Source organism: Prauserella cavernicola, assembly GCF_016595675.1.
Classification (GTDB): Bacteria; Actinomycetota; Actinomycetes; order Mycobacteriales; family Pseudonocardiaceae; genus Prauserella_A; species Prauserella_A cavernicola.
Window position 1 is genome coordinate 110,499 of record NZ_JAENJH010000003.1, and the last position, 455,603, is coordinate 566,101.

The 455,603-nt window shown below is 69.8% G+C and carries 436 protein-coding genes, 5 tRNA genes, 3 pseudogenes and 2 riboswitches (2 of these 446 cut by a window edge); of the genes and pseudogenes, 225 read left to right on the plus strand and 219 right to left on the minus strand.

Features of this window, described 5'->3' with window-relative positions; translation table 11 throughout:
* Nucleotides 1-1,381, minus strand: the 5' portion of a protein-coding gene (locus tag JHE00_RS13810) for a glutamate-cysteine ligase family protein (protein ID WP_200318467.1). It extends 116 nt beyond the left edge of the window; 1,381 of the gene's 1,497 nt are visible here — the first part of the coding sequence; the start codon lies at nt 1,379-1,381; the stop codon falls past the left edge of the window.
* Between the two features lie 224 nt (nt 1,382-1,605).
* Here JHE00_RS13810 and JHE00_RS13815 point away from each other — a divergent pair, with 224 nt between their 5' ends.
* The 5 genes from JHE00_RS13815 (at nt 1,606) to JHE00_RS13835 (ending at nt 6,744) form a co-directional block, all read left to right on the plus strand.
* Nucleotides 1,606-2,418, plus strand: coding sequence for a TrmH family RNA methyltransferase (locus JHE00_RS13815; protein ID WP_200318468.1), 813 nt, complete (start codon nt 1,606-1,608; stop codon nt 2,416-2,418).
* 4 nt (nt 2,419-2,422) lie between these two features.
* Complete coding sequence (locus JHE00_RS13820; RefSeq protein ID WP_200318469.1) at nt 2,423-3,055, plus strand: DUF2537 domain-containing protein; 633 nt, start codon at nt 2,423-2,425, stop codon at nt 3,053-3,055.
* A 25-nt stretch (nt 3,056-3,080) separates the two neighbouring features.
* The gene (locus JHE00_RS13825; protein WP_200318470.1) at nt 3,081-3,440 is read left to right on the plus strand and encodes an MmcQ/YjbR family DNA-binding protein; all 360 of its coding nucleotides are present in this window, start codon (nt 3,081-3,083) and stop codon (nt 3,438-3,440) included.
* Between the two features lie 76 nt (nt 3,441-3,516).
* The gene (locus JHE00_RS13830; protein WP_200318471.1) at nt 3,517-4,461 is read left to right on the plus strand and encodes an NAD-dependent epimerase/dehydratase family protein; all 945 of its coding nucleotides are present in this window, start codon (nt 3,517-3,519) and stop codon (nt 4,459-4,461) included.
* On the plus strand, nt 4,462-6,744 hold the full coding sequence (locus tag JHE00_RS13835) for a glycosyltransferase family 2 protein (RefSeq protein WP_200318472.1): 2,283 nt from the start codon (nt 4,462-4,464) through the stop codon (nt 6,742-6,744). It abuts the gene before it with no gap.
* Between the two features lie 104 nt (nt 6,745-6,848).
* On the opposite strand, the gene JHE00_RS13840 is transcribed toward JHE00_RS13835, so the two are convergent.
* On the minus strand, nt 6,849-7,352 hold the full coding sequence (locus JHE00_RS13840; RefSeq protein ID WP_200318473.1) for a GtrA family protein: 504 nt from the start codon (nt 7,350-7,352) through the stop codon (nt 6,849-6,851).
* Between the two features lie 159 nt (nt 7,353-7,511).
* Here JHE00_RS13840 and JHE00_RS13845 point away from each other — a divergent pair, with 159 nt between their 5' ends.
* Nucleotides 7,512-8,666, plus strand: a complete 1,155-nt coding sequence (locus tag JHE00_RS13845; RefSeq protein WP_200318474.1) for an NAD-dependent epimerase/dehydratase family protein — start codon at nt 7,512-7,514, stop codon at nt 8,664-8,666.
* Between the two features lie 72 nt (nt 8,667-8,738).
* Here JHE00_RS13845 and sepH read toward each other — a convergent pair whose 3' ends face one another.
* From sepH to JHE00_RS13880, 7 genes are all read right to left on the minus strand, one after another.
* The gene (gene sepH, locus JHE00_RS13850; RefSeq protein ID WP_200318475.1) at nt 8,739-9,593 is read right to left on the minus strand and encodes a septation protein SepH; all 855 of its coding nucleotides are present in this window, start codon (nt 9,591-9,593) and stop codon (nt 8,739-8,741) included.
* 187 nt (nt 9,594-9,780) lie between these two features.
* A complete protein-coding gene (gene serC / locus JHE00_RS13855; RefSeq protein WP_200318476.1) occupies nt 9,781-10,911 on the minus strand; it encodes a phosphoserine transaminase in 1,131 nt (376 codons plus the stop codon).
* Between the two features lie 13 nt (nt 10,912-10,924).
* Complete coding sequence (locus JHE00_RS13860) at nt 10,925-12,274, minus strand: serine hydrolase domain-containing protein (protein WP_200318477.1); 1,350 nt, start codon at nt 12,272-12,274, stop codon at nt 10,925-10,927.
* 94 nt (nt 12,275-12,368) lie between these two features.
* Nucleotides 12,369-12,989 carry a response regulator gene (locus JHE00_RS13865; protein ID WP_200318478.1) on the minus strand — a complete coding sequence of 207 codons (621 nt, stop codon included), beginning with the start codon at nt 12,987-12,989 and terminating at the stop codon, nt 12,369-12,371.
* Entirely contained in the window at nt 12,986-14,167 is a 1,182-nt protein-coding gene (locus JHE00_RS13870; protein ID WP_307831932.1) for a sensor histidine kinase, read from the minus strand. Before JHE00_RS13870 ends, JHE00_RS13865 begins: the two co-directional genes overlap by 4 nt.
* On the minus strand, nt 14,146-14,961 hold the full coding sequence (locus tag JHE00_RS13875) for an ABC transporter permease (protein ID WP_200318479.1): 816 nt from the start codon (nt 14,959-14,961) through the stop codon (nt 14,146-14,148). The genes JHE00_RS13870 and JHE00_RS13875 overlap by 22 nt, the downstream gene beginning before the upstream one ends.
* Nucleotides 14,958-15,785, minus strand: coding sequence for an ABC transporter ATP-binding protein (locus JHE00_RS13880; RefSeq protein WP_200319225.1), 828 nt, complete (start codon nt 15,783-15,785; stop codon nt 14,958-14,960). The genes JHE00_RS13875 and JHE00_RS13880 overlap by 4 nt, the downstream gene beginning before the upstream one ends.
* Nucleotides 15,786-15,923: 138 nt before the next feature.
* Here JHE00_RS13880 and JHE00_RS13885 point away from each other — a divergent pair, with 138 nt between their 5' ends.
* Genes JHE00_RS13885 through JHE00_RS13900 form a run of 4 tightly spaced genes read left to right on the plus strand, consistent with a single transcriptional unit; the run spans nt 15,924 to nt 20,336 of the window.
* Entirely contained in the window at nt 15,924-17,390 is a 1,467-nt protein-coding gene (locus JHE00_RS13885; RefSeq protein ID WP_200318480.1) for an MFS transporter, read from the plus strand.
* A 38-nt stretch (nt 17,391-17,428) separates the two neighbouring features.
* On the plus strand, nt 17,429-19,138 hold the full coding sequence (locus JHE00_RS13890; protein WP_230424122.1) for an SDR family oxidoreductase: 1,710 nt from the start codon (nt 17,429-17,431) through the stop codon (nt 19,136-19,138).
* A gap of 20 nt (nt 19,139-19,158) precedes the next feature.
* A complete protein-coding gene (locus JHE00_RS13895; protein ID WP_200319230.1) occupies nt 19,159-19,767 on the plus strand; it encodes a TetR/AcrR family transcriptional regulator in 609 nt (202 codons plus the stop codon).
* The gene (locus tag JHE00_RS13900; RefSeq protein WP_307831933.1) at nt 19,764-20,336 is read left to right on the plus strand and encodes a hypothetical protein; all 573 of its coding nucleotides are present in this window, start codon (nt 19,764-19,766) and stop codon (nt 20,334-20,336) included. Before JHE00_RS13895 ends, JHE00_RS13900 begins: the two co-directional genes overlap by 4 nt.
* Here JHE00_RS13900 and JHE00_RS13905 read toward each other — a convergent pair.
* Both JHE00_RS13905 and JHE00_RS13910 read right to left on the minus strand, forming a co-directional pair.
* Nucleotides 20,333-20,824: a DoxX family protein gene (locus JHE00_RS13905; RefSeq protein ID WP_230424123.1), complete on the minus strand. Its 492-nt coding sequence runs from the start codon at nt 20,822-20,824 to the stop codon at nt 20,333-20,335. The genes JHE00_RS13900 and JHE00_RS13905 overlap by 4 nt on opposite strands.
* Nucleotides 20,825-20,940: 116 nt before the next feature.
* Nucleotides 20,941-22,092, minus strand: a complete 1,152-nt coding sequence (locus JHE00_RS13910) for a citrate synthase 2 (RefSeq protein ID WP_200318481.1) — start codon at nt 22,090-22,092, stop codon at nt 20,941-20,943.
* 377 nt (nt 22,093-22,469) lie between these two features.
* Between JHE00_RS13910 and pdxH the strand changes: the two genes are divergently transcribed.
* Genes pdxH through JHE00_RS13925 form a run of 3 tightly spaced genes read left to right on the plus strand, consistent with a single transcriptional unit; the run spans nt 22,470 to nt 25,958 of the window.
* A complete protein-coding gene (pdxH, locus tag JHE00_RS13915) occupies nt 22,470-23,162 on the plus strand; it encodes a pyridoxamine 5'-phosphate oxidase (RefSeq protein WP_200318482.1) in 693 nt (230 codons plus the stop codon).
* A gap of 59 nt (nt 23,163-23,221) precedes the next feature.
* Nucleotides 23,222-24,517, plus strand: coding sequence for an MFS transporter (locus JHE00_RS13920; RefSeq protein ID WP_200318483.1), 1,296 nt, complete (start codon nt 23,222-23,224; stop codon nt 24,515-24,517).
* Nucleotides 24,518-24,575: 58 nt separating this feature from the next.
* Nucleotides 24,576-25,958: an APC family permease gene (locus JHE00_RS13925; protein ID WP_200318484.1), complete on the plus strand. Its 1,383-nt coding sequence runs from the start codon at nt 24,576-24,578 to the stop codon at nt 25,956-25,958.
* Here JHE00_RS13925 and JHE00_RS13930 read toward each other — a convergent pair.
* Nucleotides 25,947-26,777: an MBL fold metallo-hydrolase gene (locus tag JHE00_RS13930; RefSeq protein ID WP_200318485.1), complete on the minus strand. Its 831-nt coding sequence runs from the start codon at nt 26,775-26,777 to the stop codon at nt 25,947-25,949. The genes JHE00_RS13925 and JHE00_RS13930 overlap by 12 nt on opposite strands.
* The gene (locus tag JHE00_RS13935) at nt 26,774-27,349 is read right to left on the minus strand and encodes a TetR/AcrR family transcriptional regulator (protein ID WP_200318486.1); all 576 of its coding nucleotides are present in this window, start codon (nt 27,347-27,349) and stop codon (nt 26,774-26,776) included. Before JHE00_RS13935 ends, JHE00_RS13930 begins: the two co-directional genes overlap by 4 nt.
* Before the next feature lie 66 nt (nt 27,350-27,415).
* Between JHE00_RS13935 and JHE00_RS13940 the strand changes: the two genes are divergently transcribed.
* Nucleotides 27,416-28,342, plus strand: a complete 927-nt coding sequence (locus tag JHE00_RS13940) for an aldose 1-epimerase family protein (protein ID WP_200318487.1) — start codon at nt 27,416-27,418, stop codon at nt 28,340-28,342.
* Between the two features lie 7 nt (nt 28,343-28,349).
* Nucleotides 28,350-29,561, plus strand: coding sequence for an amidohydrolase (locus JHE00_RS13945; RefSeq protein WP_200318488.1), 1,212 nt, complete (start codon nt 28,350-28,352; stop codon nt 29,559-29,561).
* A gap of 3 nt (nt 29,562-29,564) precedes the next feature.
* Here the strand turns inward: JHE00_RS13945 and JHE00_RS13950 are convergent, their stop codons facing one another.
* Nucleotides 29,565-30,713 (minus strand): acyl-CoA dehydrogenase family protein, encoded by a 1,149-nt coding sequence (locus JHE00_RS13950; protein ID WP_200318489.1) that lies wholly within the window; start codon nt 30,711-30,713, stop codon nt 29,565-29,567.
* A gap of 71 nt (nt 30,714-30,784) precedes the next feature.
* Here JHE00_RS13950 and JHE00_RS13955 point away from each other — a divergent pair, with 71 nt between their 5' ends.
* From JHE00_RS13955 to JHE00_RS13965, 3 genes are all read left to right on the plus strand, one after another.
* Complete coding sequence (locus tag JHE00_RS13955) at nt 30,785-31,390, plus strand: TetR/AcrR family transcriptional regulator (protein ID WP_307831934.1); 606 nt, start codon at nt 30,785-30,787, stop codon at nt 31,388-31,390.
* A gap of 98 nt (nt 31,391-31,488) precedes the next feature.
* The gene (locus tag JHE00_RS13960) at nt 31,489-32,409 is read left to right on the plus strand and encodes a carbohydrate kinase family protein (protein WP_200318490.1); all 921 of its coding nucleotides are present in this window, start codon (nt 31,489-31,491) and stop codon (nt 32,407-32,409) included.
* Nucleotides 32,410-32,643: 234 nt separating this feature from the next.
* Entirely contained in the window at nt 32,644-33,957 is a 1,314-nt protein-coding gene (locus JHE00_RS13965; protein WP_200318491.1) for a citrate synthase, read from the plus strand.
* Nucleotides 33,958-34,243: 286 nt separating this feature from the next.
* Here JHE00_RS13965 and JHE00_RS13970 read toward each other — a convergent pair whose 3' ends face one another.
* Genes JHE00_RS13970 through JHE00_RS13985 form a run of 4 tightly spaced genes read right to left on the minus strand, consistent with a single transcriptional unit; the run spans nt 34,244 to nt 38,597 of the window.
* On the minus strand, nt 34,244-35,443 hold the full coding sequence (locus JHE00_RS13970) for an ABC transporter permease (protein WP_200318492.1): 1,200 nt from the start codon (nt 35,441-35,443) through the stop codon (nt 34,244-34,246).
* Nucleotides 35,440-36,351, minus strand: coding sequence for an ABC transporter ATP-binding protein (locus JHE00_RS13975; RefSeq protein ID WP_200318493.1), 912 nt, complete (start codon nt 36,349-36,351; stop codon nt 35,440-35,442). The genes JHE00_RS13970 and JHE00_RS13975 overlap by 4 nt, the downstream gene beginning before the upstream one ends.
* A gap of 57 nt (nt 36,352-36,408) precedes the next feature.
* Complete coding sequence (locus tag JHE00_RS13980; RefSeq protein ID WP_200318494.1) at nt 36,409-37,959, minus strand: glycerol-3-phosphate dehydrogenase/oxidase; 1,551 nt, start codon at nt 37,957-37,959, stop codon at nt 36,409-36,411.
* Nucleotides 37,956-38,597, minus strand: coding sequence for a TetR/AcrR family transcriptional regulator (locus JHE00_RS13985; RefSeq protein ID WP_200318495.1), 642 nt, complete (start codon nt 38,595-38,597; stop codon nt 37,956-37,958). The genes JHE00_RS13980 and JHE00_RS13985 overlap by 4 nt, the downstream gene beginning before the upstream one ends.
* Here JHE00_RS13985 and JHE00_RS13990 point away from each other — a divergent pair.
* On the plus strand, nt 38,596-40,245 hold the full coding sequence (locus tag JHE00_RS13990) for an FAD-binding oxidoreductase (RefSeq protein ID WP_230424124.1): 1,650 nt from the start codon (nt 38,596-38,598) through the stop codon (nt 40,243-40,245). The two genes, JHE00_RS13985 and JHE00_RS13990, sit on opposite strands and share 2 nt — an antisense overlap.
* 51 nt (nt 40,246-40,296) lie before the next feature.
* On the opposite strand, the gene JHE00_RS13995 is transcribed toward JHE00_RS13990, so the two are convergent.
* The 5 genes from JHE00_RS13995 to JHE00_RS14015 all read right to left on the minus strand — a co-directional run bounded on the left by JHE00_RS13995 (nt 40,297) and on the right by JHE00_RS14015 (nt 45,465).
* Complete coding sequence (locus JHE00_RS13995) at nt 40,297-40,854, minus strand: gamma-glutamylcyclotransferase family protein (protein WP_307831935.1); 558 nt, start codon at nt 40,852-40,854, stop codon at nt 40,297-40,299.
* A 65-nt stretch (nt 40,855-40,919) separates the two neighbouring features.
* On the minus strand, nt 40,920-42,020 hold the full coding sequence (locus JHE00_RS14000; RefSeq protein ID WP_200318497.1) for an S-(hydroxymethyl)mycothiol dehydrogenase: 1,101 nt from the start codon (nt 42,018-42,020) through the stop codon (nt 40,920-40,922).
* 80 nt (nt 42,021-42,100) lie between these two features.
* On the minus strand, nt 42,101-43,318 hold the full coding sequence (locus tag JHE00_RS14005) for a C39 family peptidase (RefSeq protein ID WP_200318498.1): 1,218 nt from the start codon (nt 43,316-43,318) through the stop codon (nt 42,101-42,103).
* A 51-nt stretch (nt 43,319-43,369) separates the two neighbouring features.
* The gene (locus JHE00_RS14010; protein WP_230424132.1) at nt 43,370-43,768 is read right to left on the minus strand and encodes a PaaI family thioesterase; all 399 of its coding nucleotides are present in this window, start codon (nt 43,766-43,768) and stop codon (nt 43,370-43,372) included.
* Between the two features lie 65 nt (nt 43,769-43,833).
* Entirely contained in the window at nt 43,834-45,465 is a 1,632-nt protein-coding gene (locus tag JHE00_RS14015) for a long-chain fatty acid--CoA ligase (RefSeq protein WP_200318499.1), read from the minus strand.
* Between the two features lie 313 nt (nt 45,466-45,778).
* Between JHE00_RS14015 and mihF the strand changes: the two genes are divergently transcribed.
* Nucleotides 45,779-46,090, plus strand: a complete 312-nt coding sequence (mihF, locus tag JHE00_RS14020; protein ID WP_200318500.1) for an integration host factor, actinobacterial type — start codon at nt 45,779-45,781, stop codon at nt 46,088-46,090.
* A 37-nt stretch (nt 46,091-46,127) separates the two neighbouring features.
* Here mihF and JHE00_RS14025 read toward each other — a convergent pair whose 3' ends face one another.
* Nucleotides 46,128-47,282 carry an isochorismate synthase gene (locus tag JHE00_RS14025; protein WP_200318501.1) on the minus strand — a complete coding sequence of 385 codons (1,155 nt, stop codon included), beginning with the start codon at nt 47,280-47,282 and terminating at the stop codon, nt 46,128-46,130.
* A 20-nt stretch (nt 47,283-47,302) separates the two neighbouring features.
* Complete coding sequence (locus JHE00_RS14030) at nt 47,303-47,998, minus strand: 4'-phosphopantetheinyl transferase family protein (RefSeq protein WP_200318502.1); 696 nt, start codon at nt 47,996-47,998, stop codon at nt 47,303-47,305.
* A 97-nt stretch (nt 47,999-48,095) separates the two neighbouring features.
* On the opposite strand from JHE00_RS14030, the gene JHE00_RS14035 reads away from it, so the two are divergent.
* Nucleotides 48,096-49,265, plus strand: a complete 1,170-nt coding sequence (locus JHE00_RS14035) for an acyl-CoA dehydrogenase family protein (protein WP_200318503.1) — start codon at nt 48,096-48,098, stop codon at nt 49,263-49,265.
* A 73-nt stretch (nt 49,266-49,338) separates the two neighbouring features.
* Here JHE00_RS14035 and JHE00_RS14040 read toward each other — a convergent pair whose 3' ends face one another.
* From JHE00_RS14040 to JHE00_RS14055, 4 genes are read right to left on the minus strand one after another with little or no spacing between them, the layout of a single operon-like run.
* Nucleotides 49,339-49,674 (minus strand): hypothetical protein, encoded by a 336-nt coding sequence (locus tag JHE00_RS14040; RefSeq protein ID WP_200318504.1) that lies wholly within the window; start codon nt 49,672-49,674, stop codon nt 49,339-49,341.
* On the minus strand, nt 49,667-50,323 hold the full coding sequence (locus JHE00_RS14045) for a TetR/AcrR family transcriptional regulator (protein ID WP_200318505.1): 657 nt from the start codon (nt 50,321-50,323) through the stop codon (nt 49,667-49,669). Before JHE00_RS14045 ends, JHE00_RS14040 begins: the two co-directional genes overlap by 8 nt.
* The gene (locus JHE00_RS14050; protein ID WP_200318506.1) at nt 50,314-51,831 is read right to left on the minus strand and encodes an ATP-dependent acyl-CoA ligase; all 1,518 of its coding nucleotides are present in this window, start codon (nt 51,829-51,831) and stop codon (nt 50,314-50,316) included. Before JHE00_RS14050 ends, JHE00_RS14045 begins: the two co-directional genes overlap by 10 nt.
* Nucleotides 51,824-52,570 carry an enoyl-CoA hydratase/isomerase family protein gene (locus tag JHE00_RS14055; RefSeq protein WP_200318507.1) on the minus strand — a complete coding sequence of 249 codons (747 nt, stop codon included), beginning with the start codon at nt 52,568-52,570 and terminating at the stop codon, nt 51,824-51,826. Before JHE00_RS14055 ends, JHE00_RS14050 begins: the two co-directional genes overlap by 8 nt.
* 48 nt (nt 52,571-52,618) lie before the next feature.
* Between JHE00_RS14055 and JHE00_RS14060 the strand changes: the two genes are divergently transcribed.
* The 3 genes from JHE00_RS14060 to JHE00_RS14070 all read left to right on the plus strand — a co-directional run bounded on the left by JHE00_RS14060 (nt 52,619) and on the right by JHE00_RS14070 (nt 54,923).
* Complete coding sequence (locus JHE00_RS14060) at nt 52,619-53,062, plus strand: GNAT family N-acetyltransferase (protein WP_200318508.1); 444 nt, start codon at nt 52,619-52,621, stop codon at nt 53,060-53,062.
* Between the two features lie 30 nt (nt 53,063-53,092).
* Nucleotides 53,093-53,767, plus strand: a complete 675-nt coding sequence (locus JHE00_RS14065) for a metal-dependent transcriptional regulator (RefSeq protein WP_230424134.1) — start codon at nt 53,093-53,095, stop codon at nt 53,765-53,767.
* Nucleotides 53,768-54,581: 814 nt separating this feature from the next.
* The gene (locus JHE00_RS14070) at nt 54,582-54,923 is read left to right on the plus strand and encodes a transcriptional regulator (protein WP_200318510.1); all 342 of its coding nucleotides are present in this window, start codon (nt 54,582-54,584) and stop codon (nt 54,921-54,923) included.
* Here JHE00_RS14070 and JHE00_RS14075 read toward each other — a convergent pair.
* The 3 genes from JHE00_RS14075 to JHE00_RS35865 are packed head-to-tail and all read right to left on the minus strand — an operon-like array spanning nt 54,873 to nt 57,952.
* Nucleotides 54,873-56,102, minus strand: a complete 1,230-nt coding sequence (locus JHE00_RS14075; RefSeq protein WP_200318511.1) for a pyridoxal phosphate-dependent aminotransferase — start codon at nt 56,100-56,102, stop codon at nt 54,873-54,875. The two genes, JHE00_RS14070 and JHE00_RS14075, sit on opposite strands and share 51 nt — an antisense overlap.
* Nucleotides 56,103-56,160: 58 nt before the next feature.
* Nucleotides 56,161-56,766 carry a response regulator gene (locus JHE00_RS14080; protein ID WP_200319240.1) on the minus strand — a complete coding sequence of 202 codons (606 nt, stop codon included), beginning with the start codon at nt 56,764-56,766 and terminating at the stop codon, nt 56,161-56,163.
* 52 nt (nt 56,767-56,818) lie between these two features.
* Entirely contained in the window at nt 56,819-57,952 is a 1,134-nt protein-coding gene (locus tag JHE00_RS35865; protein WP_200318512.1) for a sensor histidine kinase, read from the minus strand.
* A 130-nt stretch (nt 57,953-58,082) separates the two neighbouring features.
* Between JHE00_RS35865 and JHE00_RS14090 the strand changes: the two genes are divergently transcribed.
* Both JHE00_RS14090 and JHE00_RS14095 read left to right on the plus strand, forming a co-directional pair.
* A complete protein-coding gene (locus JHE00_RS14090; RefSeq protein ID WP_200318513.1) occupies nt 58,083-58,994 on the plus strand; it encodes an ABC transporter ATP-binding protein in 912 nt (303 codons plus the stop codon).
* Nucleotides 58,991-59,758 (plus strand): ABC transporter permease, encoded by a 768-nt coding sequence (locus tag JHE00_RS14095; protein WP_200318514.1) that lies wholly within the window; start codon nt 58,991-58,993, stop codon nt 59,756-59,758. Before JHE00_RS14090 ends, JHE00_RS14095 begins: the two co-directional genes overlap by 4 nt.
* Nucleotides 59,759-59,764: 6 nt before the next feature.
* Here JHE00_RS14095 and JHE00_RS14100 read toward each other — a convergent pair whose 3' ends face one another.
* The 4 genes from JHE00_RS14100 to JHE00_RS14115 are packed head-to-tail and all read right to left on the minus strand — an operon-like array spanning nt 59,765 to nt 63,386.
* Nucleotides 59,765-60,895 carry a sulfotransferase family protein gene (locus JHE00_RS14100; protein ID WP_200318515.1) on the minus strand — a complete coding sequence of 377 codons (1,131 nt, stop codon included), beginning with the start codon at nt 60,893-60,895 and terminating at the stop codon, nt 59,765-59,767.
* A gap of 10 nt (nt 60,896-60,905) precedes the next feature.
* Nucleotides 60,906-61,682: an SDR family oxidoreductase gene (locus JHE00_RS14105; protein ID WP_200318516.1), complete on the minus strand. Its 777-nt coding sequence runs from the start codon at nt 61,680-61,682 to the stop codon at nt 60,906-60,908.
* Nucleotides 61,682-62,851, minus strand: coding sequence for a hypothetical protein (locus JHE00_RS14110; protein ID WP_200318517.1), 1,170 nt, complete (start codon nt 62,849-62,851; stop codon nt 61,682-61,684). Before JHE00_RS14110 ends, JHE00_RS14105 begins: the two co-directional genes overlap by 1 nt.
* 52 nt (nt 62,852-62,903) lie before the next feature.
* Nucleotides 62,904-63,386, minus strand: a complete 483-nt coding sequence (locus tag JHE00_RS14115; RefSeq protein ID WP_200318518.1) for a nuclear transport factor 2 family protein — start codon at nt 63,384-63,386, stop codon at nt 62,904-62,906.
* Between the two features lie 55 nt (nt 63,387-63,441).
* On the opposite strand from JHE00_RS14115, the gene cysD reads away from it, so the two are divergent.
* The 3 genes from cysD to JHE00_RS14130 are packed head-to-tail and all read left to right on the plus strand — an operon-like array spanning nt 63,442 to nt 66,919.
* Entirely contained in the window at nt 63,442-64,353 is a 912-nt protein-coding gene (gene cysD / locus JHE00_RS14120) for a sulfate adenylyltransferase subunit CysD (protein ID WP_372440450.1), read from the plus strand.
* Complete coding sequence (gene cysC, locus JHE00_RS14125; protein WP_200318520.1) at nt 64,353-66,173, plus strand: adenylyl-sulfate kinase; 1,821 nt, start codon at nt 64,353-64,355, stop codon at nt 66,171-66,173. The genes cysD and cysC overlap by 1 nt, the downstream gene beginning before the upstream one ends.
* Entirely contained in the window at nt 66,170-66,919 is a 750-nt protein-coding gene (locus JHE00_RS14130; protein WP_200318521.1) for a 3'(2'),5'-bisphosphate nucleotidase CysQ, read from the plus strand. The genes cysC and JHE00_RS14130 overlap by 4 nt, the downstream gene beginning before the upstream one ends.
* Here the strand turns inward: JHE00_RS14130 and JHE00_RS14135 are convergent.
* Nucleotides 66,912-67,583: an SGNH/GDSL hydrolase family protein gene (locus JHE00_RS14135; RefSeq protein WP_230424141.1), complete on the minus strand. Its 672-nt coding sequence runs from the start codon at nt 67,581-67,583 to the stop codon at nt 66,912-66,914. The two genes, JHE00_RS14130 and JHE00_RS14135, sit on opposite strands and share 8 nt — an antisense overlap.
* Nucleotides 67,584-67,725: 142 nt before the next feature.
* Between JHE00_RS14135 and JHE00_RS14140 the strand changes: the two genes are divergently transcribed.
* Together JHE00_RS14140 and JHE00_RS14145 are read left to right on the plus strand one after the other, a co-directional pair.
* Nucleotides 67,726-68,361 (plus strand): TetR/AcrR family transcriptional regulator, encoded by a 636-nt coding sequence (locus JHE00_RS14140; RefSeq protein WP_200318522.1) that lies wholly within the window; start codon nt 67,726-67,728, stop codon nt 68,359-68,361.
* 78 nt (nt 68,362-68,439) lie between these two features.
* A complete protein-coding gene (locus JHE00_RS14145; protein WP_200318523.1) occupies nt 68,440-69,066 on the plus strand; it encodes a DedA family protein in 627 nt (208 codons plus the stop codon).
* Here JHE00_RS14145 and recQ read toward each other — a convergent pair.
* The 4 genes from recQ to JHE00_RS14165 form a co-directional block, all read right to left on the minus strand.
* Nucleotides 69,056-70,882, minus strand: coding sequence for a DNA helicase RecQ (gene recQ, locus JHE00_RS14150; RefSeq protein WP_200318524.1), 1,827 nt, complete (start codon nt 70,880-70,882; stop codon nt 69,056-69,058). The genes JHE00_RS14145 and recQ overlap by 11 nt on opposite strands.
* A 99-nt stretch (nt 70,883-70,981) precedes the next feature.
* Nucleotides 70,982-71,341 (minus strand): DUF1801 domain-containing protein, encoded by a 360-nt coding sequence (locus JHE00_RS14155; RefSeq protein ID WP_200318525.1) that lies wholly within the window; start codon nt 71,339-71,341, stop codon nt 70,982-70,984.
* A 2-nt stretch (nt 71,342-71,343) separates the two neighbouring features.
* Nucleotides 71,344-72,141 carry an alpha/beta fold hydrolase gene (locus tag JHE00_RS14160; protein WP_200318526.1) on the minus strand — a complete coding sequence of 266 codons (798 nt, stop codon included), beginning with the start codon at nt 72,139-72,141 and terminating at the stop codon, nt 71,344-71,346.
* Entirely contained in the window at nt 72,138-72,884 is a 747-nt protein-coding gene (locus JHE00_RS14165; protein WP_200318527.1) for an SRPBCC family protein, read from the minus strand. Before JHE00_RS14165 ends, JHE00_RS14160 begins: the two co-directional genes overlap by 4 nt.
* Before the next feature lie 119 nt (nt 72,885-73,003).
* On the opposite strand from JHE00_RS14165, the gene JHE00_RS14170 reads away from it, so the two are divergent.
* The gene (locus JHE00_RS14170; protein ID WP_307831936.1) at nt 73,004-74,053 is read left to right on the plus strand and encodes a M48 family metallopeptidase; all 1,050 of its coding nucleotides are present in this window, start codon (nt 73,004-73,006) and stop codon (nt 74,051-74,053) included.
* 373 nt (nt 74,054-74,426) lie between these two features.
* On the opposite strand, the gene JHE00_RS14175 is transcribed toward JHE00_RS14170, so the two are convergent.
* The 5 genes from JHE00_RS14175 to JHE00_RS14195 all read right to left on the minus strand — a co-directional run bounded on the left by JHE00_RS14175 (nt 74,427) and on the right by JHE00_RS14195 (nt 79,200).
* Nucleotides 74,427-75,296: a Vgb family protein gene (locus tag JHE00_RS14175; protein ID WP_200318528.1), complete on the minus strand. Its 870-nt coding sequence runs from the start codon at nt 75,294-75,296 to the stop codon at nt 74,427-74,429.
* 298 nt (nt 75,297-75,594) lie between these two features.
* Complete coding sequence (locus JHE00_RS14180) at nt 75,595-76,086, minus strand: pyridoxamine 5'-phosphate oxidase family protein (protein WP_200318529.1); 492 nt, start codon at nt 76,084-76,086, stop codon at nt 75,595-75,597.
* 202 nt (nt 76,087-76,288) lie between these two features.
* Nucleotides 76,289-78,322, minus strand: coding sequence for a WXG100 family type VII secretion target (locus JHE00_RS14185; RefSeq protein WP_200318530.1), 2,034 nt, complete (start codon nt 78,320-78,322; stop codon nt 76,289-76,291).
* Entirely contained in the window at nt 78,319-78,633 is a 315-nt protein-coding gene (locus JHE00_RS14190) for a hypothetical protein (RefSeq protein ID WP_200318531.1), read from the minus strand. Before JHE00_RS14190 ends, JHE00_RS14185 begins: the two co-directional genes overlap by 4 nt.
* Nucleotides 78,634-78,645: 12 nt before the next feature.
* Nucleotides 78,646-79,200, minus strand: a complete 555-nt coding sequence (locus tag JHE00_RS14195; RefSeq protein WP_372440451.1) for a YbaB/EbfC family nucleoid-associated protein — start codon at nt 79,198-79,200, stop codon at nt 78,646-78,648.
* A 641-nt stretch (nt 79,201-79,841) separates the two neighbouring features.
* On the opposite strand from JHE00_RS14195, the gene JHE00_RS14200 reads away from it, so the two are divergent.
* Both JHE00_RS14200 and JHE00_RS14205 read left to right on the plus strand, forming a co-directional pair.
* Nucleotides 79,842-80,099, plus strand: a complete 258-nt coding sequence (locus JHE00_RS14200; protein ID WP_200318532.1) for a helix-turn-helix transcriptional regulator — start codon at nt 79,842-79,844, stop codon at nt 80,097-80,099.
* 65 nt (nt 80,100-80,164) lie between these two features.
* Nucleotides 80,165-80,743, plus strand: a complete 579-nt coding sequence (locus JHE00_RS14205; RefSeq protein WP_200319247.1) for a class I SAM-dependent methyltransferase — start codon at nt 80,165-80,167, stop codon at nt 80,741-80,743.
* A gap of 276 nt (nt 80,744-81,019) precedes the next feature.
* On the opposite strand, the gene JHE00_RS14210 is transcribed toward JHE00_RS14205, so the two are convergent.
* On the minus strand, nt 81,020-81,364 hold the full coding sequence (locus JHE00_RS14210; protein ID WP_200318533.1) for an ArsR/SmtB family transcription factor: 345 nt from the start codon (nt 81,362-81,364) through the stop codon (nt 81,020-81,022).
* A 64-nt stretch (nt 81,365-81,428) separates the two neighbouring features.
* Here JHE00_RS14210 and JHE00_RS14215 point away from each other — a divergent pair.
* Nucleotides 81,429-82,486: pseudogene (locus JHE00_RS14215) on the plus strand (SDR family oxidoreductase).
* 175 nt (nt 82,487-82,661) lie between these two features.
* On the opposite strand, the gene JHE00_RS14220 reads toward JHE00_RS14215, so the two are convergent.
* Nucleotides 82,662-82,734 (minus strand) — tRNA-Arg (locus JHE00_RS14220).
* A gap of 161 nt (nt 82,735-82,895) precedes the next feature.
* Here JHE00_RS14220 and JHE00_RS14225 point away from each other — a divergent pair.
* The 8 genes from JHE00_RS14225 (at nt 82,896) to JHE00_RS14260 (ending at nt 90,183) form a co-directional block, all read left to right on the plus strand.
* Complete coding sequence (locus tag JHE00_RS14225) at nt 82,896-83,546, plus strand: response regulator (RefSeq protein ID WP_200318534.1); 651 nt, start codon at nt 82,896-82,898, stop codon at nt 83,544-83,546.
* 55 nt (nt 83,547-83,601) lie between these two features.
* Nucleotides 83,602-84,297 carry a response regulator transcription factor gene (locus tag JHE00_RS14230; protein WP_200318535.1) on the plus strand — a complete coding sequence of 232 codons (696 nt, stop codon included), beginning with the start codon at nt 83,602-83,604 and terminating at the stop codon, nt 84,295-84,297.
* A gap of 104 nt (nt 84,298-84,401) precedes the next feature.
* Nucleotides 84,402-85,730 carry a HAMP domain-containing sensor histidine kinase gene (locus JHE00_RS14235; RefSeq protein ID WP_200319249.1) on the plus strand — a complete coding sequence of 443 codons (1,329 nt, stop codon included), beginning with the start codon at nt 84,402-84,404 and terminating at the stop codon, nt 85,728-85,730.
* A gap of 71 nt (nt 85,731-85,801) precedes the next feature.
* A complete protein-coding gene (locus JHE00_RS14240) occupies nt 85,802-86,599 on the plus strand; it encodes a DeoR/GlpR family DNA-binding transcription regulator (protein WP_200318536.1) in 798 nt (265 codons plus the stop codon).
* Nucleotides 86,596-87,681, plus strand: a complete 1,086-nt coding sequence (galT, locus tag JHE00_RS14245; RefSeq protein WP_200318537.1) for a galactose-1-phosphate uridylyltransferase — start codon at nt 86,596-86,598, stop codon at nt 87,679-87,681. Before JHE00_RS14240 ends, galT begins: the two co-directional genes overlap by 4 nt.
* A gap of 68 nt (nt 87,682-87,749) precedes the next feature.
* On the plus strand, nt 87,750-89,078 hold the full coding sequence (locus JHE00_RS14250) for a S1C family serine protease (protein ID WP_200318538.1): 1,329 nt from the start codon (nt 87,750-87,752) through the stop codon (nt 89,076-89,078).
* Nucleotides 89,079-89,488: 410 nt separating this feature from the next.
* On the plus strand, nt 89,489-89,989 hold the full coding sequence (locus tag JHE00_RS14255) for a MogA/MoaB family molybdenum cofactor biosynthesis protein (protein WP_200318539.1): 501 nt from the start codon (nt 89,489-89,491) through the stop codon (nt 89,987-89,989).
* Between the two features lie 14 nt (nt 89,990-90,003).
* A complete protein-coding gene (locus JHE00_RS14260) occupies nt 90,004-90,183 on the plus strand; it encodes a hypothetical protein (RefSeq protein WP_200318540.1) in 180 nt (59 codons plus the stop codon).
* Between the two features lie 21 nt (nt 90,184-90,204).
* Here JHE00_RS14260 and mscL read toward each other — a convergent pair whose 3' ends face one another.
* Both mscL and JHE00_RS14270 read right to left on the minus strand, forming a co-directional pair.
* Nucleotides 90,205-90,606, minus strand: a complete 402-nt coding sequence (gene mscL / locus JHE00_RS14265; protein ID WP_200318541.1) for a large-conductance mechanosensitive channel protein MscL — start codon at nt 90,604-90,606, stop codon at nt 90,205-90,207.
* Between the two features lie 30 nt (nt 90,607-90,636).
* Nucleotides 90,637-91,290, minus strand: a complete 654-nt coding sequence (locus tag JHE00_RS14270; RefSeq protein WP_200318542.1) for an RcpC/CpaB family pilus assembly protein — start codon at nt 91,288-91,290, stop codon at nt 90,637-90,639.
* 146 nt (nt 91,291-91,436) lie between these two features.
* Here JHE00_RS14270 and JHE00_RS35870 point away from each other — a divergent pair, with 146 nt between their 5' ends.
* Entirely contained in the window at nt 91,437-91,649 is a 213-nt protein-coding gene (locus JHE00_RS35870) for a hypothetical protein (RefSeq protein ID WP_307831986.1), read from the plus strand.
* Nucleotides 91,650-91,663: 14 nt separating this feature from the next.
* On the opposite strand, the pseudogene JHE00_RS35875 reads toward JHE00_RS35870, so the two are convergent.
* Together JHE00_RS35875 and JHE00_RS14280 are read right to left on the minus strand one after the other, a co-directional pair.
* Nucleotides 91,664-91,804, minus strand: a pseudogene (locus JHE00_RS35875) (FmdB family zinc ribbon protein); the annotation flags it as partial.
* 99 nt (nt 91,805-91,903) lie between these two features.
* Nucleotides 91,904-92,503 carry a 5-formyltetrahydrofolate cyclo-ligase gene (locus tag JHE00_RS14280; RefSeq protein WP_307831938.1) on the minus strand — a complete coding sequence of 200 codons (600 nt, stop codon included), beginning with the start codon at nt 92,501-92,503 and terminating at the stop codon, nt 91,904-91,906.
* A 95-nt stretch (nt 92,504-92,598) separates the two neighbouring features.
* Between JHE00_RS14280 and JHE00_RS14285 the strand changes: the two genes are divergently transcribed.
* From JHE00_RS14285 to JHE00_RS14305, 5 genes are all read left to right on the plus strand, one after another.
* Complete coding sequence (locus tag JHE00_RS14285) at nt 92,599-93,498, plus strand: UTP--glucose-1-phosphate uridylyltransferase (protein ID WP_200318544.1); 900 nt, start codon at nt 92,599-92,601, stop codon at nt 93,496-93,498.
* Nucleotides 93,499-93,500: 2 nt separating this feature from the next.
* The gene (gene glp, locus JHE00_RS14290) at nt 93,501-94,772 is read left to right on the plus strand and encodes a molybdotransferase-like divisome protein Glp (RefSeq protein ID WP_200318545.1); all 1,272 of its coding nucleotides are present in this window, start codon (nt 93,501-93,503) and stop codon (nt 94,770-94,772) included.
* 10 nt (nt 94,773-94,782) lie between these two features.
* Nucleotides 94,783-95,463, plus strand: a complete 681-nt coding sequence (locus JHE00_RS14295; RefSeq protein WP_200318546.1) for a GNAT family N-acetyltransferase — start codon at nt 94,783-94,785, stop codon at nt 95,461-95,463.
* A gap of 189 nt (nt 95,464-95,652) precedes the next feature.
* Nucleotides 95,653-96,450 carry a divisome protein SepX/GlpR gene (gene sepX, locus JHE00_RS14300; protein WP_200318547.1) on the plus strand — a complete coding sequence of 266 codons (798 nt, stop codon included), beginning with the start codon at nt 95,653-95,655 and terminating at the stop codon, nt 96,448-96,450.
* A 54-nt stretch (nt 96,451-96,504) separates the two neighbouring features.
* Nucleotides 96,505-96,577 (plus strand) — tRNA-Ala (locus JHE00_RS14305).
* Nucleotides 96,578-96,810: 233 nt separating this feature from the next.
* Here the strand turns inward: JHE00_RS14305 and JHE00_RS14310 are convergent.
* From JHE00_RS14310 to JHE00_RS14320, 3 genes are read right to left on the minus strand one after another with little or no spacing between them, the layout of a single operon-like run.
* Complete coding sequence (locus JHE00_RS14310) at nt 96,811-98,025, minus strand: hypothetical protein (protein WP_200318548.1); 1,215 nt, start codon at nt 98,023-98,025, stop codon at nt 96,811-96,813.
* A gap of 17 nt (nt 98,026-98,042) precedes the next feature.
* A complete protein-coding gene (locus JHE00_RS14315; RefSeq protein WP_200318549.1) occupies nt 98,043-100,952 on the minus strand; it encodes a DEAD/DEAH box helicase in 2,910 nt (969 codons plus the stop codon).
* Between the two features lie 13 nt (nt 100,953-100,965).
* Entirely contained in the window at nt 100,966-102,360 is a 1,395-nt protein-coding gene (locus JHE00_RS14320) for an SEFIR domain-containing protein (protein ID WP_307831979.1), read from the minus strand.
* On the opposite strand from JHE00_RS14320, the gene JHE00_RS14325 reads away from it, so the two are divergent.
* Complete coding sequence (locus JHE00_RS14325; protein WP_307831939.1) at nt 102,271-103,719, plus strand: toll/interleukin-1 receptor domain-containing protein; 1,449 nt, start codon at nt 102,271-102,273, stop codon at nt 103,717-103,719. The two genes, JHE00_RS14320 and JHE00_RS14325, sit on opposite strands and share 90 nt — an antisense overlap.
* Here JHE00_RS14325 and JHE00_RS14330 read toward each other — a convergent pair.
* Both JHE00_RS14330 and JHE00_RS14335 read right to left on the minus strand, forming a co-directional pair.
* The gene (locus JHE00_RS14330; protein ID WP_307831980.1) at nt 103,716-104,363 is read right to left on the minus strand and encodes a sigma-70 family RNA polymerase sigma factor; all 648 of its coding nucleotides are present in this window, start codon (nt 104,361-104,363) and stop codon (nt 103,716-103,718) included. The two genes, JHE00_RS14325 and JHE00_RS14330, sit on opposite strands and share 4 nt — an antisense overlap.
* A 135-nt stretch (nt 104,364-104,498) precedes the next feature.
* On the minus strand, nt 104,499-105,518 hold the full coding sequence (locus tag JHE00_RS14335) for a hypothetical protein (protein WP_307831940.1): 1,020 nt from the start codon (nt 105,516-105,518) through the stop codon (nt 104,499-104,501).
* 215 nt (nt 105,519-105,733) lie between these two features.
* Here JHE00_RS14335 and JHE00_RS14340 point away from each other — a divergent pair, with 215 nt between their 5' ends.
* Nucleotides 105,734-105,907 carry a hypothetical protein gene (locus tag JHE00_RS14340; protein WP_200318552.1) on the plus strand — a complete coding sequence of 58 codons (174 nt, stop codon included), beginning with the start codon at nt 105,734-105,736 and terminating at the stop codon, nt 105,905-105,907.
* A gap of 169 nt (nt 105,908-106,076) precedes the next feature.
* Nucleotides 106,077-108,269 (plus strand): ATP-binding protein, encoded by a 2,193-nt coding sequence (locus JHE00_RS14345; RefSeq protein ID WP_200318553.1) that lies wholly within the window; start codon nt 106,077-106,079, stop codon nt 108,267-108,269.
* A gap of 207 nt (nt 108,270-108,476) precedes the next feature.
* Here JHE00_RS14345 and JHE00_RS14350 read toward each other — a convergent pair whose 3' ends face one another.
* From JHE00_RS14350 to JHE00_RS14365, 4 genes are all read right to left on the minus strand, one after another.
* A complete protein-coding gene (locus JHE00_RS14350; RefSeq protein ID WP_200318554.1) occupies nt 108,477-109,403 on the minus strand; it encodes a hypothetical protein in 927 nt (308 codons plus the stop codon).
* A gap of 1,124 nt (nt 109,404-110,527) precedes the next feature.
* The gene (locus tag JHE00_RS14355) at nt 110,528-112,741 is read right to left on the minus strand and encodes a xanthine dehydrogenase family protein molybdopterin-binding subunit (protein WP_200318555.1); all 2,214 of its coding nucleotides are present in this window, start codon (nt 112,739-112,741) and stop codon (nt 110,528-110,530) included.
* Nucleotides 112,738-113,730 carry an FAD binding domain-containing protein gene (locus JHE00_RS14360; RefSeq protein ID WP_200318556.1) on the minus strand — a complete coding sequence of 331 codons (993 nt, stop codon included), beginning with the start codon at nt 113,728-113,730 and terminating at the stop codon, nt 112,738-112,740. The genes JHE00_RS14355 and JHE00_RS14360 overlap by 4 nt, the downstream gene beginning before the upstream one ends.
* A complete protein-coding gene (locus JHE00_RS14365; protein ID WP_200318557.1) occupies nt 113,727-114,209 on the minus strand; it encodes a 2Fe-2S iron-sulfur cluster-binding protein in 483 nt (160 codons plus the stop codon). Before JHE00_RS14365 ends, JHE00_RS14360 begins: the two co-directional genes overlap by 4 nt.
* Before the next feature lie 102 nt (nt 114,210-114,311).
* Between JHE00_RS14365 and JHE00_RS14370 the strand changes: the two genes are divergently transcribed.
* Nucleotides 114,312-114,956, plus strand: a complete 645-nt coding sequence (locus tag JHE00_RS14370; protein ID WP_200318558.1) for a TetR/AcrR family transcriptional regulator — start codon at nt 114,312-114,314, stop codon at nt 114,954-114,956.
* Here the strand turns inward: JHE00_RS14370 and JHE00_RS14375 are convergent.
* The 3 genes from JHE00_RS14375 to JHE00_RS14385 are packed head-to-tail and all read right to left on the minus strand — an operon-like array spanning nt 114,953 to nt 119,670.
* Nucleotides 114,953-116,776, minus strand: coding sequence for a serine/threonine-protein kinase (locus tag JHE00_RS14375; RefSeq protein ID WP_200318559.1), 1,824 nt, complete (start codon nt 116,774-116,776; stop codon nt 114,953-114,955). The two genes, JHE00_RS14370 and JHE00_RS14375, sit on opposite strands and share 4 nt — an antisense overlap.
* Nucleotides 116,773-118,629: a serine/threonine-protein kinase gene (locus JHE00_RS14380; RefSeq protein ID WP_200318560.1), complete on the minus strand. Its 1,857-nt coding sequence runs from the start codon at nt 118,627-118,629 to the stop codon at nt 116,773-116,775. The genes JHE00_RS14375 and JHE00_RS14380 overlap by 4 nt, the downstream gene beginning before the upstream one ends.
* Nucleotides 118,630-118,641: 12 nt before the next feature.
* Nucleotides 118,642-119,670, minus strand: a complete 1,029-nt coding sequence (locus JHE00_RS14385; protein WP_200318561.1) for a tryptophan--tRNA ligase — start codon at nt 119,668-119,670, stop codon at nt 118,642-118,644.
* An 83-nt stretch (nt 119,671-119,753) separates the two neighbouring features.
* Here JHE00_RS14385 and JHE00_RS14390 point away from each other — a divergent pair, with 83 nt between their 5' ends.
* Complete coding sequence (locus tag JHE00_RS14390; protein ID WP_200319257.1) at nt 119,754-121,169, plus strand: pyridoxal-dependent decarboxylase; 1,416 nt, start codon at nt 119,754-119,756, stop codon at nt 121,167-121,169.
* Nucleotides 121,170-121,224: 55 nt separating this feature from the next.
* Nucleotides 121,225-121,650, plus strand: coding sequence for an SRPBCC family protein (locus tag JHE00_RS14395; protein WP_200318562.1), 426 nt, complete (start codon nt 121,225-121,227; stop codon nt 121,648-121,650).
* Here the strand turns inward: JHE00_RS14395 and JHE00_RS14400 are convergent.
* The 8 genes from JHE00_RS14400 to JHE00_RS14435 form a co-directional block, all read right to left on the minus strand.
* Nucleotides 121,625-122,188 (minus strand): TetR/AcrR family transcriptional regulator, encoded by a 564-nt coding sequence (locus JHE00_RS14400; RefSeq protein WP_200318563.1) that lies wholly within the window; start codon nt 122,186-122,188, stop codon nt 121,625-121,627. The two genes, JHE00_RS14395 and JHE00_RS14400, sit on opposite strands and share 26 nt — an antisense overlap.
* Nucleotides 122,161-122,970 carry an SGNH/GDSL hydrolase family protein gene (locus tag JHE00_RS14405; RefSeq protein ID WP_200318564.1) on the minus strand — a complete coding sequence of 270 codons (810 nt, stop codon included), beginning with the start codon at nt 122,968-122,970 and terminating at the stop codon, nt 122,161-122,163. Before JHE00_RS14405 ends, JHE00_RS14400 begins: the two co-directional genes overlap by 28 nt.
* A gap of 132 nt (nt 122,971-123,102) precedes the next feature.
* The gene (locus tag JHE00_RS14410; RefSeq protein ID WP_200318565.1) at nt 123,103-124,695 is read right to left on the minus strand and encodes a beta-N-acetylhexosaminidase; all 1,593 of its coding nucleotides are present in this window, start codon (nt 124,693-124,695) and stop codon (nt 123,103-123,105) included.
* Nucleotides 124,696-124,787: 92 nt separating this feature from the next.
* Nucleotides 124,788-125,270 (minus strand): hypothetical protein, encoded by a 483-nt coding sequence (locus JHE00_RS14415; protein ID WP_200318566.1) that lies wholly within the window; start codon nt 125,268-125,270, stop codon nt 124,788-124,790.
* Nucleotides 125,271-125,506: 236 nt separating this feature from the next.
* Complete coding sequence (locus JHE00_RS14420; RefSeq protein WP_200318567.1) at nt 125,507-126,733, minus strand: hypothetical protein; 1,227 nt, start codon at nt 126,731-126,733, stop codon at nt 125,507-125,509.
* 9 nt (nt 126,734-126,742) lie between these two features.
* Nucleotides 126,743-127,168: a hypothetical protein gene (locus JHE00_RS14425; RefSeq protein WP_200318568.1), complete on the minus strand. Its 426-nt coding sequence runs from the start codon at nt 127,166-127,168 to the stop codon at nt 126,743-126,745.
* Nucleotides 127,161-127,754 carry an SAV_915 family protein gene (locus tag JHE00_RS14430; RefSeq protein ID WP_200318569.1) on the minus strand — a complete coding sequence of 198 codons (594 nt, stop codon included), beginning with the start codon at nt 127,752-127,754 and terminating at the stop codon, nt 127,161-127,163. Before JHE00_RS14430 ends, JHE00_RS14425 begins: the two co-directional genes overlap by 8 nt.
* A 179-nt stretch (nt 127,755-127,933) precedes the next feature.
* The gene (locus JHE00_RS14435; protein ID WP_200319259.1) at nt 127,934-129,811 is read right to left on the minus strand and encodes a propionyl-CoA synthetase; all 1,878 of its coding nucleotides are present in this window, start codon (nt 129,809-129,811) and stop codon (nt 127,934-127,936) included.
* A gap of 155 nt (nt 129,812-129,966) precedes the next feature.
* On the opposite strand from JHE00_RS14435, the gene JHE00_RS14440 reads away from it, so the two are divergent.
* Nucleotides 129,967-131,676, plus strand: a complete 1,710-nt coding sequence (locus JHE00_RS14440; RefSeq protein ID WP_200318570.1) for a serine/threonine-protein kinase — start codon at nt 129,967-129,969, stop codon at nt 131,674-131,676.
* A gap of 93 nt (nt 131,677-131,769) precedes the next feature.
* Here JHE00_RS14440 and JHE00_RS14445 read toward each other — a convergent pair whose 3' ends face one another.
* A complete protein-coding gene (locus JHE00_RS14445; protein WP_307831941.1) occupies nt 131,770-133,347 on the minus strand; it encodes a dolichyl-phosphate-mannose--protein mannosyltransferase in 1,578 nt (525 codons plus the stop codon).
* 51 nt (nt 133,348-133,398) lie between these two features.
* Between JHE00_RS14445 and rsmI the strand changes: the two genes are divergently transcribed.
* Nucleotides 133,399-134,229 (plus strand): 16S rRNA (cytidine(1402)-2'-O)-methyltransferase, encoded by an 831-nt coding sequence (rsmI, locus tag JHE00_RS14450; protein WP_200318571.1) that lies wholly within the window; start codon nt 133,399-133,401, stop codon nt 134,227-134,229.
* Here the strand turns inward: rsmI and JHE00_RS14455 are convergent.
* Entirely contained in the window at nt 134,190-135,515 is a 1,326-nt protein-coding gene (locus JHE00_RS14455; protein ID WP_200318572.1) for an aminodeoxychorismate synthase component I, read from the minus strand. The genes rsmI and JHE00_RS14455 overlap by 40 nt on opposite strands.
* A 35-nt stretch (nt 135,516-135,550) precedes the next feature.
* On the opposite strand from JHE00_RS14455, the gene JHE00_RS14460 reads away from it, so the two are divergent.
* A complete protein-coding gene (locus JHE00_RS14460; protein WP_200318573.1) occupies nt 135,551-136,558 on the plus strand; it encodes a glycoside hydrolase family 183 protein in 1,008 nt (335 codons plus the stop codon).
* Here the strand turns inward: JHE00_RS14460 and JHE00_RS14465 are convergent.
* The 4 genes from JHE00_RS14465 to JHE00_RS14480 all read right to left on the minus strand — a co-directional run bounded on the left by JHE00_RS14465 (nt 136,533) and on the right by JHE00_RS14480 (nt 139,670).
* Nucleotides 136,533-137,099: a GH25 family lysozyme gene (locus tag JHE00_RS14465; protein WP_200319271.1), complete on the minus strand. Its 567-nt coding sequence runs from the start codon at nt 137,097-137,099 to the stop codon at nt 136,533-136,535. The two genes, JHE00_RS14460 and JHE00_RS14465, sit on opposite strands and share 26 nt — an antisense overlap.
* Nucleotides 137,100-137,243: 144 nt before the next feature.
* Complete coding sequence (locus tag JHE00_RS14470; RefSeq protein WP_200318574.1) at nt 137,244-138,011, minus strand: ABC transporter permease; 768 nt, start codon at nt 138,009-138,011, stop codon at nt 137,244-137,246.
* Nucleotides 138,001-138,984 (minus strand): ATP-binding cassette domain-containing protein, encoded by a 984-nt coding sequence (locus tag JHE00_RS14475; protein WP_200318575.1) that lies wholly within the window; start codon nt 138,982-138,984, stop codon nt 138,001-138,003. The genes JHE00_RS14470 and JHE00_RS14475 overlap by 11 nt, the downstream gene beginning before the upstream one ends.
* Before the next feature lie 74 nt (nt 138,985-139,058).
* Complete coding sequence (locus tag JHE00_RS14480) at nt 139,059-139,670, minus strand: PadR family transcriptional regulator (protein ID WP_200318576.1); 612 nt, start codon at nt 139,668-139,670, stop codon at nt 139,059-139,061.
* Nucleotides 139,671-139,730: 60 nt separating this feature from the next.
* Here JHE00_RS14480 and metG point away from each other — a divergent pair, with 60 nt between their 5' ends.
* From metG to JHE00_RS14505, 5 genes are all read left to right on the plus strand, one after another.
* The gene (gene metG, locus JHE00_RS14485; RefSeq protein WP_200318577.1) at nt 139,731-141,524 is read left to right on the plus strand and encodes a methionine--tRNA ligase; all 1,794 of its coding nucleotides are present in this window, start codon (nt 139,731-139,733) and stop codon (nt 141,522-141,524) included.
* A 10-nt stretch (nt 141,525-141,534) separates the two neighbouring features.
* A complete protein-coding gene (locus JHE00_RS14490) occupies nt 141,535-142,341 on the plus strand; it encodes a TatD family hydrolase (RefSeq protein ID WP_307831942.1) in 807 nt (268 codons plus the stop codon).
* A gap of 309 nt (nt 142,342-142,650) precedes the next feature.
* Nucleotides 142,651-144,027, plus strand: coding sequence for a resuscitation-promoting factor (locus JHE00_RS14495; protein ID WP_230424371.1), 1,377 nt, complete (start codon nt 142,651-142,653; stop codon nt 144,025-144,027).
* A 19-nt stretch (nt 144,028-144,046) separates the two neighbouring features.
* The gene (rsmA, locus tag JHE00_RS14500; RefSeq protein WP_200318579.1) at nt 144,047-144,895 is read left to right on the plus strand and encodes a 16S rRNA (adenine(1518)-N(6)/adenine(1519)-N(6))-dimethyltransferase RsmA; all 849 of its coding nucleotides are present in this window, start codon (nt 144,047-144,049) and stop codon (nt 144,893-144,895) included.
* 52 nt (nt 144,896-144,947) lie between these two features.
* Nucleotides 144,948-145,037: riboswitch (SAM riboswitch) on the plus strand.
* 191 nt (nt 145,038-145,228) lie between these two features.
* Nucleotides 145,229-146,242 (plus strand): methionine ABC transporter ATP-binding protein, encoded by a 1,014-nt coding sequence (locus tag JHE00_RS14505; RefSeq protein ID WP_200318580.1) that lies wholly within the window; start codon nt 145,229-145,231, stop codon nt 146,240-146,242.
* Between the two features lie 75 nt (nt 146,243-146,317).
* Here JHE00_RS14505 and JHE00_RS14510 read toward each other — a convergent pair whose 3' ends face one another.
* Nucleotides 146,318-147,763 carry an MFS transporter gene (locus JHE00_RS14510; RefSeq protein WP_200318581.1) on the minus strand — a complete coding sequence of 482 codons (1,446 nt, stop codon included), beginning with the start codon at nt 147,761-147,763 and terminating at the stop codon, nt 146,318-146,320.
* 158 nt (nt 147,764-147,921) lie between these two features.
* Here JHE00_RS14510 and JHE00_RS14515 point away from each other — a divergent pair, with 158 nt between their 5' ends.
* Genes JHE00_RS14515 through JHE00_RS14530 form a run of 4 tightly spaced genes read left to right on the plus strand, consistent with a single transcriptional unit; the run spans nt 147,922 to nt 153,026 of the window.
* The gene (locus JHE00_RS14515; RefSeq protein WP_200318582.1) at nt 147,922-148,476 is read left to right on the plus strand and encodes a TetR/AcrR family transcriptional regulator; all 555 of its coding nucleotides are present in this window, start codon (nt 147,922-147,924) and stop codon (nt 148,474-148,476) included.
* Nucleotides 148,477-148,498: 22 nt separating this feature from the next.
* Nucleotides 148,499-149,467 (plus strand): 4-(cytidine 5'-diphospho)-2-C-methyl-D-erythritol kinase, encoded by a 969-nt coding sequence (locus JHE00_RS14520; protein WP_200318583.1) that lies wholly within the window; start codon nt 148,499-148,501, stop codon nt 149,465-149,467.
* A 32-nt stretch (nt 149,468-149,499) separates the two neighbouring features.
* Nucleotides 149,500-151,284 carry an ABC-F family ATP-binding cassette domain-containing protein gene (locus tag JHE00_RS14525; RefSeq protein ID WP_200318584.1) on the plus strand — a complete coding sequence of 595 codons (1,785 nt, stop codon included), beginning with the start codon at nt 149,500-149,502 and terminating at the stop codon, nt 151,282-151,284.
* Nucleotides 151,285-151,340: 56 nt separating this feature from the next.
* The gene (locus JHE00_RS14530; RefSeq protein WP_200318585.1) at nt 151,341-153,026 is read left to right on the plus strand and encodes a fatty acyl-AMP ligase; all 1,686 of its coding nucleotides are present in this window, start codon (nt 151,341-151,343) and stop codon (nt 153,024-153,026) included.
* A gap of 179 nt (nt 153,027-153,205) precedes the next feature.
* On the opposite strand, the gene JHE00_RS14535 is transcribed toward JHE00_RS14530, so the two are convergent.
* From JHE00_RS14535 to JHE00_RS14575, 9 genes are all read right to left on the minus strand, one after another.
* Nucleotides 153,206-153,550, minus strand: a complete 345-nt coding sequence (locus tag JHE00_RS14535; protein WP_200318586.1) for a DivIVA domain-containing protein — start codon at nt 153,548-153,550, stop codon at nt 153,206-153,208.
* Nucleotides 153,551-153,883 carry a DivIVA domain-containing protein gene (locus JHE00_RS14540; RefSeq protein WP_200318587.1) on the minus strand — a complete coding sequence of 111 codons (333 nt, stop codon included), beginning with the start codon at nt 153,881-153,883 and terminating at the stop codon, nt 153,551-153,553.
* A gap of 161 nt (nt 153,884-154,044) precedes the next feature.
* Nucleotides 154,045-154,638: an aminoacyl-tRNA hydrolase gene (gene pth, locus JHE00_RS14545; RefSeq protein WP_200318588.1), complete on the minus strand. Its 594-nt coding sequence runs from the start codon at nt 154,636-154,638 to the stop codon at nt 154,045-154,047.
* Nucleotides 154,639-154,648: 10 nt separating this feature from the next.
* On the minus strand, nt 154,649-155,299 hold the full coding sequence (locus JHE00_RS14550; protein ID WP_200318589.1) for a 50S ribosomal protein L25/general stress protein Ctc: 651 nt from the start codon (nt 155,297-155,299) through the stop codon (nt 154,649-154,651).
* A 198-nt stretch (nt 155,300-155,497) separates the two neighbouring features.
* A complete protein-coding gene (locus JHE00_RS14555; protein WP_200318590.1) occupies nt 155,498-156,370 on the minus strand; it encodes a TIGR03621 family F420-dependent LLM class oxidoreductase in 873 nt (290 codons plus the stop codon).
* 140 nt (nt 156,371-156,510) lie between these two features.
* Entirely contained in the window at nt 156,511-157,491 is a 981-nt protein-coding gene (locus JHE00_RS14560; protein ID WP_200318591.1) for a ribose-phosphate diphosphokinase, read from the minus strand.
* Nucleotides 157,488-158,960, minus strand: coding sequence for a bifunctional UDP-N-acetylglucosamine diphosphorylase/glucosamine-1-phosphate N-acetyltransferase GlmU (glmU, locus tag JHE00_RS14565; protein ID WP_200318592.1), 1,473 nt, complete (start codon nt 158,958-158,960; stop codon nt 157,488-157,490). The genes JHE00_RS14560 and glmU overlap by 4 nt, the downstream gene beginning before the upstream one ends.
* Before the next feature lie 41 nt (nt 158,961-159,001).
* Nucleotides 159,002-160,720: a GGDEF domain-containing protein gene (locus JHE00_RS14570; protein ID WP_200318593.1), complete on the minus strand. Its 1,719-nt coding sequence runs from the start codon at nt 160,718-160,720 to the stop codon at nt 159,002-159,004.
* A gap of 93 nt (nt 160,721-160,813) precedes the next feature.
* A tRNA-Gln gene (locus JHE00_RS14575) sits at nt 160,814-160,885 on the minus strand.
* A 163-nt stretch (nt 160,886-161,048) separates the two neighbouring features.
* Here JHE00_RS14575 and JHE00_RS14580 point away from each other — a divergent pair.
* The 3 genes from JHE00_RS14580 (at nt 161,049) to JHE00_RS14590 (ending at nt 163,891) form a co-directional block, all read left to right on the plus strand.
* The gene (locus tag JHE00_RS14580) at nt 161,049-161,999 is read left to right on the plus strand and encodes an acyl-CoA desaturase (protein ID WP_200318594.1); all 951 of its coding nucleotides are present in this window, start codon (nt 161,049-161,051) and stop codon (nt 161,997-161,999) included.
* A 150-nt stretch (nt 162,000-162,149) separates the two neighbouring features.
* Entirely contained in the window at nt 162,150-162,746 is a 597-nt protein-coding gene (locus JHE00_RS14585; RefSeq protein WP_200319275.1) for a TetR/AcrR family transcriptional regulator, read from the plus strand.
* Complete coding sequence (locus JHE00_RS14590) at nt 162,746-163,891, plus strand: AAA family ATPase (RefSeq protein ID WP_200318595.1); 1,146 nt, start codon at nt 162,746-162,748, stop codon at nt 163,889-163,891. The genes JHE00_RS14585 and JHE00_RS14590 overlap by 1 nt, the downstream gene beginning before the upstream one ends.
* Before the next feature lie 98 nt (nt 163,892-163,989).
* Here JHE00_RS14590 and JHE00_RS14595 read toward each other — a convergent pair whose 3' ends face one another.
* Nucleotides 163,990-165,198 carry a PQQ-dependent sugar dehydrogenase gene (locus JHE00_RS14595; RefSeq protein WP_200318596.1) on the minus strand — a complete coding sequence of 403 codons (1,209 nt, stop codon included), beginning with the start codon at nt 165,196-165,198 and terminating at the stop codon, nt 163,990-163,992.
* A 156-nt stretch (nt 165,199-165,354) separates the two neighbouring features.
* Between JHE00_RS14595 and mfd the strand changes: the two genes are divergently transcribed.
* Nucleotides 165,355-168,909: a transcription-repair coupling factor gene (gene mfd / locus JHE00_RS14600; RefSeq protein ID WP_200319278.1), complete on the plus strand. Its 3,555-nt coding sequence runs from the start codon at nt 165,355-165,357 to the stop codon at nt 168,907-168,909.
* Here mfd and JHE00_RS14605 read toward each other — a convergent pair.
* Complete coding sequence (locus JHE00_RS14605) at nt 168,906-169,139, minus strand: hypothetical protein (protein WP_200318597.1); 234 nt, start codon at nt 169,137-169,139, stop codon at nt 168,906-168,908. The two genes, mfd and JHE00_RS14605, sit on opposite strands and share 4 nt — an antisense overlap.
* An 85-nt stretch (nt 169,140-169,224) precedes the next feature.
* On the opposite strand from JHE00_RS14605, the gene JHE00_RS14610 reads away from it, so the two are divergent.
* The 4 genes from JHE00_RS14610 to JHE00_RS14625 are packed head-to-tail and all read left to right on the plus strand — an operon-like array spanning nt 169,225 to nt 172,614.
* The gene (locus tag JHE00_RS14610; RefSeq protein WP_200318598.1) at nt 169,225-169,842 is read left to right on the plus strand and encodes a TetR/AcrR family transcriptional regulator; all 618 of its coding nucleotides are present in this window, start codon (nt 169,225-169,227) and stop codon (nt 169,840-169,842) included.
* A 13-nt stretch (nt 169,843-169,855) separates the two neighbouring features.
* The gene (locus JHE00_RS14615; protein ID WP_200318599.1) at nt 169,856-170,806 is read left to right on the plus strand and encodes a SurA N-terminal domain-containing protein; all 951 of its coding nucleotides are present in this window, start codon (nt 169,856-169,858) and stop codon (nt 170,804-170,806) included.
* Entirely contained in the window at nt 170,803-171,768 is a 966-nt protein-coding gene (locus JHE00_RS14620) for a nucleoside triphosphate pyrophosphohydrolase (RefSeq protein WP_200318600.1), read from the plus strand. The genes JHE00_RS14615 and JHE00_RS14620 overlap by 4 nt, the downstream gene beginning before the upstream one ends.
* A gap of 9 nt (nt 171,769-171,777) precedes the next feature.
* Complete coding sequence (locus tag JHE00_RS14625; protein ID WP_307831943.1) at nt 171,778-172,614, plus strand: lysozyme family protein; 837 nt, start codon at nt 171,778-171,780, stop codon at nt 172,612-172,614.
* A 100-nt stretch (nt 172,615-172,714) separates the two neighbouring features.
* Here the strand turns inward: JHE00_RS14625 and JHE00_RS14630 are convergent, their stop codons facing one another.
* Nucleotides 172,715-173,119 (minus strand): tetratricopeptide repeat protein, encoded by a 405-nt coding sequence (locus tag JHE00_RS14630; RefSeq protein WP_200318601.1) that lies wholly within the window; start codon nt 173,117-173,119, stop codon nt 172,715-172,717.
* A 145-nt stretch (nt 173,120-173,264) separates the two neighbouring features.
* On the opposite strand from JHE00_RS14630, the gene JHE00_RS14635 reads away from it, so the two are divergent.
* From JHE00_RS14635 to JHE00_RS14670, 8 genes and pseudogenes are all read left to right on the plus strand, one after another.
* Nucleotides 173,265-174,272: a hypothetical protein gene (locus tag JHE00_RS14635; protein ID WP_200319282.1), complete on the plus strand. Its 1,008-nt coding sequence runs from the start codon at nt 173,265-173,267 to the stop codon at nt 174,270-174,272.
* A gap of 40 nt (nt 174,273-174,312) precedes the next feature.
* The gene (locus JHE00_RS14640) at nt 174,313-174,771 is read left to right on the plus strand and encodes a VOC family protein (RefSeq protein ID WP_200318602.1); all 459 of its coding nucleotides are present in this window, start codon (nt 174,313-174,315) and stop codon (nt 174,769-174,771) included.
* 101 nt (nt 174,772-174,872) lie between these two features.
* Nucleotides 174,873-176,159, plus strand: a complete 1,287-nt coding sequence (eno, locus tag JHE00_RS14645; protein WP_200318603.1) for a phosphopyruvate hydratase — start codon at nt 174,873-174,875, stop codon at nt 176,157-176,159.
* Between the two features lie 8 nt (nt 176,160-176,167).
* On the plus strand, nt 176,168-176,695 hold the full coding sequence (locus tag JHE00_RS14650; RefSeq protein WP_200318604.1) for an FtsB family cell division protein: 528 nt from the start codon (nt 176,168-176,170) through the stop codon (nt 176,693-176,695).
* A gap of 16 nt (nt 176,696-176,711) precedes the next feature.
* Nucleotides 176,712-177,209, plus strand: a complete 498-nt coding sequence (locus JHE00_RS14655) for a DUF501 domain-containing protein (protein WP_372440463.1) — start codon at nt 176,712-176,714, stop codon at nt 177,207-177,209.
* Between the two features lie 41 nt (nt 177,210-177,250).
* Nucleotides 177,251-178,204, plus strand: a complete 954-nt coding sequence (locus JHE00_RS14660; protein ID WP_200318606.1) for a Ppx/GppA phosphatase family protein — start codon at nt 177,251-177,253, stop codon at nt 178,202-178,204.
* Nucleotides 178,205-178,288: 84 nt separating this feature from the next.
* The gene (locus tag JHE00_RS14665) at nt 178,289-180,019 is read left to right on the plus strand and encodes a S8 family serine peptidase (protein ID WP_200318607.1); all 1,731 of its coding nucleotides are present in this window, start codon (nt 178,289-178,291) and stop codon (nt 180,017-180,019) included.
* Between the two features lie 172 nt (nt 180,020-180,191).
* Nucleotides 180,192-181,148: pseudogene (locus JHE00_RS14670) on the plus strand (IS481 family transposase); the annotation flags it as partial.
* 25 nt (nt 181,149-181,173) lie between these two features.
* On the opposite strand, the gene JHE00_RS14675 reads toward JHE00_RS14670, so the two are convergent.
* Entirely contained in the window at nt 181,174-182,667 is a 1,494-nt protein-coding gene (locus tag JHE00_RS14675; RefSeq protein WP_200318609.1) for a S10 family peptidase, read from the minus strand.
* A 33-nt stretch (nt 182,668-182,700) separates the two neighbouring features.
* Here JHE00_RS14675 and JHE00_RS14680 point away from each other — a divergent pair, with 33 nt between their 5' ends.
* The 3 genes from JHE00_RS14680 (at nt 182,701) to JHE00_RS14690 (ending at nt 184,914) form a co-directional block, all read left to right on the plus strand.
* A complete protein-coding gene (locus JHE00_RS14680; RefSeq protein WP_200318610.1) occupies nt 182,701-183,408 on the plus strand; it encodes a uracil-DNA glycosylase in 708 nt (235 codons plus the stop codon).
* A gap of 83 nt (nt 183,409-183,491) precedes the next feature.
* Nucleotides 183,492-184,814: an NAD(P)/FAD-dependent oxidoreductase gene (locus tag JHE00_RS14685; RefSeq protein WP_200318611.1), complete on the plus strand. Its 1,323-nt coding sequence runs from the start codon at nt 183,492-183,494 to the stop codon at nt 184,812-184,814.
* Between the two features lie 26 nt (nt 184,815-184,840).
* Nucleotides 184,841-184,914: transfer RNA gene (locus JHE00_RS14690), tRNA-Leu, on the plus strand.
* Nucleotides 184,915-184,995: 81 nt separating this feature from the next.
* On the opposite strand, the gene JHE00_RS14695 is transcribed toward JHE00_RS14690, so the two are convergent.
* From JHE00_RS14695 to JHE00_RS14765, 15 genes are all read right to left on the minus strand, one after another.
* Nucleotides 184,996-186,150, minus strand: coding sequence for a site-specific integrase (locus JHE00_RS14695; RefSeq protein WP_200318612.1), 1,155 nt, complete (start codon nt 186,148-186,150; stop codon nt 184,996-184,998).
* A complete protein-coding gene (locus JHE00_RS14700; RefSeq protein ID WP_200318613.1) occupies nt 186,150-186,326 on the minus strand; it encodes a helix-turn-helix transcriptional regulator in 177 nt (58 codons plus the stop codon). The genes JHE00_RS14695 and JHE00_RS14700 overlap by 1 nt, the downstream gene beginning before the upstream one ends.
* A complete protein-coding gene (locus tag JHE00_RS14705; protein WP_200318614.1) occupies nt 186,298-187,668 on the minus strand; it encodes a replication initiator in 1,371 nt (456 codons plus the stop codon). The genes JHE00_RS14700 and JHE00_RS14705 overlap by 29 nt, the downstream gene beginning before the upstream one ends.
* 106 nt (nt 187,669-187,774) lie before the next feature.
* Nucleotides 187,775-188,467, minus strand: a complete 693-nt coding sequence (locus tag JHE00_RS14710) for a DUF2637 domain-containing protein (RefSeq protein WP_307831945.1) — start codon at nt 188,465-188,467, stop codon at nt 187,775-187,777.
* A 57-nt stretch (nt 188,468-188,524) separates the two neighbouring features.
* Nucleotides 188,525-188,737, minus strand: coding sequence for a hypothetical protein (locus JHE00_RS14715; protein ID WP_200318616.1), 213 nt, complete (start codon nt 188,735-188,737; stop codon nt 188,525-188,527).
* Nucleotides 188,734-189,159 (minus strand): hypothetical protein, encoded by a 426-nt coding sequence (locus JHE00_RS14720; RefSeq protein ID WP_200318617.1) that lies wholly within the window; start codon nt 189,157-189,159, stop codon nt 188,734-188,736. Before JHE00_RS14720 ends, JHE00_RS14715 begins: the two co-directional genes overlap by 4 nt.
* Nucleotides 189,156-189,386 carry a hypothetical protein gene (locus JHE00_RS14725; protein WP_200318618.1) on the minus strand — a complete coding sequence of 77 codons (231 nt, stop codon included), beginning with the start codon at nt 189,384-189,386 and terminating at the stop codon, nt 189,156-189,158. The genes JHE00_RS14720 and JHE00_RS14725 overlap by 4 nt, the downstream gene beginning before the upstream one ends.
* Nucleotides 189,386-189,736, minus strand: a complete 351-nt coding sequence (locus JHE00_RS14730) for a hypothetical protein (protein ID WP_200318619.1) — start codon at nt 189,734-189,736, stop codon at nt 189,386-189,388. Before JHE00_RS14730 ends, JHE00_RS14725 begins: the two co-directional genes overlap by 1 nt.
* 6 nt (nt 189,737-189,742) lie before the next feature.
* Nucleotides 189,743-190,102: a hypothetical protein gene (locus tag JHE00_RS14735; protein ID WP_200318620.1), complete on the minus strand. Its 360-nt coding sequence runs from the start codon at nt 190,100-190,102 to the stop codon at nt 189,743-189,745.
* Nucleotides 190,099-191,463, minus strand: a complete 1,365-nt coding sequence (locus JHE00_RS14740) for an FtsK/SpoIIIE domain-containing protein (RefSeq protein WP_200318621.1) — start codon at nt 191,461-191,463, stop codon at nt 190,099-190,101. The genes JHE00_RS14735 and JHE00_RS14740 overlap by 4 nt, the downstream gene beginning before the upstream one ends.
* A 122-nt stretch (nt 191,464-191,585) precedes the next feature.
* On the minus strand, nt 191,586-191,768 hold the full coding sequence (locus JHE00_RS14745) for a hypothetical protein (RefSeq protein ID WP_200318622.1): 183 nt from the start codon (nt 191,766-191,768) through the stop codon (nt 191,586-191,588).
* Between the two features lies 1 nt (nt 191,769).
* On the minus strand, nt 191,770-192,033 hold the full coding sequence (locus JHE00_RS14750; protein WP_200318623.1) for a hypothetical protein: 264 nt from the start codon (nt 192,031-192,033) through the stop codon (nt 191,770-191,772).
* A gap of 3 nt (nt 192,034-192,036) precedes the next feature.
* Complete coding sequence (locus JHE00_RS14755; protein ID WP_200318624.1) at nt 192,037-192,207, minus strand: hypothetical protein; 171 nt, start codon at nt 192,205-192,207, stop codon at nt 192,037-192,039.
* Entirely contained in the window at nt 192,207-192,377 is a 171-nt protein-coding gene (locus JHE00_RS14760) for a hypothetical protein (protein ID WP_200318625.1), read from the minus strand. The genes JHE00_RS14755 and JHE00_RS14760 overlap by 1 nt, the downstream gene beginning before the upstream one ends.
* A gap of 564 nt (nt 192,378-192,941) precedes the next feature.
* Nucleotides 192,942-193,322: a hypothetical protein gene (locus JHE00_RS14765; protein ID WP_200318626.1), complete on the minus strand. Its 381-nt coding sequence runs from the start codon at nt 193,320-193,322 to the stop codon at nt 192,942-192,944.
* 156 nt (nt 193,323-193,478) lie between these two features.
* Here JHE00_RS14765 and JHE00_RS14770 point away from each other — a divergent pair, with 156 nt between their 5' ends.
* The 3 genes from JHE00_RS14770 (at nt 193,479) to JHE00_RS14780 (ending at nt 195,714) form a co-directional block, all read left to right on the plus strand.
* Nucleotides 193,479-194,303, plus strand: a complete 825-nt coding sequence (locus JHE00_RS14770; RefSeq protein ID WP_200318627.1) for a Scr1 family TA system antitoxin-like transcriptional regulator — start codon at nt 193,479-193,481, stop codon at nt 194,301-194,303.
* Nucleotides 194,304-194,307: 4 nt separating this feature from the next.
* Nucleotides 194,308-194,517, plus strand: coding sequence for a DUF397 domain-containing protein (locus JHE00_RS14775; RefSeq protein ID WP_200318628.1), 210 nt, complete (start codon nt 194,308-194,310; stop codon nt 194,515-194,517).
* A 549-nt stretch (nt 194,518-195,066) separates the two neighbouring features.
* The gene (locus tag JHE00_RS14780) at nt 195,067-195,714 is read left to right on the plus strand and encodes a hypothetical protein (RefSeq protein WP_200318629.1); all 648 of its coding nucleotides are present in this window, start codon (nt 195,067-195,069) and stop codon (nt 195,712-195,714) included.
* Nucleotides 195,715-195,785: 71 nt separating this feature from the next.
* Here JHE00_RS14780 and JHE00_RS14785 read toward each other — a convergent pair whose 3' ends face one another.
* Together JHE00_RS14785 and JHE00_RS14790 are read right to left on the minus strand one after the other, a co-directional pair.
* The gene (locus JHE00_RS14785) at nt 195,786-197,216 is read right to left on the minus strand and encodes a hypothetical protein (protein WP_200318630.1); all 1,431 of its coding nucleotides are present in this window, start codon (nt 197,214-197,216) and stop codon (nt 195,786-195,788) included.
* 2 nt (nt 197,217-197,218) lie between these two features.
* A complete protein-coding gene (locus JHE00_RS14790; RefSeq protein WP_200318631.1) occupies nt 197,219-197,818 on the minus strand; it encodes a hypothetical protein in 600 nt (199 codons plus the stop codon).
* A gap of 1,025 nt (nt 197,819-198,843) precedes the next feature.
* Here JHE00_RS14790 and JHE00_RS14795 point away from each other — a divergent pair.
* The 3 genes from JHE00_RS14795 to JHE00_RS14805 are packed head-to-tail and all read left to right on the plus strand — an operon-like array spanning nt 198,844 to nt 201,383.
* Complete coding sequence (locus JHE00_RS14795; RefSeq protein ID WP_200318632.1) at nt 198,844-199,626, plus strand: hypothetical protein; 783 nt, start codon at nt 198,844-198,846, stop codon at nt 199,624-199,626.
* A gap of 27 nt (nt 199,627-199,653) precedes the next feature.
* On the plus strand, nt 199,654-200,151 hold the full coding sequence (locus JHE00_RS14800) for a MarR family winged helix-turn-helix transcriptional regulator (RefSeq protein WP_200318633.1): 498 nt from the start codon (nt 199,654-199,656) through the stop codon (nt 200,149-200,151).
* Nucleotides 200,148-201,383 (plus strand): MFS transporter, encoded by a 1,236-nt coding sequence (locus JHE00_RS14805; RefSeq protein ID WP_200318634.1) that lies wholly within the window; start codon nt 200,148-200,150, stop codon nt 201,381-201,383. The genes JHE00_RS14800 and JHE00_RS14805 overlap by 4 nt, the downstream gene beginning before the upstream one ends.
* Here the strand turns inward: JHE00_RS14805 and JHE00_RS14810 are convergent.
* The 4 genes from JHE00_RS14810 to JHE00_RS14825 all read right to left on the minus strand — a co-directional run bounded on the left by JHE00_RS14810 (nt 201,349) and on the right by JHE00_RS14825 (nt 204,302).
* Complete coding sequence (locus JHE00_RS14810; RefSeq protein WP_200318635.1) at nt 201,349-202,260, minus strand: erythromycin esterase family protein; 912 nt, start codon at nt 202,258-202,260, stop codon at nt 201,349-201,351. The genes JHE00_RS14805 and JHE00_RS14810 overlap by 35 nt on opposite strands.
* 255 nt (nt 202,261-202,515) lie before the next feature.
* Nucleotides 202,516-203,478: a LysR family transcriptional regulator gene (locus JHE00_RS14815; RefSeq protein WP_200318636.1), complete on the minus strand. Its 963-nt coding sequence runs from the start codon at nt 203,476-203,478 to the stop codon at nt 202,516-202,518.
* Between the two features lie 58 nt (nt 203,479-203,536).
* Complete coding sequence (locus tag JHE00_RS14820; RefSeq protein ID WP_200318637.1) at nt 203,537-203,932, minus strand: ATP-binding protein; 396 nt, start codon at nt 203,930-203,932, stop codon at nt 203,537-203,539.
* Entirely contained in the window at nt 203,925-204,302 is a 378-nt protein-coding gene (locus JHE00_RS14825) for an STAS domain-containing protein (RefSeq protein ID WP_200318638.1), read from the minus strand. Before JHE00_RS14825 ends, JHE00_RS14820 begins: the two co-directional genes overlap by 8 nt.
* 164 nt (nt 204,303-204,466) lie before the next feature.
* Here JHE00_RS14825 and JHE00_RS14830 point away from each other — a divergent pair, with 164 nt between their 5' ends.
* Genes JHE00_RS14830 through JHE00_RS14860 form a run of 7 tightly spaced genes read left to right on the plus strand, consistent with a single transcriptional unit; the run spans nt 204,467 to nt 210,853 of the window.
* Nucleotides 204,467-205,321, plus strand: coding sequence for an STAS domain-containing protein (locus JHE00_RS14830; RefSeq protein ID WP_200318639.1), 855 nt, complete (start codon nt 204,467-204,469; stop codon nt 205,319-205,321).
* A gap of 6 nt (nt 205,322-205,327) precedes the next feature.
* Nucleotides 205,328-205,690, plus strand: a complete 363-nt coding sequence (locus JHE00_RS14835) for an STAS domain-containing protein (protein ID WP_200318640.1) — start codon at nt 205,328-205,330, stop codon at nt 205,688-205,690.
* Nucleotides 205,687-206,115: an anti-sigma regulatory factor gene (locus JHE00_RS14840; RefSeq protein ID WP_200318641.1), complete on the plus strand. Its 429-nt coding sequence runs from the start codon at nt 205,687-205,689 to the stop codon at nt 206,113-206,115. The genes JHE00_RS14835 and JHE00_RS14840 overlap by 4 nt, the downstream gene beginning before the upstream one ends.
* Nucleotides 206,112-207,110, plus strand: a complete 999-nt coding sequence (locus JHE00_RS14845; protein ID WP_200318642.1) for an ATP-binding protein — start codon at nt 206,112-206,114, stop codon at nt 207,108-207,110. The genes JHE00_RS14840 and JHE00_RS14845 overlap by 4 nt, the downstream gene beginning before the upstream one ends.
* Complete coding sequence (locus JHE00_RS14850; RefSeq protein WP_307831946.1) at nt 207,107-208,492, plus strand: PP2C family protein-serine/threonine phosphatase; 1,386 nt, start codon at nt 207,107-207,109, stop codon at nt 208,490-208,492. Before JHE00_RS14845 ends, JHE00_RS14850 begins: the two co-directional genes overlap by 4 nt.
* 46 nt (nt 208,493-208,538) lie before the next feature.
* On the plus strand, nt 208,539-209,537 hold the full coding sequence (locus JHE00_RS14855) for an ABC transporter substrate-binding protein (protein ID WP_200318643.1): 999 nt from the start codon (nt 208,539-208,541) through the stop codon (nt 209,535-209,537).
* Nucleotides 209,537-210,853, plus strand: coding sequence for an amidase family protein (locus JHE00_RS14860; RefSeq protein WP_200318644.1), 1,317 nt, complete (start codon nt 209,537-209,539; stop codon nt 210,851-210,853). The genes JHE00_RS14855 and JHE00_RS14860 overlap by 1 nt, the downstream gene beginning before the upstream one ends.
* 51 nt (nt 210,854-210,904) lie before the next feature.
* On the opposite strand, the gene JHE00_RS14865 is transcribed toward JHE00_RS14860, so the two are convergent.
* The 4 genes from JHE00_RS14865 to JHE00_RS14880 all read right to left on the minus strand — a co-directional run bounded on the left by JHE00_RS14865 (nt 210,905) and on the right by JHE00_RS14880 (nt 216,130).
* A complete protein-coding gene (locus tag JHE00_RS14865; RefSeq protein ID WP_230424150.1) occupies nt 210,905-211,903 on the minus strand; it encodes a cell division protein DivIVA in 999 nt (332 codons plus the stop codon).
* A 118-nt stretch (nt 211,904-212,021) separates the two neighbouring features.
* The gene (locus tag JHE00_RS14870) at nt 212,022-214,016 is read right to left on the minus strand and encodes an SDR family oxidoreductase (protein ID WP_200318645.1); all 1,995 of its coding nucleotides are present in this window, start codon (nt 214,014-214,016) and stop codon (nt 212,022-212,024) included.
* A 12-nt stretch (nt 214,017-214,028) separates the two neighbouring features.
* Nucleotides 214,029-214,760, minus strand: coding sequence for a class F sortase (locus JHE00_RS14875; RefSeq protein ID WP_200318646.1), 732 nt, complete (start codon nt 214,758-214,760; stop codon nt 214,029-214,031).
* Complete coding sequence (locus JHE00_RS14880; protein ID WP_230424152.1) at nt 214,760-216,130, minus strand: MSCRAMM family protein; 1,371 nt, start codon at nt 216,128-216,130, stop codon at nt 214,760-214,762. The genes JHE00_RS14875 and JHE00_RS14880 overlap by 1 nt, the downstream gene beginning before the upstream one ends.
* 300 nt (nt 216,131-216,430) lie before the next feature.
* Between JHE00_RS14880 and JHE00_RS14885 the strand changes: the two genes are divergently transcribed.
* Both JHE00_RS14885 and JHE00_RS14890 read left to right on the plus strand, forming a co-directional pair.
* The gene (locus JHE00_RS14885) at nt 216,431-217,252 is read left to right on the plus strand and encodes a Bax inhibitor-1/YccA family protein (protein WP_200318648.1); all 822 of its coding nucleotides are present in this window, start codon (nt 216,431-216,433) and stop codon (nt 217,250-217,252) included.
* Nucleotides 217,253-217,401: 149 nt separating this feature from the next.
* A complete protein-coding gene (locus tag JHE00_RS14890) occupies nt 217,402-218,298 on the plus strand; it encodes an LppU/SCO3897 family protein (protein WP_200318649.1) in 897 nt (298 codons plus the stop codon).
* A gap of 6 nt (nt 218,299-218,304) precedes the next feature.
* On the opposite strand, the gene JHE00_RS14895 is transcribed toward JHE00_RS14890, so the two are convergent.
* Together JHE00_RS14895 and JHE00_RS14900 are read right to left on the minus strand one after the other, a co-directional pair.
* The gene (locus tag JHE00_RS14895; RefSeq protein WP_200318650.1) at nt 218,305-219,525 is read right to left on the minus strand and encodes an acetyl-CoA C-acetyltransferase; all 1,221 of its coding nucleotides are present in this window, start codon (nt 219,523-219,525) and stop codon (nt 218,305-218,307) included.
* Between the two features lie 140 nt (nt 219,526-219,665).
* Entirely contained in the window at nt 219,666-221,510 is a 1,845-nt protein-coding gene (locus JHE00_RS14900) for a bifunctional metallophosphatase/5'-nucleotidase (RefSeq protein WP_307831947.1), read from the minus strand.
* Between the two features lie 124 nt (nt 221,511-221,634).
* Here JHE00_RS14900 and JHE00_RS14905 point away from each other — a divergent pair, with 124 nt between their 5' ends.
* The 4 genes from JHE00_RS14905 (at nt 221,635) to JHE00_RS14920 (ending at nt 226,416) form a co-directional block, all read left to right on the plus strand.
* A complete protein-coding gene (locus JHE00_RS14905) occupies nt 221,635-223,005 on the plus strand; it encodes a cystathionine beta-synthase (protein ID WP_200318652.1) in 1,371 nt (456 codons plus the stop codon).
* Between the two features lie 125 nt (nt 223,006-223,130).
* On the plus strand, nt 223,131-224,654 hold the full coding sequence (locus tag JHE00_RS14910) for a hypothetical protein (protein WP_200318653.1): 1,524 nt from the start codon (nt 223,131-223,133) through the stop codon (nt 224,652-224,654).
* A gap of 71 nt (nt 224,655-224,725) precedes the next feature.
* Entirely contained in the window at nt 224,726-225,238 is a 513-nt protein-coding gene (locus JHE00_RS14915; protein WP_200318654.1) for a hypothetical protein, read from the plus strand.
* A 20-nt stretch (nt 225,239-225,258) separates the two neighbouring features.
* Nucleotides 225,259-226,416 carry a cystathionine gamma-synthase gene (locus JHE00_RS14920; RefSeq protein ID WP_200318655.1) on the plus strand — a complete coding sequence of 386 codons (1,158 nt, stop codon included), beginning with the start codon at nt 225,259-225,261 and terminating at the stop codon, nt 226,414-226,416.
* A 4-nt stretch (nt 226,417-226,420) separates the two neighbouring features.
* Here JHE00_RS14920 and JHE00_RS14925 read toward each other — a convergent pair whose 3' ends face one another.
* Nucleotides 226,421-226,687: a hypothetical protein gene (locus tag JHE00_RS14925; RefSeq protein ID WP_200318656.1), complete on the minus strand. Its 267-nt coding sequence runs from the start codon at nt 226,685-226,687 to the stop codon at nt 226,421-226,423.
* 111 nt (nt 226,688-226,798) lie between these two features.
* Here JHE00_RS14925 and ilvA point away from each other — a divergent pair, with 111 nt between their 5' ends.
* Nucleotides 226,799-228,004: a threonine ammonia-lyase gene (gene ilvA / locus JHE00_RS14930; protein ID WP_200318657.1), complete on the plus strand. Its 1,206-nt coding sequence runs from the start codon at nt 226,799-226,801 to the stop codon at nt 228,002-228,004.
* 16 nt (nt 228,005-228,020) lie between these two features.
* Here the strand turns inward: ilvA and hppD are convergent, their stop codons facing one another.
* A complete protein-coding gene (gene hppD / locus JHE00_RS14935; protein WP_200318658.1) occupies nt 228,021-229,208 on the minus strand; it encodes a 4-hydroxyphenylpyruvate dioxygenase in 1,188 nt (395 codons plus the stop codon).
* Nucleotides 229,209-229,330: 122 nt separating this feature from the next.
* Between hppD and JHE00_RS14940 the strand changes: the two genes are divergently transcribed.
* Nucleotides 229,331-229,801, plus strand: coding sequence for an Lrp/AsnC family transcriptional regulator (locus JHE00_RS14940; protein WP_200318659.1), 471 nt, complete (start codon nt 229,331-229,333; stop codon nt 229,799-229,801).
* Here JHE00_RS14940 and JHE00_RS14945 read toward each other — a convergent pair.
* The 3 genes from JHE00_RS14945 to JHE00_RS14955 form a co-directional block, all read right to left on the minus strand.
* The gene (locus JHE00_RS14945) at nt 229,798-230,607 is read right to left on the minus strand and encodes an MBL fold metallo-hydrolase (protein ID WP_200318660.1); all 810 of its coding nucleotides are present in this window, start codon (nt 230,605-230,607) and stop codon (nt 229,798-229,800) included. The genes JHE00_RS14940 and JHE00_RS14945 overlap by 4 nt on opposite strands.
* Before the next feature lie 68 nt (nt 230,608-230,675).
* Nucleotides 230,676-231,170, minus strand: a complete 495-nt coding sequence (gene greA / locus JHE00_RS14950; RefSeq protein ID WP_200318661.1) for a transcription elongation factor GreA — start codon at nt 231,168-231,170, stop codon at nt 230,676-230,678.
* A gap of 189 nt (nt 231,171-231,359) precedes the next feature.
* Nucleotides 231,360-231,815: a DUF4307 domain-containing protein gene (locus tag JHE00_RS14955; RefSeq protein ID WP_200318662.1), complete on the minus strand. Its 456-nt coding sequence runs from the start codon at nt 231,813-231,815 to the stop codon at nt 231,360-231,362.
* A gap of 169 nt (nt 231,816-231,984) precedes the next feature.
* Between JHE00_RS14955 and mca the strand changes: the two genes are divergently transcribed.
* The 5 genes from mca (at nt 231,985) to JHE00_RS14980 (ending at nt 237,846) form a co-directional block, all read left to right on the plus strand.
* A complete protein-coding gene (mca, locus tag JHE00_RS14960; protein ID WP_200318663.1) occupies nt 231,985-232,893 on the plus strand; it encodes a mycothiol conjugate amidase Mca in 909 nt (302 codons plus the stop codon).
* The gene (locus JHE00_RS14965; RefSeq protein ID WP_200318664.1) at nt 232,890-233,228 is read left to right on the plus strand and encodes a hypothetical protein; all 339 of its coding nucleotides are present in this window, start codon (nt 232,890-232,892) and stop codon (nt 233,226-233,228) included. Before mca ends, JHE00_RS14965 begins: the two co-directional genes overlap by 4 nt.
* Before the next feature lie 23 nt (nt 233,229-233,251).
* Nucleotides 233,252-235,261 carry a thioredoxin domain-containing protein gene (locus JHE00_RS14970; RefSeq protein WP_200318665.1) on the plus strand — a complete coding sequence of 670 codons (2,010 nt, stop codon included), beginning with the start codon at nt 233,252-233,254 and terminating at the stop codon, nt 235,259-235,261.
* 94 nt (nt 235,262-235,355) lie between these two features.
* Nucleotides 235,356-235,913: an ATP-binding transcription factor AbmR gene (gene abmR / locus JHE00_RS14975; protein WP_200318666.1), complete on the plus strand. Its 558-nt coding sequence runs from the start codon at nt 235,356-235,358 to the stop codon at nt 235,911-235,913.
* A gap of 43 nt (nt 235,914-235,956) precedes the next feature.
* Entirely contained in the window at nt 235,957-237,846 is a 1,890-nt protein-coding gene (locus tag JHE00_RS14980) for an acyl-CoA dehydrogenase family protein (RefSeq protein ID WP_200318667.1), read from the plus strand.
* A 10-nt stretch (nt 237,847-237,856) separates the two neighbouring features.
* On the opposite strand, the gene JHE00_RS14985 is transcribed toward JHE00_RS14980, so the two are convergent.
* A complete protein-coding gene (locus JHE00_RS14985; RefSeq protein WP_200318668.1) occupies nt 237,857-238,078 on the minus strand; it encodes a hypothetical protein in 222 nt (73 codons plus the stop codon).
* Nucleotides 238,079-238,105: 27 nt separating this feature from the next.
* Complete coding sequence (trhA, locus tag JHE00_RS14990; protein WP_200318669.1) at nt 238,106-238,789, minus strand: PAQR family membrane homeostasis protein TrhA; 684 nt, start codon at nt 238,787-238,789, stop codon at nt 238,106-238,108.
* 95 nt (nt 238,790-238,884) lie between these two features.
* Here trhA and JHE00_RS14995 point away from each other — a divergent pair, with 95 nt between their 5' ends.
* A complete protein-coding gene (locus JHE00_RS14995) occupies nt 238,885-239,664 on the plus strand; it encodes an isoprenyl transferase (protein ID WP_200318670.1) in 780 nt (259 codons plus the stop codon).
* Nucleotides 239,665-239,734: 70 nt separating this feature from the next.
* Here JHE00_RS14995 and JHE00_RS15000 read toward each other — a convergent pair whose 3' ends face one another.
* Complete coding sequence (locus tag JHE00_RS15000) at nt 239,735-239,962, minus strand: hypothetical protein (protein ID WP_307831948.1); 228 nt, start codon at nt 239,960-239,962, stop codon at nt 239,735-239,737.
* Nucleotides 239,963-240,573: 611 nt separating this feature from the next.
* Here JHE00_RS15000 and phoH2 point away from each other — a divergent pair.
* Nucleotides 240,574-241,965, plus strand: a complete 1,392-nt coding sequence (gene phoH2 / locus JHE00_RS15005) for an RNA 5'-3' helicase PhoH2 (RefSeq protein ID WP_200318672.1) — start codon at nt 240,574-240,576, stop codon at nt 241,963-241,965.
* Between the two features lie 24 nt (nt 241,966-241,989).
* Here the strand turns inward: phoH2 and guaB1 are convergent, their stop codons facing one another.
* Both guaB1 and JHE00_RS15015 read right to left on the minus strand, forming a co-directional pair.
* The gene (gene guaB1 / locus JHE00_RS15010) at nt 241,990-243,429 is read right to left on the minus strand and encodes a GMP reductase (RefSeq protein ID WP_200318673.1); all 1,440 of its coding nucleotides are present in this window, start codon (nt 243,427-243,429) and stop codon (nt 241,990-241,992) included.
* An 11-nt stretch (nt 243,430-243,440) separates the two neighbouring features.
* Nucleotides 243,441-243,782, minus strand: coding sequence for a winged helix-turn-helix transcriptional regulator (locus tag JHE00_RS15015; protein ID WP_307831949.1), 342 nt, complete (start codon nt 243,780-243,782; stop codon nt 243,441-243,443).
* Nucleotides 243,783-243,848: 66 nt separating this feature from the next.
* Here JHE00_RS15015 and JHE00_RS15020 point away from each other — a divergent pair, with 66 nt between their 5' ends.
* Nucleotides 243,849-244,238 (plus strand): YybH family protein, encoded by a 390-nt coding sequence (locus JHE00_RS15020; RefSeq protein ID WP_200318675.1) that lies wholly within the window; start codon nt 243,849-243,851, stop codon nt 244,236-244,238.
* Here the strand turns inward: JHE00_RS15020 and JHE00_RS15025 are convergent.
* Genes JHE00_RS15025 through JHE00_RS15035 form a run of 3 tightly spaced genes read right to left on the minus strand, consistent with a single transcriptional unit; the run spans nt 244,216 to nt 247,265 of the window.
* Nucleotides 244,216-244,839, minus strand: coding sequence for an MBL fold metallo-hydrolase (locus JHE00_RS15025; protein ID WP_200318676.1), 624 nt, complete (start codon nt 244,837-244,839; stop codon nt 244,216-244,218). The genes JHE00_RS15020 and JHE00_RS15025 overlap by 23 nt on opposite strands.
* A gap of 9 nt (nt 244,840-244,848) precedes the next feature.
* On the minus strand, nt 244,849-246,363 hold the full coding sequence (locus tag JHE00_RS15030; protein ID WP_200318677.1) for an ATP-dependent DNA ligase: 1,515 nt from the start codon (nt 246,361-246,363) through the stop codon (nt 244,849-244,851).
* Nucleotides 246,273-247,265, minus strand: coding sequence for a DMT family transporter (locus JHE00_RS15035; RefSeq protein ID WP_230424163.1), 993 nt, complete (start codon nt 247,263-247,265; stop codon nt 246,273-246,275). The genes JHE00_RS15030 and JHE00_RS15035 overlap by 91 nt, the downstream gene beginning before the upstream one ends.
* A gap of 73 nt (nt 247,266-247,338) precedes the next feature.
* Here JHE00_RS15035 and JHE00_RS15040 point away from each other — a divergent pair, with 73 nt between their 5' ends.
* Entirely contained in the window at nt 247,339-247,914 is a 576-nt protein-coding gene (locus JHE00_RS15040) for a TetR/AcrR family transcriptional regulator (protein ID WP_200318678.1), read from the plus strand.
* Here the strand turns inward: JHE00_RS15040 and JHE00_RS15045 are convergent.
* Entirely contained in the window at nt 247,898-248,440 is a 543-nt protein-coding gene (locus tag JHE00_RS15045) for a sigma-70 family RNA polymerase sigma factor (protein WP_307831950.1), read from the minus strand. The genes JHE00_RS15040 and JHE00_RS15045 overlap by 17 nt on opposite strands.
* Nucleotides 248,441-248,508: 68 nt before the next feature.
* On the opposite strand from JHE00_RS15045, the gene JHE00_RS15050 reads away from it, so the two are divergent.
* Nucleotides 248,509-249,216 (plus strand): zf-HC2 domain-containing protein, encoded by a 708-nt coding sequence (locus JHE00_RS15050; protein ID WP_200318680.1) that lies wholly within the window; start codon nt 248,509-248,511, stop codon nt 249,214-249,216.
* A 7-nt stretch (nt 249,217-249,223) separates the two neighbouring features.
* Here the strand turns inward: JHE00_RS15050 and JHE00_RS15055 are convergent, their stop codons facing one another.
* The 3 genes from JHE00_RS15055 to JHE00_RS15065 form a co-directional block, all read right to left on the minus strand.
* Nucleotides 249,224-249,418, minus strand: a complete 195-nt coding sequence (locus tag JHE00_RS15055) for a hypothetical protein (RefSeq protein WP_200318681.1) — start codon at nt 249,416-249,418, stop codon at nt 249,224-249,226.
* A gap of 14 nt (nt 249,419-249,432) precedes the next feature.
* Nucleotides 249,433-250,011 carry a winged helix-turn-helix domain-containing protein gene (locus JHE00_RS15060; RefSeq protein ID WP_200318682.1) on the minus strand — a complete coding sequence of 193 codons (579 nt, stop codon included), beginning with the start codon at nt 250,009-250,011 and terminating at the stop codon, nt 249,433-249,435.
* A gap of 96 nt (nt 250,012-250,107) precedes the next feature.
* Complete coding sequence (locus tag JHE00_RS15065) at nt 250,108-251,505, minus strand: class II fumarate hydratase (protein ID WP_200318683.1); 1,398 nt, start codon at nt 251,503-251,505, stop codon at nt 250,108-250,110.
* Between the two features lie 104 nt (nt 251,506-251,609).
* On the opposite strand from JHE00_RS15065, the gene JHE00_RS15070 reads away from it, so the two are divergent.
* Nucleotides 251,610-252,596, plus strand: coding sequence for an NAD(P)/FAD-dependent oxidoreductase (locus JHE00_RS15070; RefSeq protein ID WP_200318684.1), 987 nt, complete (start codon nt 251,610-251,612; stop codon nt 252,594-252,596).
* A gap of 6 nt (nt 252,597-252,602) precedes the next feature.
* On the opposite strand, the gene JHE00_RS15075 is transcribed toward JHE00_RS15070, so the two are convergent.
* The 6 genes from JHE00_RS15075 to JHE00_RS15100 all read right to left on the minus strand — a co-directional run bounded on the left by JHE00_RS15075 (nt 252,603) and on the right by JHE00_RS15100 (nt 257,098).
* Nucleotides 252,603-253,406 carry a S1 family peptidase gene (locus tag JHE00_RS15075; RefSeq protein WP_200318685.1) on the minus strand — a complete coding sequence of 268 codons (804 nt, stop codon included), beginning with the start codon at nt 253,404-253,406 and terminating at the stop codon, nt 252,603-252,605.
* Nucleotides 253,406-254,461, minus strand: a complete 1,056-nt coding sequence (gene glpX, locus JHE00_RS15080) for a class II fructose-bisphosphatase (RefSeq protein WP_200318686.1) — start codon at nt 254,459-254,461, stop codon at nt 253,406-253,408. Before glpX ends, JHE00_RS15075 begins: the two co-directional genes overlap by 1 nt.
* A gap of 105 nt (nt 254,462-254,566) precedes the next feature.
* Entirely contained in the window at nt 254,567-254,812 is a 246-nt protein-coding gene (locus tag JHE00_RS15085) for an exodeoxyribonuclease VII small subunit (RefSeq protein WP_200318687.1), read from the minus strand.
* 10 nt (nt 254,813-254,822) lie between these two features.
* The gene (locus tag JHE00_RS15090; protein WP_230424164.1) at nt 254,823-255,245 is read right to left on the minus strand and encodes a hypothetical protein; all 423 of its coding nucleotides are present in this window, start codon (nt 255,243-255,245) and stop codon (nt 254,823-254,825) included.
* 3 nt (nt 255,246-255,248) lie between these two features.
* Complete coding sequence (gene xseA, locus JHE00_RS15095) at nt 255,249-256,511, minus strand: exodeoxyribonuclease VII large subunit (RefSeq protein ID WP_200318688.1); 1,263 nt, start codon at nt 256,509-256,511, stop codon at nt 255,249-255,251.
* Entirely contained in the window at nt 256,508-257,098 is a 591-nt protein-coding gene (locus tag JHE00_RS15100; protein ID WP_200318689.1) for a lipid droplet-associated protein, read from the minus strand. The genes xseA and JHE00_RS15100 overlap by 4 nt, the downstream gene beginning before the upstream one ends.
* Nucleotides 257,099-257,216: 118 nt before the next feature.
* Here JHE00_RS15100 and JHE00_RS15105 point away from each other — a divergent pair, with 118 nt between their 5' ends.
* Complete coding sequence (locus tag JHE00_RS15105) at nt 257,217-258,254, plus strand: 4-hydroxy-3-methylbut-2-enyl diphosphate reductase (RefSeq protein ID WP_200318690.1); 1,038 nt, start codon at nt 257,217-257,219, stop codon at nt 258,252-258,254.
* Between the two features lie 765 nt (nt 258,255-259,019).
* On the opposite strand, the gene JHE00_RS15110 is transcribed toward JHE00_RS15105, so the two are convergent.
* Together JHE00_RS15110 and rmuC are read right to left on the minus strand one after the other, a co-directional pair.
* Entirely contained in the window at nt 259,020-260,009 is a 990-nt protein-coding gene (locus JHE00_RS15110) for a DUF6542 domain-containing protein (protein ID WP_200318691.1), read from the minus strand.
* Between the two features lie 141 nt (nt 260,010-260,150).
* Complete coding sequence (gene rmuC, locus JHE00_RS15115) at nt 260,151-261,068, minus strand: DNA recombination protein RmuC (RefSeq protein WP_200319290.1); 918 nt, start codon at nt 261,066-261,068, stop codon at nt 260,151-260,153.
* Between the two features lie 168 nt (nt 261,069-261,236).
* On the opposite strand from rmuC, the gene JHE00_RS15120 reads away from it, so the two are divergent.
* Genes JHE00_RS15120 through JHE00_RS15130 form a run of 3 tightly spaced genes read left to right on the plus strand, consistent with a single transcriptional unit; the run spans nt 261,237 to nt 265,990 of the window.
* Entirely contained in the window at nt 261,237-262,412 is a 1,176-nt protein-coding gene (locus JHE00_RS15120) for an exonuclease SbcCD subunit D (RefSeq protein WP_200318692.1), read from the plus strand.
* Entirely contained in the window at nt 262,409-265,384 is a 2,976-nt protein-coding gene (locus JHE00_RS15125; RefSeq protein WP_200318693.1) for an AAA family ATPase, read from the plus strand. Before JHE00_RS15120 ends, JHE00_RS15125 begins: the two co-directional genes overlap by 4 nt.
* A gap of 42 nt (nt 265,385-265,426) precedes the next feature.
* Entirely contained in the window at nt 265,427-265,990 is a 564-nt protein-coding gene (locus JHE00_RS15130; RefSeq protein WP_200318694.1) for a DNA-3-methyladenine glycosylase I, read from the plus strand.
* A 9-nt stretch (nt 265,991-265,999) separates the two neighbouring features.
* Here the strand turns inward: JHE00_RS15130 and JHE00_RS15135 are convergent, their stop codons facing one another.
* Both JHE00_RS15135 and JHE00_RS15140 read right to left on the minus strand, forming a co-directional pair.
* Nucleotides 266,000-266,515, minus strand: coding sequence for a methylated-DNA--[protein]-cysteine S-methyltransferase (locus JHE00_RS15135; RefSeq protein WP_200318695.1), 516 nt, complete (start codon nt 266,513-266,515; stop codon nt 266,000-266,002).
* Nucleotides 266,512-268,047, minus strand: a complete 1,536-nt coding sequence (locus JHE00_RS15140; protein WP_200318696.1) for a DNA-3-methyladenine glycosylase 2 — start codon at nt 268,045-268,047, stop codon at nt 266,512-266,514. Before JHE00_RS15140 ends, JHE00_RS15135 begins: the two co-directional genes overlap by 4 nt.
* Before the next feature lie 118 nt (nt 268,048-268,165).
* Between JHE00_RS15140 and JHE00_RS15145 the strand changes: the two genes are divergently transcribed.
* Both JHE00_RS15145 and ychF read left to right on the plus strand, forming a co-directional pair.
* Entirely contained in the window at nt 268,166-268,450 is a 285-nt protein-coding gene (locus JHE00_RS15145; protein WP_200318697.1) for a hypothetical protein, read from the plus strand.
* Nucleotides 268,451-268,486: 36 nt separating this feature from the next.
* A complete protein-coding gene (gene ychF, locus JHE00_RS15150; RefSeq protein WP_200318698.1) occupies nt 268,487-269,569 on the plus strand; it encodes a redox-regulated ATPase YchF in 1,083 nt (360 codons plus the stop codon).
* A gap of 28 nt (nt 269,570-269,597) precedes the next feature.
* Here the strand turns inward: ychF and JHE00_RS35090 are convergent, their stop codons facing one another.
* The gene (locus tag JHE00_RS35090; RefSeq protein ID WP_307831951.1) at nt 269,598-270,323 is read right to left on the minus strand and encodes a tyrosine-type recombinase/integrase; all 726 of its coding nucleotides are present in this window, start codon (nt 270,321-270,323) and stop codon (nt 269,598-269,600) included.
* A gap of 311 nt (nt 270,324-270,634) precedes the next feature.
* Here JHE00_RS35090 and JHE00_RS15160 point away from each other — a divergent pair, with 311 nt between their 5' ends.
* Nucleotides 270,635-272,284, plus strand: a complete 1,650-nt coding sequence (locus tag JHE00_RS15160) for a P-loop ATPase, Sll1717 family (protein ID WP_200318700.1) — start codon at nt 270,635-270,637, stop codon at nt 272,282-272,284.
* Between the two features lie 472 nt (nt 272,285-272,756).
* Here JHE00_RS15160 and JHE00_RS15165 read toward each other — a convergent pair whose 3' ends face one another.
* Both JHE00_RS15165 and JHE00_RS15170 read right to left on the minus strand, forming a co-directional pair.
* A complete protein-coding gene (locus JHE00_RS15165; protein ID WP_200318701.1) occupies nt 272,757-273,305 on the minus strand; it encodes an HNH endonuclease in 549 nt (182 codons plus the stop codon).
* A gap of 66 nt (nt 273,306-273,371) precedes the next feature.
* Entirely contained in the window at nt 273,372-273,746 is a 375-nt protein-coding gene (locus JHE00_RS15170) for a ScoMcrA-related endonuclease (protein WP_504739429.1), read from the minus strand.
* Between the two features lie 300 nt (nt 273,747-274,046).
* Between JHE00_RS15170 and JHE00_RS15175 the strand changes: the two genes are divergently transcribed.
* A complete protein-coding gene (locus JHE00_RS15175; RefSeq protein ID WP_200318703.1) occupies nt 274,047-274,622 on the plus strand; it encodes a dihydrofolate reductase family protein in 576 nt (191 codons plus the stop codon).
* Between the two features lie 257 nt (nt 274,623-274,879).
* Here the strand turns inward: JHE00_RS15175 and JHE00_RS15180 are convergent, their stop codons facing one another.
* Together JHE00_RS15180 and JHE00_RS15185 are read right to left on the minus strand one after the other, a co-directional pair.
* Nucleotides 274,880-275,161 carry a hypothetical protein gene (locus JHE00_RS15180; protein ID WP_230424166.1) on the minus strand — a complete coding sequence of 94 codons (282 nt, stop codon included), beginning with the start codon at nt 275,159-275,161 and terminating at the stop codon, nt 274,880-274,882.
* Nucleotides 275,162-275,239: 78 nt separating this feature from the next.
* Nucleotides 275,240-275,530 (minus strand): 4a-hydroxytetrahydrobiopterin dehydratase, encoded by a 291-nt coding sequence (locus JHE00_RS15185; protein WP_200318704.1) that lies wholly within the window; start codon nt 275,528-275,530, stop codon nt 275,240-275,242.
* A gap of 32 nt (nt 275,531-275,562) precedes the next feature.
* Nucleotides 275,563-275,673: riboswitch (TPP riboswitch) on the plus strand.
* Nucleotides 275,674-275,703: 30 nt separating this feature from the next.
* On the opposite strand from JHE00_RS15185, the gene JHE00_RS15190 reads away from it, so the two are divergent.
* The 3 genes from JHE00_RS15190 to JHE00_RS15200 are packed head-to-tail and all read left to right on the plus strand — an operon-like array spanning nt 275,704 to nt 279,382.
* Nucleotides 275,704-276,750, plus strand: coding sequence for a thiamine ABC transporter substrate-binding protein (locus tag JHE00_RS15190; protein WP_200318705.1), 1,047 nt, complete (start codon nt 275,704-275,706; stop codon nt 276,748-276,750).
* Nucleotides 276,726-278,372 carry an ABC transporter permease gene (locus JHE00_RS15195; protein ID WP_200318706.1) on the plus strand — a complete coding sequence of 549 codons (1,647 nt, stop codon included), beginning with the start codon at nt 276,726-276,728 and terminating at the stop codon, nt 278,370-278,372. Before JHE00_RS15190 ends, JHE00_RS15195 begins: the two co-directional genes overlap by 25 nt.
* Complete coding sequence (locus JHE00_RS15200) at nt 278,372-279,382, plus strand: ABC transporter ATP-binding protein (protein WP_200318707.1); 1,011 nt, start codon at nt 278,372-278,374, stop codon at nt 279,380-279,382. The genes JHE00_RS15195 and JHE00_RS15200 overlap by 1 nt, the downstream gene beginning before the upstream one ends.
* Here JHE00_RS15200 and JHE00_RS15205 read toward each other — a convergent pair.
* Genes JHE00_RS15205 through JHE00_RS15215 form a run of 3 tightly spaced genes read right to left on the minus strand, consistent with a single transcriptional unit; the run spans nt 279,379 to nt 282,289 of the window.
* Nucleotides 279,379-280,254: an ABC transporter permease gene (locus tag JHE00_RS15205; RefSeq protein WP_200318708.1), complete on the minus strand. Its 876-nt coding sequence runs from the start codon at nt 280,252-280,254 to the stop codon at nt 279,379-279,381. The two genes, JHE00_RS15200 and JHE00_RS15205, sit on opposite strands and share 4 nt — an antisense overlap.
* The gene (locus JHE00_RS15210; protein ID WP_200318709.1) at nt 280,251-281,240 is read right to left on the minus strand and encodes an ABC transporter ATP-binding protein; all 990 of its coding nucleotides are present in this window, start codon (nt 281,238-281,240) and stop codon (nt 280,251-280,253) included. The genes JHE00_RS15205 and JHE00_RS15210 overlap by 4 nt, the downstream gene beginning before the upstream one ends.
* Nucleotides 281,237-282,289, minus strand: coding sequence for a LolA family protein (locus JHE00_RS15215; RefSeq protein ID WP_200318710.1), 1,053 nt, complete (start codon nt 282,287-282,289; stop codon nt 281,237-281,239). The genes JHE00_RS15210 and JHE00_RS15215 overlap by 4 nt, the downstream gene beginning before the upstream one ends.
* A gap of 138 nt (nt 282,290-282,427) precedes the next feature.
* Between JHE00_RS15215 and JHE00_RS15220 the strand changes: the two genes are divergently transcribed.
* From JHE00_RS15220 to JHE00_RS15235, 4 genes are all read left to right on the plus strand, one after another.
* On the plus strand, nt 282,428-283,132 hold the full coding sequence (locus JHE00_RS15220; protein WP_200318711.1) for a response regulator transcription factor: 705 nt from the start codon (nt 282,428-282,430) through the stop codon (nt 283,130-283,132).
* A complete protein-coding gene (locus tag JHE00_RS15225; protein ID WP_200318712.1) occupies nt 283,129-284,472 on the plus strand; it encodes a sensor histidine kinase in 1,344 nt (447 codons plus the stop codon). Before JHE00_RS15220 ends, JHE00_RS15225 begins: the two co-directional genes overlap by 4 nt.
* 11 nt (nt 284,473-284,483) lie before the next feature.
* Complete coding sequence (locus JHE00_RS15230) at nt 284,484-284,891, plus strand: (deoxy)nucleoside triphosphate pyrophosphohydrolase (RefSeq protein ID WP_307831952.1); 408 nt, start codon at nt 284,484-284,486, stop codon at nt 284,889-284,891.
* A gap of 68 nt (nt 284,892-284,959) precedes the next feature.
* A complete protein-coding gene (locus JHE00_RS15235; protein ID WP_200318713.1) occupies nt 284,960-285,259 on the plus strand; it encodes a YciI family protein in 300 nt (99 codons plus the stop codon).
* A gap of 12 nt (nt 285,260-285,271) precedes the next feature.
* Here the strand turns inward: JHE00_RS15235 and JHE00_RS15240 are convergent, their stop codons facing one another.
* Nucleotides 285,272-285,436 carry a hypothetical protein gene (locus JHE00_RS15240; protein WP_200319400.1) on the minus strand — a complete coding sequence of 55 codons (165 nt, stop codon included), beginning with the start codon at nt 285,434-285,436 and terminating at the stop codon, nt 285,272-285,274.
* A gap of 181 nt (nt 285,437-285,617) precedes the next feature.
* On the opposite strand from JHE00_RS15240, the gene typA reads away from it, so the two are divergent.
* Both typA and JHE00_RS15250 read left to right on the plus strand, forming a co-directional pair.
* Nucleotides 285,618-287,522: a translational GTPase TypA gene (typA, locus tag JHE00_RS15245; protein ID WP_200318714.1), complete on the plus strand. Its 1,905-nt coding sequence runs from the start codon at nt 285,618-285,620 to the stop codon at nt 287,520-287,522.
* A gap of 257 nt (nt 287,523-287,779) precedes the next feature.
* A complete protein-coding gene (locus tag JHE00_RS15250) occupies nt 287,780-289,597 on the plus strand; it encodes an ABC transporter family substrate-binding protein (RefSeq protein WP_307831983.1) in 1,818 nt (605 codons plus the stop codon).
* A gap of 62 nt (nt 289,598-289,659) precedes the next feature.
* Here the strand turns inward: JHE00_RS15250 and JHE00_RS15255 are convergent, their stop codons facing one another.
* From JHE00_RS15255 to JHE00_RS15275, 5 genes are all read right to left on the minus strand, one after another.
* Complete coding sequence (locus tag JHE00_RS15255) at nt 289,660-290,709, minus strand: ABC transporter ATP-binding protein (protein ID WP_200318716.1); 1,050 nt, start codon at nt 290,707-290,709, stop codon at nt 289,660-289,662.
* Nucleotides 290,706-291,788, minus strand: coding sequence for an ABC transporter ATP-binding protein (locus JHE00_RS15260; protein ID WP_200318717.1), 1,083 nt, complete (start codon nt 291,786-291,788; stop codon nt 290,706-290,708). The genes JHE00_RS15255 and JHE00_RS15260 overlap by 4 nt, the downstream gene beginning before the upstream one ends.
* On the minus strand, nt 291,785-292,717 hold the full coding sequence (locus JHE00_RS15265; RefSeq protein ID WP_200318718.1) for an ABC transporter permease: 933 nt from the start codon (nt 292,715-292,717) through the stop codon (nt 291,785-291,787). The genes JHE00_RS15260 and JHE00_RS15265 overlap by 4 nt, the downstream gene beginning before the upstream one ends.
* Nucleotides 292,710-293,690, minus strand: a complete 981-nt coding sequence (locus JHE00_RS15270) for an ABC transporter permease (protein ID WP_200318719.1) — start codon at nt 293,688-293,690, stop codon at nt 292,710-292,712. The genes JHE00_RS15265 and JHE00_RS15270 overlap by 8 nt, the downstream gene beginning before the upstream one ends.
* Before the next feature lie 163 nt (nt 293,691-293,853).
* Entirely contained in the window at nt 293,854-295,605 is a 1,752-nt protein-coding gene (locus JHE00_RS15275) for an ABC transporter family substrate-binding protein (protein WP_200318720.1), read from the minus strand.
* Between the two features lie 427 nt (nt 295,606-296,032).
* Between JHE00_RS15275 and mshB the strand changes: the two genes are divergently transcribed.
* From mshB to JHE00_RS15290, 3 genes are read left to right on the plus strand one after another with little or no spacing between them, the layout of a single operon-like run.
* Entirely contained in the window at nt 296,033-296,857 is an 825-nt protein-coding gene (gene mshB, locus JHE00_RS15280; RefSeq protein WP_200319297.1) for an N-acetyl-1-D-myo-inositol-2-amino-2-deoxy-alpha-D-glucopyranoside deacetylase, read from the plus strand.
* A complete protein-coding gene (locus JHE00_RS15285; RefSeq protein WP_307831953.1) occupies nt 296,854-297,264 on the plus strand; it encodes a hypothetical protein in 411 nt (136 codons plus the stop codon). The genes mshB and JHE00_RS15285 overlap by 4 nt, the downstream gene beginning before the upstream one ends.
* 1 nt (nt 297,265) lies before the next feature.
* Entirely contained in the window at nt 297,266-298,063 is a 798-nt protein-coding gene (locus JHE00_RS15290; RefSeq protein ID WP_200318721.1) for a hypothetical protein, read from the plus strand.
* On the opposite strand, the gene JHE00_RS15295 is transcribed toward JHE00_RS15290, so the two are convergent.
* On the minus strand, nt 298,044-298,820 hold the full coding sequence (locus JHE00_RS15295; protein ID WP_200318722.1) for a site-2 protease family protein: 777 nt from the start codon (nt 298,818-298,820) through the stop codon (nt 298,044-298,046). The two genes, JHE00_RS15290 and JHE00_RS15295, sit on opposite strands and share 20 nt — an antisense overlap.
* 248 nt (nt 298,821-299,068) lie before the next feature.
* On the opposite strand from JHE00_RS15295, the gene JHE00_RS15300 reads away from it, so the two are divergent.
* Nucleotides 299,069-299,389 carry a WhiB family transcriptional regulator gene (locus JHE00_RS15300; protein WP_307831954.1) on the plus strand — a complete coding sequence of 107 codons (321 nt, stop codon included), beginning with the start codon at nt 299,069-299,071 and terminating at the stop codon, nt 299,387-299,389.
* 148 nt (nt 299,390-299,537) lie between these two features.
* Entirely contained in the window at nt 299,538-302,867 is a 3,330-nt protein-coding gene (locus JHE00_RS15305) for a glycosyltransferase family 2 protein (RefSeq protein WP_200318724.1), read from the plus strand.
* Here the strand turns inward: JHE00_RS15305 and JHE00_RS15310 are convergent.
* A complete protein-coding gene (locus JHE00_RS15310) occupies nt 302,828-303,289 on the minus strand; it encodes a metallopeptidase family protein (protein ID WP_200319302.1) in 462 nt (153 codons plus the stop codon). The genes JHE00_RS15305 and JHE00_RS15310 overlap by 40 nt on opposite strands.
* 90 nt (nt 303,290-303,379) lie before the next feature.
* On the opposite strand from JHE00_RS15310, the gene JHE00_RS15315 reads away from it, so the two are divergent.
* The 6 genes from JHE00_RS15315 to JHE00_RS15340 all read left to right on the plus strand — a co-directional run bounded on the left by JHE00_RS15315 (nt 303,380) and on the right by JHE00_RS15340 (nt 308,435).
* On the plus strand, nt 303,380-303,733 hold the full coding sequence (locus JHE00_RS15315; RefSeq protein ID WP_200318725.1) for a DUF3499 domain-containing protein: 354 nt from the start codon (nt 303,380-303,382) through the stop codon (nt 303,731-303,733).
* An 83-nt stretch (nt 303,734-303,816) separates the two neighbouring features.
* Complete coding sequence (locus JHE00_RS15320; RefSeq protein WP_200318726.1) at nt 303,817-305,172, plus strand: phosphomannomutase/phosphoglucomutase; 1,356 nt, start codon at nt 303,817-303,819, stop codon at nt 305,170-305,172.
* Nucleotides 305,173-305,208: 36 nt separating this feature from the next.
* Nucleotides 305,209-305,451 (plus strand): Trm112 family protein, encoded by a 243-nt coding sequence (locus JHE00_RS15325; RefSeq protein ID WP_200318727.1) that lies wholly within the window; start codon nt 305,209-305,211, stop codon nt 305,449-305,451.
* Nucleotides 305,441-306,532, plus strand: coding sequence for a hypothetical protein (locus JHE00_RS15330; protein ID WP_200318728.1), 1,092 nt, complete (start codon nt 305,441-305,443; stop codon nt 306,530-306,532). The genes JHE00_RS15325 and JHE00_RS15330 overlap by 11 nt, the downstream gene beginning before the upstream one ends.
* Before the next feature lie 54 nt (nt 306,533-306,586).
* Nucleotides 306,587-307,816 (plus strand): mannose-6-phosphate isomerase, class I, encoded by a 1,230-nt coding sequence (gene manA / locus JHE00_RS15335; protein ID WP_200319304.1) that lies wholly within the window; start codon nt 306,587-306,589, stop codon nt 307,814-307,816.
* A 109-nt stretch (nt 307,817-307,925) separates the two neighbouring features.
* Complete coding sequence (locus JHE00_RS15340; protein ID WP_200318729.1) at nt 307,926-308,435, plus strand: hypothetical protein; 510 nt, start codon at nt 307,926-307,928, stop codon at nt 308,433-308,435.
* Between the two features lie 15 nt (nt 308,436-308,450).
* On the opposite strand, the gene JHE00_RS15345 is transcribed toward JHE00_RS15340, so the two are convergent.
* Nucleotides 308,451-311,474 carry an AfsR/SARP family transcriptional regulator gene (locus JHE00_RS15345; RefSeq protein ID WP_200318730.1) on the minus strand — a complete coding sequence of 1,008 codons (3,024 nt, stop codon included), beginning with the start codon at nt 311,472-311,474 and terminating at the stop codon, nt 308,451-308,453.
* 102 nt (nt 311,475-311,576) lie between these two features.
* Between JHE00_RS15345 and JHE00_RS15350 the strand changes: the two genes are divergently transcribed.
* Together JHE00_RS15350 and JHE00_RS15355 are read left to right on the plus strand one after the other, a co-directional pair.
* Nucleotides 311,577-312,491 carry a cation diffusion facilitator family transporter gene (locus JHE00_RS15350; RefSeq protein WP_200318731.1) on the plus strand — a complete coding sequence of 305 codons (915 nt, stop codon included), beginning with the start codon at nt 311,577-311,579 and terminating at the stop codon, nt 312,489-312,491.
* Between the two features lie 68 nt (nt 312,492-312,559).
* Entirely contained in the window at nt 312,560-314,101 is a 1,542-nt protein-coding gene (locus JHE00_RS15355) for an amino acid permease (protein ID WP_200318732.1), read from the plus strand.
* Nucleotides 314,102-314,112: 11 nt separating this feature from the next.
* Here the strand turns inward: JHE00_RS15355 and JHE00_RS15360 are convergent, their stop codons facing one another.
* Nucleotides 314,113-316,428, minus strand: coding sequence for a hypothetical protein (locus JHE00_RS15360; RefSeq protein ID WP_200318733.1), 2,316 nt, complete (start codon nt 316,426-316,428; stop codon nt 314,113-314,115).
* A 117-nt stretch (nt 316,429-316,545) separates the two neighbouring features.
* Here JHE00_RS15360 and ahcY point away from each other — a divergent pair, with 117 nt between their 5' ends.
* The 4 genes from ahcY to JHE00_RS15380 are packed head-to-tail and all read left to right on the plus strand — an operon-like array spanning nt 316,546 to nt 319,464.
* A complete protein-coding gene (gene ahcY / locus JHE00_RS15365) occupies nt 316,546-318,018 on the plus strand; it encodes an adenosylhomocysteinase (RefSeq protein WP_200318734.1) in 1,473 nt (490 codons plus the stop codon).
* A gap of 53 nt (nt 318,019-318,071) precedes the next feature.
* A complete protein-coding gene (locus JHE00_RS15370; RefSeq protein ID WP_200318735.1) occupies nt 318,072-318,359 on the plus strand; it encodes a toxin-antitoxin system HicB family antitoxin in 288 nt (95 codons plus the stop codon).
* A complete protein-coding gene (locus JHE00_RS15375) occupies nt 318,356-318,799 on the plus strand; it encodes a type II toxin-antitoxin system VapC family toxin (protein ID WP_307831955.1) in 444 nt (147 codons plus the stop codon). Before JHE00_RS15370 ends, JHE00_RS15375 begins: the two co-directional genes overlap by 4 nt.
* A gap of 14 nt (nt 318,800-318,813) precedes the next feature.
* Nucleotides 318,814-319,464, plus strand: a complete 651-nt coding sequence (locus JHE00_RS15380) for a dTMP kinase (protein ID WP_200318736.1) — start codon at nt 318,814-318,816, stop codon at nt 319,462-319,464.
* A 1-nt stretch (nt 319,465) separates the two neighbouring features.
* Here JHE00_RS15380 and JHE00_RS15385 read toward each other — a convergent pair whose 3' ends face one another.
* Entirely contained in the window at nt 319,466-320,458 is a 993-nt protein-coding gene (locus tag JHE00_RS15385; protein WP_200318737.1) for an aldo/keto reductase, read from the minus strand.
* Nucleotides 320,459-320,583: 125 nt separating this feature from the next.
* Between JHE00_RS15385 and JHE00_RS15390 the strand changes: the two genes are divergently transcribed.
* Nucleotides 320,584-321,429: a helix-turn-helix transcriptional regulator gene (locus tag JHE00_RS15390; RefSeq protein ID WP_200318738.1), complete on the plus strand. Its 846-nt coding sequence runs from the start codon at nt 320,584-320,586 to the stop codon at nt 321,427-321,429.
* A 60-nt stretch (nt 321,430-321,489) separates the two neighbouring features.
* On the opposite strand, the gene JHE00_RS15395 is transcribed toward JHE00_RS15390, so the two are convergent.
* A complete protein-coding gene (locus tag JHE00_RS15395; RefSeq protein WP_200318739.1) occupies nt 321,490-322,275 on the minus strand; it encodes an IclR family transcriptional regulator in 786 nt (261 codons plus the stop codon).
* Between the two features lie 335 nt (nt 322,276-322,610).
* On the opposite strand from JHE00_RS15395, the gene mtrA reads away from it, so the two are divergent.
* The 6 genes from mtrA (at nt 322,611) to secA (ending at nt 331,706) form a co-directional block, all read left to right on the plus strand.
* The gene (mtrA, locus tag JHE00_RS15400; RefSeq protein WP_200318740.1) at nt 322,611-323,288 is read left to right on the plus strand and encodes an MtrAB system response regulator MtrA; all 678 of its coding nucleotides are present in this window, start codon (nt 322,611-322,613) and stop codon (nt 323,286-323,288) included.
* Between the two features lie 7 nt (nt 323,289-323,295).
* On the plus strand, nt 323,296-324,993 hold the full coding sequence (gene mtrB / locus JHE00_RS15405) for an MtrAB system histidine kinase MtrB (protein ID WP_200318741.1): 1,698 nt from the start codon (nt 323,296-323,298) through the stop codon (nt 324,991-324,993).
* Nucleotides 324,990-326,741, plus strand: a complete 1,752-nt coding sequence (locus JHE00_RS15410; protein ID WP_200318742.1) for an LpqB family beta-propeller domain-containing protein — start codon at nt 324,990-324,992, stop codon at nt 326,739-326,741. Before mtrB ends, JHE00_RS15410 begins: the two co-directional genes overlap by 4 nt.
* A gap of 39 nt (nt 326,742-326,780) precedes the next feature.
* Complete coding sequence (locus JHE00_RS15415) at nt 326,781-327,449, plus strand: ComF family protein (RefSeq protein ID WP_200318743.1); 669 nt, start codon at nt 326,781-326,783, stop codon at nt 327,447-327,449.
* A 456-nt stretch (nt 327,450-327,905) separates the two neighbouring features.
* The gene (gene hpf, locus JHE00_RS15420; RefSeq protein ID WP_200318744.1) at nt 327,906-328,592 is read left to right on the plus strand and encodes a ribosome hibernation-promoting factor, HPF/YfiA family; all 687 of its coding nucleotides are present in this window, start codon (nt 327,906-327,908) and stop codon (nt 328,590-328,592) included.
* A 243-nt stretch (nt 328,593-328,835) separates the two neighbouring features.
* The gene (secA, locus tag JHE00_RS15425) at nt 328,836-331,706 is read left to right on the plus strand and encodes a preprotein translocase subunit SecA (protein WP_200318745.1); all 2,871 of its coding nucleotides are present in this window, start codon (nt 328,836-328,838) and stop codon (nt 331,704-331,706) included.
* 78 nt (nt 331,707-331,784) lie between these two features.
* Here the strand turns inward: secA and JHE00_RS15430 are convergent, their stop codons facing one another.
* A complete protein-coding gene (locus JHE00_RS15430) occupies nt 331,785-332,273 on the minus strand; it encodes an Rv3235 family protein (protein WP_200318746.1) in 489 nt (162 codons plus the stop codon).
* Between the two features lie 258 nt (nt 332,274-332,531).
* Here JHE00_RS15430 and JHE00_RS15435 point away from each other — a divergent pair, with 258 nt between their 5' ends.
* From JHE00_RS15435 to JHE00_RS15455, 5 genes are all read left to right on the plus strand, one after another.
* Nucleotides 332,532-332,933, plus strand: a complete 402-nt coding sequence (locus JHE00_RS15435) for an HAD family hydrolase (protein WP_200318747.1) — start codon at nt 332,532-332,534, stop codon at nt 332,931-332,933.
* Between the two features lie 62 nt (nt 332,934-332,995).
* On the plus strand, nt 332,996-333,442 hold the full coding sequence (locus tag JHE00_RS15440; RefSeq protein WP_200318748.1) for a hypothetical protein: 447 nt from the start codon (nt 332,996-332,998) through the stop codon (nt 333,440-333,442).
* A 5-nt stretch (nt 333,443-333,447) separates the two neighbouring features.
* Complete coding sequence (locus JHE00_RS15445; protein WP_230424419.1) at nt 333,448-334,083, plus strand: DUF3558 domain-containing protein; 636 nt, start codon at nt 333,448-333,450, stop codon at nt 334,081-334,083.
* A 1-nt stretch (nt 334,084) separates the two neighbouring features.
* Nucleotides 334,085-335,413: a hypothetical protein gene (locus JHE00_RS15450; protein ID WP_200318750.1), complete on the plus strand. Its 1,329-nt coding sequence runs from the start codon at nt 334,085-334,087 to the stop codon at nt 335,411-335,413.
* Nucleotides 335,410-336,153 carry an ESX secretion-associated protein EspG gene (locus JHE00_RS15455; protein WP_200318751.1) on the plus strand — a complete coding sequence of 248 codons (744 nt, stop codon included), beginning with the start codon at nt 335,410-335,412 and terminating at the stop codon, nt 336,151-336,153. The genes JHE00_RS15450 and JHE00_RS15455 overlap by 4 nt, the downstream gene beginning before the upstream one ends.
* On the opposite strand, the gene JHE00_RS15460 is transcribed toward JHE00_RS15455, so the two are convergent.
* Nucleotides 336,154-336,912 (minus strand): TrmH family RNA methyltransferase, encoded by a 759-nt coding sequence (locus JHE00_RS15460; RefSeq protein WP_200318752.1) that lies wholly within the window; start codon nt 336,910-336,912, stop codon nt 336,154-336,156.
* A 35-nt stretch (nt 336,913-336,947) separates the two neighbouring features.
* Here JHE00_RS15460 and JHE00_RS15465 point away from each other — a divergent pair, with 35 nt between their 5' ends.
* The 3 genes from JHE00_RS15465 to pruA are packed head-to-tail and all read left to right on the plus strand — an operon-like array spanning nt 336,948 to nt 340,540.
* Nucleotides 336,948-338,354, plus strand: coding sequence for a WS/DGAT/MGAT family O-acyltransferase (locus JHE00_RS15465; RefSeq protein WP_200318753.1), 1,407 nt, complete (start codon nt 336,948-336,950; stop codon nt 338,352-338,354).
* Nucleotides 338,351-338,860: a DUF6912 family protein gene (locus JHE00_RS15470; RefSeq protein ID WP_200318754.1), complete on the plus strand. Its 510-nt coding sequence runs from the start codon at nt 338,351-338,353 to the stop codon at nt 338,858-338,860. Before JHE00_RS15465 ends, JHE00_RS15470 begins: the two co-directional genes overlap by 4 nt.
* A gap of 51 nt (nt 338,861-338,911) precedes the next feature.
* Nucleotides 338,912-340,540 (plus strand): L-glutamate gamma-semialdehyde dehydrogenase, encoded by a 1,629-nt coding sequence (gene pruA, locus JHE00_RS15475; protein ID WP_200318755.1) that lies wholly within the window; start codon nt 338,912-338,914, stop codon nt 340,538-340,540.
* A 59-nt stretch (nt 340,541-340,599) separates the two neighbouring features.
* On the opposite strand, the gene JHE00_RS15480 is transcribed toward pruA, so the two are convergent.
* Together JHE00_RS15480 and rsgA are read right to left on the minus strand one after the other, a co-directional pair.
* Complete coding sequence (locus tag JHE00_RS15480) at nt 340,600-341,421, minus strand: SCO4651 family lipoprotein (protein ID WP_200318756.1); 822 nt, start codon at nt 341,419-341,421, stop codon at nt 340,600-340,602.
* Nucleotides 341,422-341,542: 121 nt separating this feature from the next.
* Entirely contained in the window at nt 341,543-342,550 is a 1,008-nt protein-coding gene (gene rsgA, locus JHE00_RS15485; RefSeq protein WP_200318757.1) for a ribosome small subunit-dependent GTPase A, read from the minus strand.
* A 121-nt stretch (nt 342,551-342,671) separates the two neighbouring features.
* On the opposite strand from rsgA, the gene JHE00_RS15490 reads away from it, so the two are divergent.
* Both JHE00_RS15490 and JHE00_RS15495 read left to right on the plus strand, forming a co-directional pair.
* Nucleotides 342,672-343,493: an SOS response-associated peptidase gene (locus tag JHE00_RS15490; protein ID WP_200318758.1), complete on the plus strand. Its 822-nt coding sequence runs from the start codon at nt 342,672-342,674 to the stop codon at nt 343,491-343,493.
* The gene (locus tag JHE00_RS15495) at nt 343,490-344,104 is read left to right on the plus strand and encodes an alpha/beta hydrolase family protein (RefSeq protein WP_200318759.1); all 615 of its coding nucleotides are present in this window, start codon (nt 343,490-343,492) and stop codon (nt 344,102-344,104) included. The genes JHE00_RS15490 and JHE00_RS15495 overlap by 4 nt, the downstream gene beginning before the upstream one ends.
* Nucleotides 344,105-344,107: 3 nt before the next feature.
* On the opposite strand, the gene ybaK is transcribed toward JHE00_RS15495, so the two are convergent.
* Entirely contained in the window at nt 344,108-344,584 is a 477-nt protein-coding gene (gene ybaK / locus JHE00_RS15500) for a Cys-tRNA(Pro) deacylase (RefSeq protein WP_200318760.1), read from the minus strand.
* A gap of 176 nt (nt 344,585-344,760) precedes the next feature.
* Between ybaK and JHE00_RS15505 the strand changes: the two genes are divergently transcribed.
* The gene (locus JHE00_RS15505; RefSeq protein ID WP_200318761.1) at nt 344,761-345,408 is read left to right on the plus strand and encodes a sigma-70 family RNA polymerase sigma factor; all 648 of its coding nucleotides are present in this window, start codon (nt 344,761-344,763) and stop codon (nt 345,406-345,408) included.
* On the plus strand, nt 345,405-345,737 hold the full coding sequence (rsrA, locus tag JHE00_RS15510) for a mycothiol system anti-sigma-R factor (protein WP_200318762.1): 333 nt from the start codon (nt 345,405-345,407) through the stop codon (nt 345,735-345,737). Before JHE00_RS15505 ends, rsrA begins: the two co-directional genes overlap by 4 nt.
* Nucleotides 345,738-345,808: 71 nt before the next feature.
* On the opposite strand, the gene JHE00_RS36080 is transcribed toward rsrA, so the two are convergent.
* Nucleotides 345,809-345,883 carry a 50S ribosomal protein bL37 gene (locus tag JHE00_RS36080; protein ID WP_098515123.1) on the minus strand — a complete coding sequence of 25 codons (75 nt, stop codon included), beginning with the start codon at nt 345,881-345,883 and terminating at the stop codon, nt 345,809-345,811.
* A gap of 159 nt (nt 345,884-346,042) precedes the next feature.
* Between JHE00_RS36080 and JHE00_RS15515 the strand changes: the two genes are divergently transcribed.
* Nucleotides 346,043-347,557 (plus strand): sensor histidine kinase, encoded by a 1,515-nt coding sequence (locus JHE00_RS15515; protein ID WP_200318763.1) that lies wholly within the window; start codon nt 346,043-346,045, stop codon nt 347,555-347,557.
* 184 nt (nt 347,558-347,741) lie between these two features.
* Here JHE00_RS15515 and JHE00_RS15520 read toward each other — a convergent pair whose 3' ends face one another.
* The gene (locus JHE00_RS15520) at nt 347,742-347,996 is read right to left on the minus strand and encodes a WhiB family transcriptional regulator (RefSeq protein ID WP_110337660.1); all 255 of its coding nucleotides are present in this window, start codon (nt 347,994-347,996) and stop codon (nt 347,742-347,744) included.
* A gap of 287 nt (nt 347,997-348,283) precedes the next feature.
* Entirely contained in the window at nt 348,284-349,210 is a 927-nt protein-coding gene (locus JHE00_RS15525) for a diacylglycerol/lipid kinase family protein (protein WP_200318764.1), read from the minus strand.
* A 299-nt stretch (nt 349,211-349,509) separates the two neighbouring features.
* Between JHE00_RS15525 and JHE00_RS15530 the strand changes: the two genes are divergently transcribed.
* A complete protein-coding gene (locus tag JHE00_RS15530) occupies nt 349,510-349,989 on the plus strand; it encodes a hypothetical protein (RefSeq protein ID WP_200318765.1) in 480 nt (159 codons plus the stop codon).
* A gap of 9 nt (nt 349,990-349,998) precedes the next feature.
* On the opposite strand, the gene JHE00_RS15535 is transcribed toward JHE00_RS15530, so the two are convergent.
* A complete protein-coding gene (locus tag JHE00_RS15535) occupies nt 349,999-350,475 on the minus strand; it encodes a GNAT family N-acetyltransferase (RefSeq protein ID WP_200318766.1) in 477 nt (158 codons plus the stop codon).
* Nucleotides 350,476-350,504: 29 nt separating this feature from the next.
* A complete protein-coding gene (locus JHE00_RS15540) occupies nt 350,505-351,095 on the minus strand; it encodes an acid phosphatase (protein ID WP_372440453.1) in 591 nt (196 codons plus the stop codon).
* A gap of 43 nt (nt 351,096-351,138) precedes the next feature.
* On the opposite strand from JHE00_RS15540, the gene JHE00_RS35570 reads away from it, so the two are divergent.
* Nucleotides 351,139-351,681, plus strand: a complete 543-nt coding sequence (locus tag JHE00_RS35570; RefSeq protein ID WP_200318767.1) for an Imm1 family immunity protein — start codon at nt 351,139-351,141, stop codon at nt 351,679-351,681.
* A gap of 33 nt (nt 351,682-351,714) precedes the next feature.
* Here JHE00_RS35570 and JHE00_RS15550 read toward each other — a convergent pair whose 3' ends face one another.
* Nucleotides 351,715-352,089: a VOC family protein gene (locus tag JHE00_RS15550; RefSeq protein ID WP_200318768.1), complete on the minus strand. Its 375-nt coding sequence runs from the start codon at nt 352,087-352,089 to the stop codon at nt 351,715-351,717.
* A 120-nt stretch (nt 352,090-352,209) separates the two neighbouring features.
* Between JHE00_RS15550 and JHE00_RS15555 the strand changes: the two genes are divergently transcribed.
* The gene (locus JHE00_RS15555) at nt 352,210-353,823 is read left to right on the plus strand and encodes a GMC oxidoreductase (protein ID WP_200318769.1); all 1,614 of its coding nucleotides are present in this window, start codon (nt 352,210-352,212) and stop codon (nt 353,821-353,823) included.
* Here the strand turns inward: JHE00_RS15555 and JHE00_RS15560 are convergent.
* The gene (locus JHE00_RS15560) at nt 353,820-354,425 is read right to left on the minus strand and encodes a dTDP-4-dehydrorhamnose 3,5-epimerase family protein (protein WP_200318770.1); all 606 of its coding nucleotides are present in this window, start codon (nt 354,423-354,425) and stop codon (nt 353,820-353,822) included. The genes JHE00_RS15555 and JHE00_RS15560 overlap by 4 nt on opposite strands.
* Nucleotides 354,426-354,710: 285 nt before the next feature.
* Here JHE00_RS15560 and JHE00_RS15565 point away from each other — a divergent pair, with 285 nt between their 5' ends.
* On the plus strand, nt 354,711-355,877 hold the full coding sequence (locus tag JHE00_RS15565; protein ID WP_200318771.1) for an NAD(P)-dependent malic enzyme: 1,167 nt from the start codon (nt 354,711-354,713) through the stop codon (nt 355,875-355,877).
* A 54-nt stretch (nt 355,878-355,931) separates the two neighbouring features.
* Here JHE00_RS15565 and JHE00_RS15570 read toward each other — a convergent pair whose 3' ends face one another.
* Entirely contained in the window at nt 355,932-357,353 is a 1,422-nt protein-coding gene (locus JHE00_RS15570; protein ID WP_200318772.1) for a bis-aminopropyl spermidine synthase family protein, read from the minus strand.
* A gap of 85 nt (nt 357,354-357,438) precedes the next feature.
* Between JHE00_RS15570 and JHE00_RS15575 the strand changes: the two genes are divergently transcribed.
* The 4 genes from JHE00_RS15575 to JHE00_RS15590 are packed head-to-tail and all read left to right on the plus strand — an operon-like array spanning nt 357,439 to nt 360,789.
* Nucleotides 357,439-358,530: an ABC transporter ATP-binding protein gene (locus tag JHE00_RS15575; protein WP_200318773.1), complete on the plus strand. Its 1,092-nt coding sequence runs from the start codon at nt 357,439-357,441 to the stop codon at nt 358,528-358,530.
* Nucleotides 358,527-359,216, plus strand: coding sequence for an ABC transporter permease (locus JHE00_RS15580; RefSeq protein WP_200318774.1), 690 nt, complete (start codon nt 358,527-358,529; stop codon nt 359,214-359,216). Before JHE00_RS15575 ends, JHE00_RS15580 begins: the two co-directional genes overlap by 4 nt.
* A complete protein-coding gene (locus JHE00_RS15585; RefSeq protein ID WP_200318775.1) occupies nt 359,213-359,902 on the plus strand; it encodes an ABC transporter permease in 690 nt (229 codons plus the stop codon). The genes JHE00_RS15580 and JHE00_RS15585 overlap by 4 nt, the downstream gene beginning before the upstream one ends.
* Before the next feature lie 8 nt (nt 359,903-359,910).
* Nucleotides 359,911-360,789 (plus strand): ABC transporter substrate-binding protein, encoded by an 879-nt coding sequence (locus JHE00_RS15590; RefSeq protein ID WP_200319311.1) that lies wholly within the window; start codon nt 359,911-359,913, stop codon nt 360,787-360,789.
* 65 nt (nt 360,790-360,854) lie between these two features.
* On the opposite strand, the gene JHE00_RS15595 is transcribed toward JHE00_RS15590, so the two are convergent.
* From JHE00_RS15595 to ald, 5 genes are all read right to left on the minus strand, one after another.
* Entirely contained in the window at nt 360,855-364,520 is a 3,666-nt protein-coding gene (locus tag JHE00_RS15595) for a multifunctional oxoglutarate decarboxylase/oxoglutarate dehydrogenase thiamine pyrophosphate-binding subunit/dihydrolipoyllysine-residue succinyltransferase subunit (RefSeq protein ID WP_230424429.1), read from the minus strand.
* A gap of 472 nt (nt 364,521-364,992) precedes the next feature.
* Nucleotides 364,993-368,745: an ABC transporter ATP-binding protein gene (locus JHE00_RS15600; RefSeq protein ID WP_200318777.1), complete on the minus strand. Its 3,753-nt coding sequence runs from the start codon at nt 368,743-368,745 to the stop codon at nt 364,993-364,995.
* A gap of 19 nt (nt 368,746-368,764) precedes the next feature.
* Nucleotides 368,765-369,652, minus strand: a complete 888-nt coding sequence (locus JHE00_RS15605) for an ABC transporter permease subunit (protein ID WP_200318778.1) — start codon at nt 369,650-369,652, stop codon at nt 368,765-368,767.
* Nucleotides 369,653-370,741: an ABC transporter ATP-binding protein gene (locus JHE00_RS15610; protein WP_200318779.1), complete on the minus strand. Its 1,089-nt coding sequence runs from the start codon at nt 370,739-370,741 to the stop codon at nt 369,653-369,655.
* A gap of 358 nt (nt 370,742-371,099) precedes the next feature.
* The gene (ald, locus tag JHE00_RS15615) at nt 371,100-372,206 is read right to left on the minus strand and encodes an alanine dehydrogenase (protein WP_200318780.1); all 1,107 of its coding nucleotides are present in this window, start codon (nt 372,204-372,206) and stop codon (nt 371,100-371,102) included.
* Nucleotides 372,207-372,378: 172 nt separating this feature from the next.
* On the opposite strand from ald, the gene JHE00_RS15620 reads away from it, so the two are divergent.
* Nucleotides 372,379-373,338, plus strand: coding sequence for a zinc-binding dehydrogenase (locus JHE00_RS15620; RefSeq protein WP_200318781.1), 960 nt, complete (start codon nt 372,379-372,381; stop codon nt 373,336-373,338).
* A 75-nt stretch (nt 373,339-373,413) separates the two neighbouring features.
* Here JHE00_RS15620 and JHE00_RS15625 read toward each other — a convergent pair whose 3' ends face one another.
* From JHE00_RS15625 to JHE00_RS15635, 3 genes are read right to left on the minus strand one after another with little or no spacing between them, the layout of a single operon-like run.
* On the minus strand, nt 373,414-374,982 hold the full coding sequence (locus JHE00_RS15625; RefSeq protein ID WP_200318782.1) for a PucR family transcriptional regulator: 1,569 nt from the start codon (nt 374,980-374,982) through the stop codon (nt 373,414-373,416).
* Nucleotides 374,982-375,428 (minus strand): VOC family protein, encoded by a 447-nt coding sequence (locus tag JHE00_RS15630; protein WP_200318783.1) that lies wholly within the window; start codon nt 375,426-375,428, stop codon nt 374,982-374,984. Before JHE00_RS15630 ends, JHE00_RS15625 begins: the two co-directional genes overlap by 1 nt.
* Complete coding sequence (locus JHE00_RS15635; protein WP_200318784.1) at nt 375,425-375,781, minus strand: PadR family transcriptional regulator; 357 nt, start codon at nt 375,779-375,781, stop codon at nt 375,425-375,427. Before JHE00_RS15635 ends, JHE00_RS15630 begins: the two co-directional genes overlap by 4 nt.
* 62 nt (nt 375,782-375,843) lie before the next feature.
* Here JHE00_RS15635 and JHE00_RS15640 point away from each other — a divergent pair, with 62 nt between their 5' ends.
* Entirely contained in the window at nt 375,844-376,233 is a 390-nt protein-coding gene (locus JHE00_RS15640; protein WP_200318785.1) for a VOC family protein, read from the plus strand.
* A gap of 3 nt (nt 376,234-376,236) precedes the next feature.
* Here the strand turns inward: JHE00_RS15640 and JHE00_RS15645 are convergent, their stop codons facing one another.
* The 3 genes from JHE00_RS15645 to JHE00_RS15655 form a co-directional block, all read right to left on the minus strand.
* The gene (locus tag JHE00_RS15645) at nt 376,237-376,764 is read right to left on the minus strand and encodes a hypothetical protein (RefSeq protein WP_200318786.1); all 528 of its coding nucleotides are present in this window, start codon (nt 376,762-376,764) and stop codon (nt 376,237-376,239) included.
* A 91-nt stretch (nt 376,765-376,855) separates the two neighbouring features.
* Nucleotides 376,856-377,356 (minus strand): hypothetical protein, encoded by a 501-nt coding sequence (locus tag JHE00_RS15650; protein WP_200318787.1) that lies wholly within the window; start codon nt 377,354-377,356, stop codon nt 376,856-376,858.
* Between the two features lie 47 nt (nt 377,357-377,403).
* Complete coding sequence (locus JHE00_RS15655) at nt 377,404-377,994, minus strand: SACE_7040 family transcriptional regulator (RefSeq protein ID WP_200318788.1); 591 nt, start codon at nt 377,992-377,994, stop codon at nt 377,404-377,406.
* 151 nt (nt 377,995-378,145) lie between these two features.
* On the opposite strand from JHE00_RS15655, the gene JHE00_RS15660 reads away from it, so the two are divergent.
* The 8 genes from JHE00_RS15660 to JHE00_RS15695 all read left to right on the plus strand — a co-directional run bounded on the left by JHE00_RS15660 (nt 378,146) and on the right by JHE00_RS15695 (nt 386,749).
* On the plus strand, nt 378,146-378,934 hold the full coding sequence (locus tag JHE00_RS15660) for an SGNH/GDSL hydrolase family protein (RefSeq protein WP_230424171.1): 789 nt from the start codon (nt 378,146-378,148) through the stop codon (nt 378,932-378,934).
* A gap of 79 nt (nt 378,935-379,013) precedes the next feature.
* Complete coding sequence (locus tag JHE00_RS15665; protein WP_200318789.1) at nt 379,014-380,627, plus strand: carboxyl transferase domain-containing protein; 1,614 nt, start codon at nt 379,014-379,016, stop codon at nt 380,625-380,627.
* Nucleotides 380,628-380,632: 5 nt separating this feature from the next.
* Complete coding sequence (locus JHE00_RS15670) at nt 380,633-382,615, plus strand: acetyl-CoA carboxylase biotin carboxylase subunit (protein WP_307831956.1); 1,983 nt, start codon at nt 380,633-380,635, stop codon at nt 382,613-382,615.
* A complete protein-coding gene (locus JHE00_RS15675; protein WP_200318791.1) occupies nt 382,612-383,763 on the plus strand; it encodes an acyl-CoA dehydrogenase family protein in 1,152 nt (383 codons plus the stop codon). Before JHE00_RS15670 ends, JHE00_RS15675 begins: the two co-directional genes overlap by 4 nt.
* Nucleotides 383,764-383,890: 127 nt before the next feature.
* The gene (gene map, locus JHE00_RS15680; RefSeq protein WP_200318792.1) at nt 383,891-384,658 is read left to right on the plus strand and encodes a type I methionyl aminopeptidase; all 768 of its coding nucleotides are present in this window, start codon (nt 383,891-383,893) and stop codon (nt 384,656-384,658) included.
* The gene (locus tag JHE00_RS15685) at nt 384,655-385,182 is read left to right on the plus strand and encodes a GNAT family N-acetyltransferase (RefSeq protein WP_200318793.1); all 528 of its coding nucleotides are present in this window, start codon (nt 384,655-384,657) and stop codon (nt 385,180-385,182) included. Before map ends, JHE00_RS15685 begins: the two co-directional genes overlap by 4 nt.
* Before the next feature lie 30 nt (nt 385,183-385,212).
* The gene (locus tag JHE00_RS15690; protein WP_200318794.1) at nt 385,213-386,280 is read left to right on the plus strand and encodes an alpha/beta fold hydrolase; all 1,068 of its coding nucleotides are present in this window, start codon (nt 385,213-385,215) and stop codon (nt 386,278-386,280) included.
* Between the two features lie 22 nt (nt 386,281-386,302).
* The gene (locus JHE00_RS15695; RefSeq protein ID WP_200318795.1) at nt 386,303-386,749 is read left to right on the plus strand and encodes an SgcJ/EcaC family oxidoreductase; all 447 of its coding nucleotides are present in this window, start codon (nt 386,303-386,305) and stop codon (nt 386,747-386,749) included.
* On the opposite strand, the gene JHE00_RS15700 is transcribed toward JHE00_RS15695, so the two are convergent.
* The 5 genes from JHE00_RS15700 to JHE00_RS15720 form a co-directional block, all read right to left on the minus strand.
* Nucleotides 386,746-387,363, minus strand: a complete 618-nt coding sequence (locus JHE00_RS15700) for an FMN reductase (protein ID WP_200318796.1) — start codon at nt 387,361-387,363, stop codon at nt 386,746-386,748. The two genes, JHE00_RS15695 and JHE00_RS15700, sit on opposite strands and share 4 nt — an antisense overlap.
* A gap of 141 nt (nt 387,364-387,504) precedes the next feature.
* A complete protein-coding gene (locus JHE00_RS15705; protein WP_200318797.1) occupies nt 387,505-388,713 on the minus strand; it encodes an acyl-CoA dehydrogenase family protein in 1,209 nt (402 codons plus the stop codon).
* 13 nt (nt 388,714-388,726) lie between these two features.
* Complete coding sequence (locus JHE00_RS15710; protein ID WP_200319315.1) at nt 388,727-390,022, minus strand: acyl-CoA dehydrogenase family protein; 1,296 nt, start codon at nt 390,020-390,022, stop codon at nt 388,727-388,729.
* 105 nt (nt 390,023-390,127) lie between these two features.
* Nucleotides 390,128-391,330, minus strand: a complete 1,203-nt coding sequence (locus JHE00_RS15715) for a low temperature requirement protein A (RefSeq protein ID WP_200318798.1) — start codon at nt 391,328-391,330, stop codon at nt 390,128-390,130.
* Nucleotides 391,331-391,377: 47 nt separating this feature from the next.
* Nucleotides 391,378-392,574 carry a TetR/AcrR family transcriptional regulator gene (locus JHE00_RS15720; protein ID WP_200318799.1) on the minus strand — a complete coding sequence of 399 codons (1,197 nt, stop codon included), beginning with the start codon at nt 392,572-392,574 and terminating at the stop codon, nt 391,378-391,380.
* 124 nt (nt 392,575-392,698) lie between these two features.
* On the opposite strand from JHE00_RS15720, the gene JHE00_RS15725 reads away from it, so the two are divergent.
* Both JHE00_RS15725 and JHE00_RS15730 read left to right on the plus strand, forming a co-directional pair.
* Nucleotides 392,699-393,910, plus strand: coding sequence for an acetyl-CoA C-acetyltransferase (locus tag JHE00_RS15725; protein WP_200318800.1), 1,212 nt, complete (start codon nt 392,699-392,701; stop codon nt 393,908-393,910).
* A gap of 2 nt (nt 393,911-393,912) precedes the next feature.
* On the plus strand, nt 393,913-396,081 hold the full coding sequence (locus JHE00_RS15730) for a 3-hydroxyacyl-CoA dehydrogenase NAD-binding domain-containing protein (RefSeq protein ID WP_200318801.1): 2,169 nt from the start codon (nt 393,913-393,915) through the stop codon (nt 396,079-396,081).
* A gap of 90 nt (nt 396,082-396,171) precedes the next feature.
* Here JHE00_RS15730 and JHE00_RS15735 read toward each other — a convergent pair whose 3' ends face one another.
* From JHE00_RS15735 to JHE00_RS15755, 5 genes are all read right to left on the minus strand, one after another.
* Nucleotides 396,172-396,897 carry a PP2C family protein-serine/threonine phosphatase gene (locus JHE00_RS15735; protein WP_307831957.1) on the minus strand — a complete coding sequence of 242 codons (726 nt, stop codon included), beginning with the start codon at nt 396,895-396,897 and terminating at the stop codon, nt 396,172-396,174.
* 100 nt (nt 396,898-396,997) lie between these two features.
* Complete coding sequence (locus tag JHE00_RS15740; protein WP_200318802.1) at nt 396,998-398,551, minus strand: acetolactate synthase large subunit; 1,554 nt, start codon at nt 398,549-398,551, stop codon at nt 396,998-397,000.
* A 21-nt stretch (nt 398,552-398,572) separates the two neighbouring features.
* Nucleotides 398,573-399,946, minus strand: coding sequence for an FAD-binding oxidoreductase (locus JHE00_RS15745; protein WP_200318803.1), 1,374 nt, complete (start codon nt 399,944-399,946; stop codon nt 398,573-398,575).
* Between the two features lie 532 nt (nt 399,947-400,478).
* Nucleotides 400,479-400,976 carry a DUF3830 family protein gene (locus JHE00_RS15750; RefSeq protein ID WP_200318804.1) on the minus strand — a complete coding sequence of 166 codons (498 nt, stop codon included), beginning with the start codon at nt 400,974-400,976 and terminating at the stop codon, nt 400,479-400,481.
* Nucleotides 400,977-401,009: 33 nt separating this feature from the next.
* Nucleotides 401,010-402,263: an aspartate aminotransferase family protein gene (locus tag JHE00_RS15755; RefSeq protein ID WP_200318805.1), complete on the minus strand. Its 1,254-nt coding sequence runs from the start codon at nt 402,261-402,263 to the stop codon at nt 401,010-401,012.
* 119 nt (nt 402,264-402,382) lie between these two features.
* Between JHE00_RS15755 and JHE00_RS15760 the strand changes: the two genes are divergently transcribed.
* Both JHE00_RS15760 and JHE00_RS15765 read left to right on the plus strand, forming a co-directional pair.
* Entirely contained in the window at nt 402,383-403,846 is a 1,464-nt protein-coding gene (locus JHE00_RS15760) for an NAD-dependent succinate-semialdehyde dehydrogenase (protein ID WP_200318806.1), read from the plus strand.
* Nucleotides 403,843-404,898 (plus strand): tartrate dehydrogenase, encoded by a 1,056-nt coding sequence (locus JHE00_RS15765; protein WP_200318807.1) that lies wholly within the window; start codon nt 403,843-403,845, stop codon nt 404,896-404,898. Before JHE00_RS15760 ends, JHE00_RS15765 begins: the two co-directional genes overlap by 4 nt.
* 71 nt (nt 404,899-404,969) lie before the next feature.
* On the opposite strand, the gene JHE00_RS15770 is transcribed toward JHE00_RS15765, so the two are convergent.
* From JHE00_RS15770 to JHE00_RS15785, 4 genes are all read right to left on the minus strand, one after another.
* Nucleotides 404,970-405,587: a Pr6Pr family membrane protein gene (locus JHE00_RS15770; protein ID WP_200318808.1), complete on the minus strand. Its 618-nt coding sequence runs from the start codon at nt 405,585-405,587 to the stop codon at nt 404,970-404,972.
* A 103-nt stretch (nt 405,588-405,690) separates the two neighbouring features.
* Nucleotides 405,691-406,416 carry a GntR family transcriptional regulator gene (locus JHE00_RS15775; RefSeq protein WP_200318809.1) on the minus strand — a complete coding sequence of 242 codons (726 nt, stop codon included), beginning with the start codon at nt 406,414-406,416 and terminating at the stop codon, nt 405,691-405,693.
* Between the two features lie 2 nt (nt 406,417-406,418).
* Nucleotides 406,419-407,141 (minus strand): maleate cis-trans isomerase family protein, encoded by a 723-nt coding sequence (locus tag JHE00_RS15780; RefSeq protein ID WP_200318810.1) that lies wholly within the window; start codon nt 407,139-407,141, stop codon nt 406,419-406,421.
* A 43-nt stretch (nt 407,142-407,184) separates the two neighbouring features.
* Nucleotides 407,185-407,934 carry a maleate cis-trans isomerase family protein gene (locus JHE00_RS15785; RefSeq protein ID WP_200318811.1) on the minus strand — a complete coding sequence of 250 codons (750 nt, stop codon included), beginning with the start codon at nt 407,932-407,934 and terminating at the stop codon, nt 407,185-407,187.
* Between the two features lie 155 nt (nt 407,935-408,089).
* Between JHE00_RS15785 and JHE00_RS15790 the strand changes: the two genes are divergently transcribed.
* Nucleotides 408,090-409,007, plus strand: a complete 918-nt coding sequence (locus tag JHE00_RS15790; RefSeq protein WP_230424173.1) for a D-2-hydroxyacid dehydrogenase — start codon at nt 408,090-408,092, stop codon at nt 409,005-409,007.
* A 79-nt stretch (nt 409,008-409,086) separates the two neighbouring features.
* Nucleotides 409,087-410,496 carry an amidase gene (locus JHE00_RS15795; RefSeq protein WP_200318813.1) on the plus strand — a complete coding sequence of 470 codons (1,410 nt, stop codon included), beginning with the start codon at nt 409,087-409,089 and terminating at the stop codon, nt 410,494-410,496.
* Between the two features lie 9 nt (nt 410,497-410,505).
* On the opposite strand, the gene JHE00_RS15800 is transcribed toward JHE00_RS15795, so the two are convergent.
* The 3 genes from JHE00_RS15800 to JHE00_RS15810 all read right to left on the minus strand — a co-directional run bounded on the left by JHE00_RS15800 (nt 410,506) and on the right by JHE00_RS15810 (nt 413,768).
* Entirely contained in the window at nt 410,506-411,726 is a 1,221-nt protein-coding gene (locus tag JHE00_RS15800) for an MFS transporter (RefSeq protein WP_200318814.1), read from the minus strand.
* Complete coding sequence (locus JHE00_RS15805; RefSeq protein ID WP_200318815.1) at nt 411,723-412,256, minus strand: ArsR/SmtB family transcription factor; 534 nt, start codon at nt 412,254-412,256, stop codon at nt 411,723-411,725. The genes JHE00_RS15800 and JHE00_RS15805 overlap by 4 nt, the downstream gene beginning before the upstream one ends.
* A gap of 144 nt (nt 412,257-412,400) precedes the next feature.
* Nucleotides 412,401-413,768, minus strand: a complete 1,368-nt coding sequence (locus JHE00_RS15810; RefSeq protein WP_200318816.1) for a WS/DGAT/MGAT family O-acyltransferase — start codon at nt 413,766-413,768, stop codon at nt 412,401-412,403.
* A 77-nt stretch (nt 413,769-413,845) separates the two neighbouring features.
* On the opposite strand from JHE00_RS15810, the gene JHE00_RS15815 reads away from it, so the two are divergent.
* From JHE00_RS15815 to JHE00_RS15825, 3 genes are read left to right on the plus strand one after another with little or no spacing between them, the layout of a single operon-like run.
* Nucleotides 413,846-414,847, plus strand: a complete 1,002-nt coding sequence (locus JHE00_RS15815) for a glutathione S-transferase family protein (protein WP_200318817.1) — start codon at nt 413,846-413,848, stop codon at nt 414,845-414,847.
* A gap of 22 nt (nt 414,848-414,869) precedes the next feature.
* Complete coding sequence (locus JHE00_RS15820) at nt 414,870-416,501, plus strand: thiamine pyrophosphate-binding protein (RefSeq protein ID WP_200318818.1); 1,632 nt, start codon at nt 414,870-414,872, stop codon at nt 416,499-416,501.
* 25 nt (nt 416,502-416,526) lie between these two features.
* Nucleotides 416,527-416,931 carry a CoA-binding protein gene (locus JHE00_RS15825; protein ID WP_200318819.1) on the plus strand — a complete coding sequence of 135 codons (405 nt, stop codon included), beginning with the start codon at nt 416,527-416,529 and terminating at the stop codon, nt 416,929-416,931.
* A 9-nt stretch (nt 416,932-416,940) separates the two neighbouring features.
* Here JHE00_RS15825 and JHE00_RS15830 read toward each other — a convergent pair whose 3' ends face one another.
* A complete protein-coding gene (locus JHE00_RS15830; RefSeq protein WP_200318820.1) occupies nt 416,941-417,321 on the minus strand; it encodes a nitroreductase family deazaflavin-dependent oxidoreductase in 381 nt (126 codons plus the stop codon).
* Between the two features lie 218 nt (nt 417,322-417,539).
* Between JHE00_RS15830 and JHE00_RS15835 the strand changes: the two genes are divergently transcribed.
* Nucleotides 417,540-418,652, plus strand: a complete 1,113-nt coding sequence (locus JHE00_RS15835; RefSeq protein ID WP_307831958.1) for an MFS transporter — start codon at nt 417,540-417,542, stop codon at nt 418,650-418,652.
* Entirely contained in the window at nt 418,646-420,013 is a 1,368-nt protein-coding gene (locus JHE00_RS15840; RefSeq protein WP_200318821.1) for an FAD-binding oxidoreductase, read from the plus strand. Before JHE00_RS15835 ends, JHE00_RS15840 begins: the two co-directional genes overlap by 7 nt.
* 102 nt (nt 420,014-420,115) lie before the next feature.
* Here JHE00_RS15840 and JHE00_RS15845 read toward each other — a convergent pair whose 3' ends face one another.
* From JHE00_RS15845 to JHE00_RS15870, 6 genes are all read right to left on the minus strand, one after another.
* Nucleotides 420,116-420,706, minus strand: a complete 591-nt coding sequence (locus JHE00_RS15845) for a GNAT family N-acetyltransferase (protein ID WP_200318822.1) — start codon at nt 420,704-420,706, stop codon at nt 420,116-420,118.
* A 10-nt stretch (nt 420,707-420,716) separates the two neighbouring features.
* Nucleotides 420,717-421,118, minus strand: a complete 402-nt coding sequence (locus JHE00_RS15850) for an NUDIX domain-containing protein (RefSeq protein ID WP_200318823.1) — start codon at nt 421,116-421,118, stop codon at nt 420,717-420,719.
* Nucleotides 421,115-421,405: a DUF6191 domain-containing protein gene (locus tag JHE00_RS15855; protein WP_200318824.1), complete on the minus strand. Its 291-nt coding sequence runs from the start codon at nt 421,403-421,405 to the stop codon at nt 421,115-421,117. Before JHE00_RS15855 ends, JHE00_RS15850 begins: the two co-directional genes overlap by 4 nt.
* A 42-nt stretch (nt 421,406-421,447) precedes the next feature.
* Nucleotides 421,448-422,980 (minus strand): acyl-CoA synthetase, encoded by a 1,533-nt coding sequence (locus tag JHE00_RS15860; RefSeq protein ID WP_200318825.1) that lies wholly within the window; start codon nt 422,978-422,980, stop codon nt 421,448-421,450.
* A 62-nt stretch (nt 422,981-423,042) separates the two neighbouring features.
* A complete protein-coding gene (locus JHE00_RS15865; RefSeq protein WP_200318826.1) occupies nt 423,043-424,170 on the minus strand; it encodes a DUF5938 domain-containing protein in 1,128 nt (375 codons plus the stop codon).
* A gap of 33 nt (nt 424,171-424,203) precedes the next feature.
* Entirely contained in the window at nt 424,204-425,007 is an 804-nt protein-coding gene (locus JHE00_RS15870; RefSeq protein ID WP_200318827.1) for an SDR family NAD(P)-dependent oxidoreductase, read from the minus strand.
* 200 nt (nt 425,008-425,207) lie between these two features.
* On the opposite strand from JHE00_RS15870, the gene JHE00_RS15875 reads away from it, so the two are divergent.
* Both JHE00_RS15875 and JHE00_RS15880 read left to right on the plus strand, forming a co-directional pair.
* Nucleotides 425,208-425,843, plus strand: a complete 636-nt coding sequence (locus JHE00_RS15875; RefSeq protein ID WP_200318828.1) for a TetR/AcrR family transcriptional regulator — start codon at nt 425,208-425,210, stop codon at nt 425,841-425,843.
* Nucleotides 425,844-425,887: 44 nt separating this feature from the next.
* Nucleotides 425,888-426,814, plus strand: coding sequence for a serine hydrolase (locus tag JHE00_RS15880; protein WP_372440454.1), 927 nt, complete (start codon nt 425,888-425,890; stop codon nt 426,812-426,814).
* Here JHE00_RS15880 and JHE00_RS15885 read toward each other — a convergent pair.
* On the minus strand, nt 426,763-427,722 hold the full coding sequence (locus tag JHE00_RS15885) for a LysR family transcriptional regulator (protein ID WP_200318829.1): 960 nt from the start codon (nt 427,720-427,722) through the stop codon (nt 426,763-426,765). The two genes, JHE00_RS15880 and JHE00_RS15885, sit on opposite strands and share 52 nt — an antisense overlap.
* Nucleotides 427,723-427,805: 83 nt before the next feature.
* On the opposite strand from JHE00_RS15885, the gene JHE00_RS15890 reads away from it, so the two are divergent.
* Genes JHE00_RS15890 through bla form a run of 3 tightly spaced genes read left to right on the plus strand, consistent with a single transcriptional unit; the run spans nt 427,806 to nt 431,328 of the window.
* Nucleotides 427,806-428,783 carry an MBL fold metallo-hydrolase gene (locus JHE00_RS15890; protein WP_200318830.1) on the plus strand — a complete coding sequence of 326 codons (978 nt, stop codon included), beginning with the start codon at nt 427,806-427,808 and terminating at the stop codon, nt 428,781-428,783.
* A gap of 11 nt (nt 428,784-428,794) precedes the next feature.
* Entirely contained in the window at nt 428,795-430,369 is a 1,575-nt protein-coding gene (locus tag JHE00_RS15895) for a penicillin-binding transpeptidase domain-containing protein (RefSeq protein WP_307831959.1), read from the plus strand.
* A gap of 35 nt (nt 430,370-430,404) precedes the next feature.
* Nucleotides 430,405-431,328, plus strand: a complete 924-nt coding sequence (bla, locus tag JHE00_RS15900) for a class A beta-lactamase (RefSeq protein ID WP_200318831.1) — start codon at nt 430,405-430,407, stop codon at nt 431,326-431,328.
* A 519-nt stretch (nt 431,329-431,847) separates the two neighbouring features.
* Here the strand turns inward: bla and JHE00_RS15905 are convergent.
* Together JHE00_RS15905 and JHE00_RS15910 are read right to left on the minus strand one after the other, a co-directional pair.
* A tRNA-Arg gene (locus tag JHE00_RS15905) sits at nt 431,848-431,920 on the minus strand.
* Nucleotides 431,921-431,944: 24 nt separating this feature from the next.
* The gene (locus JHE00_RS15910) at nt 431,945-433,420 is read right to left on the minus strand and encodes a phytoene desaturase family protein (RefSeq protein WP_200318832.1); all 1,476 of its coding nucleotides are present in this window, start codon (nt 433,418-433,420) and stop codon (nt 431,945-431,947) included.
* A 151-nt stretch (nt 433,421-433,571) separates the two neighbouring features.
* On the opposite strand from JHE00_RS15910, the gene JHE00_RS15915 reads away from it, so the two are divergent.
* Nucleotides 433,572-434,504, plus strand: coding sequence for a cation diffusion facilitator family transporter (locus JHE00_RS15915; protein ID WP_200318833.1), 933 nt, complete (start codon nt 433,572-433,574; stop codon nt 434,502-434,504).
* Here the strand turns inward: JHE00_RS15915 and JHE00_RS15920 are convergent, their stop codons facing one another.
* Together JHE00_RS15920 and JHE00_RS15925 are read right to left on the minus strand one after the other, a co-directional pair.
* Nucleotides 434,505-435,245 (minus strand): DUF305 domain-containing protein, encoded by a 741-nt coding sequence (locus tag JHE00_RS15920; RefSeq protein WP_307831960.1) that lies wholly within the window; start codon nt 435,243-435,245, stop codon nt 434,505-434,507.
* Nucleotides 435,246-435,248: 3 nt separating this feature from the next.
* The gene (locus JHE00_RS15925) at nt 435,249-436,082 is read right to left on the minus strand and encodes a thioredoxin-like domain-containing protein (protein ID WP_200318834.1); all 834 of its coding nucleotides are present in this window, start codon (nt 436,080-436,082) and stop codon (nt 435,249-435,251) included.
* Between the two features lie 229 nt (nt 436,083-436,311).
* Here JHE00_RS15925 and argS point away from each other — a divergent pair, with 229 nt between their 5' ends.
* The 18 genes from argS to JHE00_RS16015 all read left to right on the plus strand — a co-directional run.
* Nucleotides 436,312-437,967, plus strand: coding sequence for an arginine--tRNA ligase (argS, locus tag JHE00_RS15930; RefSeq protein WP_200318835.1), 1,656 nt, complete (start codon nt 436,312-436,314; stop codon nt 437,965-437,967).
* 8 nt (nt 437,968-437,975) lie between these two features.
* Entirely contained in the window at nt 437,976-439,415 is a 1,440-nt protein-coding gene (lysA, locus tag JHE00_RS15935) for a diaminopimelate decarboxylase (RefSeq protein WP_200318836.1), read from the plus strand.
* Nucleotides 439,416-439,485: 70 nt separating this feature from the next.
* Nucleotides 439,486-440,799 (plus strand): homoserine dehydrogenase, encoded by a 1,314-nt coding sequence (locus JHE00_RS15940; RefSeq protein ID WP_200318837.1) that lies wholly within the window; start codon nt 439,486-439,488, stop codon nt 440,797-440,799.
* Nucleotides 440,796-441,875 carry a threonine synthase gene (gene thrC, locus JHE00_RS15945; protein WP_200318838.1) on the plus strand — a complete coding sequence of 360 codons (1,080 nt, stop codon included), beginning with the start codon at nt 440,796-440,798 and terminating at the stop codon, nt 441,873-441,875. The genes JHE00_RS15940 and thrC overlap by 4 nt, the downstream gene beginning before the upstream one ends.
* Entirely contained in the window at nt 441,872-442,753 is an 882-nt protein-coding gene (gene thrB, locus JHE00_RS15950) for a homoserine kinase (RefSeq protein WP_200318839.1), read from the plus strand. The genes thrC and thrB overlap by 4 nt, the downstream gene beginning before the upstream one ends.
* 330 nt (nt 442,754-443,083) lie before the next feature.
* Entirely contained in the window at nt 443,084-444,976 is a 1,893-nt protein-coding gene (rho, locus tag JHE00_RS15955; protein WP_200318840.1) for a transcription termination factor Rho, read from the plus strand.
* A gap of 128 nt (nt 444,977-445,104) precedes the next feature.
* Complete coding sequence (gene rpmE, locus JHE00_RS15960; protein WP_200318841.1) at nt 445,105-445,335, plus strand: 50S ribosomal protein L31; 231 nt, start codon at nt 445,105-445,107, stop codon at nt 445,333-445,335.
* A 99-nt stretch (nt 445,336-445,434) separates the two neighbouring features.
* Complete coding sequence (gene prfA, locus JHE00_RS15965; RefSeq protein WP_200318842.1) at nt 445,435-446,502, plus strand: peptide chain release factor 1; 1,068 nt, start codon at nt 445,435-445,437, stop codon at nt 446,500-446,502.
* Between the two features lie 266 nt (nt 446,503-446,768).
* The gene (gene prmC, locus JHE00_RS15970; RefSeq protein ID WP_200318843.1) at nt 446,769-447,632 is read left to right on the plus strand and encodes a peptide chain release factor N(5)-glutamine methyltransferase; all 864 of its coding nucleotides are present in this window, start codon (nt 446,769-446,771) and stop codon (nt 447,630-447,632) included.
* 11 nt (nt 447,633-447,643) lie between these two features.
* The gene (locus JHE00_RS15975; RefSeq protein WP_200318844.1) at nt 447,644-448,294 is read left to right on the plus strand and encodes an L-threonylcarbamoyladenylate synthase; all 651 of its coding nucleotides are present in this window, start codon (nt 447,644-447,646) and stop codon (nt 448,292-448,294) included.
* A 70-nt stretch (nt 448,295-448,364) separates the two neighbouring features.
* Entirely contained in the window at nt 448,365-449,540 is a 1,176-nt protein-coding gene (locus JHE00_RS15980) for a glycosyltransferase family 4 protein (protein ID WP_200318845.1), read from the plus strand.
* Nucleotides 449,541-449,581: 41 nt separating this feature from the next.
* On the plus strand, nt 449,582-450,166 hold the full coding sequence (locus JHE00_RS15985; RefSeq protein WP_230424177.1) for a Cg1360 family ATP-synthase-associated protein: 585 nt from the start codon (nt 449,582-449,584) through the stop codon (nt 450,164-450,166).
* Between the two features lie 319 nt (nt 450,167-450,485).
* Nucleotides 450,486-451,268 (plus strand): F0F1 ATP synthase subunit A, encoded by a 783-nt coding sequence (gene atpB, locus JHE00_RS15990; RefSeq protein ID WP_200318846.1) that lies wholly within the window; start codon nt 450,486-450,488, stop codon nt 451,266-451,268.
* Nucleotides 451,269-451,385: 117 nt separating this feature from the next.
* Complete coding sequence (locus JHE00_RS15995; protein ID WP_307831984.1) at nt 451,386-451,625, plus strand: ATP synthase subunit C-like protein; 240 nt, start codon at nt 451,386-451,388, stop codon at nt 451,623-451,625.
* 48 nt (nt 451,626-451,673) lie between these two features.
* Nucleotides 451,674-452,216, plus strand: a complete 543-nt coding sequence (locus JHE00_RS16000; protein WP_200319332.1) for a F0F1 ATP synthase subunit B — start codon at nt 451,674-451,676, stop codon at nt 452,214-452,216.
* Between the two features lie 12 nt (nt 452,217-452,228).
* A complete protein-coding gene (locus JHE00_RS16005) occupies nt 452,229-453,050 on the plus strand; it encodes a F0F1 ATP synthase subunit delta (RefSeq protein ID WP_200318847.1) in 822 nt (273 codons plus the stop codon).
* Nucleotides 453,051-453,115: 65 nt separating this feature from the next.
* Entirely contained in the window at nt 453,116-454,756 is a 1,641-nt protein-coding gene (atpA, locus tag JHE00_RS16010) for a F0F1 ATP synthase subunit alpha (RefSeq protein ID WP_200318848.1), read from the plus strand.
* Nucleotides 454,757-454,768: 12 nt separating this feature from the next.
* Nucleotides 454,769-455,603 carry the 5' portion of a F0F1 ATP synthase subunit gamma gene (locus JHE00_RS16015; RefSeq protein WP_200318849.1) on the plus strand. 101 nt of this gene lie beyond the right edge of the window, so only the first 835 of its 936 coding nucleotides appear in the window; the start codon lies at nt 454,769-454,771; the stop codon falls past the right edge of the window.

Consider the following 455,603-nt stretch of genomic DNA (forward strand, 5'->3'; position numbering starts at 1 on the left):
CGGTCTGGCGCTGCCAGACGGCTCCCGTGCGCTTGGCGACACAGCGGCGCTCGATGACGCCGAGGTAGCGATCGGCCGCCGAATCCGACACGTCCGAGTTGCGCAGGCCCTCCCTGGCCAGCGGGATCAGCACGCGCAGCGCCAGCTCGTCCGGAGGCAGCCAGCCGATGCCCGGCCAGTAGAGCTGCGCGTCGAAACCGTTGCGGGCGCCCGCGTACAGGTTCTCCTCGGCCGCCTGGAACGACATCTGGGTCCACAGCGGGCGTTCCTGCTCGGCCAGTGCCCGCTGCGCGCCGTAGAAGAACATCGCGTTGGCCATCATGTCGAGCACCGTCGGCCCCGCCGGCAGCACGCGGTTCTCCACCCGCAGGTGCGGCTTGCCGTCCACGACGTCGTACACGGGGCGGTTCCAGCGCCACACGGTGCCGTTGTGCAGCCGCAGCTCGGTCAGCTTCGGCGCGAGCCCCGACTCGAGCGCCTCCATCGGCTCCTCGTCGTCGGTCTCCGGCAACAGCCCGGGGAAGTAGCGGACGTTCTCCTCGAACAGGTCGAAGATCGAGGTGATCCAGCGCTCGCCGAACCAGACCCTCGGCCGCACGCCCTGGTTCTTCAGCTCCTCCGGCCGGGTGTCGGTCGCCTGGAGGAACAGCGGGATGCGCGTCTCGTGCCACAGGCCCTTGCCGAGCAGGAAGGGAGAGTTCCCTCCGAGCGCCACCTGGACGCCGGCCAGGCACTGCGCCGCGTTCCAATGCGCCGCGAACTCCTCGGGAGCCACCTGCAGATGCAGCTGCACCGACGTGCACGCGGCCTCGGGCAGGATCGACTCCGCGTAGGAGTGCAGCCGCTCAGGGGGCTGACCGGGCAGGCCCGATCCCTCCAGCGACAGCAGCGTGTGCTCACCGCGCGCCGCGAGGATCCGGTCGTTGAGCAACGAGTAGCGCGGGTTGTTGGTGAGCCACTTCTGGTCGAAGTGCTCGCTCTGCAGCGTCGGCAGGATGCCGATCACTGCGAGGTGCGCGCCGGCCCGCTCGGCCTTCGCGCTCGCCGTGCCGAGGTAGGCGTTCAGATCGTTCTCGAGCTGCTGTGCCGAGTCGCCGTCCAGCGGCCGGGGTGGCACGTTGAGCTCGAGGTTGTGCTGCGAGAGCTCCGTCGTGAACGACGGGTCGTCCAGTGCCTCGAGCACCGCGGCGTTCGACATCGACGGCCGCATGGCCTCGTCGACGAGGTTCAGCTCCACCTCGAGCCCGATGTGCTTGCGCGGGAAGGAGAAACTGCCTTCCGCGAGCATCCGCGCGAGCGTGTCCAGACAACGCTGCATCTTTCGGCGATATCGCCCCCTGTCCCGTGGGTTGAAGGAGTCCGGTGACACGTCCTTGCCCATGGCGCATCCCTTTTCAACCTCGGCCACGGCTCCCCGAAACGCCCCGGCGTTGTTCCTGCCCGGCGGAAACGTTGACATATCAAGGGGGCCGGAGCTAGCGGCCAAACTGGTGCCGTCCGTCACCTCCTACTAACGGAGCGCAAGCAACGACTGTTCGCAGCAGAGAGGTACCCAGCATTCGGAGCACCGACGCCCCGGCGAGCGGCGGATGGGAGGATCGGCAGGTGGCGCCGTTGATCTACACCGATGACGCGGCCGACGAGCGGCTCGACGACTTCCGGAACCTCACCACCGCCGACCGCAGACCGGACCGGCCTGGGGGCAGGGGTTTCGTGATCGCCGAGGGGACGGTCGTGGTGCGCAGGCTGATCGAGTCGCGGTACTCGCTGCGGGCGCTGCTCGGGGTCGAGCGCCGCTTCGCCGAGCTCGCCGACGACCTCGCCGACGTCACCGTGCCCGCCTACGTCACCTCGGCCGACGTGATGTCCGAGGTCGTGGGTTTCCACCTGAACCGGGGTGTGCTGGCCGTCGCCGACCGCGCGCCGCAGCCCTCGCCGGAGACGATCCTCGGGCACGCCCGCGTGCTCGCCGTGCTGGAGGGAGTCGGCGACCACGAGAACCTCGGGGCGCTGTTCCGCAACGCCGCGGCGCTGGGCGTGGACGGCGTGCTGCTGGGACCCGGCTGCGCCGACCCGCTGTACCGGCGCAGCGTGCGCGTCTCGATGGGACACGTGCTGCGGGTGCCCTTCGCGAGGCTCGACGACTGGCCCGGCGCGCTGGCAGGCCTGCGCGCACACGGTTTCCGCGTGGCGGCGCTCACCCCGCGAGCCGATGCGGTGGACCTCACTAAACTACCGAGCGAGGCTCCTCATGAGCGCGTGGCGCTGATGCTCGGCTCCGAGGGACACGGTCTCTCGGACGAGGCGCTCGCCGCCGCGGATCTGGCCGTTCGGATCCCGATGGCGAGCGGGGTGGACTCGCTCAACATCGCCACCGCTGCGGCCGTGGCTTTCTACGAGGTGACGAGGCGGGGTTGAGGTGGTGGCGGGCGCCGAGGTCGAGCTCCGGCTGTGTGGTGAGCGGGCCGTGCTCGCGGCGAGCGAGAACGGTCAGGAGGCCGATCCGCGTTCGCTCGCGCTCGACTCCGAACTCGCCGACGCGCTGCACGAGTGGGCGCGGGTGGCCGCGGCACTGCGGCGAACGGACAGCGGAGAGGGCGCCGACGTGGTGGCCCGCAGGGGCAGGCAGCTCGCGGGGAGGGTCGCGGAGTCGCTGGGGCTCTCGGTGAGCTTCTGGGATCCGGCGACCGAACGGACGCTCGTGGTGACCCCGCCGCCGAGGCCACAGAGTTCACAGGGACCGCCGAGTGCGTCGCGCGCCACGCGGCTCATGGGCTCGCGACCGAGCGTCGACGAGCGGACGCCGTGGGCCACGGGCCTCATCGTGGCTCTGTTCATGGCCGTGTTCGTGATCGTGGCCATGCTCGCGCTCGTGAACACGCTCGCCACCGAGACCTCGGCGTGGGTGGCGGTCGCCGCGGCCGTGGTGGTGAGTGCGGGCCTCGCGCCGTCGCTGTGGCTCGCGCGCAGGCTGCCGATCCTGCGCTGGGTGGTGCTCGGTGTGGCCGCCGGAGTGGTGCTGTCCTGGATCGGCGTGCTGGTGGTTGTCCTCTAGTACTGCCCGCGCGGACAATCCCGGCATGGCGGAAGACCCACTGGCGCGGCTGCGCGAGTTCTGCCTCGCACTCCCCGAGACCACGGAGCGCGTGAGCCACGGCGAGCCGACGTGGTTCGTCCGCGACAAGAAGACGTTCGTCACGTACGCCGACCATCACCACGACGACCGCGTGGCCTTCTGGTGCGCCGCGGCGCCGGGCACCCAGGAGGCGCTCGTCGCCGAGGATCCGGAGCGGTTCTTCCGCCCGCCCTACGTCGGCCACCGCGGCTGGCTGGGGGTGTGGCTCGACGTCGCGGTCGACTGGCAGGAGGTGGCCGAGCTCGTCACCGACGCGTTCCGGATGGTCGCGCCGAAGCGACTCGCCGCCGAACTGGACGGATAACAGAGATGGCCAGGTCGACGGAGTAATATGGAACACCCTGAAAGGCTCCATTCGGGCGACAGGTAGTTTGACCGCCATGGTTTCGTCGAACGCAGTAGACGTATCCAATGTCGTGGTTACGGGGGGCAGCGGATTCATCGGCCGGGCGGTGGTCGCGGCACTGCGTCAGCAGGGTGCACGCGTCACGGTGGTCGACCGCGAACCAATCACGGTGCAGGACGAAGGGGTCACCGGTATCCAGGGTGATCTCGCGGATCCCGCTGTGCGGGAACGCGCCATCCTGCCCGGTACCGACGGCATCATCCACCTCGCCGCGATCACCTCGGTGCTTCGTTCGGTGGAGATGCCTGCCAAGACGTACTCGGAGAACGTCGCGATCACACACGAGCTGCTCGAGCTCGCGCGGATGCACGGAGTGCCGAGGTTCGTCCTGGCCTCGACCAATGCCGTCGTCGGCGACGTCGGCACCAACACCATCAACGAACACCTCCCGCTGGCGCCGCTCACGCCGTACGGCGCCACGAAGGCCGCCTGCGAGATGCTGATGTCCGGCTACGCGGGCGCCTATGGCATGACCACGTGTGCGTTGCGCTTCACCAACGTGTACGGGCCCGGAATGTCCCACAAGGACAGTTTCGTGCCCCGCCTGATGCGTGCGGCACTGACCGACTCGGGTGTGAAGGTCTACGGCACCGGCGAACAGCGTCGCGACCTGGTGTTCCTCGACGACGTGGTGCGGGCCATCCTGCTCGCGCTCGGCTCCGGCCACGTCGGCAGGGCCATCGTCGGCGCGGGCCGCTCGGTGTCCGTGCTCGACCTGATCGAGACGGTGCGAGAGGTGACCGGGAATCCGATCCCGGTCGAGCACGTCCCGGCGCCCGGTGGCGAGATGCCCGCCGTCGTCGTGGACATCTCGCGCAGCGCCGAGACCATCGGCTACACGCCGGCCTACGACCTCAAGGCCGGACTCGCTGCCACCTGGCAGTACTTCCTAGACCACGACAGGCAGAAAGTGCGCTGAGTGACCGGGTTCCTACGCCGCCACTGGCTTCTGCTCATCCTGCTCGCGGCAGGTGTCACCCTCCGCGTGCTGACCTGGCTCGCGTACCAGCCCGCCCTGCTCTACATCGACACCTTCCGCTACCTCAGCAATCTGGACCAGCTGAGGCCGACCGACCTGAACCCGCTCGGCTACACGGTGGTCCTCAAGGGACTGCTCGGGCTCGGCGGGTTCGGTTTCGTGGCGGCGGTGCAGCACCTCGTCGGGCTGCTCATCGCACTGGCCGTGTACCGGCTCGTCCTGCGCTACACGACACGGACCTGGCTCGCCGCCCTGGCGACGGCGCCCCTGCTGCTGGACGCCTACCAGCTGCAGATCGAAGAGAACATCATGTCGGAGGTCTGGTTCCAGGCCTTGCTGATGGGTGCGCTCTGGGCGCTGCTGGCGAAGGGCGCGCCGAACTGGCGCAGGGCGGCGCTTGCGGGAGTGCTGATCGCGGCCGCCGTGCTCACCAGGACGATCGGCATCACCCTAGTCGTCCCGTTCGCGCTGTACCTGATCATGGCGGGTGGTGCGTGGCGAACCCGCGCCGGCTGGAAGCGGATCGGCATCAGGGGGCTCGCGGGGCTGCTCGGCGTGGTGATTCCGCTCGTGGCCTACTCCGGGTACTTCGCTTCACAGGCGGGCCGGTGGGGGCTCACCGGCGCGCAGAGCAACGTCCTCTACGGCCGCACCGCGGCGATCGCCGACTGCAGCCAGCTGCCGTCCGGTGACGCGGGCCTGCTGATCTTCTGCCCGCCCGAGCCGATGGACGACCGGCTCGGCATCGACTACTACACGCACTTCCGCTACGGCAATCCGGACTGGCCCTTCGTCCCGCTGCCCGACGGCCGGACCAAGGAACAGCTGGCCAACGAGTTCGCGTGGACGGTCATCGGGAACCAGCCCTTCACCTTCGCGGGGGCGATCCTCGAGGACTTCGCGAAGAACTTCTCGCCGCTCAAGATCACCTTCCCCAACGACGTGCCGGTGGAGCGATGGCAGTTCCAGACCGTCTACCCGTTCCACGACATCGGGGCCGAGAGCGTGCAGGTGTACAACGGGACCACGCTCGCGAGGGACGGCGTGCTGCCCGGCGTCGACCTCGAACTGGCGTCCTTCCTGCGTAACTACCAGCTCCACGGCGGGTACACGTGGGGTCCCCTGCTCGCCATCGCCAGCCTGGCCGGTCTGCTTGGGGCACTCGGTGTCGGCCGGGCCAGACGCTCGGGTCTACGCTCTGCCGCATTCCTCGCCACGGGAAGTGGCCTGATTCTTCTGCTCGGCTCCGCCGCGTTCGAGTTCTCCTGGAGGTACCAGTTGCCCGCGCTCCTCTTGCTGCCGCTCGGAGGTGCGCTCGGCGCCGCCGCGATGTTCGGCCTCGCCAAGCGTGATCCCGGGTCTGGCGGCCGTCGCCCGAACATGGCCGACTATCCGGACGAGGTCGACGACGGTGCCGTCGCCGGCTTCAGCGCCCGCTACGGCGACGGCAGGCTCACGCCGATCGTCGTGGTGATCGCCGCCTACAACGAGGCCAAGGGCATCGGCGCGGTGCTGCGGAACATGCCCACGCACTGCGGCGACCTGCCGGTCTCGACGCTCGTCGTCGTGGACGGTGCCACCGACAACACGGCCGAGATCGCCGCGGAGAACGGCGCGTACGTGTGCGTGGCTCCGAGCAACCGCGGTCAGGGTGGCGCGCTGCGGCTCGGTTACCACCTGGCCGCCCAGTACGGCGCCGAGTACATCGTCACCACCGACGCCGACGGTCAGTACGACAACGCCGAGATGCCGATGCTCGTCAAGCCGCTGCTGGACGGCACCGCGGACTTCGTGACGGGTTCGCGCAGGCTCGGCACCGGTCAGTACGACAGCAAGGTGCGCTGGCTCGGCGTCCGCGTTTTCGCAGTTCTGGCCACAATTCTCACAAATCGGAAGATAACGGACACGTCATTCGGTTTTCGGGCGATGAAAGCAGAATTGGCAACTTCCGTAACTCTGCGTGAACCGCAGTATCAATCGTCCGAGTTGTTGCTCGGAGTAATGGCTCAGGGCGCCAGGGTGCTCGAGGTGCCGATGACGATGCACCTGCGCAACAACGGCCAGAGCAAGAAGGGCCGCAGCCTCAAGTACGGCGCCAACTACGCCCGCGTCATGACCGGGACCTGGCTGCGCGAGTACGTGCTGCGGGGCGGCAAGCGCAAGCAGCGGGCGGCGCGCGCCGAGCGCCTGGCTGCGGCAACGAACGCACGAGAGACCGCCTGAGCGCTCCACCGACAAGGGCTGTCAACGAGAACGGTCCCGACCACCGGACTGGTGGTCGGGACCGTTCTCGTTGGTTTGAGCAGGCCTCTCGGGCTGCTGAAATTTCAGGGCTTCGGCGTGGGCGGGGGGATGCTGCCCCGGCGGTACACGAGCCGGTCGAGCAGCGCGAACTTGAAGACGAAGACGATCGCGTAGCTGCTCAGGAACGCCGCATCCAGCACGAGGATGCGGGCGAGGCCGGAGATCTCGAGCGGCTCGGTGATCATGCCCGCGACGGTGGTCAGACCCACCGACGCGACGGCCCCGAGCCCGATGACGGCCAGGTAGGGCAGCAGTTCCCGCTTGAAGTCGGGCTTGCCCTTGCGTCCCCAGGCCCAGCGCCTGGCGACGAAATAATTAGGGATCGCGCCCGCCACGAAGGCGACCGCGCTGGCTGCTGTGGGGCTCGAACCCCACCACAACAGACCGATCAGGGCGACCTGGCTCGTGGCCGTGGCCAGAACCGAGCTGGCACCTGCCCTGACCAGGCGAGCGAAAAGCCGCGGCTGGCCGGCATGCGGCTGCTGCGGCGTCGGCAAGCTAGCGGTTACGGCGCTCACATCCCCCATTGTGCCAACCGCCTTTCGGGTGGTCGCAACAGCGTCCCTATTCTTACCGCGGGTTGATGTCAGCCCGTTATTAAGACAAGGTGGACCGGACAAGGGACCAGCGCATCCGAAGATCAATCTCGGTGCACGGTCAGGTAACGATCTGGAGGAAGTCGAGTCGTGCGAGTCCTCGTACTCGGTGGTGACGGATATCTGGGGTGGCCGACAGCGCTTCACCTCTCGGACCGTGGCCACGAGGTTGCAGTGGCGGACAACTTCGCCCGCAGGAAGTATGACGAAGAGCTTGGCTCCCAGAGCCTGGTGGCCATCGAGGACCTGAGCGTCAGAGTGGCCGCGTGGAAGGAAGTTTCCGGCAAGGACATGCCCCTGTATGAGGGCGACCTCGTCGATGCCGACTTCGTGTACCAGATGGTCAGGGAGTTCCAGCCCGACTCGATCATCCACTTTGCTGAGCAGCGCGCTGCTCCGTACTCGATGATCGACCGCGAACACGCGGTGTACACCCAGTACAACAACGTTGTCGGCAACCTCAACGTGATGTACGCGATCGCCGAGATCAACCCGGACATCCACCTGGTGAAGCTCGGCACGCTCGGCGAGTACGGCACGCCGAACATCGACATCGAAGAGGGCTGGATCGAGATCGAGCACAACGGTCGCAAGGACCGGATGCTCTTCCCGAAGAAGCCGGGCTCCTTCTACCACCTGTCGAAGGTGCACGACTCGCACAACATCGAGTTCGGCTGCCGGATCTGGGGCATGCGCGCCACCGACCTGAACCAGGGCGTGGTGTACGGGCAGCAGACCGAGCAGACGGTCCGCGACCCGCGCCTGGCGACCCGGCTCGACTACGACGCGGTATTCGGCACCGTGCTGAACCGCTTCGTGATCCAGGCCGTGCTGGGCCAGCCGCTGTCGGTGTACGGCAAGGGCGGCCAGACCCGCGGCATGCTGGACATCCGCGACACGGTGGAGTGCCTGCGCCTGGCCGTCGAGAACCCGGCCGACCGTGGCGAGTTCCGGGTGTTCAACCAGATCACCGAGAGCTACTCGGTGAAGCAGGTGGCCGAGCTGGTGTCCGAGACCTTCCCGGGTCCGGTTCAGATCGACTACCTGGACAACCCGCGCTGGGAGCTGGCGGAGCACTACTACAACGTCAAGCACAGCGGCCTGCTCGAGCTGGGTCTGCAGCCGCACCTGCTCTCCGACACCCTGATCGAGTCGCTGTTCCCCATCGTCGAGGAGAACAAGCACCGGGTGAACATGGAGAACATGCTGCCCAAGGTCAAGTGGGCGAGCCCGAAGAACAGCTGAGTCCCTGACGAACGAGGGCGCCTCGACCGCGAAGCTCGCGGTCGAGGCGCCCTCGTTCGTGTGAGGCGTGAGCTATCCCCGCTGGCTGCGGACGCCGAGCAGGACGTCCTCCCAGGCGGGCACGGCGGGGTGGTTCTTGCGCTTGGGCTTGGGCTTCGCCTGGCGCGCGCCCTCCGGCTCCGGCATGAGCGCCCCGTCGTCCTCGGCTCGCACCCTCGGCAGTTCCGTGGTGTCGTCCTCGACGGGCTCCGGGATGGGCGCCTCGATGACCTTCGCGCCCGTGCTGACGCCGTAGTCGAACATCGGCTGCTCGTCGTCGGGCCGCTCCACGGCCCTCGGGGTGCGGTAGGAGTTCGGGTCGAGCAGCGCCTCGGCGAGCTCGTCGATCGCGGCGATGGTGCCACCGTGCGCTCCGGGCGAGAACGCCCAGTGCGCGCGGTTCTCCGACCGCCCTGCCATCCAGTGCAGCCCGACGATCCACCGGCCGTCCTCGCCGCGCCACGCGTCCCAGCTCGCCTGCGAGTAGTCCTGGCCGCGGGCGCCGAACGAGTACGCGACGACCTCGCCGAGCGTCTGCACGTCGGGGCCGTCCTCGCGCACCGGGTGCGCCTGCTGGGCGAGCTCGGCGGTGCGGGAGCGCTCGAGCAGAACGGGGTAGGCGAACCGCTCGACGCGCTGGATCGGCACGCCGGCCGCCGTGGCGACCTGCTCGACCGACTCGCCCGCCCTGATCCGGGTCTGAATTTCGCGTGGTCGCATCTGGCTCTCCAGCTCGATCTCGATCTGGCCGAGGCGGGTGGCGTCGCCCCGGGCGGCCGCGCGCAGCCGTTCGTCCGCGGGCAGCAGGAAACGCTCGCGGCGCGCCGGGTCCTCGCACACGATGGACTTGCCGTCCTCGTGCAGCCCGACCACCCTTAGCGTTCGCATCCCGCCTCCCAAAGCGCGTTCACCGTAGTGGGTGTTAACCGTAGAACGGCGCGTCGCCTTGACCGGCGAGGCGCGCCGAGTCAACGGCACATCCGTCTCGGTGATTTTCCCGCGTACCAACATGGTGAGGGCCGCCTTCCCCCGCGGTGCAAGCGGAAAAAGGCGGCCCTCGCCGCAAAACGGGAAATTACTTCGCGATGCGCTCCACGACCCACTCGACGCTCTTGGTCAGCGCGGTGACGTCGTCGGGCTCGATGGCGGGGAACATGCCCACTCGCAGCTGGTTGCGGCCCAGCTTGCGGTACGGCTCCACGTCCACGATCCCGTTGGCGCGCAACGTCTTCGCCACAGCGGCGGCGTCGATGTCGTCGGAGAAGTCGACGGTGCCGACGACCTGCGAGCGCAGCGAGGGGTCGGAGACGAACGGCGTGGTGTAGCTGGTCTTCTCGGCCCAGTCGTAGAGCCGTCCGGACGATTCCCTGGTGCGCGAGGTGGTCCAATCGAGACCGCCGTTCGCCAGCATCCACTCGATCTGGTCCACGAGCATGAACAGCGTTGCCACGGCAGGCGTGTTGTACGTCTGGTCCTTGCGCGAGTTGTCCAGCGCGGTGGGCAGCGAGAGGAAGTCCGGGACCCAGCGGTCGGACGAGCCGATCTCGTCGACCCGCTCCAGCGCGGCGGGCGACATCAGCGCGATCCACAGGCCGCCGTCGGAGGCGAACGACTTCTGCGGCGCGAAGTAGTAGACGTCGAAGTCCTCGGCCTTGACGGGAAGTCCGCCCGCGCCCGACGTGGCGTCGATCGCGACGAGCGAGCCCTCGCTGCCCTCGGGCCTGCGCACCGGGACGGCGACACCGGTGGAGGTCTCGTTGTGCGCCCAGCCGACGAGGTCCGCGCCCTGCTGGTAGGCGATTTCCGGCGCGCTGCCGGGCTCGCCCTTGACGATGATCGACTCACCGAGGAACGGCGCCTTGTTCGTCACCGATGCGAACTTCGAGGAGAACTCGCCGTAGGTGAAGTGCTGAGCCCGCTCGCGCACCAGACCGAACGCGGCCGCGTCCCAGAACGCCGTCGTGCCACCGTTGCCGAGCACCACCTCGTAGCCCTCGGGCAGGCCGAACAGGTCGGTCAGCCCGGCCCGCACTCTGCCGACGAGGGACTTGACCGGCTTCTGGCGGTGGGACGTACCGAGGACGTTCGCACCCTCTTTGGCGAGGTTGGCCAGCTGCTCGTGGCGGACCTTGGACGGTCCGCAGCCGAACCGGCCGTCGGAGGGCTTGAGCTCTGCGGGAAGGGTCAACTCAGCGGCATCGGTCATGCCCCGTAGTCTGTCACGCCCGCCAGCCGGCCTCGTCCACGCCGCCGGGCACCGGTGCTGCCGGGTCGTAGGGGGTTCGAGTGAACACGAACGTCGCGAGGTCCAGGTGGGTCGGCGTGCCGTCGGAGGCCCTGCCGACCGTCAGAGTCTCGCCCGCGTAGTAGCCGTCGTGGCCCAGCCAGCGGTCGCCGCCGAGCGGGCTGAACCGCGACGCGCGTCCGCCGCCGCTCGCGGGCACCAGGTCGAGCCAGCCGTTGCCGAGCACCCGCAGGTGGTACGGGCTCGGGCCCCAGTGCCAGAGCCCGGTCAGCGGCAGCAGCGACCGGTCGATCTCGGTGGGCCGCCATTCGGAGGGCAACACCGGCTCGTAGTCGTCGGCGATCGAGATCAGGTCCGCGGCCAGCGACAGGATGCCCACGCCGGCGGTCGTGTTGGCGAACGCGACGGCGCCGGTCTGGGTCGCGGGGTCGATCAGGTTGCACGCGAGGAAACCGGGCATCGATCCGGTGTGGCCCGCCAGGCGCTTGCCGTTGAGGCGGATGAGCTGCAGGCCGAGGCCGTAGCCCGCGCTCCAGACGTCGCCGTCGTCGATGGTGGCGACCTCGCGCATCTCGGCGACGGTGTCCTGGCTGAGCACGCCGCCGGTGCGTCCGCCCACGAACGCGGTCCACGCCGCGAGGTCGGTCAGCGTCGACCACAGCTGCCCGGCGGGTGCCATCGCGCCGGCGTCGTGCTCGGGTTCGGGCAGCACGAGGTCGGCGAAGGGGTGCACGGCGCAGCCCTGTGCGTACCTGCCGCTGGGCCGCTCGGTCGTGCTCGTCATGCCGAGCGGGGTGAGCACCTCGGCGCGCAGCGCGTCGGCCCAGCTGGTGCCACGCAGTCTGGCGACGAGCTCGCCGAGCGTGCCGAAGCCGACGTTGGAGTAGTGGAACCGGCGGCCGGGGCGGTGCTTGACCTCCTCGGCGGTGAGGCTCGCGCTCAGCTCCGACCAGGTGCCGCCGGGTGCGCGTTCCCACCAGGCGCCCGGCGACTCGGAGGTCAGCCCGCTGGTGTGCGAGAGCAGCTGCGCGATCGTCGCGCCGCCGAAGCTGGTGCCGGGCAGGTGCTTGTCGAGCGGGTCGCCGAGGTCGAGCCTGCCCTCGTCGCGCAGCCGCAGGACGACGGCGGCGACGAGCGACTTGGTGATGGAGCCGATGCGGTACTGCGTGGCGTTGTCCGGCGGGGTGTCACCGACCAGGCCCCGCGCGCCCGACCACACGATCTCGCCGTCGCGCACCACCACGGCGGCCAGCGAGGGCGCCCTGCCACTCACCTGCTCGGTGGCGAGTCGGCGGAGGAGGACGAGTTCGGTGGTTGGCAGCATGGCGGCCATCGTAGGCGAGCTGCGGTGAAGGGCACCTTTACCGCGTTGGATGCAGTAAAGGTGCCCTTCACCGCAGTTGTTCGCGGCCGTGAGATCAGGGGAGGAGGCCTCGGTCCATCGCCGTGGTCACGGCCGCCGTTCGGTCGGACACGTCGAGCTTGTTGAACACGCGCAGCAGGTGCGTCTTGACCGTCGCCTCGCTGATGTGCAGCGCCTTGCCGATGTCGGCGTTGGTGCTGCCCTTCGCCACCAGCCGCAGCACCTCCGTCTCCCTGGGGGAGAGCGCGGGACCCGCGGGTGCCCGGACCTGGCTGACGAGCCGCCCCGCGACCGACGGCGCGAGCACGGTCTCACCCCTGGCCGCGGCCCGCACGGCGTCGGCCAGCTCGGACCGGGAGGCGTCCTTCAGCAGGTAGCCGCCCGCGCCGGCCTCGACGGCGCGCAGGATGTCGGCGTCGGTCTCGTACGTCGTGAGCACCACGATCCGCCGCGCCGGCGTCTCGGCGAGGATCTCGCGGGTCGCTCCGACGCCGTCGAGGCCGGGCATGCGCAGGTCCATGAGGATCACGTCGGGATCCTCGGAGCGGCTCAGCGCCACGGCCTCCGCGCCGGAGCCCGCCTCGCCGACGACGCTCAGGTCGGGCTCTGCCTCCAGCATCCCGCGCAAGCCCTCGCGGACCACGGGGTGGTCGTCCACGAGCATGATCCGGATCACGCGGGTACCTCCAGGCTCACCGTCGTTCCCTCTCCTGGTCCACTGTGGATGTCCAGCGTGCCGCCCGCCTCCTCGGCCCGCGACCGCATGCCGTGCAGACCGAAGCCGGTCGCCGCGTCGACGACGAAGCCCGCGCCGTCGTCGGTCACCTCGAGTCTGGCTTCGGTGTCCACGACGGACAGGCGCACGGTCACGGCCGTGGCCCGCGCGTGCTTGCGCACGTTCGCCAGCGCCTCCTGCGTCGCCCGCAGCAGCACCACCTCGGCGGCGGTGCGCAGCTTCGGCAATGCCTCGATCTCGCACGTGGTGGCGGTGCCGGTCTCCTCGGCGAAGCGGTAGGCCTGGCGGCGGACGGCGTCGGCGAGCGAACCCGCGTCGAGTGCCGAGGGCGTCAGCGCGTTCACCATCGCGCGGGCCTCGGCCAGGTTCTCCCTCGCCGTGGTCGTGGCCAGCGCCAGGTGCCTGCGCGCGGTCGGCGGGTCGGTGTCCAGTTCGGACTCCGCGGCCTGGGTGAGCGCGACGATGCTCGTGAAGCCCTGCGCCAGAGTGTCGTGGATCTCCCTGGCCAGCCGGTCGCGCTCGGCCGACGTGCCCGCCTCGTGCGAGAGCCTGGCCACCTCGGCGCGGCTGGCCTCCAGTGAGGCGATGAGCTCGGCCTGCCGGTCGATGTGCTCGCCCAGCTTGGCGATGAAGTAGCCCAGCAGCAGGCCCAGCGCACAGAACAACGTCGCCGAGGGGCCGAGATTGCTCACCACCGTGCCGAGGTCGTCCCTGCTCAGCAGCGCATCCCGCAGCACCGGCGCGAAGCTCAGCGCCACCACGGTCGGCGCGGCCAGCCGCGACGGCAGCAGCCAGAACGCCTGCGAGATCAGGGCCGGAGTCACCCACGCCGCGTCGCCGACGAACGCGATCGCGCCGAGGAAGAGCGCGAGCATCACGGCCAGCCAGCGCACTGCGACGGGCCTCGGGAGCGCGGGGTCGGCCTCGACGCTGGGCCGGTGCGCGAGGTACCAGCCACCCGTGGCCAGCACCAGCGCCGTCGAACTCGCCCGCGCCCACACCGGATCGTCGGTCTGCAGCCACACGGTGACGAGCGCGGCGGCGAACGTGACGAGGTAGAACGCCTCCCAGTACCAGAGCAGACTGCGGCTCGGCGTCACTCCCTGTTGTTGGTCCACCGGAACACCAGCCTGCACAGCAGCAGGCCCGCCACGCACCACGCGCTCAGCACCAGCGCGGTCAGCCCCAGTTCCCATTGCCCCGCCATCTCGTATCGGGCCGCTTCCTCCGGCAGGAACACCGAGCGAAGCCCCTGGCACATCCACTTGACCGGGAAGAACGACGACACGTTCACCATAACGTCGGGCAGTGCGGTGATGGGCGTGACGAGCACGCCCGAGGCGAACTGCAGCGCGAGGAAGACGATGTTGGTGCCGGCCGCGGCGCCGTTGACCGAGCGCGCTAGCGAGCTCGCCGCCACTCCCAGCGCCGCACAGCCGGTGACCCCGAGCGCGAACACCCACGCGAACGTCAGCCATTTCTCTGGACTCGTCGGCACGGTCAGCCCGAACATCAGGCTCGCGATCGTCAGCATGATGGCGGCCTGCGCGAGGCTCGACACGGCGACGAGCACGATCTTGCCGATGAAGTACGACGTCGCGGGCATCGGCGTGCCGCGAAGACGTTTCAGCGTGCCGTTCTCGCGGTCGAGCGCGACGCCGATGCCCATGCTCACGAACGAGGTGGAGATGATCCCCGCGCCGATCATGCCCGCGGCGAAGAGCTGGCTCGCCTCCAGCCCGGTGTCGGGGTAGACGTCGCCGAACACCGAGCCGAGCAGCACCATCAGCAGCACCGGCAGGGAGAACGTGAAGACCACGGTCTCCTTCTGCCGGAAGAACTGCCTGAGCTCGAAAGCCCCACGCGCGAGCCCGATGCTCAGCGTGCCGGGCCGGGAGACGAGGGCGGTCATCGGCGTTCTCCGATCAGGTCAAGGTAGGTGTCCTCGAGGCTCGGCCTGGTGACCGTCAGCCCGCCGAGCTCCCCACCCCCAGCGGAGAGCTCGTTCACGAGCGACGTCGGCCGGGGAGTGCGGCGTTCGTGCGCGCCGCGCGCGTCGGTCCAGCGCACGGTGGCCTCCGCGTTGGCCCGGCCGCCGAGGGTGGCCGGGGTGCCCTCGGCCACCACCCGGCCGCCCGCGAGCACCGCGACGCGGTCGGCGAGCGCCTCGGCCTCGTCGAGGTAGTGGGTGGTGAGCAGGATCGTGGTGCCCTCGGCGGCGAGCAGCTCGATGAGCGTCCAGAACTTGCGCCGCACCTCGGGGTCGAAGCCGGTGGTCGGCTCGTCGAGGAACAGCAGCTCCGGCCTGCCGATGATGCCGAGCGCCACGTCGAGTCTGCGCCGCTGACCACCCGAGAGCGTTTGCACCCGCGCGTTGCGCTTCTCCTCCAGCCCGACGAGCCGGACGACCTCCTCCGGGTCGCGGGGGTCGGGGTAGTAGCGGGCGAAGTGCCGCAGGCTCTCGGCCACGGTCAGCTCCGCGGAGTCCGATGCGGACTGCAGCACGATCCCGATCCGGGCCCGCCACGCGCCGCCCGCGCGTCCCGGGTCCTCGCCGAGCACCCTGACGTCGCCGCCGGTGCGCCTGCGGTGTCCTTCGAGGATCTCCACCGTTGTCGTCTTGCCCGCGCCGTTGGGTCCCAGCAGGGCGAAGATCTCGCCCTGTCTGATGTCGAGGTCGACTCCCGCCACGACGGTCGAGGCTCCGTAGTCCTTGCGCAGCCCGCGCACTTCCACTGTTTTCACTCGCCGATCGTCGCCGGGAGCTGGGGGTTCGCGGGACGACCGGCAGGTGGAACCCGGTTGTCCGTCGAAAGGATGACGCCCACGGCGCGGTCGCCTTCCTACGATCGCTCACGGATCGGGGGTGGGTCGATGGTGCGGACCGGGACGGTCACGCGACGCAGGGAGCAGAACGAGCTGGCGGCGGCGCTCGCGCGGGGGCCGGTGGAGGTGCTCGACTTCCTGCTGCCGCTGTGGGCGGGCAGCCAGCTCGGGGCGTCGGCGGCCGCCGTCGGTGCGCTGACCGCGCTGGAGACGCTGGTCTCCTTCGCGGTGCGGCCGGTGGCCGGTGTGCTGGCCGACCGGTTCGACCGCGGCAGGCTCGCCGCGTTCGGAGCCGTCCTGTATGGACTGTCGTTCGCGGGCTACGCCGCGGCGCCGGGGATCGGACTCGCCTACGCGGCCGCCGTCCTCGGCGGCGCGGGTGGTGCGCTGTTCTGGGTCGCGCTGCGGGCCCGGGTCGGCGAGGGGCTGGCCGACGACAGCGGCGTGTTCAGCAAGCTCTTCGCCGCCGAGGGCGCGGGCACGTGGATCGCGTTCGTCGTGGCGATGACCCTGGTGTCGCGGATCGACTACCAGGGCGTGTTCTGGCTCGGTGCGGCCGCGTGCGTCGTGGCGGCAGTGGCGCTGCTGGTGCCCTCGGGTGCGCCTCCCGCCCAGACCGAGCAGGCGCCGCGGTTCTCCGACCTCGGCAGACGTCTGCGTTCGGTGCTCGGGCTTGTGGTGCTGACGTCGCTGGCCGAGGCGGGCGTCGCGTTGTTGCTGCTGTTGCACCTGCAGCGGGGGCACCAGCTGGAGCTCGGCGAGATCGCGCTGGTGTTCCTGCCCGGGTTCATCGTCTACAGCACGCTGCCCGACTTCCTGCACGGCATCGTGCGCAGGCTCGGCCGCACGTGGGTGCTCTCGGTGGCGCTCGCGTTCAGCGCGGCGTTCGCGGCGGGGCTGTCGTTCGCGCCCAACCCGTGGGTGATCGCGGGCATGTGGGTGCTCTCGGCGGTCGCGTTCGCCGCGGCGATCCCGGTGCAGCAGTCGATCGTCGCCGAGGCCGCCGGCGTGAGCCTCGGCAAGGGGATGGGCATCTACGAGAGCGCGATGCTGCTGGGCGCGACGATCGGGACGTTCTCGGCGGGACTGCTCTACTCCGCCGGCGACGGCTGGCGGGTCGCCTGCCTCGGAGCGGCGGCGCTGCTGCTTGCCGGTGCGGTGCTCGTGCGGCCCGCGATCCGCACGGTGGGCGTGGTCGAGCACCCCGCGCCGCCGAAGGAACCCGAGCGACCCGAACCCGAACCCGAGCCCGAGCCCGAGCGGCAGGGTTCGGACCTGCGCAACTGGTACGCCCACGTGGGCGCCTTCGTCGTTGGCCAGTTGGTGCTCGCGGTGCTGGGCTACAGCTGGCCGCTCGAGGCGCTGTTCGGGGAGGGGCACGACGGGAACTGGTACTGGAACTCCAGCGGTCACCTGCTGCTCAACGTGAGCCGGATCTGGTGCTTCGCCTTCGTGATCGACACCGTGTGGACCTGGGGCGGTGTGGTGCTGCGCGGCCGCAAGGGCGGGTCGTGAGCCGGGCCCGTTGTTGACAAGCTGTCTAACATGACGGGATGTCTCATACGTGGGTGACGGCAGGCGACGGCGTACGGCTGTCCGTGCGAACCAGCGGCAGACCGGACGCGCCCACGATCGTCTGCGTGCACGGCTACCCCGACGACTCGGCGTTGTGGGACGACGTCGTCGCCAGGCTCGGTGAGAAGTTCCGCGTGGTCACCTACGACGTGCGCGGAGCGGGGGTCTCGGACAAGCCCACCGCCCGCGCGGCGTACCGGCTCGACCAGCTCGCCGACGACCTCACCGCCGTCGTCGACGCGGTGCGGCCGCACGGCAGCGTGCACCTGCTCGCCCACGACTGGGGTTCCATCCAGACCTGGCACGCCGTCACCGGGCATTGGCTGCGCGGACGGGTCGCGTCGTTCACCTCGATCTCGGGTCCCAGCCTCGACCACGCGGGACACTGGCTGCGCGCCCAGCTGCGCAGGCCCACGCCGCGACGGCTGCGCAACGCGCTGAGCCAGCTCCTGCACTCCGCCTACATCGGCTTCTTCCAGCTACCGGTCGTCCCCGAGCTGGCCTGGCGCGCCCGGCTGCTGCCCCGCGCACTGCGCAAGCGCGAACCCGGTGTGGGCAGGCCGTCGGTTTCCGACGGCGTGCACGGGCTCGGCCTGTACCGCGCCAACATGCTCTCCCGGATGCGCTCGCCCGCACCCGTGCACGTCGACGTGCCGGTCCAGGTGCTCGCCCCCGCGGACGACGGCTATGTCACCGCTCCGCTGCAGACCGAGCTCGACGGCTGGGTCCGCGACCTGCGTGTGCGGCACGTCAACGGCAGGCACTGGCTGCCAAGGCAGCGGCCCGACGTGGTGTCCGACGCCGTCACCGACCTCGTGGAGCACGTCGAGGGCGAGCCAGAGCCACGAGCGTTGCGGCGGGCCAGGGTGAACCCGCCGGTGCCCCAGCGGTTCCCCGGCAGGCTCGTGGTCGTCACCGGAGCGGGCAGCGGCATCGGCCGCGCCACCGCGCTCGCCTTCGCCGAACAGGGAGCCGACGTCGTGGTCGCCGACATCGACGCCGACGCGGCCAGGAGCACCGCCAAGGAGATCCGCGCCACGGGCAGCTCGGCCGCCGAGTACACAGTGGACGTCAGCGACGGCGAGCTGGTGGACGCCTTCGCCACCGCGGTCCGCGTCGAGCACGGCGTGCCCGACATCGTGGTGAACAACGCGGGCATCGGTATGGCCGGTTCGTTCGCCGACACCGAGGTGGCCGACTGGGAACGCATCATCGACGTGAACCTGTGGGGCGTCATCCACGGCTGCCGCGCGTTCGCGCCGATGCTCACCGAGCGCGGCGAGGGCGGCCACATCGTCAACCTCGCCTCGATCGCCGCGTACCTGCCCAACAAGGTCCTGCCCGCCTATTCGACCACCAAGGCGGCGGTGCTGATGCTGAGCGAGTGCCTGCGTGCCGAGCTCGCGAGCGATCGCGTCGGCGTCACCGCCGTGTGCCCCGGCATCGTGCGCACGGGTATCACCGGCAGCACTGTGTTCGTCGGTGCCACCGAGAGTGAGCAGGCCACGCGGCGGCAGCGCAGCGGCAGGCTCTACGCGCGGCGCAACTTCGGTCCCGAGCGGGTGGCGGCCGACATCCTGCGTGCGGTGGAGCGCGACACCGCACTCGCACCGTCCACACCGGAGGCCTCGGTCACCCTCGCGCTGTCGCGGCTCACGCCGGGACTGTTGCGGGCCATGGCGCGGTGAGCGAGCGCAAGCCGCGCCGGATGTCGCGCGAGGCGCGCAGGGACGACCTGATCGTCGCGGCGCTCGAGCTGTTCAGCACGCGCGCGCCTGACGACGTCTCGGTGGAGGACGTCACCGCGCGCGCCGACGTGTCGAGGGCGCTGTTCTACCGGTACTTCGCGAGCGTGCGGGAGCTACAGGTGGCGGCGCTGCGCTCGGTGGTCGACGGGCTGCTGGCCCGGCTGGCGCAGCGGGAGGAGGGCTCGCCGTACGAGCGGCTGCGCGCCGCGGTGCGCGCGCTCGCCGACGTGGCGGCCGAACACCGGGCCGGCTACGTCGCGCTGGTGCGCAGCGGCTCCGCCGTCGCGACCTCGGAGACCAACGCGATCGTCGACGAGGTCCGCGACGGCGCCGTGGCGGTGATCCTCGCCGACACCGGGGTCGAGCGGCCGTCGCCGATGCTGCTCACGACGCTGCGCTGCTGGACGGTGGTGGTCGAGGGAACGCTGCTCACGTGGTTGCAGGAGGGCGGCCTCGAGCGCGAGCATCTCGACGAGTGGCTGGTGGACCAGCTCGTCGCGATGGTCGGCGTGACCGAGCACCACGAACGCGACACCACGATGTCATCGGCTCTTCGTCCGCCGGGGTGACGGGCCTGGGTGGCGAGATCGCCGCGGAGCAGGGCAAGGTGGTCGTCATCGTGGGCACACCGACCGAGAGGAGCGCGCACGTGGCGACCCAACTGCCCGTCCAGATCGAGTTCTCACTTCCCGCGGGCTGGCAGGCTGCGCAACCGGACGAGGTCGGTGCGCCCGGCGTCGCGTTCGTGGCACTGCACGGTGCGCCGAGCGGCGGCTTCACCTCCAACATCACCATCGCGGGCCAGGTCCGCGACGACGAGACGCCGCTCGACACCATCGCAGCCGAGTCGGCGGAGCGCCTCGGCCAGGAGACCGACGTCGTACAGGTCCGCAACCGCAAACCCGTCGGTTCCGAGCGGGCACCGGGCCTGACGCAGGTCCTCGACATCGGCACGACCGTGCGCGACCGGCGGCTGCAGCTCGTGCAGTGCCAGGTGTACCTCGATCTGCACGCCGACGAGGACCCGGCACAGCGCGCCGTGCTCGAGATCGTGCTGACCTGCGAGAGCGACCGGCTGGGGGCGGTGCTGGGCGACTTCCAGCAGTTCGTGGGCACCGTCCGGCCGGAATCGAACTAGACCCGCCCTGGCGACGCCGCCGGTTCCGCGGGCGCCTCGGCGCGCGTGCGGAACCCGGCCACGGCCACCGTGATCGTGGCCGCGAGGAACACCACCTGCAGCACCGTGCGCGGCAGGAGCGCGTCCCACCACGGCAGGTTCGTGCCGTGCAGCGCCAGGTCGACGTTCGCGGGGAACATGACCACCAGCAGCAGGGACAGCGCGGCGGCCGCGTAGTGGGCCAGCGGGCGCACCAGCAGCGCGACCGCTCCGGCGAGCTCGGCGAAGCCGGTGAGCGTCACGAGCAGCTCCGGCGACGGCAGCGCGTCGGGCACCATCGCGACCAGTTCCGCGCGCAGGCCGACGAAATGGGCGCCGCCGGTGAGGGCGAACATCGCCGCGAGACCGCCGCGCAGCGCGACGGGCAGCGGTCGCAGCCGGGGTAACCAGAGCCTGCCGACGGCGAGGACGGCCGCTGTCACGACGAGCAGAGCGATCAGGGGTTCCATCGCGCACTCCTATCTTGTCGGTGACTAGATAAGCGTGCGCGAGAAATTTAGTCAATGACAAGTTTGGGGTGGCGCGACCGTGCGGCCACGCCACCCCGGTGGCTTGTCTCGTGGGCTCAGGCCCGGCTGGCCAGCGACTCCCAGCCCTCGACCTCGGCCGGCTTGCGCGGGCCGGGGCCGACGTACTTCGCCGACGGCCGCACGAGCCTGCCCGTGCGCTTCTGCTCAAGGATGTGCGCCGCCCAGCCCGCGGTGCGGGCCGAGGTGAACATCGCGGGCATCATGTGCGGCGGGACCTCCGCGAAGTCCAGGATCACCGCGGCCCAGAACTCCACGTTGGTCTCGATCGCCCGGTCGGGACGACGCTCGCGCAGCTCGGTGAGCGCGGCCTCCTCCAGTGCCGCGGCCGCGTCGTACCGCGAGGCGCCCAGTTCGCGACAGGTGCGGCGCAGCACGCGGGCGCGCGGGTCCTCGGCGCGGTACACGCGGTGCCCGAAGCCCATCAGCCGTTCCTTGCGGTCGAGCAGGCCCTTGACGTAGGCGCGCGCGTCGCCGCTGCGCTCCACCTCCTCGATCATCGGCAGCACGCGCGCGGGCGCACCTCCGTGCAGCGGCCCGGACATCGCGCCGATCGCGCCGGAGAGCGACGCCGCCACGTCGGCGCCGGTGGAGGCGATGACGCGGGCGGTGAACGTGGAGGCGTTGAGGCCGTGCTCCGCGGCCGACACCCAGTAGGCGTCGACGGCCTTGACGTGAGCGGGATCCGGCTCGCCGCGCCAGCGGACCATGAAGCGCTCGGTGCTGGTCTTCGCCTCGTCGACCCGCGCCTGCGGTACCTGGGCGACGCCGACTCCGCGCGCCGACTGCGCGACGTAGGACAGCGCCATCGCCGACGCGCGGGCGAGCTGCTCACGCGCCGTCTCGTCGGAGATGTCGAGCAGCGGCTGGAAGCCCCAGATCGGGGCGAGCATGGCGACCGCGGCCTGCGCGTCCACGCGCACGTCACCGGTGTGCACCGGGATGGGGAACGGTTCCTCGGGTGCCAGTCCCTCGCGGAAGTGGCCGTCCACCAGCAGTCCCCACACGTCGCCGAAGCTCACCTCGCCCGCGAGCTCCTCGATGTCGACGCCGCGGTAGCGCAGCGCGCCGCCGTCGCGGTCGGGTTCGGCGATCTCGGTGTGGAAGGCGACCACGCCCTCCAGGCCCGGGCGGAAGCCGTCGTCGGGCTGTTCGGAAGGGGGCTGGGCCTTGCTGATCGTCGAAGTCACAGTAGCGGACCTTTCGAAGCACGTTCCCCGACAGTCGTCTCGCCCGCGCGAGGCCTGCGCACAGGTGCTTCCTCGCCCGGTGTTGGGTGAACTTTCCTCCTCCGGGCAGCGCGTATCAATCGAAAGATGCGGTGGTTTCGGTCACGATTACGAGAACGATTCAGTCATCGGGCCCCTTGCGACGGAAATCTTGCGCCTCCGGAGGTCAGCGGCCGCGCCCGCTCGAGCGCGACGGCGCGGTGGGGTGCGATTCACGGGGTGTCACGATCCAGTGGTGGCCGTCACCGATCAGATGGTTTCGCGGCCGGTGCCAAAGCCCTAACGTCGGCTGAACAGGCGGGGTCAGGTCCCACAAGGGCGCGCGCGGAGGTTGCGGCATGCCGGAACTGGACAAGTTGGACGACGGGGCGACGGACGGCGCGGACATCACCGTTCGACTGCCCGGCATGAGGGTCGCCTACGACGGTGAGGCCTTCGACGAGACGGCGCTCGCGGAGACGTGGACCGAGCAGCTCCAGCACTGGCTCGACCAGGCGGAGTCGGCCGGTCTCGCCGAGCCCAACGCGATGGTGCTCGCCACCGCCGACGCCAACGGTCTTCCCTCGTCGCGCACGGTCCTGTGCAAGGGCCTCGACGCACGAGGAGTCGTCTTCTACACGAACTACACCTCGGCCAAGAGCCACGACCTCACCGTCACGCGCTACGCGTCGGTGACGTTCCCGTGGTACCCGCTGCACCGGCAGGTGACGGTGCGCGGAGAGGTCGAGAAGGTCGACCTGGCCGAGGTCTCCGAGTACTGGGCCTCGCGGCCGAGGGGTTCGCAGCTGGGCGCGTGGGCCTCGCCGCAGTCCCGCGTCGTCGACGGCCGCCGCGCCCTCGACAATGCGCTGCACTCCATCGAGCGCCGCTTCGACGGCGTCGAGGAGGTACCGGTGCCTCCGCACTGGGGTGGCTGGCGGATCCGGCCCGACTCCGTCGAGTTCTGGCAGGGCAGGCGGGACCGGCTGCACGACCGGCTGCGTTACGTGCGCACCGAGGACGGCTGGCGCGTCGACCGCGTCGCTCCGTAACCGGGGTGCGCCGTAACTCACGTGCGCGGAGTTCCTTAGCAGCCCTAAGCTAATTCGATGTGAGTGATCGAACCGAGGAAACGCCGTCGAAGGGACGCCGGATTCTCGGCTCGATCGTCATCGACAGCAGGCCGCTGCGGATCGCGGGTTTCCGCAGGCTCTGGATCAGCTCGATGGTCACGGCCATCGGCAGCCAGCTCACCGCGGTGGCCGTGCCGAAGCAGGTCTACGACCTCACCGGATCGTCTGCCTACGTTGGACTGACAGGCGTCTTCGGGCTGGTGCCGCTTCTGGTGTTCGGCCTGTGGGGCGGTGCGATCGCCGACACGGTCGACCGCCGCAAGCTGCTGATCGTCTCCAACATCGGCATCGCCGTGACCGCCGCTGTGCTGTGGGCCCAGGCGTTTCTCGGCATCGGCTCGGTGTGGCTCGTGCTGGTCCTGCTGGCGGTGAACCAGGCGTTCTTCGCGGTCAACATGCCCACGCGCAACGCCGTGGTGGCCAGGCTCGTGCCCGAGCGCCTGCTGCCCTCGGCGGCGGCGCTGATGGGCACGATGAACACCTTCGGCGCCGTGTTCGGCCCGCTCGCGGCAGGCGCGCTGATGCCCGTGCTCGGTTTGTCCACTTTGTACCTCGTCGACACCATCGCGCTCGTGGCGGTGCTGTGGGCGGTGTGGAAACTGCCCGAGCTGCCACCACTGTCCGGTCAGGTGCGCAGGGCCGGGCTGCGCGACGTCGTGGACGGCTTCCGCTACATGGCGACCCAGAAGGTGCTGCTCGCGTCGTTCGTCGTCGACATCATCGCGATGGTCGCCGGAATGCCGAGGGCGCTCTTTCCCGAGATGGCGGAACGGACTTTCGGCGACCCGGCAGGCGGCGGGCTCGCGCTCGGCTGGCTCTACGCCGCGCTGCCGATCGGCGCACTGCTGATCACGCTCACGTCGGGCTGGGTGAGCCGGGTCGGCAGGCAGGGTGTCGCCGTGGTCGTGGCGATCTGCGTGTGGGGCGCGGCGATCGCCGGGTTCGGGCTGTCGTCGTCACTGTGGCTCGCGGTGGTCTTCCTCGCGATCGCGGGCGCGGCCGACATGGTGAGCGCGATCTACCGCATGGCGATCCTGCAGTCCGCGGCGACCGACGAGATGCGAGGCCGCACGCAGGGCGCGTTCACCGTGGTCGTCGCCGGTGGTCCGCGCATCGCCGACCTCAGCCACGGCTGGGTCGCGGCCGGCGCGGGCACGGCCGTCGCGGCGACCGGCGGCGGCCTGCTGGTGATCGTCCTGGTGCTCGCGTCGATGCTGCTGCTGCCCGCGTTCTGGTACTACCGGGCCGCCTCCGACAGGTCCGACAAGTCGTAACACAGAAGGAACCAAGGTGGTGTATCGCTCACGAAGGTGATGCGGCACACTGCCCCGCATGGCAGACGCGACAACGACATCCCCGGCGGCGCCGGAGGGTGGCCAGCCGGCCCTGCGCAGGGTCATGGGCTCCAAGCTCCTGCTGTTCTTCGTTGTCGGCGACATCATCGGGACGGGCGTCTACGCGCTCACCGGTCAGGTCGCGGGCCGCGTCGGCGGCGCGTTGTGGCTGCCGTTCCTGCTGGCGTTCATCGTCGCGTTCATGACGGCGTTCAGCTACCTGGAGCTGGTGGGCAAGTACCCCAGGGCCGCGGGTGCGGCGCTCTACACCCACCGCGCGTTCCGGATCAAGATCCTCACGTTCCTCGTCGCGTTCGCGGTGATGTGCTCGGGCATCACGTCGGCGTCGTCGGCGGCGGTCGCGTTCGGTGACACATATCTGGCGGAGTTCATCACCTCGCCGATGCCGCTGGTGGCGATCCTGTTCATCGTCATGCTCGGGCTGATCAACTTCCGGGGCGTGAAGGAGTCGGTGACCACCAACGTGGTGCTCACCTTCATCGAGCTGGCCGGTCTGCTGATCATCATCGGCGTCGGCGTGTGGGCGGTCCTGAACGGCAACGGCGAGCCGTCGCGGCTGGTGGAGTTCAACACGGCCGACCAGACGTGGCTGGTGGCGATCACCTCGGCGACCTCGCTGGCGTTCTTCGCGATGGTCGGCTTCGAGGACTCTGTGAACATGGCCGAGGAGTGCAAGGACCCGGTCAAGATCTTCCCCAAGGCGATGCTGTGGGGCATGGTGATCGCCTCCACGATCTACATCTTGGTGTCGGTGACGTCGTCGCTGCTGGTGCCGGCCAACGAGTTGGAGGCGGCGGAGAGCAGCGCGCTGCTCAAGGTGATCGATGTCGGCGCACCGGGGATGCCGAGGGAGATCTTCTCCGCGATCGGACTCTTCGCGGTGATCAACTCGGCGCTGATCAACATGCTGATGGCGAGCAGGCTGATCTACGGCATGTCCAACGAGGGCATCGTGCCCAAGCAGCTCGGCGTGGTGCACCCGGTGCGCCGCAGCCCGTGGATGGCGATCGTGTTCACCAGCCTCATCGCGATCGTTTTGGTGTCTACTGTGGACATCGACGTACTGGGCGGGACCACCGCGTTGTTGCTGCTCGCCGTCTTCGCCGTGGTGAACGTGGCGGTGCTGGTGTTGCGCCGGGAGAAGGTGCCGCACAAGCACTTCAGGGCGCCCACCGTGATCCCGGTGCTCGCCGCGGTGTTCTGCGTGTACCTCGCCAGCCCGCTGTCCGGTCGCCCGGCGCGCGACTACGTCGTTGCGGTGATCCTGCTCGCCGTCGGCCTGGTGCTGTGGGGCGTGAACTGGCTCGTCATGCGCTCCGCCGGTCAGAACAACGAGCCGGAGAAGACTCTAGCCGAGTGAACGCTCCAGCTCCGTGGCGTCGTGGGCGCTGAACACGGTGACCTCGTCGCCGTGTTCAGCGTTCAGCGCGCGGAGTCTGTGCAGGTTCTCGATCCTCGGCCCGCGCTCGGTCTGCACCAGTCGTTCGAACACGCGCAGGCCGGGCGTGTGGCGTGCACCCATCGGATCGAGCTGGCCGTGGAAGAAGTACGCGTCGCCGGCGTGCAGCAGCCAGCCCTTTCCGGTGTCCACGGCGACGCCCGCGTGCCCGCGCGTGTGCCCGATGAGCGGCACGAGCACGATCTCCGGCGGTAGCCCGGTCAGTTGCCGCACCGAGGCGAAGCCGAACCAGTCGTCGCCGTCCTCGTCGTAGGCGCTGAACTTCGGCCCGTGGGCGAAGTGCGCCTGCCGGTAACGGGTCCGGCCCGCGAGCCCGGTCTCCGAGTGCAGCGCCTTCAGTTCGCGGCCGTAGACGTGCACGGTCGCCTGGGGGAAGTCGGCGAGTCCGCCCGCGTGGTCGAGGTCGAGGTGGGTCAGCACGATGTGGCCGACGTCGGAAGGCGAGTAGCCGAGCCGCTCGATCTGCCGGTGCGCCGTGAGCTCCTCGTCGCGCGCCGGGTTGGTCAGCAGCACGAACTGGCTGCCCAGCCACTCGGCGGGCCGTCGCGCGCCCTGCAGTCCGATACCGGTGTCGACGAGCACGAGTTCGGAACCGGTGTCCACGAGCAGGCAGTGGCACACGAGCTCGCTGCGGCGCAGCAGGCCCGGCCTGCCGTCGACGAGCCTGCCACCCGGCGGTCGCATGGTTCCCGCGTTGAGGTGGTGCACTCGAACGGTCATGACAGCTCCCTTTCGACGGTCTCGCGCAGGTGTGCGGCGACCGCGCGCAGCGGTGCCGAATCGCGCCGGGTCTTGGCCAGTAGTAGTGCGCCCTCCACGGCGGCGAGCGTGGTCACCGCGAGGGATTCGGCTCTGTCCGCGGCGACGCCCTCGGCGGTGAGTGCGTTCTCGAGCAACGCCTGCCACGAGCCGAATCCCTCGACGCAGGCCTGCCGGATCGGCTCGCTGCCCGCGGCGTCCAGCGCGACCGTCGACAGTGGACAGCCGCGTTGGAAGTCCGAGTCCTCGAGCGTGGTGGCGAGGAAGTCGATCATCATCTCGACCGCTGCGCCGAGGCCGTTCGCCCGGTCGAGGACGTCCGCGAGCGCGTCGCGCAGGCGGCCGCCCGAGATGGCGAGTGCTTCGGCGGCGAGCTGTTCCTTGCCGCCGGGGAAGTGGAAGTACAGCGAGCCCTTCGGCGCGGCTCCCGCGCTGAGGAGCTGGTTCAGCCCGGTGGCGTGGTAGCCCTGGGTGTGGAACAGCTCGGCCGCGGTGCTGAGCATGCGGTCGCGGGTGTCGGTGCGTCGGGGCATGCTCGAGACCGTAGCGCAAACTATGACGACTGGTCTAGTTAGTTGGCGTCTCGGTATCGTGCGCCAATGGCACATCCGACTGGGGAACAGTTCGAACTCGTCCGCGGCGGCGCGCGCGCCGTGGTCACCGAGATCGGAGCAGGACTGCGCGCGTTCGAGATCGGCGGCCTCGCCTTCGTGGAGACGTTCGACGAGGACGCCGAGCCGCCGAAGGGCGCGGGTCAGGTGCTCGTGCCGTGGCCCAACCGCACCAAGGCCGCCACGTGGACCTTCGAGGGCGAGCGGCAGGAGCTCGAGGTCACCGAGGAGCGGCGCGGCAACGCGATCCACGGGCTCACCCGGCACCGGGAGTGGCAGCTGCTCGAGCACGCCGAGAGCTCCATCACGCTCACCTGCGACATCGACGGCGAGCCCGGCTGGCCCGTCCCGCTGCGCTCCGGCATCGTCTACGACCTCGCGCCCCGCGGGCTCACCGTCACCCACGAGGTGACCAACGAGGGTGACCGCGCGATCGGCTTCGGCGTGGGCACCCACCCGTACTTCCGCATCGGCGACGTGCCCACCGACGAGCTGACCCTCACGCTGCCCGCCACGCGCGTGCGGCCCTACGACGACACCGCGCAGCTGCCCTACGGCGAGGAGCGGGACGTGGAGGGCACCGAGTACGACCTGCGTGCGGGCCGGGTCGTCGGCGAGCTGGAGCTCGACACGGCCTTCGGCGGGCTCGTCCCCGGCGCCGACGGCGAGCACCACTTCCTGCTCACCCACGACGGCACCACCCTGGACGTGTGGGCAGGCGAGGACTTCCGCTGGGTGCAGGTCTTCACGCCCTCGGAGCTGACCGGGCGCGGCAGGGCCATCGCGATCGAGCCGATGACGTGCCCCGCCGACGCCCTCAACTCGGGCACCGACCTCATCACGCTGGCTCCCGGCGAGACATGGCGCGGCAGCTGGGGTATCCGTGTGGGAGACAACGGCGAAGGGCGGGAGTAGGCGAACCATGGTTGAGGCGATCACGAACGGCTACGTGGTCCCCGTCGACGGGGACCCGATCGACGGCGGCACGGTGCTCATCGACGGCGGCAAGATCGTCGCCGTCGGACCCGAGGCCGATGTGGACATTCCGGATGGCGCCACGCTGATCGACGCGTCGGGCGCGTGGGTGCTGCCCGGCTTCATCGACGCGCACGCGCACCTCGGCGTCCACGAGGATGGCGAGGGCTGGTCCGGCAACGACACCAACGAGATGACCGACCCCAACGGCGCCCGGTTCCGCGCGATCGACGGCATCGACCCGTACGAGGTCGGCTTCGACGACGCGCTCGCGGGCGGTGTCACGAGCGTGGTCATCAAACCGGGCTCCGGCAACCCCATCGGCGGCCAGACCGTCGGCGTCAAGACGTGGGGCCGCACGGTGCTCGACATGCTCTTCGCCGAGGGCATCAGCGTGAAGAGCGCGCTCGGCGAGAACCCCAAGCGCGTCTACGGCGAGAAGAACCAGACGCCCTCGACGCGGCTCGGCGTCGCGGCCACGCTGCGCGAGGCGTTCACCAAGGCGCGCAACTACGTGGCGCAGCGCGAGCACGCCATCGGCGAGGGCAAGCCGTTCGACACCGACCTGACGCTGGAGACACTCGCGAAGGTGCTCGACGGCGAGCTGTACTGGGACCAGCACACCCACCGCGCCGACGACATCGTCACGGCCGTGCGGCTGGCCGAGGAGTTCGGCTACAAGCTCGTGGTCAACCACGGCACCGAGGGCCACCTGATCGCCGACTTCCTCGCCGAGCGCGACGTCCCGGTGATCCTCGGCCCGCTGTTCACGGCCCGCTCCAAGGTCGAGGTGCGCAACCGGACCCTGCGCTCGGCCGGCATCCTCGCCCGCGCGGGCGTGCGGATCGCGATCACCACCGACCACCCGGTGATCCCGATCAACTTCCTCGTCTACCAGGCGGCGATCGCGGTCAAGGAGGGCCTCGACCCCGAGACCGCGCTCCGTTCGCTGACGGTCAACCCGGCGGCGATGCTCGGGCTCGACGACCGCATCGGGGCTCTCAAGCCGGGCCTCGACGCGGACGTGGCGATCTGGTCGGGCGACCCGCTGGACGTGATGAACAGGGCCATGCGCGTGTTCGTCCGCGGCCGCGAGGTCTACCACTTCGACGAGGCGACCGGCGAGGGCGTGGTGGCCGACCGGCGCTACCGCGAGTAGCGCTCAGGCGTTGCGGAGCTCGCGCGCGATCACCATGCGCTGGATCTGGTTGGTGCCCTCGAAGATCTGGGGCACCTTCGCCTCACGCATGTAGCGCTCCACCGGGAAGTCGCGCGTGTAGCCCGCCCCGCCGAGCACCTGCACGGCGTCGGTGGTCACCTTCATGGCCGCGTCGGTGGCGATGAGCTTGGCGATGGACGCCTGGCGCTGGAACGGCAGCCCGCGGTCCCTGCGCCGGGCGGCCTCCAGGTAGGTCGCCCTCGACGACTCCACCGCAGCGGCCATGTCGGCGAGCAGGAACTCCAGGCCCTGGAACTCGATGATGGGCCTGCCGAACTGGGTGCGGCCCTTCGCGTAGGCCACCGCCTCGTCGAGCGCGGCCTGCGCGAGCCCCACCGAGCACGCGGCGATGCCGAGCCTGCCCGAGCTCAGCGACGCGAGTGCGATCTTGAGCCCGTCGCCCTCGTCGCCGAGCAGTCTGCCCGTCTCCACCCGCGCGCCGTCGAAGAGTAGCTGCGACGTGGTGGAGCCGGTGAGTCCCATCTTGCGTTCCGGCAGCGCCGCCGAGAGTCCCGGCGTGGAGCCGTCGACGAGCAGGCAGCTGATGCCCTGCCCGCCCGGTTGGTCGGACGTGCGCACCATCGTGGTGTAGAAGTCGGCCTGCCCGCCGTGGGTGATCCAGGCCTTCGTGCCGGTGACGACGTAGGCGTCGCCGTCGAGCCGTGCGCGGGTGGAGAGCGCGGCGGCGTCGGAGCCCGCGTGGGTCTCCGACAGCGCGTACGCACCGAGCAGGTCGCCGCCGAGCATCGCGGGCAGCCAGCGTTCCCGCTGCTGTTCGGTGCCGTAGTGGGCGAGCGCGAAGCACGACATCGTGTGCACCGACAGGCCGACGCCCACCGACATCCACGCGCTCGCGATCTCTTCGAGCACCTGCAGGTAGACCTCGTAGGACAGCTCGCCGCCGCCCCAGCGCTCGGCGTAGGGCAGCCCGAGCAGACCCGACGCGCCGAGCAGGCGGAACTGCTCGCGCGGGAACCGCTCGGCCTGTTCGTACTCCGCCGCCAGTGGCGCCAGCTCGTCGCGCGCGAGCTCGCGGGTGAGCGCGAGCAGGTCCTCGGCCTCGGTGGTGGGCAGCAGTCGTTCCGCAGGCATCGTCGTCTCCGGGTTTCGGTACTAAAATCAGTACTGTGGTGGCTACCTCAGTACTATCGTACGGTAGCAGGGTGCCCCCGAACCAGACCCGGAGTCGCAGGCAGCCCACGGCACGGCAGCGGGCGCTGCTCGGTGAGCTCGAAGAACTGTTCCTGACCGAGGGCTTCGTCGAGTTCACGCTCGACGACCTCGCGGCCAGGCTCCACTGCTCCAAGTCGACGCTGTACACGCTCGCGGCCAGCAAGGAACAGCTCGCCGTCAAGGTCGTTACGCACTTTTTCAAGGGCGCGGCCGAGCGGATCGAGCAGCGCATCGACGGCATCGACGACGCGAGCAAGATCATCGAGGTCTACCTCGCCGGAGTCGCCGACGAGCTCAAACGGGCCTCAGAACGGTTCATGACCGACGTCGCCGAGTTCGAGCCCGCGCGGGCGACCTACCGGATGAACTCCCAGGCGGCCGCCGGCCGGATCCGGTCGTTCATCGCGAAGGGGGTCGCCGACGGCGTGTTCCGCGATGTGCACGCGACCCTCATCGCCGAGCTGGCGACCCTGCTGGTGGAGGGGATCCAGACGGGCGTGGTCAGGTCGCGGACCGGGGTATCGGACGCCGATGCCTTTTCGGCACTGGCTGAACTGCTGCTGGGAGGAATACAGCGACGCGAAGCGTCTCCGTGAGCGGGTGGGGGCGGGTGACGGGTGGGAGACGCGAAGCGTCGCCGTGAGCTGGCGGGAGGGGCAGCGTCGCGGCGGTGTTTCGGGATAGCATCCGGGCCGTGATTGTCTCCGGCGGTGAAGCCCTCGTCGACCTCGTCCCCGCAGAGTCCACTGTGGATCTGCTCGCGCCCAGGCTGGGTGGTGGTCCCTACAACGTCGCGCTCGCGGCCGCCAGGCTCGGCGTGCCGACGGCGTTCCTGTCGCGGGTCTCCACCGACCGCTTCGGCGACGCGCTCGTGGAGCGGCTCCGGGCGTCCAACGTGGACATCTCGCTGCTGCAGCGCGGCCCCGAGCCCACCACGCTGGCCGTGGTCGCGCTCGACGAGCACTCCAGCGCGCGCTACAGCTTCTACACCGAAGGCACGGCCGACCGGCTCGTCACCGACCCCGGCCCGCTGCCCGACGAGACGACGGCGCTGTCGCTCGGCACGCTCGGCATGGTGCTCGAGCCAGGTGTCAGTGCGTACGAGGCCGTGCTGCGCCGCGAGTCCGAGCGCGGGGTGCTCACGGCGCTCGACCCGAACATCAGGGCCGACATGATCGCCGACGGGGCCGCGTACCGGACGCGGTTCGAGTCCTGGCTGCCGTACGTGCGCCTGCTCAAGCTGTCGATGGACGACGCGGAGTGGCTCGCGGGCGGGGCCGACGTCACCGACGCCGCGAAGGGCTGGCTCGACGCCGGCGTCGAGGCCGTGGTGCTGACGAACGGCGGCGACGGGCTGTCCGTGCTCACCACCGACGGCGAGGTGGCGAGCGCGCCGACCGTGTCCGTCGAGGTCGCCGACACCATCGGCGCCGGTGACACCGTGCAGGGCGCGCTGCTCGCGTGGCTCGCCGAGCAGGACGTCCGCCGGGTCGCGGACCTCGAGCCCGCCGACTGGTCGCAGGCGCTCGGCTACGCGGCCCGCGCGGCCGCGGTGACCGTGTCCCGCAACGGCGCGGAGCCGCCGACGACGGAGGAGCTCGCTCGATTCTCGTGATCGCGTGAGGCATTCGTCACGTACCGCGACGCCGACCGTGTGAACCTGATCGCAAACGAATAGCTGTGGGTAACACGGTGGCTGCGAACAAGGCGCCTTCTGGACTAGCGTAAAGGGGAATGAATACCCCAGCGGGGCGGTGTGCGGCGCGGCTCAAGGGCCCATGTGTACGTATCCGGTGACCAGCGGAACCTGCTGTCACCACCGGCCCGTGTGACCGTGAGAGGCATGTGCATGTCCGACGCGACTGCGGCGCAGTCCGGGGGCGAGAACGTCGTGCTCCGCCTGCCTGAGGGCGAACACGAGTTGAAGGTCGTCCGCGCCGTCGAGGGCGCCCCTGGTATCGAGCTCGGGAAACTGCTCGCTCAGACCGGCTACATCACCTACGACCCCGGGTTCGTGAACACCGGGTCCGCGTCCTCGGCCATCACCTATATCGATGGCGATCAGGGCGTGCTGCGCTACCGGGGTTACCCCATCGAGCAGCTGGCTCAGCGGTCCACCTTCATCGAGGTCTCCTACCTGCTGATCTACGGCGAGCTGCCGACCGCGGCTCAGCTCGAGGACTTCACGCAGAAGATCAACCGGCACACCCTGCTGCACGAGGACCTCAAGCGGTTCTTCGACGGCTTTCCGCGCGACGCGCACCCGATGCCGGTGCTCTCCAGCGCCGTCTCCGCGCTGTCCACGTTCTACCAGGACTCGCTCAACCCGTTCGACGAACCGAACGTGGAGCTGTCCACGATCCGCCTGCTGGCGAAGGTGCCGACCCTGGCCGCCTACGCCTACAAGAAGTCGATCGGCCAGCCGTTCCTCTACCCGGACAACTCGCTGGGCCTCGTGGAGAACTACCTCCGCATGACCTTCGGGCTGCCGGCGGAGCCGTACGAGATCGACCCCGACGTCGCGAAGGCACTCGACCTGCTCTTCATCCTGCACGCCGACCACGAGCAGAACTGCTCCACGTCGACCGTGCGGCTCGTCGGTTCCTCCGAGGCCAACCTGTTCGCCAGCATCTCGGCGGGCATCATGGCCCTGTTCGGCCCGCTGCACGGTGGCGCCAACAGCGCTGTGCTGGAGATGCTCGAGGGCATCAAGGCCGACGGCGGCGACGTCAACAAGTTCGTCGAGCGCGTCAAGAACAAGGAAAAAGGCGTCCGGCTCATGGGCTTCGGGCACCGGGTCTACAAGAACTACGACCCGCGCGCGAAGATCATCAAGCAGACCGCCGACGACATCCTCCGCAAGATCGGTGGCGGCGACGAGCTGCTCGACATCGCGAAGGCGCTGGAGGAGCGCGCGCTCTCCGACGACTACTTCGTCGAGCGCAAGCTCTACCCGAACGTCGACTTCTACACCGGTCTGATCTACCGGGCGCTGGGCTTCCCGACGCAGTACTTCACGGTGCTGTTCGCGCTCGGCCGCCTGCCCGGCTGGATCGCGCACTGGCGCGAGATGATCCAGGACCCGCAGACGAAGATCGGCCGCCCTCGCCAGATCTACACCGGCGAGAAGCAGCGCGACTACAAGCCGGTCTCGGAGCGCTGAGCACTCCGCTTCTCCGGTTCCAGCTGCAGTGAAGGCCACCTTTCCCGCGTTCAACGCGGTGAAGGTGGTCTTCACTGCATTCGGGGGCGGGAGAAGTCGCGCCGTGTGCACCTTCGCGTTCAGTGGGAGCCGTCTTGCGGTGCGGGTGTGGCAGGCCCGCGTGCTGGAGCGGGGGACTCGCTGACCGGAGCGGGCGACTCGCGTGCTGGAGCGGGGGACTCGCGTGCTGGAGCGGGGGACTCGCGTGCTGGAGTGGGGGACTCGCGTGGTTTGGCGCGGGTCGGCGTTAGCGGGTCAGGGCGTCTTTCAGGCTTACTCGGGTGCCCGTGCGCAGGATCGCGGCGTGGTACACGCGGCCGCCGAGCCACGTCAGCGCCGCGATGGCGGCGAGCGTGAGCACCAGCGCCGCGGCGACCTCCAGCGGGCCCGCCGAGCCCGTCGCGATCCGGCTCGGCATCAGGATCGGCGACAGCGGCGGCACCAGCGACAGCACCGTCGCCGTGGTGCCTTCCGGCTCCTGCACCACCGAGAACCCCGCGATGAACCCCACCAGCAGCACCATCGACACCGGGGTCAGCACCGTCTGCACGTCCTCCTGCCGCGACACGAGCGAACCCGCCGCCGCGAACACCGTCGCGTAGAGGAAGAAACCCAGCACGAACCACAGCAGGCCCCACAGCAGCGTGGTGGTCGCGATGCCGGTGATCGTCAGCACGCCGGTGGCGCTCGCCATCGCGAGTCCGGCCGCCCCGAGGATCGCCAGCTGCGTCAGACCCGTCAGCCCTAGTCCGATCACCTTGCCCAGCAACAGATGCCACGGGCGCACGGTGGAGAGCAGGATCTCCACGACCCGGCTCGACTTCTCCTCCACGATGCCCTGCGCCACCAGCGAGCCGTACGTCGTGATTCCCATGTAGAGCAGGAACATCATCACCAGCGCGATCACGAGGCGCTGGCCCTGCGCGGGATCGGTCCGCTCGAACGCGCTCACCTCGACACTCGCCGAGCCGACGTCGCTCAGCACCTCGGCCGGGTTCAGCCCGGCCTGCAGCAGCTTGGCGCGCAGCACCTCCTGCCCGGAGATCCCGTTGAGCAGCGCCTCGAGCTGTTGGTCCAGCTCGGATTTCACCTGCACGCGCAGGTTGGCCGGGCTGCCGGAGACCAATGCGTCCAGCTCGCCCGCCCGCACCTGTTCGGCACCCCGCTCCGGGTCGGCGATCCTGCGGGTCTCCACGTCGAGGCCCGCCTGCTGCGCTCCGGCCCTCAGCGGCTCCGCGACGGCCACCGCCTGACCGGTGAGCCCGACCGTGGTGCGTCCCGCGTTGCTCGCGAGGTTGGCCTGGAAGAGCAGATAACCGGCGAGGACGGCGAGGATCACGGCCGTGCCGATCAGGAAACCCCTGGTGCGCAGTCGTGCGCTCAGCTCCCGCTGCGCCACGAGGCGCACGGCGGTGGCCGGCGGGACGGTGCGCCTTCGGCCGGTCACGACGCGGCCTCCCCGGTGACGGCGCTGCGGAAGAGTTCGGTGAGCGAGGGGTGGTGCCGGGTGAACTCGCGCACCGGTCCGGTCGCGAGTGCCGCGGCGAGCACGGTCTGGTCGTCGATGTCCGGCGCCAGTTCCACCAGCGTGCCGTCGCCGTTCTCGGAGAGCACCCGCACCCCGGGCAGGTGCGCCGCCCAGCCGGCTGGCGCATCCGGCGCCAGCACCGTGATGCGGGAGGCGGCTCCCGCGGTGAGGCCGGAGACCGAGTCGCACGCCACGATCTGTCCACTTCGGATGATTCCCACGCGGTCGCACAGGCGCTCCACCAGATCGAGCTGGTGACTGGAGAAGACCACGGGCACTCCCGTGGCCGCCTTCTCGCGCAGCACGTCGCTCATCACGTCCACGGCGATGGGGTCCAGGCCGGAGAACGGTTCGTCGAGCACGAGCACGTCGGGCTCGTGCACCAGCGCCGCGGCGAGCTGCACCCGCTGCTGGTTGCCGAGCGAGAGCTTCTGTACCTCGTCGCCGCGTCGCTCGGCGAGACCGAGCCGCTCGATCCAGCTCTCGGCGCCGCGATGTGCCTCGTTGGCGGAGAAACCGTGCAGCTGTGCGAGATAGACGAGCTGGTCGAGTACCTTCATCTTCGGATAGAGCCCACGTTCCTCGGGCAGGTAACCGATGCGCGTGCGCGTCTCGTGGGTGACGGCCGCGCCGTCGAAACGGACCTCGCCGGAGTCGGCGGCCAGCACGCCGAGCACGATCCGCATGGTGGTGGTCTTGCCCGCGCCGTTGCTGCCGACGAAGCCGAACAGTTCGCCGGGGCGCACGTCGAAGGTCACGGAGTCGAGGGCGGTGACCTTGCCGAACCGCTTCGAGACGCGGTCGATCTCCAGCGTCCGATCACCCATGCCGAGTTCCCTCCTGGCCGTGTCCACGGGCAAGGGTACGCGGCGCGCCGCAGGCCGTCAGGCCGTCTCGGCAAGTCCGTGCAGGGTACGGGCCACCAGGTCCGCCACGCGCTCGCGCGCGGCGTCGGCCTCGGTCGCGACGAGTCCCAGCCGGGTGCGCCGGTGCAGCACGTCGTCGGCGTCGAGCGCGCCCTCGTGCCGCACTGCCCAGACCACCTCCGCGCCGGTGATGCCGCAACCGGGGAACAACGGCCTGCCGAGGTCGTCGTCCATGTCGGCGAGGGCGGCCACGCGCGGCGCCTCGGTGCCGTACTTGGCGACCAGCTCTGGCGGCGCATCCACTGTGGACAATGCTCGCCGGTCCGCTGCGCCGAGTAGTGGCAGATCCCTCGTGCGCACCGGTCCCGCGTCGAGTCCGCTGGCGCGCACCGCCCCGGTGACGGCGTCCTCGGCCATCTTGCGGTAGGTCGTGAGCTTGCCGCCCACCACGGTCAGCACGCCCGAGGCCGGGTCGGTGAGCACCGCGTGCCTGCGCGAGAGATCGGAGGTGCTGCCGTCGGCTGCGAGCAGTGGGCGCAGCCCGGCGAAGGTTCCGAGCACGTCGTCGTGCGTGAGCTCGCGTGCCAGCACGGCGGAGGCGGCCTTCAGCAGGAAGTCCACATCGGACTGTGGTGCCTCGGCGACCTCGGGAGGCTCGCCGGGCACCGGCTCGTCGGTGAGGCCGAGGTAGGCCCGTCCGCCGGGCTGGGGCAGCAGGAACACGAATCGGCTGTGCGAGCCGGGAACGGGAGCCAGTACCGACGTCTCGCCGAGTCCGGTGCGGTCCGCGTCGAGTACGACGTGTGAGCCGCGCGAGGGGCTCAGGTGCACCGAGGGCACGAGCGAACCCGCCCACACTCCTGTCGCGTTGACCACCTGACGGGCGTGCAGGTCGACGTGCTCGCCGGTCAGTTCGTCCCGGGCTCGCACCCGGTCGGCCGTCAGCTCGCTCACGCGCAGCCGGGTGAGCACGCGCGCGCCGAACGAGGCCGCGGTCCTCGCGAGTGCCACCACGAGGCGCGCGTCGTCGGTGAGCGCGCCGTCGAAGGAGAGCAGTCCGCCGCGCAGCCCCGTCGGGCGCAGCCCGGGGGCGAGCGCGAGTGCCTCGGCGGCGGGCACCGAGCGTGGCCGGGGGAGCAGGCTCGACGGCGTCCGCGCGCTCCGGCGCAGCGCGTCGCCCGCGTGCAGCCCCGCGGTGGTGAGCAGCCGCTCCGCCCTCGGGGTGCCGTCGAAGAGCGGGAAGAGCTGCCCGAGCGCCCTGGTCAGGTGCGGAGCCGTGCGGGTCATGAGGATGCCGCGTTCCACCGCGCTCTCCCTGGCGATGGCCAGGTCCCCGTGCGCGAGGTAGCGCAGTCCGCCGTGCACGAGCTTGCTGGAGAAGCGCGACGTGCCGAAGGCGAGGTCGCGTGCTTCGACGAGGGCCACCGACAGTCCGCGCGAGGCGGCGTCGAGCGCGATCCCGGTTCCGGTCACGCCGCCACCGACCACCAGCAGGTCCACGCGCTCGCCCGAGGCCAGCTCGGCGAGTTCCCTGGACCGCCTGCGCGCGGACAGCGAGGCCCTGATCATGGCGTCAGTGCCGCGCTCAGTACGTGCCGAAGCTCGCGGAACAGGGCCTCCTCCTCGACGTCGATCGTGGCGGGCCGCAGTGACAGCACGAACGACTGCACCACGAGCAGCAGCGCGCGCACCTGCGCTCCCGGCTCGCCCCTGCGGATCGAGCCGTCGCGCTGACCGTCCAGGACCAGCGCGCGCACCACGTCCTCGGCGAAGCGCTGGGTCGTGCCGAGCCGCTCGGTGACGTAGGGCAGCAGCAGTTCGGCGTCGAGGTCTAGCACGGTGCGCATCAGCGAGTCGGCCACCAGGCCGCGCACGGCGCCGACGGCGCTGTCGACCAGGCGTTCCCGTGCGTTGGTCGCGGTGCTGACCTCGGTGGCCACCCCTCGCAACAAGGTCCCGAACTCGCGGGTCATCAACGCCGCGAGGATGCTGCGGACATCAGGGAAGCGCCGGTACAGCGTCATCCTGCTCACCTCGGCGGTGCGGGCGATCTCGGCGAGCGTGGTGCGCCGGACCCCGGTGGCCAGCACGCACTGCTTGGCAGCGTCGAGCAGCTCGTCGTCCGACACGCGACTCGCTGCGGACCGGTCACGGGTGGCCGCGAGCGCGCTCTGAGGCTTGACGACAGTGTGACGTTCGAGCTTCATGTGTCACACTTTAGTGGTGAAAGACAGTGTTGACCACCGCCTACGAGGATCGTGGACTCCCGAAGGTCCCGGAGCGGTCGAACTAGCCCCCAAGGCTATGCGCTGGCTTGAGCAGCGTATCGGCGAATGCACCGCGGACGCTCCTGTCGCACCGAATTCGGCCATAGCCGTCGCGGAGTCCCGGATACCCACCGCCGCGCACGCCAAACTGGTCGCGATCGTGGGCGAGGAGTACGTGCTGGACGATCCGGCCGAGCGACTCGGCCGCAGCGGTGGGCTGTCCTACGTCGACCTGCTGCGCCGCCGCTATCCCTCGTCCCCGCCCGCCGTGCCCGACGCCGTGGTGCTGCCCGCGGACCCCGAACAGGTGCAGCGCGTGCTCGAGGTGTGCGCCGAGCACGACATCGGCGTGGTGCCCTTCGGCGGTGGCACCTCCGTCGTCGGCGGGGTCACCGCGCTGCGCGGCGACAAGGACAGCGTGCTCGTGCTGGACCTCGAGCGGCTCGACCGGCTCGTCTCCGTCGACCCCGTGTCGCGAGTGGCCGTGTTCCAGGCAGGTGTGCGAGGTCCTGACGCGGAGCGCCTGCTGTCGGTTCACGGACTCACCCTCGGCCACGTGCCGCAGTCGTTCGAACGCGCCACCATCGGCGGTTTCGCCGCGACGCGGTCCGCAGGCCAGGCGTCGTCCGGCTACGGCCGGTTCGAGGACATGGTCACCGGGGTGCGGCTGGCGACGCCGAAGGGTGAGTGGCGGCTCGGGGTCGCGCCGGCGTCGGCGGCGGGACCGGACCTGCGTGCGCTGGTGCTCGGCAGCGAGGGCACGCTCGTCGTGCTCACCGAGGTCGCCGTGCGTGTGCGCCCGCTGCCCGAGCGCGAGCGGTTCGAGGGCTTCGTGCTCGACGGCTGGGAACGCGGCACGCTCGCCGTGCGACACCTGGCCCAGCGTGGCCTGCTCGCCGACGTCACCCGGCTGTCCGATGTGGACGAGACGGCGTCGTCGTTCGCGCTCTCGGGCGGCTGGAAGACCGGACTGCTGCGCCGGTACCTCGGCGCGAAGGGGATCGCGCAGCCGTGCCTGCTGATCCTCGGCTGGTACGGCGATGCCGTGCAGCGGCGCAGGGAAGCCGTGCGCAGCCTGCGCGCGGCCGGTGCCGTCGGACTGGGCGCGGCGCCGGGGCACGCGTGGCAGCGCGGGCGCTTCACCGGCCCGAGGCAACGCGACGCTTTGCTCGAGGCGGGCGCGTGCGTCGAGACGCTGGAGACCGCGGCGCACTGGTCCGAGCTGCCCGCGGTGTACGAGCGGGTGCGCTCCGCCCTGCACGGCGCGCTGGAGAGCCCGCTCGTGCTGTGCCACGTCTCGCACGCCTACGAGACGGGTGCCTCGCTGTACTTCACGGTGCTCGCCGCGCGCGATCACTCCGACCCGATCGGGCAGTGGGAGCGGGCGAAACGAGCCGCGTCGGAGGCCATCGCCGGGCAGGCGGCGACGATCTCCCACCACCACGCCGTCGGCACCGACCACGCGCCCTATCTCGCCGCGGAGATCGGCGCGGTAGGCGTGAACGTACTCCGAGCGGCCAAGACCGCCGTGGACCCGAAGGGCATCCTCAACCCGGGCAAACTCCTACCCCCCGCACCCCAGCGCTGACAACCGCGGTGAAGGGCACCTCTACCGCATTGAACGCAGTAAAGGTGCCCTTCACCGCGGTAGCGGGATCGGGGTGGCGTTCAGGCCGTGGGTGAGTGCTGGGGTTCCCGTCAGGTGCAGGGCCTCGTGTTGGGGGACTTTCGCCGTGCGCACCGGGGCGCCGTCGACCAGCAACGGCATCCGCGCCGGCCCCGCGGCGACGTAGGTGAGCACGCCCTCGACCGCCGCGCCGTCCTCGAGCCGCACGGTGCCGGTGTGCAGGCGCGCGAGGTCGTAGCGCACCCCGCGGCCCTCACAGCGATCCAGTACCTCGACCTGCTCCGGCGTCGCGAACCACACCGCGTGCCACTCCGTCACGCCGGGCGCGGCGGACAGCGTCGCGGGCCGCTGACCGTCCCGCTCGCGCAGCCCGCTCGCCCACACCGCGGCAAGGCCCGTGCACTCGGCTCGGGCCACAACCACCGGCTCGGCGCCGAGGCCCAGGTTCTCCCTCAGCCACGTGATCTTGGCCGGGCACGCGTTGGAGCCGTAGGCGAGCACGGGAATCCGGTCCGTGCGCCAGCCCCGCGGCGCCGTGTCCAGCGGATGACCCGCCCCGTCCCGGTGCACGAACGAGCACTCCGGTCGCGCACCGGGATACGGGTTGGGCGGGAAGTCGGCGTCGGTGAACAGGATCAGTCGAACACCACCACGCTGCGCAGCACGTCACCCTTGTGCATGCGCGCGAACGCCTGCTCGACGCCGTCGACGGCGATCCGCTCGGTGACGAACTTGTCCAGCGGCAGCCTGCCCTGCTGGTACAGGTCGACCAGCATCGGGAAGTCCCTGGACGGCAGGCAGTCGCCGTACCACGACGACTTGAGCGAGCCGCCGCGCGCGAAGAAGTCGATCAGCGGCATGTCGTCGAGCCGCATGTCCGGCGTCGGCACTCCCACCAGCACCACCGTGCCTGCGAGGTCGCGGGCGTAGAACGCCTGCTTCCACGTCTCGGGCCTGCCGACGGCGTCGATCACCACGTCGGCACCGAAGGAGCCGGTGAGCTCCTGTACCGCCTCGACGACCTCGTCGTGGCTCTTGCCGCGCGTGTTGAGCGTGGCGGTGGCGCCGAACTCCTTGGCCCACTCCAGCTTCGCGTCGTCCATGTCGACCGCGATGATCGTGGTGGCGCCGGCCAGGTGCGCGCCCGCGATCGCGGCGTCGCCGACGCCACCGCAACCGATCACGGCCACCGAGTCACCGCGTGACACGGCCCCGGTGTTCATGGCGGCGCCGATCCCGGCCATCACGCCGCAGCCGAGCAGGCCGACCACAGCCGGCTCCGCGGAGGGGTCCACCTTCGTACATTGTCCACTGTGGACCAGCGTCTTCTCCATGAACGCGCCGATGCCGAGCGCGGGGCTCAGCGGCGTCCCGTCGGCCAGCGTCATCGGCTGGCTCGCGTTGAACGTGGAGAAGCAATACCAGGGCTTGCCCTTCTTGCACGCCCGGCAGGTTCCGCACACGGCGCGCCAGTTGAGCACCACGAAGTCGCCGGGCTCGACGTCGGTGACACCCTCGCCGACCTGCTCCACGTACCCGGCGGCCTCGTGTCCGAGCAGGAATGGGAACTCGTCGTTGATGCCACCCTCGCGATAGTGCAGATCGGTGTGGCAGACCCCGCACGCTTTGATCGCCACCACCGCCTCGCCCGGACCTGGATCCGGAACGATCACGGTCTCCAGCGAGACCGGCTCACCCTTCGCGCGGGACACCACGCCCTGGACCTCGTACGGCATGCGCTTCTCGTCCTTTCGGCAGCATTGCTCCTAGGCGAAGCTTGCCACGGACCATGCGGTCATCGCGACATGCGCATGCGTCACGGGTTGATGAGATAGACGATTCCTCCGGGTCCGCTCGCGACGTTGCCCTCGGCGTCGTAGCGTTGCGTGCGCTGCCAGATCGTCTCGAACTGCTCGCGCGGGTACACGTTGCGCACGCCCTCGGCGCTGTCGGCGGCGGGATCGTTGACGATCACGTCGCCGTCGGCGGTGAAGCCGACGACCACCATGATGTGACCCGCCGTGCCGTACCCGGCGCCGTCGAGCTCGCTCGCCAGGAACGACTGCGACGTGATCACGGGGACGCCGCGCGCGATGTAGCTCTCGAGCTCGGTGAGCGAGTGCAGGCGCGTGATGTGGCCCCTGAGGCCGTAGTACCCGGCGTAGGCGGTGTTGAACGGCCAGTTGCCGGTGCCCTCGTAGTCGTAGTCGTAGGTGAACCGCGCCGCGTGGGCGACGGGACGGTCGGGGTAGTCGGCAGGCAGCCACGACAGGTCCTGCTCGCTCGGGCGCTTGCCCCAGTACTCCACCACCATGGCCGTGGACGTGGGGCTGCACCAGTTCTGGCCGCCTCCGCCGAACTCCGGATAGTTTCCGCTGTGCACGTTCTGCGCGTAGCGCGGCACGTCGAGCTCGACGCCGCTGGCCTCGCCAGGCTCCGAGATCGGCACCTCGAACCGGTCGGGCACGTCCGACGTCATCGCACCGGCGCTGCGCAGCACCGGCGTGGCGGCGGTGCCCTTCTCGCGGTAGAGGCTCACGCGCAGCTGGAACGAACGCAGCGCGACGCCCGGCTCGGCCACGAGGGTGTCCACGCTGACGCTCGCGTGCTCGTCGCTCTGGTCCGGCACGGTCGTGCGCTGGATGTCGGCGTCGCCGTGGGCCCACTTGCCGAGCACGTACCAGGCGGTGTCCTCGCCCGCCGCCGTCGTCGCCCTGGCCTCCACGCGCAGCCACGTCTTCGCGGGCGTCTCGGCTGTCCAGGACGCGATCAGCTCGGAGGCGTCGAAGCCTGGCTCGTGCACCGGCGAGGTCCACCGCCCGTACTCGTAGGCGCCCTCGGCGCCCGCGGGCGTGCCGATGCGAAGGCCCTGCTCACCGGCCTCGACCCCGGCCAGCTCGCCGCGCGCGAAGTCGCGCTCGGTGCCCCAGCCGCGGTAGTCGATCCGCTCGTTCTCGCGGGCGAGCGCGGTGGGCTGGGTGATGGCGGACACCGCGATGGCCGCCAGTAGGACCGTGGAGAGTCGTCCGCGCATGGGAAAGATTTTCGTCTTTTTTTCAGCTCTCTGTAAACCTTTGTCGTTCGATCAGATCACGGCCTGGCTCTGGGTCACCTTCGCGGCGAGCCTGCCGTCGTCGTCATGGATCTCGGTCTCCACCACGATCACCTTGCGGCCCGTGTGCAGCGCCGTGGCCGTCGCGGTGGCGTGCCCTGACGAGACGGGCCGCAGGAAGCTCGTGCGCGACTCGATGGTCGTGGTGCCCCGCGCCCCGTCGGGCAGGTTCAGGAAGGCGCACACGGCGGCCGTCGAGTCGGCCAGCGACATCAGCACCCCGCCGTGCAGGGTGTCGCCGAGCGTGCACAGCGACTCGTCCCACGCGATGCGGCTGCGCACCCGCTGAGCGGAGTGCTCGAGCACCTCGACGCCGAGGCGCTCGGTGAACGGCATGGTCTGGTGGAACAGGGTGGTGCCCTCGGCGTCCATGACCAGCACACTGCCGCACTCCGAGCGCCGCGTCGATTACCCGGGAGGTAAGGCTCCGGCGTCCCCTAGAAGTGCGAGATGTCGAGCTTGCCGTCGGAGTGGGCGGCGCGCAGGCGCTTCTTGTCGAACTTGCCGACGCTGGTCTTCGGCACCTCCTCGACGAAGGTCCAGTGCTCCGGCAGCTGCCACTTGGCGACCTTGCCCTCCAGGAACGTGCGCAGCTCCTCGGCGCTGACGGTCTCGCCCTCCCGCAGCACCACCGCGACCAGCGGGCGCTCGTCCCACTTCTCGTCGGGCACGCCGATCACCGCGGCCTCGGCGACCGCCGGGTGCGACATCACCGTGTTCTCCAGGTCGACCGACGAGATCCACTCGCCGCCGGACTTGATGACGTCCTTCGCGCGGTCGGTCAGCGTCAGGTAACCGTCGTGTGTGATCTTTCCGACGTCGCCGGTGCGCAGCCAGCCGTCGCGGAACTTCTCCGGGTCCACCTCGCCGCTCGGGCTGTAGTAGCCGCCCGCGATCCACGGGCCGCGAACCTCCAGCTCACCGACGTTCTCGCCGTCCCACGCCACCTCGTTGCCGTCGTCGTCGATCAGCCGCGCGCGCACCGAGGCCGGGAAGCGGCCCTGGGTGTAGCGGTACTGCCAGGCCCGCTCGCCGGTCGCCGACGCGGGCGGCCTGGCGACGCTGCCGAGTGGCGAGGTCTCGGTCATGCCCCAGGCGTGCAGGATCGGCACGCCGTAGCGCTCCTCGAACGCGTGCATCATCGACGGCGGGGCCGCCGAGCCGCCCACCACGACCTCGCGCAGGTGGGAGATGTCCTGCGGGTTGGCGTCGAGCTGCTGCAGCAGGCCCTGCCAGATCGTCGGCACGGCTCCCGCGAACGTGGGCCGCTCCGCCGCGAGGATCTGCGCGATCGGCTCGGGCTGCAGGAAGCGGTCGGGCATGATCACCGAGGCCCCGACCATGAACGCCGCGTACGGCATGCCCCACGACATCGCGTGGAACATCGGCACGATCACCAGCGCTGTGTCGGACTGGTCGAGCCGCATGCTGTCGCTCATGCACACCTGCATCGAGTGCAGCCAGATCGAGCGGTGGGAGTACACGACGCCCTTGGGATCACCGGTGGTGCCGGAGGTGTAACACATCGCGGCGGCGGAGCGCTCGTCCACGTCGGGCCAGTCGAAGGTCTCGGGCTGCGCGGCGAGCAGTTCGTCGTAGGAGTGCACCCGCACGCCCTCCGGCGCCTCGAGCGACGCGGGATCTCCGTTCGCGACGATCACGTGCTTGACGGTCTTCATCTGCGGCAGCTGCTTCGCGAACAGCGGCACGAGCGTGCCGTCCACGATGATCACGTGGTCCTCGGCATGGTTGGCCACGAAGACCAGCTGCTCGGGAAAGAGCCGGATGTTGAGCGTGTGCAGCACGGCACCCATCGCCGGAATCGCGAGATAGGCGGCCAGGTGCTCGGCGTTGTTCCACATGAACGTGCCGACACGTTGGTCCCCGGTCACACCGAGGCCGCGCAGAGCGCCCGCGAGCTGGGCCGCGTGCTTGCCCACGTCGCCGTAGGTCTCGCGCCGCGGACCGCTGGAAGTCCACGTGACGACCTCGCTCTCGGAGTGCAGCGTGGAGCCGTGCCTCAGCAGGTGGGCGAGGGAAAGCTGGTCGTCCTGCATCGTGCTCAACATCGTGTTCTCTCCCGCGGTCCGCTCGACTGTGAACTGGGTTACGCGCGAGCCTAATGCGCTAAAAGTCAACAAGACATGTGCTGACCGCACAACCGTTACGGACCGCAGCTGAATGCTTCCCCGGACGACTGGGCCCCCTGACCTGCATGACCCGGTTGAGGGGACATTGCGTGTCGATTTCGCGGTCACGGTTGTCTTGGCGTTTACTGGGGCCCGTGGTAAGTGACGGCCTGGCCAGCGCTTGCTTCAGCAAGCATCTGGGGACCTGGGTTGTCGCCGCTCACGCGGCACCCGAGAAGAAAGGATTAGTACGTTGGCTCTGCCTACGTTGACTCCGGAACAGCGGGCGGAAGCCCTGGCCAAGGCGGCCGAGGCTCGCAAGGCGCGCTCGGAGCTGCTCGCGTCGATCAAGTCCGGCAAGGAAAGCATCGACAAGGTGCTGAACCGGGCGAAGGAAGACAAGACGGTCGGCAAGACCAAGGTCACGCAGCTGCTGAAGGCCGTGCCGGGCCTCGGGGCCGTGAAGGTGGCCGCGCTGCTCGAGCAGGCGGGCATCGACCCCGACCGCAGGGCCGCCGGCCTCGGCGAGCGTCAGCGCGAAGCGCTCATCAACGCGCTCAAGTAGTCACTCGAGCCGTCCACCGTGAGTGGCTGACCTGGCACTACAGCCCGGTCAGCCACTCACGCGGCAGTCCCATGGCCGTGGCAAGGGTCGCGAACTTCGCCGACGTCTCGTCGAGCTCCGCGCCCGGGTCCGATTCCGGCACGATGCCCCCACCCGCGTACAGCCGCAGCGACCGCTCGGCGACCTCGGCGCAGCGGATCGTGACCGCCCATTCTCCGTCGCCCTCGGCGTCCACCCAGCCGACCGCGCCCGCGTAGTAGCCGCGTTCGAACGGCTCCAGCTCCGTCACCAGCTCCCGCGCCGAGTCCGTCGGCGTTCCGCAGATCGCAGGCGTCGGGTGCAGTGCGGCCGCGAGGTGCAGGGCCGTGACGTCCCGGTCGGCCAGCTCGCCCGTGACCGTGGTGCCGAGATGCCACATCGTCGGCGTCGACACCAGCTCGGGCAGGTCCGGCGCGTCCAGCTTGCGGCAGTACGGCCGCAGCGCCTCCACCACGGCCTCGGCCAGCACCGCGTGCTCGATGTGGTCCTTGCGGGAGGCCAGCAGCGCCTGTCCGTTCTCGCGGTCGATCACCGGGTCGGCCGAGCGCGGCATCGAGCCCGCGTGCGGGTGCGACACCACACGGTCGCCCTGCCGGGAGAGCAGCAGCTCCGGGCTCGCGCCCACCAGCGTCCGCCCACCGGGCAGGCCTGCCGCGAACGTGTAGCCCGTCGCGTTGTCCTTGACGAGGTTGTGCAGGATCGCCTCCGGCTCCACGGCGTCGGCGAACTCCAGGTCCACCGCTCGCGCGAGCACCACCTTGCGCAGCCCTCGCTCGTCCAGCGCTGCGATGGCGCGGGCCACGGCGTCGACGTGCCGCCGTCCCTCCGGCACCCCCGCGACCCGCACGGGACGGCCCACCTCGCGGCGGGCCAGCCGGTCGACCGAGGGATGCGCCGCGCCCGTGAACCGCACGGACTCGGGCACCACCAGCCGGCCCGGCGTGCCGCCACCGGCGACGGTGTCGAAGGGGAGCACGCCCGCCGCGATGGGGGCGGAAGCGTCGGCGAGAGCGTCGCGGACCCGCTCGGCGAGCAGCGTCTCGTCGGTGCCGGTGAGCTCGTGGGAGACGCCGGAGCCGAGGATCGTGCGGTGCGCCGTCGCGAGGAAGAAATCTCCTCGCGCGTAGTCCTCGAGCAGTCGCGCGGCGTCCATATCTCCCTATTGTCCGCCCGTCAGCGGATGGGTGACCACCAGCGCTGGGTGACCTCCATCTCGTCACTGGTGAGCGCCGCGATGGCCGCGCGGTAGTCGTCGCCGGGGTCGAGGTCGGCCATCCTGGTGCGTTCCGGGCTCAGCGCCGGGTCGGCGGAGTCGGTCAGCTTGGCGGGCTCGCCGGGCGGCGACATGGTGAGGCTGCCCAGCGGGATCCGCAGGCCGCGGCCGGTGGCCTTCATGACCGCCTCCTTGCGCGTCCAGTAGCGGAAGAAGGCCTCGGTCCGCTCACGCTCGGACAGGCCGGTCAGCGCGGCGCGCTCGGCGTCGTTGAGGGCGTAGCCGAGCAGGCCGTCGTCGACGGTGCGCGAGGCCGTCTCGACGTCGAGGCCGAGCGGGGTCCCGGTGCTGATCGCGACGCCGACGCGGTCGCCGGAGTGGGAGATCGACAGCGCCAGGTCTGCGCCGGGAATGCGGGGCGGGCCGTGCTGCTTGCCGCAGTCGTCGCACGTCGCGTCGAACTCGACGGCCGTGGCCGCGATGCCGAGGCGCTCGCCCGCCAGCGTCTTCGCCAGGACCCTGCCGGTGAGGAAGCGTCTGCGGTCCTCGTCCCTGCGGTACGCGGCGTGCCGCTCGCGCTCGGGTTCGGTGAGCAGCGCCAGGCGCTCGCCGGTCTCGAGGATCGGGGTCGACCACCACACCGCGCACTCGATCACGCGCCAAATCTACGGGGTGCGCAACGAGTGCCGCCAGGTCCGGAGTGCGTTACCTTGGTCCCTAAGCAACCGCTTAGTAACGAGGGAGTCGGCGGCAATGGATTTCAGTCTCAGTGTCGAGGAGCGCGAGATTCGTGACTGGGTGCGGACCTTCGTGCAGCGGGAGCTCGTCCCGCTCGAGCAGGAGGTGCTCCGCAGGGAACGCGCGGGCGAAGCCGGCCTGCCTGCCGAGGAGCTCGAAGCGCTCCAGCTGAAGGCGCGTGACTCCGGCTTCTGGGGCGTGCAGACCCCCGAGGAGTACGGCGGCATGGGGCTCTCCGCGGTGATGACCGCGCTGCTGGAGGCCGAGCTCGGCCGCACGTTCGTGCCCTTCCGCTTCGGCGGCTCCGCCGACAACATCCTCTTCTACGCCAACGAGGAACAGCGGCAGCGCTATCTGCTCCCGACGATCGAGGGCAAGCGCAAGTCGTGCTTCGCCATCACCGAGCCCGGTGCGGGCTCCGACGCCAAGGCCATCAGGGCCACCGCCCGCAAGGACGGCGCCGACTGGGTCATCAACGGCGAGAAGACCTTCATCACCGGCGGCAGCGAGGCCGACTTCACGATGGTCTTCGCCATCACCGATCCCGAGAAGGGCGCGGACGGCGGAGTGACCTGCTTCCTCGTCGACCGCGAGATGGGCTGGCGTTCCGAGCACATCGACACGATGGGCGAATGGGGTCCCGCCGCGCTCGTCTTCGAGGACGTCCGCGTGCCGGAGAGCCAGATCCTCGGCGAGCTCGGAGGTGGCTTCAACCTGGCGATGCAGTGGATCGGCCGCGGTCGCTACCTGCTTCCCGCGCGCGCCATCGGTTCGTGTGAACGACTGCTGTCCATGGCGATCGAACACGCCAACAGCAGGGAGACCTTCGGCGCTCCCATCGCCGACCGGCAGGCGATCCAGTGGATGATCGCCGACTCCGGTGTCGAACTCGAAGCCCTGCGCTGGCTGGTGCTGCACGCCGCCTGGCAGGTGGACTCCGGATTGGACTCCCGGCACGCGCAGTCGATCGCGAAGCTCTACGGCGGCCAGAAGGCCAACGAGATCGTTGACCGGGTGCTGCAGATCCACGGCGGAATGGGCTACACCCGGGAACTGCCGATCGAGCGGTGGTACCGGGAGCTGCGACTGCTCCGCATCTACGAGGGGACCGACGAGATCCAGCGCAGGACCATCGCCCGCAATCTGTTGAAGGGGCACGTCAAGGTCGGAGGAACCCTGGGCTGAGAACGCCAGGGGCTCACGCTGCGGTGGCAGGCCGGCGAGTGCCGACCTGCCACCGCAGCGGGATTGTCTCTACTCAGGAAGGAACGGTTTCGCCGCGTTGCCGCAGCGCCAGCGGCACGCCCGCGAGATCCTCCTCGTTGCACAGGATCTTCAGGTCGTAGTACGGGAAGCCGTCCCGTTCGTCGTAGTCGAGGTGGACGGCGAGTACGTCCACCGGCTCACCGAGCCACTGCTGAGCCTGCTTGAGCCAGCCGGCGCAGCGCTCCAACGCGGCCGGGAGATCGTCGTCGCGGAACTCGACCGGACGATAAGGCACATCCTGTACCTGATCCCGTGGGTCGGTGGGCATCGGAAGGCCCGGAGCGAGACCCGCTTCATCGAGTTCCAGCCTGATTGTTTCCTCACTCACCCCACGAGCGTCCCTCAGCAGCGGCTCCGGGGCAAGCTTGGGGGTCCCGGGAGTTCGCCAGGCCACAGCCCGCTGAGACCCGAACGCCCAGCGCACGCAGGGTGAGTTCCACGTGGTGCTCGGCGAGCAGGCGCAGCGAAAGGGGTCCTCGCGATGAGTACCACCTGGCCACCCCGGTGCACATGTCGAGCACGGCGATCCGGGTGACCGTCGGCTGCGCGGTGTCGAAAACGCCCTCGCGCAGGCCCTCCTCGATCGTGTCCGACCACAGCGCCTCGTAGTCGTCGCGCAGCCGCACCACGTCACGGCGCAGGCGAGGCGACAGCACCTCGATGTTGTCGTCGGCCACGCGCGTCTCGTTCGGCTGCCTGGCGTGCGCGGTGACGTGCACCGTGACGAGCCTGCGCACGCGCTCGACCGGGTCGCTGACACCCTCGAGCGCCGTTGTGGCCTCGTCGAGCAGGTTCCGCAGACAATCGCGCATGATCCCGGCGAGCAGCTCCTCCTTGGTGCCCATGTAGTGGTAGAGACTCGCCGACGACAGCTTCGCGGCCTGGGCGAGATCACGGATGCCGGTGCCGTGGAAACCCTTGGTGGCGAACAGTTTCACCGCTGCGCGCCGCACCCGCTCACCCGTCGCTACAGCCATGCGCCCTCCACCCGGTCGTAGGAGCCCGCCAGCTGTTCACCACCGTTTCGGCGCAGCTCTCCCTTGGCGACCCGCTCAGACGGTGTCATCGGCAGTGAGTCCACAAAGGTCCAATAGCGTGGAACCTTGAAATAGGCCAGCCGGGCGGCGCAGAACTCGGCCAGCCCGGCGGGATCGGGTTCGCCGTCGGCCACGACGAACGCCTTGATCTCCTCGCCGCGCAGGGCGTCCGGCACGGCGAGCACCGCCGCCGAACGCACCGCCGGGTGCAGCAGCAGCGCCCGCTCCACCTCGTCGGCGGAGACGTTCTCGCCACTGCGCCTGATCATGTCCCTGGTGCGGCCGGCGTAGAACACCCTGCCGTGCTCGTCCATCGAGGCCAGGTCACCGGTGCGGAACCAACCGCCGCGAAACGCGCGCGCCGTCGCCTCGGGATCGTCGTGGTAGCCGTGCATCAGGCCGACGCCTCTGATCAGCAGCTCGCCGGTCTCACCCCGCGGCACCGGCGAACCCTGTTCGTCGGCGATCATCGCCTCGCGCGAGGGCGTGGGCGTTCCGATGCAGCCCGAGCCCACCAGCTCGTCGTGATCGGCGGGCTCCACCCGCAGGTCGCCGCCCGTCTCGGTCATGCCGAACGCCTCGAACCACGGCACGCCCCACCGCCGCTCCAGCTCGGCGTGCAGGTCTCGTGGAATGGCCGACGCGCTGATCGCCCGCACCCGGTGCTCGCGGTCGTCCGGCGACTCCGGCATGCGCAGCAACAACGTGGGCATCAGGCCGAGGCAGTAGAACCACGTGACGCCGTGCTCGCGCACCTTGGCCCAGAACGTGGACGGATGGAACCGGTCGAGCACCACCAGCGTGGCCCCGCTCGCCAGCCCCGCCGCGACGTTCCACTGTGGATCGACGTAGTGGAACGGCTGCGCGGTGAGCAGGACGTCGTCCTCGCCAAGATGCGGGAATCCGGTGACCAGCCCCTCGGCGAGCGTGGTCCAGTACCGGTGGGGCAGCACGCAGCCCTTGGGCGCGCCCGTGGTGCCCGACGTGTACTGGACGTTCACCGGCAGCTCCGGCGCGTTCGGCGCCGCGGGCGGCGACCCGGCAGGGCGCAGCTCGTCGGGCGTCAGCACGCGCTCGACCGACGTACGCGGCGCGATGGCGGTGAGCAGCTCGGTGAACTCCGGCGCCGTCACCACGAAGCGGGCTCCCGAATGGGCCAGTACGTGTGCGCCGTCCAGCTCGCGGTAACCGGTGTTGAGCGGCACGAGCACCGCGCCGAGCTTTGCGAGCGCCAGCCACAGCAACGGGAACTCGGGCTGGTTGCGCAGCATCACCGCCACCCGGTCACCGCGCGTTGTGCCCAGCGCGGCCAGCGCCGAGGCGAGCTCGTCGGTGCGCCGGTCGACCTCGGCGAAGGTGAGCCGCTGCCCGGTGGCGTCGAACACCCACGCCGTTCGCTCGGGCCACCGGCGCGCCGCGGTGGTGACGAGCGAGGCCAGGTCAGCCACGGGCCCGGAACTCCTCCGTCGTCCTGGCGACCTCCGGCGAGCCGTCCGTGAGCAGCGCGTGGCTGATCTCCAGTTCCAGCGCCGTCTCCACCGCGCTGTCGACTCCCCGGTCGATCGCCCGCTTGGCGAGCGTGACCGCGGCCCGCGGCTTTCCGGCCAGCTGCCGGGCCCAGTCCATCGAGAACTCCAGTAACTCGTCGCGCGCCACGCGCCTGTTGACCAGGCCCATGCCCTTCGCGACGGCCGAGTCGACGCGCTCGCCGAGCAGCACCAGTTCCTTGGCCTTCGCAGGACCGACCAGCAGCGGGAGCAGGCGCGACGCCGCGCCCGTGACGCTGAGGCCGAGGGTGGCCTCGGGGAAGCCGAACACCGCGTCGTCGGCCGCGACCACCAGATCGCAGCCCAGTGCGAACTCCGCACCCGCGCCGATGGCGTAGCCGTGCACCGCGGCGATCACCGGCTGCGGCAGCCCGCGCAGCCTGCGGGTGACGTCCTGGAGCCGCTCGAGCCGGACCCTCGCGTCGCCGTCGGCGGTGGGCGCCTTGAGGTCGTGGCCGGCGCAGAACGCGCGGCCCCTGCCCGCCAGCACCACCGCGCGAACGCTCTCGTCGGCGGCCACTCTGTCCAGCGCTGTGAGCAGGTCGTCGACGAGCTCCGGCGACACGGCGTTGAGCCGGTCGGGCCGGTTCAACCAGACGAGCGCGACGCCCTCGGCGATGTTCAGCTCCACGGTCTCCATGTACCGCAGCCTAGGCGAACCGATCGATCGATCGGTAGCCTCTTGCGGATGGGAGTACGGGATGCCAAGGCCGACGACATCGACGAGATCTGCGCGCTCATCGAGGAGCACGCAGCGTACGAGGGCAAGAACGACCTGATGCTCGACCGCGCCGAGATGGCCGAGCACCTGTTCGGGCCGGACCCGAAGGCCTGGGTGCTGATGGCCGAGTCGGAGGGCGAGGTGGCGGGCATGGCGTTCTGCTCGTGGAACTTCTCCACCTGGGAGGCACGGCCCGGCATCTGGCTCGACGACATCTTCGTCCGGCCCGCGTTCCGGCGACATGGCCTCGGTGGAGAGCTGCTCACCGAGCTGCGCGCCCGCACGAGCGGCAGGGTGGAGTGGGACATGCAGGAAGGCAACGAACGCGCGGCCGGGTTCTACGCCCAGCTCGGTGCCGAGCCGGTGCCCGGGTGGATTCGGTATCGTTGGCGGCCTGACCTGGCCCGATGATGCGTGAAAGGTGTCCGTATCGTGGAGGACATGGCAGACCGGCGTTCGTCCTCGATCGAGGACTACATGCGGGCCATCTACGGTCTGGTCGAGCGCGGTGAGCCAGTCACCAACACCTCACTGGCGGCGCGGCTCGAGGTGAGCCCGTCGTCGGCGTCGGGAATGGTGACCAAGCTGTCGCAGCAGGGACTCGTGGCCCACGTGCCGTACCGCGGCATCGAGCTCACCCCCGACGGCAGGCAGCTGGCCCGGTCGGTGCTGCGCAGGCACCGGCTGATCGAGTCGTACCTGGTGTCGGAGCTGGGCTACACCTGGGACGAGGTGCACAGCGAGGCCGACCTGCTAGAGCACGTGGTGTCCGACCTGCTCGTGGAGCGGATCGCGGCGAAGCTCGGCAACCCGGTGCGCGACCCGCACGGCGACCCCATCCCGGCCGTGGACGGCAGCGTCGAGGAGCTGTCCACGCGCCTGCTCGACGACCTGCCCGCGGGCTCGATCGGCGAGATCGTGCGCGTGTGGGACACCGATCCGGATCTGCTGCGGTACCTGGCCGACCGGTGCATCACGCTGGGTGATCGGATCGAGGTGGTCGAGCGGCAGCCGTTCGGCGGCCCCGTGGTGGTCAAGGTGGGCCCCGCCGCCGAGGCGGCCACCCACGCCCTGGGCACGGAAATCGCCCAAGCCCTGTCGGTAACCCTCCGCTAACCACCCACCCCGGGCGCGGCCCCGGGGGCGCGGCGGCGCCGCTGGCGCCGCGAGTCCCCCGCTCCGGTGCGCGAGTCCCCCGCTGACGCGTGCGAGTGGCCCATTCCGGCGCACGAGTTCCCCGCTGGGGCTTGCGAGTGCCCCGCGCCTGCGCACGAGTGGCCCGCTGGAGCAGGCGAGTGGCCCACACGGGCGCGAGTCCCCCGCTCGGGCGCGCGAGTTCCCCGCTGGGGCGCGCGAGTTCCCCGCTGGGGCGCGCGAGTCGTGCATTCAGGCTCGCGAGTTGTGTGCTCTGGATCGCGAGTCGTGCAGTCCAGACCGCGAGTTGTGCGTCCCCGACTTCGAGATCCGCATAGGGATCGTGCCGCGCGCGTTCCGTTGCGCATTCCCGGTGTTCGGGTCCGTGTGGTGGACGATCGGCGTTGCACGGGCATTTGCTGGATCGCGCAACTCGCGCCCGGGAACGGGGGACTCGCGTGCCTCGACGCGGGACTCGCGAACTCGAGCGGGGAACTCGCGTGCCGCAACGGGGGACTCGCGATTGCGAGCGCACGACACGCGCGCCGGAGCGCACGACACGCGCGCCGGAGCGCACGATACGCGGGCCGGGCGGACGTATTCGGGTGCGGGAGTGGGGAACTCGCTTGCTGGAGTGGGGGACTCGCGCGTCTGGGCGGGGGACTCGCGGGCCGGAGCGGGGGACTCGCGGGGTCGGCTTGGCGGGGCGTTCGGGCTGACAAGGGACCTTCGCCCCTTACGGGGGTGCGCGCGCCGCTCATACGTTGAATCGGATCCTCGATGGGCGGGAGCAGCGATGACCGGTCAGCGAACACAACAGATGGACCGGGGCCAGGGCGCTGCGCGCGAGGTGGAGTCGCTTCTGGCGACCGGGCCTTTCGCCGCGGCGCTCCGAGCGGCGATACGCGCACGGGGCCTGGGGCTCGAGCGGATCCAGTACCGGCTTCGCCGACGCGGCGTGCCGGTGAGCCTGGCGACGCTGAGTCACTGGCAGTCCGGCCGGTGCCGTCCTGAGCGCCCCGGGTCCCTGGCGGCACTGAAGTACCTCGAGGAGGTGCTCGAGGTGCCGCAGGGTTCCTTACTCCGGCTACTTGCCGTCGAAAACGGCGGCCAGCGCGTCACGCAGATGCGTCAGTGAGCGCTGGATCCACGGCAGCGTGACGGGGTCGGCGCTGCGCAGTGCCGTGCGGCGCTGTTCGGCGTCGGCTCCGTAGAGGAGGCTGGTCGCGGCCCGGAACCGCAGTGCTCCGGGATCGTCTCCGAACTCGGAACCGGCCAGCACTCCGACGCCGTGGTGGTCGAGCAGATGCTCGGCGAGCTGGGTGCTCGTGCGAAAACCCTTGGACCGCAACGGTTCCAGGTCCGGGTAGAGGTAGAACCCTGCCCGTGGCGGGCGGCAGGTCGCGCCCGCGGCCGTGAACTCCGCGTGGACCGCGCGGGCGACAGCGCCGTGCAGCGCCCGGCTCGCGTCGATGTGGGCGCGGACCTCGGGCGGCTCGCCGAGCACGTACGTGGCCACCTCCTGCATGGGTGCGGGCAGGCTGGACCACACCTCGCTCGCCACGCCGACGAGCGCCGCGCGCACGTCCGGCCGTGGCACGCGGGCGAAGCCGATGCGGTAGCCGCCGAGCGCCATGTTCTTGCTGAGCCCTGCCGTGACAATGGTCCGCTCCGGCAGTTCCGTGGCGGGGCTGTGCACGGCCGTGGAGTCGTGGACGAGGTCGCGGTAGATCTCGTCGGAGAGCACGGTGAGCCCGTGATTCGCCGCGACGGCGCACACGTCCTTGACCAGCGCCGCGTCGGCGAGTGTCCCGGTGGGGTTGTCGGGCACGGTCAGGATCAGCACGCCGGGCTCGGCGCCGTCCTTGCGGGCGCGCGTCAGTTCCCGGTCGAGCACCTCGGGATCGGGCACGCCGCCCGCGGCCTCGGGCACGGCAACGCCGAGCACGCGCTTGCCGACCAGCGCCGCCTGCGCCGCGTAGCTGACCCACGACGGCTGAGGGAGCACCAGGTCGCCGGGCAGTACGGCCAGCACGCCGAAGAGCAGCGCCTTGCTGCCGGGGGCCAGCACCACGTCGTCGGCGTCGGTCGGCAGGCCCCGCCTCGTGAAGTAGCCCGCCGCGGCCTGCCTCGCCTCGGCCGAGCCGACGACGGAGCCGTACTCGTTGCGATGGGCCGCGTTCGCGAGGACGTCGCGGACCTCGGGCAGTACCGGCAGGCCTGCCTCGCCGAAGCCGAGGTGCAGCACCTGCTCGCCCGCGGCGCGCTTGGCCTGTAGCCGCTCGTTGATGGCCAGGGTCGCGGAGTGCTTGATCACGAAATTGCCTCCCTTGGTTGCGTAAAGGATAGCTAAGGCAATTTTGATTGCAAACGGCCTATCGAGGGACGAGTCCGCTCTCGTAGGCCACGATCACCAGCTGCGCCCGGTCCCGCGCCGCGAGCTTGGCCAGCAGCCTGCCGATGTGGGTCTTCACCGTGGCGAGGCTGAGGTGCAGCTCGGCCGCGATCTCGGTGTTGGAGAGCCCGGCGGCGATGAGCGTGAGCACCTCGCGCTCGCGCGCGGTCACATCGTCGAGCCGGCGAGCGAGCGGGCGGGGGCGCTCGGCGGGGCGGCGCGCGAACTCCTCGATGAGCCTGCGCGTGACGCTCGGTGCCAGCAGCGCGTCGCCCGCCGCCACCACGCGGATCGCCGAGAGCAGTTCGGCCGGCGGCGTGTCCTTGAGCAGGAAACCGCTCGCCCCGGCCCGCAGCGCCGCGTAGACGTAGGAGTCCAGGTCGAACGTCGTGAGGATCAGCACGCGCACGCCGCTGGTCTGCGCGGCCCTGGTGATCAGGCCCGTCGCTTCGATGCCGTCCATGTCGGGCATGCGCACGTCCATCAGCACCACGTCGGGCCGCTGCCTGCGCGCGATGTCGACGGCCTCGACGCCGGTGGCGGCCTCACCGACCACCGTCAGGTCGGGGGCGCTGTCCACCAGCATGCCGAAGCTGCCGCGCACCAGCGCCTGGTCGTCGGCGACCACCACCCTCAACTCACGCACCCGGCAGCACCACCGACACCGCGAACCCGCCGTCGGGCCGGGGCCCTGCGCTGAACGTGCCGCCGTACACCGAGACCCGTTCGCGCATCCCGATCAGGCCGTGTCCCGGCTGGCCGTCGCACTGGGCCTTGCCGTCGTCGACCACGTCGATCCGCAGCGTGCCCTTCTCGGCCGTGACGGTGACCCGGCAGCGCGCGGGTGCCGCGTGCTTGACCACGTTGGTCAGCGCTTCCTGCACGATCCGGTAGGTCGTGAGCCCGAGCCCGTCGGCCAGCCCGTCCGGCACGCGCACCTCCAGGTCGACGCGCACCCCGGCCAATCGGGCGCGTTCGGCCAGCTCACCGAGGCCCGAGAGGCCGGGAGCGGGCGCGAGCACGGCGTCGGTGTGTTCGCCGCGCAGCACTCCGAGCACGGCGCGCATCTCGGTGAGTGCCTCGCGCGTGGTGGTCTCGATGACGCCGAGCGCGGCGCGGGCCTGCTCGGGGCGCTCCGCCGAGACGTGGTGCGCGACGCCGGCCTTGACGGCGACCAGGCTCATGCTGTGGGCCACCACGTCGTGCAGCTCCCGCGCGATGCGCAGCCGCTCCTCGACCACGGCCTCACGGGCTCGTTGCTCCGTCGCGAGCACCGCGTACTGCTCGCGTTCGCGCCGGGCTCGCCCGAGCATCCACGCGGCGCCGAGGATGGTCCAGCCCAGCGCGATGGTCGCGACCCCGGTCTGGACGGGCAGTGACAAGCTCGCCCCGAACGCGAATGCCAGTGCCAGCCCGAGCGCGGGAATCGAGAGCCGTCTCGGCTCCCGCGCGGCCACCAGGTGCAGCGGCATGGCCAGCGCGAACGCCGTGATCCACATGCCGCCGCCGAGCGCGCACAGCAGCGACAGCACCAGGCTCGCGGCGAACATGGGCAGTGGCCAGATCCGGCGCAGCAGCACGGGGATCGCGATGCCGTAGGCGGCGAGAACGCTCAGCCACAGCGGCAGCGGGCCGTCGTGGCCCCAGTTGCCCGCGTACAGGTTGCCGACAGCAGTGAACGCGAGCACGGCACCGACGGCGCCGTCGAACACGACGAGGTGGCTCCGGCGCAGCCTGCCGGTGAGCAGCGGGCGGGCGTCGAGATCGGGCACTCCCCGACGGTAGCGCTTTCCCAGGGCGATGGATCGGACCAGCGGCCGTCATACCCAGGTCTGATTCGCTCGGCGCGGACCAGGCCGAGGTCCGATGTGCTCGAGCGCGCGATCCGTGAGTGTCGTGGTCGTGATCGAAGTAAGGGAACTGACCAAACGCTACGGCTCGGCGCTCGCGGTGGACCGGCTGTCCTTCACCGTGAAACCCGGGCACGTCACGGGTTTTCTCGGCCCCAACGGCGCCGGGAAGTCCACCACCATGCGCGCGGTGCTCGGCCTCGACGCGCCGACCTCAGGTGAGGCGCTGATCAACGGCAGGCACTACGCCCGCTCGCCGCATCCCATGCACGAGGTGGGCGCGCTGCTGGACGCAGGCGCCGTGCACGGCGGCCGCACCGCGGCCAACCACCTGCTCTGTCTCGCCCGCAGCAACGGCATCGGCCGCGCCAGGGTGACCGCGGTGCTGGAGCAGGTCGGCCTCGGTGGCGTCGCCCGCAAGCGCGTCGCCGGGTTCTCGCTCGGCATGAAGCAGCGACTCGGCATCGCGGCGGCCTTGCTCGGCGATCCCGAGGTGCTGCTGTTCGACGAGCCGGTGAACGGACTCGACCCGGAGGGCATCCGCTGGATCAGGGAGCTCATGCGCTCGCTGGCCGACGAGGGGCGCACGGTGCTCGTGTCCAGCCACCTGATGAGCGAGATGGCGCTGACCGCGCACCGCGTGCTCGTGGTGGGCAGGGGCAGGCTCATCGTCGACACCACGATCGAGGAGCTGGAGCAGCGGTACCGGCGCGACGTGTTCGTGCGCTCGCCGGACGACCGTGAGCTGGCCCGGGTGCTCGAGGCTGAGGGAGCGCGGGTGGAGACGCCGCCGGACGGCGGGCTCTCGGTGCACGGGCTCGACGCGCCGCGCATCAGCGAACTCGCCTTCGGCGCCGGCATCCTGCTGCACCAGCTGACCCCGCGCAGCGCGTCGCTGGAGGACGCCTACCTGGAGCTGACCGACGAGAGCGTGGAGTACCGCGCGGAAGGAGCGGCGCGATGACGGACACGATCGCCTCGGAGTGGTGGAAGGTCCGCACGGTCCGGTCGACGTACTGGCTGCTGGCCACGGTCGGCGCGGTGTTCGCCGTCGGCTGTCTGTCGACCGTGCTGATGGTGGCCGACTGGGACACCGCCTCGCCCTCGGCGAAAGAGGCCTTCCCCAGTGCCGACATGTCGCCGCTGGTGCTGCCGTTCGTGCAGTTCTGCGCCGGTGCCTTCGGCGCGTTCGCGCTCACGTCGGAGTACGGCAGCGGGATGATCCGCACGACGTTGACGACCGTGCCGCGCCGTGGCCTGCTGTTCACCGCGAAGGCACTGGTGGTGGCCGGGCTGACGGTGGCGACGGGGCTGGTGCTGACGTTCGCGATGCTCGGCGGGGCCGGAGTGATCGCGGGCGACCGGCCCGCGCCGATCCAGCCGTGGCCCTCGCTGGCCGACGGGGTGCCGTCCGCGCTCGCGTCGGCGGTGGTGCTGACCGTGACCGCCATCGTCGGCTTCGGGCTCGGGGCGCTGCTGCGTTCGGCGGCGGGCGCGCTCGTGACACTGACCGGGTTGCTGTTCGTGCTGCCCGTGGCGGCGACCTTCCTGCCCGCCGACTGGAGCAGGCCGGTCGGCGCACTGACGTTGAACAACCTCGGACCCCAGCTGGCCGGTGAGGTCGGCGACCCGGTGCTATCGCCGGTGGGAGCCGCGTTGGTCCTCGGCGGGTACGTGCTGCTGGCGCTGGGTGCGGGCGCGTTCTCGGTGCTGCGCCGCGATGCCTAGTGCTGCCTAGCCGAGCGCGCTGAACCGGTCGGCGACGTCCTGTTCGGACAGTCCGAAGTCGGCGAGCCGGTACCGGTGGGCAGGCTTGCGGGCACCCGAGGTGCTCTCGGCGTGCAGGCGGCGCATCGCCGAGGCCGCCTCGTCGCTCAGGTCCAGCCCGAAGTATTCGTACAGCGACTCCACGGTGCCGAGCGGGTCGGCGACGAAGTCCTCGTAGTCCACGTCGTGGAACCGCGACGGCTCGTGCCGCGCCCGCTCGGCCGTGAACGTCTCCAGGCCCCGGGCCCACAGCTCGAGCTGGTCGCGGCCCACCGTCTCGCCGCGGAACGTCTCGGACCACTGCGCGCTGGCCTGCGCGTTGAGGCTGCACACCGAGGCTATGGCTACCTCCGGCGCGCGGTGCGTCTGCACCACGAGCGCGTCGGGGTACACGGCGAGCAGCGCGTCGAGCGCGAAGAGGTGGCTCGGGTTCTTGAGCACCCAGCGACGCCGCGCGTCGGGCAGGCCGATGAGCTGGAGGTTGCGCCGGTGCCTGCGGTAGGCGCAGCTCCAGTCCTGATCGGAGAGCCACGCCGAGTAGGAGGGCACGTGGGCGAGGCACTCGTAGGAGATCGAGCGCATCGACTGCCGCAACAGCTGCCAGCACTCCTCCACCTGGTCGGCCGACATCGCGTGCACGCCGAGGAACTCGGGATGCTCCACGTGGTACTGCTCGTAGCCCTCCTGGATGCGCTGGAACACCGGGTTTCCCGCCCACGTCTCGCGGGGCGGGCGCGGCTGCGGGACCTCGGTGAGCCACACCTCGAGCCCCTGGTGCGCGGGGTCGGCGGTGAGCAACCGGTGCAGCGCGGTCGTTCCCGTGCGGGGCAGTCCGGTGACGAAGATGGGCCGCTCGATCGCGACGTCGGCGTGCTCGGGCCGCGCCCGCCACGCGGCCTCGCTGAGCAGCCGGGCCACGAGCGCGCCGCGCAGGAACGCCCGCATCACCTTGCCGCCGAGTGGCGTCAGGCCCGCGTCCCGTTCGTAGGACTCCAGCAGCACGGCGAGCCCGTCGGTGTAGTCGTCGGCGCCGAAGTCGCCGAGTCCGGTGATCTTCGTGGCCGACGCGTGCAGGTCCGCCACGGTGCCCACGCTCATCGCAGTCCCCTCAGTGGTGGTACTCGCCGCCGTTGACGTCGAGGCACTGGCCGGTGATCGCTCGCGCGAGCGAGGAGGTCAGAAACACCACGGCGTCGGCGATCTCGTCGGGTTCGGGCAGCTTGCGCAGGTCGATCGTCGCCGCGGTCTCGTCGTAGACCTGCTGGGCCTCGACCCCGCGCTGCTCGGCGAGATAGCCGAAGTACCACTGCAGTGTGCCCGCCCAGATGTAGCCGGGAGCCACCGAGTTGACGCGGACGCCGCGAGGACCCAGTTCGGTGGAAAGGCTCTGGGCGAGCGAGAGTAGGCTCGACTTGGCCATCTTGTACGCGCCGAACGTGCGCCGGGAGTGCCGCAGCACCGCGGAGTTGATCATCACGACCGAGCCGCCGCCGCGCTCGAGTTCGGGCGCGCACAGTCGCGTGAGCCGGAGTGCGGCGAGGACGTTGGTCTCGAACCCGGTGCGCACGGCGTCGAGGTCGACGTCGAGCAGGTCGGTCATCGGGGGGATGGCGAACGCGTTGTTCACCAGTGCGTCCACGCGGCCGAACGAGTCCACTGTGGTCCGCACCAGCTCCTGGGCCGCGTCGCCGTCGGTGATGTCGGTGGGCACCGTCACGGCCCGCCTGCCCAGCTCGGTGACCTCCTTCGCCACCTCGTCGAGGTTTCGCCGCGTGCGTGCCGCGAGCACCACGTCGGCGCCCGCGTTCGCGCACCGCAGTGCGATCGACCTGCCGAGCCCTGGCCCGACCCCGGATACCACGACCACCTTGTCCCGCAACAACATCAGCCGAGCATCCTCGTCGCGACGGCGATCTGGCGGGCGGCGATGCGCTCGGCCCACTCGGCCGGGCTCACCCGCGCGTGCTCGTAGTGCGGGAGCCTGCCGGGCAGCTCCGCCACGTCCACCACCTCCACCTCGGGCCCGTCGGCGGGCTCCAGTTCGCGGCTCAGTCGTTGCCAGCGGATCTGCACGAACCCGCGTGCGTGCCCCAGCCGTTCGAGCCAGTTTGCGACGCCGGGGTCGCGCTCGCTGATCACGAACCGGATCCGGCCGTCGGGGTCCACGCGGGCCTGGTCGGCGGTGAGGCTCGTCTGGTGGTTGACGTAGTCGAGCGAGACGTACCACCGGCTGCCGAGCTGGATGCCCTGGTACGGCGCGTCGGACGCGGGGACGCTGACGATCATCGCCTGGTCGTGGTCCAGCTCGTAGTGGCCGACCGACGAGAACTGCGTGGCGAGCCCTCCCGGTGTCGGGCGGGGTTCGGTCATCGTGTTCACGGGCAGCTTCAGGTAGAACCACTCGGGAAACGCGAGGAACGTCCGAAGCCTGCTGAGCAGGATCTTGCCCGCCACGCCGTAGCGCTTCTCGATCGTCGTGCGGTCCTTGGGCGCCGGCGAGGAGCCGAGCCGGTCGGCGCGGTGGATGCGCAGAGTGCCGCGCTCCTCGGCGGCCCAGTCGCTGTAGACCTCGCGCACCACGAGCATCGCGGAACCCTTGCCCAGCACGAAGTATCCCGGCCCGGCCTTGCTCCGGTCGGGACCGAAGCGCAGCTCGAACCGGCCGTCGGAGCCGATCTCGAGCGCGCGGTCGTCGAACGCGGTGAGGCTGTCGGGTACGTCCACCGGCGAGTAGTCGCCGTTCAGCACCTGGAAGCTCAGGTCTCGCGTGCTGCCCCGGGTTCCGGTGACGACGTACTCGGCGTCGTCGCGCAGATAGGAGTGGAAGTACAGCGCGTCGGGGTTGTCGAGACCCATCTTGGTGTAGGGCCCCGTGGAGGTGACGAAGTACGGGAAGTCGCGTTCGTAGGCCCAGGCGAGCTGCAACGACGCCCTGATGCTTCCCGCGAGGTAGTCGTAGCCCTCGATCAGGTCCTGTTCGGTCTGGATGTGCGGAGCTTCGGCGATGACCTTCTCGGCTTCGGCGACCGCGTCGGCGAACGTCTGGGTGAGCACCCGATCAAGATTAGAACTCGTTCTACCTTTCGGTCAATGGCGGCTATGGCGGCTATGGCAGACCGTCGGCCCAGTGGTTAGCCGTGAGCTTGAAGCCGGGCAGGCCGCCGAGTGGGAGCAGGTACTCGTAGGTGCGCGTGTAGCCGGTGTGCAGAATCCGCCACGCGCCGTCGGCGCCGCGCGTGTAGCGGTCCTCGTAGAACGCCGCGCCCGCGATCATCGTGTTGTTGTGTTCCGTGGCGAGCACGGTGTCGGTGAAGCTCCATGTGCCCGTGGCTCGCTCACCTGCGATGTCGATCTCCGGCTGCCCCGCCGCGTGGGTGGTGATGATGCCGGGGCCGAGAGTGCTGCGCAGGAAGTCGAGGATCGCGTCGCGGCCGGTGAACCGGAGCGGCCCCCCGTTGGACGGCGTTCCGTACTCGGCCGTGGCCTCGGGTGCCAGGGTGTCCTCGAGTTCGTCCCAGAGCTTGAGGTCGACGCAGCGGAGGTAGCGGTACTTGAGGCGCTTGATCTCTTCCAGGGCGACGATGTCCATGCGCCCAGCTTCGCGGTTGAGCTTGACCAGTTGCAAGAACTTGTTCTAATTTCCAGTGGTGACCGGGTACGAGCTCTCCCAGCTGAGCATGCTCGAGGCCGAAGCCGTGCACATCCTGCGCGAGGTGGTGGCCACCTTCGAACGCCCGGTGCTGTTGTTCTCCGGGGGCAAGGACTCCGTGGTGATGCTCCACGTGGCCGCCCGCGCCTTCTGGCCCGCTCCCGTGCCGTTTCCCGTACTGCACGTCGACACCGGTCACAACTTCGCCGAGGTACTGGAGTTCCGCGACCGGGTGGTGGCCGAGCTCGGCGTGCGGTTACTCGTGGGCAGCGTGCAGGACGACATCGACGCGGGCCGGGTCGTGGAGGAACGCGGCCCGCGCGCGAGCCGCAACCGGCTGCAGACGACGACGCTGCTGCGCACGATCGGCGAGCACTCGTTCGACGCGGTGTTCGGCGGCGCGCGCCGCGACGAGGAGAAGGCGCGAGCCAAGGAGCGCGTGTTCAGCTTCCGCGACGAGTTCGGGCAGTGGGACCCGCGCAGGCAGCGGCCCGAGCTGTGGAACCTCTACAACGGGCGGCACCGCCGCGGCGAGCACATCCGGGTCTTCCCGCTGTCCAACTGGACCGAGCTGGACGTGTGGACCTACATCGCGAGCGAGCGCATCGAGCTGCCCCCGCTCTACTACGCGCACCGCAGGCAGGTGTTCCAGCGCGACGGAATGCTGCTCGCCGACACCGAGCACGCAGGCCCCCTCGATGGAGAGCGGTCCTACGAAGCCACGGTGCGGTTTCGCACCGTCGGCGACGCCACGTGCACCGGGTGCGTCGAGTCGAGGGCGGCCACCCCCGAGGACGTGCTCGCCGAGGTCGCGGCCAGCAGGGTCACCGAGCGCGGAGCGACGCGCGCCGACGACCGCATCTCCGAGGCCGGAATGGAAGACCGCAAGAAAGAGGGGTACTTCTAGTGCCCTCGCTGCTGCGGGTCGCCACCGCCGGCAGCGTGGACGACGGCAAGTCCACGCTGATCGGGCGGCTGCTGCACGACTCCAAGACCCTGTTCACCGACCAGCTCGCCGCCGTGGAGCGCACCAGCAGGCAACGCGGCGAGGACGGTCCCAACCTGGCGCTGCTCACCGACGGCCTGCGCGCGGAGCGCGAGCAGGGCATCACCATCGACGTCGCGCACCGCTACTTCGCCACGCCAGCGCGCAAGTTCATCATCGCCGACACCCCCGGCCACGTGCAGTACACGCGCAACATGGTCACCGGCGCCTCGACCGCGGACGTCGCGCTGATCCTCGTGGACGCGCGCAAGGGTGTGGTCGAGCAGTGCAGGCGGCACGCGTTCCTCGCGAGCCTGCTCGGCGTGGGCCACCTCGTGCTGTGCGTGAACAAGATGGACCTGGTGGACTTCTCCCGCGAGCGCTTCGACGCGATCAGGCAGGACTTCGCTCGCTTCGCGATGAAGCTGGACGTGCACGACCTCACCTTCGTGCCCGTCTCGGCGCTGCACGGCGACAACGTGGTGCACCGCAGCGACTCGATGCCCTGGTACGAGGGCTCGTCGCTGTTGCACCACCTCGAGCAGGTGCACGTGGCCTCCGACCGCAACCTCATCGACGTGCGGTTGCCGGTGCAGTACGTGATCCGCGGCGGCGACTTCCGCGGCTACGCGGGCACGATGGCGGGTGGTGTGCTCAAACCCGGCGACGACGTGCTGGTGCTGCCCTCGGGCTTCTCCACCACCGTGCGCTCCGTGCGGGGCCCTGGCGGTGTGGAGCTCGCCGAGGCGTTCCCTCCGCAGGCCGTCACGGTGGAGCTGGCCGACGAGCTCGACGTCGGTCGCGGCGACCTGCTGTGCCGCCCCGGAAACCGGCCGCACGTGGGAGGCGACCTCGACGCGATGGTGTGCTGGTTCTCCGAGCGCGCGCGACTCGAACCCGGCACCGACTACGTGCTGCGCCACACCACCCGCGAGACGGCGGCGACCGTGGCCGAGCTGGACTACCGGCTCGACGTCAACACGCTGCACCGCGACGAGAGCGCGACGTCGTTGTCGCTCAACGAGATCGGCAGGATCCGGTTGCGCACCAGGCAGCCGCTGCTGTTCGACCCCTACCGGCGCAACCGGGTCACCGGCGGGTTCGTGCTCGTCGACCCCGCCACCTTCGACACCGTCGCCGCGGGCATGATCACCGGCCCCCGGCAGGCGGGCACCGGCGTCACCTGGCAGTCGGCGGCCGTCACGCGCGAGCAGCGGCCGGGCAGGGGCGCCACGATCTGGCTCACCGGGCTGCCCGGCTCCGGCAAGTCCACCGTCGCCGTGGAACTGGAACGCAGGCTCGTCGCGCTCGGCCGCTCCGCCTACCTGCTCGACGGCGACAACCTGCGACACGGCCTCAACAGCGACCTCGGCTTCAGTCCCCGCGATCGCGCCGAGAACGTCCGCCGTGCAGGCGAGGTCGCCGCGCTGTTCGCCGACGCGGGCGTGGTGGCGGTGGTGTCGCTGATCAGCCCGTACCGCGCGGGCCGCGAGGAGGTGCGCGCACTGCACGAGCGAGCGGGGCTGCCGTTTGTCGAGGTGCACGTGGACACTCCGCTCGAGGTCTGCGAGGCCCGCGACCCCAAAGGCCTCTACGCGCGGGCCCGCGCGGGCGAGCTGCCCGGCTTCACCGGGGTCGACGACCTGTACGAGCCGCCGAGCGCTCCCGAGCTCGTGCTCCGGCCCGACGACGGCGACCCGGCCACGCTCGCCGCGAACGTGCTTGCTTTCCTGGAGCGGTGACCACAGACGCACGACTCGCCGCCGAGCTCGCCGAACAGGCGGGCGCGCTCCTGCTCGACGTCCTCGCCGACGCCGGGGACCTGGAACCGAAGGCGCTCGGCAAGCGCGGGGACGCCGAGTCCAACGCACTGCTGCTCGACCGGCTCGCCACGCACCGGCCCGGCGACGCCGTGCTGTCCGAGGAGTCGGCCGACGACCTGGCCCGCCTGGACGCGAACCGCGTCTGGATCGTCGACCCGCTGGACGGCACCCGCGAGTTCGCCAAGCAGGGCCGCTCCGACTGGGCCGTGCACGTGGCGCTGTGGGAGGCGGGCCGTGAGATCACGGCGGCCGCCGTCGCCCAGCCCGCGCTCGACGTGGTGCACGCCAGCGACGACGTGGTCGATGCCGGTGCCCGGCGCGAGGGCCGTACGCGCATCCTCGTCAGCGACAGCAGGCCGCCCGAGTTCGCCGCCCCGGTCGCGCGGCGGCTCGACGCCGACCTCGTGCCGATGGGGTCCGCGGGCGCCAAGGCGATGGCGGTGCTGCGCGGCGAGGCCGATGTCTACGTGCACGCGGGCGGCCAGTGGGAGTGGGACTCGGCCGCGCCGGTCGGGGTGGTGCTCGCCGCCGGGCTGCACGCCTCGCGCGTGGACGGCTCCGCGCTGCGCTACAACGAATCCCACCCGTACCTGCCGGACCTGGTGATCTGCAGGCCGGAGCTGGCCGACGCGCTGCTGGCCGCGATCGCAGAGGAACTCAGCTAGCCAGGTGGCCCGCCAGCAGGCGCAGCGTCTGTGTCGCCGCGATCGCGTGGCCGCGGCCGTTGACGTGGATGCCGTCGGCGCTGTAGATCGACGCCTCCGCCGACGCCGGGTGCGAGGTCAGGTCCACGTGCCACGCGCCAGTGCGGCGGGCCACCTCGCGCGTGCGGTGCGACAGCTCGTGCAGCCGCCTGCGCAGACCATCGGCGACCTCGGGTGCGAGCACCGGTGACGCGGAGATGTCGAACAGGCCCAGCGTCACCACCGCCGCGCCCGACTCGCGCAGCGCCCGCACCATCGCGGTGAGCACCACGTCGACCGCGCCCGGGTCGTACGAGCGGCGCAGCATGTCGTTGCCCCCGCACGTCACCACGGCCAGGTCTGGCCTGAAGGCGAGCGCGGGGGAGAGCTGGAACCGGCTCACCTCCTCGGCGAGCAGGCCGCGCTTGCCCAGGTTCAGGTACTCCAGCGTGGGGTTGTGCGCGCGCAGCACGGATACCACGCGGTCGGCCCACGGCCGCGGCGGATAACCGTCGACCAGGTCGCCGACACCCTCGGCGACGCTGTCGCCCAGCACGGCCACCCGTCGCCACGGCGAGCCGGACAACAGCGGCAGCAGGACCTCGTCGGTCAGGCAGTGCGGATCGGTGCGTTCGCTCATGGTCATCTCTTCACCTCAAAGTAGGTGGACACTCGTACAGTAAACATGCGCAGTTCGAGGGTCAATGAGTCTCTTCGCCTGTGTCTTTGAACTGGACGTGTGTCCCGTGGTCTAGGCTGAGCGGACGGACCGAAGGGCAGGTGTCGGCATGGCCGGGACGCGGGTGGACAAGCGCGTCGAGCGCGGACAGCACTCCCGCAGGGCGATCCTCGGCAGAGCGATGGACGTCGCGTCGGTCGAGGGGCTCGAGAGCCTGTCTGTGCGCCGCCTCGCCGCCGAGCTCGACCTCAGCAAGAGCGGCGTGTTCGCGCAGTTCGGCTCCAAGGAGGAGCTGCAGCTGGCCACCGTGCGCGCCGCCGTCGAGGTCTATGTCGACAAGGTGGTGAAACCGGCCAACCGGACCCCGGCCGGCATCGGCAGGGTGCGGGCCCTGTGCGAGTCGTGGCTGGCCTACGCGCGCGAACCGGTGTTTCCCGGCGGGTGTTTTTTCCTCTCCGTCTCCGCCGAGTTCGACGCCAGGCCGGGTCGCGTGCGCGACGCCGTCGCCTCCGCGCGCCGCGACTGGCAGCGTCTCTACGAGGCCACCATCGAACAGGCGCGCGGGCTCGGGGAGGTCCGGCAGGACACCGACGCCGCCCAGCTGGCGTTCGAGCTCGACGCACTGGCCAGGGGCGGCGGCCAGGACGCGCTGCTGCACGACGACTCCGCGATCTACGAGCGCGTGCGCGTCGGCCTGCTCGCGCGGCTACGCGCGGTGGCCACGGACCCCGGCCTGCTGGACTGAGCCCGCGCGCGGTCGCCGGAACGTACCTAGGCTGGACGGACAGGTGCGGTCCGGCTCCGGATTCGAGAGGTGTCGCCGGTGTTCACCGAGGTACTCGACTGGTTGCGCGACCTTCCCCCGGCGGGGTTGATCGCCGCCGCGGGCCTGCTCGTCTTCGGGGAGTGCACGCTCGGGCTCGGCTTCATCGCGCCGGGCGAGACCGGCCTGTTCATCCTCGGGACCACGGTGGACAGCGTCCCGGAGTTTCTCGTGATGTGGGTGGTCACCACGGTCTGCGCGATCGCGGGCGACTCGGTGGGCTACGCGATCGGCTGGAAGCTGGGTCCGAAGCTGCGCCAGACCAAGCTCGTGCGCAAACACGGCGCGAACGGCTGGGACCGCACCACCGACGTGCTGCGCCGCCGCGGCGCGTGGGCCGTGCTCATCGCGATCTTCCTGCCCGTGCTGCGCACCCTCATGCCCGCCGCCGCGGGCACGGCGAAGCTGTCGCTGCGCAAGTTCCTGCCCGCCGTCGTGCTCGGCGCGGCGGCCTGGTGCGCGCTGCACATCGGCATCGGCGTGGCCGCTGGTGAGGCGGCCAGGCAGATCGAACGTGCGGTGGGTGCCGGCAGCTGGATCGTGCTGGGCGTGGTCGCGCTCGCCGTCGTCGTGGTGATCGTGGTGCGGCGCAGGCGGGCGAAGACCGCCGACGACGTCACGAGCTGAGCGCCTCCAGCAGCTTCTCGCCGTACTTGGCGAGCTTGTTCTCACCGACCCCGTTGACCCCGCCGAGCTCGCCCAGCGTCGAGGGCTGCTCGGTGGCGATCTGGCGCAGCGTCGCGTCGTGGAAGATCACATAGGCGGGCACGCCCTGCTCCTTCGCGGTGGCCGCGCGCCACGCCCGCAGCCGCTCGAACACGGGCACGGCCTCCTCGGGCAGGTCCGCGGCCTCGGTGCGGCGCGACTTCGAGCTCGCCTTCGCCGCGCGCTTGGGCTCCCTGCGCATCTGCACCGTGCGGCCCTGGTAGAGCACCTCGTCGCTGGCCTCGGTGGCGACGAGCGTGCCGTAGTCGCCCTCGACGGCGAGCAGGCCCTTCGCCAGCAGCTGCCGCACCACGCCACGCCACTCGCTGTCGGCGAGGTCGGCGCCGACGCCGAAGACGCTCAGTGAGTCGTGGTCGTGCTGGGTGACCTTGGGAGTCTTCTTGCCGAGCAGGATGTCGATGATCTGGCCGGCGCCGAACTTCTGCCTGCGCTCGCGCCGCAGCCGCACGACGGTGGAGAGCAGCTTCTGTGCGGCGACCGTGCCGTCCCACGACTCGGGCGGAGCCAGGCACGTGTCGCAGTTGCCGCACGCCGTGCCGTCCTGGCCGAAGTAGGCGAGCAGTTGCACGCGCCTGCAGTCGACGGTCTCGCACAGCGCGAGCATCGCGTCGAGGTGTGCGCTCTGCTTGCGGCGGTGGGCCGCGTCGCCCTCCCCGCCGTCGATGAGCTTGCGCTGCTGCACCACGTCCTGCAGCCCGTAGGCGAGCCACGCCGTGGACGGCAGTCCGTCGCGGCCCGCGCGGCCGGTCTCCTGGTAGTAGCCCTCGACGGACTTGGGCAGGTCGAGGTGGGCGACGAACCGGACGTCCGGTTTGTCGATGCCCATGCCGAACGCGATGGTGGCCACCACCACGAGCCCGTCCTCGCGCAGGAACCTGGCCTGGTGCTCGGCGCGGGTCTGCGCGTCGAGCCCGGCGTGGTAGGGAACCGCCTCGATTCCGTTGCGCACCAGGAACTCCGCGGTCTCCTCGACCGACCTGCGCGAGAGGCAGTAGACGATGCCCGCGTCGCCGGAGTGCTCGGTGCGCAGCAGCTCCAGCAGTTGTTTGCGGGGCTCGTTCTTGCCGACGATGCGGTACTGGATGTTGGGCCGGTCGAAGCTCGCGACGAAGTGGTGGGCGCCCTCGAGCTTGAGCCGTGTCGAGATCTCGGCGTGGGTCGCTCTGGTGGCCGTGGCTGTCAGCGCGATCCTCGGCACGTCCGGCCAGCGCTCGTGCAGGTCGGACAGTGCGAGGTAGTCGGGCCGGAAGTCGTGGCCCCACTGGGAGACACAGTGCGCCTCGTCGATCGCGAACAGCGCGACCTTGCCGCGGTCGAGCAGAGCCAGCGTGGAGTCCACGCGCAGCCGTTCCGGGGCGAGGTAGAGCAGGTCGAGCTCCCCGGCGAGGAACTCGGCCTCCACCATGCGCCGCTCACCGGGATCCTGCGTGGAGTTGAGGAAACCGGCGCGAACGCCGAGGGCGCGCAGCGCGTCCACCTGGTCCTGCATGAGCGCGATGAGCGGGGAGATGACCACCCCGACGCCGTCGCGCACCAGCGACGGAATCTGGTAACACAGCGACTTCCCGCCACCGGTCGGCATCAGCACGAGTGCGTCGCCACCGCCGGCGACGTGCTCGACGATCTCCTGCTGACCCTGCCGGAACGAGTCGTAACCGAAGACCCGGTTCAGGACCTGCAGCGTCTCGGGAGTCTCGGGCGTCGCGGGTGAAGTCACCCCGGCGATCCTACGGAAGGCGCCGCCCCGCCGGGCGAGCCGCTGTCGCGGACCGGCGGGGCCGTGGTGGTGAAGGGAGCGTTCACCGCGTGCGGATGCTCAGTAGAGGTCGCGCGCCTGCTCGAGCCAGCCGGTGAACAGCGCCTCGTCGAGGTCGGCGAGCCCGCGCAGCTTCACCCCGGCCATCTCCCTGGCCCCGTTCTCCAGCCTGCCCGAGGGATCGGTCACCGACCGCCCGCGCCACAGGCTGAACGTCAGGTGAGTCGCATAGCCCTTGATCAGGCACACCGGGTCCCTGCCCGGCGCACCGCCCGCGCTCCACACGGGATGTCCGTGCCACACCGCCTCGTTCGCCTCCGGTAGCGCCGCGCGGATCACCGGGAGCAGCTTCTCGGCGACCTCCCGCAGCGGCTCGGCCAGCGAACCCACATAGGCCTCGACCGTCTCGAACCTCGCCATCGTCACTGCCCGTCCAGGAACTCGGCCAGCACGGGCGCGAGCACCTTTTCCTTGATCATGTGTGTCTGCCCCGGCAGCGTCCGGTACCGCGCGTTCGGCAACAGCCCGGCCAGCGCGCCGACCCCGTTGCGCATCCACGTCGGGCTCTTGCCGCCGTCGGCGACGAGCGTGGGCACCGTGACGCCGTTCCAGCGATCCCTCGGCAGTGGCTCGCCCTGCTGGAAGCGCGTCACGAACGCGGCGTCGTAGGGCAGCGTCGGTGCCACGCCCTTCAGCTTCTTCCACACCGGCATCAGCCGCATGAGCGCGATCATGAAACCGGGCACCTCGACCTGTCGCATGAACGTGGCGACCGCGTCTCCCGGCCTGCCAGCCGCCAGCGAGCGTTCGTACTGCTCGGCGAGATCGGCGGGCAGCGGAGGCCGCGAGTCGTCGACGACCAGCGGCGGTTCGTACAGCGCCAGCTTCCGTACGGCGAGCCCGCTGTTCGCGGCCTCGAGCGCCAGCATCGCGCCCGAGGAGGCGCCGAACAGATGCGCCGAGCCGCCCGCTTCCCGAAGCAGTGCGGCGAGGTCCTCGAGTTCGCGCTCCACGGCGTACGGCGCGGTGTCGCCGCTCTCGCCTCGGCCCCGGCGGTCGTAGGTGTAGACGGTGAAGCGTGGCGTGAGTTCCTTCGCCAAGGCCGTCATCGGTCCCTGGCCGCGGTAACACATCGCGCCGTCGACGAGGATCAACGGGTCGCCCTCGCCTGTGCGGTCGTAGGCGATCCTGGTGCCGTCGGCCGAGGTTACGGTGCTCATCGGAGGTTTCCTTCCTGGGAGTGCCCGGCCAGCCAGGCCTGCCACTCCGGCTCGGTGTCCACAGTGGAAAAGAAGTGGTGGCCCGCCACCAGTGCGCCGTGGAACCCCTGCAGGACCCGGTACAGCGCGTCGTCGGTGCGGATGCCGATGGTCTGCGAGTTCGCGGAGTAGACCACGCCCTCGACGACGCGTCCGTCCACAGTGAACCGGACGCGGTCGCCCTCGGCGGGCTCGTCGCCCAGTCCGAGCGCCGCCCTGACGCTCGCCCAGGTGCGGGTCCAGTCGCCAACGGGCGGGCCGAAGACCGTGAGCGGAGCGGCGGTCCGGCCCGCGAAGTGTGTGAGGTAGGTGGCGAGGGTGTCGAAGAACAGCGCACCGCCCTTGCTCATGGCCTCGAACTCGTCGGCCCAGTCGTCGCCGGGGATGAAGCCGCTGGTGACGACCTTCAAGACGGTGCTGCCGCCGCCGCGGCCCTCGATCAGGAACTCGTAGGCGACGAAGCGGCCGTCCTCGTCTTGCTCGCCGCCGTAGGCGAGCCGCGCGCCCGGCTCCCAGGCCGTGATCGGCGCCTCCGGCGCATAGCCGCCGAAGAGCGTGCTGACCGTGCCGCCCTCGCCGGGCACGACGTCGTTGCGGCCCATGAACCACGAGTCGATGCCGGGACCGGTCGCGATCGCGTCCCAGACCTGCTCCGGTGTCGCACTCAGCTCGACCTTGTCCTGCCGTTCGAATCGGTGGCCCATCTCAGCTCTCCTTCGTGTGCGAACAGGAGAACTGTCCCACCGACAAATAAAGTTGTCAAGACGGTTCGTGTTGTCGGTCGCTCACGCTAGGCTGACGCGACATCATCGAGGGGGAACGTGTGAACAGCGACGTGCAGGCGGGTACGGCAGGTACGGCAGGCAGAGTCAGATTTCCCGGCATCAGCCCGAGGGCCTACGAGCACCCGGTCGACCGGGGCGCGCTGGCGACGCTGCGAATGGTGCCGGGCTTCGCCGACGTCCTCAAGACGATGGCCGGCTTCTTCCACGAGCGCGGCGAACGGCTGATGGCGCTCGGCTCGGCGATCCGGGTCGGGCCGACGCAGTACCCGGAGCTCGACCGGCTGCGGAACGAATGCGCCGAGGTGCTCGACATCGATCGGGTGCCGACCGTCTTCGTCGCCCGCGGCGCCGAACCCAGCGCCATGACGATCGGCATGGACGAGCCGTTCATCGTGCTCTCCACCGGGCTCGTTGAGCTGCTCGACCACGACGGCCTGCGGTTCGTGCTCGGGCACGAGATGGGCCACGTCCTGTCCGGCCACGCCGCCTACCGCACGATGCTGCTCCGGCTCGTCGAACTGCAGCTGAGCATGTCGTGGATGCCGGTGAGCGCGCTCGGGCTGCGCGCGGTGATCGCCGCGCTCAGCGAGTGGTTCCGCAAGGCGGAGCTCTCGTGTGACCGCGCGGGGCTGCTGTGCGGGCAGGACCCGCAGGCCGCTCTGCGGGCGCACGTGCTGCTGGCGGGTGGTGTCGACCCCGCGCAGGTGGACATCCCGGCGTTTCTGCAGCAGGCCACCGAGTACGCCTCGGGTGAGGACATCCGGGACAGTTTGCTGAAGCTGCGCAACATCGAACTGATGTCGCACCCGCTCGCCGTGGTGCGCGCGGCGGAGCTGCAGAAGTGGGCCGCCTCGGCCGACTACCGCGACATCCTCGCCGGCGACTACCCGCGCCGCGACACCGACGAGCCGCAGGCCAACTGGTCCTCGGACGTCAAGTCCGCCGCGAAGTCCTACAAGGACTCGTTCACCGCGTCCACCGACCCGCTCGCGAAGGTCTTCGCCGACGTCGGCGAAGCCGTCTCCGGCGCGGCGGGCAAGGTCTGGACCCGAGTCAAGGGCAACGGAGACGCCCCACCCTCCGCCTGACCCGCGTGTCGTGTGCCCGAACCCGCGAGTCCCGCGCCCGGGCTCGTGAGTTGCGCGTTCGGGTTCGTGAGTTGCGCGCTCGGGGCCGCGAGGTGCGCGCTCGGGTTCGCGAGGTGCGCGCTCGGGTTCGCGAGGTGCGCGCTCGGGACCGCGAGTTGCACGTCTGGCTCGCGAGTCGTGCACCCCGGCGCGCGAGTCGTGCGCGCCCGGGACCGCGAACTGTGCTCCATGGGTCCCTGATCCGGCGCTCCGGGCCGCGAACTAGCCGCCTGGCCGCGAGTCGTGCGTTCGGCCCAAGCGCGTAGGTCTTTCCGATCGGCTTCCCGGCCGGCGCCCATCGCCGCGGTCAGGCACCCGACCCGCGCTCACCCGATCAGCGCGGCGAAAGCCGTGCCAGCGCACCGATCTCGAGCGCCACCCACACCGCGCCGTCCGGTCCCACGGTGATGCCGTGCGGCTCGGACGAAGGCCGGGGCAGCGCGTGGTGCTCCATCGAGCCGTCCTCGTCGACGTGCCCGACCCGGCCCGCGCCCCACTCGGTGAACCAGTAGCCGCCGCGCGGGTCGGCCACGATGGCGTGCGGTCGCGCGGCCCGCTCCGGCAGCGGGAACTCGGTGATCTCGCCGTCGGGCGTGATGCGGCCGACCTGTCCCGCGCCGATCTCCACGAACCACAGCGCGTCGCGGCCGCTCATGATGCCTACCGGCGCGGCGGACTCCGTCGGTAGCGTGTGGACGGTGACGTCGCCGTCGGTGGTGATCCGCGCGATCGCGTTGGCCTGGTTGAGACAGCACCACAGCGCGCCATCCGGCCCGGTTGTGATGGCCGCCGGGTAGGAGCCGTCGGGCAGCGGGAACTCGGTGAGCTCTCCGCCGGGCTCCAGCCGGGCGATGCGATCGGTGTTCATCTGGGTGAACCACACCGCGCCGTCAGGTCCGGTCGTGATGCCGTAGGGACCCGCTTCGGGAACGGCGAACGTCGAAACCGTGCCGTCGAGCGCGATGCGGCCCACGCGATGGCCTGCGAACTCTGTGAACCACAGCGCGTCGTCCGGCCCCGTGGTGATCACGGTCGGCTGCCCCGTCGGCGGATCGAGCGGGTAGCTGATGACGTCGCCGCCGGTGGTCATCCGGCCGATGCTGCCACTGCGGACCTGCGTGAACCAGAGCGCGCCGTCGGCTCCCGTCGCGATGCCGTACGGGCCTTCGTCGCCTGCCGGAAACTCCACGATGGACACTGTCATGCGCTCAGGCTACGGGCGCGGGCAACCGGTTTGCGCTCACCACATCACGTCGTCCCACTCGACGTCGTCCGGTGGACGGCGCAGCCAGTGAACGAGCCGCCGCCACGCTCGTCGGGCCGCCTGAAGCGCGCGGCGGAACACTCTGCCTCCAGGAAGGTCGGATCTGACCTGGAGTCGCCGGGCATGGCCGGTGCGTCACAGAGTCGCCCGGTGCCGATGCCCGATCGTGATCGATGTGCCCCATTCGGTCGCGACGAGTGGGCGCAACGATCCAGGACTGCTTCGCCCACCCGCGATGTCAGTGCTTGCGCACGACCCGCTCCGGCTCGCCGGGCTTCCACACGGTGATGTCGAGGTGACCGTCACCGACCTCCACGGACGACCCGCCGACGATGTCGGCTTCGTAGAAGGTGTCGAACTCCTGCCCGCGCAGGTCGAAGCCCGTTTCGTCGTAGAGCGCGGTGGCCCAGCGCTGGTGCAGTGCGGGATCGCGCACGTCGTGCACGGTGCCCCAGAGCTTCGCGTCGCCCTCAGTGACCTGCGGATCGGCGGTGGCGGTGTGCAGGCAGAACCGCGGATCACGTGCGAGGTCCTTGAACTTGGTGGTGCCGGGCATGCCGACCAGCCACAGCCTGCCTTCGAACAACCGCGGCTCGAGCGGACTGATCCTGGGGAACCCGTCGGAGCGCAACGTCGCGAGCATGCAGAGGTTGCCGGTGGCGGAATGCCGTCGCGCGAAGATCTCGGAGATCCGAGGTGCGGCGGCTGCGAACTCGGTCCAGGTGGTCATGCCCTCTGACGCTACGAGCAAACCCTGCCAACGGCTGTCATGGTTTTGTGGCGGGGCAGATCGAGTCGGGACGCGTTGGCCAGGTAACCCGGACGTCCAACGCGCCGATTCCGTTCAGCGCTGGACGAGTGGTGGAACAGAGGGTGCCCCGCGTTCGGGTGGGCGGGTGCGGGTCTCCGAAGACACCCGCACCCGCCACCCGTTACGCGTTGTCGCCCCTCCATTCCTCGGGGAAAACGCCTCCGTTGTCCATGGCGGGGAACACACCGAACCGGAAGAAGTCGATCGTGCCCTTCGTGGCCAACCCTGTTGGGCTGTGGGTCAAATCGGTGACCGTCTTGATGCCGTTCTCAATCTTGTCAGCGATGTCCTTGCCCCACTTGTCCTCGATCAGGTTGGGGGTCCCGTTCATGTTCTTCAGGAAATCGTCCATTTTCTTCCCGAAGTTGTCGATCTGATCGGGTGTGAGCGCGTCGCCGTGATCAGACGAGTACTTCTTCAGGCCGTCCATGAACAGGTCACGAGTTTTTTGCGGACTGTCCCAGATCCAGGACTTTTTGTCGCCATCACCGTTCTGGCCGTCGCGGTCGCCGCCTTGGCCGCCGTCTTGGTTGCCGTCGCGGTCGCCGCCTTGGCCGCCGTCTTGGTTGCCGTCGCGGTCGCCGCCTTGGCCGCCGTCTTGGTTGCCGTCGCGGTCGCCGCCTTGGCCGCCGTCTTGGTTGCCGTCGCGGTCGCCGCCTTGGCCGCCGTCTTGGTTGCCGTCGCGGTCGCCGCCTTGGCCGCCGCCCTGGCCGCCGCCCTGGCCGCCGCCGTCCTGACTGCCGCCGTTTCCATTCGGACTGCTGTCGCCGGGGCCGTTGCCGCCACCCGACGTACCACCTCCGCCACCTGAGGGCGATGAGCCTGGGCCTGCGTTGGGGTCCCAGTCCTTGATGCCCGAGTTGGGGTCCCAGTCCTTGATGCCGGCGTTTGGATCCCAGTCCTTGATGCCCGAGTTCGGGTCCCAGTCCTTGCCCCCGGAACCGCCTGATCCGCCATTGCCATCGAGTGTCGATGAAATGCTTCCGCCGCCATCGGGAGACGTGTCACCTCCCGGTGGAGGTGGGGGTGTGCGTGTGGGAGGCGGGGGTACTGCGTCGCCGCTGGTGCCGCCACCGCCGCCGCCGTCGGGGGTGCTGTTGCCGGGTGGAGGTGGGGGTGTGCGTGTGGGAGGCGGGGGTACTGCGTCGCCGCTGGTGCCGCCACCGCCGCCGCCGTCGGGGGTGCTGTTGCCGCCCTGGCCGCCACCTCCGCCGCCACTGCCGTTGGCACCACTCATCTCCGGTGCCTCACCGGTGCTTTCATTCGGCTGACGTCCGCCGCCGCCACCGCCGCCACTGCCACCGCCGGTGGGCGCGGAGTTGCCTCCGGCCCTGCCAACATCGTCCCCCACGCCCTTGGTGGCGTTCGCGACGTCGTCCGAGCCCTTCGCAGCGGACTGAAGGCTTTTGGTCAGCTTGGTGATGTGAATGCCGATCTTGCTCAGAGCCACTACGACAGTCGCTCCGACGGTGCCGAGGAAGATGGGGACCGAGGCGCCGAAGGTGACCGGCATGGCCGCGAGCGCGGCCAGTGCCCCGGCGACAATGCCGCCGAGGATGCCGGCGATGAGGTCACGGATGATCCCTCGGACGGCGCCGATGACGGCACCGCAGATCGACATGGTCTCGCTCGTGGACGCGAGGGACTTGCCCAGTGCTTCCAGGGCTTTGGCAAGGTCGTCCGTGACCGCTTTGTACTCTTCCGCGGCCTTGCCCTTCCACGTTTCCATGAACTTGCCCAGGTCGGTCTTGAGATCCTGGACCCAGCCGTCTACTTTTTCCTTCTCCTTGTCGAGGGCGTCCGTAGCGGTCGAGATGCCCTCGGGGTCACCCGCCAAAAGGTCGAGTGGGACACGAAACGGTGTGACGTGCTCGATGAGCCAGCCGATCCCGGCGGCGAACACGGTGCCGAGCGGATCGATGACCAGACCAAGAACGTCGAAGGCGAGACCTGCGCCCGCGACGCCCATCATCACCTGGTCCTGGTCCTGGACGGCGCCCTGCAGGACATCGATGGTGTTACCGATGCCGAGCCCGTTGGTACGGGTGTCGTCGCTGGTGATCAGATCTTTCGGGTCGTGCCAGATGTCGCCCTTCGAATACGTGTCGTTGTCGGAGTAGTCGTTCGTGTCCTTGTCTTCTTCGGTCTCGCTCATACCTTGTACTCCGACAACCTGGTCGCCACGTCATCTTCCTGGGCTTGGTAAGTCTCGAGTGTCTTGTCCAGCTTGTCTTTGTGCTTCTGGATTGCTTCGCTGTACTTGTCGAACGCTTGCCCTGTCATGTCGCAGGCGCTGCTCGCGGCCGCGCCGATGATCTGGCCAGCGAGGACGCCGAACAGGCCCGGATCGGCGACCATGCCGCCAACGAGGTCTCCGGTGCTTTTTGTATTGTCCGCGAGCTGGTTCAGCTTCTTGCCGAACTCGTCGAAGGCATCTTCGTCGTCGACCCTGTATCCGTCGTTCACCAGGGGTTCACCTCAATCGTCTCCATCGTCATGGGCAGGGCGGCGCCGGGTTGCGGGCCGCGACACCGGTGGCGGTGTCGCGGGTGGGTTCGGTGGTGCCGGCGGCTGCTTGGGCTCGGGGTTCTCGACGAACTTGTTCTGGTCCACGTCACCGTCGTCGGCCGACGGGTCAGGAGGGAGGAAGCCCCTCTTCATGTCCAGTACCTCGCCGCTGCCCATGATGGACTCCACCGATGCCGCCACGGCATGTGCGGTCTGGCTCTGGGCCTGTCGCACGGTGTCCATAATGGTCGCTGTCAGCCTCGCTTCCCCCAGCTCACAAGCTCGCTTGCCGAGCTGGATATTGCGCAGCCCGCCGTTCGGCTCCAGCGAAACCGTGACAGAGCTGTCTCGCGACGTCACAGTCGCCGCCGCAGCGGCAAGAGTGTCCTGCAACGTCGATGCGCGCTCCTGTATTTCGCTGGCTTGCCGTCGAGATAGTGCTGGAGGTCCTCGCCTGGCCTCAGATTCGGCTCCACGCCTTGCTCCTTGAATACGCCGTGCCGGTCGCCGGCACGGCACCCCCACGCGGTCCCGTGAGCGGATCTGTACTTCCGCTCACATGAGCAACACCCACCCGCGCCGCCGCTGACGTGATGAGACGCCCGTTCCGTTGAGGAGGCGATCATGCCGAGGTGCCCAACGTATCTTTTCCTCGAGCATGGGTCCAGACAACCGTGGGGGCTAGAACGTGCCCAAAATGCCTGCTCAGATGAGCGCTTGGGTAGCAGGTCTACGAGGTCGCCTCGATTCTGGATCGCAGCCGTTCGTCGGCGCAAAGACACGGCCTGAGCACTCCGGCCGTAGAGGGTGGGCGGCACGACGTTGACCTGATCGAACTGAACGCGGTGTCCGGCGGCATCGCCTCGTGCACCTCGACCCGCGGACTCCGCCGTGGTCACGACAGTCCACTAAGGATATTCAGTACTGTGTCCTCAGCTTCCCTGCGTGCGCGCTGAGACGTGGTTCCAGCCGGATGCTCGCGGCAACGGCGGCGAGGGCAGCCCACATGGCGGCCGATCCAGCGCTGCAAGGAGCGGTCAGGCTGCTCGCCAACGAGTCCGGAAACGGACAGCCGGGGTCTCGATCAGTCGCCATCAGGTTGACAGAGGCGCCGGTCCTGGCTGACGGCGCTTCGCGACCCGCGGATCGGCGCAACCCTGTCGCTGATGCACGAGACGCCCGAGCGGGTGTGGAGCGTGGAAAGCGTGGCTAGCGAGATCGCCATGTCACGCCCCGCGTTCGCGCACCGTTTCAAGTCCGTCGTGGGCACGACCCCGCCGGCCTACCTCTCGGGGATCCGGCTCGACCGTGCGGCGCGGTTCCTGCGCGACCCGGACGATTCGGAGTTCACGTTCTCGCGCGAGCGCGGCATCGCTCCCGGTCGCTACCGGCGAACGTCGATCGCAGTATCCTCTTCTCGGTGACCGAATCCTCCGCCTTGCACGACACCAAGGTCGCCTACGACGCCGTCGCGGGGCTCTACGCCGAAATGTTCACCAACGCGCTCGAGACCCTGCCGTTGGAGCGGGCCATGCTGGGCGCGTTCGCCGAACTCGTGCAGGCCCAGGACGCCGGACCGGTCGCCGATCTCGGATGTGGACCCGGCCATTTGACCGCACACCTGAACGAGCTCGGACAGAACACCTTCGGCATCGACCTGTCCTCCGAGATGATCGCCCTGGCCCGCCAAGCCCATCCCGAACTGCGGTTCGACGAGGGGTCGATGGCCGCCCTGGACCTCCCCGACGGAGCTCTCGGCGGCATTCTCGCGTTCTACTCCGTCATCCACACCCCACCGCGGCAGCTGCCGGCCGTGTTCACCGAGTTCCACCGAGTGCTGGCGCCGGGCGGCTACCTGCTGCTCGGGTTCTTCGCCGGCGACGATCCGCTGCCGCAGGAATTCGACCACAAGGTCGCGCTCGCCTATCGGTGGTCGCCCGACAGCCTCGCGGACCTGTTGCGCGAGGCCGGGTTCGTCGATGTCGCCCGCTTGGTGCGCGAGCCCCATGAGAACGAGCGACAGTTCCAGGGGGCCCAGCTGCTGGTCCGCAAGCCCCAGGCAAGCTGATCGTATCCGGCGACCGACCACAATGGACGAAAGTTCGCCGGCGACCACGGCGAGCTTCACGCCTAGCGGTTTGGGTTCTGGAGTGCTAACCGCATCCGCTGACTTCCCGCCATACCGACGACGACATGCTGTACTGGCGCGTCCAGTTGCGCGCCGACGACGATAGCGCTGAGCCACCGTAGATCGAGCACGCTCCCGCAGGCCGCAGTCACCGCGGCTAATTGGCGGCGAACGCCGTCATGCTGCAAATGCGCCATGCATCCGAGCCGGCGTCGCTCAGAGGCTGGCGCCGAGGAGTTCGGGCAGCGCGGCGATGCGTTTCTGGTTACGTCGGTAGTAGGTCCATTGACCGATTCGGGTGCTCTCGACCAGGTCGGCACGCTGCAGCACGGACATGTACTGCGATGCGGTGGACTGGGAGACCCCGGCCTTCTCCTGGATCTGCTTCACGCACACCCCGACCTCCTCCATCGGGTCGGCTTGCGGTGCGAAGTGGTCGGATGGGTCGCGCAGCCAGCCCATGATCTGCAAGCGCGTGGGGTTGGCCAGCGCTTTGCACACCTCCAGCAGGTCGTCCAGCTCAGCGTTGCTCACGGTCCGAGTATATCGGGGTATCGGCATGTCTCGATGTGGCGTGCTAAATTGGCAAATCGAAACATTGCGATATGACGATCGGAGATCGAAGTTGTCGGACAACGTGGCGTTGGTCGTGGGAGCCCGTGGAGTGATCGGAGGCAACCTTGTCAACTACCTGGAGAAGCTGGGCGGCTGGCAGGTGATCGGCCTGTCCCGGCGAGGAGGCGACTCGTCGGAGCGGGTGCGGCACGTCAGCGTGGACCTCCTCGACGCGACGACACGCGAACGAAGCTCGCCGGCCTGGCGGACGTGACCCATGTGTTCTACGCCGCCTACCAGGATGCCCCGACGTTCGCGGGTTTGGTCGAGCCGAACCAGCGGATGCTGGTAAACGCGCTGGGGGCGATCGAGCCGGTGGCCGCGGGATTGCGGCATGTGCAGTTGATGTAGGGATACAAGGTCTACGGGGCGCATCTGGGGCCGTTCAAGACCCCGGCCCGCGAGAACGACCCGCCCCACATGCCGCCTGAGTTCAACGTCGAGCAGCAGACTTTCATCGAGCAGGCCCAGCAGGGCAAGGACTGGAGCTGGTCGGCGCTACGGCCGTCGGTGGTGTGCGGCGTCGCGCTCGGCATCCCGATGAACCTGACGATGGTCATCGCCGTCTACGCCACCATCTCCAAACACCTCGGCGTTCCCCTGCGCTTTCCTGGTAAGCCAGGTGCCTACCACTCGTTGATCGAGATGACGGACGCCGGGCTGCTCGCCGAAGCGATGGTGTGGGCGGCTACCGACCCTGCAGCCGCCAACCAGGCTTACAACATCAACAACGGTGATCTGTTCCGCTGGGAGGAGATGTGGCCCAAGATCGCCGACTACTTCGACCTTCCAATCGCACCCGGCCTGCCGGTCAGCCTCACCGCTGTCATGGCCGACAAGGAGTCGGCGTGGCAGGAGATAGTCGTCAAGCACGACTTGACGCCCACCCCGTATCAGGACGTGTCCTCCTGGGCGTTTGGTGACGCCGTGTTCTCGTGGGATTACGACCTCATCGCCGACGGGTCCAAGGCCCGCCACCACGGCTTCCACCGCTACGTCGACACGACCGAGATGTTCCCGCGCATCTTCGACAAGATGCGGGCACGCAAGATCATCCCGCCACGATGAATACCAGGCACGGCAATCACTCTGGCCTCGGCGCGGCTGCGACGGGCAGGCGGAACACACTCGGTACAACTCGCCGCAATCCACCGCTCTGAGGCGCACGCAACCGCACAAAGCAAAACCGCCCCTTGATCGCGTTATCGCTGGTCAAGGGGCGGTTTTGCAAGTTTTTGTGGTGCGCCCCCGGCAGGATTCGAACCTGCGACACCCGCTTTAGGAGAGCGGTGCTCTATCCCCTGAGCTACGAGGGCTGGACGTGCTCGTTGCCCTAGCTTAGCGGTCCGGTTGTCCCATGGGTGAAGCGGACCTTGACTACGGGCGCGTAGCTCATTGTAATACGCACACTACCAGTGGGTAACCACCCTTGGATGCGGTACGGACACCCCGTCCCGCCGGCTGCCGGAGGCTTCCGTTGATCAAGGTCATGTTCGCCGACGACGAGGAATTGGTGCGCTCGGGGCTGCGGGCCATGATGTCCGTGGCCCCGGACATCGAGGTCGTTGGCGAGGCCACTGACGGGCGATCGGCAGTCGAGGCCGCTCGACGCCTCCAGCCCGACGTCGCGCTGCTCGACATCAAGATGCGCGCGCCCGACGACGGCATCCGCGCGCTGCGCGCCATCCAGGCCCTGCCCACTCCTCCGAGTGTTGCGATGCTCACCACGTTCGATGTCGACTCCTACGTCAGCCTCGCGCTGCGGTTCGGCGCCAACGGGTTCCTGCTGAAGGACATCGAGCCCGCCGTGTTGGTGCGCGCCGTCCGCGACCTCTCCCGCGGCGGCGCCGTGCTCGACCCCAGCGTGGCAGCCCGCATGGTCAACGCGCACCGCACCGAACAGCAGGCCGCGGCGCCCGCCCGCAAGCAACTCGCCTCGCTCTCCGACCGCGAGCGGGAGGTCGTGGGGCTCATCGGCCAGGGGCTCTCCAACGCCGAGATCGGCGGGGCGCTGCACCTGTCTGAGGCCACCGTCAAGGGCTACGTGTCCGCGGTGCTGTCGAAGATCGGCGCGGCCAACCGCGTCCAGGCCGCCCTGCTCGCCTACCGCGGCGGACTCGTGGATTGACCCGTTCCGGGCTTGCGTTAAGGACAGTCTCAGCTCAAGCGGTAAGACTGTTCACATGCGCATTCTGGTTGTCGACGACGATCGGGCCGTCCGGGAGTCCCTGCGGCGGTCACTCGAGTTCAACGGCTACAAGGTCGACGTCGCCAGTGACGGAGCGCAGGCACTGGAGAAGGTGACCAGCGACCGTCCGGACGCGATGGTGCTCGACGTCATGATGCCAAGGCTCGACGGCCTCGAGGTCGCACGCAGGCTGCGCAGCACCGGCGACGACCTGCCGATTCTCGTGCTCACCGCGCGCGACACGGTGTCCGATCGCGTGTCCGGCCTCGACGCGGGTGCCGACGACTACCTGCCCAAGCCGTTCGCGCTCGAGGAGCTGCTCGCCAGACTCCGCGCGCTGCTGCGCCGGGCCAACGCCGAGGCGCAGGCCGCCGGTCAGCAGTCCGAGTCGCTCGAGTTCGCCGACCTGACCCTCGACCCTGGCACCCGCGAGGTCCGCAGGGGCGAGCGGTCCATCAGCCTCACGCGCACCGAGTTCGCCCTGCTCGAGCTGTTCCTGTCGTATCCGAAGCACGTGCTCACGCGTAGCCGCATCCTGGAGGAGGTGTGGGGTTACGACTTCCCGACCTCGGGCAACGCGCTGGAGGTCTACGTCGGCTACCTGCGCCGCAAGACCGAGGCCGAGGGTGAGTCCCGGCTGATCCACACGGTGCGTGGCGTCGGCTACGTGCTGCGGGAGACACCACCGTGACCGAAGCGCCACCCGTGTCCACCGGCACCGACGCGCCGCCGCCCGAGCCGAACGAGGAGCCGCAGCCCAAGAACGCTCGCCGGTTCTCGCTGCGCACGCGCGTGATGCTGCTCGCTGCCGTGTGCGTGGGCGCCGCCGTCGCGCTCGTCTCGCTGGTCGCGTTCCTGACCGTGCGGGGCAACCTCTACCAGCAGTTCGACAACAGCCTCATCCAGCGGGCCAACGCCGCGGTGAACAGCGTCCCGGTGCGCGCCCAGTTCAGCAGGGACGTGCCCTCCGCGCTGCTCGTGAGCAGTGACATCCAGATCGGGCTCCTGCAGTCGGGCGCCGGGCTCGCCTGGCCCGAACGCGGCGAGCCGCCACCCGTCGGGCAGTCGGAGGAGGCCGTGGCCAACGGCTCGTCCGACTCGTCGCTGCGCACCGATGCCGCCACCGACATGCGCGTGATCGCCTTGCCGTCCGGTCCCGGTCAGGCCCTGGTTCTCGCGCAATCGCTTGCTCCCACAAAGCAAACGCTTGCCGAGTTGAATCTCGTGCTGTTCCTCTTCGGCGGAGCGGGCATCGTCGTGGCCGCCGCGGCCGGTACTGCCGTGGCCCGCGCGGGTCTGCGCCCGGTCGAGCGGCTCACCTCGGCGACCGAACGGGTCGCGCGCACGATGGACCTGCGCCCGATTCCGGTGACCGGCGACGACGAGCTGTCGCGACTCACCCACAGCTTCAACACGATGCTGGCCGCCGTCGCCGACTCGCAGGAGCGGCAACGCCAGCTCGTCGCCGACGCGGGACACGAGCTGCGAACACCGCTGACGTCGCTGCGCACGAACCTGGAGCTGCTGCTCGCGGCGAGCCGGGAGGGTGCGCGGCCGCTCGCTCAACACGACCGCATGGAGATGGAGGCCGACATCAGTGGCCAGCTCGACGAGCTGACCCAGCTGATCGGCGACCTCGTGGAGCTCGCCCGCGAGAGCGAGCCGCGAGTCGAGAACGAGCGCGTGGACCTGGTCGAGGTCGTGGAGCGGGCGCTCGACCGCGCTCGGCGCAGGGCGGGGGAGACCGAGTTCGACGTGACGCTCGAACCCTGGGTGCTCGCAGGCGACCCCGCGATGCTGGAGCGTGCGGTTTTGAACCTGCTCGACAACGCCGTCAAGTTCTCGCCGGAGGGCTCCGCGGTGTGGTTGCGCCTGCGCTCGCTCGGCGACGGCACGGCCGTGATCGAGGTGTCCGATGCCGGTCCCGGCATCGCCGACGAGGACCTGCCCAAGGTGTTCGAGCGGTTCTACCGCTCCTCGGAAGCGCGCACACTGCCCGGCTCCGGGCTCGGGCTGGCGATCGTGAAACAGGCTGCGCAACGGCACGGCGGCGCTGTCTACGCCGGGCGCGCGGACGCGGGCGGCGCGTTGATGACCATCCGGTTGCCGGGAGTCCCAGGCTGACTTCTGTTTGGTCGTGTAGGATTTTGTGCGAAAACCTGTGTAATTCGGTCGCAGTTGCGGATGGAGTCAACGTGCTGGCGCGTCAGCGGCAAGCGGTCATCCTGGAGGAGGCGCGGCGGACCGGCGCGGTCAGGGTGAGCGATCTCGTGGACCAGCTCGGCGTCTCCGACATGACCGTGCGGCGGGACCTCGACGTCCTCGCCAGCCGCGGTCTCGTCGAGAAGGTCTACGGCGGCGCCACGTCCGTCAGCAGCCACAGCACCGACGAGCCCGGCTTCGAGGCCAAGTCGGTGCGCCAGCTCGAACAGAAGGAGGCCATCGCCTCCGTTGCCGCCGGGCTCGTGCGGCCCGGCACCGCGATCGGCATCTCGGCAGGCACCACCACCTGGACCCTCGCCCGCGCGCTCGACGCGATCCCGAGCCTGACGATCGTCACCAACTCCATCCAGGTCGCCGACGTCCTGCGCGCCTCGACGCAGCCCGACCGGACCGTGGTGCTCACCGGCGGTGTCCGTACTCCCTCCGACGCTCTGGTCGGCCCCGTCGCCGTGCAGAGCCTGCGCAGCCTGCATCTCGACCTCGTCTTCCTCGGGGTGCACGGCATGGCCGACGGTCCCGGCTTCACCACCCCGAACCTCACCGAGAGCGAGACCGACCGCGCGCTGGTGGAGGCCGGGCGCAGGCTCGTGGTGCTCGCCGACCACACCAAGTGGGGCACGGTCGGCATCTCGACCATCGCCGAACTCGCCGAGGCGAGCGTCGTGGTGAGTGATGACGAACTGCCGCAGGACGCGCGGCGCACCCTGTCCGAACACGTGGGAGAGCTCATGATCGCGCCGACGGCGGCCCCATCCGGAGCCGACGAGTGAACAAGACCGTTCGTCACCTCGCCGACGGCCGCGAGATCATCTACTTCGACGACAGCGAGAACGCACCACCCCGCGACGCGCAGGACGCCCGTGACCTGCCCGCCGTCGCGCCGGCGTCGGAGATCCGCTGCGACCCGCTGACCGGCGAGTGGGTGGCGATGGCCGCCCACCGGCAGACCCGCACCTACAAGCCGCCTGCCGACCTGTGCCCGCTCTGCCCCACCCGGCCCGGCAAGCCGAGCGAGGTTCCCGAAGCCTCCTACGACGTGGTGGTGTTCGAGAACAGGTTCCCCTCCTTCTCGCCGCACGTGACCGGTGAGCCGACCACTGTGGACGGAGCGGGACTCGTGCCTGTTGCTCCCGGCAGGGGGCGGTGTGAGGTCGTGTGCTTCACCAGCGACCACGAGCGATCGTTTCGCGAACTGAGCGAAGCGCGAGTGCGCACCGTCGTCGACGTGTGGGCCGACCGCACCGCGGCTCTGTCCGAACTGGACGGTGTGGAGCAGGTCTTTCCGTTCGAGAACCGGGGCGAGGAGATCGGCGTCACCCTGCACCACCCGCACGGCCAGATCTACGCCTACCCGTTCGTCACGCCGAGGACCGAGCGCATGCTCGCCACCGCGGCCGCGTACCGCGCCGAGCACGGCAGGCACGTGCTCGGCGATGTCCTGGCGGCCGAGCGCGCGGTGGGCACCCGCGTCGTCGCCGAGGGAGAGTTCTGGACCGCGTTCGTACCGCCTGCCGCGCGATGGCCCGTGCAGGTGCAGGTGGTGCCGCACCGGCAGGTGGGAGACCTGACCGAGCTCGACGACGCCGAGCGAGCCGACTTCGCCAGCGTCTACCTGCAGGTGCTGAAACGCTGTGACGCGCTCTACGACCGGCCCCTGCCCTACGTCGCGGGCTGGTACCAGGCGCCGAGGCGCCGCGACCGCGAGCTGTCGTGGCTGCACCTCGAGCTGTTCTCGGTACTGCGCGCCAAGGACAAGCTGAAATATCTCGCCGGTTCGGAGTCGGGCATGGCGGTGTGGGTCAACGACGCCAACCCCGAGCAGATCGCCGAACGGCTGCGGGCCGCTGCCTGATCGGCTCTCACGCCGTACCCACAGGCTGAGTTCAGCATGCTCTCAGGACTGTGGCGCATGATGGGGTTATGACCGAGAACGACCCTTCAGCTGCGGACAAGCCCGGCGCCTCGGGCACTGGAAGCCCGGAGCACGGTTGGCCGGCGCAGGACGCGCCCAACCCGTGGTCGGCTCAAGGCCAGGCGCAGCCCGGTTACCAGTACCCGGACACCCAGCAGCCCGCTCAGCAATCTCCCCAGCACGGCGTGCACGGTCCGTCCTACCCGACGGCCACCTATCCCATGCAGGGCGCGCAGCCCATGACCGCTGACCAGCAGAAGCGGAAGGGGACGGCCAAGCTCGTCGCCGGTGTCGCGGTGCTCGCGCTGCTGGTCGGAGGCGGTGCGGGCGCCGTGGGTGGCTACCTCGCGGGGGACAGCGGCAGCGATGGTGGTTCCGTCAACGCGCTCTCCGAGCCGCCGCCTTCCCAGCAGACCAGCAACGCGGCGCCGGGCACGGTCGAGTCCGCGTCGCAGAAGCTGATGCCGAGCGTGGTGCAGCTCCAGGTGGAGGGCCAGTCCGGCGCGGGTGAGGGCTCTGGCTTCATCATCAGCGACGACGGCTACATCCTCACCAACAACCACGTGGTCGAAGGCGCCGCCGACGGAGGCAAAGTGACCGTCGTCTTCCAGAACGGCGAGCGCACCGAAGCGTCCATCGTCGGCCGCGACCCGACAACCGACATCGCCGTGGTGCGCGCCGACAACGCCAGCAACCTCCCCGTGGTCGATCTCGGTCGCTCCGACGACCTGAAGGTGGGCCAGCAGGTGGTGGCCATCGGCTCGCCGTTCGAGCTGGCCGGAACGGTCACCTCGGGAATCGTCAGCTCGCTGCACCGGCCCGTCTCCGCGGGCGGATCCGGCGACCAGACCACCGTCATGGATGCGATCCAGACCGATGCCGCGATCAACCCCGGTAACTCGGGTGGTCCGCTGGCCAACATGTCCGGCCAGGTCATCGGCATCAACTCGGTGATCTACAGCCCGCAGTCGGCCTCCGGCGGCGAGGGTGGCAACGTCGGCATCGGCTTCGCCATCCCGATCGACCAGGCACGGCGCACCGCCGACGACATCATCCAGAACGGCCACGCCACGCAGACCTACATCGGCGCGACCGTGGGCGACGCGCCCGAGGGTGGAGCGGCGATCGGCGAGGTCATGCCGGGCAGCCCGTCCGAGAAGGCGGGCCTCAAGGCGGGCGACGTGGTCACCAAGTTCGACGACCGCGCGGTCGAGGACGCCAACGCGCTGGTCGCGGCTGTCCGAACCAGGGCGCCGGGCGAGCAGGTCACGCTCACGCTGAAGAACAACAAGACGATCGAGGTGACGCTCGGCGGTCAGCCGGTGCCGGGTAACTGACCCAAAACGCTCGGCCGCTGCGACGGTCGAGACCAACTCCGGACGCCTTTGTCAGCGAGCCGGACCTCCAGAGCCACGCGCAACCGGGACCTCGTGCCCGGTTGCGCGTGGTCATGTCGGGACCGGGACCGCGATCCGGACGAACCGCATCTTTGCCCGATGCCGTCCACATCGGACCTCGGCCGCCTCAATCCGCGGATGATCATGGCGCCTGATCCGTGCGCGGCGCTCAGCGCGCCGCAGACGCCTGTCGTTCGGCGCCGGGCGCCTCGGGATCGGAGCCGACTCGAAGGCTCGTCTGAAGCCACTCAGGCTCCGGCCGGGGTCACCTGTGCCCGCGACTCCCTTGCACTGCTGATGGTGGGTGAGTCACCAGCGCGCGGGCACCGCGCTCTACTACGGTGGTGCACATGGAACGGAGTGCACAGCGGCTCGGCCGCGCTCTCGTGGTGATCGTGGACGACCGCGCGGCTCAGGGGGAGAACGAGGACACCGCCGGCCCCTTGGTGACCGAACTGCTCGAAGAGGCCGCGTTCATCGTCGACGGGACCGTCGTGGTGCGTGCGGACCCGGTGGAGATCCGCAACGCGCTCAACACCGCCGTGATCGGCGGCGTCGACCTGGTGATCACGGTCGGCGGCACCGGCGTCTCGCCTCGCGACGTGACCCCGGACGCGACCGCGGGCGTGCTCGATCGGCCCATTCCGGGCATCGGCGAAGCGCTGCGTTCCTCCGGCCTCGCCGCGGGCGCCATCGACGCAGGTATCTCCCGCGGACTCGTCGGCGTCTCGGGCAGCACCCTCGTGGTCAACCTCGCGGGCTCGCGCGCGGCGGTCCGCGACGGCATGGCGATCCTGTCGTCCATGCTCCCGTTCGTCATCGGCGAGCTCTCCGGGCTCGACGACAACTGACCGGACCCTCAGCCGTGCCCGAGCACGAGGCCGACCAGCCTCCCGAGACACCTCGTCGATCCCGCAAGAGGATCGACGAGGTGTTCGGGGACGTCCTTCCCGAGACGACCTCGGACGAGCGCGATCCCAAACCCACGGGCCCGGCGTCCGACGACTGGTACCTCGAGAACCGGCCACCTCACCACGACCGGTAGACGCCGGCCGGGCGCAGCACCTCAGTCGCGGATGCGCTGCTCGCGCAGCAGGTCCCGGATCTCGGTGAGCAGCTCCGTGTCGGTCGGCTCGGCCGGACCGGCCTCCTGCCCGCGCTTGCGCCGCTCCTGGATCTTCTGCAGCGGCATGACCAGCAAGAAGTAGACGACTCCCGCGATGATCAGGAAGTTGATCCCCGCGTTGATCACCGTTCCGAAGTCGAGGAACGTCGAATCGTTGCCGCTCAGCACGTTGAACCCGAGACCGTTGGCAGCCTCGCTGCCACCGATCGTGTTGATCAGCGGCTTGATCAGACCGTCGGTGAACGCCGTGACGATCGCGGTGAACGCCGTGCCGATGACGACCGCCACCGCGAGCTCGACGACGTTGCCGCGCATCAGGAAGTCCTTGAAGCCCTTCAGCACGCGTGCACTCCCTTCCACTTAGGACACCAGCTAGCGGAGGGTAACGGTGACGGGTTGGCCGAGCGACACCGCCGCCAGGTGCGCGGCGACGTCCTCCGGAGCGGCCAGTAGCACGAGCGGCGCCTCGTCGGAGCCGAGCGGACCGTCCCGCTGCCACGCCTGCTCGCCGGCGACCGTGAGCACCGTGGCGTTACTGGCCAGCACCTTTTCGGCCTGCTCGGCCGCGCCGACCGTCACGACGTCCACCCGGGTGCCCGGCTGGAGCAGGCCTGCGACGCCCGAATCGGCCAGTCGCACGGGCACCGTCGCCGTGCCCGGCGGTGCACTGCGCTCGCCGATGAGCCGGGCATCGGTGAGAGGTTCACCCGACCGAGCGACTCCCATGAGCTGTTTCCCGTTTACCTGCGCCGGGTCGGTGAGCGCGCCGTCCGGGCGCAGCGAATCGGGAACGTGGGCTGTTCGCACATCGGCGGGCCGCAACGTGGAGCCGAGCGGGAGATCGCGAGCGGTGACGAGAAGTGGGCCGCCGGACTCACCGCCTGCCGCGGCGGGACGCGCTGCGAGCGCGACGGCGAGGACGAACAACGCGGCGGCCAGCGCTCGCCGTACGAGTGTGGCCGGATGGCCCCGCAGCAGCGGCCGGAGCCGGTGGAGCCAGCGGCGTGCCGAAGGTGGGTGGTTCACTGCCGTCCCCCATCGTCCGGGCGGAGGGCGGCGGTTCCGCCCTCGACCCGTTCGACGCTAGGAGTGCCCGCCGATCGCGGGGAAGCAGCAGTTCACGAACCTGTGGACAACAGGGTCGATGTGGACAACTCGCCGATCAGGAAGCCGTGGAGCTCGTCTTCGTCGTGGTGGACGAGGAGGATGTCGACCCGCTGCCCAAGGTGGAGCTGGACGAGCTCCCCGACGAGTTACCGGACGACGAGCTGTCGGACGAGCCGCTGGAGGACGAGCTCGAGTCGGACTTGTTCGTGCTCTCGGAGCTCTTCGCGGAGCCGTTCGACGTGCTCGAGCGGGACTCGGAGCGCGAGTCGTTGCGGTAGAACCCGCTGCCCTTGAAGATCACGCCGACCGAGCCGAACAGCTTGCGCAGGACCCCGTTGCACTCGGGGCACTCGCTCAGGCTGGCGTCGGTGAACGACTGGACCACCTCGAACTGGTGGCCGCACTCCTTGCAGGCGTACTGGTAGGTCGGCACAAGGGCTCCTTCGGCGTTGGCACTCGACTCCTAAGAGTGCTAACTCAATTTTGCTGCATGACATTCCGTGGGCGCAATCGAGGTCCAGGTCACACTTGATCACGTCAAGGGCAGCGGGACCAGTCCCTTGCCGGGGGTGAGCACGGCCGTCATCCGTACGTCGTGCGGCTCGGCGGGCAGCTCCTCGACCAGCTCCGTGTCGCGAATCACGGCCACGAGCTCCGTGTGCGCCCCCGCGAAGCCGAGCGACCGGTCGTAGTAGCCGGCGCCACGCCCGAGCCGCACGCCCCGGTGGTCGACCCCGAGCGCGGGCAGCAGCACGACGTTCGCCTCACCGACGCCACCAGGCCCCAGTCGTGGCCCGCTCGGTTCGAGCACGCCGCGAAGCCGGCCCGCGACCAGCGCGGACGTGCCCGTGTACTCGGCCCAGTCGAGCGGGCCAGGAGTCGAGGGGACCACGGGTAACAGCACCCGCGCACCCGCGTCGCGCAGCACGTCGAGCAGCGAGAGGGAGCCGGGTTCGGAGCCGAACGGGACGTAGCAGCACACGGTGCTCGCGGTGAGCCCGGTGACCGCCTGTGCCAGGGAGTTCGCCTCGAGCACACGCTGCTGGGGCGAGATCGCCGCCCGGCCCGCCGTGAGCCACGCTCGCCACTCGCCCTTGCCGGCCCCCGGTCCAGGTCGGTCGGGCAGCTCCACTCTCGTCCCTCCGCAGGCTCTGCAGGTCAGCGAGTTGCCGTCGCCGGTCTGTCATTCTCAGTCACACGCAGCAGATCAGGCTAGGCTTTGCGGCCATGACGGGCGCCACGACTGACCACACGTTCCGAACCGCCATCGTGCCGGCCGCAGGGCTCGGCACGAGATTCCTGCCGACCACCAAGGCCGTGCCCAAGGAGCTGTTGCCCGTCGTCGACACACCCGGTATCGAGCTCGTCGCCAACGAGGCCGCCCAGGCGGGTGCCAAGCGTATGGTGATCGTCACATCGCCGGGCAAGGAATCGGTCGTCAACTACTTCCAGCCCCAGCCCGAGCTGGAGGACACGCTCGAGCGCAAGGGCAAGACCGAACAGCTCGCGAAGGTCCGCCGCGGACCCGGTCTGCTCGACGTCGAGGTGGCCATCCAGGAGCAGGCACTGGGCCTCGGCCACGCCGTCGCGCAGGCCGAGCCGAATCTGACCGACGAGGACGGCGCGGTGGCCGTGCTGCTGCCCGACGACCTGGTGCTGCCCACCGGGGTCCTGACCAAGATGGCCGAGGTCCGGGCCCAGTTCGGCGGCAGCGTGCTATGCGCTTTCGACATCCCCAAGGAGCAGATCTCGCCCTACGGCGTGTTCGACGTCTCCGACACCGGTGACGACGACGTCAAGCGCGTCCACGGAATGGTGGAGAAGCCCAAGCCGGAGGATGCGCCCTCGACCTTCGCCGCGGCAGGCCGCTACCTGCTCGATCGGGCGATCTTCGACGCTCTGGGTCGCATCGAGCCTGGCAGTGGAGGTGAGCTTCAACTCACCGACGCGGTGGCTCTGCTCATCGCTGAAGATCATCCGGTGCATATCGTTGTGCATCGCGGCGGTAGGCATGACCTCGGTAATCCGGGTGGCTTCCTGCGTGCCGCAGTGGACTTCGCGCTGGAAGATCCTGACTATGGGCCTTCGCTGCGCGCCTGGCTGGAAGAACGAATCGAGAAGCCTTAGACATGACCGAACCCGAGTCGATCACCGCTGAAACCCCGGAAGCTACCGGCTTCCGGTCGGTCGACGAGCAGCTCACGCTCACGCTGGGTGCCGCCGTGCGGCCGCGCCCGGTTCGCGTGGCGATCTCCGAGTCGCAGGGCCTGCTCTGTGCCGAGGAGGTCGTCGCCGAGCACGCGCTGCCCGGATTCGACCAGGCGGCGGTGGACGGCTACGCCGTGCGCAGCGTCGACGTGCGCACGGCCGGTCAGGACCCCGTGCAGCTGCCGGTGGTCGGCGAGATCCAGGCCGGGTCGCGGCAGCCGCGCAGGCTCCAGCCCGGCCAGGCCGTGCGCGTCGCCACCGGGGCGCCGCTGCCCACGCTCGCCGACGCGGTGGTGCCCGCGGCGTTCACCGACGGCCACCAGGCCAAGGTCACGGTGCAGCGCGCCGTGCCGTCGGCGGGCTACGTACGGCGCACGGGTGAGGACGTGCAGATCGGCGACGTCGCCGTGCGCAGCGGCGACACCATCGGTGCCGCCCAGGTCGGGCTGCTCGCGGCCGTCGGGCGGTCGAAGGTGCTCGTGTACCCGCGGCCGCGGGTCTCGATCATCTCGGTGGGCGACGAGCTGGTCGACGTCGATCGAACTCCGACCGTCGGCCAGGTCTACGACGTCAACTCCTACGCGCTGGCCGCCGCGGCTCGCGACGCGGGCGCCGAGGTGAGCCGCGTCGGCATCGTGCCGCTCGACCCCAAGCGCTTGCGCGAGACCGTCGAGGGCAGGCTGCTGATGTCCGAGGTCGTCGTGGTGGCGGGCGGCGCCGGTGGCACCACCGGCGAAGAGGTGCACGCCGCGCTGTCCGACCTGGGCAGCATTGATCTGCATCGCGTCGCCATGCATCCCGGCTCCGCGCAGGGCTTCGGACGGCTCGGACCGGACTCCGTGCCCACCTTCCTCATCCCGGCCAACCCCATGAGCGCGCTCGTCGTGTTCGAGGTGATGATCCGGCCGCTGATCCGCGCCGCGCGCGGAACGCGCAACCCGCACCGCAGGATCGTCGACGCGCGCCTGCTCTCGCCGGTCGCGTCGACCGAGGGCCGCAAGGGTTACCTGCGCGGGCAGCTGCTGCGCGACGAGAGCAACGGCGAGTACCTGGTGCAGCCGCTCGGCACGTCGGGTGCTCACCTGCTCGCCTCCCTCGCCGAGGCCAACTGCCTCATCAACATCGATGAGCACCTCACCGAGGTCGCGGCCGGCGAGCAGGTCAAGGTGACCTTCCTGGCTCAGCGAGCCTGAGCAGGGGCGCATGGCATCCCAGGTGTATGCCGGTCCCTACGGCACAGAGCCGCGCCACCCGGGCTGGCCTGCCAAGCTCGGTCCCCTCGTGGTGCCCGCGGGCACGGTCAGGTTGCGACCGGTGCACCTGCGGGACGGGCGCGAGTGGAGCCGGATCCGGGTGCGCGATCGCGAGTACCTGGAGCGCTGGGAGCCGACCGCCGCGGGCTCGTGGTCGGACCGCAACGGTTTCGGCGCGTGGCCGCCGCAGTGGTTCTCCCTGCGGGCGCTCGCGAGGCGCGGGCAGTGTCTTCCGTTCGCCATCACCGTCGACGGGGTGTTCGCGGGCCAGATCACGCTCGGCAACGTGATCAGGGCGTCGCTGCGTTCGGCGTGGGTGGGCTACTGGGTCTCGTCGGAGCTCGCGGGCGGAGGAGTGGCCACGGCGGCCGTTGCGCTGGTGACGGACCACGCGTTCAAAGCGGCCGGACTGCACCGGCTGGAGGCGACCGTGCGCCCCGAGAACACGCCCAGCCTGCGTGTTCTTGGTAAGGCGGGTTACCGGCAGGAAGGGCTGTTCCTGCGCTATCTCGACGTGGCCGGGGACTGGCGCGATCACATCGCATTCGCCGTCACCGCGGAGGAGATGGGCAACGGATTCGCCGAACGGCTCATCGCCGCAGGTCGGGCACGACTGCCCGAGCCGCGTTAACACCTTGTGAGTTTTTCACCCGATCTAGCTAGCGGTTTCAGATCTACACCCGGCGAGCCTCCGGGTTTTCTGTTACTCCTGTGACTAGCGTGACGAACGTCAGCGTGGTGTAGGGAGTGCCGCGATCACCTGACGCTTGGTCGCGCGATCCACGACGGCAGCTTTGAAGGTCGGGGGAGGTGACGGGAGATGCCAAGCTCGTTGATCATTGTCGCGCTCGCAGCGGCGTGGCTTGTCGTTCTCGTTCCCATGGTCGCGCGCAAGCGCCAGGAGATCACGCAGACCAACGATTCAGCGTTGGCTGCGCGGGTCGTGCGGAGCGGGAATGCACACAACCAGTGGCGGAGGAGGTTCGCCATGTCCGGAGACACGAAGCAGAGCGAAGACGAAGACTTCGTCGACGACGACTACGACGAGGACCTGGACGAGGACTTCGACGAGCCGGAGCCCGAACCCGAGCCGGAGCCGGCGCGCAGAGCCGTCGCCGACGACGACCCCGGCCGCCGCTACCGGCCGGGCCGCGGTGGGTTCGACCCCGAAGCCGCCGAGATCGCCGCGCGGGCGAAGTTCGCCTTCCGTCAGCGCATGGTGCTCGGCCTGATCCTGGTCGTGCTGGTCACCGCCGTGGTCGCGGGATTCGTGCTGCCGATCGTCTGGTGGGCCAACGGTCTCGCCGACATCGGGCTGGTCGGCTACCTGGTGTACCTGCGCAGGCAGGTCCGCATCGAGGACGAGATCCGGCAGCGCAGGCTCGCCAGGTACAACAACGCGGCCAGGCGCGCGCCGAGGAAGGCGGAGCCGGTCGAGGACGACGTCGAGGTCGTCGAGACGCCGCGCCGCGAACTCGTGGGCCTCGAGCGCAAGCCTGTGCCGACATCGCGGATCCGCAGGCAGGCCGTGGTCGTGGATCTGGAGGACGAGGACCCCGCGTTCCACGAACTCGACGAGCCCGGCGAACTTCCGTACCGGCGGGCTGTCGGAGAGTAGACCCCCTGGCTCGGTGGGCATGACGTTCCTGTTATGCTCATCGAGCTTGTTCAAGGGGCTGTAGCGCAGTTGGTAGCGCGTCTCGTTCGCATCGAGAAGGTCAGGGGTTCGATTCCCCTCAGCTCCACAAGAGAGTTCGATTTCGGCTCTTACCTGCGAATTTACGCGCAGCGGAACCCTCCCGATGGTTATGCGATCGGGAGGGTTTTTCTTGATCAGGATGTGTTTGGCGTTGTAACCCCGAAGTCGCTGTTGGCGGGTTTTGGTCGCTGTCACGCGCCAGACGGAGAGCTTGTACACCCGGACACGCGCGGAAATCGGCTGCGAGATCCGGTCAGGCGCATTCGGGCGCGGTAACTGTCACAAATCGCCGGTCGTGTCCCGTGCTCCGTTTCCGTGGATGAGTTCGTCGAGCCGGACCGCCAACGTGTCGTCCCCCGCTCGCTGCGCGAGGTCGCGGACTTCCTCCGGGGTGCCGAACGGCAGGCTCAACTGCCGCGCGACCCGCTCGGTCCACGCGCCGAGGTTCGCCCTGCCCTCGCGAGCGCGCGGGACGACGAACCGGTCCATGCGCTCGAGCAGCGCGCGTTCCCGGGTCCGCTCGTCCGCACACCACACGGTCACCACGCCGGTTCTCAGCGACGCGAAGGAACCAAGCCTGCTCAGACTCATCGCTCTGGATCCGAACACCGAGGCGGGCAGGGACACCCGCCAACCACCCTGATCAGTTCTGGTCGGTCTGACGTCGCCGAGTTCCTTGCTGCGCAGCCATTCGACGATCCGCTTCTCGTGGTCCTCCGGCAGCACGGCCTGCGACTCGGACTGGAGCACACCGTGGATCTCCCGGTTCCGCTCACACAGGTCACTCAGGTCGACGTCCGCGGTCTCGGCTGCCTGGCTGTAGGCGAGGTACCGGACGTGCCCGCGGCGGTCGGTCGCGCTGACGAGGTAGATCGGCAGGTGGACCCGATCCTCGCGAAGGCTTTCCGGTTGGTCGATCTGGAACGGCAGGTTGTACCGGTCCCGGTCTTTCCGGCCGGCGAGCTCCGCCAGGGTCTCCCGGCGAAAGCCCTGCGTGTTGGTGAGCATCAGGAACCGGGGATACGAGGGCAGGGCGGCGATCTCCTCCAGGGACAGGTAGGACACCACGCCCGCGTCGTAGTACTGCCTGCTCAACGGTGTCGAGGAGAACGCCTCGAAGTACATCTTGCGGCGGTCCTCCCGCGTGACCTCGTAGAGGATGTTCTCCCGCAGGGACCGGACACCCAGTTCGGTGAGGGCGAACCGCCCGTCCTGCACGGTCAGGTGCCCGACGCCCGCGAGGAAGCGCAGCGCCCTGTCGACGACAGGCTCGTCGAGACCGAAGAACCTGGCCAGCTCGGGAACCGAGGACAGTCCGGCTTCGGCGATCCCGCGTTCGACGTAACGGTCGATCAGCGCGTACTCCCTCCCGTCGGTCACCGTGGCACGCACCTCCACCTGCCACACCGGCAGCAGCAGCGCGAAGAGGCGAGTGGGTACGAGCCCCCTGCCGAACGCCACGTCCTCGAGCGCCCGCTCTTCGGGGTAGGGCATGGTTTTCCTGCGCGCTGTCACGTCTTCTCCGCCAACATTGTCATCAGGTCGTGGTGGTGGCGGACGTCCCCGTGGGCTCTCACGTGGTCGCGCAGAGCACAGGCGAACTGCTGGAAGCCCTCGTCCCGCGCATTCAGCAGCGTGACGATGTCGCCGACGAGGACCAGTTGCCTCTTGGCTCGGGTGAGCGCGACGTTCGCTCTTCGCAGGTCCTGCAGGAATCCCACGTTGCCCGCCGCGTTGCTGCGGGTGAATCCGTACAGGATGATGTCGCGTTCACCGCCCTGGAAGGCGTCGACCGTCCCGACGTTGTTGTCGACGGTCCGCAGATCGGGAATGTCCTCGCCGAGCATTCTCCTGACCAGGTTCAACTGTGCCTTGTACGGCACGATCAGCGCCCATTCCTCGCGGCGGGCGTGGTAGAAGCTCGCGAGCGCCGCGAGCAGGCGCGCTTCCGCGTGGTTGACCCAGCTGCCGTTGCCGCCGCCCGCGGGGCGTTCCGCGCGGTCTGGCAGTCGTGACGTGTCGACGAAGGCCAGCGGTTGTGTGAAGAGCGGGTCGGCATGGGCACGCTCCACGTGCGTCGTGAGGTTTCCGTCGTAGAACGCCTCGGAGATGAAATCCGCGATCACCCTCGGCATGCGCCGCTGTTGGGTGAGGCTCACGATGTGCGTCGCGGGCAGGTGTCCTACCAGGATCTCCAGGCCACTCTTCCTCACGAGCGCCCGCAGTTCGGGATCGTCGAGGTCGTTGCTCCAGTTCACGACGTCGCGGTCAACGAAGGGCGGCAGCTGCCGGTGATCGCCCACCAGCACCGCACGCTTCGCCCTGACGACCGGCACCAGCAGGTCGGCGGTGCCGATCTGTCCGGCCTCGTCGACGATCGCCAGGTCGAACTCGGTCTCCGCGATCTCGGAGCGGGTCGCCGCGCCCGTGGTGGTCGCTCCCACGACATCGGCGTAGCGGATCAGCTCCGGGTAGAGCTGGTCCGCGGACTTGGACGCGTCTGCATGCCACTCCCCGAGCAGCGTCGAACGCCGCGCGAGCAGATCCAGCCGCGGCCCGAGGCGGGCATGCAGGTCGGTCAAGGCCGCCAGCGTCGACGGCGCGTCGGAGTCCGGGACGGCCGGCACCTCGTCGACGGGCCGCACGATGGCCCGCACGGCCTCGAGCGCCGCGAGAGCATCCCGCCGCCGGGCGTCCCGACGCCCCTCGATGGCGTGCAGTTGCCCGGTGATCTGCCGGATCTGCGGCAGATCGCGGGTCGCCACGTCGAGCGCGACCAGCGCGCCCGACAGCTGCGCCTGGGCGTGCCGGGCGTGCTCGCCGCAGGAGGCGAGCTCCGACCTCACTGCCTCGATGCGCGCGTGCCTCGCCCGTGCCCGCCGCTCGGACCAGGCCCGCACCAGCGGCCACGCCCGCCGGGCATCGGCACGCGCCGCCTGCTGGAGCAGCCGCTGCAGACGCTCGTTCAGTTGCCGCGCACGGGATCCGTGCTCGGCGAGCTCCGCTTCGAGTGCCTCCACTCGCTGCTGTGCGGGACCACCGCCTGCCCGCCGAGCAGCGTGCAGCTGTCGCAGTGCCGCGGCCTCGGCGTCCACCTCCACGTGCAACAGGCCGATCTGCTTGCCCAGCTCGGCCCTCCACTGGACGGCTGTCGGCAGTCCCCGGTAGCCCCGCAGCGAGGCCTCGCTGGTGCTCAGCACCTCGCTGCGCAGATCCTCCGCCCAGCGCTCGAGCAGGAACGGAAGCGCATCGGATCCGATCTTGCCCTCGTTGCCGACCCGCACCACCACGACGTCCTTGGGCAGCTTGGCCAGCACGTTGTCCACGGCGCGGTTGGTATAGGAGGTCACCAGCACTCGACCGCGCTCCCGCGAGAGTGCACAGGCCCTCGCGACCTGACTGATGGTGCGGGTCTTGCCCGTGCCCGGCGGCCCCAGCACCACCAGCATGTCCTGCACCCCGAGTGACGCGCGGAACGCGCTCAGCTGGTCGGAATCGAGTTCCTCCGAAGGAATCTCGCGGACCTGCTGGATCGGGGCGACGCGGTGGTCCACCAGCGCGGGTAGCACCGTCCGGTTCTCCGCCTGCCTGGTGCGCAAGGCGCGGACGGCCTCGTGCTGCTTGGCATAGACCACCTCGTTGGGCGTCTCCTCCAGATCGCCCTGCCGGGCCAGCCGTCGCCAATCCACCGGCTGGTCGAACCGGACGGTCACCCGATCGCCCTCGACCCGCGTCACCTCGCCGCGCTGCTCGGGCTCGCCCTGCAGTTGCACGAACCGTCCTCGTTCCGGGCGTCGGTCGCCGACCATCCGGAAGACGTAGGACGACGCGGAGCTGTAGCGGCGCTCGCCCGCCGTCTCGACGCCGCTGTACGGGAACCTCGACAGGTCGTCAGCCTTGCGCGCGTTGAACGTGCGCGTGGTGTCGATCAGGCGATCCAGTGTGTCGAGAAACCGTTCGTGTGCCGGGTCGAGATCGGGCACACCGCGCTGATCTCCCGTCGTGCGCTGCAGCTTCGCCCATTCACCGGTGAGCTGCGGCCACTGCGCGGACGAGCCCTGGGGGACGTGGCGGAGTTCGGTGACGGTTCGCCACGTGGCCCGGATGAGCAGGTGGCCGCGAGCGAGGTCCTGGTGATCGCGCAGCCGGAGCGGAGTGATCCAGGCGAGGGTGTAGGCGTCCGCGTCCCGAGTGGGGAACATGCCCACCACGTAACCGTAGGTGTAGAGCTTCAGGCTGCGGCTCCCGCTCATCTCCTCCACCGTGGCGGGTACCCCGTCGCGTTCGGCGAGGTGCTGGGCGATCTGTGCGACGCCCGCCGGCAGCCCGGGATTGTCGCGCGCCTGCCGATGCAGTTTGGAGTCGAAGCTCTGGGAGGGCACCAGTACGACGGGCTTCGCCAGCTTCACGGTCCGGGACAACGGCCAACTCCCCTCAGCCGAGGTTCTCCGGGAGATCCCGGAGAACGGACGCCAGCTCGCTCATACCCGGGCGCCGCGCGGGATCCGGAAGGAGTGCGGCGTCGATCGCTGCTGCCGGTGCCGCACCGATACCGGGCGCGAGTGCGTGAACCGGAACGGGCGCAGCCGGGTACGGGAGCTGACCGCTGACGAGGTGATAGGAAATGACGCCGACCTGGTACACGTCGGTCCACGGTCCCACCCGCCCGCTCCGGCGACGGCTCTGTTCCGGCGCGCGGTACTCCTCGGGGCCCTCACCCGGCTCAGGAGCTGACGCGGCCAGGCCGAGGTCGGTGAGCACCAGACTCCCGTCGTCGAGTCGTACGAGCCCGGACGGCGTCAGGTTCCGATGCGTGGCGCCCGCCCGGTGCAGGAGGTGCAGCGCCTGGCACAGCCCGGCCAGGCCTCGCAGGGTCTGGTGTGCTCGCCACGGATCGACGGCCGCCCCCTCCTCGGGCACGAACGCACTGAGCGTGTCGGCCGGGCCGCCCCAGTTCCGGGATGCGGGCCACCGAGTCGCGAGCGTCGTGACGGCCCCGTCGCGCACCAACTCGCCCGGAGTCGGCAGCGACCGAGCTCCCGTCGCGATGCTGCGCACCAGCTCGTACTCCCGTTCCAGCCCGGCGAGCGCGGCGTGAGCCGCCGGAGTGGGATGGCGCAGCTCGAGCTGTCGCAGCCAGACGAACTCCCGTTCGCCGTAGAGACGTGACGCCCGGGCCTGACGCAGCACGGCGGAGCCGTCGCGGTTCGGCAACTCCGCCCAGTGCTCGTCGTCGGCGAGATAGGTACCGTCCCCCACGGCGATCGTCGCACCGGCCCGGAGGAGAGTGTCCGGTGTCGGCGGTTGCGAACCGGTGGCGATCACGACGGGACGGACACCGGGAGCAGGCGGCACCCACGCACCCAGCGGCGGCAGCTCGTAGAACGGCTGCCTGGACAACACCCGCAGGAGGCTCTGCACGCCGTCCACCGTGTACTCGGGAACCACGTGGAACGACGTGGAGTGCGGCTGCAGGCACAACGGGATCTCTTCCCTGCTCCTACCGGGCAACACGACCGGCAGGATCCGCCTGGTCGCCTCGGGCAGAGCGCGGGCAAGGTTGTCGCGCAGAATTGCCGCCTCCAGCTCCCGGCTGCGTCCCGCTGCGCCCGGTGATCCGCCGTCGGCCACTTGTCTGAACCCCGGCGAGGCGATGGCGAGCACGAAATCGGCCTGCTGCAACTGGTCGATCACCCACGAGACCCAGTCCCGCCGTTGGTCGGCATACCAGGCGTCGACGTGCGCATCGATGCCCGCTTCGGTCCGCAACAAGGTGCCGAACTCAATGACCGAGTCTATGTGGCTCCGGCTGTCCTCCGCGTACGAGATGTAGACACGCGGCGCGGCTTCGGCAGCTCCCGGACCCGACACTGTCCCCCATCCCTTCACCGGTCGCCGACGATCATCTGCACGCTCCCACGGGATATCCGGAGAAGGGGCCGAAAGGCAAGATCTGTCCAGAATCTGTCCCGCAATACCGCACGACTGGCCCAACACGGCATGGTCTCCGCACTGCTCTATCGTTTTCCCATGCGGGTGTTCATCTCCTATACCCACGATGACGATCAGCATCGCGAAGCAGTCCGTGAATTGGCCACACTCCTCGTGGATAACGGGATAGAGGTTGACCTCGACGCCTGGTCGGAAAAACACCGACACGACTGGTACGTGTGGGCGACCAGGGGTATCACCGAAGCTGACTTCGTACTGGTCATCGCGTCCGCGGAGTACCGCAGGATGGGCGACGGCAATGGTCCAGCCCACCTCAACCTCGGCGGTCAATCGGAAGCCGCGCTACTCCGCGAACTCGTCCAGAGCCGCCGTGAGGAGTTCACGAAGAAGATTCTTCCGGTGATCCTTCCCGGACACACGGTCGACGAGATTCCGTTCTTCCTGCAGCCGTATGCGGCGACGCGCTACGAGCTCGACTCGATCACCGCGGAAGGCGCCGAGTCTCTGCTTCGCGTGATCTTCGGAAAGCCCGAACACCTTCCGCCTCCGCTGGGCACACCGCCCACGCTGCCCCCTCGTTCGGGCCCGGGCTCGCCCACGGCGGCGACACGAGCGCCGACCTGGCGGCCGCTCGACAACTCGCTCCCGGTCCAGTGGCGACAGGACCGCGGGCAGGGCGCAACCGTCGAACTCCACCTGGTGCCGGTGGCTCCGGACAGCAGACTCGGCGTGCGAACCCTGTCGAAGGTCTCCGACGACCTCGCCGCCAGGGGTCGCGCGCAGGGCCTGTTCTCGCACGACCAGGCGCTCGACGCGAACTCCAACGAGCGCTCGGCCTGGGCGCGCACGACGAACTCGCGCACCGGCGAGGCGGGCCTGACCGTTCACCGCGACGGGCAACTGTCGTGTTGGCACCCGCTTCCGACAGCGAACATCGTCGCGGTGCTCGACGAGGAGTACCTCACGCAACAGCTGGCGACGCGCCTCCAGCTACTGCTCGGACTGGACCTTCCGCGCCCACGAGAGTTCGCCCCGGCGATCGGACTCGGACCGGCCGGCTTCGTTCACCTCGGACGGCTCGCCGACGCCTCCGCGCGGACGTCGTTCCAGCTGAAGCGTCAGGACCAGGTCCGGATCGAGCCCGAGGAGGCGATCTCCGTGGACGACCTCCGCCAGTACCCGCACAAGGTCGCCGACGAGCTCGTCGCGCGCATCGCGCAGCCGTTTCGCCGTTAGAACCCTCCTGCCGCGATGAGCTGGCGGAGCTTCTCCAGCGCGCGATGCTGACTGACGCGGACGTTGCCCGCCGAGGTTCCCAGCGCCTCGGCGGTCTCCGCCGCCGTCAGGCCCACGACGACGCGCAACGCGAGGATCTCCTGCTGTAGCGGGGACAGCTCGGCCAGCAGGCTGCAGAGCCTGCCGCCGAGGTCGATGTTGAGTACGTGCGCCTCGGGTTCGTTGGTGTGCACCGATCCGTTCTCGGGCAGCTCGGGCACGGGCCTCGCGCGGTCCCTCGCCACCAGCCGGAAGGCATCGGCGACCTTGTTGGCCGCGATCGCGCGCACCAGCTGCAGGAACGAACCGCCCCTCGCCTCGTACGCGGGCAGCAGCTTCACCACCGCGATACAGACCTCCTGCGCGACGTCGTCCGCCGACAGGTACGACACGTCGCGCCCGCCCATCCTGGCCCGGCAGAACCGCGCGACGATCGGCTTGATGAAGCTCAGCAACGCGTCGACGGCCCGAGGATCACCACCCCGGGCCGCGCTCACCAGCAGATCCACAGCCTCTTTCGACAACTGGCCGCCAGTGCGCGGGAGGTCTCCGAGAGGCACGTACTCGCCCAGCCCGTCCCGTGCGCGGACCGGCGCGTCGGCCACGTCCAACTTCTCCTCCTCGTGATCCGCGAGGACGCTCACCTCGGCGAGTCGGCCCCTGCTCCTCGCCTGGTAGTCGGATCACTGGTGAGACCTGTTGCGTGCCGGCGCTTCTTGTCCTGGTTCTGTCCCGTCGCGTCAGGTGTCTGTCGCGTCGGCGACGGATTCCTGCCAGCGCACGCCGTAGGCGAAGCCGGGAGTCAGGTGCCGGAACTGCTCGTGGATCTCGCCAACGCCGTCGGCCTCGATGGGCGTTCCGCGCGCCGACGCGTCACGGACGTCGTCCTGGAAGACCCGCTCCAGCCGCCCGACCCAGGCAGGCGGTGGTTGAGGAAAGCGGACGTGGAGGTCGAACAGGTCGCAGGGATGCCTGGGCACACACACGTAGTGCGGATGGTGGAAGCGGGCGCGGAAGCGCAGGGCGATGTCATGACGTTCCCCCTTGCGCAACGGCGACGGCAACCGCAGGGACAGTCCCACCCGGTCGCTGGACTGCATCTGTCTGCTGACGAGCGATCCTCCGTAGAAGACGTCCACCTGGAGGTCGGAGTCCGGCATCGGACGCCCGGGCGCTCCTGCCGCGGTCAACGTCAGCGCGAGGTCCAGTTCGGTGAGGTCGTCCGCGTCGGCGACGACCCGGCGGAACTCGAAGACCTCCGGCACCGGCTGTTCGAGCGTGAGCGCGACCCGCAACACCTCGGTGTGCCAGTGCGGACTCGGGTGGCTCGCGGGGCGATCCGGGGCAGTGCCGTCGACCGCCAGTTCGGCCAGCCTGGCGATACCGTCGTCGATCCGCCGCCGGACAGTGCGCGCATCGCGCTTCAGCGTCGACGCCGCCCACTTCACGCGATCGATGTAGAACGGGTGTCGCGCCTGTTCGGTCAGCCCGAACGCCGCCAGCAATGAGATTCGCAGGTCGCCCGGCAGGGAGTCGATAAGCGGAAGCAGCCGTTCCGAGAGCGTCCGTCGAAGTTCGGCGGCGCCACTTTCTCCGGAAATCCCGAAGGCCGCCCGTAGTGCGGGCCCGACATTCTTTTCCAGCTGGACCGCGAAGAGCCCCCGGCCCTTTCTCAGGCCCTTGAGCTCACTCACGAGGTCTGCCGTGCTGACGTCCAACTTTCCTCCCGCGTGAACCAGCGCACGAGCGTCGATCACCACCGGCCGGATCCTACCGGGGAGCGCGCACCACCGCGAAGTCTTGTCGGGTTTCTCGTTTCCTCTCGAAGCAGGAAACAGGAAACTCCTTGTCGACGGTTCCGGCTGAACGCATTCTTGAGTTGTCGCACGAATTCAGCGGCAAAACAATCGGCAAGACCATTGATCTCCCGTGCCCTCGGGTGCTGCCCTGACGCGTTTTCGTGAAGGAGTCGGAAATGAAGATTGAATGTTCGTTCTCCCTGCTCCTGCGGCTCTTGTTGTGGGTGGCGGCGCTGGCTCTGGTCCTGGGCGTGGCCCTCGGACAGCAGCGCGACGACTCCGAGCACTACGGCGGTCTCTCGGTCGTGAACACCGGGGAGGAGGTTCTCCATGCAGACGCACGTCATTGACCTGGTCGTGACCCTGCTGACCGTCGCCTTCGGCTGAGCCGTGGGAAACAACGACGAGCTGCGGGCAGAGCGGCCGGCCGGGCGAGGGGGCCCGGCCGGCCACCCCTCATGGCGGTGCCTCGACCGCTTCCGTCTAGCCATACTGGTGGTGCGACGGGATCGGGGGCTGATGGGCGAGCAGGCTACCTTCGGCGCCGAGCTGCGCAGACGCCGTCAGCAGGCGGGCATGTCACTGGCCGAGCTGGCCGGGCGCATCCACTACAGCAAGGGATATCTGAGCAAGGTCGAGACCGGGCGCGTCGCCGTGAACGCCGCCTTCGCGGCGCTGTGCGAAGCCGAGCTCGGCGCGGTGGGCACGCTGGAACCCTTGCTGCCGAAGGAACCGGAACGACGACGAACGCGCCCCGACATCCGGCCGGCAGGCCTTCCGCCCGCGGTATCCAGTTTCGTGGGCCGCGCCGACGAACTGCTCCGCGTCAGGCGGGCACTGGACGCGGACGGCGGGGTCTGTGCGGTTTCCGGGCTCGGCGGTGTCGGCAAGACCGAGTTGGCGGTGCGCTGCGCGCACCGGCTCGAGCCGGGTTTCGCCGACGGCTGCCTGTTCATCGACCTGGGCGGCCCCGGCGAGCACGCGGTCGAACCGGGCGCGGTGCTCGACCGGCTGCTGCGCACCTTGGGCGTACCTGCCGAGGCGATCCCGGCGGACCCCGACGATCGCGGCACGATGTACCGCTCCCGATTGCGGGGTCGCAGTGTGCTGTTGGTGCTCGACAACGCGGTCAACACGGCGCAGGTGCGCCCGCTGCTTCCGGCGGAACCCAAGTGCCGCGTACTGATCACGAGCCGCTCACGCCTCGCGGCGCTCGACGACGCCGAGCACGTCTCACTGTCCGAACTGACCACCGGCGCGGCGAGCGAGCTGTTCTCGACGCTCACGGGCATCGCCGTCGGCGAGCCGGTCGCGCGGATCGTGGACCGCTGCGGACGCCTCCCGCTGGCGGTCAGGATCGGAGCAGCACGGCTTCGCTCTCATCCGGCGTGGGACGTCGACGAGCTGGATCGGCGACTCGCCACGGAACAGGCGCGGCTCGCCGAGCTCGACGACGGCGAACGAAGCGTCTCGGCCGTGTTCGAACTGTCCGCTCGCCAGCTGCCGGCCGACCAGTTCCGCATGCTCGGACTGCTCGCTCTGAACCCCGGCACGGACATCGCGACGGAGTCCGCCGGCGCGCTCTGCGGTGTCGACGCACGGGAAGCGGATCGACTGCTCGACCGGCTGCACGACGTGCACCTGGTCGAGCAGCCCGCCGCCGACCGCTACGCGTTCCACGACCTGGTCCGTACCTTCGCGACGGACAGCGTGCTGCGGAGGTTGCCCACCGCCGAGCACACGTCGGCGTTCCGGCGGCTGGCGTCCTTCGCCGTGCGCAACGCCGAGCACGCGGACCGGCTGCTCACGCCGCATCGCTACCGACCGACCGTCGGGTACCCGGAGAACGCGCCCGCACCCGTTTGGCTGACCGGGGAGGAGGATGCGCTGCGGTGGTTCGAGACCGAGTGGCCCAACCTGGTGGCGCTCTGCCGCGCGGCGGGGGAACGCGGGGAACACGACCAATGCTGGCGGCTGGCCTTCTTCCTGCGCTCGTTCTTCTTCCTGACGAAACTGTGGGATCCGTGGCTCGAGACCCACCGGTACGCCCGCGAGTCGGCGGCAACGGCCGGCGACCGTTGGGCACTCGCCACGACGACCGCGAACCTCGGCGTGGGGCTGATCGATCATGGCGACCTCGACGGAGCTTCCACCTGCTACCGCGAGGCTCTCGCGCTGTACCGGGAGATCGGCGACGGTCACGGCGAGCACACCGTGCTCGCCCACCAGGCGTGGGTGGCGCACTACCGAGGCGACCACGGCGACGCCCTACGAGACCTGTCGTCGGCGCTGAAGTTCTACGAAGCCACCGGCAACGTCCGCAACGCAGCCATCACGACCCGCGGCATCGCGCTCGTGCTGACCGCGCTGGGCGAGCCGGTGCGAGCGGAGGCGCTGGCGAGGAGCACACTTGCAGTGTTCGACGACCTCGGCCTTCCCCTGGACGCCGCGATGGCGCTCAACTGCGTCGGCTGGGCGTCCTACACCAGCGGCGACCTGGACGAAGCCGGCACGGCCTACCGGGATGCAGCGACGCGGGCCGAGACGAGTGGCAGCGCCTACGAGGCCGCCCGTGCCTACACGGGCCTCGGCAACATCGCGTGGACCCGCGGCTTCTCGGCCGAGGCGGTCGCACTGTGGAACCAGGCGGACGACACCTGCGAAACGCTGAATCCACTGATGGCCGGTGAAGCACGTGTCCGGCACAGGTGAGCACCAGCCACAACAAAGGAAAACTCGTATCCTGCCCGGGCGATCTCATCTAGGCCCTGGACGGCGGCGGCCATGCCGCCAAGACGTACGCCACCACGTCACCCCGGACTCCTTGATGCACAGGGGTTTCTGGCGCGCTCTCGCTAAGCCGACGAACCGCGCAACGCTGCATCATGAAACAAGGTCCACCAGAAATCGGTTCACGGGTCAGGTTGAATTCGATGAAAGTTGCCCCAATTTCCCGTTATGCGTCGATTGTTTTCCATCTTCCAGGATGGCGGGGATCCATTCCTGTTCGATGACATTCGTCAAACGACGCTTCGTCTCCACGGTTAAGTGCTTGCAGAGAGGATCTACGCAGTATTTAGTCACAGCCTTGTGTCGTTCCGGTGACTTGCAGGCGAGAATGGCAAGTATTCGAACCATTAGAAGAATAGATCGAAAGTCTACCGATTTGGTGAGTTCGAGAATCGTCTTGCACATACTTTTCGCGGCTGTGCGGATTATGGCTTCTTCGAGAGGAATTCTCCCGTGCTCATGGCGCCATTTAATGATCCGATCCGACGCCCATTTTGCTATCGTATCCGGGATCAAGGCGGAGAATCTGTTGATCATCGTAACGTATCTCGCTATGTTGGCTAAAAAATCGCACCAAAAATGGTCAGATAGAGCTTTCTTTACTTCTGGCGGTACGGGTCTTCCGAGCTGCTTTTCGACGTCGTTGAGCGCGCGCCCGAATGTCACCGTGCCCAGCGTCTCGACCTGATCGAGCACCGATCCCGACCCCATCGAATTTCCGAGTTCATCGATTGAGCGTTTGCGGCCGGGTCGTTGACCCGATGGTGGTGAGTTCTCCGAGTCTGGATTGGGAGCCTGGTTTCCAGGTGAGTCGCCTCCTTCGCTCGGCAGTTCCTGCTGGTCGCGGTCTTCGTGTTCAACGAAATCCACACCGGGTAGACTTTCGGAGGCGTTGCGGCGAGTGTGCACCCCGTTCGCATGCCGCGGCAGGGGAACGCCGCGTTCTTCGGGGGATGCGGTATCGAATTCATTGTGATCTCGCTCCCGGCCGCCATCTCGATTTCGTTGGTCATTTTCGGCAAGCAGGTCTACGATGTCCGCAACGACGGAGTCCATGCTCGCGGATTTCTTGGGCAAAGTAGGTCTTCCCCTTGTCTTGCACTTCTCGAACGCGCTATTCCACCTGTTTTTGGCAGTTCGTCGAAGTTCTCGGCGCCCTTGTGGATCAGTGTCTCGAGCGAGTTCCACCGCGCCGGTCCAGCCGTGCCATGCACCTCCACAGACGCCGCATGCGCAGCTGTGGCTATCGGCCTTCTCACAGCTCGCGTAGTGCCCGTCGATCGCAGCCATGTGTGCCCCTCGTGGTCGACGCTGATCAATCGATGGTCTTGTTCCTGGTCTTGTAGTCCGTACCGCTAACCAGGTGAGACGCGCTCTGTAGATCGCAGTGGTGGGAGCTATCACCGACGTAGCCGATTGACGTCAACGTGTGGGTGACCATTGTGGTCGAACATCAAACGCGGAACGGCAACCCGAGCCACTCGCTCGGGCGCGCTTGAGCAAAGCCAAAATCACCGTCGTCACCGCCTGGAGAAGGCGTACCGTGTCGCCGGTCGCCAGCAGCAACCCTTGCATCGATCATCCCCGAGGTCTGGAGAGGTCCATCTAGGCAGGGATCCGCGCCGCCTTCTCTGCGAATGCAAAGAAATTGATTCGTCGGGCAGATTGAATCGATCCTCTATTGACACACCTGGCCGTCCAGTTGAAGGAAGGCTGATCTGGCAGTCGTTTTGATTGGTCGCCCAATTTAATTAGAATATTTTCCTAGGGGAGTCGGCTTTTGTGCAGTACTCGGTCATCCATGAGTTCGAAACGGTTCGCCACTCGGCGGCCATCGGATTCCAGTAGCTTCTCGGGTGGATGACCTGTTCGAAATTTTAGGCCGCCGACTTGAAAAGTCCCCTGTTTTGCAAGGCTTGGAAACTAGTATCGCCTGGCTGAAGTTAATGATGATCTGATTTCGGGTCATGCTGACCCCAGCAGTCCGGGGTTGGGTTCGGCGGGAATGCAAGCTCATCGGCAGGTTGTCCAGTGTCGAATATGAGCGGCTAAGCTATTCAGGAGTTCGGCGGACCTCTGAATAAAAGTGCTGGACGTGCGCCGAACAACGGCATAGTCGGCCCACGTCTTGGCCCCTTTTTCTCACCGCGAAGGAAATCCGGGCCCGGATTTTCTTCGTCTCACAACAGCTTGTCCAGCGTGATCGGCAGGTCCCTGATCCGCTTGCCCGTCGCGTGGTGGATCGCGTTCGCGATCGCGCCCGCCACGCCCGTGATACTCACCTCGCCGATGCCCACCAGGCCCAGCGGCATGGTCGGATCGGGTTCGTCGAGGTAGGTGATGTCGATCGGCGGGATGTCCGCGTGCACGGGCACGTGGTACTCGGCCAGGCTCGGGTTCATGATCCGGCCGTTGCGCGGGTCGATCAGGGTCTGTTCGGCCAGCGCCATGCCGATGCCCATCACGATGCCGCCCTTGAGCTGGCTCGTGGCCGTCTTCGCGTTCAGCACCCTGCCGACGTCGAAGGACGCCGTCCAGCGCGACACCCTGACCTCTCCGGTGTCGGGGTCGACCCTGACCTCGCAGAAGTGCGCGCCCAGGGCGGCCTTCATCCAGCGTCGTTGGTCCATCAGGAACTTCGACATGAACCTGAGCTGCCCGGCCATCCTGCCCAGCCGGGTGTCGGAGCCGACGGAGACCTCCAGCGACGGCAGGCCCTCGCGGGCCAGCACGGCGGCGGGGCTCTCCTGCGGTGACCGGCCGAGTTTCGTCAGCTTCCGCTCGAGCTTCTCGCACGCGGCGAGCAGGCTGTTGGCCACGCTGGCGGTCTGCATCGACCCGCCCGCGCCCGGTGCCATCGGCAGCGTGGAGTCGCCGTACTCGACCCGCACGGACTCCACCGGAACGCCGAGTGCGTCGGCGGCGACCTGCGCCTGCACGGTCGCGCTGCCCATGCCCATCTCCTGCAGCCCGCAGTGCACCAGCACGGTGCCGTCGACGGAGAGCCGGACGACGACGTTGGCCACGAACAACATCGAGGGGTGAAACGCCGACGCCACGCCCATTCCGACGAGCCACCGGCCGTCGCGCATCGACCGCGGTTCCGGTGTGCGGTCGGCCCAGCCGAACCGCTCCGCGCCGACCCGGTAGGCCTCGCGCAGGTGGCGGCGCGCGAACTGCTTGCCGTCGATGGGATTGCGCTCGGGTTCGTTGTGCATCCGCAGCTCGATGGGATCCATACCGAGCTCGTACGCCAGCTCGTCGATCGACGCCTCGAGCGCGAAGGTGCCAATGGCCTCACCCGGCGCGCGCATGGCCGCGTTGGAGACGAGATCGAGCTCCACGAGGTTCTGTCGCACCAGGATGTTCTCGGCCGCGTACAGGTGCTTCGACTGCGAGGTGACGGCTTCCGGCGTGCCCCCGACGCGTCCGAGCCTGGTCACGCTCGTGTGGATGAGCGAGGTGAGCGTGCCATCGGTGCGAGCGCCCAGCGCCACCCGCTGCGTCGAGGGCGTGCGCCCGCCGACGGTCCGGTACACGCTTTCCCTGGTCAGCACCAGCCGCACCGGCCTGCCGGTGGCCCGCGCCGCCAGCGCCGTGAGGATCGTGCCCGCCCAGATGAAGCCCTTGCCGCCGAACCCGCCACCGACGAACGGCGCGATCACCCGGACGCTGCGCGTCGGGATGCCGAAGCGCAGCGCGAGGTGGGAGCGCAACCAGTCGATGCTCTGCGTCGCGTCGTGGACGGTCAGCCGGTCGCCGTCCCACACGGCCAGCGTCGCGTGCGGCTCGATGGCGTTGTGGTGCAGGGGCGGCGTGGTGAACCGCCTGTCGACCTTGACCGGAGCCGCGGTGAACGCGGCCTCGGCGTCGCCCTTCTTCGCCGAGCCCTGCATGACGAGATTGTTCTTCTGGGGCTTGGCTGCGGGCTCCTCGGCCGTGAAGTCCACGGTGGACTCCGCGGTCTCGTAGGTGACGCGGACCAGTGCCGCTGCCTCGCGCGCCGCGAGCGCGGACTCCGCGACGACGACGGCGATCGGCTGCCCGTCCCAGTGCACCTCGTCGGTGTTCAGGTAGTTCACCGACGTGCCCGAGGCCATGGTGCTGAGGTCGGTCGGCGTGACCTTGCGCGGGGACTTCAACGCGGGGGCGTTGTGATGGGTGAGCACGGTGACCACGCCGGGGACGGCCGATGCCGCGGAGGTGTCGATCGCGGTGATCCGGCCTCGGCTGACGGTGGCGTGCACGAGTGCCGCGTGGGTGAGGTCCGGGTGGGAGAACTCCGCCGTGAACCGGGCCTCGCCGGTGGTCTTGGCCGTGCCGTCCACTCGGTCGACCGGCTTGCCGACGACGGACTCTCTGGTCGTGGTGGTCTCGGGCAGGGTCTGGGTCATGCCGCGCTCCGGTCCGTGAGCAGGTCGCGCAGGGTCGCCACGATGGTGCGCCGCGCGAGCTCGATCTTGAAGTCGTTGCCGTCCTGGCTCGTCGCGCTCGCGAGCTCGGCCTCGGCTGCCGAGCGGAACGACTCCTCGGTCGCCGGTGCGCCCAGCAGCACCCGCTCGGCCTCGGTGGCGCGCCACGGTTTGGGGGCGACGCCGCCGAGCGCGAGCCGCGCAGCGGTCACCGTGTCGTCGCGGACCTCCAGCGCCGCGGCCACCGAGACCAGCGCGAAGGCGTACGACGCGCGGTCGCGCACTTTGCGGTAGCGGGACCGCGTGGTGACCGGAGCGGGCAGTTCGACGGACGTCACGAGCTCGTCCGGTGCGAGCGCGGTCTCGACGTGCGGGGTGGAGCCGGGCAGGTGGTGGAACTCGGTGAGCGGGATGCGCCGGGTTCCCCGGGTGCTCTCCACCTCGACCTCCGCGTCCAGCGCGGCGAGCGCCACGCACAGGTCGGAGGGATGGGCGGCGATGCAGTGGTCGCTGACCCCGAGCACACCGTGGTTGCGCGTGAAGCCGCCGAGCGCCGAGCAGCCGCTCCCGGGTTCGCGCTTGTTGCAGGCCGAGGCCTCGTCGTAGAAGTACAGGCACCGCGTGCGCTGCAGCAGGTTGCCGCCGACGGTGGCCATGTTGCGCAGCTGGGCCGAGGCGCCGCCCAGAACCGCCTGGGACACCACGGGATAGCGGGTGCGGACGAGGGGATGCGCGGCGAGTGAGCTGTTGCGCACGAGCGCACCGATCCGGACACCGCCGCCGGGCAGTTCGTCGATGCCGGTGAGCGGCAGCCTGCTGATGTCGACGACCACGTCGGGCCGTTCGATGTTCTCGCGCATCAGGTCGACCAGGTTCGTGCCACCGCCGAGGAACTTCGCGTTCGGCTCGGTGGCGATGGTCCGCAGCGCGGTCTCCACGTCGGGCGCGCGTACGTAGGAGAAGGTCCTCATCCCGCGACCTCCTGGATCGCCTCGACGATGCCGTTGTAAGCGCCGCAGCGGCACAGGTTGCCGCTCATGCGCTCGCGGATCTCGGCACCGGACAGGTGCGAGCCGGAGCCCTGGCCGGTGACGGCGCTGGGCATGCCCTCCTTGTGCTCGGCGAGCATCCCGACCGCCGAGCAGATCTGGCCGGACGTGCAGTAGCCGCACTGGAAGCCGTCGTGCCGGACGAACGCCGCCTGCAAAGGGTGGTCGATCCCCTCGATGGTCGTGATCTCGGCGCCCTCGTACTGCACGGCGAGCGCGAGACAGGAGTTGATCCGCTCGCCGTCGGCGAGCACCGTGCAGGCGCCGCAGGCGCCCTGGTCACACCCCTTCTTGGTGCCGGTGAGGCCGAGGTGCTCGCGCAGCGCGTCGAGCAGGCTGACCTGTGGCTGGATGTCGAGCGGGTGGTCCGCTCCGTTCACGCGCAATCGCACCTCGGCCACGTGGATCCCCTTCGTCGGTCCGGTATGGCCAAATTAACAGAACGACGTTCACCTAACAAGAGGACGGCGTTCTGTTAAATCGGGATCTATACTGATCCGGTTATGGCTGAGTCGACGTTCGTGCGGGCCAGGCGGCCGGAGCACAAGCAGCAGCGACGCGACGCCATCCTCGTGGCGGCGCGGGACCTCGCCGTCGAGTCCGGGGTTCGCAACGTGAGCCTCGGCAGCGTCGCCGCGGCGGTGGGAATCGCGAAGTCCAACGTCGTCCGCTACTTCGGCACCCGCGAAGAGATCTACCTCGAGCTCGCCGCCGAGTGCTGGCAGGAGTGGGCCGACGAGGTCGCCCGGCGGCTCGGCAGCGGCGACGACGTCATCGACACCCTGGCCGAGACCCTCGCCGAGCGGCCGTTGTTCTGCGACCTGCTCGGCCACACGTCCACCACGCTCGAGCACAACGTCTCCGTCTCGGCCGCCGCCGAGTTCAAACGCACGGTGCTGGGCGTCATCACCGAGGTCGGGGCGGCCGTGGCCGCCGCGCGCCCGGACCTGACCGACGTGGAGAGCCGGGACCTGGCCGCCATGGCCTCCGGGGTCGCCAGCATGCTCTACCCGGCGGCCAACCCGCCGCCGACGCTCGTCGAGGTCTACGCGCAGAACCCGGACCTCGCAGCCGCGTGCCTGCCGTTCACCCCCACGTTGAAGCGTGCGCTCGCCGCGCTGGCCGCGGGACTGCCGACCCTGCGTTAGGGCGTCGGCAGTTCGCTGATCACCGCGTTGGCGAAGTCCTGCGCCCGCTCGCACGGCCGGTCCGGGGCAGAGGTGTGGAAGAGCCGGATGAGCTCGGTGCGTTCGTCGTCGATCCCGCGATGGGTCCACGTGAGCGCGCACGTGTCGCCTTCGACCACCCGCTGGTAGCCGGTGACCCCATCGAGCTCCACCGGCTCGAAGCCCTCCTCGGGGCCCGCGTCGGGGAACCACTGTTCCACCGACATCCGCATCAGGGCGCCCGAGCTCCACTCGCACGTGCGCAGTCCGGTCAGCTCCTTGCCGGTGACCGCGCCGAGCAGCTCTCCCGCTCGGGAATCGTCCACAAAGGAGCACGGATCGCGGGGAATCGCACTGGTGTCCGGCAGGTCCCAGACGGCCGCACCCGTGCGCAGGCGCTCCACGGTCGCCGACAGCGCGGCCTCGGCGCGGTCGCAGTCATGCTCGCCGCGGTCCTCGACGGTGATGCCCAGCTTCGGATCGTCGGGCAGCTGCACGGTCACCTCGCAGCCGCCGCTCAGGTCGTTGTGCAGCACCGGGAGTCCCTGGATCCGCGTGCTGCCCGGCTGCGCGCCCGGCGCCGTCAGGGCCTGACCGAGGTGGAGGTCGAGCGAGTCCCCGCCGGGCAGCCGGTAGTCGCAGCGGTCGAGGTACAGCGAGTCCTCGGGTTCGAGCGAGCCCAGCCCGTCGAAGCCGTCGGCGAGTACGGCGCAGGGATCGATGCCGCGCAGTCGTTCCGTACTCAGCGCCTGCTCGACCGGTAGCCGCATCGCCTGCGGCTCCGCCTGCCCCGGCTCGGCGCTGCCGAGGTTCACCGCGACGATCGCAGCCGCCGCGAGTGCGGCCACTCCGGCCGCCGCTGCCGCGACCACCTTCGCGCGCCGTCGCGGTGGCGGGTGCGCGGGCGGTGGCAGCGGGGCGGGCCAGGACAGCACGGTCCGCACTCCCGACTCCTGCTGCTCGATCAGCTGCCGCACCGCGAACGGCCACGCGAACCCCGGTGTCGCTGAGCCGAGGTGGTCGAGGATCTGCGCGGGCGTCGGCCGCCGTGCCGGGTCCTTGGCCAGACACGGCTCCGCCAGCGCGCGGATCTCCGGCGGCACGGCGGAGAGGTCGGGCTCGTCGTGCACGATGTTGTAAAGCGTCTGTGGCGCGGTCTCGCCGGTGAACGGACTGCGCCCGGTGGCGGCCAGCACCAGCAGCACGCCGAGCGAGAACACGTCGCTCGCGGGCGTCAGGTGGGCGCCGTCGGCCTGCTCCGGCGACATGAACGACGGCGAGCCGACCACCGCGCCCGTGCCCGTGAGGTCGGAACCCTCCGCGGCGCGGGCGATCCCGAAGTCGATCACGCGCGGCCCGTCGGCGGCGAGCAGCACGTTGCCAGGCTTGAGATCGCGGTGGATCAGCCCGGCGCGGTGGATGTCGGCCAGCGCCGACGCCAGGCCGATCGCCAGCTGTCGCAGCGCGTCCGCCGGCAATGGTCCGGCTGCTTTGATCGCCGAGTCCAGCGGCGGTCCGGCCACGAACACCGACGCGAGCCAGGGGATCTCGGCTGTGGGATCGGCGTCCAGCACGGCGGCGGTGTAGGCGCCGGACACGCGGCGGGAGACCGCCACCTCGTGGGCGAAGCGCGCCCGGAAACCCGGTTCGTGCGCGAAGTCCTGGTGGATCTGCTTCACGGCGGCGACGCGGCCGTCCGGACCCGCGGCGAGGACGACGCGGCCCATGCCGCCCACGCCCAGCTCCGCCAGCGGACGGTAGCGGCCGACCGGCGCGGCCTCGTCGGGTCTCAGCGGCCTCATGTCCGCGGCAGTCTCGGCATGATCGTCTCGGCGAATCGCCGGGTCTTGGCGCAGACCGTGTTCACATCGGACCCGCTGCCGGTCGCGCGGTAGTGCACGTCGACCACCTCGGTGAAGCCCTCCTCGACCGGAATGTGCGACCACCGCACCGCGCACGCGGGGCTGCCGCCGTCGGGGTAGCGCTGCTCGTGGACCGTGGTGTCGCCCAGCCGCAACGAGACCTCGGGCTGACCGCCGTTGCCGGGCGCGACGGCGCGTTCGAGGCTCACGTCGACCGTGCCCGTGACGCTCCACTCGCAGCCGTGCAGCCCGTCCGGCACGGTCTCGGTGACCAGCCCGAAGATGTCGCCCGCCTCGCCGTCGTCCGCGAGCTCGCACGGGTCGACGGTCGCGAGGGTGCCCTCGGCGTCCTGCCAGTCACCGTTCCCGTCGCGGATCGTCGTGATCGCTTCGCCGAGCCTGGTCCGCGCCGTGTCGCACGCGTTCGGGTCGCTGCCGCCCGGCCCCTGCTTGGCGGCTCCGCTGATCCCGTGGGTCGGCTGGTCCGGGATCAGGGCGTACACGGTGCAGTTGCCGCGCGAGTCGGGCCCGTCGACCGCGGCGGGTAGCCCGGCGATCTCCTCGGACGCGGTGACATCCGACGGGATGCGGTCGCCGATCTCGACGTCGAACCAGTACTGCTCGGACGTTTCGTAGGTGCAGCTGAAGAAGTGCACGTCGATCTTCGGCGTCATGCCGTCGCCGAGTACCCGGCACGGGTCGACCGATCGCAGCCCGGCCGCGCTCAGCGGCTCGGGTGGCGCCGTACTGGTCGAGGCCGCTGAGGCCGCCGCCGCAGGAACCGCGGTGCCCGCGTGCTTCTCGTTGACGTCGAGCAGCGTGGCGGCCAGCACGGTGCCGCCGAGCAGCACCAGCACCGCGAGCAACGCCAGCACGGGCCGCAGCCGGGAAGGCTTCGCAGAGTCCGGTTCGGACAGTGTGGCGACGGCCTGCTCCTGCTGCGCGGTGATCTGCTCGTGCACGGCCGCGGGCCACGGCCGTTCGCTCGGCGCCACCGGGCCGAGTGCGTCCAGCAGCTCTTCCGGCGACGGCCGGTCTGCCGGGTCCTTCGCCAGACACGGCTCGAGCAACGAAAGAATCTCGGCGGGAACCGCGCGCAGATCCGGTTCGGTGTGCACGACGTTGTAGAGCATCTGCGGCGTCGACGCGCCCGCGAACGGACTCCGGCCCGTCGCCGCCAGCGCGAGCAACGCGCCGACCGAGAACACGTCGCTCGCCGGCGTCAGCTGACGCCCTTCGGCCTGTTCCGGTGACATGAAGCCCGGCGACCCGATGACCGAGCCCGTGCGGGTCAGCTCCGAGTTGCCCTCGGTCGCCCTCGCGATGCCGAAGTCGATCACCCGAGGGCCGTCGGCCGCGAGGATCACGTTGCTGGGCTTGAGATCCCGGTGCACGAGACCCGCGCGGTGGATGTCGGCCAGCGCGGCCGCGAGGCCCGCGGCGAGGTAGCGCAGCGACTCGACCGGGAACGGCCCGGCCGCGGCGACGGCCTCGCGTAGCGAAGGGCCTGGCACGTAGACCGACGCCAGCCACGGCGACACCGCGTTCGGATCCGCGTCCATGACCGCGGCCGTGTACGCGCCCGACACGAGCCGCGACGCCTCGACCTCGCGGGCGAACCGCTCGCGGAAGTCCTCACTGTGCGCGAAACCGGGATGGATCCGCTTGACCGCCGCGAACCGGCCGTCAGGCGCGACCGCGAGCAGCACCCGACCCATGCCGCCGGAACCGAGCGAGGCGAGCAGGCGATAACGCCCGGCGTGCCTCGGCTCGCCCTCGTGCAGAGGCTCCACGTCGGAACCGGGTTACTTGCTGATGCCGACGGCCTTGCGCACGGACGTGAGCACCCGGCCCGCGCGCTCTCGCGCCTGCTCCGCGCCCTCGGCGAGCATCGTGTCCAGCTCGCTGCCCGGCTCCATCAGTGCGTCGTAGCGCTCCCGCAGCGGCGTGAGCTCGGTGTTGAGCACCTCGAACAGCACGTTCTTCAGCTCGCCCCAGCCCATGCCTCCCTGCTCGAGGCGCTTGCGGGTGTCGGCGACGACATCGGCGGCCGACGGCGGCGCGAACTGCTCGAGGATCTGGAACACCGGCGAGCCGTCCGGGTCCTTCGGGTCCTCCACCGGCGTGCTGTCGGTCGGGATGCGCCGCACGAGCTTCTTCAGCTTGTTCTCGGGCAGGAACAGCGGAATGGTGTTGTCGTAGGACTTGCTCATCTTCCGGCCGTCGAGGCCCGGCAGTGTCTGCCCGGTGCCGACCTCGGGGACGACCGCCTTCGGGATCTTGAACGAGTACGACTTGCCGTACAGGTGGTTGAAGCTGCCCGCGATGTCGGCCGCGTACTCGACGTGCTGCACCTGGTCCCTGCCCACCGGCACGACGTCGGACTCCATGATCAGGATGTCGACGGCCATGAGGACCGGGTAGTTGTACAGGCCCATGTTCACGCCCGCGTCCGGCTCCTCGCCCGCCTCGACGTTGCGGTCGCGGGCGGCCTTGTACGCGTGCGCCCTGTTCATCAGGCCCTTGCCCGTGACGCAGGACATCACCCAGTTGAGCTCGAAGATCTCGGGGACGTCGGACTGCACGTAGAACGTCGTCCGCCGTGGGTCGAGGCCCGCGGCCACCCACGTCGCGGCCACCGAGCGCGAGTAGTGCCGGAGCAGCTCGGGATCGCGCACGGTCGTGAGCGCGTGGTAGTCGGCGATGAAGTAGACCGAGTCGTACTGCTCAGCCAGCTGCAGCGCCGGGCGGATCGCCCCGATCAGGTTGCCCAGGTGGGGCTCGCCGGTCGGCTTGATGCCGGTCAAGGAGACCTTGGCTACGGGCTGTGACATGCGAGCCATCCTACTGACCAGCGGCGACCGAACAGCCCTCAGGTGAGCTGAACGCGGGCTACTCTCGCGGCATGGCCGGGCACATGACTCCCGAGGAGTTCCGCGAACACGGCAAGCGGGTGGTGGACTGGATCGCCGACTACCTTGCCTCGATCGAGTCCCGGCCCGTGCGCTCGCAGGCCAAGCCCGGCGACGTACGCGCCGCGCTGCCCGAGCACCCGCCCGAGGAGGGCGAGCCGTTCGACGCCGTGCTGGCCGACCTCGACCGCGCGATCCTGCCCGGCCTCACGCATTGGCAGCACCCGAGCTTCTTCGCGTACTTCCCCGCCAACGCCAGCGGCCCCGCCGTGCTCGGCGATCTGCTCTCGTCGGGGCTCGGCGTGCAGGGCATGGTGTGGGCGACCAGCCCCGCGTGCACGGAGCTGGAGTCGTTGGTCGTCGACTGGTTCGCCGAGTTGCTGGGGTTGCCTGCGCACTTCCGCACCGACTCGCGCGGCGGCGGCGTCATCCAGGACACGGCGTCGAGCGCGAGTCTGGTTGCGATGCTGGCCGCTTTGCGGCGAGCGGGCGGGCAGGGACAGCGCCGGACGGTTTACGTGTCGTCGCAGACCCACTCGTCGCTGGAGAAGGCAGGCCGCATCGCGGGGCTCGCGGACGGCGACGTGCGCGCGGTGGACGTCGACGAGCACACGCTCGAGCTCGACCCCGGGCAGCTGGACCGGCTCATCGCCGAGGACCTCGCCGCCGGAGCGGTGCCCGCGATGGTGTGCGCGACCGTCGGCACCACGTCCACCACGGCGATCGACCCGGTGCGCCGCATCGGCGAGGTGTGCCGGGCTCGCGGCGTGTGGCTGCACGTCGACGCCGCGTACGCGGGCGTTTCGGCGGTCTGTCCCGAGCTGCGCTGGATCAACGACGGGGTGGCGGAGTACGCCGACTCCTACGTCACCAACCCGCACAAGTGGCTGCTCACCAACTTCGACTGCTCCGTGCTGTGGCTCGCCGACCGGGCGCCGATGATCGAGGCGCTGTCGATCCTGCCCGAGTACCTGCGCAACTCGGCGAGCTCGTCGGGCGAGGTGATCGACTACCGGGACTGGCAGATCCCGCTGGGGCGGCGGTTCCGCGCGCTGAAGCTGTGGTCGGTGCTGCGCTACTACGGCGCGCGTGGCCTGCGTGAGCACGTGCGTGGCGGCATCGCGCTGGCCGGTGAGTTCGCGGAGCTGGTGGCCGCCGACTCCCGCTTCGAGCTGCGCGAACACCATCCGTTCGGGCTCGTGTGCTTTCGTCCGCTCTGGCCCGGACTGTCCACTGTCGACGCCAACGCGGCGACGCTCGCGTTGCTGGAGCGGCTCAACGACTCCGGCGAGCTGTACCTGAGCCACACCAAGGTCGGCGAGCACGTGCTGTTGCGGATGGCGATCGGCGCGCCGACGACCGAGGCGCGCCACGTGCGCGCCGCGTGGACGGCGATCCAGGAGCACCTCGATTTCGCGTGAGCGGTTTTTGTCGGTGGGCCGCGGCACAATCGTGCGCATCCGGCGAGGGGGAGTGATGACCGTGGTGGTCGGCCAGACGAAGGACGTGGGGTTCCAGATCGGGGTGTCCAAGACGGTGCCCTATCCGGTGGAGACGGTGTGGGCCTATCTCACCAGCGCCGAGGGGATCGCGGTCTGGCTCGGTGAGGGTGTGCGGCTCGGTACCGAGAAGGGGGCGCGGTACGAGACGGCCGAGGGCACGGTGGGCGAGGTGCGCAGCTTCCACGACAACGAGCGGCTCCGGCTCACGTGGCGCCCGCGCGACTGGGACCACGACACCACGATGCAGGTCACGGTGACCGACTCGGACGGGCGGACGGTGCTGCGGTTCCACCAGGAATGGCTGGCCGACGGCGACGAGCGGCTGCGCCAGCGCGAGCACTGGCGCGCGGTGCTGCTCGAAGTGCTGGCGGGACTCAGCCGAGGTAGGTCTCCAGGGTGACGCCCAGCGCGGCGTCCACCTGGTCCGTCTCCAGCGTGTCGCCGAGGCCGCCCCACAGCCAGAGCCCGGCCAGTCCGTGCAGTGCCGCCCACAGCGACGCGGCGAGCAGTCGCGCATCGGTGCCGGGCCGCCAGCCGACGGCCTGGGTCTCGCCGACGAGCTCGCTGAAGCGCTCGAACACGGCGCTGTTGGTGCTCGCCAGCTCCGGTTCGTCGGCGTCGACGAGATCGCGGCGGAACATCAGCTCGAACATCGCGGGGTTGGCGAAGGCGAACTCGAGGTAGGCACGGCACATCGCGAGCAGTCGTTCCCGGGGCTCGGCGGAGGCGACGACCTCGGTGCGCTCGCGCAGCTCGGCGAAACCCGTGGTGGCGACAGCGGACAGCAGCGCGGAGCGGCCGGTGAAATGGCGCAGCGGCGCGCCGTGCGACACACCGGCCTCGCGGGCGATCCGGCGGAGGGTGACGGCTTCGACGCCCTCGTCGGCGAGCAGAGCGGTGGCGCTCTCGATCAGGCGTTGCCTGGGATCGGCGACCATGTTCCCAGTTCGTCGGTGAGCGGCAGCAGTTCCGGTCGTTTCGGCACGAAGCCGTCGCCGGAGGAGCGGCCGGTGAGGTAGTTGACCACGCGGGTTCGCGAGGCGGGCAGCACCGTGCTCCACACCCACTTGGTGTGGGCGAGCAGGTTCGGAGCCGCCGGGTCGCCCGGAAGCGGGCTCAGCCAGTCGGCGTCGAACGGCACGTCCAGCTTGCCGAGCAGGTGAGCGGCGACCCTGCGGTGGCCGTGTTCGCTGAGGTGCAGCCGGTCGGGACCGAAGTAGCGCAGGTCCTGGGCCGCCTCGTCGGGCCACAGGTCCACCAGCACGGCGCCATGGTCGGCGGCGGCGTCGCGCACGGCGTCGTTGAACGCCTCGATGCGCGAGCGCATTTTGCGCACGACCGGCATCCGGCTGGAGATGTCGCTGAGCGTGAACAGCACGACCGTGGGAGCGATGTCGGAGAGCAGGCGTGTGGCGGCCCTGACGCGGCCCGCGACCACGTCGGAGCTGAACGACCTGGTCATCATCAGGTCGTTGCCGCCGCCGAAGAGCGCGACGATGTCGGGCCGCAGGTCGCTCGCCGTCGGGATCTGCTCGACGACGATCTGGTCGAGCCGCCTGCCACGGACGCCGAGGTTGGCGTAGCGGAAGTCGGGCTGGTCCAGAGCGAAACGGCTGGCGACCAGGTCGGCCCAGCCCCGGTAGTGGGTGCGGCCGGGGTAAGGGTCGTCGAGGCCTTCGGTGCAGCTATCGCCGATCGCCACGAAGCGTTGGTAGTTCATTCAACTCTCCGACAGGTTCCGTTCAGCTCGTGGCCGATGTCTACCAAACCGAGTAGACGGTGTCTACGTCGCTGTACGGAGCGGAATCGCGCCCGGACCGTGCGTGAGACGGTCCGGGCGCGATCAGGAGAGTCAGGGCCAGTTGATCTGCGGCGAGCGGTAGAAGTTGACGCCGCGCTCCTCCCAGCGCGGCCCCTGCTCGGCGAGCCGCTGCGAGAAGGACTCCCAGTCGCGGGCCTCCTGCGGCGACCACCCGATCTCGGCGATGGCGGGCAGCCTCGGGAACGCCATGAACTCGATGTCGTCGAGCGTGCGCAGCGTCTCCGACCACAGCGGCGCCTCCACGCCGAAGACCGACTCCTCGCCGACACCCTGCAGGTGGTTGCCCGGGTCCCAGTCGTAGGCGTCGCGCACCTCGATGAGTCCGGCCCACTGCAGGCCGAGCGGCGTGCTCTCGTCGTACTTCATGTCGAGGTAGGTCTTGTTCGCGGGCGACATGATCACCTGGTTGCCCTTCGCGACGGCCTCGGCGACGTCGGCGTTCTCGGTCTCGGTGGACCAGTACTGCGGCACGACCGACGTCGGCAGGTCCGCCTGCGCCACCTCGTTCCAGCCGAACGCCCGCTTGCCGTACTTCTCCACGAGCGGCAGCACCCGGTCCATGAACGTGCGGTAGTCCTCCTCGGAGGTCGCATGCGCCTCGTCACCGCCGATGTGCAGGTACGGCCCGGGCGTCAGCTCGGCGACCTCGCGGATCACGTCCTCCGCGAAGCGGTACGTGACCTCGGAGTCGATGCAGAGCGAGGAGTAGCCGACCTCGATGTCGGTGCGGGGCGGCACCGCGACGCCGTCGCAGTTCAGCTCGGCGTAGGTGGACTGCGCCGCGTTGGTGTGCCCTGGCATGTCGATCTCGGGCACGATCGTGATGAAGCGCGACTCGGCGTAGGCGACGAGGTCGGAGTACTCGGCCTTGGTCAGGAAGCCGGGCCCTTCTCCGTCGACCCCGGTGCCCGGTCCGCCGCCGACGGTGGTCAGCTCCGGCCAGCTCTCGATCTCGATGCGCCAGCCCTGGTCGTCGCTGAGGTGCAGGTGCAGGTGGTTGATCTTGAACTGGGCGATCTCGTCGATGTAGGACTTGATCTCGTCCGGCTCGTGGAAGTGCCGGGCCAGGTCGAGCATGGCCCCGCGGTACTCGAACCGGGGCTCGTCGACGATCCGGCCGCCGGGCACGGTCCACGTGCGCGAGAAGGTCTGGTCGGCCTCGACCTGCGCGGGCAGCAGCTGGCGCAACGTCTGCACGCCGGCGAACAGCCCTTCGGGTGTCTCGGCCCTGACGGTGATCCCGGACTTGGCGACGTCGAGCTGGTAGCCCTGCTCGCCCACGTCGGCGCCGCCCTTGCCGAGCAGTAGCGAGATGCCGGGTCCCTTCGACCTCGCGGACGAGTCGACCGGCAGTTCGAAGCCGGTGGCGGGCCGCAACACCTCGGCGAGATACGTGCCGACGCTCTCGGCCTCGGCCGATCCGAGCTGGGTGTGGATGGTGGTGTGCGGACCGAGGGTGAAGTCGGCCTTCGAGTTCGGCGCGATCTGGGCCGGAGCCGGGATCACGTCACTGAGCTGGCGTTCCGGTCCTGGGGCGGCGGTCTGCGCGGCGGCGGCCGGAATGCCGGGTAGGCACAGCGCGGTCGCGGTGAGCAGGCCGATGAATGTCCTTCGTTGACGCACGGAGCACCTCCGATGGGGAAGGATCGGGTGCGCTAAAAGGTATAGACCAATAGTGGTTCAGACATCCGCCGATCGGTGGACGTTTGTGCCGGTCAGGTCTTTTTGTCTCGTTGCGCCCGAGCGCGCAACGCCGGGTGGTGGGTGAGTTTGAGGACGCCGATGTCCTGCGGCCGGATGTCGGCGCCGCCCGCGACGGAGTGGACGATGCCGTTGTAGACGAGGTCCCAGATGCGCCGGTCGCGATGCCATTCGGCGAAGGTGCGACTCATGCCGCGCTCGTCGTCGTAGAGGTCGAGGTAGAGGTCGCCGCCGCCGTAGCTGGTGCGGATCTTGGTGAGCTCGTAGGTCTTGAGGTGGTTGGTTCGGCGCAGCCGACTACGTGACCACTGCACCCAGTCGGCCCCGGCGGAGACGGTGTCGATGTTGAACGGATTGGACATCAGATATGCGCCGACGATCGGAATTAGCCACAGCGGCCAGAACCGAGCATTGAGAAAACCCAGGTCGCCGTCCTGGAGAAGGGTCAGGACTGCCATGCCCCCGAGCAGAAGGCCCAGCGACACCACGTACCGCACGATCCCTGCTTTGGAGCTGCCGCGCCACCAGACCAAAGTCGGTCCCATGCCCGACGGTGGTTTAGGCTTACGCGGATCGTGGATGTCGCGGAGCGGATCGTCCTCAGATCCGCTCTTGTTGCCGGTGTAGCCAGGGGCGCGTGGCGGGAACGGCTTTCCGGTCCGCGGGTCGGGACGTGGAGGCAGGCCGTCGTCGCCCGGCGCTCTTTCGGCCATTCGTGTCAGCCCCCCACTCGCTATTCGGGATGGAGCATATCGGCGACCCATTGGCCGCCTATGGCGCCGAGCGTGCCGCCCGCGATTCCCACGACCAATGAGCCGAGCGGCGAGGCAACGGAGCCGACCATGGCCCCGTAGGCTGCGCCTGCAGCCATGCTTCCGCCCGCCGCGCCAGTGATGATCAATCCTGTATCCGTGATCGCTTTGCCCCAGGACTGTTCACCCTTCATGGCTCCGTAAGCCTCGTTCCAGGCGGTCAGAACTCCGCCAGCGTAGGAAAATCCTTTGAGGACACTTCGCGAGTTCTCCATGAACTTTCCTGCGCTGGGGTCCAGGTCGGAGAGCGCTCCTTTGCCGGGATAAGCGGAAAGGGCGTTGCGCACAGACGCTGGCACGTATTTGATCCACCTGTTGTACTGGTCCGCCTTTGCTTGGTAGTGGTCCGCTCCGGCTCCCATCGCCGCCGAGGACATCGTGAGCTGTCGGCCGAAATCCGGTGGGAGCAGGTGCAGCCTGCCCATGGCGAAGTTGGTGAACGCGTCTCCGGTGGTGGAGAACCGGCGTGCCAGGTTGGTGTACTCCAGTCGCTTGTTCTCCATCGTCGCGACGAACGAGCGCGCTTGCGACGCGGTGGTGAAACCGAGGCTCACGTAATCGTCAGCGGGCTTGGCTGTGCTGACTGCTTGCTGCAGTGTGCTGTGCGCGTTCCCTTCGCGGGTGCGGGCGTCGGTGACGATGGCCTTGCACTCGTTGTAGGTGGCGGCTTTCGCGTTGTAGTCGGCGATGGCCGCGTTGTGGGCCTCGATCGCCACTTTATTGTCCGCCATCGCCTGCTTCGCCTGCGCGCTGTCACACGGGCCGGTCGGCAGCACCTGCGGCTCCAGCGGGGGATCCGGCGCCAGGATGAACGGACCTTCGACCTGCAGGCCGCCTCGTCGCGCCTTGCCGAGTGCCTCGTCCATACGGCGGATGACGCCGTCCAGTTCGTCGGAGAACTCGCGCAGGGCTCGCTCGATGGTCGTGGCCTGCTCGCCGAGCCGGTCGGTCGCCGGGCCGTACTGCCTCGTCGCCCCGTCGTGGGCGTCGCGGGCCGGTCCCATCCAGTCCGACTCGCCCGTCGTGCGGGCCTGCTGAGCCTGTCCCGCCGCCGCGTGCGCCGACTCGGCCATGTTCGCCAGGTGGTCGGCGGCTCCTCGACAGGTGCCACTGTTGCCGTTGACGGTGGTGTTGAGCGCCTGTCCCATGCCGGGCCCCTAGTTGTCGTCCATCGAGCCAGGTCCGCCGGGGCCCTTAGGCGGTGTCGCCGGGCCCATCGGCGGGGGCGGGAGCGAACCCGGTGCCGGATCGACCTTGCCGTCGGAGGGGAGCCGTTGGCCGGGGCCCATGCCGTAACGACCCCTCGCGGCGATGGCACCCGCGTTGGTGTTCTCGATGTCCTCGTAGCTGCCGTTCGCGGCGTGGACCTTCTCCGCGGCGTCGTCCATCGCCGTCGCGGCGGCGCCGAGCGCTCGGGTCAGGGACGCCATCGCCTCACCGACCACGGACGAGGAGGCGCCCGCGTCCGGCGCGTCGGCGGGTGCGGTCGCGGCGCCGTCCACCAACTCGGCTCCCTCGTGCCAGTGGTCGCTGATCGCGGTCAGGGCCTCACTGTTGTGCCGGTAGCCGTCGCCGCTAGGCATTCCACTCCGTCTCCCTCCGGGACTTGCGAGTCCAGTCCACCACCGGTACCGCGTGCCGGGTCTCCTCCGAGAGAACCGGGTTGAGCAGAACCTGCTCGGCGCCGGACTCGGTCAGCACCGTGCCGAGTTCGCGAACCGGGATCGCCACCCACGGTTGGTGTGGCCCGCATCCGGTCTTGATGGCCTCTGCCGAGGTGTAGGCCAGCAGCGTCGTCTTGTTCCGGTGTCGTTGCAGCTCCAGATTGATCGTCTGGTCGCCGGGCCTGGCCGGACGCGATGGCACGTACACGAGGTCCCCTTCCGGTTCGGCGTCGTCCAGCAGCGGTAGATCCGGCTGATCGGCGACGTCCGGTTCCGGGTGGCGCGGTGGGCAGGGTAGCGGCTGGTCCAGAACAGCCTGGGCGTCGGTCGCGTCGCAGATTCGCTTCAGGTCGGCGGCCGTCAGCCATCGAAATGGCTGGGCAGGCCCAGCAGACGCTGCCAGAACCGGAAATGCTGAGTACGTCACGACCACACGCGTGCCGTCGTGCAGTTCCCACAGCTCGATCGGTGCGCCCGGTTCGCCGACGGTGGTCAGCGTCAGCACTCCCTCAGGAGCGTGCTCACCCACCTCTGCGGCCGTCAACACCCGCACCCGGTCGCTTGCCCCTCGAAGACCCACAGCTCCCCCATGCAGCGGTTGGTCCCACCGATCGTAGTTGCACGACGACGGTGTGCGAGCGGTTTTGGGGGCGAAAGCCGCACGTCACTCGCGTAGGGGACGCTCTACTCCGGACGCAGGATCGTGCGCAGGGCGGTGAGCACCGTCGGGTCCTCGATCGTCGAGGGCACCGGTTCGTCACGGCCGTCGGCGATGCCGCGCATGGTCTTGCGCAGGATCTTGCCCGAGCGCGTCTTCGGCAGCGCCTCAACGACCGAGACGTCGCGGAACGCCGCGACCGGGCCGATGTCGGCTCGCACCGCCGCCACCAGTTCCTGCCGCAGCTGGTCCTCCGGGATGTCCGCACCCGCCTTGAGCACCACGAAACCGCGCGGCAGCTGGCCCTTGAGCTCGTCGTGCACACCGATCACCGCGCATTCGGCCACCGCCGGGTGTGCCGCGAGCACCGCCTCCATCGAGCCCGTCGACAGCCGGTGTCCCGCCACGTTGATCACGTCGTCGGTGCGGCCCATCACGAACAGATAGCCGTCCTCGTCGCGGTAGCCGGAGTCGCCGGTGAGGTAGTGGCCCTCGTAGCGCGAGAGGTAGGCCTCGACGTAGCGCGCGTCGTCGCCCCACAGCGTCGGCAGCGCGCCGGGGGGAAGGGGCAGCCTGATCGCGATTGCACCCTCCTTGCCCGCGGGCAGGTCCTCGCCGTCCTGGCCGAGGATCCGCACGTCCCAGCCCGGTACGGGCAAGGTCGCCGAGCCCGGCTTCACCGGCATCGGCTCCAGGCCGCGCGGGTTCGCCGCGATCGGCCAGCCGGTCTCGGTCTGCCACCAGTGGTCGATCACCGGCACGTCAAGGCTGTCGTGCGCCCAGTGGTAGGTCTCCGGGTCCAACCGTTCGCCCGCCATGAACAGCGTGCCGAACTCGCTCAGGTCGTAGTGGGCGATCTCCTTGGCCTCCGGGTCGACGCGCTTGACCGCGCGCAATGCCGTCGGCGCCGTGAACAGGGCCTTGACGCGGTGCTCGGCGATGACCCGCCAGAACGCGCCCGCGTCGGGTGTGCCGACGGGTTTGCCCTCGTAGAGCACGGTCGTGGCGCCGATCAGCAGCGGCGCGTAGACGATGTAGGAGTGCCCGACGACCCAGCCGACGTCGGAGGCCGTCCACCACACGTCTCCCGGCGCGATGTCGTAGACCGCGCCCATCGACCAGGCGAGCGCCACCGCGTGCCCGCCGGTGTCGCGCACGACGCCCTTCGGCTTACCCGTGGTGCCGGAGGTGTAGAGGATGTAGAGCGGGTCGGTCGCCGCGACCGGAACGGGGTCGACGGGGGAGGCCGCGGCCATGAGCTCCGCCCAGTCGGCGTCGCGTTCGCGCAGCTCGGCACGCGCGGCGTCGCGCTGGAGCACCACGACCCGGTCCGGCTGGTGCTCCGTCGCGGCCAGCGCCTCGTCGATGATCGGCTTGTACTCGACGACGCGGGTCGGTTCGATGCCGCACGAGGCCGCCACGATCACCTTCGGCTTGGCGTCCTCGACCCGCGCGGCCAGTTCCTTCGGGGCGAAGCCGCCGAAGACCACCGAGTGCACGGCGCCGATCCGCGCGCAGCCGAGCATGGCGATCGCCGCTTCGGGCACCATCGGCAGGTAGATGATCACCCGGTCGCCTCTGGTCACTCCCAGTGACGTCAGCACGCCCGCGAACCGCGCCACCTCGTCGCGCAGCTCGGCGTAGGTGTAGGTGCGCTGGGAGCCGGTGACCGGCGAGTCCCAGATCAGCGCGGGCTGGTCGGCCCTGCCTCGCTCGACATGCCGGTCGAGGGCGTTGTAGGCGGTGTTGAGCTCGCCGTCGGGAAACCAGCGGTACAGCGGGGCGTCGCTGGCGTCCAGCGCGCGGGCCGGCTCGCGGACCCAGTCGATGGCCTGGGCAGCCTCCAGCCAGAAACCCTCCGGATCGTCGAGACTGCGCCGGTACGTGTCGGCATACGCGCCCATAATGGCTGCCTCCTCGTCGTCGAGTCCGTGCCAGTGACCGTAGAACGTCGACGCGATGTGTGCACCCAGTGAACCCGGCACACACCACCTGCGTCCTTCGGTGGAGGACTCGACATACTCTGGGGCGGACAGAGCCGAACGGGCGAGGAGCGAGGGTGGATTCGATCGCTAGCTGGTTGCTTTCGCTAGCGCACAATTTGTTCCAACCGGGTTTTTGCCCGGGGGACTGGGTGTGGGCGACGAGCATGGCCGGCGCGTTGATCGCGTTGGCCCCGGTCGCGGGCGCCATGCTCGTCGCGATCGTCCGCAAGTTCACCGGCAACCGCTACAGCGGACCTGCGCTGTTCGCCATCGCCGGCATCGGCGTGATCTTCATGCTGTTCCTGCCGTGGCTGCTGTCCACCGGCATCTCGTCGATCTACCGCGACGTCTTCGCGGGCGGCAGCGGCGGGCTCTCCGCGTCCGAGCTGGACACGATGGGCCGCGAGTACTGCTTCGTGGGCGTGCAGAGCGAGTACCTCGGCGGCGGCCAGAACGTCTACGAGACGCTCTTCTACCCGTCCGACTCGGTCCTGGCCTACGGCTACTACCTGGGCGGACTCGTCGGCCTGCCGATCCTGGCCCTGTTCGCCGTGATGCTGCTGGGCCGGGTCGCGCTGCGCAGGGGCCCGAAGTGGCCGGGCAGGCTGCTGTGGGTCTCGTTCGTCGCGTTCGTCCTGTTCAGTGTCGGTGTCGAGGCCAACACGGCGGTGCACCTGTGGCTGGGGTTCCTGCCGGTCACGGTGCTCGGCGTGATCCCGGTGGCGCTCGTCGGGCCACCGAGCTGGTCGGTGATCCAGAACTCCGACCGTCCGCCGGAGCCGAAGCGGCCGCCGGAGCCCCCGGCCCGGCAGCAGCCGCCGCCGTACGTGCCGCCGGCCGAGGAGCCGAAGCCGCCGCCGAAGCAGTACCCGCCGACCTCGGTGGCGCCGTCGCCGGAGGCGGCGGGCGCGCTCGCGGCGGTGCCGGGCCCGATGCCGGGCACCGGCGAGGGCAACGGCCGGTTCAAGCGCATCCGCAGGCTCGGCCACGGCGGGTTCGGCACGGTGTGGCAGGCCCAGGACACACAGCTCGGCCGCACCGTCGCGCTCAAGATCGCGCACGCGCCGGACCGCGACACCGAGGAGCGCATGCAGCGGGAGGCGCGGGCGCTCGCGCTGGTCAACCACCCGAACTGCGTCCGCGTGTACGACCTTGTCGAGGAACACGACGGCCTCGCGCTGGTGATGGAGTACCTCGAGGGCCAGTCGCTGGCCGACGCCGTGGACGGGTCGGGGCCGCTCGACGACGTCTCCGCGGGCAAGCTCTGGGCGACGCTGGCGAGCGCGCTGTCGGCCGCCCACGACAAGGGCGTGCTGCACCGCGACATGAAGCCGTCCAACGTGATCGTCGACCCTGGCGGCATCCCGCACCTCATCGACTTCGGCATCGCCCGCAGCAAGGGCGACGCCAAGCTCACGGCCACCGGGATGATGATCGGCACGCCCGACTACACGTCCCCGGACACGGCCGCGGGCGCGCAGGCCAGCCCGGCCTCGGACGCGTGGCAGCTCGCCGCGACGGTCAGCTTCGCCCTGTCCGGCTACCCGCCCCGCGGTACGCGTGAGACGCCGATGGCGGCGCTCATGGCCGCGGCGCGGGCGGAGCCGCCGAGCCAGCTGCCGAGGCAGAGCGTGCACGCCAGGCTGCTCATGGCCTCGCTCGACCCGCAGCCGCGCAACCGGCCGACGCTCAACGCCGTGCGCCGTGAGGTGGAGGGCTGGCTCGCGCGTTCGGGCACCTCGCCGGAGGGCCCGGTGACCCGCGTGGTCCCCCGAGTGCAGTGACCGCACAGGACCCGGCCACCGTGCGGTGAAGGGCACCTTTACTGCGTTCAATGCAGTAAAGGTGCCCTTCACCGCGGTCGGGTCACATCAGGGTCAGCGCCAGGAGGGGAGCCAGAGTTCGGCTTGCCAGCGTTCGGTGGTGATCGAGTCGCCGTTGAGGATCGGCCACAGCCACACGAAGTTCGCCACCACGAGGCCGGTGTAGAGCGCCACCACGAGCAGCCCCGTGCCGCGTCGCTCGAATCCGGATCTGGCTCTGCCGAGAACCTGGCCCAGCACGAGCGTCAGCCCCAGCACCAGGAACGGGGCCATCGGCGTGGCGTAGAAGTAGTACATCTGCCGGTCGAGGTTCACGAACCACGGCAGCAGGCCCGCGAAGTAGCCCACCAGCACGGCGGCGTAGCGCCAGTCCGAACGGAAGATCGAGCGCCACAGACCCCAGCCCAGCACGGGCAGCGACAGCCACCACAGCGCGGGCGTGCCCACGAGCATCGTGGCGCGCACGCACTCGGACTCGCCGCAGCCGCCGGCAGCGCCACCGCCGCCCGAGTTGTAGTAGTAGAGCATCGGACGCAGCCCCATCGGCCACGTCCAGGGCTTCGACTCCCACGGGTGCGGATCGCCGTCGGGCGTCGCGAGGCTCTCGTGGAAGTCGAGGACGTTGAAGGTGTAGGACACCAGCGACCGCAGTGCCCCAGGGATGAACCCGAAGGGTCCGCCCGCCTCGTTCTGGATCTCGACGTAGTTGCGGTCGGTCGCCGTCTCGCTCGCGAACCACGCCCACCAGCTGCTGAGGTACACGAGCACCGCGATCACGCCGATGCCCCACAGCGCGGGAGCGAGGTCGCGCCGGACCATGCCCATCCACGGCCGCCGCACTCCCGCGGCCTTGCGGGCCGCGACGTCGAAGGCGATGCAGAGCAGGCCGAACGCGAGCACCCAGTACATGCCCGACCACTTCACGGCCGTGGCCAGGCCCAGCATCACGCCGGTCGCGAAGCGCCACCAGCGAAACCCCAGTCTCGGGCCGAACGGTGACTCGTCGGCCCAGCCCTCGCGCACGGCCTGGGCGAGCCGCTCGCGCACCTGGTCGCGGTCGCGCAGCAGGCACGCGAACGCAGCCAGCACGAACACCGCGATGAAGATGTCGAGCATCCCCATCCGCGACTGCAGGTGCAGCATGCCGTCACAGATCACGAGGATGCCCGCGATCGCGCCGAGCAGCGTCGAACGGGTCAGCCGCCGTGCGACGCGGATGGTGAGCAGGATGACGACCGTGCCAGCGATGGCGGCGCTGAACCGCCAGCCCCAGCCGTTGTAGCCGAACAGCCACTCACCGACGGCGATCAGCTGCTTGGCCAGCGGCGGGTGCACCACCAGCTCGTAGCCGTAGTTGTCCTCGTAGCCGCCGTTGCGCAGCATCTGCCACGCCTGAGGCACGTAGTGCTTCTCGTCGAAGACCGGGGTGCCCTTGTCAGTGGGGAAGCCCAGGTTCTGCAGCCGCACGATGCCGCCGATGACGGTGAGCACCACGGTGATGACGAGCGCGCGCATCCGGTCGGTCGGCATCGGCCTGCCCAGCAGGGTGGCCTCGCGGTCGCTCGGTGGCCGCCGCGTCCGCCCCTGTTCGGGGCCCGCGCCGCCCGGGGTGCGCGTGAGGAGTGCGGTCACGAGCCACGATCCTACGGGCGGCGGCGTGAAGCCGGAGATTAGCCTCGGGGCGTGCCTCTCGTACTGGCAGGGACGCCGCTGGGCGACTCCCGCGACGCCTCACCCCGCCTGACCACGGCTCTCGCCGAGGCCGACGTCATCGCAGCCGAAGACACCCGGCGGCTGCGCTCTCTGGCCACCGCGCTCGGGGTCGAGACCCCGGGGCGGGTGGTGAGCTTCTACGAGGACGTCGAGACCGCCCGCCTGCCCCGGCTGCTCGACGCCGTGCGCGAGGGCGAGACCGTGCTGCTGGTCACCGACGCCGGAATGCCGAGCGTGTCGGACCCCGGCTACCGGCTCGTCGCCGCGTGCGCGGCCGAGGACCTGCCGGTGACGTGCCTGCCAGGTCCCTCGGCGGTCACGACCGCGCTGGCGCTGTCCGGCATCGCTCCCGACCGGTTCTGCTTCGAGGGCTTCGCGCCCCGCAAGCCGGGTGAGCGGGCCAAGTGGCTGGCCACGCTGGCCAGGGAGCCGCGCACCACCGTGTTCTTCGAGTCACCGCGCCGACTGGCCACGACGCTCGAGGACGCCGTCGAGGCGCTGGGCGGGAGCAGGCGAGCCGCCGTGTGCCGCGAGCTGACCAAGACCTACGAGGAGGTCCGCAGGGGCACCCTCGCCGAGCTGGCCGAGTGGGCCGTCGACGTGAGGGGCGAGATCACCGTCGTGCTCGCGGGGGCGGAGCCTGCCGAGGTCAGCGTGCACGACCTGGTCGGCGAGGTCGCCGAGCGTGCCGAGGCGGGTGAGCGGCTCAAGGCGGTGGCCGCCGAGGTCGCCGCGGCAACCGGGGTGTCGAAGAAGGAGCTCTACGACGCCGTGCTCGCGGCGCGCCGCGACACGACCTGAGCGGGTGGCGTGCCGAGCAGCTGCTCGAGCGGGGCGGCCTTGTGCAGACACTCCTCCCATTCGGCCTGGGGGTCGGAGTCGGCCGTGATGCCGCCGCCGACGCCCAGCTCCACGATGCCGTCGTGGATCTCGAAGGTGCGGATGGCGACGCTGAGCTCCAGCCCCGCGACGGGGGAGGCCAGCCCGATCGCGCCGGTGTAGACGCCGCGGGGCGCCTGCTCCAGCAGGGCGATCTCGTCGAGCGCGCGGATCTTCGGCGCACCGGTGACCGACCCCGGCGGGAAGGTCGCGTGCAGGAGGTCGGCGTCGTCGCGCCCCGTGGCGAGCACGCCCTCGACGGTCGAGTCCAGGTGCCACACCCCGGGCGCCGCGCGTACGGCGAGCAGCTCGGGCACGCGCACGCTGCCCACCTCGCACACTCGGCCGAGGTCGTTGCGCACGAGATCGGTGATCATCACGTTCTCGGCGACGTCCTTGACCGACTCCCTGAGCAGCCGGGCCAGCCGGTCGTCCTCGGGTCCCCTGCGGGGGCGGGTGCCCTTGATGGGCGTCGAGCGCACGCGGCCGTTCGACCTGGCGAGGAAGAGTTCGGGCGACATCGAGACGAGCGAGCCCCACGGCCCGCCCAGGTACGCGCCGCGGGTGGGCCGCAGCATGCGCACGCCCTCGGCGAACAGGGCCGCGGGAGCGCCGTCGAACGTCCCGGTGAAGCGGCTGCAGATGTTGGCCTGGAAGAGCTCGCCCCGCGCGATCGACTCGATGCACGCCCGCACGGCTGCGGCGTGCTCGGCGGCGGGCGGGTGGACGAGCTCCGTCGGGGTCCACGCGGGCGTGGGCGGTGTCCGGCCGAGCAGGTCGGCGAGCTCGGCCGCCAGCGCGACGGGGCCCTGCTCGCCCTCGGGCACGAGCGCCTCGAACCACCAGCGTCCACCGGCGTCGAGTCGCAGCACGTGGTCGGCCCAGCCCCACGCGGCGGCGGGCAGCGCCCCGCGCCGCTGCGAGGGATCGGCCAGGTCGTAGGACAGATAGCCGAACCAGCCACCACCCACGGCGTCGGCGGGCGCGTCGTGCACGACCGGCTGCCGCGCGGGCACGGCCAGCGCCTCGCCCAGGCCGGTGAAGGTCTGGGTGCGCAGGCTCGGCACCAGCACCGCGCACGAACCGAACCAGTCACCGGCCAACGCGGCGGGTCCCGGCAGGTCCAGCCGGACCGCCCGCTGTTCGAGGAGCAACAGTGCGTCCTCTGGGGTGGTGTTCGAGCGAACCACCGACCGCATCAACCGCATGCCGGACATTGTCGTCGCCAGTACCGTCGGAACCGATGTTCCGGGTGACTGAAACGACACGAGTTGCCAAGGTGACCGGCGCCGATTCGGACAACCGGACCGCCGAGCGGTTCGGAATCGTCGCCACCGACCTCGGCATCATGTGGGACGGCGGCGACGGCAGGGTGTTCGTGCTCTTCGGCGACACCTACGGCGAGGGCTGGTGCGGCAACGGCGCCGGCCCCGGCTCCGCGGACTGGCGGCGCAACGTGCTCGCCTTCTCGACCACGTCCGAGCTGACCTCCGGCCTGCCGCTGGACGGCGTGGTGGAGCGCGACGGCGGCGGTGCCTGCCAGGTGATCGCCTCCGGCAGGGGCAAGGAGGTGACCGTGATCCCCAACGGGGGCATCTCGGTCGAGGGCACGCACTACGTCCACTACATGTCCGTGCGGAAGTGGGGGCCGCCAGGGCTGTGGCGCACCAACCACGCGGGCGTCGCCGTCTCCGCCGACGGCGGGCGGACGTGGGAGAAGCCGCGCACGGCCCGCTGGGGCAACCTGCGCGGCGGCAGCCGGTTCCAGCTCGGCGCCTTCGCCAGGGCGGGCAGGCACGTCTATCTCTTCGGCACCACCAACGGCAGGCGCGGTGACGCCTACCTCGCGCGGGCCCAGCCGCGCGACCTGCTCCACACCCGCGCCTACGAGTATTGGGACGGCACGGGCTGGGCGCGTCACGAACGCGCGGCGGCACCCGTGTTCCCCGGGCCGGTCGGGGAGATGTCGGTCGGCTACCACCGAGGGCTCGACTGCTGGCTGATGATGCACCTCGACGTGGAGCGCAAGGGCATCGTGCTGCGGGCGGCCGAGCGGCTCACGGGCCCGTGGACACACGGCGAGGTCCTGGTGTCGAGCCACGAGTTCCCCGCGGTGTACGGCGGGTACCTGCACCCGTGGTCACTGGAGGGCGCCGACCTCTACTACCTCGTCTCGCAGTGGGGGCCCTACAACGTCTTCCTCATGAGCAGCAGGCTCGAACCCGCTACAGCAGAACGTCGGCCAGCGTGAACGGGTAGACGAGCGCGTCGGCCCCGTGCGGTCGTCCCGCGCTGTGCTGGTGCAGGCCGAGGCGCGAGTGGAACCAGCCGGGCCTGCCCGGGATGCCGTTGTGCCGCACGAGCCACAGCACCACCTCGCTGTCGGCCCACTTGTCGGGCCGGAAGCGGTGCAGCCAGTCCTCGTAGGTGGCGTAGACCAGAACCCGCCGGACGCCGGACGCGCTGCGCACGGCCTTGATCCACGCCTTGATGAAGCGGTCGTCGATGCCGTCGGCTCCGACGTCCAGGGTGGGTGCGAGTGCGCCGGGGGCGAACGCCCCGAGCGGCATGCCCGTGCGCACGAAGTGCCTGGCCTGGTCCTGCACGGCACCGGCCCTGGCGTAGTGGCGGATCCCCGCGTGCACACCTGCGCGCAGCGCGTCGCCGAGCTGGCGGACAGCGGTGTCGTCGGTCCAGTTCAAGCTCTCGGTCACCGTGATCGACGCGAATCGCACCGACCTGGCTCTCATCGCGGCCCAGTCGTCGACCGTCTCGTGCAGCGAGAGGTCCATGCCCTCTGCTTCGCTCTGCTCCAAACCCCTGCCCTCCCCCCTGTTGACCTCGACGTATGCGGTGAAGGCCACCTTAACCGCGGGTACCGCGGCCAGGGTGGCCTTCACGTCAGGCGTGTCTTGCGGGCGGGGACTCCGGTGAACTCAGGCGTTCTCCCTCCGGAACGTCCTGGCGCCCCAGAACACCGTCACCGAGGTGAGCACCACCAGCACGACGCAGCCGGTGAACAGCGCGTCCATCGTCACGTCGCCCCTGAAGCTGGCGCGCTCCGCGTCGACGATGTGTGTGAACGGGTTGATGCGCGAGATCGCGTACAGCCAGTCGGGCGCGAGCCCGGTGGTGATCGGCAGCAGGATGCCCGAGAGCAGCAGCACCGGCATGAGCACGGCGTTGAGCAGCGCGGGAAACGCCTGTTCGTTCCTGATCGTGAGCGCCAGCGCGTAGGACGCCGAGGCCAGCGCCGTCGAGGTCAGGCCCACGATCACGAGGCTCAGCACGATGCCGCCGAACGGCGCATCGAGGTCGAACACGAGAAACGCCAGCACGATGATGAGGATCGCCTGCAGCACGGTCTGCAGTGCGTTGTTGAGCACCTTGCCCAGCAGCAGCGCCACGCGGCTGGCCGGAGTCACCCGCAGCCGTTCCAGCACGCCGCTGCGGAACTCGGCGAGCAGCCCGAACCCGGAGAAGGACGAGCCGAACAGCGCGAGCTGGATGATGAGCGCCGGGGTGAGGATCGTCCAGCTGCTGCCGGGAGGAAAGCCCGGCGTGTTGCTGACGACCCGTTCCATGAGCGGCCCGAACAGCACCAGGTACAGCACCGGCTGCATGATGCCGATCATGATCCAGGCCGGGTTGCGCATCGACAGCGAGAGATCGCGCCGGAAGATCAGCCAGATGTCACGCGACATGGGCGGCCTCCCCGGCCGGTGCGGCCTCGGCGTCGCGCAGCGAGCGGCCGGTCATGGTCAGGAACACGTCGTCGAGCGTCGGCCGCTGCACCTGCATCGAGAGCATCGGGATGCCGGCGGCGTCGAGCGCGCGCAGTAGTTCGGGCATCGCGGTGTCGCCCCTCGGGACCCGGAACCGCACGCCCTCGCCGGTCACCGTCACCTCGTGCGCGCCCTCGAGCCTGCCCGCGGCCTCGGCCGCGGCCGAGGCCGAGTCCTCGGCGACGCCGACGACGACGCGGTCGCCGGAGACGCTCGCCTTGAGCGAGTCGGGGCTGCCCTCGGCCACGATCTCGCCGTTGTCGATCACGAGGATGCGGTCGCAGAGCGAGTCGGCCTCGTCGAGGTAGTGGGTGGTGAGGAACAGCGTCACGCCGTGCTCGGCGCGGAGGTCGCGGATGTGCTCCCACAGGTTCGCCCTGCTCTGCGGGTCCAGTCCGGTGGTCGGCTCGTCGAAGAAGACGAGCCTCGGGGCGTGGATGAGCCCGAGCGCGATGTCGAGCCTGCGCCGCTGGCCTCCGGAGAGCGTCTTGGTGAGCCGCTGGTCGAGCCCGGCGAGGTCGAGCTGCTCGGTGAGTTCGGCGCCGCGTCGGATGGAGTCGGCTTTGGACAGTCCGTAGAGCCTGCCCTGGAGTTCGATCTCCTCGTGCACCCGGCATTCGGGTGCGGTGCCGCCGCCCTGCGCGACGTAGCCGATGTGCCTGCGCACGCCGACCGGGTCCTGCAACAGGTCGCAGCCGCCCACGGTCGCCTCGCCCGAGGTGGGGCGCAGCAGCGTCGTGAGCATGCGCAGGGTCGTGGTCTTGCCCGCGCCGTTGGGGCCGAGGAAGCCGACGAGCTCCCCCTCGGCCACGTCCAGGTCCACGCCCTTCACGGCGTCGACGGTGCGGCCGCGGGCGGTGAACCGCCTCGCCAGGCCGCGTGCGGTGATCATGAATTCTCCTATTCAAATTTGACTACCGGGTCACGGGAACTCTGCAGGAGAGATCGCTCGCTAGTCAAATTTGATTACAGTCTTGCCGGGCTGTGCGGCCCCGGCTCACCGAACGACGGTCCCTCGTCGGCCATCACGTACTCGCCGGAACGCAGCCGCTCCACGAGGTCGGCCGTCCACTCCACGGCAGTGGCCAGCTGCGCCTGCCACAACCGGTACAGGGCGTTGACGTGCTGCGGCTGCCCCCACTGCGTGCCGTGCTCCAGCAGTCCGGCCATGTTCGCCTCGTTGCCCTTGAGCTGCGTGAGCCGGTACTTGAGCAGGCCGATCGCGCGTTCGCGCTCGAGCGCGGGCAGGAACGCGACCGCGGCGAGGAAGCCGGGGTTGCCGTTGACGTCGTCCTTGACCTCGCTCAGCAACTGGTGGAGCCGCCGGGTGAACTCCGCCTCGCCCTCGTCGGTCAGCCGGTACGCGACGCGGTCGGGGCCCGCGCCGGTCGCCTCGGTGCGCACCTGCTCCAGCAGTTGCTCGTCCGCCATCTTCTTGAGCGCGTGGTAGATCGAGCCGGGCGCCACGTTGGCCCACTTGTCGGCCGACCACGACAGCAGCTCACGTCGCACCTGGTAGCCGTGTGCGCTGCCGTACATCCGCACGACACCGAGCACCAGCAACCGAGTCGCGGACACCGGCCCCGCCTCCACTCCCTGGCGAAAATCACTGGGACGCCATCCGTAGGCTAATCGGGTATGAGCACCCCTGTGTTGACCGCGGTGGCCTGGCCCTACGCCAACGGTCCCCGCCACATCGGCCACGTTTCCGGTTTCGGAGTCCCGTCGGACGTCTTCTCCCGTTACCAGCGAATGGCCGGCAACCGCGTGCTCATGGTGTCGGGGACCGACGAACACGGCACCCCGATCCTCGTGCAGGCCGACAAGGAAGGCCTGACGCCGCAGCAGACCGCCGACAAGTACACCCGCCAGATCGGCGAGGACCTGCGCGGGCTCGGGCTCAGCTACGACCTGTTCACCAGGACCACCACCGGCAACCACGCGGCGGTGGTGCAGGAGATCTTCCTGGCGCTGCACCGCAACGGCTACGTCGTGCCGCGCACCACCACCGGCGCGGTGAGCCCGTCGACCGGTCGCACGCTGCCCGACCGCTACATCGAGGGCACGTGCCCGATCTGCGGCTACGACGGCGCGCGTGGCGACCAGTGCGACAACTGCGGCAACCAGCTCGACGCAGCCGAGCTGATCAAGCCCCGCTCGCGGATCAACGGCGAGACGCCGAAGTTCGTCGAGACCGAGCACCTGTTCATCGACCTGCCCGCGTTCACCGAGTCGCTGGGCAAGTGGCTGTCGACCAAGACCGACTGGCGGCCTAACGTCCTGAACTTCACCCGCAACCTCGTCGAGGACATGCGGCCGCGGCCCATCACGCGCGACCTCGACTGGGGCGTCAAGGTCCCGCTCGACCGCTGGCGCGACCAGCCGCTCAAACGGTTCTACGTGTGGTTCGACGCCGTGATCGGCTACTTCTCCGCCAGCGTCGAGTGGGCGCGCCGCTCTGGCAACCCGGACGCGTGGCAGGAGTGGTGGACCAACCCCGACGCGCGGTCCTACTACTTCATGGGCAAGGACAACATCACGTTCCACGCACAGCTGTGGCCCACGTTCCTGCTCGGGCACAACGGCGAGGGCGACCACGGCGGCGAGGTGGGTCCCTACGGCAGGCTCTCGCTGCCCGGCGAGATCGTGTCCAGCGAGTTCCTCACGATGAGCGGCTCCAAGTTCTCCACCTCGCGCGGCACCGTCATCTACGTCAACGACTTCCTGCGCGAGTTCGGTCCTGACACGCTGCGCTACTTCATCAGCGTCGCGGGCCCCGAGACCCAGGACACCGACTTCACGTGGGACGAGTTCGTGCGGCGCACCAACTTCGAGCTCGCCAACGAGTGGGGCAACCTGGTCAACCGCTCGATCTCCATGGCGCACAAGAACAACGGCGGGGTGCCGACGCCGAACACGCCGCAGCAGGCCGACGAGGACCTCAAGGCGCTGTCCAGGGCGGCGTTCGACACGGTCGGTGGGCACCTGGGCCGCTCGCGATTCAAGCAGGCGGCGGGAGAGGCCATGCGCGTGGTGTCGGCGGCCAACCGGTACCTGTCCGACCAGGAGCCGTGGAAGCTCAAGGACGACCCTGAGCGGCGCGACACCGTGCTGCACACGGCGCTGCAGGTCGTCTCCGACGCCAACACCATGCTGACGCCGTTCCTGCCGCACGCGGCGCAGAAGGTGCACGAGGCGCTCGGCGGGACGGGCGTGTGGGCGGCGCAGCCTGAGCTCAAGGACGTCGAGGACCTCGACATCGCGGGCCGGACCAACCCGATCCTCACCGGTGACTACGCGAGCGAGCAGGCGCGCTGGGAGTCGGTGCCGATCGAGGCGGGCCGTCCGCTGGCCAAGCCGACCCCGCTGTTCGCGAAGCTCGACGCGAAGCTCGGTGAGACGGGTCCGGAGTGGGCTCCCATTGAGTCGTGAGGCCCCGCCGGTGCCGGAGCGTCTTCCGGCACCGGCGATCGACTCGCACACGCACCTGGACGCCTGCGGGGTCACCTCGCCCGCTGAGCTTTCCGTGGTCCTCGCGCGTGCCGAAGCGGCCGGGATCGAGCGCGTGGTGACCGTCGCCGACGACCTCGCCGCCGCGCGCTGGGCCGCCGAGGCGTCCACGTGGGACGAGCGCGTGTTCGCCGCCGTGGCCATCCATCCCACGCGCACCAAGGACTTCGGCGAGACCGAACGGTCCGAAGTGGAGCGCCTCGCGCGCGGGGAGCGCGTGGTGGCGGTCGGTGAGACCGGGCTCGACTACTACTGGGACTACTCGCCGCCCGCCGCGCAGCAGGAGGCGTTTCGCTGGCACATCGACCTCGCCAAGCGGCTCGGCAAGCCGCTGATGATCCACGACCGCGAGGCCCACGACGACGTGCTGCGCGTGCTCGACGAGGAGGGCGCGCCGGACACCGTGGTGTTCCACTGCTTTTCCGGTGACGCCGACATGGCTCGCCGCTGTGTCGCGGCGGGCTACGTGCTCTCGTTCGCGGGCACCGTGACGTTCCGCAACGCCCGCGCGCTGCACGAGGCGGCGCGACTGGTCCCCTCGGAGCAGTACCTCGTGGAGACCGACGCGCCGTTCCTCACGCCGCATCCGTTCCGGGGAAGGCCCAACGAACCGTACTGCGCCGCGTACACGGTTTCGGGCCTCGCTGACCTGCGCGGAGAAAGTGTCGAGGACGTCGCGAATGCCGTGCGCGCCAACGCAGAACGCGTTTTCCGACTGCCCTCTGTCACATCGAGTTGAACGGACTGCGACATTCGTGAACGGGCGTACGTCGACCGGCGGAGTGACGAACCTCACGACACTCCAAGGGGTATTTGCACAACCTCTCGGACTCCGTTACGGTCCCGTGACCGTGCCGGATGGTTGTTTTCGAACTGCCACTCGGCATGCCCACAGTCACGTCGGTGTTCGTCGGGGACACGCCTCACCGGGTGTGAAAGGCGACGCTGACTGCGGGAGTCCTGGCCTTACGCGAAAGGGATCGACCCTGTGACTGGCAGCAATTCGGGTCTCGACGCCTCGCCGAGATCCGGCGGCGCCTCCACGGCCCTGCTCGAGCGGCCCGGTGACTTCGAGGACTTCGAGTTCTCCTCCGACCCTCGCGTCACTCACGACGACGTCATCGCAGCCCTCGGCCCCGACGCCGAAAGCCTCATGTCCGAGGCGAACGTCGACGTCGACGAGCTCATCCGGCTGATCAACGCCGAGACCACGATGCTCCCGCCGATCGTCATCCCGGACGCGGCGAGCGCCGACCGCACAGCCGAGTCGCAGGACGAGCCCGAGGACGGGCTCGTGTCCGCGGTCAAGACCTGGAAGAAGCGCTTCCTCAAGGGCGCCGTCCTCGCGGTGATGATCACGCTCACCGGCGGAGGCGCGGCAGCGCTCGCCATGAACAAGAGCGTCACCCTCGACGTCGACGGCGAGCTCCAGACGGTCCGCAGCTTCGGCGGCACCGTCGGCGAGGTGCTCGAGGACGCCGGCATCTCGGTCGGCGCGCACGACGCCCTCTCGCCCTCCCCGCAGGCCTCCGTCGGCGACGGCGGGGTCATCACGCTCGAGCGTGGCCGCCAGCTGAACATGATCGTCGACGGCGAGCAGACCCAGTCCTGGGTTCGCGCCACCACGGTCACCGAGGCGCTGGAGCAGCTGGGTCTCCAGGACCTCAACAAGCAGGGAACCTGGTTCTCCGCCCCGGTCGGCGGCGAGGTTCCGCTCGACGGCATGACCCTCGAGGTCAAGACCCTCAAGAACATCACGCTCTTCGACGGCGGCAACGAGCCGCGCGAGGTCTCCACCAACGCGGTCACCGCGGACGAGCTGCTCAAGGAGCTCAACCTCCAGCTCGGCGCCGACGACAAGGTCGAAGGCGGTCTCGAGTTCAAGATCCGTGACGGCGCCTCGGTGAACATCAGCCGTACCGGCGTCTCCGTGATCAACGAGACCGAGACGATCGACCCCGAGGTCCGGACCATCGAGGACTCCGAGCTCGAGCAGGGCAAGGAGATCGTCGAGGAAGAGGGCGTTCCCGGCGAGGAGATCGTCACCTACCGGATCACCAAGGAGAACGACAAGGAGATCGCTCGCGAGGAGCTCTCCAGCAAGGTGATCAAGGAGGCCGAGGAGCGCGTCGTTCGCGTCGGCACCAAGGCTCCGCCTCAGCCCGAGATCTCCGACGCCGGCGTGTGGGACTCGCTCGCGCAGTGCGAGTCCACCGGCAACTGGGCGATCAACACCGGGAACGGCTACTACGGCGGCCTGCAGTTCGACAAGCAGACCTGGGACGCCTACGGCGGCAGCCAGTACGCGGCCTACCCGAACGAAGCCAGCCGCGAGCAGCAGATCGCCATCGCCACGCAGGTTCGCGACGACCGCGGCGGCTACGGTGCCTGGCCACACTGCTCGGGCAAGCTGGGCCTGTCGTAGCCCGTTCTAGACTGACCCGGTGACGAAGACATCGGGCTTGCTCGGCCCTGCTGAAATCCGGGGCCTCGCGAGCGAGCTCGATGTCCGGCCGACGAAGAAGCTCGGCCAGAACTTCGTGCACGACCCCAACACGGTGCGCCGCATCGTGGAGCTCGCCGAGGTCGACGCCGACGACGTGGTGCTGGAGGTCGGCCCGGGGCTCGGCTCGCTGACTCTGGGTCTGCTCGGCTCCGGCGCCCGCGTGGTGGCCGTGGAGATCGACCCCGTGCTCGCTGGCCGCCTGCCCGGCACCGTGCGTGAGCACGCGCCTGCCGCGGCGGATCGGCTTACCGTGCTCGACGCCGACGCGATGCGGGTGCGCGCCGACCAGCTTCCCGAAGCGCCGACCACGCTCGTGGCGAATCTGCCCTACAACGTCGCCGTTCCCGTGGTGCTGCACCTGCTCGCCGAGCTGCCGTCGTTGCGGCGCGGGCTCGTGATGGTGCAGACAGAGGTGGCCGACCGCATGGCCGCGGGCCCGGGCGGGCGCGTCTACGGCGTGCCGAGCGTGAAACTGGCCTGGTACGGCAGGGCCCGCAAGGTGGCCGCGGTACCGCGAACGGTGTTCTGGCCCGTGCCCAACGTCGACTCCTCGCTAGTGTCGTTCGAACGCGGTGAGCCGCGCTCCGACGCCGACCGGGCGGCGGTCTTCGCGCTCGTCGACGCCGCGTTCTCCCAACGCCGCAAGACTCTGCGCGCCGCGCTCGCCTCATGGGCGGGCTCGGCCGAGCGTGCGGGCGAGCTGCTCACAGCGGCCGGTATCGACCCCCGCACGCGAGGCGAGCAGCTGGACGTCGACCAGTTCGCCGCTATTGCGGCAAAGGTGTGATCTGCACCCACCGGCTTGCGTTCACGCAACCTGTTCAGGTGTACTTCTAGGGCATCCATCCCGAGCGACCGAGAGACCTGGCTCGTCGAAGTCGCAGCAACCGCCCCTTGAGGGCAGGTGCTAACGCCAGGAGCGATGGAGGATCTGTGTACCGCTCGCGAATGCTCACCCGGCGCCGAGTCGTCGATCAGGGCCGCCGCACCGTCAGCGCGTGTTGCCGCCACACCGTCGCCGCCTGATCGTCCTTCTTTCTCTTCTCTTTCTCGTCCGCACCAGCGCCCGTCCTCGACCAGGACGGCTCGTCGCTGTGTCTCGAGTTGCCTTGGAGCCTTCGTGATCACCGTCGAAAACGTCAGCAAGTCGTTTCCCACCAACAGCAGTACCGGCGCGCCCGTGGTGGCGCTGCGCGACGTGAGCCTCGCCGTGGAGGCGGGTTCGCTCTACGGCGTCGTCGGCCCCGCGGGCGCGGGCAAGTCGACCCTGGCCCGGTGCGTCGCGCTGCAGGAGCGGCCCGACCGCGGAGTCGTGCGGTTCGACGGCCTCAACACCTCGACCCTCGACGGCCGCAAGCTGCGTGACGCGCGCCGCCAGCTCGGCGTGGTCGACACCAGGCTGCAGTCCGAGCGCACGGTCGCGGGCAACGTGGCCGCACCGCTGGAGCGACTGGGTGTCGACGGCCCGCAACGGCGAGGCCGGGTCGGCACGCTGCTCGATCTGATCGGTCTCACCCGGCGGGCCTCGCAGCTGCCCGCCGACCTGACCGAGGGCCAGCGCCGGCGCGTCGCCGTCGCGAGGGCGCTCGCGGCCGGGCCGTCGGTGCTGCTGGCCGACGACCCGACCGGTGGCATCGACGCCGACGACGCCGGCGCCGTGCTGGCCACCCTCGACCGCGCGCGTGCGGAGCTCGGCGCCACAGTGCTGCTGACCACGCCCGACGCCGGTGTCGCTCGGCGCGTGTGCGACGACGTCGCCCTGCTCGACCGCGGCGCCGTGGTGGAGAGCGGCAACGTGCTCGGCCTGCTCGGCAAGCACGGCAGCAAGCTCGCCAACGAGCTGCTGCCGTCGATCGAGACGCCGAGGGCGCAGATGACGCAGTACGACCTGGCCGTGGACGTGGTGCTGGTCGGCTTCGCGGCGGTCGGCGCGCTGCTGCCCGAGGCCGCGGGCCGCTTCGACGTGGAGCTCGCGACCATCGGCGGCGGTCTGACCCGCTTCGGCGACACGCCGGTGGCGCGGTTCCGGCTCGGCGTCCGGGGCCAGCGGGCCGACGCGGCGCTGGCGTGGATCGCCGAGCGCGGCGCCCACGTCACCCACACCCTGTACGGCCTGCGCAACGTCGCCGCCTGAGCCATCAACTGCGGTGAAGGGCACCTTTACTGCGTTCAATGCGGTAAAGGTGCCCTTCACCGCGTTCGGGGTGAGCTAGCGGGCTTCCTGCGGGGTGGTCGGTTGGGGTGCTGGGCGGCGGTACAGGACGCCCGCCACCACGGCTCCCACCGCCAGCACTCCTGCAGCCCAGCCGCTCGCCGTCGCGTAGCCGTGCACCGTCGCCGCGGCTCCGCCCACGGCCACCGAGGCCGTCGCGCTGGCGGCGATCGTGTTCAGCGCCGCGGTGCCCAGCGAGGCACCGACCTGCTGCGAGGTCGTGATGAACGCCGAGGTCACGCCCGCGTCCTTGGGTCGCACGCCCTGGGTCGCCGTGTTGATGACCGTCGGCATCACCAGACCCGCGCCCGCGCCGAGCAGGATCTCGGCAGGCAGCAGCAGGCCGACGAAGGAGCTCTCCGGGGTCAGCCTGGTCAGCAGCGCCATGCTCACCGCCAGCAACAGCAGCCCGCCCGCCAGCAGCGGCCTCGGTCCGGTTCGCGGTGCGAGCCTGCTCGTGAGCTGCGTCGAGGTCACCACGTTGCCCAGCACGAACGGCAGGAACGCCACTCCGGCCAGGAACGCGCCGTAGCCCATGATCACCTGCAGCTGGAACGTCAGGAACAGAAACATCCCGAACATCCCGAACGCCGCGAACGCGACGCCGAGGAACGCCGCCGCGCGCGAGCGCTCCGTCACCACGCTCAGCGGCAGCAGCGGGCCGCGCACGCGCGCCTGCCTCGCCACGAAGGCGACCACCAGCACCAGCGAGGCTCCGAGCAGCCCGAGCACGAGACCCGAGCCAAAGCCCTGTTCGGCGGCTTCCGACAGCGCGTAGACCAGCGACACGATGGCCCCACCGCCGATCACCGCGCTGATCCAGTCGAGCGGGGTGTCGCGGTGTCCCTCGACCTTGGGCAGCACGATCGCGCCCAGCACCGCGGCCACGGTGGCGATCGGCAGGTTGACGTAGAGGCACCAGCGCCAGTCGAGGTATTCGGCCAGCGCTCCGCCCGCGACGAGCCCCAGCGCCGCGCCCGACATCATGATGGCGCTGAAGATCCCGAAGACCCTGGCACGCTCGCGTGGCTCGGTGAACGTGGTGGTGAGCAGCGAGATCGTCGACGGCGCGAGTATCGCCGCGAAGACGCCCTGTCCCGCCCTCGCCGCGATCAGCATCGTCGGGCTGGTCGCCGCGCCGCCGATGGCGGACGCGAGCGCGAAGCCGATGGCACCGACGAGCAGCGTGTTCTTGCGTCCCAGCCGGTCGGCCAGCCGCCCGCCGAGCAGCAGCAGACCACCGAAGGCCACCGTGTAGCCGGTGATCGCCCATTGGCGGGTGGCGTCGGACATGCCCAGCTCCCGCTGGGCCGAGGGGAGCGCGATCGTCATGATCGTCATGTCGATGATGACCAGCAGCTGGGCGAGCCCGATGGCGGCGAGTGCCCACCACCGGCGGCTGCTGGTGGAGTGCTCCGGAGGCGCGGGAGCGGTCGTGGTCATAGTGCCCCTTTGTGAGAACGTGTGGAGGCCGATCGGCCGGATGAGCGTCCGGCAGAAAGAATGCTTACCGGTCGGCTAGTTAGCTTGTACGATGAGAACGTAGGCGCTAACTAGTCGGTCGTCAAGTAAGTTTGTGAGTGGTCTCAGGAAGGGATGACATGGCAGGGCGGCGCAGCGACACCAGAGAGCGCATTCAGCAGGTCGCGCTCGAGCTGTTCGCCGAGCACGGCTACGAGAAGACGTCGCTGCGCGAGATCGCCGAGCGCCTCGAGGTGACCAAGGCCGCCCTCTACTACCACTTCAAGACCAAAGAGGACATCGTCCACAGCCTCGTCGAGAAACTCGTCGGCGCTTTCGACGAGCTGCTGCACTGGGGCAGCGCACAGCCGCGCACGCACGAGACGACCGAGGAGGTACTGCGCCGGTTCTCCTCGCTCGTCAACGACGAGTACGGCTCCGAGATGCAGTTCATCCAGCAGAACGTGCCGACGCTCAAGAAGTTCGGCGTGATGATGCCGCTCGGCCAGAAGGTCAGGGAGCTCTTCCAGCTCGTCGGCGCCGAGGGCGACGACCCGGCCACCGAGCTGAAGGCGCGGCTGGCGCTGGTCGCACTCGTCCTCGGGATCAACCCGATGTTCGGTGGCCCGGAGGCGGCACCGCCGCCGGAGGTCGCGCTCAAGGTCGCGCTGGAGCTGGTCGCGCCACGTCCGTGAACCCGCCAAGTACCCTTGAGGCGTGTTAGCCGTCGTACCACCGCCCGTGACCGTGAGGGTTCCTTCGAAGGTCAACCTGCATCTCTCGGTCGGCGACGTGCGCGATGACGGCTTCCACGAGCTCACCACGATCTTCCAGGCGTTGTCGCTGACCGACGAGGTCACGGTCGCCGCGTCCGAGGAGCCCGTGGTCGAGGTCTACGGCGAGGGTGCCAAGTCCGTCCCGACCGATGGCGACAACCTCGCGATGCGCGCCGTGCGCGCGCTCGCCGCCCACGTCGGCAGGGAGGACGAGGCCGACAAGGTGCGGGTGGTGCTGCGCAAGGGCATTCCCGTCGCAGGTGGCATGGCGGGCGGCAGCGCCGACGCCGCGGCCACATTGGTCGGTCTGAGCGCGCTGTGGAAGCTGGAGATCGGCAGGGAAGAGCTCTCCCACGTCGCCGCCACACTCGGCAGTGACGTGCCTTTCGCGCTCTACGGTGGCACCGCGCTCGGCACCGGCCGCGGCGAGGAGCTGGTTCCCGTGCTGTCGCGCCACCAGTTCCACTGGGTGCTGGCCTTCGACCAGCGCGGGTTGTCCACACCGAAGGTCTACGGCGAGCTCGACCGGCTGCGCGCCGACGGTGACCCGCCCCGGGTCGGCTCGCACGCGCCCGTGGTCGAGGCCCTGTCCTCCGGTGACCCGCGCCAGCTCGCCCTGCTGCTCGGCAACGACCTGCAGGCCGCGGCCGTCTCGCTGCGGCCAGGGCTGCGCCGGACACTGCGGGCGGGAGTCAACGCCGGTGCGCTCGCGGGCACGGTGTCCGGCTCCGGCCCCACGTGCGCGTTCGTCTGCGAGAGCGCGGAATCCGCACTCGAGGTGGCGGCCGAACTGGCTGGCGCGGGCGTCTGCCGCACGACGCGGGTCGCGCACGGGCCGGTTCCCGGCGCCAGGGTCGTCGGCGGCGAGGACGCTCCCCGGCCCACCACCCCTCCTCAAGTGCACGCCTAACCTCCCACCTCCGGCGAAGGGTTACCCCACGGATGGCCAACTTGGTCAACGTCGAATCTGTCAGCAAGTCCTACGGCGAGCGCGCGCTGCTCGACGGCGTCTCACTGGGCGTCGGCGAGGGGGAGCGCATCGGCGTCGTCGGCCTCAACGGTGGTGGCAAGACCACGCTGCTCGAGGTGCTCGCGGGTCACGCGCAGCCCGATTCAGGGCGGGTGAGCCGGGTTCGGGACCTGCGCATGCGCGTGGTCACCCAGCGGACGGCGCTGCCCGAGGGCAGTCTCGTGCGCGACGTCGTGCTCGCGGAGTACGGCGCCGAGCACGAGTGGGCGGCCGACGCCCGCGTGCGTTCCATTGTGGACGGACTCGGGATCTCGGCGATCGGCCTGGAGACGCCCACCGCGACGCTGTCCGGTGGTGAGCGGCGCCGGGTGGCGCTCGCGGCGGCGCTGGTCGCCGAACTGGATCTCGTGGTCCTCGACGAGCCGACCAACCACCTCGACATCGAGGGTGTGCGCTGGCTCGCCGAGCACCTGCTCGCCCGCCGGATCTCGCTCGTGGTCGTGACCCACGACCGGTGGTTCCTCGACACCGTGTGCGGGCGGACCTGGGAGGTCGTCGGCGGCAAGGTCGAGCAGTACGAGGGCGGCTACGCGGACTGGGTCTACGCCCGCGCCGAGCGTGCCCGCCTCGCGGCGACGGCCGAGGAGAAGCGGCAGAACCTGGCGCGCAAGGAGCTAGCGTGGCTCCAGCGCGGCGCCAAGGCCCGCACCTCGAAGCCGCGGTACCGCGTCGAGGCCGCCGAGTCGCTGATCTCGGACGTGCCCCCGCCGCGCGACTCCGTCGAGTTGTTGAGCTTCGCCAAGCGCCGGCTCGGCAAGACCGTGCTGGAGCTGGAGGACACCACGCTCAGCGCGGGGGAGCGCACCCTGCTCGACCACGTGACGTGGCGCATCGGTCCGGGTGACCGCATCGGGCTCGTCGGCGTGAACGGCTCCGGAAAGACCACGCTGCTGCGGCTGCTGGCAGGCGAGTCGGAGCCGGAGACGGGCAGGCGCATCGAGGGCAAGACCGTGCGGCTCGCGCACCTGCGCCAGGAGCTCGACGATCTGCCCGCCGATCTCCGGGTGCTGCAGGCAGTCGAGGCCGTCGCGGGCAGGGTCACGCTCGGCAAGCACGAACTGTCGGCCTCGCAGCTGGCCGAGAAGCTCGGGTTCCCGCCCGCGCGCCAGTGGACGCCGGTCGGCGACCTCTCCGGTGGCGAGCGGCGTCGCCTCCAGCTCGTGCGGCTGCTCATGGCCGAGCCGAACGTGCTGCTGCTCGACGAGCCGACGAACGACCTCGACATCGACACCCTGCAGCAGCTGGAGGACCTGCTCGACTCGTGGCCGGGCACGCTCGTGGTGGTCTCGCACGACCGCTACCTCGTGGAGCGCGTGTGCGACACCGTGGTCGCGCTCTTCGGCGACGGCGGGATCACCCACCTGCCCGGCGGCATCGACGAGTACCTCGCTCGGCGTACCGACCTGCCCAAGGCCGCCTCGGCCGCCCGCTCGCAGGTGGACGCGGGCGAACAGGCGAACGCGGGCAACGGCAAGGTCTCCGCCGCGGAGTGGCGCGCGATCACCAAGGAGCTCTCGCGCCTGGAACGCAAGCTCGACGCGTTGCACAAGCGCGAGGTCACGTTGCACGACAAGCTGGCCGCCGCTGCGACCGAGCCCGAGCGCCTGATGGAGCTCAACAGTGAGCTGAAGACGGTGCTCGCCGAAAAGGACGAGGTGGAGCAGAAGTGGCTAGAGACCTCTGAGGCGGTGGAGTAGGCGTCCTCCCGCCACCCGCTGTGGCGGCGCCACGCGCCGCTGTGTTCAATCAGACCATGAGTCGGTTCGTGGAGACGATGGCCGCCACCGCGAACGCGGTTGGCCGGCAGCAGGGCATGGTCACGGGGGAACCCAGTGAGCCTGTCCGCAGAACATGGTCCGAGGTGCACGAACGTGCCCGGCGGGTCGGAGGCGGCCTGGTCGCCGCGGGGCTGGAGCCGGGAAGCGCCGTCGCCGTGCTCGCCGCGGCTCCCGAGCTGATCGCGCCGACGGTGCAGGGCACGTGGCTGGCTGGCGGCAGCGTCACGATGCTGCACCAGCCCACCCCGCGCACGGATCTCGCCCAGTGGGCCGCCGACACGTTGCAGGTGCTGGACATGATCGGCTCGCGCCTGGTGGTGCTGGGTGAGCCGTTCGACCAGCTGGCGCCGGTGCTCGCCGAGCACGGCATCGACTACCGCAAGATCGAGAACCTGCTGGAGTCCGAGCCGATCGCCGAGCCGGTGCCCACGGCGGAGGACGCGCTCGCGCTGTTGCAGCTCACCAGTGGTTCGACCGCGGAGCCCAAGGCCGTGCGGATCACCCACGGCAACCTGTACTCCAACATCCGCGCGATGGTCGACCGCGCCGAGCTGGACTTCACGCGCGACGTGATGGTGTCGTGGCTGCCGACCTTCCACGACATGGGCATGGTCGGCTTCCTGACCCTGCCGATGACGTTCGGTGTCGAGCTCGTCAAGGTCACGCCCGTCGAGTTCCTCAGCGGACCGCTGCTGTGGCCCGAGCTGATCAGCCGCTACCACGGCACGGTCACGGCGGCTCCGAACTTCGCCTACGCCATCGTGGGCCGCAGGCTCGCGCGCGTGGACGACGACTCGGCCTACGACCTGTCGGACCTGCGCATCGCGCTCAACGGCGCCGAGCCGATCGACGCGTCGGCGGTCGCCACGTTCACCGACGCGGGCGCGCGGTTCAAGATGCCCGCCGAGTGCGTCTTCCCCGCCTACGGGCTCGCGGAGGCCACGCTCGCGGTGTCGTTCGCGCCGCTGTTCACCGGCCTGACCGTGGACGTGATCGAGGCGCGGCCGCTGGAGGCTGAGAACCGGGCGGTCCCGGTGCCCGACGGCGACTCGCGCCGCGGCACCGACGCCGTCCGCGGCTTCGCGGTGCTCGGCCCGCCACTGGACGGGCTCACGGCCGAGATCGTCGACGAGCACGGCACGGTGCTCGGCGAGCGCCAGGTGGGCGAGATCCGCCTGCGCGGCGAGGCGGTCTCGCCCGGCTACCTGACCGTGAACGGTCCCGTGGCGACGCAGAACGCCGAGGGCTGGTTCGCCACGGGCGACCTCGGCTACCTGGTCGAGGGCGGGCAGATCGTCATCTGTGGCCGCAGCAAGGACGTCATCATCCTCGGCGGGCGCAACGTCTACCCGACCGACATCGAGCGCGCGGCGAGCTCCGTCGAGGGCGTGCGCGCTGGCAACGCCGTTGCCGTGCGGATCGACGCCGGCACCAGGCGGGAGCGCTTCGCCGTGGTGCTGGAGTCCAAACTGGCCGGTGACGACGCCGAGGAGCAGCGGCTGGCCAAGGAGGTCGCCGCACGCGTGCGCGACGCCGTCGACGCGCGGCCCTACGCCGTCGTGGTGCTGCCCTCGGGCAGCCTGCCGAAGACGCCGTCGGGCAAGGTCAAGCGCGCCGCGACGGCCGTCCAATTCCGCGAGCAGATCGACGCCCGCGCCTAGCACCCAGCCCCTAACCGTGGTGAAGGGCACCTTTACTGCATTGAACGCACGGAAGGTGCCCTTCACTGCATTCGGACAGGCCCGGGCGTGCCCGTCGCAGCTGTGCTCGGCACACGCGGTGAAGGGCACCTTTACTGCATCCAACGCAGTGAAGGTGCCCTTCACCTCAACCGGGGTCGTCAGCGGCGGGCGCGGCGCCAGAGCGGCTTGCGGGCGTGCGTGTGCTCCAGCGCCGGGGCGATGTACGGGCCGCTCGGCGCCGTACCCGCTCTGGCCGCCAGCGTGCTCTCCACGGCGCGCAGGAACGTGTCCACCGCCGCCTGGTCGTAGCCGCCCCGCTTGCCGAGCGGCGTCAGGTTGAACGCGACGTCGTGCACCTCGGCCGCGGTCAGGTCGTCCTCACCGTCGAGTGTGGCGGCCACGCGGTCGAGGAAGTCGTCGACCTGTGCCTCGTTGTACCCGCGCGCACCGAACGAGGCCTCCGGAAACCGGATGTCGTTCGCGTCCGAGGACGACACCGCCATCTAGCACTCCCTGGCGGGTTCGATGGCGGGCGAGCTGCTCCGCGCGGCGGGCACGTGGTGCGAACCCGGGGTGACGCCCGTGCGGGACACCAGCGTCTCCTCTGCCTCGTCGAGGAAGGTGTCCACCTGGCGCTCGTCGTAGCCGCGCTTGCCGATCAGCGGCCTGCCGAACTGCACGTGGTGCACCTCCGCGGCGGTGAGGTCGTCCTCGTTCGCGAGGGTCTTCGCGATGCGCTGGAGGAACTCGTCCACTTCGTTCTTCGCGTAGCCACGGCGGCCGATGGGGGCGTTGCTGAACTCGACGTCGCGGACGTCGCTTGCCGTGAACGACATTGGGGCCTCTCCTGGATTCGGCTCGGTCGGAACTCACATCCCGTATTCCGTCCTAGCCGTCCGCGATCGCAGCGGGAAGATCCTGGGAGGTTTGTCGACTCGACCAGGGGCATGCGTCAACGCCATCGAGTGACTGGTTCGTCACCGACGGCGACTGTCCGTCAGCCTGCGTGGAAGGCGTTCTGCGCCGCGTTCAGGCCCTTGCCGACGAGCTCCTCGACGGCGTCGGCGCAGCTGTCGAGGTTCAGCGCGAGCTCGCGCCGCTCGATCGTGGAGAAGTCCTTGAGCACGTAGTCGGCGGGATCCATCCGGCCGGGCGGACGGCCGACGCCGAATCGCACCCGGTAGTACTCCTTGGTGCCCAGCGACTTGGTGATGGAGCGGAGTCCATTGTGGCCGTTGTCGCCGCCACCGAGCTTGAGCCGGAGAGCGCCGTAGGGGATGTCCAGCTCGTCGTGGATCACCACGACGCCGGTCGGCGCGATCTTGTAGAAGCGCGCGGTGCTCGCGACGGGGCCGCCGGAGAGGTTCATGAACGAGCGGGGCTTGGCCAGTACGACCCGGCGCCCCGCGAGGTGCCCTTCGAGCACCTCGGCCCCGCCCTTGTGCGCCTTGAACTTGCCGCCGATGCGGTCGGCGAGCTCGTCGAGCACCAGGAAACCCACGTTGTGCCGGTTGCCGACATAACGTGGTCCCGGATTGCCGAGGCCGACGAGCAGTACCTGCTCGCCGGCCCCTGGCAGATCTTGCTCCACAGGTGTGGCCTTACGCGCCGTTCTGGCTCTCGGCGTCCGGCTGGTCCTCGACCACGCCGGCGCCCTCGGTGTCGACCTCGGCCTCCATGGCGGCCTCGGTCGGCGCCTCGTTGACCGCGACCACGAGCGCCTCGGCGTCGGTCACGAGCTCCGCGCCCGCGGGCAGGGCGATCTGGCCTGCGAGGACCTGGGCGCCGGCTTCGGCGTCCTCGATCGAGACCTCGAACTGCTCGGGGATCTTCAGCGCATCGACCTCGACCTGGATGGTGTCGACGTCCTGGTTCACCAGGGTGCCGGGGGCGGCGTCGCCGGTCAGGACGATCGGCACGTCCACGGTGACCTTCTCGCCGCGACGCACGACCAGCAGGTCGACGTGCTCGATGTAGTTCTTCAGCGGGTGGATCGTGACCGTCTTGGTCAGCGCCAGCTCGGTGGACTTCTCGGCCTTGTCGGCGGCACCCGAGACGTTCAGCGTGAGTACGGCGTTCTGGCCGTTCTCGCGGATCACGCGGGCGAAGTCGATGGCGGGCAGCGCCAGGTGGCGCGGGTCCACGCCGTGGCCGTACAGCACCGCAGGGATCTTGCCGGAACGGCGGGTTCGGCGGGCCGCGCCCTTGCCGAACTCGGTGCGGGGTTCGACCGTCAGACGTACCTCGGACACGGGGATGCACTCCTTGCGGTGGGGTCTCTTGCTGCGTGCTGGTGGCTGTCCGGCGGCGAGTTCCACGACGTGCGCGTACACGGGTGGCCGCTCAAGCCGCCGCGTCGATCACGTCGGACACCGGGTGCTCCGGAGCCCGCCTCGCCGAGACAACCTGCACAGTGTAGTCGAGCCTTTCCCCGGTTCTTTACGGGGCTGTCACTCCCCGGCCAGTGCGCGCAGGACGGGCGCGAAGGACTCCAGCGCGGGCTCGAACACGGTGACGTACGAGAAGCCGTAGCGCTCGCGCCGCTCGTGCAGCGTCGCGGCGATCTCGTCGGTGGTTCCGGCCAGCAGTTGGGGTGCCCGCAGCAACTCGTCCGCGTCCGGTTTCAGGCCGGGAACGGGTGCCGCCCAGGCCTCGATCTCGGCCCTCGGTTCGTCCGAGGTGGCGACGTGCTGGATGAGCAGGTTGAACTCCGGATCGCGTCCGCGCGCGTGGGCTCGGACGAACTCGGTGCGCTCGAACAACTCGTCCGGGGTGACGAGCGTGAGCGTGCCCGACGGCTCGCCCCTGATCTGGCGCAGGCCGCCGAAGCCCACGGTGTCGGCCTCGGCTGCCGCGAGACCGAGCACTCCGTCGCTGTTGCCCGCGATCAGCAGCCGGGGCAGGTCGTCGCCGAGCCTGCGGCGCAGTCCGGTGACGGTCCGCGCGAGCTGCGCGACGCGTTCGCGTGCGGGAAGCCACGGCAGGCCCGCGTCGTCGAACTCGGACTTCACGTGCCCGGCGCCGAGCCCGAGTTCGAGCCTGCCGTCGCCCGCGAGCTTCGCGACGGTAGCGACGTGCCTGGCGAGCAGAGCCTCGTTGTAGAAAGGGACATCGAGGACGAACGGTGCGACGTGCGGGCGTTCGGTGACGGCCGCCGCCACCGCGAGGGCGCCGAGCGGATCGGAGCGGCCGTCGCCGAGGTGGTCGGAAACGGAGAGGACGTCGTAGCCCAGTTCCTCGGCCCTGCGGCACTTGGCGATCCACTCGGCGCGATCGCCGACCAGTGGAAAGCTGACCCCGAACCGGAACCCCCGTGCGCTCATCCTGCGCACGTTAGCGAGCCCGGCACCGCTGCCGCGCCCCCTTTCGCGCACAGCGCACGGCCGCCCGGACAGCAGTGAAGGGCACCTTTACCGCGTTGAACGCAGTAAAGGTGCCCTTCACCGTGGGTGGCTCGTGGAGATCAGGCGCTGCCGTCGAAGAGGCTCGTGACGGAGCCGTCCTCGAAGACCTCCTGGATCGCGCGGGCCAGCAGCGGCGCGATGGAGAGCACGGTCAGGTTCGGGAACCGCTTCTCGTCCGGGATCGGCAGCGTGTTGGTGACGATCACCTCGCGCGCCTTGCAGTTGGCCAGCCGCTCGGTGGCCGGGTCGGAGAGGATGCCGTGGGTCGAGGCGATGACCACGTCGGCCGCGCCCTCCTCCAGCAGCGCGTCGGCGGCCTTGGTGATGGTGCCACCGGTGTCGATCATGTCGTCGATCAGCACGCACAGCCTGCCGCGGACCTCACCGACGACGCGGTTGGCGACCGCCTGGTTGGGAGTGTCGGGGTCGCGGGTCTTGTGGATGAACGCGATCGGCCGGTCGCCGAGCTGCTGCGCCCACTTCTCCGCCAGCCGCACGCGGCCCGAGTCCGGCGAGACCACCGTGATGTCGGCGTCGCCGTAGGTCTCGCGGATGTGGTCGGCGAGCACGGTCTGCGCCAGCAGATGGTCGACCGGGCCGTCGAAGAAGCCCTGGATCTGGGCGGTGTGCAGGTCGACGGTCATGATCCGGTCGGCGCCCGCGGTCTTGAACAGGTCGGCGATGAGCCGCGCCGAGATCGGCTCGCGGCCCTTGTGCTTCTTGTCCTGCCGCGAGTACGGGTAGAACGGCATGATCACGGTGATGCGCTTGGCGCTCGCGCGCTTGAGCGCGTCCACCATGACGAGCTGCTCCATGATCCACTCGTTGATGGGGGGCGGGTAGCTCTGGATGAGGAAGGCGTCCGTGCCGCGCACCGACTCCTGGAAGCGCACGTAGATCTCGCCGTTGGCGAACGTGTGCACCGTCTGCGGGGTGATCGTCACATTGAGGTGCTTGGCGACCTCTTCCGCCAGTTCGACGTGTGAACGACCGGAGAAGAGCATCAGGTTCTTCTTCGGTGTGCCGGACTTCGGGCTCATTCTGACGACTCCCCGTCGGTATCGGTTTCCTGCTGTGCGGCGAGTGCTCTTTCCGCTGCCTCCGCCGCCGGAGTGCCAGGCCTGCGCCTCGGCACCCAGCCTTCGATATTCCGTTGTGGTGACCCGGAGACCGCCAGCGCCCCTGGGGGCACGTTGCGCCGGATCACCGTGCCTGCGCCACTGTACGCACCGTCTCCGACCTCGACCGGGGCGACGAACATCGTGTCCGATCCGGTTCGCACGTGGGAGCCGATCGTCGTGTGACTCTTCGTGACGCCGTCGTAGTTGACGAACACACTGGAGGCACCGATGTTGCTGTACTCGCCAATGGTCGCATCCCCGACGTAGGTCAGGTGGGGGACCTTTGTGCCGGTGCCGATGTCGGCGTTCTTCGTCTCGACGAACGTGCCGATCTTGCCCTTGACCCCGAGCCGGGTTCCCGGGCGCAGGTAGGCGAAGGGACCGACGGACGCGCCGTCGCCGATCTGCGAGTCGCTCCCATGTGTACGGACGACGTTCGCTTCCGTACCGACAGTCACATTCGTGAGTGTCGAGTCGGGACCGATGTGGCTGCGAGGGCCGACGGTCGTGTCGCCGAGCAGCTGCACACCGGGCGCCAGCACGACGTCGCGGCCGAGCGTCACCCCCGCGTCGAGCCACGTGGTCGCCGGGTCGGTCACCGTGACGCCCTCGAGCTGCCAGCGGCGCACGACGCGCCGGTTCAGCTCTGCCGCGAGCACGGAGAGCTGCGCGCGGTCGTTGACGCCCTCGGTGAGCCACGGGTCGTCGACCACGAGCGCGCCGACATGCTTGCCGTCGTCGCGAGCGATGCCGAGCACATCGGTGAGGTAGAGCTCACCCTGCGCGTTGTCGGTGGACAGGCGCGAGAGCCCGTCGGCGAGCACGGCCGCGTCGAAGGCGTAGACCCCGGAGTTGATCTCGCGGATGGCGCGCTGGGTCTCGTCGGCGTCCTTCTGCTCGACGATCGCGGCCACCTCGCCGTTCGCGTCGCGCAGGATCCGGCCGTAGCCGGCCGGGTCGGCGACCACCGACGTCAGCACGGTCACCGCGTTGGCGCCGCGCTCGTGCTCCGCGAGCAGAGCCCTCAGCGCGGCGGTGTCCAGCAGCGGCACATCGCCGTAGGTGACGAGCACGGTGCCGGAGAGGCCGGAGGGAAGGGAGTCCAGCGCGCACGACACCGCGTGTCCCGTGCCGTTCTGGCTCTCCTGCACGGCTGTGCCGACGGGCCTGCCGAGTTTCTCGCCGACCTCGGCGAGCCGGGCGGTCACCGCCTCGCGGCCGTGGCCGACGACCACGACGAGCTGTTCGGGCTCGAGTCCGGCCGCCGCGCGCACCGCGTGCTCGACGAGCGGCCTGCCTGCGATGGGATGCAGCACCTTCGGAATGTCCGAGCGCATGCGGGTTCCCTCACCCGCGGCGAGGATCACGGTGCTCAGCGGGCCGGTCACGGCACTCCTCACGTTGGCCAGGTCTGTACCGGGCCAGAATCCTACGTGTGCCCGCCCGGGTCGAACGTGGGGTCGGGTACCGGTTCCTCGGCCGGCTCGCCCGCGACCTCGACGGTCGGCTGCGGGGACGTGGCGATCTGGTTTCCACCACCGCGTTTCGCCTGGTACATCGCCGCGTCCGCGCGCGAGAGCACCTCTTCGGCCCGTTCCTGCGGGCGCAGGGAGACGAGCCCGACCGAGAGCGTCACGCCGTGCGAGAGGTGGTGTGGCAGCGATGCGACCGCTTTCACAGAACGGTTGAGCGCCTGGGTCGCCGCCGACAGCGGGGCGCCGGGCAGCAGCACGATGAACTCGTCCCCGCCGTAGCGAGCCACGATGTCGTCGCCGCGCAACGCGTCGCGCAGCGTGCTGGCGACCACGCGCAGGACATCGTCGCCCTCGGCGTGCGAGTGCTGGTCGTTGACATCCTTGAAGCCGTCGAGGTCGACGAGTGCGACGGCGAGCGGCTGCGCGAACGCCGACGCGGCGAGCGAGCGCAGCCGCTCGTCCAACGCGCGCCGGTTGGGCAGCCCGGTGAGCGGGTCCTGCAGCGCCTGCTGCGTGATCGCGCCGTGCTCGGCGGAGAGGCGCTCGTGTTCGCGGCGGGTGTTGAGGGTGGCGATCTGCGACTCGCGCAGCGACCACAGCTCTGCCTCGAGCGTGGCGGCGTAGTCGGAGAGCAGGCTCGTCGGCCTGGTGTCGGGCTCCTCGGTGGCCGGCTCGTCGGCCTCGGCGTCGAGTTCGCCGATGCGGGCCAGCTCGCGCACGAGGTTGAGCCGCATCGAGGGCTGGGAGTTGTCCTCGGCCTGTGTGTGCCGGGCCTCCATCAGCACGGTGAACGCGCCGGGGCGCTGGTCGTCGGACTCGAGGCACCGGGCCAGCGCGATCGTCACGAGGATGTTCTCGTGCGGGTAGCCCTGTGTGCCGTGCAGTCGTCGCAGCCGCTCGATGTGGGCCGCGTTGGGTGCGGCGAACGCCAGTGACGCGGCCAGCACGCCGACCTGGTCGACCGCGGGGACTCCCGACTCACGCGGGAACAGCGACTCCGCGAACGGCGCCTCCACCGCGATCGCCATCGAGGCGGCTGTGCGGAACTTGTCGCCCGCGTCCTCGTGCCGCCCCACGCGCTCCAGCCGCAGGCCCCAGCCGAGCAGCATCTTGACGCGGTTCATCAGCTGCAGGGTGATCTCGTGCGGGCCCGCGCTGTCGCGGATGGCCTGGTGCGCCCTGGAGATCACCTCCTCGGCGGCCTCGTAGACGCCAAGCTGGTTGAGCACGATCCAGCAGTCGTTGAGCGCCGAGGACAGCAGCCGGTCCCACGCGCGCCTGCCCATCTGGACGTCGGTGCTGGGTGCGTCGTCGAGGATGGCGAGCGCCCTGGCGATCTCGGTGAGTGCGGCGTCCTCCTGGACCGCGAGGACGAGGCGCCTGCCCCGCAGCGCGTGCGCGTCGGCGCGCAGCAACGCGAGTCCGTGCCGCTTGGTGTGGGCGAGCATCTCGTCGAGCAGCTGCTCGGCCTCGCCGACCATGCCGCGCGTGACGAGCCTCGCGAGCGCACTCGCGCGCAGCATCTGCGCGACCAGCACCGGCTCACCCCTGCGCTGGGTCTCCTCGAGCAGTTCGTCGAGGGTTCCGATGACGCGGAGCTGCTCGGCGCGCTCGGTGCGCTGCACGGCGGCGATCAGTTCCCGGGCGCGGCCCAGCAGCCAGGCGTCGGACATGTCCCCCAACGCCGGGCTACGAGGATCGTCGGTGTCCACATCCTCGCTGTGCAGCCGCCACACACCCCCTAAGGGCCTTGCCGAAAGGCTCCGCTCCGCCGCCAGGGCTCGAACCTGGACTGTCAGAACCAAAATCTGAAGTGCTGCCGATTACACTACGGCGGATCGCGCCTGGTCAGGATAGCCAGTTCCAGATCGGCGCCCGGCAAGGGGTGAAGTCGTCCTTTTCTGCCTCTCCCAACGGCTCGAAACCTCCTGTACCGTAACTTACGGAAACGTAGGTAAGGCGACCCTTGCCCAGGTCCGTTAGTGGAAAGAAGTGACGCGCATGACGGCGACGCTCGAAGGTCCCTCCGCACCCGCCAAAGGGCCCAAACCGATTCTCGACGGCAAACGCGGCCCAGGTCTGCAGTTCGCGGTGTACCTCGGTGTCCTTGCCCCGCTCGCCGCTCTGATCGTCGCCGTCCCCTTCGCGTGGGGCTGGGGCCTGACGTGGGTGGACGTCGCACTGTTCGTGTTCTTCTACGCGTTCTCCGGGCTCGGCATCACGGTGTCGTTCCACCGGTACTTCACCCACGGCTCGTTCAAGGCGAAGCCGTGGCTGCGGGTCCTGATGGCCATCGCGGGCAGCACAGCCGTGCAGGGTCCCGTGATCACCTGGGTCGCCGACCACCGCAGGCACCACGCGTTCTCGGACCGCGAGGGTGACCCGCACTCGCCGTGGCTCTTCGGCACCTCGCCGCTGGCGATCGCCAAGGGCTTCTGGCACGCCCACATGGGCTGGCTGTTCGAGCGCGACCAGAGCAACGCCGAGCGGTTCGCGCCCGACCTGCTCAAGGACAAGGCGATCAAGAAGGTCGACGAGCTCTTCTGGCTGTGGACCCTGCTCTCGCTGGTGCTGCCCGGCATCGTCGGCGGGCTCGTCACGTGGTCGCTGTGGGGCGGCGTGACCGCCTTCTTCTGGGCGGGCCTCGTGCGGGTCTGCGTGCTGCACCACGTGACGTGGTCGGTGAACTCGATCTGTCACATGATCGGCGAGCGGCCCTTCGCCGCCCGTGACCGGTCCGCCAACTTCTGGCCGCTGGCGATCCTGTCGTTCGGCGAGTCGTGGCACAACCTGCACCACGCCGACCCGACCTCGGCCCGCCACGGCGTCAAGCGGGGCCAGATCGACATCTCGGCACGCCTCATCTGGATGTTCGAGAAGTTCGGCTGGGCGTACAACGTTCGCTGGCCGACGCCGACGCGGCTCGAGAAACTCTCCGTCGCCGCCAAGTAATGCCCGGTAGTCAACAACCCGTCCGTCTCCCGCCACCACCCGGATGGAGTCCCTGCGCGTCACGGCTACTCTTTCCCCGTGGCGGGTAGACGGCGGGCCAAGCGTGAGGCCGCCGGGGCGCGACCTGGCGCCCCGGTGACCAGGGTGCGGATGACCGGCACCGAACGCAGGCAGCAGTTGCTCAACGTCGCGCGCGAGCTCTTCGCCGAGAAGGGCTTCGACGGCGCGTCGATCGAGGAGATCGCGCACCGCGCGAACGTCTCCAAGCCGGTGGTCTACGAACACTTCGGCGGCAAGGAAGGCATCTACGCCGTCGTCGTCGACCGCGAGACCCAGTTGCTGCTCGACCGGATGGTGTCCACTTTGCACGGTGGCCATCCGCGCGCGATGCTCGAGCAGGCGGCCGCGGCGCTGCTCGGCTACGTCGAGGAGTCCCACGACGGGTTCCGGATCCTCGTGCGGGACTCGCCGGTGGCCAGCTCCACCGGCACGTTCTCGACCGTGCTCAACGACATCGCCAGCCAGGTGGAGCACATCCTCGGCGAGGAGTTCTCCGCCCGCGGCTACGACGGCAAGCTGGCCGCGCTCTACGCGCAAGCGCTGGTGGGCATGGTCGCGCTGACCGGGCAGTGGTGGCTCGACGCCCGTAAGCCCAAGCGCGACGAGGTGGCCGCTCACCTGGTGAACCTCGCGTGGAACGGCCTCTCGCACCTGGAGCACAAACCGAAGCTGCGGCTCACGGACTGATGTCAGCGCTGACGACGCTGGCGGTCGAGAACTACCGGTCGTTGCGCGATCTCGTGCTGCCGCTGCGGCGGCTGACCGTGGTCACCGGACCCAATGGATCCGGCAAGTCGAGTCTCTACCGCGCACTGCGCACGCTCGCCGACGCCGCGCGCAACGGCGCCGTCGCCGCGCTGGCGCGCGAGGGCGGGCTGCCCTCGACACTGTGGGCGGGGCCCGAGACCACCTCCCGCGCCGCCCGGGTAGGGCTGAGGCTCGGCTTCTCCGGGCCCGAGTACGGCTACGCGATCGACCTCGGCCTGCCCGTCCCGGAACCTCGAACGCTGTTCGTCCGCGATCCCGAGATCAAGCGCGAGGCGCTCTGGTCGGGGCCGGTCCTCAAGCCCTCGGCGCTGATCGCCGACCGGCACAACACCACGGTCCGGCTGCGCGACGAGAGCGGCGCGTGGGGCCCACACCCGCACGGCATCCGGATCACCGACAGCATGTTCAGCGAGTTCGCCGACCCCCGGCGCACGCCCGAGCTGATCGTGGTCAGGGAGCAGATCCGGTCGTGGCGGTTCTACGACCACTTCCGCACCGACCAGCACGCACCCGCCCGTGCTCCGCAGGTCGGCACATGGACACCCGTGCTCGGTCACGACGGCGCCGACGTCGCGGCCGCACTGCAGACCATCGCCGAGAACGACGGCGGCGACGACCTCGCCGAGGCCGTGGACCACGCGTTCCCCGGTTCGCGGTTGTCGGTCGAGGAGCGCGACGGCCGGTTCGATCTGCGCCTGCGGCAGCACGGCCTGCTGCGCTCGCTGGCCGCGGCCGAGTTGTCCGACGGCACCCTGCGCTACCTGCTGTGGGTCGCCGCGCTGCTCACCCCGAGGCCGCCGGAACTGCTCGTGCTCAACGAGCCCGAGACGAGCCTGCACCCGGCCCTGCTGGCGCCGCTGGCGGAACTGATCGCCAAGGCCGCCTCGCGCGCCCAGGTCGTGGTGGTCACCCACTCCGCGCCGCTCGTGCGCGCACTGGAGTCCGTCGCCGACGAGCGCGGCGACGACCTCGGCACGATCGCGCTGGCCAAGGAGTCCGGCGCCACGACGGTGGAGGGCCAGGGCCGACTCGACCAGCCGCCCTGGCACTGGCCCAAGCGCTGACCCCGGTTGCGGTGAAGGGCACCTTTACTGCATTCAACGCAGTAAAGGTGCCCTTCACCGCGGTCGGGCCGCGGTCGCGGTCGGTGCCGCGGGGTGGGTCAGTTCGGGGTTATCCGGAGGAGCTTGTCGTCGCTGCCTTCGGACGTGGTGATGTAGAGGGCGCCGTCCGGGGCCGTGCGCACGCCGCGCAGCCTGCCGTACGAGTCGTTGAGCTCAGTGGGCAGTGACAGGTCGGTGACCTCGGTGCCCTGCTCGTTGAGGTCGAAGAGCAGCACCTTCTGCCCGCGCAGCGCTACCACCGCGAGCCTGCCGTCCAGTTCGCCCCACTGCTCGCCGGAGAGGAACGCCGCGCCGGAGGGAGCCTCCGTCGACGTCTCACCCGAAGTCCACAGTGGAGAGACCGCGTCGGGGAAGCGCTCGAGGTCGGTCATCGGCACGTCCTCGTCGTAGAAGTCCACCGTGCCGCCCTGCGACGGGTCCCAGCCGTAGTTGGCGCCCGCCTCCGACCGGTTCATCTCGTCGAAGCCCGTGGGCCCGTGCTCGGACGTGAACACCTGCCCCGAGCCCGGCCGCACGGCCACACCCTGCACGTTGCGGTGCCCGTAGCTGTAGACGCGGCGCTCGTTGGCGTTGTCCGACGAGGCGAACGGGTTGTCGGGCAGGCCCTCGCCCGTCTCGAGGTCGACGCGCAGGACCTTGCCACCGAGGCTCGTCCGGTCCTGCGGGATGGTCGGGTCGTCGGCGATGTCGCCCGTGCCCACCAGCAGCGCGCCGTCTGCGGCGATCGTCGGCCTGCACCCGGAGTGGCGGCCGCTGTCGTTGATCGGCATCCCGGTGAGCAGGTCCTTGACCCGCGTCGCGCTGCCGCCGTCCTCCGACAGCGTCCACGTGACCAGCCGGACGTCGACGGCCTCACCGTCCTGCTGGTGCGTCTGGCACGTCGTGAACTGCCGGGACTGCTCGAAGTCCGGGTGCAGCACCAGGCCCATCAGCCCGCCCTCGCCCTCGACGTGCACGCTCGACAGATCGGCGCGGACCTCGCGCACCTCACCGTTGTCGATCAGCTTGAACCGGGCCGGCCGCTCGGTGACCAGGATTCGGCCGTCGGGCAGGAAACCCAGGTCCCAGCCGTGTTCGAGCCCGCTCGCGACCTCCTCGACCTGCAGTGCGGGCGCACCCGCGGTCGTGCCGTTCGACGGTGGGTTGGTCGCGGTGTTGCCCCCTGGTTCGGGCGCCTCAGCGGAGCACGCCGTGACGGCTCCGGTCAGCAGGGCAAAGGCGACAATGCCGATCTTTCGCACGCGCATCAGCACAGTGTGCCCCCGGACCCGGTCGTTTCGCTGTGAACCGCATACCCTGGAAGGTGAGAGCCCCGAGCCGCCTCGTCCCAGGCAGGGGTCTGTTCTCGCGTGGTCGTGCAACTCAGGTGAGGGGAATTCGTGGCCGAGTCGAAGGCGCCGTCGCTGTCCGGGCTGCTCTCCGCGGTTCTGCCCGATCCCGCGCTGCGCGGGGTCGTCGAGCGTGCGGGGGCGCCGCTGCTCGATCTCGACGGAGCCCCGGCGACTCGTCAGCTCGTGCTCGCCGCGCTCGCGGCAGAGCGAGGAGCGAACCGGCCCGTGCTGGCCGTGACCGCGACCGGCAGAGAGGCCGAGGAGCTCACCACCGCGCTCGGCAGCCTGCTCGGTGAGGACGTGATCGCCGACTTCCCGTCGTGGGAGACGTTGCCGCACGAGCGGCTCTCGCCGAGGGCGGACACGGTCGGCAGGCGCCTGCAGGTACTGCACCGGCTCGCGCAGCCCGGCCACGGCGGGCTGCGGGTCGTGGTGTCCACCGTGCGCAGCCTCATCCAGCCCATGGCTCCCGGGCTCGGCAGCCTCGCGCCGGTCGAGCTGACGGTCGGTGAGGAGAACGAGTTCGAGGGCGTGCTCGACCGGCTCGTCGAGCTGGCCTACGCGCGCGTCGACATGGTGGAGAAGCGCGGTGAGTTCGCCGTGCGCGGCGGCATCCTCGACATCTTCGGCCCCACCGACGAGCACCCGCACCGCATCGAGTTCTGGGGCGACGAGGTGAGCGAGATCCGCGCGTTCGCGGTCTCCGACCAGCGCTCGCTGCCGGGCGAGATCAACGCCGTGAGCGCGCCGCCGTGCCGTGAACTGCTGCTCACCGGCGACGTCAAGGCGAGGGCGGCCAAGCTCGCCGAGGTGCACGCCGCCGACGCGCACCTGGCCGAGATGCTCACCAAGCTCTCCGACGGCATCCCGTGCGAGGGCATGGAGGCGCTGATCCCGGTGCTGTGCGAGGGCGAGCTCGAACTGCTCACCGACGCCATGCCGCAGGGCACCCACGTGGTGCTCACCGACCCGGAGAAGATCCGCGCGAGGGCGGGCGATCTCGTGCGCACCGGCCAGGAGTTCCTCGAGGCGTCGTGGATGAGCGCGGCCGGGGGAGGCGCGGCGCCGATCGACCTCGGCGCGTCGGCCTACCGCGGCCTGTCCGAGGTGCGCTCGCACGCGAGCGACACTGGACGTGCCTGGTGGACGCTGTCGCAGCTGACCAGCGAGCAGGACGTCGTCCACGTCGCGATCGAGGGCGCGCCCGGCTACCGGGGCGAGCTGGAACGCGTGAGCACCGACCTGCGCGCCCACACGGCGGCGGGCGGCAGCGCGGTCGTGGTGGTGGCCGGTGCGGGCACCGCGCAGCGCGCCGTCGAGCAGCTCTCCGCGGCCGAGGTGCCCGCGACCCAGGTCGACGCGCTCACCGAGCCCCCGAAGACGGGCGTCGTTACCGTCACGTGCGGCGGGCTGACCGAGGGCTTCGTGGCGCCCGGGTCGGCGCTCGTCGTGCTCAGCGAAGCCGACATCACCGGCCGCGGCGCGACGACGAACCGCTCCACCCGCGACCTCAACACGAAGATGCCGTCGCGGCGGCGCAACGCCGTCGACCCGATCGCGCTCAAGGCCGGCGACTACGTGGTGCACGACCAGCACGGCATCGGCCGGTTCGTCGAGATGGTGCAGCGCACCATCGGCGGGGCCACCCGCGAATACCTGGTGCTGGAGTACGCGGCGTCCAAGCGCGGGCATCCCGGCGACCGCCTGTTCGTGCCCACCGACCAGCTCGACGAGGTCTCGCGCTACGTCGGCGGCGAGCTGCCGACGCTGAACAAGCTGGGCGGCTCGGACTGGAAGAACACCAAGGCCAAGGCGCGCAAGGCGGTCAAGGAGATCGCGGCCGAGCTCGTGCAGCTCTACGCGGCCCGCCAGGCCGCGCCAGGCCACGCGTTCGGGCAGGACACCCCGTGGCAGCGGGAGCTGGAGGACGCGTTCCCGTTCGTCGAGACCGGCGACCAGCTCGGCGCGATCGACGAGGTGAAGGGCGACATGGAGCGCGGTGTCCCGATGGACCGCGTGATCTGTGGCGACGTCGGCTACGGCAAGACCGAGATCGCCGTGCGCGCCGCGTTCAAGGCCGTGCAGGACGGCAAGCAGGTCGTGGTGCTCGTGCCGACGACGCTGCTCGCGCAGCAGCACCTCAACACGTTCTCCGAGCGCATGCGCTCGTTCCCGGTGACGATCAAGGGCCTGTCGCGCTTCACCGACCCCGCCGAGTCGGAGAAGACGATGGAGGGCCTCGCCGCCGGTGAGGTCGACATCGTGATCGGCACACACCGACTCCTGCAGACCGGCGTCCGCTACAAGGACCTCGGCCTGGTGATCGTCGACGAGGAACAGCGGTTCGGCGTCGAGCACAAGGAGCACATCAAGGCGCTGCGCACCCACGTCGACGTGCTGACGATGTCGGCGACGCCCATCCCGCGCACGCTGGAGATGAGCATGGCCGGCATCCGCGAGATGTCGACGATCCTGACGCCGCCGGAGGACCGGCACCCGATCCTGACCTACGTCGGCGCCTACGACGACAAGCAGGTCGGGGCCGCCATCCGGCGCGAGCTGCTGCGCGATGGCCAGGTCTTCTTCGTGCACAACCGCGTGTCCTCGATCGAGAAGGCGGCGCGGCGGCTGCGCGAGCTGGTGCCCGAGGCGCGGGTCGTCACCGCGCACGGCCAGATGAACGAGCACCGGCTCGAGCAGATCATCCAGGGGTTCTGGGAGCGCGAGTTCGACGTGCTGGTGTCCACCACGATCGTCGAGACGGGTCTGGACATCTCCAACGCCAACACGCTGATCGTGGAGCGGGGCGACATGCTCGGGCTGGCGCAGCTGCACCAGCTGCGCGGCCGCGTCGGCCGTGGCCGGGAGCGGGGCTACGCGTACTTCCTCTACCCGCCTGAGTCGCCGCTCACCGAGACGGCGCACGACCGGCTCGCCACGATCGCGCAGAACACCGAGCTGGGCGCGGGTATGGCCGTGGCCATGAAGGACCTGGAGATCCGCGGCGCGGGCAACATCCTCGGCGCCGAGCAGTCGGGACACATCGCGGGCGTCGGCTTTGATCTCTACGTACGACTGGTCGGCGAAGCGGTGGACGTCTTCCGCAAGCACGCGGGCGCGGGCTCCGTCGAGGAGGACGAGGCGCCCGCCGAGGTGCGGGTGGACCTGCCGATCGACGCGCACATCCCACACGACTACGTGCCCGGCGAGCGGCTGCGGCTGGAGGCCTACCGCAAGATCGCGGCGGCTCCGGACAAGGAGGGCCTCGACTCGGTTCTCGACGAGCTGGTCGACCGCTACGGCCAGCCACCGGAGCCGGTGCGCAGGTTGCTCGCGGTGGCGTCGTTCCGTCAGTCGTGCCGCGACGCCGGGGTCACCGAGGTGACCATGCAGGGCACCAACCTGCGGTTCACGCCGCTGGAGCTCGCCGACTCGCAGCTGGTGCGGCTCAAGCGCCTATACCCCAAGGCCGTCTACAAGGCGGTGACCCACACGGTGTCGGTGCCGCGGCCCACCGAGGGCGGTGCCGGTGGCCGCATCGGCGCGCCGCAGCTGCGCGACGAGGCACTGCTCGACTGGTGCCGTCAGCTGCTGACGTCGCTGACCAAGCAGCCCGCGGCCGTCTAGCGCCTCTTCACCTTCTCCAGCGCGCCGATGACCACGATCGCGACGGCGATCACCAGCAGCGGCGCGACGTAGCCCATCGGTCCGGTCTGCTCGCCGAACAGCCAGCGGAACGGTCCGTTGTGCGTGCCGGCGATGATCCAGCCGCCGAGCGGGATCAGGCCGAGCATGACGCCGGCGAACCCGACGACGCCCTGCACCCCGTCCAGCGCGCGCGTGCGTTCCTGTGCCATCGCTCCCCCTTCGTTGGCAATGCGATCGCATCGTAAAAGCGCGGGTGCGACGTTGTCAATGCGATCGCATTGCTACGCTGGTCCGGTGCCGAGAAAGGTCGACATCGACGCGCAGCGGGCTGACCTCGCGGGAGCGGTGCTGCGCCTGGCGGCGAGGTCCGGGCTCGAGGCAGTGAGCCTGCGCGAGGTCGCCGCCGAGGCCGGCGTGTCCATGGGCCGGGTGCAGCACTACTTCCGCACCAAGGAGGAGATGCTGCTGCACGGCGTGCGCCTGGCGATGCGGCGGATCGACGCGCGCATCGGGGAGCGGCTGCAGTGCCTGCCCGACGAGGCGTCGCCCGAGCAGATCCTGCGCGCCGCGATCGACGAGTTGCTCGGCGATCACCCCGAGACGAACCAGGTGATCCGCGCGAGCGTCGCCTACTACGCGCGGGCGCAGGTCAATGCCGAGGTCTTCGAGGTCCTGTTCGGCGACGACGACGAGCTCCGCGGGCTGGCCGCGCTGGTGGTCAGGACCGCGCAGGCCGACGGCAGGGCCGACACCGGACTGGACCCCGCGCAGGAGGGCTACATCATCTGGTCACTCGCCGACAGCCTCGGCGTGAAGGTCGCGTTCGGACAGACCACGAGCGAACGGGCCAGGGCCACGATGCATTACCACCTGGACCGAGTGCTCGGTTGCGGAGCCCACCCGGGAGTGTGAGAGGGTACGCGCTGTGATCCGGATCATTCGCCGCCCCGTCACGCTTCTCGCCACCGTCGCCGCCGGTCTGGTCCTCGCCGGTTGTGGGTCCGGACCGAGCCAGGTCGGCTCCGCCGCGATCATCGGCGACCGCACCATCCCGCTGGAGGAGGTCCAGCAGGAGGTCCGGTGGATGCTCGACAATGTCCCCGAGGCCGAGCAGGCCAAGGAGCAGGGCAAGTTCGACCTGCAGGCGCGCGAGATCGTCCGAAGCCGGGTCATCCACGAGCTCACCAACATCGCCGCGGAGCGCGAGGGACTGCGCGCCGATCCCGCCGAGATCGACGCGCTCATCGAGGGCAGCGGCGGAGCGGACGCGGTCGCCAAGGGCGTCGGCGTCGCCCCGGAACGGGTCCGGCAGCTGGCGAGCGACCAGGTGGTGCTGCAGCAGCTCGCGCAGCGCTACGTCGACCGCGTGTCCGTGCGGCTGGTCGGCACCTCGATCATCACCGAGAGCCCCGGTTCGACCGCCAAGGACCAGGCGCTCGAGATCGGCCGCGACATCGCGGCCGACCCGGACAACGTCGAGCAGATCGTGCAGGAGAGCGGCAACCAGCTGATCGACAGCGAGCTGCCGATGGCGCAGACCCTGCAGAACCAGCCCGAGATCGCGTCCAGCGCGGTGTTCGGCGCCTCCGAGGGCTCGGTGCTGGTGATCCAGCCCAGCCAGGAGCAGGCCGAGTGGCTGGTCGCGCTGGTCGAGGAGCGCAACGTCACCGCGGGCAACGGTCAGGCCTCCACGTCGCAGGCCGACCCGCAGTACCTCTACTTCGCGGGCCTGCGGCTGCTGCAGCCCATCGCCGACGAGCTCGGCGTGCGCCTCAACCCGCGTTACGGCGTGTGGGACGCGACCGCGCTCTCGCCCGCTGCCAGCGAGGACGAGCTCGCCGGATACCAGTTGCAGTCCCGTACCGTGCAACCATGACCTCGCTTTTCCCGACGGTGGTGCTCGTCTCGCGAGCACTGCCGGCGGTGCTCCCTGCCGAGGCGCTGACCGCGCTGCGGCAGGCTGAGCACGTCTTCGCAGCAGCCGACCTGCCCGAGGCGACGCGGACCGCGCTCGACGCGAAACCCGCGCCCGGCCCGGCCGAGCTGCTGGGCTTGTCGGGAGTGGTGCTGATCGCGGGCAGTGCCGAGGAGCCCGGCGCCTCGGCCCTCGCGGGCGCCGGTGCGATCGTGGTCGAGACACCGGTCCCGCCGCTGGCCGAAGCGGCCGGGGTGATGGACCGGCTCCGCTCGCCAGGGGGCTGCCCGTGGGACGCTGTGCAGACCCACGACTCGCTGCGGCAGTACCTCGTGGAGGAGACCTACGAGCTGCTCGACGCGATCGAGGAGCGTGACCGCCCCGCGATGCGGGAGGAACTGGGCGACGTGTTGCTGCAGGTCCTCTTCCACGCGAGGGTGGCCGCGGAGCACGAGAGTGAGCCCTTCGGCATCGACGAGGTCGCGGGCGAGCTCGTCGCCAAGCTCGTCAGCAGGCACCCGAACGTCTTCTCCGGCTCTGACACCGTGCACACCGCCGAGCGGCAGCAGGTGCGCTGGGAGGAGCTCAAGCAGGCCGAGAAGCGCCGCGAGTCCATTGTGGATGGCGTGGCGATGGGGCAGCCCGCCGCCGCGCTCGCGGGCAAGCTCGGGCACCGCACGGCCCGCACTGGCGTGCCATTCGATCTCTTCCCCGCCGGCAACGACGAGGGCTCCAGGCTGTTCCGCATCGCGGCGGGCGCGCGCAGGGGCGGCATCGACCCCGAGGACGCGCTGCGCGTGGTGGCCAAAATGTTCGCCACCCACGTCCGGGAGGCCGAACGCGCTGCCCGAGAGGCCGGGATCGACCCGGCGACACTGGACGCCGACGGGTGGCGCCGGTTCTGGCCGGTTCAGTCCACGTAACCTGATCGGGTGGTCGATCCCACTCCGCGCGAGCGGTCCCGAGCGCCGCAACGACCTCGCCCGCCGCTGCCCAGACCTGCCCTCGCCCGGCTGGCGCTGACCGCCGCGCTGGTGGCGACCGGCCTGGCGCTGGTGTTCACCATCGGGGTGCACCGTGAGGGCGGCGACGAGCGCGAGACCGCCGTCGCGGTGCCCGACCAGCGGCCCCAGCCGCGCCAGAGCGTGCCCGGCGCGGCGCTCGAGGCGCCCGTGGACCGGCCGAGGCAGTCCGACCAGGACGAACTCGACGCGTGGGCCGACGAGGTCGCCGGGGCCACCGGCGTGCCCGTCAGGGTCGCCGCCGCGTACGGCAGGGCGGAGATGTGGCTGCGCGGCGAGCAGCCCGAGTGCAGGCTCTCGTGGTCGACGCTGGCCGGGATCGGCCGGGTCGAGTCGCACCACGGCACTCTCGACGGGAACCGGATCGGCGAGGACGGCAGGGCCGAGCGGCCGATCATCGGCATCCCGCTCGACGGTTCGCCCGGCGTACGGGAGATCCGCGACACCGACGACGGCAGGCTCGACGCCGACATCTCGTGGGACCGCGCGGTGGGCCCGATGCAGTTCCTGCCCACCACCTGGGAGCGCTGGGGAGCGCGGGCGACCAGCGACGGCAACGAGCCCGACCCACAGGACATCGACGACGCGGCTCTCGCGGCGGCGCGGTACCTGTGCTCGCACGGCGGCGACCTGGCCACGGCGCAGGGCTGGTGGGACTCGGTGCTCGCCTACAACAACTCCGTCGAGTACGGCCAGGACGTCTTCAGCGGCGCCGACGCCTACGCGAAGGCCACCCCGCGCCAGTGAGCCGTGGCTCGGCTGCGGTGAAGGGCACCTTTACTGCGTTCAATGCAGTAAAGGTGCCCTTCACCGCAGTGAACGGCGAGTGCGGCGAGGGCTGAGGGGGTCAGTTGCGGCCCAGGGCCAGGCGGGCCGTGACCTCGCCGATCGCGTCCTGGTACTCCGGCACCTGCTTCATCGCCGAGGCCATCCGCAACTGCCCGAGCGCCTCGACGAACCGGCCGAGGCGCTGCAGGGTCTTGCCGAGCACGAAACGGGCGTAGTGGTCGGCGGGGTCCATCTCCACCACCCTCGTCAGCGCCCGTTCGGCGCGGTTGAGCTGGGCCGAGTGGAAGTAGGCACGGCCTGCGAGCAGTTGCACACTCGGCTTGTCCGGTTCCGCGTCGAGCACCGGCTCGAGCGCCTTCAGCGCGTCGAGCGGGCGGCGGCGCTGCACCAGCAACTCGGCCTGCCGGAAGGCGCGGAACCGTTCTTCGCCCGAGGGCTCCGGTACTGGCTCCTGATCAACCATGATTCTGTCGAAGGTACCTCCGGAAATCTTGTTTCTCGACCCCGCCAAGGTTTCGAAATGGTCTTGCTCCAGGCGTTTTCGCTAACGAGACGGGCTGTGTCGTCGATCAATGAGCGATTCCCACATCACTCAGATGGAGGCACCGGTGGAGCCGGATCCGTTCGACCATCCCGATCTTCGAGATTCCGACTGGGTTCGGCAGGCGGAGCGCAGTGCGCGCAGGGGCGCCAGGAAGGGCCGCCGCGAGGACAAGCGCATCCGGCGCAGGCAGGTCGAGATCTGGGGCGGAGCGCCGAAAAGGCGCCGCCGCTTCGCTCGTCCGATCGTGATCGTCGCGGCCGTGCTCGCGCTCGCGGGCGGCGGCATCTACTACCTCCAGCAGGCGCGCGACGAGCAGCAGCCGGCCGGTGCCAACGCGGACCTGCCGACGCCTGGCCTGGTCGACCTGGATCGCCCGTTCGCGGCCACTCCCGCGCACGACTGGGCCGATGGCGCCGCCGGGATCACCGTGCCGGAGGCAGTCGCCGTCGGCGGGTTCAGCGCGGAGCAGGTCGGTGAGGCCTACGCCACGGTCAAGGAGCTGGTCGTCGCGTCCAGGCTGGATACCCGGATGCTCGAACGCGGTGACGTCGAGCCGTTCCTCGGCCTGCTCGCCGAAGGGCAACGCGAGGAGCTTCGCGAGCAGTTCGCCGCCGAGGAATGGCCCTCGGGCTTCGCGACCAGAATCGCGCCCGGTTTCCGGCTGCTCGACGTCGAGCCCAAGGTCGAGGGGACGATGACCGCCGAACCGGGCGACCAGCCCGGTTCACTGCGGGTCCGCACCAACCACGTGTTCGCCTACGCCTTCGACGTGGCCGACCCCCGTCAGGTGCGGGCCCCGCTCGACATCGTCGCCGTGCTCCGCGCCGACGTCTCCTACGTGCTGCTGACCGGCGGCGGGTGGTACCCCGAAGACCTCGGCTACCGGCTCGAGTACGGCGACTCCTTCGGCTACTCCATCGCGTGCGGGCCCATGCTGGAAGGCCTGCTCGCCCCGAGCTACCACGAGGAACCAGAGCTGGGCCTGCCGTCGGGCAAGCGTCCACCGGAGTACTTCGACCACAGCCTGCCGATGCCGAACGAGAACACCTGCGGGACGCCTCAGGCGGGGTGAGTGACACGCCCGGGCGGCCCATGTGGTGGACTAGCCCGCCATGAGCGACGAAGACCCGAGATATCTCGGCCTCGCGCCGTACCTGTACTACGCGGACGCGACCGAGGCACTCGAGTGGTTGACCCGAGTCTTCGGGTTCGAGGAGAAGGTCCGCTACGTCGACGCCTCCGGCGAGGTCTTCCAGGCCACCGTCGTCGCCGGTGCCGTGGACATCCAGCTCAACGGCGTCGGTGAGGGCTACTGGGAGGGCAAGGGCGTCGACGGTCCGGTCGGCCAGCTCAACGTGGTCTACGTCGACGACGTGGACAGCCAGTACGAGCGGGTGTGCGAGGCGGTCGGCGAGCAGGTCGAGGTCACCAGGCCGCAGAACCAGCCCTACGGCGCCAGGCTGTTCACCGTGCAGGACGTCGGCGGCAACAGCTGGGCGTTCTGGCAGTGGGTGTCCGACACGGTCGAGCTGCCCGCGGGCTGGCAGGAGATCCGTCCCGAAGATCAATGACGGTCCGTGAGCCGCGCTCCGTGCGTGCCTCCAACGGGTGATCGACGCGTGCGGCTACGCTGGTGCCGTCGTCGCAGGCACAACCCCGTGAGGAGCAAGGCGTGGCGGTAATCGAGCAGGTGGGCGCGCGCGAGATTCTCGACTCTCGTGGCAACCCGACCGTCGAGGTGGAGGTTGCCCTCGACGACGGGACGCTGGCGCGGGCCGCCGTCCCTTCCGGTGCGTCGACCGGTGAGCACGAGGCGGTCGAGCTGCGGGACGGAGACACGAAGCGTTACGGCGGCAAGGGCGTCGAGCGTGCCGTGGCCGCCGTCCTGGACGAGATCGGTCCCGACCTCGTCGGGGTCGACGCCGTCGACCAGCGCATCGTCGACCAGAAGCTGCTCGACCTCGACGGCACGCCGGACAAGTCGCGCCTGGGTGCCAACTCCATCCTGGGTGTCTCGCTGGCCGTCGCGAAGGCCGCGGCCGACTCCGCCGAGCTGGAGCTGTTCCGCTACCTCGGCGGGCCGAACGCGCACGTGCTGCCGGTGCCGATGCTGAACATCCTCAACGGTGGTGCCCACGCCGACACCGACGTGGACATCCAGGAGTTCATGATCGCGCCGATCGGCGCCGAGTCGTTCCGCGAGGCCCTTCGCTGGGGCACCGAGGTCTACCACTCGCTGAAGTCGGTGCTCAAGGGCCGCAAGCTGTCCACTGGCCTCGGTGACGAGGGCGGTTTCGCACCGAGCCTGGCGAACAACCGCGAGGCGCTCGACATCATCGTCACCGCCATCGAGAAGGCCGGCTACAAGCCCGGTCGTGACGTCGCGCTCGCGCTCGACGTGGCGGCCACCGAGTTCTTTGACGACGGTGCCTACACCTTCGAGGGCTCCAAGCGCAGCGCCGAGCAGCTCATCGGCTACTACACCGAGCTGGTCGACAACTACCCGCTGGTGTCCATCGAGGACCCGCTGGCCGAGGACGACTGGGACGGCTGGGTGCGGCTCACCGCGGAGCTCGGCGAGCGCGTGCAGCTGGTGGGCGACGACCTGTTCGTCACCAACCCCGACCGGCTGGAGGAGGGCATCTCCCGCCGCGCGGCCAACGCGCTGCTGGTGAAGGTCAACCAGATCGGCACGTTGTCGGAGACGCTGGACGCCGTGACGCTGGCGACCTCGTACGGCTACAAGTCGATGATGAGCCACCGCTCCGGCGAGACCGAGGACACCACGATCGCCGATCTCGCCGTTGCCACGGGCGTCGGCCAGATCAAGACCGGTGCCCCGGCCCGCAGTGAGCGCGTCGCCAAGTACAACCAGCTCCTGCGCATCGAGGAGACCCTCGCGGACGCCGCGCGCTACGCCGGCGACCTGGCCTTCCCGAGATTCACCCCGGAGAGCTGAGCGGATCCGTGGCCGAGCGGGGCAGGACGCGCGGCAGGCGTGGCGGGGGGCGGGCGCAGAGCTCGTCGCCCCGCCGGCCTCAGCGTGCGCGCAGGGACGATCGCAAGTCGAGTCTGCGCCGCGGGCTGACCGCCAAACGCACGTCCGGCGCCGCGAAGGTGCTCGGCATGTCCACGACGCGGCGAGCGGCCGTCGTCGCGATCGTGGTGTGCGCGCTGGCGTTCACGCTCGCCGTGCCGCTGCGCACGTACCTGTCCCAGCGGGCCGAGGTCGCCGCGGAGGAGACCCGGCAGGCCGAGCTGAAGCAGCAGGTCGCCGAGCTTGAGGACCGCAAGGCCGAGCTGAGCGATCCCGCTCAGGTCGAGGCGGAGGCGCGCAAGCGGCTGCGCTACGTGATGCCGGGCGAGACGCCGTACATGGTGCAACTGCCCGAGGACAAGGCCGCCGCACAGCGGCCCGACGAGGACGAGAAGGCGCCGGCACAGGCCGGGGCCTGGTACGAGATGCTCTGGGATAGCGTGACCAAGGGTGAATGACACCGACTTCGAGCCAGTGACCGAGGCCGACCGCGAGACCATTGCCCGGCAGCTGGGCAGGCCCCCGCGCGCGCTGCGCGGCGTCGTGGCGAGGTGCCCCAGCGGGCATCCCAGCGTGGTGCAGACCAGCCCCCGGCTCGAGGACGGCACACCGTTTCCCACGCTCTACTACCTGACGTGCCCGAACCTGGCCTCGATCATCGGCAAGCTCGAGGCCTCGGGCGTGATGAAGGAGATGACCGACCGGCTCGGCGAGGACCCGGAGCTGGCGGCGGCCTACCTCCGCACGCACCAGGCCTACCTCGCGGAGCGGGACGCGATCGACCCGCTCGGACACGAGGTGAGCGCGGGCGGCATGCCCGGCCGCGTCAAGTGCCTGCACGTCCACCTCGCCCACACCCTCGCGAAGGGACCGGGCGTGAACCCCTTCGGCGACGAGACCCTCGAGCTGGTGCGCGCGGAAGGCTGGCCTGCCGGGGACTGCGCGCCGGTCTCGACCGAGCAGCCCGGCTGAGCACTCGGCTTCGGCGGCGTCGGCCGGGCTAGGGTGAGCGCATGCCTCGCGTAGCCGCCATCGACTGTGGAACGAACTCCATCCGCCTGCTCGTCGCCGAGCTGACGCACCGCCACGACGGCACCGTCGACCTGCGTGACCTTCACCGCGAGATGCGGATCGTGCGGCTCGGCCAGGGTGTCGACGCCACCGGCAGGCTCGCGCCCGAGGCGCTGGAGCGCACGCGCGAGGCGCTGGCCGCCTACACCGTCGCCGCCCGGCGCAAGGGCGTCGAGAAGGTGCGCATGGTGGCCACGTCGGCCACGCGCGACGCGAGCAACCGCGACGACTTCTTCGCCATGACCCGCGAGGTGCTCGGCGTCGAGGCCGAGGTGATCACCGGCGACGAGGAGGCCAGGCTCTCGTTCACCGGCGCGGTCGGCGAGCAGGAGCCCGAGGACGGTCCGTTCCTCGTCGTCGACATCGGCGGCGGCTCCACCGAGCTGGTGCTCGGCACCTGGGACGGCCTGCGCGCCGACGTGCTCGCGGCCCGGTCGGTGGACATCGGCTGTGTGCGGATCACCGAGCGCACGCTGCGCAGCGACCCGCCGACCGCCGAGGAGATCGCGGCTGGCCGGGAGCTCGCGGCCGAGGTGCTGGCCGACGCGTTCGCCGCCGTGGACGTGTCGAAGGCGCGCACCTGGATCGGCGTCGCGGGCACCGTCACCACGCTGTCGGCCGTCGCGCAGGAGCTGGCCGAGTACGACTCCGAGCGCACGCACCTGTCCCGGCTGCCCAGGGCGGATCTCGACCGGATCGCGGGCCAACTGCTCGCGGCCGACCACGCGGCCCGCGCGGCCAACCCGGTGATCCACCCAGGCCGGGTCGACGTGATCGGCGGCGGCGCGCTCATCGTGGGCGTGCTCGCCGAGCAGCTCGCGGCTCGTGGCGGCCCCGCCGACCTCGTGGTCAGCGAGCACGACATCCTCGACGGGATCGCGCTCTCACTCGCCTGAGCACAACTTTCGTCTGTATTTCGCACACCCGCGCGCGAGCCGGGAATAAGTTCTTCTCACTGTCTTTCCCGAGGAGGAAACCGAGTGAGAAGGCCAAGACTCCTTGCCGCCGCGTTCGCGGTGCCGCTGATCGGCGGCCTCGTGGGCGTGGCCGCGCCCGCGACAGCGCAGCCGCGGCTCTCCGGGCCGTCGACCGAGTTCACCGTGCTCGCCGAGCCCGGTAGTGGTCTCGCCGACGCGGCGCAGGCCGTGCGCGATGCCGGTGGCACCGTGGTGCGCACCAACGACGCCGTCGGCCTGCTGACGGCGACCGCGCCCGCCAACGGCTTCACCGAGCTGGTCTCGGCCGACGCCGCCGTTCTCGGCGCCGCCGAGGCCAGGCCGATCGGCGAGGCGCCGGAGCAGCGCAGTGCCGCGGCGCGAGAGGACCTGGTGGAGAAGGAGAACCGCTATGTCCCTGGCGCGCCGTCGGGGGTCAAGCGGCCGGGGTCGGAGCCCGTCGGCATGGACCCGCTCGACGACCAGCTCTGGGGCCTGAAGTCCACTCGCTCCGACATGGCAAGGACCGTCCAGCCCGGCGACGAGCGGGTCAAGGTCGGCGTGATCGACACCGGTGTCGACGGCAGCCACCCGGACATCGCGCCGAACTTCGACCACGCCACCTCGCGCAACTTCGTGCGCGACATCCCCACCGACCCGGCCGGCAACGAGGTGGACGGGCCGTGTGAGTTCCGCGGCTGCGTCGACCCGGTCGACCACGACGACAACGGGCACGGCACCCACGTCGCGGGCACCATCGCCGCCGCGGCGAACGGAACCGGCATCTCGGGCGTCGCCCCCAACGTCTCTCTCGTGAACCTGCGAGCCGGTCACGACGCGGGGTACTTCTTCCTGCAGTCGGTGGTCGACGCGATCACCTACGCCGGCGACGCGGGCATCGACGTGGTCAACATGTCGTTCTACGTCGACCCGTGGCTCTACAACTGCGCGGACAACGCGGCCGACTCGCCCGAGCAGCGGGCCGCGCAGCAGCTGACGATCGAGGCCGTGAGCCGGGCACTGAACTACGCGCACCGCAAGGGCGTGACGCAGGTGGCCGCGCTCGGTAACCAGCACACCGACCTCGGTGCGCCGCAGCCCGACGCCAGCAGCCCGAACTACCCGGCGGACAACGCTCACGAGCGCGACATCGACAACGAGTCGTGCCTGTCGATGCCCACCGAGGGCCCGCACACGATCAGCGTCTCGGCGTTCGGTCCCTCGCAGGCGAAGGCCGACTACTCCAACTACGGCGAGGAGCAGATCTCGGTGTCGGCTCCCGGCGGCTACTTCCGCGACTACTTCGGCTCCGACTGGTACCAGGCCAACGAGAACCTGATCCTGTCCGCCTACCCGCGCAACGTCGCGGTGGCCGAGGGCAACGTGGACGCCGAGGGCAACATCACGCCGCAGGGCGAGGAGCTGGGCGTGCAGCAGGCGACCGCCGCCGACGGCACGGTCGGCTACTACCAGTTCCTGCAGGGAACGTCGATGGCCGCGCTGCACGCGGCCGGTGTCGCCGCGCTGATCGTGTCCGAGTACGGCACGCCGAGACTCGGCGGATTCGGGATGAACCCGAAGCGGGTGGAGCGCGTGCTGCTCGGGAGCGCGGCGCCGATCCCGTGCCCGGTGCCCAACACCGTCGACTACCTCGACGAGGGCCGCGACGAGTCGTTCACCGCGACCTGTACGGGCACACCGGAGTTCAACGGCTTCTACGGCCACGGCGCCGTCGACGCCTACTCCGCGGTCAAGGGCGGCGCCCGCCACCTCTGACCCGACTGAAGTGAAGGGCACCTTTACTGCGTTCAGTGCAGTAAAGGTGCCCTTCACCGCAGCTAGCTGTACCTGGCCATGAGGTTGGTAGCGGTGGGTCGTTGTTGACGTAGGGGGAGCCCCCGGGTGGCGTGTGGCTTGTCGAAGGCTGCACCTACCACCTGGAGGCTCCGTGTCTCACCGTAATGCCCGTACGACGTTTAAGGGCCGGCTGCTGATCGTTCAGCGTCACCGTGCTGGCTGGGCTCACGCACATATCGCCCAGGGGATGGGGATTTCCCGTAAGTGCGTCAACAAGTGGATCGACCGGTATCGCGAGGAGGGTGAGCGGGGTCTGCACGACCGCTCGTCCCGCCCGCACCGCTGCCCACGAAGGACCAACCGTGACGTCGAAGAGCGGATCGTTGCCGTGCGGCAGCGCGAGCGCCGTGGCCCCGACTGGATCGGTGCTGAGCTCGGGGTCCCGGCGCGCACGGTGTCCCGGGTCCTGGCGCGTCACCAGGTGCCACGGCTCTGCGCACTCGATCCGATGACCGGCGAGGTGCTGCGCAACTCGCCGGTGACGACCCACCGCTACGAGCGGGACCGGCCCGGCGAGCTGGTCCACATGGACGTCAAGAAGCTCGGCCGCATCCCCGACGGCGGTGGATGGCGAGCCGAAGGGCAGAGGACAATCAATCACCGCTCGCGCGCCACTAAAACACGGCTCGGATACGACTACGTCCACTCGCTCGTCGATGACCACTCCCGACTGGCCTATAGCGAGATCCTGGCGGACGAGAAGGGCCCCACCTGCGCAGCATTCCTCGAGCGCGCGATCGCCTACTTCGCCGCGCACGGCATCGCCCGGATCGAACGCTTGCTGACCGACAACGCCTGGTCCTACCGCTGGTCACTACGCCAGGTATGCGCCGAGCACGACATCACACAGAAGTTCATCAAGCCACACTGCCCCCGGCAGAACGGCAAAGTGGAGCGACTCAACCGCACCCTGCAAACCGAGTGGGCCTACCGCCAGATCTTCACCAGCAACGACCAACGAGCAACCGCCCTTGCACCTTGGCTCGAGCACTACAACACTCGACGCCGCCACAGCGCACTTGGAGGCCACCCACCAACCAGCCGCCTGTAACCAACCTGTCGGCCAGGTACAGCTAGCGGTTGGAGGTCGCCTTCACGAAGGCACCGAGGTCCTTCGACTGGCTCACCCGCGACGGCTCGTGGACGTACATCATGTGGCCCGCCGGGTAGTACGCGGTCTCGATGTTGTCGCGCAGCTCGTCGGGGATCTGCAGGCGCGCGAGCACGTGCTCGGCCGCGTAGTACGGCGTCGCGCCGTCGTAGTGCCCGAGCGCCACGTGCACCTTCAGATGCGGGTTCGCACGCATCGCCGCGCCGAGACTGTCCACAACGGACACCGAGCGGCCCTCGAAGTCGGAGTAGGACCACGCGCGGTTGACGTCCAGCGACAGGATCTCGTATGGCAGGTCGTTGGCGTAGCCGAGCTCAGCGCGCACGTAGTGGTTGAACCCGGCCGAGTAGGCGCCGATGATGCGCGAGATCGAGGCGTCGTCGCTCATGTGCTCGCGCCCGCCGTCGGGCTCCCACGTGGTGAACCGGCCGTCCATCCGGCCCGTGGTGAGTCCCTCCTCGCGCAGCAGCTCGGTGAAGAACCGCACGTGTTCGATGCGCAGGTTCACGCGGTCCACATAGGACTCGGAGAGTCCGGTGAGCGTCGCCAGCCGCTCCACCGCGTCGGCGCGCTCCTGTCCGGTCAGCCGGGCGCCGCGCTGCAGCGCCCACGGCAGGTCGCGGGAGGCGAACTCCTCGGCGTCGGCCAGCACGTCCTCGAGCGGCCGGTCGCCGTGCTTGCCGTGGTAGTGGGCGATCGCGGCGTAGGTGGGCAGATACAGCGAGTACGGCAGGTCGTTGCCCTCGGTGAAGCGGATGGTGCCCATGTCGAGCACCGACGAGATCAGCAGCAGGCCGTTGAGGTAAAGGCCGTGCCGGTCCTGCAGGTGCGCTGCCAGCGCGGCCGCGCGCAGCGTGCCGTAGGACTCGCCTGCGACGTACTTCGGCGACAGCCAGCGTTCGTTGCGCGAGGTCCACAGGCGGATCACCTCGCCGACGGACTCCACGTCCGGCGTGAAGCCGTGGTGGTCCTTGGGCTGCTCACCCTCGCTCGCCCGCGAGAAACCCGTGGACACCGGGTCGATGAACACGAGGTCGCTGTGGGCCAGCAGCGTCTCGGGGTTGTCGGCGAGCCGGTACGGCGGCGGCTCGGGGTCGTTGACGTCGCCGGACACGATCCGGCGCGGGCCGAGCACACCGAGGTGCAGCCAGATGCTGGACGAGCCCGGGCCGCCGTTGAACGCGAACGTCACAGGACGGGTCGCCGGGTCGGCACCGTCGAGCGTGTAGGCGGTGACGAAGACCTCGGCCTTGGGTTTGTGGCCCTCGAACTTGCCGTCGGAGAGGGTCTCCTTGCGCAGCACGATGCGTCCGGTCTGCGCGGTGTAGGCGAGCTTGCGGCGTTTGACGGTCAGGCTGTGGCTGGTGGTCACCAGGTCGTCGACGGGCTCGGCGGGTTTCGCCTTCTCTTCGTCGCCGGTCACGGGGGTCTCGGTCTCACCGGTCTTGTCGGGCATGTGTCCAACCTAGATCAAGGTCACAATTAAGGAGTGGTGATCGCGGCGAGGACGGTGGCCGAACTCGACCGTCAGGTGAGCGAGTGCCGCGCCTGCCCCCGGCTGGTGGAGTGGCGTGAGCACATCGCCGAAGTGAAACGCGCCTCTTACGCCCACGAGACGTACTGGGGCAGGCCCGTTCCCGGCTTCGGCCCCGCGGACGCGGCGCTGGGTGTGGTGGGTCTCGCGCCCGCCGCGCACGGCGGCAACCGGACCGGGCGCATGTTCACCGGTGACCGCTCCGGCGACGTGCTGTTCCAGGCGCTCTACGACGTGGGCCTTGCCTCGCAGCCGACCTCGGTCCATCGTGACGACGGCCTGACCCTGCGCGGCACCCGGATCACCGCGCCGGTCCACTGCGCCCCGCCCGCCAACAAACCGACACCCGCCGAGCGCGACACCTGCGGCGCATGGCTGACCAGGGAGCTCGACCTGCTCAAGCCGACGCTGCGCGCCGTGGTGGTGCTCGGCGGATTCGGCTGGCAGGCGCTGCTGCCCGTGCTCGCCGGGGCGGGCTGGGTGATTCCCCGACCCCGGCCGCGGTTCGGCCACGGTGCCCACTACGTCCTCGAAGGCCCCGCTGAGCTGCACCTTCTCGGTTGCTACCACGTCTCCCAGCAGAACACTTTCACCGGAAGACTGACTCCGGCGATGCTGCGCGATATCTTCACGAAAGCGGCATCACTGGCGGGTCTCAACTGAATCGTTTGCGTAACGTGGCGACGCTGGTCACAGCCAGGTAGGGTCCGCGAGCGATTTACCAGACGCGGTGCGACCATAGAGTCATGGCAGTCAAGTCGGAACCGACGAGGATCCTCGTTCTCGGTGGCGGGTACGTCGGCCTGTACACGGCTCTGGGACTTCAGAAGCAGCTTCGTGCCAATGAGGCCTCCGTGACCGTGGTCGACCCTCAGCCGCACATGACCTACCAGCCGTTCCTCCCCGAGGCGGCCGCCGGCTCCATCGAGCCGCGGCACGTGGTCGTGCCGCTGCGCAGGGCGCTCCGACGCTGCCACGTCCTCACCGCTCGCGTCACCAAGATCGAGCACGAGCGCAAGGCCGTGACGGTCGAGGCCGCCGACGGCCACATCGAGCAGCTGAACTACGACGTTCTCGTGGTGGCGCTCGGATCGGTCGCGCGGCTGCTGCCCATCCCCGGCCTCGCCGAGGAGGGCATCGCCTTCAAGACCATCGGTGAGGCGATCTACCTCCGCAACCACGTGCTCACCAAGCTGGATGAAGCGGCCAGCACGCTCGACCCCGAGCTGCGCAAGCGACTGCTTACGTTCACGGTGGTCGGCGGCGGGTTCGCGGGGATCGAAGCCCTCGCCGAGCTCGAGGACATGACCCGCTTCGCCACCCGCTACTACGAGAACATCCAGCCCGAGGACATCCGCTGGGTGCTCGTCGAGGCGGCGGGCCGGATCCTGCCCGAGGTCCGCGAGACCCTCGGCGTGTGGACCGTGGAGCAGCTCGAGAAGCGTGGCATCGAGGTCTACCTGTCGACGGCGGCGAAGTCGTTCGAGAACGGCCACGTGGTGCTCTCCGACGGCACCGAGTTCGACAGCGAGACGATCATCTGGACGGCCGGCGTCAAGGCCAACCCGGTGCTCGCCAACTCGGACCTCCCGCTGGACAAGCGCGGCAGGCTCCAGGCGACCGCGGGCCTGCAGGTCGTCGGCCACCCGGACGCCTGGACGGCGGGCGACATCGCCGCGGTGCCGGACCTCTCGCGCACCGAGGAGGACCCGACGGCCACCTGCCCGCCCAACGCGCAGCACGCCGTGCGCCAGGCGAGGCACCTGTCGAAGAACATCATCAAGGTGATCCGCGGCAACCAGGCAGAGGACTACTACCACAAGAACGTCGGCTCGGTCGCCAGCCTCGGCCTGCACAAGGGCGTTGCGGACACCTTCAACGTCAAGGTCAAGGGCTTCATCGCGTGGCTGATGCACCGCGCCTACCACGTCAAGGCCATGCCGACGTTCAACCGCAAGGTCCGCATCATGCTGGACTGGATCATGGGTGGTGTGCTCCGCCGCGAGGTCGTCTCGCTGGGGCAGATCAACAACCCCAAGGAAGAGTTCACGCGGGCATCCAAGTCGTAGCAGCTCCGGGGGCTTAAGCTGCACATGCCCCCGTAGCCCAATCGGCAGAGGCAGTCGACTTAAAATCGATTCAGTGCGGGTTCGAGTCCCGTCGGGGGCACTACCTGCACTGGTCAGAGGCTTGGAGGAATGGGGCACCAAGATCAGGTGCCCCATTTACGCCCCACAAACTCTCGAACCCTCACAGGATGTCTTCCAGCGCGGCAGCGGCAGCGGACGACACCGCACCACGGCCCATGTAGGCATCCTGCGTGATCGACGGCCGAGAGTGCCCGAGCTGGTCGGCGATCAGCCGGGCGGACAATCCCGCCTCATCCATGATCGTCGCCGCAGTCTTGCGGAACACGTGCGACGTCACCCACGCGAATCCCTCGCTTCCTCGCGCCTCACGCAGCGCCCGACGGGTGTTGGACGGGTCACGCAACCCTCCGAGGGTGTCCGGAAACACCGGGCTATCGGCCGGCCGATTCTCCGCCACAGCCGTCTTCCGACGTTGCCGCAGCATCTCCACCGCCCAAGACGGAAGCGGCAGCGCCCGTTCACTGGTCGCTGTCTTCGGATCGGTCCGCTTGAGCCCCTGACCCCGCACCCGCACCACAGTCCAGTTGATCAAGACCGTCGCTTTGTCGAGGTCGACGTCCTCCCAGTAGAGCGCGAGCGCTTCCCCGATCCGCACGCCGGTCGCCAGCATGAACCGCGTGAGGTCCGGCAGGTCCTTCCGGCTGGCCTGAGGATCTAGTTCGAGCTGAGCCAGCCACGCGCGCCGTTCCTCGGCCGTCAGGGAGCGAACCCGTTTCCTGCCGCTGCCCTCAATCGGTTCGATCTCGCGGATGGGATTCGCCGTGATCGCACCGTGTCGAGCGGCGTAGCGAAGAATCCCACTGACGACGGCTCGTGCTGTGCGAGCATGCGCAGCGCTGGACTTGGCCTGCAGCGCGGGAAAGAACCTGTCGAGTCTCGGCACGGTCATCTCGTGCATACGCAACTCGCCGAACGCGGGAAGCACGTGGTTCGCCAGCATGCTCCGGTAGTTGTCCAACGTGCCCGGGGCTCGCTCCCCGTCGGCTACCCGTCGTTCCTGCCAGGCCAACCACCGATCGGCGACCTCGACGAAGCGCGACCGAGCGGTGATGTCGCCGCCACTCGGAGTCTGCAACGCCTGGGCGATCGCCAGCTTCAACACTCGTTCAGCCTTGGCCTTGCTCGGACCCGTCCGGCTCAGATCACGAGTCACACCGTCATATCCCCGATAGCGGGCCTTCGCCCGGTAGCCGGATGCGAGCTTCACGAACCGGATCGCACCATGAGTGCCGACGTCCAACGGTGGTCTTGCCATCAGACGGCCCCTTGCTGGTCGATCCAGGTGTCGACGTCGGTGGCGCGGTAGCGGACGTACTTGCCGACACGCACGCCGTTCGGGCCGTAGCCCTTGGTGCGCCATTGGTAGAGGGTGTTCTTGGGGACGCCGAGGTAGGCGGCGAGGTCATCGATGGTCAGGAGTTTGCTGTTCACGCTGGTATTCCTTGTCGTATTTGGACTTACGGTTATCTCGGATGCGGGCGGCGATGCTGGCGGCGAGTTCGCGTTCGGCGTCGTCGCGGTAGCCGGAGCCGGTGAAGCTCCAGTGGTTGACCACGGCCACGGTCTCGGCGCGGTCGGCCAGGCCGAGGCGGTCGAGGGTTTCGGCGAGCCGGTAGGCGCGACGGTCGCCCCGGATGGTTTTGAAGGTGGTGGAGTAGGCGCGGGATTTGGTGAGGAAGTGGCCGCGGAAGGCGAGCATGTGTGCCCAGCGCCGCAGGTTCAGCTCGTCGTAGGCGGGTAGGTCGCCGAGGTCCCAGGCGGTTTGGATCATCCGCCGGTGATGGTCGGAGACGGTGAGGTGGTCGATGTCGAGTTGGGAGCGGACGGGGCGGTCGGCGGCTTCGGTTTTGCCGGTGCCCTTGGTGGCGTACTTGGCGATATAGGCGGCGAGGCGGGCCTCGGAGATCTCGCCCTGCTGGTCTTCGAAGTCGTCGGCCCCGGACGGCTGGATCGCGCGGACGTCGACCTGTGAGCCCCAGACGAGGGTGTCGCGGGTGCCGTCCGGGCGGATCACCGGGAGCGCTACGGCCCCAGCAGCGGCCAACACCGCGTCGTCGAGGAGGTCGGGGTGCGCCCAGGACGGGGCGGGTGTGGTGGCTCCGTCGGGGCCGTCGAGGCGGATCACGGCGTGGAAGTGCACGAGGCCGCGCCGTTGGTATTCGGCGACTTTGCCGTAGGACAGGCGCGCGTGCTCGGGGAAGTCGCGGGCGCGGATTCCGGCGCGCTTGGCGATCTCTCGGCGTAGCCGCATGGTGAAGCGCTGCCAGAGTGCTCCGGCGTGGGCTTGCCAGAGCACGGCCCCGGTGTAGTCGTAGGTGTCGCGCTCGAGCGGGGTGCCGATGCGCGGGTCGTCGTCGTGATGGAACTCCCCGCACCGGCACGGAATCCGCTTACCGCGGGCACTGGTGCGCGCGTGGTGGACGGGGCCGAAGGAGGGGGCGGTGAGGGTGATGAAGGCGCGGGGCCGCTCGGTGACCGTCTGCGGGATGCCTTTGGTGCCGCCGATGAGTCCGGCGCGGATGAGGTGGAAGGCGTCGGCGGCGTAGCGGTCGGAGCAGGCGGGGCAGACGGCGGAGCGGCGGTTGCCGCAGGGGACGAAGATGTCGCCGCCGTGGTGGTGCAGGACGCGGCCGGTGTGGGTGTCTTGGAGTTGGTGGGCTCCGGCGAGGCGGATGGGGCGGGCGCAGCCGTTGACGGCGTGGACCTTGGCGCGCCAGTCGGCGTAGTCGGCGGAGCGGAGCCGGTGGATCAGGCGTTGTTCGAGGGTGCGCATGAACGCGGGGCCCTTCCTGTGTGGTGCAACAAAACGAGGGCGGGACACCAGCCGGTGATGGCCGTGTCCCGCCCTCGGTTCGGCGGGGGATCGTGCAGGGGTCGTGCTAACCGCCGGTGACGGTGTGGCCGTTGCGGGGGGTGAGGTCGGCGAGGATGCGCAGCGCCATGTCCTCGGGGACCTTGACCGCCTGGCGGATGTCGGCGGCGGTGAGTTGGCGACCGTCGCGGCGGGCCTGCTCGGCGAGGTCGTCGAGACGCGCGGTCAGCGGCGCGGGGAGCCGAAGCCGCGGGGACTTCACCGGTTCCGGTGCGGTGATCTGCTCGGAAGGTTCGGCGGTCGTGTCCGGCGCGGTAGGTGTGGTCGGCTTGGATTCTCCCGGCATGGCGGGCACCGGTGCGGGTGCCGGGGCGGGCTCCGGGGTTGAGGTGGCTGGTGAGGTGGGGGTGCGGCGCATGAGGAGTTTGACGACGACGAGGAAGCCGAGGGCGGGCATGGCGGCGACGAGCCATCCGGCGGGGCTGGGTTCGGCGAGGGCGACTTGGGCGGCCATTTGGACGCCGAATCCGGCGACGAGCACGGTCATGGGGAAGGTGATGCGGCCGGTGTGGCCGTGGCGGTGGTCGCGCTGGACTTCGAATCCGGCGACCACGACCATGCCTTCGATCACGACGGCGGTGGCCCAGGCCAGCCACCCTGTTTGTCCGTGGTGGCTGGCCCACTCGTGGGTGTGGGTGAACCCGGCGGCCGCACCGATCCCGCCCAGGATCACCGCGACGGTGATGCGGAGGAAGTCCACCAGGCGGCCGGTCCGGGGCGGGGTGTCCGTGGCAGACATGGCATCTGTCCTTTCTGTCTAGTGTTCGCGCCGCCAGAGTCCAGACAGGCGTCGCCGGTCCTCGGCCTCGTCTTCGTGAAGGCGGGCGAGCTGATCGCAGTACTCGGCCAGGCGTTCGCGCACCGGCCGGTTCACCACCGAGTCGCAGTGGTGCGTGAAGTGGTCGAGGAGTTCGCCGTACTCAGCGTGAAGCGCCACGATCTGTTCGAGGGGCAGGAGATCCTCGTTCATCGCGCACTGCCGGGTGGGTGCAGGTTCGACCAGCGGGTGAGCATCGCCCGGCCCTGTCTGGTCAGGCGAAGCGGGATGAGGGGTTTGCGGACTGCGCCGTGCAGGCAGGTGAGGGTGTCGCGGATGGTGCCGCGTTCGAGGTAGCCCTGCGCGAGGAGGTGGTGGACGAGGTCTTCGTCCAGGGCGGCGCGGACGTGTTCGTCGTCCTCGAGGACCATCACGCGGTCGGTGTCGTCGAGCAGCCCGAACCGGCCCAGCTGCACCTCCGCCAGCACGTCCTTCGCGACCAGCGGGTTCGCCGGAGGTGTGCGGGTGGTGCGTCCGCGTGGGGGAGGGCACTGCCGGGCCGGTGCCGGAACTGGGGCATCCGCAGCGGTGGTGGTGCCGAACAGGTCCAGTTGGGGCTGCTCGTGGCCGGTCATCGGGTGTGTTCCCGGCGGATGCTGGTCATCTGGTGGTGGTATCCGGCGGCGTGGGAGCGCCATTCGCGGAACAGGCCCGCGCAGATCACCAGGTAGATGAGCACGGTGATGGTGGCGATGGTGGTGAAGGCCCAGGGGCTGGGGATCATGGCGCGTTCGATGACCACGGCCAGCAGCGCGACCACGCTGACCTTGGCCCAGGTCCACAGGAATGCGAGCGTCAACATCAGTCCTCCTTGTCGGGTCGGTGGTGCTGGCAGAGCACTTCTTGTTCGCTGGTGGCGGCCCAGCCGGGGTAGGCGCGGACGTGGTCGGCCAGGGCGTCCCAGCTGCCGAACTCCAGCGAGGGGGTGGTGACTTCCTGCCCGCACACGACGCAGTGGGGCAGGAACACCGGGTTGCAGGCCACGAGTTCGACGTCGGACCCGTGACGGCGCAGGAGCCGTGCCCGGGTGCGGGCGGCGTGGAGATCGGTGGTGCACAGGTCGAGCAGCTTGTCGAGATCACCGAGCATGTTCACCGACCAGATCAGCAGGAAGTAGTGCGTTTCGTGGACGATGCACGGGTATGCGGGCATGAGGGTTCACCAACCTCGCCAGTCTTGGTGGGGTGCGTGGTGGGGGCAGAACACGTGGTGTTCGTTGGTGGCTTGCCAGCCGGGTTCGTCCCAGAGGAAGTCTTCGAGTTCGCCCCAGCTCAGAAACACCCAGTAGTCCGGGTCGCACACCTCCCCGCACACGACGCAGCGGGCGTAGAAGGAGCCGTCGTAGTACAGGATCGTCAAGTCCCGACCGGGTGCGGCCAGGGAGCGCAGCGCGTCTTCGGCGTAGGCGCGGGTGTAGTAGAGGGTTTCGTCGGTGGGATAGAAGCGGCCGCCGTCGCGGATGACCACCATGTAGAGGTCTCGTGCCTGCCAGGCGGGATAGTTGATGGTGACCATCACGCCACCACCGCGAGCCGGTTGCCGCTGCGTCCGGTGTGGACGAACGCGACGAGTTGGTCGATCTCGGTGTCGTCGACGTAGGCGGCCCGCACCCGTTGGGGGACGCGGGTGCGTTCGCGGATGACGTAGCCGATTCCCGCGGTGCCCTCGTGATTGGCGATCTCGTCGGCGATCGCACCCCGCAGGCGGGCGTTCTCGCCGAGGACCATGTCCACATGGGCGGCCGAGGTGACCCGCAGGCAGATGCGGGTGGTGAACAGCTCCCTGATCGGCACTGTGTCCTTGGTGGGTTCCTGCACCAGCGCGGTCATGGCGTGTCCGGTCGCCCGCCCCTGCGACCCCACGATGGCCAACTGCTTGCGCAGGTTGCGCGAGACCGTGCCGTCGCCGTAGGCCAGCAACGCGCCGATCTCGTCGATCACCAGCACGTTCAGCGGCGTCTCCGGGGAGACGGTGATCTTGCGCTTGCCGTTCTCGGCGAACCCACGCTGCACGGCGCGGAGGTCGTTGACGAACTCGTCGACCAGCGCCGAGCAGTCGTGCTCATCGGCGGCGTAGCGGTGGGCGATGGAGGCGAGTTTGGTGAACTCCATCTGCTTGGGGTCGCACAGCCAGAGCCGGACGAGCCCGTCGCGGATGAGGGGTGCGATGGCGCGGAGCTGGGACATGACGATCGAGTTCTTGCCCGCCCCGGTCGCCCCGGCGACGAAGGTGTGCTGCCCCAGTACCGGCAGTCGCCAGTCGTGGCCGTACTCGGTCTCGCCCACGTAGACCGATTTGAGGTTGACCGCGTCGGTCTCCTGCGGCATCTCGGGGGCGTCGATCGTTTCGGTGAAGGCTTCGGAGCGTTCGATGATCAGCCCGATCACGCCGGGCTTGACGCGTTCCACCGCGATCCGCTCCGCCCGCAGCGCCTCGGTCAGCTCGGGCAGGCGGGCTTCGTACTGGCGGGCGTGCTGGCCCTGGGGGATCTTGAGCCACAGGGTGTCCACCGTCGGCGAGTAGGACCGCACCCGCACGATGCGGGGGAAGCGTTCCTCCCCGGTCTTGCGGTGAATGGTGTAGAGGTCACAGGCCCGCAGCGCGGCGTGCCAGCGGGGTCCGAGGTAGGCAGACCAGCGGCGCCGCCAGGCGCGCATGCGGGGTGCGGCGACGGCGTCGAAGGTGTCGGGGTGTGCCCGGTACCAGCCGCACAGGGCAGCCGCGGTTCCCCCGACGATCCCGCCGGTGGCGATCCAGCCCAGTTCGAGGCCGGAGGCGGTGAGCGTGCCCGGAGCAACCAGCGCGCCGGGGTGGCGGGCGGTCCACACGGCTGCTTTGACTTCGCGGCCCATCGTGCGCTTCGACTGTGGCGTGTCCATCAGAACAGGAATCCCTTCGGATAGAACGAGACCGGCCCCACCACCCAGATCAAGCGGGTGCGGGGCCGGCCTCGCGTGAGTTCGTACGTGCGTGTGTGGTTGTCGTGCGTGCCGAGCAGGGGCTAGTCGTCGATGGCTGTGCTGGCGTCTTGGAGTTCGGCGGACATGCGGCCGACGGCGCGGGCGGCGCGGTCGTGGTGGGTTTTGAAGCCCTCCTTGCGTACCGGGATGCCGCGCATGGCGCGTTTGAGCTGGGTCATCGCCGCGTCGAGGTCGCCGAGGACCCGGTCTACCTGGTGTGCCATGTCAGAGCCTCCACTCGCGGGAGATCAGGTCTCCCTCGTACTTGCGGGCCACCACCCGCATCCGGTCCAGCTCGTCGAACGCCTTACCCCGGAAGCCGCGGATCTCGTCCGGGGTGGCGACGGTGAAGCCGCCGGGGACGGCGCGGTCGTCGAGGGCGTCGATGAGCTTGTCGACCTCGTCGAACTGCTCCGCGACCAAGTCCATCGCGGCGACGAAGGCGGCGTAGTTCTGCTGCGCCCGCCGGTTCAGTGCCGAAATCTGCATCCCTCAGGTGCCTTTCTGTGTGGTGGCCACCAGGGCGGCGGCCGAGCGGAGATCAGCGGTCAGGAACTTCACCGCGTTACTCACCGCATCCCGGGTCTCCCGATCCGGCCTGGTGGCGATGAATCGCTGGTATTCGGTGTTCGCGGCGGTGATGATCGCCTGAATCTCGTGCATCACTGGCCTCCGTTGCGGATCACGTGCTGGGCGTGGCGCAGGCCCTCACAGAAACCCGCCTGCCACGCGAGATCACTCGCCGGTTCGGTCAGGGCGTCCTGGCGGTCCCGCTCGATCAGCGACGCCAACCGGCGCACCAGCCGCGATACCTGGATCGCTCGCCCGCTCACGCCGCCCACCTCTTCCTGCTCCAGGCGATCCCGCCCAGACCCAGCGCCACGGCGAGGGCACCGGCCACGGGCATCGCGACCGTCAAACACCCCACCAACACCACCAGAAATAGCCAGCTCATTTGTTTTCGCCTCCTACAGTGGCCATTGCGCGCCGCACACCGTGCACGTCGCAATTCGACTCGGGGACAACCAGAAATTCGCCGAACACACATGGCCACCCATCAGGCGGCCCGCGTCGGTCCGGACGGGTCATACGAGGACAACCCGCCCCACGCCACCATCTCGCCCACCATCTGCCACTCCTTCCACTCGATCCTGCTTGTGGTAAAACCCCAAGACCCCCGCACAAAAACGAGTCCGGGAATCAAGGCGCGTCACCACAAATTGACGCGTTTTTGGCATGGATCGGCCCACTCTGGAATTGTCAATCAACAAGAAAGCGCGCTGGCCCGACTCGAAAACGGGCCGCCTGCCAAGAATTCAGGGCAGCGCTCCACGGTGTTGGGATGCGGGCCAGGGAGACACCCGCGACCGGTCACCCACCGGTCATCGCGACCGGGCCTATGCGGCCGACGACAAACCGCCCTGCCCGGCAGGCTTCAACCCCGCCGCACGAAACGACATCCCGAAGTTGACGTTGCCCTGCTTGTCCTTCATCGCCCACGACGACGCCGTCGCCTCCACCAGCTCCACATAGGTGCCCTCGTCGAACCCCTCACCCGGATCCGCCGCCAGCGTCACCTTGATCTCCTCGCCCTTACCCGCCGGGCGACCATCCGACCGCGGGCGACGCTTCGCGAACACCGACACCACGAACTGCTGCACACCCTGAAAGTCCGTCGCCGCAACCAGCTCGCCGTTGTCGTCCTCACGCATCTTCATCGCCGGGGCCTCCGACACCATCAACTTGAAGCCGCCCAAGTTCACCGGGATGTTCCTCATGCCGTCCTCCTTGTGTGCAAATTTGCATCGTCTATGAACGAGGTTATGCCAGGTGGGCAACTGATGACAACCCCGACGATGCAAATTTGCATTCATCACTCGAATGGACCAGCGTGCTGGATGCAAATTTGCAGGTCAGGGGTCTACGCTGGACGCATGACAGCAGTGAGAGAGGAACGCATCGCGCGGGAGCTCCGCAGACTGCGCGGGACTTATACGAGTACTGACGTCCAGCGAGCCCTCGGCATCACGCCGTCGAAGCTCTCGCGAATCGAGAGCTGCAAGGTGCGTCCGAGTCCTGAAGATGTCAGGCGACTCGCTGTGTTCTATGAAGCCGACACCAAGACAGTCGAACGACTCGCGAAGGCCGCCGAGGAACTCAAGCGGCCAGTCTGGTGGACCGAGTTCGTCGGCCCTGACTGGAGCTCGGCTCTTGGCTACCACCTCGAACTCGAGACCGAGGCCACACGGATCGAGTCCTGGACCGTCGACCTCGTCCCTGGCCTGATGCAGACCCCTGACTACGCCTCAGCTCTCATCACTGCACGCGTCGACGTCCCAGCGGACCAGCTCGAACGCCGATTGGAACTCCGGGTTCGTCGACAGCAGCGGGTGCGGGACGGCTCCCTGGAACTCTGGGTGATCGTCAGCGAAGCGGTCCTGCATAACCTGATCGGGGGAGCAGGGGTACTCCGGGACCAACTTCTGCACCTGGCAGACGCTCCCAGCAACGTAACTGTGCAGGTCCTGCCCTTCTCGGCGGGTGCTCACAGTGGTCTGGGAGTCAGTTTTCACCTGCTAGAATTCGCCGACTGGCCTACGGTCGGGTATCAGGACACAATCACCCAGGGTCTCTACTACGACGATCCTGACGTGGTTCAGGGCCTAGCGAGAACAGTTAATGATGTGCGTGCCACGGCACTGAGTCCTAGCGCGTCGCGCGCGGCTCTCAGTCAGCGGGCTACGGAATTGGAAGGGTGACCGGATGCTCAGCCGCGAGTGGAAGAAGAGTTCCTACTCTGGTGGGTCAAACGACTGCGTCGAGGCGCGACTCGGTGCCGACGGTGGGGTCGAAGTCCGCGACAGCAAGGCTCCTGAACTTGGATCGCTCAAGTTCACCCCGAGTGAGTGGGACGCCTTCACTGCTGGAGTCAAGGCCGGTCAGTTCCGCATCCCGGGACCGGAACAGAGCTAACGCCAGCACGACCCGAGAGGGCCCCGAGCCGCGATGGTTCGGGGCTCTCTTGCTGTCCGGGTCATCCTCATCGTCCCTGCCTGCTCCAGGCGTGGAGTGTGTGTTCAGAGTTTCTTCTCTTGTTCAAGGCGGCCCCTGCGGGGCCGCTGGCCTGCTGCTCTTCTGCTCCGGCCGAGCCTGCGCGGGGCGTGCGGCTGGCGCCGGTCCCCGCGCATCGGCCGGAGCCGAGGCAGGCCAAGGGGAGCAGGGGAGCGTTGAACAGAAGAAAGAACATGTCCTCGCCGGACGGGCTGGCTCCGGGATGGCCGGGGAACGTAGCCGCGGTGCGGTTGGCAGGGTGGGCGCTTGGTGGTCATCCCGTCGCCTGACTGATGGCTATCACACCGAGTCGGAACCGCGAGCCTGGCACATTCGGCCGGCAGTGGGCGAGCAGAGGTCGCGGCTCCGACACGGCGTGATCGAGACGCCATCAGGCGACGGGATGACCACCAAGCGTTAGAGTCTAGACTTTGAGGAGCGCGGCGTTCCGAATTCATTGGAGTGGCTAAGGTGGACGTGGCTGCATTAGTAATATCTATTTTCGCCTTCGGCCTAGCATTGGCTGGATTCATCTATGCAAGAATTGAATTCCGGAGGACTGGCCCACTGATTGATGTCCGCTTGATGAAAGGTGGCGTCAAGAATTCTGAAGGATCGGGCTTCTTGGTCGATGAGCGCGCAGAAGCTTGGATCGACCTTCCTGTCTCGAATAAAAATCACAATGCACTGGCCGCTTGGACGGAGTATTCGGTCTACGGTGTGCATGTGATAAATAAGGGACGCAGTCGAATTCTAGTGCGAAAAGTCTATCTAGAGCAAGACCTTACGCCCAGTAAAAAATGGGCCGAACTGACGGCTGACGCAAAAGGAAAGAAGAATCATCACGTCGTTATGAAGATGGATCACTCGGTCGAGCATGGGGGGTTTAGTCATGGTTCGGAGTTGCCCTGCTCAATCGAGGGAAATTCCGATGCCTACTGGGCCGTTTCCGCCCTTCGCCTCCTAGAATGCAATTTTGATCATCTGGTGAACTATGCCATTCAGTTGGGAGACGGAACGGTAGTACGCACCAAGAAGTTCCAAATTGAGTCATTCTCTGATGAGGAACGAGAAAAAGTCTTTGGCAACTTTACGTCGGCAAGCGATGAAGAGGTTTAGTTCGGCGCCTGAGCTTACCCCGTGAAGGAGGGGCCACCAGGTCGCCAGCGACTTGACTGGGCAGTCGTTGGCTACTCTCGCTCACTCTGCTCGCCGAATATCTTCACCCGCTCGCCTTCCGAGATCGGGTACCGGTATCCGAGTATATCGAATGACGATCGCGCCAGATCGACAAGCGCTGCGTCGTTCCCTTCGGCCGTGTTGTGTTTGAAATCAACGTCGACGTCTGACGCTCCCGCGACTGTGCCTCGAACGCTTAGGCGCCTCAATTTGAAGTCGTCATCCATTGTTTCGAATATTGAGTCGACATCTCGGAGGACATCTGAGCTTTCGTCATTTGTGCTAACGCTAATCCTACGAACAACGCCTTGAAGCTCCGCAGACGAGACCGCCGAACCGGACAGGGCGGGTCGGAGGTCTTCCCACCGTGCTAGCGGCGAGTCGTCCCTACCGGACGCTTGTCGTTTGTCGGTAGTGAAGTGTACCGTCCACGGGCCCGCCGAGGCGGTGAGCATCTTTGCGTGAATGTACCAGCGAGGTTCTGGATGTTCTTCCTCGTCGAACCACTCGGAATTCAAGCTGACAGCGGAACGATTCGCGCGCCAGTAGTGGAGATTGGCTCGAACCAATGAGCCGATATCGACCTCTTCCAATTCGGCGGATATCTTCTGAATCTCTTTTAGTCCCACCATGCTTCCGATGTACTCCCAGAAAGTTGACTCGTCTTCCTCCTGGGCGCGTCGGAGCAAATATGGAAGCAGGATTCTTATCTCATCGGTTTCAAGTTTTCCTCGGACGAGATTTTCGCCACCATCCTCGTCGGCGTGGAGCATTTCTATGTCACCCGTTCGGGCCATCCTTACAATGGATGCCGCCCGGCGGAGTCGCAATGATGCGTCTTCGCGAAAAAGTCGCGATACAGTCGATTCGAATCGGTCAATGTAATCGATGTCTTGCCCGAGGTTATCACTTCCCCTGTAGCGGGGAAGGTCGGCGGCCGTCTGGCTTATGATCAACCCCTTGCCGCCTCGAACTACATTCCTTCGGAAGAGATCGAATAGTGGTGCTGCTACAGATTCCCGCACCAATTTTAAGTTATCAAATTCAGCAAACTCGTCGATCGACGGTGCATTTGTGACTAGCGCATTGGGTGACCTCTCGATTTCCCCTTCGAGCTCGTCGGCCACCTCGCTATCGTCATGAGACGAATCCAGGGAGAAAAACACCGGGTTGGAGCCGCCCAACAAGTCAACGTCTCGCGCCGCTTGAGTCGATCTAAAGTTGTAGCGCAAGTAAACTTCGCGGTCCTGCCTCGCGCCCCAGCTTAGAACTAGGTCCGGTGCGAAGCTGTGATTGAAGTAGTCGGTCTTTTTGATTTCAGCCGAGGGGTCCAACTTTTCAAGTTCCGCAATCACGGCGCCCTTAATCCCCTCGATGACGTCGTCCGGGTTGTCCGAGATGAGGGCAGAAGCAACCGCGTTCTGCAGCGAGGTCTCCGGCATTTTTATGCCCCCTCCCGCTTCAAGTGCATCATCGCCAACTTCAGCTCTTCGGCCGTCAAGGTCAGCTCCTCCTGCTGGCGGTCGGTCAGCACCACAAGCCAGAGCCTGTCGGCGACCGTCCGGCACAGTTCCTTGTCGGGCTCCGCCGACTCGGCGTTACCGTCACCGCCGCCCAACTGGAGGCTGTCTACATGCTTCTCCACTGCCTCGTACACGTACTCATGTGACAGTAGGCGCGGCCAAGCACCCTGACTGAAGGGATGCCAGGTGATCCACATGAACTCCGCGCCGTCGTCCATTTCCTCACGCTGGGCACGCGCTGTGATGCTGTACACGTCCGCTATGTACTCCAGGTACAGAGTCCCCTGGGCTCCCGCGGTGGTGTACTTCTTGGCTTCAACGAACAGCGGACGGCGTCTCTCGCCCAGGAAGTGGCCTGCGAGATCGTAGGTCTTCTTGGAGCCGTCCAAACGCTGGCGTTTGCACAAGTTAACGTGATCGTAAGCTGTCCAAGGAAGCCGGAGGTGGGTTGTGCCCTCCAGATACTGCTTCACGCGAAAGACTCCGTCGCGTCCCAGTTCGTGCGCCTCCTCAGCGGACATGGTCTCGGAGAGTAGTCGACCGGGCGTCAGCGCGTAAGAGAATGATCATATTCCACTCAGAACGCCCAGGCTCACGTGTCTGACAGCGAGGTGGTAGCCGGTGGTTGAGGCTGGCGCGCCGTCTCATGGCGCGGTCGGTGGTTAGCCTGGGCAAGATCGAGTGGCCGACTTACGCCCCGCAATGACCAGTAGACGACCACAGACGGCGAGGCATGACGAGTCGACTGCTCGTCTGTTTGCCCAGGTCACGACACGCGACGGTCGAGATCGCTGAGGAACGACAAGGATCGATCGGAAATCGATTCAGTGCGGGTTCGAGTCCCGTCGGGGGCACCACCTGCACTGGTACCGGTTTCGAAATGGGGCACCGAACGCGGTGCCCCATTTTTCGTGTCCGGGTTCGGATCAGTAGCTGTAACGGGGTCGAGTGGCCAGCGATTTTGATGGAAGTATCAACATCGCTGCGAGAGGCTCCATGAAGCGCAGCCTTGCGGCCGCGCTGTTCGCGCTGGCCCTTTTGACCGTCGGCTGCACCGCCGAGAGCGACCACGGCACACCCACGACGAAACAGCGGCCGACGCCCGTCGCCTCGTCGACCGCCGAGAGCCCGTCGACCACCTCGCAGCCGTCGGCTACTTGGCGCGAACCCGCCGCCGTGGGCCGAGTTGCTCCGGGTCGCGCTGACGGCGCCCTCGTCCGATTACTGGCCCGAGCGCGCGCTCTCGTGGCTCGAAGATGGCTACCCGGTGGGGCCGTTGTTCGATGTGCTCGCGTGGTTGAAGGATGCGCCTGGGCGATCGCAGGCCGTGCGCCACCGGGCCTTGCGGCTGTGGAAGGCCGAGCGGGCAACAAGATCAAGTGTCGGCAGCATCTCTCCTGGCAATGGCCGGTAAGGGACTCCGCGTCCTGGCTGCGAGATTCAGCTCAATCGGCTGATGCGCACGTAGTCTGTTCTCGCGGGACGGAACGTGGTGGCAGTGGGGCCAGGCCGTTCCGGTAGCGGCTCGAGCGAGCAGGAGATTCGCATGGTCACTCCCGTGGAGTCCGTCGGGCAGCCGGATCGGCGGCACAATCCCTTGATCGCCCAGGCGAGCTTCGGCTGGTTGCCCGAGGTGATCACGGGGGTCGAGTACGGCGTCGGCCGACATGGCGACAACGTGGTGGCGGTGGGACGGGGCCAGTTTCCCCCGATGATCTGCCTCACCGTGTACGACGAGGAGCCGCCGCTCGACCGGCTCGGCAACATGGGCGGCAAACCGGTGGCGATACCCACCAAGGTCGGCGAGCACGACGGTTACTGGATCTCCATCGATCCCGGTGATCCGCTGAACGGTGGCAGTGTCCTGTTGCGCTGGCCGGCCGGTGGAGACAGGTGGGCCGAGATCTATGCCTACTACCTCGATGTTCGCGAGCCCGCGCAGATGCTGCTCAGGGTGGCCGCCGATGTACGGACTGTGGCCCATGCCGTCCCGTTGCCGTTGCACATCAGCAGCGTGCCGGACAACTTCCGGATCGGTGACGTGGTGACCACGCGCCGACCGGACTGTTCTGACACGGAGTGGAGCGTCGAGTTCTTCTACACCGTCAACGGGTCCAATGTGTACATCTCCGTCAAGCCGGAGGGTGGGGAGCCGCCGCGCCAGGCCGGCGCTGTCTGCAAGACCGAGAACGGGCTCACCGCCTGTGTCGCCGTCGAGCGCCCGATAGCAGCGGATCTGGATTACCTCGGCGGAGTGCAGGGGCTGCTCGATCGCATCACCCTGCTCGGTCCCGACGAGGACAGCTGGACCGTCCAGGTGATCGGATGATTGTATAAGCGCTGTTACGATGGCGCCATGACGACTGCCGGGTCGACGGGGGAGGACCCCACCGAGCGCAGCCAGTGGGGTCCGCTACGCAGGCTGCTCACCGCGATGGACGACGACATCGCCGCGCTCTACGCCGAGCGCGGCGTCGTCGGTGTTCGGCCCCGGTTCGCGGCGCCGCTCATTCGGCTGTCCCGCGCCGGCTCGATGACCATCCGGCAGTTGGCGGAGTCGCTGGGCGTCACGCATTCGGCCATGAGCCAGACGGTCGGGGCGATGCGCCGCGAGGGGCTCGTCACCAGCAGTCCCGGCGCCGACGCGCGCACGCGCGAGGTGACGCTCACCGAACGGGCCGTGGCGCTCGTGCCCTTCCTCGAGGCCGAGTGGCGGGCCACCGAGGACGCCGTCGCCGAGTTGGAGGCGGAGCTGCCCTACGCGATGAGCGACGTGGTGCGTGACATCGAGGCGGCCCTGTCCCGGCGTTCGTTCCACGACCGGATCGTGCGCAGGCTCGCGCGCGACTCGTGAGGTTCGTCGACCTGCGGCCGTTGCGGTCGAGTCCGGACTTCCGCCGGCTGTGGACCGGCACGACCACGTCCACAGTGGGCGGACAGATCGCGCTCGTCGCGGTGCTCGCCCAGGTGTGGGACCTCACTGGCAGTTCGGTCGCGGTGGGCGCGATCGGGCTCACCAACGCGGTTCCGATGATCCTTTTCGGGCTGCTCGGGGGAGTGCTCGCCGACTCCGTCGATCGGCGCAAGCTCGTGCTGGGCACCACCCTGGCCCAGTTCGCGACCGCGGCGATGCTCGCCGCGCAGGCGCTCGTGGGGCTCGGCTCGCTGGCGGTCGTGCTGACACTGGTCGCGGTCCAGGGCACGTGCATGGGACTCGGCGCGCCGGCCCGGCGCACGTTCGTCGCCCGGCTGCTGCCCGAGCACCAGGTGAGCGCGGGCGTGGCACTGAACCACCTGAGCTTCCAGGCGGCCATGCTCGCGGGGCCCGCGATCGCGGGTGTCGTGATCGCGGGATGGGGCGTCGGCGCCTGCTATGTCGTCGACGCGCTCGCGTTCACCGTGGCCTGCTACGGCGTGTTCCGGCTGCCCGCGATGCGCCCGTCCGGCGAGCCGACCCGACCGGGGCCGCGCGCGATCTGGGAGGGCTGGCGTTTCATCGGCCGCAGGCCGGTGCTGCGCGGCGCCTTCCTCAGCGACGTGCTGGCCACCGTGCTCGCGATGCCGATCGCGCTGTTTCCCGCCATCAACGCCGAGCGCTTCGGAGGCGATCCCGAGACGCTCGGGTTGTTCCTGTCCGCGATCGCCGTGGGCGGCATCGCGGCGGGCCTGGCGTCCGGCACGATCACCGGGGCACAGCGGCCCGGTCTGGTCATGCTCGTCTCCGCAGGTGTGTGGGGCGCCGCGCTCGTCGGGTTCGGGCTCGCGGACTCCCTGTGGCTCACCCTGTGCTGCCTGGCCGTCGCCGGTGCCGCGGACACGTTCTCGGTGGTCTCGCGCGGATCGCTCGTGCAGCTCGCGACCCCGGACTCGCACCGAGGCCGGGTCACCTCCGTCGAGTACGTCGTCGGCGCAGCGGGACCGGACGTCGGCAACTTCCGGGCCGGGCTGGTGGCCGGCGCGACCTCGCCCGTGTTCGCCGCGGTGGCGGGCGGTGCGCTGTGCGTTGCCGGCGTCGCGGTGCTCGGGCTGACGAGCACTCCGTTGCGGCGCTTCAGGATCGGCCGTCCAACGGAGTCACCGGCGTGACCCGCGGGACGTGCACGAGCAGGTCGATCGCCTCCCGTACCGGGCCGCCGTCGAGTCGGAACTCGTGGTCGCGATCGGGGTCGTAGACGGGGCCGATCATGCGGGTGCGCACCGGTGCACTCAGCCACTCCCGCACACGTGGCGGTGCGTCGGCGGTCTGCGCAAGATCCACACAGGACACGACATGCTCTGTTCCCACGAACGCCGACTCGAGGAAATCCTGGGGTGGCAACGGAAGCCGGAACGGCGCCGAGCCCGATCCCGTCGTGAGTGCGGCGACGGCGTATCCGGCGCCGAGCTCCGCCCGCATGATCGCTCCGGCGTTCGGGTGGCCCTGCCCTGGCGGCGGATCGACCACGAGCAGGTGTGCCGTGCCGCCCCAGTGCACGATCCGCTGTCCGGTATCGGCAAGCCAGTCCAGGTTGGCCTTCGCCAGCGCGGCCTCGATCTCCGGGAGATCGCGCGGTGGTCGCTCCCGCCCCGGGCCGTGTACCACCGAAACCTCGTCGCCGGGATGGCATTCGTTCCAGGACCGCAGCCACCGCACGACGGGCACGGCCTCGCGGATGCGCAGAAAGCTCTGACTCGCGGCCAGCAGCGCCTCCGGATCGCCCTCGCCGGTGTGGACGTAGTGGTCGAGCGCGGCACCGGTGAGGTCGGTGCCCTCGATGGTGACGGCGCGGAATCCGGCCTGCTCCACCAGCGCTCGCATCAGCGCATGGGTCACCGCGACCAGTTCGCGTGCGGAGCGCACCGCCGATGCCAGTCCCACGACCTGGGCGTCGTGCAGCGCGGCGGGCAGCGGAACGTCCGCGTCGAGTCGCAAGGCCCTGGCGTGCCGGGCGAACCAGGAGATGATCTCGTTCGATGTGGGCATGCCGCGAGGTTAGGACTTCGAGTTAACTGAAGGTCAAGTCCGCTGGACCGTCCGAATCGGACGAACACGCCGTAGTGACGGGTCGGCAGCCGCACCCCCAGTCGAGCGACTGCCGACCCGAGTCTGCAGGAGCGACATTGTGCTGAGCGCCGGAAGATCACCACGGTCAACGCTCAGCGGCTGCTTGAGTCTGCCGGAGAACTTCGAGCCGGATCAACAGGTGTTTGCTAATCGAATGATTAGTCCGGCTAATGTTTACGGGTTTCGCTTGTCCCGCAGAGCTTTCGCGGCCTCCGCGGCCGTGTTGGCGAACGCGCGGTAGGTCGCGTTCTCGGCGCCCGCGGCCCAGACCGGCACGAGCACCATCGGCGGCAGATCGCTGATCGGCACCAGCGCCAGCCCCCGGAACGGGATGTGCTCCAGCAGGGTCGCCACCGTCAGGTGCAGGCCGTGTCCCCTCGCCACGAGCGTCAGGACGTCGTCGGCGCTCAGCTCGGCCCGGTGGGTCATGCCCACGATGTCGTCGACGGTGTGGCGCAGCTGCCGCCCCGACGGTGTGGTCTGCGGCGTCCACCGATCGCGGTGGTGGGCTGGCACGTTGTTTCCCGGGTTGATCAGCACGTAGTCGGCCAGGTCGTCCAGCGACACCGAGCGGTGTGCCGTGAGCGGGTGGTCACCGGGCACGAGCACGGCGCGCGGCACTTCCTGGAGCACGGGCCCCACCACGACGCGGGGAGTCTCTAGCGCGGTTCCGTCGCCGCCGGGAGACCAGCACAGCGCGATGTCGGTCTCGCCGGCCAGCAGTGCGGGCTCCGGATCGAGCCGGTGCCGAAGGTGCAGGGTGTTCAGGTACACGTGGCACTCGGGATATCGCCGTTCGAACGCGGCCACGAGGCCGGTGACCACGTCGTTGCCCATGCTCGGCAGGTAGCCGACCCGCAACTGGCTGGTGATGTCGCGGGCGGCGGCCCTGCTCTCCCGCAGCGCGCGCTGCAGCTCGTCGTAGCCGCGCTGCGCGCCGACCAGGAACCGCGCGCCGAGCGGGGTGAGGCTCACCTGCCGATTCGAGCGCTCGAACAGCGTGCCGCCGATCTCGGACTCGAGCGAGCGAATGGTCTGGCTGACCCTGCCCTGCGTGACGCGCAACCGGGTGGCGGCACGACCGAAGTGGAGTTCCTCGGCCAATGCGAGGAACACCTCGACCTCTCGCAGTTCCACGCCGAAACTCCCCAGGAAGAAACACTCCGAACCGGCACTTTTACCAGATCAGCGCATGTCACGGGCGAAGTTCGGCCCACACGATCTTGCCGTCGGGCGTCTCGGAGACACCCCAGTCGTCCGCCATCGCCGAGATGAGCAGCATGCCGCGCCCGTTCTGTTGGTCCGGGGCGGGATCGCGCAGCACCGGCGGTGTCCGGTTGCTGTCACCGACCTCGATGCGCAGCAGTTCACCGGCACGCAGCAGGCGGAGGGAGGCGGGCGCGTCGCCGTGCAGCACGGCGTTGGTGACGAGTTCGGTGACGATCAGCAGGATGCTCTGGCGGGTGCCGTCGTCGAGAGAGCCGAGCACCTCGTCGGTGGCGTGCCTGGCCTCCGACGGCATCCGTTGATCCGCCCGCAGCCGCAGTTCCAGCAGCACGGTGCCGGACGAGCGGTCCGTCTGCTCAGTCATCCGGCCCGTCACCGGCGTCGCTCGCCCGCTCGATCTCGAAGAGCGGAACGAGGCCGGCGATCTGCAGGACCCGGTAGGCGAACCGGTCCACGTTGACGAGCTTGACGGAGCCTCCGCGCTCGGTCACGGTCGTGTGCGCCCTGACCAGAGCGCTGATGCAGGCCGAGTCGAAAAACGACAGCCGGGCGAAGTCCACCACGAGCCTGCCCGCTCCGGCGGAGAACAGGGAGTCCAGTGCGGCTTCCAGTTGCGGCGCGACTCCATGGTCGATCTCACCGCTCAGCGCGATGTGTCCCTCGCCGTCGCTCACGAGCTCGGCGTGGACGACCGTCGTCGTGGTGGCACCCGTTGGTTCGTCGCCGTTGGTCATGGTCCGGTCTCTCCTGGTCGTGCTCGGTGAGCATGTGCCTGGGTTTGAACCTCCCCTGGAGGTCGGTCATGCTGTGCCCTAAGTTTGCCAGGAGGATCGCGAATCCTCAGCGCGACGACCTGTGCCGAGCAATATCACCCAAGGGCGCCATGGAGGACAACAGGATGACCGCCGGTTCCGACCCGACGATCAGGGACAGCGTGACGGCGTTCTTGAAGGATCACCGGCAGGACATCGAGCGGGTCTGGGCGTCCACCGCTCTGTTCACCGCCCGCAGGCCGGCCGACGCCGCCGAGGAGTGCTCCGAGCTGCTCACCGGGATCGTCGAGGTGATCGTCTCGGGTGGCGAGGAGAACGCGGCGGCGACGGGTTTCGCGTCGGTGCGCCCGGTGCTGACGTCACTGGCCGCCCGCTCCGCCGGGGGGCCGTCCGGCAGCGACCGGCCAGACGTCACGGTGCTGAAGGGGCCGCTGCTGAGGCTCTGGCACGACCGGGCGCCCGCGGAGACGGCCTACCGCGGCGACCTCCTGCTGTCGAACGTCCTCAACACCCTCCGCATCGCGCTGCTGGAGATCGAGCTCTCCGCGGGGGCGGACACGATCCTCGCCCAGCGCGCTCAGCTCACCGAGCTGTCGACCCCGGTGATCAAGCTGTGGGACGGCATCCTCGCCATTCCGCTCATCGGCACGCTCGACAGCACGCGTGGCCAGACGGCGACGGAGAGCCTGCTCGAGCAGATCGTCGCCCAGCACGCGCGGGTGGCGATCCTCGACATCACCGGCGTCACGGCCGTGGACACCCTTGTCGCGCAACACCTGCTGAAGACCGCGGTCGCTGCCAGGCTGATGGGCGCGGAGTGCATCATCAGCGGCATCCGGCCGCAGATCGCCCAGACGATGGTGCAGCTCGGTATCGACCTCGGCGAGGTGGCCACGCGCGCGACGCTCGCCGACGCCTTCGCGCGGGGACTGAGCATCATCGGGATGAAGGTCTCCAATGACGAGCGGAACGCCGGGTAGACGACCATGAGCAGGACCTCCGTCATCGAGCTGCAGGACGTGCTGCTGGTGACGATCCAGGGCGAACTGACCGACCGCGATGCCATGGCGTTGCAGGAGGAGCTCACCAGCAGCGTCGCGAGCAGCAGCGCGCGCGGCGTGCTCATCGACGTCTCCGGGCTCGACATCGTCGACTCGTTCCTCGCCAGGACGTTGCACGACATCGCAGCCGCGAGCGCCTTGCTCGCGGCCGACACCGTGGTCGTGGGAATGCGGCCCGAGGTGGCCATCACGCTCGTGGAGCTCGGGTTGACCCTGCCGGGACTCGGCACGGCACTGACTGTCGCGGACGGGATGGACAAGCTGAACGGCTCCGCGAGGCCGCGATGACCGACATCCTCACCGTGCACGAAGTGCGGATCAACGAGGAGATCGACATCGTTCACGTCCGGCAGGCCGCGAGGGACCTGGCGGTGTCGGTGGGATTCTCCCTCGTGGAACAGACGAAGCTCGTGACGGCGGCGAGCGAGCTCGCGCGCAACACGCTCGTGCACGGCAACGGCGGGCGAGCCAGGATCGAGCTGGGCCGCGCCCTCGACGGCACCCCGACGCTGCGGCTCGCGTTCACCGACACCGGCCCCGGCATCGCCGACATCGACCAGGCGCTCACCGACGGCTACAGCAGTGCGGGCGGGCTGGGTCTCGGGTTGAGCGGTGCGCGCAGGCTCGCCGACGACTTCGACCTGGACACCGAACCCGGGAAGGGAACGACCGTGACGGTCGGGTTCCGCGCGCGCAGACCGGCGCGCGGATGACGGACTCCGTGCTCCCGGTCAGTGAGCCGGTGCACGTCGGCCAGGCCCGCTCCCTGGCCACGGCGGTGGCCCGCGGGCAGGACCTGCCCGACGAGCTCGTCGACCGCGTGGCCCTCACGGCGTCCGAGCTGGCGACGAACCTGGTCAAGTACGCCAGGGGCGGGCTGCTCGCGGTGAGCACGGGGCCGCTGGGGCTGGACCTGATCGCGACAGACTCGGGTCCCGGCCTGCGCGACGTCGAGGACAGCATGCGCGACGGGTTCTCCACCGCGGGTTCGATGGGGGCCGGGCTGGGCTCGGTGCGCAGGCTCGCCGACCGGTTCGACGTCTTCACGAGGCGCGGCGAGGGAACCACGGTGCTCGCGCGCTGGGTGCGCGGAACGCCCCAGTGGCGCGGCGTGCGGATCGGCAGCGTGCTGTTCACCGCGCCGGGGGAGACGGTCAGCGGGGACGGCTGGACCGCGGTCACGGCCGAGGGCATCGTGACCATCGTGCTCACCGACGGGCTCGGTCACGGACCCCTCGCCGCCGAGGCGAGCGAGGCGGCGATCGGGCACGTCGCGGCAGACCCCCGTGGCTCGCCCGCCGCGCTGCTGGCCGCGATGGACGACGACCCCGCCGCCGCACGCGGAGCGACGGTCGCGCTCGCGCAGTTCGATCTCGCCAGGGGGACACTGACGTTCTCCGGCGTCGGCAACATCACCGCTCGCCTGCTCGGCGAGGGCGGCGCTCGCGAGACACTGGTATCGGTTCCCGGGATCGTGGGGAGGAGGCAGCGGCGGGGGCGGCGGGCGAACGCGCTGGTCCGGCCCTGGTCCGCCGAGAGCTGGTTGATCATGCACACCGACGGAGTGTCCGAACGCTGGGCCTCGAGCGACTGGCCCGGCCTGTTCGAGCACGACCCCGCGACCGTGGCAGGCTGGGTGCTCGGGCAGCACATCCGGCTGCGGGACGACGCGTGTGTGCTCGCCATCGCCGGAGGTGAGGGTCCGTGACCACCGAACCGCGGCCTGCCGGCGAGCTGAGGGCCGAGGTCGAGCGGATCCTGCGAGACCGGAACTCCGCGCCCGAGCGGCTGCTCTCGATCACCGACGCCCTCGATGCGGACGGCACCGTCGCCGAGGTGCTCGGCCTGCTCACCGAGGTGATCCGCGAGCAGCAGGGCGAACTGCGCTGGCACCAGTCAGAGCTGGAGCAGACCAATGCGGGCCTGCTCGCGCTGCACGCCGAGATCGACCGGCAACGCCAGCGCACCGTCTTCCTCGACGACGTCAGCCGCGCGTCGGCGACCTCGCTGGACAGCGTCGAGATGCTCGACCAGGTCGCCGCGCTGCTGCGCCGCCACGGCCTGGCCCACCGCACACTCGTGTGGACGGCCGCGGACTACGGCCTCGTGTGTCCTGCAGACCCGCATCTCGGGCCGGACGAGGTGACGCTGCGGGCCTTCGCCTCGCACGAACCGGTCCAGCACGGGAGCAGCCGCGTCAGCGTGCCGCTCACGGCGGGCCCGCACGTGCTCGGCGTCTTCGACCTGCACCGCGACTCGGCCGAGTTCGACCACGAGGACATCGCGCTCGCCAAGGCCGTGGCCAACCGCGCCGCCGTCGGTCTGCGCAACGCCAACGAGTACGAGCGCGAGCACGAGCTGGCCGAGCGGTTGCAGCGCGCGATGCTGCCCACGCCCGTCTCGCACGACGAGCTCGACATCGTCGCCAGGTACCGCTCGGCGACGCGGGGAGTGCACGTCGGCGGCGACTGGTACGACGCGTTCCAGCGCCCGGACGGCACCGTCGTGCTCACGGTCGGCGACGTGACCGGCCACGGGCTCGACGCCGCCGTCGTGATGGGCAAACTGCAGAACGTGTTGCGGGCCTACGCCATCGAGGGCCACGGCCCCTCGGCGTCGCTGCGGCTGGTGCACGACCTGCTGCGCGGCGAACCGGGCCTGCTGTTCGCCACCGCCGTGGTCGCCGAGATCGAGCTCGGCACCGGGGTGATGCGCTGGGCCAGCGCGGGCCACCCACCGCCGCTGCTGCAGGACCGCGACGGGTCGGTGCGGTACCTCGACCTCGCACACGGGCCGATGCTCGGCGTCAACATCCCGTTCGACATCCCCGAGCACGAACGGCCGCTCGTGCCGGGTTCGTCGGTGGTGCTCTACACCGACGGGCTCATCGAGCGCCGCTCCAGCGACATCGACGCCGGTCTCGAGCGGCTGGCGGGGGCGTTCACGGCGTGCGAGGCCGAGCGGCTCACGGAGCGCACCGAGTACGTGCTGACGACGATGCTCGGCGACTCCGACCACGACGACGACGTCTGTGTGCTGCTGTGCCGCTGGGCCGGTCCCTCGGAAACCGGGGGCCGGGCGTCCGCCTGATCACACTCGCTTCCCGAGTTATTTAGGTATGGCTAAGTTAACTCGCATGGTTTCCCCACTCTCCCGCCGGAGCCTGCTCGGCGGTGCCGCCGCACTCGCCGCCACGGGCCTGCTCAGCGCGTGCGGCCGCGGCGCCTCCGACTCGACCCCGTCCGGTTCGGGCGGCTGGACGTTCACCGACGACACCGGTGTCACGGTGAACCTCGACGCCCCGCCCGCCAAGATCGCCGGACTCAACGACGCCGTCGCGTCGCTGTGGAACTACGGCATCACCCCGGTCGGCGCCTTCGGCCAGACGAGCATCGCCGACGACGTGAACTTCGAGGGCAGGGACCTCTCGAAGGTCACGGAGCTGGGCGGAACCTACGGCGAGATCAACGTCGAGAAGCTCGCCAACGCGGCGCCCGACCTGATCCTGACCCACGCCTATCCGCTGGACTCCTCGGGCAAGATCGACCCGGAGAAGCCGTTCTTCGGCTTCAAGGACCTCGAACAGCAGAAGCTCGTCGGCGAGATCGCGCCGATCGTCGCGCTGGCGATGAAGGGCTCCGCGACCGGCGTCGTCGACCGCACCGTCGAGTTCGCGAAGTCGATCGGCGTCACCGAGGCGACGCTCGCGGGCCCGCGTGAGCAGTACGAGGCCGCCCGCACCCGGCTGGAGCAGGCCACGAAGTCCGGACTGACGGTGATGGCCGTCGCGGCCTACCAGGGCGAGGGCGTCCACATCGCGAAGGCACCCGACGACCCGGCGTTGCGCAGCTACACCGAACTGGGCCTGAACTACCACGACCCCGGCGGCTCCGTGTACTTCTGGGAGCAGGTGAGCTGGGAGAACATCGGCGAACACCCCGTCGACGTCGTGCTCTACTCGCTGCGCGCGATGACCGGCGAGCAGATGCTCACGCAGCCGACGTTCGCCATCACCCCGGCCGCCGAGGCGGGCCAGGTGTTCCCGTGGGAGTTCAGCTCGATGGACTACGTCGCCCAGGCCCGCGCCCTCGACAATCTCGCCGAGAACCTGGAGCGCTCCCGTAAGGTCACCTGATGGCGATCTCTGGTGCCGCGGACATCGCGGCGGCCGTGCGCGGTGGCGAACTGGATCCCGTCCGGCCCGTCGAGCAGGCACTCTCCCGGATCGAGGCCGCTGACGGCGTCGTCGGCGCGTTCCGTACGGTGCGCTCCGCAGCGGCGCTGCGTGAGGCCGTCGCGTTGCGCGAGCGCGCCGACCTCGCGAACCTGCCGCTGGCCGGGGTTCCGGTGGCGGTCAAAGACGTCGTGGGCGTGGCGGGCGAGACCGTCGAGTGGGGTTCGCGCGCGGGGCAGCGCACTCCGGCGAGCACCGACCACGAGGTGGTGGCCAGGCTGCGTGCCGCGGGCGCCGTGGTGGTCGGGCTGACGCGGGTGCCGGAGCTGTGCATCTGGCCCATGAGCGACACCCCGGAGGGCATCGCCCGCAACCCCCGCCAACCGTCCTATGTGGCCGGTGGTTCGTCGGGTGGCAGCGCCGCCGCGGTGGCCGCGGGCATGGTTCCCCTCGCACACGGCACCGACGGCGCCGGCTCGGTGCGCCTGCCCTCGGCGATGTGCGGCGTCGTCGGCATCAAACCGGGTCGCGGCGTGGTGGCCGAGTCCGGCGAGCAACACTGGTTCGGCATGTCCTCGCACGGCTCCATCGCGGCGACGGTCGCCGACGCAGCCCTGCTGCTGGGGGTACTCGCCGAACGAGACGACCTACTGGCCCCCGGCGAACCAGGCAGGCTGCGCGTCGCGGTGTCCACCCAGGTGCCGCTCACCCACGCGCCCGTGCCCCGGCCACTGCGCGAGGCCGCCACGCGCGCGGCCGCACGGCTCGGCTCGGCCGGGCACCGCGTGGTCCAGGCGACCCCGGACTACGGCACGGCGACCCTCGGCCTGCTCACGCGCTGGTTCGCGGGGCCCGCCGAACAGGCCGAGGAGTTCGACGCGAGCCTGCTGCAACGCCGCACCCGCACCCACGTGGCCATCGGCAACGTCGTCCGCAGGGCCGGGCTGGTGCGCGAGCGGACGGCAAGCGAGTGGACGCGGCGGGCCGAGGTGTTCTTCGCCGACCACGACGTGCTGGTCACGCCCTCGCTCGCGGCGAGGCCCCCGAAGGCCGTGCGCTGGCACGAGCGCTCCTGCCTCGCCAACGCCGTGCCCTCGGTCCAGGTCGCCGGGTTCGCCGGATTGTGGAACCTCGCGGGCTTTCCCGCCATGTCGGTGCCCGTGGGTGGTTTCGACGACGGCCTGCCCATCGGCGTGCAGCTCGTCGCCGCGCCCGGCGGGGAAGCCACCCTGCTGGCCGTCGCGGCCCAACTGGAACAGGCCACCCGGACGCGGTGAAGGCCACCGCTGCGGCGGGAGGTGGCGTTCACGGATGTCGCGGTCGCGGCGTCAGGACGTCGGCTTGGTGGCGTAGGCCTTGTCGCGGTCGGGGTAGGGCTTCGGCTTGTCCGGCCGGCCGTCCGAAGAAGGCCCGCCTGACGCGGCAGGCACGTCGGCCAGCTCGCTGTCCTCGTCCTGCACCGGCACCAGCGCGGTCTCGCCCTGCTTGAGAACCTCGTCGGCCTCGCGCAGCCTGGCGCGGGCCTCCTCCCGGATCTTGGTGAGCCGGTCGACCTTGTCGTTGGCTTCCGTGGTGCGCCGGTCGGCCTCCGACGTGGCGTTGTCGACCAGCTGCTTCGACTTCGTGGTCGCCTCGTCGACGAGCCGTTTGGCCTCCGTGGTGGCGTCCGAGATCCGCCGCTCGGCCGCGTTCTTGCTCGCCGTCTTCTGGTCGGCGACGTGCTTGTCCAGCGCGGCGTGGTCGGCGGCCAGCTTCGCGTCGAACTCGCGCTCGAGGTTGCGCCGCTTGCGCTCGGCCTCGGTGTCGAGCCGCTCCCGCCGCTGGGCAGCCGTGTTGGTCAGCTCCTCGACCTCGGTCTTCGTGGCGGCCAGTGCGTGCTCGTGCTCCTGCGCCAGGGCCTTCGCGTGACTGTCGAGGGTCTCCACCAGCTTCATGTAGCGCTCGTGGAGCTTCTTCGAGACGTCGCCGCTCTCCGCCCAGTTCTTCTCGGCGGCCTCCTCCGCGCGGGAGACGATCTCCTCCGCCCGCGTGTTGGCGAGGTTGACGGTGCGCTGCATCCGCTCGTCGAGGTCCTCGACCCGCTCGGGCGGCTTCTTGAGCTCCTCCACCCGGTTCTGGAGCCTGCCCACCTCGCGCCGGGCGCTCTCCAGCTCGCGGGAGACGGTGCTGGACTGGGCCATCGCCGAGTCGCGCTCGGCGAGCACCCGTCGCAGCTGTGCCTCGACGTGCTCGACGTACTGCAGCACCTGATTGCGGTCGAACCCGTGCCACGCCTGGGTGAAGTCGCGCCGGAGCGGCAGCAGGCGGTTGTCGTGCTCGGAAGCCATGCCCTGACCGTACCCGCGCACGGGGTGTCGCCGGTATCTGGCAGGGCAAGAAACGGTGTGGCGTCTGTCCACCTGAGATTTCACAGGACCGGGCGCCACCCCGGTTACCGAGGGTTCGTCACCAGTGGAATCCGCGCGTGAGCTTGACGAGCGCGCCCGCGGCCTTCGACAGGTGTTTGTCGCCCTTGCCAATGTTGAGCTTGCCCGTCCCACCTGCCGCGGTGGAGTCAGGGAAGACCCGGTAGCCCTCGTAGGCGACGGCGTCGACGAGGTCCGGCGCGAACGCGTAGGCAGCCTGGATCAGGTAACCCTCCGGCGAACCGATGTGCTTCGGCCGGTTCTTCAGTCCGCGCACCACCATTTTTGCGGCCTGCTCGGGAGATTTGGTGGGGAAGGCGTCGTAGATCTTCGTCGGGCGGATCATCGGTGTGCGCACGAGCGGCATGTGGATGGTCGTGAACGTGATGCCGTCGCCGTGGGTCTCGGTGGAGACGATCTTGCTGAAGTAGTCCAGCGCGGCCTTGGAGGCCACGTACGCGGAGAACCGCGGCGCGATGCCCTGCACCCCGATCGACGACACGTTGACGACGTGACCGAACTTGCGCTCGGCCATGTGCGGCAGCAGCGCGAGGATCAGCCGCACGGCGCCGAAGTAGTTGATGGCCATGGCGCGCTCGAAGTCGTGGAACCGGTCGGTGGACAGCCGCACCGAGCGCCGGATCGACCGGCCCGCGTTGTTCACCAGCATGTCCACGCGCCCGTGCTCGGCGAGCATCGCGTCGACGGCCTTGTGCACCGACTCCTCGTCGGTGAGGTCGGCGGGATAGACCGAGGCCTGGCCCCCCGCGGCGACGATCTCGTCGCGCAGTTCCTCCAGCTCGTGCCTGCGCCGCGCGACCAGCAGCGGAACCCCGCCCTCGGCCGCGACCTGCAGCGCAGTGGCCCTGCCGATGCCCGACGAGGCGCCCGTGATGACGATCCGGCGGCCGTCGAGCTCGCCGCGGGGGCCGTGCTTGCGGGCGCGGAACGGGTCGAGGTGCTCGCGCCAGTACCGCCACAGTGCGGGCGCGTACGTGTCGAGCGCCGGGACGTCCACTCCGGACCCGGCGAGCGCCTTGCGGGTGGAGGCCGACGAGAACACGGCCGGCAGCGTCAGCGTCTCCAGCAGCACGGGCGGAATGCCCAGCCGGTTGAGCACGGCGTTGCGCGCGATGGTCACCCCGGGCACGTGCTCGGAGAGCTTGACCAGGTTGACGATGCCGCGCGAGACCCGCTCGCCGAGCTCGGCGTTGATGGTCGGCGCGCCCGCGGCCCTGGCGAACGCGTTGTAGACCGAGGCCACCGGCTGCGGTTCGGGATTGACGAGGTGGAACGCGCGCCCGTCGAGGCCGTCGGTGGTCACCAGCTCGAGCAGGGCCTTGGCGACGTAGTCCACCGGCACGATGTTGGTGTCGCCGATGTCGGGGCCCACCGCGGGCACGTTCGGCAGCGACGTGAGCCTGCTGATGGCGCTGAACAGGTAGTAGGGGCCGTCGACCTTGTCCATCTCGCCGGTCTCGGAGTGCCCGACGACGATGGCGGGCCGGTACACCCGCCACGGCACCTCGTGCTGTTCGCGCACCAGCCGCTCGGCCTCGAACTTCGTGCGGTGGTACGGCGTGACGAGCCGCTGGCCCGCGTCGAACATGTCCTCGGTGAACACGCCCGAGTAGTCACCGGCGACGGCGACCGACGAGATGTGGTGCAGACAGCCCGCCCGCACGTCGGCGGCGAGCTCGATGACGTGGCTCGTGCCCTCGACGTTGGCCTTGATGCTCGCCTCGTCGTCGGCGGTCAGGTCGTACAGCGCGGCGAGGTGCACGAGGTGGTCGACGTTGCCGCGCAGCCGGTCGCGGTCGGCCTCGGTGACGCCCAGGCCCTCCGCGGAGAGGTCGCCGGTCACCAGCGACACCTTCTCCGGATGCGGCCACTGCTGGACCAGCCCGGTCAACCGCTCCCGCGAACCCTCGCGCACCAGCAGCGTGACCTGCTCGGTGTCGTCCCTGCCGAGCAGGAGCCGCGTGAAGTGGCGCCCGATCAACCCCGTCGCGCCGGTAACCAGATACGTCGCCATTGGCGCATTGTGTCAGGCGGGTTCGGCGATGACGACCCTGTTCTCCGCATATCCGGTATTGCCGCCGAGCCAGCGTCCCCCGCAGGTCACCAGCACGATCCGGTGCTTGCCGCTCTGGCTGAACAGCTCGGTGGCTCTGGCGGGCAGCTCGTCCTTGTGCAGCGTGACGATCTGGGCGACGCGGTAGGTCCACACCTTTCCGTCGGCGTCGGTCACCGTCACCTTCTCGTCGACGCCGACGTCCCACAGTTCGGAGAACGGCCCCGTCTGGCCATGCCAGTTGACGTGGCCCGCGAACACGCTCGCGCCGCTCGGCGCGCCAAGGCCCGCACCCCACCACGTGGCGTCGCCGAGGTCGTCGGGAACCGGCAGCACCGCGTCGGCGCCCACCTCCTCGCGCACGAGGTTCGCGGTGCCGCCGTCGGGCAGCTGGATGGTGCCCGGCCGCTGCCCGCTCGACACCGGCTGGTCCCGCACGGGCGGCGGCGCCTCCGACGTGCTCGGTGGCGGCGGGCTGGGCGGCGGTGGTGCCGGTTCGGGTTCGGGCTTGGCCTCCGTCGTCGGCGGGGGCTCCTGCCGTACCTGCTGCGCGGCGGCACCGGGTTCGGCGCTGCCCGCGATGGCGACGGTCGGCGGGAGCGCGAGCACGCCCACCACCACCAGCTCGGCGGCGAGGACGGTGCCCGCTCCCATCAGGTAGGCCTTGGCCCACCTGCGTTTGCCGCGCTTGGAGTAGGTCGCCATCAGTCGCGCGTGAACCGCCTTCTGGCGACCAGGCCCACGAGCCCGGATGCCACGAGCGCGAGCACTCCCATGCCGGCGAGCGCGCCCACCGGCGTGCTCGACGTGGTGGAGCTCTGCGCGACCGTCGTGGGTTGGTCACCGGCCGGGATCGTGTGCGGCACCTGGTCGGCGACGTTGGCGATCTCCAGCACGAGCGTGTCTCCCGGTTGCACCGTGCCGCACGCCGATGGCGGATTCGCCGGGTCGAACGCGTCGTCGTAGCCGTTCGGCGGGCTCACCTCGACGATGCAGATCTCCTGCGGTGTCCGGAGGTTCTCCAGCGTGACGACACCCTGCTCGCCCTCCGACGTGACGACGGCAGGCTTGCCGTCCTCGCCGACGATCGGCTCGCCGTCCTGACCGAGTGCGGGTTCGGTCTTGTCCGCCGCGGTCAGCCGCAGCGGGACGCCCGCGATGCCCTTGCCGGTCTCGGAGTCGACCTTCGCGACGCGCACGACGCCGGGCGCCGTGACGGCCTGCGTGGTGGCCTCGGCGGTCAGTTCCTGCTCGCCGCCGGTGGAGACCACGCGCTGCGTGTCGGCGGTGACGGGGTCCTGCACGTACGGCCGGTCGGCCGGCGCCGACAGCGACGCGGCGACCTTCGGGTTCTCGCCGGTGGGCGACACCTGCAAAGTCGCGGTGCCGTCCTCGCCGGTGGTGACGGTCTGCTCGCCGTCGAGCTCGGCGTCGGTGAGCGTGAGCGTCACCGGCACGCCGGGAACGCCCTCGCCCGCGGCGTTGGTGACGCCGACGGTCCACTCACCGGGGGTGCCGATGGTCTGGGCCTCGTCGGGGGCGGTGACCGACGCGGTCCACGGGCCGCGGTTGGCCTCGGCGTCGGCGCGCAGCCGCTCGACGGCTTCCTTGGCACCGCCGGGCAGCTTGCCGAACTGCAGGTCGATGTCGTAGCCGATCTCGTTGAACGGCTTGGCCGGGTCGAGGTCGGCAGGCGAGCGCGGCGCCGCGGTCCACGAGTGCAGCAGGTGCGCGAGCGCGGCCGCCTCGTCGGGGTTCTGCGTGTCGCCGTAGCGCAGCAGCAGGTAGGAGATGTTGGCCGCGACGTCGGGGGAAAGTTTCTCGCCCCACTTCGTCAGCAGCTCGTCGCCAGGCTGGTAGACCTCGTCGGTGTCCGGGGCCTTGAGCGCGAACGAGACACAGAAGACCTGCTTGTCGCCGACCATATAGGAGCCGACCCAGTCGAAGGCGCGGTCACGCCCACCCCAGGACTGGCCGGGTGTGGTCCGGTGGCCGACGCCCTCGTCCACCTCGGCTGAGGCGGTCGGTGCGACCACGACCAGGGTCAATGCGGCCAGCGCGCTCGCGAGTAGCAAGCGCAGCAAGGTAGCCGGGCGTGTCGTTCGCCCCACGGTTTTCCCCCTTGTGTGAAAGTTCCCGACACGCGTTCGGTGAAGATCGGGATACGCCTGGTGAGAATCTCCCGAAACGGGTGATCATCACAATCGGCCAGCCGGTGGACGTCGCCGGGCGGCAATCGGCACCGAAGTTTTACGGTGGGTGCACACGCCCGACGCGGTGATGTGGGTAAAGTCGCCTTTACTGACCTACGGGAACCGGCCGGCACGCGCGGTCGTTATGCCCATTGCAAGTGCCAGGAGATCCAGGAGGATCAGGTGCGAACCTCAAGCAACCCCGCGTTCCGGAACCTGCCCACGGGCAGCGCGGCTTCCGGATCGTACGCCGGCTTCAACCAGCCGCAGGGTGGCGTACCCGGGTACGGCCCTCCGCAGGCCCCCGCCGGCTCCGCCGACCGCCCGATGACGGTTGACGACGTCGTGATGAAGACCGGTGCGGCGCTGGGCGTGACCCTGGTCGTCGGCATCATCACCGCGATCTGGGCACAGGGCCAGGCCGCCGCTGACGCGATGGGCCCGATCCTGGGCGCCATGATCGGCGGCATGCTGGTCGGCCTCGTGCTGTCGCTGATCATCATCTTCAAGCAGATCGCCAACGCCCCGATGACGCTCGCGTACTCGGCGGCCGAGGGTGTGTTCCTCGGTGCGATCACCGGTGTCTTCGAGCTGATGTTCCCCGGCATCGCACTGCAGGCGGTGCTCGGCACCGCGGCCGTGTTCGTGGTGATGCTGGTGGTCTACAAGACCGGCGCCGTCAAGGTCACCCCCAAGCTCACCAAGTGGATCATCGGCGCGCTGGGCGGCGTCGCGATCCTGATGCTGCTCAACCTGGTGCTCGGCCTGTTCGGCGTGAACATGGGCATCCGGGACGCCAGCAGCCCGCTCGCCTACATCTTCAGCATCGTCTGCATCGGCATCGCGGCGTTCAGCTTCCTGCTGGACTTCGACATGGCCGACAAGGCGATCCGCGAGGGCGTGCCGGCCAAGTTCGCCTGGTACGTCGCCTTCGGTCTGATGACGACGCTGGTGTGGCTCTACCTCGAGATCCTGCGCCTGCTGTCGTACCTGCAGAGCGACTAGCGCGAGCAACCTGCTTCCTGGACGAGGGGCGCCCGGCCACACGGCCGGGCGCCCCTCGTCGTTTCACTCGGTCGGGGGTAGGCCGGTGGCTCCCGGTGACGGCGTGTTAGATGGTCTGGTCCTGAACACGTGCGTTTGTGAGGTTTGCCGTGACGGTTCCGCCTTATCCTGGCCAGCCGGATTCCGGCCGACCGAACCCCTACGGCCCGCCGCCTTCGGGCCCGCCGTCCTTCGGCCAGTCGCCGCAGTACCCGCACCAGCCTCACCAGCCGCAGCAGCCCGGTCCTTACGGCGCCCCTGGCTATGGCCAGCAGCCGGGCCAGCCCAACCCGTACGGCCAGCCCGGACAACAGCCCGGTGAGCCCAACCCGTACGGCCAGCAATCCGGTCAGCCGGGTCAGTCCAACCCGTACGGCCAGCCCGCCCAGCCGAACCCGTACGGCCAGCCCGGCCAGCAGCCCGGCCAGCAGCCCGGCGCCTTCGGCAGCCCGGGATTCCCTCCCGGCCCGTTCGCCGAGCCGCCGCCCCCGCCGAAGAAGAAGAGCCGCTGGCTCAAGATCGGTCTTCCCGTCGCGCTCGTCGTGGTGCTCGGCGTCGCCGGGCTGTACTTCCTCGGCCTGCGCTCGGCGGGCTGGATGGCGGAGGAGGGCGAGTGCCTCAGCGTGCCCGAGTTCTCGTCCAACGCCGAGGAACAGCCGAGGAAGGTCGACTGCTCAGACTCCGACGCGAACGTGAAGGTCGCGGTGCGGCTCGAGGGCAACGAGAGCTGCCCCGAGGGCGACTACGACCAGATCAACTACGACGACGTCAAGTTCTGCCTGATGCTCAACGCCGAGGAGGGCGACTGCTTCGCCGACGTCTCCTCGATGACCAAGGGCTACCGGCACGTGGAGTGCTCCGACCCCGACGCGGAGCTGAGCATCGTCAAGGTCGTGACCGGCGAGACCGACCCCAGCACGGCCTGCGGCGACACCGACGCCGAGTCGGGGGCGGTCTACACCAAACCCGCCACCGTGCTCTGCCTGGCGCAGCCGCAGACCGTGTGAGCCCGCTCAGCTGAGTCGTTCGAGCACCATCGCCATGCCCTGGCCGCCGCCGACGCACATGGTCTCGAGGCCGAACTGCTTGTCGTGGTGCTGCAGCGAGTTGATCAGCGTCGAGGTGATGCGCGCGCCGGTCATCCCGAAGGGGTGGCCGACCGCGATCGCCCCGCCGTTGACGTTGAGCCGGTCGAGCTCGATGCCGAGGTCGCGGTAGGACGGGATCACCTGCGCGGCGAAGGCCTCGTTGATCTCGACGAGGTCGATGTCGCCGATGGACAGGCCCGCACGCCCGAGCGCCTGCTGCGAGGCCTCGACGGGGCCGTAGCCCATGATCTCCGGCGAGAGTCCCGAGACTCCCGTCGACACGACCCTGGCCAGCGGCGTGATGCCGAGCTCGCGGGCCTTGGTGTCGCTCATGACCACCACGGCGGCGGCGCCGTCGTTGAGCGGGCAGCAGTTGGCCGCGGTGACGCGGCCGTCGGGCCGGAAGACCGGCTTGAGGCCGGAGACGCCCTCCAGCGTCACGCCGGCCCTCGGGCCGTCGTCCTTCGCCACGACGGTGCCGTCGGGCAGCGTCACCGGCGTGATGTCCTTGGCCCAGAAGCCGTCGGCGATGGCCTTCTCGGCGAGGTTCTGTGAGCGCACGCCGAACTCGTCCATCTCCTCGCGCGAGACGCCCTTGAGCCGTGCCAGGTTCTCCGCGGTCTGTCCCATCGCGATGTAGACGTCGGGCACCTGCCCGTTGTCCCGAGGGTCGGTCCAGCTCTCGGCGCCCTGTTCGGCGACCTTCGCGGTGCGGGCCTCGGCGTCGGCGAAGAGCGGGTTGTGCGTGTCGGGCCAGGAGTCGGAGCTGCCCTTCGCGAACCGCGACACGGTCTCGACGCCCGCGGAGACGAACACGTCGCCCTCGCCCGCCTTGATGGCGTGCAGTGCCATGCGCGTGGTCTGCAGGCTCGACGAGCAGTACCGCGTGATCGTGCAGCCGGGCAGGTGGTCGTAGCCGAGTTCCACGGCGACGGCTCGGCCCATGTTGAAGCCGGACTCGCCGCCGGGCAGGCCGCAGCCGAGCATCAGGTCGTCGATGTCGGCGGGGTCGAGCTGCGGCACCTTGTCGAGTGCCGCGCGCACCATCTGGACGGTCAGGTCGTCTGGCCGCAAGTCCACCAGCGAGCCCTTGCCCGCCCTGCCGATGGGCGACCGGGCGACGGCGACGATGACGGCTTCTGGCATGGCGCGTACTCCTTTGCACGACGACTACTAAGCGGATGCTCAGTGCTCTTATCCTGCATCCTGACAGCAACGAAGGCCACCCTGGCAGCGTCGTCGGACACAGTCAGGATGGCCTTCGGGAGTTCGTGCTCTGGCGAGCCCTACTGGGCGACGATGCGGCCGCTGCCGCCCACCGGGTACTCGGCCGAGGTGACCGCGCCGCCGAGGCCGTCGGTCAGGAAGCCCTCCAGTGCCTGCTGGTAGGTCGTGCCCACCGGCGTGAACGGCAGGTCCTCGAACGGATAGCCGTCGCCACCGCGCGCGGAGAAGTCGTTCGTCGCGACCGAGACCGGCGGACCGTCCACGACCTGGCCGTCGGCCACGAGCACCGTGCCGTCCTCCAGCGTCACGTCCTGGACCCGCTCGCCGGGCGTGACGATGGTGCTGGAGCCTTCCTCCACGACCTGGGCCGTGCGGCTGGGGTCGTAGGTGAACGACAGGCCGGAGACCTGCATGAACTGCCCGCCCGCGCCCGGAGCCGCCGAGACGCCGCGCTCGAGCAGCTGGCGGAGCACGTCCCTCGGGACCTCGGGCACCACGGCGACGAAGTTCGAGAACGGCGCCACCTCGTAGGTGTTGAGCGCCGAGATGTCGCCCGCGGGCAGAGTGGAGTCGTTGCGGATGCCGCCGCCGTTCTGGATGCCCACCTGAGGCGGAGTCACGCCGTACTCCTCGGCGCGCTGCTGGCCAGCCCAGCGGAGGCCATCGGACACCAGGTTGCCCAGGTTGGTCTCGCGCGAGCGCACGTCGTTGCGCACGCCGTTCAGCGGCACCTCACTGGTCGCGACCACGGTCTCGGCCAGGGTCTCCAGGTGTTCGGTGACCGGCTTCTCGACCTCGGCGCGCACGCGCGCGTCGCCCTCGACCGCGTCGGGACCGACACCGGACACGCGCACCGGGCCGGTCTGGGCCTCGTCGACGTTGACGACCTCGCCGCGCCAGTTGAAGTTCAGCACCAGCCTGCCGATGTACTTGTAGTCACCGGTGGTGGTGACCACGGGCACCTGCCTGCCGTTCTTGTCGTCGGCGTAGAGCGGGAAGCCTCGCTCGGCGGTGTCACCGGGGATGAGCCGGTCCTCGGGGCCGGCGAGGATCTCGCCGCCGCCGGCGCCCACCACCGCGTCGATGCCGGAGAGCTCCGGCACGAGCGCGAGCTCGTTGTCGATGTCCTGCAGGTGGCTGACGAGCACGACCTTGTTGATGCCCCGGCGCGAGAAGTCCGAGGCGAGCCCGTTGGCGATCCCGGCGAGATCCCCGCTGACCTCCACGTTGCGGGGGCTTGAGAGCGCGGGAAGCTCGGGCGTGGTCAGTCCGATCATGCCGACGCGCTGGCCCGAGGAGCGAAGGACCTTGCTGCGCACGATCGTCCCGTCCTGCGCGTGCGCGTCGAGTTGCGGCTCGCCAGAGACGTCGAGGTTGGCGCTGACGAAGTCCAGCGAGCCGCCGAAGCTCTCGATGAAGTCGCCGAAGATCTCGGGGCCGAAGTCGAACTCGTGGTTGCCGATCGCGCTGCCGTCGTAGCCGATGCCCTGCATCGCGAGCGCGTCGTAGAACGGAGCGTCGTCCTCGAGACTCGCGGAGAACTCGGGACCCGCGAGGTAGTTGTCGCCCCCGGACAGTGCGACCTCGCCGCGCCAGAGCGCCTGGCCCCGCTTCGGCAGGCCGGTGGTCGCCTCCTTGCGGAGGTCGTCCATCAGCGTCGCGGCGCGCGAGGGGCTGCCGTACGGGTTGGCACCGCCGTCGGCGATCGGGCCCTCGTCGGTGCCGTCTCCCGCCACACCCAGCAGCGCCGACTCCATGTCGTTGGTGAAGAGCACGCTCAGCGTGAAGGTGGGGATCTTGTCCAGGAGTCCGGCCGACGCCGGCGCGCTCGTGGAGACGAGCAGTGCGCCGGTGAGCGCGGTGATGACCGCAGCCCGCGCGCGGTGTTTCCGTAGGGGTCTCACGGTGTCGCTCCTCGCGAGTTCACTCGAAAGCATGGCCCGGAGAGCTAAGCACAGCGGTCCTTTTCGGACAATGGGGTTCAGCCGTGCCGATGTCGCGAAGTCGGTGAGTGTTTACGCTGATGACATGGAATACGCCGAACACGTCATCGACCTCGTGGGAGACACCCCGCTGGTCAAGCTGGGCACTCTCGCCGAAGGGCTGAGCCCGCTCGTGCTGGCCAAGGTCGAGTACCTCAACCCGGGCGGCAGCGTGAAGGACCGCATCGCGCTGCGCATGGTGGAGGCCGCCGAGGCCTCGGGTGAACTGCGGCCAGGGGGCACGATCGTGGAGCCCACCTCCGGCAACACCGGGGTGGGACTCGCCATGGTCGCCCAGCGCAGGGGCTACAAGTGCGTGTTCGTCTGCCCCGACAAGGTCAGCGAGGACAAGCGCAACGTCCTCAAGGCCTACGGGGCGGAGGTCGTGGTGTGCCCGACTGCCGTGCCGCCGGAGCACCCCGAGTCCTACTACAGCGTCTCCGACCGGCTGGTCACCGAGATCGAGGGCGCCTGGAAGCCCAACCAGTACGCCAACCCGAACAACCCGGAGAGCCACTACCACTCCACGGGCCCCGAGCTCTGGCAGCAGACCGACGGCCGGATCACGCACTTCGTCGCGGGTGTGGGCACGGGCGGCACCATCTCGGGCACCGGGCGTTACCTCAAGGAGGTCTCCGGCGGCAAGGTGCAGGTGATCGGCGCCGATCCCGAGGGGTCCGTCTACTCGGGTGGCACGGGCAGGCCGTACCTGGTCGAGGGTGTCGGTGAGGACTTCTGGCCGCAGACCTACGACCGCGACGTCGCCGACGAGATCATCGCGGTCTCCGACGCCGACTCCTTCCACACCACGCGCCGCCTCGCAGGCGAGGAGGGGCTGCTCGTCGGCGGCTCGTGCGGCATGGCGGTGGCCGCCGCGCTGCGGCTGGCGAAGCGCCTCGGACCCGACGACGTCGTCGTGGTGCTGCTGCCCGACGGCGGCCGCGGCTACCTGGGCAAGGTCTTCAACGACGCCTGGATGTCCTCCTACGGCCTGCTGCCCCCGGACTCCACCGGCGCGACCGTGGGCGAGGTGCTGCGCCGCAAGGGCGGTGGCCTGCCCGACCTGGTGCACACGCACCCGAACGAGACGGTGGCCGAGGCGGTGTCGATCCTGCGCGAGTTCGGCGTCAGCCAGATGCCCGTCGTGAGCGCCGAACCGCCGGTGATGGCGGCCGAGGTCGTGGGCGCGGTCAACGAGCGGGATCTGCTCGACGCGCTGTTCACCGGAAAGGCCGCGCTCGCCGACCGGCTGGAGACGCACATGTCCCCGCCGCTGCCGACCATCGGCGCAGGTGAGCAGGTCAGTTCTGCCATGTCGGCCCTGACCTCGGCGGATGGCGCGCTCGTGCTCGAAGGCGGCAAACCGGCGGGGGTCGTGACGCGCCAGGACCTGCTCGCGTTCCTGTCGGGGCACTAGAAGTCGGACATGTCTCATCGCGCCACTGATCAGGGGCGTTACGAGCGGTGGCAAGTCGCATCCGATACCGTGTGCGCGAGCAAAACCATCACGCAAGGTCCTCGTCTAGGGGGTTCAAGACCCACATGAGTGCTCCGCAGCCGCCGAATCAGCCGTGGGGCGGCGGACAGCAGCCGCCCCAGGGCCCTCCGAGTGGCCCTCAACCACAACAAGACAGCCCGTTCGGCGCCTCCGAGCCGACGCAGGTCGTGCAGCCGCAGCAACAGCAGCAGCCGCCGCAGGGGGACTCGCCGTTCGGTGACGGTCCGGAGCCCACTCAGGTGGTGCAGCCGGTGCAGCCGCAGCAAGGCGAGGGCCAGGGAGCGGAGTCGACCCAGCTCGTGCCTCCTGGTTCGCAGCCGCCGGCCTCGATTCCCTATGCGCCGCCGCCCAGCGCGGCCGACAACCCCGCGGCGATGAACCCGCAGGGTCCCTTCGGCCAGCCGCAGCCTCCGCAGGGCGGATTCGGCGCGCCGCAGCAGCCGCAGCAGGGCTTCGGTCAGCCGCAGCAGGGCTTCGGCCAGCCGGGCGGGTTCGACCCCGCGCAGGGTCAGGGCGGCTTCGGCGGACCCCCGCCGGGAGGACCTTTCGGTGCGCCGCCCGCCTCGCCGTTCGGCGCTCCGGCCGGTGGCAGCGGCGGTGGCGGCAACAAGCTGTTCGCCTGGATCGCCGGTGGCCTGGTCGCCGCGCTGGGTCTGGCCACTCTGATCATGGCGATCACGCTGTTCATCGACATCGGCGGCGCCGGCGGCAACTCCGAGGACGACCTGATCGCGCAGTGCGTCGACCAGGGTCCCGGGCTCACCGAGGAGCAGTGCCGGCAGGCGCTCGAGCAGGCTGGCGGCGCCGACGCGATCAACGAGCGGGTTTCCGAGGCGGCAGCCGTTCCCGGGCAGATCTACTTCTACCTGGTCCTCGGCCTGGTCGGCGGTGCCGCCTCGCTGGGTGCGGGCGTGCTGCTGGCGATCGCCGACCGGGTCGGCGCGGGCCTGCGCAAGATCGTCCCGTACCTCACGGTCGGTGGCGGCTTCCTCGCTCTGCTGGGCGCCGTCCTGCTGATGACGGAGGGCGGCAGCGAGCTCACCCGAGTCATCTTCATCCTGATCTTCGGCATCCTCATCCTGGCTGTCGGCGTGGTCGCGGTCATTCCGCAGACGGCGAAGTTCGTCGGTCTCGGTGGTGGCTCCGGCGGTCCTGGCGGCCCCGGTGGCTTCGGTGGTCCCGGCGGTCCCGGTGGCTTCGGCCAGCCCGGCGGCTTCGGACCGCCGAGCCAGCCCGGTGGCTTCCAGCAGCCCGGTCAGCCCGGTGGCTTCGGTCAGCCGGGTCAGCCCGGTGGTTTCGGTCAGCCGGGCCAGCCCGGGGGCTACGGTCCGCCGAGCCAGCCCGGTGGCTTCCAGCAGCCCGGTCAGCCCGGTGGCTTCGGTCAGCCGGGCCAGCCCGGTCAGCCCGGCGGCTTCGGCCAGCCGGGTACCGACCCCTCCAGCGGTGGCTTCCCGCAGCCGGGTCAGCCCGGCGGCTATGGCCAGCCCCCGCAGCAGCCGGGTGGTTTCGGTCAGCCGGGTCAGCCCGGTGGCTACGGCCAGCCCGGCCAGCCGCCGCAGCAGTGGTGACGAACTGAACTGAAGGCAGATGCCCCCGGTCTATGGCCGGGGGCATCTGTCGTGTGCGACCTTGTTCGGCGATGAGCGAGCCGCCGCAGTACCCGCAGGGATCGGATCTCCACCAGCCGTACGGTGTCGTACCCGAACTGCCCGCGAACCGGGGAACGGCCGTCACCGCCGCGGTGCTCGCGCTCGTCGGCTCCGCCGTGCACCTGCTGGGCGTGCTGGCGCTGTTCAGCCGCATCGACGTCGTGGTGCGTTCCGCGTTCGCGCTCACGAGCCTCGTCGCGAACGTCGTGCTCGTGGCCCTGCTGTTGCCCGGTGCGGTCCTGTTGCTGCTGCGCAGGGTCGTCGGGCAGGTGTTCGTGGCGATCGGAGCCGGTGTCGCGATCGGCTACTTCGCCTTCATGGTCCTGGCGGGCTTCGCCGCGAGCCTCTCGCTCAACGGCGAGCTCGACAGCGACGCCGCGGACTATCTCGCCGGAGCCGGCGGCCTTCAGGCGTTCGTGATCTGCCTGCCCGCCATCGCGACGCTCGTGCTCGCACTCATCGCACCCACCAGGAGGTGGGTCCGGCAGCAGCGCGCCTGGTAGGCCGGTCGTAGGCTGAGGCCATGGTTCACGACCCCGCAGGACTCGGTTTCGAGACCCGCGCCATCCACGCAGGCCAGCAGCCCGACCCGCGCACCGGTTCGGTGATCGTGCCGATCTACCAGACCTCCACGTACGCGCAGGACGGCGTCGGCGGCACCCGCGAGGGCGACTACGAGTACTCGCGCACCGCCAACCCCACGCGGACCGCGCTGGAGGAGGCGCTCGCCGCGCTGGAAGGCGCCAGGCACACGCTCGCGTTCGCCTCCGGCATGGCGGCGACCGACGCGGTGCTGCGCACGACGCTGCGCCCCGGCGACCACCTGGTGCTGGGCAACGACGTGTACGGCGGCACCTTCCGGCTGATCGACAAGGTCCTCACGCAGTGGGGCGTCGACTACAGCGTCGCCCACCTGTCCGATCTGGACGAGGTGCGCGCGGCCATGCGGCCCGAGACCAAGCTCGTCTGGTGTGAGTCGCCCACCAACCCGCTGCTCGGTATCGCCGACATCGCGGCGCTCGCCCAGGTCGCCCACGTCGGCGGCGCACGGCTGGTCGTGGACAACACGTTCGCGACGCCGTACCTGCAGACGCCGATCGAGTTGGGCGCCGACATCGTGGTGCACTCCACCACGAAGTACCTCGGCGGTCACTCCGACGTCGTGGGCGGCGCCGTGGTCACCAACTCGGATGAGCTGCGCGAGCAGCTGTTCTTCCTCCGCAACTCCGCCGGTGCGGTGCCGGGTGCGTTCGACGCGTGGCTGACGCTGCGCGGGCTCAAGACACTCGCCGTGCGCATGGAACGCCACTGTGACAACGCCGAGCGCGTCGTCGAGGCACTGACGCGGCACCCGAAGGTGAGCCGCGTGTACTACCCGGGTCTCGCCGAGCACCCCGGCCACGACGTCGCGACCAAGCAGATGCGGCGCTTCGGCGGCATGGTGTCGTTCGACCACGCCGACGGTGAGCGGGCGGCGCTGGACGCGGCCGCGGGCACGAAGCTGTTCATCCTGGCCGAGTCGCTGGGCGGCGTCGAGTCGCTCATCGAGCACCCCGGCCGCATGACGCACGCCAGCGTCGCGGGCTCGCTGCTGCAGGTACCCGCCCAGCTCGTGCGGCTGTCGGTGGGTATCGAGGACGCGCGCGACCTGATCGCGGACCTGGAGCAGGCGCTCGGCTAGGTCGTCAGGGACGGAAGTTCTTGAGCTGCTCCGCGCCGGTGGCATTGGGCGACTTCGCCCCGCCTCCGGTGTGGGGCAGCTCGCTTCCGTCGACGCAGCCGCCCACGAGTTCGATGTGGTTGTCGTGGCGGATGTAGCGGCCCGGATCGCCGCAGTTCGCCTGGCCGACCGTGTACACGGCGGCTCCGGTGAGCGCGAGCGCCGACGCGAGACCCGCGAGCAACGGCACGAGACCGGAGCGGGTGCCCCGCAGAGTCGTCCCCCTGGCCATGCTGTCTCCTGCTCCTGCGAATTCGCTGCGCGAGACTCCAGGATACCCAATCGTGATGCATGACATGCATCAACCGCACTCAGTCACACCGACGCTCTATCCTCGCTGCTCATGCGACTCGTGAGCGTGGAACGAATCAGGCAGGCGCGGGAACTGCTCGCCGGAGTGATCCGGAAGACGCCGATGGAGCACGCCCGCGATCTCGAGAAATCCCACGGCGGCCCCGTTTTCCTCAAGTGCGAGAACCTCCAGCGGACCGGTTCGTTCAAGATCAGGGGCGCCTACACACGGTTGCACGGGCTGACCGAGGAGGAACGCGCCCGCGGGGTGGTGGCCGCGAGCGCGGGCAACCACGCGCAGGGCGTCGCGCTCGCGGCCTCGCTGCTCGGCATCAAGGCGACCGTGTTCATGCCGGAACGCGCGCCACTGCCCAAACTCGCCGCCACGAGGGCCTACGGCGCCGAGGTGCACCTGCACGGCGCCGTGCTCGAGGAGACCCTCGCCGAGGCGGTCGCGTTCGCCGAGAGCACCGGGGCCGTGTTCATCCATCCCTTCGACCACGCCGACGTGATCGCGGGCCAGGGCACGGTGGGCCTGGAGATCCTGGAGCAGGTGCCCGACGTCGGGACGGTGCTCGTGTCCACCGGCGGTGGCGGGCTTGTCGGCGGCGTCGCGAGCGCGATCAAGGCGTCGAAGCCGGACGTGCGGCTGGTCGGGGTGCAGGCCGAGGCGGCCGCCGCGTACCCGCCGTCGCTGGCGGCGGGGGAGCCGGTGCGGCTGCGCAGCCTGCAGACCATGGCCGACGGCATCGCGGTCGGTACGCCGGGACCTGTCACGTTCGCGCACGTGTCGTCGCTCGTGGACGACGTCGTGACCGTCAGCGAGGAAGGCCTCTCGCGGGCGGTGCTGAACTGCCTTGAGCGGCGCAAGCTCGTGGTGGAGCCCGCCGGAGCGGCCGCGGTGGCGGCGTTGCTGGAGCATCCCGGCGAGTTCGAAGGACCGGTCGTGGCCGTGCTCTCCGGCGGCAACGTGGATCCCCTGTTGCTGCTGCAGATCATCCAGCACGGTATGACCGCGGCGGGGCGCTATCTGAACCTGCGGCTGTGTGTGCCCGACCGGCCGGGGTCGCTCGCCGGCGTGCTCACGCGCGTGAGTGAGCTGGGAGCCAACGTGGTCGACATCGAGCACTCGCGGATCGCGGGCAGGCTCGCGATCGGCGAGGTCGAGGTGGCGCTGAAGCTGGAGACCCGGGGCCCCTCGCACTGCGACGAGGTGGCCGCCGAGCTCCAGCGCGCCGGTTACACGGTGATGCCCTGACCGGCAGGGCAACCGGTCAGAGATTGCCGCGACGTTCCTGTTCGCGCTCGATGGCCTCGAACAGGGCCTTGAAGTTGCCCTTGCCGAAGCCGAGCGAGCCGTGCCGCTCGATCAGCTCGTAGAACACGGTCGGGCGGTCGCCGATCGGCTTGGTGAAAATTTGGAGCAGGTAGCCGTCCTCGTCGCGATCGACGAGGATCTTGTGCTCCTTCAGCGTCTCGATCGGCACGCGCACCTCGCCGATCCGGGCGCGCAGTTCGGGGTCGTCGTAGTAGGAGTCCGGGGTCTCCAGGAACTCGACGCCCGCGGCCCGCATGGCCGTCACGGTGGCGATGATGTCGTTGGTCGCGAGCGCGATGTGCTGGCAGCCCGCGCCCTCGTAGAACTCCAGGTACTCGTCGATCTGCGACTTCTTCTTCGCGATCGCGGGCTCGTTGAGCGGGAACTTCACGCGGTGGTTGCCGTTGGAGACGACCTTGCTCATCAGCGCCGAGTACTCGGTCGCGATGTCGTCGCCGACGAACTCCGCCATGTTCACGAAGCCCATCACGCGGTGGTACCAGTCCACCCAGTAGTTCATCTTGCCGAGCTCGACGTTGCCGACGCAGTGGTCGACGGCCTGGAACAGGCGCTTGGGAGCGCCCTCGGGGCGCGTGACGGTGCTCTGCTTCGCGACGTAGCCCGGCAGGTAGGGCCCGGAGTAGCGGGACCGGTCGATCAGCGAGTGCCGCGTCTCGCCGTAGGTGGCGATGGCCGCGCGGCGCACCGTGCCGTGCTCGTCGGAGACGTCGTGCGGCTCCTCGAGAACCGTCGCGCCCTGTGCACGCGCGTGCTCGACGCACTTGTCCACATCGGACACCTCGAGCGCGAGGTCGATGACGCCGTCGCCGTGCCTGCGGTGGTGGTCGAGCAGCTCGGACCCGGGGCGCACCCCGCCGTTGATCACGAACCGCGCGGAGCCGGACTTGAGCACGAACGACTTGCGCTCGGGCTCGCCGGTCTCGGGGCCGGAGTACGCGACCAGCCGCATGCCGAACGCGACCTGGTAGAACCACGCCGTCTGGGTCGCGTTGCCCGCGATGAACACCACCGCGTCCATGGCCCGGACCGGGAACGGGTCGGCGGTGGAGTCGTGGTCGACCAGGCCCACGAGCTGGCGGAGCTGGTCGTAGCTGACGTCGTCGAGAGCTGGGTTCGTCGTCATGTCGCAAAGCTTGCGGGCGACCGAGCAAGCTGGGCAACAGTCGCCGATTCGGCTGGTCAATCTGTACTGTGCGAGCACAGATTCGCTGACCAAAGCCGACAACTTGTGCAGGAGGAAGTCCGGTGGCTCTCGATGCGCTCGACGCACGCCTGCTGTTGCTGCTCACCGACGTGCCGAGGCTCGGGGTGCTCGAGTGCGCGCGCAGGCTCGGCGTAGCCCGCGGCACCGTGCAGGCCCGGCTCGACCGGCTCACCGCGGAGGGCGTGCTCACGGGCTTCCCTCCGGAGCTCGACCTCGCGGCCATGGGCTACGGGCTCACGGCGTTCGCGGTACTGGAGATCGCACAGGGACGCAGGGCCGAGGTGGCGGCGGCGCTGTCGGCCATCGACGAGGTTTGCGAGGTGCACGCCACCACGGGCCAGGGCGATCTGTTCGTGCGCATGGTCGCGCGCTCGAACGACGACCTGCAGCGCGTGATCGACGACGTGGTCGGCGTTCCGGGCGTGCGCAGGACGTCGACGTCGATCGCCCTGTCGACGCCCGTACCACAGCGCGTGCGACCGCTGCTCGAACGGCTCGCGGGCGGCGGCTAGCCGCTCACCTGCTCGAGGTAGCGCCGCACGGAGTGGCGCACGACCTCCTGGCCGCCGCCGAGGATCACCGCGTTCCACCAGGCGCCGTAGATGTCGTCGTACGAGAAACCCTCCAGCAGCTCGGCGGCGTGCCGCACCACGCTCGGGCGCTCCGGGAGGTAGTTCGGGTAGCTGTACATGAACGCGACCAGGTCGCGGTTGGGCACGACCTGCACGATGTCGCCGCTGAACAGCGCGCCCCTGCCGTCCGCGCCGTCACGCCAGTGCAGCACCGTGCCGCCCGCGAAGTGCACCCCGAGGTTGACCAGGGTCAGGTCGTCGGCCAGCTGGTGGGTCTGCCCGCTCCACAGCCGGATGCGCTCGCTCGGCCTGCCGATCCACTGCCGGTCGTTCTCGTGCAGGTACACCGGCACGTCGAACGCCTCGGCCCACTCGACCATGGTCGTGTAGTAGTGCGGATGGCTGATCGCGATGGCGGTGATGCCGCCGAGTTCGTTGACCCGGCGCACCACCTCGTCGTCGAGGTAGGCGAAGCAGTCCCAGAGCACGTTGCCCGACGTCGCGGGCACGAGGAGTGCGCGCTGACCGATGCCGAGGCCCGGCTGGGCTCCGATGCCCAGCACACCGGGGCCCTGCTCCTGCACGAGGACCTTGTGTTCACCGCTGTCGCGAAGCTGGGCGAGGCTGGTCCACCGCTGCCCTGACGTGGGCACGTACTGACGTTCGTCTTCGCAGACGGGGCAGTCGGTTCTGGCTGTCGCGTACTGCATGGCGCACGTGGCGCAAAGGGGGAGGTCGGCGGTCATTCCGCCAAGACTAGGGCCAGGTGTGCGCGCTCACGGCGAAAACGCACGGAGCGCGCACATCGCCCGGATCAGACGCTGTAGGGAACGGCCTGTACGAGAGTGACCTTCTGGGTGTTGCCGTTGGGCAGGCTGTACTCCCGCGACTCGCCTTCCTTGGCGCCGAGCAGCGCCTTGCCCAGCGGCGAGTCGGGGGAGTAGATCTCCAGTGCGCCTTCGCCGCCCTCTTCGCGAGTGGCGAGCAGGAACTTCTCCTCGTCGTCGTCACCCGCGTAGCGCACGGTCAGGACCATGCCGGGCTCGGCGACGCCGCTGTTGGTCGGAGCCTCGCCGACCTTCGCGGTGCGCAGCAGTTCCTGCAGGTGCCGGATACGGGCTTCCTGCTGCCCCTGCTCCTCACGGGCGGCGTGGTAGCCCCCGTTCTCCTTGAGGTCGCCCTCTTCCCGGCTGTCGTTGATCTTCGCGGCGATGACCGGACGATTCTCGATCAGCTCGTCGAGTTCGCTCTTGAGCCTGTCGTAGGCATCCTGGGTCAGCCAGGTCACCTTGCTGTCGCTCACGGTCACCATCTCCTCCTAGGGGCCTGCCGAACTTGGGTATACAAGCCGGCCGCCACACGTGCGGTGGCTGAAATAAAGGAAGACACGGCCCGTCTGGGGCCGTGCCGGTAGATCAGGGTAACACGTTCGGACGCCCGAATGCCGCTCCGTTCTGCGCTCAGCGGACATTCAGCGCGGCATTCACCCCGTTGGCCGCTAAGGGCTTGACAGGTACTCGGGCACGTTGTACGAGCAGCCGTACATGTCGGCCGTCACGGGTTTGCCAATGCTCCTGACGACCGTGGAAAGCCGTTCCTCGCCACCTGGGACGTAAATCTCTTTCCGTCCGCTTTCCGCGCCCGAGATATCCCGTACGCGTACGATGCACACCGCCGGTCGCTGGGGGTCGTCCCTGGTCACGTCGATGGTGACCTCCATGGCATTACCCGGCCGTTCGTCGAACCCCACGCGCTGCGCCTCGATGGGCGCGCTGCCGATGTTGTTGTAGCCGACGTAGGCGATGACGCCGCCCATGACCAGTACGAACACCACGAGCACCCACTTGTGCCACGCGCGGGGCTCGCGCCGTTGCGGGCGCGCGGAGCCGTAGCGGCCCTCGGGTAGTGACGGCCTGTCGGTGCCTGCACCCGACGTGGCCTGTCCGGAACTCAAACCAGGCCTCCCGATCGGTCTTGTCGTAGGCGTGAGGAAGATGGACGACGTACTCCGCGTTACGAGTATCCGGGGGTGAGCCCGATCGTGGCTCCCCGGGGTGCGCAAGCGCACCAGGACATGGAACACGGGCAGAACACACGCAGGTGCGAGAGGGGCCTAGCCGGTCATGGCGGGATCTGACGGACGTATGGCGGGCGAGCGGCTTCGCCTGATGGCGGTGCACGCGCATCCGGACGACGAGTCCAGCAAGGGCGCGGCCAGCATGGCGCGCTACGTTGCCGAAGGCCATGAGGTCATGGTCGTCACCTGCACCGGCGGCGAGGCCGGCAGCGTGCTGAACCCGGCGATGGACCGGCCGGAGGTCATCGCCAACATGACCGAGATCCGCCGCGAAGAGATGGCTCGCGCGGCGAAGATCCTCGGCGTCAAGCACGAGTGGCTCGGTTTCGTCGACTCCGGCCTTCCCGAGGGCGACCCGCTACCGCCGCTGCCGGAGGGCTGCTTCGCCACCGCGCCGCTCGAGGAGTCCACCGAGGCGCTGGTCAGGGTCATCCGCGAGTTCCGGCCGCACGTCATCGTCACCTACGACGAGAACGGCGGCTATCCGCACCCCGACCACATCCGCTGCCACGAGGTCTCCATCGCCGCCTACGACGCGGCGCCCGACCCGGAACGCTTCCCCGGCACGGGCGAGCCGTGGCAGCCGCAGAAGCTGTACTACTCGCACGGCTTCTCCAGGGCCAAGATGACCTCCTTCCACGAAGCGCTGGTCGAGGCGGGCCTGGACTCGCCCTATGCCGAGTGGCTCTCCAAGTGGGACCCGGACAAGGCCGACGTGATGGAGCGCGTGACCACCCGAGTACGCTGCGAGGACTACTTCGAGGTGCGAGACGAGGCGCTCAAGGCGCACGCGACGCAGATCGACCCGAACAGCCGCTGGTTCGCTGTACCGCTGGAGATGCAGCGCAAGGTGTGGCCGACCGAGGAGTACGAGCTCGTTCGCTCTCTCGTCGACACCACGCTTCCGGAGGACGATCTGTTCGCGGGAGTGCGAGAGAAGGTGACGATCACATGACGCTTCCGGCCTTCGTGGCGATGCCCGTGCTCACGGGCACGGCCGCGCTGGCACAGCAGCAGCCGGGCAGCGGGGACAACGGCGGCCAGGGTGAGGACTTCGGCAAGTCGTCACCGGTCGGCCTGTTGCTCCTGCTGTTGTTCTTCATCGCCGTGGTCTTCCTGGTCCGGTCGATGACCAAGCACCTCAAGCGGGTGCCCGCGAGCTTCGACGAGCCCGCTCCGGAGCAGGCCGCTGAGCCCAAGCCGGAGGGCGCCGAGGGCGAGGGCGTAGAGGGCGCAGACGGAGAGGCGAAGGGCAAGGCCGAGGCCGTTCCCAGGTCCGAGCGTTCGTAGGCGGGGCATGCCACCCTGGGGGCATGCCTAACCGCCTCGCGAGCTCGACCAGCCCCTACCTGCTGCAGCACGCCGACAACCCGGTGGACTGGTGGCAATGGTCGCCCGAGGCGCTGGAGGAGGCGCGACGGCGCGACGTGCCGATCCTGCTCTCCGTCGGCTATGCCGCGTGCCACTGGTGTCACGTCATGGCGCACGAGTCGTTCGAGGACGACGACACCGCGGCGCTGATGAACTCCAACTTCGTCAACATCAAGGTCGACCGCGAGGAGCGGCCGGACCTCGACGCCGTGTACATGACGGCGACCCAGGCCATGACCGGTCACGGCGGCTGGCCGATGACCTGTTTCCTCACTCCCGACGGCAAGCCTTTCCACTGCGGCACCTACTACCCGCCCGTGCCCGCGCACGGCATGCCGTCGTTCAAGCAGCTGCTCGCCGCGGTGACGCAGGCCTGGCACGAGCGGCCCGACGAACTGCGTGAGGGCGCGGGCCAGATCGTCGACCACATCGCCAAGCAGACCGGGCCCCTGAGCGAGCACACCGTCGACGAGAAGACGATCTCGGCGGCGGTCGCGAAGCTGCGCCAGGAGACCGACCCCGGTCACGGTGGTTTCGGTGGGGCGCCCAAGTTCCCGCCGTCGATGGTGCTGGAGTTCCTGCTCCGCCACTACGAGCGCACCGGCTCGCCCGAAGCTTTGTCCATTGTGGAGCTGGCGGCCGAGGGGATGGGCCGGGGCGGCATCTACGACCAGCTGGCGGGCGGCTTCGCCAGGTACTCGGTCGACGAGGCCTGGGTGGTTCCGCACTTCGAGAAGATGTTGTACGACAACGCTTTGCTGCTGCGCGCCTACGCCCATCTGGCGCGGCGAACGGGTTCGGCGTTCGCGCTGCGCATCGCGGGCGAGACCGCGGACTTCCTGCTGCGGGACCTGCGCACCGAACAGGGCGGTTTCGCGGCCTCCTTCGACGCGGACACCGACGGAGTCGAGGGCCTGACGTACGTGTGGACGCCAGGGCAGCTCGCGGAGGTGCTCGGGCCCGAGGACGGCCGGTGGGCCGCCGAGTTGTTCCGCGTGACCGCGGAGGGCACGTTCGAGCAGGGCGCGTCGACGCTGCAGCTGCCCACCGACCCCGACGACGCGACCCGCTGGGTGCGGGTGCGCTCAGCGCTGCTGGAGGAACGCGGTCGTCGTCCCCAGCCGGGCAGGGACGACAAGGTGGTCGCCGCGTGGAACGGCCTGGCCATCACCGCGCTCGCCGAAGCCGGGGTCGCGCTGGAACGGCCCGACTGGGTCGAGGCGGCGGTGGAGGCGGCGAGCCTGCTGCTCGACAAGCACCTGGTGGACGGCAGGCTGCGGCGCAGCTCCCGCGACGGCACGGTCGGTGATGCGGCGGGCGTGCTGGAGGACTACGCGTGCCTCGCCGACGGACTGCTCGCGCTGCACCAGGCCACAGGTGAGTCGCTGTGGCTCGCCGCGGCGACCACGTTGCTCGACACCGCGCTCGCCCGGTTCGCCTCGGAGACACCCGGTGCGTTCCACGACACCGCCGACGACGCCGAGGCGTTGGTGCACCGTCCTTCGGACCCGACCGACAACGCGAGTCCGTCCGGCGCGTCCGCGCTCGCGGCGGCACTGCTGACGGCGTCGGCGCTTGCCGGGCCCGATCGGGCGAGCGCGTACCGCGAGGCGTGCGAGCAGGCGGTGCGCAGGGCGGGTGTGCTCGCCGAGCAGGCGCCGCGGTTCGCGGGGCACTGGCTCGGCGTCGCCGAGGCGCTGCTGGCCGGGCCGCTGCAGGTCGCCGTGGTGGGCAAGGACGCGATCGCCCGTGCGGAGCTGCTGGTGCAGGCCGCTCGCACCGTGCACGGCGGGGCCGTGGTGCTGGCCGGACAGCCGGAGGCCGAGGGCGTGCCGCTGCTCAGCGACCGGCCGCTGGTCGGCGGCGAGCCCGCCGCGTATGTCTGCAGGGGCTACGTGTGCGAACGCCCCGTGACCACCACCGACGACCTGGCGACGGTGCTCGCCTCGTAACCCTTCCGCCCTGGGTGAACACGGCCGCCACGCGGCCTCCTCCGGCGTAGCGTCTGTATTGCTGTAAGCATGTAATCGCCGCAAGGAGGCACCCATGCGACACGGTTGGCGCGGGCGGGGAGGCTGGCAGCAGGCCGAGGCCCCCGACGCAGACGACGCGGCCGCCTGGCTCAGCGGACGGCTGCCCGACGACTGGTTCGTCGGCGAACCCGAGATCACCATCGACCGCGAGGAAATCCTCATCGTCGGACAGCTGGCGTCGCTCACCGGCGACTACGCCGACGACGCCGCGCGCTCGGCGGCGGAGGCGGGCCGGATCAGCCGATTCCGCGAGGACACCAGGGACGCGCGGATCGACATCGCCAGGCAGGCAGAGCACCGGTACCGGCGCAAAGTGGCCTGGGGAGCGAGCATCGGCGACACGCGGGAGCTCTTCACGACACTGTCGGTGCCGGTGATGACGCGCCTGCGGCAGCCGGAACGGCAGGTGCTCGACACGCTCGTGGCGGCGGGTGTCGCCAAGTCGCGTTCCGAGGCGCTGGCGTGGGCGGTGAAACTGGTCGGTCAGCACGCGGATCAGTGGCTCGCCGAGCTCCGCGACGCGATGTCCACAGTGGATGACCTGCGGGCCAAGGGGCCTGACCTGGCTTGACTTTCGTCGTGCGAGGCCACCGAGATTCCGGCAATCTTGGTGCATGGACTCGCTGACGGACGTGCTCGACGGGCGCTGGGCAAGCCTCCGTCGCGACATCAGGGCGCAGGTCGCCGACGAGAAGTTCCGGGACCCGGTCGGGCTCGGCGTGGAGGAGCACCGGGCCCAGGTCCTGGAGCAGCTGCACGAGCTCGCCGCCACCGGCAGGCCACGGCTCGGGTTCCCCGAGGCATCCGGGGGCAACGGCGACATCGGGGGCTCGATCATCTCGTTCGAGCTGCTCGGCCTCGGCGACCTGTCGCTGATGGTCAAGGCCGGTGTGCAGTGGGGCTTGTTCGGCGGCGCGGTCGAGCTGCTCGGCACGCGCGAGCACCACGAGCGGTACCTGCGCGCGATCATGGACCTCGAACTGCCCGGGTGCTTCGCGATGACGGAGTCGGGCCACGGCTCCGACGTGCAGCACCTGCGCACCACCGCGACCTACGACCCGGCCACGCGCGAGTTCGTGGTGAGCACTCCCGACGTCGCCGCGCGCAAGGACTACATCGGCAACGCGGCCCGCGACGGCAGGCTGGCGGTGGTGTTCGCCCAGCTCGTCACGGCAGGCGAGCGCAGGGGCGTGCACGCGTTCCTCGTGCCGATCCGGGACGAGAGCGGCGCGCCGATGCCAGGCGTAAGGATCGAGGACTGTGGCCCCAAGGCCGGACTCAACGGCGTGGACAACGGGCGCCTGCGCTTCGACGAGGTGCGCATCCCGAGAACGGCGCTGCTCAACCGCTACGGCGACGTTGCGGAGGACGGAACTTACGCCAGCCCGATCGAGAGCGACGGACGCCGCTTCTTCACGATGCTCGGCACGCTCGTCCGCGGCCGGGTCAGTGTGGCGGGCAGCGCGGGCAGTGCGACCAAGCGGGCGTTGACGATCGCGGTCCGCTACGGCGAGCGCCGCAGACAGTTTCACCGGCCGGGCGAGCGCGACGAGGTGGTGGTGCTCGACTACCTGGCCCACCAGCGCAAACTCCTGCCCGCACTGGCCACCACGTATGCGCTGCACTTCGCGCAGGAGGAGCTTGTCGCCACCCTCGACGAGCTGCAGAGCGGGACCGGTGAGGTCGACGAGGTCAGGCAGCGCGAGCTCGAGTCGAGGGCCGCGGGCCTCAAAGCCGTCACGACCTGGCACGCGACGAGCACCATCCAGGCGGCGCGTGAGGCGTGCGGTGGCGCGGGCTACCTCGCGGAGAACATCCTGCCTGGGCTGAAGGCCGACACCGACGTGTTCACCACGTTCGAGGGCGACAACACGGTGCTGATGCAGCTGGTCGCCAAGGGCCTGCTCACCAGCTACAAGGACCACTTCGAGGACCTCAGCCCGCTGGCGACGGCCCGCTTCGTGGCCGAGCAGTTCATGGGCGCGGTGATCGAGCGGACGGCCGCCCGCAAGGTGGTGGAGCGGATCATCGATGCCGGCCCCGGCCGCGACGACGACGATGCGCTGTTCGATCGCGCCTGGCAGTGCAAGCTCTTCGAGGACCGCGAGGAGCACGTGCTCGACGGCGTCGCACGGCGACTGCGTCAGGCAACCCCGGAGAACGCGTTCGACCTCTTCAACGCGTCCCAGGACCATGTGCTGCGAGCAGGACGGGTGCACGTCGACCGCCTGGTGCTGGAGGCGTTCGTCGCGGCCGTCGACCGCTGCGAGGACGGCGAGACGAAGGACCTGCTGAACCGGCTGTGCGATCTCTACGCGCTGGCCAACATCGAGGCCGACCGCGCCTGGTTCCTCGAACACGGCAGGCTCACGAGCGCGCGGTCCAAGGCCGTGGTGGCGGCGGTGAACGAACTGTGTGCCGAACTCCGCCCGCACGCCCGCAAGCTGGTGGACGCCTTCGCCGTACCCGAGCAGTTCCTCGCGGCGCCGATCATCGCCGACTGAGGCAGGTGGCCTAGCGACTTACCTTGTTGATCAGCACAAAGCCGCACATGGTCCACAGGCCGATGAACAGGCCGAATGCAGGCGCTTCCCGCCAGATGTCCGTGTGCCAGTCCCAGCCGTCGGAGCTCCACGCCTGGATCGGAAACGACACGACCACCGAGATCGTGAGCATGGTGATCCACGCTCGGCGGTCGGTGGGGAACGGTTCGCGCAGCCCGCGCAGCAGCTTCACGGTGACCACTCAACACCGCAGCCCCCACTAGGCGTACATGACCAGCCAAATCGCAACATAGTGCGAGATCGCCGCCAGCACCGTGCAGGCGTGGAAGAACTCGTGGTAGCCGAAGGTGCGGGGCCAGTAGTTCGGCCAGCGCGTCGCGTAGAAGATCGAGCCCAGCGTGTAGAAGAAGCCGCCGACGAGCAGCAGCACCAGCGCCGCGACCCCGCCCGTGGTCGCCAGTTCCGGCAGTACGAACACGGCGACCCAGCCCAGCGCGATGTAGATCGGCACGCCCAGCCAGCGCGGCGCCTTCGGCCACAGCATCTTGAGCGCCACGCCCGCGATCGCGCCGCCCCAGACGACGCCCAGCACGATGTAGCCCGTCGGCTGCGTCATCGCCAGCAGCGTGAACGGTGTGTAGGTGCCCGCGATGAACAGGAAGATCATCGAGTGGTCGGCGCGCTTCATCCACTCGTACGCGCGCGGGCTCCAGATGCGCCGGTGGTAAAGAGCACTGACCCCGAACACGCCGAGCACGGTCGCGCCGTAGATCGACGTCGCCAGCGCGGCGAGGGCCGACACCGTCGAGGCCGCCAGCGCGATCAGCACCGCACCGCCGGCGACGGCCCCGAAGAAGCTCCAGAAATGGATATGGCCCCTGAGCCGGGGGCGTGCCAGGGCTGCGGCGGTGTGGTCGGAGTGGCTGTCGGTCGCAAGGCTCACGACGGCAAGGTTACGGAACCGTAGGTTTTCGCGCACTCATCCAGCCGGTGGACGCAGCGAATATCACTTTGTCGTCAGGCGTACGCTGCCGTGACGTGAGTCTTCGGTCTTTCGTTTCCAAGGTTGTCTACAGCGTCTACTCCTGGCGTCTGATCCAGCAGGCAGGCGGGCGGCACCCCCGCCACATCGGCGTGATCCTCGACGGCAACCGGCGGTGGGCCCGCGAGGCGGGCTTCACCGACGTCAACGGTGGCCACCGCATGGGTGCCAAGAAGATCGCGGACTTCCTCACCTGGTGCCGCGAGGCCGAGGTCGAGGTGGTCACCCTGTGGCTGCTCTCCACCGACAACGTGCGCACGCGCTCCAACGAGGAAGTCTCGGCGTTGCTCGAGATCATCCGGGACGTGGTGGACGAGCTGGCCAGACCTGGCAATCCCTGGCGGCTGTCCATCGTCGGCGCGCTCGACATGCTGCCGACCGATGTCGCCGCCAGGCTCACGGCCGCGGCCCAGCGGACCGATGGTCGCCGGGGCATGGTCGTCAACGTCGCGGTCGGCTACGGCGGGCGGCAGGAGATCGCGGACGCCGTCCGCAAGCTGCTCAAGCAACACGCCGACGAGGGCACCACGATTCACGAGCTCGCCAAGATTCTCGACGTGGATCATATTTCCGAGCATTTGTACACGTCAGGGCAGCCTGACCCGGATCTGATTATTCGAACTTCGGGCGAACAGCGATTGTCAGGATTTCTACTCTGGCAGTCGGCGCATTCCGAGTTCTGGTTCACCGAGGCGTACTGGCCGGCATTCCGCAGGGTCGACTTTCTGCGCGCCGTGCGGGACTACGCCGTCAGGCACCGCCGCTACGGCGGCTGACCCCGGACACAACTGTGGCCCGCAGGCAGTGCCTGCGGGCCACAGTCGTGGTTGATCGCTATCCAGAGACTCAGTAGTCCTGGTTGAGGATCAGGGCCGGCGTGGTGGCGATGCCGGCGTAGGCGCCCGCAACCAGCGAGGCGGCGCCGTAGCCGAGGGCCGCGCCACCGTCGATGAACTGGTAGTACGCGTCCGAGAACGTGATGACGTCGTCGGAGGACGCCGGAGCGGCGGACTCGACGGGGGAGGCGAACGCCGTGCCGCCAACCATCAGGATTGCCGCGGTCGCGGCGGTCACGAAACCAGCCTTCTTCAGCACTTCGCACACACTCCTAGTTCGACACTGTGAATCGAGACTCTCCGGGGGGATCCGGTGCGTCCCGGAGAAGAAGTTACTGCAAATGGCCTAGCTTTGTTGGTCCACTTACACCATTGTGTGACTTTCGAATCGTCGGTCGCCCCACTCGGCAATTCATGTTGGTAAGGGGGCTGCCGCGAAGAAACAGTGAGCTGGTAATTAACCTTTCTCAGTGACTCTAATTCGAACGGGCGCACCTGGATCGTGGCTATAACTACGGTGGGTAGCCAAATTTCGGCTTCGGTGACCCGGCACCAACCGTGAGATGACCAATCGGCGAATCACCTGGCTGGCTGCGTGTGTGAAACGGCCGGTGCAAGGTAGCTTCCGAAGTGACGGGTCACGAACCCATGTGGACCGTCGCGGGAGGCCCTGGTCGTGGGAGTTGTTGAGCGGACGGCGAAGCCGTTCACGAAACGCGCGAGGGGGCCGGCACCGGGCCCTCGTGGTCGTACCTGACGCTCCGGCGTCGAGGAAAACGACCTAGCCAGGGCAGTGCCCGGCCCAGCGAGTGCGGGCGTGGTGCAACGCCCAACGAGGGAGATGCCGTCGTGACTGCGCAGCGTTTGCCCCGAAAGGCCTCCGGCCGCTCTTCGACCAGTGCCTTAGGCACTGAGGGATCCACCGGTTCAGCCGGTTCACAGCGATGCACCTACGTACTCGACACCTCGGTGCTGCTGTCCGACCCCTGGGCGATGACCAGGTTCGCCGAACACTCGGTGGTCCTGCCGCTTGTCGTGATCAGCGAGCTGGAAGCGAAGCGACACCACCCGGAGTTGGGGTGGTTCGCCAGGGAGGCACTTCGCCTGCTCGATGACCTCCGGCGCACACATGGCCGTCTCGACGCCCCTGTGCCGATCGGTGACGAGGGCGGGACCGTGCACGTCGAGCTCAACCACTCGGACCCGACGGTGTTGCCGCCCGGGTTCCGCACCGACTCGAACGACCACCGGATCCTGGCCTGCGCTCTGAATCTCGCGAACGAACTGTCCGGTGTGACCCTGGTCACCAAGGACATTCCGTTGCGGGTCAAGGCCGGTGCCGTCGGGCTCGACGCCGACGAGTATCGAGCACAGGAGGTCACGCCCTCGGGCTGGACCGGGATGGCCGACGTCGACGTGCCGCAGGAGGCGATCGACGCCCTGTTCTCCGGCAACGTGGCCGACCTCGGCGACTTCGGTGCGCCCGAGGTCGCGGAGCTGCCCTGCCACACCGGTCTGCGCCTGCTGGCCGGCACCACCAGCGCACTCGCCAGGGTCACGCCCGACAAACAGGCGCGGCTCGTCCGGGGTGACCGCGAGGCCTTCGGCCTGCACGGACGCTCGGCCGAGCAGCGCATCGCCCTCGACCTGTTGCTCGACCCGGACGTCGGCATCGTCTCGCTCGGCGGAAGGGCGGGCACCGGCAAGTCGGCACTCGCCCTGTGCGCAGGCCTCGAAGCCGTGCTGGAACGCCAGATGCACCGCAAGGTCGTGGTGTTCCGGCCGGTGTACGCGGTCGGTGGTCAGGAGCTCGGCTACCTGCCAGGGTCCGAGAGCGAGAAGATGCAGCCCTGGGCGCAGGCGGTCTTCGACACCCTCGGTGCGCTGGTCAGCCAGGACGTGCTCGACGAGGTCTTCGACCGCGGCATGCTCGAGGTCTTGCCGCTGACCCACATCCGCGGCCGCTCGCTGCACGACGCGTTCGTGATCGTGGACGAGGCCCAGTCACTCGAGCGCAACGTGCTGCTCACGGTGCTCTCGCGGCTCGGCACCGCCTCGCGGGTCGTGCTCACGCACGACGTCGCGCAGCGCGACAACCTGCGCGTGGGCAGGCACGACGGCGTCTCGGCCGTGATCGAGAAGCTGAAGGGCCACCCGCTGTTCGCGCACGTGACCCTCACCCGCTCGGAGCGCTCGCCGATCGCGGCGCTGGTCACCGAGATGCTGGAGCACCACGGCTGACGCCGTCGCGGTCGCCGGGGGCCGTCACCAGCCTGCGGGCAGGGGGCGGCCCTCGGCGAACCCGGCGGCCGACTGCACGCCGAGCGTCGCGCGCTCGTGGAACTCCTCGAGCGTCGCGGCGCCCGCGTAGGTGCAGGCGGAGCGGACCCCGGCGGTGATGGAGTCCAGCAGGTCCTCCACGCCGGGACGCACCGGGTCGAGCGCCATCCGCGACGACGAGATGCCCTCCTCGAACAGAGCCTTGCGGGCGCGTTCGTAGCCGTTGTCGGTGCGCGTGCGCGCACCCACGGCGCGCTTGGAGGCCATGCCGAACGACTCCTTGTAGGGCCTGCCGTGTTCGTCGTAGCGCAGGTCGCCGGGCGACTCGTGCGTCCCGGCGAACCACGAGCCGACCATCGCGGCGGACGCGCCGGCCGCGAGCGCGAGCGCGACATCCCTGGGGTGCCGCACGCCGCCGTCGGCCCACACGTGCTTGCCAAGGTCGCGGGCGGCGGCCGCGCAGTCGAGCACGGCCGAGAACTGGGGGCGGCCGACGCCGGTCATCATCCGCGTCGTGCACATCGCGCCGGGGCCCACGCCCACTTTCACCACGTCGGCGCCTGCCTCGATGAGGTCCCTGGTGCCCTCGGCGGTCACCACGTTGCCCGCGACGACGGGCACGGACGGTGACACCGAGCGCACCGCCTTCAGCGCGGCCAGCATCTTCTCCTGGTGGCCGTGGGCGGTGTCGACCACGAGCACGTCGACGCCCGCGCTCAGCACGGCCTCGGCCTTGGCCGCGACGTCACCGTTCACGCCGACGGCCGCGGCGACGCGCAGTCGCCCTTCCTCGTCGGTGGCCGGGCGGTAGATGCCCGCTCGCAGCGCGCCGACCTGGGTCAGCACGCCCGCAAGCCGTCCGTCGCTGTCGACGCCGAGCGCGAGCCTGCCGCCGTGCTGGTGCAGCTGCTCGAAGACCTCGCGTGGCGGCGTGTCGATCGGGCAGGTGAACACGCCGGGGTCCACGACCTCGCCCAGCCTGGCGAATCGGTCGACGCCCGTGCAGGCGGTCTCGTCCACGATTCCGGCCGGCCTGCCGTTGGCGTCGACGACCACGACGGCGCCGTGTGCGCGCTTGCCGACGAGGTTGACGGCGTCGGCGACGGCGTCACCCGGCGTGAGCACCAGCGGGGTGTCCCAGACCGGATCGCGCCGCTTGACCCAGGTGATGATGTCGGCCACCGCCGTCGCCTCGACGTCCTGTGGCAGCACCACGAGCCCACCGCGCCTGGCGACGGTCTCGGCCATGCGCCTGCCCGCGACGGCGGTCATGTTGGCGACGACGATCGGAATGGACGTGCCGGTGCCGTCCACGGTCGACAGGTCGACATCGAAGCGCGACTCGACCGCTGAGCGGTTCGGAAGCAGGAAGACGTCGTCGTAGGTCAGGTCGTGAGGGGGCCGCTGGCCATCCAGGAACTGCACGAGGTCTCAGCCTACGTGGTCAATCCGGACAAGGCGGCCCCGGTTCGGTACAGCTCGGTGAGCAGCGGCCGCAACCGCAGGCCCGCCTCGGTGAGCCGGTAGCTCGTGCGCGGCGGGAACCCGGGGTGCGTCTCCCTGGTCGCGAGGCCACGATCGGTCAGCCCGGTGAGCCGCTCGGCGAGGACCTTCGCCGAGAGCGTAGGCAGCGCCTCCCGCAGCTCGCCGAACGAGAGCGGTCCGCCCATCAGCTCGCGCAGTACGAGCGTGGTCCAGCGGCCGGAAACGGCGGCGAGTGCGATCTCCACCGGGCAGCCGGGCTCCGGCCGGTTCGTCGCGCCGCGCGCGTCGGGCACCAGTTCGGGATCGAACGCGCGACTTACCGTTTGGTGACCCTCGCACGGGTCCGTTTGGCTGGTGGCATGAGCTTCGAGCACGAGTCCAGTGTCCATCTGACCACCGATCCAGCCCAGCATCCGTTCGCGTTCGCCGCCGCCTTCAACGCCGGAGTGCCCGAACTCGTCTACGAACAGGGCGCCGTGTTCGTCCGGCCCGACGGCGTGACCGTCACCGGAGCCGAGCTGCACCGAGCCAACGCCGAGCTGGCCGCGCGGGGTGCGCCGATCACCGTCCGGCCCCGCCGCGTCGAGGTCGCCGGCGATGTCGCGCTGCTGATCGTGGACTGGATCATCGACGGCGCCGACCTGCACCTCGAGGGCACCGCGACCGACGTCGCCAGGCGCGGAGCCGACGGCTACTGGCGGTACGCGATCGACAACCCGATGGGCGTCAGGGCTTCTCCCAGCCCGTAGCGCCCTGCTTCTCGGCGCCGATCGTGGTGCCCTCGCCGTGGCCGGTGTGCACCACGGTCTCGTCGGGCAGCGCGAACAACCGCTCGGTGATCGAGCCGACGATGGTGGGGTAGTCGGAGTACGACCGGCCGGTGGCGCCGGGGCCGCCGTGGAACAGGGTGTCGCCGGTGAACACCGCGCCGAGGGACGGCGCGTACAGGCACACCGCGCCCGGCGCGTGGCCCGGCGTGTGCAGCACCGTCAGCTCGGCGCCCGCGACGGACAGCGTCTGCCCGTCGGCCAGCTCGCCGTCGGGAGCGCGGCCGGCGTGGGTGAGGTCCCATAGCACACGGTCCTCCGGGTGCAGCAGGATCGGCGCGCCGGTGATCCGGGCGAGTTCCGGCGCCGCGTTGACATGGTCGTTGTGCGCGTGCGTGCTCACGATCGCCCGCACGGAGCGCTCGCCGACCGCCTCCGCGATGCGCGCGGCGTCATGCGCCGCGTCGATGACGATCACCTCCGAGTCGTCGCCGATGATCCACACGTTGTTGTCGACGTCCCAGCTGCCGCCGTCCAGTTCGAAGACGCCGGAGGTGACCACGTTCTGCACTGTCGCTGCCATGCGCGCACCTTAACCGGACGGCAGCATCGCCCGCACGGCATCGATTGTGTCCGCGTCGCGCGCCTCCTTGTCCGGCCGGTAGCGCACCACCCGCGCGAACCGCAGCGCCACGCCGCCCGCGTAGCGCGAGCTGGCCTGCACGCCGTCCAGTTCGATCTCCACGACCAGCTCCGGCCGCACGTGCACCGTCCAGTCGTCGCGGTGCGACTCCAGCTCGGGCAGGCGTTCGGTCTGCCAGCTCAGCAGCTGGTCGGTGAGGCCCTTGAACGTCTTGCCCACCATGATCGGCGCGCCGCCGTCGGGATCGCGCGCGCCGAGATGGAGGTTGGACAGGTAGCCGGTGCGCCTGCCGTGGCCCCATTCCGCCGCGAGCACCACGAGATCGAGCGTGTGCACGGGTTTGACCTTGAGCCACGCCCTGCCCCGCCTGCCCGCCGCGTACGGAGACTCGAGGTCCTTGACCACCACGCCCTCGTGCCCCGCGGCGAGCGAGGCTGTCAGCAACGCATCCGGGTCGGCGGGCTCGCTCTGGCCGGGGATCACGTGCTCGCCCGCCACCTGCCGCAGCGCCGCGTTGCGCTCCCGCAGCGGAGCGTCGAGCAAGTCGGTGCCGTCGAGATGCAGGCAGTCGAAGAAGTACGGCCGCAGCAGCAGCGCGCGCACCTGCTCCTCGCGGGTGCTGCCGAAGCGCGACATCGTCTCCTGGAACGGCCGCGGCCTGCCGTCGTCGGCGAGCGCGAGGGTCTCGCCGTCGAGCACCACCGACGTGCACGGCAGTGCGCGCACCAGCTCGGCCAACTCGCCGACGTGGGCGGTGATCTCGCGCAGGGTCCTGGTGTACACGTGCACCTCGTCGCCATCGCGGTGCACCTGGATCCGTGCGCCGTCCATCTTGTACTCCACGACGGCGGAGCTCAGCTCCGTCAGTGCGTCGGGCAGTGACTCGGCCGGCGAGGCGAGCATCGGCCGGACCGGCCTGCCGAGCTCGAGCCGGAACTCCCGCAGCGCCTCGATTCCGCCCGACATCGCCGCCTCCGCGGTGGCGGGCAGCCTGCCGGAGAGCATGAAGGCGCGGCGCACCACCTCGCCGGGCACCTCGGCCGCCGCCGCGATCGCGTCGACCATCACGCCCTCGAGCGCGCCCTGCCGCAGTTCCCCCGTCAGCAGGCGGAACAGGAAGTCCTGCTCGGCCTTGGTGGCGCTGGAGAGCAGCGCGCCGAGCACCTCGGCCCTGCGGGTGGCCGAGCCGCTACCGCTGGTGGTCGCCACCTCGCCGAGCGCGGCGTCCACGTCGGCCACCGTGAGCGCGGGCTCGGTGGCGGGTTCGGCCCCCAGCTCGGCGAGGGTGCGCCAGCCGGCGCCGATGCGACCCTGGGCCGGCTGCCCGGTGAGGAACGCGACCGCGGCGGTCAGCTCGCCGGGGCCCGCCGTTCTCAGCACTTCTGCGAGGACCGCGGTCTTGGCCTTGCGGGAGCGGGTCGCCGCGAGGTCGGCCGAGGCGCGGACGACGTCGTCGAGGAGCATTCCGCCATCATCTCTCCCGGCACCGACAGTTCGCGTGGCGTGCGCAGCACGAGCAGCACGGCGCCGAAGCAGATCGCGAGGCCGAGCAGGCCGCCAGCGGTGACGCGTTCACCGAACATGACGAACGCGAGCACCATCGTGGTCGGCGGCGTCAGGTACAGCAGCGTCGAGGTCCGGGTGACCGAGCCGCGCCGGACGTTGAGCCAGTAGAAGCCGTAGCCGCCGAAGGTCGAGAGCACCACCACCCAGGCGATGGCGAGCCAGAACCGGCCGTCAGCGGGCGGGGTGAGGCCGCCGGTCAGCGCCGCGACGACGGTGAACACCACCGCACTCGCTCCGGACTGGATCAGCAACGAGTCGGATAGCGGCAGCGACGACGGCAGTGCGCGCTCGGTGAACGTGGCCGCGACGAGCCCCGCCATCGCGAGGAACGGCAGCGCGTAGGCCACGGGCGGTGCGGCGCCGGGGGCCGCGAGGTCTCCACCGACGACGAGCGCGACGCCGCCGAGTCCGATCACGAGCCCGAGCCACTGCGCGCGAGAGGTGTGCTCGCCGAGCAGCGGACCCGCCAGCGCGGCCGCGGCGATCGGCTGCAACGCGGCGATCAGCGCGGCGATTCCGGCAGGCACTCCGAGCTCGGCCGACCACACCACGCCGGAGAGGTACACACCCTGCGAGAGCAGGCCGACCAGCGCGTGCACCGCGACGTCGCGGGCGGAGAACCGCCTGCGGTGCGTCAGTGCCCACCACGCGCCGAGCACCAGCACGACGATCAGGAACCGCCAGGCGAGCAGCGTCGCCGAGCTCGCGGTGGCGGTGCCCAGCACGGCGCCGACGAATCCGGAGCTCCACATCAGCACGAAGCCGGCCGCGAGCGCGGTGTCGGTTCGCAGAAGACTCATCGATCCTCCCATTGAGGTATACCGACCGGTATGGTTACTAGACTAACTAAACCGATCGGTATACCGTCAAGGGGTGACTGAGGAAGCGACGTTGACCCCGGCCGCCGAGCGAGTGCTCGAGGTGGCCGGAAAACTGTTCTACGACAACGGAATCCACGCTGTCGGGGTCGAGGGCATCGCCAGTGAGGCGGGGGTCACGAAGAAGACGCTCTACGACCGCTTCGGCTCCAAGGACGCGCTCATCGCCCAGTACCTGCGCCGCAGGGACGAGCGCTGGCGCGAGCACCTGATCCGCGTGGTCGAGCAGCGCGGCCGGATCTCGCCGTCGCGACGGCTGCTGCTCGTGTTCGACGCGCTGGAGAAGTGGATCGCCGACGAGAACCCGCGCGGCTGCGCGTTCGTCAACGCCCACGCCGAGCTCCCGGACGCCACGCACCCCGGCCGGGACGTGATCCGCGAACAGAAGCAGTGGCTGCTCGAGTACCTCCGCACGCTCGCGAGGGAGGCGGGCGCCCGCAACCCGCGCAAGCTCGCCACGTCGCTGCTCGTGCTCGTCGAGGGCGCCACCGTGACGACCACGCTCGGCGTGGTGCCGGGAGCGGTCGGCAACGCCAAGGAAGTGGCGAAGCAGCTCATCGAGTCGAGCTAGCCGCCTGCTCCTCTTCGTCGCCGACGGCGCGGGTGAGGTCGTCGCGCGCCCGGAACACCCGGGAGCGGATGGTGCCCACCGCGCACGAGCACACCTCGGCGGCCTCGGCGTAGCTCAGGCCGAGCACCTGCGTGAGCACGAACGCCTCGCGCCGCTCCTCGTCGAGGCCCGCGATCAGCGCGTGCAGTGCCACGAGCCTGCCGTGGTCGGGAGTCGTCATCGCCGCGTCGGCCACGGTGGCCGCACCGGACCTCGGCCTGCGCCTGCGGGACCGCAGGTGGTCGGCGGCTACGTTGCGTGCGATCGCGAAGAGCCACGTCCGTGCCGGCGAGCGGCCCGCGTAGCCGCGCAGTGAGCCGAACGCCCTCAGATAGGTCTCCTGCACCAGATCCTCGGCCGAACCCGGGTCGGAGAGGTAGGTCAGCAGGCGGTGCAGCGCACCCCTCGTGGTGGCGACGAACTGCTCCGCGGCGGCCTTGTCGCCGTCGGCTGCCCGCAGCGCGTAGGCGGTGATCTCGTCGTCCACGACAAGCGACACTAGAGGAGTTCACCTCCGGCGGGAACTTTTCTGTCCGGGATGGCAACCTGCAGGACATGGACTGTGCGACCGCGCGCGAGGCGATCTCGGCGAACCTGGACGCCGAGGACCCCGGCGTCGACCCCGCCGAGCTCGACGCGCACGTCGCGGCCTGCGTCGCGTGCGCGATGTGGTCCGAGCGCGCCGCCGACGTGACCCGCTTCGCCAGGCTCGCTCCCGCCACCGACCTGCCCGACATCACCGACCGCGCGCTCGCCGGGTTCCGTCCCTCACGCAGGGCGCAGTGGCGCACCTGGCTGCGCTGGGCCGTCGCCGTCGCGGCACTGTGCCAGCTCGGTGTGGTCGCCGGTCAGTTCCTGTCGGCCAACCCGACGCACGGAACCGGGCACCTGCTGCACGAGACCGCCGCGTTCAACGTCGCGGTCGGCGTCGCGCTGCTGTGGGTCGCGGCAAGGCCGGGAAGGGCGCGCAGCCAAAGGCCGTTGCTGCTCACCGTGTCGGGCGCGCTCGTGCTGCTGTCGATGGCCGATCTGGTGCAGGGCCACGTCAGCTGGGACCGGCTCGGCACCCACCTGCCGCTGCTCGTCGGAGCGCTGCTGACGGTGCTGCTCGGCACACTCGAACGCGGCGCGCCGTGGCCGGACAGCAGGGGTGAGGGACCGAGGCGCTGGTTCGGCAGGAGCCTGCCGGAGGCCGAACGCGGGCAGCGGCCGCAGCGTTCGCGCGAGCAGTATCAGCCGCCCGCGGCGCGCAAGGCCGCCTGAGCGTCGGTCACCGGCCCGGCACGGATGCCCCGGTGGAGAACCGCGCCGGTCGCGGGGCGGCTAGGCGAAGGCCCCAGCCGACGAGCAGCCAGCCGAGTCGCTCGCGCCGGGTGTGCGGCCGGACAGTGCGCGTGGTCGCCGAGCGCCGCAGGCTGAGCTGCCGCTGGTGGGCGATCGCGTCGAGGAAATCGGGATGAGTCATCGGGATCCCTCCGGTCAGGTCGGTTCCGGGCGCTCGGGCGCCACGGTCGTCGCGGTGAAGATCCGCACCTCACGAGCGCCCTCGGGGCGCGAGTCCGGATCGGTGAGCCGGTGCCGGTATCGCTCGACGACACCCATGATCAGCGTGCGCACCTCGGCAGCCTCTTCGGCGGTGAGGAACGTGTTCGAGTTGATGATCCCGGTCGCGCCGCGCCACTCCTCGGGTTCGAGTCCGTGTGCCCGGATGCGTTTGCGCAGCACGGTCATCTCTCGTTCGAGGAGTGCGTCGGCGGCGGCCTCGCCCGCGAGCGCACCCTCCTCGTCGAGCTCGGAGAGCCGGAAGTCCTGCTTCGCACTGGTGGCGCGCCACGGTTTCTCGCGCCCGGTTCCGCCGGGTGCCTCCTCGACGAAGCCGTACTTGGCCAGCATGTTCAGGTGGTATGAGCAGCTGGCCACGCTCTCGCCGAGCACCTGCGCGCACCGGGTGGCCGTCGCCGAGCCCTCCACCGTGAGCAGGTCGATCAGCTCCCAGCGCAACGGGTGGGACAGTGCGCGCAAGCGTTTGGGATCTCGGATCAGCTCGTCGTCGGCCATGCTTAACAAGATATCTTTAGAAAGGCATCTTTAGCAAGGTTTCTTGTTATAGCGGCCACGCGGAAGGAGGGACCTCCTCCCGCTGCCGGTCTCCCGCTACTTGCCGCCGCGCGCCATGCGCAGCACGTCGAGCGCCTCGTCGAGCTGCGCTTCGGTGAGCTTGCCGTCGCGCACGTGACCACGCTCCAGCACCACCTCGCGGATGGTCTTGAGCTCCTTGAGCGCCTGCTTGGCCACGGCCGCGGCCTCCTCGTACCCGAGGTAGGCGTTCAGCGGCGTGACGATCGACGGCGAACCCTCGGCGTAGCCGCGCGTGCGGTCGGCGTTCACCGTGAGCCCGGCGAAGACCTTGTCCGCGAGCAACCGCGACACAGCGGCCAGCAGCCGCGCGGACTCCAGCACGTTGCGCGCGATCACCGGCAGGTTGACGTTGAGCTGGAAGTTGCCCTGCGCGCCCGCGAACGCGACGGCCGCGTCGTTGCCGATCACCTGGGACACCACCTGCAGCGTGGCCTCCGGGATCACCGGGTTGACCTTGCCCGGCATGATCGAGGAGCCGGGCTGGAGGTCGGGCAGGGCCAGCTCGGCCAGTCCGGTGCGCGGACCGGAGCCGAGCCAGCGCAGGTCGTTGGCGATCTTGTTGAGCGACACGGCGACCGTGCGCAGGTGCCCGGACGTCTCGACGATGCCGTCCTGCGCGGCCTGCGCCTCGAAGTGGTCGCGCGCCTCGGTCAGCGGCAGTCCGGTGACCTTCGCGAGCTCCGCGGAGACCGCGGAGCCGAAGCCCGCCGGCGCGTTCAGTCCCGAGCCGACTGCGGTGCCGCCGATGGGCAGCTCGCCGAGCCGGGGCAGCCCGCTGCGCAGCCGCTCGATGCCGAACCGCACCTGCGCCGCCCACGCGCCCGCCTCCTGGCCGAGCGTGATCGGCACGGCGTCCATCAGGTGCGTGCGGCCCGACTTCACCACGTCGTTCCACTCGGCGGCCCGCTGCTCGATCACCGTCGCGAGGTGATCCAGCGCGGGCACCACGTCGGCCAGCACGGCCTCGGTGGCGGCCACGTGGATCGTGGTCGGGAACGTGTCGTTGGACGACTGCGACGCGTTGACGTGGTCGTTCGGGTGCACGTCGCTGCCGAGCGTGCGCGAGGCGAGCGTCGCGATCACCTCGTTGGCGTTCATGTTCGAGGAAGTGCCCGAGCCGGTCTGGAACACGTCGATCGGGAAGTGCTCGTCGTGCGCGCCATCGGCCACCTCGTCGGCTGCCTTCGCGATCGCGGCCGCCACCTCGCCGTCCAGCACACCGAGGCGGGCGTTCACGCGCGCGGCCGCGGCCTTGAGCAGGCCGAGCGCGCGGATCTGTGCGCGCTCCAGACCACGGCCGGAGATCGGGAAGTTCTCGACGGCGCGCTGGGTCTGCGCCCGGTACAGGGCGTCGGCCGGAACCTTGACCTCGCCCATGGTGTCGTGCTCGATCCGGTATTCCTGTTCAGCCATATCGCCAGTCTGGCGCAGCGCAAAGGGCCCCGCCCGGTGTCTTTGCGCACTAAGATCCGAATTCGGAGACTGCCACCCACCACTGGCGGAAGGGCGGTGAGCCAATGGGCTCGCCAACGGAGTCGGGCGTCGACGTACTGATCGTCGGGGCAGGGCCCACCGGACTGTTCGCGGCCTACTACGCGGGTTTCCGCGGCTTGTCGACGGCGGTCGTCGACTCGCTGCCGGAGGCGGGTGGCCAGGTCACCGCGATGTATCCCGAGAAGATGATCTATGACGTCGGCGGGTTTCCCGCGATCAGGGGACGCGACCTGATCAAGGGCCTCGTCGAGCAGGCAGGCCAGTGGCACCCGACGTACCTGCTCGGGCGCAAGGCCCAGGACCTCACCACCACCGGCTCCGGGCTCGAGCTGACGCTCGACGGCGGCGACGTCGTGCGAGCGGGAGCTGTGCTGATCACCGCCGGCATCGGCGAGTTCACGCCGCGCCCGCTGCCCGCGGGTGACGGCTGGCTCGGGCGGGGACTCGTGCACTTCGTGCCCGCGCTCGACGTCCACGCGGGGCAGGACGTGGTCGTGGTCGGCGGCGGCGACTCCGCCTTCGACTGGGTGCTCGCACTGCAGCCCATCGCGGCCAGCGTGGCGCTCGTGCACCGCAGGTCCAAGTTCCGCGCGGCGGAGTCGATCGTGCGTCAGGCGCGCGAGGGCGGCGCCCGCATCATCACCGACGCCGAGGTCACCGCGCTGCACGACCGCGACGGCGCGCTCGCGGCGGTGGAGCTGGAACTCAAGGGCGGCGAGCAGGTCGTGCTGCCCGCACAGGCCGTGGTCGCCGCGCTCGGCTTCACCGCCGACCTCGGGCCGATCGAGAACTGGGGCCTCGAGATCGACCACCGGACGATCCAGGTCGACACGACCATGGCCACCGCGCGCGAGCGCGTCTACGCCGCGGGCGACGTGGCCGCCTACCCCGGCAAGGTCAAGCTCATCGCCACCGGCTTCGGCGAGGCTGCCACCGCCATCAACAACATCGCCGTCGCGCTCAACCCCGACGCACACCTGTTCCCCGGCCACTCCAGCAACCTGGAGTGAGCGGCCTCAGTCAGGCGGCGGCGCGGGCGCGGGTTCCTTCTCCGGGATGTCCACCCGGCCGTTGATCCACTGCGAGTAGGCCACCACCGACGTGTAGATCGAGGGCGCCGTCGCGCACTTCGGATCCTCGTTGCCTGGCCGGCTGGACACGCCCAGCAGCTGCCAGCGCTCGTCGACACGCACCAGCTCCGGCCCGCCCGAGTCGCCGTAGCAGGCGCCCTTCGCACCCTCCGGGTTTCCGGTGCACAGCTCCACCGCGCTGTCGATGTCCGCACAGCCCTCGGTGTCGACGATCGAGGTGTCCAGCTGCTTCAGCACCACCGGGCTCTCGCCACAGTTCTGTTCCGGACACGTCTGACCCCAGCCGAGCAGCCGCGTCGGGGTGCCGACCTCGGCCCGCCTGGCCAGCTCCACGGGAGCGGCCTCGACGGGCGCGGCGAGCCGCACGAGCGCGACGTCACCGCCCGCGGCGGCAGGGTCGTAGTCGGGGTGCACCACGATCTCGGCAGGTGTGGCCACCTCGCCGCCCTGCGTGCGGTCGTTGCTCCCGATCCGGGCGGTGAACCCGTCGAGAGCCCGGCCCTGCACGCAGTGCGCGGCGGTGACCACCCAGTCCGGCCTGATCAGCGCGCCACCGCAGAAGTGCTTGCCCGACGTCTGTTGCAACGCCGTCGCGAACGAATAGGTCTGGTCGGCGTCGACCCCTCCGACGAGCAGCGGCTGCGTCGCCGACGCGGGCGCGGACCACGAAGCGAACAGCAGGACGACGGCGGCGAGCGCGGCCGTCGCCCTGCGGGGGAGTGCTCGCATCAGGGAAGCGGAGGGGCGACGTCGTCGTCGGCGGTGCCGTCGAAGTCGACCGACGAGTACGACCGGAGCTTGGTGAGCCGGTGGTAGCCGTCGATCAGGCGGACCGTGCCCGACTTCGAGCGCATCACGATCGACTGGGTGGTGGCGCCGCCCGCGCGGTAGTGCGTGCCGCGCAGCAGGTCGCCGTCGGTGACGCCGGTGGCGCAGAAGAACACGTTGTCGCCGCGGACCAGGTCGTCGGTGCGGAGCACGCGGTCGAGGTCGTGCCCGGCCGCGATGGCCTTCTCGCGCTCCTCGTCGTCCTTCGGCCACAACCTGCCCTGCAGCTCACCGCCGAGGCACTTCATGGCGCACGCCGCGATGATGCCCTCTGGCGTGCCGCCGATGCCCAGCAGCATGTCGACACCCGTGGTGGGGCGGGCCGCCGCGATGGCGCCCGCGACGTCGCCGTCGCTGATGAACCGGATCCGGGCGCCCGCCTCGCGGACCTCCTTGACGATCGACTCGTGCCGAGGCCGGTCGAGGATGCACACCGTGACGTCGGAGACCCCGCTGTGCTTGGCCTCGGCCACGCGCCGGATGTTCTCCGCGATCGGCGCCGCCAGGTCCACCAGGCCCGCGGCCTCCGGGCCGACGGCGAGCTTCTCCATGTAGAACACGGCCGAGGGGTCGAACATCGCCCCGCGCTCGGCCACGGCGAGCACCGCGAGCGCGTTCGGCATGCCCTTGGCCATCAGGGTGGTGCCGTCGATCGGGTCCACGGCGACGTCGCAGTCCGGCCCGTCGCCGTTGCCGACCTGCTCGCCGTTAAACAGCATGGGCGCCTCGTCCTTCTCGCCCTCGCCGATCACGACGACACCCCGCATCGAGACGGTGCCGATGAGCTGGCGCATCGCGTCGACGGCCGCTCCGTCGCCGCCGATCTTGTCGCCCTTGCCGACCCACCGGCCCGCGGCCATCGCGGCCGCCTCGGTGACCCGGACGAGCTCCATCGCGAGGTTGCGGTCCGGTGCCTCGGCCCTTCTCGTCGAGCTCGAGGTCGAGTTGGCGGTCATGGTGGCCTCCCGGATGGCGTTGTCGACGCTGGCGTCACGTGCGTGCGGCTCGACCACCCTATCCAGGTGAGCTGCCGTTTCAGACGCACACAGTTGTCGCGGTTGTCACTCCGAGTCGCCGCCGGACGCGGCGTCCGGCGCGTCCTCCACGGTAGCCAGGGCGGCTTCGATGCGCTCCCGTGCACCGTCGAGGTGCTTTTCGCAGAGCTTGGCGAGCCGCTCGCCCTTCTCCCACAGCGCGAGCGACTCCTCGAGGGAGAGGCCACCGGCCTCCAGGCCGCGCACGACCTCGATCAGCTGGTCGCGGGCCTGCTCGTAGCCGAGTTCGGCCGTGCCGTCTGGTTCGCTCACGCTGTTCGTCTCACGCTCTCGATGGCTTGCGGTCAGGACTCGCTGCGCACACTACCGCGCTGGCCATGGCGTGGTCGTAGCCGATGAAAGCCCTGGCGAAATCGCCGCCGTCGCCGTCCTCGATCGCTTCCTCGATGGAGGACTGGGCCCCGGCGACGCGCCTGCGGTGCACCGCGCCGTCGGCGAACCACCAGTGCGGCCCCGTGTACAGCGAGGTGGCCTCCGACAGCCTGCGCAGGCGGGGGGCCAGCTCCCATCTGCCCGCGGAGTCGCAGCCCGCGAGCAGCGCCGTCCAGCAGTGGGCGGCCGCCGTCTCGACCTCGACAGCACGGTGCCGCACGATCCGCGCCTGACCGTGACGTTCACCCGTCGAACCGCGGCACAGCCTGACGGCGGCGTCGGTGGTCAGCGGCAGGAACCTGCACTGCTGCATCCGTCACTCCTCGTGTGCGCGAGCCGTCGCGGTGATCGCGCCGTCGGCGACCCGCACGCGCAGCGCGGTTCCGTCGGCAATCTCAGAGACCGATCGGAGCACCCGGAGGTTGCCTTCGTCGTCGGAGAACTGCACGACCGAGTAACCCCGCTCCAACGTCGCGGACGGGCCGAGAGAGGTCAGCCGGGCCCTCGCCGAGGCGAGCGCACTCTGTTCCTGCGACAGCGTCGTGAGGATCGCGCGCCTGCTGCGCTCCACGTTCAGCTCCACCTCGTCGGCCCTGCGCGCGATCGGGCCGAGCGGGTCGGCCAGCGAGGGACGGCTGCGGAGCTGGTCGAGCAGCCTGCGCTGGTTGTCGACCCAGCCGTGCAGCGCCCTGCGGCCGCGGTCGCGCATCTGGTGCACGCGCGCGGTCTCCTCGCGGACGTCCGGCACCACGCGCTTGGCCGCGTCGGTGGGCGTCGAGCAGCGCAGGTCGGCGACGTTGTCGAGCAGCGGCGAGTCGGGCTCGTGCCCGATCGCGCTCACCACCGGCGTCCCTGCGGCGGCGACGGCCCGGCACAGCGTCTCGTCCGAGAACGGCAGCAGGTCCTCGACGCTGCCGCCACCTCGGGCGATCACGATCACGTCGATGTCCGGATCTGCGTCCAAAGTGGATAGCGCGCGCACGATCTGGGGCACCGCGTTCACGCCCTGCACGGCCGTGTTGAGCACCTGGAACCGCACCGCGGGCCAACGGGCCTGCGCGTTCGCCAGCACGTCGTGCTCGGCGGCCGAAGCCCGGCCGGTGATCAGGCCGACGCCCCTGGGCAGGAACGGCGGCTTCCGCTTGCGCTCCGGCGCGAACAGTCCCTCGGCGGCGAGGAGCTTGCGCAGCCGCTCGATCCGGGCCAGCAGCTCGCCGATACCGACGGCGCGGATCTCGTTCGCGCGTAGGCTCAACGTGCCGCGGCCGAGGAAGAACGTGGGCTTGGCGTGCACGACCACGCTCGCGCCCTCGCGCAGCGGCGGGTCGATGCTGCGCAGCAGCCGCATCGGGCACGTCACCGACATCGACACGTCCGCGGCGGGATCACGCAGGGTCAGAAACGCCGTCGACGTGCCAGGGCGCGCCGAGATCTGGGTGATCTGCCCCTCGACCCAGACCGAGCCGAGCCGATGGATCCAGTCCGCGATCTTGCGGGCGACCGTGCGAACGGGCCAGGGACTTTCCGCGCTGGAGGCCTGGCCGGAGGGACGGGTGGCCGGCTCGGTCTCGCTGCTCACCGGTTCGACGCGTCCTCGGCGCCACCGTCGGAGATCTCGGCGCGCACGTTGCCGATGCGGCGGGTGAGCATGCCCGTGAACGACGCGCGGTTGGCGTGGTCGCGCTCGTAGGCCAGCAGCTCCTCGAGCTGCGGCAGCGAGAACGTGCGCAGGCGCGCCCGCAGCTGCGGCAGCGTCAGCTCGTCGTAGTCCGTGAGGCCCGCGGGGCCGCTGCTGGGTGCGCCGGGGCTGTCGAACTCACCCTCGCTGTGCTCCTCCGCGAGCGCGCGCTCCTCGGCGACCCACGGGTCGTCGAACGCCGTGCCCGCGCGGTGCCCGTTCGGTTCCGGTGGCCGCTGCTCCTCGACGTCCTCGTCGAAGGTCGCCCAGCTCGGCTCCTCCTCGGCGGGGCGCAGCGACGACAGCACGTCGTCCCCCTTGATCGCCAGCTCGGTGACGTGCTGCTGGACCCGCATCGAGGCCTGCAGCACCTGGCTGGCCACCGTTACCGGAAGCTCCGTGAGCTGCTTCGGCAGACCGCGCACGTGCTCGGCGGTCGTCACGGCCAGCCCCGCGGCCACCCGGACGGGGAACGGGAGTTGCTTCATGCCTCTAAGACTGCCGCACATGGTTCATCCTGCCCAGCCGAACGGGTTAACGCGTGTCGCTCGTCCCATGGGTCGTCTCACGTCTTGCCGTACCCGCAGCACCCGTACCCTGGAAGACATGAGTGCAGCGAGTCCCGGAACAGAGCCTGCTACCAGCGTATCGGTGCCCGCGTACGACGATGCGCACGTCGCCGGTGGTAAGCGCGTTCTGCTGGCCAAGCCGCGCGGTTACTGCGCCGGTGTCGACCGTGCCGTGATCACCGTCGAGAAGGCGCTCGAGATCCACGGCGCTCCGGTGTACGTCCGCAAGGAGATCGTGCACAACCGTCACGTCGTCGACACCCTGCGTGAGCGCGGGGTCATCTTCGTCGACGAGACCTCCGAGGTGCCCGAGGGCGGCCTCGTGGTGTTCTCCGCGCACGGCGTGTCCCCCGCGGTGCGGACGGAGGCCGAGGAACGCAACCTGCGCACGATCGACGCGACGTGCCCACTGGTGACCAAGGTCCACAAGGAGGTCAACCGGTTCGCGCGCGACGACTACGACATCATGTTGATCGGCCACGAGGGCCACGAAGAGGTCGAGGGCACCTCCGGCGAGGCGCCTGAGCACGTGCAGCTCGTGGACACCGAGGAAGACGTCGAGAAGGTCCAGATCCGCGACCCGTCCAAGGTCGTGTGGCTCTCGCAGACCACGCTCAGCGTCGACGAGACGATGGAGCGTGTCGACCAGCTGCGGGAGCGCTTCCCCGAGATCTCGGACCCGCCCAGCGACGACATCTGCTACGCCACGTCCAACCGCCAGGTGGCCGTCAAGGCCATGGCCGCCGAGTGCGACCTGGTGCTTGTGGTGGGCTCGCGCAACTCCTCCAACTCCCAGCGGCTCGTTGAGGTCGCCCTGCAGGCAGGGGCCCGCGACTCGCACCTGATCGACTACGCCAGCGAGGTCGACGAGGCCTGGCTGGACGGCGTCGAGACGGTCGGTGTCACCAGCGGCGCCTCGGTGCCGGACGTGCTCGTGATGGAGCTCCTGGAGTGGCTGTCCGAGCGCGGCTGGCTCGATGTCCAGGAGGTCACGACGGCGAACGAGAAGATCTCTTTCGCCCTGCCGCGCGAGCTCCGCTCGGACTCGGGCACCACACGCAGCAGCGTGCGCTGAACCGAGCCGGTGGAGCTGGCCACCCGTCGTCAGAAGGCCACCTCGTCGCGGTAGCGATGAGGTGGCCTTCTCGCTGTCCGGAGCGTGGCGCGATGGCCCGCGTCGCCGTGGGTGACCTGCGCCGGGTGGGTGGCCCGGCGGTGCGGGTGGTGACCGTCGCGGGGAGCGGTGGCTCCCGCGAGAGCGGTGAGTGAGGCAGGGACGGTGCTCGCGGCGGCAGCGGTGGCCGCGGCGGCGATGATTGCGGCGGGAGCGGTGACTGTCGCGCGATGACTGTCGCGCGATGACTGCGGCAGGAGCGGTGGTTGCGGCGGAGGCCGCGGTGACCCCGGCAGCAGCGGTGGCTGCGGCGGGAGCGGTGAGTGCGGCAGGGACGGTGCTCGCGGCGGCAGCGGTGACTGCGGCGGATTGAACGCGCGGCAGCGTGGGTGGTCGCGGCGGGAGCGTTGGAATGCTCCGCGTGGCTTCGGCTGCGGTGTGAACGGTCACGGCGGTATGAGCGGTGACTGCCGCCGTTAGAACGCGCGGCAGCCGCGGAGGCTGCGGCTGGGTCTACCTGCGCGTTTCGCGAGACCCATCGCGGGCACCAGGCGTGAGCGGGCTGTGGTCTGCACGAGTCGGGCTCGCGAGGCATCGTGGCTGCGCCGGCTGCGGTAGCGGTTGGCGCTGACGGACTGCCGCCTCACCGCTGGAGGCTCCCCGTCATCGTGCCTTGGCGCACTGAGGCGCCGTGCGCCCTCGCGTGCTCGGCGCGAACGGAGCTGGTCAGCCCCGGTCGTCCTCCCACGGACGGTTCCGGCGCGGCGGGCGCTCATCGCGACCCGGTTCGCGGCGGGGTCCGCGCGGACGGCCCGGCGGTTCGTCGGCGGGCGGCGGTGTGCGGCGCGGACGCTTCGGTCCGCGGATGGAGTCCGGCCATTCCTCGACCCGGCGCTTGCGCTCGGCGGCGTCCGGCGGCACCCGCGGGTTCCTCGGCCTGCCCGCCTGATCGCGTGGCGGCTTGCCGCCCTGGCCAGGCTCGCGCTCGCCGGGTCGTTCCCGGCCACGTCGCGGCGGATCCTCCGGGCGAGGCTTCCGGCCGCCCGCGGCGGCAGCAGCAGGGCCACCTGGGGCCGCGCCCCGGCGGGGCGGCTCGCCCCTGCCCTCGGGCGGTCGCTTCGCGGGCCGATCAGGACGGTCCTCGTCCGTCCCTTGTGCACCCTTCGCCGAGCCGGGCTTGCGGTCCGGACCACCTGCGCGGGGATCGTCCTCCGCGCGCTTGCCCTTCGCCCGCTCCTTCGGCGGAGCGTCGGGGTCGCGCTCGCGGTACATCCGGTAGAAACCGAACGCCACGGTCAGCGCCGTGGTGACCGCCATCATCGGGAACGCGTTGATCAGCGGTGTGCTGATCGCCAGCACCTTCGCCAACGTGTCGCTGCTCGCGGGCAGCCCCGACGCGGTCAGCACCAGCGAGGGAACCGTGACCGCGAGAACCAGCGGTGGCTGCACCATCGGCCCGAACAGGTTTCGCCGTCTGACCGCCCCGACCGCCACGAGCGACCCGAGCAGGTAGATCACCTGGAACAGCACACCCAGGTCGTCCGAGATCTGCAGGTCGATGACGGCACCCAGCACTGCCAGGCCGAGGGCGAGGAGCACGGCGCCCCACCACGGCAGACCGCGACGGGCGCCGAGGACGGCGCGCTCATCCCAAGGGATCTGCGCATCGTCGTCTTCGGCGTCGGGATCGCTCTGGCGATCGCGTATGGCGGTCACGAGGCAACACCGTATCCGGTTTATCCGCGAAACCCGCTACCACTCCGCGACCTCGTCGCATTCAACACCTGTGAGCGTGAGCTGTAGCACACTGGACCAGGCAAAACGGACAATGGTATGGACCAAAGCTTGAAGTTTTCGTCACGTTGTTGCTATTTCGTCCCCTTTCCGAATTGCGGGCACCGGTGCCGGGCTGGCCGCGGCCTCGGTGAGTGGCGACACGCTCGCGCGGAAAGTCTCGAGCGCGTCCAGCTCCCGTCGCCGAGCCGACAGGAAGCGCTGGAGGTGGGTGCTCGAGAGGTTCACCGCGTCGACGGCGTTGCCCGCGGCGCGGTGGGCCGAGGCCGCGTGCGAGCGCACTCGCTCGACGTCCTCGACGAGAGTGCGTTCCGTCGCGGCGAACATCGCTGCCGAAGCCACCACGGCGAACCCGGTCGGACCGCAGAGGAACACGCGCCGGTCCAACATCCATCGCAGCAGCTCCGGGTCGGTGTCCAGCGCGGCGACCACGGCGGCGTCCGACGGTACGAACATGACGGTGCCGTAGATGGCGTCCGCCCACCGTTCGTAGCCCTTGCCCGCCAGATCCGCCGCGCGCGACCGGAGGTTGCGGACGTGTACCCGCAGCGCATCGAGGCGTTCGTCGGGGTCGTCGGTCTCGACCGCCTCCGCCCAGCACGCCAGGCTGGCCTTGGCGTCGACGGGAACGGAGCGGTCACCACCGACCCGCAGCACCATGTCCGGCTTCGCGGCGCCGCCACCCGCGAGGTCGGTCTGCAGCGTGAAGTGGAGCCCGTCGCGAAGTCCGAGTGCGCGGGCGGTTTCGAGCAGGACCTGTTCGCCCAGCTCACCGCGGCCGCTGATCGAGGCGAACGCGACCTCGTAGCGCCGCAACGCCGTCCGCTGTTCGTCCACACGCGCCCGTTCGACGTCGACCTGCCGCGCGGCCGCATCGGCCCTGCGCATGCCGTCCTGATACAGCCGCCACAACATGACGACCGCTCCCGCCAACAGCAACGCGACCACCACGGCCGCCGTGGCGAGCACCGTCGAACCCACGGGCACGCTCCCTTCTCTGTCCAGCCGATCCCGTCGCGTGATCGGCTGCTCGCATCATGGCGTATGGCACCGACAAAAATGGAAAACCACGAAATCGAACACACGTTCGAGTGACACGCCGGTCGTTTGTCCCCGATTCTGTCGGCCCCTCGTCCTAGCTTTGATCTCGTGCGGATGTTGCATACCTCGGATTGGCACGTCGGACGGACGTTCCACGGCGCCGACCTGCTCGCGGAGCAGGAGGCGGTCCTGACCCAGCTCGCCGACCTCGTGGCCGGTGAGTCGGTCGATGTCGTCCTCATCGCGGGCGACATCTACGACCGCGCCGTGCCGTCGGCCGAGGCAGTGCGCGTGGCCACACGTGCCATGAAGCGGATCAGGGAAGCCGGCGCACAGCTGGTGATCACGCCGGGCAACCACGACTCCGCAGCCCGGCTCGGTGCTTTCGCTGAATTCGCGGCCGCGGGAGGTCTGCACCTGCGCACCACTGCTGCCGAACTGTCGGAACCGGTACTGCTGCGGGCGGGCGGGGTCGACGATGTTCCGGTCGCGATCTACGGGATTCCTTATCTGGAGCCGGAAATCGCGCGGCATGCACTCGGAGTCCCGCACGCGCGAGGACACACCGCCGTGTTGAGCGAGGCGATGCGCCGGATCGCCGAGGACATCGCGACCAGGGAGCCCGGAACGCGGTCGGTCGTACTGGCACACGCGTTCGTGACGGGTGGCGTCGGCAGCGACTCGGAGCGGACCATCGCGGTCGGCGGCGTGGAGCAGGTTCCTGGCGACGTGTTCGACGGCGTCGACTACGTCGCGCTCGGCCACCTGCATGGGGCACAGACGCTCGCGGACCACCTGCGCTATTCCGGCAGCCCGCTCGCGTACTCGTTTTCCGAGTCGGCGCAACGGAAATCGGTCTGGCTCGTCGACCTCGACGCCGACGGCCTCGCCGGTGTCGAACGCCGAGACCTGCCGGTGCCGAGAAAACTGGCGACCCTCATCGGCCCGCTCTCGGAGCTTCTCGACACGCCGGAGTACGCCGAGTACGAGGACTGTTTCGTTTCGGCGACGCTCACCGATCGCGTCCGGCCCGTCGACGCGATGCGCAAGCTGCGGGACCGCTTTCCGCACGCCGTGCACCTGGACTGGGAGCCGGAGGGCGGTTCCGCGACCGTGCTCCGGTACGCGGAGGCCGTACGCGGGCGATCGGATACCGAGATCGCCAGGAACTTTCTCGACGACTGTCGCGGCGCTCCACCGAGCGATCGCGAGCACGCGCTCCTGACGTCGGCGCTCGAGACCGCGGGCAAGCGTGATCCCGAGCAGGACGGTGATGTGCGGTGAGGCTGCATCGACTCGAGGTGGCGGCGTTCGGACCGTATGCACGACGGGAGATCGTGGACTTCGACGCGCTCGGCGCCGACGGGCTCTTCCTGCTGCACGGCGACACCGGTGCCGGCAAGACGACGCTGCTCGACGCGGTCGCCTTCGCCTTGTTCGGCGCCGTACCCGGCGCGCGCGGCCAGGTGAAGCGATTGCGGTGCGATGTCGCCGATCCGGATACCGCCACCGAGGTCGCGTTGGAGCTGAGTGTGCAGGGGCACCGCTTGCGGGTGGTGCGCAGTCCCGAGTACCAGCGCCCGAAGCGCCGGGGACAGGGCTACACCACTCAGCAGGCCACCGCGTCGCTCGCGTGGGTCGGCGAGGTGCCGCACGGGCAGCCTGCCGAGGGGATCACGCGCATCGACGAGGTGTCGCGAACGGTGCAGCGACTGCTGGGAATGAACGCCGAGCAGTTCTTCCAGGTGGTGCTGCTGCCGCAGGGGGAGTTCGCGCGGTTCCTTCGGGCTGACACGACGGAGCGCGAACAGTTGCTGGAGCGGCTGTTCGGCACCGAGCGGTTCGCCGACGCCGAACGCTGGTTCCGCGAGCTGCGCACGGAACGCGGCAGGGAGCTCGAGCGGCGCAAGCAGTCGATGCGTGAGTGGCTCGCGCGGCTCGCCCAGGTCGCGCGCGAGGAGCCGCCGGACGACGCGGGCAACGCGTGGGTCGCCGCACTGAAGGAGCGGGCCGCCGGAGTCGCCGCCGCCGCGCGCGAGGAGGACCGGGAGGCAAGCGCCGCGCGGGAGAGTGCCGACGCGACGTTGCAGGAGCGCAGGACCGCCGCGGAGCGAGTGCGCCGGGTCCGCTCCGCACACCAGCGGCTGGCCGCGTTGGAAGAGCAGGCGGGCGAACGCACGAAGTGGGCCGCCGAGCTCGCCGCGGCGCGCAGGGCGAGCACGGTCACCGGCCTCGCGGCCGAAGCCGATCGCCAGACCGAGCGGTTGGAGCGGGCGGAGCGGTCCGAGGTCGCGGCACGCACGGCACTGGTTGCCGCCGGTTTCGAGGAACCGGACAGCCCCGTCACCGTGCTGCGGGAGCGCGCCGGGTCGTGGCGCGAGGAGGCGGGTGCACTGGCCGGTCTCGTCGGCGAAGCCGAGCAGCAGCAGCGCGACCGCAACCGCTTGCGCGACCTGGTGGAGACGGCGACCTACGCGACGGCGCAGGCCACGGCCATCAGCGAGAAGCTGCAGGGACTTCCCGAACGGGCCAAGGAACTGCGGCTCCAGCGCGACCAGGCCGCCGAGGCCGAAGCGAAGCTCGACGGCGTCCGGCTGCGTGAGTCGGACCTGACCTCCGCGCTCGCCGACGCCACGGGCCTGCCCGGCCTCGAAGCGGCCGTGGGTGATGCCGCCGACGTGGAACGCGCGGCGACGGACGCGCATCAGTCGGCGAAGGCCGCACTGCTCGATCTACGCGAACGGCGGCTTGCCGGGATGGCCGCCGAACTGGCTGCCGGGCTCGGCGACGGAAGTCCGTGCCCGGTGTGCGGATCGGGCGAGCACCCCGCGCCCGCGACGGCGACAGCGGACTCCGTCGGGGAGGCGGAGGAGACCGCGGCGGCGGAACGCGAGCGCGCCGCCGAGGAACGCCGGGGCACTGCGTTCACGGCCAGGCACGAGGCCGAAGCGAAGCTCGCCGCTGTCCGGGATCGGCTTCGTGGACAGACGGCGGAACTGCTCGACGAGCAGCTCACCGCGGTGCGGGGCGAGCTGGCCCAGCTCGCCGACCTCGCGGGCCGCAAGGCCAAACTCGCCGCTTCGGTGGCCGCCGCGGAAGCCGAGCACGACGAGCTGATGGCCGAGCGCGCCCGTTCCGAACGTGACGCCGGTGCCGCGGAGGAACAGCGGCGAGCCCTGTCCGAGCGGGTCGAGGAGCGGGCACAGCGGCTCGATGTCGCCCGCGGCCGCTTCGCCGACGTCGGCGAACGCCGGGAACATCTCGTGGCGCTCGTGGGTGCGCTCGACGAGCTCGCGGAGGCCCGCGCGTCGCGGGCTGCGGCAAAGGAGCGTCTTGACCAGCAGCTGGCAGCCGTGCGGGATGCGGCGCGGCAGGCGGGTTTCGACACGGTGGAAGACGCGCTGTCGGCCGCCCGTACCGAAGCGCGCGTCGGTGAGCTGGAGCAGACGCTCTCCGACGCGGAGAAGGCCGCCGCGGCGGCGAGAGCCGTGCTCGCCGAGCCCGAGCTGGCCGGGGTGTCACCCGACGAGGTCGTGGATCTCGAACCGGCCGGGCTCGCCGCCGAACAAGCGCGGGTCCGCGCCGAGACCGCGGTCGCGGCATCGCGCGCGGCGGTGCAGCGCGAGCAGGAGATGGACTCGCTCGCGCAGCGGTTTGCCGCCGACCTGGCCGCGCTGGCTCCGGCGGAGGAGGAGTTCGCGGAGCTCGACGCGCTCACCGACGTCGTCAACGGGCGGGGTCAGAACGTGCGCAGGATGTCGTTGCGCTCGTACGTGCTCGCCGCGCGGCTCGAGGAGGTCGCGGCCGCCGCGACCATCCGGCTTCGTTCGATGAGCCAGGGCCGCTACTCGTTCGTCCATTCCGACGCCGCGGGTTCCCGGGGCACGCGCGGCGGACTCGGCCTGGACGTGCTCGACGACTACTCGGGCGCGGTGCGGCCAGCCAAGACGCTCTCGGGTGGGGAGTCCTTCCTCGCGTCGCTGTCGCTCGCGCTCGGACTGGCCGATGTCGTGGCGGCGGAGACCGGCGGAGCGTTACTCGACACGCTGTTCGTCGACGAGGGTTTCGGGACCCTGGACGGGCAGACGCTCGACGTGGTGATGGACGTGCTCGACGAACTGCGCGCCGGCGGGCGGGTCGTCGGGCTGGTGTCCCACGTCGAGGAACTGCGCCAGCGGATCCCGACCCGGCTCCGGGTCCGCAAGGCGCGCGAGGGGTCGACGATCGAGTTGGAGGGAGGGCTGACCGCTGCCTGAACACAACAGCGGAGCGCCTGTCCCGACGCGGGAGGTGGTCGGATGACCGATCCTGAACCACGCTGCGCCTGGGCCCTCGGCTCCGAGCTGATGACCGCGTACCACGACGACGAGTGGGGACGTCCCTCGCGCGACGACGCCTACCTGTTCGAGTTCCTGTTGTTGGAAGGCGCGCAGGCTGGGTTGTCGTGGTCGACCGTGCTGAACAAGCGGGAGAACTACCGCAGGGCTCTCGACGGGTTCGACGTGGAGACGATCGCGCGTTACGACGAGGCCAAGCTCGGCGAACTGCTCGCCGATCCGGGCATCGTGCGCAACCGGCTCAAGGTGGCCTCGACGGTCAAGAACGCGCGTGCCTTCCTCGCGGTGAGGGAGGACAGCGGTTCGTTCGCCGACTACCTCTGGGAATGGGTGGACGGCAGCCCGGTCGTGAACCACCCGGACGCCGGAGATCCGTTGCCGGCGACCACCGGTCTGTCAGACCGGATCAGCAAGGACCTCAAGCGCCGGGGGTTCACGTTTGTCGGCAGCACGATCGTCTACGCCTACCTGCAGGCCGTCGGCGTGGTGGACGACCACGTCGACGGGTGCCCGAGCAAGCCGTGAGCGGTCTGCTCAGCCGACGCCGGTCTCGTGGTCGAGCAGCCAGCGCTTGACGTCGAGACCCCAGCGGAAGCCGCCCAGCGCGCCGCCGATCCGTAGAACTCGGTGGCACGGCACGAACAGGGCGGCGGCGTTGCGGGCACACGCCTGAGCAGCGCCGCGGATCGCCTGCGGCCTGCCCGACAGCGCCGCGTAGTCGCTGTAGGTCACGGGCTTGCCCGCCGGAATCGTGCGCAACACGTCCCACGCGTGCTGGAGGAACTCGCCGGAATGCTGTCGCACGGGGATGAGGTCGATCGCGTCGAACTCGCCCTCGTGGTAGCGGCGGACAGCCTTGCTGACCGGGCCGAGGTCGCGTCGCTCCCGCAGCTCCGACGGCTGGAGGGCGGGCGAGATGACGGCGGTGAGCTCGGCGGGATCGGCCGTCCAGCCGGAGCCGAGCACGGCGCCGTCCGCGGCGACGACCGCCGTGAACGGACCGGCCGGGGTGTCCTGTGTGGACCAGTGGGCGAAAGTTGTGGTGCTCATCGGTTGCCTTTCGTGGTCGTGGCGGCGCTCGCGCGCCAGAGGTACATGCCCGCGTAGGAACGCCAGGGCCGCCAGGCCTGTGCGTGTTCGGCGAGTCCGGCGGCGGTGTCGTCGAGGCCCAGCGCTGCCGCGCCCTTGCGGACGACGAGGTCGCCGCCGAGCAGGACGTCGGGCTGGCCGAGGACGCGCATGAGCACGTAGTCGGCCGTCCACGGCCCGATGCCGGGTGCGGCGAGGAGTTCGGCGCGCAGGTCCGGCGCGTCCCTGCCGACGTGGACGTCGAGGTCGCCCGTGGCGATCGCCTCGGCGACGGCCCGGATGGCCTCGATGCGTGCGCGCGGGCCGCGCAGGACGTCGGTGCCGTGCTCGGCGATGGTCGCCGCCGTGGGAAACAGCAGTCCGGGTTCGCCGTCGGACGCGCCCGGCATCGGCTCGCCCAGCTCGGTCGCGAGTCGCCCCGCAGCCGTGCGGGCAGCCGCGACCGACACCTGCTGGCCGAGCATCGCGCGCAGCACGAGCTCGGTGCCGTCGACCGCGCCCGGAACGCGGATTCCCGGCGTCGTGGCCACCAGCGGGGCCAGCGCCGGGTCGGCGCCGAGGACCTGGGTCACGGCCTCGGGATCGGCGTCGAGGTCGAGCAGCCTCCGCACTCTCGCGACGGCGTTGCCGAGGTCGCGTACGTCGGTGAGCCGCAGATCGCAGCGGACGTAGCGGTCGGCGGGCGCCAGCCGGACGAACCCGCAGCCGTGGGGCAGCCGCAGCGTCCGGCGGTAGCCGTCGACGACGTCCTCGACCCCCGGGATCGCGCGGGCCGTCAGGAAGGCGAGCAGGCCGTCGGCGTCGAACGGTTCGCGGAACGGCAGCCGCAGGCTCAATCGGGCGCCGCCGGATGGCGTGCCGTTCTCGCCGCCTGCCTGTGCCCGCCTGCCCGCGGCCGCTGTGCGCAGCTGCGACGGCGTGGCCGCGAACACCTCGCGAATGGTGTTGTTGAACTGGCGCACGCTCGCGAACCCGGCCGCGAACGCGACGTCGGTGAGTGGCAGCTGCGAGAGCTCGATCAGCAGCCTCGCCGAGTGCGCGCGGTGGGCCCGTGCGAGCGCGAGCGGGCCCGCGCCCAGCTCGGCGGTGAGCACCCGGCCGAGCTGGCGCTCGGAATAGCCGAGCCTGCGGGCCAGCCCCGGAACGCCCTCACGCTCGACGGTGCCGTCCGCGATCAGGCGCATGGCCCTGGCGGCGAGGTCGGCGCGCACGTTCCACTCCGGCGAGCCCGGTACGGCGTCGGGCAGGCAGCGCCTGCAGGCCCGGTAGCCCCGCGACTGAGCCGCGGCCGAGGTCGGATAGAACTCCACGTTTCGGGCCTTCGGCGTCATCGCAGGGCAGGACGGCCTGCAGTAGATGCCGGTGGTGCGCACGGCCACGATGAACTGGCCGTCGAACCTCGAGTCGCGCGACATGACGGCGCGATAGCACCGTTCGGTGTCGTGCCAGAGGCTGTGGTGGGCCGGTGGGGCCTGCACGGTTGGCTGTGCCATGGCGTCGATACTGCCACCAGGTCACAGGCCTGACTGGCGGGAATCGGACACGGAGGACGCGGCGATTCTCATCCGGTTCTCATCCGTTCCTCATCCGGCTGCCGTACGGTCGGCGACCATGACCGCACGCTCCAGGAAGCTCCCGTTCCGCACCATGACCGCGATCATCGCCGCAGTCGGCGCGATCAGCCTGTCCGCCTGCGACCAGCCCGAGCAGGACGACGACGGTGGCACACAGCAGGAGGACGGCGGCGGCCAGAACAACCAGGACGACGACGGCGACGACGGCCAGAACGACAACGACGACGACCAGAACGACGATGACCAGGGCGATCAGAACGACCAGGATGACCGGGACGACCAGGGTGGCCGGGACGACGACGGCGACGACAACGACGGCTGAGCGGGGCCGCCGGACCGGCACGTACACTGCCTTGTCGTGAGTCTCACCCTCGGCATCGTCGGACTGCCCAACGTCGGCAAGTCCACCCTCTTCAACGCCCTCACTCGCAACGACGTGCTCGCGGCGAACTACCCGTTCGCGACGATCGAGCCCAACGTCGGAGTCGTTCCGCTGCCGGATGCGCGCCTGGACAAGCTCGCCGAGGTGTTCGACTCGGCGAAGACCGTCCCGGCGACGGTGTCCTTTGTGGATATCGCGGGCATCGTGAAGGGCGCGTCCGAAGGCGCCGGACTCGGAAACAAGTTCCTCGCCAACATCCGTGAGGCCAACGCGATCTGCCAGGTTATCCGGGTGTTCGACGACCCGGACGTCGTGCATGTCGACGGCAAGATCGACCCGAACGACGACATCGAGACGATCAACACCGAGCTCATCCTCGCCGACCTGCAGACGCTGGAGAAGGCGCTGCCGAGGATGGAGAAGGAAGCGCGCACGAAGAAGGAGGCGCGGCCGGCACTCGAGAACGCGCAGCGCGCCAAGGAGATCCTCGACTCGGGGCGCACGCTGTTCTCGGCGCAGGCCGAGATCGACACCGACGGCCTGCGTGAGTTCAGCCTGCTCACCACCAAGCCGTTCCTCTACGTGTTCAACGCCGATGAGGGCGTGCTCGGGGACCAGGCGAAGCGCGACGAGCTGGCCAAGCTCGTCGCACCGGCGGACGCGGTGTTCCTCGACGCCAAGGTCGAGGCCGAGCTGCTGGAGCTGGACGACGAGGAGTCCGTGCGCGAGCTGCTCGAGTCGGTCGGTCAGTCCGAGCCGGGCCTCTACTCGCTCGCGCGGGCCGGGTTCCACACCCTCGGCCTGCAGACCTACCTCACCGCGGGCCCGAAGGAAGCGCGCGCGTGGACGGTCCCGCAGGGCGCCACGGCTCCGCAGGCGGCGGGTGTGATCCACACCGACTTCGAGCGTGGCTTCATCAAGGCCGAGGTGGTCTCCTACGACGATCTGGTCGAGGCCGGTTCGATGGCGGCTGCCCGCTCGGCGGGCAAGGTCCGCATGGAGGGCAAGTACTACGTCATGGCCGACGGCGACGTGGTGGAGTTCCGCTTCAACGTCTGATCTGGGCCTGTTTTCCCAGCTCAGAGCGTTAGGCGGCCTCGCGATTCGTCACCAGTTCGTCAGGCTGACCGGCGACGTCGGCAAACAACCGGGATGATTCGAGCCGGGTGCGGCCCTCCGCGCTCGGCCACAGGTGGGCGTAGGTGTTGAGCGTGACTGTGGCGCTGGAGTGGCCTAGCGCCCGCTGAACGGCGACCACGTCACACCCCGCGGCGATCAACCCAGAGGCGAAGAAGTGCCGAAGGTCGTGTAGCCGCAGCTCCTCGCATCGCGCCGCCGTGCGGGTCAGCCGCCACCAGTAGCCGACCGTGTTCTGGTGAGGTGGGTCGCCAGCCGAGCCCTCGAAGAGCCAGCGGCTGGCCACGCCGTTCTGGCGGTAGGTCGCGATGTAGTCCTTCACCAGCGACAGCAGCTCATCGGACACGTGCACGACCCGTTCAGAGCCGTACTTGGGCGCGCGGATCTCAACACCACGCCCGTTCTCGCGCTGAACCTGCCGGGACACGCTGATCTTGCCGCGCTCGAAGTCCAAGTCCGAGGCTCTCAGCGCGGCAGCCTCACCAAGCCTGAGACCAGCAAACGCACACAACGCCACGAAGGGCCTGAACCGCGGATCTGCCGACTTGAGCAGTGCTGCCACCTGACGCGGCGACGGCAATGACATCGCGACCTCAGCGCGACGAGTGCGCGGAAGGCGGACGCCCTCAGAAGGGTCGACGCCGATCAAACGGTCCCGCACCGCGCCCCGGAACACCGATCGGACGTTGTTGAAGCGCGTCCTGATCGTCCCGTCGCCTGACTGATGGCTATCACACCGAGCCGGAACCGCGAGCCTGGCAACATCGGCCGGCAGTGGGCGAGCAGCGGTCGCGGCCCCGACACGGCGTGATCGAGACGCCATCAGGCGACGGGATGACCACAAGCGCAGGTAGGTTCCCATCGCTCCCAACTCGGCAGCGGTGCGGCAAACACGGCGTGTCATGCGGTCGACGCCGCAAGTAACAACTCCGGTCATGATCGCGACCTAAGGTAAAGAGATGCCTTGAGCGGCGCGTATCAAGTGAGGTGAGCACGAAGGTGGTAGCAAAGCGTCAACGCCTCCGTAGCACGTTTACATTAGGGGGTGAACAAGCTGAGGCAGATGGTCTTCTCGACGATGCATTTTACGAATCGGACGACTTCGCCGTAATATCGTCCCGCGAAGATAAGCGATGTTTTGTCGTAGGAAGAACCGGTTCGGGAAAGTCGGCCGCGTTGCAGCGGCTTGAAGAGCTGAATCCAGATCGCGTGATTCGGGTAAGTCCAGAAGATCTATCGTTGCCGTATATTACCAATCTTCAGGCAATCAGGTATCTAGACTCGCTTGACATCAATCTCGACAATTTCTGGACAACTCTTTGGAAGCATGTACTACTGGTCGAGATTATTAAGCACCGATACAAAGTTAACTCACCAGCCGCGAAGCAGAAATTCCTGGATGAAATTCGCGATCGGGTTCGACGCGATAAGGCGAAGCGAGCCGCTCTCGACTACCTTGATGAGTATGAAGGCCGCTTCTGGGAAGAGGCGGACGAGCGGGTAAGGGAAATAACGCAGAAGTTCACCGAAAGAATTGACGCGGAAACAGCTGCTGGCGCAAAGATTGGCAGTGTGGCGAGCGTAAATTTCGGCAGCAAAGAAGGACTCGAGACTTCTAGTGAGTTTACCGAGGAGCGAGTCGATCGATTCCAGCGGATCGTGAATGATACGCAACTAGCAAGACTCAATAAGATGCTCAATGTGTTAGATGACGAAGTGCTGAACAGGCCGCAGCTGTTTACATATGTTGTCATCGACGACCTGGATCGAGACTGGGTTGACGAGCGAATCGCAAATGATCTCATCCGGTGCTTATTTCGCACCGTGATCGACCTCAAGCGAGTGCGACATCTCAAGGTTCTTGTGGCCCTTCGTACTAATATCTTTCAGGAGCTACAGTTCGGTCGTCGAGGAGGCGGGCAGGAAGAGAAATTTCGTGCGCTGGTGCTTCTAATGAAATGGACGAAACCAGACTTGGCCGAAATGCTCGATGAGCGAGTTAAAGTAGCTGCATCGAAGGCGGAGCTGGAGCTGAAGTCCATATCCGATCTTCTCCCTAATTCAAATAAGTCACGAGGGAATCCCTTGGACTACATGTTGGATAGAACCCTCATGAGACCTCGGGACGCCATTTCTTTCGTGAATGAGTGCTTGACCCTTGGCGTGGGAAATGACCGACTAACTTGGTCGGATATATCTTCTGCCGAGCAATCTTACTCTTCGAAAAGATTGCTCGCTTTGCGAGATGAATGGAAACAGACCTACCCCGACATAGATCAAGTATTTGAGAAATTCCGAGAAAGCCCTCTGGCGATGTCCAAGCAAGACCTCCAGGAGCGTCTCGACTCGGCGATGCTCCTCCTATCGGAGCCGAAATTCGCGGGAGTTCGGTGGATGACTGATGTCACGAATGCAATGTGGAATTCGGGGCCCGATACATCGTGGTTTGATCTCTATCAGCCGCTTCTGAAGGTTCTCTTTACGGTTGGCCTAATAGGATGTTCTCGAAGCGACATTCGGCGGGCGGTCTTCTATTCAGAAGACCCACTTTTTATCGATCAGAGAAGTAATGTTCAGACGACTCGGTCGTTTTTTGTACACCGCTCTTTTCATCGCGCCCTAGATATCAGGTCGTGATGCTCTGGAGGGATCGGCCGCAGCTTTGCCTTTGATGGACGGTTGGCCCCGTTTCAGAATCGACAGTTCATTCTGGGTAAACAGGCGTCGGCTTTCAGCGCTGACCTACGACCAGGGCCAGCGTCGTATCCGTGACTGGGGAGAGGTTCAATGAAGATCGACCAGGGTCGTGTCTCGGCTTGTACTCTCGACATTCGTCAATCGATCGCCAGGGAGTGTATCTAGCACGAAAAACGACTGTCACAGCGGGAACGCCCAGGTTAGCTGCAAACTTGGGCGTTCCCGCAGAAGTCGAACGTCGTTCGATAGGCCGCCCGGATGTCAAATTCGTGCCACATCGCGTCCGCAAAACGCGGCAGATGTCGGGAGCTGTCGATACCGATTAGTGCATGTGAAGGCGACGAGGTACCGAGGCCCGACGGGGCCCTTGGTGTATCCACGTTCTTCCCGGCGGATCTCTAAATCGCAGGTTTCATGCACCCTTGTCACGCACGTGCTGAATCACGTCTTGTAGCTCAGCAGGTGTTAGCCAGTGGGCTCCGCGGTGGATCATACGATGGCAGTTGGAACATAGGACTGCGAGGTCATTCAGCCGCGTTTCTGTTTGCCCGGTGATGTGCAGCGGCGTGACGTGATGGACCTCGGCGTACCGCGCTCCTCGTTCGCCGTAGGTTCGTTCGAAGTCGAAGCCGCAGACCTCGCACTCGAGGCAGCCTCGTTCGGCAAGTACCCGGTCGATCTTCTTCGCTCGTAGTTTTGGGTTTCGCTCGCGTCGCAGGTGGAGGAGGACGAGGGCGCGGCCTTCGGCTGCTGCTTCCTCCTCGTCGATGTCAGCGGCGAAGGGTAGCTCGGTGAGTTGACCAGTGGCGATGCCTGCGCGGATCGCGGCTGCCTGTGCGTGCATCTCCTCGGGGCGATCGAGGAAGGCTTGCAAGATCTCCTTGTCGAGCTTGCCGCCCCGGGTTGGTTTGCCGTCGTAGTCGGGGTGCTGAGTCGCGATGTCGAAGGTCTTGCGCTGCACGCTGTTGGGGTTGCGGAAGGTCTCGCCACGGGACTCTGGCGGGTGCAGTGGGAGCTGTTGCAGTGCCTACGACAGCTCGATTGTCCTCTGCTCATGCGCCCGGATGCCTTGCCAGGTGTTGCGTGCGACGAGATCACAGGCGAGCACGAGTTCCGATTCAAGCCACGCCGGGTTCCGCCCAGAGCGCACCTCGAACCCGAGGGACCGGAGCAGTGCTACGACCGTCTCCAGTCCTCCCGAGAACTCATTCGGGCTGAGGGCCTGCTCATCGGGCAGGTAGCCGTGGGCGACCCCGACGATCGCTTTCGAGTCGTACTCCCGGCCGTCGTGGACGAGGGTGTAGGTGCGAGCCGGGCCGAACCCATAGCGATTGAACCCAGCAGGGTCACGATCGTGCTCGTCGATGGCAGCGAGGACGGCCTCGCGCGTGATCTCTCGCATGCTCACGGCGAGGACGCTACTGGCTGCCACTGACAGATCAACTCCGTCGCTCGAACCTCCCGCGGCTGATCGTCAATCGTTCGTCAGGACACCCATCCGGCACAGCAAACGACCACCGTCGACGAGTGGGGAACGCCCAGGTCAGGACGCATGCCCGAGCGTTCCCCCAGGTCGCGATTTGTTCCGCTTCAACGTCTGAGCCCGGCCCGGTAGAAAAGATCTTCGCCCGGGTTGTCGAATACGGTTGCTCCCGATCGACGCACTGACGAGAAGCACGTCAGCCAGGCAAGGAGCAACCACATGCGTACCCTCATCGCCACCGCGTTCGTCTCGCTCGACGGCGTCGTCGAGGCGCCCGGCGGGGAGCCCGGCTATCGCAACTCGGGCTGGACGTTCAAGGACGTCGAGTTCGACCCGGCCGCGTTCGAGCTCAAGGGGCGCGAGCAGGGCGAGGCGACGGCGATGCTGATGGGCCGCGTCAGCTACGAGGCGTTCTCGCCGGTGTGGCCGGACATGACCGAGGACTTCGCCGGCTACAACGCCATGCCGAAGTACGTCGTGTCCACCACGCTGCGCGAGCAGGACCTGGTGACCAACTGGGGCGAGATCACGATCTTACGGTCGCTGGACGAGGTCGCCGCGCTGAAGGAGACCGACGGCGGGCCGATCAGCATCCACGGCAGCGCCGAACTGAACCGCAACCTCGCGGACGCCGGCCTGATCGACCGGTACCACCTGCTGGTGTTCCCGGTGCTGCTCGGCGCGGGTAAGCGGCTTTTCAGCGACAGCGACAAGGACAAGCAGAACCTGTGGCTCGTCGAGAGCGAGTCCTACGGCAACGGCATCCAGAAGCTGGTCTACGACGTCGTCCGCTGAGGACACGTTCGTGCCGAGGCAACCGGTTTTTCGGCTGCCTCGGCACGAGTGAGTCGGATCAGCCCGCCGCGGCGAGCAGAATCACGAACAGCAGGGTGACGGTGACCGCGAAGGCGGTCACGACGGCTTGCTGGCTCGGCGACAGTACGGGGGCGCGGTTCATGGGGTCCCCAATTTCACTGGTAGTGGGTGTTCCACCCGTGAAAACCGCAGGACCCGCCCTCAGTGTTAGCCGCAGTGCGGAACTGTGGTATGCCTCACAGCGATGGACCGTGCCTGCGGCCCTTCGCGGTGTAGAACAGCACGGCTCCGGCCACGCTGAGCATGAGAGCGAAGGCCACGCCACCGACGACGAGCGCGTGCGTCAGGCCGCTGCCCGCGACCGTGACGGCCCGATCCTCGGCCTGGTCGGTGGCCGCCGTCGCGGGCAGCGCGAAGGCGGCGAGCGTGACCAGGACGAGCGCCCCGAGCGCCGCGACCCTGCGGGCAGTGCTCCCGATCGCCCCAGTGGTGGTTGTGATGAAGCTGGAACGGCTCAACGCGCACTCCCCTCGATCCGGTAGCTGATACCCGGGGAACGCACGAAGGTGCCGGTCATGTTGCCCGTGCGGGCCAGATCACACCGATTCGATCACCCCGTCGATCTCATTCGCGAGTGAGATGTCCTTCTCCGTGATGCCGCCTTCCGAATGCGTGCTGAGCCGGAAAGTCACTGTGCGCCAACGGATGTCGATGTCCGGGTGGTGATTTTCGTTCTCCGCGATCTCGGCGACGCGGTTCACCACCTGGATCGCCTGAGGAAACGATGCGAGCTCCGCGTCCCTGCGGATGGCGTCGCCCTCGCGCTGCCACTGCGGCAGATGCCCCAGTGCCTCGTCGATACGTTCGTCGTTGAGTACCTCTGCCATGCGTCCATGGTGGTACGACAACGGGTACGCTGCACGATTGCCACGGGAGTCCGGCGCGGCCGGGCTGAGAGGTGGGCGAGAGCTCACGACCGTTCGCACCTGATCCGGATCATGCCGGCGCAGGGAGGCTCCGCTCCTTGCGCCGGCGACACCGGTCACGACAAGGAGGGTTGATGAGGTTCCTTCGAGCGGCGACCGCTCTGGTTCTCGCCGCGACGACAGCGGGCTGCACCCTGACCGCGGGGGAGGACGAGCAGTCCGAGGGGCCGACGACCGTCCGGCTCGCGACGCACGACTCGTGGGCGGCGCCGCAGGAGGTGCTCGACGCCTTCGAGCAGCAGTCCGGCATCCGCATCCAGGTCACCAAGCAGGGCGACGCCGGCGCGCTGACCAACAAGCTCGTGCTCAGCAAGGCCAACCCGGTCGCCGACGTGGCCTACGGCGTGGACTCCACCTTCGCCTCGCGCGCGCTCGCCGAGGACGTGTTCCAGCCCTACACCAGCCCGGAGGCCGACCGGGGGCCACAGCGGTACTCGATCGATCCGCGGCACCGGCTCTCCGCGGTCGATGTGGGCGACGTGTGCGTGAACATCGACACCGAGTGGTTCTCGGAGCGGGACCTGCCGGAACCCGAGACGTTCGACGACCTCGCCGACCCGCGCTACCGGGGACAGCTGGTGGTGGAGAACGCCGCGACCTCGTCTCCGGGGCTGGCGTTCCTGCTCGCCACGGTCGCCCGCTACGGCGAGCAGGGCTGGGCGGACTACTGGCAGCGGCTCAAGGACAACGACGTGCAGGTGGTCAGCGGCTGGACCGAGGCCTACACGCAGGAGTTCTCCGGTTCGTCGGGACAGGGGCCGAAGCCGATCGTGGTGTCGTACGCGTCGTCGCCCGCCGCGGAGATCGGTGACGACGGTGAACCGCGCACCAAGGCGCTGCTCGACACGTGTTACCGGCAGGTCGAGTACGCGGGCGTGCTCGAGGGGACCGAGAACGCCGAGGCGGCGGGCAAGGTGGTGGATTTCCTGCTCTCGCAACAGTTCCAGACGACGGTGGCCGACAACATGTACGTCTACCCGACGCGCGACGGCGTCGCGCTGCCCTCCGGCTGGGCCAAGGCGGCTCCGTTGCCGGAGGACCCCGCGTCGCTGCCCGGCGAGCAGGTGCAGGCCGGACGTGAGGGATGGATCGAGCAATGGCGCGGGCTGATCGAGGGCTGACGCTGCGCGCACGGGCGCGTGGTTCGGCCGCGGGAGTCACGCTGCTCGCGGTGTTGCCCATCGCGTTCCTCGCCGTCTTCTTCGCGTGGCCGGTCGTGGCGATCCTGCGGCTGGGCTTCGCCGACGGCGGTGTCGCGACGGCGCTGGCCCAGTCGCAGACCTGGGAACTGGCCGCGTTCACCGTGGCGCAGGCGGCCGCGTCCACCGTGGTCGCCGTGCTCGCGGGCTTTCCCGTCGCGTTCCTGCTGGCGCGTGTGCGCCTGCGCGGGGCGGGACTCGTGCGCACGTTCGTGCTGGTGCCGTTCGTGCTGCCGACCGTCGTGGTGGGGCTCGCGTTCAAGGCGTTGTGGCCCGACGGCGGCGTGTTCACGATCGTGCTGGCCAACGCGTTCTTCAACGTCGCCGTGGTGGCCCGCACCGTCGGCGGGCTGTGGGCACACCTGGACCGGCGTGGCGAGGACGCGGCGAGGGCCCTCGGGGCGTCGCCGTGGCGGGCGTTCCGCTCGGTGACCCTGCCGGCGCTCGCTCCGGCCGTCGCGTCGGCGGCCGCGGTGGTGTTCCTGTTCTGCGCCACCAGTTTCGGCGTGGTCCTCATGCTCGGTGGTGCCCGCTACCGCACGCTCGAGACCGAGATCTACCTGCGGACCGTGAACCTGCTCGACCTCTCCGGCGCCGCCGCGCTGTCGATCGTGCAGCTGGTGGCCGTGCTCGCCGCGCTGGCGATCGGCGCGCTGGCCCGCAGGCGCAGGGAGACCGCGGTGCGGCTGCGCGCCAAGGGCGAGACGGCCCGCAGGCCGGAGGGACGCGAGTGGTGGGTGGTCTCCGCCGCGTTCGGCGTGCTCGCGCTGCTGCTGGTGCCGATCGCGGCGCTGGTGGTGCGGTCGTTCGCGACCCGCGACGGCTGGAGCCTGGCGGGTTATCGCGCGCTGTCCACGGGTGGCGAGAACGGCACGCTCGACGTCAGCGGCTGGGACGCCGCGCTCAACTCGCTGCGCACGGCGTCGGACGCGACGATGCTCGCGCTCGTCGTTGGCGTGCTCGCCGCGACGACGCTCGTCGCGTTGCGGCGCGCGCCGGGGCGCGGTGCGCGGGCGGCGGGCGAGGTGATGGACGCGGCTCTGATGCTGCCGCTCGGCGTCTCGGCCGTGACGGTCGGCTTCGGCTACCTCGTGACGCTCGGGGACCTGCCGTGGGATCTGCGCACGTCGCCGTTGCTCGTGCCGTTCGCGCAGGCGCTGGTGATCATCCCGCTCGTGGTGCGGATGGTGCTGCCCGTGCTGCGGTCGGTGGACGAACGCCTGCGCCAGGCCGCCGCGACGCTCGGCGCGAGCCCGGCCCGGGTGTGGCGCGAGGTCGATCTGCCGCTGGTCGCGCGGTCGCTCGCGGCGGCCGCCGCGTTCGGCTACGTGGTCGCGCTGGGCGAGTTCGGCGCCACGAGTTTCCTCGCCAGGCCGGACGCGCCGACGCTGCCGGTGGCCATCGGGTCGCTGGTGAACAGGCCCGGCGAGCTGAACAGCCAGATGGCCTACGCCGCGTGCACGTTGCTGATGCTCGTGACGGCGCTCGTGGCGATGCTGATCGAGCGGCTGCGCGCACCGCAGGCGCAGGTAGGGGAGTTCTGATGCTGACGGTCGAAGGGCTGAGCGTGACCTACGGGTCGTTCGAGGCCGTGCGCGACGCCGGCCTGGAGATCGCCGACGGCGACGTGCTGGCGCTGCTCGGTCCGTCCGGTTCCGGCAAGTCCACCCTGTTGCGGGCGATCACCGGGCTCGAACCGGCGGCCACCGGCTCGGTGCGCTGGGACGGAGCCGACCTCGGGCGGGTTCCGGTGCACCGGCGCGGTTTCGGGCTCGTGTTCCAGGACGGGCAGCTCTTCCCGCACCGCGACGTCGCCGCCAACATCGCGTTCGGCCTCCGCATGCACGGCACCGCCAAGGCCGAGCAGCGGAAGCGGGTGCGTGAGCTGCTCGCGCTCGTCGGCCTCGCCGGGTACGAGCGGCGCAAGGTCACCGAGCTCTCGGGCGGCGAGGCACAACGTGTGGCGCTGGCGAGGGCACTCGCGCCGGGGCCGAGGCTGCTGCTGCTCGACGAGCCGCTGTCGGGCCTCGACGCGGAGCTGCGCGAGCACCTCGCCATCGACCTGGCGCACGTGCTGCGGCGGGCCAAGATCACCACCCTGCTCGTGACCCACGACCAGGAGGAGGCGTTCACGCTCGCCGACCGGATCGCGGTGCTCGACGCGGGCCGGATCCAGCAGCTCGGCGACGTGCTCGACGTGTGGCGCCGCCCGGTGGACGAGCGCGTCGCGCGGTTCCTAGGCGTCACCACGGTGCTGCCAGGCGACGCCGCGAGCGGAGTGGTCACGTGCGCGCTCGGTGAGGTGCGCGTGCCGTGGGCTTCCGACGGCCCGGTGTCGCTCGGCCTGCGTCCCAACGCCGTCCGCGTCGCCGCCGACGGCGCCGGGGCCGAGGTACTGGCCGGCGTGCACCGGCGCGACCACGTCCGGCTCTCGGTCCGACCCGATGCGGGCCCCGAGCCGCTGGACGCGATCGCGCCGATGTCCGAGCCCGCGCGGGCGGGCGACCGGGTGCGCCTGGTGCTCGATCCCGACGGCGTCGCCGTGCTCGGCTAACCGTCCTTGGTGCTCAGCTTGGCGTAGGCGATCGACAGTGCGATCACGATGTAGCAGGCCGCGCGCAGCGCCCCCTCGGCCAGCCCACCGGTCGGCATCGGGTCGCGCAGCACGTCGCCCAGCGCCAGCCAGGAGTCGTTGAGCAGGAACGGATGCAGCCACTCGAGCGCGTCGAGCAGTTGCAGCACCGAGAACACGATCACGCCGCCCAGCACGGAGGCGAGCACCACCATCGGATGCTCGGTCCACGCCGAGATCGCCAGCGCCACCGCGCCGATAGCCCACAGCTGCAGCGCGACCCAGCCGGCGGCGATGGCCACCTTGAGCAGCGCGGCGGGCAACGACAGCGTCGAACCCGACAGCGTCACCAGTCCGTCGGTGCCGTTGAGCACGAAGCCGGTGAGCACTCCGGTCGCCGCCATCACCAGCACGGCCGACAGCGCGAACGTCGCGACGCCGAGCGACTTGACGAGCAGCAGTCTGCCCCTGCTCACCGGTGCGAGCAGCCAGCCGCGCAACGTGCCGTGTGCGGTCTCGCCCGCCAGCGCGTCGGAGCCCGACATCGCCGCACTGAGCGGCAACAGCAGGTTCAGCGCCATCGCGAGTGTGGCGATGGGCAGTACGAGCGCATTGCCCGCCGCCGTGGCGAGCAGGGACGCCCCGTCACCGCCACCGCCGCCCGGACCGGCGGAGCCGACGAACGTCAGCGCGATGCCGACGATCACCGGGATCGCGGCGAGCAGTCCCAGCACCACCAGCGTGCGTGGCCTGCGGTAGATCCAGCGCAGCTCGGCGCGCACCAGCCTGCCCAGAGTGGCGTGCGAGCGCCGCGCGACCGGTGCGGGCGCGAGCGTGGTCGTCGCGTCGGTCATGACCCGTCCTCCTCGTCGGGCTCCTGGGTCAGCCTGGCGAACAGGTCCTCCAGACCGGTGCGGGCTCGGCGCGCCTCGTGCACGTCGACACCGGCGTGCACCAGTGCGGCGATCACCTCGGGAGGCGTGCAGGCGGTCAGATCCACGCGCACGCCTTCGGGAGCCAGTCGCGACGGGATCCGGCTGGCCCGCAACGCCTCCATCGCCGCTGTTCCGTCTGTTGTGGACACCAGCAGCGCGGGTGATCCGGACTCCAGCAGCTCGGCGAGCTCGCCCTGCGCCACCACACTGCCCGCGTGCAGCACGGCGACGTGCGTGCACGTGGCCTCCACCTCGGCCAGCAGGTGCGACGACACCAGCACGGTCACCCCGGCCGCGTGCAGCTCGGAGATGATCGTGCGCACCTCGCGCGTGCCCGCGGGGTCGAGCCCGTTGGTCGGCTCGTCGAGCACCACCATGCGCCGGGGCACCAGCAGCGCCCCGGCGAGCCCGAGCCGCTGCTTCATGCCCAGCGAGTACCCCCGGTAACGCCGGTTGGCCGCCGCGGCGAGACCGACGCGCTCCAGCGCCTCGCCGACCGCGTGCGGGATGTCGCCCGTCGCCAGCCGGGGCTCCGCCGCCGCCATGCGCAGCAGGTTCTCGCGTCCGGAGAGAAACGGGTGGAAGCCGGGGCCCTCCACGAGGGCGCCGACGTCGGGCAGCGCGTGCCCCGCGTGCTCCGGCACGGCGTGCCCGAGCAGGCTGACCGTGCCCGCGGTCGGCCGGACGAGCCCCAGCAGCATCCGGATCGTCGTGGTCTTTCCCGACCCGTTCGGGCCGAGCATGCCCAGCACCGCACCCTCGGGGACGTCGAGATCGACGTGGTCCACCGCCACCGTGCGGCCGTACAGCTTGCGCAGCCCCCTCGTCTGCGCAGCCAGCGCCGCGGCGGGTGTGGCCGCCCCCTCGGGGGCGACCACATCCGTTGCCGTTGTCGACGTGCTCACCGCGTGCCCAGTGCCTCTGTCAGCACCTGCTGCGGCACGGCGCCGACCGCGAACCGGCCGTCATCGGTGATCAGCGCGGTGCCGACCTTGGTGCTGACGACGTAACCGGAGCCGAACTCGCCCTGGACCCGCGTGCCGAACTGGTCGAGCAGACCGCGAGCGTCGGGACCGTCGGAGTCCGGCCTCCGGTCGAGCGTCTCGGGGGGCACGGATCCCACGTAGACGCTGTCCCAGCCCTCGCCGGTGACCTCGCCGGCCGGCTTGTCGGGCAGCTGTTCCGGCTTGTTCCTCGGCTGCGAGTCGGTGACCTCGGCGCCCTGCGGCGGCGAGAATTCGAACAGGTCCGCGGGCTGCGGGCCGAAGTCGATGTCGGTGAACCCGATCTGCAACGCGGGCTCGGTGGTGCCGTTGGTCAGCACCGACATGCGCAGCGGCAGGCGGTTCTCCGCGTCGACCGCGATCCGCACCTCGCGCAGCAGCGTGCGCTCGGTCGGCTTCGGCGTGAGCACCAGCTCGTAGGCAGCGCGGTCAGCCACCGTCGCCGTGCCGTCCACGGCCACGGTGCTGCTCTGGCGCACGTAGTCGAGCATGGTCGCCGCCGCCGACGACGGGTCGGCCAGCTCGTCCTGGCCAGCTGCCTTGTGCTTGCGCTCGGCGTTCTCGGGCAGGGTCGTCTTGGTCGCGGTGTTGTCGGCGGCGTCGTAGCTCCAGGCGGTGCCGCCGTTCTGCACCAGCGTGACCTCGCTGCCGTTCTGCTCGAGCGCGATCCGGCTGGCGTGGTCGCCGTCGTGGTAGACCCGGGCCGACTCGACGTTGAGCATCGCCATGCCCGGCATCGCGGGCAGACCGAGGTCGTTGTCGATCGCGACGTTGCCGGAGAGCGCGGGCGGGTCGGCCTTCAGCACGGACTCGACCAGCTCCTGCGCACTGACCGACGGGAGCTCCGGTGCCTCCCCGGCCCCGGCCGGCATCGCCATGATGCCCAGCCCGATGGCCCCGGCCGCGGTTCCGGCGACGGCGACGGTCACTGCTCTTTTCTTCGGGTTCACTGCCCCTCCAGTGGTCGATGTAAGTGTGCCCCGTTTTCCGTCACCGAGACTGCTCGGTGCGTACTGAGATCGTCCTGAGATGCTGAGAACGGGCTGAGAGCACGCGCATCGCGCGCCCGAAAACGGCATGCTGAGAGCGTGAGACCTCGAGTACTGGTCGTGGACGACGAGCCCGGCGTGCGCAAGGCCCTGCAGCGGGGCCTCACCGCCGAGGGCATGGACGTGGTCACCGCCGCGGACGGCCCCGGGGGCCTGCGGCTGGCTCAGACCGGTTCCTTCGACGCACTACTGCTCGACATCATGCTGCCTGGCCTGTCCGGCTACCGCGTGCTCCAGCACCTGCGCGCGCAGGGCGTGCACACACCGGTGCTGCTGATCTCGGCCAAGGACGGCGAGGTCGACCAGGCCGACGGTCTGGACCTCGGCGCCGACGGCTACCTCGTGAAGCCCTTCTCGTTCGTGGTGCTCGTCGCCCAGGTGCGCGCGGTGCTGCGCAGGGCGGCCGCGCAGGGCGCGCGCGGGCCGCTGCGCATCGGCGGGCTGACGGTGGACCGGGCCGCGCGGGAGGTGCGCTGGCGCGACGACCCGGTGGCGCTGAGCCCGAGGGAGTTCGCGCTGCTGGAGGTGCTGGCGGGAAGGGCGGGCACGGTCGTGACCAAGGACGAGTTGCTGCGCGCGGTGTGGGGCGACGAGCAGGCCGCCACCCGCAACGTCGTCGAGGTGTACGTCGGATACGTGCGGCGCAAGCTCGACGCCGTCGGCGCGGGCGCGTTCGTCCGCACCGTGCGCGGGCACGGCTACGTCGCGTCCGACCCCGAGGTCGACCAGGTGATCACGAGTTGACTTCCTCGCCGCGCCGCTGGTGGCTGCGGCGGAGTCTGCGCTTCCGGATCACCCTCGTCACCACCACGATCACGCTGGCCCTGCTCTTCGGGCTGGCCGTGCTCGCGGGCAAGGCACTCGGTCCGCTGCTGGTGAACTCCGTCGACGCCGAGCTGCGCAACGCGTTGTCCACGGCGAGCGCGACCGTCGAGGCGGGCAGGGCTCCGAGCGCGCCCGAGGGCATCGACGTGCGCGTGCTCGACACCGCGGGGGCGCCGGTGGACGGCGACGGGGCCGTGCGACTCGACGAGCAGGACGTGCGAGCGCTCAAGTCGGGCCTGCCGGTGAGCAACAGGTTCACGGGCGAGGTCACGACCACGGTGCGCTGGCTCGGCTCGGTGGTGGTGACGCCGGACGGCATGCCGCGGCTCGTGGCCGTGGGCACGCCGATGGTCGGGTCGGAGGCGGCGAAGGCGGACGGCTCGCGCTGGCTGCTGCTCGTGGCGCTCGTCGGCGCGCTCGCCGCGACGCTCGCGACGTGGCTCGGCGTGCGGTCCGCGCTGCGGCCCGTCGGCCGGATGCGGCGCTCGGTGAAGGACCTGCCGCAGGGCCGCAGACTGCCGCTGCCGGAGGCGCACGACGAACTGCGCGCGCTGGCGTCGGACTTCAACGCCCTGCTGGCCAGGCAGGAGGAGGCCAGCGAGCGGTTGCGCCGGTTCACCGGCGACGCCGCGCACGAGCTGCGCTCGCCCGTCGCCTCCATCAGGGTGCAGGCCGAGGTCGCGGTGACCAACCCCGATCCCGAGCTCTCGCAGGAGACCCTCGGCGACATCCTCGAGGAGTCCGAGCGGCTCTCGGCGCTGCTCGACGGCCTGCTCGCGCTGGCCCGCTCCGACGCGGGCGAGGTGCCGCCCGCCGAACCGGTTGAGCTGGTCACCGAGGCCAGGGACGCGGTGGCGAGGCTGCCGGCGGGCTCGCCGTCGGTGCGCGTGAGCGCGGTGGTGCCGCAGGCGTGGGCGCTCGCGACCCACGCCGAGGTGGAGCTGGTGCTGAACAACCTGCTGCGCAACGCCTGCCGCTACGCCGAGGGCCAGATCGTGGTGTCGGTGCTGGCGTCGCGGGCCCGCGTGCGCGTCGTGGTGGACGACGACGGCCCCGGCGTCGCTCCTGAGCACCGCGAGCACGTCTTCGACCGCTTCTACCGGGTGTCCGACGACCGGGCGCGCACGTCGGGCGGCAACGGGCTGGGCCTGGCGATGGTGGCCGAGGCCGTGCGCAGGCGCGGCGGCAGGGTCACGGTGGGGGAGTCGCCGGACGGCGGCGCGCGGTTCCAGGTCAGCTGGCGGCGGCACGCACGCTAACCTCCCGGCTCGTGGACCCCGTTGTGATCGTCGGAGCCGCCATCGTCCGCGACGGCACCCTGCTCGCGCAGCAGCGCGCCTACCCGAGCGAGGCGGCGGGACTGTGGGAACTGCCAGGCGGCCGGGTGGAGCCCGGCGAGCGGGAGGACGCCGCCGTGCGCAGGGAGTGCGCGGAGGAGCTCGGCGTCGCCGTCGAGGTGGGTGCCCGGGTGGGTGCCGACGTGCCGCTGCCGGGAGGCAAGGTGCTGCGGATCTTCGCGGCGGAGCTCGCCGATCCTGCCGTGCGGCCACGGGCCGTGGAGCACCGTGCGCTGCGCTGGGTGGCACCGGACGCCGTGGCCGGACTCGACTGGCTGCCCGCCGACCGGATCCTGGTCCCCGACCTCGAACGGCTGCTCGGATTCACCGGATCGGGTTGATCGTTTACGCAGGTCAGAGGACTTTTTCGAAAGGCGGTCGAAGCAGTTCGAGGCTTACCATCGTGGACATGTATGTCGTGCTGGTCACCTACACCGCGCCCCTGACGGAGATCGACTACGCGCTTCCCGACCACGTGGAGTGGGTCGCGAAGCAGTACGACCACAACCACCTGCTGGCCTCGGGGCGCAGGGACGTGCATCTCGGCGAGGTGCTGATCGTCAGGCCCATGTCCCGGCTCAAGCTCGACGCGATGCTGGCGGCGGACCCGCTGGCGCTCGCGCATCTCGCGCACTACGAGGTGACGGAGTTCGCGGCGACGCGGACGTGTCCGGAGCTGCGGATGCTCAACGAGGCCATCCCGCACTGAGCGGGATCGTGCTCACGCGGCCTTGGCGATGTCTGCCTTGGCCTTCTTCAGTGCGAGCACGGGACATTTCTTGCACCGTGGCTTCGACTTGCAGCACTTCTTCTTGACCTTGCCGTTTTTCATCAGCTTGCGGACGACCGCCTTGGGGTCGTCGCCGGCCCCGTGCTTGCTGCCCACAGATCACTCTCCACGACGGGTGCTTTCCTGCGCCCCAGGTTAGGTGAGGCTACCCTAGATCGAGGTGTGGCGCTGGGCACAATTGTGCCCCGAGTACTCTTGATACGACCACCGCTGGCCGTCTGCGCGCCCGAGTGCCGGTGGTCACCCCCAGTTTCTCGTCCAACACAGGAGCCGACGCGTGCCTGCAGTCACCGCCGAGAAGGTCCGGACGGACCTCCGAAACATCGCGATCGTGGCACACGTCGACCACGGCAAGACGACCCTGGTCGACGCCATGCTCCGGCAGTCCGGTGCCTTCACCGAGCGTGCCGAGCCGGTCGACCGGGTCATGGACTCGGGTGAGCTCGAGCGCGAAAAGGGCATCACGATCCTCGCGAAGAACACCGCCATCCGCAGGCAGACGCCCGACGGTCCGGTGACGATCAACGTCATCGACACCCCCGGCCACGCCGACTTCGGCGGCGAGGTCGAGCGCGGTCTGGCCATGGTCGACGGCGTGGTGCTGCTGGTGGACGCGAGCGAGGGCCCGCTGCCGCAGACCCGCTTCGTGTTGCGCAAGACGCTGCAGGCCGGCCTGCCGGTGATCCTGGTGGTGAACAAGGTCGACCGCTCCGACGCGCGCATCGCCGAGGTCGTCGAGGAGACCCACGACCTGTTGCTCGACCTCGCCTCCGACATCGAGGACGCGGACCTCGACGCGGTGCTCGACCTGCCGGTCGTCTACGCCGCGGCCCGCGACGGCAAGGCCAGCCTGGAGCAGCCCGCCGACGGCGAGGTGCCCGCGAGCGACAACCTCGACCCGCTCTTCGAGGTCCTGCTGAACCACATCCCGGCGCCGACCGCGGACCCCGAGGCCCCGCTGCGCGCGCTGGTGACCAACCTCGACGCGTCGAGCTTCCTCGGCCGGATCGCGCTGGTCCGCATCCACGGCGGCAAGCTGCGCAAGGGCCAGAACGTGGCCTGGCTGCGCGAGGACGGCTCCGCCCAGTCCGTGCGCATCTCCGAACTGCTGGTCACCGAGGCCCTCACGCGTGTTCCCGCCCAGGAGGCGAGCGCGGGTGACCTGGTGGCCATCGCCGGCATCCCGGACATCACCATCGGCGACACCCTCGCCGACGTCGAGCACCCCGAGCCGCTGCCGAGGATCACGGTGGACGAGCCCGCGATCTCGATGACGATCGGCGTCAACACCTCGCCGATGGCGGGCCGGGGTGGCGGCGACAAGCTCACCGCCCGCATGGTCAAGTCGCGGCTCGACTCCGAGCTGATCGGTAACGTCAGCATCCGCGTGCTGCCCACCGAGCGCCCGGACTCATGGGAGGTCCAGGGCCGTGGCGAGCTCGCGCTGGCGATCCTCGTCGAGCAGATGCGCCGCGAGGGCTTCGAGTTGACCGTCGGCAAGCCTCAGGTCGTCACGCGCACCATCGACGGCAAGCTGCACGAGCCGTTCGAGCGGCTCTACGTCGACGCGCCCGAGGAGCACATGGGCGCCATCTCGCAGCTGCTCGCCTCCCGCAAGGGCCGCATGGAGCAGATGGACGGGCACGGCACCGGCCGCATCAAGCTCGAGTATGTGCTGCCCGCGCGCGGCCTGATCGGCTTCCGCACCGACTTCCTCACCGAGACGCGCGGCACCGGCATCGCCAACCACGTGTTCGAGGGCTACTTCCCGTGGGCGGGCGAGATCCGCACGCGGCACAGCGGCTCGTTGGTCGCCGACCGCTCTGGCCCGATCACCAGCTACGCGATGCTGCAGCTGGCCGACCGCGGCACGTTCTTCGTCGAGCCGGGCGCCGAGGCGTACGAGGGCATGGTCGTGGGCGAGAACCCGCGCGCCGAGGACCTCGACATCAACATCACCAAGGAGAAGAAGCTCACCAACATGCGGTCGTCGACCGGTGACGAGCTGGAGCGCCTCGCCCGCCCGCGCAAGCTGGGCCTGGAGGAGGCGCTGGAGTTCTGCGCGGTCGACGAGTGCGTCGAGGTGGCACCCAAGGTGGTCCGGGTCCGCAAGGTGACGCTCGACATCTCGCAGCGCGCCAAGGAGCGTTCGCGGGCCAAGAGCCGCGACCAGAACGCCTGACGTCGAGGTCGGTTCCCGGAGGCTCTCCGGGAACCGTGTGGTCGCATCATGCGTCCCCCAAGTAGCGGTACCTGATCCGGTACCTGGGCTTGACGTCCGGTCTGGCAGGCTCGTATGCGGCCTCCGCGACAGCGCGGTGCCGCACCTCGAGTCGGCGGTGCGGGCGACGCCGACCGATGCCGAGCACGACCGTTCGACGATCAGGGGGCTGCGTGCACGCGACTGGCGCACCATCGAGGGCGCGACCGTTGGCGCTCGTGTTCGCGCTGGTGGCGGTGGTGCTCGCGGCGTGCACCAACACTCCGCCGCCGCCCGTCGTGAGCTCGCCCGTCGCGGAGACGTCGACGCCGGAGGCCGAGACCCCGTCGCAGATCGTGGTGAGCCTCGACGAGATCGGCGGCGGCTACAACCCGCACAACCTCGCCGACCTCTCGCCGGTGACGTCGGCGCTCGCGCAGATGCTGCTGCCCTCGGTGTTCCGGCCCGCGGACGACGGCACGCTCGAACTCGACGAGAACCTCATGGTCTCGGCCGAGGTCACCTCGGAGGACCCGTTCACGGTCTCGTACGAGATCCGGCCCGAGGCGTCGTGGTCCGACGGCGCGCCGATCGCGGTGGAGGACTTCGCCTACCTCGCCGACGCGATGAAGAACCAGCCCGGTGTCGCCGACGCGGCTGGCTACCGGCTGATCACCGGCATCCAGCCCGGCGCGGGCGGCAAGAGCCTCGACGTGACGTTCGCCGAGCACTACCCGGGCTGGCAGACACTGTTCGACAACCTGATGCCCTCGCACCTGCTCAAGGACGCGCCGGGTGGCTGGCAGGGCGCGCTGCTCGACAGCTTCCCCGCCTACGGTGGCCCGTTCTCGATCAAGACGCTCGACAAGGAGCGCGGCGAGATCATCCTGGAGCGCAACGAGCGCTACTGGGAGAAGCCCGCGGCCGTCGACCGGATCGTGCTGCGCAGCTCGGACCAGGCCGGCATGGTGGCCGCGCTGCGCTCCGGCAATGACCAGCTCTCACTCGCCACCACCGACGCCACCGGTCTCGAGCTGTTCCACGGCCTCGGCGAGGACGTCCAGCTCCAGACCGTCGCCCGGCCCTACCTGGCCACCACGTTGCTGCGCCCGGTCGGTGCGCTGGCCGACGACCAGGTGCGCGCCGGGGTGGCCGCGCTGATCGACCGCGACAAGCTCATCGCCGAGGGCACCCGCGGCGGCCCCTCGGAGGACCTGCGGGCCGGGGCGCACGTGCGGCCACCGTCTTCGGACGACTACCGCCCGACCATTCCCGGCTCCGGTTCGCCCCGCAAGCCCTCGCCGAACAAGGCGGAGCGGCTGCTCGGCGCGGCCGGGTTCACCCGCGAGGCGGGCACGTGGGCCAGGGAGGGCACGCCCCTGTCGCTGGTGATCGCCTCGCCCGGCCAGCAGGAGCCGTACGCGAGCATCGCGCAGGAGCTGAGCAGGCAACTGACCGCGGCGGGCATCGAGGTGACCACGGTGAACCCGCCCGCGCGGGAGCTGTTCAACTCGGCGCTGCCGACGCCGGTCGACAGCGCGACCGCGCCGGAGGACACCGAGGAGCCCCAGCCGGGCGCCGAGGACGGTGCCGAGGGGACCGACGGCACCGAGACACCGCAGCCGCCCGAGAGCTCCGAGACCACCACGACACCGGCGCCCCCGCCGACGAGCGGCAACGTGGCTGTGGACATCGCCGTGGTGCCGCAGCCGGTGAGCAGCGACCCCGCCTCGACCCTGGCCTCGAACTACGGCTGCCCGCCCGGCTGGGACGACGAGCCGGAGGCCGACCAGCCGCCCGAGGCGGCCGTCACCACGGCCGCGTTCTGCGACACGGTGCTGCAGCCGACCATCGACGCCGCACTGACGGGCGCCGAGCCACTGCGCGACAGCCTCGCCACGGTGGAGCCGGCGCTGTGGCAGAGCAACGTGGCGATCCCGCTGTTCCAGCTTGCCGACACCATCGCGATCGGCAGCACCGTCTCCGGCGTCACGCCGGGCGCGCCGATGGCGGGCCCGTTCTCCAACGCCGTCGACTGGATCCGCGCGCCCCGCTGACCCCCTGACGACACAGGCCCCGGGAGTCCGACCCTGGACTCCCGGGGCCTGTGTCATGCGGCTCAGATCAGCTGGGCCGCCTCCGCGTAGTGGCACGCCGAGGGGTGGCCGTGACCGCGGTCGATCAGCTCGGGCACCTCGTCGACGCACTTCGTGCGCTGACCGTCGCTGAGCTGGTTCGCGAACTTCGGGCAGCGGGTGCGGAACCGGCAGCCGCTCGGCGGGTTCGCCGGGCTCGGCACGTCACCGGTGATGACGATGCGCTGCCGGGTGCGCTCCTTGCGCGGGTCCGGCACCGGGATCGCCGAGATCAGCGCCTGCGTGTACGGGTGTGCGGGCTGCTCGAACAGCTGCTCCGCCGGCGCGATCTCCACGATCTTGCCGAGGTACATCACCGCGATGCGGTCGGCGACGTGGCGCACCACAGAGAGGTCGTGGGACACGAACAGGTACGACAGACCCAGGTTCTCCTGGAGGTCCTCCAGCAGGTTCAGCACACCGGCCTGAATGGACACGTCCAAAGCGGACACCGGCTCGTCGAGCACGAGCACCTTCGGCTCCAGTGCGAGCGCCCGCGCCACACCGATGCGCTGGCGCTGGCCGCCGGAGAACTCGTGCGGGAACCGGTTGCCGTGCTCCGGCCGCAGGCCCACGGTGGCCAGCAGCTCGCGCACGCGCTCCTTGCCGCCGTTCTCGTAGAGGCCGTGGATGCGCAGCGGCTCCGCCACGATCTCGTTGACCGGGATGCGCGGGTCCAGCGACGCGTACGGGTCCTGGAACACGATCTGCAGACTCCTGCGCAGGCGCCGCATCTCCCTGCGGGCCAACGTGTTCAGGTTCTGTCCTTCGAACTCGACCTCACCGGACGTGGCCGGCTGCAGGTTCAGCACCACGCGAGCGGTGGTGGACTTGCCGCAGCCCGACTCGCCCACCAGGCCGAGCGTCTCGTTCGGATAGAGGTCGAACGAGACACCGCACACCGCGTGGACGTCGCCGATCCGGCGCCGCAGCAGCCCGCCGCCGTGCACGGGGAAGTGCTTGACGATGTCGCGGGCGGAGAGCACGGGGGTGCGGCTGGTCGTTGACTCGACCTCGAGAGCCGTCTCGGTCATTCGATGACCTCTCCTTCGGTCGCACCGGCGGGCAGCGGGTCCTCCGCGTTCGGCCGGAACAGGTCGGCGGGCTCGTGGCCCTCAACCCGGTAGCTGAAGTGGCACGCCGCGAGGTGCCCGGAGTCCGACCCGGATTCCAGGTCGGGCTCCTCCTGGTCGCAGATGTCGTCCGAGAGCGGGCACCGCGGGCTGAACGGGCAGCCGGGCGGCATGTTGATCACCGAAGGCGGGGAGCCCGCGATCGGCGTGAGCCGCTCGGTCTTGACGTCCAGGCGGGGCAGGCTGCCCAGCAGGCCGAGGGTGTAGGGCATCCGCGGGGTGTAGAACACCTCGTCGGCCGTGCCCTTCTCCACCGGCTTGCCCGCGTACATCACCATCACGCGGTCGGCCTGACCCGCGATCACACCCAGATCGTGGGTGATCAGGATCATCGCCGCGCCGGTCTCCTTCTGCGCGGTGCGCAGAGCATCGAGGATCTGGGCCTGCACCGTGACGTCGAGCGCCGTCGTCGGCTCGTCCGCGATGATCACGTCGGGCTGGTTGGCCATCGCGATGGCGATCACCACGCGTTGCCGCATCCCGCCCGAGAGCTCGTGCGGGTAGGACTTCGCCCGCTGCTCGGGGTTGGGGATGTGCACCGTCTCCAGCAGCTCGATGGCCTGCTTGTGAGCGGCCTTCTTGCTGATGTCGTTGTGCACCAGGATGGTTTCGGCGATCTGGTCGCCCACGGTGTAGACCGGGTTCAGCGACGTCATCGGGTCCTGGAAGACCATCGAGATGCCCCTGCCGCGGATGCGGGAGAGCTGCTTGTCGGTGGATTCCAGTAGCTCGTTGCCGTTGAACCGCACCGAGCCGGAGACCCTGGCCGTCTTGGGCAGCAGGCCCATCACGGCCAGCGACGTCACCGACTTGCCCGAACCGGACTCGCCGACGATCCCGAGTACCTCGCCCCGGCGCAGCTCGTAGTTGACGCCGCGGACGGCCTCCACCAGACCTTCGTCGGTGGGGAACTGGACGGTCAGGTCCTCCACCTCGAGGACGGTGTCGCCCGCCGTCGTAGTGGGGTCTGTGGGGGTCATGCGCGTACCTTCGTCTGCTGGGGGTCGAACGCGTCGCGCAGCCCGTCCCCGATGAAGTTGATCGTCAGCGCGATCAGGATGATGAACAGGCCCGGGAAGTAGAACAGCCAGGGCCGCGTCGACACCGCGGTCTGGTTCTGGCTGACGAGCAGGCCGAGCGAGGTGTCCGGCGGCGTCACGCCGAAGCCGAGGAACGACAGCGACGTCTCGATCAGGATCGCGATGGCCACCAGCACCGTGGCGTTGACGATCACCGAGCCGAGCGCGTTGGGCACCAGGTGGCGGAAGATGATCCGCGAGTCGGAGGCGCCGAGCGCCCTGGCCGCCTCGATGAACTCCTTCTCCCGCAACGAGAGCACCACGCCGCGCGCGACACGCGAGACGTAGGCCCAGTAGAGACCCGCGATCACGACGGCGATGAGCCACCACGAGCCGCTGGTGTTGTGCGCGAGCACCGCGGCGACCGCGAGCAGCGGCAGCGTGAGCACGAGGTCGGCGATGCGCATGAGCACCGTGTCGACCCAGCCGCGGTAGAAGCCGGCCACCGCGCCCCAGATCGTGCCGATCACCGTGGCGAACACCGCCACGAGCACGGCGATGCTGATCGAGATCTGCGTGCCGCGCAGCACCTGCGCGAAGCTGTCGTGCCCGATGGCGTCGGTGCCGAACGGGTGCTCCCACGACGGCGGCTGCGAGTTGGAGCCGGTGAGGTCTTCGACGCTGTACTTCCACAGCCAGCCGCCGACGAAGGCCAGCAGCACGATCAGGATCAGCACGATGAGGCTGCCGACGGCGAGCTTATGCTGCAGGAACCGGCGCAGCACCAGCTGCGCCTGACTGCGCTCGGCGACGGTGAACTCGCGCTCGACGCGGGTCCGCTTCTCGGGTGTCTGGGTCGTCGCGGACGACAGGTCACTGTTGTCAGGCATAGCGGATCCTCGGGTCGAGCACACCGTAGAGCAGGTCGGCGACGAGATTGAGCACGATGATGACGGTCGCCGAGATCACGAGCCACGCCATGATCGCGTAGACGTCGTCGCGCGAGATGGCGTCGAGCAGGAACGTGCCCGCCCCCTGCCACTGGAACACCTTCTCGGTCACGACGGCGCCCGAGATGATGGAGCCCAGGTCGAGCGCGGTCACCGTGGTGAGCGGGATGAGCGCGGTGCGCAGCGCGTGCTTGCGCATCACCTGGCCCCTGCGCAGGCCCTTGGCCCTGGCCAGCCGCACGTAGTCGCTGCCCAGCACCTCGAGCATCGCGGCGCGCTGGAACCGGCTCCAGGCCGCGAACGACAGCAGCGCCAGCGAGACCGTCGGCAGGATCATGTGTCCCGCGATGTCGAGCACCTTGTCCCAGGCGCCGCCCGCGACGTACACGGAACTGTCGCCGATGGTGTAGAGCACTTGCTCGCCGACGGCGTTGTTGAAGTTGATGCCCGCTTCCTTCAGCAGGATCGCGAACCAGAAGGTGGGCATCGCGAGGAAGAGGAAGCCGACGAAGGTGAGTGTGTAGTCGACGCCGGAGTACTGCTTCACGGCGCTGACCACGCCGGCGACGATCGCGAGGATCAACGCGAGCAGCATCGCCAGGAACACCAGGCGCAACGTCACGCCGTAGCGGTTGATCACCTCGGTGCCGATGTCGAGCGTCGACTCGGTCGACGGGCCGAAGTCACCTCGGAACAGCCCGGTGAGCCAGTTCCAGTACCGCTCGAAGATGGGCTGGTCGAGGTGCAGGCGGATCCGCTCCGCCTCGATGGTCTGTGGTGGGGGTGGTGGGCTGATCGCGAGGAACTTGTTGAGCGGGTTTCCCGACAGCACCGCCATCAGAAAGACGACGAAAGTCGACGCGATGAAGATGGGCACCGAAATCAGCAGTCGGCGCAAGGAATAGGCGAGCATGGAGGTCTTCCTGCTGTGAACGGGTCAGCGAGCGGCGCGCCGCTCGTGGCGGTACCGCCGATCAGAGTACGTTCTTGATCTTTTTTTCGCCCGACGGGGAGGCCGCCCGGGAACAGGCGGCCTCCCCTGTCGAATCGTGGATCAGTGAGTCCGTGCGAAGGCGTCAGCCCGCGCGAACGCCCCACTCGCCGATGTTGTAGACCGGCCCGTCCAGCGTGGAGTTGTTGCGGACGTTCGCCAGGTTGTCGTACGCGGCGATGAACGTCGGCTTCTGGTACAGCGGCAGCACGTAGGCGTCCTCGGCCATGATGCGGTTGGCTTCGTTGACCTTGCCCAGCGCGTCCTGCCGGTCCGTCTCGGCGGCCGCCTCGTTGAGCAGGCGGTCGACGTCGGGGTTGCTGTAGTTACCGAAGTTGTTGCCCTGACCCGTGGTCCAGTTCTGGACCGCGTTGGCGAACGGGTACGGCGAGGCGACCCACGCGAACAGCATGATGTCGTACTCACCGCTCTCGAGCGTGCCACCGAGGTCGTCGGTCGGCGAGACGTTGACGGTCACGCCGAGCTGCTTGGCGGCCTGGGCGAACAGCTCGCTCGAGTCCTGACGGATCTGGTTGCCGGTGGTGTAGCGGACGCTCATCTCCGGGATCGGCTGGCCGTCGGGGTCGATCAGACGGTTGTTCTCGATCTTGTAGCCGGCGTCGGTGAGGATCTTCTTGGCCGCCTCGACGTCACCGGTGCCCTGACCGGTCTCGCTGATGACGTCCTCGTAGCCCTCCTGCTGCGGCATGAAGTTGTTGCTGTTGAGCGGCTCGACCTTGTCGGTGAACTGGCCGACGGTGCCGTCGATCAGCGCCTGCCGGTCGACGACGGTGAACAGCGCCTGGCGCAGCGCCTTGTCCTTCAGCACCTCGTTGTCGAGGTTGAAGTCGAAGTGCTCCCAGGTGAGGCCGAGGCCGACGTAGGAGGACACGTTCGGGATGTTGCGCACCTGGTTCACGAGGTCCACCTGCGGCTGCGGGTAGATGACCTGGACCTCGTTGTTCTGCAGGGCGGTCGGCTCCTGCGCGGCGTCGGTGATGATCCGGAAGATCACGCGCTCCAGCTTGGGCTTGTCGCCCCACCAGCGCTCGTTCGGCACCAGGGTCAGCGAGCGGTTCTTCTCGAAGTTCTCGATCTTGTACGGGCCGGCGGAGTAGGTCGGCACGTTGGCGCCGAACCAGTCGAACGCCGACTTCAGACCCTCAGGCGTGTTGAGGTCGCCGTGCTCCTTGGCGATGTGCGCGGGGTAGATCGGCTGGCCCGACTCCCACAGCTGCTGCCAGTCGGTGAACGGCTTGTCGTAGGTGACGGTCACGGTCTTGCCGTTGTCCGAACCCTCGACCGTGCGCACCTGGTCGTACCCGGCGGTCGTGGCGACCGCGCACTCGGGGCAGTCCTTGCCGTTCTGGGTCTTCCAGACGTAGATGAAGTCCTCGGCGGAGACCGGGGTTCCGTCGGACCAGACCGCTTCCTGCTTGATCTTGTAGACGATCGTCTGCGGGTCGGTGTTGGTCTGCTCGGCCGACTCCAGCAGGTCCTCGTTCATCGTGAACTTGAGGTCCGGGTTGCTGAGGTAGGTCGAGGGCAGCACGCCCTTGAGCGCCATCCCGGATTCGAAGACGTTGCCTTCGGAGGAGTTGAGGTTCCAGTTGGCGATGTCCTTCTCCAGCGCCATGGTGACCTGGCCGCCGTCCTGCAGCTGGTCGGCGGGGCTGGAGTTGCACTCGTTGGGGTTCGCATCGCACTCGGCGAAGATCTGGCCGGTCTGGCCGCTTCCATCGCCTCCCCCGTCGCCGCCGCTGCACGCGGACAGGACAAGCGCCGCCCCTGCGACGAGCGCGGCCGCCCGCGCCGCGCCTGACTTACTTCTCAACATTGATTCTCCTTGCTGGACGCCATCGGGGTTCGAGGCGATCTCTCCCCTTACCGGTGAGCCGTCGATGTGATCGAAGGTGCTCGCCGTAACCGTGCACGCTAAGCACAATCGCGGCGACGGTGCCGCTTCGGACAGCGATCGTGATGCAACGGTGATTACCCAACGATTACTCCGAACGAGTGAAACGAAGCATAGCTACGCGCTGGAGTGTTACTGACTGTTGGTTGGCCATCCGCTGCCTTCTCACCACCTCGACATGGCGCAATGCGTGACGCGGGGAGAATAGCCCAGGGATCCCGGCATGTGGACACGACGAAAGAACTAAATGCCAATCGGTGACCTTTTGGCAGCCGTTCGGTGAACCGGCTAGCCCGTTGGGTCCAGTCCGATCGCCGCCTCGCGTCGCCCGTAGGCTGGCGGCGTGAGGCTGCTGCTCGTGCACGCGCACCCTGACGACGAGAGCATCACCACCGGTGGCACCATCGCGCGCTACGCCGCGCAGGGTGCCGACGTCACGGTGGTGACCTGCACTCTCGGCGAGGAAGGCGAGATCATCCCGCCCGGTCTGGACCAGCTCGGCTCCTGGGCCGGAGACCAGCTCGGTGGGTACCGCGCCTCGGAGCTCGCCGCGGCGGGGGCCGCGCTCGGCTGGAGCGCGCACCGGTATCTGGGTGGAATCGGCCGCTGGCGGGACTCCGGCATGGCGGGCACCCCGGCCGCCGAGCATCCTCGTGCCTTCGTCGGCGGCTCGGCCGAGGAACAGGCCGAGCAGTTGCTCTCCGTGTTCGACGACCTCCGGCCCGACGTCGTCGTCACCTACGACTCCTTCGGCGGCTACGGCCATCCCGACCACATCCGCGCCCACGAGATCACCACGGCCGCGGCGCGCAGGGCCCGGTCCGTGGTCCGCGTGTTCCACACGGTGTCCTCGGCCGCGGCGACGGCCAAGGGCCTCGCGGAGCTGCGCGCGGCCGGCGACAAGGTGCCGTTCCGGGTCGCCGACGACGGCGAACTGCCCACCGTGCCCGACGAGCGGATCACCACGACCGTCGCGATCGACGACCACGTGGGGCACAAGCTCGCCGCACTGCGCGCCCACGAGACGCAGGTCAGCGTGAGCGGAGCGGGCGCGGCCTGGTTCGCGCTGTCCAACGACATCGCGCAGCCGGTGCCTGCCGCCGAGTACTTCGTCCTCGCGCACGGCCCCTCGGAGGGCGCGGAGACCGACCTGTTCGGAGGGCTCTACTCGTGACCCTGCCCTCTCGCGCCGTCGACTGGGCGCTGTTCGTGCTGCTCGCCGTCGACGCGGCACTGCTGGCCCTGCTGGAGTTGTTCTTCCTGCCCCTGCGCCTCGACGGTCTGATCCTGCCGGAGCTGGGTGACGCGCCACTGCCGGTGAGCGCGCTCGTGGCGGCCGTGACCACGCCGCTGCTGGTGTTGCTGGCCGCCAGTCTGGGAAACCGCAGGCTCGGGATCGTGCCACTGGCGGTGTGGATCCTGACGCTGCTCGTGGTGGGCGTGCAGGGCCCCGGCGGCGACATGGTGCTGCTCGTCGACTGGCGTGGCCTGGTGCTGCTCGCGGCAGGTGCGCTGCCCGCCGCGCTGGTGCTCGGCGGAACGCTGGGCAAGCGTGCCCAGGACGCCGGGAAGGTGGGGTGAGATGGCGGAGGCCATTTCGGACAAGCACGTCGTGTCCGTGCTGCGGCCCTTCGTGCGCGCGACCGGGCCCGTGGTGGACGCGCTACGCGAGGCCGATCCGTTCGGCCTCGTCGCGCGAGCGTCGGTGGATTCGGCGGAGGACTCCGTCGCCGGGAACGGGTCGAAGCGCGCCAGACTGCTCGAGGCGGTCAAGTCGGTGAAGGTGCCCGGCACCAAGGGGTGGGCGGCCATGGACACCGAGCAGCGCACGGGCTGGTGGGTCAACCGCGTCGGCAGGTTCACCTCACTCGTCACCGCGGTGCCCGGCCTCGGTGGCGCGCTCGCCGACCGGTTCCCGATCCAGGACACGCTCGGCGCGGCATCGCAGGGGCTGTTGCTGTGCGCGATCGCGGGAGAGCGTGGTGTCACCGATGTCGGCGACCGCGTCCGCCTGCTCGCGTGGGTGCTCTTCGAGCGCGAGGTGAGCCGCGAGCTCGCCCAGGGCACGGCCGCCGACCGCGCGGCTGAGGACGCCGAGACCGCGAAGCTCACCGAGGAGCTCGAGTCGGCCAAGAAACGCGGCTCGGTCACCCTCAAGACCGTCGCCCGCACGCTGTGGCGACTCGGTCGCTCCCTGCTCGGTGTCACCGACGAACTGGAGAAGCGGCCGAGCGGCCGCTTCTACCACCAGGCGCTCGGGATGCTGCCCGTCGTCGGCATGGTCGGGGGCTACCTCGGCGAGCGCTCGGGGCTCAAGCGCGTCGCCAAGCGGGCGAACAAGTGGTTCGCCCGCGAGGAGATCAGTAACGCCAGAACATGAAGCCCATCTGACCGAGCTGCGACAGGGTCTCGTCGCCCCCGACGGCGCCGAACACGAAGTCGGTCATGTCCCACAGCGCGTTGCCGAACCCGGGCAGGCCGATGATCAACGCGAACAGCACGAGCGGCGCCCACGGCCGGGCCTTGGCGCCGAACTCGCGCGCCTGCGGCGAGAGATAGGGCTCGATCGCCCCGAAGCCGTCCAGACCGGGCACCGGCAGGATGTTGATCACGAACGCGAGGATCTGCAGCGAGGCCAGGTACGAGAGACCGATGGCGAGCCCGATCGGCATCGGCGCGAACACCACCGCGATCGTCAGCAGGATGCCGATCGCCAGGTTGCTCAGCGGCCCCGCGAGCGAGACCCACGACGACACCGAGCGCGAACGCAGCGCCCACCGGTTGATCCACACCGCGCCGCCGGGCAGCGGGATGCCGCCGATCGCGAGGATGATCAACGGCAGCACGAGCGACATGACCGGGTCGGTGTAGCGCCGGATGTCGAGCGACAGGTAGCCCTTGTGCGCCACCTCGTAGTCGCCGCCCTTGTAGGCCACGAACGCGTGGCCGAACTCGTGCAGCGTGAGCGAGAGCGCCCACCCGCCCAGCACGAGCACGAACAGACCGAGCGTGCCGAGGGCGTCACGTTGGAGTGTGTCCGTCCAGGGCGCCACGAACGCCGTGAGCGCGCCACCGGCGATGGTCACGAGCAGGATGACGTAGAAGAGCAGGCTGGGGCGAACTACGGATCGTTGCACGAACCCCAGTCTGGCCTATCCGCTTCCGGCCGTGTGTCCGGCGTTGTCGGCCTTGTCGGATCCTCGTGAGATTTCATCGGCGTGTCCGCTTGCGCGTGGCGGCCGAAGTATCCCCCAAAGTTGGGACTCGGCTTGACCTGGCCGCACTACACAGGTGTAATCACATTGATGTCATTCGCCGCCGAAAGGGGGGTGGCGATGACGGTTTCACCGCCAGCCTGGGAGTGCGTGAGAGCGAGGAGGCGGACGTGCGGTTGGACACTAGTGGAAGGGAATGGGGGCGCGTCATGGATTGGGGGCACCCGGAAGAGGATCTGGGCGTGCTCACCGATCTGCTCGACGTGACCGATGAGCAGGACTGGCAGGAGCGCGCGCTGTGTGCGCAGACCGACCCGGAGGCGTTCTTCCCCGAAAAGGGTGGATCCACCAGGGAGGCCAAGCGAATCTGCCAGGGCTGCGATGTCAAGGACGACTGCCTCGAGTACGCGCTCGCACACGACGAGCGCTTCGGTATCTGGGGCGGGCTTTCCGAACGAGAGCGGCGCAAGCTCAAGAAACGCGTTGTGTGACAGGTGTTTCGCGCCCGGGCCGGACTGTGGGATGACCGCGGCCCGCGCCTGGGCGGCATGGTCCGGGCCACGCCGTTGTCCGTCGGTGCACCTCGTAGGGTGAGCGCACCCGCTCACTCTCGACACGCCTGACACCACGGAGAAGTCCTTGCCCAGGACGCCAACGCCGCCCGCGGCGCAGACGGCACCGGTCCTCGCGATTCTGGTCTGCCACAACGGAGAAGACTGGCTACCGTTGACGCTGTCCGCGTTGCGGCGCACCGGCGTCCGGCCCCGACATGTGCTCGCCGTGGACACCGGTTCCACCGACGGCACGGCCGAGTTGCTGAAGTCCGCGGCCACCGACGGGGCGGCGGGCCCACCGGTTCTCGACGGCGTCATCACGCTTGCCGAGGAGACCGGATTCGCCGCTGCGGTCGCCGAAACCGTCACTCTTGCGAGTGAACGTTGGGGAGATCCAGGACAGTGGATCTGGCTCCTGCACGACGACAGCGCGCCCGAGCCGGACTGTCTCGACATCCTCCTGCGCGCGGCCGAAACGGCCCCCTCGGCCGCGGTGCTCGGACCACTCGCGGTCGACTGGACCGATCCGAGACTCATCGTCGAGGCCGGACTGTCCACCGACGCCTCCGGCCACCGGCAGCCCGCCGTGCCGCGCAGGCTCGGCGCCGAGGACTCTCCCGAGCAGAGCACCGAGGTGCTCGCCGTGCCCAGCGCGGGCTCGCTGATCCGGCGCGAGACGTGGGACGAGCTCGGTGGTTTCGACCGCGAGATCTCCTTGCTGCGCGAGGACATCGACTTCGGCTGGCGGGTGAACGCGGCGGGCGGCGTGGTGCTGTGCGTACCGCTCGCGCGGCTGCGGCACGTGCGCGCGGCGGGCACGGGACAGCGCGCCGCCAACGCACTGGCCGGTTCCTTCGCCAGCACCGCCGAGGCCGACCGCGTGTTCGGGCTCCGGACGTTCCTCGTCAACTGCTCCACCGTCTCTTGTGTACTCGGAGTGCCCCGGCTCGTGCTGCTGTGCGTGCTGCGCGGACTCGGATTCGCCTTGCTGCGCAACGGAACCAGGGCGCGCGCCGAGTTCGGCGCCGCCGGGTACCTGCTCGGCGGGAAGGCGAAGCTGCGCGAGGCTAGGGCCTCCCGGCAGCCCGGCAGCGTGCGCGGGTTGTTCACGAGCAGGGTCGGCAGGCTCCGTGCCGCGCTGCGCGGCGGCGTCGTGCACCTGGTGCGCAGGCGCGTGGAGAGCGAGGCCGCGCTCGGCAGGCTGCCCGAGACCGCGCGGGACGACACCGCGGCGTGGATCCCGCCCGAGGTCCGTACCTCGCGCCAGGTTCCGGTCGGCCCTGACGCGCTGCCCGCCGGGGCCACGCGACCGCTGCGCTCCCGCACGAGCGGGCTGCGCCGGCCCTCCGACGTCGTCGCCGTGCCACTGCCGGAACCGGAGCGGGCCGAACCGGAACAGCCGCGTGCGAGGCCCTCACCCGGCGCCGCGGCCGCCGACCGGGACCTGGTCTTCGTGCCGCTCGACCGGCGCCGGGTGCTCGCCGCGACGTTGTTCGCCCCGCCCGTGGCGCTGCTCGTTGTGCTCACCGCGCTCGGGCTCGTCCTCAACGGCGGCAGGCTCGGGCTGGACCTGGCGGGGGCCGACCTGTTGCCGGTCGGCGACCTCGGGCGAGTGTGGTCCACCTACCTCGATTCGTGGCACGCGTTCGCGGGCGGCACGGCCAGCGCCGCGCCGGTGGCGCTGCCGGTGCTCGGCCTGCTCGGCGCGCCGCTGGCCCCGCTCGGCGGACCGGCCGCGCTCGTGTCCCTGGTGCTGATCCTGGATCTTCCGCTCTCGGCGCTCGTTGCCTACGCGGCGACGCGACGGCTGCGCGTGGACCGCTGGGTGCGCGCCGGCCTCGCCGCCGGGTACGCGCTGCTGCCCGCCGCCACCGCCTCGGTGGCGCAGGGCCGCGTGGACGTCGTGGTGGTGCACATCCTGCTGCCCGCGCTGATCGCCGGGATCGTGGCCGTGCTCACTCGCGCCGACGAACGCTGGCTCAGCACCAGCGTGCTGTGCGCCCTCACGCTGGCCGTCGTGGGTGCGTTCTCCCCACTCACGCACGGGCTCGCGCTCGCCGCGCTCGTGCTCGGGTTCGTCGTGCTGCCGCCACCGGGACACCGGCCGGCACGCGGCATCCCCGCCGTCGCGCTCGTCGTGCTGCTGCCGCCGGTGCTCCTGCTGCCGTGGCTGCCGACACTGCTGACCAGTCCCTCGCTGCTGCTGCACGGCCTCGGCACCCCGGCGGAAAGCGCGGCCGGAGCCGACCTCGCCGGGCTCGATCCCGGAGGCGCGGGCGGCTTCCCGCTCGGGCTGGTCGTGGTGATCGCGGCGCTCGCGGCCGCCGTCGCCAGGCCGACGGCGCGCGTCGTGCCGGGGCTCGCCGTGGTGCTACTGGGTGTGGTGGGCACGGGCGTGACGCAGCTCGTCGAGCTGGCCCCGCCCCGCGGCGGCGCGCAGGCGCCCGCGTTCGCGGGAGCGCCACTGCTCGTCGTCGGCGCCGGGCTGCTGCTGGTCGTGCTGGGCACCTGCTCCGCCGGGCTCGGCGCCGCTCCGAGGTCGCTCGCCAGAGCCGGTGCCCTCGGCGGGGTCGCCGTGCTGCTCACCCTCGCCGCGGGCGGCGTCGCGACCGGACGCGAGGGCACCGTGCGCGCCGACGGTGGCTGGAGTCTCGCCCCGTCGCTCACGCGGGAACTGGCCGACACCGGACGCAGCGTGCTGGTGCTGGGCGCCCAGGGCGAGCCCGTCCGCCAGTCAGGCGGCAGGCTGCCCGGCTACGGCGACGACGCGCTCGTACCCGTCGAAGGGACTCCCGAGCGGCTCTCGGTGTGGCAGCGCGAGCTGCTCGCCGGAGCACCGGAGGCGGTGACCTCGGCCGCCTCGGCCGGCGTGCTGTTCCTGGTGCTGCCGCCCGGCGAGGACGGCGCGCGGCTGCGGCAGGCCGCCGACGACCTCGTCGCGGACGCACCTCCGGCCACGGACGGCAGGACGGTGCTGCGGCTGACCCCCGTGTCGGGCCAGGTCACGCTTGTCTCGCCGGAGCAGGCGCGGCGCGCCGTCAGCGGCGAGCCGCCGAGCGGCGAGCTGATGACCGGCGACTCGGCAGCCGAGGTCCAGGCCGAGCTGCCCGACGTGCGCGTGCGGGTCTCCGACGGCCCGGACGGACGGCTGCTGGTGCTCGCCGCCGAACACGAGGCGGGCTGGCGGGCGAGCGTCAACGGCGAGCCGGTGCCGATCGTGCCCGCGTGGGGTCACCAGGTGGCGGTGTCGGTGCCGCCAAGGACCTCGGAGGTCACCGTGGAGTACTCACCGGCTCTGCACAACGTGCTGCTGCTGATCCAGGTGGCTGCGGTGCTGTTCACGGCGCTCACGGCGATCCCGGGGCGAAGGGGAACTCACTCGCCGTCGATGATGTCGGGCTCGACACCCAGGTAGATCGCGATCTGCTCGACCAGTACGTCGTGCACGAGATCGGCCAGCTCGGCTGAGTCCTTGGCGCGTGCCTCGAGCGGACGGCGGTAGAGCACGATCCGTGCCCTCGTGGGCAGGCCCGCCCTGTCGACCCCGGCCGGAACCAGCCGCGACAGCGGCACGGCGCCGTCGTGCAGCACGCCCTCCGCCTGCTCGGGCGGCAGGTCCTCGCCGACCTCGGGGACGTCGTCCACGGCGACGTCGAGCTTGGTCAGCTCCGTGCGCCAGCGCGCCTCGATCGGCTCCAGCGCGTCGAGCACGAGCGCATCGAACTTCTCCGCGCGACTCGCCGCGGCGGGCAGCGTCGCGGGGTACAGCGGACCGCGCAGTCCGCGACCGTGCCGGTCGCGGCGCATCCGCTGCCGATAGCGCGAACTCCGAGCCATTGCCACGTGAGGAAGCCTAACGCGGCCGCGCTGGGCCGATCCGGTGTGTCATCGGCGCGCCAACGCCCGAAGGGGCTATCGTGATCAACCGTGCCGAGCGTACGGAAGTGTTCGCGGACGGGCTGCCTCGAGCCCGCAGTCGCCACGCTGACCTACGCCTACAGCGATTCCACCGCCGTGGTGGGCCCACTCGCGACGGCGTCGGAACCCCACTCGTACGACCTCTGCGAGGCACACGCCCTGCGGCTCACGGTGCCGCGCGGCTGGGAGGTCGTCAGACACGAGGGCGAGTTCTCGGAGCCGGAACCCTCGAGCGACGAGCTCACCGCGCTGGCCGAGGCCGTGCGCGAAGCGGGCCGCTCAGACCCGGTATCCGCTCCCGAGCAGCCGGAAGCCGCCCCGGGCAGACGGGGTCACCTCCGCGTACTGCCCGGCCGCGCCTGACGCCGTCCGCCAGTCGGTAGGCTTCCCATCGAGCACTCGGGGCTCGGGGAAACGACCGATCGGACGACCAGCGGGGAGAGGGCGTGTCAGACCTGTCGGGCATCGTGAAGGCCTACGACATCAGGGGCGTGGTCGGCGACCAGTTGAACGCGGACCTGGTCAGGGACTTCGGAGCCGCGTTCGCCCTGCTGATCAAGCCGGACTCGCCGTCGGTGGTGATCGGCCACGACATGCGCGAGTCCTCGCCCGGCCTCGCCGCCGCCTTCGCCGAGGGTGTCACCTCGCAGGGCCTTGACGTGATCTCGATCGGCCTGGCCAGCACCGACCAGCTGTACTTCGCCTCCGGCAGCCTCAACATGCCCGGCGCGATGTTCACGGCGAGCCACAACCCGGCCCAGTACAACGGCATCAAGCTGTGCCGCGCGGGCGCCGCCCCGGTCGGGCAGGACTCCGGCCTCGCCGAGATCCGCGACACCGTGGAGCAGGGCGTGCCCGAGTTCGCGGGCCAGCCCGGCAGTGTGGTGGAGCGAGACGTGCTCACCGCCTACGCCGACCACCTGCGCACGCTCGTCGACCTCACCGGCATCCGGCGGCTCAAGGTCGTCGTCGACGCGGGCAACGGTATGGGCGGGCACACCGTGCCGACCGTGTTCGAGGGACTTCCACTCGAGGTCGTGCCCATGTACTTCGAGCTCGACGGCAGCTTCCCGAACCACGAGGCCAACCCGCTCGACCCGAAGAACATCGTCGACCTGCAGGCGAAGGTGCGCGAGACCGGCGCCGACGTGGGCCTCGCCTTCGACGGCGACGCCGACCGCTGCTTCGTCGTGGACGAGAACGGCGACCCGGTGTCGCCCAGCGCGGTCACCGCGCTCGTCGCGGTGCGCGAGCTCGCCAAGGAGCCCGGCGGCACCGTGATCCACAACCTCATCACGTCAAAGGGCGTGCCGGAGATCGTGAGCGAGCACGGCGGCAACCCCGTGCGCACCAGGGTCGGGCACTCGTTCATCAAGGCGAAGATGGCCGAGACCGGCGCGATCTTCGGCGGCGAGCACTCGGCGCACTACTACTTCCGGGACTTCTGGCGCGCCGACACCGGCATGCTCGCGGCGCTGCACGTGCTGGCCGCACTGGGCGAGCAGGACGGCCCGCTCTCGGTGCTGACCAGGGAGTACAGCCGTTACGCCGCGTCGGGGGAGATCAACTCGACGGTGAGCGACCAGGTGGCGCGCCAGCTCGCGGTGAAGGACGCCTTCGCCGGCCGTCCCGGAGTCGCCGTCGACGACCTGGACGGGCTCACGGTCGACCTCGGTGAGCGAGGCTGGTTCAACCTGCGTCCCTCCAACACCGAGCCGCTGCTCAGGCTCAACGTCGAAGCGCCTGACGAGGCCGCCGTCAAGTCGCTGACCGACGAGGTTCTGGCGATCGTCCGCGGCTGAGAATGCGGAAACCACTGATCGTGATAAAGAGGAATGATGGCCGTCACCCTTGACGCACAGCTGCTGGAGATCCTCGCGTGCCCGTCGCCGGACCACGCGCCGCTGACCCCCGGCACGCCGGACGACCCGGCGGCCGACGCGCTCACGTGCACCTCGTGCGGGCGGACCTACCCCGTCCGCGACGGCATTCCCGTGCTTCTGCTCGACGAAGCGACACCTCCGACCAACGGCGAGCCGGACACGGACTCGCCTGACGACTCCAGTTCCGATGGCGCTTGACGACACGCTGCTCGACGATCCCGCCCGGCTGAACGAGGCCGACGGCGCGGGGTTGCTGCGCGCCGCGGCGATGGCTGGCGCGCAGGTGCGGGCCACCATCGAGGCCGCGGCCGAGCTCGAGCTCTCCGACCGGCTCGACATCGGGCGGCCGCGCGCCGTCGTGCTCGTGGTCAGGCCCGGTGTCAGCCGCAGCGTGACCGCCGTGCTCAACGCGCTGCTCGCTCCCGCGTGCCCGGTGCCGGTCGTGATCTCCGAGACGGTGCCCAGCTGGATCGGGGCGCTCGACGTGGTGCTCGCGCACACCGACGACCCCTACGACAGCGACCTCGCGGGTTCGCTCGAGCGAGCGGCCCGCTACGGCGCCACAGTGGTGCTCTCGGCGCCGCCGGACGGGCCTGTCGCGTCGTCGATCGCGGGCAGGGGACTGCTCATCGCGCCGCGCGTGCTGGTGCCGCCCGAGCTGGCGTTCGCGAGGGCACTCACCGCGGGCCTGCTCACGGCCAACACGCTCGGCCTGCTCGTGTCCGACGTCGAGGGCCTCGCCGACCGGCTCGACAGCGAGGCCGAGCGCTGCCATCCCGGCCACGAGACGTTCGTCAACCCGGCCAAGGCGCTCGCTCTGCGCATCGCCGACCACACGCCCCTGCTGTGGGGCCTCGACCAGGTGGCGGTCGCCGCCGCACAACACGCCTCGTACGCGCTCGGTGCCCACGCGGGGATCGTCAGCGACGCCGCCGACTTCCGGCAGGCGCTGGCGCGGCCCGCGCTGCACCGGGCGGTCACGAGAAGCGGCGGAGAGCGCAACATCTTCGCCGATCCCGACGACTTCTCTGCCGAGGCCCCGCCGCCGAGGGCCTTTCTGCTCGCTGTCCGCACCGGCCAGGCCGCGGACGGCGCGCGGTACAGAGCGAGCGAAATGCTGCCCTCAGCCGACCTGCTGGCGCCCGCCGACGAGATCAGCGCCGACGACGCGGGCTGCGCGGCTGTACTTGCACTTCGGTTCGAGCTGGCGGCCGTGTACCTGGGCCTCGCTGCTGGGACCATCGGGGGAGCTGGCCGGTACACGCCGGCGACGGCGTAGGCCAGCGATGAGGAAAGGCCGGTGCGACACGGCCGGCGAGGAGTGGAGTTGACCGTGGAACTGCTGCGCAACGCCGTACGGCCATATGCGTGGGGGTCCCGAACCACGATCCCGGAGCTGCTGGGGCGTCCGGTGCCGTCGCCGCATCCGGAAGCGGAGTTGTGGATGGGCGCCCATCCCGGCGACCCGTCGCACGTGATCGGTCCGGATGGCACCGAGCACAGCCTGCTCGAACTGGTGGAGTCCGATCCGGTCGGTCAGCTCGGCGTGCGCTGCGCCGAACACTGGGGCGGCAGGCTGCCGTTCCTGCTCAAGATCCTCGCGGCCGAGGAGCCGCTGTCGATGCAGGCCCACCCGTCGGCCCAGCAGGCCGCCGAGGGTTACGCGCGCGAGGAGGCCGCCGGCATCGCCCGGGACGCGTCCAACCGCAACTACCCGGACCCCACGGCCAAGCCCGAGCTGGTCTGCGCGCTCACCGAGTTCCACGCGCTCGCCGGGTTCCGAGACCCGGACCGCACCGTCGAGCTGCTGCGCGCCATCGACACCCCGGGGCTCACGAAGTACAGCGAGCTGCTCGCCGCGCAGCCGGACCCCGACGGGCTCCGCGCGCTGTTCACGACGTTCATCACCCTGCCGCAGCCCGCGCTCGACGAGCTGCTGCCCGAGGTGCTCGACGCGTGCGTGCGCCACGTCAAGGACCACGGGGAGTTCGACGCCGAGTGCCGCACCGTGCTCGGCCTCGGCGAGACGCACCCGAGGGACGCGGGCGTGCTCGCCGCGCTGCTGCTCAACCGGCTGACCCTGCATGCGGGCGAGGCCATCTACCTGCCCGCCGGCAACCTGCACCTCTACCTGCACGGCACCGCGGTGGAGATCCTCGCCAACTCGGACAACATCCTGCGTTGCGGGCTCACGCCGAAGCACGTCGACGTTCCCGAGCTGCTGCGCGTGGTCGACTTCGCGTGCGGTGACATGCCCGTGCTCTCCGGCGAGGCCGCGGGCCGGTCGTCGGTGTATCGCACGGGCACGCCGGAGTTCGAGCTCTCGCGGGTCGAGTGGACCGACGGCGACCGCGGTGAGCTGGACCTGCACGGCACCGGACCCGAGATCCTGTTGTGCACGGCGGGTGAGCTGCTGCTGTGTGCCGACGACGGCACCAAGGTGGAGCTGCACCGGGGTGAGTCGGTGTGGCTGCCCGCGTCCGATCCCGGGGTGAAAGTGCGCCCGATCGGCACTGAGCCCGCTCACCTGTTCAGGGCAACCGTCGGTACCTGTATCGACTGACTCGCTCCACGGACTGTGTTCGTTCCGTGTGGTCCCGTTCTCCAAGATCGTCTGTACGGGTGACGAACTGCGTCATCTGTCCGGGGATCGAATCAAGGAGAACTACGCAGTGAGCACCCACTTCGCTGCCGGTCCGGTGCCCAGCGCGCCTGCCGTCAACCGTCCCGCCACGTTGCTCGCCGCGCTCGTCGCGGCGGCGGTCGGGGCACTGGCCACGATCGGCAACGCCATCGTCATGCGAACCGGCGGCGACGACCTGGCCGTCGAGGTCCTCGCGAGCGCGCTCGGCAGGCCGCCGGAGCTGATCAGCACGATGGCTCCGTCGTCCGTCATCGCCGACGTGTCCGACACGCTGTCCACGCGCGGCACCATGGCGCTGCTCGCGGGAGTCGGTCTGGTGGTGTTCGCCCTGCTCATGCGCAAGGCAGCGACGTGGTCGCGGGTGCTGGTGACGATCTTCGCGGTGCTCACCGGCCTGATCGCGGGCAGGGTCGCGACCGACGACGGCAGCACGATCATGATCGTGCTCGGAATCCTGGGCGTGCTCGGCGCCGTCGCGGCGATCGTGCTCACGTGGCTGCCCGCCAACGGGCGCTACGCGAAGGCATTGAAAAACTGACGAACGCGGGCTGAGTCAAGCCTGACGACTGGGGGTGACGCCGGGCGTGCCCGCGACGACGGCGCGTCCGGTGCCCCGGGTCAGCTTCATCAGCAACGCCACCAGGGTGGCCGCGCTGGCGTCCCTCGGGTCGGTGAGCAGGTCGGCCTCCGCTCGCGCCGCCTCGGCGCTCGTGGGTTGCCCGACGGCGTCGTAGGCCGTCGCCAGCACCCGCAGCGACACGACCGTCGACGCCACACTGCCCATGGACCGGAACTCCGCGAGCCCCGTGTTCAGCAGCTCGATCGCCTCGGGTGCCCGGTCCTCGCCGATCAGGCCCGCCGCGAGCGCCCGCGCGCACGAGAGCTCCCTCGGCCGCTCGTTGAGCGCCCTCGCCAGGTCGTGCGCCTCGGTGTAGGCCGCCACCGCCTCGTCGCGTTTGCCGAGACCGGCGTTGATCGCCCCGAGCGTGCGCAGCGACCTGGCCAGCGACGAGCGCACGGACACCGCCCGCAGCAGCTCCACCGACTCCGTTGCCAGTTCCCGCGCCGTGGCCAGCTCACCGGCCAGCGTGAGCGACCACGCCAGCCCGCCGAGCGCCTGCGCGATCGGCACCGGAGCACCGGAGTGCCGCGCGGCGACGAGCGCGTTGCGGTTCACGCGCACCGAGTCACCGAGCCTGCCGAGCCGGTTGAACGCCTCGGTCCTGATCTGTTCGACGTGCTGGGTCGCGGCCTCGTCGGGCTGTTCCCGCAGCAGGGCGAGGGCGTGGTCGGCCACCTCGAGCGACTCTCCCGGCCTGCCCAGCCCGACCAGACAGCGCGCGAGGTTCGCGGCGACCCACGCGGCCGTGTGCCGCTCGCCGAGTTCGAGCAGTGCCGATGCGCACGCGCGGTAGCGGCGCTCGGCCTCCTCGTGCTCGCCCCTCGCATGTACCAGCACCGCCAGGTTGGCCTCCGCCCACGCGGCGACCTTCGGCACGCCCGCCTTGCGAGCGAGCCTGAGCAGGTTCTCGTGGCAGGCCCGCATGTCCGCGTACTGCCCGTGCAGCCACAGGTAGCCGCTCAGCCGTTCCAGCAGCAACACGGCCTCGCCGTGCCAGCCGTTGCGAAAGATCGCGCCGATCACCGTGACCAGGTTGGCCCGCTCGGTGGCGAACCACGTGTGCGGATCGTCCACGAGCCGGGCGACGGTCTCGCCGGCCAGCGAGTCCTCGGACGCGCCAAAGGGCCACCTCGGCAGCGGCACGGTCCACGGCAGCTGCCGCGTGGCGGCCTCGGCCAGCGCCACCGTGACGTGCACGAGTGTGTGCACCTTCGTCGTGTCCCCGTGCTGCTCGCGTGCGAACACCCGCACCAGGTCGTGCAGCCGGAACCGCGGCTCACCGGTGGCGTCGACGCCGACCGGGGCCAGCAGGCTCGCCTCGACCAGCTCCTCGACGGCCCCGTCGGCTCCGGGGTCGTCGATCAGCACGGCGATGGCCCAGGCCGGCGCCTCGATGTCGCCGCACAACGCGAGCGCCCGTACTCCCTCGCGGGCGAGCGGCGTCAGCGCCTCGAAACTCAGCGCGATGCTCGTCCGCACCTGCCGATCGCTGACGCTGAGCTCGTCCAGCCGGTTGCGCTCGTCGTCGAGCCGGTCGGCCAGCGTCCGCAGCCGCAGGTTGGGCCTGATCGCCAGCCGCGTGCCCGCGATGCGCAGCGCCAGCGGCAGGTTGCCGCACGCGGCGGCGATGCGCGCCGCGTCGTCGGGCTCGCCGCCGACGCGGTCCGGTCCGGCGAGGTGCGACAGCAGGGCGGCCGCCTCGTGGTCGTCGAACGGCCCGAGCGGCACGCGCCGGGCCCCGTCGAGCGCGCTGAGCCTGCGCCTGCTCGTCACCAGCACCGCACAGCCCGGTGTGCCGGGCAGCAGCGGGCGCACCTGCTCCGCCGAGGCGGCGTCGTCGAGCACCACCAGCACCTTGCGGTCGGTCAGCCTGCCCCGGTACGCCGCGGCCCGCGCGTGCGGATCGTCGGGGATCGCGGGGCCGCTCACGCCCAGCGCGCGCAGCAGGTCCGCGAGTACGTCGGCGGGATCGCGCGGCTGCCAGGCCCCGCTGAGCTGCACGAACAGCTGGCCGTCCGGGAACCGCCCGCGCACGTGGTGTCCCACGCGCACGGCCAGCGTGCTCTTGCCCGCGCCTGGCTCCCCGCTGAGCACCGTCACCGGCATCGCCGCCTCGGTGGTGAGCGAATCGGCGAGCACCCGCACCTGCTCCTCGCGACCGGAGAAGTCGGCGAGGTCCGCGGGCAGCTGGCAGATCGGCCACGGCGAGGCAGTGCCCGGCCCGGCGTCGTCCCCGCGCAGCACGGCCTCGTGCACGCGCCGGAGCTCGGCCCCCGGGTCGACGCCCAGCTCGTCGGCCAGCGCCGCCCGGATGCGGCCGTGGACGGCCAGCGCCTCGGCCTGCCGTCCCGAGCGCTGCAGCGCGAGCATCAACAGCGCCGCGGCCCGCTCGCGCAGCGGATTCGCCGCGAGGAACTGCTCCAGCTCGGCGACGAGTTCGGCGTGCCCGCCCGTGGCGAGCCCGGCCTCGGCCAGGTCCTCGAACACCGTCAGCCGCTCGCCGTCGAGCCTCGCCGCGACGGGCGTGAGCGAGGGCACGTGGACGTCGGCGAGCGCGGGTCCCCGCCACTGCGCGAGCGCGACGCGCAGGTGCGCCGCCGCGGCGGCGTGCTCGCCGGCCTGAGCCGCGCGCCTGCCCCTGGCCGCCTCGGCCTCGAACGTCAGCAGGTCCACCTCGGCGTCGTCGGCCCGCAGCCGGTAGCCGCCGGGCGCGTGCTCGATGGGCACCCCGAGCCGTTCCCGTAGCCGCGAGACGTAGGTGTGCAGGTTGGAGGCGTAGGACTTGGGCGGCACGTCCGGCCAGAGGGCCTCCACCAGTGAGTCGACGGGCACGAACTCGCCCGCGCGAGCCAGCAGCATCGCGAGCAGCGTGCGCTGCCGCTCGCCCCGCAACCGGACGAACCGCCCTTCGGGATCGGAGACGGTCAGGGGACCGAGCACACCGAAACTCGCCACCAGCGTCCTTCCCCAGCCTGAAGGCCAGAAAGTTTACGCACCGGCCCGCGGAGCGTCCTAAGCTGCACGCCGTCGATCCCACGAGAACCCGAGGGGGCGAGGGTGGCAGCAAGCGGCGGCACCAAGGCGATCCTGGCGGCACTGGGCGCCAACGCGGGCATCGCGGTGGCCAAGTTCGTCGGCTTTCTCATCACCGGCTCGTCGTCGATGCTGGCCGAGTCCGTGCACTCGGTCGCCGACACCTCCAACCAGGGCCTGCTCCTGCTCGGCCAGAAGACCTCGCGTCGCAGGGCCACGAAGGAGCACCCGTTCGGCTACGGCCGCGACCGCTACTTCTACGCCTTCGTCGTCGCGCTGATGCTGTTCACGCTCGGCTCGGCGTTCGCGCTCTACGAGGGCATCCACAAGGTCCAGCACCCCGAGGACCTGACCTCGCCGCTGGTGGCCGTGGTGATCCTGCTCGTCGCCATCGCGCTCGAGAGCTACAGCTTCCGCACCGCCATCGTCGAGTCGCGCAAGATCAAGGGCGACACGACGTGGTGGGGTTTCATCCGGCAGTCCAAGACCCCCGAGCTGCCGGTGGTGCTGCTCGAGGACGCCGGAGCCCTGTTCGGTCTCGTCTTCGCGCTACTGGGCGTGGGGCTCTCCGTGCTCACCGGCGACGCGGTGTGGGACGGCGTCGGCACGATCATGATCGGCGTGCTGCTCGGTGTCATCGCCGTCACGCTCATCATCGAGACGAAGAGTCTGCTGATCGGCGAGGGCGCGGGCGAGCGCGAACTCGAGACCATCGTCGGTGAGCTCGTCTCGGGCGACATCGAGCGCGTCATCCACATCCGCACCCAGTACCTCGGTCCCGACGAGCTGCTGGTGGCGGCCAAGCTCGCGCTGCGCAGCGGCCTGCCCATGCGCGACGTGGCGACCGCGATCGACGAGGCCGAACGGCGCGTGCGGGCGAAAGTTCCCGCCGCACGGCTCATCTACCTGGAGCCCGACCTGGACCGGGCCCTCGCCTGACTCTGCCCGAACTCACCGATTAGTGTGACCCGCCGGTCCTGTAATCCAGGCGTTTCAAGGAGGAGACCGTGCCGGGAACCGGTATGTGGCGGACCAAGTCTGTCGAGCAATCCATAGCCGATACCGACGAGCCGGGGACCCGGCTCCGAAGAAACCTCGGCGCGTGGGACCTGACCGTTTTCGGTGTCGCCGTGATGATCGGTGCGGGCATCTTCACGCTCACCGCGCGCACCGCGGGTGACATGTCCGGCCCGTCGGTGGCGCTCGCGTTCACCTTCGCCGGGATCGCGTGTGGCCTCGCGGCGCTCTGCTACGCCGAGTTCGCCTCGACGGTGCCGGTCGCGGGTAGCGCCTACACCTTCTCCTACGCCACGTTCGGCGAGTTCCTCGCGTGGATCATCGGCTGGGACCTCATCCTCGAGTTCTCGGTGGCCGCGGCCGCGGTCGCCAAGGGCTGGTCGGTCTACCTCCAGGACGTGCTCGTCGCCGCGTTCGGCGAGGGCGCCTCGACAACGGTGGACATCGGCGGCATCAGCGCCGACTGGGGTTCGCTGCTGCTGGTCGGCATCCTGGCCGGGCTGCTGACGGCGGGCACCAAGCTGTCCTCGCGCTTCAGCATCGTGATCACGGCGATGAAGGTCGTGATCATCCTCTTCGTGATCGTCCTCGGCATCGCCTACATCAGCCCGGACAACTACACGCCGTTCATCCCGCCGGCGGGCGAGGGCGGTGAGGCCGGCCAGGGCATCGAGCAGTCGCTGTTCTCCGTGCTGGTCGGCGGTTCCACCAGCGTCTACGGTGCGTTCGGCCTGCTTGCGGGCGCCTCGCTGGTGTTCTTCGCGTTCATCGGCTTCGACATCGTCGCCACCACCGCGGAGGAGACCCGCAACCCGCAGCGCAACGTCCCGCGAGGCATCCTCGGCTCGCTCGCGATCGTCACCGTGCTCTACGTGGCGACCTCGCTCGTGGTCTCGGGCATGGTGCCCTACACCGACCTGGCCACGGACGCCGAGCCGGAGGGCCGCAAGACGCTCGCCACGGCGTTCTCACTCAACGGCGTCGACTGGGCGGCAAACATCATCTCCGTCGGCGCGCTCGCCGGTCTCACCACGGTGGTCATGGTGCTGATGCTCGGCCAGCAGCGCGTGCTGTTCGCGATGGCGCGCGACGGACTGGTCCCGCGCAAGCTCGCCAAGACCGGCAAGCGCGGCACCCCGGTGCGCGTCAACATCCTGGTCGGCATCGTCGTCGCCATCGCCGCCACGTTCTTCGAGGCCGACAAGCTCGAGGAAATGGTCAACGTCGGCACGCTGTTCGCGTTCGTGCTGGTGTCGGCGGGTGTGCTGGTGCTGCGCAAGACGCGGCCCGACCTGCCGCGCGGCTTCCGCGTGCCGTGGGTTCCGGTGATCCCGATCCTGGCGATCGTCGCCTGCGTGTGGCTGATGCTGAACCTGACCGTGCTCACCTGGGTCCGGTTCCTGGCCTGGATGGCGCTCGGCGTGGTCGTCTACTTCGCCTACAGCAAGCGGCACTCGCTGCTCGGCAAGAGGATCAAGGAGCAGGAGAAGGAACAGGCCGAGGAGCCTGGTCCGGTCTCCTCGTCCGACTGAGCCCTACCCGGTCAGTCCCTGACGCGCGGCTGGCCGAGCAGACCCTCGAAGAGAGGGACCTGTTCGGCCAGCCGCGCCGTCATGTCGGCCCGTTCCAGTCCGGCCGCGAGCACGACGGCGCGGTCCCATTCGGGGTCGGCGACGTAGTCGGCGTGCCTGCGCACGCCCGCGACCCAGCGCCTGCCGTTGATCGGCTCACGCATCGGGTCGGGCAGCCAGTGGTCGCCGCCGAGCACCAGCGCGCCGGTGGGGCCCTGCACGGCGGGGTCCAAGGCGCCGACGCTGCCGTCGGGCCGGTAGCCGACACCCAGCAGCTTGTCGCCCGCCACCTGGTGCCGCCACGTCGTGGCGCCGCCGCCGAAGGTGTCGGTGCCACGGCACAGCCCGCGCCAGCGCCCGTCGAGCATCCCGTTGAGCCTGGCGAGTGAGTCGTGCGGGAACACCGCGGGGAAGGCGCGCTGGTAGCCCCACTGCAGCGGCGCTCCGGCCGTCACCACGCCGAGGCGTTCGCGGTCGCTCGCAGGCAGCTCCGCGGCCAGGCGCGCCGCGCTCATCACCGCGAGCAGCCCGCCGACGTGATAGCCGGCGAGCACCACGCGCGTGTTCGGCTCGGCGAGGTGTTCCTTGGCGCGCTGGGCGAGTTCGGGCACCACCTTGAGCGCGTACGAGGGCGGCACCGCCGGGTGCGCGGCCCTCGGCCAGAAGCACACGAGGTCGGAGAACGCGCCGAGGTGGCGGCTCCGCTCGGGACCTGTCGCCGCCGTGTAGACCACGCGCAGCAGTCCGGCGGCGAGCGCGCCCAGCGCCAGCACACCCACGCCGGTGAAGGGATCCAGCCAGTCCGGGACCGAGCCGTAGCCGACCCGGACCGCCAGCAGCGCCGCGACACCGACGCTGAGCACGAACACGATCGTCAGCACGATGCGGTGCAGGTACTTGCGTTCCCAGCTCGACCGCGCCCACGCGTCCGCGGCGTCCTGCTCGTCCTTCTCCTGCGTCTCCATCAGCCGCACGACGTCGGGGATCCCCCTGCGGGCCCGGCGCAGCGGCACCGCGACGGCGAAGCCGAGCACCGTGAGCAGCGCGGCCACGGCCAGCCCCGCGCCCCAGAGCAGGGTGATCAGCGAGTAGCTCTCCGGCAGGCGGAGCTGCCCGGCGCCGACGAGCTGCCGCAGCGCGATCGCGAGCCCGGCACCGAATCCGCCGCCGAGCAGTCCCGCGAGCGCGAGCGCCGGTGCGGCGGCCCAGCCGCCGGCCCACGGCCGGAGGCGACGGGGCAGCGAGGCCCACGCCTGCCTCCCGAGCAGAGCCGCCGGGACGAGCAGGAGGCCGAACAGCACACAGACCACGAGCAGCACGGCGCCGATGCCCTCGACGGTGTCGTCGGTGCCGGTGAGCCCGGTCGGCAGTGGGGTCCGCACGACGGCCGCCGCCACGGTCAGCGCGGCGGCGAGCGTGACGAGCACCCCGCGCGCGACGGCGGGCAGCATCCGGTGCGTGCGCAGCGCCGTGGCGAGCAGCGCGATGCCGAGCAGGGCGAGCGTGGCGAACCACAGCACGGCGTCGACGGTGGGCTCCGGCACCCGCAGCGGGCCGCCGAGCAGTAGCAGCGCGACGACGGCGAGCGCGGCGACCGTGTGCATGCAACGCAGCATCGCCGTGTCGGCGCCGTCGACCAGCTCGTCGCCCGGCAGACGCTGTGCAGGGCGAGGGTCGCGCTCCGGTGCCGTCACCCGCCACCGCGCCGACGACACCCGGAACAACACGAACACCACGAGCAGCAGTGGCACGACACCGATCGCGGTGCGCACGCCATCGACCTCGCGAAGCCACGACGGCGCAGCGGACAGGCACGCGGCACCCGGCGCGAGGCACTGCGCGGCGAACAGGTCGAGCGTCACGACGGCGAGCTGGCTCACCAGCAGCATCGTCAGCAGCAGCGAGGCGATCCGGAGCAGGCTCCGGCACACCGTGCCGAGCAGCGCGGCCGTCCGCTTGCCGGGCGGAACGGGCGGCAGCATCCAGTGCGCCACGTTCGCCAGCGAGAACGGGAACAGCAGCGCCCACGTGGCCTTCGCGGCCCCGCCCGAGGTCATCCGGTTCCACAGGTAGCCCTCGAGTGTGCGCGGCACCGAGCGGCCCAGCGCCTGCAGCACGGGTCCCGGCGCCGGCCTGCGGAGCCGGTCGGAAGGACGGATGACCCGGCCCACCCCGTCGCCCGCGACGGCCACGGTGCCGACGGAGTCCAGCAGCGACTCGCCGCTCGTACCTATCAGCCCCGGGACGCGCAGTTCGACGACGCGGGTGTCGGGGCCGGGGAGGGGCACCTGAGGGTCTCCTTGCTCGCTGGGGCCAATAGGGGCTGGTGAAGAAGGAACAACGGTAATCTGCGGTTACCGGTCTGCCCGGTTGGCCGCACAGCGAGTCTGGAGGATTGTTCCGAGATGGCCCCTGAAAGCGTTGCATCGCTGCACCAGACGCGAAACGGTGTCGACTTCGCCGTCGCCGACCTGTCGCTGGCCGAGTTCGGCCGCAAGGAGATCCGGCTCGCCGAGCACGAGATGCCGGGCCTGATGGCGCTGCGCAGGGAGTACTCCGAGGTCTACCCGCTGCGGGGTGCGCGGGTCTCCGGCTCGCTGCACATGACCGTGCAGACCGCGGTGCTGATCGAGACGCTCGTGTCTCTCGGCGCCGAGGTCCGCTGGGCCTCCTGCAACATCTTCTCCACCCAGGACCACGCCGCCGCGGCCGTCGTCGTCGGCCCGCACGGGACGCCGGAGGAGCCGCAGGGCGTGCCGGTGTTCGCGTGGAAGGGCGAGTCGCTCGCCGAGTACTGGTGGTGCACCGAGCGCATGCTCACGTGGAACGGCGAGGGTCCGAACATGATCCTCGACGACGGCGGCGACGCCACCATGCTCGTGCACAAGGGGGCCGAGTTCGAGCGCGCGGGCGTGGTGCCGCCCGGCGACGACAACGACCCCGACGAGTGGAAGGTCTTCCTGCGGCTGCTGCGCGAGTCCCTCACGGCCGACTCCGGCAAGTGGACCAAGATCGGCGAGGGCATCCGCGGCGTCACCGAGGAGACCACCACCGGCGTGCTGCGGCTCTACCAGCTCGCGGCCGCGGGTGAGCTGCTGTTCCCCGCGATCAACGTCAACGACGCGGTGACCAAGAGCAAGTTCGACAACCGCTACGGCATCCGCCACTCGCTGGTCGACGGCATCAACCGGGGCACCGACGTGCTCATCGGCGGCAAGGTCGCGGTCGTCTGCGGCTACGGCGACGTCGGCAAGGGCGCGGCCGAGTCGCTGCGCGGGCAGGGCGCGCGAGTGGTCGTCACCGAAATCGACCCGATCTGCGCGCTGCAGGCCGCGATGGACGGCTACCAGGTGAAGAAGCTGGAGAGCGTGCTGCCCGAGGCCGACATCGTGATCACCACGACGGGCAACAAGGACGTCGTCATGGCAGAGCACATGGCGCTGATGAAGCACCAGACGATCGTCGGCAACATCGGCCACTTCGACAACGAGCTCGACATGGCCGGGCTCGCGCGCTATCCGGGTGTCCGCAGGGAGAACATCAAACCCCAGGTCGACGAGTGGACCTTCCCTGACGGGCACTCGGTGCTCGTGCTCTCGGAGGGCAGGCTGCTCAACCTCGGCAACGCCACTGGGCACCCGAGCTTCGTGATGTCCAACAGCTTCTCCAACCAGGTCATCGCCCAGGTCGAGCTCTTCACGAAGTACGAGGAGTACGACAACGAGGTGTACCGCCTGCCGAAACAGCTCGACGAGAAGGTCGCCAAGATCCACCTCCAGGCTCTCGGCGGCGAGCTGACGAAGCTGTCGAAGGACCAGGCCGAGTACATCGACGTGGACGTGGAGGGCCCGTTCAAGCCGGACCACTATCGCTACTGAGTTCGGGTAGCTCGCTACGTTATCATGCGTGGACGGATTGCTATCATGGTTCGGTGAAGCAGCTCATCGCGCGGATCGACGACGACCTGCACGCCAAGGTCAAGGCCAAGGCCGCCGCCGAAGGGCGCAGCGTCAACGACCTGGTGACCGGGTTGCTGGAAGCTGCCGTCCAGGAAGACGAGAGCCCACGGGAGTGGCACCGCCGCATGGTCGCGGAGGGCAAGGCCGTCGCGTTCGAGCCGGACAGCCCCGCCCCGGGGCGACAGCAGCTCGCCGCGCTGATGCGAGGTACGGGCACGGCCGTCAGCGAGGCGCTCGACTGGACACGAGGCGAACGGTGACCGTGCTGTACGCGGACACCAGCGCCATCGTGCGTGCCAACATGCCTGATGAACCGGACTGCGCCGAACTGTCGAGCCTGCTGTACGAGAGCGGGCACCGGGTGATCACGAGTGAGCTGACCAGGATCGAGTTTGCGAGCGCGGTCGCAACGGCACGCAACTCCGGCCGGATCCCGGATGCCCGGCCTGCGCTCGCCCAGTTCGACGCCGACTCCTCCTCCGGTGCACTGACGCTGGTGCCGTTCGATCCGCCGAGTGCCCTCTCCGCCGCGTATCGACTGGTGTGCGAACACCACACGCTGCGGACGTTGGACGCTCTGCATCTCGCTGTGGCGTTGCACGACACGGCAGCGCTCGTCGGCGACGAACCCGTGACGTTCGTGACCCGCGACGAGCGGCAGGCCGAGGCGGCGGTCGCGAACGGCCTCCACGTGTGCTGACTAGGCTGACGCGCGTGGGTCGACTGGTGGTCATCGAGGGGCTGGACGGCGCGGGCAAGCGGACGCTGACCGACGCCCTCACGAAGGCGTTGCACGACGCGGGAGCGAGCGTCGCGACGCTGGCGTTTCCCCGCTACGGCGTCAGTGTGCACGCCGATCTCGTGCGCGAGGCGCTGCACGGCGCGCACGGCGACCTCGGCGAGTCCGTCTACGGCATGGGGCTGCTCTACGCGCTGGACCGGCGCGACGCGGCGGCCGGCATCCGCGAGGACCTGCGCACCCACGACGTCGTGCTGCTCGACCGCTACGTCGCCTCCAACGCCGCCTACCAGGCCGCCCGCCTGCACCAGGGCGCCGACAGCGAGGTGGTGGAGTGGGTGCGGCAGCTGGAGCTCGATCGCTTCGGTCTGCCGGTGCCCGACGCGCACGTCCTGCTGCGCGTCGCGCCCGAGGTCGCCGCCGCCCGCGCCGAGAGCAGGGCGCGAGCCGACGACGACCGCCGCAAGGACGCGTTCGAGTCCGACGACGGGCTGCAGGCTCGCTGCGCCGGGGTCTACGACCAGCTCGCCGAGACGAACTGGCTCTCGCCGTGGCACGTCGTCGACGGCGCCGACCGGGTCGACGCCGTCGCGCTCGCCCTGGCCCTGAACCCGCCCGGCGACTGACTCAGTTGCCCACGCCGAGCGCGGACATGAACGCCGCCGGGTAGCGGTCGCCACGCGCCGATCCCAGCGGCACCGCCTTCTCGATCTCGGCGAGGTCGTCCGAGGTGAGGTCCACGTCCAGCGCGGGCAGTGCCTCGGCCAGCCGCTGCCGGGTGCGTGCGCCCGCCAGCGGCACGATGTCCTCGCCCTGCGCCGCCACCCACGCGATGGCCAGCTGGGTGACCGTGCAGCCCTTCGCCTCGGCGACCCGGCGCAGCGCGGCCACGAGGCCGAGGTTGTGCTCCAGGTTCCCGCCCTCGAACCGCGGCATGTGGACGCGGCCGTCGTCGGCGGCTGCCTGCTCGGCCGACCAGCTGCCGGACAGCAGACCGCGCGACAGGACGCCGTAGGCGGTCATGCCGATGCCGAGCTCCCTCAGCGTCGGCAGCACCTCCGCCTCGACCGCGCGGGAGATCACCGAGTACTCGATCTGCAGGTCCACGACCGGATGCACCGCGTGTGCCCTGCGGATCGTGTCCGCGCCGACCTCCGAGAGCCCGAGGTGACGCACGTACCCGGCGTCGATCATCTCCTTGATCGCGCCCACGGTGTCCTCGATCGGCACCGTCGGATCCAGCCTGGCCGGCCGGTAGACGTCCACGTGGTCGGTGCCCAGCCGGGTCAGCGTGTGGGCGAGAAACGACTTCACCGCCTCCGGCCTGGCGTCGTGCCCGATCAGCTGGTTGCCCGGTGCGCCGAGTACCCCGAACTTCACGCTCAACTGGTAGCTGTCCCGGTCCCGGCCGCGCAGGGCCTCGGCGAGCAGCAGTTCGTTGTGCCCCATGCCGTAGAAGTCGCCGGTGTCGATCAGCGTGACGCCCGCGTCCAGCGCGGCGTGCACGGTGGCGATGCTCTCGGCGGGGTCGGAGGCCCCGTAGGCGCCCGACATGCCCATCGCGCCGAGACCCAGTGCCGAGACGGCGGGTCCGGTGTCGCCCAGATTTCGTGTCCGCATCGCGTTCTCCTTCGTCGTCGATCCGTCTTCCAGCCTGCGGCGGTTCGGCGTCGCCGGGCAGCGAGCGTCTATCGGGGGAGAGCCGCTCCCTGGCTGGGCACGGCGCCGCGGGGGACGATGACGGGATGGAACGTGCCGAGCTCGCCGACTTCCTGCGGCGCCGCCGGGAGGCGATCCGGCCCGCCGAGGTCGGCATCGCCGACGGCCCCCGCCGCCGCACCGCGGGGCTGCGCCGCGAGGAGGTGGCGATGCTCGCGGGCATGTCGGTGGACTACGTGGTGCGGCTCGAACAGGGGCGCAGCAGCCAGCCCTCCACCCAGCTGCTCGGCGCGCTGGCCAGGGCACTGCGCCTGTCCGACGACGAGCGCGACCACCTGTTCTACCTGGCGGGGCACCGGCCACCACCTGCCGAGGGCGTCGCCGGCCTGGCCCGCGCGGGCCTGATCCGCATGCTCGACCTGCTGGGCGACACCCCGGCGCTGGTGCTCTCCGACCTCGGTGAGGTGCTCGCCCAGAACCGGGCGAACGTGCTGCTGTCGGGGGAGCACACCGGCCTGACCGGCGATCGGCGTTACCTCGCCTACCGCTGGTTCACCGAACCGTCCGCCCGCGCTGTCGCCCCGCCCGAGGAGCACGAGCGCCAGAGCAGGCAGCTCGTGGCCGACCTGCGCGCGACGGCGGGCCGCCGCTCCGGCGACGCCGAGGTGACCGGGCTCGTCGACCGGCTGCGGGAGGCGAGCCCCGAGTTCCGGCGGCGTTGGGCGGATCACGAGGTGGGCGTCCGGCGCGCCGACCGCAAGACGCTGCTGCACCCGCGCGTCGGCCGCCTGCTGCTGGACTGCGAGACGCTGATGACGCCGGACCAGCGTCAGCTGCTGCTGGTGCTCACCCCCGCCGACGCCGAGGCCCGCGAACGGCTGGAACTGCTGCGGGTGCTCGGCACCGAGGAGTTCCCGGCTTCGCTCCGGTGACCACAGAGGACAGTCGCGACGTGGTCCGTTGTGGACAGCGGGATACGGCGGAAAGCGCCGTCAGGTCGGGTAATGGCCGAGCTGGCCGGACAATTCGGCGGCCGCGTCGGACATGGGCCGGACGAGCTGCCGGATCCGTTGCCGGGACAGGCGATACGAGGGGCCCGATGCGCTCATCGCCGCGATCACGTCACCGCCGGTGCCGAAGATCGGTACCGCCACGGCGTGCAGGCCGAGTTCGAACTCCTCGAAGCACGCCGCGTAGCCGTCGTCCAGGACTCGATCCAGCTCCGAGGAGAGCGCGTCGGTGGCGGTGAGCGTCCTCGGGGTGAACTCCTCCAGCTTGCGGTGCAGCACCTTGCGTCGTTCGGGGCTGCTCATGAACGCGAGCAGGACCTTGCCGCTCGACGTGGCGTGCAGCGGGGTGCGTCGTCCGGTCCAGTTCTGCGCCGTGATCGACGCCGTTCCCACGGCCTGGCTGATGTTGATCGCGATCCCGCCGTCGGCCACGGCGATGTTCACCGTTTCGCCCAGCGAGTCGGCCAGTGACTGACAGGTCTGGGTGCCGAGTCTGGCCAGATCCATCCGCCCGGTGGCGGCGCCTGCGAGCCGCACGATGCCGAAGCCGATCGCGTACTTCCCACGTTCCCCGAGTTGTTCGACGAGGCTTCGGGCTTCCAGCGCGCCCACCAGCCTCGACGCGGTCGATTTGTGTACTCCCAGTTCGTCCGCGATCTCCGTGATCCCCGCTTCCCCGTTGCGGGCGAGCAGTTCCAGCACGTTGATCGCCCGATCCACGGATTGGACCGGGCTGGCGGCTCCCTTGGGCTCATCGGAGTTCCGCATGGCGCAACACTATCTGGTCAGATCAAGACCGCTCGGCCGTTCGGGGGACCTGAGCGCGATATCGATACGTGAATTCCTTGTCCGGTAATGAGATCGAAACAGTTTGTTGCACATGGCGATAATCGTCTCACGATAAGCAACAATTCGCTGTCGCACGAGGACGGCTGGTTCACGAGTCGAAATGGTGCGCGGGGTGAGCGGTGAAACACCGCGGGTGAGCAAACGGCCGCACACTGTACTCGGAGCCGTCCCGGGGATCGTCCAACCGGGCTAGTCTGGCCACCGCATCGCTGGGTCGTGCACACGGCGCGTCGCTACAGTGCGAATATGTGGTCATGAAGGCACGTGTGCTGGTCGTCGACGACGACCCTGCTCTGGCTGAGATGCTGACCATCGTGCTCCGCGGCGAGGGGTTCGACACCGCCGTGGTCGCCGACGGCTCACGTGCGCTGCCCGCGTTGCGTGAGCTGAAGCCCGACCTCGTGCTGCTCGACCTGATGCTGCCGGGCATGAACGGGATCGACGTCTGCAAGGCCATCAGGGCCGAGTCCGGCGTTCCGATCGTCATGTTGACGGCCAAGAGCGACACCGTGGACATCGTCCTGGGACTCGAGTCCGGTGCCGACGACTACGTGGTCAAGCCGTTCAAGCCCAAGGAGCTCGTCGCCAGGGTGCGCGCCCGTATGCGCCGCACCGAGTCGGAGCCCGCCGAGAGCCTCACCATCGGCGACCTGGCGATCGACGTGCCCGGCCACGAGGTCACCAGGGAGGGCAAGGCCATCCCGCTCACGCCGCTGGAGTTCGACCTCCTCGTGGCGCTGGCCCGCAAGCCGCGCCAGGTGTTCACCCGCGAGGTGCTGCTCGAGCAGGTGTGGGGCTACCGGCACGCCGCCGACACCCGGCTCGTGAACGTGCACGTCCAGCGCCTGCGCTCCAAGGTCGAGAAGGATCCGGAGCATCCTGAGGTCGTGCTGACCGTCCGCGGTGTGGGTTACAAGGCCGGCCCACCATAATCGGGGTATGAAACAACGACTGGCCGCCTTCGGCTGGTCGGCGATAACGCTGGCCCGTCGCGCGGCGACGTTCGGTCGGCGCAAGGTCGTCGCCTTCGGTGAGCTGTGGCGGCACTCGGTGCAGTTCCGGGTGACCGTGTCGACGCTCGCGCTGTCGTCGGCCGTGGTGCTGGTGCTCGGCATGGTGCTGCAGAACCAGATCACCGAGCGCCTGATGGACACCAAGGAGCGGGCCGCGGTGGCCCAGCTCCAGGTCGTCGTGCAGACGGCGGAGAACGAGCTGGTCGGTGACGCGGGTCAGGACGAGGCGCTGCGCAACCGTCTGACCAACGCGATCAAGAAGATCACCAGCAGCTCTACGGCCACGGCAGACTCGGCGAGTTCGGCCGCAGGCGCGTTCGAGCCGGTGCTCGCCGCGGGCGATCCCGACGAGACGTCGGAGCACGCCGTCTACGCGGGCCCCTACGACAAGGTGCCCGGCAGCCTGCGCAACTTCGTCGAGAACAACTCGCAGGCCAAACAGATCCACACGGCCGACGGCATCACCTACCTCGTCGTCGGCACGCCGGTGACCACCACGACGAGGCCGCTGCAGCTGTATCTGCTGTTCCCGTTGACCACCGAGCAGAACACCGTCGCCACGGTGCAGAACACGCTGCTCGTCGGCTCTCTCGTGCTGCTCCTGCTGCTCGCCGGCATCACGAACATGGTCACGCGCCAGGTGGTGCGGCCGGTGCGGCGCGCGGCCGCCGCGGCGGAGCGGTTCGCCGAGGGGGAGCTCGACCGAAGACTCGACGTGGTCGGCGAGGACGACCTCGCCAAGCTAGCGCTGTCCTACAACGAGATGGCGGCGAGCATCCAGCGCCAGATCCGGCAGCTGGAGGAGTTCGGCCAGCTGCAGCGCCGGTTCACCTCCGACGTCTCCCACGAGCTGCGCACGCCGCTCACCACGGTCCGCATGGCCGCCGACGTCCTGCACGCCTCGCGCGAGCAGTTCCCCGCAGGCCTCGCCCGCTCCACCGAGCTGCTGGTCGACGAGCTCGACCGGTTCGAGACGCTGCTGGGCGACCTGCTGGAGATCAGCAGGCTCGACGCGGGTGTCGAGGAACTGTCGGCCGAGCTCATCGACGTCCGGCCGATCGCGCGCAGGGCCGTCGAGCAGGTCAAGGTCATCGCGGGCACGGCGGGCAGTCCGATCGAGCTGGAGCTGCCCGAGGACGAGGTCACTGCGGAGGTCGACGCGCGCAGGGTCGAGCGCATCATGCGCAACCTGCTCGCCAACGCCGTCGACCACGGCGAGGGCGAGCCGGTGCGGCTGCGGCTGGCCGCCAACGACGGCGCCGTCTCGATGACCGTGCGCGACTCCGGCGTCGGCCTGCGGGCGGGGGAGGCCGAGCTGGTGTTCAACCGGTTCTGGCGCGCCGACCCGTCCCGGAACCGGCGCACCGGCGGCACCGGGCTCGGCCTGGCCATCAGCCAGGAGGACGCCCGGCTGCACGGCGGCGTGCTCGACGCGTGGGGCGAGCTCGACAAGGGTTCGTGCTTCCGGCTGACGCTGCCGAGGCATGTCGGCGAGCCGATGGGGGACAGCCCGTTGCCGCTGCCGCCCGAGGACGTCCGGCCGGACCGGCCTGCCGAACCCGTCGCCCACAACGGCCACACCGAACTCACGGTCACGGTCGTGGAACACGAGGAGGTCCGGTGATCCGGGGCAGGCTGCGGGCACTGCTCGCGTTCTTGGCGTGTGTCGTGATCCTCGGCGGCTGCGCGGCGATCCCGTCCGAGTCACAGCCCGAGGCCATCCCCAGGGAACGGCTCGGCCAGCCCACCCAGGAGGTGCCGGAGCCCTCTGCCGACCTCGATCCGCTGTCGGTGGTGCGCGAGTTCGTCAGGGCGAGCGCCCAGCCGACCAACGACCACGCCGCCGCGCGCGCCTACCTCTCCGGCAACACCCGCAGGGAGTGGAGGCCCGACCAGAGCCTCGCGGTCATCGAGGACGAGTTCGGCACCGTCTACGCGCCCGGCAGCCAGCAGTCGCCCGACACCGACGAACGCCTGGTGATGGTGCGCGGCAACTTCGTCGGCAGGCTCGCCTCGGACAGCGCATTCATCCCGTCCGACGAGCCCGTGCAGGTGCCGGTTCGCCTGCGACTGCAGGCCGACGGACAGTGGCGCATCGTCGATCCGCCCGACAGCATTCTGGTGACCTACAGCGACTTCAACGACAGCTACTTCCGCGTGCCGGTGTACTTCTTCTCGCAGGACTCCAGCGCGCTCGTTCCCGACCTCCGCTACGTGGTCGCGCGGCCGCAGTCCGGATTGCCGGCCCGGGTGATGGACCTGTTGCTGGCCGGTCCCTCCAGCGGGCTCACCGGCGCCGTGCGCAACCCGCTCGGCGAGTCGGCGACGCTCGAGAGCAACGTGGCCGGCGCGAACGACGGAGCGCTCGTGGTGCCGCTGACCGGCGTCGAGGAACACAGCGTGCAGGACAAGGAACTCATCGCGGCGCAGATCGTCAGATCGCTGCAGTATGTGACCACCAGCCGCATCCGGCTGCTCTCGGACGGCTCGGCGCTCGTGCCCGGCCACATCGACTGGCGGCCGAGCGAGGTGCCCGCGTACGAGGCCCAGGCCTCGCCCAGCTCGGAACTGCCCGGCCTGATGGCCGTCGAGGGCAGACTCCGGTCGCTGCGCTCCGGCGCCGGGATCGACGGACCCGCGGGCATCGGCTCCTACAACGTCGAGAGCGCGGCGCAGTCGATCAGCGGAAACCAGCTCGCCGTGGTCGAGCGCGTCGGGCCGGCGGTGCGCCTGCGCGTGGGGGCCTACGCCGAGGAGGACCAGATCGTCGACCTGCCCGGCTTGTCGATGACCCGGCCGAGCTGGCGGCCCGCGACCTCCGGCGACGGTGAGTCCGGCGAGCTGTGGACCGCGGTCGACGGCACCAACGTGGTGCGGGTGGTGCGCGGTCCCGACGGCCGCTGGCTCCCGCAGTCGGTCAACGCCTCCGAGGTGCTCGCGGTCGGGCAGATCAGTGGCCTGCGGCTGTCGCGGGACGGTTCGCGCGTCGCGATGATCGCCGGGGGGCAGCTGGTGGTCGCGTCGGTGGTGCGGGCGACCGATGGTTCGTCGGTGACTCTGCGCGCGCCGAGGATCCTGCAGGCGGGGGAGCTCTCCAACGTGGTCGACGTCGACTGGGTCAGCCAGGACACGCTGATCGTGGCGACCGGGTCCGACTCGATCCCGGTGGCGCGCGTGCCGGTCGACGGCCTGCGGCTCGACCAGTTCAACAGTTCGAACCTGACCCCGCCGATGCGGGCGATCACGGCCGCGCCGGGTCGGCCGATCGTCGTCGCCGACGCGAGTGGGTTGTGGACGGCGAGCGACGTCGGAGACGTCTGGCGGCCACATCCGCAGAGCAGGCCCGACGCCAAACCGTTCTATCCCGGCTGAGCCCGCGAACTGTCGGTGGGTGGCCGCATGCTCGCCGCCATGTTCACCCGTCGACTCTCCTCGATCGGCAGGACCACGCTGGACCTGCTGCTGCCCACGTCGTGCGCGGGCTGCGGCGCGCCGGGACCGGCGTGCTGCCGTGAGTGCGCGCGGACGTTCGACCCGCGTGCGCCGGTGTCCGGCCGCTCCGGCTGCCACGCGCTGGCCGCCTACGACGGCGTGGCCAGACGGCTCGTGCTCGCCTACAAGGAGGGCGGCCGCCGCGACCTCGCCGACCCGCTGGGCGGGGAGCTGGCCGCCGCGTTGCCCGGCCTGCCGGGCGCGACACCGGACGAGCACGGGACGTGGTGGCTAGTGCCCGTGCCCTCGCGCCGCTCGGCTTCCAGAGCGCGCGGCGGGCCCCATCTGACCCGGCTGGCGAGGCGGTGCGCCGCCCGGCTGGCCGAAGCCGGACACCCCGCCGCCGTGGCCCCCGCGCTCGAACTCGGGCGCGGCGCCAGGGACGCGGTGGGCCTCGACCGCGCCCAGCGGGCGGCGAACCTGCGCGGCAGGCTGCGGTTGTGCGCCGAGGGATCGCCGCCTTCCGGCGCTCCCGTCGTGCTGCTCGACGACGTCGTCACCACGGGGGCCACAGTGGAGGCCTGCGCGCGGGTACTGGCACACGGCGGATTCACTGTGAGCGCCGTACTCGTGCTCACCGCAGCCTGAGTGGGTGGCGCGGTCAGAAATTTTCACTCGATCGGGTGGCAGGGAACCTTCGGTCGAATGCCGGACGTTGGACCGGTATGAGCTGGCCCGCTGTCCCGCGAAAGCGGGCCGGTGTGTGTCCTGCCCGCCGTGCGGATGAACGAGCCCCCCGGGCACTGCTCCGAACGGGGCGCGACGGGGCCGGTAAACCCCTGAGTTCACTGCGGATCGTGACCGCCACTCACCGTTCGACGTCCCCCGCCTCGGGGGCTTTTCTAAGTCAGGCAAGCGGGCTAACGTGCTCCGCTAACAGCAATCCCGGCACGCAGGGAGGTGACGAGCCATTGTCCCTAGCGCCGGAGGAAATCTGACCCCGGCGGGAGCGCACGCGAGATGTCGTGACGGCGCTTTTCCCCTCAACCCCCGGCGCTTTTCGTCCAGAAAGTAACTCGCAGCAATCAGCGAGGGAGGTCGTGTATGGACATCGTGGTCAAGGGTCGCAACGTGGAGGTGCCTGAGCACTACCGGCTCCACGTCAGCGAGAAACTGGCGCGGCTGGAGCGTTACGACAGGAAAGTCATTCGTTACGACGTGGAACTCTTCCACGAGCCGAACCGGCGTCAGTCCAAGAACTGCCAGCGCGTCGAGATCACGAGCAAGGGCAAGGGCCCGGCCGTGAGGGCCGCTGCTTGTGCAGGCGACTTCTACGCCGCACTCGACTCCGCCGTGAGCAAACTCGAGAACCGGCTGCGCCGGATGCACGACCGGCGGCGGGTCCACTACGGTCGCCGCTCCCCGGAATCGGTCGCGGAAGCGACATCGCCCGCCGCGATGGCGGCCGGCTCCTCCGACCCGCTCGCAGGCGCACAGCGGTCCGCCGCGACAGCGGTCATGGAGGCGCCCGCCGAGCCGATGGAGGCCGTGTCGGCCGAAGAGATCGAGCTTCCCGAGCAGCGCTGGGACGACGGTGTGACCGACTACGAGCCGGGTCGCATCGTTCGCGAGAAGCAACATTCCGCTGAACCCATGGCCGTCGACCAGGCCCTCTACCAGATGGAGCTGGTCGGGCACGACTTCTACCTCTTCAATTGCTCGGACACCGGCAAGCCGAGCGTCGTCTACCGCAGGAAGGGCTTCGACTACGGCGTGATCCGCCTGGGCTGACGTTTCCCGTCCGACCCTCGACGAACCGATCCGACGGCCCGTGCGCAGCTGCGCACGGGCCGTCGGCCTGCGTCGATGCGGACAGCGTGTGGTGCCCGTTCGCGACGCCGTGTGCACGCAGGTGGCGAGATTCCCTACGATGGGGAGTACTGCGCGGTCTACGGGCCGCGCGTCCAAGCTGCCCGGCGCCCGCTGGGGTGCTGCGACGACGACCACCGGATACAGCTAGCGAGGTCGACCCGGATGCTTCTGAACCGCCTGCTCCGTGCGGGCGAGGGCAAGATGGTGAAGCGGCTGCGCCGCATCGCGGACAACATCAACTCCCTCGAAGACGACGTGAAGGACCTCTCGGACGACGAGCTGAGGGCCAAGACGGCCGAGTTCCGCAAGCGGAACGAGGACGGCGAATCGCTCGACGACCTCCTGCCCGAGGCGTTCGCCGTCGCGAGAGAAGGCGCCAAGCGCGTCCTCGGTCAGCGGCCCTTCGACGTCCAGCTGATGGGTGGAGCCGCGCTGCACCTCGGCCAGGTCGCCGAAATGAAGACCGGTGAGGGCAAGACGCTGACCTCGGTGCTGCCCGCCTACCTCAACGCCATCTCCGGCAAGGGCGTCCACGTCGTCACCACCAACGACTACCTCGCGAAACGAGACGCGGAGTGGATGGGCCGCATCCACCGCTTCCTCGGGCTCGAGGTCGGCTCGATCCTGTCCGACATGCCCCCGTCATCGCGCCGTGCGGCCTACAACGCCGACATCACCTACGGCACGAACAACGAGTTCGGCTTCGACTACCTGCGCGACAACATGGCGTGGAGCCTCGACGACTGCGTGCAGCGCGGGCACAACTTCGCCATCGTCGACGAGGTCGACTCGATCCTGATCGACGAGGCCAGGACCCCGCTCATCATCTCGGGTCCCGCCGACCAGTCCTCGCGCTGGTACACCGAGTTCGCCCGCATGGCGCCGCTGATGAAGCGCGACACCCACTACGAGGTGGACGAGCGCAAGCGTGCCGTCGGTGTCACCGAGCAGGGCGTCGAGTTCGTCGAGGACCAGCTCGGCATCGACAACCTGTACGAGGCGGCCAACACGCCGCTCGTCGGCTTCCTGAACAACGCACTCAAGGCCCAGGAGCTCTACAACAAGGACAAGGAGTACATCGTCCGCAACGGCGAGGTGCTCATCGTCGACGAGTTCACCGGCCGCATCCTGGCGGGCCGCCGCTTCAACGAGGGCATGCACCAGGCGATCGAGGCCAAGGAAGGCGTCGAGATCAAGGCCGAGAACCAGACTCTCGCCACGATCACGCTGCAGAACTTCTTCCGCCTCTACGACAAGCTCTCAGGCATGACCGGTACCGCCGAGACCGAGGCGGCGGAGTTCCACCAGACTTACAAGCTGGGTGTCGTGCCGATCCCGACCAACCGGCCGATGGTGCGAGCCGACGAGGCCGACCTGATCTACAAGACGGAGCAGTCGAAGTTCGAGGCAGTCGCCGAGGACATCGCCGAGCGCCATGAGAAGGGCCAGCCGGTGCTGGTCGGCACCACGAGTGTCGAGAAGTCGGAGCACCTCTCGAAGCTCCTGCTCAAGCTGGGTGTCGCGCACGAGGTGCTCAACGCGAAGCAGCACCACCGCGAGGCGCTGATCATCGCCAAGGCGGGTCGCAAGGCCTCCGTCACGGTCGCCACCAACATGGCCGGTCGCGGTACCGACATCGTGCTGGGCGGCAACCCCGACATCATCGCCGACGACGTGCTGCGCGACCGCGGCCTCGACCCGGTGGAGAACTCGGCCGAGTACGAGGCCGCCTGGCCCGCCGTGCTCGAGGAGGTCACCGCCGACGTGGCCGACGAGGCCGAGGAGGTCCGCGACGCGGGCGGTCTCTACGTGCTGGGCACCGAGCGGCACGAGTCCCGCCGTATCGACAACCAGCTGCGAGGCCGCTCGGGTCGTCAGGGCGACCCCGGTGAGTCGCGCTTCTACCTGTCGCTGGGCGACGAGCTCATGCGCCGGTTCAACGCGGCGATGGTCGAGCGCGTCATGACCACCATGCGCCTGCCCGACGACGTGCCGATCGAGCACAAGATGGTCAGCCGCGCGATCAAGAGCGCGCAGACCCAGGTCGAGCAGCAGAACATGGAGATCCGCAAGAACGTCCTCAAGTACGACGAGGTCCTGAACCGGCAGCGCAAGGTGATCTACGCCGAGCGCCGCAGGGTCCTCGAGGGCGAGGACCTGCAGGACCAGGTCGAGCACATGATCCGCGACGTGGTCAGCGCCTACGTCAACGGCGCGACCTCCGAGGGCTACGCCGAGGACTGGGACCACGAGAAGCTGTGGACCGCCCTCAAGACGCTGTACCCCGTGAACGTGCAGTGGGAGGACGTTGCCGAAGAGGAGGACGACCTCGACGCCGACCGTCTCCGGGAGATCCTGCTCGACGACGCCGCCCAGGCGTACGAGCAGCGCGAGGCCGACATCAACGGCAAGGTCGGCGACGGCGCCATGCGCGAGCTCGAGCGCCGCGTCGTGCTGTCGGTGCTCGACCGCAAGTGGCGCGAGCACCTCTACGAGATGGACTACCTCAAGGAGGGCATCGGCCTGCGCGCGATGGCGCAGCGCGACCCGCTCGTGGAGTACCAGCGCGAGGGCTTCGACATGTTCAACGCGATGCTCGACTCGCTGAAGGAGGAGGCCGTCGGCTTCCTGTTCAACCTGCAGGTCGAGCAGGCCGAGCAGCAGCAGGCCCAGCCTGCCGCGGCCGCGGCTCCGACCACAGCGGCGACCGCTGCCGCCGCGGCGGCAGCCGCGAGCGGCAACGGTCAGCAGGCGCAGCAGGGCGGCAGGCACGCCAGGCCGGTTCCCGAGCAGCCGGACACGGGCTCGACCGACGAGCGCCAGGCGGTGCCGTCGGCGCTGCGGGGCAAGGGCCTCGACGGTGACGGCCAGCGTGCGCTGACCTACTCCGGCCCCGCCGAGGACGGCGGTGTCGAGAAGCGCGGCACCAGCGAGGGCGAGAAGGGCGGCTCCGGCGGCTCGAGCTCGCGCCGCGAGCGCCGTGCCGCCGCGAGGGAGCAGGCGAAGAAGTCGAAGAAGGGCGCTCGTCGCTGACGAGCCAGCAGCACTGACCCGGCCCGCGCCATTATTCGGCGCGGGCCGGGTTCGTTGTGCGGGGTACTTTCCTGGCGGCTAACGCGGGACGCGCCGCCTGGGCTCGAGCACCGTGAAGGCCGTGCAACGCCAGCTGTCCCTGCGGTGTTCGAACCGCGCGGTCACGGCCAGCACGCGCTGACCGGTGTCGGCGGTGCCGCACACCTCCACCACGTCCTCACGTGGCCTGCACGTGTAGACCTTGTGCAGCGTGTAGCGCGGACCCCGCACGCGGGCGCGGTCGCGCATCGCGTGTTGCAGCGCGGGCACTAGCCACTGTCCAAGCTGGACGGCCGGCCTGCGGCCCGCGTGTACCTCCAGCATCGCGGTCAGCACATGGTGCAGCTGGCGCCGTTGCAGCAACGGGCGTGGCCTGCCCGTGGGGCGCTGCGCGGGAATCTCGGCGAGCAGGTCGTCCAGCGTGAGTTGCCCATCCGGCAGATCGGCCGGCTTCGAAGGCTTTTCGCCTTTCCCTGGTTCATAAGCGTTGAGTGGAAGTAGTCCTCTCAACGGCGAATGGGTGATCATACTCAGTCCCCCTTTGTTTCTGGACCGTTCATCTCGGATGGCCCCCTGCCACCCTGTAGAAGCAGACGGACAAAATGCGCGAGTGGACCCACAAGGCCCCCGAGTTGATGAAAAGCGCGAATCAGGTGCCGGAATCCGGCGGAATGAGGTATGAGGGAACTTGAATGCGCGATGTTCAACCACAATCGCAGGTGTGCGGATGTCAACGGAGCATTCACGGCCCGAGTGATCCACAACTTGGCGCGGTAGCGTGCGCTGGTGCTCAACGGAATCGTCGTGGACTACGCGGGCGTGCTGACCGACGCCGACGCGCCGGACCTGCTGGCCCTGCTCGACACGGCGCGCGACGGCGGAGTGCGTACGGCGTTGCTGTCGAACGCGGCGGGTGGCGGGTCGGTCCGGCGGCAGCTGGAGGGCTGGTTCGACACGCTGGTCTTCTCGGGCGAGGTGGGCGTCGCCAAACCGGACGCGGAGGTGTTCCGCCTGACGGCGGACCGGCTCGGCCTGCCGGTGACGGGGTGCGTACTCGTCGACGACGCGGCCTCGAACGTGGCAGGCGCGGTGGCCGCCGGCATGGTTGGCGTGCGGCACACGTCGGTGCCCGAAACCGTCGCTGAGCTGCGAGCACTCTTCCCGTGGCTGCTGGGTGAGAACGACTGACGGGGGCCGAAGCGTTCGGCTACTCTCGTAAACCGGATGGTCACGCGCAGCTGGGAGATGGGATGGCCGGAGAGGTCTCGGGCGAGAAGGGCCTGACCGACGTGTTCGCGAACGCGGGCAGCGCGGTCGAGGACGTCCAGAAGGTGTACGGGGGCACTAGCTGGATCGATGCCGTAAACCCGCAGGCCCAGGGAGGGTCGTGGACGTTCGACAAAGAACAGATCGACTCGGTGATCGGCCAGTGGGAGGATTTGCTGGAGGCTTGCCTGCAGGACAAGGTCGCACTCGATACCTTGCTCGCGATGCTGCCCGCTCCCTCCGAGGACGAACCGAGCAGCAACTACGTCAAGGTGCTCTGGGATGGGCTGGGATCTTTGCAGGAGTACAACGACTCCGTGCAGATCTACATCGCCGACTTCATCGACAGGTTGAAAGCCGCAAAGACGGGGATCGAACGAACTGAGGCCGACAACGTCGACCCGTTCGCCAACGTGGGATCGTCCGAGTGACCGCGATGCGCCGTTTGCCCATCCTCGCGTCCGGCCTTGCTCTGTTGCTGGCCGCCGGTTGTACACAAACCGAAGGGGGCACTCCGGCGGCTGAAACGCCCTCCGCCGCGACTTCGGGCACTGCCGACAGTCCTGCTGACGAGGTTCCGGTGGTGACCGAACCGCTCGATCCGTCCGCGTACCTGGACGACCCCTGCCGGCTCGCGCCGCAAGCGGTGCTCGCGAACTTGGGGTTCGAGAAACCGGGTGAGACGCAGAACGAAGCGAACAACAGCGCGACAGAACTCACGGGGCCCGGCTGCAGCTGGTCCAACAGGGGCAGCGCCGAGATGATCGCCATCGGAGTCCAGACGGAGGCGCGCAAGGACGGCCCTGGCGGTCTCCGGCATGGCTACCAGCTGTACACCTCGGGGGAATGGTTCGGGTTCTGGGAGTTCACGACCGTCGACGACTATCCGGCCGCGTATGCGGACGTCGACGACCGTAGGGACCGCGGCCAGTGCAACCTGATGGTCGGTATCGCTGACGATCTTTCTTTCTACGTCGCCGCGAGTGGCTATTTCGACGAACCCGACAAGGCATGCGAGAGCGCTCACAGCGTTGCCGGCGCCGTGATCGACACGTTGAAGGGGGGCTCCTGAGATGTCCATGAACGGCGAGCAGGTGTACGACAACTTCCAGCAGGGCAAGGGCACGAGCAGGCTTGAGCAGCTCGCCGGCGAGTTGCTCAAGCTGCAGAAGACGTACAAGAACCGCGCCGAGTCGATCGTCCAGATCCAGGAAGGGATGGGATCGGCCTGGACCGGAGACGGTGCCTCTGCGGCTCGCGAAGGTGCGGGGCCGCTCAAGCCTGCGCTGCTGGAATCGGCTGGGAACATCGATGCCACCGTCGACTCGGTGCAGACTCAGTCGGGCGACTGGAATCGCGCGGCTCGTTCGGTGGAGCCCGTGCCACCGGCTCCCGAGAAGCCGAACCCGTGGACAACGGGGCTCAAGGCGGCGATCCCGGTGGCCGGTCCGTTCATGGCATCGGACGACCTGAAGTCGTACCAGTCCGGTGTCGAGGCCCACAATCGTGCGGCGCAGAACAACGTCGACGTGATGAGCGCGTACTCGAACCAGACCAACAGCAACTCCAGCTTCCCCACCAGCTATGGCGTCATGCAGCCGGGTGGCGCGGCCATCTCCGTTGCTTCCGGGTCCGCGCCCAACGCCATTTCCGGCGACCTCACCTACTCCGACACCACCACCCGCAGTTCCACGGTCGCCGGGCCCGTCGGTAGCGGGGTGCAGCCCGGGAGCGGGCCGGTCAGCGGGGCCGTGCCCAACGTCGGCTCGCCCGTTGCGACCGGATCCGGTGCGCCCGCGCCGGCTCCGGGGCCCATCGGCCCGTCGGCCGGGACGCCGCCCCCGGCTCCCGCGCCGTCTCCCGGCACGGGCGTCACCGCCGCCGGGGCTGTTCCCGTCGGTGGCACGTCGTCGACCGGCAACACCTCGCGGCCGGGGAACACACCGGGACGCACGTCGTTCGGCACCACGGCCACACCCAGGACCGGCACCGGGACCGGTTCCGGCACCTCCCGCGGCACCGGTGAGCGTGCGGGCAGCCGGCTCTACGGGCCCGGTAGCGGATCCGGCTCGGGCGCTGGTGGCGCCGGGCGTGGAAGCGTCGGAGGCGTCGGCTCCGGCGGGAGCGCCGGAGACGCCGCCGCACGTGCCCTCGGTGCGGGCAAGGGCACCGGGGCCGCGATGCCCGGCGGTGCCGCCTCCGCCGCCGAGTCGGCCGCCGCCAAGGGCGCCTCGGGCACCAGGGGCGCCGGCATGGGCGCCATGGGACCCGCCGGTGCCGGCCGCGCCAACCGCGAGGAGGACGAGGAGCACCAGCGCCCCGAGTACCTGCAGGAGAACGACCCCGACGAGGTCTTCATCGGCGACCTCGGCAAGACCTCGCCGCCGGTGATCGGCGAGTGAGACCGAACAGGGTCGAGCTCCCGCTCGACGTACTCGGCGGCCTGGTCGACCGCGAACGGCTGGGCACGCTGCACGTCGTACTGCAGCCGGAACCCCGGTGGGTGCCCGACCACGAGCAGGACGCGCTCGAAGCGGCCCTGACCCGCAGCCTCACCGAGGCCGGGCTCGTCGACCGGCGCGGACGCGTCGAGGTGGAGCTGCTCGACTGGTTGCCGCTGCTCACCACGGCCTCGCTCGAGTACTACGGCTGGATCTCCCACGCCGACACCACGTGGGGCGTGCTCGCCGCCGCTCGCGGCGTCCAGGGCGTGCTCGCCGTGCGCGGTGGCGACTGGGTCACGCTCACGCCCGTCGGCCGCAACGAGCTCGCCGACGCCTTCGTGGAGCAGCTTCCCGAGCTCGTTCCCGGCGGCGGCACGCAGTGGTCGGTGCGCGTGATCGACCTGGAGGAGGCCGGTCGCAGCGGGCACGGACGGGGTCTGCCCGCGGACGTCGCCGAGATCGTCAAGGTCGTCCAGCGGCCCGTCAGCGGCGGCGGGGAGCTCTACGTCGCGGAGCGCGACGAGCTCGGCCGCTACGACAGGCTCGAGGCGCCGCTGCACTACGTGGACACCGACTGGGGCCGCTACCTCAACTACACCAGCGGTTCCGGGGACGAGACGGAGATCCACATCGCGCCCGGCAGTCCCTCGGCCATCAGCGCGACACTGGAGAAGCTGCGCACCACGCTGGCCGGCTGATCAGCCGCGCCGCACCATCTCGAAGCACACCACGGCCGCCGCTGCGGAGACGTTGAGCGACTCGACGTCTCCCGGCATCGGGATGGACACCCAGCCTGCGACGTAGCGGGCGACCTCCTCGCTCACGCCCTCGCTCTCGCCGCCGAGCACGAACGCGGTGCGCGAGGGCAGGTCGAGGTCGAACAGCGACTCGGCGCCCGACGCGCCCAGCGCGTAGATCGAGTAGCCGGCGTCGGTCAGCTGCTCCACGGCGTCGGCCGCGGTCATGCAGCGCAGCACCGGCGCCTTGAACGCGACGCCCGCCGAGGCCTTCACCACCAGCGGATCCAGCGTCGCCACGCCTCGCCGGGGCACCACGACACCGCCGAAGCCCGCCGCGGTGGCCGTGCGCAGGATCATCCCGACGTTGGCGGGTGTGGTGATGCCGTCCAGCACGAGCACCGGCGACGGCGGTGTGCTCTCGGCCAGTGCGAGGTCCAGCGGCCGCATCCGGGGCACCACCACATCGGCCAGCACACCCTGGTCCTGCTTGCCGTTGCCCGCCAGCACTTTCACGCGATGAGCGGTGGCCCGCTGCACCTGGACGCCCGCGGACCTGGCAGCGCGTTCGATCTCGGTCACCGCCGGTCCCCGCGCGACGTCGGCAAGTATCACTTTGTCGACATTCAACGTCGGGTCGGTCAGTGCCTCGAGTACGGGCTTGCGCCCGTAGACGGTCAGAAAGCGGTCCTTCGGGGACACCGCGGCTTCGTCACCCACGGCGGAAAGTCTCCCATCTGTGCCAGGATCGGCTCATGTCCGACCGTCTCTCCGCGCTGGACGCCTCGTTCCTGTACGTGGAGGAACCGGCCACGCCGATGCACGTCGGCAGCGTGGCCGTCTTCGACCGACCCCGAGCCGGTTTCGACTACAGCGCCCTGCTCGCGCTGGTCAACCAGCGGCTCGGGTACCTGCCCCGTTACCGGCAGCGGGCGTTGCCGGTGCCGGGTCACCTCGCCAGACCGGTGTGGGTCGACGACGTCGACTTCGACCTCAACTACCACGTCCGGCGCTCGGCGCTGCCCGCTCCGGGCACCGACGAGCAGCTGTTCGACCTGGTCGCGCGGCTCATGGCCCGGCCGCTCGACCGTGAGCGCCCGCTGTGGGAGACGTATTTCATCGAGGGCCTCACCGACAACCGCGTCGCGCTGGTCACCAAGACCCACCAGTCGCTGGTCGACGGCATCGGCACCGTCGACCTGGCCCAGCTCATCCTCGACGCCGCCACCGCCGACCGCGACCCCGGCGAGGACACGTGGGCGCCGCGCAGGCCACCCAACCGCGCACAGCTGGTACTCGACGCCATCGGCGAGGCCGTGCAGCGGCCGGGTGAGCTCGTCGAGAACGCGCGCTCGGCGGCCAGGGACCTCACGGCGACCGCCGAGCGGGCCGTCGGCACGGTCGGCGGGATCGCCTCGGCGTTGCGCATCGTCGCCAAGCCCGCGCCGGTGAGCCCGCTGAACTGCCACGTCTCCGGCGGCCGGGTCTTCGCGGGCCTGCGCACGAGCCTTGACGACTTCCGCAAGATCCGCGCCCAGCACAGCTGCACCGTCAACGACGCCGTGTTCGCGGTGCTCACCGGCGCGCTGCGCGCGTGGCTGGGGTCGCGTGGGCGCACGCCGGACCCGCAGGCGACCGTGCGCGCGCTCGTGCCGTTGGCCGTGCTCGACCCGGACTCGGCCGAGTTCTCCTCGGCAGGCCTGGTCAACAACGCCGTCAAGCCCTACCTGGTGGATCTGCCCGTCGGCGAGGCCGACCCGGTGTTGCGGCTGCAGCACATCGCGCACGCGATGGCCGAACAGCTCGACGCCGAGCGCTCGGTGGCCGCGCGGGCCATGCTCAAGGTCGGCGGATTCGCTCCCGCGACCATGCACTCGCTCGCGGCGCGCGCCGCCGGGTCGTTCTCGGGGCGGATCTTCAACGTGCTCGTCGCCAACTCACCGGGCCCGCAGGAACCCGTCTACGCCGGGTCGGCGAGGATGGCAGCGATCTATCCGGTGATGCCGCTCGCTCGCGACCAAGCGCTGGCGATCGGGGTGACCTCGTACCACGGAGGCGTCTACTTCGGACTCAACGGCGATCGCAAGGCGTTGTACGACGTCGGTGTGGTGGCGGAGATGATCGAAGAGGCGCTGGAGGAACTGAAGGGGACGAACTGGTGAGGGTCTACCTGCCTGCGACGATCGGCATTCTGCGGCAACTGGTCGCCGATGGTGAGTTCCGGCCGCTCAGCGGCACCGGGTTCGCGCTCACCCCGGCGCTGCGAGAGTCCTACGTCAGCGGTTCGACGGAGGAACTGGAGTACGCGGCGCTGCTCGACGCGGCACGCGCCTCCCTGCGGTTGATCGCCACCGCCCAGGAGGGTGAGGGCGAGGACAAGGCGCTGCCGAGGCGGGTCGTGATCTCCGCCGACGTGGAGAACGCGACGTTGCGCCCTGACCTCGACCACGCCGTGGTGCGCCTGTCGGGTCCGGTCGCGTTGTCGGACGTCGCTGCCGTGCACGTCGACGCCCCCGAGGCGGAGCCGGCCGTGCTGGCCGCCGCCGAGGTGATCGACGCGGCGGATCTGGGCGACCCGGACGCCGAATTCACCCTCGGGGATGTCGAGGATCACGAGCTCGCCTGGTACGCGCCTCAGGAACTGCCCTTCCTGCTCGAGCTCATGTAACCATGAGGTCAGGCCGCCCACGAAGCGGAGGATTCGGAGGCGATACTGACCATGGACGCCGTCACAGCTGTACCGGCACCCAGAAACGAACCGGTGCGCACGTACGCGCCCGGCACCGCGGAGCGTGAGTCGCTCCAGCGCAGACTGAGTGAGCTCAAGAGCGACAAGCACGAGCTGACCCAGACCATCGGCGGCAGGCGTTCCCTCGCGGGAGGACAGCCGTTCGACGTCGTGCAGCCCCACGACCACGGACATGTTCTGGGCGTGAGCGCGCAGGCGACCCACGACGACGTCGCCGAGGCCGTGCGCGCCGCCAAGGCCGCGGCCACCGAATGGCAGGAGCTGCCGTTCGACGAGCGCGCCGCCGTGTTCCTGCGGGCCGCCGACCTGCTCGCGGGCCCCTACCGCGACACGATCAACGCCGCGACCATGCTCGGCCAGTCGAAGTCGGTGCAGCAGGCCGAGATCGACGCCGCGTGCGAGCTGATCGACTTCCTGCGGTTCAACGCGAGCTACGCGCGGCGCATCCACGCCGAGCAGCCGAACTCGGTGCCCGGCGCCTGGAACCGCATGGAGTACCGGCCGCTCGACGGTTTCGTCGTGGCCATCACGCCGTTCAACTTCACCGCCATCGCGGGCAACCTGCCCAGCGCGCCGGCACTGATGGGCAACACGGTCGTGTGGAAGCCGACGCCGTCGCAGCAGCTCGCCGCGCACTTCACGATGCAGGTGTTCGAGGAGGCGGGGCTGCCGCCAGGGGTGATCAACCTGGTGACCGGACACGGCCAGGCCGTCAGTGAGGTCGCCCTCGCCGATCCCGGGTTCGCCGGCCTGCACTTCACGGGTTCCACAGCCACGTTCAAGCTGTTGTGGCGCACGATCGCGGAGAACCTCGACCACTACGGTTCGTACCCGAGGATCGTCGGCGAGACCGGCGGCAAGGACTTCGTCGTGGCGCATTCGTCGGCGGACCCGGACAAGCTCGTCGCCGCGCTCGTGCGCGGTGCCTTCGAGTACCAGGGCCAGAAGTGCTCCGCGGCCTCCCGCGCGTACCTGCCCCGGTCGCTATGGGAGGGCGGCGTGCGCGAGCAGCTCGCGGACCTGACCAGGACGGTGAAGTACGGCGACGTCTCGGACCTCTCGCTCTTCGGCGGAGCGGTGATCGACGCGAGGGCGTTCGCGAAGCACAAGGCGCTGTTGTCGAGTGTGGACGGTGATCCGGCGCTGGAGGTACTGGTCGGCGGAGGGTGCGACGACCAGATCGGCTACTTCGTGGAGCCGACCGTGCTGGTGACCGACGACCCCGCGCACGAGGTGCTGTCCACCGAGTACTTCGGACCCATCCTCGCCGTCCACGTCTATCCCGACGACCAGTTCGAGCGCGTGCTCGAGCTGGTCGACACCAGCGCGCCGTACGCGCTCACGGGCGCGGTGTTCGCCGACGACCGGGCCGCGGTGCAGCAGGCGCACCGGGCGCTGCGGTTCACGGCGGGCAACTTCTACGTCAACGACAAGCCGACCGGCTCGATCGTGGGCCAGCAGCCCTTCGGCGGGGCGAGGGCGTCGGGCACCAACGACAAGGCGGGTTCGATGTTCAACCTGCTGCGCTGGACCAGCCCGCGCTCGATCAAGGAGACCTTCGACGCGCCGACGTCGATCACCTATCCGCACATGGGCTGAGCAAACGAAATCCCCCAAGGGCTCGGTGCCCTTGGGGGATTCGTGTGTCCGGTGTGGCGTCAGCCGACCGGCATCTCGCCGACCTGGTCGGCGGGCGGCGCCTCGACGTTGACGTCGGTGCCCCAGTCGGTGTACTTCATGGTCATCTTGGCTTCCTGGCCACCGGCGCCGGCGGACTCCATGATCTTGCCCATGTCCATGACGACCTGGACCGGCAGCTGGTCGCTGTTCAGCCACAGCTCCATCGGCAGCTTCTCGGGGAGCTGGTCGAGCTGCTCCTGCGGGATGTCGGACGTGGTGCCCATCTCGCCGGCGATCTTCTTGAAGTCCAGGTCGATCGTGTAGTGAGTGACCTCCTGGCCTTCCAGGTTGGTCTGCTCGCTGTTGGTGATCTCGCCTGCGTCCTTGATGAAGTCCAGCATCTTGGTCGGGTCGCTCTGCTCCATCGAGCTGCCCAGCTGCTTGGACATGGGGTCGTTGCCGTCGGTGGGCAGCTTCGCCCACTGCTTGCCGCCGGTCTGGGCCTCCATGCCGGGCATCTTCATGTAGATCGCCTTGTCGACCAGGCGCATCTCGATGGTCTGGCCCATGGCGTCCATGTTCATGGACATCTTGGTGTCGGCACCCTCGTAGGAGGCCTCACCGGTGGCCGTCATCTGCATGCCGGCCATGTTCATGTCCATCGAGAACTTCGACGACTTCGCCTCGGTCGTCTTCTCGGATGCGGCGGCCGCGAGCTGCTGCGGGTCGCTGAAGAAGTTGGAGGAGGCGTCGCCGCCCGAGTTACCCCCCAGGGCTCCGCCGTTGTCGCCGTCGCTGCCACAGCCGCTGAGCGCGATGACCAGCGCGAAACCGCTGGCCGCCAAAGCCGTCTTCCGCATGAAGTCCCCTTGTAAGTCTGTACGTGTGGGCTGTCCGCCCGCTTCACATGGGACGGACGAACTCCCTTGAGGGTTCCATGCTCACCTGCGAGCTTTTACATCGCCATAACCTTCGGGCGCTTCACTGCTGCTCGAGACCGGCACGTGAGGCCAGGAGCCTGCGCAGCGACTCGAGCCTGCCGGGCCGCGCCTGACCGGTCCCGACCACCTCGTCCAGCGCGCAGTCCGGGTCCTCCGGCGGGCCGAGGTGACCACAGCCGGAGGGGCACTCCTCGGCTGCCTCGGCGAACTCGGGAAACGAGGACACGATGTCGTCGGCGGTGACGTGGGCGAGGCCGAACGAGCGCACACCCGGGGTGTCGATCACCCAGCCGCCGTCGGGCAGGGGGAGGGCGACGGCGCTGACCGACGTGTGCCTGCCCTTGCCGACCGCGCTGACCACCCCGGTCGCGAGGCCGGCGTCCGGTACGAGGCGGTTCACCAGCGTCGACTTGCCGACGCCGGAGTGCCCGACCAGCGCGGAGACATGGCCGTCGAGCCGTTCGCGCAGGCCCTCGGGTTCCTCGTCGTGCCGGGTGACGATCGCGGGCACGGCCAGGTCGGAGTAGGAGGCGAGCAGCTCGCTGGGATCGGCGAGGTCGGCCTTGGTCAGGCACAGCACCGGCTCGAGGCCACCCGAGTAGCAGGCGACCAGGCACCGGTCGATGAACCCGGTCCTGGGCGGTGGGTCGGCGAGCGAGGTGACGATGAGCAGCTGCTCGGCGTTGGCGACGACCACGCGCTCGTACGGGTCGGTGTCGTCGGCGGTGCGCCGCAGCAGGCTGTCGCGGTCGTCGACGCGCACGATCCTGGCGAGCGTGTCGGGCCTGCCGCTGACGTCGCCGACCAGGCCGACCGTGTCGCCGACCACCACGGGCGTGCGGCCGAGCTCGCGCGCCCGCATGGCCGTGACGACCCGCGTGGGGTCTCCGTCGACCGCGCAGGTCCAGCGCCCGCGGTCGACGCCCGTCACCATGGCGGGTGACGCGTCGGCGTGGGCCGGGCGGCGCTTGCTCCGAGGGCGGGTCCCCTTGCCGGGACGCACCCTGACATCGCTCTCGTCGAGCTTGCGCCAGTCGCTGCGGGCCAAACCGTCACACCCTCCGGTCGTGGTGATACCAGCACCGATGATCCCCCATGGCGCTCGCCAGGGCCCACCAACCGTGCCACGATGGCGCTCTACAGCCACGAACAAGGGGAGGCCGATCTCAATGTGCGGCCGTTACGCCGCCACCAAGGACCCGGCCACGTTGATGAAGGAGTTCGACGCGGCCGACGGCACCGAGGGGCAGGCGCCGACCGAGAACTACAACGTCGCGCCGACCAAGAACGTCGTCAGCGTCGTGGAGCGGCATCCGCGCGATGCCGACGGCAACGTCCAGGAGGACGAGCCCGCCGTGCGCAGCCTGCGGGTGATGCGCTGGGGCCTCGTGCCGTTCTGGGCGAAGGACGCGGGCATCGGCAGCCGCATGATCAACACGCGCGCCGAGACCGCCAGCGAGAAGCCGGCGTTCCGCAAGGCGCTCACGCGCCGCCGCTGCCTCATCCCCGCCGACGGCTGGTACGAGTGGCGGCCGGTCGAGGGCGCGGCCAAGAAGACGCCCAAGGAGCCGTTCTACATGACCACGCGTGACGGTTCCTCGCTGGCGTTCGCCGGCATCTGGGAGACGTGGCGCGACCCGAAGGGTGAGCCCGACGCGCCGCCGCTGATCACGTGCTCGGTGATCACGACCGACGCGATCGGCCAGCTCGCGGGCATCCACGACCGCATGCCGCTCGTCCTGCCCGGTGATCGCTGGCAGGACTGGCTCGACCCGGACCGCACCGACGCGGCGGGGCTGCTCGAGCCGCCTGGCGTCGACTGGGCCGACTCGCTGGAGCTGCGTCCCGTGTCCACCAGGGTCAACAGCGTGCGCAACAACGGTCCTGAGCTCCTCGCGCGCGCCGAGGCCGAGGCCGCGAACCTCGACAGCGCCGACGGTGCCGACAGTGCCGATGACGGCGCGCTGTTCGACGTGCCGAATCCGAAATGACCAGCAAGACCATCGAGACCCCGCACGGCCCGGCCCGTGCCGAACTGCACTGCGCCGACGAGGGCTACGCGGGGCTGCTGCTCGGACACGGTGCCGGTGGCGGGATCGAGGCGCCGGACCTGGTGGCCGTCACGCGCGCGGCCCGCGACTCCGGTGTGCACGTCGCGCTGGTCGAGCAGCCGTACCGCGTCGCGGGCAGGCGTGCTCCCGCGCCGGCGAAGCAGCTCGACGCGGCGTGGCTCGCCGTGGCCGAGGACCTGGCCGGGACGTGGTTCGACGAGCTTCCGCTCGTGTTCGGCGGTCGCTCGTCGGGCGCCAGGGTCGCGTGCCGCACCGCCGCGCAGGGCCAGGCCGCCGCCGTGCTGTGCCTCGCGTTCCCGGAGCACCCGCCCGGCAAGCCGGAGAAGACCAGGCAGCCCGAGCTCGACGGCGTCGAGGTGCCGACGCTGGTGGTGCAGGGCGAGCGCGACCCGTTCGGCAGGCCGGAGGCGGGTCCGCACCACGAGATCGTGGTGCTGCCCGGCGATCACAGCCTCAAGGCCGACCTCGAAGGGGTGTCGCGAGCCGCGTCGGAGTGGCTCGGCCGCGTGCTGCGTCCGCTGGTGACGTGAGCCTCAGGCCGCGATCGGGGCCACCGTCGCGCCGGTGAGTGTCACCAGGTCGGCGGGCGCCAGTTCGATCTCCAGCCCGCGTCGGCCTCCCGAGCAGAGCACGGTGGCGAACCGCTGCGCCGAGTCGTCGACCACCAGTGGCAGCCGGGTGCGCTGGCCCAGAGGCGAGATTCCGCCGAGTACGTAGCCGGTGGCGCGCTGCGCGGCTCCCGCGTCGGCCAGTTTCGCCCGCTTGCCGCCGACGGCGGCGGCGAGTGCCTTCAGATCCAGCTGACCGGTCACGGGCACGACGCCGACGGTGAGCTTGCCGTCCACCTCGGCGACGAGCGTCTTGAACACCTGCGCCGGGTCGACCCCGAGCGCCTCGGCCGCCTCCGTGCCGAACGAATCGTGCCTCGGATCATGGGTGTAGCTGTGCACCGTGTGCGTGATCTTCCGCTTCGCGAGCAACAGTGTCGCCGGAGTTCCTTTACCCGCCACGACCAGGCATCTTATCGGTCCGGAATTCGCCGGTGACCGCACGCGTTACACAAGTCGTGCCGACCACTCTGACCAGAACAGCCAGCCGTTCCCGCGTACCCTTGGAACCGACACACCATTCGTCGGCTGCGGGCACCACACGCCGGCGCGAGCGCGCCGATCTGGAAGGGAAAGGTTTGCCGAGCACTCAGAACCCCGCGGAGCCCACGGCCACCCAGGCCGGGACCGAGAACGAGCCGGAGCAGGAGCGGGCGGAGCGGTTCGAACGCGACGCCATGCCGCTGCTCGACCAGCTCTACTCGGCCGCGTTGCGAATGACGCGCAACCCCGCGGACGCCGAGGACCTCGTGCAGGAGACCTACCTCAAGGCCTATGCAGCGTTCTCTTCGTTCAAGAAGGGCACGAACCTCAAGGCCTGGATGTACCGGATCCTCACCAACACCTACATCAACGGCTACCGCAAACGGCAGCGGCAGCCGTTGCAGCAGCCGACCGAGGAGATCACGGACTGGCAGCTCGCCCAGGCGGAGAGTCACACGTCGAGCGGGCTCCGTTCCGCCGAGGTCGAGGCGATGGACAACCTGCCGGACACCGACGTGAAGGCCGCGTTGCAGCAGCTGCCGGAGGAGTTCCGGCTCGCCGTGTACCTCGCCGACGTCGAGGGCTTCGCGTACAAGGAAATCGCAGAGATCATGGACACCCCCATCGGTACGGTGATGTCGCGTCTGCACCGCGGGCGCAGCCAGCTTCGAGGCCTGCTCGCCGACGTCGCCAGGGATCGTGGGTTCATGCGTTCCGCCCAGCAGGAGGTGGCAGGACGATGAGCGCTCTCGATGGTTCCGGAAAGCCGGACAACGTCCATTGCGAGCAGGCTCTCGCCGAGATCTTTCTCCTGCTCGACAAGGAGTGCAGCCCCGAGCGGGACGAGGAGCTGCGCAAGCACATCGACGACTGCCCTCCGTGCCTCGAGGAGTACGGCATCGACGAGCAGCTCAAGCAGCTGCTGGCGCGCAAGTGCGGTGGTGACCACGCTCCGGCGGAGCTGAAGAGCCGCCTGCGCGCCTCGATCCGCAAGACGGTGGAGGATCGCGGCGGAATCCAGTTCTCCGAGACCGAGGTCACCGTCCAGGAGGTCAGGGAACTCAGGGACTGACAGCACCGGCACACGCGAAGCGGCCCCGGCACCTTGTTCAGGTGCCGGGGCCGCTCGCGGTTTTCGCCTGCTCAGGCGTTGGGCTTCTTGCCGTGGTTCGCGCCGTTCTTCTTCCGGTCGCGACGCTTACGGGCACGCTTCGACATGTTCACTCCTCCATGACTGGCTCCATCCAGTGTGTCATGTGGAGTGATGCTGTCCTCCAGAGGTGTGCCTGCGGTGGCGCGCTCTGGTTGTATGGCGCTGAACGGTGTGCGCGCCTGCTCACCGTGACCCGGGATTGACGTTCGGTGGTCGAATAAGCCATGTCCACTCTGGCAGAGTTGCTCGCCGAGAACACCGGACTGCCTGGTGAGGCGGTCGACCACCTGCAGCTGGTCGTCGCCGAATGGCAGTTGCTGGCTGATCTCTCCTTCGCCGACTTCCTCATGTGGGTGCCCGTCGAGGAGGGCGACGGCGACTTCGTCTGTGTCGCCCAGGTGCGGCCGACGACCGGGCCCACCGCGCACCCCGAGGACGTCGTCGGCACTCGGTTCACCACGGAGGAGCATCCGCAGCTCATGCGCGCCATGCGCGAGGTGCGGCTCTGCCGCGAGGAGGACCCGCACTGGTACCGCGACCTGCCGATGCGCAGGGAGGCCGTGCCGGTGCGGTTCGGCGAGCGGGTGATCGCGGTGCTGAGCAGGGAGACCAACCTCGCGTCGCCGCGGGTGCCGAGCCCGCTCGAGATCGCTTACCTCGGCAGCGCGGCGGATCTGTGCCAGATGATGGCCGACGGCACGTTCCCCAGCCCCGACGGCGGCACGGACGTGCACACGAGCCCGCGGGTGGGCGACGGACTGGTGCGGCTCGACCAGAGCGGCACCGTGGTGTTCGCGAGCCCCAACGGGCAGTCGGCATACCACCGCATGGGCCACGAGTCCGATCTGATCGGCACGCGGCTGGCACCGTTGACTCGCTCGCTGATCCGCGACCCCTTCGACGCCACCGAGGTCTCGCACCGGATCCTCGACGCGCTCGACGGCAAGCCGGGCACCCGCACCGAGGTGGAGTCGCGGCGGGGAGCCGTGGTGCTGTTCCGCGCGCTGCCCCTGCGACCGGCGGGCCGTCCCTCCGGCGCGCTGGTGCTGGCGCGTGACGTCACCGAGGTGAAGCGGCGTGACCGTGCGCTGCTGTCGAAGGACGCGACGATCCGCGAGATCCACCACCGCGTCAAGAACAACCTGCAGACCGTCGCCGCGCTGCTGCGGCTCCAGTCGCGCCGTACGCAGAGCTCGGAGGCGAAGCAGGCGCTGGGCGAGTCGGTGCGGCGGGTGTCGTCCATCGCGATGGTGCACGAAGCGCTGTCGATGTCGGTCGACGAGCGCGTGGACCTCGACAAGCTGCTCGACAACGTCCTGCCGATGGTCGGCGAGGTGGCGACGGCCGAATCGCACGTGAAGCTCACACGGTCGGGTTCGTTCGGAGTCGTCGTCGCCGAGATCGCCACGCCGCTGGTGATGGTGATGGCCGAGTTGGTGCAGAACGCCGTCGAACACGCCTTCACGCCCGGCAAGTCGGGCGAGGTCGTGATCGACGTGTCGCGCTCGGCTCGCTGGCTCGACATCGTGGTGCGCGACAGCGGCAAGGGCCTGCCCGCCGGTTTCTCCCTCGAAAGGGCCGACGGACTCGGGCTGCAGATCGCGCGCACCCTCGTGGAGTCGGAACTGCGCGGTTCGCTGTCATTGCGCGGGCTGCGCGAGGACGGTTCCGCGGCGCAGGGCGGACGTCGAACCGGAACGGAAGCGGCATTGCGCATTCCGCTGAGCCGACGCGTCTAGCGCTTTCCAGCACAAACGGCACGAAGGCCGCTCTCCTCACCTGGGAGAGCGGCCTTCGTGGTGATTGCGGTGCTCACAAGCTTGAGGGCCGGCACCCGAGACGGATGCCGGCCCTCAAACCTTTTGCCGCAATTCGAATTGCGTTACCGCATTCCGCGGCAAAAGGTATTCGCTTGGATTGTGATCAGAAGTTGCTGCGCGTGCCGATCTGGGCACGGCGACGCTTGAGCGCGCGCCGCTCGTCCTCGCTCATGCCGCCCCACACGCCGGCGTCCTGACCGCTGGCCAAAGCCCAGGCCAAGCAGTCGGAGGCAACGGTGCAGCGGTGGCACACGGACTTCGCCGCGGTAATCTGCGACAGAGCAGGACCACTGGTCCCCACAGGGAAGAAGAGTTCCGGGTCCTCGTCTCGGCAGGCCGCGCGGTGGCGCCAGTCCATTTCCTTGAGCTCCTTTTAAGGCACGGGTTGTCCCGCGCCATCGTCATGGCGGTCGTTTCTTGGGGTGCTTGTGAATGCTTTCACGAGTCACCGAGTTCGACAAGTGTTTTCTTGAGATCGGTGAGTCAGCTCACCCGCCCGAGCGACTGGCCTGACCTGCGAATATACGCCTGTCAGGTCCGCTCGTCTCGCGACGTCTTGCGGTGAACGGAGCTTCTCCGTCGATGAGCGGCAGGATGGAGTTTGTTGGAGGTGATCAGTCGATGTTGCTGACCGACCGCAACCGCTCATAACGCAACCGTGAGTGCCCTCGGCACGCTGATGAACTCCACCCGGGCTCGCTGCCCGACCAGGTCACCGTCGACCTGCAAGTTTACCGGCACTTCCGAGGTGACGCTGACTATCGGCAGATCGTCATGGCGCAGTAACTGCTTGCCACGATGCTTGCTGCGCGAGCGCAGCGACTGCCGGACGTGCCGCAGCACCGTGCCGAGTCCCATGCCGCGCAACGCGAACAGGCCCAGCCCGGTCTCGAACGAGCACTCGGTGTTGAGGTGGACCGGTCGCTCGCCGAGGTAGCTCCACGGGTCCGTGTTGGACACGAACGCCGTGTGGACGTCGACCGACTCCTCGCCGGGCAGGCGAACGGTCAGCTCGGGCCTGCCGTGCGGCGGCCGCAGGTAGCAGCGCACCGCGGTTCTCATGTACAGCGCGGGACTGGTCCGCTTACCGCGTCGTTTCTCGACCTCTCCGACGACGTCGGCGTCCCAGCCCATTCCGGCGTTGAAGGTGAACCAGCGATCTCCGGCCAGCCCCAGCCCGACCTGCCTGCTGCGGTTCTCCTCGATGGCGTGCAGGAGCCGGTAGGTCGCCTCGACGGGATCGCTCGGCAGCCCGAGCGCGCGGGCGAACACGTTGGCCGAACCGCCGGGAACGACGCCGAGCATCGGCACGGGACCGAACTTCCCCGGCTTGCCGCCGGTGTCGGCCAGCAGGCCGTTGACGACCTCGTTGACCGTGCCGTCGCCGCCGTGCGCCACGACCAGATCGACCTGGTCCCGAGCGGCCGCGTGCGCGACCGCCATGGCGTGACCGCGGTAGTCGGTCTCGACGACGTCCAGCTTCACCTGGCTGGCGAGCGCGTGCGCGAGCACGTCGCGACCACCGGGAGTGGTAGCGGTGGCTTGCGGATTGACGACGAGGACTGCACGCACTACCGCAGAGTAAGTGAGTTCGGGGCCGCCTCGGCGGCCTGGACCGAACTAATCCTGCGAAACTCGTCACTGCGTTGTGAGGCTCGTGAACCCGCTGCTCCCGTGTTCCCTGCCGGTCGCTGCCCTCCGTTCGTCAGCCCCGAACGACGACTTCCACCGTGACGAGTGCACCCCGGCCGACCGCCGGCTCATCGACGACCACTCGATCCTCGCCCGAGTGCCGGGCGGCAGAAAACGGCCGTCCGGGTGGCATACCATCGAAAGTGTTCACGCACGGTCATCTGACGGGAAGGCGGCCCGTGTCGCTCGCCGACAAGTTCTCCCCGGCGCCTCGCGAGGTGCGTTTCGCCGGTGCGCTCACCGCACTGCCGGGTCTCGCACTGCTCGCGATCGGCGCCGTGATCGCCGTGGGCCACCTGAATGCGGAGCCGGTCCGGGGCAACAATCTCTACGCCGAGGTCGGCTACTACCTCGTGCTCGGACTCGGTGTGCTCGCGTGCGCGGCGGGCCTGCTGCTCGGCAAGACGTGGGCCCGTTCGCCCGCCGTGGTCGTCAGCCTCGTGCTCGTGGGTGTCGGCTGGTACGCGACCGGTCCGTCGGGCCAGCCCGGCTGGGGTGTGCCGATCATGATCGCGGGTGCGGCCGTGGTGGTGCTGCTGTTCCGCAGGCCTTCCCGCGCGTGGGTGCTGGGGCTGCGCGAGGACGAGACCGAGGAGGACGCCGCGCGCCGCGGTGGCCTCGAGGGCCGCGCCGCGGAGCGCGAGAAGCACCAGGACTAGCAGCCGGCGCTAGTACTCGGCGAGTGCGCGCAGTCGTTCGTCGGTGAGCCGGTACATCGTCCACTCGTCCATCGGCTCGGCGCCCATGGCCTTGTAGAACTGGACAGCCGGGTTCCAGTCGAGCACCGACCACTCCAGGCGCGCGTAGCCGCGGCGCAGGCACTCCTTCGCCAACGCGGCCAGCAGTGCCTTGCCGAGGCCGGAGCCGCGCAGTTCCGGGCGGACGTAGAGGTCCTCGAGGTAGATCCCGTTCACGCCGCGCCACGTGGAGAAACTGAGGAACCACAGCGCGAAGCCCACCACCTCGCCGTCGCTCTCGGCGACGTGTGCGAACACGGCGGGCGAGGCCCCGAACAGGGCCGTCCTGAGCTGCTCGGCGGTCAGCGTGCACTCCTGCGGAGCCCGCTCGAACTCCGCGAGGTCGTGCACGAGCTGCACGACGGTGTCGACGTCGGACTCTCGGACGCGGCGGATCACGTTGCCCAAGGGACTCTCCTCGGTGTCTGAGGCGCTGGTCAGGACGGCGGGACGTTGAGGTGCTGGATCTGTGGCTCACCGCGCTCGTCACCGAGCACCGTGATGCTGGCCGGGTCGAACCGGAAGCTCACGCCCGCGTCCGCGCCGAGGCCGAGCCAGCGGGCGATGACGACGCGGCTGAAGTGCCCGTGGCCCACGAGCACCACGTCGCGCTCGACCAGCGCCGCCCTGACGCGCTCGAGCAGCTTGTCGGCCCGCGAGGTGACCTGGCCCGCGCTCTCGCCACCGGGCATCGGGTGCGACCACACGGTCCAGTCCGGCACTTTCTCGCGGATCTGCGTCGTGGTCATGCCTTCGTAGTCGCCGTAGTCCCATTCCGCGAGGTTCTCGGTGGTCTCGTCGACGGGCAGCCCGGCGAGCTCGGCGGTGCGGACGGCGCGCTGGCGCGGACTGCTCAGTACCAGCGCGGGGGAGCCTCCCCTGTGCATGAGCGCGTAGGTGCGGCCTGCGGCGTGTGCCTGTCGCTCTCCGACGGCCGTCAGCGGGAGGTCGGTGCGGCCCGTGTGTCTGCCCATGGCGGACCACTCGGTCTGGCCGTGCCTCAGGAGGAGGAGCGCGTGCTGGTCCACGCCTGCGAATATAGCGGGCACCTCGGACGGTTACCGGTTGGTAATGCGGCCCCCTTCTGCCGTGAATCCCGGCCGCCGCTACGCCAGGCACTCGCCGACTCGACGTGCCACGCTCCGAAGCGGGGGTGAACGGGGTGTCAGTCGAGGAGTTGGCCGCGGCGGTCCGCCGAACGCTGGACCTGCTCGCCCAGGTTCGGACCGACGCGACCGCGGCGGCTGGCCTGGTTGCCGAGGCGGCCGGAACGTCCCGGTGAACTCCGCCGCAGACGTCGACGAGTTGATCGCGTTGTTGGGACGTGCCGACGTCGGTTCGGCCACGATCCAGGGCGGTGAGGAGGATGCGGTGCTCGACGTGCAGGTGCACGACGGCCTCGGCTATCTCCTCTACGCTGGCGACGACCTGTTCGGCTACAGCGTGGGCGCACCGGACTCGCCCGCGTTGGTGGAGGTCTCCGAGGTCGGGTTCCCCGCGGGCAGTGGCATGGATCTCGAGCAGTTCCGGGACGTGCTGGTCGAGTTCGCCGAGTCACGCGGGAGACTTCCGACCGCGGTGAGCTGGCGATCGGCCGACGAGTTCTCGGGCTGATCCGAGAGGCTCTTCGCGCCGAGGCTGAGGTCGCTACACGGGACGAGGCGCGAAGACCCGGAAGCGGTTTCCGTCGGGGTCGTGCATGACGATCCAGCGCACACCGTCTTCCTCGTGTTCGGAGTCGCGCGTGGCGCCGAGTGCCTCGGCCCGGTCGGCGACGTCCGCCCAGTTCGCGTCGTCGTCGATGCCGATGTCGATGCCGAGCTGCTCGCCCGCGGTCACGTCGTCCGCGCGTTCGAAGAGCCAGGTCTGGGCCGTGACCTCGTGGTCGAAGTCGAGCATGACCAGATCGGAGCCGACGTCGACGCGAGGCAGCTCCATGAGCTCACCCCAGAAGGTCGCGAGTCGTTGCGGGTCCGTGCTCTTGAACGAGTACATGCCGACGACGGCGCGCTTGTCTGCCATGTCGCCATTCTGGCCAGGTCGTCCGGCTGGGTGAAAGTTAACGGCGTTTATCCAGTTGGGGTGAACGCCGTTCACTTTTGAGCTTGTGGGCGTGACATCGCGCCGGGCAGCATCGCCGGCATGTCCTCCGCTCTGTCCCGCCGCCGGTTCCTCGGGGTGGCCGCGCTGAACTCCGCCGCCGCGCTCGGCCTGACCACGGTCTCCGCCCCCGGTGCTTCCGCCGCGCAGCGGCGAGCGGGTTTCTCGCCCGCCGTCGTGATCGGGACCGGCTACGGGGCCGCGGTGACGGCGCTGCGGCTCGGCGAAGCGGGCGTCCCGACGGTGATGCTCGAGATGGGCAGGCTCTGGGACACGCCTGCCGACGACGGCACCGTCTTCAGCGGAATGCTCGCGCCCGACAAACGCTCGATGTGGTTCAAGACGCGCACCGAGGCCCCGCTCGCGTCGTTTCTCTGGATCGACGTCGTCAACCGCGACATCGAGCGCTATCCCGGGGTGCTGGATCGCGTGGGCTTCGGCGACATGTCGGTCTACGTCGGCAGGGGCGTCGGCGGCGGCTCTCTGGTCAACGGGGCCATGGCGGTGACGCCGAAGCGCGACTACTTCGAGGAGATCCTGCCCGAGGTCGACGCCGACGAGATGTATCGCACCTACTTCCCTAGGGCCAACGCGGCGCTGGGCGTGAACCGGATCGACCCGGCGTGGTTCGAGACGTGCGAGTCCTACAAGTACGCGCGCGTCTCGCGCAGGCACGCCGACCGGGCCGGGCTCACCACGACCTTCGTGCCGAGCGTCTACGACTTCGACTACCTGCGCCGCGAGGAGGCGGGTGAGGTGCCGCGCTCGGCGCTGGCCTCCGAGGTCATCTACGGCAACAACCACGGCAAGCGCTCGCTCGACAAGACCTACCTCGCCGCGGCGCTGGGCACCGGCAACGTCACGATCCGCACGATGAGCGAGGTCCGTGCCATCCGCCGGCAGCCGGACGGCACGTACGCCCTCGCCGTGCGCGAGCGCGACGACACGGGGGCCGAGGTGGCCACCACCGAGCTCGGCGCCCGTCACCTCTTCCTCGGCGCTGGCAGCCTCGGCTCCACCGAGCTGCTGGTGCGCGCCCGCGAGACCGGTGCGCTGCCGGAGCTCAGCGACGAGGTCGGACGGTGCTGGGGCACCAACGGCAACGTCATGTTCGGCAGGGCCAACCACGTCTGGGACGTCACCGGGCGGACCCAGTCGGGGATGCCCGCGCTGGGTATCGACGCGTGGGACGACCCTGAGCACCCCGTGTTCGCCGAGATCGCGCCGATGCCCGCCGGCCTGGAATTGTGGGTGAGCCTCTACCTGGCCATCACCAAGAACCCCGAGCGCGGTCACTTCAGCTATGACGCGGCAACCGACTCGGCGCGGCTGCACTGGAGCGCCGATCAGGGCACGCCCACGATCGCCGCGGCCAAGGCGTTGTTCGACAAGGTCAACAGGGCCAACCGCACGATCTACCGGCACGACCTCTTCGGCGACACGCGCTCCTTCGAGAACCGGTTCACCTACCACCCGCTCGGCGGCGTCGTGCTGGGCAGGGCCACCGATCTCCACGGCCGCGTGCGCGGGTACCCGAACCTCTACGTCACCGACGGTTCGCTGATCCCCGGCAGCACCGGGGTGAACCCGTTCGTCACGATCACGGCTCTCGCGGAGCGCAACGTCGAGCGCGTGCTCGCCGAGGACTTCGCCTAACCCTGCGAACGGAGCTCGGCGTAGCGGGCGAGGCAGTCGTCGTAGGAAGGCAGCAGGCCCTTCTCACGTGCCTCGGCCAGCGTGGGCGCTGCGGTGTCCTTTTCGGACAGTAGGAACTCGAGCTCGGCGGGCCAGGGCAGCCCGAGCTCGGCGTCGAGCGGGTTGATCCCGAATTCGCCCGCCGGGTTGTAACCGGTGGAGCACAGGTACGACATCGCGGTGTCGTCCTCGAGCGCGATGAAACCGTGGCCGACGCCCTCCGGCACGTACACCGCGTGGAACTCCGTGCTGTCGAGCCGGACGGCGTCCCACGTGCCGAACGTCGGCGAGCCCACACGCAGGTCCACGACCACGTCGAGCAGCGAGCCGCTCGGGCAGTACACGTACTTGGCCTGCCCCGGCGGGGTGGCGGCGAAGTGGATGCCTCGGATGGTGCCCTTGCGGGACACGCTGTGGTTGGTCTGCGCGACCGTGAGCGGGTGTCCCACGGCATCGCGGAACGACGGTTCCTGCAAAGGCGCGACGAAAAGTCCTCGTTGGTCGGGGAAATTCCGAGGGACGAATTCGTAGGCGTCCACCACGGCCAGCTCGCGCACATGCATGCGCGCAGCTTAGTCGGCGGCTCCCAAGCCGGACGGTCGTCTTGCTATCAGGCTCATGACCAGGGACTTTTGTGATCTCAGCCGCACCCCGGCGGTACAAACCGGGCCGGGCCTGCCACACTGGTAGAACCGCCGCGTCCGCGGCCAACGCCTCGACCACAGGCATTGACGGACGCCTCGTCCGGAGGCCGGCGCTACCCGCCAGGCGATCCGGGACTGAGGAGCCACACACCACTGGGGACGCCGTTCGGCTATTCCCCTTGATGTCCAATCCTGGAGATTGACGTGTCCCAAGCTCAGGTGAGCGACGACGAGATCTTCGGCGGTCACGAGGGCGGCAAGCTCTCCGTGGCCGCCACCCGGCCGATCACGCAGGCGCGTGATCTCTCCATCGCCTACACGCCGGGGGTAGCCAAGGTCAGCCGCGCCATCGCGGAGGACGCCGCGCTCGCGAAGCGCTACACGTGGGCCGACCGGCTCGTCGCAGTGGTCAGCGACGGCACCGCGGTACTCGGCCTCGGCGACATCGGCGCCAGCGCGTCGCTGCCGGTGATGGAGGGCAAGTCGGTGCTCTTCAAGACCTTCGCCGGACTGGACTCGATCCCGTTGGTGCTCGACACCACCGACGTCGACGAGATCGTGGAGACGCTCGTGCGCCTGCGGCCCTCGTTCGGCGCCGTGAACCTCGAGGACGTGTCGGCCCCCCGCTGTTTCGAACTCGAGGACAAGCTCAAGGCGGCACTCGACTGCCCGGTGATGCACGACGACCAGCACGGCACGGCCATCGTGGTACTGGCCGCGTTGCGCGGGGCCAACATGGTGCTCGAGCGCGCGATCGCCGACCAGCGCGTGGTGATCTCCGGCGCGGGCGCCGCGGGTGTGGCCTGCACGCGGATCCTGCAGGCAGCGGGGGTCGGCGACGTGACGGTGCTCGACTCGAAGGGCATCATCCACTCGGGTCGCGACGGGCTGAACCCGATCAAGGAGCAGCTCGCCGAGACCTCGAACTCGTCGGGACTGCGCGGCGGGCTCGCCGAGGCGCTCGCCGGTGCCGACGTGTTCATCGGCCTGTCGAGCTCGACCATCGAGGAGAGCCTGCTCGCCACGATGGCCGACGACTCGATCGTCTTCGCACTGTCCAATCCGGACCCGGAGGTGCACCCGGACGTCGCGGCGCGCTACGCGTCGGTCGTCGCGACGGGGCGCAGCGACTTCCCGAACCAGATCAACAACGTGCTGGCGTTCCCGGGTGTCTTCAAGGGCGCGCTCGACTCCGGCGCGCGGTCGATCACGGAGAACATGAAGCTCGCCGCGGCCGACGCGATCGCCTCGGTGGCCGCGGACAAGCTCGCGGCCGACCACATCGTGCCGAGCCCGCTGGATCCGAGGGTGGCCCCCGAGGTGGCCGCCGCGGTGGCCAAGGCCGCGGAGTCGGACGGCGTCACGGCCTGAGTTTCGCCACGCCGGTGCGGTGCGGGTTCGCCTGCGCCGCACCGGCTTTTTGTTTCAGGAATTCAGAATTTCCCGGCGGAGCTCGTCGATGCGGTGCCGGGGAAGGTCGATCAGGCGCAGGTCCGCGATGTCGCTGGCCGCGTGCGGCCACAGGTTGCCGACCCGGCCGTGCGCCCGGGTCCAGACCGCGTGCACGGCGGCGTTCGCGTCGTCAGGTGTCACGGCGTCGGCGACGACCACCGCGTGCTTGTTGTCCGGGGTGCTGCGCAGTAGCCGCAGCCGGTACTTGTCCGCGACCAGGTCGGTGAGCGCGCGCTGTGCCTGCGCGTCGGCGAGGTCGGGGTGCGCGTTGGGCAGCAGCAGCGCCACGCGCTCGGCGTTCGCGGCGAGCAGCACCCTGGCCAGCCACGGCCCGGGATCGGCCGTGAGGTCCACGGCGAGGCCGTGCCCTTCCGGCACCGGCACGGGTTTGGTCCAGTCCGGATCGTGCACGGCGACCTCGCGGCCACCAACGCCGGCGAACTCGCCGAGTGTGTGCAACAGAGCCGCCGGAGTCCGGTGGGATTCCACGGACTGCGGGCCGTGCGTGTAGATGCCCTGCGGCTTGCCCTTGCCCTTCTTGCGCGAGCGCGCCGTCGGCTGGCAGACGTAGAGGTCGGCCGCGCTGCCGATCGCCTGCGCCCCGGCGTAGCGGTGGAACTCGGGCACGATCGCCTCGAACGCGAGTCCCAGCGACAGCAGCGCCCGCTGCACCTGGTGCCCGAGCGCGGGGTGGCGGGGGCTGTAGCCGTAGGCAAGCACCAGCCTGCCGTTCGGCGGGTCGGCGAGGCATTCGATCCCGCGGGCGGCGAACAATCCCATCCCTTCCGGCGTGTAGGGCGGATCGCTGAACACGACGTCGGCGTTGCCCGCCACCGCGAGCGGCAGCCCGAACCGCAGATCCGCGTGCACGGTACGAATGGAACGCTCACCACGACGGTCGATGTAGGAGAGGATCCGGTCGTCGACGTCCACGACGGTCAGTTCGGCCTCCGGCCGCAGCGCCCGCACCGCCAGCGACGTGAGGTCGTGGTCGCCGACGAACGTCAGCCGCACCGACCTCAGGTCGTACTGCTCGTCGAGCCAGCGAGCCCTCGCCACGACGGTCTCGGGCGTTGCCTGCACGTGGTCAAGCGCGGGCAGCGGTGGCGGCACGTCGGCGACGAGCGCCGCGACCTCGGCGCTCAGGTCGTCGCGTCGCGCGGCGGCCCCCGCCAGTTCGCGCCACCGCCCGGCGGATCCCGGCCGCAGGCGCAGTGCCGAGCCGTCGCGCTCCAGGTCCTCGCCCAGTGCTGTCAGCAGCTCCTCGACGCCGCGCCTCGGCTGTGCCGTGGCCCGCACCAGTTCGTCGAACTCCACCCAGCCGCTGTCCAGCAGGGCGACGGCGAGCCGGAGTGGCCTTGCCTGTACGCCAAAGGCGTCGAGCGCTGAGTTCACCACCACAGACTAGATGCTGGAACACCGTGCCTTCCGGCCCGATCTCGGCTACGGTCGTGCGGGTCCGTCCAGAGGGGAGTGGGCTATGGGAATCGAGTTCCGCGGCATCACCAAGAAGTACCCGGACGGCACCGTTGCCGTCGACGATCTGAACCTGACGATCGAGGACGGCACCATCACGGTCCTCGTCGGTCCGTCCGGCTGTGGCAAGACCACCTCGCTGCGCATGATCAACCGGATGGTCGAGCCGACCTCCGGCTCGATCCTGCTGGAGGGCGAGGACATCCGCGACTCCGACGCGGCACTGCTGCGCCGGGGCATCGGCTACGTCATCCAGCACGCCGGTCTCTTTCCACATCGGACGGTGCTGAGCAACATCGCGACCGTGCCGCTGTTGTCCGGCTGGGACAAGAACAAGGCCAAGAAGCGAGCGGCCGAGCTCCTGGAGGTCGTCGGGCTGCCCGCCGAGGTCGGTAAGCGCTACCCGGCTCAGCTCTCGGGTGGCCAGCAGCAGCGCGTCGGCGTGGCCCGCGCGCTCGCGGCCGACTCGCCGGTCCTGCTGATGGACGAACCGTTCTCGGCCGTCGACCCCGTGGTGCGCGAAGGGCTGCAGGACGAGCTGCTGCGCCTGCAGTCGCAGCTCGGCAAGACGATCGTGTTCGTCACCCACGACATCGACGAGGCCGTGCGGCTCGGCGACCGGGTCGCGGTGCTGCGAGTGGGCGGCAAGCTCGCCCAGTACGGCACGCCCGCCGAGGTGCTGCGGCAACCCGTCGACGACTTCGTGGCCGGTTTCGTCGGCAAGGACCGCGGCTACCGCGGCCTGTCGTTCCTCGCGGCCGACGACGTCCTAGTGGAGGACGTGCCCACCGTGCGGGTGGGCAGCAAGCCCGAGGGCAGCGACGGCTGGCGGCTGGCCGTGAACGACGCGGGCGAGCCCCGAGGCTGGTTGGCTCCCGGGTCCGTTGTGGACGGAGAGTTGGTCGAGGGCGAGCTACTCGCCGGTGGCTCGCTGTACCAGCAGGGCACCCCGATCAGGGGCGCGCTCGACGCGGCGCTGTCGTCGCCCGCGAGCCTCGGCGTGGTGGTGGATGCCGACGGCAAGGCCATCGGTGTGGTCACCGCGCGCCAGGTGCTCGACGTGATCGAGAACCACCCGGAGGGGGTGGCCCGGTGAGCTTCTTCGACGAGCTCGGGCAATACCTCAGCAGTGCCAACAACCGCGAACAGATCGTCGACACCCTCGCCGAGCACTGCTACCTGGCCCTGCTGCCGCTCGTGCTCGGGATCGTGCTCGCCATCCTCGTCGGCTGGCTCGGCAACACCTGGCCCCGTGCCAGGGGCGTCATCCTCGTGGTGTCGAACCTCGTCTACACGGTTCCGTCGCTGGCGTTGTTCGTCGTGATCCCCAGTCTCATCGGCACGAAGATGCTCGACAGCATCAACGTCGTCGTGGCGCTGACCCTCTACACCGCGGCCCTGCTCGTGCGACCCGTGCTCGACGCGCTCGACGCGGTGCCGCCCGCCGTGATCGCCTCGGCGACGGCGATGGGGTACCGGCCCGCGCGTCGGTTCCTGACCGTCGAGCTGCCGCTGGCGGTTCCCGTGCTCGCCGCAGGCGTGCGCGTGGCGAGCGTCAGCAACATCAGCCTCGTCAGCGTCGGTGCGCTCATCGGCGTCGGCGGACTCGGCGTGCTGTTCACCGATGGCTTCCAGCGTGAGTACTTCTCGCCGATCGTCGTCGGCATCGCGCTGACCCTGGTGCTCGCGCTGGTCGTCGACCTGCTGCTGGTGCTGCTGCGGCGAGTGCTGACCCCGTGGGACCGCGCGGCCGCGCCCGTGAAGGAGGAGGTGCCCGCATGATCGGCGAGATCATCGACTGGTTCACCAACTCGGCCAACTGGCAGGGCGAGGACGGGGTGCCGACGCGGGTGCTCCAGCACCTCGGCTACGTGCTGCTCTCGCTCGTCATCGCCACGGTCATCGCCGTTCCGATCGGCCTCTACGTCGGCCACACCGGCCGCGGCGGGGTGCTGCTGGTGGGCAGCGGCAACGTGATCCGCGCCCTGCCGACGCTCGGCCTGGTGACGTTTTTGTTCCTGCTGTTCACCGACAGCGACATCGCCGCGATCATCGGGCTCGTCGTGCTGGCGATCCCGCCGATCCTCGCCGGGACCTACGCGGGACTGCAGGCCGTCGACCGTTCCGTGGTCGACGCCGCCGAGGGCATGGGCATGCGCGGCGGGCAACGGCTGTGGCAGATCGAGGTGCCCATCGCGCTGCCGATCGTGCTGGGCGGTGTCCGCAACGCCGTGCTGCAGCTCGTCGCCACGGCCGCCGTCGCGGCCTACGTCGGGCTCGGCGGACTCGGCCGGTACCTCCTCGACGGACTGGCCATTTTGGACTACGGCGAGGTGGCGGCAGGCGCCATCCTCACCGCGCTGCTCGCGATCGTGCTCGACCTCGTGCTCGCCACCGTCCAGCGGGCGCTGGTGCCCCGCGGGGTCCGGCTCGCCGAGGCGGGCGCGAAGAAGGAGGTGTCGGCGTGAAGCGGCGACTGCTCGGACTGTTCGCGGCCGTCGGCCTGCTGGCGACCGCATGCGGCAACCCGCTGGAAGGTGGCGCCGAGGGCGGCCCGACCGGCGAGATCATCATCGGCGCCTCCGACGTCGGGGAAACCCTGCTGCTGGCCCAGATCTACGCGGGCGCACTGCGCAACGCGGGCGCCGAGAACGTCACCGTGCGCCCGCCCGTCGGCGGCCGCGAGGTGGTGGTCAAGGCGCTGGAGGACCGGTCGCTCTCGCTCGTGCCCGACTACAGCGGCAACCTGCTGCAGTACTTCGACGACACCAGCGAGGCCACCACACCAGAAGAGGTGCACGCGGAGCTCGAACAGAAGCTCCCCGAGCAGTTCGAGGTGCTCGACCAGGCTCCCGCCGAGAACAGCGACGAGGTCGTGATCCGCAAGGAACTGGCCGACCAGGGCATCCGGACGGTCTCCGACCTCGCGCCGCGCTGCAAGGACCTGGTCTTCGGTGGTCCGGGTCAGTGGGCGGACCGGTGGGAGACCAAGATCAAGGACCTCTACGGCTGTGAGTTCCGCGAGATCCGCACCACCGACACCGGTGGCCCGGTGACCGTCGAGGCGCTGCGCTCCGACGAGGTCCAGGTGGCCGACCTGTTCAGTACCTCGTCGACCATCCGCAGCAACGGGTTCGTCGCGCTCGAGGACGACAAGGACATGTTCCCGGCGCAGAACATCGTGCCGCTGGTCGCCAAGGGCACGCTCACCGACCGCGAGGTGCGGGCACTCAACGACGTCTCGGCGGCGCTCACCACCGAGAAACTGACCGACCTCAACGTCGAGTTCACCGAGGAAAAGCGCAACCCGCTCGACATCGCCGAGGACTTCCTGGCCGATAACGGTCTCGCCTAGATGCAGTGAAGGGCACCTTTACTGCGTTGAACGCGGTAAAGGTGCCCTTCACTGTGGTTGGGTCCTTAGGAGAAGGCCTTCGCGATGAGCGCCTTCTGCTCCACCTCGTGCACCTTCGACGAGCCCGCCGACGGCGCCGCCATCGGACGGCGCGCCACGACCTGGAGGTTCGCGAACGCCTCCGGCATCTTGCGCGGCAGGTTCAGCCCGAAGAACGGCCAGGCACCCTGGTTCTCCGGCTCCTCCTGCACCCAGAGGACCTCCTTGGCCGCCGTGTAGCGCTCGAGCGCGGCCAGCAGCTTCTTCTTCGGCAGCGGGTAGTACTGCTCGACCCGGACGATCGCGATGTCGTCGAGGCCCTGCTTGTCCCGCTCGACGAGCAGCTCCCAGTACATCTTCCCCGACGTCAGCAGCACCTTGCGGGCCTTGGCCGGGTCGATGGCCGGGTCGTCGATGACCGAGAGGAACTTCGACTGGTCGGTGAAGTCCTCGACGCTCGACTTGACGTTCTTGTCGCGCAGCAGACGCTTGGGCGTGAACACGATCAGCGGGCGGTTGACTCCGTCGAGCGCGTGGCGCCGCAGCAGGTGGAAGTAGTTCGCGGGCGTCGACGGCACCGCCACGGTCATCGAACCCTCCGCGCACAGCTGCAGGAAGCGCTCGATGCGGCCCGAGGTGTGGTCCGGACCCTGGCCCTCGTGGCCGTGCGGCAGCAGCAGCACGACGTCGGAGAGCTGGCCCCACTTGGCCTCACCGGAGGAGATGTACTCGTCGATGACGGTCTGCGCGCCGTTGACGAAGTCACCGAACTGCGCTTCCCACATCACGAGCGCCTCGGAGTTGGCCACCGAGTAGCCGTACTCGAAGCCCACGGCCGCGTACTCGGACAGCGCCGAGTCGTAGATCATCACGCGGCCCTGCTCGTCGGCGAGGCTCTGCAGCGGTGAGTACTCCTGGCCCGTCTTGCGGTCGATCAGCACCGAGTGGCGCTGGGTGAACGTGCCGCGCCGCGAGTCCTGACCGGACAGTCGCACGAGCCTGCCCTCGATCGCGAGCGAGCCGAAGGCGAGCAGCTCGCCGAAGGCCCAGTCGACGCCACCCTCGCGCGACATCTTGTGCCGCCGCTCCGCGACCGGCTTGACGCGCGGGTGCGGGGTGAAGCCCTCCGGCACGTTGACGAACGAGTCGCCGATTCGCTCGATGACCTCGCGGGAGACGGCAGTCGGCACCTTGGCGGGCACCTGCTGCTCCTCCTCCACCGACGGGCTCGGGATGATCGGGTGCTTCTCGAGCTCCCGCACCTCGTTGAAGACGTGCTCGAGCTGGCTGGAGAAGTCCCGCAGCGCCGCCTCGGCGTCCTCCATCGAGATGTCGCCCCGGCCGATCAGCGACTCGGTGTAGGTCTTCCGGACACTGCGCTTGGTGTCGATGATGTCGTACATCGCCGGCTGCGTCATCGAAGGGTCGTCGCCCTCGTTGTGACCGCGACGGCGGTAGCAGATCATGTCGATCACGACGTCCTTGTTGAACGCCTGCCGGTACTCGACCGCGAGCCGCGCCACCCAGTAGGCGGCCTCGGGGTCGTCGCCGTTCACGTGGAAGATCGGCGCGCCGATCATCTTCGAGACGTCGGTGGCGTACTGCGAGGAGCGGGCGTGCTCCGGCGCCGTGGTGAAGCCGACCTGGTTGTTGATGATCACGTGCACGGTGCCGCCGGTGCGGTAACCGCGCAGCAGCGAGAGGTTCAGGGTCTCGGCGACCACGCCCTGGCCCGCGAACGCCGCGTCACCGTGGAGCAGCACCGGCAGGACCGTGAAGCCGCCCGAGGAACGGTCGCCCTTGTCGAGGATGTCCTGCTTGGCGCGGACGATGCCCTCGAGCACCGGGTCGACGGTCTCGAGGTGCGACGGGTTCGCCGTGAGCGACACCTTGGTCTCGCCGTCGCCGAACATGCGGAAGTACTTGCCCTCGGCACCGAGGTGGTACTTCACGTCGCCGGAACCGTGGGCCTGGCCCGGGTCGAGGTTGCCTTCGAACTCCTGGAAGATCTGCGAGATCGGCTTGCCGACGATGTTGGCCAGCACGTTCAGCCTGCCGCGGTGGGGCATGCCGATGACGACCTCGTCGAGCTCGTGCTCGGCTGCCTTGTCCAGCACCGTGTCGAGCAGCGGGATGACGGTCTCGCCACCCTCGAGCGAGAACCGCTTCTGACCGACGTACTTGGTCTGCAGGAAGGTCTCGAACGCCTCGGCGGCGTTGAGCTTCGACAGCACGTACTTCTGCACCGAGGGCTCGGGCTTCTCGTGCGGGATCTCGACGCGCTCCTGGATCCAGCGGCGCTCGTCGGGGTCGAGGATGTGGGTGTACTCGACGCCGACGGTCCGGCAGTAGGAGTCGCGCAGCACGCCGAGGACGTCGCGCAGCTTCATGCGCTGCTGGCCCGCGAAGCCGCCCACCGCGAACTCGCGGTCGAGGTCCCACAGGGTGAGGCCGTGGCTGAGGATGTCGAGGTCCTCGTGCCTGCGCTGGCGGTAGTTCAGTGGGTCGGTGTCGGCCATCAGGTGGCCGCGCATCCGGTAGGCGTCGATCAGCTCGAGCACCCGGGCGGTCTTGTCGATCTCGCCCTCGGGGATGTCCTCGATCCAGCGGACCGGCTCGTAGGGCAGTCGCAGCGACGTGAAGATGTCGTCGTAGAAGCCGTCGCCGCCGAGCAGCAGCTCGTGGATGCGCTTGAGGAACTCGCCCGACTCGGCGCCCTGGATGATGCGGTGGTCGTAGGTCGAGGTCAGCGTCATGATCTTGCTGACGCCCAGGCCGACGAGCGCCTGCTCGCTGGTGCCCTCGAAGTGCGCCGGGTACTGCATCGCGCCGACACCGATGATCGCGCCCTGGCCCGACTGCAGCCTCGGCACCGAGTGGTTGGTGCCGATGCCGCCGGGGTTGGTCAGCGAGATCGTGGTGCCGGAGAAGTCGTCGGCCGTGAGCTTGTTGTTCCTGGCCTTCTTGACGATGTCCTCATAGGCCTGCCAGAACTGCAGGAACGTCATGTTCTCGGTGGCCTTGATGGACGCGACGACGAGCGTGCGGCCGCCGTCCTTGCCCTTCATGTCGATGGCGAGGCCGAGGTTGACGTGCTCCGGCGTGACGGCGTGCGGCTTGCCGTCGATCAGCTCGTAGTGCCGGTTCATGTTCGGGAAGTCCCGCAGCGCGCGCACCATCGAGTAGCCGATGAGGTGCGTGAACGAGATCTTCCCGCCTCGGGTGCGCTTGAGGTGGTTGTTGATGACGATGCGGTTGTCGGCCATCAGCTTGGCCGGCACCGCGCGCACGCTGGTGGCGGTGGGGACGGTCAGCGAGGCGTCCATGTTCTTCGCGATCGCCGCGGCGGCGCCGCGCAGCGGCTTGCGCTCGGGCTCCTCGGCCTTCGCCGCCGGAGCGGACGCGGCGGGAGCGCTCTTCGCGGGCGCCTTCGGCTCGGCCTTGGCCGCGGGCTTCGCGGCGGGCTTGGCCGGGGCCTTCGGCGGCTGCTTCGCGGCGGGCTTCTCGGCAGGCGGCTGCTGCGGCTTGGCAGCGGGCGCGGGCTTGGCCGGGGCCTGGCCGTTGCCGGCAGGCGCGTTGTCGTTCTTCGCCGTGTCCGGCTTCGACCCTGACTGGGTTGGCTTGAAGTCGGCAAAGAAGTCATGCCATGCGGCGTCTACTGAGGTGGGGTCGGCGAGGAACTGGTCGTACATCTCCTCGACGAGCCACTCGTTGGGACCGAACTGTGACGCAGGGCTGCTGGACACGGCTGGGACTCGCCTCTATCCGTCTCGATCTGGTTGTCCGATTACGCGCCTACCAGGCTAACCCCCTCGGGCCTGGCGCCGTCATCGAAGTCCGCCAACGGAGCCCTCGCGACGTTGGCATTTGTCACTGGATCGATTACGCACAGTGCCCCGAAAGCCTGCGAGTCGTGCACTCAGGACCGCGAGTCGTGCGCTCGGTACCGCGAGTCGTGGGTTCCAGTGTCCGGGGCGCTCGTGCCGTGTCGACGCACAGCGTGATCCGCCGTCGTCGACCGCGTCGGCGAGTTGTGGCGGAAATCTCGATCCGGCGGGCGCGGCGGGCACGCTTCGCGGGCTGGAGCGCATGTCTCGCCGTCGGGAGCGCATGTCTCGCCGTCGGGAGTGCATGACTCGCGGTCCTCAATGCACGACTCGCGGGTCAGGCCGCCAGCTCGCCAAGGCGCCAGAGTCTGGCGTAGAAGCCGTCGGCGGCCACCAGTTGCTCGTGGGTGCCCTGTTCGACGATCTTGCCGTGGTCCAGCACCACGATCTGGTCGGCGCGCGCCGCGGTGGCCAGCCGATGGGCCACGACGAACGTGGTCCGTTTGGTCGTGAGCGCCTCCGTCGCGCGCAGTACCGCCAGCTCCGTCGCCGGGTCCAGCGCCGCGGTGGCCTCGTCGAGCAGCAGCACGTCGGGATCCACCAGCTCCGCGCGCGCGAGCCCGACGAGCTGGCGCTGGCCCGCCGACAGAGCGCGGCCCCGCTCGCCGACCGGCTGGTGGAACCCTCCTGGCAGCGCCGCGACACCTTCCAGCGCGCCGACCGCCCGCACCGCGGCCTCCACCTCCGCGTCGGTGGCCGAGGGCCTGCCGTAGCGGACGTTGTCGGCGACGGTGCCAGAGAACAGGTGCGCCTCCTGCGGCACCACACCGAGCCGGGCGCGCAGCGCGGGCAGGTCGTAGTCCCGCACGTCCACCCCGTCGATGCGCACCACGCCCGAGGTGACGTCGTAGAACCGCGCGACGAGCTTGACCACTGTGGACTTGCCGGCGCCGGTGGCTCCGACGAGCGCCACCGTGCTGCCCGCGGGCACGTGCAGCGAGACGTCGTCGAGCGCCAGGGCGTCGGTGCCGGTGTAGGCGAACCCGACGCCGTCGAGCTCGACCTCGCCGCGCAGCCGCTCCGGCACCTCGACAGCCTGTTCGGCAGGCGGCACGGACGTCGGCGTGCGCAGCAGTGCGCCGATGCGGGCGAGCCCGACCTTGGCCTGCTGGTAGCCGTCGAACACCGACGACAGTTGCTGCACCGGCGAGAAGAACGACTCGAGGTAGAGCATGAACGCCAGCAGCACACCGACCTGCAGGGTGCCGTCGGCGACCCGGTTGGCGCCCGCGACGAGCACGATGGCGCTGGCGATGCCCGAGAGCAGTGTGATGAACGGGAAGTACGTCGCCACGTAGCGCTGGGCGCGCAGCCGCGAGCGCCGGTACGCGTCGCTGCGGGAGGCGAAGTCGCGCGCCGAGCGCTCCTCGCGCGTGTACGCCTGCGCGACCCGCAGCCCGGTGACGTTCTCCTGCATGTCGGCGTTGACCGCGCTGATGCGTTCCCTGGCCTCGCTGTAGGCGGCCGAGGCGAGTCTGCGGAAGATCACCGTCGCGATCGCCAGCACCGGCAGCACCGCGAGGGCGTAGAGCGCGAGCCCCGCGTCGGTGACCAGGAGCGCGCCGCCGATGCCGACGAGCGTCAGCACGCTCACCACGGCCGTGGCCAGGCCCGTCTGCAGGAACGTCGACAACGCGTCGACGTCGGTGGTCATCCTGGTCATGATCCGCCCTGACAGCTCGCGCTCGTAGTAGTCGAGCCCGAGTCGTTGCAGATGGGCGTAGCTGCGCACGCGCAGGAGGTAGAGCACCGATTCGCCGGTGCGCGCGGTGAGGCGGGTCTGCACGGCGATCACGAGCCAGTCGATCGCGATCACGACCGCGCCGATCCCGGCCGCGAGCCACACCGCGGACTCGACGCCGACGCGCACGCCGTCGTCGACCCCACGCTGGTACAGCGCGGGCACGGCGACGGTCGCGAGCGCGTCCAGAGCCACGAGCACGATCACCGCGAACAGCAGACCCCTGACGGGTCGCAGGAGTTTGCCCAGCCGGAATCCCGGGTCCGGTTCGGCCGGGTCGGCGCCGCCGAGCCGGGGCTCGCCGGTGGCGGGTGGCAGTTCGCGCACGCGTTGCAGCAGCTCGGGCGTCGGCGGCACGTCCAGCGAGGCGCGGGCGCCGGGCCCGCCCGCGCTCGACGACGGCGCCGTGCGCGTGGAGGCCGACGCCGCCAGTGCCGCCACGTCGTCGGAGTCCGACTCGACGGTCCACAGCTGTGCCGTGACCCCGGTGGCGTCGCGGGTGAGCACTTCCTGGCGGTGCACCTCCTCGACGTCCTCGCCGGGCCCGCCGACCAGATCGCGGAACAGTCCGCACCGCTGCTCCAGCTCCTCGGCGGTGCCGACGTCCACCACCTTGCCCTCGTCGAGCACGGCGATGCGGTCGGCGAGCGAGAGCGTGGAGCGCCGGTGCGCGACCAGCAGCGTGGTGCGGGTGCGCGTCACCGCCCGCAGCGTGTCGTGGATGGCGGCCTCGGTCGCCGTGTCCACCGCTGAGGTCGCGTCGTCGAGCACCAGCACCTTCGGGTCGGTCAGCAGGGCCCTCGCCAGTCCGAGTCGTTGCCGCTGGCCGCCGGACAGCGTCAGCCCGCGCTCGCCGACCTGCGTGTCGTAGCCGTCGGGCAGCGCGCTGATGAACTCGTGAGCCTCGGCGGCCTTCGCCGCGGCGACCACCTCGTCGTCGCTCGCGTCGGGCCTGCCGTAGGCGATGTTGTCGCGCACCGACGTCGAGAAGAGGAACGCCTCCTCGAACACCACGCCGATCGTGCGGCGCAACTCGGCGAGCGCGAGGTCCCGCACATCGGTGCCGCCGATGCTGACGGCGCCCTCGTGCACGTCGTAGAAGCGGGGCAGCAGCAACGAGACCGTGGACTTGCCCGAGCCGGCCGTGCCCACGAGCGCGAGCGTCTCACCGGGCCGGGCGTGCAGGGAGAGGCCGTCGAGCACGGGGTCGGATCGCGTGTAGCCGAACCGGACGTCGTCGAGGCGCACGTCCAGCGGACCGTCGGGAACGGGCAGCGGGTCCGGGCGCTCGCGCACCTCGGGCTGGGCGTCGACGAGCTCGTACACGCGCTCGGCCCCCGCGCGCGTCAGCTGGGCCTGCACCACGAGGCCCGCGAGCATCCTGGCCGGGCCGACGAGCGCGGAGACGTACGTGGCGAAGGCCAGGAACGTGCCGAGACTGATCTGCCCGTGCAGGGCCATGACCCCGCCCGCGCCGAGCACGGCGATCTGGCCTGCAGCTGGCAGCGCCGAGGTGGTGGCGGTGGGGATCGCCGCGAGCTTCGCCGAGCGCACCCGTTCGCGATACAGGGTGTGCGCGGTGCGCGAGAGTTTGCCGATCTCGCGCGACTCCTGGCCGAAGCCCTTCACCACCCGCACGCCCGTGACGGTCTCCTCCACCTGCTGGGCGACGTCGGCCGCGCGCTGCTGTGCCGACCACGTCGCGGGGAAGAGCCTGCGCCTGCTCACGGCGATGACGATCGCCACGGCGGGCGCGACCACGAGCGCGATCACCGTCAGCAGCGGGGAGAGGAACAGCATCGCGCCGAGCGCGAGCACCGCGAAGATCACCGAACCCGCCGACAGCGGCACCTGCATGAGGACGCCGGTGACCAGCTGGAGGTCGGTGATGGAGCGGGAGACGATCTGGCCGGTCTGCAGGGAGTCCTGCTTACCGCCGTCGAGGCGGGACACCGCGCCGAACACGGCCTGGCGCAGGTCGTACTGGACGTCGAGGGCGAGCCTGCCACCCAGATAGCGCCGGGCGAAGGCGCTGCCGAACGTCAGCACCTGCAGGGCGACGATCGCCGCGGCGATCCAGCCCAGCCTGGAGGTGTCGCCCGCGACGGCGTCGTCGACGGCGACCCTGACGAACAGCGGGCCCGCCGCCTGGAGCCCGACGCCGACCACGGCGGCGACGAGCGAGAGCACCACGAGTGCGGGGTGGCGCCAGCACGCCTTGGCGAGCCTGCGGATCCACCCGACACGGCGGTCGGGAGTGCCCGGCGCTGTCGTCGCTCTGCCCGGCACTCCCGACCTCCCGATGTCTCTAGGTGATGTCCCTGCGCTGGTTGGACGCCCAGCCGCCCACGAAGAACAGCATCGTCCACGCGAAGAAGATCAGCGCGGCGGCCCACCACGAGAACGCACCGGGTGCGCCGGCGCTGTACTGCAGCAGCCACTGCAGGTTCTCGTCGAGCTCTCCCGGCACGGAGACCCCGGCGGCGCCGAACGCCTCGGCGCCGATCGCGCCGACGATGCCGTTCAGGGTTCCGTTCGGCAGCACGCCACCGAGCCAGCGAATCTCGAACCAGCCGAAGGACACGAAAACGAGGACGTTCTCGACGATGAGCATCCAGATCGTCAGCGTGATCGTGGCTCCGGTGACACTGTTCCACACGGCACCGACACCGATCCCGAACAACGTCGCGAGGATCGTGGCGAGGATGCCGCCGCCCAGCACGCCGAACCACTGGCCAGCCGATGGCATCCCGGCGTTGTCCACCGTCATCATCGTGGCGAGGCTCGCGAAGGCGACGATGATCACGCCGTAGACGGCGCCCCACAGGATGTAGGTGATCATCTTCGCGCTCAGCGCGGCCACCCTGGTGGGGGCGGTGAGGAACGTCGTGGTGATCGTCTTCTTGCTGTACTCACCGGCCAGCGCGAAGACACCGAAGATCACCGGGAACACCATGCCGACGTTGATGCCGTGCGCGAGCGCGAGCAGTCCGACGGGCAGCTCACCGAGCTGGATGCCCAGTAGGCCTGCCAGCTCCTGGGCGTCGGAGCTGCCGAGGAAGTCGTTGAGGTCGTTGGTGATCGCGCCCCAGCCGAGCGCGAACAGGAACGCGAACGCCACCGCAGGGATCATCAGACCCCACCAGCTCTTGGTGGTGAGCGTCTTGCGGAACTCCGCCTTGATCAGATTTCCCATTTACTGCTGACCTCCCCAGCCCTGCTGCTGGCCCGGCTGCTGGAATCCGGGCGGCGGGGTCTGCTGGTACGGCTGTTGTGGTTGCTGCCCCGACTGCGGGAAGCCGCCCTGCGGCGGGCCGCCCCAGCCCGGCGGAGGCGGAGGCTGCTGTTGTTGCTGTTGCTGCTGGTACGGCGCGCCCGCCCCGTACTGGGGGCTGGTCAGCTGGAAGAAGAGCTGCTCAAGGTCGGCCTTCTCCTCCTGCATGCCGTAGACGGCGATGCTCGCCTTGGCGGAGATGTCGCCGATCTGCTGCACGGTGGCTCCCGACACCGCGACGCGACCGTCTGGCGTCGGCTCGACCTGGTTGAGTCCGGCCTCCCTGAGCGCGGTGACGAGCGCGTTCGCGTCGGCGGACTGGACCAGCACCCGCGACTGCTGGCTCGCGCGCAGCTGCTCCAGCGGGCCGTAGTAGCGCGTCATGCCCGCGCTGACGATCACGACCTGGTCGATGGTCTGCTCGACCTCGGAGAGCAGGTGGCTCGACACCAGCACCGTGCGCCCCTGCTGGGCGAACGAGCGCAGGAAGGTCCGCAGCCACGCGATGCCCTCGGGGTCGAGGCCGTTCGACGGCTCGTCGAGCACCAGCACCTGCGGGTCGCCGAGTAGTGCCGTCGCGAGGGCGAGCCGCTGGCGCATGCCGAGCGAGAACCCGCCGGCCTTGCGGTCCGCGGCGGGGGCGAGACCGACGAGCCCCAGCATCTCGTCCACCCGCTGGTCGGGCACGCCGATCGCCGCGGCGTACACCCGGAGGTGGTTGCGGGCGGTGCGTTTGGGGTGGAAGCCCTCGTTCTCGAGCACCGCGCCGACGACCCGCGCGGGGTTGCCGAGCTGGCTGTGCGGCCTGCCGTTGATCGTCGCCGCGCCCGAGGTGGGCGTGACCAGGCCGAGCAGCATGCGCAAGGTCGTGGTCTTACCGGCGCCGTTCGGTCCGAGGAACCCGGTGACCGACCCGGGGTCCACAGTGAAACTCAGGTTGTTGACCGCTGTCACGGCTCCGAACTGCTTGGTGAGGTTCTGCACCGCGATGCGGCCGCTGCCATCGTGCATGCTGCCTCTCGTTTCCCCTCGTCGACTGCCCTAGGCGGTGGTCATCCTGCCGTACCGCCCCGGTGGACGATGATCCGAGGTGGCCGCGCTCCGATCGGTTCCACCGGATGGGCGCGAGGGTAAACAGCCAGGTCGGCCGCGATCGCCGTGAAGTCGAGGTGAGCGTGAAGAAATAAAGGGCGCAAAGTTCCGCCCCCCGGGGAGCGAAGCGCCGGGTTATTACATAAGCTTGTCAGTGGCGGCCCGCTCCCGGTGACCCCCAGGCTGGTTGAGCGGGCCGCCCCTTCATGTCTGCGCCGGTTCGGTTTTCACTCTCTGAACCGGGTGAACCGGACGTCGGAATCTGCAGGCCACGCCGTCAGAGATCCGCGGGTCGGTACTCCAGGCCGTGCGCCGCCGCGACCGGTTCGTTGGTCAGTGCTCCCGCGTGAGTGTTGAGCCCCTTCGCCAAGGCGTCGTCGGCGCGCAGCGCGCCGCGCCAGCCGTGCTCGGCCAGCCGGATCGCGTAGGGCAGCGTCACGTTGGTGAGCCCGTAGGTCGACGTCCTCGGCACAGCTCCCGGCATGTTCGCCACGCAGTAGAACACCGAGTCGTGCACGCGGTAGGTCGGCTCGTCGTGCGTGGTCGGCCGCGAGTCGGCGAAGCAGCCGCCCTGGTCGATCGAGATGTCCACCAGCACGCTGCCCGGCTTCATGCGCGACACCAGGTCGTTGGACACCAGCTTCGGCGCCTTCGCGCCCGCCACCAGCACCGCGCCGACGACGAGGTCGGCCTCCACCACGGCCTCGTCGAGCGACAGGGCGTTCGAGGTGACCGTGCGGATGCGGCCCGCGAAGTCGCGGTCGATCTGGCGCAGCCGGTCTACGTTGGTGTCGAGCACCTCCACGTCGGCGCCGAGTCCCAGCGCGACGCGTGCGGCATTGAGCCCCGCGACGCCGCCGCCGATCACCACGACCCTCGCCGGGTGCACGCCGGGAATTCCGCCGGGCAGGACACCGCGGCCACCGCTGGGCTTCAGCATCGCGTGCGCGCCGACCTGCGGCGCGAGCCTGCCCGCGACCTCTGACATCGGTGCCAGCAGCGGTAGTGCGCCATCGGGGGACTGCACCGTCTCGTAGGCGATCGCTGTGGTGCCCGCGGCCAGCAGCGCCTCGGTGAGCGGGCGGTCGGCGGCGAGGTGCAGGTAGGTGAACAGCACCTGCTCGGAGCGCAGGCGGCCGTACTCCTCGGCGATGGGCTCCTTGACCTTGAGCACCAGCTCGCCCTCGGCCCACGTCTGTTCGGCGGTGGCGAGGATCTTGGCGCCTGCGGCGAGGTACTCGTCGTCGGTGATCGCGGACCCCAGGCCCGCGTCGGTCTCGATGACGACGTCGTGCCCGCGCTGGGTCAGCTCGTGCACGCCCGCGGGAGTCAGCGCGACCCGGTACTCGTGCTTCTTGATCTCTCGGGGGACGGCGATGCGCACGGCTTCCTCCTGCGTGTAGTGCGGTGCTGTTGCCCACGGTGAACCACCCGGACAGCGGTGTCATCGTGGTCACAAGACAATGCTGATCCCCTCCGATGGTTCCCGCAGAACAAGTGCTTGACCTCCACTTCGGTCGAGGTCACACGCTGGGTGGCACACAGGAAGGGGCGTCATGAGAGCCGTGTGGCTGAAGGAGTTCGGCGAGCCGGAGGTGCTCGTCGCGGGGCCCGCACCTGAACCGGAGCCCGGTCCTGGCCAGGTACTGATCGAAGTGGTGTTCGCGAACATCACGTTCGTGGAGACGCAGTTCCGCCGCAGCGGCTTCGGGCCGTACCGCGTGCAGCCGCCGGTGATCCCCGGCAACGGCGTGGGCGGCGTGGTCAGCAGGGTCGGCGAGGGTGTCGACGCGGCGCTGGTGGGCAAGCGGGTGGTGAGCTCGCTCGACGGCACCGGCGGGTACGCCGAGCGCGCGGTCGCGGACGCGGCCGGGGTGCTCGAGGTGCCGGAGGGACTGGAACTCGACGAGGCCGTCGCACTGCTCGCGGACGGGCGCACGGCGATGCTGCTGCTCAGCGGCGCCGCGCTGCGCGAGGGTGAGCGGGTGCTCGTCGAGGCCGCCGGGGGCGGAGTCGGGAGCCTGCTGGTGCAGCTCGCCCGCGACGCGGGTGCGCTGGTGGTCGCCGCGGCGGGCGGGAAACGCAAGCTGGAGCTCGCCTGGGACCTCGGCGCCGAGTACACAGTGGACTACCGCGAGCCGGGCTGGACCGACCGGGTGCGCAACGCCGTCGGGGGCGTCGACGTGGTCTTCGACGCGGTGGGCGGCGACGTCGGCCGGGCGGCGTTCGACCTGATCGCCGCGGGAGGCCGGATGATCACGTTCGGTGCCGCCGGCGGGGCGCCCACCGAGATCGGTGAGGACCTCGCCGCCGAACGCGGGGTGTCGGTGGGCTGGGGCATCGGTGCGACGCCGGAGGAGCTGCGGGGATTCGCGGCGTCGGCGCTGGCGGAAGCCGCGGTGGGCAGGCTGCGTCCGGTGATCGGGCAGCGGTTCCCGCTGGAGCACGCCGCGCAGGCGCACGCCGCGATCGAGTCCCGCGACACCGTGGGCAAGACCCTGCTCGAAGTGGGCTGAGACCGCGGTGAAGGGCACCTTTACTGCGTTCAATGCAGTAAAGGTGCCCTTCACCGCAGTCGGCGAGCGCAGGGGTCAGGACCAGCGGAGGGTGGTCAGTTGGGACAGCAGGGCCAGTCGGACGTCGGGGTCGTCCAGGTCGAGGGGGACCAGTTCGAGCAGCTTGCGCATGCGATAGCGCAAGGTGTTCGGGTGGATTCGCAGCGCCGATGCCGCGGCGCGCGGATCGCCGGGATGGCGCAGCCATTCGTACAGCGTGGACACGTAGTCGGTGCCGCCCGCGCTGTCGTGCTCACGGATCGTCCCAAGTGGACCGAGTTCGGTGACCCGCGCGGCGCCGGATGCGGTGGCCGCGCGGTGTAGCGCCAGCGCGGTCCACACGTCGTCGAAGCACACCACCCGGCCCCGCAGCACTCCGGAGCGCAGCAGTCCCAGCGTCTCCTCCGCCTCGGCGCGTGAGCGCGCGAGGTCGGCCAGCGACCGCGCTCCGCCCGCGGCGGCGCGCAGCTCCCCGGTCCTGCGCCCGGAGGGGATCTCGGCGAGCGCGGCCTTGATCTCCGGCCACGTGCCCGGGCCCTCGCCGTCGGGCACGACGGCGTAGAGCAGGCCCTCGTCCTCGGCCGCGACCGGTCTGCGCCCGATGCCCTGCGAGATCCGCTCCAGCAGCGCGAGCCGCAGCCCCTCACCGTCGAGCGTTTCGCCGCCGGGTGTCTCCACCACGACCACGCGGTGCGGTTCGTCGGCGAGGTCGAGTTCCGCGAGCGCCCTGCGCGGGCTCACCTCGCCGCGCAGCAGCGCGCGCAACAGCTCAGCCGACGCCCTGCGCTGGACGTCGGCGTGCGCGCGACGGCGCAGCAGGTGCAGCGCGACCACGGGCGCGGTGTCGGCGAACGCGGCGGCGCGCTCGTCGGGCACCGGTCCTGCCACCACGGCCCACATCGAGCCGAGCAGCTCGCCGCCCATCCGGATCGGCACGATCAGTCTCGGCAGCGTGCCGTCCTTCTGTCCCGGCACGAAGATCGTCTGCCTGCCGCGGCTCAGTTCGCGGAACACGCCGCGCGAGCGGAACCGGGCGAGCACGTCGTCGGGGATGCGCCTGCCCATGATCGTCGCGACGCGCGCCGGATCGGTGATGTCCTGGCGGGCCGAGTAGGCGAGCACGCGCGAGTTGGTGTCCTCGATGGTCACCGGAGCGTCCACAACGGATGCCACGGCGTCGGCGAGCCGGAACAGGTCGCTGGCGGCGGGGTCGTCACCGTTCTCGAGCGTCTCGGACTCGTCGGCGATCGCGTCGAGCACGGTGCGCAGCAGCCACACGAGCTGGGCCCACGACGTGGCCGCGTGCACCTCGATGAGCCCGACGCCCGCTCGTGCGGCTGCTCGCCGGACCGGGGGCTTGGTCGCCAGCGGCGGCTTGAACAGCACCGCCGCGACGTCGTGGTCGGCTGCTTCGGCCACGAGCGCCGTCGCGGCCTCGACGTCGGCGACGGCCACGGCGAGCACCAGGTCTCCGGCGCCGAGGCCGCCCGGCGAGCCCGGCTCCGCGATCACCACGTCGGCGACGGCGGCGCACTCGGGCGGCAGGTGCAGGGCGTGCAGCAAGGTCGGACCCACCCGGTCCACCACACTGCGCACGGAGACCATCAGACGCTCGGCGGGGTGCGCGCGTCGATGTCGCCGGGCGTGAACTGCTCGCGTTTGGTCGTGAGCGCCCAGCGGTGCCCGTCGGGGTCGACGACCCTGCCGTAGCGCTCGCCGAAGAACATCTCCTCGACCGGCGCCTCCACTTCGGCACCCGCGAACACGGCGCGGCGGAACAGGTCGTCGGGGTCGTCGGTCTCCAGCGCCAGCAGCATTGGCGTGCCGCCCAGCGTGCCGGGGCAGAGCGCGTCGAGCTGCGGGATCTCCTCGCTGACGAGCAGGCGTGCGTCGCCGACGGCCAGTTCGACGAACAGCACCGTGCCGTCCGGCAGTCGGTTGCGGAAGAGCTCCACGGCGCCGAAGGCCTTGCGGTAGAAGGACAACGCCGCGTCGACGTCGCCGACGAACAGGTGGGGCACCAGGCCTTGTGCCCGGCTCGGGCCGCTCACGCCGAGCGCTCCCGCCGGTCGAGCAGGCCGGCCTCGGCGGCGGCTGAGGCGAGTCGGGCCAGCAGCCGCGCCTCGCGCGTCGCGACGTCCCAGCCCTGCTCGGTGAGCTGGTAGTAGCGGCGGCGGGCGTCGTGGGGCTCGTCCTCTCGCATGTCGGGAGCCTCCTCGACCAGGCCGTCCGCCGCCAGCCGGGAGAGCGTGCGGTACAGGGTGCCGGGGCCGAGCTGGACCGAGCCGTCCGTGAGCTCGGTGACGAAGCCCATGATCCCGTAGCCGTGCGCCCGTCCCCGCGCGAGCGCGAGCAGCACCTGGAACGCCGCGGGGGTGAGTGGCGGCGGGTTGCCCTTCGCCATGAGCGGAGCATACACTCCGAATTCGTTGTATCCGTACTGGATATATTCAGGTTGGAGTCGGCATGGGGATTCGCGGCGTCAGCAAGGTCGTCGTCGGGGTGCGGGACCAGGAGCGGGCCAAGCGGTTCTGGTCCGAGACGCTCGGTTTCGAGATCACCACCGACGTGCCCTACGACGACGAGGGCAACCGGTGGGTCGAGGTCACGTCGCCGGACGGCGAGACGGCGCTGATCCTGAGCACCGATCCACAGGACCGGTTCCGCGCTCCCGAGGACGGCGAGCTGCCCACGAGCAACTTCTTCTTCTACGCCGACGACCTCGAGCGGACCTACGAACAGCTGTCGGCCAAGGGCGTCGAGTTCCCCGCGAAGCCGGTGCGCCAGCCTTGGGGCTGGTGGTCGATGTTCACCGACTCCGAGGGCAACCGCTTCGCGCTGCAGCAGCGGGGCTGAGGCTCAGCTCGCGGTCCGCTTCCGGAACCACGGCGTCCTGCCGCCAGGGGTGAACACCGACAGCAGCGTGGCGACCAGTAGCAGCACCAGGCCGGCGGTCATCGCGGAGATCAGCAGTCCCTGGGCGTCGCCGGGCCCGTCGCCGTTCGCCACGGCCTCGCCCGCGGCGACGAAGCGCGGCACCACCAGCAGGTTGCCGCCGAGGTAGAGCGCGATGGTGAGCACCAGCTTGGCGAGCACCCAGTGGTAGCGCAGCAGGCCCCACTTCGTGCCGATGCCGAGCAGGAGCCCGCTGATCAGGGCGACCATGCTGACCGGGAAGTAGAACGTGCCGCCGAGCACGCCCGCGATCACGTAGGCGCCCGAGGTGACGGCGTCGTCGCCGCTGGATACGCCGACGATTCCGAGGGTCAGCAGGCACGCCTCGATGCCGATCCAGCCCACCGAGCTGACGACGTGGACGAAGAGCAGCCACTTGCGCGGCCGGCGACCGAGCTTGAGCCGAGGTTCGATCCGGGTCCTGGTAGCCATGCCCTCGAGCGTCGCGAAGCGCGGGCGTCGCGTCGTCGCCCCGGGATCGACACCTGCGCCTACGCCCGCTGCCGTAGCCGGGTGTATCGCGCTAGTCGGCCAGCGCCTCGGCGATCCAGTCCTGGACGGGCAGCTCCCGGTCGAGGCATTCGGTCGAGAGCCGCATCGTCCAGCGCAGGGCCTGCAGGATCAGCGAGTCCACCTCGTCGGGAGCGGCGTTGGTGAGCGCGATCTCCACCTGCTCCTGCGCGGCCTCGGTGTTGCCGTGCACCTCGGCCAGCAGCGTGCGCACCGCGGTGCGCACGGGAGGGTCGGCCTGGTCGATCGAGACCTCTTCGCCGGCCTCGTCGAAGACCTGCACCTTGACCGGAGCGGCCCCGCCATCGCCGAGCGTGCTCACCATCTCGCTGCACGCGCCGAAGAGCAGCAGCATCAGTTCCCTGGTTTCGGCCATGCGCGCTTCCGGAGACGGCGCCAGCACTGTGAGTGCCTCGTCGTCATCACCGAAGCGCATGGCGACGAGGGCGCGCTGCGCCTTCTCGACGAGCCCCGCGGGCTCTTCCTCGCTGCGGTCCGCTTGCACGTGCCCCATCAAACACCAGCCGGGCGGCGTTTGGGTGCCGCCCGCTGGGGTGATCGTCACTTCGCGGCGTAGAGCGCCCCGAGCGCGAGCCTGCAGAGCAGGTCGGCGAGCTCGTCGTCGGGCAGGTGCCGGTTGTGCGGGGTGGAGTTGATCAGCCCGAAGACGGCGTGTGCGGTGGATCGAGCGTGCGGTTCGTCGAGGTTCGGCACCGCGGCGCGCAGCGCGTTCACCCACACCTCGACGTAGCGCCGCTGCAACGCCCGCACCTGCTTGCGGTCGGAGTCGGTGAGATTGGCGAGGTTGCGCTCCTGCACGGTGATGAGCGCGGGCCGCTGGAGCGCGAAGTCGACGTGGAACCGGACGAGCCCGGCTAGGGTCTCGTCCGGGTCACCGGGGGTTTGCGTGTGCTGCTTGCCGCCGTCGAAGAGGTACTCGCTGATGGACGTCAGCATCTCGCCGAGCATGGCGTCCTTGCTGCGGAAGTGCCGGTACAGCGCGGGTCCGGAGATGCCGACCGCGGCGCCGATGTCGTCGATCCCCACACCGTGGAAGCCGTGCCTGGCGAAGAGCTCGGCGGCCGCGGCGAGGATCTGTTCGCGCCTGGTCGCCTTGTCTCCTCCTGCGAGCGGGGCGGACAGGTGTGACATCGCGTCAGTCTAGGGCAGTCCGGTTAGCGAGCGCTAACATTCGGCCGACTTCCGGCTTGAACCGGTCGGGTATGTCCTGATCACGCGCCTTCCGCACCGTGGTTCCGGCTGGTAATGGTTCTCCTGTCAGTGATTGACGAAGGGGTCCGCCATGCTGGTGAAGACTTTTCGTTCCCTCGCCGTGTTCGTGGTGGCAGCGCTGGTGCTGGTGGGCAGCGCGGTCACCGCCTCGGCGCAGGCCGTCAGCTACGTCGCGCTCGGCGATTCCTACTCCTCCGGTGTCGGTGCCGGGGACTACGGGGACTCAGGTGCCTGCAAACGCAGCGCCAACGCCTATCCGCAGCTGTGGGCGGACGCCCGCGGTGTCAGTGACTTCCAGTTCAACGCGTGTCTCGGAGCCAAGACCGGCGACGTGCTGGCGCAGTCCGACGCGCTGAGCGAGGCCACCACGTTCGTCACCGTGTCGGTGGGTGGCAACGACGCAGGCTTCACCGACGTGATGACCGACTGCACGCTCGGCGGCGACCAGGCGTGCGTCGACCGGGTCGAGGACGCCAAGACCTACGTCAACGGCACGCTGCCCGGTCTGCTCGACGACGTCTACTCGACGCTGCGGAGCAAGGCGCCGAACGCCGAGATCGTGGTGCTCGGCTATCCGCGCTTCTACCAGCTCGGCGGCTCGTGCGAGGCGGGGCTGAGCGAGGCCAAGCGCGAGGCGATCAACTCGGGTGCCGACACGCTCGCCGACGTGATCGGAGCGCGTGCGGGCGCGGCCGGGTTCACGTTCGTGGACGTGCGGGAGCCGTTCACCGGGCACGAGATCTGCTCACCCGACTGGTGGCTCAACAGCCTCACCTGGCCGGTCGACGAGTCGTACCACCCGAACGTGAACGGTCAGGCACTCGGCTACCTGCCCGCGCTGGAGGCCGTCACCGGCTGAGCCGTTCGACCCTGGACGCCGAGGTTAGCTGCCGTTAACATCCTGAGTGACGTTAACGGCAGCTAACCTGAGGGGTGGGATGGACACTCCGGCGCTCTCCAGCTCCGCGGACCCACAGAGTGACGCGTTCTCGCGCCATGTCAGCGGACACGGTGAACTCGTCGAGGACCTCCGTAAGCGACTCGCCACCGCGAGGCTCGGCGGTTCCGAGAAATCCCGTGCCCGGCATGTGGAACGCGGCAAGCTCCTCCCTCGCGACCGCGTCGACGCACTGCTCGACCCGGGGTCGCCCTTCCTCGAGCTCTCGCCGCTGGCCGCCACCGGCCTCTACGACGACGAGGCGCCCTCGGCCGGGATCATCACCGGCATCGGGCGCGTGTCCGGCCGGGAGTGCGTGGTCGTGGCCAACGACGCCACCGTCAAGGGCGGCACGTACTACCCGATGACGGTCAAGAAGCACCTGCGTGCCCAGGAAGTGGCACTGCACAACAACCTGCCGTGCGTCTACCTCGTCGACTCGGGCGGTGCGTTCCTGCCGCGCCAGGACGACGTGTTCCCCGACCGCGAGCACTTCGGCCGCATCTTCTTCAACCAGGCCACGATGTCGGCGCGCGGCATTCCGCAGATCGCGGCCGTGCTCGGCTCCTGCACCGCGGGCGGTGCGTACGTGCCCGCGATGAGCGACGAGGCCGTGATCGTGCGCAACCAGGGCACGATCTTCCTCGGCGGACCGCCGCTGGTGAAGGCCGCGACGGGCGAGGTCGTGACGGCGGAGGAGCTCGGTGGCGGCGACGTGCACGCCCGCGCGTCCGGCGTCACCGACCACCTCGCCACCGACGACGCCGACGCGCTGCGCATCGTGCGCTCGATCGTGTCGACGCTCGGTCCGCGCACGCCGAGGCCGTGGGACGTGCTGCCCACCGAGGAGCCCGCGGTCGATCCGCGCGACCTCTACGGCGTGGTGCCCACCGACCCGCGCACGCCGTACGACGTGCGCGAGGTCATCGCCAGGATCGTCGACGGCAGCCGCTTCGCCGAGTTCAAGAAGGAGTACGGCTCCACGCTCGTCACCGGGTTCGCCCGCATCCACGGCCACCCGGTGGGCATCATCGCCAACAACGGAGTGCTGTTCTCCGAGTCGGCGATGAAGGGCGCGCACTTCATCGAGCTGTGCGACAAGCGCTCGATCCCGTTGCTGTTCCTGCAGAACATCACCGGCTTCATGGTCGGAAGGGACTACGAGGCGGGTGGCATCGCCAAGCACGGCGCCAAGATGGTGACCGCCGTCGCGTGCGCGCGCGTGCCGAAGTTCACCGTGATCATCGGCGGCTCGTTCGGCGCGGGCAACTACTCGATGTGCGGGCGGGCGTACTCGCCCCGGTTCCTGTGGATGTGGCCCAACGCGCGGATCTCGGTGATGGGCGGCGAGCAGGCCGCCTCCGTGCTCGCGACCGTGCGCAGGGACGCCTTCGACGCGCGCGGCGAGGAGTGGTCCGCGGCCGACGAGGAGTCGTTCAAGGACCCGATCCGCGAGCAGTACGAGGACCAGGGCAATCCCTACTACTCCACGGCGCGGCTGTGGGACGACGGCGTGATCGACCCGCTCGACACGCGTACGACGCTCGGCCTCGCGCTCTCGGCGGCGGCCAACGCGCCACTCGAACCAGTCGGCTACGGCGTTTTCCGGATGTGATGACAGTGTTCGACACCGTTCTGGTCGCCAACCGAGGCGAGATCGCCGTGCGCGTGATCGCCACGCTGCGGCGGATGGGGATCCGGTCCGTCGCGGTCTACAGCGACGCCGACGCCGGAGCCCGGCACGTGCGCGAGGCCGACGCCGCCGTGCGGATCGGGCCCGCCGAGGCCGCGCAGAGCTACCTGTCCGTGCCCGCTGTGGTGCGCGCTGCCGTGGAGTCCGGTGCGCAGGCCGTGCACCCCGGCTACGGATTCCTGTCCGAGAACGCGGCGTTCGCGAAGGCCTGCGCGGAGGCGGGCCTGGTGTTCGTCGGCCCGCCGGTGGGCGCGATCGACGCGATGGGCGACAAGATCCGCGCCAAGGCGACGGTCTCGGCCGCCGGTGTTCCCGTGGTGCCAGGCGAGTCCGATGTGGACGACGTGGCCGGCATCGCGGCGGCAGCCGAGCGGGTCGGTTTCCCGGTGCTGCTCAAGCCCTCGGCGGGTGGCGGCGGCAAGGGCATGCGGCTGGTGACCGGGCCCGGCGAGCTGGCCGAGGCCGTCGAGTCCGCGCAGCGCGAGGCCAAGAACGCCTTCGGCGACGACCGCCTGCTCGTGGAGCGTTTCGTCGAGACGCCGAGGCACATCGAGATCCAGGTGCTCGCCGACGCCCACGGCAACGTCATCCACCTCGGCGAGCGTGAGTGCAGCCTGCAGCGGCGGCACCAGAAGATCATCGAGGAGGCACCCTCGGCGCTGCTGGACGAGGAGACGCGGCAGCGCATGGGCTCCTCGGCGGTGGAGGCCGCGCGCTCGGTCGGCTATGTCGGAGCGGGCACGGTGGAGTTCATCGTGTCCTCGGCCCGGCCGGACGAGTTCTTCTTCCTGGAGATGAACACGCGCCTGCAGGTGGAGCACCCGGTGACCGAGCTCGTGACCGGCCTGGACCTGGTCGAGTGGCAGCTGCGCGTCGCCGCGGGCGAGCCGCTGACCGTGGCGCAGGACGACGTGCGCCTCGAAGGGCACGCCGTGGAGGCCCGTGTCTACGCCGAGGACCCCGCGCGCGGCTTCATCCCCACCGGTGGGACCGTGCTGGGGCTCGCCGAACCGTCCGGCGCCGGAGTGCGCGTGGACTCCGGGCTGTCCGAGGGCAGCGTCGTCGGGTCCAACTACGACCCCATGCTCGCCAAGGTGATCGCGTGGGGACCCGACCGCGCGGCCGCGCTGCACCGGCTCGACCGGGCGCTGGCCGACACGGCCGTACTCGGCGTGCACACCAACGTCGCGTTCCTGCGGACGTTGCTGCGCGACGACGACGTGCGCGCGGGAGTGCTCGACACCGGTCTGGTGGAGCGCAAGCTCGCCACGCTCGGCTCCGCCGGCGTTCCGGGTGACTTCCTGGTCGCCGCCGCGCTCGACCGGCTGCTCGCGCTGTACCCGGCGGGCGAGGTCGTGGACCCGTGGGACGTGCCGAGCGGCTGGCGGCTCGGCGCCGCGGCGGGCGTGACGTTCCGGCTGCGGGCCGAGCAGACCGAGGCGCTGGTGCGCGTGGAGGGCTCGCCTGAGAGTGCGCTCGTGAGCGTCGACGGCGGCGAGCCGGTGGCCGCCGCGGCCGAACTCGACGGCGCACGCCTCGTGGTGCGCCACGCTGGCGAGTACCTGCGCTACCACCGCCGCGAGGCGCCCGACGGCACACTCTGGCTCGCCCGTGAGGGCCGCGGCGTCTCGCTCGGCGAGCGGCCGAACCTGCTGGCCTCCCATTCCGAGGACACCGAGGCCGGGCCGGTCACCAGCCCCATGCCCGGAACGGTGCTCGTGGTGAAGGTCGCCCGCGGCGACACCGTGGCGGCGGGAACCCCGCTGCTCGTCGTCGAGGCGATGAAGATGGAGCACACCATCACCGCACCGGTAGACGGTGTCGTCTCCGAACTCCACGTCCAGGCGGGCCAACAGGTCGCGCTGGACGAAGCTCTCGCCCTGGTCACCCCCGAGGAGCAGACATCATGATCGACTTCAGGCTCGACGACGAGTACGAGGCTCTGCGCAAGACCGTCCACGACTTCGCGCAGAACGAGGTGGCGCCGGTGATCGGCGGCTTCTACGAGCGCGAGGAGTTCCCGTACGGACTCGTCGCGAAAATGGCGGAGATGGGCCTGTTCGGCCTGCCCTTCCCTGAGGAGTTCGGTGGCATGGGCGGCGACTACTTCGCGCTGTGCCTGGCGTTGGAGGAACTCGCCCGCGTCGACTCGTCGGTGGCCGTGACCCTGGAGGCCGGTGTCTCACTCGGCGCGATGCCGATCCACCGCTTCGGGTCGGCCGAGCAGAAGCGCGAGTGGCTGCCCTCGCTGTGCTCGGGTGAGGCGCTGGGCGCCTTCGGGCTCACCGAGCCGGGCGGCGGCTCCGACGCCGGTGCCACGCGCACGACGGCGCGGCTGGAGAACGGTGAGTGGGTGATCAACGGCAGCAAGGCGTTCATCACCAACTCCGGCACCGACATCACGCGCCTGGTCACCATCACGGCGATCACGGGTCAGCAGGACGGGCGCAAGGAGATCTCGGCGATCATCGTGCCGTCGGGCACGCCGGGCTTCACGGTGGCTCCGAAGTACTCGAAGGTCGGCTGGAACGCGTCGGACACGCACGAGCTGGCGTTCTCCGACTGCCGCGTGCCCGCCGAGAACCTGGTGGGTGAGCGCGGGCGGGGCTACGCGCAGTTCCTGTCCATTCTGGACGAAGGCAGGGTCGCGATCGCCGCGCTCGGCGTCGGGCTTGCGCAGGGTTGCGTCGACGAATGCCTGCGTTACGTCGGCGAGCGCGAGGCGTTCGGCAACAAGATCGGTGCCTACCAGGCGATCCAGTTCAAGATCGCCGACATGGAGCTGCGGGCGCACACCGCGCGGCTGGCCTACTACGAGGCCGCGGCCAAGATGCTGCGCGGCGAGCCGTTCAAGAAGGAGGCGGCGATCGCCAAGCTCGCGTCGTCCAACGCGGCGATGGACAACTCGCGCGACGCGACGCAGATCTTCGGCGGCTACGGCTTCATGAACGAGTTCCCTGTGGGCCGGTTCTACCGGGATGCCAAGATCCTTGAGGTCGGCGAGGGCACGAGCGAGGTCCAGCGCATGCTGATCGCGCGCGAGCTCGGCCTGCGCTGAGCCACGCCCCCACGTGCGGTGAAGGGCACCTTTACTGCATTGAACGCGGTAAAGGTGCCCTTCACCGCAGCTACCGGGTGTGATAGATATACCGGTATTAGTATCCCGATTCTGAAGTGAGCATGCGGTGATCGAACTCAAGACTCCCGGCGAGCTGGACGCCATGCGCCTGGCGGGCAAGGTCGTGGCCACGGCTCTGCAGGCCGTCCGCGCGGACGCGGCCGTCGGCATGTCGCTCAAGGAGCTGGACGAGATCGCCGCCGGTGTGCTGTCCGACACCGGCGCGCGCTCGTCGTTCAAGAACTACCATCCCCGCTTCGCGCCGAGTCCGTACCCGGCCGTGCTGTGCACGAGCGTCAACGACGCCGTGGTGCACGGCGTCCCCACCGACTACCGGCTGCGCGACGGCGACCTGGTGAGCGTCGACTTCGGCGCCGAGGTGGACGGCTGGCACGGCGACGCCGCCGTCAGCTTCGTCGTCGGCACCGCCGACCAGCGCGACCTGGACCTGATCGCCACCACCGAACGCGGGCTGGCGGCCGGGATCGAGGCCGCGCAGCCGGGCAACCGCCTCGGCGACGTCGGCCACGCCATCGGCGTCATCGGCAGGGGCGCGGGCTACGGCCTGCTCGCCGACCACGGCGGGCACGGCATCGGGCACGCGATGCACGAGGAGCCGCACGTGCCCAACGAGGGCAGTCCGGGCAAGGGACTGTCGTTGCGCCCCGGCATGGCGATCGCGATCGAGCCGATGTTCATCCGCGGTGGCGGCGACGCCTACCGCGCGGGCGACGACGGCTGGACGCTCTACACGAAGGACGGCAGCAGGGCCGCCCACGTGGAGCACACGATCGCGATCACCGACGAGGGCCCGCGTGTCCTCACGGCGCTATGACGCACCCCACCCTTCGCCCCGGGGTCGCCGACGACGCCGGGCTGCTGCTGGCCATGTTCGACGGCGCGGTCGCGTGGCTCGCCGAACGCGGCCGCGACGGCCAGTGGGGCTCGACGCCGTGGTCGCAGGACCCGAAGCGCGTCGAGCGCGTCAAGGGCATGGCCTCGGGCGGCAAGCTGCTCGTCGCGGAGTTCGACGGCTCGCCCGCGGGCGCGCTGATCCTCACCGAGCAGCCGCCTGCGCACATCCCGCCCGTCACCGAGCGCGAGCTCTACGTCGACCTGCTCATCACGTCGCGGGAACACACCGGGCGCGGTGTGGGTTCGTTTCTGCTCGACCACGCCCGCGTCGAGGCGCGCAGGCGCGGGATCGACCTGGTGCGGGTGGACTGCTGGGCCGGCGGTGACGGTGCGCTCGTGCGCTACTACCGCGGGCAGGGATTCACACCCACCGAGCGGTTCCACGTGGGCGACTGGGTCGGCCAGGTCTTCGAGGATCGGCTCGACGCCGGGGACGTGGGATAGCGTGTCCCTGGTAGTACCAGGGGAGGCGGGATGACAGCACCACCGGCACGGCTTCTGTCCGCGGCGTCCAATGTGGCGGCCAAGGTGCTGCAGGGCGGCGTCGCCGACCTGCGCCCCGTGCCGAGGGTGCTCATCGACCAGGGTCCCAACCGTTCCGTCTACCGCATGACCAGCACGGGCGGCGGACCCGCTCCGGCGGGGCCGCCCGTGCTGCTCGTGCCCCCGCTCGCGGCGCCCGCGCTGTGCTTCGACCTGCGGCGTGGCTGCAGCCTCGCCGAGCACCTGGTGGAGCAGGGCAGGCGCACCTACCTCGTGGACTATGGCAACGTCGCGTTCTCCGACCGGCGGCTCGGCATCGAGCACTGGATCGAGGAGGTGCTGCCGAGGGCTGTGCGCAAGGTCAGCGCCGACTCGGGCGGGCAGGGCGTGCACGTGGTCGCGTGGTGTCTCGGCGGGATCTTCTCGCTGCTCACCGCGGCCGACCAGCCGAAACTGCCCATTGAGTCGATCACCACTATCGCCTCGCCGTTCGACTTCACGGCGATCCCGCTGGTGGCACCGTTTCGGCCGCTGGTGGAGTTCACCGGCGGGCACCTGCTCACCCCGTTCTACCGCGCGCTCGGCGGTGCACCGTCCTATTTGGTCAGCCGTGTGTTCAAGGCGACGGGGCTGAGCAAGGAGATCACCAAACCGCTGGCGATCCTGCGCAACCTCGACGACCGCGACTTCCTCGCCCAGATCGAGGCCGTCGACCACTTCATGGGCAACATGGCCGCCTACCCCGGGCGCACGTTCGGCCAGATCTACCACCGCTTCTTCCGCGCCAACGACCTCGCCGAGGGTGGCGTGGACCTGGGCGGCAGGGCGATCTCGCTGTCCGCGGTGAAGGTGCCGACGCTGGTGATCGCGGGTGAGAACGACACGATCGCGCCGCGCCAGGCCGTCCAGAGACTCGTGGGTCTGCTGGAGAACTCGCCGGACGTGCGGTTCGAAGTCTCTCCGGGCGGACACCTCGGTGTGCTCACGGGGCGGCGGGCGCGGGGCACCACGTGGCGACATGTCGACGGGTTCCTCGACGAGCAGTTGACCTCCAGCTAACTGGAGGTACGAGGCTGGCGGCATGAGCAGGGAAACGCCGCCACCGGCCCTCACCGACACCACGACCGACCACGCCGCCGACCGCGCCGCGATCGAGCGCGTGGTCGCCGACACCGAGAAGGCCTACAACACCAACGATCCCGAGCTGCTGACCGAACACTTCGCGCAGGACGCCACGGTGGTCAACGCGATGGGGGTGCTGCTGTCCGGCCGGGACACGCTGCTGGAGTCCAACCGCGCCGGGCTCGCCGGGTTCCTGCGGGACCAGTACGTGCGCTACGACCTGCTCGACGTGGTCTTCGTGCGTCCCGACGTCGCCTTGGCGCACAAGGGAGCAAGGGCGACCGACGCCACGGGCGAGCTGATCGACCTCGACCACGCGATGATCGCGCTCTACGTGCTGGTGAAGCAGGACGGCCGCTGGTGGGTCGCGGCGAGGCAGAACACGCTGGTGCCCGCCGAGGGTTAGGACTTCGGGAGCAACGCGGCCAGCTGCTGCTCGAACGGCAGCACCTCGTCGACGGCCCTGCCCGTGGAGGGCCTGCCCGAGAGCAACTCGGTCAGCTCGCCCGCGGCGCGCGCGATGCGCCCGGAGAGCCCTTCGGCGTCGGTGGAGCCCCAGTCCTCGGACGAGGCGTACACGGCCGTCGGCACGACCACGGCGCGCAGGTAGGCGAACATCGGCCGCAGCGCGTGCTCGAGCGCGAGCGAATGGCGCGCCGTGCCACCGGTCGCGGCGACGAGCACGGGCTTGCCGGTGAGCGCGGCGTTGTCCAGGACGTCGAAGAAGGACTTGAACAGGCCGCTGTAGGACGCGGTGAAGATCGGGGTCACGGCGATCACCGCATCGGCGCCGGTCACGGCTTCCAACTCGGCGTCCAGGGCCGGGCTGGGGAATCCGGTGACGAAGTTGTTGGCGATGTCGACGGCCAGCTCGCGCAGCTCGATCACGCGGACGTCGACCTGCCTGCCCTCGTCGGCGAGCTGCCTGCTGACGGCCTCGGTGAGCCGATCGGCGAGCAGTCTCGTCGAGGACGGCTGGGTGAGCCCCGCCGTCACGACGGCCAGCGTGAGCGGTGTCATCGTGCCTCCCAAGTAGTTGCGTGCTCAACTACTTGAGTCAACGACGGGTGGCCGGGTGGTATTCCGCAGCTTGGTATGGCTGCAGTGAAGGGCACCTTTACTGCATTGAACGCAGTAAAGGTGCCCTTCACCGCATGTGGGTTACTTCAGCTCCGCACTCGTCTTCCCGAGGAGTCTGCGGGCCACGATCAGTTGCTGGATTTGTTGCGTGCCCTCGAAGATGTCCAGGATCTTCGCGTCCCTGCTCCACTTCTCCAGCAGCAGTTCCTCCGTGTAGCCCAGCGTTCCCGCCAGTTCCACGCAGCGCAGGGTGATGTCGACGACCGAGCGGCCCGCCTTCGCCTTCGCCATCGACGCCTGCAGCGAGTTCGGCTTGCGGTTGTCCGCCATCCACGCCGACTCCAGGGCCAGCAGGTACGCCGCCTCGTAGTCGGCCTCCAGCTCCAGGTACGCGGCCGCCGCGGCGTGCTGCGAGTTCGCCGGCTTGTCGTAGTCCACCGTCACGCCCGCCTCGGCCAGCAGACGCTCCGTCTCCTCCAGCGCCGCCCTCGCCACGCCGATCGCCATCGCCGCCACGAGCGGGCGCGTGTTGTCGAAGGTCTGCATGACCCCGGCGAAGCCCTTGCTCGTGTCGATCTCCGGCGTGCCGAGGAGATTCTCCTTGGGGACCCGGCAGTTCTCGAAGCGCAGCACCGCCGTGTCGGATGCGCGGATGCCGAGCTTGTGCTCCAGGCGCACCACCTCGAAGCCAGGCGTGCCCTTCTCCACCACGAACGACTTGATCGCCGCGCGGCCCTTCGACTTGTCCAGCGTCGCCCACACCACCACGGCATCGGCGCGCTCGCCCGCGGTCACGAAGATCTTCTCGCCGTTGAGGACGTAGTCGTCACCGTCGAGCGTCGCGGTGGCCCTGATGGCGGCCGAGTCGGAGCCGCAGTCCGGCTCCGTGATCGCCATCGCCGCCCAGACGCCCGCGAACCGTTGCAGCTGCTCGTCGTTGGCGACCGACGCGATGGCCGCGTTGCCGAGACCCTGTCTCGGCATCGACAGCAGCAATGCCACGTCGCCCCAGCACATCTCGATCGCGCCGAGCACCGTGCTGAGGTTGCCGCCGTTGCGGTTGCCGCTTTTCTTGTCGTCCTCCTTGCGCCGCACTCCCGCGGCGCCCGCGCCGCCCTCACCAGAGGAGTTCAGCCCGTCCAGCAACGCGGCGAGCATGTCCAGCTCCGTCGGGTACGCGTGCTCGGCGCGGTCGTACTTGCGGGAAATGGGCCGGAACACCTCGGCCGCCGCCTGGTAAGCCTGGTTGACCAGCGTCCGGGCCTTCTTCGGAATCTCGAGATTGATCACTGCACAAGCCCCTTCAGAGAAGAACGACGCCTTCGAGCACACCGATGGCACGCAGGTCCCGGTACCAGCGCTCGACGGGGTGTTCCTTGACGAACCCGTGGCCGCCGAGCAGCTGCACACCCGCGCTGCCGATCCGCATGCCCTTGTCGGTCGCGAGCTTGCGGGCCAGCGCGACCTCGCGCGCGTACGGCTTGCCCTGCTCGGCCCTCGCCGCCGCCTTGAGCGTCACCAGGCGCAGGCCCTCCAGCTCGATGGCGATGTCGGCGACCTGGAACGCCACGCCCTGCCGGTGGCTCACCGGCTCGCCGAACGCCTGCCGCTCGTTGACGTAGGGGATCACGTAGTCGAGCACGGCCTTGCCGGTGCCGCACGCGAGCGCCGCCCAGCCGAGCCGCGACAGCCGCACGACGTCGGCGAAGACGTCACGCTCGCCGCCGCCGAGCAGCGCGCCGGCTGGCAGATTCACCTTGTCCAGCACCAGTTTTCCGGTCGCCGCGCCCCGCAGGCCCATCGCGGGTTCGGCGTCGACGGAGACGCCCTGGGTGGAGGACTCCACGAGGAACAGCGCGGGTCCGCGGCCTTCGAGGTCGGCCGACACGATGAACAGCTCGGCCTGCGCCGCGCGCGGGACGAGCGACTTCGCGCCGTCGATCCGGTAGCCCTTCGGGGTGCGCTTCGCCTTCACCGACGGCGTGAACGGGTCGAACAGCGGCGTCCGCTCCTGCAGTGCCAGCGCCGCGGCGGGCACGTTCTCGCCGACGAACGAGGGCAGGTAGGTCGCCTGCTGCTGCTCGTCGCCCCACTGCACGAGTGCGGTGCTGACGGCGGAGGGGGCGAGCACCGCGACGGCGAGGCCGAGGTCTCCGTGCGCGAGCGACTCGGCCACGAGCGCGCCCGTGACCACCGAGCGTTCGGTGCCGACGCCGCCGAGTTCCTCCGGGATGCCGACGAGTGTCACGCCCAGTTCGCTCGCCCTGGTCAGCAGGCCGTCGGGCGGCGTCAGCTTCGCGTCCGCCTCGGCCGCGGCCGGTCGCAGCTGTTCCGCGGCGAACTCGGTCACCGTCTCGACGATCAGCTGCTGGTCCTCGGTGGGGGTGAGGTCGAACAGGCCGGTGTCGGGCGTCGGGGCGAGCCGGGCGGGTTTCCCGAGCCTCGTGGTCGCCGTGAACGCCCTGCTCGCGGCTCCCGCCGCGCGGAAGCCGCCTCTGGTGGCCGCGGCCACGACGTTCTGCACGGGTTTGCGCAGGCCTGCGCGCTCGATCGTCTTGCTGCCTGCCAGGCGCGTGAGCGCGGCGAGGCCGAATCCCATCGCGTCGCGGGTGCGCTGCGGAGTCTGTCGGGCCACGATCATCCCCTTCGTTACCTACTCGCGAGTAGGTTAACTCGTCGCCAGGGCCGATCGCCAGTCGGGCGCTCAGTAGCCGTGCTGGATCAGGCGAGCCCTGCGCCCGGCGAGCACGAAGCGCTCGAACGCCATGAGCGCGACCAGCACCGCGGCCACCGCGGCCACCATCGCCGCGGCAGGCAGCAGCTCGAGCGCGGGCGTGAGCGCGAGCAGCACCCCGGCGGTGACCAGGCGCTGGACGTTCCAGCCGCCGAGGTTGCGCTTGCGCAGCGCGCTCAGCGTGCCGAGGTACAGCGCGACTCCGCCGGTCAGCGCCCACATCGGGATGCCGTGCAGCGCCGCGCCGGGCGGGTACTGCTCCGGATCGGCCACGTAGAGCAGCGCCTTCTTCATCCCCAGCGCCAGCAGCACGATGCCCGTGACCAGCGGCAGGTGGAGGTAGGTGTAGGAGTCGGTGGCGTAGCGGACGCGCTCGTCGCCGGTCGCCGTGGTGAGCCTGCGCTCGGCGACCGACGCGACCACCCCGAAGTACAGCCACCACAGGCTCGTCACCAGCAGCAGTCCGAGGGTGGCCGTGAGCGCCACGAGCCACGTCATCGGCAGGGTGCTGATGCCGACGCCGATCGCCACGATCGACTCACCGAGCGCGATGATCACCACCAGCCCGAACCGCTCCGCGAAGTGGCCCGGCGCGGGCACCCGCCAGCCGTGGGCGCCCGCGGCCCGCACGCCCACGTAGTCGATTCCGAGCGCGAGTACCCAGATGACGAGCTGGGTCCAGCCGCTGGCGAACGCGGCGCCCGCGAGGATGAGCGCGCCGCAGATCCCGGGAGCCGTACTGCGCAGCACCACCGAGCGCAGCGCGGCGTCGTCCCGCGCGGCGCCGAGGTACGCGCCCAGGTGCAGCAGCCGGACCAGCAGGTAGCAGACGGCGAACAACAGCGGCGCGAACAAGCCGCCCTCGAAGTCGGTGAACGCCTCGGGGATGGTCAGCGCCACCAGCAACAGCACCGCCATCGCGCCCAGCAGCGCGTACCGGGCGGCACCTTCGTCGGCGCGGACCGTGGTGCCGAGCCAGGCGTAGGCGCACCAGCACCACCACAGCACGGCGACCACCACGACGCCCTGGGCGAGCCCGAGCAGGGTGAGGTGGTCGGACATCAGCTCCACCGTCTGCGTGATCGCGTAGACGAAGACGAGGTCGAAGAACAGCTCCAGCGTGGTCACCCGGTGTCCTTCGGTGACCGCCGTGAGCCGCCGGCGCGTGGCCATGCGTCACGGTGGCACGCGGTGGGGACGACTCGGCAGAGTCGTTCGCCTCAACCGAGGTCGAGCACCGCCGACAGCAGCGTCACCAGCTCGGCCGGCAATGTGGGCCTGCCGCTGACGCGCCGGGTTCGCGTGAGGTCGTTGGCGATCGTCAGCGCCGCGTGCACGGTGATCTTGGCTTCGCGCTGGTTCAGCTCCGGCCGCGCGGCCTCCAGCAGCGAGGTCCACCTGGCCACGTAGTCGCGCTGGATGCGCAGCAGGTCGCCGCGGTCGCGCTCGTCGATGTGCACGCGGTCGACCGAGAACGACACGAGGAGCTCGGGCGGTCCGGTGAGCGTCTGGACGTAGGACTCGGCGAGCCCGCGCAGTGCGCCGCGCTCGTCCTGGGGCGCGCCCGTGCGCAGCGCGTGGTCGCCCGCGAGCGCGAGCCGGTCGGCTGCCCTGCGCCCGATCGCGCCGAGCAGCCCTGCCTTGCTGGGGAAGTGCCGGTAGACGCTCGGGCCCGCGATGCCGGCCGCGTTGCCGATGTCCTCCATGCTCACGGCGGTGAAGCCGCGCGAGCGGAACAGCTCGGCCGCCGCGGTGAGCAGTTGCTCGCGCCGCGAGGGCTGGGTCAGCGGGGCTGGCGCCTCGGGCACGGGAGCATCGCCGGGCTCGGGTAGTTCGGTGTGCAGCACGCGCAGCGCGATGTCGACGAGCAGCTGCGCGAACCGCCGTTTCGCGATGCTCGTGTGGTGCACCGACACACTGCCGAACACCGAGAGCCCCGCCCAGCACAGCAGCTCGGCGTCGTCGGCGGCCAGCTCGGGCCGCACGCGCATCAGCAGCTTGGCCCACTGCGTGAGCATCGCCGTGGAACGGTCGCGGATCGCGCGCTGGTCGTCCTTGCCGAGGTGACGGCCCTCCCATCGCCACAGCGCGGCGATCTCCCTGCGCTCGACGGACTTGGTGGCGAGGCTGGTGAGCAGCGCCCTGATCTGCTCTGGTGTCGGCGTCCCCGTGAGCTCCAGCGCGGCCTCGGTGGCGGCCTCCAGTTCGTCGATGCCGCTGAGCAGCACCTGGCCGAGGATGGCCTGCTTGTCGGCGAAGTGCCGGTACAGCGCAGGGCCGGTCACCCCGGCCGCCGCGGCGATGTCGTTGATGCCGACACCGTGGTAGCCGCGGTCGCGAAACAGCTCCGACGCGACACCGGCCAGTTGGTTCTTCCGGTCGCGCGGACGCTTGCTCTTCGGGGCTCGCTCGTTCATACGTGATCCAACTTTAGCTTCAGTTGACCGGATGACAACCCGTTGACACCATGGGAAGAAGGCGGATTATGTTAGTAGCGATTAGCACAGCGATGGATACCGTGGGGCAGGAAGGACCGTTGGTGTGAGTACAGAGGCGTTCATCTACGAGGCGATTCGGACGCCCCGTGGCAAGAACAAGGGCGGATCCCTGCACGGGACCAAGCCGATCGACCTGGTTGTCGGGCTGATCGACGAGCTCAAGGCGCGGCACCCCAACCTGGACCCCGCGCTGATCGACGACATCGTGCTCGGCGTCGTGTCGCCCGTCGGCGACCAGGGCGCCGACATCGCACGCGCGGCCGCGATGGCGTCGGGCCTGCCCGACACCGTGGCAGGCGTGCAGCTCAACCGGTTCTGCGCCTCCGGGCTGGAAGCGGTGAACCAGGCCGCGCAGAAGGTGCGCGCCGGCTGGGACAGCCTGCTGATCGGCGGCGGTGTCGAGTCGATGTCGCGCGTTCCGATGGGCTCCGACGGCGGTGCGATGTTCACCGACGCGGCCACGAACTACGACACCTACTTCGTGCCCCAGGGCATCGGCGCGGACCTGATCGCGACGATCGAGGGCTTCTCCCGCGAGGACGTCGACCGCTTCGCGGTGCGCTCGCAGGACCTGGCCGAGCAGGCGTGGGCGGGCGGCTACTTCGCCAAGTCCGTGGTGCCGGTCAAGGACATGAACGGCGTGACGATCCTCGACCACGACGAGCACCGTCGCCCCGGTTCCACCATCGAGTCGCTGGGCAAGCTCAGGCCCGCGTTCGAGGGCATCGGCGAGATGGGCGGCTTCGACGCCGTCGCGCTGCAGAAGTACCACTCGGTCGAGAAGATCGACCACGTACACACCGGTGGCAACTCCTCCGGCATTGTCGACGGCGCGGCGCTCGTGCTCGTCGGCAACGAGGAGGTCGGCAAGACCATCGGCATCGCGCCGAGGGCCCGCATCGTGGCCACGGCCGTCACCGGCACCGACCCGACGATCATGCTCACCGGCCCGACCCCGGCCACTCAGAAGGTGCTCAAGACCGCGGGCCTGACCGTGGACGACATCGACCTGTTCGAGCTCAACGAGGCCTTCGCGTCCGTCGTCCTCAAGTGGATGAAGGACCTGAAGCTGCCCGAGGAGAAGGTCAACGTCAACGGCGGCGCCATCGCGATGGGTCACCCGCTCGGCGCCACCGGCGCGATGATCCTCGGCACGATGGTGGACGAGCTGGAGCGCCGCCAGGCCCGGCGGGCGCTCGTGACGTTGTGCATCGGCGGCGGCATGGGCCTCGCCACGATCATCGAGAGGGTTTGAGCATGGCCGAGGCGAAGACCATTCGCTGGGAACAGGACGCCGACGGCATCGTCCTGCTGACGATGGACGACCCGAACCAGTCGGCGAACACGATGAACGCGGACTACCGCGAGTCGATGGGCGCGACCGTCGACCGGCTCGAGGCCGAGAAGGACTCGATCACCGGCGTGGTGCTGACGTCGGCGAAGAAGACGTTCTTCGCCGGTGGCGACCTCAACGACCTGATCAAGGCCGCGCCGGACGACGCGGAGAGCGTCACCAAGCTCGGCAACGAGCTCAAGGCCCAGCTGCGCAGGCTGGAGACGTTCGGCAAGCCGGTGGTCGCCGCCATCAACGGTGCGGCGCTCGGCGGCGGGCTCGAGATCGCGCTCGCCTGCCACCACCGCATCGCGGCCGACGTGAAGGGCAGCGTCATCGGCCTGCCCGAGGTGTCACTGGGGCTGCTGCCCGGTGGCGGCGGCATCGTGCGCACCGTGCGCCTGCTCGGCATCCAGAACGCGATCCTGAACGTGCTCGTGCAGGGGCAGCGGCACAAGCCTGCCAAGGCGCTGGAGCTCGGCCTCGTGCACGAGCTGGTGTCCGATGTGGACCAGCTCGTGCCCAAGGCCAAGGAGTGGGTCAAGGCCAACCCCGAGGCCGTGCAGCCGTGGGACGCCAAGGGCTACAAGATCCCCGGCGGCGCCCCGTCCAACCCGAGCTTCGCGGCCAACCTGCCCGCGTTCCCCGCGAACCTGCGCAAGCAGCTCAAGGGCGCGCCGATGCCCGCGCCGCGCGCGATCCTCGCCGCGGCCATCGAGGGCGCGCAGGTGGACATCGACACCGCATCGCTCATCGAGACCCGCTACTTCACCAGCCTGGTGATCGGCCAGGTCGCGAAGAACATGACCAAGGCGTTCTTCTTCGACCTGCAGCACATCAACTCCGGCGGCTCGCGGCCCGACGGCCACGAGAAGTTCCAGGCGAAGAAGGTCGGCGTGCTCGGCGCCGGGATGATGGGCGCCGCGATCGCCTATGTCAGCGCCAAGGCGGGCATCGAGGTCGTGCTCAAGGACGTCTCGCAGGAGAACGCCGAGAAGGGCAAGGGCTACGCCGCCAAGCTGGAGGAGAAGGCCCTCAAACGCGGCAAGACCACGCAGGAGAAATCGGACGAGCTGCTGGCGCGGATCACGCCCACGGGCGACCCCGCCGACCTCAAGGGCGTCGACTTCGTGATCGAGGCCGTGTTCGAGAGCCAGGAGCTCAAGCACAAGGTCTTCCAGGAGATCGAGGGCGTGGTGAACCCGGACGCGGTGCTGGGCTCCAACACCTCGACGCTGCCGATCACCGGCCTCGCCGAGGGCGTGCAGCGCCAGGAGGACTTCATCGGCATCCACTTCTTCTCGCCGGTGGACAAGATGCCGCTCGTGGAGATCATCCGCGGGGAGAAGACCTCCGACGCCACGCTCGCGAAGGTCTTCGACTACACCCTGCAGATCAAGAAGACCCCGATCGTCGTCAACGACAGCCGTGGGTTCTTCACCAGCCGCGTGATCGGCACGTTCATCAACGAGGCCGTCGCGGCCGTCGGCGAGGGCGTGGAGCCCGCCAGCATCGAGCAGGCCGGTTCGCAGGCCGGGTACCCGGCTCCGCCGCTGCAGCTGATGGACGAGCTGACGCTGACGCTGCCGCGCAAGATCCGGCAGGAGACGCGGGCCGCGGTCGAGGCCGCGGGCGGCACGTGGGCCGAGCACCCCTCCGAGGGCGTGATCGACCGGATGCTCGACGAGTTCGACCGCAAGGGCCGTTCCAGCGGCGCCGGGTTCTACGAGTACGGCGAGGACGGCAAGCGCACCCGCATCTGGCCGGGTCTGCGCGAGGCGTTCGACTCGGGCTCCGCGACGATCCCGTTCGAGGACCTCAAGGAGCGGATGCTCTTCGCCGAGGCGCTGGAGACCGTGAAGTGCTTCGACGAGGGCGTGCTCACCTCGGTGCAGGACGCCAACATCGGCTCGATCTTCGGCATCGGTTTCCCGCCGTGGACCGGTGGTGTCATCCAATACATCAACCAGTACCCGGGCGGGCTGAAGGGCTTCGTCGCGCGCTCGCGTGAGCTCGCGCAGCGCTACGGCGCGCACTTCGAGCCGCCGCAGTCCCTTGTGGACAAGGCCGAGAAGGGCGAGATCCTCGAGTAGCGGCTCTCGGGAGAGACTGCGGTGAAGGGCACCTTCCGTGCATCGAACGCACGGAAGGTGCCCTTCACCGCATCTGGGGAGAGCTCGGGATCAGGCCAGGAGGCGGTCCACCACCACCGCGGTGGCGTTGTCGGTGCTGCCCTCGGCTCGGGCGGTGGAGACCAGCGTGGCCGCGGTCTCGCCCGCCGGCACGCCGTCGGCGAGGATCGCCTTGATGCGCACCAGGCTCAGGCTCTTGTGCACGCCGTCGGTGCTCAGCAGCAACCGGCCGGGACCGGCGCCGACGCGCGCGACGCCGATGTCGCCCTCCTTGGCGGTGCGCACCGAGTCGGTGACCATGTGCTCGAGCCTCGGCGCGGGCGTGACCCCGTTGAGCCGCCAGAACTCGGCGAGCGTGTGGTCGACGGTGATCTGGTGCAGCACGCGCCCGTTCCAGCGGTAGGCCCTGCAGTCGCCGACCCACGCGAGGTCGACCACCTCCTCTTCGGTGCCCACGGGCGGGAAGAGGGCCACGACCAGCACGGTGTCGGCCTTCGGCTGCTCGAACTGCGTCAGCAGCTCCTGCTGGGCCCGCCGCAGCCCGCCCACAGCGCCGTAGCGCACGGCCTCGGCCGCCGCGGTGCTCGCGGCGAGCCGCGCGGCCCGGGCGGCGAGCAGGTGGTCGCCGACCCCGTCGGCCACCGCGAACGCCATGCGTCCCGTGGCCGGATCGGTGTGCGTTGCCACCGCGTCTGCGTTGATGTCGCGCGGCCCGCGATCGCTCGCCGCATCGGATCGTGTGTGCACCGTCAGCGGCAGGTGGGGAGTGGTCAGCACGGCCGGTCCTCCTCCAGGCGAGGCCGACCCCCGACGAATCGGCCGTTAACCTCTCAACGTCGGGGGCCCCGTGCTTACTCCAAGAGTTTCCTGTGAATATCTAGAGCAGCGGCGGAATCGCCGCGTCGATCAGGTGCGGGCCGGGCTCGGCGAGCGCGCGCGAGAACTGCTCGGCCAGTTCCTCCGCCGTTGTCGCCCTGGTCGCGGGCACGCCCATTCCCTCGGCGAGCTTGACGAAGTCGAGTTCCGGGGGAGACAGGTCGAGCAGGCTCTTCGCCTTCGGCCCGGAGCCCTCGGCACCCACCCGCTGCAGCTCCATGCGCAGAATCGCGTACGCGCGGTTGTTGAGGATCACCGTGGTGACGTTCAGGTTCTCGCGCGCCTGCGTCCACAGCGCGGGGATCGTGTAGAGCGCGCTGCCGTCGGACTCCAGGTTGACGACCGGCCGGTCGGGAGCCGCGATGGCGGCGCCGGTGGCCACCGGCATTCCCTGCCCGATCGCGCCGCCGGTGAGCGTGAGGACGTCGTGTCGCGGCGCCCCCGCGGTGGCGGCGGGCAGCAGCACGCCCGAGGTGTTGGCCTCGTCGGAGATGATGGCCCGCTCCGGCAGCAGCGCGCCGATGACCTCGACCCAGTTCTGCGGCGTCAGCTCACCTCTGGGCAGCTCGGGCCGCCGCGGCTGAGCCAGCACCGGCTCCGTGCCCGACGCGACCAATTCGGCCAGATCCTCCAGCGCGCCCACGACGTCGTCGTCGGTGTCCGCAAGCGTGTGCACCTGCGCACCCTCGGGCACGAGGTCGCTCGCCTTGCCGGGGTAGGCGAAGAACGACACCGGCGACCGCGTGCCCGCGACGATCACGTGCCGGGTGCCCTCGAGCTGGTAGGCGACCTGCTCGGCGAGGTAGCCGAGGCGCTCGATCGGCGGCAGTCCGGCGCCGCGCTCGAGCCTGCCCGGGAACGTCTCGATGAACGGCTTGGCGCCCGTGGCCTCGGCGATTCGGCTCGCCGCGCGCAGCCCGGACTCGCGGCACGCGTCGCCACCGAGCAGCAGGGCGACGGGCTCGCCCGCGCGCAGCACCTCGGCCACCGACTTCACCGTGGTCTCGGAGACGGCTTTCGCCGTGCGCGGCGGCACGGGCGCGCACGGAGTGCCGCCGTCGCCCCACGACACGTCCGCGGGCAGCACCAGCGTGGCGACCCGGCCCGGCGCGTCCTGCGACGCGGCCACTGCGGCGGCCGCGTCGGCGCCGACGTCGGCGGTGCTCTCGCTGCGCCGCACCCAGCCGTTCAGCGAGCCCGCGACGGCCTCGATGTCGGACTCCAGCGGCGCGTCGTAGCGCTTGTGATAGGTCGCGTGGTCGCCGACCACGTTCACCACCGGCGTATTGGCCCGGCGCGCGTTGTGCAGGTTCGCGAGGCCGTTGCCGAGTCCGGGGCCGAGGTGCAGCAGCGTCGCCGCCGGCTTGTCCGCGATGCGCGCGTAGCCGTCGGCCGCCCCCGTGACGACTCCCTCGGCGAGCGCGAGCACACCCCGCATCTCGGGCACCGAGTCGAGGGCGGCGACGAAGTGCATCTCGGACGTGCCGGGGTTCGAGAAGCACACGTCGACCCCCGCGTCGACGAGCGTGCGGATCAGTGACTGCGCGCCGTTCATGGTCCTCCTCGTGAAAACGTCCTAGTCGAAAAGCACACCGGGATTCAGGATCCCAGCGGGGTCGAACGCGGCCTTCACCCGCTTCATCAACTCGATCTTGGCCGGGTCCTCCAGCTCGAGGAAGTGCTCCTTCTTCGCCCTGCCGATGCCGTGCTCGCCGGAGATCGCCCCGCCGAGTTCCATGGCCATCGCGAAAATGTCGTGCAGCAGGCTCGCGCGCTTGGCCGGGTCCTTCTGGAAGATGGCGAGGTGCACGTTGCCGTCGCCGGCGTGCCCGCAGCCGACCACACCGGACTCGGTGCCGGCGGCGACCTCCCTCGCCCTGCGAAGGAACTCGGGCATCGCCGCGCGCGGCACCACCACGTCGATCACGTCGTCGGCGCCCGCGGTCTTCGCGGTCCAGAAGGCCTTCTCGCGCGCCTCGATGAGCTTGCGCGCCGAGCCGCCCTCGAGCACGTAGACGTCGGTGGCGCCGAGTTCGCCGAGCAGTTCGCCGAGCGTCTCGACGTCGCCATCCAGCCGGTCGGCCTCACGGCTCTCCAGCCCCACCACCAGATAGGCCTGGGTGGCGTCGCGCACCTCGTCGGGGATGCCGAGGGAGAGCTGGGCGGTGTAGGTGATCGCGGCCATCGTCAGCGCGTCGATGTACTCGAGGACGTGTGGCGCGAGCCCGCTCGACACGATCGCGGGGACGGCGGTCATCACCTGGTCCAGATCGCCGAAGGGGGCCAGCACCGTGGCGCCGTGGGTGAGCCGGGGATGCAGGCGGACGGTGATCTCGGTGGCCAGCGCCAGCGTGCCCTCGGAGCCGATCACGAGCTGCGTGAGGTCGTAGCCGGTGGAGGTCTTCACGGTCTTGCCGCCGGTGCGGATGACCTCGCCGGTGGGCAGAACCGCTTGCAGGCCAAGGACGTTGTTGCGCGTGACGCCGTACTTCACGGCCCGCATGCCGCCCGCGTTGGTGCCGACGTTGCCGCCGATGCTCGCGCTCATCTCGCCGGGGTAGACGGTGTAGCCGAGTCCGCTCGCGGCGGTCTGGGAGTCCAGTTCGGACAGTGTGACGCCGGGTTGGACCACCGCGACGTGGTTGGTGGTGTCGATCTCGAGAATCGCGTTCATCCGCTCGAAGGAGACGAGGATGCCGTCGGGGTGGGGCCTCGCGGCGGCGGAGAGTCCGGAGCCGGAACCGCGGGCGGTGACGGGGATTCGGTGTTCGGTCGCGACGGCCAGTACGGCGGCGACCTCGGCGGCGGTGGCGGGTTTGACCACGTACTTCGGAGTGACGGGCTCGCCGACCAGCGACTCGTCGCCCGCATAGTCCTCGGAAACGTCCTCGCCTGTCAGGAGGTGGTGTTCGCCGACGATCTCGGCCAGCCGCTGCGCTTCGTCGCCCATGGCGGAAGCCTAGTACGAGGCTGGCCGTGAAAGCTATTCACGTTCGCCGTGCGGTGGGGCCGGTCCGCGCCAACGTGCCGACCCCACCTCCGGCTAGGTCCTCAACCTCAGACGAGCCATCCGAGGATGTGCGCGAGGTGCGCGAGGACGCCGGTGATGATGTCGCCGCCGTGGCTGACGAAGAACTGCATTGAGGGGCTCCTTAACAGGAATTGATTACACGAGATCGCCGTGTGCGCTCACAGCTGCTTTCGAAAGCCAGGCAAGGTTTTCAGCGCCGCCGAGCGGTGTCAAAGAGCCCGAAATCCGCCGCAGACGAACCCGAAATCCCTTCAGGATAAACACGTAAGTCTTTCGGGTTTTGCGGCGGGGCGGGGGTTCGGCGGTGCCGGTGACGATCCGTAGTCACCGGCACCGCCATCACCCGGTGTAATGGTGATCTTGATGCGGTATTCGGGGGCTGGTCGCCCACGAACGAGTTAAAGCGTTGGCACTACAGGTGATTCTGAGCCTTCCACCCTTCCGGGTGATATCAGGCCCTCGCGTAGGTCATCGTCTCGCCCTCGACGCCGCGTAGCCAGAGGTCCTGAGCGGCGGCCGCCATCTCGGGCAGCCCCTCCTCGATCGTGGCGAACACGTTGCCGGGAACCCAGCCCGCGTCGCCGTTGATGAGCAGGTTGTTGCGGCCGTAGAAGATGGCGAGGTCGGTGGCGCCCTGCGCGCTGTGCGCCTCGCTGCCCTCGTCGTAGCCGTAGGCCGGGTTGCCGATCTCCCACGGCTCGAAACCGAAGTACACGACGTCACCCGGGATCGGCGTGATCGTCGGGTTCTCGCGGCCCGGCCTCGGCTCCGCGAACGGCGGCACGAGGGTGTAGACCTCGTTGCGCGCGTACTTGGCGTGGTAGGCCGAGCCGCTCTGCGGCAGCGCGTCCCACACCGCCTGGCAGGTGCGCGGCGCCTCGTCGTCGAGCAGCCGCGCGCGGCACGTGACTCCGCGCTTGTCGAGCGTGATCGTGATGTAGCGGGCCACTGGGTCTCTCCTGGGTCTTCCTGAGCTCTCGGGTTACTTGGTGACGGTCGCGACGACGTCGGTCCAGATCTCCAGCGCGTCGTCGATCTGCTCGGAGGTGACGATCAGCGGCGGGATCATCCGCACGACGTTCATGTGGGCGCCGCACGTGAGCATGAGCAGTCCGCGCTCGGCGGCGAGCTTCTGCGCCGCCGACGCCGTGGCGTTGTCCGGCTTGCCCTCGGGGGTGACGAACTCCGAGCCGACGAGCAGACCGAGGCCGCGGACGTCGCCGATGGCAGGCGTCTTGTCGGCGACGGCACGAGCGCCCTCGAGCAGCTGACGGCCGCGGGCGGCCGCGTTCTCGACGAGGCCCTCGTCCTGGATCACGCCGAGGGTGGCCACCGCGGCGGCGCACGCGACGGCGTTGCCGCCGTAGGTGCCGCCCTGCGAGCCCGGCCACGCCTTGGCCATCAGCTCCTGCGAGGCCGCGATGCCCGAGATCGGGAAGCCGCTCGCCAGGCCCTTGGCGATGGTGATGACGTCGGGCCGCACGTCGAAGTGCTGGTGGCCCCAGAACTTGCCGGTGCGGCCGAAGCCGGTCTGGATCTCGTCGATCACGAGCAGGATGCCGTGCTCGTCGGCGCGCTGGCGCAGGCCGGCCATGAACTCGGGGTTGGCGGGCACGTAGCCGCCCTCGCCGAGCATCGGCTCGATGAAGAACGCGGCGGTCTCGGCGGGCGAGGTCTGCGTGGCGAAGAGGTAGTCGAGCTCGCGCAGCGCGAAGTCGGTGGCGGTCTTCTCGTCCCAGCCGTAGCGGTAGGCGAACGGGAACGGGGCCACGTGCACGCCGCCCATGAGCGGGGAGAACCCGGCGCTGAACCGCGTGCCCGAGGTGGTCATCGTCGCGGCGGCGACGGTGCGGCCGTGGAAACCGCCCTGGAACACGATCACGTTCGGCCTGCCGGTGGCCTGGCGGGTCAGGCGCAGTGCCGCCTCCACCGCCTCGCTGCCGGAGTTGGAGAAGAACAGGGAGTCGAGGCCGCTCGGCAGCACCTCGGTGAGGCGCTCGGTCAGTTCGAGCAGCGGCTTGTGCATCACGGTGGTGTACTGGCCGTGGATGAGCTTGCCGACCTGCTCCTGCGCCGCGGCGACGACGCGAGGGTGGCAGTGCCCAGTGCTCGTGACGCCGATGCCGGCGGTGAAGTCGAGGTGCCGACGGCCGTCGACGTCATAGAGATAGGCGCCCTCGCCGTGGTCGACGACGACCGGGGTGGCCTGCTTGAGCAGTGGGGACAGCTTGGCCATGACAGGGGCCTCCTTCGGGCATGCAACGAGTACGACCTGCAGGGTTGTAGATTGTCAACAATATTCGTAGCATGGCCGTCATAGCCCGGTCAAAACCAAGGGAGCCTGGGAGCTGTGGAATGAGCACGGTCAGCGAATCCGGCGTGGTCGACGCGGTGAACAAGGAGCTGTTCATCGGCGGCAAGTGGACGTCAGCCGCGGGCGGCAAGACGTTTGCCGTCCGCGATCCGGCGACCGGTGAGGTGCTGTGCGAGGTCGCCGACGCCTCGCCGGAGGACGGCATCGCCGCCCTCGACGCCGCGGTCGCCGCGCAGGCGGACTGGGCCGCGTACGCACCTCGCGAGCGCGGCGAGATCCTGCGCAGGGCCTACGACGCGCTCATGGCGCGCCAGGAGGAGCTCGCGCTCCTCATGACCCTCGAGATGGGCAAGCCGCTGGCCGAGGCCCGCGGCGAGATCGCCTACGCCGCCGAGTTCTTCCGGTGGTTCGCCGAGGAGGCCGTGCGCATCGACGGCGGCTACGCCACCGCCCCCAACGGCAGTGGCCGTTTCCTCGTCACCAAGCAGCCGGTCGGTCCTTCGGTGCTGATCACGCCGTGGAACTTCCCGATGGCCATGGGTACCCGCAAGATCGGCCCCGCCGTGGCGGCCGGGTGCACGATGGTGATCAAGCCCGCCGCGCAGACGCCGCTGTCGATGCTGGCGCTCACGCAGATCCTCGCCGACGCCGGGCTGCCCGAGGGCGTGCTCAACGTCCTCACCACCTCCAGCGCCGGCGCGGTGATGGAGCCGGTGATCCGCGACGGCCGCGCGCGCAAGCTGTCGTTCACCGGGTCGACCGCGGTCGGTCGCAGGTTGCTGGAGCAGTGCTCCGACAAGGTGCTGCGCACGTCGATGGAGCTGGGCGGCAACGCGCCGTTCATCGTGTTCGAGGACGCCGACCTCGACGAGGCCGTCGAGGGCGCGATGCAGGCCAAGATGCGCAACATCGGTGAGGCCTGCACCGCCGCCAACCGGTTCTACGTCCAGCGCGGCATCGCCGACGAGTTCGCCCGCAGGCTGACCGAGCGCATGTCCGCGCTGCCGATCGGCCGGGGCACCGAGGACGGCGTCGTGGTGGGCCCGCTCATCGACGAGGCCGCGATCGAGAAGGTCAGCGAGCTCGTGAGCGACGCCGCCCAGCGTGGCGCGAAGGTGCTCACCGGTGGGGCCACAGTGGACGGTCCCGGCAACTTCTACCAGCCGACGGTGCTCACCGACGTGCCCGAGGGCGCGCGGATGTCCGACGAGGAGATCTTCGGCCCCGTCGCGCCGATCTCGCTGTTCGACACCGAGGACGAGGCGATCGCCAAGGCCAACGACACCGAGTACGGCCTCGTGAGCTACGTCTTCACCCGCGAGCTCAAGCGGGCGCTGCGCGTGTGCGAGCGCCTCGACACCGGCATGGTCGGACTCAACCAGGGCATCGTGTCCAACCCGGCAGCGCCGTTCGGTGGCGTCAAGGCGTCCGGCCTCGGTCGCGAGGGCGGCACGGTCGGCATCGACGAGTTCCTCGAGACCAAGTACATCGCGGTGAGCCTGTGACCGACTACCGGATCGCCTCGATCCCCGGCGACGGCATCGGCGTCGACGTCCAGATCGAGGCTCGCAAGGTACTCGACGCAGCAGCGAAGCGCTTCGGTTTCGGTCTGGAGTGGACCGAGTTCGACTGGAGCTGTGAGCGCTACACCAAGACCGGCACGATGATGCCCGAGGACGGCATCGAGCAGCTGCGTGCGTTCGACTCGATCCTGCTCGGCGCCGTCGGTTTCCCCGGCGTGCCCGACCACGTGTCCCTGTGGGGCCTGCTGATCCCGGTCCGCCGGGCCTTCCAGCAGTACGTGAACCTGCGGCCGGTGCGCCTGCTGCCCGGCACCACCTCGGCGCTCGCGGGGCGTTCGGCCGAGGAGCTGGAGATGATCATCGTCCGGGAGAACTCGGAGGGTGAGTACTCGACGCTCGGCGGCAGGCACAACGAAGGCCAGCCCGGCGAGTTCGTGCTCCAGGAGTCAGTGTTCACGCGAGTGGGCGTCGAGCGGATCATCCGCTACGCCTTCGAGGTGGCGCGCACGCGCAGCGGCAGGGTGACGTCGGCGACCAAGTCCAACGGCATCATCCACACCATGCCGTTCTGGGACGAGGTCTTCGGCGAGGTCGCCGCCCAGTACCCGGACGTGCGGGCCGAGCAGACCCACATCGACGCGCTCGCGGCGAGGATGGTGCAGCAGCCCGACCGGCTGGACGTGGTGGTCGGCTCCAACCTCTTCGGCGACATCCTGAGCGACCTGGCCGCGGCGGTCACGGGCGGGCTGGGCATGGCTCCCTCGGGCAACATCAACCCGGAGTCCGAGCACCCCTCGATGTTCGAGGCCGTGCACGGCAGTGCGCCGGACATCGCGGGTCAGGGCATCGCCAACCCGGTGGCGCAGGTGCTCGCGGCCACGATGATGCTCGAGCAGCTCGGCGAGAAGGAAGCAGCGGCGGCCGTCAACGCGGCGGTGGAGAAGGTGCTGGGCGAGGGCGTGGTGCTGACGCCGGACCTCGGCGGCACCGCCACGACGGCACAGCTCGGCTCCGCCATCGCCGAGGCGGTGTAGGACAAGCACGGTCAGCAGAGAGGCGGCGGTCGTCCAGGTCCACTGGACGGCCGCCGCTCTCGTGCGCGGACTCAGGCTTCCACGGCGGCGCCGGATTGCCCGCGCTTGGCATTGCCGACGGTGGTGATCAGCCACGTCAGCACCAGAAAGATCACGGCGACGAACAGGCTCATCAGCGCGACGCCGCCGTACCCGCGCTGGCCGGGGTCGAGGAACGGGTACGGGTACCAGTTCAGGATCGGCCCCCTGACGAGCGTCACCGCGAGGTAGGCGAGCGGGAAGACGAGCCACCACAGTGCCGTGCGCAGTGCGATCCGCGCCCTCGGTGGGTCGGCGAGCCAGTCGACGGCCACCAGGATCGGGATCACCACGTGCAGGATCTGGTTGGCGTACAACGGGGTTCCGACGTCCACTCCGCGCAGCAGGACCGCGTAGACGATGCCCGTCACCACCATGTAGAGCACGGCGGCGCCCCTGATCGGGCCTGGCACCGGGACGAACGCGCCGACGAGCAGCACCAGCGCGGCGAAGACGTTGGAGAGCACGGTGAAGTACCCGAAGTGCGTCACCGGGTCGAAGCGCGCACCGAGGTGGACGATCAGGGACACCTCTGCGGAGACGACCAGTCCGAAACCGGCGAGGCGCAGCAGGGTGAGCAGGTGCGGTCTTCTCAGCAGTCGCGGGGCCACCCTGCCGATTAAAACGGGGTGTGGCCGCCAGGTGCAGAGCCCGCGGCCGGGTTTGCCCCGGTCGGGCGACGCGGGACCGAACTCGTCGCCGCCCGCTGAGCGCTCAGGCCAGGTCCACGCCGTCCCGGGTCAGACCGGGCGCGGCGCCGGAGTGCAGGCTGTTGCCGGGTGCCAGTCGCTGCACCGCGTCGTCCATGTGCGCCTCGAGCAGCGCCAGCAGCGACGCCTCGTCGCCCGCCCGCAGTGCCTCGATGATCTTGTTGTGCTCCGTGACGCGCTCGTCGACGCCCTGGTAGTTCTTGCTGTAGGTGTGCTGCAACGCCGACAGGCACATCCGCGTCTCGATCAGCAGCGTCCGCGCCATCCTGGCGAGCCGCCTGCTGCCCGAGGCCTCGATGAGCGCCTCGTGGAAGCGCAGGTCGGCCTCGGTCAGCGCGGTGGGGTCGTCCTGCTGGTCGGCGTCGGCCATCGCCTGGACGGCGTCGTCGAGGAGCTCCGCCACCTGGTCGCGATCGTCCGAACGCACCACGCGGGTGGCGGCGGCCCGCTCCACGGCGGAGCGGGCCGAGTAGATGTCGTAGACATCGCCGGGTTCGAGGTCGATCACGAACAGGCCGCGGTGGCGCTCGCTGCGCAGCAGGCCCTCGGAGACGAGCCGTTGCATGGCCTCGCGCAGCGGGCCTCGCGAGACCTGGAATCTGGAGGCCAGCTCCGTCTCGCCGAGCTGGGTCCCTGGCGGCAGCGAACCGGTCGTGATGGCGTCCCTGAGCTGGCGCGCGATGATGGCCGCTGTGGATTCCCGGTTGACCGGTTCGATGTCCGCCAACATGATCACGCCCCCTTCGCCCTGAACAGGGTGCCGAGGTCGGGTACCTCCCGGGTGGTTCCGGTGAGCCGAAGCCCTTCCCAGATGGTCACCTGGTTGGCCGTGAGTACGGGCTTGCCGATGCGCTGCTCGATCGCGTCGATCTGCGCGAGCGTGCGCATGGCGGTGTCGGGGACGAGCACGGCCTTGGCGTCGGGGTGGTCGCGGCTGACGACCAGCTCCACCACCTGCTCCGGTGCCAGCTCGCCGACCTCGGCCGCGGTGTCGATGTCGGCGGCCGACATCGACACGACCTCGACGCCACCTCGCCCGAGGAACTCCACGAACAGCTTCGCCACGTCGTCGGGATAGCTCGCGGCGACGGCGACCTTGGTCAGGCCCAGCGAGTTCGCGGCGCGCACGAAGGCGAACGACGTGCTCGACGCCGGCAGCCCGCCAGCGGCGGCCGAGAGCTTGGCGACCTGCTCGGTCGCGCCGTCCCAGCCGTAGACGAAGCTGCCGCTCGTGCAGGCCCACACCACGGCGTCGGGCTCGTGCCTGGCGAGCAACCCGGCGCCCTCGGCGAGGCGAGCCGGCGAGCCGAGATCGAGCAGCTCGGCGACCGCGTGCAGGTCGGTCCCGTAGATGTGCTCGACTGGCAGGCGCGCACCGTCACCGAGCATGCGCTCGGCCAGCGGGTAGTCGTCCTCCGCCGCGTGGTCCGGGTAGATGAAGCCGATCGTGGGCACTGAACACCTCCTTGCAGATTGTCGACAATCCTACGCGTATTGGTCAAGACACCTCGCGCAGCCACTTGCCGGGACCGACGATCGGCAGGCCCATGCGCTTGAGGCAGGCCCACATCGTGAGCTGGTTGGCCGTGAGCACGGGCTTGCCGAGCGCGTTCTCCAGCGGCTCGATCACGTCGTAGGTCGGCAGGTTGGTGCAGCTGACGAAGATCGCCTCGGCGTCGTCGTGGTTGGCGGCGACGATCCGCTCGACGATGGTGCGGTAGGCGACCTTCCAGATGCCACCGCCGAGCCCGAGGTGGTCGCTCGACATCGTTCGCACCCCGAGCTCGTCGAGGAAGTCGTGGAGCTTGCCGGTGAGGTCCGCGTCGTAGGGGGTCAGCACCGAGATCCGCGACAGGTTGAGCTGCTGCAGCACCTCGGCCAGCGCGCCCGAGGTGGTGACGGCGGCGGGAGCACCGGCGTCGCAGATCACCTTGGTCAACGTCTTCTCCGCGTCGACGCCGCTGACGAAGCTGCCCGACGTGCAGAGATAGGCCACCACCTCCGGCTCCACGTGGAGCACGTCGCGGGTCGCCGCGGCGAGGTGGTGGGCGTTGCTGACCAGATGCGCCATCTCCATGCTCACCGGAACCGGCTCGTACGGGGTTCTGGCGAGGTGCAGCGAGACCTCCATCGGCACCCACCGCCAGAGCTCACGCTCCAGCGCCAGATCGAACGGGGCGATCACGCCGACACCCCGTTGGGCCAGCGGCCCTTCGAAGAGGGGGAAGTCCAGGGCTGCGAAATCCAAGGCTCTACCTCCGACGACTTTCTTTGCAGGAGTGTGCCTCCGGGGGTACTCCTCGGATTGTTGACAATCATACGACTGACTCTTACCGTGTCAACGTGAGTGGCACGGAATCACCGGTGCTCGCGGTTCTGTGTGGGGACAAGCACCCCCCGGACATGGAGCCCATCGAGCAAATGGCGGCAGTACGTTACACCGACGCCGACGGTCTGGCCGACGCCTTGCGCGACGCCGACGCGTTGTTCGTCTACGACTTTCTCTCCTCGGCCGTACCCGATGCCTGGCATGCCGCGAACCGGCTGCGCTGGCTGCACATCGCGAGCGCGGGCGTCGACCCCGTGATGTTCCCAGGGCTGCGCGACAGCGACGTGGTCCTGACCAATTCGCGCGGAGTGTTCGACAACTCGATCGCCGAGTACGTGCTGGGTCAGATCCTTGCGTTCGCAAAGGATTTCGCCCGATCGGTCAAGTTGCAGAGCGAACGCACCTGGCTGCACAGGGAGAGCGAGCGGATCCAGGACCGCTCGGCGGTCGTCATCGGCACCGGTCCCATCGGGCGCGCGATCGCGCGCCTGCTGCGCGCGGCGGGGATGAGCGTCGCGGGCGCGGGCCGCACGCCGAGGGAGGGTGACGCCGACTTCGGCACCGTGCACGCCTCGGGGAACCTCGGCGAGTGGATCGGCGAGTACGACTACGTCGTGGCGGTCGCTCCGCTGACCGAGCAGACCAAGGGCATGTTCGACACCCGCGCCTTCGACGCGATGAAGGACGATGCCCGCTTCATCAACGTCGGCCGGGGCGAGCTGGTGGTCACCGGCGACCTGGTGGCGGCACTGGGCTCGGGCCACATCGCGGGCGCCGCGCTCGACGTCTTCGACATCGAGCCCCTGCCCGCCGAAAGTCCGTTGTGGACGATGGACAACGTGCACGTGTCGCCGCACATGTCGGGCGACTTCGTTGGCTGGCGCAACGCGCTGGTCGGGGTGTTCGCCGACAACTTCCGGCGGTGGCACGCCGGGCGGCCCCTGGTCAACATCGTCGACAAGCAGTTGGGTTACGTTCCGTCCAGTGGTTGACGAGCGAGGGCGCCGTACGACGGTCCGCCTCGCGCGACCACGTCGCACGCGTAGCCGCTGACCCACATCGAGGAGACATATGCCGAGCACCGGAATCATGCTGACCGCGAGCGAGCTGGTGGCGGCCTACTCCTCGGGGGAACTGTCTCCGGTTGAGGCCACGAAGGCCTCGCTGGAAGTGATCGAGCAGCGTGACAAGGAGCTGGGCGCCTTCACCCTCGTGGATCCCGAGGTGGCACTGGATCACGCGAAGGCGTCCGAGGAGCGCTGGCGCGAGGGCAACCCGATCGGCTGGCTCGACGGTGTTCCGGCCTCGATCAAGGACATGTTCCTGACCCAGGGCTGGCCGACGCTGCGCGGCTCGGTGTGCATCGACCGCGACCAGCCGTGGGAGGTCGACAGCCCGGTCACCGCGCGCATGCGCGAGAACGGCTTGGTGCTGCTCGGCAAGACGACCACGCCGGAGCTCGGCTGGAAGGGCGTCACCGACAACCCGCTCGACGGCATCACGCGCAACCCGTGGAACCCGGCGCTGACTCCCGGCGGCTCCAGCGGCGGCAGTGCGGCCGCGGTCGCCGCGGGCATGGGCGAGCTCTCGGTCGGCACCGACGGCGGCGGTTCGGTGCGCATTCCCGCGTCGTTCTGCGGCATCGTCGGGTTCAAGCCGACCGCGGGGCGCATCCCCCTGTTCCCGGCGAGCCCGTTCGGCGCGCTCGCGCACGCGGGGCCGATGGCGCGCTCGGTGGACGACATCGCGCTGTTGCTCGACGTGCTGGCGACGCCGGACCACCGCGACCCCACCGCGCTCGCGCCACCGATCGGCACGTACCGCGAGGCGGTGCGCCGCGACGTGCGCGGCATCCGGGCCGCGTTCTCGCCCGCGCTCGGCTACATCGACGTCGACCCTGAGGTCGCGCAGGCGGTGGTCTCGACCGTCGCCGCGCTGAGCGAGGCCGGGCTCTCCGTCGAGGAGGCCGACCCCGGCTTCACCGACCCGGTCGAGGCGTTCGACGTGCTGTGGTCGACGGGTGCGGCGAAGTGGCTCGACACCTTCCCCGAGGGCTCGGCCGAGCGGATCGACCAGGGCCTGCGCAAGGTCTGGCAACAGGGGCACACCTACTCGGCGAGCGACTACCTCGACGCGCAGGCCGCTCGCGCCGCGCTCGGCATCCACATGGGCGAGTTCCACCTGCGCTACGACGTGCTGATCACGCCGACGATGGCGATCCCGCCGTTCGAGACAGGCCACGACGTGCCCCCGGGCAGCGGGCTGGAGAGCTGGCCACAGTGGACGCGCTTCACCTACCCGTTCAACATGACGCAGCAGCCCGCCATCACCGTGCCCGCCGGGTTCACCTCGGGCGGTCTGCCGGTGGGGCTGCAGATCGTCGGTCCCCGGCACTCCGACGACCTGGTGCTCGCGGTCGCGAAGCTGGTCGAGGAGATCCGTCCCTGGGCCACCGACCGGCCCGCGGGCTCCCGCCGCTGAGCCACTGTCTCACGCGGGGACAGGTCTGCGTTCCAGCCCGCGGATCGACGGGCTCAGCAGCACCAGCAGTGTGACGACGGTCAGCAGGGCCGCTCCGCCGAGCAGCGTCGCCTCGACGCCGACGCTCTCGGCGAGCGGGCCGGCTGTCACCTCGCCCACCGGCAGCGCGATGAACGAGCCGAGCATGTCGTAGGAGTACACGCGCGCGAGTTTGTCCTCGGCGATGTTCTCCTGCAGCGACACGTCCCACGCCACCACGAACTGTTCGAGTGCGACGCCGGCCAGGAACATCGCGATGACCAGCGGCACGACGTGCGGCAGTTCGGCGAGCAGGGCGAGCGGCACGGCGTCGAAGACGGCGACGGCGACGCCGATGCGCAGTGCCCGCTTCGGCTGCCAGCGCGCCGCGAGCACTCCGCCCGCGAACGCGCCCACGGTGTTCGCGGCGAGCACCAGGCCCCAGCCCGCCCGGCCGAACGTGTCGTCGGCGACCGAGGGGCCGAGCACCACGAGGCAGCCCGCCAGCACGGCGTTGACCACCATGAACTGCACGACCACGAGCCACACCCAGCTGCGGGAGCTGAACTCGCGCCAGCCGGCGGCGAGGTCGGCCAGCGGGTTCGTGCGCTCGGTGCGCCGGGGGCCACGCACGCGCACGCGCCGGTAGGCCAGCGCGGCGGCCAGGAACACGACCGAGTTCGCGACCATCGCCCACCCGGGCGCGGTCGCGGCGATCAGCGCACCACCCAGCGCCGCGCCGGTGATGCGGCCGGTGTTGGCCGCCATCCGCACCAGCGCGTTGGCCGGGGCGAGTAGATCCGGCGACACCGTCTGCGGGGTGAGCGAGGCCGCGGCCGGCAGCGACATCGCGGCGACGGCTCCGTTGACGGCGGCGAGCGCGATCAGCACCGGAATCGAAGCATGTCCACTGAGGACACTCAGGGCCAGCAGGGCCTGCGTCGCCATCGCCGCGTACTCGGTGCCCTGCAGGATCACCCCGCGTGGCAACCGGTCGGCGAGCACGCCGCCGACGAGCAGCAGCAGCACGTTGGCGACCGACCGCGCGCCCACGACGAGCCCCAGGTCGGTCAGCGATCCGGTGAGGTCGAGCACCGTGAACGCGAGCGCGACAGGCGCGATGGCGTTGCCGAGCTCGGCCGCCGTGCGCCCGGCGAGCAGCGCGCGGAAGTCCCGGTGCCGCCGCAGCGGCGCCCCCAGTCCGGGCTTCACCGCTCGTGCTCTGGGTCGTCGCCGAGTACGAACAGCGCCACGGTGGCGCTGACCCGCTGGGTGCCGGGCGTCCTCGGCGGCTGGGCAGCGTCGTGCAGGCACTCGCTGAGCCGCAACGACAGTTCTCTGGCCTGCTCCCACGTTTGCTCGTCGACCCACAGCTCCGCGTCGGTCAGCGACGCGGGCTTGCCGGGGACGCGGTGACCGGACCGGCGGCGCAGCTCCTCGACCAGCGACGCCAGCAGCAACGCCTCCTCGGCGGGTTCGCGCTGCAGGAACCCGGTGCCGCTCTCGGGGTCGTGGCGGTAGCGCTTGGCCCTGCCACCCCGGATCCGGACCTCCTCGACGGCCTCGAGCAACCCGGCCTCGGCGAGCCTGCGGACGTGGTAGCTGACGTTGGCCTGGCTCTCGCCGAGCTCCCTGGCGGCCTCGGCCGCGCTCATCGGGGCGCCGGTGAGCAGCGAGAGGATCCGCAGCCGCAGCGGGTGCGCGAGTACGCGCAGGTCGTCGAGCGGGGTCTTCCTGGGCATGCCGCCGAGTGTCGCGCCACCCGACCACACTGTCAAACAGTTATTTGGAGGTTGGGCGGTCGCGCTTCGTTGACTGCGGTGAAGGGCACCTTTACTGCATTGAACGCGGTAAAGGTGCCCTTCACCGCAGTCTGGAGGGCGGCGCTACTTTGCCGCGTACTCCAGTTCGGCCAGTGCGGTGTCGAGGTGGATCAGCAGCCGCTGCAGGTGCGGCACGCTGCGCCTGCAGCCCGTGATCCCGAAGTCGAGGTTGTCGCCGTTGTTGGTCAGCGTGATGTTGAGGGCCTGCCCGTCGAGCAGCACCGAGGCGGGGTAGATGCCGTCGAGCGCCGCGCCGTTCCAGTACATCTGCTTGCGCGGCCCCGGCACGTTGGAGATCACGATGTTGAACGGCGGGCGCGTGTTGTTGGCGAAGCCAGGCAGCGGTGAGGCGCCCAGCGGGGCGATGTTCACCGCGGACAGCAGCAGCACCTGCAACGGCGTCAGCTGCTTGAACAGGCGCTTGCCGTCGGCCATCGACCGCGCGATCACCGCGAGCCGTTCCGCGGGGTCGGAGTGGTCGGTGCCGAGGTTGCACAGCAGCGCGCCGATCTGGTTGCCCGACGCCTCGCCCGAGTCGTGCCTGCTGCGCAGCGACACCGGGACCATCGCCGTGAGCGGCGCGTCCGGCAGGGCGCGGTGCTCGATGAGGTAGTCGCGCAGCGCTCCGGCGCACATCGCCAGCACCACGTCGTTGCGCGAGACCCCGGCCGAGGCGGCGACCTTGCGCACCCGCTCCAGCGGCCACGACTGCGCCGCGAACCGCCGCGCCCCGCCGATCGAGACGTTGAACATCGTCTTCGGCGCCTGCAGCGGCAAGGTCAGGGTGTGCTCGCGAAACGCCTCGGTCGCGACCTTCGCCGCCGCCTGCGGGACCGTGGCGAGCTGGCGCGCGGCACCGCCCGCGCCGCGCACGAGCGAGAGCGGGTCGGGCCTGCCCCGCCTGGGCTTCGCGTCGCGTTTCGAGCCCCACGGCGGCGGTCCGTCCATCGCCAGCGGGTCGTCGCTGAGGGTGCTCTGCAGCTGCTGCAGCGCCGAGACGCCGTCCATCAGTGCGTGGTGGATCTTGCTGTACATGGCGAAGCGGCCGTCATTGAGGCCCTCGACGAGGTGCACCTCCCAGAGGGGCCGGTGCCGGTCGAGCAGCGTGCCGTGCCAGCGCGACGTGAGCTCGAGCAGCTCCCTGATCCGGCCCGGCTGCGGCAGCGCGGAGTGCCGGAAGTGGTAGTCGAGATCGAGCTCGGAGTCCTCGGCCCACGCGAGGAACCCCCGCGTGTTCACCGGCCGGGCCGGCCGTCGCCGGAACAGACTGCGGACGTTGTCGGCGTCCATCAGCGTCTCGCGCAGGGACTTCAGATACTCCGGTCCGGCGCCGTCCGGTTTCGAGAACAGCTGCAGGCCCCCGACGTGCATCGGGTGTTCCCTGCTCTCGATGAACAGAAACATCGAGTCGGTCACAGGCATCATTGGCATCGCCGCCACCCTCGCATCGCTCGGCAGGCGGTTTTCGAGTCCGCCGTGTGGTGAGTCTACGTACTACGGTTGGTGGCATGACCATTCCGACCGATCCGGAAACCGGCGAGTTTCATCGAGCCCCCAACCGGTTCGCCGATCGGATCACCGAGGACGGCAGGGACGGCTGGCCGGTGGAGCCGGACCGGTACCGGCTGGTGGTCAGCAGGGCGTGCCCGTGGGCCAGCCGCGCGCTCGTGGTCCGCAGACTGCTCGGGCTGGAGCCGGTGCTGTCGCTCGCGGTCGCCGATCCGATCCAGGACGAGCGCAGCTGGCGGTTCACGCTCGACCCCGGCGACGTCGATCCCGTGCTGGGGATCCACTACCTCAACGAGGCCTACGCGAAGGCCGACCCCGACTACACCGGCGGCATCAGCGTGCCCGCCGTGGTGGACGTGCCCAGCGGCAAACTGGTGACCAACGATTATCCGCGGATCACGCTGGACCTGTCGACGGAATGGACCGCCCATCACCGCGAGGGCGCACCGGAGCTGTACCCCGAACCGCTGCGCGACGAGATCGACGAGGTCAACCGCGGGGTCCACGCCGACGTCAACGCGGCCGTGTACGAGGCGGGGTTCGCGAGCAAGCAAGCCGCCTACGACGATGCCTACCACCGGTTGTTCACCCGGCTGGACGAGTTGTCGCGGCGGCTGGAGTCGCAGCGCTACCTCGTCGGTGACACCATCACCGAGGCCGACATCCGGTTGTTCACCACGCTCGTGCGCTTCGACGCCGTCTACCACGGACACTTCAAGTGCAACCGGAACAAGCTCGCCGAGCTGCCGGTGCTGTGGGCCTACGCCCGCGATCTGTTCCAGACCCCCGGATTCGGCGACACCGTCGACTTCGACCACATCAAGCGGCACTACTACCAGGTGCACGAGCAGATCAACCCGATGCGGATCGTGCCGAGAGGTCCGGACCTTTCGACGTGGGCGACGCCGCACGGGCGGGAAGCGCTGGGTGGCAGGCCGTTCGGCGACGGTACGCCGCCGGGGCCGCCGCCCGCGGAGGAGGTCCTGCCGCCACAGTGGTGAACGTTTTCCGTATCCTCTGTGCGTGGGTCAGACCGGAGCGCATCGTCTCGTCGCGGCACTGACCGAGGTCGGGGTCGACGTCGCGTTCGGCCTGCCCGGGGTACACAACCTCCCGGTCTGGGACGCACTGTCGGAGCGGGGGATCAGGCTCGTCGGCGTGCGGCACGAACAGGCGGCGGCGTTCGCGGCCGACGGTTACGCGCGCACCACCGGCAGGCTCGGCGTCGCCGTGGTCACCACTGGCCCCGGCGCGGCGAACACGCTCGCCGCGGTCGGCGAGGCGATGGCGTCGGCCTCGCCGGTGCTGGTGATCGCCACCGACATCCCCTCCACGTTGCGCAGGCCGGGTGTCACGCGGGGCGTGCTGCACGAGACCAGCGACCAGCAGGGCATGTTCGCCCCGGTCACCAAGGCCGGGTTCACCGTCGAGCATCCCGACGAGATCGCCTCCACCGTGCGCACCGCGGCGCGCCTGTCCCTGCGCGCGCAGAGCGGGCCCGTCTACGTCGGCATCCCCACCGACTTCCTGAGCACCGACTGCCTCGACCGGGCCGATGCCGAGCCGACCGAACTGCTGCACGCACTCGACATCGCCGACCTCGAGCGGGCGCGTCAGGTGCTCTCCACCGCGACGCGGCCGTTGATCTGGGTCGGCGGCGGTGCGCTGCGTTCCGGCGCGGGCGAGGCCATCGGCCAGCTCGCCGAGACGGTCGCGGCTCCGATCATCACCACGTTCGGTGCGCGCGGCATCGTGCCGCCCGACCACCCGTGCCGCGCGTCGAACCCGGTGCACGCGCCGGAGGTCGGAGCGCTGTGGGACGAGGCCGACGTCGTGCTCGCCGTCGGTACCGACTTCGACGGCCTGATGACGCAGAACTGGCGGATGCCGCAGCCGCCGAGGCTGATCGCCGTCAACATCGACTCCGCCGACGCCGCCAAGAACTACCCGCCGGACCTGTTGCTGCGCGGCGACGCCCGCGAGGTCGTGGAGCGCCTGCTGGTGGGGCTCACGCCGAGGCCGGGCATCGACGCGCTCACGCGCAGGCTCGACGAGATCGAGGTGCGGGTGCGCCGCCGGGTGCGCAAGGAGGAGCCGCAGGCCGCGGAGTTCCTTGCCGCACTGGGGGAAACGCTGCCCGACGGATCGGTGCTGGTGTCGGACATGTGCGTGGCCGGCTACTGGGTCGGCGGGTTCTACCGCGTCGCCGCGCCCCGCAAGCTCGCCTACCCGATGGGCTGGGGCACGCTCGGCTTCGGCTTCCCCGCCTCGCTCGGCGTCGCCGCGGCCGAGCAGGGCAGGGCCGTGTGCGTGACCGGCGACGGCGGGTTCCTCTACGGCGTGGGGGAGCTGGCCACGGCGGTGCAGGAGAACCTGCCGGTCACGGTCGTGATCGTCGACGACGGCGGCTACGGCATGCTGCGCTACGACCAGACCCGGGCCGGGCTGCCGCACCGGGGCGTCGACCTGGTGAACCCCGACTTCGTGGGCCTGGCCAAGTCGTTCGGTGTCTACGCCGATCGCGTCGACGGCTTCGGCAGGGCCTTTCGCCGGTTGCTGCGCGAGTTCACGCGCGCCGACGAGCCGAACGTGCTGGTGGTGAGTGCCGAGCTGAGCCCGCCGCTCAACACCTCTCCCCGCTGGTACCGGAAATGATTCACCGCTGACGCACAATGGCGGTATGGACGACACAGCGGAGCGCATTCTCCGGGACTCGAAGACGATCGCCGTGGTGGGACTGAGCAGGCACCCGGCCAAGTCGGCACACTCGGTGCCCGCCGCGATGCAGGCTGCCGGGTTCCGCGTGATCCCGGTGAACCCGACGGCCGACGAGCTGCTCGGCGAGCGCGTGTACCGCTCGCTGTCCGACATCCCGGACGCTGTGGACATGGTGAACGTCTTCCGCCCGTCGGCCGAGACTCCCGCCGTGGCGCGCGAGGCCGTGCGGATCGGTGCGAAGGCGCTGTGGCTGCAGCAGGGCATCGCCTCCGCCGAGGCACGGCGCATCGCCGAGGAGGCCGGGCTGGACTACGTCGAGAACCAGTGCATGGCGGTGGTGCGGGCCATCACGGGCATCACGAAGTAGCTCGCGGGTTCAGGAGTCCTCGGCCAGGTAGAGCAGGTCGTGCACGTTCAGCGCGCCGAGGACCGTCCTCGCGGGCTGCGGGATCGCGCCCCTGCGCTCGTCGTGCACGACGCGGGGCCGCACCAGCCGCACCGTGCGGCCCCTGGTCTCGAGCTCGCAGTGGCCCTCGGCCAGCACGTTGCGCACCCAGTCGGTGCCGGGTCCGTAGGTGAGCGCGATGACGAAGCCGCCGCGGACGCGGAAGACGTTGAGCGGGGTGCGGTAGGTGCGGCCCGACCTGCGGCCCCGGTGCACGAGGATGCCGAAGCCCGGTAGGCGGCCCGCGCCCGTGCGCGCGATGCGGTTGGTGACGACGCGGTTGAAGCGGGCGAGTCCCTGCGGCAGAGGCATGGTTCGCAGTGTGCCTCAGATGCGGCGCCGGGGCGTGGGGCCGAAGGTAGGGCGATGCGAAACCGGGCGACACCGGCCCCGGATCCCGCTAGTCTCGCGGTATGCCGTTCCTTTGACGTAGGACACCGAGGACACCGAGGACACCGAGGACACCGCTTCCCGGCGCCGCGCGCCCCTTCGCCAGGCTGATCCGGCTCTGGGCGCTGCTCGCCGACCTCGTGCCGCTGTACCCGCTGTACGCGCTGCTGTTCGCCGACACGGGGCTCTCCGACGCCGAGATCTCGGCGCTGTTCGCCATCTGGTCCGTCGTCGGCGTCGCCGTCGAGGTGCCCTCGGGTGCGCTCGCCGACCGGTTCTCGCGCCGCGGCGCGCTCGTCGCGGGCGGGGTGCTCCAGGCGGCCGGCTACGTGTTGTGGACGGCGTTTCCCGGGTTCACCGCGTTCGCCGCCGGGTTCGTGCTGTGGGGGATCGGCGCATCGCTGGTGTCCGGTTCGCTGGAGGCGCTGCTCTACGACGGCCTCGCCGCCGTCGGCGCGCGCGAGCACTTCGCGAGGTTGTACGGCCAGGTCAACGCGTTCGAGCTGATCGCGCAGATCCCCGCGGCCGTCGCGGCGGCCGTGCTGTTCCCCCTCGGTGGGTTCGCGCTCGTCGGCTGGGCCAGTGTCGGCACGTGCCTCGCGGCCGCGGTCGTCGCCTCGCGCCTGCCGGAGCCGCCGCGCGAGGAGTCCGAAGAGGACGGAGACGAGCTCGGCTACCTCACGGCCCTGCGAACCGGGGTCGTGGAAGCGCTGCGCAGTCCCACCGTGCGCGGCGCCGTGCTGGCGGTGGCGCTGCTGACCTCGCTGGATGGCATCGAGGAGTACTTCCCCCTGCTGGCCAGGGACTGGCACGTGCCTGCCGACGCCATCCCGCTCGCCGTGGTGACGATTCCCCTCGCCGGTGCTGCGGGCGCGGCGCTCGCTGGCCGGATCGAGCGGCTCCGTCCGGGCTCGCTCGCCCTGGTGCTGCTGACCGGGCTGCTGCTGTTCGCCGTCGCGGGAGCGCTCGCGGTCCCGGCGAGCCTCGCGCTGGTCGCCCTGTTCTACGCGGGCTACCGGGCGGTGCTCGTGGTGGCGGGAGCCAGGCTGCAGGAGCGCATCGACGGCGCGGCACGGGCCACGGTCACGTCGGTCGCCGGGCTCGGCACCGACCTGGCTGGCCTGCTGCTCTACGCCGCGTGGGCCGCGGCCGGCCTGCCCGCCGCACTCGTGCTCGGCCTGGTGGTGGCGGCCGTGTTGCCCTTCGGGCTGCGCGTGAGACCGCACGGGAGACGTAGCCTGCGGACATGCTGATCGACGACCTCAGGACCGAGCTGCCTGCCGATCGCCTGGTGGAGGACCCGGACGTCGCCTCGGGCTACGTGCACGACGAGGCCGAGTGGGCCCCGCACGGCAATCCGGTCGTGGTTCTCCGCCCGCACACCGCCGAGGAGGTCAGGACGGTCGTGCGGGCCTGCCTGCGCCACCGGGTCCCGCTGGTGCCGAGAGGCGCGGGAACCGGACTGTCGGGCGGCGCCAACGCGGTGGACGGCGGAGTCGTGCTGTCCACCGAGCAGCTCTCGGCGATCCGCGAGATCGACGCCACCGAGCGGCTCGCCGTGGTGGAGCCGGGAGTGGTGAACGATGACCTGCGCGCGGCCTGCGCCGAACAGGGACTCTGGTATCCGCCGGACCCGGCGAGCGCGCCGTGGTCGACGATCGGCGGCAACGTCGCCACCAACGCGGGCGGACTGTGCTGCGTGAAGTACGGCGTGACCCGCGACTACGTGCTGGGGCTGCAGGTGGTGACCGGTACGGGCGAGCTGGTGCGGCTCGGCAGGCGCACGGCCAAGGGCGTCGCCGGGTACGACCTCGCCGGGCTGATGGTCGGCTCGGAGGGCACGCTCGGCGTGATCACCGAGGTGACCGTGCGGCTGCGCCCGCTGCGCGAGCCCGAGCACACGGTGGCCGGGTACTTCTCGTCGGTCGTCGACGCCGGGCGCGCGGTGGCGGCCGTCGGCGCGGCGGGACTCACGCCCTCGGCGCTGGAGCTCATCGACCGGCACTGCCTCGCCGCCGTCGACGAGTGGAAGAACATGGGCCTGACCGTGGACGCCGACGTGGTGCTGCTCGGGCGCACCGACGCGCCCGGCGCCGCTGGCGAGCGCGAGGCCGAGGCGATGCTGGAGTGCTTCGAGTCGAACGGTGCGACCTGGGCCGCGCGCTCGACCGACCAGGAGGAGGCCGACGCGCTGTTCGCGGCGCGCCGCCTGGCCTATCCCGCGCTGGAGCGGCTCGGCCCGGTGCTCACCGAGGACGTGTGCGTGCCGAAGGCCGCCGTGCCGGAGATGCTCGCGCGCATCGAGGCCTCGGCGCGCCGCCACGACACGCTGATCGCCAACATCGCGCACGCGGGCGACGGCAACCTGCACCCGCTGCTCATCACCCCGCCCGGCGACGACGACGCCAGGGCCAGGGCGCAGGCGGCGTTCCACGAGATCATCGCCGACGCGCTCGACCTCGGCGGTACGGTCACCGGCGAACACGGCGTGGGCCTGCTCAAGCGCGACGGCCTCGCCGGCGAACTCGACGCGCCCGTGCTCGACCTGCACCGCGCCGTCAAGGCCGCGCTCGACCCGCACGGGATCCTCAACCCCGGCAAGGTCATCGCCTGACGGTCGAAGCCCGGGTGCGACGCCGGGCCTGGTGCTCGGCTACGCGGCGAACTCGGTGAGCGAGATCGAGGAGGGCGTCGCCGCGCTCGGCGCCGTGGTGCGCTAGGCGGGTTCCCTGCGCATGGCCCACGTCCTCGGGCCGTCGTCGGGCAGGTCCACCTCGGCGACCGCCTCGAAACCGAGCTTGCGGTAGAGCGCGACGTTGCCCTCCAGCGAGGTCTCCAGGAACGCCACAGACCCCGCGGCGTCGGCCTCGCGCAGTCCCGGCTCGATGACGGCCTTGCCGAGCCCCCTGCCCTGGCTGTCCGGCCGGACGCCGACCGTGGCGAGGAACCATGTGGGCGTGGTGGGCCGGTGCGGTGCCAGTGCGGCTTCCGTACGGGCCGAGATCTCGGCCCGGTCGCCCGCGATCCGGCCCAGTTCGGGGGCCAGCTCGGCGAAGACGTCCGCGATCCCCGTCGAGTCCGGTGTGGTCCAGACCGCGACGGCGTCGGCATCGTCGCTCACCCACACCCGCCCGTGCGGTATGCCGATCCGGGCGAGGAACAGGCGTTGCATGTCGGCGAGCCGGTCGAGGTGGTCGTCGGCGGCGAGGGTGTGGCGGGTGAACGGGTAGTCGGCGAACGCGGTGCGCAGGGTCTCGACGGCGGGTTCCAGGTCGCCGGATGTCGCCTCGCGGATCAGGTGTGTCATCGGCCCGACGCTACCCAGGGGTGCTGACCGATTGCAGGAAGTGCGCCGCCAGCCCGAGCCGTACGGCCTCCGCTGGCCGCAGCCACGCGTGCGCGTCGTGCTCGGCCGGGTTGAGCACCACCTCGGCGCTCTCGGTCTCGTGTGCCATGTAGACGGTGGCGTGCACACGCAGGTCCCTGCCGGTCACGTCCATCCAGCTGAACCGGCCGACCTCGCGGCCGACGCTGACGGCCAGCCCGGTCTCCTCGGCGACCTCGCGCACCGCGGCGGCCTCCGGCGGCTCACCCGCTTCGACGGTGCCGCCGGGTAGCTCCCAGCTGCCGCCGAGAAAGGTGCCCGCCTCGCGACGGAGCAACAATACGGCCCCTGTCCGTTCGATGCGGCAGTAGACGAGGTGCTTCTCCGGGGTCATGGCCTTTCTCGCCGGTCCTGCGGCAGCACCACGACGCCGCGATCGAGGTCGACGCCGTTCGGCGTCGCTCCCTGGGCGTCCTCGTCGCGCATCATCGACATCGAGTCGCGGTGGTCGAGTTCCATCCGCTTGGTGCCGTAGAACAGCGCGGTGAACTCGTTGACGTAGGTGGTCGCGAGCGGTGTGCCCCGGCGCTTGCGCCGCCGGTGGCGCAGCGACTCGAAGGTGGCCACGGCGATCAGCAGGATCACCGACCCCGGGATGCTCCACTCGAATGCCGCGATCACGCGTACCCAACGAGCCGCGGCCAGGTGAGGTTCCGCCGCGGCTCAGCCGGTCAGCCGGGCCCTGATGTCGGTCTTGAGCACCTTGCCGATCTTCGAGCGCGGCAGGTCCGGCCAGATCTCGACCTGCTTCGGTGCCTTCACGCTGCCCAGCCGTTGCTTGACGAACGCGATCAGCTCGTCGGAGTCCGTGGCCTGGCCGGGGCGCAGCTGGACGACCGCCGTCACCCGTTCGCCCCACTTGTCGTCCGCCAGCCCGACCACCGCGCTGTCCTGCACCGCCGGATGCGCCAGCAGGGCCTGTTCCACCTCGGCCGAGTACACGTTGAAGCCGCCGGTGATGATCATGTCCTTGGCGCGGTCGACGAGGTAGAGGTAGTTGTCCTCGTCGAGGTAGCCGATGTCGCCCGTGTGGTGCCAGCCGTGCCTGCCCACCTCGGCGGTGGCCTCGGGGTTCTCGTGGTAGCCCGCCATCACGAGCGGGCCACGCACCACGATCTCGCCGCGTTCGCCCCTCGGCAGCAGCGCGCCCGCCTTGTCCATCACCGCCACCTGCGTCAGCGGACTCGGCTTGCCCGCGGACGACAGTCGTTCCGTGGCAACGGATCCATCCGCGCGGAAGTGGTCGGCCGGAGCGAGCGTGGAGACCATGTTGGGCGCCTCGGTCTGCCCGAACAGCTGGCCCAGTACCGGGCCGATCCGCCTCAGCGCCTCCTCCAGCCGGGTCGGCGACATCGGCGCCGCGCCGTACCAGAGGCAGCGCAGCGAACTGAGATCCGTGGAGTCGAGATCGGGGTGGTCCAGCAATCCGTAGATCACCGTCGGTGGCAGGAACGCGTGCGTGATGCGATGGTGTTCGATCAGGCGCAGGAACTCGCCGAGGTCCGGGCTCGGCATGATCACGACCTCGCCGCCGAGGGACATGACCGGGAAGGTGAGGACTCCGGCCGAGTGCGTCAGCGGGGCCAGCGCGAGGTAGCGCGGTCGCTCGCCGAACGGGTAGCTCATCAGCGTCAGCGCGGTCGCCGTCTCCAGGTTGTGCCCGGTCAGCCGCACCCCCTTCGGAGAGCCAGTGGTGCCGCCGGTTCCGGCGAGCATGCACAGCTCGTCGTCCCGGCTGGCGACGTCGACCGACGTGCCCGCGCCGCGCTCGATCCACTCGGCGAACGGGATCGCGCCCTCCACCTCGCCGTCGAGACACACCAGCGTGGTCAGGTGCGGCAGCGCGTCACGGATCCGCAGCACCAGCGGGGCGAAACGCTCCTGGAAGAACAGGCACCGGCAGCCGAACAGGTCGAGCAGCTGCCGGTTCTCCTCGGCTTCGTTGCGCGGGTTCACCGGGCACCACACCGCTCCGGCCCTGGAGATGCCGAACACGCACGTGAGGGCGAGCGGGTCGTTCGCCGAGAGCACGGCGACCCGCTCGCCGGGCTCGATGCCGGAGGCGTGCAGCGCGGCCGCGATCCGCCGGGTCGAGCGCTGCACCTCGGTGTAGGTCACCGAGACACCGTCGGTGGTCAGGCAGGCGGCGTCGCCGCCGAGTGAGACGCCCTTGTCCAGATAGTCGGTGAGCCGCACTGCTACCTCGCTGTAGTTGCCGGCCGGTGCCGGCCGCCCCCTGCGACGGCCGGCACCGGAGATCAGTGGTGGACTTCCAGGATCGGGTCGAGCACGAGTCCGAAGGCGCGCAACGTGCCGAGCAGCTCGCGGTGCCCGAAGGCCTGGCAGCTGGAGGCGAACCCGACCCGCCGGGGCTGTTCCTGCAGCAGGTGCGCCGCCGCGTGCGCGTTGAGCACAGCGGTCTGCTTGTAGTTGCAGTTGCCGTGGATGACGCAGTGCGCGCGGCCCAGCGGACCCGAGGCGTACACGGAGTCGAGCGAGGTGTTGATGCGAGGGTTCTCCCTCGGCGGCATCTCGTTGCGCACCTGGGCCGAGACGTCGTCGATGATCCGGTACTTCTCCTCGAGCGACGCGCCCTCCATCTGGGCGAGCGCGGCCTCGACGATCTGGGGGACGCCGAGCATCAACGGCCGGTTGAACACACCGCCGAGCGCCCGCACGTTCGCCACCCTCGGGTCCTTCTTGAACCACAGCGGATGCGACGTTCCGCCCCACGGCAGTGCCAGGCCGAGCTCGTGCTGCCCGGGCACCACCAGCTCGTAGAGGCCGCCGTCGGCCGGCCATTCCACGTACTCGTTCTGCTCCAGGTAGTAGGCCTTGGCGAACGCGGCGTTGGTCAGGATCGTGTTCGTGGACGCGACCGTCGGGTAGCCCTTCCAGAACACCTGGATGTCGAGGGTGTCGAGGCCGGGCGTCTCCAGACAGATGTTGGCCGCGATCTCGCCGATGGTGTACATCTGCGCCAGCCCCGGCGTGAGCACGAGGCCCTGCGCGGCGAACTCGGAGCCGTAGCGCTCGTCGGCGTCGATCATCCAGTTCTGCTCGCCGTTGGTGTCGGTGTAGTGCGCGCCGATGTTCAGGCAGGCCTGCGCCACCTCGTGCCCGTACCTGGCGAACGGGCCCACCGTGTTCAGCACGACCTTGGCGCCGCGGAACTGCTCGGTCAGCGAGTCGACGTCGTGCGCGACCTCCACGACCTCGTGCTCGACGGTCTCGATGCCGGGCACCGCGGCGACGGCTTCCTGGACGCGCTTCTGGTCGCGGCCCGCGGCCAGGAACGGGATGTTGTACTCGCGCAGGTACTCGCAGATGAGCCTTCCGGTGTAGCCGGAAGCGCCGTAGACGACGACAGGCTTGTCAGTAGCCATGAATCTTTTCCTTTCGTCCCAGTGGAAACCCGGTCACATGCCCATGCCGCCGTCGACGGGAAGACCCGCCCCGGTGATGTACTTGGCGGCGTCGGAGGACAGGAACACCACGGCGTCGGCCATGTCGTCCACCTGGCCGAGGCGGCCCTGCGGGGTGAGCCCGACGACGGCCGCCGCGGCTTCCTCGGGGGACGGGAAGAGGCCGAGCTCAGCGCAGTCGACGGCGAGCTGGTTGCCCATCACTGTCGGCGTCAGCCCGGGGTAGATGCAGTTGACGCGCACCCCGTAGCCGAGCTTGCCGGACTCGGCCGCGCCGACCCTGGTGAGCCGGTCGATCGCGGACTTCGTCGCGGAGTAGCCGGCGATGCCGGGAAACGCGATGGTCGCGGCGACGGAGGCGATGTTGACGACCGAGCCGCCGTTGCCCGCGGCGCCGCCGGGGCGCATGGTGCGGAACGCGTGCTTGAGGCCGAGCGCTGTGCCGAGCACGTTGACGTCGAGCATCGTGCGCAGCCCGGCCGGGTCGAGGTCGGCGATGAGGCTGGTGATCTCCACGCCGGCGTTGTTGACCACCAGGTCCAGCCCGCCGAGCGAGGTGCAGGTGTTGGCGACGGCCTCGGCCCAGCTCGCGTCGTCGGTCACGTCGAGCGGCACGAACTCGGCGGTCGCGCCCGCGTCGCGCAGCGACTGCACGGTCTCCTTGCCGACGTCCTCGAGTACGTCACCGACAGCGACGGCCGCTCCGGCTTTCGCGAGCGCCTCGGCCATCCCGGCGCCCAGCCCTCGTGCACCTCCGGTGACCAGCGCTTTTCTGCCGGTCAAGTCGTAACTCGTCATCGGAAATCTCCTCCTTGAGATCGCTGATCCGCCGCCGCTCGAGTACCTGCGGGCGGGCGCGGAGCGTGCACCGTGGGTCACACACTAGCGAGATTTGGACACTCGTCAAGATTTTCTCTGACAACTGTCCAAAGATCGAGGAGATAGACTCGGGGCCGGCCCGCAGCCCGCGGTCCGCAGCCACCCGACGGGACGAACACGTGACCGAGGTCGTCGAAAGCAAGCAGGACCGGATCGCCCGCCGCCAGATCGACAAGTTCGAGGCGCGGCGGACGGAGCTCGCCGTCGCCACCCTGCACACGCTCGCCGAGCTGGGCTACGCCAGGACGAGCCTGCGCGAGATCGCCCAGAAATCGGAGTTCTCGCACGGCGTCCTGCACTACTACTTCGCGGACAAGCGCGACCTGATCACGCACGCGGTGCGCCAGTACGAGGCCGTGTGCGTCACGCGCTACGACGAGGCGGTGGCGAGCGCGACCTCGGCCGAGGAGCTCAAGTGCGAGTTCGTCGGCATGTTCTTCGCGACGCTCAAGGCCGACGCGCCGCTGCACCGCCTCTGGTACGACCTGCGCAATCAGAGCCTGTTCGAGGAGTCCTTCCGCGAGGACGTGCTCGAGATCGACGAGCACCGGCAGGCCATGATCTGGCGGGTGGTCAGCCGCTACGCCGAGCTCGCCGGAGGTGAGCCCGCCACGTCGCCGGCCGCGGGCTACGTGATGCTCGACGGGATCTTCCAGCGCGCGCTGCTGCACTCACTGTCCGGAATGGACAGCTCGGTGGGGGAGCTGGAGCAGGAACTCGACCACGTGCTCGATCTGCTGGTGACCGCGAGCTGATCCGCGGGCGGGCGCCGGGTCGGGAAACGCGCGGCGGGGCTCTGGTGGATCATTACGGGGTGATGCCGGGCAAGATCCTCGAGGCCGCGGGCGTGCGCGGGTGGCTGCATGCGCGGTGTCTCGGCTGCGCGGGGGAGTACGGGTTCCAGCCCGACGAGCCCGCGGTGCTCGCGTCGGTGGTCAAGGTTCCGTTGGTGCTCGAGCTCGCTCGGCAGGCCTCGGCGGGGCAGTTGGACCTGTCCGACCGCATCCGGATCACCGCTGCCGACCGGCTCGGTGGCACCGGCACCGCCGGGTGCGCCGACGACGTCGAGCTGAGCCTTCGGGACGCGGCGCTCTTCACGCTGTCGCTCAGCGACAACACGGCCGCCGACCTGCTGTTCGACCGGGTCGGGCTGGACAACGTCCGTTCGTTGTTGCGGGAACTCGGGCTGACCCGGACCAGGATCGTCGGCTCCCCCAAGGTCGTCGTCGCCACCATGGCCGAGGACATCGGTGCGCGCGACGCGGCCGACTTCGCCCAGCGGTTCGCGGCCTTGACCCCCGGCGAGGTGTTCGCCACCCGCGCGCTCGATCCGCTGCGCACGTCCGCGACCACCGCGCGCGAGATGAGCGCGCTACTCGCCGCGATCGCCGACGAGACCGCGGGCCAGCCAGAGGCGTGCCGCTGGGTGCGTCAGCTCATGGGGCAGCAGCTGAACTGGCACCGCCTCACCGCGGCCTTCCCGCCCGAGGTGCGGGTCTGGGCCAAGACCGGTTCGCTGCTGGCTGTGCGCAACGAGATCGGTGTGGCCGAGTATCCGGACGGCACTCGCTACGCCGTCGCGGTCTTCACGCAGGCTCCGACGCTGGAGTCACGATTGCCGGATGTCGACCATGCCATCGGTGAGGCCGCGCGAACCGCGATCGAGCTGATCGATCACGACTCCCCGTACACCACGCTCCACGGTCGCGCCGGCGAATCCTGCTGAACCGGCGCGAGCGTCGTCACGCCGTCGCGGGCCAGTACCCTCGCCACGACCTCGGCCAACCGCGTTGCCTCGGGGTGGGGGTTCACCGTCGGCCAGGCCAGCGACATCCGCCACGTCAGCGCCCCGGCCTCCAGCGGTCGCCACACCACCCTGGGTTCCTTGCGTGCCACCAGGCCCTGGTCGAACGCCACGCCCTGCCCGGACAGGACGAGGCCCAGCACGAACTCCGGGTTGCGCGCGTGCTGCACGCTCGAGGGCCGGAAACCCTGCTCCCAGCAGGCCCGCAACGTCGCGTCGTACAGGCCGGGCGCGGCGGCTCTCGGAAACAGCACCAGCCCGTGGCCGGTCAGCTCGGACAGCGTCAGCTCCGAGCGCGCGGCCAGCGGTGAGTCCCTCGGCAGCACGACTCCCAGCGGTGTCTGGACTGCGGGCCCCAGTTCCAGCCCGGACACGTCGACCGGATGCTGGAGCAGCCCGGCGTCCAGCTCGCGATCGGCCAGCAGCCGAACCTGCTCGGTGGTGGTCAGTTCCTGCAGGTCGAGGCGCACGTCGGGGCAGGACTGGCCGAAGGCGGTCAGCAGGTCCGCGAGTACCCGCCCCGCCACCTCCGGTGGCACGCCGACCCGCAGCGCGTCGATCTCACCGCGGTGTGCCTTCTCGACCAGCGTCCGCATCCGTTCCCACCGCGCCAGCAGATCACGCGCCTCGGCGAGCAGGATCTGCCCCGCCTCGGTGAGCTCGACCCGCCTGCTGTCGCGGTCGAACAATCTCGCGCCGAGGTCGTTCTCCAGTTTCCGGATGCGCTGGCTCAGTGGTGGCTGGGCGATGCCGAGCCGTTCAGCGGCCCGGCCGAAGTGACGTTCCTCGGCGACGGCGACGAAGTAGCGCAGCGCGCGCAGTGGGTCCACGCTGCGACGATATCGGTTTACATATCGCCGCACTCGCCCGTTGGTCTTGGACAGCCGTACCAAAATCGTGCTGGGCTTGCCTCATGACTGATCGACTGAGCAGGCGCGGGATGTTCGGAGTGGGGCTGGGCGCCGCGGCTGTGCTCGCCGGTGCGACACCGGCCATCGCGCGGGCCACGAACGGCGAGGGACTCACACTGCGCTGGTGGGGAAACAACAGCTGGGAGATCCGGGTGCCCAGTGCCGACGGCACGAGCACGAAGACCGTGCTGATCGACCCGTGGCTGACGCGTTTCCACACCGGCACCTATCGGCCAGAGGGCGCCGACCCGAAGTCGAGGCTGTCGGTGAACACCACCCTCATCGACGGCTATGTGGACAGTGGGGAGCTGAGGGCGGACCACATCCTCGTGACCCACGGGCACTACGACCACGTGACGGACGTGCCGTACCTGGCGAAGAAGACCGGCGCCACCGTGTACGGGACCGAAACCCACCTGAACCTGATGCTGGCGCTGGGCGCGCCGGAGGACCAGCTCGCCGTCGCGACCGGTGGTGAGGCCCTCGTTTTCGACGGCTACACGATCCGGATACTGCGGTCACTGCACTCCGCGGCGGGCGCCCGCGCGGCCGTCGCCTTTCCAGGCACCCGCCCGAACCTCGGCCTTGAGCGACTGCCGAAACCGCGCTACATCAAGGACCTCGTGGAGGGCGGCACCCTCGCGTTCCACGTCGAGTCCGCGCGAGGCGGCAGCGTGCTGAACTTCGGTGGCTCCAACTACATCGAGTCCGAACTGGACGGTCTCCGGCCCGACGTCGTCCTCCTGCCCGCGGGCGGCGGGATGATCGCCGATTACGTGGGCAGGCTGCTGCGTGTTCTCGGCAACCCGCCCCACGTCGTGCCGACGCACTGGGACGACTTCGACCACCCGCTGACCGAACCGGCCCGCGACTGGGGCGGGCTGACGGCGTTGCGCGCGGCGGTCGCGGCCACCTCGCCCGCCTCGCGGTTCACCGTCGTCGACCACCTGCAGACCTTCACCCCCGCCAAGACCTCCTGAGGAAGTTCGACGTGTCTCGCAAGACGAAGAGATGGGTGCTGTCCGGCGGCGCGTTCGCCGTGGTCGCGATCGTTGTGGCGGCCGTGTTCCTGGTCCGTGGCGGTGCGGGCAGCCCGCCCGTCGCGGAGGCAGGGGGCGAGGACCCGGCCGCGGTACTCGAGCGGTACCTGCGCTCGTGGTCGGCCGGTCACGACGAGAAGGCCGCGGCACTGACCGACGACCCGGCCGCCGCCGGTGCGTTGCTGGCGGAGGCCCGAGCCGGGCTCGGCGCGGCATCCGTGACCGCAACGCTGAGAGGTGGCACCGAGGACACGGCGCACGTGCGGATCGCGTGGGAGCTGGGCTCGGGCCGGACGTGGACCTACGACAACGCGCTGACCCTGGTGCCAGGCAGCGGGGGGCCGATCGTTCACTTCACGCCCTCGGCGATCCACCCCGAGCTGGGTGAGGGCGACCGGCTCGTCACGCGCGCGGCCGCCGCCGGAGCCGCGGTGGTGGATCGAGCCGGCACTCCGGTGCTGCGCTGGGAGGAAGCCGGGCCAAAAGCGGTGGATCCGAACTTCGCTCCGCTGGTGTTGCCGGGGCTCGGTCGCCTGGTGGCCGGTGACGGCTCGGCCTGGGCGGTGGAGCGGGTCGACCAACAGGGCGGGCGGCACGAGCTGCACCGCGAAGGCCAGGTACCGACGACGCCGACCAAGACGACACTGAGCAGCACCGTGCAGGCCGCGGCCAACGCGGCGGTGGAGAGCGCTGACTTCCCCGCCATGCTCGTCGCGATCCAGCCATCGACGGGCGACATACTGGCCGTCGCTCAGAACACGCGGGTCACCGAGGGCAACCCGTTGACAGGTCTGTACGCCCCCGGCTCGACGTTCAAGATCGCCACGGCGGCCGCGGCGCTGGAGCACGGCCTGGCCGGCGCCGACGCGGAGCTGCCCTGCCCCGCGACCATCCGGATCGAGCACCGGACCATACCCAACGACGAGATGTTCACCTTTCCCTCGCTGCCGTTGCATTCGGCGTTCGCGCACTCCTGCAACACGACCTTCGCGCAGCTGGCCTCGGAGCTGCCTGCCGACGGGCTGGCGCGAGCGGCCGGCCAGTTCGGCCTGAACGCCGACTTCACCATTCCCGGCATCACCACCGAAGCGGGCAAGGTGATTCCCGCGAGCAGTTCCGCCGACCAGGTCGAGTCGTCGATCGGCCAGGGCTCGGTGCAGGCCAGTCCGTTCGGGCTCGCGTTGATGGCGGCGACCGTCGCGGAAGGCGGGCCTGTGACACCGCAACTGGTCGATGGCCAGGCGACCACGGTCAACACGGCCTACGACGGTCCTTCGCCCGCGGTGATCGACGCGCTGCGGTCGATGATGCGCGAGGTGGTCACCGACGGCACCGCGACCGCCCTGAGCGGCAGCGGCAGCGTGTACGGCAAGACGGGCACGGCGCAGTACGGCGATGGCAGTCAGGCCAACGGATGGTTCGTCGGCTACCGCGGCGACCTCGCGTTCTCGGTGCTGACGCTTGCCTCCAACTCGTCGAAGCCCGCGGTGTCGCTGTCCGCGACGTTCTTCGACGGGCTGCAGTGACCGTGCGCGCCGACCGCCACTTCGAGGAGACCTTGATGTCAGCACGACCGAGCACCACCCGACGCGGCTTCCTGGCCTTGGCGGGGCTCGCGTCGCTTGCCGCGTGCACCACTGGCGCGACGACTGGCACGACGGCAACGCGGCGGCCGAGTCCCGAACCGGCGCGCCCCACCAACGCGGCGCACGACCAGCTCGCCGAGCTGGAGCGGAAGTACGGGGCGCGGCTGGGCGTCCACGCCGTCGCCACCGACACCGGAGCCACCATCGCCTACCGGGCCGACGAGCGGTTCGCGTTCTGCTCGACCTTCAAGTTCCTGGCCGCGGCCGCGGTGCTGCATCGCAACCCGCTGTCGCATCTGGACACGACTGTCAACTACAGCGAGGTGGACCTGATGACGAGCTCGGTGATCACCGAGCGGCATGTGGACACCGGGATGACGATCCGCCAGGTCTGTGACGCCGCCGTCCGCTACAGCGACGGGACGGCCGGCAACCTCCTGCTCCGTGATCTCGGAGGTCCCGCCGAAGTGACGGCGTACGCACGCCGGCTCGGCGATGGTGTCACCCGCATGGACCGGTTCGAACCCGACATCACCGAGGCATCCCCCGGCGACCCACGCGACACGAGCTCACCCCGGGCGATGGGCCACGACCTCCGCGAGATCGTTCTGGGCAGCGCGCTCACGCCGGAGAAGCGCGCCTTCCTTCGTGATCTGCTGGAACGCAACGCCACCAAGGCGGGCGCCATGCGCATCAAGGCCGGCGTGCCCGCCGAGTGGGTCGTCGCGGGCAAGACCGGGACCGGCGACTATGGGACCCTCAACGACATCGCGGTCGTGTTTCCTTCCGGGTCGGCACCGCTCGTCATCTCGATCATGTCGAGCAAGACAGCCAGGGACGCCGAGTACGAGCAAGGCCTCATCGCGGAGGCCGCCGCGATCGCGGCGACCCTCGCCTGAACGCGGCGTGACCAGTGCTGAACTGGAGCGCGTGATCATGCCTTCGCCGTCAGGGTGTGTGGCCGCGCACCGGAGGCGTTGACATCGGTAAGCAAGCCGCCAGTCAGGCTGACGATCGTGTGAAGACGGTCAAGAATGTTGACTCAGCGGCTGGAAAATGGGCGTTTCGAGGGGAGTGGCCTGCTGAGTCAAGGAGCCGGTTTCGACGAGACAGCGCGTGTGTTGTCTCGCGCGGTGAGCGCTTGGCCCAACGCGGAGGTGGACCAGACGACGGTGGCTGAATGGGCCGGACTCTCACGGTCCTCATGGAGATCCACGCGGTGTGCCTTTGCCGGCCGGATGTTGTGTCCAGGCAGCGGGTGCGAGCAGTGCTCGGGCATGAGAGCTGATCGTGTCCACGCATTGTCCCCGGAGGGCCGCAGAGTGCCGGGTCTGATCGGGTCTGGCCGGGTAGGAAGTAAAAGGGCCTCGACCGGCGTTTCCGCTGGTCGAGGCCCTGCACCCGCAAAACGAAATGGGCGCCCTCGGCAGGATTCGAACCTGCGACACCTGCCTCCGGAGGGCAGTGCTCTATCCACTGAGCTACGAGGGCCCATCGCTGTGCGACCAGTGCAGCTTAGCGCATGCCCTCGGCCCCGTTCACCGGCGGCCCTGGTTGCAGCCGCGGGAGGGTGCGGATGCCGAACTCCTTGCGCAGCACGTTCCTCGCCGCGTGATAGCCGGCCATGCCGTGCACGCTCGGGCCCGGCGGGGTCGAGCCGGAGCACAGGTAGACGCCGCGCAGCGGGGTCGCGTACGGGTCGACGCTCAGGGTCGGTCTGGCCAGCATCTGCGACACGGTCACCGCTCCGCCCGCGATGTCGCCGCCCACGTAGTTGCGGTTGTAGGTCTCGAACTCCGGCGCCGTGATCGCTCTGCTCGCCAGCACCGTGTCCCGGAACCCCGGCGCGAACCGCTCGAGTTGCGCCGTGATCGCCTCCGTCGGGTCCACCGGGTCGCCGTTCGGCACGTGGCAGTACGTCCAGAGCGGGCGTTTGCCGGGGCGGGCGCGGTCCGGGTCGGCCGCGGTCGGGTCCACCACCAGTACGAACGGATTCGCCGGGCGCCTGCCCCGTTGCACGGCCGACTCGGAGGCGGCGATCTCCCGGTGCCCGCCACCGAGGTGCACGGTCGGGGCCGCGCGGACTTCGGGGTCCCGCCACGGCACGGGTTCCGAGACCAGGAAGTCGACCTTCGCCGAGGCCGGGCCGTACCGGAAGCGGGCGAGGCGGTCGCGGTAGCGCGTCGGCAGCCTCGAGCCCGCGAGGTCGAGCAGCACCGTGGGGCTGACGTTGAGCAGCACCGCCCTGGCCGAGGCCACCTCGCGCAGGTCCTCGATCGGTGTGCCGGTGTGGATGGTGCCGCCGTGGGCCTTGATGTCGGCCACCATCGCGTCGACGATGCGCTGGCTGCCGCCCTTCGGCACCGGCCATCCGCCCGCGTGCGCGAGGTGACCCAGCAGCATCGCCACGGCGCCGCCGGGCAGGCTCGGCAGCCTGCCGAGCGAGTGTGCCGCCACCCCGGCGAGCAGCGCCGGCGCGGTGGGTTCGGTGAACAGCCTGTTCGCTAGTGGGCTGCCCTGCAGCAGTGCCCTCGGAGCGAGCGCCGCCGCGGCGAGGACGTGTGGCGGCACGTGCCGCTGGTCGGAGAGCACCAGGTCTGCGATGGACTCGCTGTGCCGCACGAGCGGTTCCAGCAGCCTGCGCCAGCGGGCTCCGTCGCGCCCGAGCCGTTCACACGTGCGGTCGAGGCTGTGGAAGGCGATGCCGGCGGGAGCGTCGTCGAGTGGGTGCGCGTAGCTGGCCGAGGGCACGCACATCTCGACGCCCCGTGCGCCGAGGTCGAACTCGCGGAAGAACCTCGAGGCCGCGCCCAGCGGGTGCACCGCGGAGCAGATGTCGTGCACGACCTCCGAGTCGAACAGCGTCGTCGAGCGCAGTCCGCCGCCGGGGGTGGAGCCGGCTTCGAAGAGGGCCACGGTGAGCCCGGCGCGGGCGAGAACGACTCCGGCTGCCAGCCCGTTCGGTCCCGTTCCGACGATGGCGACATCCACGTGCGCCGACGGTACGCGTCGTTTCGGAGCCTCGCCGTGAGGGAATCCGCAGTAGAGTATGCGAGGTTAGCCTCACCTGTATTGCACCTATGCGCATGTGACTATATGTTGTCCGAGGTCGGACACCCGAGCGACGACAGGAGGCACGGCGATGGGCCACGAACACGGCCATGGGCACGGGCACGCCGAGGTGGCGCGGTCCGGTAGCGCGTCCGCGCGCTACGTGCGCAGGCTCGCGGCCGCCCTCGCGATCGGCGCCGGGTTCATGGTCCTCGAGTTCGTCGTCGGGTTCGCCACCTCGTCGCTGGCGCTGATCTCCGACGCGGCCCACATGTTCACCGACGTGATCGGCGTCGGGATGGCACTGCTCGCCGTGCTGCTGGCGCGGCGCAGCGGACCGACGCTCAACCGCACGTTCGGGCTCTATCGAGGCGAGGTGCTCGCCGCGCTCGCCAACGTGCTGCTGCTGTTCGGCGTGGCCGCCTACGTCATCTACGAGGCGATCGAGCGCATCACCGACCCGCCTGCCGTGGCCGGACTGCCCGTGCTGCTGGCCGCACTCGCGGGACTCGGCGCCAACATCGCGTCGTTCCTGCTCCTGCGCTCGGGTGCCAAAGAGAGCATCAACGTGCGCGGCGCCTACCTCGAGGTGCTCGCCGACCTGGTGGGCTCGGTCGGCGTGCTGGTGAGCGCCCTGATCACCATGACGACGGGCTGGCGCTACGCCGACCCGATCGTCGGCGTCGCCATCGGAGTGTGGGTGCTGCCGAGGGCCGCGTCGCTGGCCAAGCGCACGCTCCGGATCCTCTTCCAGCACGCCCCGCGCGGGATCGACGTCGCCACGCTGAGCGGAGAGCTCGCCGCTCTCGACGGCGTGGAGGACGTGCACGACCTGCACGTGTGGACGCTGACCTCCGGCATGGAGGTCGCCTCCGCCCACCTCACCGTCGCGCCCGACGCCGACACCAGCGCCGTGCTGGCCGACGCGCAACGCCTGCTGGCCGAGGGCTATTCGATCGACCACGCGACGCTGCAGATCGAGGCACGTGAGTCCGCGCGCCGATGCGAGGAGCTGTCGTGGTGATCAGGGGTAGGGCAGCGGTTCGGCGTCGCGTTTCGCGAGCAGCTGCCGCATGAGCTCGGCCTCGGGTCCCTGCGACTTGAGGATGCTCTGGGCGAGCGTGCGGACCGCCCCCACCGACGAGTGGTCGTAGGCGTACTGAGCCATGTCCGTGCCGCCCTGGTGGTGGCGCAGCATCAACTGCAGGAAGTAGACGTCGAGCTCCTCGCCCGACAGCGACCGCAGCTTCGTGAGCTCCTGCTCGGTCGCCATGCCGGGCATCGCGCCCTCACCGGCCGAGGGCGAGACCTGGTCGCCGCCGTGGCCCGAGTGGCTACCGGGCTCGGTCATCCACGTCATGTACTCGCCGAGTGGCTCCTCGGGCTGCTGCCACAGCATCAGCCAGCCCTTCATGCGCCCGACCTGCTCGGTCTGGGTGCTGCCGATGTCGAACGCCAGCTGGACGATCGCCCGGTCGCCACTGTGGTCGCGCGCCCAGTTGGCCATCGTGACGGCCTGCAGGTGGTGCACCGACATGTCCTGCGCGAAGCCCACCTCGACGGACCCGGCCGCCGGGACGGGCTGTGGCTCGTCGTCGACCGCGCGGGAGAGCACCATCCCGATCGTGGCGCCGACCAGCAGCACCGCGAGCGTGGCGGCGCCGAAGATCAGCAATCGCGACCAGCCGGGCGTCTCCCGCTGTTCGGCCGCACCGTCCTCGGCGGCGTCCGTTCCGGTGTCCTGCTCCGGTTCGTCCGACGCCACGGGTCAGCCGCCGGCGGGAGGCGAAGGCTGCCCGCCCATCGGCTGGTCCTGCTGCACGCCCTCGGAACCCTTGTAGTCCATGCCCTTGGCGTCGGGGCCCGGCTCGGACGGGTCGAACGGCGGCGGGTTGTCCGGGTCGAAGGCGCCGGGGCCGAGCGCGTCACACGAGGCGCCGACCTCGGGGTAGGTGTTCGCGTTGCGGCGCAGCGCGGCGATGAACTGGTCGATGCGCTCGTCGTCGGCGTTCTCCAGCTTGAGCTGGTGGCCCCAGGACTGCAGCGCGATCGGCGAGTCGAGGCCCGGGTACGGCGACAGCATCGTGAAGGGCTTGCCCTCGGCGCGGACCTTGAGCTTCTCGAGCTCGTCGCCCTGCACCTTGTCCGGGTCGTAGGCGATCCAGACGGCGCCGTGCTCGAGCGAGTGCACCATGTTCTCGGTGCGCACGGCGTTCGGGTAGACGATGCCCGTGCACGCGGCCCAGAAGCCGTCGTGCGGGCCGCCATAGGGCGGGTTCTTGTCGTAGGCGACGCGCTCGGTCGGCAGCACGTGCGCACCGGCCTCGTAGGTGTCGGTGACGACGCCCTTGATGTCCTTCGACGGGTCGGGGTTCTGCTCGGAGGGAGCGAACGCCGCGGCGGCCTCCTCGCGGTCGCGCTGCGCCCGCTGGTCGCCGGAGGCGATCCAGTAGTACCCGAACACACCCACTGCCAGCAGCAGGATGGCGACGACCGCGATGATCGTGCCCCAGGGGGTGCCCTTCTTGGTAACGACAGAGCCCCGGGCCGCCTTGACCGCGTTGTTCTTGGGCTTGCCCTTGTTCTTTTTGCCGCTGGCCATGGCTCCCGTTTTCCCTCGAGGACGTAGGCGTACCGGCCCTGAAGTGTAGGGAAAGAGATGTAAGCGGCGCGTAGCGCCTCCGTGAGGGGTGGTTGGTCGGGCTGGCGGGTGGGCGTAAGCGGCGCGTAGCGCCGTCCCCGAGGGGCGGTCTGCCGAGCCTCACAGAGCCGCTGGTCGGGGGCCACTGCCTCCGTGAGGCGCCCTTGGTCTCCGGCCGTACACTCGGCTCGTGACTCCCTCCGCCCTTGCTGACCTCGTGCGTTCGTCTGCCGTTGAAGTGCTGTCGGCGCGTGGCCTCGACCACAGCGTCCTGCCCGACCCGGTCACGGTCGAGCGACCCCGCAACCCCGAACACGGCGACTACGCCACGAACGTGGCGATGCAGGTGGCGAAGAAAGTCGGGCTCACGCCGCGCGAGTTCGCGGAGGCCCTCGCCGAGGCGCTGGCCGCCACCGACGGGGTCGAGGCGGCCGAGGTCGCGGGGCCCGGGTTCCTCAACCTCCGCCTCGCGGCCGATGCCCAGGGCGAGCTGGTGACTCGCGTGCTGGCTGCGGGCGACGCCTACGGCCGCGGCGACGCGCTGGCGGGCGTCAAGATCAACCTCGAGTTCGTCTCCGCCAACCCGACGGGCCCGATCCACCTTGGCGGCACTCGCTGGGCGGCCGTCGGCGACGCGCTCGGCCGCGTGCTCGACGCACAGGGCGCCGCCGTCACCCGCGAGTACTACTTCAACGACGCGGGCGCGCAGATCGACCGGTTCGTCGGCTCGCTGGTCGCCGCCGCGCAGGGTGCCGCGACGCCAGAGGACGGCTACGCGGGCTCCTACATCAACGACATCGCCGCCGAGGTGATGCGCAAGGAGCCGAGCGCGCTGACGCTGCCCGAGGACGAGCGCGACGAGCTGTTCCGCCGCATCGGCGTCGGGCTGATGTTCGAGGAGATCAAGAGCAGCCTGCACGAGTTCGGCACCGACTTCGACGTGTACTTCCACGAGGACTCGCTGCACAGCTCGGGCGAGGTCGGCAAGGTCGTCGAGGACCTCAAGGAGTCCGGCAGCCTCTATCCGGCCGACAACGCGTGGTGGCTGCGCTCCACCGAGCACGGCGACGACAAGGACCGCGTCGTCATCAAGAGCGACGGCAACCCCGCCTACATCGCGGGCGACCTCGCCTACCTGCGCGACAAGATCGGCCGCGGCTTCGAGCTGTGCATCTACATGCTCGGCGCCGACCACCACGGTTACGTCGCCAGGCTCAAGGCCGCGGCGGCGGCGATGGGGCACGACCCCGACGTCGTCGAGGTGCTGATCGGCCAGATGGTCAACCTGGTCAGCGACGGCAAGCCCGTGCGGATGAGCAAGCGGGCGGGCACGGTCGTGACCATGGAGGACCTCGTGGAGGCCGTCGGGGTCGACGCGGCGCGCTACGAGCTCGCGCGTTACTCCGTCGACTCCAGCCTGGACATCGATCTCGACCTGCTGCGCAAGCACAGCAACGAGAACCCGGTGTACTACGTGCAGTACGCCCATGCCCGGCTCGCGTCGCTGCTGCGCAACGCGGCCGAGCTCGGCATCGAGCGGGCCGCGGACGTCGACCTCGGCCTGCTCACGCACGCGAGGGAAGGCGACCTGATCCGCACGATCGGGGAGTTCCCCTCGGTGCTCACGAAGGCGGCCGAGCTGCGTGAACCGCACCGCGTCGCCCGCTACCTCGAGTCGCTCGCGTCGGCCTACCACAAGTTCTACGACGTGGCGCGGGTGTTGCCCCAGGGTGACGAGGAGGCCACTCCGCTCACCCACGCGCGCCTGGCGCTGTGCGAAGCCGCCCGCCAGGTGCTCGCCAACGGACTGTCGCTGCTCGGGGTCTCCGCCCCGGAACGGATGTAATGATCTAGATGTGTGCTCACCCCGCGGGGCCCCGGCACGCCGAGGTCTACCCGCACGTCGATCAGGCAGGTTTTCCTCCCTCCTCCGCGGCGGAGCTGGACAAGCTCTATCCGAAGGTCTGGCCACGCAACACGTACCGGGCGCCTGACGGCGTCGTGCGCATCGCGGGAGTCGATGTCCGCGAACTCGCGCGCACCTACGGCACGCCGCTGTTCGTCGTGGACGAGGCCGACTTCAAGGCCCGCTGCGCCGAGTACGCGGAGGCCTTCGACGACCCGGCTCTCGTGCACTACGCGTCCAAGGCGTTCCTGTGCACCGAGATCGCGCGCTGGGTCGCGGGCCAGGGCCTGAGCCTCGACGTCTGCAGTGGCGGCGAGCTCGCGATCGCCCAGCGAGCCGAGTTCCCGCCCGATCGGATCACCTTCCACGGCAACAACAAGTCGGTGGAGGAGCTGGAGACCGCGGTGGGGGCCGGAGTCGGCACCGTGGTGCTCGACTCGTTCTACGAGATCGCCAGGCTCGCCGACATCGCCGAGCGGCACGGCGTGGTGCAGTCGGTGCTCGTGCGGGTCACCGTGGGCGTCGAGGCGCACACGCACGAGTTCATCGCGACCGCGCACGAGGACCAGAAGTTCGGGTTCTCTCTCGCCTCCGGCGACGCGGCCGAGGCGGTGCGCAGGGTCCTCAACGCGTCGTCGCTGCGGCTGGTGGGCCTGCACAGCCACATCGGGTCGCAGATCTTCGACGCCGACGGCTTCGAGGTCGCCGCGCGCCGGGTCATCGGCCTGCTCGCCGAGCTGCGCAAGGAACACGGCGCCGACGCGCTCGAATCCCTGTCCACTGTGGACCTGGGTGGTGGCTTCGGTATCGCCTACACCGACAAGGACAACCCGCCGCCGCCCGCGCAGATGGTGACCCAGATCCGCGACATCGTGCGCAAGGAGTGCGCGTTCGCCGACATCCCGGTGCCGCGCATCGCCGGCGAGCCGGGCAGGGCCATCGCTGGTCCAGGCACGGTGACGCTCTACGAGGTGGGCACCATCAAGGACGTGGCGCTGGGCGACAACGTGGCGCGCCGCTACGTGAGCGTCGACGGCGGCATGAGCGACAACATCCGCACCGCGCTGTACGACGCGGCGTACGACGTGCGGCTGGTGTCGCGCGCCAGCGACGACGGCCAGCCGGAGTCGCCGAGCGCCGTGTTGTCCCGAGTCGTGGGAAAGCACTGTGAGTCCGGCGACATCGTGGTCCGCGACTGCTGGTTGCCCGACACCCTGGCAGCTGGTGATCTGCTCGCCGTCGCGGCGACGGGCGCCTACTGCTACTCGATGGCCAGCAACTACAACCGGCAACCGCGGCCGGCGGTGGTCGCCGTGCGCAACGGCAACCACCGGCTGCTGCTGCGCAGGGAGACGAACGAGGACATGCTGCGACTGGAGGTGTCGTGAGCGAAAATCGCGAAGCCGTGCTCACGAAAGCCGACCGGATGCGGGTGTCCCGCAGGAAGCTGGAGGTGTCATGAGCGTGGCCACGCTCGACGGGCGGACGGTCAGGGTTGCGCTGCTCGGCTGCGGCACGGTCGGCAGCGAGGTCACGCGCATGCTGCTCGGCGACGCCGACGAGCTCGCGGCACGGGTCGGTGCGCCGGTCGAGCTCGCCGGGATCGCGGTGCGCAGGCCCGACAAGCACCCCGAGCTCCCGCAGCACCTGCTCACCGCTGACGCCGGCGCACTAGTCGAGTCCGATGTGGACATCGTGGTGGAGCTGATCGGCGGCATCGAGCCGGTGCGCGGCTGGCTGCTCACCGCGCTGCGCAAGGGCAAGTCGGTGGTCACCGGCAACAAGGCGCTGCTCGCCGAGCACGCCGCGGAGCTGGCGGAGGCCGCCGACGCCTCGGGTGCCGACCTCTACTACGAGGCCTCCGTCGCTGGTGCCATCCCGCTGCTGCGCCCGCTGCGCGAGTCGCTGGCCGGTGACCGCATCACGCGTGTGATGGGCATCGTCAACGGCACCACCAACTTCATCCTGTCCGCAATGGACTCCACCGGCGCCGGTTATGCCGAGACGCTCGACGAGGCCACCAGGCTCGGCTACGCGGAGGCCGACCCCACGGCCGACGTCGACGGCTACGACGCCGCCTCCAAGGCCGCGATCCTGGCCTCGCTGGCCTTCCACACCAGGGTCACCGCCTCCGACGTCCACCGCGAGGGCATCGCGGGCATCAGCTCCTCCGACATCGGCGCCGCCAAGCTGCTGGGCCGCACGGTGAAGCTGCTGTCGATCTGTGAGCGCGTGACCTCCGACGACGGCACCGAGTCGGTGTCGGCGCGCGTGCACCCGGTGATGATCCCGCGCAGCCACCAGCTCGCGGGCGTGAGCGGTGCGTTCAACGCCGTCTACGTCGAGGCCGAGGCCGCGGGCGAGCTGATGTTCTACGGCCAGGGCGCAGGCGGTGCGCCGACGGCGAGCGCTGTGCTGGGCGACCTCGTCGCCGCGTCGCGCAACCGCGTCGCGGGCGGCCGCGGTCCTCGGGAGTCGGCTCACGCCGCGCTGCCGGTCCGGCCGATGGGCCAGACCCCGACGCGCTACCACATCAGCCTCGACGTCGCCGACATCCCGGGCGTGCTCGCGCAGGTCGCGCAGGTGTTCGCGGTGCACGGCGTCAGTATCGCGGCGGTGCGCCAGCGCGACCGGCTGTCCACGGCGAGCCTGGTGATCGTCACGCACCTCGCTCCGGACGCCGCGCTGGAGGCGACTGTCGACGAGATCAGCAAGCTGGACGTCGTTCGCGAGGTCGTCAGCGTCATGCGGGTGGAAGGCGAGGACTCGTGAACACGGAGAACGCTCCGGTCAAGGCGGGCTGGCCCGGCATCATCAAGGCCTACTCGTCGCGGATCCCCATCCCGAAGGGCGCGAAGGTCGTGACCCTCGGCGAGGGCAACACGCCGCTGATGCCCGCGCCGCACCTGTCCGAGCTCACCGGCTCCACGGTGTATCTCAAGATCGAGGGCGCGAACCCGACCGGTTCGTTCAAGGACCGCGGCATGACCGTCGCGATCACGCACGCGCTCGCGAGCGGGCTGCAGGCCGTCATCTGCGCCTCTACTGGCAACACGTCGGCCTCGGCGTCGGCCTACGCCGCCCGCGCGGGCCTCACCAGCGCGGTGCTCGTCCCGCAGGGCAAGATCGCGCTGGGCAAGATGGCGCAGGCCGTGCTGCACGGAGCCCGCATCCTGCAGGTCGACGGCAACTTCGACGACTGCCTCGAACTCGCCCGCAAGACTGCTGCCGACTACCCGGTCACGCTGGTGAACTCCGTGAACCCGGTGCGGCTGGTCGGGCAGAAGACCGCGGCGTGGGAGATCTGCGACGCGCTGGGCACCGCCCCGGACATCCACTGCCTCCCGGTGGGCAACGCGGGCAACATCACCGCCTACTGGGCGGGCTACACCGAGTACGCCGCCGACGGCATCGTGGGCAACACGCCGCGCATGTTCGGCTTCCAGGCCGCCGGCAGCGCTCCCCTCGTGAGCGGTGCGCCGGTGGCGGAGCCCGAGACGATCGCCACGGCCATCAGGGTCGGCAGTCCCGCATCGTGGGAGCCCGCCGTCAAGGCGCAGACGGCGAGCGGGGGTCTCTTCGAGTCGGCCACTGACGAGCAGATCCTCGAGGCGTACCGGTTGCTCGCGCGCAAGGAGGGCGTCTTCGTGGAGCCCGCCTCGGCGACGAGCGTCGCCGGGCTGCTGCTGACCGCGGCCGACGGTCGCATCCCGCGTGGCTCCACTGTGGTGTGCACGGTGACCGGCCACGGACTGAAGGACCCGGCCACGGCCCTGGACGGCAACGTCGAGGTGGAACCGCTCGCCGTGGACCCGCGCGCCGTCGCCTCCGCGCTCGAACTGTCATGAGGCTGCGGGTCACCGTCCCCGCCTCGACGGCGAACCTCGGCTCCGGGTTCGACACCTTCGGGATGGCGCTCGGTCTCCACGACGTCGTCGACGTCGAGGTGCGTGACTCCGGACTCGAGGTCGAGGTGCTCGATGCGGGCGCCGGCGACATGGGCGCCGTGCGCACCGACGAACACCATCTCGTCGTGCGCGCGCTGCGCCGCGCGTGTGGCCAGCTCGGCGTCGCGGTTCCCGGGCTGCATCTGCGCTGCCACAACGCGATTCCGCATTCGCGCGGGCTCGGTTCGTCGGCGGCGGCCGTGGTCGCGGGCATCGCCGCCGGCTACGCGATCGCGGACCGGACGGTCGACGACATGGCGCTGCAACTGGCGGCCGAGTTCGAGGGACACGCCGACAACGCGGCCGCCAGTCTGTTCGGCGGATTCGTCGTCGCGTGGCAGGAGGGTGAGCGGTTCCACGCCGAGCGGCTCGACCCGCACCCGTCGATCCGGCCCGTCGTCGCGGTGCCGCAGCAGCGGTCGTCGACCAAGGAGACGAGGGGACTGCTGCCGGACAGCGTGCCGCTGGCCGACGCGGCGTTCTCCGCGGGCAGGACCGCGCTCGCGGTGCACGCGCTGACGGCGAAGCCCGAACTGCTGCTCGCCGCCACCGAGGACCGGCTGCACCAGGACTACCGCGCTCCCGCCTACCCGGCGACCGCCCGGCTTGTACGGGAGCTGCGGGAACACGGCGTGCCCGCGACGGTCTCCGGCGCCGGGCCGACCGTGCTCGCGCTCACCACCACGGGAATAGTTCCGGACGGCGTCGGCGTTGACGGTTTTGACGTCTCCGAACTGCCCGTCGACCTGACCGGAGTCCACGTGACCACCGAGGCATGACGGCTACAGTGAGGCACGCCACGCAGGGGGTGGTTGTTGCACCACGACCTCGGGCGGTCTACCCTCGGGGGCGTTAGGTCACCGTGCATTTCCGCACCCGGTGATGGTCCTGGGATTTTTCCCGGTGGCATCTCTTCCGTTCATTCGAAGCGGGTTCCCGGTAGACACGGTGGTCGGCCTCAACCCCGTGCTGGCGGCTCCGCCGCTGCGACTCGCCTGTCTCAGCCGGATCTGGTTGCACCGGGAACTACAACGCCGTCTCGCAATTCGGACGCGGGCGGCGGTCCGCTGGTCCACCGTGGAGGCGTGGATCGGTCAGGAAGGACATGTGTGAGCAACACCGATCTTTTGAGCGGCGACGTGAATGCCCAGGCAGAGCCGGGCACCGGGGAGCAGACGCCGCAGGCTGGTGGTGCGGCCGCGGCACCGAAACGACGTCCTGGTGGATTGTCCGGGATGGTCATCGCCGACCTTCGTGCCCTTGCCGGTGAGCTGGGCGTCGGCGACACCACGGGTATGCGCAAGGGAGATCTGATCGCCGCTATCCGGGAACGTCAGGGCAAGTCCAAGCGGAGCAGGGCGGCTGGGGGCGACACGCTGCCGCTCGACGGTCTCGCCGACGGCAAGGCCGCTGAGAAGGCTCCTGCCGACAAGCCCGCGAAGGCTCCGGTCGAGAAGCAGACCGAGAAGGTCGAGCAGAAGGCCCCGGCCAAGTCCGACGACGCGCCCTCGGACCGCAAGTCCGACGAGGGTCAGCAGTCCGACGAGGGCGGCCGTCCCAACCGTCGCCGCCGTGGCTCCGGCCGCCCCTCGGGCAGCCCGGACGCCGGCTCGCAGCAGAAGGGCGACGACGACTCGTCGTCCGAGCAGCAGCGGGGCAACGACGACCGCAGGCAGAACAACAACCAGCGCGGTCAGCAGCAGAACAACAACAGTGGCAACAACAGCGGCGGCAACAACGCCGGTGGGGGTCAGGACGACGACGAGCGCGGCGGTCGCCGTGGTCGCCGGTTCCGGGACCGTCGCCGTCGCGGCGGCCGCGGCGAGGGTGGCGGCAACGCCGACACCGAGATCCGCGAGGACGACGTCCTGCTGCCGGTCGCCGGCATCCTCGACGTGCTGGAGAACTACGCGTTCGTCCGCACCTCGGGATACCTGCCCGGCCCGAACGACGTCTACGTGTCGCTGTCGCTCGTGCGCAAGTACGGTCTGCGCCGCGGTGACGCGATCACCGGTGCCGTGCGCCAGCCGCGCGAGGGTGAGCAGCAGCGCCAGAAGTTCAACCCGCTCGTGCGGGTGGACTCGGTCAACGGCCTCGAGCCCGACGTCGCCAAGAAGCGGCCCGAGTTCACCAAGCTGACCCCGCTGTACCCCAACGAGCGGCTGCGTCTCGAGACCGCCTCGAACAAGCTGACCACTCGTGTGATCGACCTCGTGATGCCGGTCGGCAAGGGGCAGCGTGCGCTGATCGTCTCGCCGCCGAAGGCCGGTAAGACGACGATCATGCAGGACGTCGCCAACGCGATCACCACGAACAACCCCGAGTGCCACCTGATGGTCGTGCTCGTGGACGAGCGGCCCGAAGAGGTCACCGACATGCAGCGGTCGGTGAAGGGTGAGGTCATCGCCTCGACCTTCGACCGCCCGCCGTCAGACCACACCTCGGTCGCCGAGCTCTCCATCGAGCGGGCCAAGCGGCTCGTCGAGATGGGGCACGACGTGGTGGTGCTGCTCGACTCGATCACCCGCCTCGGCCGCGCCTACAACCTGGCGGCTCCGGCGTCCGGCCGGATCCTCTCCGGTGGTGTCGACTCGACGGCGCTGTTCCCGCCGAAGCGGTTCCTCGGCGCGGCGCGCAACATCGAGGACGGCGGCTCGCTCACGATCTTCGCCACGGCGATGGTCGAGACCGGGTCCACCGGTGACACGGTGATCTTCGAGGAGTTCAAGGGCACGGGTAACGCCGAGCTCAAGCTCGACCGCAAGATCGCGGAGCGCAGGGTCTTCCCCGCGGTGGACGTCAACCCGTCCGGTACCCGCAAGGAGGAGCTGCTGCTCTCGCCGGACGAGCTCGCGGTCACGCACAAGCTGCACCGGGTGCTGCACGCGCTCGACTCGCAGCAGGCGATCGACCTCCTGCTCGACAGGCTGCGCAAGACCAAGACGAACATCGAGTTCCTGATGCAGGTCTCCAAGACCGCACCGGGCAACGACGACGACTGAGTACCGGAATAGCTGCCAGGTGGGGCGCGTTCTATCGAGTGCTGCCCCATCTGGCAGAATCATCCCGCTGATGTCCGGCTCCGGTTCACCTCCTCGCGAGGACCCGGCGGCCACTGAGAGAGGACCCCATGAAGAGCGGTATTCACCCCGAGTACGTGGTCACCGAGGTGACCTGCGGTTGTGGCAACACCTTCACCACCCGCAGCACCAAGGACTCCGGCAAGATCCACGCCGAAATCTGCTCGAACTGCCACCCGTTCTACACCGGTAAGCAGAAGATTCTGGACACCGGTGGCCGGGTCGCGCGCTTCGAGGCCCGCTACGGCAAGCGCGGCAAGAAGGCCGACGACGCCAAGTAGCTTCACTGACGGCGCCCGCACCTGCCTCTGGCAGGGCGGGCGCCGTTTTTCATGCGGTGTCCATCCGGCCATCGCGGCCGGTTCGGGAGAGGGAAACCAGTGGAATCGAGTGCTCTGCAGGGTCTGCTCGACGAGTACGCCGAGCTGGAGGAACAGCTGGCGGACCCGTCGGTGCACGCCGACCAGGCCCGGGCACGCAAGCTGGGCCGTCGCTACGCCGAGCTGGCTCCGATCGCGAAGGCGCGCACCGAGCTGGAGGGCGCCCGGTCCGACCTGGTCGCCGCCAAGGAGCTGGCCTCGGAGGACCCCGCGTTCGGAGAGGAGGCCGAGGAGCTCGAGGCCCGCATCCCCGAGCTCGAGGCCAAGCTCACCGAGCTGCTGCTCCCGCGTGACCCCTACGACAGCTCCGACGTGGTCATGGAGATCAAGTCGGGTGAGGGCGGCGAGGAGTCCGCGCTGTTCGCGGGCGACCTGCTGCGCATGTACCTGCGTTACGCCGAGCGGCACCACTGGAAGGCCGAGGTCCTCGACTCCACCGACTCCGACCTTGGCGGCTACAAGGACGTCACGGTGTCGATCAAGAGCAAGGGCGCCGAGGCCGACGGCGTCTGGTCGCTGTTGAAGTTCGAGGGCGGTGTGCACCGGGTGCAGCGCGTGCCCGCGACCGAGTCGCAAGGCCGCATCCACACCTCTGCCGCCGGCGTGCTGATCTACCCGGAGCCCGAGGAGGTCGAGGTCGAGATCGACCAGAACGACCTCCGTATCGACGTCTTCCGCTCGTCGGGACCCGGCGGGCAGAGCGTCAACACCACCGACTCCGCCGTGCGCGTGACCCACCTGCCCACCGGCATCGTGGTGTCCTGCCAGAACGAGAAGTCGCAGATCCAGAACCGGGCTCGCGCGCTGCAGGTGCTGCAGGCCCGGTTGCAGGCGATGGCCGAGGAGGAGGCCGCCGCGAAGGCCTCGGACGCCCGCCGCTCGCAGGTGCGCACGGTCGACCGGTCCGAGCGCGTGCGGACCTACAACTTCCCGGAGAACCGGATTTCCGACCACCGGGTGAACTACAAGGCCTACAACCTCGATCAGGTGCTCGACGGCGAGCTGACCGGTGTGCTCACCGCGCTGCGCGACGCCGACCGCGAGGAGCGGCTGGCCGCTCAGTCCTGACCCGCCGGGATTCGTCCACAGTGGTCCGTGCGGCCATTGTGGACTAATTTAGGTAGTCGGGTTCCCTTTCGGGGCAACGGATTTCCCGCGCCTGGCGGGCTTGGTCGTCGTCGTGTCCACGTGGGACCGGACTCGCCGGTGCGCCCGGTCGCGCCCGCCGAACCGGGCACTCCGATCGAGTGGACCGGGGCAGGAGTGGTGGACGCGACGCCCTCTTCGCCGCGTGCAACCCAGTGGGCCGCCGTCGCTTGTGCCAGTCTTGACAGGTGAAAAGACAGCCGTTGCGCCTCGCGATCCTCGAGGCGACCCGAATCCTCGAGCACGCGGGCGTGGCCTCGCCGAGGAACGACGCCGAGCTCATCGCCGCACACGTGCTCGGAGTCGAGCGGGGGCGGCTGCCTCTCGTGCCTCTGGTGGACCCCTCCGTGGTCGACGCCATCGGCCAGCTCGTCACGCAGCGCGCCAAGCGCGTGCCGCTGCAGCACCTCATCGGCTGGGCCGCGCTCGGCGCCATCGCCGTGTCGGTGGGTCCCGGCGTGTTCGTGCCGCGCCCGGAGACCGAGCTCCTGCTCGAATGGGGGCTCGCGCTGCTCAAGGGTCGCGAGTACCCCGTCGTGGTGGATCTGTGCACGGGATCCGGTGCGCTCGCACTCGCCGTGGCGCACGCGCGCCCGGACGCGGTGGTCTACGCCGTGGACAACGACGCCACCGCGCTCGCCTGGGCCCGGCACAACGCCGACGCGAGGGCCGCCGAGGGCGACACCCCGGTCCGGCTCTACTCGGGCGACGTCACCGATCCCACCGTGTTCGCCGAGCTCGACGGGCTCGTGGACCTGGTGCTGTGCAACCCGCCCTACGTGCCGGAGGGCACGACCGTGCCGCCCGAGGTCGCCGAGCACGACCCGCACCAGGCGGTGTTCGCCTCGGAGGGCGGGATCGACGTCATCCGCCACGTCGTCGCCATGTCGGCGCGGCTGCTCAAGCCCGCGGGAGGCGTGGCGATCGAGCACGACGACACCCACGGCGCCGCGGTTCCCGCGCTGCTGCGCACGCGCCGGGTGCTCACCAACGTCCGGGATCATTCGGACCTCACCGGACGTCCACGATTCGTCACAGCCCTACGGGGCTAAGCTCACGAGCCATGAGCGCGGTGTACGACTGCAGCAATCCGGACACCAGGGCCGACGGTCTGCGAGCGGCGGCCTCGGCTGTGCGGTCCAGCAGACTGGTGGTCCTGCCGACCGACACCGTCTACGGCATCGGGGCGGACGCCTTCGACGCGGGCGCCGTGCGCTCGCTGCTGCAGGCGAAGCACCGCGGTCCCGACATGCCGGTGGGCGTGCTCGTCGGCTCGTGGTCCACAGTGGACGGCCTTGTGCTCGGTGTCTCCTCGCAGGCCCGTGCACTCATCGAGGCGTTCTGGCCAGGCGATCTGTCCATCGTGCTGCCGCACGCGCCGAGCCTGGCGTGGGACCTCGGCACAACCAAGGGCACCGTGATGCTGCGGATGCCGCTGCACCCCGTGGCGATCGAACTGCTGCGCGAGGTCGGGCCGATGGCCGTGTCGAGCGCCAACGTGTCCGGCAGGCCGCCCGCTGCCACCGCCGCCGAGGCCGAGGAACAGCTCGGCTCGTCCGTGTCCGTCTACCTCGACGGCGGCCCGAGCGGTGAGCCCGTGCCGTCCACGATCGTCGACCTCACCGGTGAGGCGCCGCTGATGCTGCGGGAGGGCGCAGTGAGCGCCGAGGCGGTCTCGGAGGTGCTCGGCGTCGAGGTCGGCCCCCGGCAGTGACGGCGCCCGGTAGCGATAGCGTGGCGCGTTGTGACCCCGCCGATTCTCTTCCGCAGGGGATGACCGCTCGATGACCCCCACCCTGAGCGCCGGACTGCCCATCCGCGAGTACATCCTCGTCGGGCTCGTGTCGGCCGCTCTGACCTTCCTGCTGACCGCACTGGTCCGGCGCTTCGCCATCAAGGTCGGCGCCGTCGCGGTGCCGCGCAAGCGCGACGTGCACGTCATCCCCATTCCCCGGATGGGCGGCCTGGCGATGTACATCGGCGTGCTCGGTGGCATGGCGATGGCGCACCAGCTGCCCGTGCTGCGGCGCGCGTTCGACTACTCCTACGACCCGGTCGCCGTGATGATCGGTGGCGCGGTGATCGTGCTCATCGGCGCGCTCGACGACCGCTTCGAGCTCGACGCGTGGACCAAGCTCGCCGGGCAGGTCATGTGCGCGGGCATCCTCGTGCTGTTCGGCCTGCAGTGGGTGTCGTTCTGGGTGCCGTGGGGTGGCGACGGCGCGTCGCTGGGCCAGGTGCTGATCCTCGACCGCAACCAGGGCGGCCTGCTGGCCGTGTTGCTGGTGGTGGTGATGGTCAATGCGATGAACTTCGTCGACGGCCTCGACGGGCTGGCTGGCGGGCTCGGCCTCATCGCCGCGGCGGCCACGTGCGCGTTCTCGCTCGGGCTGCTCGCGTCGTCCGGCGGCGACGTCGGCACCTACCCGCCCGCACTCATCGCGGCGACACTGGCGGGAGCGTGTCTGGGGTTCTTACCGCACAACTTCCAGCCGGCGAAGATATTCATGGGCGACTCGGGCTCGATGATGATCGGGCTGATGCTGGCGGCGGCCAGCACGTCCGCGTCGGGCAAGATCAACTACACGTCGTTCGACGCGACCGACGTCGTCGCCCTGCTCTCGCCGCTGTTCGTGGTGGCGGCCGTGCTGTTCCTGCCGCTGCTCGACCTCGTGATGGCCGTGATCAGGCGCACACGGCGCGGGGAGAGCCCGTTCGCGGCCGACAAGATGCACCTGCACCACCGGCTGCTGGAGATCGGCCACTCGCAGCGCAGGGCCGTGCTGCTGATCTATTTGTGGGCCGGTCTGCTGGCGTTCGGGGCGGTCGCGGTGACGCTGTTCGACACCGCGGCTGTGTTCTGGCTCACGTGCGCGGGGCTGCTGGTGGCCGCGCTCGTCTCGGTGGTACCTAGACTGGGCCGACATCGCCCCGGAGGTAAGTCGGCGTCCCAGCGCTGAGCACCGGGGCAGGCGAGACGGCGAAGCGGGTACGGACAGGCATGAGTGACGACGCGGGCGAGCGCCCGGCCTCGGGCGCGGTCGGCTACGAGCCCGCTGACGCCGACGAGGCCGCCCAGGTCGGAGAGTCCGCCGAAGCCGACCAGATCGACCACATCGACGAGGCCGCCGCCCGCGAGGCTCGCGCCGCACACGCGCAGTCGGTCTACACGCTCGCCGACGCCATGATGCGCTGGGGCCTGCGCTTCTCGCTCCCGTTGTCGCTCGTCGTGGTCGGCGTGGCCATGGTGCTCGAAGGTCAGCCCGGCCTCGTCGGCTCGGGCTTCGGCGTGGTCCTCGGCTTCGGCTGCTCGCTGATCACCATCACGATGATGCGCATCGGGGCGACCAAGCCGCCTGCCAGCCTGATGAACCTCGCGCTCGGCGGGTACGCGATCAAGATGTCACTGCTGCTGGTGGTGATGCTCGTACTCCGAGACATCGACGGCCTCAGCAGGCCGTCGCTGGCGTTCGGCATGCTCGTCGTGGTCGTGTCCTGGGCGGTCGCCGAGGTCGTGGCCTTCAGGACGACGAAGACGCCCACGTTGATCATTCCCAGGCCCTCGCGCGCCGAACAGGCCGACTGAGCCTTCGCCGGGGGGCCCTGGTCCGGGCGAGTCACCCGTTAGTCACAATGACGCTGTCCGCTACCGGCGGTCGGAGTCCCTCCGTGGGCCCGGTGCCGGAACGGGCGACCTTCGCACGGCGTGGTCGAAGTGCCTCGCCCGTTCGGGTGACCTAAAAGTACGCCTGTACGGCTTGGTCGAGAACGGTGCTGGTACGGTCCGCGTCGAAGGTCAGATCCCCGTGTAAGGGGCCGGAAATCAATCCGGTACGTTAAGTCCAGGTTGTCACGATTCCCCCGGCGGAGTTAACGCCGGCCGGGAGAACCGGAAGGAGCCCTAGTTGGGCGCGCTGGTACTAGCCGCAGGCGATGTGTTCACGCCGCCGACGGCAGAAGCCTTCAATCTGCCGCCGATTTTCGGCTGGGTCACCAAGCCCATGCTGCTGATCGTGCTGTCGGTGGTGATCATCCTCGCCTTCTTCCTGCTCGCTTCGAGGAAGCTGAGCGTGGTTCCGGGCAAGCGGCAGTTCCTCGTCGAGTCGGCGTACGACTTCGGGCGCAACAACATCGCGCGTGAGCAGATCGGCGCTGCCGACTTCATGCGGTTCGTTCCGCTGATTCTGGCGCTGTTCAGCTTCGTGCTGGTGAACAATCTCTTCGGGATCGTGCCGATCCTGCAGTTCCCGACGATGTCCCACATCGGGTTCCCGCTCGCGCTGTCGGTGCTGGTCGTCTACCCCGTCTATCACTACGCGGGTATTCGTAAGCACGGCCTCGGCAAGTACCTGAAGAACCAGCTCGTGCCCCCCGGCGCTCCGAAGCTGGTCTACCTGCTGCTCACCCCGATCGAGTTCTTCACGAAGTTCGTGATGAACCCGATCACCCTCGCGATCCGAGTCTTCGCGGCCATGTTCGCGGGCCACCTGCTGATCATGCTGTTCGGGATCTCGGCTGAATACCTGCTCCTCCACGGAGACGGGGTCATCAAGGTCGTCTCCGCGTTCTCCTTCGCGGGTGCACTGGCGATGACGTTCATCGAGGCCCTGATCATGTGCATCCAGGCTTTCATCTTCGCGTTGTTGTCGGCCAACTACATCGGGGCGGCTCTGGCCGAAGACCACTGAGTCGGCTCCACTACCACTGGACGTCGAACGCGAAGACGACGTCCGCTCGAATCAAAGGCACAAGCTTCCCGTTAAACGAACACGGATGAAGTTGGAAAGGGAATACACGTGAGCTCCATTGTTCTCGCCCAGGCAGCCACCGAGACCAACATCAACACCGGTCTCGCTGTTATCGGCTACGGCCTCGGTGCCATCGGTGGTGGTATCGGTGTGGGCATGATCTTCTCCTCCGTCATCAGCGGCACCGCCCGCCAGCCGGAGGCCCAGGGCAAGCTGATGAACATCGGCTTCACCACCTTCGCCCTGGTCGAGGTTCTGGCTCTGCTCGGCTTCGTTCTCTTCTTCCTCGTCGGCTGACGTCGGTTCATCCGACGCCGTGAGTAACCGGACGAAGTGGAGACGACGATGATTCTGGCGGCTGAAGAGTACAACCCTGTTCTTCCGCACGTTGCCGAAATCATCATCGGTCTTATCGCCTTCCTGCTCCTTTTCTGGGTGCTGCGCAAGTTCGTTGTGCCGCGCTTCGAAAAGCTCTACGAGGAGCGGGCCGCGAAGATCGAGGGTGGCATCGAGAAGGCCGAGAAGGCTCAGGCCGAGGCCGAACAGGCGCTGGAGCAGTACAAGGCGCAGCTCGCCGAGGCCAGGACCGAGGCAGCCAAGATCCGCGACGACGCCCGGCTCGAAGCCGAGCAGATCAAGGAAGAGCTGCGGGTCGAGGCTCAGGAAGAAGCCCGTCGCATCGTGACGCAGGGCGAGGCGCAACTGCAGGCCCAGCGGTCGCAGATCGTCGCCGAGCTGCGCGCGGAACTCGGCCGCAACTCCATCGAGCTCGCCAGCCGCATCGTCGGCGAGGCACTCGAGGACGAGGCGCGCCGTCGTGGCACCGTCGACCGGTTCCTGGCCGAACTTGACGCCAGCGGCAACGGTGCGGCCGGAGCCAGGAACTAGGAGTAGTCGTAGATGACGCTGCATGCTGCGAGCCGTGAGGCTCTTGGCTTCGCCGAGAACCGTCTCGACGAGGTGCTCGGCGACGCGGGCAACGACCCGTCCGCCGTCGGGGAAGAGCTGCTCTCCGTGGTGGATCTGTTCGCCAGGGAGGTCGGGTTGCGGCGAGCCGTCGGTGACGGTTCGTCGGACCCCGAGGCCCGTCAGCGGCTCGTCAGAACCTTGCTTCAGGGCAAGGTGTCGGAACCCGCCCTCCAGGTGCTCGACGCCGTGGTGGGCAGCCGCTGGTCAAGCCCCCGTGAACTGCTCGACGGGCTCGAGTCGGTCGGGCGGACCTCGTTGCTGGAGAGCGCCGAGAGAACCGGCAAACTGGACACGGTTCGGGACGAGCTCTTCCGGCTCGCCCGTATCGTGGAGAACGAGCCGGAACTCGAGCGGACGTTGACCGATCGGGTGGGACCCGTCGAGGGCAGGCGGACCCTGGTCCGCAACCTCGTGTCGGACAAGGTCGACCCGGTCACCCGGGTCCTGGTCGAGCAGGCCGTCGTCCGCCTGAGGAGTCGGAGCCTCGCGAACGCGATCGACGAGCTGGTCAGGCTGGCCGCCGCAAGGCGCAACCGGTCGGTGGCCTACGTGACCAGCGCGACGGAGCTGACCGGCGAGCAGCGCGAGCGGCTCGCCCAGAAGCTCGGGCAGATCTACGGGCGGGAGATCGCGCTGCACGTGGAACTCGATCGCGCGATCGGTGCCGGACTCGTGGTCCGGGTCGGCGACGAAGTGATCGACGGAAGCGCGGCCGGGCGCCTGGACGCACTGCGCAGGCAGCTCGCGCGCTGACGCGAGCGCCGACATAACACATACTTTGCACAGTGGCAAGAACGAAGTGAGAGCGGGAACACGACATGGCGGAGCTGACGATCTCCTCGGATGAGATCCGCAGTGCGATCGAGAACTACGTCTCGAGTTACTCCCCGGATGTGAGCCGGGAAGAGGTCGGCGTCGTCGTCGACACCGGCGACGGTGTCGCGCACGTCGAAGGCCTGCCGTCGACCATGGCGAACGAGCTGCTGGAATTCCCCGGCGGCATCCTCGGCGTCGCGCAGAACCTGGAGCCGCGCCAGATCGGTGTCGTCATCCTGGGTAACTACGAGTCGATCGAAGAGGGCCAGGAGGTCAAGCGCACCGGCCGGATCCTCTCGATCCCGGTCGGCGAGGCGTTCCTCGGCCGCACGATCGACCCGCTCGGAAACCCGATCGACGGTCTCGGCGACATCGAGTCCACCGAGCGCCGCGCGCTCGAGCTGCAGGCTGCCTCCGTGGTGGAGCGTCAGCCGGTGTCCGAGCCGCTCCAGACCGGCATCACGGCCATCGACTCGATGACTCCGATCGGCCGCGGCCAGCGCCAGCTGGTCATCGGCGACCGCAAGACCGGTAAGACCGCGGTCTGCGTCGACACGATCATCAACCAGAAGGCGAACTGGGAGAGCGGCGACCCGAAGAAGCAGGTCCGCTGCATCTACGTCGCGGTCGGCCAGAAGGGCTCCACCATCGCCTCGGTGCGCAAGTCGCTCGAGGACGCCGGTGCGCTGGAGTACACCACCATCGTCGCCGCCCCGGCCTCCGACTCCGCCGGCTTCAAGTGGCTCGCTCCCTACTCCGGTTCCGCCCTCGGGCAGCACTGGATGTACCAGGGCAAGCACGTGCTGATCGTCTTCGACGACCTCACCAAGCAGGCCGAGGCCTACCGCGCACTGTCGCTGCTGCTGCGCCGCCCGCCGGGCCGCGAGGCGTTCCCCGGCGACGTCTTCTACTTGCACTCGCGTCTGCTCGAGCGTTGCGCCAAGCTGAACGACGAGCTGGGCGCGGGCTCGCTGACCGGTCTGCCGGTCATCGAGACCAAGGCCAACGACATCTCGGCCTACATCCCCACCAACGTCATCTCGATCACCGACGGGCAGTGCTTCTTCCAGTCGGACCTGTTCAACTCGGGTCAGCGGCCCGCGGTCGACGTGACCACCTCGGTCTCCCGAGTCGGTGGTGACGCGCAGATCAAGGCCATGAAGACGGTCTCCGGTTCGCTGCGTATCGACCTGTCCCAGTACGAGGAGCTCAAGGCGTTCGCCGCCTTCGCCTCCGACCTGGACGCCGCGTCGAGGGCCCAGCTGGACCGCGGTGCCCGCCTGTACGAGCTGCTCAAGCAGCCGCAGTACTCGCCGGTCGCGGTCGAGCAGCAGGTCGTCACGGTGTACCTGGGCACCAACGGTCACTTCGACCAGGTGCCGATCGAGGACACCGCGCGGTTCAACAGCGAGCTGCTGGAGAACCTCCGGCACAAGCACGACGACATCCTGACCGAGATCCGCGAGGTCGGTAAGTGGTCGCCGGAGCTCGCCGAGCGCGTCGTCGCCGCGACGGACGAGTTCAAGAAGGGCTTCACCACCTCCGAGGGCCGCACCCTCAACGAGGCCGAGGCCGAGGCCATGGACGCCGACAACGTGGGACAGGAATCCGTCAAGGTGCACCGTCCCGCGCCGAAGAAGTAGTGGGCTGACGCCATGGCACAGCTTCGCGAACTCCGATCCAAGATCCGGTCGACCAAGTCGATCGGCAAGATCACCAAGGCGATGGAGCTCATCGCCACCTCGCGCATCACCAAGGCGCAGGCTCGGGTGCAGGCTTCCCGGCCCTACGCGTCCGAGATCACCAACGTGCTCTCGGCGCTGGCCGGTGCGGCCGCCAACCTCGACCACCCGCTGCTCGTCGAGCGCGAGCAGCCGCGGCGAGTCGCCGTGCTGGTCGTGACGAGTGACAAGGGTCTGTGCGGTGGCTACAACGCCAACGTGCTGCGGGCGACCGAGGAACTGCTGTCGCTGCTCCGCGAGCAGGGCAAGCAGCCTCTGCTCTACGTCATCGGCGGCAAGGGTGTGAACTACTACCGCTTCCGCGAGCGCGAGGTCACCGACAGCTGGACCGGCTTCTCCCAGCAGCCGCGGTACGAGAACGCCGCGACCGTCGGCGAGTCGCTGGTGAAGTCGTTCCTCGCCGGTGCCGACGACCAGGGTGACCAGCCCGGCGAAGACGGCATGCTGGGCGTGGACGAACTGCACATCGTCTACACCGAGTTCCGCTCGATGCTCACGCAGACGCCGGTCGCCAAGCGCATGGCTCCGCTCGAGGTCGAGTACACCGACGAGCAGCCCCCCTCGGGTCTGCTGCCGACCTACGACTTCGAGCCCAGCGCCGAGAAGCTGCTCGGGGCGCTGCTGCCGAAGTACATCAACACGCGGATCTTCGCGGCGTTGCTGGAGTCGGCGGCCTCCGAGCTGGCGGCCCAGCGCAACGCCATGAAGGCGGCGTCGGACAACGCCAGTGAACTCGTGGAGACCTACA

Coding starts and splice junctions, on each gene's coding strand:
- JHE00_RS15070 (WP_200318684.1), top strand. CDS start 251,610: ATGGGCTCGCCAACGGAGTCGGGCGTCGACGTACTGATCGTCGGGGCA.
- JHE00_RS14100 (WP_200318515.1), bottom strand. CDS start 60,895: ATGAGCGTGGGCACCGTGGCGGACCTGCACGCGTCGGCCACGAAGATC.
- JHE00_RS14115 (WP_200318518.1), bottom strand. CDS start 63,386: ATGGACATCGTCGCCCTGGAAGAGATCAAGCGCCTCAAGTACCGCTAC.
- JHE00_RS15310 (WP_200319302.1), bottom strand. CDS start 303,289: ATGGCTCGGAGTTCGCGCTATCGGCAGCGGATGCGCCGCGACCGGCAC.
- JHE00_RS13830 (WP_200318471.1), top strand. CDS start 3,517: ATGGTTTCGTCGAACGCAGTAGACGTATCCAATGTCGTGGTTACGGGG.
- JHE00_RS14010 (WP_230424132.1), bottom strand. CDS start 43,768: ATGGACGCCGAGGGCACCACCCTGTTCCACCAGACCATGCCGTTCACC.
- JHE00_RS16000 (WP_200319332.1), top strand. CDS start 451,674: ATGATTCTGGCGGCTGAAGAGTACAACCCTGTTCTTCCGCACGTTGCC.
- JHE00_RS13950 (WP_200318489.1), bottom strand. CDS start 30,713: ATGCCTGCGGAACGACTGCTGCCCACCACCGAGGCCGAGGACCTGCTC.
- JHE00_RS15325 (WP_200318727.1), top strand. CDS start 305,209: ATGGCCGTCACCCTTGACGCACAGCTGCTGGAGATCCTCGCGTGCCCG.
- JHE00_RS15710 (WP_200319315.1), bottom strand. CDS start 390,022: ATGGGATTCGGCCTCGCCGCGCTCACGCGCCTGGCAGGCAGCAAGACG.
- JHE00_RS14660 (WP_200318606.1), top strand. CDS start 177,251: ATGCCTCGCGTAGCCGCCATCGACTGTGGAACGAACTCCATCCGCCTG.
- JHE00_RS15135 (WP_200318695.1), bottom strand. CDS start 266,515: ATGAGCACCACAACTTTCGCCCACTGGTCCACACAGGACACCCCGGCC.
- JHE00_RS14045 (WP_200318505.1), bottom strand. CDS start 50,323: ATGGCTGTAGCGACGGGTGAGCGGGTGCGGCGCGCAGCGGTGAAACTG.
- JHE00_RS14250 (WP_200318538.1), top strand. CDS start 87,750: ATGACCGAGAACGACCCTTCAGCTGCGGACAAGCCCGGCGCCTCGGGC.
- JHE00_RS15915 (WP_200318833.1), top strand. CDS start 433,572: ATGGGCCACGAACACGGCCATGGGCACGGGCACGCCGAGGTGGCGCGG.
- JHE00_RS15145 (WP_200318697.1), top strand. CDS start 268,166: ATGACCGCACGCTCCAGGAAGCTCCCGTTCCGCACCATGACCGCGATC.
- JHE00_RS15620 (WP_200318781.1), top strand. CDS start 372,379: ATGAGAGCCGTGTGGCTGAAGGAGTTCGGCGAGCCGGAGGTGCTCGTC.
- JHE00_RS14355 (WP_200318555.1), bottom strand. CDS start 112,741: ATGACCCAGACCCTGCCCGAGACCACCACGACCAGAGAGTCCGTCGTC.
- JHE00_RS15130 (WP_200318694.1), top strand. CDS start 265,427: ATGACCGATCCTGAACCACGCTGCGCCTGGGCCCTCGGCTCCGAGCTG.
- JHE00_RS15560 (WP_200318770.1), bottom strand. CDS start 354,425: ATGCATGTGCGCGAGCTGGCCGTGGTGGACGCCTACGAATTCGTCCCT.
- lysA (WP_200318836.1), top strand. CDS start 437,976: ATGTGTGCTCACCCCGCGGGGCCCCGGCACGCCGAGGTCTACCCGCAC.
- JHE00_RS14870 (WP_200318645.1), bottom strand. CDS start 214,016: ATGGCGACGTATCTGGTTACCGGCGCGACGGGGTTGATCGGGCGCCAC.
- JHE00_RS14375 (WP_200318559.1), bottom strand. CDS start 116,776: ATGAGGCCGCTGAGACCCGACGAGGCCGCGCCGGTCGGCCGCTACCGT.
- JHE00_RS15795 (WP_200318813.1), top strand. CDS start 409,087: ATGCCGAGCACCGGAATCATGCTGACCGCGAGCGAGCTGGTGGCGGCC.
- JHE00_RS14825 (WP_200318638.1), bottom strand. CDS start 204,302: ATGACCAACGGCGACGAACCAACGGGTGCCACCACGACGACGGTCGTC.
- JHE00_RS14235 (WP_200319249.1), top strand. CDS start 84,402: ATGCTGCTCGCTGCCGTGTGCGTGGGCGCCGCCGTCGCGCTCGTCTCG.
- JHE00_RS15175 (WP_200318703.1), top strand. CDS start 274,047: ATGCGTACCCTCATCGCCACCGCGTTCGTCTCGCTCGACGGCGTCGTC.
- JHE00_RS14035 (WP_200318503.1), top strand. CDS start 48,096: ATGGATTTCAGTCTCAGTGTCGAGGAGCGCGAGATTCGTGACTGGGTG.
- JHE00_RS14080 (WP_200319240.1), bottom strand. CDS start 56,766: ATGCTGGTGGACAGCGCCCCCGACCTGACGGTGGTCGGTGAGGCCGCC.
- JHE00_RS15720 (WP_200318799.1), bottom strand. CDS start 392,574: ATGAACGAGCGAGCCCCGAAGAGCAAGCGTCCGCGCGACCGGAAGAAC.
- JHE00_RS14920 (WP_200318655.1), top strand. CDS start 225,259: ATGGTTCACGACCCCGCAGGACTCGGTTTCGAGACCCGCGCCATCCAC.
- JHE00_RS15465 (WP_200318753.1), top strand. CDS start 336,948: ATGTCCGACCGTCTCTCCGCGCTGGACGCCTCGTTCCTGTACGTGGAG.
- JHE00_RS14065 (WP_230424134.1), top strand. CDS start 53,093: ATGGCAGACCGGCGTTCGTCCTCGATCGAGGACTACATGCGGGCCATC.
- JHE00_RS15655 (WP_200318788.1), bottom strand. CDS start 377,994: ATGTCACACCTGTCCGCCCCGCTCGCAGGAGGAGACAAGGCGACCAGG.
- JHE00_RS15100 (WP_200318689.1), bottom strand. CDS start 257,098: ATGAAGCAACTCCCGTTCCCCGTCCGGGTGGCCGCGGGGCTGGCCGTG.
- JHE00_RS14715 (WP_200318616.1), bottom strand. CDS start 188,737: ATGAACGAGGATCTCCTGCCCCTCGAACAGATCGTGGCGCTTCACGCT.
- JHE00_RS14925 (WP_200318656.1), bottom strand. CDS start 226,687: ATGGCCAGGGGGACGACTCTGCGGGGCACCCGCTCCGGTCTCGTGCCG.
- JHE00_RS14725 (WP_200318618.1), bottom strand. CDS start 189,386: ATGTTGACGCTCGCATTCCTGTGGACCTGGGCCAAGGTCAGCGTGGTC.
- JHE00_RS14800 (WP_200318633.1), top strand. CDS start 199,654: ATGACGACTGCCGGGTCGACGGGGGAGGACCCCACCGAGCGCAGCCAG.
- JHE00_RS15330 (WP_200318728.1), top strand. CDS start 305,441: ATGGCGCTTGACGACACGCTGCTCGACGATCCCGCCCGGCTGAACGAG.
- JHE00_RS14510 (WP_200318581.1), bottom strand. CDS start 147,763: ATGACCACGACCGCTCCCGCGCCTCCGGAGCACTCCACCAGCAGCCGC.
- JHE00_RS14795 (WP_200318632.1), top strand. CDS start 198,844: ATGGTCACTCCCGTGGAGTCCGTCGGGCAGCCGGATCGGCGGCACAAT.
- JHE00_RS14895 (WP_200318650.1), bottom strand. CDS start 219,525: ATGCCAGAAGCCGTCATCGTCGCCGTCGCCCGGTCGCCCATCGGCAGG.
- JHE00_RS15030 (WP_200318677.1), bottom strand. CDS start 246,363: ATGCTCCTCGACGACGTCGTCCGCGCCTCGGCCGACCTCGCGGCGACC.
- JHE00_RS15980 (WP_200318845.1), top strand. CDS start 448,365: ATGACCCCCACCCTGAGCGCCGGACTGCCCATCCGCGAGTACATCCTC.
- JHE00_RS15515 (WP_200318763.1), top strand. CDS start 346,043: ATGTCCACTCTGGCAGAGTTGCTCGCCGAGAACACCGGACTGCCTGGT.
- JHE00_RS14470 (WP_200318574.1), bottom strand. CDS start 138,011: ATGTCGCGTGACATCTGGCTGATCTTCCGGCGCGATCTCTCGCTGTCG.
- JHE00_RS15745 (WP_200318803.1), bottom strand. CDS start 399,946: ATGGGCGACGAAGCGCAGCGGCTGGCCGAGATCGTCGGCGAACACCAC.
- JHE00_RS14755 (WP_200318624.1), bottom strand. CDS start 192,207: ATGCACGAGATTCAGGCGATCATCACCGCCGCGAACACCGAATACCAG.
- JHE00_RS14965 (WP_200318664.1), top strand. CDS start 232,890: ATGACGCTTCCGGCCTTCGTGGCGATGCCCGTGCTCACGGGCACGGCC.
- JHE00_RS14185 (WP_200318530.1), bottom strand. CDS start 78,322: ATGAGCGAGACCGAAGAAGACAAGGACACGAACGACTACTCCGACAAC.
- JHE00_RS14135 (WP_230424141.1), bottom strand. CDS start 67,583: ATGACCATGAGCGAACGCACCGATCCGCACTGCCTGACCGACGAGGTC.
- JHE00_RS15815 (WP_200318817.1), top strand. CDS start 413,846: ATGACCATTCCGACCGATCCGGAAACCGGCGAGTTTCATCGAGCCCCC.
- JHE00_RS14970 (WP_200318665.1), top strand. CDS start 233,252: ATGCCTAACCGCCTCGCGAGCTCGACCAGCCCCTACCTGCTGCAGCAC.
- JHE00_RS14630 (WP_200318601.1), bottom strand. CDS start 173,119: ATGGTTGATCAGGAGCCAGTACCGGAGCCCTCGGGCGAAGAACGGTTC.
- JHE00_RS15205 (WP_200318708.1), bottom strand. CDS start 280,254: ATGACCGACGCGACGACCACGCTCGCGCCCGCACCGGTCGCGCGGCGC.
- JHE00_RS15440 (WP_200318748.1), top strand. CDS start 332,996: ATGGCCGGAGAGGTCTCGGGCGAGAAGGGCCTGACCGACGTGTTCGCG.
- JHE00_RS14705 (WP_200318614.1), bottom strand. CDS start 187,668: ATGCGCACCCTCGAACAACGCCTGATCCACCGGCTCCGCTCCGCCGAC.
- JHE00_RS14310 (WP_200318548.1), bottom strand. CDS start 98,025: ATGCCCTACCCCGAAGAGCGGGCGCTCGAGGACGTGGCGTTCGGCAGG.
- JHE00_RS15825 (WP_200318819.1), top strand. CDS start 416,527: ATGGACGACACAGCGGAGCGCATTCTCCGGGACTCGAAGACGATCGCC.
- JHE00_RS14230 (WP_200318535.1), top strand. CDS start 83,602: ATGCGCATTCTGGTTGTCGACGACGATCGGGCCGTCCGGGAGTCCCTG.
- hpf (WP_200318744.1), top strand. CDS start 327,906: ATGGACATCGTGGTCAAGGGTCGCAACGTGGAGGTGCCTGAGCACTAC.
- JHE00_RS15050 (WP_200318680.1), top strand. CDS start 248,509: ATGGACTGTGCGACCGCGCGCGAGGCGATCTCGGCGAACCTGGACGCC.
- JHE00_RS15270 (WP_200318719.1), bottom strand. CDS start 293,690: ATGCTCGCCTATTCCTTGCGCCGACTGCTGATTTCGGTGCCCATCTTC.
- JHE00_RS14055 (WP_200318507.1), bottom strand. CDS start 52,570: ATGGAGACCGTGGAGCTGAACATCGCCGAGGGCGTCGCGCTCGTCTGG.
- JHE00_RS15715 (WP_200318798.1), bottom strand. CDS start 391,330: ATGGCCACGCGCCGGCGGCTCACGGCGGTCACCGAAGGACACCGGGTG.
- JHE00_RS15870 (WP_200318827.1), bottom strand. CDS start 425,007: ATGACGAGTTACGACTTGACCGGCAGAAAAGCGCTGGTCACCGGAGGT.
- JHE00_RS15480 (WP_200318756.1), bottom strand. CDS start 341,421: ATGCGGAAGACGGCTTTGGCGGCCAGCGGTTTCGCGCTGGTCATCGCG.
- JHE00_RS15520 (WP_110337660.1), bottom strand. CDS start 347,996: ATGGACTGGCGCCACCGCGCGGCCTGCCGAGACGAGGACCCGGAACTC.
- JHE00_RS15140 (WP_200318696.1), bottom strand. CDS start 268,047: ATGGCACAGCCAACCGTGCAGGCCCCACCGGCCCACCACAGCCTCTGG.
- JHE00_RS14845 (WP_200318642.1), top strand. CDS start 206,112: ATGACGGACTCCGTGCTCCCGGTCAGTGAGCCGGTGCACGTCGGCCAG.
- JHE00_RS15830 (WP_200318820.1), bottom strand. CDS start 417,321: ATGCCTCTGCCGCAGGGACTCGCCCGCTTCAACCGCGTCGTCACCAAC.
- sepH (WP_200318475.1), bottom strand. CDS start 9,593: ATGCGAACGCTAAGGGTGGTCGGGCTGCACGAGGACGGCAAGTCCATC.
- JHE00_RS15170 (WP_504739429.1), bottom strand. CDS start 273,746: ATGCGAGAGATCACGCGCGAGGCCGTCCTCGCTGCCATCGACGAGCAC.
- JHE00_RS14205 (WP_200319247.1), top strand. CDS start 80,165: ATGTTCACCAACGCGCTCGAGACCCTGCCGTTGGAGCGGGCCATGCTG.
- JHE00_RS15065 (WP_200318683.1), bottom strand. CDS start 251,505: ATGGCTGAACAGGAATACCGGATCGAGCACGACACCATGGGCGAGGTC.
- JHE00_RS15730 (WP_200318801.1), top strand. CDS start 393,913: ATGGCCGAGGCGAAGACCATTCGCTGGGAACAGGACGCCGACGGCATC.
- mtrB (WP_200318741.1), top strand. CDS start 323,296: ATGAAACAACGACTGGCCGCCTTCGGCTGGTCGGCGATAACGCTGGCC.
- JHE00_RS15190 (WP_200318705.1), top strand. CDS start 275,704: ATGAGGTTCCTTCGAGCGGCGACCGCTCTGGTTCTCGCCGCGACGACA.
- JHE00_RS14790 (WP_200318631.1), bottom strand. CDS start 197,818: ATGTCCGCTGAGGAGGCGCACGAACTGGGACGCGACGGAGTCTTTCGC.
- JHE00_RS15665 (WP_200318789.1), top strand. CDS start 379,014: ATGGACACTCCGGCGCTCTCCAGCTCCGCGGACCCACAGAGTGACGCG.
- JHE00_RS15700 (WP_200318796.1), bottom strand. CDS start 387,363: ATGACACCGCTCACGCTGGCCGTCGTGACGGCGGGGCTCACCCAGCCG.
- JHE00_RS15840 (WP_200318821.1), top strand. CDS start 418,646: ATGCTGATCGACGACCTCAGGACCGAGCTGCCTGCCGATCGCCTGGTG.
- JHE00_RS15430 (WP_200318746.1), bottom strand. CDS start 332,273: ATGATCACCCATTCGCCGTTGAGAGGACTACTTCCACTCAACGCTTAT.
- JHE00_RS14425 (WP_200318568.1), bottom strand. CDS start 127,168: ATGCCTAGCGGCGACGGCTACCGGCACAACAGTGAGGCCCTGACCGCG.
- JHE00_RS15660 (WP_230424171.1), top strand. CDS start 378,146: ATGCTGGTGAAGACTTTTCGTTCCCTCGCCGTGTTCGTGGTGGCAGCG.
- ilvA (WP_200318657.1), top strand. CDS start 226,799: ATGCGACTCGTGAGCGTGGAACGAATCAGGCAGGCGCGGGAACTGCTC.
- JHE00_RS14460 (WP_200318573.1), top strand. CDS start 135,551: ATGTTCCGGGTGACTGAAACGACACGAGTTGCCAAGGTGACCGGCGCC.
- JHE00_RS15775 (WP_200318809.1), bottom strand. CDS start 406,416: ATGTTGGCGGACATCGAACCGGTCAACCGGGAATCCACAGCGGCCATC.
- JHE00_RS15695 (WP_200318795.1), top strand. CDS start 386,303: ATGAGCAGGGAAACGCCGCCACCGGCCCTCACCGACACCACGACCGAC.
- JHE00_RS15850 (WP_200318823.1), bottom strand. CDS start 421,118: ATGACCCCGGAGAAGCACCTCGTCTACTGCCGCATCGAACGGACAGGG.
- JHE00_RS14685 (WP_200318611.1), top strand. CDS start 183,492: ATGGCAGTCAAGTCGGAACCGACGAGGATCCTCGTTCTCGGTGGCGGG.
- JHE00_RS14465 (WP_200319271.1), bottom strand. CDS start 137,099: ATGGACCTCTCGCTGCACGAGACGGTCGACGACTGGGCCGCGATGAGA.
- JHE00_RS15595 (WP_230424429.1), bottom strand. CDS start 364,520: ATGTACGACCAGTTCCTCGCCGACCCCACCTCAGTAGACGCCGCATGG.
- JHE00_RS14070 (WP_200318510.1), top strand. CDS start 54,582: ATGACCGGTCAGCGAACACAACAGATGGACCGGGGCCAGGGCGCTGCG.
- JHE00_RS15290 (WP_200318721.1), top strand. CDS start 297,266: ATGGCGGAGGCCATTTCGGACAAGCACGTCGTGTCCGTGCTGCGGCCC.
- JHE00_RS15235 (WP_200318713.1), top strand. CDS start 284,960: ATGTATGTCGTGCTGGTCACCTACACCGCGCCCCTGACGGAGATCGAC.
- JHE00_RS14855 (WP_200318643.1), top strand. CDS start 208,539: ATGGTTTCCCCACTCTCCCGCCGGAGCCTGCTCGGCGGTGCCGCCGCA.
- JHE00_RS14595 (WP_200318596.1), bottom strand. CDS start 165,198: ATGCGCGTGCGAAAGATCGGCATTGTCGCCTTTGCCCTGCTGACCGGA.
- JHE00_RS14350 (WP_200318554.1), bottom strand. CDS start 109,403: ATGGACTCCGTCGTTGCGGACATCGTAGACCTGCTTGCCGAAAATGAC.
- JHE00_RS14785 (WP_200318630.1), bottom strand. CDS start 197,216: ATGCCGGAGACCTCGCTGCAGAACGCGGTTGCTTCTGCCCTCATCTCG.
- JHE00_RS13890 (WP_230424122.1), top strand. CDS start 17,429: ATGTCTCATACGTGGGTGACGGCAGGCGACGGCGTACGGCTGTCCGTG.
- JHE00_RS14540 (WP_200318587.1), bottom strand. CDS start 153,883: ATGTCGTTCACGGCAAGCGACGTCCGCGACGTCGAGTTCAGCAACGCC.
- JHE00_RS15940 (WP_200318837.1), top strand. CDS start 439,486: ATGAGCGTGGCCACGCTCGACGGGCGGACGGTCAGGGTTGCGCTGCTC.
- JHE00_RS14025 (WP_200318501.1), bottom strand. CDS start 47,282: ATGGACGCCGCGCGACTGCTCGAGGACTACGCGCGAGGAGATTTCTTC.
- JHE00_RS14910 (WP_200318653.1), top strand. CDS start 223,131: ATGAGTGCTCCGCAGCCGCCGAATCAGCCGTGGGGCGGCGGACAGCAG.
- JHE00_RS15490 (WP_200318758.1), top strand. CDS start 342,672: ATGTGCGGCCGTTACGCCGCCACCAAGGACCCGGCCACGTTGATGAAG.
- JHE00_RS14210 (WP_200318533.1), bottom strand. CDS start 81,364: ATGCCGATACCCCGATATACTCGGACCGTGAGCAACGCTGAGCTGGAC.
- JHE00_RS14160 (WP_200318526.1), bottom strand. CDS start 72,141: ATGAGCACCGTAACCTCGGCCGACGGCACCAGGATCGCCTACGACCGC.
- JHE00_RS15025 (WP_200318676.1), bottom strand. CDS start 244,839: ATGGCAGCGACAGTGCAGAACGTGGTCACCTCCGGCGTCTTCGAACTG.
- JHE00_RS15265 (WP_200318718.1), bottom strand. CDS start 292,717: ATGCCTGACAACAGTGACCTGTCGTCCGCGACGACCCAGACACCCGAG.
- JHE00_RS14345 (WP_200318553.1), top strand. CDS start 106,077: ATGGGCGAGCAGGCTACCTTCGGCGCCGAGCTGCGCAGACGCCGTCAG.
- JHE00_RS13945 (WP_200318488.1), top strand. CDS start 28,350: ATGGTTGAGGCGATCACGAACGGCTACGTGGTCCCCGTCGACGGGGAC.
- JHE00_RS15805 (WP_200318815.1), bottom strand. CDS start 412,256: ATGCCCAGGAAGACCCCGCTCGACGACCTGCGCGTACTCGCGCACCCG.
- JHE00_RS15790 (WP_230424173.1), top strand. CDS start 408,090: ATGGAGCCCATCGAGCAAATGGCGGCAGTACGTTACACCGACGCCGAC.
- JHE00_RS15640 (WP_200318785.1), top strand. CDS start 375,844: ATGGGGATTCGCGGCGTCAGCAAGGTCGTCGTCGGGGTGCGGGACCAG.
- JHE00_RS14105 (WP_200318516.1), bottom strand. CDS start 61,682: ATGTTGTTGCGGGACAAGGTGGTCGTGGTATCCGGGGTCGGGCCAGGG.
- thrB (WP_200318839.1), top strand. CDS start 441,872: ATGAGGCTGCGGGTCACCGTCCCCGCCTCGACGGCGAACCTCGGCTCC.
- JHE00_RS14860 (WP_200318644.1), top strand. CDS start 209,537: ATGGCGATCTCTGGTGCCGCGGACATCGCGGCGGCCGTGCGCGGTGGC.
- JHE00_RS14745 (WP_200318622.1), bottom strand. CDS start 191,768: ATGGCACACCAGGTAGACCGGGTCCTCGGCGACCTCGACGCGGCGATG.
- JHE00_RS14405 (WP_200318564.1), bottom strand. CDS start 122,970: ATGAACTACCAACGCTTCGTGGCGATCGGCGATAGCTGCACCGAAGGC.
- JHE00_RS14640 (WP_200318602.1), top strand. CDS start 174,313: ATGAGCGACGAAGACCCGAGATATCTCGGCCTCGCGCCGTACCTGTAC.
- JHE00_RS15395 (WP_200318739.1), bottom strand. CDS start 322,275: ATGCGGAACTCCGATGAGCCCAAGGGAGCCGCCAGCCCGGTCCAATCC.
- JHE00_RS15550 (WP_200318768.1), bottom strand. CDS start 352,089: ATGGCAGACAAGCGCGCCGTCGTCGGCATGTACTCGTTCAAGAGCACG.
- JHE00_RS14765 (WP_200318626.1), bottom strand. CDS start 193,322: ATGAGGAACATCCCGGTGAACTTGGGCGGCTTCAAGTTGATGGTGTCG.
- JHE00_RS15450 (WP_200318750.1), top strand. CDS start 334,085: ATGTCCATGAACGGCGAGCAGGTGTACGACAACTTCCAGCAGGGCAAG.
- JHE00_RS14560 (WP_200318591.1), bottom strand. CDS start 157,491: ATGAGCCCGAAGTCCGGCACACCGAAGAAGAACCTGATGCTCTTCTCC.
- JHE00_RS14865 (WP_230424150.1), bottom strand. CDS start 211,903: ATGGCTTCCGAGCACGACAACCGCCTGCTGCCGCTCCGGCGCGACTTC.
- JHE00_RS13940 (WP_200318487.1), top strand. CDS start 27,416: ATGGCACATCCGACTGGGGAACAGTTCGAACTCGTCCGCGGCGGCGCG.
- JHE00_RS15755 (WP_200318805.1), bottom strand. CDS start 402,263: ATGGCCAAGCTGTCCCCACTGCTCAAGCAGGCCACCCCGGTCGTCGTC.
- JHE00_RS15495 (WP_200318759.1), top strand. CDS start 343,490: ATGACCAGCAAGACCATCGAGACCCCGCACGGCCCGGCCCGTGCCGAA.
- JHE00_RS14155 (WP_200318525.1), bottom strand. CDS start 71,341: ATGGCGAGGTTCGAGACGGTCGAGGCCTATGTGGGTTCGCTGGCCGAG.
- JHE00_RS14840 (WP_200318641.1), top strand. CDS start 205,687: ATGACCGACATCCTCACCGTGCACGAAGTGCGGATCAACGAGGAGATC.
- JHE00_RS15105 (WP_200318690.1), top strand. CDS start 257,217: ATGAGTGCAGCGAGTCCCGGAACAGAGCCTGCTACCAGCGTATCGGTG.
- JHE00_RS14730 (WP_200318619.1), bottom strand. CDS start 189,736: ATGCCCGCATACCCGTGCATCGTCCACGAAACGCACTACTTCCTGCTG.
- JHE00_RS14360 (WP_200318556.1), bottom strand. CDS start 113,730: ATGAGGACCTTCTCCTACGTACGCGCGCCCGACGTGGAGACCGCGCTG.
- JHE00_RS15625 (WP_200318782.1), bottom strand. CDS start 374,982: ATGGTCTCCGTGCGCAGTGTGGTGGACCGGGTGGGTCCGACCTTGCTG.
- JHE00_RS14165 (WP_200318527.1), bottom strand. CDS start 72,884: ATGGGCCACCGATTCGAACGGCAGGACAAGGTCGAGCTGAGTGCGACA.
- metG (WP_200318577.1), top strand. CDS start 139,731: ATGAGCACCCCTGTGTTGACCGCGGTGGCCTGGCCCTACGCCAACGGT.
- JHE00_RS13825 (WP_200318470.1), top strand. CDS start 3,081: ATGGCGGAAGACCCACTGGCGCGGCTGCGCGAGTTCTGCCTCGCACTC.
- JHE00_RS15975 (WP_200318844.1), top strand. CDS start 447,644: ATGAGCGCGGTGTACGACTGCAGCAATCCGGACACCAGGGCCGACGGT.
- JHE00_RS14435 (WP_200319259.1), bottom strand. CDS start 129,811: ATGGGCGCGTATGCCGACACGTACCGGCGCAGTCTCGACGATCCGGAG.
- JHE00_RS14605 (WP_200318597.1), bottom strand. CDS start 169,139: ATGGCACAGGAACGCACGCGCGCGCTGGACGGGGTGCAGGGCGTCGTC.
- JHE00_RS14340 (WP_200318552.1), top strand. CDS start 105,734: ATGAAGATTGAATGTTCGTTCTCCCTGCTCCTGCGGCTCTTGTTGTGG.
- pdxH (WP_200318482.1), top strand. CDS start 22,470: ATGCCGGAACTGGACAAGTTGGACGACGGGGCGACGGACGGCGCGGAC.
- JHE00_RS14285 (WP_200318544.1), top strand. CDS start 92,599: ATGACGGGCGCCACGACTGACCACACGTTCCGAACCGCCATCGTGCCG.
- JHE00_RS16005 (WP_200318847.1), top strand. CDS start 452,229: ATGACGCTGCATGCTGCGAGCCGTGAGGCTCTTGGCTTCGCCGAGAAC.
- JHE00_RS15200 (WP_200318707.1), top strand. CDS start 278,372: ATGCTGACGGTCGAAGGGCTGAGCGTGACCTACGGGTCGTTCGAGGCC.
- JHE00_RS13885 (WP_200318480.1), top strand. CDS start 15,924: ATGGTGCGGACCGGGACGGTCACGCGACGCAGGGAGCAGAACGAGCTG.
- JHE00_RS15060 (WP_200318682.1), bottom strand. CDS start 250,011: ATGGCCGACGACGAGCTGATCCGAGATCCCAAACGCTTGCGCGCACTG.
- JHE00_RS15890 (WP_200318830.1), top strand. CDS start 427,806: ATGACTGATCGACTGAGCAGGCGCGGGATGTTCGGAGTGGGGCTGGGC.
- JHE00_RS14590 (WP_200318595.1), top strand. CDS start 162,746: ATGTCAGCGCTGACGACGCTGGCGGTCGAGAACTACCGGTCGTTGCGC.
- JHE00_RS15390 (WP_200318738.1), top strand. CDS start 320,584: ATGGAACGTGCCGAGCTCGCCGACTTCCTGCGGCGCCGCCGGGAGGCG.
- JHE00_RS14475 (WP_200318575.1), bottom strand. CDS start 138,984: ATGATCACCGCACGCGGCCTGGCGAGGCGGTTCACCGCCCGCGGCCGC.
- JHE00_RS14905 (WP_200318652.1), top strand. CDS start 221,635: ATGGAATACGCCGAACACGTCATCGACCTCGTGGGAGACACCCCGCTG.
- JHE00_RS14400 (WP_200318563.1), bottom strand. CDS start 122,188: ATGGTCGCCGATCCCAGGCAACGCCTGATCGAGAGCGCCACCGCTCTG.
- JHE00_RS15985 (WP_230424177.1), top strand. CDS start 449,582: ATGAGTGACGACGCGGGCGAGCGCCCGGCCTCGGGCGCGGTCGGCTAC.
- JHE00_RS14175 (WP_200318528.1), bottom strand. CDS start 75,296: ATGACAGTGTCCATCGTGGAGTTTCCGGCAGGCGACGAAGGCCCGTAC.
- JHE00_RS14000 (WP_200318497.1), bottom strand. CDS start 42,020: ATGCCGTACGAGGTCCAGGGCGTGGTGTCCCGCGCGAAGGGTGAGCCG.
- JHE00_RS14720 (WP_200318617.1), bottom strand. CDS start 189,159: ATGACCGGCCACGAGCAGCCCCAACTGGACCTGTTCGGCACCACCACC.
- JHE00_RS14770 (WP_200318627.1), top strand. CDS start 193,479: ATGACAGCAGTGAGAGAGGAACGCATCGCGCGGGAGCTCCGCAGACTG.
- JHE00_RS14535 (WP_200318586.1), bottom strand. CDS start 153,550: ATGGCGGTGTCGTCCTCGGACGCGAACGACATCCGGTTTCCGGAGGCC.
- JHE00_RS14390 (WP_200319257.1), top strand. CDS start 119,754: ATGACTCCCGAGGAGTTCCGCGAACACGGCAAGCGGGTGGTGGACTGG.
- JHE00_RS14095 (WP_200318514.1), top strand. CDS start 58,991: ATGACGGACACGATCGCCTCGGAGTGGTGGAAGGTCCGCACGGTCCGG.
- JHE00_RS15020 (WP_200318675.1), top strand. CDS start 243,849: ATGAGCTTCGAGCACGAGTCCAGTGTCCATCTGACCACCGATCCAGCC.
- JHE00_RS14005 (WP_200318498.1), bottom strand. CDS start 43,318: ATGCGCGGACGACTCTCCACGGTCCTACTGGCGGCCATCGCGGTGTCC.
- JHE00_RS14420 (WP_200318567.1), bottom strand. CDS start 126,733: ATGGGACAGGCGCTCAACACCACCGTCAACGGCAACAGTGGCACCTGT.
- JHE00_RS13895 (WP_200319230.1), top strand. CDS start 19,159: ATGTCGCGCGAGGCGCGCAGGGACGACCTGATCGTCGCGGCGCTCGAG.
- JHE00_RS13860 (WP_200318477.1), bottom strand. CDS start 12,274: ATGCTGCCAACCACCGAACTCGTCCTCCTCCGCCGACTCGCCACCGAG.
- JHE00_RS15195 (WP_200318706.1), top strand. CDS start 276,726: ATGGCGCGGGCTGATCGAGGGCTGACGCTGCGCGCACGGGCGCGTGGT.
- JHE00_RS14180 (WP_200318529.1), bottom strand. CDS start 76,086: ATGACCACCTGGACCGAGTTCGCAGCCGCCGCACCTCGGATCTCCGAG.
- JHE00_RS14830 (WP_200318639.1), top strand. CDS start 204,467: ATGACCGCCGGTTCCGACCCGACGATCAGGGACAGCGTGACGGCGTTC.
- JHE00_RS13925 (WP_200318484.1), top strand. CDS start 24,576: ATGGCAGACGCGACAACGACATCCCCGGCGGCGCCGGAGGGTGGCCAG.
- JHE00_RS14515 (WP_200318582.1), top strand. CDS start 147,922: ATGGCAGGGCGGCGCAGCGACACCAGAGAGCGCATTCAGCAGGTCGCG.
- JHE00_RS15685 (WP_200318793.1), top strand. CDS start 384,655: ATGACGCACCCCACCCTTCGCCCCGGGGTCGCCGACGACGCCGGGCTG.
- JHE00_RS15865 (WP_200318826.1), bottom strand. CDS start 424,170: ATGGCTACTGACAAGCCTGTCGTCGTCTACGGCGCTTCCGGCTACACC.
- JHE00_RS13840 (WP_200318473.1), bottom strand. CDS start 7,352: ATGGGGGATGTGAGCGCCGTAACCGCTAGCTTGCCGACGCCGCAGCAG.
- JHE00_RS13990 (WP_230424124.1), top strand. CDS start 38,596: ATGTGTCACACTTTAGTGGTGAAAGACAGTGTTGACCACCGCCTACGA.
- JHE00_RS15185 (WP_200318704.1), bottom strand. CDS start 275,530: ATGGCAGAGGTACTCAACGACGAACGTATCGACGAGGCACTGGGGCAT.
- JHE00_RS13930 (WP_200318485.1), bottom strand. CDS start 26,777: ATGACCGTTCGAGTGCACCACCTCAACGCGGGAACCATGCGACCGCCG.
- JHE00_RS15740 (WP_200318802.1), bottom strand. CDS start 398,551: ATGAACGGCGCGCAGTCACTGATCCGCACGCTCGTCGACGCGGGGGTC.
- JHE00_RS15635 (WP_200318784.1), bottom strand. CDS start 375,781: ATGGCGAAGGGCAACCCGCCGCCACTCACCCCCGCGGCGTTCCAGGTG.
- hppD (WP_200318658.1), bottom strand. CDS start 229,208: ATGACGACGAACCCAGCTCTCGACGACGTCAGCTACGACCAGCTCCGC.
- JHE00_RS15605 (WP_200318778.1), bottom strand. CDS start 369,652: ATGGGAAATCTGATCAAGGCGGAGTTCCGCAAGACGCTCACCACCAAG.
- sepX (WP_200318547.1), top strand. CDS start 95,653: ATGCCAAGCTCGTTGATCATTGTCGCGCTCGCAGCGGCGTGGCTTGTC.
- JHE00_RS15845 (WP_200318822.1), bottom strand. CDS start 420,706: ATGACACACCTGATCCGCGAGGCGACATCCGGCGACCTGGAACCCGCC.
- JHE00_RS13985 (WP_200318495.1), bottom strand. CDS start 38,597: ATGAAGCTCGAACGTCACACTGTCGTCAAGCCTCAGAGCGCGCTCGCG.
- atpA (WP_200318848.1), top strand. CDS start 453,116: ATGGCGGAGCTGACGATCTCCTCGGATGAGATCCGCAGTGCGATCGAG.
- JHE00_RS15760 (WP_200318806.1), top strand. CDS start 402,383: ATGAGCACGGTCAGCGAATCCGGCGTGGTCGACGCGGTGAACAAGGAG.
- JHE00_RS15075 (WP_200318685.1), bottom strand. CDS start 253,406: ATGCGAGCACTCCCCCGCAGGGCGACGGCCGCGCTCGCCGCCGTCGTC.
- JHE00_RS14875 (WP_200318646.1), bottom strand. CDS start 214,760: ATGGCGACCTACTCCAAGCGCGGCAAACGCAGGTGGGCCAAGGCCTAC.
- JHE00_RS14455 (WP_200318572.1), bottom strand. CDS start 135,515: ATGCGGTTGATGCGGTCGGTGGTTCGCTCGAACACCACCCCAGAGGAC.
- JHE00_RS14915 (WP_200318654.1), top strand. CDS start 224,726: ATGAGCGAGCCGCCGCAGTACCCGCAGGGATCGGATCTCCACCAGCCG.
- JHE00_RS15675 (WP_200318791.1), top strand. CDS start 382,612: ATGATCGACTTCAGGCTCGACGACGAGTACGAGGCTCTGCGCAAGACC.
- JHE00_RS13980 (WP_200318494.1), bottom strand. CDS start 37,959: ATGATCAGGGCCTCGCTGTCCGCGCGCAGGCGGTCCAGGGAACTCGCC.
- JHE00_RS13965 (WP_200318491.1), top strand. CDS start 32,644: ATGTCCGACGCGACTGCGGCGCAGTCCGGGGGCGAGAACGTCGTGCTC.
- JHE00_RS14370 (WP_200318558.1), top strand. CDS start 114,312: ATGGCTGAGTCGACGTTCGTGCGGGCCAGGCGGCCGGAGCACAAGCAG.
- JHE00_RS15090 (WP_230424164.1), bottom strand. CDS start 255,245: ATGCAGCAGTGCAGGTTCCTGCCGCTGACCACCGACGCCGCCGTCAGG.
- JHE00_RS14255 (WP_200318539.1), top strand. CDS start 89,489: ATGGAACGGAGTGCACAGCGGCTCGGCCGCGCTCTCGTGGTGATCGTG.
- JHE00_RS15260 (WP_200318717.1), bottom strand. CDS start 291,788: ATGACCCCCACAGACCCCACTACGACGGCGGGCGACACCGTCCTCGAG.
- JHE00_RS15415 (WP_200318743.1), top strand. CDS start 326,781: ATGTTCACCCGTCGACTCTCCTCGATCGGCAGGACCACGCTGGACCTG.
- JHE00_RS14295 (WP_200318546.1), top strand. CDS start 94,783: ATGGCATCCCAGGTGTATGCCGGTCCCTACGGCACAGAGCCGCGCCAC.
- JHE00_RS14695 (WP_200318612.1), bottom strand. CDS start 186,150: ATGGCAAGACCACCGTTGGACGTCGGCACTCATGGTGCGATCCGGTTC.
- JHE00_RS14570 (WP_200318593.1), bottom strand. CDS start 160,720: ATGTCCGACGCCTGGCTGCTGGGCCGCGCCCGGGAACTGATCGCCGCC.
- serC (WP_200318476.1), bottom strand. CDS start 10,911: ATGACCGATGCCGCTGAGTTGACCCTTCCCGCAGAGCTCAAGCCCTCC.
- JHE00_RS15445 (WP_230424419.1), top strand. CDS start 333,448: ATGCGCCGTTTGCCCATCCTCGCGTCCGGCCTTGCTCTGTTGCTGGCC.
- JHE00_RS14530 (WP_200318585.1), top strand. CDS start 151,341: ATGAGTCGGTTCGTGGAGACGATGGCCGCCACCGCGAACGCGGTTGGC.
- JHE00_RS14980 (WP_200318667.1), top strand. CDS start 235,957: ATGGACTCGCTGACGGACGTGCTCGACGGGCGCTGGGCAAGCCTCCGT.
- JHE00_RS14775 (WP_200318628.1), top strand. CDS start 194,308: ATGCTCAGCCGCGAGTGGAAGAAGAGTTCCTACTCTGGTGGGTCAAAC.
- JHE00_RS15055 (WP_200318681.1), bottom strand. CDS start 249,418: ATGACTCATCCCGATTTCCTCGACGCGATCGCCCACCAGCGGCAGCTC.
- JHE00_RS13935 (WP_200318486.1), bottom strand. CDS start 27,349: ATGCCCCGACGCACCGACACCCGCGACCGCATGCTCAGCACCGCGGCC.
- JHE00_RS14750 (WP_200318623.1), bottom strand. CDS start 192,033: ATGCAGATTTCGGCACTGAACCGGCGGGCGCAGCAGAACTACGCCGCC.
- JHE00_RS15575 (WP_200318773.1), top strand. CDS start 357,439: ATGGGAATCGAGTTCCGCGGCATCACCAAGAAGTACCCGGACGGCACC.
- glpX (WP_200318686.1), bottom strand. CDS start 254,461: ATGACCGCCAACTCGACCTCGAGCTCGACGAGAAGGGCCGAGGCACCG.
- JHE00_RS14555 (WP_200318590.1), bottom strand. CDS start 156,370: ATGAGCGCACGGGGGTTCCGGTTCGGGGTCAGCTTTCCACTGGTCGGC.
- JHE00_RS35570 (WP_200318767.1), top strand. CDS start 351,139: ATGCGGCCCCCTTCTGCCGTGAATCCCGGCCGCCGCTACGCCAGGCAC.
- JHE00_RS15555 (WP_200318769.1), top strand. CDS start 352,210: ATGTCCTCCGCTCTGTCCCGCCGCCGGTTCCTCGGGGTGGCCGCGCTG.
- JHE00_RS13875 (WP_200318479.1), bottom strand. CDS start 14,961: ATGACCGCCCTCGTCTCCCGGCCCGGCACGCTGAGCATCGGGCTCGCG.
- JHE00_RS15650 (WP_200318787.1), bottom strand. CDS start 377,356: ATGGGGCACGTGCAAGCGGACCGCAGCGAGGAAGAGCCCGCGGGGCTC.
- JHE00_RS14835 (WP_200318640.1), top strand. CDS start 205,328: ATGAGCAGGACCTCCGTCATCGAGCTGCAGGACGTGCTGCTGGTGACG.
- JHE00_RS15810 (WP_200318816.1), bottom strand. CDS start 413,768: ATGCCAATGATGCCTGTGACCGACTCGATGTTTCTGTTCATCGAGAGC.
- JHE00_RS15610 (WP_200318779.1), bottom strand. CDS start 370,741: ATGCACGATGGCAGCGGCCGCATCGCGGTGCAGAACCTCACCAAGCAG.
- JHE00_RS14620 (WP_200318600.1), top strand. CDS start 170,803: ATGACCTCGCTTTTCCCGACGGTGGTGCTCGTCTCGCGAGCACTGCCG.
- JHE00_RS15925 (WP_200318834.1), bottom strand. CDS start 436,082: ATGGCCAGCGGCAAAAAGAACAAGGGCAAGCCCAAGAACAACGCGGTC.
- JHE00_RS14675 (WP_200318609.1), bottom strand. CDS start 182,667: ATGCCCGACAAGACCGGTGAGACCGAGACCCCCGTGACCGGCGACGAA.
- JHE00_RS14740 (WP_200318621.1), bottom strand. CDS start 191,463: ATGGACACGCCACAGTCGAAGCGCACGATGGGCCGCGAAGTCAAAGCA.
- JHE00_RS14945 (WP_200318660.1), bottom strand. CDS start 230,607: ATGACCGCCGACCTCCCCCTTTGCGCCACGTGCGCCATGCAGTACGCG.
- JHE00_RS14580 (WP_200318594.1), top strand. CDS start 161,049: ATGACGGCGACGCTCGAAGGTCCCTCCGCACCCGCCAAAGGGCCCAAA.
- JHE00_RS15645 (WP_200318786.1), bottom strand. CDS start 376,764: ATGGCTACCAGGACCCGGATCGAACCTCGGCTCAAGCTCGGTCGCCGG.
- JHE00_RS14585 (WP_200319275.1), top strand. CDS start 162,150: ATGACCGGCACCGAACGCAGGCAGCAGTTGCTCAACGTCGCGCGCGAG.
- ahcY (WP_200318734.1), top strand. CDS start 316,546: ATGGCCCCTGAAAGCGTTGCATCGCTGCACCAGACGCGAAACGGTGTC.
- bla (WP_200318831.1), top strand. CDS start 430,405: ATGTCAGCACGACCGAGCACCACCCGACGCGGCTTCCTGGCCTTGGCG.
- abmR (WP_200318666.1), top strand. CDS start 235,356: ATGCGACACGGTTGGCGCGGGCGGGGAGGCTGGCAGCAGGCCGAGGCC.
- JHE00_RS15585 (WP_200318775.1), top strand. CDS start 359,213: ATGATCGGCGAGATCATCGACTGGTTCACCAACTCGGCCAACTGGCAG.
- rsrA (WP_200318762.1), top strand. CDS start 345,405: ATGAGCGCTCTCGATGGTTCCGGAAAGCCGGACAACGTCCATTGCGAG.
- JHE00_RS14395 (WP_200318562.1), top strand. CDS start 121,225: ATGACCGTGGTGGTCGGCCAGACGAAGGACGTGGGGTTCCAGATCGGG.
- JHE00_RS14810 (WP_200318635.1), bottom strand. CDS start 202,260: ATGCCCACATCGAACGAGATCATCTCCTGGTTCGCCCGGCACGCCAGG.
- mtrA (WP_200318740.1), top strand. CDS start 322,611: ATGAAGGCACGTGTGCTGGTCGTCGACGACGACCCTGCTCTGGCTGAG.
- JHE00_RS15255 (WP_200318716.1), bottom strand. CDS start 290,709: ATGACCGAGACGGCTCTCGAGGTCGAGTCAACGACCAGCCGCACCCCC.
- JHE00_RS14015 (WP_200318499.1), bottom strand. CDS start 45,465: ATGTTGAGCACGATGCAGGACGACCAGCTTTCCCTCGCCCACCTGCTG.
- JHE00_RS13975 (WP_200318493.1), bottom strand. CDS start 36,351: ATGGGTGATCGGACGCTGGAGATCGACCGCGTCTCGAAGCGGTTCGGC.
- JHE00_RS14820 (WP_200318637.1), bottom strand. CDS start 203,932: ATGACTGAGCAGACGGACCGCTCGTCCGGCACCGTGCTGCTGGAACTG.
- pruA (WP_200318755.1), top strand. CDS start 338,912: ATGGACGCCGTCACAGCTGTACCGGCACCCAGAAACGAACCGGTGCGC.
- JHE00_RS15035 (WP_230424163.1), bottom strand. CDS start 247,265: ATGAGTCTTCTGCGAACCGACACCGCGCTCGCGGCCGGCTTCGTGCTG.
- JHE00_RS15690 (WP_200318794.1), top strand. CDS start 385,213: ATGACAGCACCACCGGCACGGCTTCTGTCCGCGGCGTCCAATGTGGCG.
- JHE00_RS14525 (WP_200318584.1), top strand. CDS start 149,500: ATGGCCAACTTGGTCAACGTCGAATCTGTCAGCAAGTCCTACGGCGAG.
- mca (WP_200318663.1), top strand. CDS start 231,985: ATGGCGGGATCTGACGGACGTATGGCGGGCGAGCGGCTTCGCCTGATG.
- JHE00_RS14060 (WP_200318508.1), top strand. CDS start 52,619: ATGGGAGTACGGGATGCCAAGGCCGACGACATCGACGAGATCTGCGCG.
- secA (WP_200318745.1), top strand. CDS start 328,836: ATGCTTCTGAACCGCCTGCTCCGTGCGGGCGAGGGCAAGATGGTGAAG.
- JHE00_RS13905 (WP_230424123.1), bottom strand. CDS start 20,824: ATGGAACCCCTGATCGCTCTGCTCGTCGTGACAGCGGCCGTCCTCGCC.
- rpmE (WP_200318841.1), top strand. CDS start 445,105: ATGAAGAGCGGTATTCACCCCGAGTACGTGGTCACCGAGGTGACCTGC.
- glp (WP_200318545.1), top strand. CDS start 93,501: ATGACCGAACCCGAGTCGATCACCGCTGAAACCCCGGAAGCTACCGGC.
- JHE00_RS14385 (WP_200318561.1), bottom strand. CDS start 119,670: ATGTCACAGCCCGTAGCCAAGGTCTCCTTGACCGGCATCAAGCCGACC.
- JHE00_RS14200 (WP_200318532.1), top strand. CDS start 79,842: ATGCACGAGACGCCCGAGCGGGTGTGGAGCGTGGAAAGCGTGGCTAGC.
- JHE00_RS14140 (WP_200318522.1), top strand. CDS start 67,726: ATGGCCGGGACGCGGGTGGACAAGCGCGTCGAGCGCGGACAGCACTCC.
- JHE00_RS15275 (WP_200318720.1), bottom strand. CDS start 295,605: ATGTTGAGAAGTAAGTCAGGCGCGGCGCGGGCGGCCGCGCTCGTCGCA.
- JHE00_RS15385 (WP_200318737.1), bottom strand. CDS start 320,458: ATGCGGACACGAAATCTGGGCGACACCGGACCCGCCGTCTCGGCACTG.